387 protein-coding genes, 10 tRNA genes, 1 other RNA gene and 1 pseudogene (1 of these 399 running past the window's edge) are annotated in these 380,443 nt (G+C 71.0%); 260 read left to right on the top strand and 139 right to left on the bottom strand.

All coding sequences use genetic code 11. The annotated features are described in order from the left end of the window. Window positions 1-466, top strand: the final stretch of a protein-coding gene (locus ACFV3I_RS15340; RefSeq protein ID WP_378823500.1) for an MFS transporter. 851 nt of this gene lie to the left of the window's left edge; only the last 466 of its 1,317 coding nucleotides appear in the window; its start codon lies beyond the left edge, outside the window; the stop codon is at window positions 464-466. Window positions 467-473: 7 nt separating this feature from the next. On the opposite strand, the gene ACFV3I_RS15345 is transcribed toward ACFV3I_RS15340, so the two are convergent. The 3 genes from ACFV3I_RS15345 to ACFV3I_RS15355 all read right to left on the bottom strand — a co-directional run bounded on the left by ACFV3I_RS15345 (window position 474) and on the right by ACFV3I_RS15355 (window position 2,783). Continuing rightward, window positions 474-995, bottom strand: a complete 522-nt coding sequence (locus ACFV3I_RS15345; RefSeq protein ID WP_378802790.1) for a hypothetical protein — start codon at window positions 993-995, stop codon at window positions 474-476. 82 nt (window positions 996-1,077) lie between these two features. After that, window positions 1,078-1,872 carry an alpha/beta hydrolase gene (locus ACFV3I_RS15350; protein WP_378802789.1) on the bottom strand — a complete coding sequence of 265 codons (795 nt, stop codon included), beginning with the start codon at window positions 1,870-1,872 and terminating at the stop codon, window positions 1,078-1,080. 77 nt (window positions 1,873-1,949) lie between these two features. Beyond that, window positions 1,950-2,783, bottom strand: coding sequence for a zinc-ribbon domain-containing protein (locus tag ACFV3I_RS15355; RefSeq protein ID WP_378802788.1), 834 nt, complete (start codon window positions 2,781-2,783; stop codon window positions 1,950-1,952). Window positions 2,784-2,851: 68 nt separating this feature from the next. On the opposite strand from ACFV3I_RS15355, the gene ACFV3I_RS15360 reads away from it, so the two are divergent. Next, complete coding sequence (locus ACFV3I_RS15360; RefSeq protein ID WP_247637728.1) at window positions 2,852-3,367, top strand: GNAT family N-acetyltransferase; 516 nt, start codon at window positions 2,852-2,854, stop codon at window positions 3,365-3,367. Window positions 3,368-3,382: 15 nt separating this feature from the next. Here the strand turns inward: ACFV3I_RS15360 and ACFV3I_RS15365 are convergent, their stop codons facing one another. The 6 genes from ACFV3I_RS15365 to ACFV3I_RS15390 form a co-directional block, all read right to left on the bottom strand. Then, window positions 3,383-4,783 carry a threonine/serine exporter ThrE family protein gene (locus ACFV3I_RS15365; RefSeq protein ID WP_136036643.1) on the bottom strand — a complete coding sequence of 467 codons (1,401 nt, stop codon included), beginning with the start codon at window positions 4,781-4,783 and terminating at the stop codon, window positions 3,383-3,385. A 50-nt stretch (window positions 4,784-4,833) separates the two neighbouring features. Then, a complete protein-coding gene (locus ACFV3I_RS15370; protein ID WP_136034775.1) occupies window positions 4,834-5,862 on the bottom strand; it encodes an acyl-CoA desaturase in 1,029 nt (342 codons plus the stop codon). 259 nt (window positions 5,863-6,121) lie between these two features. Further along, window positions 6,122-10,243 carry a hypothetical protein gene (locus ACFV3I_RS15375; protein WP_378823501.1) on the bottom strand — a complete coding sequence of 1,374 codons (4,122 nt, stop codon included), beginning with the start codon at window positions 10,241-10,243 and terminating at the stop codon, window positions 6,122-6,124. A gap of 331 nt (window positions 10,244-10,574) precedes the next feature. Next, window positions 10,575-11,009 carry a redox-sensitive transcriptional activator SoxR gene (gene soxR, locus ACFV3I_RS15380; RefSeq protein WP_136034779.1) on the bottom strand — a complete coding sequence of 145 codons (435 nt, stop codon included), beginning with the start codon at window positions 11,007-11,009 and terminating at the stop codon, window positions 10,575-10,577. Between the two features lie 113 nt (window positions 11,010-11,122). Further along, entirely contained in the window at window positions 11,123-12,259 is a 1,137-nt protein-coding gene (locus ACFV3I_RS15385; protein WP_136034781.1) for a hypothetical protein, read from the bottom strand. Then, the gene (locus ACFV3I_RS15390) at window positions 12,246-12,962 is read right to left on the bottom strand and encodes an RNA polymerase sigma factor (protein WP_378823503.1); all 717 of its coding nucleotides are present in this window, start codon (window positions 12,960-12,962) and stop codon (window positions 12,246-12,248) included. The genes ACFV3I_RS15385 and ACFV3I_RS15390 overlap by 14 nt, the downstream gene beginning before the upstream one ends. A gap of 74 nt (window positions 12,963-13,036) precedes the next feature. Between ACFV3I_RS15390 and ACFV3I_RS15395 the strand changes: the two genes are divergently transcribed. From ACFV3I_RS15395 to ACFV3I_RS15430, 8 genes are all read left to right on the top strand, one after another. Further along, the gene (locus ACFV3I_RS15395; RefSeq protein WP_378823505.1) at window positions 13,037-14,512 is read left to right on the top strand and encodes an MFS transporter; all 1,476 of its coding nucleotides are present in this window, start codon (window positions 13,037-13,039) and stop codon (window positions 14,510-14,512) included. 91 nt (window positions 14,513-14,603) lie between these two features. Continuing rightward, window positions 14,604-15,923 (top strand): NAD(P)/FAD-dependent oxidoreductase, encoded by a 1,320-nt coding sequence (locus ACFV3I_RS15400; RefSeq protein WP_247637723.1) that lies wholly within the window; start codon window positions 14,604-14,606, stop codon window positions 15,921-15,923. Between the two features lie 128 nt (window positions 15,924-16,051). Then, the gene (locus ACFV3I_RS15405; protein ID WP_168442898.1) at window positions 16,052-16,216 is read left to right on the top strand and encodes a hypothetical protein; all 165 of its coding nucleotides are present in this window, start codon (window positions 16,052-16,054) and stop codon (window positions 16,214-16,216) included. Between the two features lie 56 nt (window positions 16,217-16,272). Further along, window positions 16,273-16,641: a hypothetical protein gene (locus ACFV3I_RS15410; RefSeq protein ID WP_136034789.1), complete on the top strand. Its 369-nt coding sequence runs from the start codon at window positions 16,273-16,275 to the stop codon at window positions 16,639-16,641. Window positions 16,642-16,688: 47 nt separating this feature from the next. Beyond that, window positions 16,689-18,443 (top strand): MDR family MFS transporter, encoded by a 1,755-nt coding sequence (locus tag ACFV3I_RS15415; protein ID WP_136034791.1) that lies wholly within the window; start codon window positions 16,689-16,691, stop codon window positions 18,441-18,443. A gap of 1 nt (window position 18,444) precedes the next feature. Then, window positions 18,445-18,900 carry a MarR family winged helix-turn-helix transcriptional regulator gene (locus ACFV3I_RS15420; RefSeq protein ID WP_136034793.1) on the top strand — a complete coding sequence of 152 codons (456 nt, stop codon included), beginning with the start codon at window positions 18,445-18,447 and terminating at the stop codon, window positions 18,898-18,900. Window positions 18,901-18,961: 61 nt separating this feature from the next. Further along, entirely contained in the window at window positions 18,962-19,456 is a 495-nt protein-coding gene (locus ACFV3I_RS15425; RefSeq protein ID WP_378823508.1) for a MarR family winged helix-turn-helix transcriptional regulator, read from the top strand. A 39-nt stretch (window positions 19,457-19,495) separates the two neighbouring features. Then, complete coding sequence (locus ACFV3I_RS15430) at window positions 19,496-20,584, top strand: alkene reductase (RefSeq protein ID WP_378823510.1); 1,089 nt, start codon at window positions 19,496-19,498, stop codon at window positions 20,582-20,584. 18 nt (window positions 20,585-20,602) lie between these two features. Here ACFV3I_RS15430 and ACFV3I_RS15435 read toward each other — a convergent pair whose 3' ends face one another. After that, entirely contained in the window at window positions 20,603-21,292 is a 690-nt protein-coding gene (locus ACFV3I_RS15435; RefSeq protein ID WP_378823511.1) for a DedA family protein, read from the bottom strand. 170 nt (window positions 21,293-21,462) lie between these two features. Here ACFV3I_RS15435 and ACFV3I_RS15440 point away from each other — a divergent pair, with 170 nt between their 5' ends. The 5 genes from ACFV3I_RS15440 to ACFV3I_RS15460 all read left to right on the top strand — a co-directional run bounded on the left by ACFV3I_RS15440 (window position 21,463) and on the right by ACFV3I_RS15460 (window position 25,482). Next, window positions 21,463-21,612 carry a hypothetical protein gene (locus tag ACFV3I_RS15440; protein WP_168387185.1) on the top strand — a complete coding sequence of 50 codons (150 nt, stop codon included), beginning with the start codon at window positions 21,463-21,465 and terminating at the stop codon, window positions 21,610-21,612. A 42-nt stretch (window positions 21,613-21,654) separates the two neighbouring features. Then, a complete protein-coding gene (locus ACFV3I_RS15445) occupies window positions 21,655-23,010 on the top strand; it encodes an aminotransferase class I/II-fold pyridoxal phosphate-dependent enzyme (protein ID WP_136034802.1) in 1,356 nt (451 codons plus the stop codon). Beyond that, a complete protein-coding gene (locus ACFV3I_RS15450) occupies window positions 23,007-24,239 on the top strand; it encodes an aminotransferase class I/II-fold pyridoxal phosphate-dependent enzyme (protein WP_378823513.1) in 1,233 nt (410 codons plus the stop codon). The genes ACFV3I_RS15445 and ACFV3I_RS15450 overlap by 4 nt, the downstream gene beginning before the upstream one ends. 14 nt (window positions 24,240-24,253) lie before the next feature. Continuing rightward, a tRNA-Cys gene (locus ACFV3I_RS15455) sits at window positions 24,254-24,327 on the top strand. A 42-nt stretch (window positions 24,328-24,369) separates the two neighbouring features. Further along, window positions 24,370-25,482, top strand: a complete 1,113-nt coding sequence (locus ACFV3I_RS15460) for a DegT/DnrJ/EryC1/StrS family aminotransferase (RefSeq protein ID WP_378823515.1) — start codon at window positions 24,370-24,372, stop codon at window positions 25,480-25,482. A 2-nt stretch (window positions 25,483-25,484) separates the two neighbouring features. On the opposite strand, the gene ACFV3I_RS15465 is transcribed toward ACFV3I_RS15460, so the two are convergent. Then, entirely contained in the window at window positions 25,485-26,336 is an 852-nt protein-coding gene (locus ACFV3I_RS15465; protein ID WP_136034807.1) for an AraC family transcriptional regulator, read from the bottom strand. A 119-nt stretch (window positions 26,337-26,455) separates the two neighbouring features. Here ACFV3I_RS15465 and ACFV3I_RS15470 point away from each other — a divergent pair, with 119 nt between their 5' ends. Continuing rightward, window positions 26,456-27,001 carry a peroxidase-related enzyme gene (locus ACFV3I_RS15470; RefSeq protein ID WP_136034809.1) on the top strand — a complete coding sequence of 182 codons (546 nt, stop codon included), beginning with the start codon at window positions 26,456-26,458 and terminating at the stop codon, window positions 26,999-27,001. A gap of 43 nt (window positions 27,002-27,044) precedes the next feature. Here the strand turns inward: ACFV3I_RS15470 and ACFV3I_RS15475 are convergent, their stop codons facing one another. Both ACFV3I_RS15475 and gabT (ACFV3I_RS15480) read right to left on the bottom strand, forming a co-directional pair. Next, complete coding sequence (locus ACFV3I_RS15475) at window positions 27,045-27,764, bottom strand: glutamine amidotransferase (protein WP_206252764.1); 720 nt, start codon at window positions 27,762-27,764, stop codon at window positions 27,045-27,047. 28 nt (window positions 27,765-27,792) lie between these two features. Beyond that, on the bottom strand, window positions 27,793-29,136 hold the full coding sequence (gene gabT / locus ACFV3I_RS15480) for a 4-aminobutyrate--2-oxoglutarate transaminase (RefSeq protein ID WP_378802783.1): 1,344 nt from the start codon (window positions 29,134-29,136) through the stop codon (window positions 27,793-27,795). A 76-nt stretch (window positions 29,137-29,212) separates the two neighbouring features. Here gabT (ACFV3I_RS15480) and ACFV3I_RS15485 point away from each other — a divergent pair, with 76 nt between their 5' ends. After that, window positions 29,213-29,992, top strand: coding sequence for a YggS family pyridoxal phosphate-dependent enzyme (locus tag ACFV3I_RS15485; RefSeq protein WP_378823517.1), 780 nt, complete (start codon window positions 29,213-29,215; stop codon window positions 29,990-29,992). On the opposite strand, the gene ACFV3I_RS15490 is transcribed toward ACFV3I_RS15485, so the two are convergent. From ACFV3I_RS15490 to ACFV3I_RS15510, 5 genes and pseudogenes are all read right to left on the bottom strand, one after another. Then, window positions 29,974-30,207, bottom strand: a complete 234-nt coding sequence (locus tag ACFV3I_RS15490; protein ID WP_136034818.1) for a CDGSH iron-sulfur domain-containing protein — start codon at window positions 30,205-30,207, stop codon at window positions 29,974-29,976. The genes ACFV3I_RS15485 and ACFV3I_RS15490 overlap by 19 nt on opposite strands. Beyond that, window positions 30,204-31,247 carry an iron-containing redox enzyme family protein gene (locus ACFV3I_RS15495; RefSeq protein ID WP_136036666.1) on the bottom strand — a complete coding sequence of 348 codons (1,044 nt, stop codon included), beginning with the start codon at window positions 31,245-31,247 and terminating at the stop codon, window positions 30,204-30,206. The genes ACFV3I_RS15490 and ACFV3I_RS15495 overlap by 4 nt, the downstream gene beginning before the upstream one ends. 130 nt (window positions 31,248-31,377) lie before the next feature. Then, a pseudogene (locus tag ACFV3I_RS15500) lies at window positions 31,378-32,792 on the bottom strand (MFS transporter). A gap of 38 nt (window positions 32,793-32,830) precedes the next feature. Beyond that, window positions 32,831-33,907 carry a YbdK family carboxylate-amine ligase gene (locus ACFV3I_RS15505; RefSeq protein WP_378823519.1) on the bottom strand — a complete coding sequence of 359 codons (1,077 nt, stop codon included), beginning with the start codon at window positions 33,905-33,907 and terminating at the stop codon, window positions 32,831-32,833. 6 nt (window positions 33,908-33,913) lie between these two features. Then, the gene (locus ACFV3I_RS15510; RefSeq protein ID WP_378823521.1) at window positions 33,914-34,180 is read right to left on the bottom strand and encodes a Rho termination factor N-terminal domain-containing protein; all 267 of its coding nucleotides are present in this window, start codon (window positions 34,178-34,180) and stop codon (window positions 33,914-33,916) included. 121 nt (window positions 34,181-34,301) lie between these two features. On the opposite strand from ACFV3I_RS15510, the gene ACFV3I_RS15515 reads away from it, so the two are divergent. Continuing rightward, window positions 34,302-34,466 (top strand): hypothetical protein, encoded by a 165-nt coding sequence (locus ACFV3I_RS15515; protein WP_017829325.1) that lies wholly within the window; start codon window positions 34,302-34,304, stop codon window positions 34,464-34,466. Between the two features lie 70 nt (window positions 34,467-34,536). On the opposite strand, the gene ACFV3I_RS15520 is transcribed toward ACFV3I_RS15515, so the two are convergent. Beyond that, window positions 34,537-34,743 (bottom strand): CsbD family protein, encoded by a 207-nt coding sequence (locus tag ACFV3I_RS15520; RefSeq protein ID WP_136034830.1) that lies wholly within the window; start codon window positions 34,741-34,743, stop codon window positions 34,537-34,539. A 192-nt stretch (window positions 34,744-34,935) separates the two neighbouring features. Between ACFV3I_RS15520 and ACFV3I_RS15525 the strand changes: the two genes are divergently transcribed. Then, entirely contained in the window at window positions 34,936-35,337 is a 402-nt protein-coding gene (locus ACFV3I_RS15525; RefSeq protein WP_136036669.1) for a hypothetical protein, read from the top strand. 19 nt (window positions 35,338-35,356) lie between these two features. Here the strand turns inward: ACFV3I_RS15525 and ACFV3I_RS15530 are convergent, their stop codons facing one another. Then, window positions 35,357-35,704, bottom strand: a complete 348-nt coding sequence (locus tag ACFV3I_RS15530) for a hypothetical protein (RefSeq protein ID WP_136034834.1) — start codon at window positions 35,702-35,704, stop codon at window positions 35,357-35,359. Window positions 35,705-35,997: 293 nt separating this feature from the next. On the opposite strand from ACFV3I_RS15530, the gene ACFV3I_RS15535 reads away from it, so the two are divergent. Next, on the top strand, window positions 35,998-36,489 hold the full coding sequence (locus ACFV3I_RS15535; protein ID WP_136036670.1) for an FBP domain-containing protein: 492 nt from the start codon (window positions 35,998-36,000) through the stop codon (window positions 36,487-36,489). 27 nt (window positions 36,490-36,516) lie between these two features. Here ACFV3I_RS15535 and ACFV3I_RS15540 read toward each other — a convergent pair whose 3' ends face one another. From ACFV3I_RS15540 to ACFV3I_RS15565, 6 genes are all read right to left on the bottom strand, one after another. Further along, entirely contained in the window at window positions 36,517-37,389 is an 873-nt protein-coding gene (locus ACFV3I_RS15540) for a PaaX family transcriptional regulator C-terminal domain-containing protein (protein WP_378823523.1), read from the bottom strand. Further along, window positions 37,379-38,620 carry a kynureninase gene (locus ACFV3I_RS15545; protein WP_378823525.1) on the bottom strand — a complete coding sequence of 414 codons (1,242 nt, stop codon included), beginning with the start codon at window positions 38,618-38,620 and terminating at the stop codon, window positions 37,379-37,381. Before ACFV3I_RS15545 ends, ACFV3I_RS15540 begins: the two co-directional genes overlap by 11 nt. A 1-nt stretch (window position 38,621) precedes the next feature. Beyond that, window positions 38,622-39,587 carry an amidohydrolase gene (locus tag ACFV3I_RS15550; protein WP_136034843.1) on the bottom strand — a complete coding sequence of 322 codons (966 nt, stop codon included), beginning with the start codon at window positions 39,585-39,587 and terminating at the stop codon, window positions 38,622-38,624. 1 nt (window position 39,588) lies between these two features. Continuing rightward, window positions 39,589-40,440 (bottom strand): tryptophan 2,3-dioxygenase, encoded by an 852-nt coding sequence (locus tag ACFV3I_RS15555; protein ID WP_136034845.1) that lies wholly within the window; start codon window positions 40,438-40,440, stop codon window positions 39,589-39,591. Between the two features lie 49 nt (window positions 40,441-40,489). Continuing rightward, the gene (locus tag ACFV3I_RS15560) at window positions 40,490-41,545 is read right to left on the bottom strand and encodes an alpha/beta hydrolase (protein WP_378823529.1); all 1,056 of its coding nucleotides are present in this window, start codon (window positions 41,543-41,545) and stop codon (window positions 40,490-40,492) included. A gap of 120 nt (window positions 41,546-41,665) precedes the next feature. Continuing rightward, complete coding sequence (locus ACFV3I_RS15565) at window positions 41,666-42,190, bottom strand: TetR/AcrR family transcriptional regulator (protein WP_378823530.1); 525 nt, start codon at window positions 42,188-42,190, stop codon at window positions 41,666-41,668. Window positions 42,191-42,270: 80 nt separating this feature from the next. Here ACFV3I_RS15565 and ACFV3I_RS15570 point away from each other — a divergent pair, with 80 nt between their 5' ends. Next, complete coding sequence (locus tag ACFV3I_RS15570) at window positions 42,271-42,981, top strand: MBL fold metallo-hydrolase (RefSeq protein WP_378823532.1); 711 nt, start codon at window positions 42,271-42,273, stop codon at window positions 42,979-42,981. A 243-nt stretch (window positions 42,982-43,224) separates the two neighbouring features. On the opposite strand, the gene ACFV3I_RS15575 is transcribed toward ACFV3I_RS15570, so the two are convergent. The 3 genes from ACFV3I_RS15575 to ACFV3I_RS15585 are packed head-to-tail and all read right to left on the bottom strand — an operon-like array spanning window position 43,225 to window position 46,552. Continuing rightward, the gene (locus ACFV3I_RS15575; protein WP_378823534.1) at window positions 43,225-43,794 is read right to left on the bottom strand and encodes a cysteine hydrolase family protein; all 570 of its coding nucleotides are present in this window, start codon (window positions 43,792-43,794) and stop codon (window positions 43,225-43,227) included. Continuing rightward, on the bottom strand, window positions 43,791-45,233 hold the full coding sequence (locus ACFV3I_RS15580) for a cytosine permease (protein ID WP_136036452.1): 1,443 nt from the start codon (window positions 45,231-45,233) through the stop codon (window positions 43,791-43,793). The genes ACFV3I_RS15575 and ACFV3I_RS15580 overlap by 4 nt, the downstream gene beginning before the upstream one ends. A 35-nt stretch (window positions 45,234-45,268) precedes the next feature. Then, window positions 45,269-46,552 (bottom strand): M18 family aminopeptidase, encoded by a 1,284-nt coding sequence (locus tag ACFV3I_RS15585; RefSeq protein ID WP_136036456.1) that lies wholly within the window; start codon window positions 46,550-46,552, stop codon window positions 45,269-45,271. Window positions 46,553-46,783: 231 nt separating this feature from the next. Here ACFV3I_RS15585 and ACFV3I_RS15590 point away from each other — a divergent pair, with 231 nt between their 5' ends. Next, window positions 46,784-47,644 carry an EamA family transporter gene (locus ACFV3I_RS15590; RefSeq protein ID WP_378823537.1) on the top strand — a complete coding sequence of 287 codons (861 nt, stop codon included), beginning with the start codon at window positions 46,784-46,786 and terminating at the stop codon, window positions 47,642-47,644. Between the two features lie 165 nt (window positions 47,645-47,809). Here the strand turns inward: ACFV3I_RS15590 and ACFV3I_RS15595 are convergent, their stop codons facing one another. Then, window positions 47,810-48,466, bottom strand: a complete 657-nt coding sequence (locus ACFV3I_RS15595) for a response regulator transcription factor (protein WP_240745368.1) — start codon at window positions 48,464-48,466, stop codon at window positions 47,810-47,812. Window positions 48,467-48,652: 186 nt separating this feature from the next. After that, window positions 48,653-48,967, bottom strand: coding sequence for a hypothetical protein (locus ACFV3I_RS15600; RefSeq protein WP_378823539.1), 315 nt, complete (start codon window positions 48,965-48,967; stop codon window positions 48,653-48,655). Between the two features lie 112 nt (window positions 48,968-49,079). On the opposite strand from ACFV3I_RS15600, the gene ACFV3I_RS15605 reads away from it, so the two are divergent. After that, window positions 49,080-49,835 (top strand): sensor histidine kinase, encoded by a 756-nt coding sequence (locus ACFV3I_RS15605; RefSeq protein WP_240745369.1) that lies wholly within the window; start codon window positions 49,080-49,082, stop codon window positions 49,833-49,835. 239 nt (window positions 49,836-50,074) lie between these two features. On the opposite strand, the gene ACFV3I_RS15610 is transcribed toward ACFV3I_RS15605, so the two are convergent. Next, window positions 50,075-50,818 (bottom strand): GntR family transcriptional regulator, encoded by a 744-nt coding sequence (locus tag ACFV3I_RS15610; RefSeq protein ID WP_240744676.1) that lies wholly within the window; start codon window positions 50,816-50,818, stop codon window positions 50,075-50,077. Between the two features lie 169 nt (window positions 50,819-50,987). Here ACFV3I_RS15610 and ACFV3I_RS15615 point away from each other — a divergent pair, with 169 nt between their 5' ends. From ACFV3I_RS15615 to ACFV3I_RS15640, 6 genes are all read left to right on the top strand, one after another. Beyond that, window positions 50,988-51,917 (top strand): phosphate/phosphite/phosphonate ABC transporter substrate-binding protein, encoded by a 930-nt coding sequence (locus ACFV3I_RS15615; protein WP_136036454.1) that lies wholly within the window; start codon window positions 50,988-50,990, stop codon window positions 51,915-51,917. A gap of 119 nt (window positions 51,918-52,036) precedes the next feature. Then, entirely contained in the window at window positions 52,037-52,864 is an 828-nt protein-coding gene (phnC, locus tag ACFV3I_RS15620; protein WP_136036455.1) for a phosphonate ABC transporter ATP-binding protein, read from the top strand. Next, the gene (phnE, locus tag ACFV3I_RS15625; RefSeq protein WP_378823541.1) at window positions 52,861-54,630 is read left to right on the top strand and encodes a phosphonate ABC transporter, permease protein PhnE; all 1,770 of its coding nucleotides are present in this window, start codon (window positions 52,861-52,863) and stop codon (window positions 54,628-54,630) included. The genes phnC and phnE overlap by 4 nt, the downstream gene beginning before the upstream one ends. After that, window positions 54,627-55,766, top strand: coding sequence for a TIGR03364 family FAD-dependent oxidoreductase (locus ACFV3I_RS15630; protein ID WP_378823543.1), 1,140 nt, complete (start codon window positions 54,627-54,629; stop codon window positions 55,764-55,766). The genes phnE and ACFV3I_RS15630 overlap by 4 nt, the downstream gene beginning before the upstream one ends. Continuing rightward, window positions 55,763-56,470 carry a phosphonatase-like hydrolase gene (locus ACFV3I_RS15635; protein WP_378823545.1) on the top strand — a complete coding sequence of 236 codons (708 nt, stop codon included), beginning with the start codon at window positions 55,763-55,765 and terminating at the stop codon, window positions 56,468-56,470. The genes ACFV3I_RS15630 and ACFV3I_RS15635 overlap by 4 nt, the downstream gene beginning before the upstream one ends. A gap of 10 nt (window positions 56,471-56,480) precedes the next feature. After that, a complete protein-coding gene (locus ACFV3I_RS15640) occupies window positions 56,481-57,569 on the top strand; it encodes an alcohol dehydrogenase catalytic domain-containing protein (protein WP_378823547.1) in 1,089 nt (362 codons plus the stop codon). Here the strand turns inward: ACFV3I_RS15640 and ACFV3I_RS15645 are convergent. Next, entirely contained in the window at window positions 57,566-58,081 is a 516-nt protein-coding gene (locus tag ACFV3I_RS15645; RefSeq protein WP_136033179.1) for a CinA family protein, read from the bottom strand. The genes ACFV3I_RS15640 and ACFV3I_RS15645 overlap by 4 nt on opposite strands. A 319-nt stretch (window positions 58,082-58,400) precedes the next feature. Between ACFV3I_RS15645 and ACFV3I_RS15650 the strand changes: the two genes are divergently transcribed. Continuing rightward, window positions 58,401-59,084 (top strand): site-specific recombinase, encoded by a 684-nt coding sequence (locus ACFV3I_RS15650; protein ID WP_168443062.1) that lies wholly within the window; start codon window positions 58,401-58,403, stop codon window positions 59,082-59,084. Here ACFV3I_RS15650 and ACFV3I_RS15655 read toward each other — a convergent pair. After that, window positions 59,057-59,590, bottom strand: coding sequence for a hypothetical protein (locus ACFV3I_RS15655; protein ID WP_240744624.1), 534 nt, complete (start codon window positions 59,588-59,590; stop codon window positions 59,057-59,059). The two genes, ACFV3I_RS15650 and ACFV3I_RS15655, sit on opposite strands and share 28 nt — an antisense overlap. A 184-nt stretch (window positions 59,591-59,774) precedes the next feature. On the opposite strand from ACFV3I_RS15655, the gene ACFV3I_RS15660 reads away from it, so the two are divergent. The 3 genes from ACFV3I_RS15660 to ACFV3I_RS15670 all read left to right on the top strand — a co-directional run bounded on the left by ACFV3I_RS15660 (window position 59,775) and on the right by ACFV3I_RS15670 (window position 62,084). Beyond that, window positions 59,775-60,119, top strand: a complete 345-nt coding sequence (locus ACFV3I_RS15660) for an ATP-dependent DNA ligase (RefSeq protein WP_136033177.1) — start codon at window positions 59,775-59,777, stop codon at window positions 60,117-60,119. An 88-nt stretch (window positions 60,120-60,207) separates the two neighbouring features. After that, window positions 60,208-61,107: an SDR family oxidoreductase gene (locus ACFV3I_RS15665; RefSeq protein ID WP_136035562.1), complete on the top strand. Its 900-nt coding sequence runs from the start codon at window positions 60,208-60,210 to the stop codon at window positions 61,105-61,107. 56 nt (window positions 61,108-61,163) lie between these two features. Next, window positions 61,164-62,084 carry a DMT family transporter gene (locus ACFV3I_RS15670; RefSeq protein WP_378823549.1) on the top strand — a complete coding sequence of 307 codons (921 nt, stop codon included), beginning with the start codon at window positions 61,164-61,166 and terminating at the stop codon, window positions 62,082-62,084. An 8-nt stretch (window positions 62,085-62,092) separates the two neighbouring features. Here the strand turns inward: ACFV3I_RS15670 and ACFV3I_RS15675 are convergent, their stop codons facing one another. Then, window positions 62,093-62,857 carry a YidC/Oxa1 family membrane protein insertase gene (locus tag ACFV3I_RS15675; protein ID WP_378823550.1) on the bottom strand — a complete coding sequence of 255 codons (765 nt, stop codon included), beginning with the start codon at window positions 62,855-62,857 and terminating at the stop codon, window positions 62,093-62,095. Between the two features lie 61 nt (window positions 62,858-62,918). After that, complete coding sequence (locus ACFV3I_RS15680; RefSeq protein ID WP_136035560.1) at window positions 62,919-63,191, bottom strand: DUF6412 domain-containing protein; 273 nt, start codon at window positions 63,189-63,191, stop codon at window positions 62,919-62,921. An 84-nt stretch (window positions 63,192-63,275) separates the two neighbouring features. Here ACFV3I_RS15680 and ACFV3I_RS15685 point away from each other — a divergent pair, with 84 nt between their 5' ends. Further along, window positions 63,276-64,424: an NAD(P)H-dependent flavin oxidoreductase gene (locus tag ACFV3I_RS15685; protein WP_378802762.1), complete on the top strand. Its 1,149-nt coding sequence runs from the start codon at window positions 63,276-63,278 to the stop codon at window positions 64,422-64,424. A gap of 226 nt (window positions 64,425-64,650) precedes the next feature. Here ACFV3I_RS15685 and ACFV3I_RS15690 read toward each other — a convergent pair whose 3' ends face one another. After that, window positions 64,651-65,517 carry a hypothetical protein gene (locus tag ACFV3I_RS15690; protein WP_136033167.1) on the bottom strand — a complete coding sequence of 289 codons (867 nt, stop codon included), beginning with the start codon at window positions 65,515-65,517 and terminating at the stop codon, window positions 64,651-64,653. 314 nt (window positions 65,518-65,831) lie between these two features. Further along, on the bottom strand, window positions 65,832-66,683 hold the full coding sequence (purU, locus tag ACFV3I_RS15695; RefSeq protein ID WP_136037330.1) for a formyltetrahydrofolate deformylase: 852 nt from the start codon (window positions 66,681-66,683) through the stop codon (window positions 65,832-65,834). An 84-nt stretch (window positions 66,684-66,767) separates the two neighbouring features. Here purU and ACFV3I_RS15700 point away from each other — a divergent pair, with 84 nt between their 5' ends. Further along, window positions 66,768-67,982, top strand: a complete 1,215-nt coding sequence (locus ACFV3I_RS15700) for a cation:proton antiporter (RefSeq protein WP_136037329.1) — start codon at window positions 66,768-66,770, stop codon at window positions 67,980-67,982. Continuing rightward, window positions 67,979-68,449: a glutaminase gene (locus ACFV3I_RS15705; protein WP_136033161.1), complete on the top strand. Its 471-nt coding sequence runs from the start codon at window positions 67,979-67,981 to the stop codon at window positions 68,447-68,449. The genes ACFV3I_RS15700 and ACFV3I_RS15705 overlap by 4 nt, the downstream gene beginning before the upstream one ends. Window positions 68,450-68,464: 15 nt before the next feature. Here the strand turns inward: ACFV3I_RS15705 and ACFV3I_RS15710 are convergent, their stop codons facing one another. Genes ACFV3I_RS15710 through ACFV3I_RS15725 form a run of 4 tightly spaced genes read right to left on the bottom strand, consistent with a single transcriptional unit; the run spans window position 68,465 to window position 71,876 of the window. After that, complete coding sequence (locus tag ACFV3I_RS15710; protein WP_136033159.1) at window positions 68,465-69,181, bottom strand: GMP synthase; 717 nt, start codon at window positions 69,179-69,181, stop codon at window positions 68,465-68,467. 40 nt (window positions 69,182-69,221) lie between these two features. After that, entirely contained in the window at window positions 69,222-69,974 is a 753-nt protein-coding gene (locus ACFV3I_RS15715) for a LysR family substrate-binding domain-containing protein (RefSeq protein WP_378823552.1), read from the bottom strand. A gap of 10 nt (window positions 69,975-69,984) precedes the next feature. Beyond that, window positions 69,985-70,296 (bottom strand): hypothetical protein, encoded by a 312-nt coding sequence (locus tag ACFV3I_RS15720; RefSeq protein WP_378823554.1) that lies wholly within the window; start codon window positions 70,294-70,296, stop codon window positions 69,985-69,987. Next, window positions 70,293-71,876, bottom strand: a complete 1,584-nt coding sequence (locus tag ACFV3I_RS15725) for a PspC domain-containing protein (protein ID WP_378823556.1) — start codon at window positions 71,874-71,876, stop codon at window positions 70,293-70,295. The genes ACFV3I_RS15720 and ACFV3I_RS15725 overlap by 4 nt, the downstream gene beginning before the upstream one ends. 114 nt (window positions 71,877-71,990) lie before the next feature. Between ACFV3I_RS15725 and ACFV3I_RS15730 the strand changes: the two genes are divergently transcribed. From ACFV3I_RS15730 to ACFV3I_RS15740, 3 genes are all read left to right on the top strand, one after another. After that, complete coding sequence (locus ACFV3I_RS15730; protein WP_366626532.1) at window positions 71,991-73,223, top strand: PspC domain-containing protein; 1,233 nt, start codon at window positions 71,991-71,993, stop codon at window positions 73,221-73,223. Beyond that, complete coding sequence (locus tag ACFV3I_RS15735) at window positions 73,216-73,875, top strand: response regulator transcription factor (protein ID WP_136033150.1); 660 nt, start codon at window positions 73,216-73,218, stop codon at window positions 73,873-73,875. The genes ACFV3I_RS15730 and ACFV3I_RS15735 overlap by 8 nt, the downstream gene beginning before the upstream one ends. Window positions 73,876-74,018: 143 nt before the next feature. Continuing rightward, window positions 74,019-75,584, top strand: a complete 1,566-nt coding sequence (locus tag ACFV3I_RS15740) for a metallophosphoesterase (protein WP_378823560.1) — start codon at window positions 74,019-74,021, stop codon at window positions 75,582-75,584. A gap of 52 nt (window positions 75,585-75,636) precedes the next feature. Here ACFV3I_RS15740 and ACFV3I_RS15745 read toward each other — a convergent pair whose 3' ends face one another. The 4 genes from ACFV3I_RS15745 to ACFV3I_RS15760 form a co-directional block, all read right to left on the bottom strand. Next, window positions 75,637-76,044: a DapH/DapD/GlmU-related protein gene (locus ACFV3I_RS15745; RefSeq protein WP_136033147.1), complete on the bottom strand. Its 408-nt coding sequence runs from the start codon at window positions 76,042-76,044 to the stop codon at window positions 75,637-75,639. A gap of 81 nt (window positions 76,045-76,125) precedes the next feature. Further along, the gene (locus ACFV3I_RS15750; protein ID WP_136033144.1) at window positions 76,126-76,899 is read right to left on the bottom strand and encodes a DNA-formamidopyrimidine glycosylase family protein; all 774 of its coding nucleotides are present in this window, start codon (window positions 76,897-76,899) and stop codon (window positions 76,126-76,128) included. Then, a complete protein-coding gene (locus ACFV3I_RS15755; RefSeq protein ID WP_136037181.1) occupies window positions 76,899-77,708 on the bottom strand; it encodes an EI24 domain-containing protein in 810 nt (269 codons plus the stop codon). The genes ACFV3I_RS15750 and ACFV3I_RS15755 overlap by 1 nt, the downstream gene beginning before the upstream one ends. Window positions 77,709-77,764: 56 nt before the next feature. Then, window positions 77,765-82,342, bottom strand: coding sequence for an ATP-dependent helicase (locus ACFV3I_RS15760; protein ID WP_378823563.1), 4,578 nt, complete (start codon window positions 82,340-82,342; stop codon window positions 77,765-77,767). Between the two features lie 126 nt (window positions 82,343-82,468). Here ACFV3I_RS15760 and ACFV3I_RS15765 point away from each other — a divergent pair, with 126 nt between their 5' ends. After that, complete coding sequence (locus tag ACFV3I_RS15765) at window positions 82,469-84,457, top strand: acyltransferase family protein (protein ID WP_378823565.1); 1,989 nt, start codon at window positions 82,469-82,471, stop codon at window positions 84,455-84,457. Beyond that, entirely contained in the window at window positions 84,454-85,149 is a 696-nt protein-coding gene (locus ACFV3I_RS15770) for a DUF1361 domain-containing protein (protein ID WP_378823567.1), read from the top strand. Before ACFV3I_RS15765 ends, ACFV3I_RS15770 begins: the two co-directional genes overlap by 4 nt. Before the next feature lie 49 nt (window positions 85,150-85,198). Here the strand turns inward: ACFV3I_RS15770 and ACFV3I_RS15775 are convergent, their stop codons facing one another. Continuing rightward, window positions 85,199-86,893 carry an ABC-F family ATP-binding cassette domain-containing protein gene (locus ACFV3I_RS15775; protein ID WP_247637690.1) on the bottom strand — a complete coding sequence of 565 codons (1,695 nt, stop codon included), beginning with the start codon at window positions 86,891-86,893 and terminating at the stop codon, window positions 85,199-85,201. Between the two features lie 284 nt (window positions 86,894-87,177). On the opposite strand from ACFV3I_RS15775, the gene ACFV3I_RS15780 reads away from it, so the two are divergent. Then, window positions 87,178-87,525: a hypothetical protein gene (locus ACFV3I_RS15780; protein ID WP_378823570.1), complete on the top strand. Its 348-nt coding sequence runs from the start codon at window positions 87,178-87,180 to the stop codon at window positions 87,523-87,525. Here the strand turns inward: ACFV3I_RS15780 and ACFV3I_RS15785 are convergent. After that, window positions 87,498-88,178, bottom strand: a complete 681-nt coding sequence (locus ACFV3I_RS15785; protein WP_378823571.1) for an alpha/beta hydrolase — start codon at window positions 88,176-88,178, stop codon at window positions 87,498-87,500. The genes ACFV3I_RS15780 and ACFV3I_RS15785 overlap by 28 nt on opposite strands. Before the next feature lie 72 nt (window positions 88,179-88,250). Between ACFV3I_RS15785 and ACFV3I_RS15790 the strand changes: the two genes are divergently transcribed. From ACFV3I_RS15790 to ACFV3I_RS15820, 7 genes are all read left to right on the top strand, one after another. Further along, window positions 88,251-88,856, top strand: coding sequence for a DUF4916 domain-containing protein (locus ACFV3I_RS15790; protein WP_136044474.1), 606 nt, complete (start codon window positions 88,251-88,253; stop codon window positions 88,854-88,856). A 155-nt stretch (window positions 88,857-89,011) separates the two neighbouring features. Further along, complete coding sequence (locus ACFV3I_RS15795; protein ID WP_378823573.1) at window positions 89,012-90,496, top strand: APC family permease; 1,485 nt, start codon at window positions 89,012-89,014, stop codon at window positions 90,494-90,496. A gap of 14 nt (window positions 90,497-90,510) precedes the next feature. Next, window positions 90,511-91,284, top strand: a complete 774-nt coding sequence (locus ACFV3I_RS15800; RefSeq protein WP_378823575.1) for a gamma-glutamyl-gamma-aminobutyrate hydrolase family protein — start codon at window positions 90,511-90,513, stop codon at window positions 91,282-91,284. A 32-nt stretch (window positions 91,285-91,316) separates the two neighbouring features. Further along, window positions 91,317-92,081, top strand: coding sequence for an SDR family NAD(P)-dependent oxidoreductase (locus ACFV3I_RS15805; RefSeq protein WP_136044472.1), 765 nt, complete (start codon window positions 91,317-91,319; stop codon window positions 92,079-92,081). Next, entirely contained in the window at window positions 92,066-93,451 is a 1,386-nt protein-coding gene (locus ACFV3I_RS15810; protein ID WP_136044471.1) for a glutamine synthetase family protein, read from the top strand. The genes ACFV3I_RS15805 and ACFV3I_RS15810 overlap by 16 nt, the downstream gene beginning before the upstream one ends. Window position 93,452: 1 nt before the next feature. Continuing rightward, window positions 93,453-94,895: an aldehyde dehydrogenase family protein gene (locus ACFV3I_RS15815; protein ID WP_378823578.1), complete on the top strand. Its 1,443-nt coding sequence runs from the start codon at window positions 93,453-93,455 to the stop codon at window positions 94,893-94,895. A 14-nt stretch (window positions 94,896-94,909) separates the two neighbouring features. After that, a complete protein-coding gene (locus ACFV3I_RS15820) occupies window positions 94,910-95,632 on the top strand; it encodes a FadR/GntR family transcriptional regulator (RefSeq protein ID WP_136036287.1) in 723 nt (240 codons plus the stop codon). Window positions 95,633-95,638: 6 nt separating this feature from the next. Here the strand turns inward: ACFV3I_RS15820 and ACFV3I_RS15825 are convergent, their stop codons facing one another. After that, the gene (locus ACFV3I_RS15825) at window positions 95,639-96,706 is read right to left on the bottom strand and encodes a low specificity L-threonine aldolase (RefSeq protein WP_136033116.1); all 1,068 of its coding nucleotides are present in this window, start codon (window positions 96,704-96,706) and stop codon (window positions 95,639-95,641) included. A 61-nt stretch (window positions 96,707-96,767) separates the two neighbouring features. Between ACFV3I_RS15825 and ACFV3I_RS15830 the strand changes: the two genes are divergently transcribed. After that, entirely contained in the window at window positions 96,768-98,237 is a 1,470-nt protein-coding gene (locus tag ACFV3I_RS15830) for an MFS transporter (protein WP_378823580.1), read from the top strand. A 179-nt stretch (window positions 98,238-98,416) separates the two neighbouring features. Here ACFV3I_RS15830 and ACFV3I_RS15835 read toward each other — a convergent pair whose 3' ends face one another. Both ACFV3I_RS15835 and ACFV3I_RS15840 read right to left on the bottom strand, forming a co-directional pair. Next, entirely contained in the window at window positions 98,417-99,076 is a 660-nt protein-coding gene (locus ACFV3I_RS15835; RefSeq protein ID WP_378823581.1) for an SDR family NAD(P)-dependent oxidoreductase, read from the bottom strand. Window positions 99,077-99,181: 105 nt separating this feature from the next. Next, a complete protein-coding gene (locus tag ACFV3I_RS15840) occupies window positions 99,182-100,621 on the bottom strand; it encodes a DUF6421 family protein (RefSeq protein WP_136028651.1) in 1,440 nt (479 codons plus the stop codon). Window positions 100,622-100,693: 72 nt separating this feature from the next. On the opposite strand from ACFV3I_RS15840, the gene ACFV3I_RS15845 reads away from it, so the two are divergent. Beyond that, a complete protein-coding gene (locus tag ACFV3I_RS15845) occupies window positions 100,694-101,152 on the top strand; it encodes an Lrp/AsnC family transcriptional regulator (protein ID WP_136037198.1) in 459 nt (152 codons plus the stop codon). A gap of 90 nt (window positions 101,153-101,242) precedes the next feature. Here ACFV3I_RS15845 and ACFV3I_RS15850 read toward each other — a convergent pair whose 3' ends face one another. After that, window positions 101,243-102,268 (bottom strand): DUF5937 family protein, encoded by a 1,026-nt coding sequence (locus ACFV3I_RS15850; RefSeq protein WP_378823583.1) that lies wholly within the window; start codon window positions 102,266-102,268, stop codon window positions 101,243-101,245. 45 nt (window positions 102,269-102,313) lie between these two features. Between ACFV3I_RS15850 and ACFV3I_RS15855 the strand changes: the two genes are divergently transcribed. The 3 genes from ACFV3I_RS15855 to ACFV3I_RS15865 are packed head-to-tail and all read left to right on the top strand — an operon-like array spanning window position 102,314 to window position 103,982. Further along, the gene (locus ACFV3I_RS15855; protein WP_378823584.1) at window positions 102,314-102,676 is read left to right on the top strand and encodes a cupin domain-containing protein; all 363 of its coding nucleotides are present in this window, start codon (window positions 102,314-102,316) and stop codon (window positions 102,674-102,676) included. A 12-nt stretch (window positions 102,677-102,688) separates the two neighbouring features. Continuing rightward, window positions 102,689-102,979, top strand: a complete 291-nt coding sequence (locus tag ACFV3I_RS15860) for a DUF4287 domain-containing protein (RefSeq protein WP_136028654.1) — start codon at window positions 102,689-102,691, stop codon at window positions 102,977-102,979. Window positions 102,980-103,013: 34 nt separating this feature from the next. Then, entirely contained in the window at window positions 103,014-103,982 is a 969-nt protein-coding gene (locus ACFV3I_RS15865; RefSeq protein WP_136037196.1) for a 1,4-dihydroxy-2-naphthoate polyprenyltransferase, read from the top strand. 88 nt (window positions 103,983-104,070) lie between these two features. Here ACFV3I_RS15865 and ACFV3I_RS15870 read toward each other — a convergent pair whose 3' ends face one another. Both ACFV3I_RS15870 and ACFV3I_RS15875 read right to left on the bottom strand, forming a co-directional pair. After that, window positions 104,071-104,367, bottom strand: coding sequence for a DUF4229 domain-containing protein (locus ACFV3I_RS15870; RefSeq protein WP_136028656.1), 297 nt, complete (start codon window positions 104,365-104,367; stop codon window positions 104,071-104,073). Window positions 104,368-104,411: 44 nt separating this feature from the next. Further along, window positions 104,412-105,311 (bottom strand): hypothetical protein, encoded by a 900-nt coding sequence (locus ACFV3I_RS15875; protein ID WP_136028657.1) that lies wholly within the window; start codon window positions 105,309-105,311, stop codon window positions 104,412-104,414. A gap of 375 nt (window positions 105,312-105,686) precedes the next feature. On the opposite strand from ACFV3I_RS15875, the gene ACFV3I_RS15880 reads away from it, so the two are divergent. The 5 genes from ACFV3I_RS15880 (at window position 105,687) to ACFV3I_RS15900 (ending at window position 111,567) form a co-directional block, all read left to right on the top strand. Beyond that, complete coding sequence (locus ACFV3I_RS15880) at window positions 105,687-106,667, top strand: glycosyltransferase family 2 protein (protein WP_378823587.1); 981 nt, start codon at window positions 105,687-105,689, stop codon at window positions 106,665-106,667. Further along, complete coding sequence (locus tag ACFV3I_RS15885) at window positions 106,664-108,031, top strand: polysialyltransferase family glycosyltransferase (RefSeq protein ID WP_378823589.1); 1,368 nt, start codon at window positions 106,664-106,666, stop codon at window positions 108,029-108,031. The genes ACFV3I_RS15880 and ACFV3I_RS15885 overlap by 4 nt, the downstream gene beginning before the upstream one ends. Before the next feature lie 5 nt (window positions 108,032-108,036). Beyond that, window positions 108,037-109,206, top strand: coding sequence for a cytidylyltransferase domain-containing protein (locus ACFV3I_RS15890; RefSeq protein ID WP_378823592.1), 1,170 nt, complete (start codon window positions 108,037-108,039; stop codon window positions 109,204-109,206). A 91-nt stretch (window positions 109,207-109,297) separates the two neighbouring features. Continuing rightward, a complete protein-coding gene (locus ACFV3I_RS15895) occupies window positions 109,298-110,170 on the top strand; it encodes an N-acetylneuraminate synthase family protein (protein ID WP_136028661.1) in 873 nt (290 codons plus the stop codon). Next, the gene (locus ACFV3I_RS15900; RefSeq protein WP_378823593.1) at window positions 110,167-111,567 is read left to right on the top strand and encodes a DUF6716 putative glycosyltransferase; all 1,401 of its coding nucleotides are present in this window, start codon (window positions 110,167-110,169) and stop codon (window positions 111,565-111,567) included. Before ACFV3I_RS15895 ends, ACFV3I_RS15900 begins: the two co-directional genes overlap by 4 nt. A gap of 31 nt (window positions 111,568-111,598) precedes the next feature. Here ACFV3I_RS15900 and ACFV3I_RS15905 read toward each other — a convergent pair whose 3' ends face one another. The 3 genes from ACFV3I_RS15905 to ACFV3I_RS15915 all read right to left on the bottom strand — a co-directional run bounded on the left by ACFV3I_RS15905 (window position 111,599) and on the right by ACFV3I_RS15915 (window position 114,438). Then, on the bottom strand, window positions 111,599-112,465 hold the full coding sequence (locus ACFV3I_RS15905) for an SDR family oxidoreductase (protein WP_136028663.1): 867 nt from the start codon (window positions 112,463-112,465) through the stop codon (window positions 111,599-111,601). A 159-nt stretch (window positions 112,466-112,624) separates the two neighbouring features. Next, the gene (locus ACFV3I_RS15910) at window positions 112,625-113,404 is read right to left on the bottom strand and encodes an ABC transporter permease (RefSeq protein WP_136028664.1); all 780 of its coding nucleotides are present in this window, start codon (window positions 113,402-113,404) and stop codon (window positions 112,625-112,627) included. Beyond that, on the bottom strand, window positions 113,401-114,438 hold the full coding sequence (locus ACFV3I_RS15915; RefSeq protein WP_378823596.1) for an ABC transporter ATP-binding protein: 1,038 nt from the start codon (window positions 114,436-114,438) through the stop codon (window positions 113,401-113,403). Before ACFV3I_RS15915 ends, ACFV3I_RS15910 begins: the two co-directional genes overlap by 4 nt. Window positions 114,439-114,500: 62 nt before the next feature. Here ACFV3I_RS15915 and ACFV3I_RS15920 point away from each other — a divergent pair, with 62 nt between their 5' ends. The 3 genes from ACFV3I_RS15920 to arfB all read left to right on the top strand — a co-directional run bounded on the left by ACFV3I_RS15920 (window position 114,501) and on the right by arfB (window position 116,119). Next, window positions 114,501-115,493: a YafY family protein gene (locus ACFV3I_RS15920; protein WP_136028666.1), complete on the top strand. Its 993-nt coding sequence runs from the start codon at window positions 114,501-114,503 to the stop codon at window positions 115,491-115,493. 59 nt (window positions 115,494-115,552) lie between these two features. Further along, a tRNA-Met gene (locus ACFV3I_RS15925) sits at window positions 115,553-115,628 on the top strand. A 50-nt stretch (window positions 115,629-115,678) separates the two neighbouring features. Further along, window positions 115,679-116,119 (top strand): alternative ribosome rescue aminoacyl-tRNA hydrolase ArfB, encoded by a 441-nt coding sequence (arfB, locus tag ACFV3I_RS15930; RefSeq protein WP_378823598.1) that lies wholly within the window; start codon window positions 115,679-115,681, stop codon window positions 116,117-116,119. A gap of 9 nt (window positions 116,120-116,128) precedes the next feature. On the opposite strand, the gene ACFV3I_RS15935 is transcribed toward arfB, so the two are convergent. Continuing rightward, entirely contained in the window at window positions 116,129-116,743 is a 615-nt protein-coding gene (locus tag ACFV3I_RS15935) for a TetR/AcrR family transcriptional regulator (RefSeq protein WP_378823599.1), read from the bottom strand. A 69-nt stretch (window positions 116,744-116,812) separates the two neighbouring features. On the opposite strand from ACFV3I_RS15935, the gene ACFV3I_RS15940 reads away from it, so the two are divergent. After that, on the top strand, window positions 116,813-118,093 hold the full coding sequence (locus ACFV3I_RS15940; RefSeq protein ID WP_378823601.1) for an MFS transporter: 1,281 nt from the start codon (window positions 116,813-116,815) through the stop codon (window positions 118,091-118,093). Window positions 118,094-118,135: 42 nt separating this feature from the next. On the opposite strand, the gene ACFV3I_RS15945 is transcribed toward ACFV3I_RS15940, so the two are convergent. The 3 genes from ACFV3I_RS15945 to ACFV3I_RS15955 form a co-directional block, all read right to left on the bottom strand. Then, window positions 118,136-120,214, bottom strand: coding sequence for a bifunctional lysylphosphatidylglycerol flippase/synthetase MprF (locus ACFV3I_RS15945; protein ID WP_378823603.1), 2,079 nt, complete (start codon window positions 120,212-120,214; stop codon window positions 118,136-118,138). Between the two features lie 67 nt (window positions 120,215-120,281). Then, window positions 120,282-120,935, bottom strand: a complete 654-nt coding sequence (locus ACFV3I_RS15950) for a DsbA family protein (RefSeq protein ID WP_378823604.1) — start codon at window positions 120,933-120,935, stop codon at window positions 120,282-120,284. 67 nt (window positions 120,936-121,002) lie between these two features. Further along, complete coding sequence (locus ACFV3I_RS15955; RefSeq protein ID WP_378823605.1) at window positions 121,003-121,443, bottom strand: hypothetical protein; 441 nt, start codon at window positions 121,441-121,443, stop codon at window positions 121,003-121,005. 74 nt (window positions 121,444-121,517) lie between these two features. Here ACFV3I_RS15955 and ACFV3I_RS15960 point away from each other — a divergent pair, with 74 nt between their 5' ends. From ACFV3I_RS15960 to ACFV3I_RS15970, 3 genes are read left to right on the top strand one after another with little or no spacing between them, the layout of a single operon-like run. Then, the gene (locus ACFV3I_RS15960; RefSeq protein WP_136028489.1) at window positions 121,518-121,868 is read left to right on the top strand and encodes a PLD nuclease N-terminal domain-containing protein; all 351 of its coding nucleotides are present in this window, start codon (window positions 121,518-121,520) and stop codon (window positions 121,866-121,868) included. After that, entirely contained in the window at window positions 121,865-123,529 is a 1,665-nt protein-coding gene (gene menD / locus ACFV3I_RS15965) for a 2-succinyl-5-enolpyruvyl-6-hydroxy-3-cyclohexene-1-carboxylic-acid synthase (RefSeq protein WP_378823607.1), read from the top strand. The genes ACFV3I_RS15960 and menD overlap by 4 nt, the downstream gene beginning before the upstream one ends. 16 nt (window positions 123,530-123,545) lie before the next feature. Then, window positions 123,546-124,388: a polyphosphate kinase 2 family protein gene (locus ACFV3I_RS15970; RefSeq protein WP_378823609.1), complete on the top strand. Its 843-nt coding sequence runs from the start codon at window positions 123,546-123,548 to the stop codon at window positions 124,386-124,388. 15 nt (window positions 124,389-124,403) lie between these two features. On the opposite strand, the gene ACFV3I_RS15975 is transcribed toward ACFV3I_RS15970, so the two are convergent. Further along, the gene (locus ACFV3I_RS15975) at window positions 124,404-125,657 is read right to left on the bottom strand and encodes an isochorismate synthase MenF (RefSeq protein WP_378823610.1); all 1,254 of its coding nucleotides are present in this window, start codon (window positions 125,655-125,657) and stop codon (window positions 124,404-124,406) included. Window positions 125,658-125,711: 54 nt separating this feature from the next. Here ACFV3I_RS15975 and ACFV3I_RS15980 point away from each other — a divergent pair, with 54 nt between their 5' ends. From ACFV3I_RS15980 to ACFV3I_RS16005, 6 genes are read left to right on the top strand one after another with little or no spacing between them, the layout of a single operon-like run. Further along, the gene (locus ACFV3I_RS15980) at window positions 125,712-126,275 is read left to right on the top strand and encodes a DUF402 domain-containing protein (protein WP_378823611.1); all 564 of its coding nucleotides are present in this window, start codon (window positions 125,712-125,714) and stop codon (window positions 126,273-126,275) included. Next, on the top strand, window positions 126,272-126,991 hold the full coding sequence (locus ACFV3I_RS15985; protein WP_378823613.1) for a class I SAM-dependent methyltransferase: 720 nt from the start codon (window positions 126,272-126,274) through the stop codon (window positions 126,989-126,991). The genes ACFV3I_RS15980 and ACFV3I_RS15985 overlap by 4 nt, the downstream gene beginning before the upstream one ends. Before the next feature lie 43 nt (window positions 126,992-127,034). Beyond that, entirely contained in the window at window positions 127,035-128,096 is a 1,062-nt protein-coding gene (locus ACFV3I_RS15990; protein ID WP_247637667.1) for a polyprenyl synthetase family protein, read from the top strand. Between the two features lie 56 nt (window positions 128,097-128,152). Further along, window positions 128,153-129,526, top strand: a complete 1,374-nt coding sequence (locus ACFV3I_RS15995; protein ID WP_136028853.1) for an FAD-dependent oxidoreductase — start codon at window positions 128,153-128,155, stop codon at window positions 129,524-129,526. Window positions 129,527-129,586: 60 nt separating this feature from the next. Next, window positions 129,587-130,618 (top strand): hypothetical protein, encoded by a 1,032-nt coding sequence (locus ACFV3I_RS16000; protein WP_247637666.1) that lies wholly within the window; start codon window positions 129,587-129,589, stop codon window positions 130,616-130,618. Window positions 130,619-130,655: 37 nt separating this feature from the next. Then, the gene (locus ACFV3I_RS16005; RefSeq protein WP_136028857.1) at window positions 130,656-131,666 is read left to right on the top strand and encodes an alpha/beta hydrolase; all 1,011 of its coding nucleotides are present in this window, start codon (window positions 130,656-130,658) and stop codon (window positions 131,664-131,666) included. On the opposite strand, the gene ACFV3I_RS16010 is transcribed toward ACFV3I_RS16005, so the two are convergent. Both ACFV3I_RS16010 and ACFV3I_RS16015 read right to left on the bottom strand, forming a co-directional pair. Next, a complete protein-coding gene (locus ACFV3I_RS16010) occupies window positions 131,657-132,289 on the bottom strand; it encodes a GntR family transcriptional regulator (protein WP_136028859.1) in 633 nt (210 codons plus the stop codon). The two genes, ACFV3I_RS16005 and ACFV3I_RS16010, sit on opposite strands and share 10 nt — an antisense overlap. A gap of 407 nt (window positions 132,290-132,696) precedes the next feature. Next, window positions 132,697-133,185: a YajQ family cyclic di-GMP-binding protein gene (locus ACFV3I_RS16015; RefSeq protein ID WP_136035747.1), complete on the bottom strand. Its 489-nt coding sequence runs from the start codon at window positions 133,183-133,185 to the stop codon at window positions 132,697-132,699. Between the two features lie 189 nt (window positions 133,186-133,374). Between ACFV3I_RS16015 and ACFV3I_RS16020 the strand changes: the two genes are divergently transcribed. The 42 genes from ACFV3I_RS16020 (at window position 133,375) to rplQ (ending at window position 162,125) form a co-directional block, all read left to right on the top strand. Further along, window positions 133,375-134,583, top strand: a complete 1,209-nt coding sequence (locus tag ACFV3I_RS16020) for a maltose ABC transporter substrate-binding protein (RefSeq protein ID WP_247637665.1) — start codon at window positions 133,375-133,377, stop codon at window positions 134,581-134,583. Between the two features lie 72 nt (window positions 134,584-134,655). Then, the gene (locus ACFV3I_RS16025; RefSeq protein ID WP_247637664.1) at window positions 134,656-136,260 is read left to right on the top strand and encodes an ABC transporter permease subunit; all 1,605 of its coding nucleotides are present in this window, start codon (window positions 134,656-134,658) and stop codon (window positions 136,258-136,260) included. A gap of 1 nt (window position 136,261) precedes the next feature. Continuing rightward, complete coding sequence (locus ACFV3I_RS16030; protein ID WP_136028866.1) at window positions 136,262-137,164, top strand: sugar ABC transporter permease; 903 nt, start codon at window positions 136,262-136,264, stop codon at window positions 137,162-137,164. Between the two features lie 69 nt (window positions 137,165-137,233). Continuing rightward, entirely contained in the window at window positions 137,234-137,386 is a 153-nt protein-coding gene (locus tag ACFV3I_RS16035; protein WP_168387200.1) for a hypothetical protein, read from the top strand. Between the two features lie 117 nt (window positions 137,387-137,503). Next, complete coding sequence (locus tag ACFV3I_RS16040) at window positions 137,504-138,646, top strand: ABC transporter (RefSeq protein ID WP_247637663.1); 1,143 nt, start codon at window positions 137,504-137,506, stop codon at window positions 138,644-138,646. A 65-nt stretch (window positions 138,647-138,711) separates the two neighbouring features. Next, complete coding sequence (locus ACFV3I_RS16045; RefSeq protein WP_206252865.1) at window positions 138,712-139,146, top strand: hypothetical protein; 435 nt, start codon at window positions 138,712-138,714, stop codon at window positions 139,144-139,146. A gap of 49 nt (window positions 139,147-139,195) precedes the next feature. Then, window positions 139,196-139,843, top strand: a complete 648-nt coding sequence (locus tag ACFV3I_RS16050) for a spermidine/putrescine ABC transporter substrate-binding protein (protein ID WP_205812819.1) — start codon at window positions 139,196-139,198, stop codon at window positions 139,841-139,843. 217 nt (window positions 139,844-140,060) lie between these two features. Beyond that, window positions 140,061-140,429: a 30S ribosomal protein S12 gene (gene rpsL / locus ACFV3I_RS16055; RefSeq protein WP_013584051.1), complete on the top strand. Its 369-nt coding sequence runs from the start codon at window positions 140,061-140,063 to the stop codon at window positions 140,427-140,429. Window positions 140,430-140,434: 5 nt separating this feature from the next. Continuing rightward, window positions 140,435-140,905, top strand: coding sequence for a 30S ribosomal protein S7 (gene rpsG / locus ACFV3I_RS16060; RefSeq protein ID WP_017201608.1), 471 nt, complete (start codon window positions 140,435-140,437; stop codon window positions 140,903-140,905). A gap of 87 nt (window positions 140,906-140,992) precedes the next feature. Next, window positions 140,993-143,107, top strand: coding sequence for an elongation factor G (gene fusA, locus ACFV3I_RS16065; RefSeq protein ID WP_136028870.1), 2,115 nt, complete (start codon window positions 140,993-140,995; stop codon window positions 143,105-143,107). A 148-nt stretch (window positions 143,108-143,255) separates the two neighbouring features. Further along, a complete protein-coding gene (gene tuf, locus ACFV3I_RS16070; protein WP_136028873.1) occupies window positions 143,256-144,446 on the top strand; it encodes an elongation factor Tu in 1,191 nt (396 codons plus the stop codon). Between the two features lie 154 nt (window positions 144,447-144,600). Continuing rightward, a complete protein-coding gene (locus ACFV3I_RS16075) occupies window positions 144,601-144,813 on the top strand; it encodes a hypothetical protein (RefSeq protein ID WP_105723378.1) in 213 nt (70 codons plus the stop codon). 842 nt (window positions 144,814-145,655) lie between these two features. Beyond that, the gene (rpsJ, locus tag ACFV3I_RS16080) at window positions 145,656-145,964 is read left to right on the top strand and encodes a 30S ribosomal protein S10 (RefSeq protein WP_017201594.1); all 309 of its coding nucleotides are present in this window, start codon (window positions 145,656-145,658) and stop codon (window positions 145,962-145,964) included. Window positions 145,965-145,972: 8 nt separating this feature from the next. Then, a complete protein-coding gene (gene rplC / locus ACFV3I_RS16085; RefSeq protein WP_136028875.1) occupies window positions 145,973-146,632 on the top strand; it encodes a 50S ribosomal protein L3 in 660 nt (219 codons plus the stop codon). 2 nt (window positions 146,633-146,634) lie between these two features. After that, the gene (gene rplD, locus ACFV3I_RS16090) at window positions 146,635-147,297 is read left to right on the top strand and encodes a 50S ribosomal protein L4 (protein WP_136028877.1); all 663 of its coding nucleotides are present in this window, start codon (window positions 146,635-146,637) and stop codon (window positions 147,295-147,297) included. Further along, complete coding sequence (gene rplW / locus ACFV3I_RS16095) at window positions 147,294-147,617, top strand: 50S ribosomal protein L23 (RefSeq protein WP_025102406.1); 324 nt, start codon at window positions 147,294-147,296, stop codon at window positions 147,615-147,617. Before rplD ends, rplW begins: the two co-directional genes overlap by 4 nt. A 20-nt stretch (window positions 147,618-147,637) precedes the next feature. After that, window positions 147,638-148,477: a 50S ribosomal protein L2 gene (gene rplB, locus ACFV3I_RS16100; RefSeq protein WP_136028879.1), complete on the top strand. Its 840-nt coding sequence runs from the start codon at window positions 147,638-147,640 to the stop codon at window positions 148,475-148,477. 12 nt (window positions 148,478-148,489) lie between these two features. Further along, window positions 148,490-148,771 (top strand): 30S ribosomal protein S19, encoded by a 282-nt coding sequence (gene rpsS, locus ACFV3I_RS16105; RefSeq protein WP_017201589.1) that lies wholly within the window; start codon window positions 148,490-148,492, stop codon window positions 148,769-148,771. 25 nt (window positions 148,772-148,796) lie between these two features. After that, window positions 148,797-149,195 (top strand): 50S ribosomal protein L22, encoded by a 399-nt coding sequence (gene rplV / locus ACFV3I_RS16110; RefSeq protein ID WP_378823615.1) that lies wholly within the window; start codon window positions 148,797-148,799, stop codon window positions 149,193-149,195. Further along, the gene (gene rpsC, locus ACFV3I_RS16115) at window positions 149,195-149,947 is read left to right on the top strand and encodes a 30S ribosomal protein S3 (protein WP_025102403.1); all 753 of its coding nucleotides are present in this window, start codon (window positions 149,195-149,197) and stop codon (window positions 149,945-149,947) included. The genes rplV and rpsC overlap by 1 nt, the downstream gene beginning before the upstream one ends. Then, window positions 149,947-150,366, top strand: a complete 420-nt coding sequence (gene rplP, locus ACFV3I_RS16120) for a 50S ribosomal protein L16 (RefSeq protein WP_025102402.1) — start codon at window positions 149,947-149,949, stop codon at window positions 150,364-150,366. The genes rpsC and rplP overlap by 1 nt, the downstream gene beginning before the upstream one ends. Next, complete coding sequence (gene rpmC, locus ACFV3I_RS16125) at window positions 150,366-150,683, top strand: 50S ribosomal protein L29 (protein WP_067121112.1); 318 nt, start codon at window positions 150,366-150,368, stop codon at window positions 150,681-150,683. The genes rplP and rpmC overlap by 1 nt, the downstream gene beginning before the upstream one ends. Next, window positions 150,683-151,000 carry a 30S ribosomal protein S17 gene (gene rpsQ, locus ACFV3I_RS16130; protein WP_136028883.1) on the top strand — a complete coding sequence of 106 codons (318 nt, stop codon included), beginning with the start codon at window positions 150,683-150,685 and terminating at the stop codon, window positions 150,998-151,000. The genes rpmC and rpsQ overlap by 1 nt, the downstream gene beginning before the upstream one ends. Continuing rightward, complete coding sequence (gene rplN, locus ACFV3I_RS16135) at window positions 150,997-151,365, top strand: 50S ribosomal protein L14 (RefSeq protein WP_102191664.1); 369 nt, start codon at window positions 150,997-150,999, stop codon at window positions 151,363-151,365. Before rpsQ ends, rplN begins: the two co-directional genes overlap by 4 nt. 2 nt (window positions 151,366-151,367) lie before the next feature. Beyond that, a complete protein-coding gene (gene rplX / locus ACFV3I_RS16140) occupies window positions 151,368-151,727 on the top strand; it encodes a 50S ribosomal protein L24 (protein ID WP_136028885.1) in 360 nt (119 codons plus the stop codon). Continuing rightward, window positions 151,727-152,317 carry a 50S ribosomal protein L5 gene (gene rplE / locus ACFV3I_RS16145; RefSeq protein ID WP_136028887.1) on the top strand — a complete coding sequence of 197 codons (591 nt, stop codon included), beginning with the start codon at window positions 151,727-151,729 and terminating at the stop codon, window positions 152,315-152,317. Before rplX ends, rplE begins: the two co-directional genes overlap by 1 nt. 133 nt (window positions 152,318-152,450) lie before the next feature. Next, window positions 152,451-152,849, top strand: coding sequence for a 30S ribosomal protein S8 (gene rpsH, locus ACFV3I_RS16150; RefSeq protein ID WP_136028890.1), 399 nt, complete (start codon window positions 152,451-152,453; stop codon window positions 152,847-152,849). A 6-nt stretch (window positions 152,850-152,855) separates the two neighbouring features. Continuing rightward, window positions 152,856-153,392 (top strand): 50S ribosomal protein L6, encoded by a 537-nt coding sequence (gene rplF / locus ACFV3I_RS16155; RefSeq protein ID WP_136028892.1) that lies wholly within the window; start codon window positions 152,856-152,858, stop codon window positions 153,390-153,392. A 2-nt stretch (window positions 153,393-153,394) separates the two neighbouring features. Further along, window positions 153,395-153,754 (top strand): 50S ribosomal protein L18, encoded by a 360-nt coding sequence (gene rplR, locus ACFV3I_RS16160; protein WP_136028894.1) that lies wholly within the window; start codon window positions 153,395-153,397, stop codon window positions 153,752-153,754. A 20-nt stretch (window positions 153,755-153,774) separates the two neighbouring features. Continuing rightward, a complete protein-coding gene (rpsE, locus tag ACFV3I_RS16165) occupies window positions 153,775-154,449 on the top strand; it encodes a 30S ribosomal protein S5 (RefSeq protein WP_200838869.1) in 675 nt (224 codons plus the stop codon). After that, a complete protein-coding gene (rpmD, locus tag ACFV3I_RS16170; RefSeq protein WP_067121122.1) occupies window positions 154,449-154,634 on the top strand; it encodes a 50S ribosomal protein L30 in 186 nt (61 codons plus the stop codon). Before rpsE ends, rpmD begins: the two co-directional genes overlap by 1 nt. Then, window positions 154,634-155,269 carry a 50S ribosomal protein L15 gene (rplO, locus tag ACFV3I_RS16175; protein WP_136028896.1) on the top strand — a complete coding sequence of 212 codons (636 nt, stop codon included), beginning with the start codon at window positions 154,634-154,636 and terminating at the stop codon, window positions 155,267-155,269. Before rpmD ends, rplO begins: the two co-directional genes overlap by 1 nt. Window positions 155,270-155,421: 152 nt before the next feature. Continuing rightward, window positions 155,422-156,744: a preprotein translocase subunit SecY gene (gene secY / locus ACFV3I_RS16180; RefSeq protein ID WP_136028899.1), complete on the top strand. Its 1,323-nt coding sequence runs from the start codon at window positions 155,422-155,424 to the stop codon at window positions 156,742-156,744. Continuing rightward, window positions 156,741-157,346, top strand: coding sequence for an adenylate kinase (locus tag ACFV3I_RS16185; protein ID WP_136035977.1), 606 nt, complete (start codon window positions 156,741-156,743; stop codon window positions 157,344-157,346). The genes secY and ACFV3I_RS16185 overlap by 4 nt, the downstream gene beginning before the upstream one ends. Window position 157,347: 1 nt before the next feature. Continuing rightward, window positions 157,348-158,199 carry a type I methionyl aminopeptidase gene (gene map / locus ACFV3I_RS16190; RefSeq protein ID WP_136035978.1) on the top strand — a complete coding sequence of 284 codons (852 nt, stop codon included), beginning with the start codon at window positions 157,348-157,350 and terminating at the stop codon, window positions 158,197-158,199. After that, window positions 158,199-158,870, top strand: a complete 672-nt coding sequence (locus ACFV3I_RS16195; protein ID WP_378823618.1) for a DsbA family protein — start codon at window positions 158,199-158,201, stop codon at window positions 158,868-158,870. The genes map and ACFV3I_RS16195 overlap by 1 nt, the downstream gene beginning before the upstream one ends. Before the next feature lie 168 nt (window positions 158,871-159,038). Further along, window positions 159,039-159,260: a translation initiation factor IF-1 gene (gene infA, locus ACFV3I_RS16200; RefSeq protein WP_028496510.1), complete on the top strand. Its 222-nt coding sequence runs from the start codon at window positions 159,039-159,041 to the stop codon at window positions 159,258-159,260. Between the two features lie 64 nt (window positions 159,261-159,324). Beyond that, entirely contained in the window at window positions 159,325-159,441 is a 117-nt protein-coding gene (rpmJ, locus tag ACFV3I_RS16205) for a 50S ribosomal protein L36 (protein WP_005050492.1), read from the top strand. 149 nt (window positions 159,442-159,590) lie between these two features. Beyond that, on the top strand, window positions 159,591-159,965 hold the full coding sequence (gene rpsM / locus ACFV3I_RS16210; RefSeq protein ID WP_062632862.1) for a 30S ribosomal protein S13: 375 nt from the start codon (window positions 159,591-159,593) through the stop codon (window positions 159,963-159,965). Window positions 159,966-159,995: 30 nt separating this feature from the next. Next, on the top strand, window positions 159,996-160,394 hold the full coding sequence (rpsK, locus tag ACFV3I_RS16215) for a 30S ribosomal protein S11 (RefSeq protein ID WP_045249905.1): 399 nt from the start codon (window positions 159,996-159,998) through the stop codon (window positions 160,392-160,394). Between the two features lie 131 nt (window positions 160,395-160,525). Beyond that, entirely contained in the window at window positions 160,526-161,515 is a 990-nt protein-coding gene (locus ACFV3I_RS16220; RefSeq protein ID WP_136028906.1) for a DNA-directed RNA polymerase subunit alpha, read from the top strand. A 34-nt stretch (window positions 161,516-161,549) separates the two neighbouring features. Then, window positions 161,550-162,125: a 50S ribosomal protein L17 gene (rplQ, locus tag ACFV3I_RS16225; RefSeq protein ID WP_136045901.1), complete on the top strand. Its 576-nt coding sequence runs from the start codon at window positions 161,550-161,552 to the stop codon at window positions 162,123-162,125. Between the two features lie 65 nt (window positions 162,126-162,190). On the opposite strand, the gene ACFV3I_RS16230 is transcribed toward rplQ, so the two are convergent. Continuing rightward, a complete protein-coding gene (locus ACFV3I_RS16230; protein WP_378823620.1) occupies window positions 162,191-163,411 on the bottom strand; it encodes a PAS domain-containing protein in 1,221 nt (406 codons plus the stop codon). A gap of 160 nt (window positions 163,412-163,571) precedes the next feature. Here ACFV3I_RS16230 and ACFV3I_RS16235 point away from each other — a divergent pair, with 160 nt between their 5' ends. The 14 genes from ACFV3I_RS16235 (at window position 163,572) to ACFV3I_RS16300 (ending at window position 175,955) form a co-directional block, all read left to right on the top strand. Further along, a complete protein-coding gene (locus ACFV3I_RS16235) occupies window positions 163,572-164,591 on the top strand; it encodes a Bug family tripartite tricarboxylate transporter substrate binding protein (RefSeq protein WP_378823621.1) in 1,020 nt (339 codons plus the stop codon). Window position 164,592: 1 nt separating this feature from the next. Then, window positions 164,593-165,150 carry a tripartite tricarboxylate transporter TctB family protein gene (locus tag ACFV3I_RS16240; RefSeq protein ID WP_136028915.1) on the top strand — a complete coding sequence of 186 codons (558 nt, stop codon included), beginning with the start codon at window positions 164,593-164,595 and terminating at the stop codon, window positions 165,148-165,150. Then, the gene (locus ACFV3I_RS16245; RefSeq protein WP_378823624.1) at window positions 165,150-166,697 is read left to right on the top strand and encodes a tripartite tricarboxylate transporter permease; all 1,548 of its coding nucleotides are present in this window, start codon (window positions 165,150-165,152) and stop codon (window positions 166,695-166,697) included. The genes ACFV3I_RS16240 and ACFV3I_RS16245 overlap by 1 nt, the downstream gene beginning before the upstream one ends. A gap of 46 nt (window positions 166,698-166,743) precedes the next feature. Next, a complete protein-coding gene (locus tag ACFV3I_RS16250) occupies window positions 166,744-167,541 on the top strand; it encodes a sulfite exporter TauE/SafE family protein (protein WP_136028919.1) in 798 nt (265 codons plus the stop codon). 186 nt (window positions 167,542-167,727) lie between these two features. After that, complete coding sequence (locus ACFV3I_RS16255) at window positions 167,728-168,732, top strand: SIS domain-containing protein (RefSeq protein ID WP_136028921.1); 1,005 nt, start codon at window positions 167,728-167,730, stop codon at window positions 168,730-168,732. Between the two features lie 16 nt (window positions 168,733-168,748). Beyond that, complete coding sequence (locus ACFV3I_RS16260; protein WP_378823626.1) at window positions 168,749-170,035, top strand: extracellular solute-binding protein; 1,287 nt, start codon at window positions 168,749-168,751, stop codon at window positions 170,033-170,035. A 63-nt stretch (window positions 170,036-170,098) separates the two neighbouring features. Beyond that, the gene (locus tag ACFV3I_RS16265; protein WP_136028925.1) at window positions 170,099-170,980 is read left to right on the top strand and encodes a carbohydrate ABC transporter permease; all 882 of its coding nucleotides are present in this window, start codon (window positions 170,099-170,101) and stop codon (window positions 170,978-170,980) included. Window position 170,981: 1 nt separating this feature from the next. After that, window positions 170,982-171,824, top strand: a complete 843-nt coding sequence (locus ACFV3I_RS16270) for a carbohydrate ABC transporter permease (protein WP_247982076.1) — start codon at window positions 170,982-170,984, stop codon at window positions 171,822-171,824. Further along, the gene (locus ACFV3I_RS16275) at window positions 171,821-172,753 is read left to right on the top strand and encodes a PfkB family carbohydrate kinase (protein WP_378823628.1); all 933 of its coding nucleotides are present in this window, start codon (window positions 171,821-171,823) and stop codon (window positions 172,751-172,753) included. The genes ACFV3I_RS16270 and ACFV3I_RS16275 overlap by 4 nt, the downstream gene beginning before the upstream one ends. Next, entirely contained in the window at window positions 172,750-173,487 is a 738-nt protein-coding gene (locus ACFV3I_RS16280) for a GntR family transcriptional regulator (protein WP_136028931.1), read from the top strand. The genes ACFV3I_RS16275 and ACFV3I_RS16280 overlap by 4 nt, the downstream gene beginning before the upstream one ends. A 46-nt stretch (window positions 173,488-173,533) precedes the next feature. Continuing rightward, window positions 173,534-173,992 carry a MaoC family dehydratase N-terminal domain-containing protein gene (locus ACFV3I_RS16285; RefSeq protein WP_136028932.1) on the top strand — a complete coding sequence of 153 codons (459 nt, stop codon included), beginning with the start codon at window positions 173,534-173,536 and terminating at the stop codon, window positions 173,990-173,992. Further along, window positions 173,992-174,393 carry a MaoC/PaaZ C-terminal domain-containing protein gene (locus ACFV3I_RS16290; protein ID WP_136045895.1) on the top strand — a complete coding sequence of 134 codons (402 nt, stop codon included), beginning with the start codon at window positions 173,992-173,994 and terminating at the stop codon, window positions 174,391-174,393. The genes ACFV3I_RS16285 and ACFV3I_RS16290 overlap by 1 nt, the downstream gene beginning before the upstream one ends. Then, window positions 174,390-175,520 (top strand): UDP-N-acetylmuramate dehydrogenase, encoded by a 1,131-nt coding sequence (locus tag ACFV3I_RS16295; RefSeq protein WP_136035983.1) that lies wholly within the window; start codon window positions 174,390-174,392, stop codon window positions 175,518-175,520. The genes ACFV3I_RS16290 and ACFV3I_RS16295 overlap by 4 nt, the downstream gene beginning before the upstream one ends. A 30-nt stretch (window positions 175,521-175,550) precedes the next feature. Further along, entirely contained in the window at window positions 175,551-175,955 is a 405-nt protein-coding gene (locus ACFV3I_RS16300; RefSeq protein ID WP_378823630.1) for a VOC family protein, read from the top strand. Window positions 175,956-176,028: 73 nt separating this feature from the next. Here ACFV3I_RS16300 and ACFV3I_RS16305 read toward each other — a convergent pair whose 3' ends face one another. Both ACFV3I_RS16305 and ald read right to left on the bottom strand, forming a co-directional pair. Then, a complete protein-coding gene (locus ACFV3I_RS16305; RefSeq protein WP_136035984.1) occupies window positions 176,029-177,228 on the bottom strand; it encodes a pyridoxal phosphate-dependent aminotransferase in 1,200 nt (399 codons plus the stop codon). An 81-nt stretch (window positions 177,229-177,309) separates the two neighbouring features. Beyond that, window positions 177,310-178,401 (bottom strand): alanine dehydrogenase, encoded by a 1,092-nt coding sequence (gene ald / locus ACFV3I_RS16310; protein WP_378823632.1) that lies wholly within the window; start codon window positions 178,399-178,401, stop codon window positions 177,310-177,312. Between the two features lie 107 nt (window positions 178,402-178,508). On the opposite strand from ald, the gene ACFV3I_RS16315 reads away from it, so the two are divergent. Further along, window positions 178,509-179,027 carry an Lrp/AsnC family transcriptional regulator gene (locus ACFV3I_RS16315; protein ID WP_136028946.1) on the top strand — a complete coding sequence of 173 codons (519 nt, stop codon included), beginning with the start codon at window positions 178,509-178,511 and terminating at the stop codon, window positions 179,025-179,027. A gap of 7 nt (window positions 179,028-179,034) precedes the next feature. On the opposite strand, the gene ACFV3I_RS16320 is transcribed toward ACFV3I_RS16315, so the two are convergent. Beyond that, a complete protein-coding gene (locus ACFV3I_RS16320; RefSeq protein WP_378823634.1) occupies window positions 179,035-180,528 on the bottom strand; it encodes a PLP-dependent aminotransferase family protein in 1,494 nt (497 codons plus the stop codon). Between the two features lie 68 nt (window positions 180,529-180,596). Here ACFV3I_RS16320 and ACFV3I_RS16325 point away from each other — a divergent pair, with 68 nt between their 5' ends. Beyond that, window positions 180,597-181,592: an aldo/keto reductase gene (locus ACFV3I_RS16325; RefSeq protein WP_247637654.1), complete on the top strand. Its 996-nt coding sequence runs from the start codon at window positions 180,597-180,599 to the stop codon at window positions 181,590-181,592. Window positions 181,593-181,658: 66 nt separating this feature from the next. Here ACFV3I_RS16325 and ACFV3I_RS16330 read toward each other — a convergent pair whose 3' ends face one another. From ACFV3I_RS16330 to aceA, 3 genes are all read right to left on the bottom strand, one after another. Continuing rightward, window positions 181,659-182,093 carry a hypothetical protein gene (locus ACFV3I_RS16330; RefSeq protein WP_136029614.1) on the bottom strand — a complete coding sequence of 145 codons (435 nt, stop codon included), beginning with the start codon at window positions 182,091-182,093 and terminating at the stop codon, window positions 181,659-181,661. 92 nt (window positions 182,094-182,185) lie between these two features. Continuing rightward, window positions 182,186-183,841 (bottom strand): malate synthase A, encoded by a 1,656-nt coding sequence (gene aceB, locus ACFV3I_RS16335; RefSeq protein ID WP_378823637.1) that lies wholly within the window; start codon window positions 183,839-183,841, stop codon window positions 182,186-182,188. Between the two features lie 27 nt (window positions 183,842-183,868). After that, entirely contained in the window at window positions 183,869-185,194 is a 1,326-nt protein-coding gene (gene aceA, locus ACFV3I_RS16340) for an isocitrate lyase (RefSeq protein WP_378823640.1), read from the bottom strand. 132 nt (window positions 185,195-185,326) lie between these two features. Here aceA and ACFV3I_RS16345 point away from each other — a divergent pair, with 132 nt between their 5' ends. The 7 genes from ACFV3I_RS16345 to ACFV3I_RS16375 all read left to right on the top strand — a co-directional run bounded on the left by ACFV3I_RS16345 (window position 185,327) and on the right by ACFV3I_RS16375 (window position 193,230). Beyond that, entirely contained in the window at window positions 185,327-186,778 is a 1,452-nt protein-coding gene (locus ACFV3I_RS16345; RefSeq protein ID WP_136029608.1) for an XRE family transcriptional regulator, read from the top strand. A gap of 22 nt (window positions 186,779-186,800) precedes the next feature. Next, window positions 186,801-187,928 (top strand): DUF6226 family protein, encoded by a 1,128-nt coding sequence (locus ACFV3I_RS16350; RefSeq protein WP_378823642.1) that lies wholly within the window; start codon window positions 186,801-186,803, stop codon window positions 187,926-187,928. Window positions 187,929-188,130: 202 nt separating this feature from the next. Further along, complete coding sequence (locus ACFV3I_RS16355) at window positions 188,131-189,234, top strand: ABC transporter substrate-binding protein (protein WP_206252883.1); 1,104 nt, start codon at window positions 188,131-188,133, stop codon at window positions 189,232-189,234. Then, window positions 189,234-190,031, top strand: coding sequence for an ABC transporter ATP-binding protein (locus ACFV3I_RS16360; protein ID WP_136029602.1), 798 nt, complete (start codon window positions 189,234-189,236; stop codon window positions 190,029-190,031). Before ACFV3I_RS16355 ends, ACFV3I_RS16360 begins: the two co-directional genes overlap by 1 nt. Then, entirely contained in the window at window positions 190,024-190,872 is an 849-nt protein-coding gene (locus ACFV3I_RS16365) for an ABC transporter permease (RefSeq protein WP_136029600.1), read from the top strand. The genes ACFV3I_RS16360 and ACFV3I_RS16365 overlap by 8 nt, the downstream gene beginning before the upstream one ends. A 104-nt stretch (window positions 190,873-190,976) precedes the next feature. Next, window positions 190,977-192,353, top strand: a complete 1,377-nt coding sequence (locus tag ACFV3I_RS16370; RefSeq protein ID WP_378823644.1) for an NtaA/DmoA family FMN-dependent monooxygenase — start codon at window positions 190,977-190,979, stop codon at window positions 192,351-192,353. Beyond that, the gene (locus tag ACFV3I_RS16375) at window positions 192,346-193,230 is read left to right on the top strand and encodes a ribokinase (RefSeq protein ID WP_378823646.1); all 885 of its coding nucleotides are present in this window, start codon (window positions 192,346-192,348) and stop codon (window positions 193,228-193,230) included. Before ACFV3I_RS16370 ends, ACFV3I_RS16375 begins: the two co-directional genes overlap by 8 nt. 32 nt (window positions 193,231-193,262) lie before the next feature. On the opposite strand, the gene ACFV3I_RS16380 is transcribed toward ACFV3I_RS16375, so the two are convergent. Continuing rightward, window positions 193,263-193,964 carry a PadR family transcriptional regulator gene (locus tag ACFV3I_RS16380; protein WP_378823648.1) on the bottom strand — a complete coding sequence of 234 codons (702 nt, stop codon included), beginning with the start codon at window positions 193,962-193,964 and terminating at the stop codon, window positions 193,263-193,265. 101 nt (window positions 193,965-194,065) lie between these two features. Here ACFV3I_RS16380 and ACFV3I_RS16385 point away from each other — a divergent pair, with 101 nt between their 5' ends. Both ACFV3I_RS16385 and ACFV3I_RS16390 read left to right on the top strand, forming a co-directional pair. Continuing rightward, entirely contained in the window at window positions 194,066-194,575 is a 510-nt protein-coding gene (locus ACFV3I_RS16385; RefSeq protein ID WP_378823650.1) for a flavin reductase family protein, read from the top strand. After that, window positions 194,572-195,015 (top strand): riboflavin kinase, encoded by a 444-nt coding sequence (locus ACFV3I_RS16390; RefSeq protein WP_136036598.1) that lies wholly within the window; start codon window positions 194,572-194,574, stop codon window positions 195,013-195,015. Before ACFV3I_RS16385 ends, ACFV3I_RS16390 begins: the two co-directional genes overlap by 4 nt. A gap of 102 nt (window positions 195,016-195,117) precedes the next feature. Here ACFV3I_RS16390 and ACFV3I_RS16395 read toward each other — a convergent pair whose 3' ends face one another. After that, window positions 195,118-196,626, bottom strand: a complete 1,509-nt coding sequence (locus tag ACFV3I_RS16395; RefSeq protein WP_136029591.1) for a PucR family transcriptional regulator — start codon at window positions 196,624-196,626, stop codon at window positions 195,118-195,120. 93 nt (window positions 196,627-196,719) lie between these two features. Between ACFV3I_RS16395 and gabT (ACFV3I_RS16400) the strand changes: the two genes are divergently transcribed. From gabT (ACFV3I_RS16400) to poxB, 8 genes are all read left to right on the top strand, one after another. Further along, window positions 196,720-198,081, top strand: coding sequence for a 4-aminobutyrate--2-oxoglutarate transaminase (gabT, locus tag ACFV3I_RS16400; protein WP_378823653.1), 1,362 nt, complete (start codon window positions 196,720-196,722; stop codon window positions 198,079-198,081). 92 nt (window positions 198,082-198,173) lie between these two features. Next, window positions 198,174-199,556 (top strand): flavin monoamine oxidase family protein, encoded by a 1,383-nt coding sequence (locus ACFV3I_RS16405; protein ID WP_378823655.1) that lies wholly within the window; start codon window positions 198,174-198,176, stop codon window positions 199,554-199,556. Then, window positions 199,556-200,440, top strand: a complete 885-nt coding sequence (locus ACFV3I_RS16410) for a universal stress protein (RefSeq protein ID WP_136036501.1) — start codon at window positions 199,556-199,558, stop codon at window positions 200,438-200,440. Before ACFV3I_RS16405 ends, ACFV3I_RS16410 begins: the two co-directional genes overlap by 1 nt. Next, the gene (locus tag ACFV3I_RS16415) at window positions 200,440-201,987 is read left to right on the top strand and encodes an APC family permease (RefSeq protein WP_378823657.1); all 1,548 of its coding nucleotides are present in this window, start codon (window positions 200,440-200,442) and stop codon (window positions 201,985-201,987) included. The genes ACFV3I_RS16410 and ACFV3I_RS16415 overlap by 1 nt, the downstream gene beginning before the upstream one ends. Window positions 201,988-202,011: 24 nt before the next feature. Then, window positions 202,012-203,478 carry an NAD-dependent succinate-semialdehyde dehydrogenase gene (locus ACFV3I_RS16420; protein ID WP_136034420.1) on the top strand — a complete coding sequence of 489 codons (1,467 nt, stop codon included), beginning with the start codon at window positions 202,012-202,014 and terminating at the stop codon, window positions 203,476-203,478. 22 nt (window positions 203,479-203,500) lie between these two features. After that, window positions 203,501-204,865: an NAD-dependent succinate-semialdehyde dehydrogenase gene (locus tag ACFV3I_RS16425; protein ID WP_136036151.1), complete on the top strand. Its 1,365-nt coding sequence runs from the start codon at window positions 203,501-203,503 to the stop codon at window positions 204,863-204,865. A 117-nt stretch (window positions 204,866-204,982) separates the two neighbouring features. Then, a complete protein-coding gene (locus ACFV3I_RS16430; protein ID WP_136034416.1) occupies window positions 204,983-205,420 on the top strand; it encodes a pyridoxamine 5'-phosphate oxidase family protein in 438 nt (145 codons plus the stop codon). Between the two features lie 54 nt (window positions 205,421-205,474). After that, window positions 205,475-207,199 (top strand): ubiquinone-dependent pyruvate dehydrogenase, encoded by a 1,725-nt coding sequence (gene poxB / locus ACFV3I_RS16435; RefSeq protein ID WP_206252889.1) that lies wholly within the window; start codon window positions 205,475-205,477, stop codon window positions 207,197-207,199. 27 nt (window positions 207,200-207,226) lie between these two features. On the opposite strand, the gene ACFV3I_RS16440 is transcribed toward poxB, so the two are convergent. Both ACFV3I_RS16440 and ACFV3I_RS16445 read right to left on the bottom strand, forming a co-directional pair. After that, window positions 207,227-210,025, bottom strand: coding sequence for a hypothetical protein (locus ACFV3I_RS16440; RefSeq protein ID WP_247637645.1), 2,799 nt, complete (start codon window positions 210,023-210,025; stop codon window positions 207,227-207,229). 20 nt (window positions 210,026-210,045) lie between these two features. After that, window positions 210,046-211,869 carry an HSP90 family protein gene (locus tag ACFV3I_RS16445; protein WP_378823660.1) on the bottom strand — a complete coding sequence of 608 codons (1,824 nt, stop codon included), beginning with the start codon at window positions 211,867-211,869 and terminating at the stop codon, window positions 210,046-210,048. Window positions 211,870-212,062: 193 nt separating this feature from the next. Here ACFV3I_RS16445 and ACFV3I_RS16450 point away from each other — a divergent pair. The 3 genes from ACFV3I_RS16450 to nusG all read left to right on the top strand — a co-directional run bounded on the left by ACFV3I_RS16450 (window position 212,063) and on the right by nusG (window position 213,525). Further along, window positions 212,063-212,135 (top strand) — tRNA-Trp (locus ACFV3I_RS16450). A 40-nt stretch (window positions 212,136-212,175) separates the two neighbouring features. Next, a complete protein-coding gene (gene secE, locus ACFV3I_RS16455; protein ID WP_136034407.1) occupies window positions 212,176-212,448 on the top strand; it encodes a preprotein translocase subunit SecE in 273 nt (90 codons plus the stop codon). Between the two features lie 42 nt (window positions 212,449-212,490). Continuing rightward, entirely contained in the window at window positions 212,491-213,525 is a 1,035-nt protein-coding gene (gene nusG, locus ACFV3I_RS16460; RefSeq protein WP_136037470.1) for a transcription termination/antitermination protein NusG, read from the top strand. 81 nt (window positions 213,526-213,606) lie between these two features. On the opposite strand, the gene ACFV3I_RS16465 is transcribed toward nusG, so the two are convergent. Further along, complete coding sequence (locus ACFV3I_RS16465) at window positions 213,607-214,005, bottom strand: VOC family protein (protein WP_378823661.1); 399 nt, start codon at window positions 214,003-214,005, stop codon at window positions 213,607-213,609. Between the two features lie 107 nt (window positions 214,006-214,112). On the opposite strand from ACFV3I_RS16465, the gene ACFV3I_RS16470 reads away from it, so the two are divergent. The 7 genes from ACFV3I_RS16470 (at window position 214,113) to ACFV3I_RS16500 (ending at window position 219,175) form a co-directional block, all read left to right on the top strand. Then, a complete protein-coding gene (locus tag ACFV3I_RS16470; protein WP_378823771.1) occupies window positions 214,113-215,045 on the top strand; it encodes a helix-turn-helix transcriptional regulator in 933 nt (310 codons plus the stop codon). 145 nt (window positions 215,046-215,190) lie between these two features. Continuing rightward, window positions 215,191-215,622 carry a 50S ribosomal protein L11 gene (gene rplK, locus ACFV3I_RS16475; protein WP_025102337.1) on the top strand — a complete coding sequence of 144 codons (432 nt, stop codon included), beginning with the start codon at window positions 215,191-215,193 and terminating at the stop codon, window positions 215,620-215,622. 11 nt (window positions 215,623-215,633) lie between these two features. Beyond that, window positions 215,634-216,323: a 50S ribosomal protein L1 gene (gene rplA / locus ACFV3I_RS16480; protein ID WP_136034399.1), complete on the top strand. Its 690-nt coding sequence runs from the start codon at window positions 215,634-215,636 to the stop codon at window positions 216,321-216,323. 172 nt (window positions 216,324-216,495) lie between these two features. Next, a complete protein-coding gene (locus tag ACFV3I_RS16485) occupies window positions 216,496-217,314 on the top strand; it encodes an amino acid ABC transporter substrate-binding protein (RefSeq protein WP_136035368.1) in 819 nt (272 codons plus the stop codon). Window positions 217,315-217,317: 3 nt separating this feature from the next. Further along, a complete protein-coding gene (locus ACFV3I_RS16490) occupies window positions 217,318-217,983 on the top strand; it encodes an amino acid ABC transporter permease (RefSeq protein WP_136035367.1) in 666 nt (221 codons plus the stop codon). After that, window positions 217,970-218,773, top strand: coding sequence for an amino acid ABC transporter ATP-binding protein (locus ACFV3I_RS16495; protein WP_136034393.1), 804 nt, complete (start codon window positions 217,970-217,972; stop codon window positions 218,771-218,773). The genes ACFV3I_RS16490 and ACFV3I_RS16495 overlap by 14 nt, the downstream gene beginning before the upstream one ends. A 45-nt stretch (window positions 218,774-218,818) precedes the next feature. After that, on the top strand, window positions 218,819-219,175 hold the full coding sequence (locus ACFV3I_RS16500; RefSeq protein WP_136035366.1) for an iron chaperone: 357 nt from the start codon (window positions 218,819-218,821) through the stop codon (window positions 219,173-219,175). A gap of 6 nt (window positions 219,176-219,181) precedes the next feature. On the opposite strand, the gene ACFV3I_RS16505 is transcribed toward ACFV3I_RS16500, so the two are convergent. Further along, window positions 219,182-219,853 carry a LysE/ArgO family amino acid transporter gene (locus ACFV3I_RS16505; protein ID WP_136035365.1) on the bottom strand — a complete coding sequence of 224 codons (672 nt, stop codon included), beginning with the start codon at window positions 219,851-219,853 and terminating at the stop codon, window positions 219,182-219,184. A 70-nt stretch (window positions 219,854-219,923) separates the two neighbouring features. On the opposite strand from ACFV3I_RS16505, the gene ACFV3I_RS16510 reads away from it, so the two are divergent. The 6 genes from ACFV3I_RS16510 to ACFV3I_RS16535 all read left to right on the top strand — a co-directional run bounded on the left by ACFV3I_RS16510 (window position 219,924) and on the right by ACFV3I_RS16535 (window position 223,980). Then, complete coding sequence (locus ACFV3I_RS16510; protein WP_378823663.1) at window positions 219,924-220,829, top strand: LysR family transcriptional regulator ArgP; 906 nt, start codon at window positions 219,924-219,926, stop codon at window positions 220,827-220,829. Window positions 220,830-220,983: 154 nt separating this feature from the next. Beyond that, window positions 220,984-221,610 (top strand): SipW-dependent-type signal peptide-containing protein, encoded by a 627-nt coding sequence (locus tag ACFV3I_RS16515; RefSeq protein WP_247637638.1) that lies wholly within the window; start codon window positions 220,984-220,986, stop codon window positions 221,608-221,610. A 7-nt stretch (window positions 221,611-221,617) separates the two neighbouring features. Beyond that, complete coding sequence (locus tag ACFV3I_RS16520) at window positions 221,618-222,235, top strand: SipW-dependent-type signal peptide-containing protein (protein WP_136035363.1); 618 nt, start codon at window positions 221,618-221,620, stop codon at window positions 222,233-222,235. A 31-nt stretch (window positions 222,236-222,266) separates the two neighbouring features. Next, window positions 222,267-222,863 (top strand): signal peptidase I, encoded by a 597-nt coding sequence (locus tag ACFV3I_RS16525; RefSeq protein ID WP_378823666.1) that lies wholly within the window; start codon window positions 222,267-222,269, stop codon window positions 222,861-222,863. After that, window positions 222,860-223,489 carry a hypothetical protein gene (locus ACFV3I_RS16530; RefSeq protein WP_378823668.1) on the top strand — a complete coding sequence of 210 codons (630 nt, stop codon included), beginning with the start codon at window positions 222,860-222,862 and terminating at the stop codon, window positions 223,487-223,489. The genes ACFV3I_RS16525 and ACFV3I_RS16530 overlap by 4 nt, the downstream gene beginning before the upstream one ends. Then, window positions 223,486-223,980: a hypothetical protein gene (locus ACFV3I_RS16535; protein ID WP_247637635.1), complete on the top strand. Its 495-nt coding sequence runs from the start codon at window positions 223,486-223,488 to the stop codon at window positions 223,978-223,980. Before ACFV3I_RS16530 ends, ACFV3I_RS16535 begins: the two co-directional genes overlap by 4 nt. A 22-nt stretch (window positions 223,981-224,002) precedes the next feature. Here ACFV3I_RS16535 and ACFV3I_RS16540 read toward each other — a convergent pair whose 3' ends face one another. Beyond that, entirely contained in the window at window positions 224,003-224,683 is a 681-nt protein-coding gene (locus ACFV3I_RS16540) for a YqaJ viral recombinase family protein (protein ID WP_136034373.1), read from the bottom strand. 295 nt (window positions 224,684-224,978) lie between these two features. Between ACFV3I_RS16540 and rplJ the strand changes: the two genes are divergently transcribed. Together rplJ and rplL are read left to right on the top strand one after the other, a co-directional pair. Further along, complete coding sequence (rplJ, locus tag ACFV3I_RS16545) at window positions 224,979-225,467, top strand: 50S ribosomal protein L10 (RefSeq protein WP_136034371.1); 489 nt, start codon at window positions 224,979-224,981, stop codon at window positions 225,465-225,467. Window positions 225,468-225,515: 48 nt separating this feature from the next. Beyond that, on the top strand, window positions 225,516-225,899 hold the full coding sequence (gene rplL, locus ACFV3I_RS16550) for a 50S ribosomal protein L7/L12 (protein WP_067194328.1): 384 nt from the start codon (window positions 225,516-225,518) through the stop codon (window positions 225,897-225,899). Between the two features lie 72 nt (window positions 225,900-225,971). On the opposite strand, the gene ACFV3I_RS16555 is transcribed toward rplL, so the two are convergent. Then, window positions 225,972-226,976 (bottom strand): LacI family DNA-binding transcriptional regulator, encoded by a 1,005-nt coding sequence (locus ACFV3I_RS16555; protein WP_136034369.1) that lies wholly within the window; start codon window positions 226,974-226,976, stop codon window positions 225,972-225,974. 286 nt (window positions 226,977-227,262) lie between these two features. Between ACFV3I_RS16555 and ACFV3I_RS16560 the strand changes: the two genes are divergently transcribed. The 6 genes from ACFV3I_RS16560 to ACFV3I_RS16585 all read left to right on the top strand — a co-directional run bounded on the left by ACFV3I_RS16560 (window position 227,263) and on the right by ACFV3I_RS16585 (window position 237,299). Then, entirely contained in the window at window positions 227,263-228,579 is a 1,317-nt protein-coding gene (locus ACFV3I_RS16560; RefSeq protein WP_136036965.1) for an ABC transporter substrate-binding protein, read from the top strand. A 108-nt stretch (window positions 228,580-228,687) separates the two neighbouring features. Continuing rightward, window positions 228,688-229,827: a carbohydrate ABC transporter permease gene (locus ACFV3I_RS16565; protein ID WP_378823671.1), complete on the top strand. Its 1,140-nt coding sequence runs from the start codon at window positions 228,688-228,690 to the stop codon at window positions 229,825-229,827. Next, the gene (locus ACFV3I_RS16570) at window positions 229,824-230,786 is read left to right on the top strand and encodes a carbohydrate ABC transporter permease (RefSeq protein WP_136034362.1); all 963 of its coding nucleotides are present in this window, start codon (window positions 229,824-229,826) and stop codon (window positions 230,784-230,786) included. Before ACFV3I_RS16565 ends, ACFV3I_RS16570 begins: the two co-directional genes overlap by 4 nt. Window positions 230,787-231,179: 393 nt before the next feature. After that, window positions 231,180-234,830: a fibrinogen-like YCDxxxxGGGW domain-containing protein gene (locus ACFV3I_RS16575; RefSeq protein ID WP_378823673.1), complete on the top strand. Its 3,651-nt coding sequence runs from the start codon at window positions 231,180-231,182 to the stop codon at window positions 234,828-234,830. A gap of 226 nt (window positions 234,831-235,056) precedes the next feature. Then, window positions 235,057-235,461, top strand: coding sequence for a hypothetical protein (locus ACFV3I_RS16580; RefSeq protein WP_378823674.1), 405 nt, complete (start codon window positions 235,057-235,059; stop codon window positions 235,459-235,461). Next, the gene (locus tag ACFV3I_RS16585; RefSeq protein ID WP_378823676.1) at window positions 235,389-237,299 is read left to right on the top strand and encodes a fibronectin type III domain-containing protein; all 1,911 of its coding nucleotides are present in this window, start codon (window positions 235,389-235,391) and stop codon (window positions 237,297-237,299) included. The genes ACFV3I_RS16580 and ACFV3I_RS16585 overlap by 73 nt, the downstream gene beginning before the upstream one ends. Window positions 237,300-237,426: 127 nt before the next feature. Here ACFV3I_RS16585 and ACFV3I_RS16590 read toward each other — a convergent pair whose 3' ends face one another. Next, window positions 237,427-238,425 (bottom strand): glycerophosphodiester phosphodiesterase family protein, encoded by a 999-nt coding sequence (locus tag ACFV3I_RS16590; RefSeq protein ID WP_378823677.1) that lies wholly within the window; start codon window positions 238,423-238,425, stop codon window positions 237,427-237,429. A 163-nt stretch (window positions 238,426-238,588) separates the two neighbouring features. Here ACFV3I_RS16590 and ACFV3I_RS16595 point away from each other — a divergent pair, with 163 nt between their 5' ends. The 5 genes from ACFV3I_RS16595 to ACFV3I_RS16615 all read left to right on the top strand — a co-directional run bounded on the left by ACFV3I_RS16595 (window position 238,589) and on the right by ACFV3I_RS16615 (window position 244,011). Beyond that, entirely contained in the window at window positions 238,589-239,965 is a 1,377-nt protein-coding gene (locus ACFV3I_RS16595) for a cystathionine beta-synthase (protein ID WP_136034207.1), read from the top strand. Between the two features lie 54 nt (window positions 239,966-240,019). Then, window positions 240,020-241,171, top strand: coding sequence for a cystathionine gamma-synthase (locus tag ACFV3I_RS16600; RefSeq protein WP_378823679.1), 1,152 nt, complete (start codon window positions 240,020-240,022; stop codon window positions 241,169-241,171). A 156-nt stretch (window positions 241,172-241,327) separates the two neighbouring features. After that, window positions 241,328-242,698: a multidrug effflux MFS transporter gene (locus ACFV3I_RS16605; RefSeq protein WP_378802686.1), complete on the top strand. Its 1,371-nt coding sequence runs from the start codon at window positions 241,328-241,330 to the stop codon at window positions 242,696-242,698. Between the two features lie 30 nt (window positions 242,699-242,728). Continuing rightward, complete coding sequence (locus ACFV3I_RS16610) at window positions 242,729-243,373, top strand: phosphatase PAP2 family protein (RefSeq protein WP_206252914.1); 645 nt, start codon at window positions 242,729-242,731, stop codon at window positions 243,371-243,373. 20 nt (window positions 243,374-243,393) lie between these two features. After that, window positions 243,394-244,011 (top strand): GNAT family N-acetyltransferase, encoded by a 618-nt coding sequence (locus tag ACFV3I_RS16615; protein WP_205814415.1) that lies wholly within the window; start codon window positions 243,394-243,396, stop codon window positions 244,009-244,011. Window positions 244,012-244,177: 166 nt separating this feature from the next. Here ACFV3I_RS16615 and ACFV3I_RS16620 read toward each other — a convergent pair. Next, window positions 244,178-244,265, bottom strand: a tRNA-Ser gene (locus tag ACFV3I_RS16620). A 193-nt stretch (window positions 244,266-244,458) separates the two neighbouring features. On the opposite strand from ACFV3I_RS16620, the gene mpaB reads away from it, so the two are divergent. The 12 genes from mpaB (at window position 244,459) to ACFV3I_RS16680 (ending at window position 254,069) form a co-directional block, all read left to right on the top strand. Beyond that, entirely contained in the window at window positions 244,459-245,490 is a 1,032-nt protein-coding gene (gene mpaB, locus ACFV3I_RS16625) for a daptide biosynthesis RiPP recognition protein (RefSeq protein WP_378823681.1), read from the top strand. Beyond that, window positions 245,487-246,746, top strand: coding sequence for a daptide-type RiPP biosynthesis aminotransferase (gene mpaD / locus ACFV3I_RS16630; RefSeq protein WP_378823682.1), 1,260 nt, complete (start codon window positions 245,487-245,489; stop codon window positions 246,744-246,746). The genes mpaB and mpaD overlap by 4 nt, the downstream gene beginning before the upstream one ends. Continuing rightward, a complete protein-coding gene (mpaC, locus tag ACFV3I_RS16635) occupies window positions 246,743-247,945 on the top strand; it encodes a daptide-type RiPP biosynthesis dehydogenase (protein ID WP_136037036.1) in 1,203 nt (400 codons plus the stop codon). The genes mpaD and mpaC overlap by 4 nt, the downstream gene beginning before the upstream one ends. Further along, on the top strand, window positions 247,929-248,063 hold the full coding sequence (mpaA1, locus tag ACFV3I_RS16640; protein WP_275090549.1) for an MpaA1 family daptide-type RiPP: 135 nt from the start codon (window positions 247,929-247,931) through the stop codon (window positions 248,061-248,063). Before mpaC ends, mpaA1 begins: the two co-directional genes overlap by 17 nt. 38 nt (window positions 248,064-248,101) lie before the next feature. Continuing rightward, complete coding sequence (gene mpaA2, locus ACFV3I_RS16645; protein WP_275090548.1) at window positions 248,102-248,227, top strand: MpaA2 family daptide-type RiPP; 126 nt, start codon at window positions 248,102-248,104, stop codon at window positions 248,225-248,227. 36 nt (window positions 248,228-248,263) lie between these two features. Further along, window positions 248,264-248,383 carry an MpaA3 family daptide-type RiPP gene (mpaA3, locus tag ACFV3I_RS16650; protein ID WP_308194330.1) on the top strand — a complete coding sequence of 40 codons (120 nt, stop codon included), beginning with the start codon at window positions 248,264-248,266 and terminating at the stop codon, window positions 248,381-248,383. 61 nt (window positions 248,384-248,444) lie between these two features. Then, window positions 248,445-249,272: a daptide-type RiPP biosynthesis methyltransferase gene (gene mpaM, locus ACFV3I_RS16655; RefSeq protein ID WP_378823685.1), complete on the top strand. Its 828-nt coding sequence runs from the start codon at window positions 248,445-248,447 to the stop codon at window positions 249,270-249,272. Window positions 249,273-249,330: 58 nt separating this feature from the next. After that, on the top strand, window positions 249,331-250,929 hold the full coding sequence (gene mpaP / locus ACFV3I_RS16660; RefSeq protein ID WP_378823687.1) for a daptide biosynthesis intramembrane metalloprotease: 1,599 nt from the start codon (window positions 249,331-249,333) through the stop codon (window positions 250,927-250,929). 7 nt (window positions 250,930-250,936) lie between these two features. Further along, window positions 250,937-251,659, top strand: a complete 723-nt coding sequence (locus tag ACFV3I_RS16665) for an ATP-binding cassette domain-containing protein (protein WP_136034221.1) — start codon at window positions 250,937-250,939, stop codon at window positions 251,657-251,659. Then, window positions 251,656-252,384, top strand: a complete 729-nt coding sequence (locus tag ACFV3I_RS16670; protein WP_136037038.1) for an ABC transporter permease — start codon at window positions 251,656-251,658, stop codon at window positions 252,382-252,384. The genes ACFV3I_RS16665 and ACFV3I_RS16670 overlap by 4 nt, the downstream gene beginning before the upstream one ends. Next, on the top strand, window positions 252,381-253,115 hold the full coding sequence (locus ACFV3I_RS16675) for a hypothetical protein (protein ID WP_247637621.1): 735 nt from the start codon (window positions 252,381-252,383) through the stop codon (window positions 253,113-253,115). The genes ACFV3I_RS16670 and ACFV3I_RS16675 overlap by 4 nt, the downstream gene beginning before the upstream one ends. Window positions 253,116-253,163: 48 nt before the next feature. Further along, on the top strand, window positions 253,164-254,069 hold the full coding sequence (locus ACFV3I_RS16680) for a rhodanese-related sulfurtransferase (protein ID WP_378823689.1): 906 nt from the start codon (window positions 253,164-253,166) through the stop codon (window positions 254,067-254,069). 16 nt (window positions 254,070-254,085) lie between these two features. Here ACFV3I_RS16680 and ACFV3I_RS16685 read toward each other — a convergent pair whose 3' ends face one another. The 3 genes from ACFV3I_RS16685 to ACFV3I_RS16695 are packed head-to-tail and all read right to left on the bottom strand — an operon-like array spanning window position 254,086 to window position 258,530. Beyond that, on the bottom strand, window positions 254,086-256,353 hold the full coding sequence (locus tag ACFV3I_RS16685; protein ID WP_378823690.1) for a transglutaminaseTgpA domain-containing protein: 2,268 nt from the start codon (window positions 256,351-256,353) through the stop codon (window positions 254,086-254,088). Further along, window positions 256,340-257,530, bottom strand: a complete 1,191-nt coding sequence (locus ACFV3I_RS16690; protein WP_206252923.1) for a DUF58 domain-containing protein — start codon at window positions 257,528-257,530, stop codon at window positions 256,340-256,342. Before ACFV3I_RS16690 ends, ACFV3I_RS16685 begins: the two co-directional genes overlap by 14 nt. Window positions 257,531-257,540: 10 nt before the next feature. Next, window positions 257,541-258,530, bottom strand: coding sequence for a MoxR family ATPase (locus ACFV3I_RS16695; RefSeq protein ID WP_136028517.1), 990 nt, complete (start codon window positions 258,528-258,530; stop codon window positions 257,541-257,543). Window positions 258,531-258,646: 116 nt separating this feature from the next. Between ACFV3I_RS16695 and ffs the strand changes: the two genes are divergently transcribed. The 17 genes from ffs to ACFV3I_RS16780 all read left to right on the top strand — a co-directional run bounded on the left by ffs (window position 258,647) and on the right by ACFV3I_RS16780 (window position 281,144). Then, window positions 258,647-258,743, top strand: an RNA gene (ffs, locus tag ACFV3I_RS16700) — signal recognition particle sRNA small type. A gap of 54 nt (window positions 258,744-258,797) precedes the next feature. Then, complete coding sequence (locus ACFV3I_RS16705; RefSeq protein WP_378823692.1) at window positions 258,798-259,409, top strand: rhomboid family intramembrane serine protease; 612 nt, start codon at window positions 258,798-258,800, stop codon at window positions 259,407-259,409. After that, the gene (locus ACFV3I_RS16710; RefSeq protein WP_247982047.1) at window positions 259,406-260,101 is read left to right on the top strand and encodes a hypothetical protein; all 696 of its coding nucleotides are present in this window, start codon (window positions 259,406-259,408) and stop codon (window positions 260,099-260,101) included. Before ACFV3I_RS16705 ends, ACFV3I_RS16710 begins: the two co-directional genes overlap by 4 nt. Window positions 260,102-260,162: 61 nt before the next feature. Then, on the top strand, window positions 260,163-262,289 hold the full coding sequence (gene pta / locus ACFV3I_RS16715) for a phosphate acetyltransferase (RefSeq protein WP_378823693.1): 2,127 nt from the start codon (window positions 260,163-260,165) through the stop codon (window positions 262,287-262,289). Then, window positions 262,286-263,506, top strand: coding sequence for an acetate/propionate family kinase (locus tag ACFV3I_RS16720; RefSeq protein WP_136037140.1), 1,221 nt, complete (start codon window positions 262,286-262,288; stop codon window positions 263,504-263,506). Before pta ends, ACFV3I_RS16720 begins: the two co-directional genes overlap by 4 nt. A gap of 100 nt (window positions 263,507-263,606) precedes the next feature. Beyond that, window positions 263,607-264,365, top strand: coding sequence for a beta-phosphoglucomutase family hydrolase (locus ACFV3I_RS16725; protein ID WP_378802675.1), 759 nt, complete (start codon window positions 263,607-263,609; stop codon window positions 264,363-264,365). After that, complete coding sequence (locus ACFV3I_RS16730; protein WP_136034891.1) at window positions 264,362-266,872, top strand: glycoside hydrolase family 65 protein; 2,511 nt, start codon at window positions 264,362-264,364, stop codon at window positions 266,870-266,872. The genes ACFV3I_RS16725 and ACFV3I_RS16730 overlap by 4 nt, the downstream gene beginning before the upstream one ends. 74 nt (window positions 266,873-266,946) lie before the next feature. Further along, complete coding sequence (locus tag ACFV3I_RS16735) at window positions 266,947-269,373, top strand: DNA polymerase III subunit gamma and tau (protein WP_378823696.1); 2,427 nt, start codon at window positions 266,947-266,949, stop codon at window positions 269,371-269,373. Then, the gene (gene recR / locus ACFV3I_RS16740; protein ID WP_136032137.1) at window positions 269,373-269,966 is read left to right on the top strand and encodes a recombination mediator RecR; all 594 of its coding nucleotides are present in this window, start codon (window positions 269,373-269,375) and stop codon (window positions 269,964-269,966) included. The genes ACFV3I_RS16735 and recR overlap by 1 nt, the downstream gene beginning before the upstream one ends. Next, window positions 269,963-270,892, top strand: coding sequence for a DMT family transporter (locus ACFV3I_RS16745; RefSeq protein WP_136032139.1), 930 nt, complete (start codon window positions 269,963-269,965; stop codon window positions 270,890-270,892). The genes recR and ACFV3I_RS16745 overlap by 4 nt, the downstream gene beginning before the upstream one ends. Window positions 270,893-271,018: 126 nt before the next feature. Then, complete coding sequence (locus ACFV3I_RS16750) at window positions 271,019-272,305, top strand: aspartate kinase (RefSeq protein ID WP_136032141.1); 1,287 nt, start codon at window positions 271,019-271,021, stop codon at window positions 272,303-272,305. 179 nt (window positions 272,306-272,484) lie between these two features. Next, window positions 272,485-273,555, top strand: a complete 1,071-nt coding sequence (locus ACFV3I_RS16755; protein ID WP_378823698.1) for an aspartate-semialdehyde dehydrogenase — start codon at window positions 272,485-272,487, stop codon at window positions 273,553-273,555. Window positions 273,556-273,875: 320 nt separating this feature from the next. Next, on the top strand, window positions 273,876-276,803 hold the full coding sequence (locus ACFV3I_RS16760; RefSeq protein ID WP_378823700.1) for a fibrinogen-like YCDxxxxGGGW domain-containing protein: 2,928 nt from the start codon (window positions 273,876-273,878) through the stop codon (window positions 276,801-276,803). 153 nt (window positions 276,804-276,956) lie between these two features. Continuing rightward, window positions 276,957-278,387 (top strand): malate dehydrogenase (quinone), encoded by a 1,431-nt coding sequence (mqo, locus tag ACFV3I_RS16765; protein ID WP_240745413.1) that lies wholly within the window; start codon window positions 276,957-276,959, stop codon window positions 278,385-278,387. Between the two features lie 9 nt (window positions 278,388-278,396). Then, entirely contained in the window at window positions 278,397-279,050 is a 654-nt protein-coding gene (locus ACFV3I_RS16770; RefSeq protein WP_136032149.1) for a thymidine kinase, read from the top strand. Between the two features lie 98 nt (window positions 279,051-279,148). Further along, window positions 279,149-279,874 (top strand): FadR/GntR family transcriptional regulator, encoded by a 726-nt coding sequence (locus tag ACFV3I_RS16775; protein ID WP_378823702.1) that lies wholly within the window; start codon window positions 279,149-279,151, stop codon window positions 279,872-279,874. A gap of 10 nt (window positions 279,875-279,884) precedes the next feature. Next, complete coding sequence (locus ACFV3I_RS16780; RefSeq protein ID WP_136045430.1) at window positions 279,885-281,144, top strand: alpha-hydroxy acid oxidase; 1,260 nt, start codon at window positions 279,885-279,887, stop codon at window positions 281,142-281,144. A 20-nt stretch (window positions 281,145-281,164) separates the two neighbouring features. On the opposite strand, the gene ACFV3I_RS16785 is transcribed toward ACFV3I_RS16780, so the two are convergent. From ACFV3I_RS16785 to ACFV3I_RS16810, 6 genes are all read right to left on the bottom strand, one after another. Continuing rightward, window positions 281,165-282,007 (bottom strand): DUF1295 domain-containing protein, encoded by an 843-nt coding sequence (locus tag ACFV3I_RS16785; RefSeq protein ID WP_378823705.1) that lies wholly within the window; start codon window positions 282,005-282,007, stop codon window positions 281,165-281,167. Between the two features lie 51 nt (window positions 282,008-282,058). Continuing rightward, window positions 282,059-282,826 (bottom strand): HAD-IIB family hydrolase, encoded by a 768-nt coding sequence (locus ACFV3I_RS16790; protein ID WP_247637612.1) that lies wholly within the window; start codon window positions 282,824-282,826, stop codon window positions 282,059-282,061. Beyond that, entirely contained in the window at window positions 282,823-283,299 is a 477-nt protein-coding gene (locus ACFV3I_RS16795; protein ID WP_136032158.1) for a VanZ family protein, read from the bottom strand. The genes ACFV3I_RS16790 and ACFV3I_RS16795 overlap by 4 nt, the downstream gene beginning before the upstream one ends. Before the next feature lie 67 nt (window positions 283,300-283,366). Beyond that, a tRNA-Pro gene (locus ACFV3I_RS16800) sits at window positions 283,367-283,443 on the bottom strand. Between the two features lie 56 nt (window positions 283,444-283,499). Then, the gene (locus tag ACFV3I_RS16805) at window positions 283,500-284,441 is read right to left on the bottom strand and encodes a metallophosphoesterase (RefSeq protein ID WP_378823706.1); all 942 of its coding nucleotides are present in this window, start codon (window positions 284,439-284,441) and stop codon (window positions 283,500-283,502) included. Next, the gene (locus ACFV3I_RS16810; RefSeq protein ID WP_240744587.1) at window positions 284,432-287,005 is read right to left on the bottom strand and encodes a transglycosylase domain-containing protein; all 2,574 of its coding nucleotides are present in this window, start codon (window positions 287,003-287,005) and stop codon (window positions 284,432-284,434) included. The genes ACFV3I_RS16805 and ACFV3I_RS16810 overlap by 10 nt, the downstream gene beginning before the upstream one ends. Before the next feature lie 87 nt (window positions 287,006-287,092). On the opposite strand from ACFV3I_RS16810, the gene ACFV3I_RS16815 reads away from it, so the two are divergent. Beyond that, a complete protein-coding gene (locus ACFV3I_RS16815; protein WP_136032162.1) occupies window positions 287,093-287,317 on the top strand; it encodes a hypothetical protein in 225 nt (74 codons plus the stop codon). Beyond that, on the top strand, window positions 287,314-287,772 hold the full coding sequence (locus ACFV3I_RS16820; protein ID WP_136036890.1) for a RidA family protein: 459 nt from the start codon (window positions 287,314-287,316) through the stop codon (window positions 287,770-287,772). The genes ACFV3I_RS16815 and ACFV3I_RS16820 overlap by 4 nt, the downstream gene beginning before the upstream one ends. A 53-nt stretch (window positions 287,773-287,825) precedes the next feature. On the opposite strand, the gene acs is transcribed toward ACFV3I_RS16820, so the two are convergent. Beyond that, complete coding sequence (gene acs / locus ACFV3I_RS16825; RefSeq protein WP_136032166.1) at window positions 287,826-289,793, bottom strand: acetate--CoA ligase; 1,968 nt, start codon at window positions 289,791-289,793, stop codon at window positions 287,826-287,828. A gap of 417 nt (window positions 289,794-290,210) precedes the next feature. Between acs and ACFV3I_RS16830 the strand changes: the two genes are divergently transcribed. The 10 genes from ACFV3I_RS16830 (at window position 290,211) to ACFV3I_RS16875 (ending at window position 299,543) form a co-directional block, all read left to right on the top strand. Next, complete coding sequence (locus ACFV3I_RS16830) at window positions 290,211-291,218, top strand: TadA family conjugal transfer-associated ATPase (protein WP_247637610.1); 1,008 nt, start codon at window positions 290,211-290,213, stop codon at window positions 291,216-291,218. Beyond that, window positions 291,212-292,111, top strand: coding sequence for a type II secretion system F family protein (locus ACFV3I_RS16835; RefSeq protein WP_378823709.1), 900 nt, complete (start codon window positions 291,212-291,214; stop codon window positions 292,109-292,111). Before ACFV3I_RS16830 ends, ACFV3I_RS16835 begins: the two co-directional genes overlap by 7 nt. Before the next feature lie 39 nt (window positions 292,112-292,150). Beyond that, window positions 292,151-292,348 carry a DUF4244 domain-containing protein gene (locus ACFV3I_RS16840; RefSeq protein ID WP_136032173.1) on the top strand — a complete coding sequence of 66 codons (198 nt, stop codon included), beginning with the start codon at window positions 292,151-292,153 and terminating at the stop codon, window positions 292,346-292,348. Beyond that, window positions 292,345-292,686, top strand: coding sequence for a TadE family type IV pilus minor pilin (locus ACFV3I_RS16845; protein WP_378823711.1), 342 nt, complete (start codon window positions 292,345-292,347; stop codon window positions 292,684-292,686). The genes ACFV3I_RS16840 and ACFV3I_RS16845 overlap by 4 nt, the downstream gene beginning before the upstream one ends. Beyond that, the gene (locus ACFV3I_RS16850) at window positions 292,686-293,015 is read left to right on the top strand and encodes an Rv3654c family TadE-like protein (protein WP_136032176.1); all 330 of its coding nucleotides are present in this window, start codon (window positions 292,686-292,688) and stop codon (window positions 293,013-293,015) included. Before ACFV3I_RS16845 ends, ACFV3I_RS16850 begins: the two co-directional genes overlap by 1 nt. 78 nt (window positions 293,016-293,093) lie before the next feature. Continuing rightward, entirely contained in the window at window positions 293,094-295,979 is a 2,886-nt protein-coding gene (topA, locus tag ACFV3I_RS16855) for a type I DNA topoisomerase (protein ID WP_378823713.1), read from the top strand. Continuing rightward, complete coding sequence (gene tmk / locus ACFV3I_RS16860; protein WP_136032180.1) at window positions 295,976-296,605, top strand: dTMP kinase; 630 nt, start codon at window positions 295,976-295,978, stop codon at window positions 296,603-296,605. The genes topA and tmk overlap by 4 nt, the downstream gene beginning before the upstream one ends. Before the next feature lie 87 nt (window positions 296,606-296,692). After that, on the top strand, window positions 296,693-297,850 hold the full coding sequence (locus tag ACFV3I_RS16865) for a DNA polymerase III subunit delta' (RefSeq protein ID WP_136032182.1): 1,158 nt from the start codon (window positions 296,693-296,695) through the stop codon (window positions 297,848-297,850). Continuing rightward, complete coding sequence (locus ACFV3I_RS16870) at window positions 297,847-299,400, top strand: alpha/beta hydrolase (protein WP_378823715.1); 1,554 nt, start codon at window positions 297,847-297,849, stop codon at window positions 299,398-299,400. Before ACFV3I_RS16865 ends, ACFV3I_RS16870 begins: the two co-directional genes overlap by 4 nt. Window positions 299,401-299,470: 70 nt before the next feature. Next, window positions 299,471-299,543 (top strand) — tRNA-Thr (locus ACFV3I_RS16875). Between the two features lie 84 nt (window positions 299,544-299,627). Here the strand turns inward: ACFV3I_RS16875 and ACFV3I_RS16880 are convergent. Together ACFV3I_RS16880 and ACFV3I_RS16885 are read right to left on the bottom strand one after the other, a co-directional pair. Beyond that, on the bottom strand, window positions 299,628-300,617 hold the full coding sequence (locus tag ACFV3I_RS16880) for a MerR family DNA-binding transcriptional regulator (protein ID WP_378823717.1): 990 nt from the start codon (window positions 300,615-300,617) through the stop codon (window positions 299,628-299,630). Between the two features lie 3 nt (window positions 300,618-300,620). Continuing rightward, window positions 300,621-301,295 (bottom strand): HEAT repeat domain-containing protein, encoded by a 675-nt coding sequence (locus ACFV3I_RS16885; protein WP_378823719.1) that lies wholly within the window; start codon window positions 301,293-301,295, stop codon window positions 300,621-300,623. 91 nt (window positions 301,296-301,386) lie between these two features. Between ACFV3I_RS16885 and ACFV3I_RS16890 the strand changes: the two genes are divergently transcribed. Together ACFV3I_RS16890 and ACFV3I_RS16895 are read left to right on the top strand one after the other, a co-directional pair. Continuing rightward, window positions 301,387-301,968 (top strand): isochorismatase family protein, encoded by a 582-nt coding sequence (locus tag ACFV3I_RS16890; protein WP_136044500.1) that lies wholly within the window; start codon window positions 301,387-301,389, stop codon window positions 301,966-301,968. Continuing rightward, window positions 301,965-302,498, top strand: a complete 534-nt coding sequence (locus ACFV3I_RS16895) for a DUF1697 domain-containing protein (RefSeq protein WP_378823721.1) — start codon at window positions 301,965-301,967, stop codon at window positions 302,496-302,498. Before ACFV3I_RS16890 ends, ACFV3I_RS16895 begins: the two co-directional genes overlap by 4 nt. A 21-nt stretch (window positions 302,499-302,519) precedes the next feature. Here the strand turns inward: ACFV3I_RS16895 and ACFV3I_RS16900 are convergent, their stop codons facing one another. Further along, complete coding sequence (locus ACFV3I_RS16900; protein ID WP_378823723.1) at window positions 302,520-302,762, bottom strand: hypothetical protein; 243 nt, start codon at window positions 302,760-302,762, stop codon at window positions 302,520-302,522. A 25-nt stretch (window positions 302,763-302,787) separates the two neighbouring features. Between ACFV3I_RS16900 and ACFV3I_RS16905 the strand changes: the two genes are divergently transcribed. Continuing rightward, window positions 302,788-303,306: a CGNR zinc finger domain-containing protein gene (locus tag ACFV3I_RS16905; protein ID WP_247637602.1), complete on the top strand. Its 519-nt coding sequence runs from the start codon at window positions 302,788-302,790 to the stop codon at window positions 303,304-303,306. Window positions 303,307-303,309: 3 nt separating this feature from the next. Here the strand turns inward: ACFV3I_RS16905 and ACFV3I_RS16910 are convergent, their stop codons facing one another. From ACFV3I_RS16910 to ACFV3I_RS16920, 3 genes are all read right to left on the bottom strand, one after another. Continuing rightward, window positions 303,310-303,855 carry a type 1 glutamine amidotransferase domain-containing protein gene (locus ACFV3I_RS16910; RefSeq protein WP_378823725.1) on the bottom strand — a complete coding sequence of 182 codons (546 nt, stop codon included), beginning with the start codon at window positions 303,853-303,855 and terminating at the stop codon, window positions 303,310-303,312. Between the two features lie 242 nt (window positions 303,856-304,097). Next, window positions 304,098-304,170, bottom strand: a tRNA-Lys gene (locus tag ACFV3I_RS16915). 131 nt (window positions 304,171-304,301) lie between these two features. Further along, window positions 304,302-304,961, bottom strand: coding sequence for a fasciclin domain-containing protein (locus tag ACFV3I_RS16920; protein WP_136031456.1), 660 nt, complete (start codon window positions 304,959-304,961; stop codon window positions 304,302-304,304). A 177-nt stretch (window positions 304,962-305,138) separates the two neighbouring features. Between ACFV3I_RS16920 and ACFV3I_RS16925 the strand changes: the two genes are divergently transcribed. The 5 genes from ACFV3I_RS16925 to ACFV3I_RS16945 all read left to right on the top strand — a co-directional run bounded on the left by ACFV3I_RS16925 (window position 305,139) and on the right by ACFV3I_RS16945 (window position 309,994). Next, window positions 305,139-306,851 (top strand): cytochrome c biogenesis protein DipZ, encoded by a 1,713-nt coding sequence (locus ACFV3I_RS16925; RefSeq protein WP_136031458.1) that lies wholly within the window; start codon window positions 305,139-305,141, stop codon window positions 306,849-306,851. Window positions 306,852-306,882: 31 nt separating this feature from the next. Then, complete coding sequence (gene sigK, locus ACFV3I_RS16930; RefSeq protein WP_247982028.1) at window positions 306,883-307,485, top strand: ECF RNA polymerase sigma factor SigK; 603 nt, start codon at window positions 306,883-306,885, stop codon at window positions 307,483-307,485. Next, window positions 307,482-308,285 carry an anti-sigma factor domain-containing protein gene (locus ACFV3I_RS16935; RefSeq protein ID WP_378823727.1) on the top strand — a complete coding sequence of 268 codons (804 nt, stop codon included), beginning with the start codon at window positions 307,482-307,484 and terminating at the stop codon, window positions 308,283-308,285. Before sigK ends, ACFV3I_RS16935 begins: the two co-directional genes overlap by 4 nt. Window positions 308,286-308,313: 28 nt before the next feature. After that, complete coding sequence (locus ACFV3I_RS16940) at window positions 308,314-308,943, top strand: DNA-directed RNA polymerase subunit beta (RefSeq protein WP_378823729.1); 630 nt, start codon at window positions 308,314-308,316, stop codon at window positions 308,941-308,943. A 166-nt stretch (window positions 308,944-309,109) separates the two neighbouring features. Continuing rightward, window positions 309,110-309,994, top strand: a complete 885-nt coding sequence (locus tag ACFV3I_RS16945) for an aminodeoxychorismate lyase (protein ID WP_136035811.1) — start codon at window positions 309,110-309,112, stop codon at window positions 309,992-309,994. A gap of 60 nt (window positions 309,995-310,054) precedes the next feature. Here the strand turns inward: ACFV3I_RS16945 and pstB are convergent, their stop codons facing one another. The 7 genes from pstB to ACFV3I_RS16980 all read right to left on the bottom strand — a co-directional run bounded on the left by pstB (window position 310,055) and on the right by ACFV3I_RS16980 (window position 318,207). Next, entirely contained in the window at window positions 310,055-310,834 is a 780-nt protein-coding gene (gene pstB, locus ACFV3I_RS16950) for a phosphate ABC transporter ATP-binding protein PstB (RefSeq protein ID WP_136031466.1), read from the bottom strand. Between the two features lie 26 nt (window positions 310,835-310,860). Further along, window positions 310,861-311,955: a phosphate ABC transporter permease PstA gene (gene pstA, locus ACFV3I_RS16955; protein WP_378823731.1), complete on the bottom strand. Its 1,095-nt coding sequence runs from the start codon at window positions 311,953-311,955 to the stop codon at window positions 310,861-310,863. Between the two features lies 1 nt (window position 311,956). Beyond that, window positions 311,957-312,940, bottom strand: a complete 984-nt coding sequence (pstC, locus tag ACFV3I_RS16960) for a phosphate ABC transporter permease subunit PstC (protein WP_136031470.1) — start codon at window positions 312,938-312,940, stop codon at window positions 311,957-311,959. A 105-nt stretch (window positions 312,941-313,045) separates the two neighbouring features. Further along, window positions 313,046-314,149 (bottom strand): phosphate ABC transporter substrate-binding protein PstS, encoded by a 1,104-nt coding sequence (locus tag ACFV3I_RS16965; RefSeq protein WP_136031472.1) that lies wholly within the window; start codon window positions 314,147-314,149, stop codon window positions 313,046-313,048. Between the two features lie 180 nt (window positions 314,150-314,329). Then, on the bottom strand, window positions 314,330-315,316 hold the full coding sequence (locus ACFV3I_RS16970) for an NUDIX domain-containing protein (RefSeq protein WP_378823732.1): 987 nt from the start codon (window positions 315,314-315,316) through the stop codon (window positions 314,330-314,332). Next, a complete protein-coding gene (locus ACFV3I_RS16975) occupies window positions 315,313-317,478 on the bottom strand; it encodes an RNA degradosome polyphosphate kinase (protein ID WP_136031477.1) in 2,166 nt (721 codons plus the stop codon). Before ACFV3I_RS16975 ends, ACFV3I_RS16970 begins: the two co-directional genes overlap by 4 nt. A 45-nt stretch (window positions 317,479-317,523) precedes the next feature. Beyond that, entirely contained in the window at window positions 317,524-318,207 is a 684-nt protein-coding gene (locus ACFV3I_RS16980) for a response regulator transcription factor (protein ID WP_136031479.1), read from the bottom strand. 74 nt (window positions 318,208-318,281) lie between these two features. Here ACFV3I_RS16980 and ACFV3I_RS16985 point away from each other — a divergent pair, with 74 nt between their 5' ends. The 3 genes from ACFV3I_RS16985 (at window position 318,282) to ACFV3I_RS16995 (ending at window position 320,460) form a co-directional block, all read left to right on the top strand. Continuing rightward, window positions 318,282-318,572: a hypothetical protein gene (locus tag ACFV3I_RS16985; RefSeq protein ID WP_168387152.1), complete on the top strand. Its 291-nt coding sequence runs from the start codon at window positions 318,282-318,284 to the stop codon at window positions 318,570-318,572. 149 nt (window positions 318,573-318,721) lie between these two features. Continuing rightward, entirely contained in the window at window positions 318,722-319,324 is a 603-nt protein-coding gene (locus ACFV3I_RS16990; protein ID WP_136031483.1) for an FABP family protein, read from the top strand. A 20-nt stretch (window positions 319,325-319,344) separates the two neighbouring features. Continuing rightward, window positions 319,345-320,460 carry a YgfZ/GcvT domain-containing protein gene (locus tag ACFV3I_RS16995; protein ID WP_378823734.1) on the top strand — a complete coding sequence of 372 codons (1,116 nt, stop codon included), beginning with the start codon at window positions 319,345-319,347 and terminating at the stop codon, window positions 320,458-320,460. A gap of 15 nt (window positions 320,461-320,475) precedes the next feature. Here the strand turns inward: ACFV3I_RS16995 and ACFV3I_RS17000 are convergent, their stop codons facing one another. Next, on the bottom strand, window positions 320,476-321,303 hold the full coding sequence (locus tag ACFV3I_RS17000) for a class I SAM-dependent methyltransferase (protein ID WP_378802656.1): 828 nt from the start codon (window positions 321,301-321,303) through the stop codon (window positions 320,476-320,478). Window positions 321,304-321,363: 60 nt separating this feature from the next. Between ACFV3I_RS17000 and ACFV3I_RS17005 the strand changes: the two genes are divergently transcribed. Further along, window positions 321,364-322,113 (top strand): phosphoglyceromutase, encoded by a 750-nt coding sequence (locus tag ACFV3I_RS17005; RefSeq protein WP_136031487.1) that lies wholly within the window; start codon window positions 321,364-321,366, stop codon window positions 322,111-322,113. Between the two features lie 75 nt (window positions 322,114-322,188). On the opposite strand, the gene phoU is transcribed toward ACFV3I_RS17005, so the two are convergent. Then, on the bottom strand, window positions 322,189-322,884 hold the full coding sequence (gene phoU, locus ACFV3I_RS17010; RefSeq protein ID WP_136031489.1) for a phosphate signaling complex protein PhoU: 696 nt from the start codon (window positions 322,882-322,884) through the stop codon (window positions 322,189-322,191). 211 nt (window positions 322,885-323,095) lie between these two features. On the opposite strand from phoU, the gene ACFV3I_RS17015 reads away from it, so the two are divergent. Both ACFV3I_RS17015 and ACFV3I_RS17020 read left to right on the top strand, forming a co-directional pair. Continuing rightward, window positions 323,096-324,316 carry a cell wall metabolism sensor histidine kinase WalK gene (locus ACFV3I_RS17015; protein ID WP_136031490.1) on the top strand — a complete coding sequence of 407 codons (1,221 nt, stop codon included), beginning with the start codon at window positions 323,096-323,098 and terminating at the stop codon, window positions 324,314-324,316. Continuing rightward, window positions 324,313-324,996, top strand: coding sequence for a response regulator transcription factor (locus tag ACFV3I_RS17020; protein ID WP_136031492.1), 684 nt, complete (start codon window positions 324,313-324,315; stop codon window positions 324,994-324,996). The genes ACFV3I_RS17015 and ACFV3I_RS17020 overlap by 4 nt, the downstream gene beginning before the upstream one ends. A 60-nt stretch (window positions 324,997-325,056) precedes the next feature. On the opposite strand, the gene ACFV3I_RS17025 is transcribed toward ACFV3I_RS17020, so the two are convergent. Next, a complete protein-coding gene (locus tag ACFV3I_RS17025) occupies window positions 325,057-325,530 on the bottom strand; it encodes a DNA modification methylase (protein WP_136031494.1) in 474 nt (157 codons plus the stop codon). A gap of 134 nt (window positions 325,531-325,664) precedes the next feature. Here ACFV3I_RS17025 and ACFV3I_RS17030 point away from each other — a divergent pair, with 134 nt between their 5' ends. From ACFV3I_RS17030 to ACFV3I_RS17050, 5 genes are all read left to right on the top strand, one after another. Beyond that, the gene (locus ACFV3I_RS17030; RefSeq protein ID WP_136031496.1) at window positions 325,665-326,147 is read left to right on the top strand and encodes a CarD family transcriptional regulator; all 483 of its coding nucleotides are present in this window, start codon (window positions 325,665-325,667) and stop codon (window positions 326,145-326,147) included. Between the two features lie 68 nt (window positions 326,148-326,215). After that, a complete protein-coding gene (ispD, locus tag ACFV3I_RS17035) occupies window positions 326,216-327,442 on the top strand; it encodes a 2-C-methyl-D-erythritol 4-phosphate cytidylyltransferase (protein WP_136045552.1) in 1,227 nt (408 codons plus the stop codon). A 59-nt stretch (window positions 327,443-327,501) separates the two neighbouring features. Further along, window positions 327,502-328,902 carry a cysteine--tRNA ligase gene (gene cysS, locus ACFV3I_RS17040; protein WP_136031500.1) on the top strand — a complete coding sequence of 467 codons (1,401 nt, stop codon included), beginning with the start codon at window positions 327,502-327,504 and terminating at the stop codon, window positions 328,900-328,902. Next, window positions 328,895-329,896: a 23S rRNA (guanosine(2251)-2'-O)-methyltransferase RlmB gene (gene rlmB / locus ACFV3I_RS17045; protein ID WP_247982018.1), complete on the top strand. Its 1,002-nt coding sequence runs from the start codon at window positions 328,895-328,897 to the stop codon at window positions 329,894-329,896. The genes cysS and rlmB overlap by 8 nt, the downstream gene beginning before the upstream one ends. A 20-nt stretch (window positions 329,897-329,916) precedes the next feature. After that, the gene (locus ACFV3I_RS17050; protein ID WP_378823737.1) at window positions 329,917-330,558 is read left to right on the top strand and encodes an NAD(P)-dependent oxidoreductase; all 642 of its coding nucleotides are present in this window, start codon (window positions 329,917-329,919) and stop codon (window positions 330,556-330,558) included. A gap of 9 nt (window positions 330,559-330,567) precedes the next feature. Here ACFV3I_RS17050 and ACFV3I_RS17055 read toward each other — a convergent pair whose 3' ends face one another. Together ACFV3I_RS17055 and ACFV3I_RS17060 are read right to left on the bottom strand one after the other, a co-directional pair. After that, entirely contained in the window at window positions 330,568-331,872 is a 1,305-nt protein-coding gene (locus ACFV3I_RS17055) for a DUF4032 domain-containing protein (RefSeq protein ID WP_136031506.1), read from the bottom strand. Window positions 331,873-331,944: 72 nt separating this feature from the next. After that, window positions 331,945-333,048, bottom strand: a complete 1,104-nt coding sequence (locus ACFV3I_RS17060; protein ID WP_136031508.1) for an ABC transporter ATP-binding protein — start codon at window positions 333,046-333,048, stop codon at window positions 331,945-331,947. Between the two features lie 228 nt (window positions 333,049-333,276). Between ACFV3I_RS17060 and ACFV3I_RS17065 the strand changes: the two genes are divergently transcribed. Beyond that, window positions 333,277-334,230: a thioredoxin domain-containing protein gene (locus ACFV3I_RS17065; RefSeq protein WP_136031511.1), complete on the top strand. Its 954-nt coding sequence runs from the start codon at window positions 333,277-333,279 to the stop codon at window positions 334,228-334,230. A gap of 39 nt (window positions 334,231-334,269) precedes the next feature. After that, window positions 334,270-334,342, top strand: a tRNA-Thr gene (locus tag ACFV3I_RS17070). Window positions 334,343-334,397: 55 nt separating this feature from the next. Here ACFV3I_RS17070 and ACFV3I_RS17075 read toward each other — a convergent pair. Beyond that, window positions 334,398-335,135 carry a metallophosphoesterase gene (locus ACFV3I_RS17075; protein ID WP_378823739.1) on the bottom strand — a complete coding sequence of 246 codons (738 nt, stop codon included), beginning with the start codon at window positions 335,133-335,135 and terminating at the stop codon, window positions 334,398-334,400. Then, window positions 335,132-335,701 (bottom strand): TetR/AcrR family transcriptional regulator, encoded by a 570-nt coding sequence (locus ACFV3I_RS17080; RefSeq protein WP_378823741.1) that lies wholly within the window; start codon window positions 335,699-335,701, stop codon window positions 335,132-335,134. The genes ACFV3I_RS17075 and ACFV3I_RS17080 overlap by 4 nt, the downstream gene beginning before the upstream one ends. A 184-nt stretch (window positions 335,702-335,885) precedes the next feature. On the opposite strand from ACFV3I_RS17080, the gene ppk2 reads away from it, so the two are divergent. Continuing rightward, entirely contained in the window at window positions 335,886-336,689 is an 804-nt protein-coding gene (ppk2, locus tag ACFV3I_RS17085) for a polyphosphate kinase 2 (RefSeq protein WP_206252979.1), read from the top strand. 62 nt (window positions 336,690-336,751) lie between these two features. Further along, window positions 336,752-337,708 (top strand): aldo/keto reductase, encoded by a 957-nt coding sequence (locus ACFV3I_RS17090; protein ID WP_378823773.1) that lies wholly within the window; start codon window positions 336,752-336,754, stop codon window positions 337,706-337,708. Between the two features lie 4 nt (window positions 337,709-337,712). Here ACFV3I_RS17090 and ACFV3I_RS17095 read toward each other — a convergent pair whose 3' ends face one another. Genes ACFV3I_RS17095 through ACFV3I_RS17110 form a run of 4 tightly spaced genes read right to left on the bottom strand, consistent with a single transcriptional unit; the run spans window position 337,713 to window position 341,385 of the window. After that, a complete protein-coding gene (locus ACFV3I_RS17095) occupies window positions 337,713-338,390 on the bottom strand; it encodes a response regulator transcription factor (protein ID WP_136031517.1) in 678 nt (225 codons plus the stop codon). Then, entirely contained in the window at window positions 338,387-339,655 is a 1,269-nt protein-coding gene (locus ACFV3I_RS17100) for a sensor histidine kinase (protein WP_378823743.1), read from the bottom strand. Before ACFV3I_RS17100 ends, ACFV3I_RS17095 begins: the two co-directional genes overlap by 4 nt. Window positions 339,656-339,664: 9 nt before the next feature. Next, a complete protein-coding gene (locus ACFV3I_RS17105) occupies window positions 339,665-340,477 on the bottom strand; it encodes an ABC transporter permease (protein WP_378823745.1) in 813 nt (270 codons plus the stop codon). Next, window positions 340,474-341,385 (bottom strand): ABC transporter ATP-binding protein, encoded by a 912-nt coding sequence (locus ACFV3I_RS17110; protein ID WP_136036449.1) that lies wholly within the window; start codon window positions 341,383-341,385, stop codon window positions 340,474-340,476. The genes ACFV3I_RS17105 and ACFV3I_RS17110 overlap by 4 nt, the downstream gene beginning before the upstream one ends. A gap of 211 nt (window positions 341,386-341,596) precedes the next feature. Here ACFV3I_RS17110 and ACFV3I_RS17115 point away from each other — a divergent pair, with 211 nt between their 5' ends. Then, complete coding sequence (locus ACFV3I_RS17115; RefSeq protein WP_378823775.1) at window positions 341,597-342,508, top strand: DMT family transporter; 912 nt, start codon at window positions 341,597-341,599, stop codon at window positions 342,506-342,508. Here the strand turns inward: ACFV3I_RS17115 and ACFV3I_RS17120 are convergent, their stop codons facing one another. Together ACFV3I_RS17120 and msrB are read right to left on the bottom strand one after the other, a co-directional pair. Further along, window positions 342,509-343,195, bottom strand: a complete 687-nt coding sequence (locus ACFV3I_RS17120) for a nitroreductase family protein (RefSeq protein ID WP_378823747.1) — start codon at window positions 343,193-343,195, stop codon at window positions 342,509-342,511. Beyond that, window positions 343,192-343,596: a peptide-methionine (R)-S-oxide reductase MsrB gene (gene msrB / locus ACFV3I_RS17125; protein ID WP_136037075.1), complete on the bottom strand. Its 405-nt coding sequence runs from the start codon at window positions 343,594-343,596 to the stop codon at window positions 343,192-343,194. Before msrB ends, ACFV3I_RS17120 begins: the two co-directional genes overlap by 4 nt. A 72-nt stretch (window positions 343,597-343,668) precedes the next feature. Here msrB and ACFV3I_RS17130 point away from each other — a divergent pair, with 72 nt between their 5' ends. The 4 genes from ACFV3I_RS17130 (at window position 343,669) to groL (ending at window position 347,319) form a co-directional block, all read left to right on the top strand. Continuing rightward, window positions 343,669-344,661, top strand: coding sequence for a DUF2332 domain-containing protein (locus tag ACFV3I_RS17130; protein ID WP_378823749.1), 993 nt, complete (start codon window positions 343,669-343,671; stop codon window positions 344,659-344,661). Between the two features lie 9 nt (window positions 344,662-344,670). Further along, window positions 344,671-344,928 carry a DUF3263 domain-containing protein gene (locus ACFV3I_RS17135; RefSeq protein WP_136031532.1) on the top strand — a complete coding sequence of 86 codons (258 nt, stop codon included), beginning with the start codon at window positions 344,671-344,673 and terminating at the stop codon, window positions 344,926-344,928. 69 nt (window positions 344,929-344,997) lie between these two features. Continuing rightward, window positions 344,998-345,576 (top strand): LytR C-terminal domain-containing protein, encoded by a 579-nt coding sequence (locus ACFV3I_RS17140; protein ID WP_206252986.1) that lies wholly within the window; start codon window positions 344,998-345,000, stop codon window positions 345,574-345,576. Between the two features lie 123 nt (window positions 345,577-345,699). Further along, the gene (gene groL / locus ACFV3I_RS17145; RefSeq protein ID WP_136037073.1) at window positions 345,700-347,319 is read left to right on the top strand and encodes a chaperonin GroEL; all 1,620 of its coding nucleotides are present in this window, start codon (window positions 345,700-345,702) and stop codon (window positions 347,317-347,319) included. Window positions 347,320-347,393: 74 nt separating this feature from the next. Here groL and ACFV3I_RS17150 read toward each other — a convergent pair whose 3' ends face one another. The 6 genes from ACFV3I_RS17150 to ACFV3I_RS17175 all read right to left on the bottom strand — a co-directional run bounded on the left by ACFV3I_RS17150 (window position 347,394) and on the right by ACFV3I_RS17175 (window position 354,012). Next, on the bottom strand, window positions 347,394-347,681 hold the full coding sequence (locus ACFV3I_RS17150) for a WXG100 family type VII secretion target (RefSeq protein WP_136031536.1): 288 nt from the start codon (window positions 347,679-347,681) through the stop codon (window positions 347,394-347,396). 139 nt (window positions 347,682-347,820) lie between these two features. After that, window positions 347,821-349,512 carry a HAMP domain-containing sensor histidine kinase gene (locus ACFV3I_RS17155; RefSeq protein WP_206252990.1) on the bottom strand — a complete coding sequence of 564 codons (1,692 nt, stop codon included), beginning with the start codon at window positions 349,510-349,512 and terminating at the stop codon, window positions 347,821-347,823. Window positions 349,513-349,567: 55 nt separating this feature from the next. Next, window positions 349,568-350,260, bottom strand: a complete 693-nt coding sequence (locus ACFV3I_RS17160) for a response regulator transcription factor (protein WP_136031539.1) — start codon at window positions 350,258-350,260, stop codon at window positions 349,568-349,570. Window positions 350,261-350,332: 72 nt separating this feature from the next. Beyond that, window positions 350,333-351,979, bottom strand: coding sequence for a DNA repair helicase XPB (locus ACFV3I_RS17165; RefSeq protein ID WP_136046254.1), 1,647 nt, complete (start codon window positions 351,977-351,979; stop codon window positions 350,333-350,335). Window positions 351,980-352,016: 37 nt separating this feature from the next. Further along, window positions 352,017-353,726, bottom strand: coding sequence for a helicase-associated domain-containing protein (locus ACFV3I_RS17170; protein ID WP_378823753.1), 1,710 nt, complete (start codon window positions 353,724-353,726; stop codon window positions 352,017-352,019). Window positions 353,727-353,736: 10 nt separating this feature from the next. Beyond that, entirely contained in the window at window positions 353,737-354,012 is a 276-nt protein-coding gene (locus tag ACFV3I_RS17175; protein WP_136031545.1) for a multidrug ABC transporter ATPase, read from the bottom strand. Between the two features lie 116 nt (window positions 354,013-354,128). Here ACFV3I_RS17175 and ACFV3I_RS17180 point away from each other — a divergent pair, with 116 nt between their 5' ends. Continuing rightward, window positions 354,129-354,509 carry a cold-shock protein gene (locus tag ACFV3I_RS17180; protein ID WP_136031547.1) on the top strand — a complete coding sequence of 127 codons (381 nt, stop codon included), beginning with the start codon at window positions 354,129-354,131 and terminating at the stop codon, window positions 354,507-354,509. Further along, the gene (locus ACFV3I_RS17185) at window positions 354,493-355,149 is read left to right on the top strand and encodes a DUF3027 domain-containing protein (RefSeq protein WP_378823755.1); all 657 of its coding nucleotides are present in this window, start codon (window positions 354,493-354,495) and stop codon (window positions 355,147-355,149) included. Before ACFV3I_RS17180 ends, ACFV3I_RS17185 begins: the two co-directional genes overlap by 17 nt. 10 nt (window positions 355,150-355,159) lie before the next feature. Here ACFV3I_RS17185 and serC read toward each other — a convergent pair whose 3' ends face one another. Further along, window positions 355,160-356,272, bottom strand: a complete 1,113-nt coding sequence (gene serC / locus ACFV3I_RS17190; protein WP_136037069.1) for a phosphoserine transaminase — start codon at window positions 356,270-356,272, stop codon at window positions 355,160-355,162. A 101-nt stretch (window positions 356,273-356,373) separates the two neighbouring features. Here serC and ACFV3I_RS17195 point away from each other — a divergent pair, with 101 nt between their 5' ends. The 4 genes from ACFV3I_RS17195 (at window position 356,374) to ACFV3I_RS17210 (ending at window position 359,103) form a co-directional block, all read left to right on the top strand. After that, entirely contained in the window at window positions 356,374-357,075 is a 702-nt protein-coding gene (locus tag ACFV3I_RS17195; RefSeq protein ID WP_378823757.1) for an iron dependent repressor, metal binding and dimerization domain protein, read from the top strand. A gap of 368 nt (window positions 357,076-357,443) precedes the next feature. Next, window positions 357,444-358,178, top strand: coding sequence for a M23 family metallopeptidase (locus ACFV3I_RS17200; RefSeq protein ID WP_240744570.1), 735 nt, complete (start codon window positions 357,444-357,446; stop codon window positions 358,176-358,178). Between the two features lie 305 nt (window positions 358,179-358,483). Then, the gene (locus ACFV3I_RS17205) at window positions 358,484-358,981 is read left to right on the top strand and encodes an HNH endonuclease (protein ID WP_136031557.1); all 498 of its coding nucleotides are present in this window, start codon (window positions 358,484-358,486) and stop codon (window positions 358,979-358,981) included. Window positions 358,982-359,029: 48 nt separating this feature from the next. Then, window positions 359,030-359,103, top strand: a tRNA-Arg gene (locus ACFV3I_RS17210). 20 nt (window positions 359,104-359,123) lie between these two features. On the opposite strand, the gene ACFV3I_RS17215 is transcribed toward ACFV3I_RS17210, so the two are convergent. The 8 genes from ACFV3I_RS17215 to idi are packed head-to-tail and all read right to left on the bottom strand — an operon-like array spanning window position 359,124 to window position 367,048. Continuing rightward, complete coding sequence (locus tag ACFV3I_RS17215) at window positions 359,124-361,310, bottom strand: MMPL family transporter (RefSeq protein WP_378823760.1); 2,187 nt, start codon at window positions 361,308-361,310, stop codon at window positions 359,124-359,126. A gap of 46 nt (window positions 361,311-361,356) precedes the next feature. After that, entirely contained in the window at window positions 361,357-362,250 is an 894-nt protein-coding gene (locus ACFV3I_RS17220; RefSeq protein ID WP_378823761.1) for a prenyltransferase, read from the bottom strand. Beyond that, the gene (locus ACFV3I_RS17225) at window positions 362,247-362,606 is read right to left on the bottom strand and encodes a lycopene cyclase domain-containing protein (protein WP_378823763.1); all 360 of its coding nucleotides are present in this window, start codon (window positions 362,604-362,606) and stop codon (window positions 362,247-362,249) included. Before ACFV3I_RS17225 ends, ACFV3I_RS17220 begins: the two co-directional genes overlap by 4 nt. After that, window positions 362,603-362,905 carry a lycopene cyclase domain-containing protein gene (locus ACFV3I_RS17230; protein WP_206253531.1) on the bottom strand — a complete coding sequence of 101 codons (303 nt, stop codon included), beginning with the start codon at window positions 362,903-362,905 and terminating at the stop codon, window positions 362,603-362,605. The genes ACFV3I_RS17225 and ACFV3I_RS17230 overlap by 4 nt, the downstream gene beginning before the upstream one ends. 44 nt (window positions 362,906-362,949) lie before the next feature. Continuing rightward, window positions 362,950-364,539: a phytoene desaturase family protein gene (gene crtI / locus ACFV3I_RS17235; protein ID WP_136046247.1), complete on the bottom strand. Its 1,590-nt coding sequence runs from the start codon at window positions 364,537-364,539 to the stop codon at window positions 362,950-362,952. Continuing rightward, window positions 364,536-365,444 carry a squalene/phytoene synthase family protein gene (locus ACFV3I_RS17240; protein WP_206252998.1) on the bottom strand — a complete coding sequence of 303 codons (909 nt, stop codon included), beginning with the start codon at window positions 365,442-365,444 and terminating at the stop codon, window positions 364,536-364,538. Before ACFV3I_RS17240 ends, crtI begins: the two co-directional genes overlap by 4 nt. Further along, window positions 365,441-366,523, bottom strand: coding sequence for a polyprenyl synthetase family protein (locus tag ACFV3I_RS17245; RefSeq protein ID WP_136031569.1), 1,083 nt, complete (start codon window positions 366,521-366,523; stop codon window positions 365,441-365,443). The genes ACFV3I_RS17240 and ACFV3I_RS17245 overlap by 4 nt, the downstream gene beginning before the upstream one ends. Window positions 366,524-366,526: 3 nt before the next feature. Beyond that, window positions 366,527-367,048, bottom strand: a complete 522-nt coding sequence (gene idi / locus ACFV3I_RS17250; protein WP_247637584.1) for an isopentenyl-diphosphate Delta-isomerase — start codon at window positions 367,046-367,048, stop codon at window positions 366,527-366,529. Window positions 367,049-367,121: 73 nt separating this feature from the next. On the opposite strand from idi, the gene ACFV3I_RS17255 reads away from it, so the two are divergent. Continuing rightward, window positions 367,122-367,784 (top strand): MarR family winged helix-turn-helix transcriptional regulator, encoded by a 663-nt coding sequence (locus ACFV3I_RS17255; protein WP_247637583.1) that lies wholly within the window; start codon window positions 367,122-367,124, stop codon window positions 367,782-367,784. Window positions 367,785-367,801: 17 nt separating this feature from the next. Here the strand turns inward: ACFV3I_RS17255 and ACFV3I_RS17260 are convergent, their stop codons facing one another. Together ACFV3I_RS17260 and ACFV3I_RS17265 are read right to left on the bottom strand one after the other, a co-directional pair. Then, window positions 367,802-368,152 (bottom strand): Lsr2 family protein, encoded by a 351-nt coding sequence (locus tag ACFV3I_RS17260; protein WP_378823766.1) that lies wholly within the window; start codon window positions 368,150-368,152, stop codon window positions 367,802-367,804. 71 nt (window positions 368,153-368,223) lie between these two features. Continuing rightward, window positions 368,224-369,081, bottom strand: coding sequence for a LuxR C-terminal-related transcriptional regulator (locus tag ACFV3I_RS17265; RefSeq protein WP_136037066.1), 858 nt, complete (start codon window positions 369,079-369,081; stop codon window positions 368,224-368,226). Between the two features lie 110 nt (window positions 369,082-369,191). Here ACFV3I_RS17265 and ACFV3I_RS17270 point away from each other — a divergent pair, with 110 nt between their 5' ends. Together ACFV3I_RS17270 and ACFV3I_RS17275 are read left to right on the top strand one after the other, a co-directional pair. Continuing rightward, window positions 369,192-369,539 (top strand): DUF485 domain-containing protein, encoded by a 348-nt coding sequence (locus tag ACFV3I_RS17270; RefSeq protein ID WP_136037065.1) that lies wholly within the window; start codon window positions 369,192-369,194, stop codon window positions 369,537-369,539. Then, window positions 369,536-371,173 (top strand): cation acetate symporter, encoded by a 1,638-nt coding sequence (locus ACFV3I_RS17275; protein ID WP_206253002.1) that lies wholly within the window; start codon window positions 369,536-369,538, stop codon window positions 371,171-371,173. The genes ACFV3I_RS17270 and ACFV3I_RS17275 overlap by 4 nt, the downstream gene beginning before the upstream one ends. A gap of 95 nt (window positions 371,174-371,268) precedes the next feature. Here ACFV3I_RS17275 and ACFV3I_RS17280 read toward each other — a convergent pair whose 3' ends face one another. Further along, the gene (locus ACFV3I_RS17280; protein ID WP_308194327.1) at window positions 371,269-371,838 is read right to left on the bottom strand and encodes a methylated-DNA--[protein]-cysteine S-methyltransferase; all 570 of its coding nucleotides are present in this window, start codon (window positions 371,836-371,838) and stop codon (window positions 371,269-371,271) included. Window positions 371,839-371,967: 129 nt separating this feature from the next. Here ACFV3I_RS17280 and ACFV3I_RS17285 point away from each other — a divergent pair, with 129 nt between their 5' ends. Both ACFV3I_RS17285 and ACFV3I_RS17290 read left to right on the top strand, forming a co-directional pair. After that, on the top strand, window positions 371,968-375,687 hold the full coding sequence (locus ACFV3I_RS17285; RefSeq protein ID WP_378823767.1) for an AAA family ATPase: 3,720 nt from the start codon (window positions 371,968-371,970) through the stop codon (window positions 375,685-375,687). Window positions 375,688-375,715: 28 nt separating this feature from the next. Beyond that, window positions 375,716-375,886, top strand: coding sequence for a hypothetical protein (locus ACFV3I_RS17290; RefSeq protein ID WP_366626569.1), 171 nt, complete (start codon window positions 375,716-375,718; stop codon window positions 375,884-375,886). 89 nt (window positions 375,887-375,975) lie between these two features. On the opposite strand, the gene mscL is transcribed toward ACFV3I_RS17290, so the two are convergent. From mscL to ACFV3I_RS17305, 3 genes are read right to left on the bottom strand one after another with little or no spacing between them, the layout of a single operon-like run. Continuing rightward, window positions 375,976-376,386: a large conductance mechanosensitive channel protein MscL gene (mscL, locus tag ACFV3I_RS17295; protein WP_136031587.1), complete on the bottom strand. Its 411-nt coding sequence runs from the start codon at window positions 376,384-376,386 to the stop codon at window positions 375,976-375,978. Between the two features lie 26 nt (window positions 376,387-376,412). Continuing rightward, window positions 376,413-376,685, bottom strand: coding sequence for an FmdB family zinc ribbon protein (locus ACFV3I_RS17300; RefSeq protein ID WP_136031589.1), 273 nt, complete (start codon window positions 376,683-376,685; stop codon window positions 376,413-376,415). Window positions 376,686-376,699: 14 nt separating this feature from the next. Continuing rightward, a complete protein-coding gene (locus ACFV3I_RS17305; RefSeq protein ID WP_136031591.1) occupies window positions 376,700-377,296 on the bottom strand; it encodes a 5-formyltetrahydrofolate cyclo-ligase in 597 nt (198 codons plus the stop codon). A gap of 40 nt (window positions 377,297-377,336) precedes the next feature. Here ACFV3I_RS17305 and galU point away from each other — a divergent pair, with 40 nt between their 5' ends. From galU to ACFV3I_RS17325, 4 genes are all read left to right on the top strand, one after another. Further along, the gene (galU, locus tag ACFV3I_RS17310) at window positions 377,337-378,224 is read left to right on the top strand and encodes a UTP--glucose-1-phosphate uridylyltransferase GalU (RefSeq protein ID WP_136031593.1); all 888 of its coding nucleotides are present in this window, start codon (window positions 377,337-377,339) and stop codon (window positions 378,222-378,224) included. Between the two features lie 46 nt (window positions 378,225-378,270). Then, the gene (locus ACFV3I_RS17315; protein WP_136031613.1) at window positions 378,271-378,882 is read left to right on the top strand and encodes a GNAT family N-acetyltransferase; all 612 of its coding nucleotides are present in this window, start codon (window positions 378,271-378,273) and stop codon (window positions 378,880-378,882) included. Window positions 378,883-378,965: 83 nt separating this feature from the next. After that, window positions 378,966-379,817 carry a hypothetical protein gene (locus ACFV3I_RS17320; protein WP_136046239.1) on the top strand — a complete coding sequence of 284 codons (852 nt, stop codon included), beginning with the start codon at window positions 378,966-378,968 and terminating at the stop codon, window positions 379,815-379,817. 51 nt (window positions 379,818-379,868) lie between these two features. Next, window positions 379,869-379,941, top strand: a tRNA-Ala gene (locus ACFV3I_RS17325). A gap of 297 nt (window positions 379,942-380,238) precedes the next feature. Here the strand turns inward: ACFV3I_RS17325 and ACFV3I_RS17330 are convergent. Then, window positions 380,239-380,443, bottom strand: a 205-nt coding sequence (locus tag ACFV3I_RS17330; protein WP_378823769.1) for a hypothetical protein, incomplete at its 5' end; no start/stop codon positions are given.

The following is a 380,443-nucleotide window of genomic DNA, read 5'->3' on the forward strand; positions in this document are numbered from 1 at the left end:
GCTCGGCGCTCTGACGATGCTGGGGCCGCTCGGCGGGTTCGCCGCCGCGCTCCTGATGGCTGCGACGCTGTGGGTGCCGGCGCCGGCGTTCGCGTTCGCGGCGTATCTGCTGTTCGGGCTCGGGCCGGTGCTGTGGACCATCGGCACGACGTCGCTGCGTCAGGCGGTGACCCCGGTGTCGATGATCGGCCGGGTGTCGTCGGTGCTGGTCGTCGCCACGTACGGGGCCCGCCCGGTCGGCGCGGCGCTCGGGGCCGTGGTCGCCGCCGGGGTAGGAGTCGACGCGTGCATCGTGCTGTGCACCGGGGTGTTCGCCGCGCAGCTCGGCTATGTCCTGCTCTCGGCGCTGCGCCGGGTGCGGGAGATCCCCGCCGACGCCGCGGACGCTGCGGTCGGGGCGACACCGCCGGACGAGTCCGCGGGCGGACGGACGGCACCCTCCGCCCGGGGGTCCGCGTCCGAGTAGTTCCGCGTCAGACCCGACCCGATGGCGTGCGCAGCGCCCTGGCCTCGGCCCGGGTGATGCGCGCCTGGACCACGGAGGCGACGCCCAGCGCGGCGCTCACCACCACCAGCCCCGCGACCACGAGGAACAGCACGTTCGCGTCGATCGTGTCGGACTGCCAGCGCGACAGATCGGCCGGGAGGGGTGCGGGCTCGCCGAGGATCGACGTGATCGCCGGATCGAGCACGAGCGTCGCGACCGCGCCGATCGCCGTGACGATCGCGGCGATCCCGAGTCCGTTCAGCGGGAGGTAGCGGATGACCAGCGCCGCGATCCAGACCGGGATCAGCGCGATCGCGGCGATCGGGACGGCGACGGTCGCCCAGCGGTCGGCCCGACCGAGCGCCGCGAGCAGGATGAGCAGGAACAGGAGGATCGCGACGGTGCCCACGACCAGCGTGAGCAGCACGTTCAGCTGCCGGACCGCCGCCGTCCCGCGGCGGTGCTCGGCGACGAAGTCACCGAAGTCCTGCTTGGCGCTGTGTGTCATGACGCCGAGTCAAGCGCGCGGGCGGCGTGCGGTTCAACATCCCGGAGGAAGTGCGGACTCGACCGTTCGGCCAGTCCCGGAATCACGCGGGTGTGCGCCCGCCCGTCGCTCTATCGGACGACAGCCGCGGCTCGCCGATGCCGGAGGCGGTGAGGGCACCGAGGGTCTCGTCGAGCCACGCGATGCTCTCGGGAACCCAGCTCCGGGCGCGCGGCGAGAGGGGGCGCGGGTTCAGGTGCGCCGCCCCGGTCGAGAAACCGTGGGCACCGTACGAGTAGACGTGGGCCTCGAAGGGCACTCCGGCTCCGGCCAGCGCGGAGGCGAAGGCGAGCGTGTTCTCCACGACCGTCACGTCGTCGTCGCGCGTGTGGAAGAGGAAGGTGGGGGCGGTGTCGGCCGTGACGTGCTCCGCCGGGTAGGGCATGCCCGGTCGGCAGCGGTCGGCGATCTCCGGCAGGATCACCGGGTAGCCGAGGATCGCGGCGGCGGGCCGGTGCTCGGCCATGGTCGCCGCGACCGCCGCGAGGTGCCCGCCGGCGGAGAACCCGATGACGGCGATCTTCGTCGGGTCGAGGTGCCACGCCTCGGCGTTCGCCGTGAGCTGTGCCATCGCCTGCTCGTAGTCGTCGAGCGGGCGCGGCCAGGCTCCCTGATCGCCGACCGAATAGCGCAGCACGAACGCCTGATACCCCGCCGCGAGGAACGGGTAGGCGACGGGATCCGCCTCCCGGTCGCTGCAGTACTGGTAGCCGCCGCCGGGGAGGATCAGCACGGCCGGGCGCGCCGTGACCCCGGCGAACTCGCCGTCGACGGGCTGCACGTAGCAGGTGAGCGTGACGCCGCGCTCGGCGTTCAGGGTGACGGTCTCGCCGAGCATCGGGGCGGCCTTTCGGGGTCGGGTCGGGGTGGTCGTCAGGCTACCAAGCGCGGGACATCGCCGGGGGAGCGCGGCGCTCACGCGCGCAGATACGGGTCGACGAGGAGCGGGCCCCGGATCTCGCGGAGCCGCTCGACGAGCCGATCGATCGCCGCCCGGCCGAGCCCCGTGAGCTGCACGTCGTACGGGCCGAGGGGTTCGAGCGGACCGGTGCGCAGCCGCACGACCTCCCAGCCGGCGCCCCGCACCGCGCGGTCCTTGCGGCGGTCGGCCTCCTCGCGCTTGCCGACGTGCTCGAGCCCGTGACGGCCGACGGAGTCGTACTCGATCGCGACCCGCAGCTCGGGCAGCAGGATGTCGGGCCACACCTCGGCGTGCCGGAAGAACGGCCACACGACCTTGATCGCGTTGAGGCCATCGGTGAACTCCAGCCGGTCGCGCAGCATCGCGCGCAGCTTCGCCTCGGCCGCCGACGCGGGCTTCGGCGCGCACGCGCTGAGGAACGGGGTGCCCTTCGGCAGGTCGGGGGTCTTCGTGCACAGCGCGGGGGCGGGCTTCTTCGGGCGGGCGGGCAGCGCGCGAGCCTCGCCCAGCACCACCGGCTGCGGGCGGGCGAGCGCGGAGCACTCCGGACACCACGACGAACGCCGCCGCACGCGCCCCGGTCGTTCGCGCTGCTCGGTCGGGGTGGCCGCGAACCGGTGCCCGAGCGGACACTCCCAGCACAGCAGCACGTCGGCGGCCAGCGGCACCTGCGACAGCGCGATGCCGTGGTTCAGCTCCGGGTGGTACTGGCGGACGAGCTCGGGATACGCCGACCACGCCGACCGGTAGGTGCCCACCGCGTAGGGCACGGCGGCACCGCGCGAGAACTGGCGTCTCGCCCACCACGTCGGCACGGGATCTGGCATGCGGGAGACGGTAGGCGCGACCTCCGACATCGGTCGCGGATGTCGGAGGTCGACGGCAGACTCCCCGCATGGACACCCTCGCCCTGCGGCCGTGGTCGCCCGCCGACCTGCCGCTGCTGCACGCCGCCAACACCCCGGAGATGACCGCGCATCTCAACGGACCGGAGAGCGAGGCGGAGATCCTGGCGCGTCACGAGCGGTACCTCCGGCTGCAGCGCGACGGCGAGGCGCGGATGTTCGCGATCGTCGACGAGAGCGGTACGCCGCTCGGCTCGATCGGGCGGTGGAAGGTCGAGGGAAGCGCGGGCCCCTCATGGGAGACCGGGTGGTTCGTGCTGCCCGCGGCGCAGGGGCGGAGGGTCGCCGCGCGGGCGCTGTCCCTCCTCGTCGCGGAGGCGCGCGAGCACCACGAGGGCCGGAGGCTGCTGCTCGCGTTCCCCGCGGTCGACAACCCGGCCTCCAACGCGGTGTGCCGCCGCGGCGGGTTCGAGCTCGTGGGCGTGGCGACCGAGCGGTTCCGCGGGGCCGACCTCACCGTGAACGAGTGGGCGCTCGACCTCACCGCGACCCCTCGCGCGACCTGAGCCGCCGCGCCCGCGTCAGCGCCGCACGCGCGCCCTGGTTTTCGCGACGCCCGCGAGGGTCGCCCGCACGGGGGTGCCGAGGTAGAGGCCGAGGGAGGCGCCGGAGGCGAGCGCGATGCCGATCACCGCGGCGTCGATGAGCGAGCCGCCCGTGGCGAGCATCCCGGCGGAAGTGCCCGCCGCGTGCACCATCTCCAGCAGCCCCTGGAACACCGCGACCCCGGGCACGAGCGGCACGATCGCGGCCGTCGTCACCGCGACCGACGGCACGTGCAGGTTGTGCGCGATCAGCATGCCGACGAAGCTCGCCAGCAGCGCGCCGACCGCGCTCGCCGCCGCGGGGTGGAGGTGCAGCGCCACGGTGCCCGCGTACCCGGCGAGCGTCAGGGCGCTCAGCAGCGCGCTCACCAGGATGATCCGCAGTCCCGCGCCGTTGAACACCGCCACGGCGACCGCGATGATGACGGCACCGGCGAACTGGTTCAGCAGCGGCCCGAACGGGGCGGGGTCGTCGGGCAGCCCCATCGTGAAGCCGAGCACGCCGCCCAGCTCCAGTCCGACGAGGATGCCGATCACGACCCCGAGGGTCTGCATCGTGAGGTCGAGGATGCGGCCGCCCGCGGTGAGCGCGAAACCGTCGATCGCGTCCTGCGCGGCACCGACCACGGTGAGTCCGGCAAGCATGAGCACGATGCCGGACGCGACGATGATCGACGGCCGGATGCCCACGAAGGGCTCGACGCCGGCGCTGCCCAGCGCGGACACCGCGACCGCGACGACCGTCGTCACGAACCCGCCCGCGATCTGGCTGAAGAACAGGGGCACCCGCAGCCGCGCGAGCCCGGCCTGGGTGAGCGCGGCGCACAGGGCCGCGACGAACGTGAGCCCGACGATGATCGGGGAGGCGCCCAGCATGATGCTCACGCCCACCGCGAGCAGCGCACGGGCCACGATCACGACCGGCTGCTGGTAGCGGAACGGCATCCGCCGGATCACGCGGAAGGCGGTGCGGGCGGACTCCAGGTCGAGCCCGGCGTCGATGTCGGCGACCAGGGCCTGCACGCGCTGCAGCTTGGCGTGGTCGGGGGCGGCGACCCGCACCACGCGCACCAGGGTCTCCGGCCAAACCTCCCCGCTGAGGTGGAACGACACCGTGATCGAGTTGTAGGTGACGTCGACCTGGACGCCCTTGAGCCCGTAGGCCTCGCACACGCGGGTGATCGCGAGGGTCACCTCGTGCGCGGACGCCCCCACCGCGAACATCGACTCGCCGATGCGGGTCGCGAGGTCGAGCACGCGCGGCACGGTGCGCTCGTCGATGACGGGCAGGGCCTCGGTGTGCGCGACGCTCGACGGGTCGGTGTGCAGCAGCCGGCGGACCGAGGAGAGCAGTCGCTGGGGAGAACGCGCGGACATGGAGTCCATTCTCCCGCGCCGCGAGGGCGCCCCCGGTCGGCCGGCGGCGGTCAGGCGCGGCGCAGCTGCGCGGCGGCGGGGCAGTCGAACGGGTCGCGCGCGGCGAGCCCCACCCGGTTGAGGTAGTCGATCACGATCGCGTAGGAGCGCACGAGGCTCGTCTCGGTGTACGCGATGCCGTTGGCGGCGCAGTAGTCGCGCACGATCTCCCGCGCCTTCGCCAGGTGCAGGCGCGACATGTTGGGGAACAGGTGGTGCTCGACCTGGTGGTTCAGGCCGCCCATGAGCCAGGTGACCCAGCGGCCGCCATGGATGTTGCGCGAGGTGCGCACCTGCTTGGAGAAGAAGTCGAGCTTGGCGTCGGGCGCGATGATCGGCATGCCCTTGTGGTTCGGGGCGAACGACGCGCCCATGTACACGCCGAACACCGCGAGCTGCACCCCGAGGAACGCGAACGCCATCCCGAGCGGCAGCATCAGGAACACCGGGATCAGGATGATCGCGAACCGGGCGACGATGAGCGACAGCTCGATCCAGCGGCCCTTCACGTTCTTGCGGGTGAGCAGGTGCTTGAGGCCGATGTAGTGCAGGTTGAGGCCCTCGAGCGTGAGCAGCGGGAAGAACAGCCAGCCCTGCTTGCGGGTGATCAGCCGCACGAGGCCGCGGGACTGCGCGGCATCGGTCTCGAGGAAGGAGATCGTGTCGACCTCGATGTCGGGGTCGCGGCCGACCTGGTTCGGGTTGCCATGGTGGCGGGTGTGCTTCGAGTCCCACCAGTGGTAGCTCATGCCGACGATCCCGGCGAGGATGCGCGCGAGGCGGAAGTTCGCGGGACCGGACGACAGGATCTGCCGGTGCGCTGCCTCGTGCGCGAGGAACGCGATCTGCGTGAAGACGATGCCGAGCGCCGCCGCGATGAGCAGCTGGAACCAGCTGTCGCCGAGCAGCAGGAAGCCGGTGACGCACCCGGCGAGGGCCAGCAGCAGGGCGCCGCCGACGAGCGAGTAGAACACGGGGGTGCGCTGCAGCAGCCCGGTCTCCTTCACCACCTGCTGCACGTCGCGGTACGCCCGTGTCATCGGGGGGAATTCGGCGGTGCCCGCGTAGGTCTGGCGGACGGGGCCGAGGGTGGAGGCGGGGGAGGCGGTTCGGGTGAGAGAGATGATGCTCTCCTGTCGATCGGGAGCCCTTGAGCTGTGGAAGCCAAGGGCGGATGCCGATCGCTGTCCTCAGGCTAACCCGGCCCGCATACGCCGCACGGCATGCGTCGAAGCGGCTCCGCAGACGACGAGAGCGGGGTGGCCGGATGGCCGCCCCGCTCCCGTCGAGCACCGTCGACTACTCGGCGTTCATGTCGCTCCGACGACGGCGGGCGACGACGTACACGCCGCTGCCGACCAGCAGGAGCAGGAGCGCGATCGGCACCGACCACACCGGCAGCTCGCCACCGGTGGTGGCCAGGCCCGGCATCGGCGGCACGTCGTGCTCGGTGCGGCACGGCTCGTTGGCCGCGCAGCCGCCGCGCGGGTCGTCGGTGGTGACGACGTTGTCGATGTCGCCATCGCCGTTGCCCGTGACGGTCACCGAGTAGGTGATCGTCACCACGTCACCCGCGACGAGGTCGCCGGTCCAGGTGAGGTCCACGCCGTCACGGGTCACGGTCCCCGCGGACGCGACCGCATCGTCGTTGTACGTGGCGTCGTCGAGCACCGCGGTCAGATCGTCGAGGATCCGCGCACCGGGGATCGGTCCGACGCCGGTGTGGCGCACCGTCAGGGTGTAGTCGATCACGTCGCCGCGGTCGACCCGTCCCGGTGCGGGGTCCGATGTCTTCTCGAAGGTGTACGCGCCGACCTGGTGCACCGTGGCGCAGTCGGTCTCGCTCTGGCAGCCCGGGCTCGTGACCACGTTGGGCAGCTGCCCGTCACCCGATCCGATCGCCCCGACGGTCACGGAGTACGTGATCGTCGCGATCTCGCCGGGCGCGAGCGTCGCGTTCCAGGTGAGGTTCGCGCCGTCCATCGCCACCGTGCCGAGGCTCGCCGCCACGTCGCCGTTGTACGACGCGTCGTCGAAGACACCGGTCAGGTCGTCCGACAGCAGTGCGGCCACCGATCCGGCACCGTCCTGCGTGACCGTGATCGTGTAGTCGATCACCTGGCCGGCCGCGACCGTCGTGCCCGACACCGGGTCCGAGCTCTTCACGACGGCGTAGGTGCCGGTGTAGTGCTCGGTGGTGCACACCGACTCGGATTCGCAGCCGGGGCTGGTCACGACGTTGGTGAGCGTCGTGTCGCCACCCTCGACGACGGTGACCGAGTAGGTGATCGTCACCACGGCGCCGGGAACCAGGTCGCCCGTCCAGGCGAGCTGTGCCGTCGCCGGGTCGAACGTCGCGGCACCGCTGGTGGCGGTGATCGTGTCGTCCCACGTGGCGTCGTCCAGCACCTCGGACAGGTCGTCCGTGAGCGTCGCGCCCGTCACGGCGGCGAGGCCCGACTGGGTGACGGTCACGGTGTAGGTGATCGTGTCACCCGTGGCGACGTCGGTGCCCGGGGCAGGATCGGAGTCCTTCACGACGGAGTAGGAACCCGCGAGGTGGTTCGTCGTGCAGTCCTCCGGCGTGAGGCAGCCCGGGCTGGTGACCGTGTTGGTCAGGCTGGTGTCGCCCGCGGCGGTCACGGTCACCGAGTAGGTGATCGTGACGACGTCGCCCACGGCCAGGTCGCCGGCCCAGCTCAGCTCCTGCGTGTCCTCGTCGTAGTCGAGGTCACCCGCGGAGACCTCCGCGTCGTCGTTCCAGGTGGCGTCGTCGAGCACCTCGGGCAGCTCATCGGTGAGGACGGCGTCCTGCACCGCCCCGCTGCCGGTCTGCGTCACCGTCACCGTGTAGGTGATGACGTCCCCCGGCTGGACGGCCGTCCCCGGCGCGGGGTCGGATGTCTTGACCACGGAGTACGCCCCGACGAAGTGCTCCGTGGAGCAGGCGTCGGCGGTGGCACAGCCCGGGCTGGTGACGACGTTGAGCAGGTCGGTGTCTCCGGCGCCGCTGACCCCGACCGAGTAGGTGATCGTGGCCACCTCGCCCGGCTGGAGCGTGCCGTTCCACGTGAAGGCGTTCGTCGCGGGATCGAACGACGCGGTGCCGAGGTCGGCCGCCAGGTCGCCGTTCCACACGGCGTCGTCGAGCACCCCGGTCAGGTCGTCCGTGAGCACGGCGTCGACCGCGCCCGTACCCGCCTGGGTGACGGTCACCGTGTAGGTGATGGTGTCACCGGGGGCCACGTCGGTGCCCGACGCGGGGTCGGACTCCTTGACCACCGAGTAGGTGCCGTACAGGTGCGTCGTGCCGCACGTCTCGGGCGAGGCGCACCCGGGGCTGGTGACCTGGTTGATCAGCGACTGGTCGCCGTCTCCGGTGACGGTCACCGAGTAGGTGATCGTCACGACGGCGCCGGGGGCCAGGTCGCCCGACCAGTCCAGCTGCTCGCTGTCCTGGTCGAAGGACACCGTGCCGGCGGAGGCGACGAGGTCGTCGTTCCAGGTGGCGTCGTCGAGCACGTCGGAGAGGTCGTCGGTCAGCGTCGCGCCGTCCACGGAACCCTGACCGGTCTCGGTGACGGTGACGGTGAACGTCAGCTTCTGATCATCGGACACGGTCGTACCGGACGCGGGGTCCGAGGTCTTCACCACGGAGTACGCGCCGATCGGGTGCACCGTCGAGCAGTCGTCCGCGGTCGCACAGCCGGGGCTGGTGACCACGTTGCCGAGACTGTAGTCGCCCGCGGGCAGGTCGGACATGTCGTCGACGGTCACGGAGTAGGTGATCGTCGCGGTCCCGCCCACGGGGAGGGTGCCGTTCCACGACAGGGTGGTTCCGGTCACGTCGACCGTTCCCGTGCTGGCGGTGACGTCGCCGTTGTACGCGGCGTCGTCGAGCACGTTCGCGAGGTCGTCGGTGAGCGTGGCGTCCGCGGGGACGTTGCCCACCTGTGCCACGTCGATCGTGTAGGTCACCACGTCACCCGACTGGACCGACTCGCCGTCGGCCGGGTCGGACGACTTCACCACGGTGTAGTTCGCCGCGGGTGCGACGATGATCTGCTCCTGCTCGTCGACCGGCGTGAAGGTCCAGTCGTCGATGTGGCGCACGTCGCCCCAGGGGCCGTCGACGCCGTTGTTCGCGTTGTTGGGCTGGATGCTCAAGTCGCAGGGCCAGCCGTGCACGCCGCCGGGGACAGCGCTCGCGGTCCCCGCCCGTCCGTCCATCACGGGCGGAAGGCAGTCCGTGCGGTGATTCGCGAGCTCCAGGGTCGTGTCGTTCCAGTACAGGGTGGACGACCCGGCCGCCGGGCCGTTGATCGCGGTCACGGAGATGCCGCCGCGGCTCTCGATGTCGGAGTTGACGAAGTGGATCTCACCCGCCTTGGAGATACCGGCGCGCGCGGCGAACTGCGTCGTCGCGGGAATCGGTGCTCCGAAGGCGTCGAGTCCGTCGAAGGACACCGTCTGCACGCCGTCCCCGTTGACCGCCACGGCGATCAGGCGATCGCCCGCGGTTCCGTAGAAGCCGTCGGCGTCCGCGTCGACCCAGAGGTCGACCGAGCCGACGTGACCGCTCGTGGTGAAGGTGAACGTGCCGGCGCGCGTGTCGTTGCCGGCGCGCGCGAACGCGAAGCCGGAGATGTCCGGTGTTTCCGGCGCGGGCAGCACGAAGTGGCTGCCGTCCACGGCAGAAGCCGACGCGGGGAGGTCGGCCGCGGGCGTCTCGAAGAAGATGTGGTACGGCACACCGCACGAGTCGCTCGGCTCGATGCCGGGGATCTCCGAGCCGGTGGGCGCTCCCATGGCCGCGCTGCCGTAGTACGGCGTGCACGTCCCTGGCAGCACGTTGCCGAACTGGTTCACCTGGAACCGGCTCGAGATGCCGCGGAAGTCCGAGTACGTCGACCGGTACTGGTAGCCCGTCGAGCCGACGTACCAGAGGTCGAAGGTCGCCGGTTCCGTGTCTTCCATGATGAAGTCGTCGGACCACACGCGGCCGGGGATCGGCGTGCCGCCTGAGCTGACGGTGATGTTCCACTGGAAGGTGCCGGCGGCGGCCTGCGAGTCGGCGACGGGACGGACGAAGTCGATCGTCCAGATGCCGCTGACCGCCGCCGTCTGGGTGCCGAACGTGCAGGCGGTGCCGACGACCGCGTCGGCGGCCACGGTGCACTCGAACGTCTCACCGGACGGCGATGTGGCCCGGAGCGTGGCCGACTGGGATCCGACCCCTCGCACGAGCTTCGAGATGTCGCCGGTGAGCTGTTCGCCGGCGTTGACGTAGGCGAAGAACTGGTTGGTCTGACGAAGCGTCGTCGTGCCCCAGCTCTGGGTGGCCTCGGCGCTCGGAGCGGGGCCTCCGAGCGTGCTCACCCCGACCAGTGCCGAGGTGACGAAGAGCGATGCCAGGAGCATGCTCGTGAATCGGCGCACGCGACCGGGTGGTCGCGAGAGTACTGCTGCTGTGGAATCCACGGGTATCCCTTCAATGGTTGGTCGATCACGCCGGCGCGACGACACCGTGCGACGACGTGATGATCGATTCCCTCGCGGACGCGCACCCGCGCCTGGCTGTCGGGACAGCCCGCGACCGTGAGGACGGCACACGGATGGCCGTGTGCCGTCTAGAAGGTAAAGGGTTACTCGTTACAGGCACAACGCCGTTCGGGCGGCCTGGCGGCCCGGCGCAGAGGTCTGGCCGATCGTCGGATCCGCGCTGGACGAACGTCGAGCGCGACGTGCCCGGTCAGATGCGGCGGGGGCCCGGACCGTCGTCGCCGAGGGTGTCGTCGGGATTGAGCAGGCGGCACGCCTTGAGCGACAGGCAGCCGCAGCCGATGCACCCCGTGAGCTCGCGCTGCAGGTGTTCCAGCTGGGTGCGACGCTCCTCGAGCTGTGTGCGCCACAGCTTCGCGACCCGGCGCCAGTCGGCGTGCGAGGGCGGCGTGTCGATGGGCAGCGTCTGGAACAGCTCCTGCACCTCGCTGAGCGGGATGCCGATGCGCTTGGCGACGACGATCAGCGAGACGCGGCGGAGCATGTGCCGGCGGTAGCGGCGCTGGTTCCCCGCGGTGCGCGTCGACGAGATGAGGCCGAGCTGCTCGTAGAAGTGCAGCGCGGAGGGGGCGACGCCGGTGCGCCGGGTGACCTCGCCGATCGGAAGCAGGTCTTCGGGTTCCATCGTGCGCTCCCTTCGCTCGACCTCAACAATAGATGAGGTCTGCGCGGTGGAGGGGCGACGACGGCGCCCCTCCACCGGTGGACCGGGGAGGGGCGCCGTGGGGCGAGGGCGGCTCAGCTCGCAGGAGCGGAGCGGAACGTGCTCGACCGGGAGGGGATGCCGTCGGGCAGGAACGGGGCCGAGCCGACCTCGACGGGCGGGTCGTCCTTCGTGTGGCGGTTCCACAGCTGTCCCGGCACGGCCAGCAGGAACTCGTCGATCTGGACGACGGCACCGGCCGCCGGGTCGATCGACAGCCGATAGCGCTGCTCGTCGGAGGCGTAGGCGAGCACCTTGACCGCCGTGGAGTCCTCCTCGACCGTGATGCCCGGAGCGAGGGCGAGGGCTTCGAGGAAGGTCGCGCGGTACTCCGGCGATCCCGTGTGCAGCAGGGTCGAGGTGGAGAGCGTGGAGAGCATGTGCTCGGCGGCCGGCACGTCGTACCGCTCGTACGTCCGGTCGAGGATCCCGCTCGCCTCCAGGTCGCCGTCGACGAGTTCCGCGGACTCGGCGATCTCCGCGTCCATCAGATCCCTCATGCCCTGGGTCCAGGCCTCGAGGAAGGCGGCGGGATCGTGCGGGAAGTCCGCGGGCGACACGGGGAGCGTCTCCGGCGGCGAGTCCGCCGAGTGCGGGTCCTCGGCCACGGGTGGCGTGCCGAGGGGGCCGATCTCCGTGCTGCCGTAGTAGTCGTTCCACGCGGCCGCCACGGCGGCCTCGTCTCCGTAGACGTCGGTGGAGTGGAAGCGGATCTGGTCGGTGACGTGCAGGGTGCCGTCGGCGTCGAGCCGGTACGTGCCGCTCCACTGCGACACGACGGCGCCGGTGGCTCCGGCGCGGATGTCGCCGAAGGGTGCGAACACGGTGTTCGGGCCGCCGACCATCCCGAGGTGCCTGGTGGTGATGGTGACCGCGGTCATCTCCGAGGCGGGGGCCGCAGCCGCGGCGGCCCTGATGGACGCGGCGGTCTCGGTGAGGTACTCGGCGGCCGACGCGGCCTGTGGCTGGCTGACGACCCCGGGCGGCGCCACGGCGATGGCGGTCACGACGGCGGCGGCGACGGCGGCACCGCCGAGCGAGACCACCGCGATGCGGCGGAGGGGGCGCGAGCGCCGGGAGCGGGCGATCTCCTGGTGCAGCGCCCGGCGGGGCGCCTGGGGGGAGGTGGGATAGGTGGGCCGGATCTCCCTGACCTGGTCAAAGATGTCCATGAGCGGACTCCGTCTCTGCGTAGCGGATGTGTGTGGTGGCCGAGCGGGGGGCGTGCGCGAGGCGCGCGGGTGCCGGCGGTGGGGGCGCGGAGAGTTTCGCGCGGATGCGGCTCAGCCGGGAGCGCACCGTGCCGATGGGGATGCCGAGCGCCGCGGCGATCTCCGGGTAGGTCAGATCGCCCCAGGCGTGCAGGAACAGCACCTCGCGGTCCCTGGCCGACAGTGCGGCGATCCGGGGGAACAGATCCTCCAGCTGGGCCGAGGCGTCCAGCCGGGAGATCGAGCGGTCGAGGTCGTCGACCGTGTCCTCGTCGCCGGCGCCGAACGCGGCGTGCAGTGCGCGCCAGTGCGTGGCCTGCGCCCGCCGGTGCTGCGCGAGCACCTTGGTCGCGATCCCCATGAGCCAGGGGAGCGCGGAGGTCCTGGTCATGTCGTAGCGCTTGCGCCGACGGAACGCGGCGAGGAAGGTCTCGCTGACGATGTCGTCGCTGGCGTGGGGGCCGACCCGCCGCGCGACGTAGGCGGTGACGGCGGTGATATGTCGCTCGAAGATCTCGGCGAAGCGCTCCGCCGACGTGAGCGAGTCACGGATGATGTCGTTGTCGTTGGTCACAAGAGGTATCCGCATCCCGGCCGCATCCGGTTCCAAACCGGTCCGCGCGGCGAGGCGCTGCCGCTTGACCTCAACATTACTTGAGGTCATACCGTGACGGAAGGCCGCCGAGCACCGGCGCCACGGAGGTGATCGACCTCCGCCGACGCTGCAAAGGAATGCTCATGTCCTCACCACAGACGTCCACACCGGTCAGCGGGAGCTGGCGCGAGCTGCTGAGCAGTCGCTACGCCCCGATCGCCGCCGTGCTCGCCGGCGGCGTGCTGCTCGAGGCGAGCAACGTCTACCTCACCACGAGCCTCCTGCCCACGATCGTCGGCGACATCGGCGGGGCCGAGTTCTACGCCTGGACGATGATGACCTTCCTGCTCGCGTCGGTCGTGAGCGCGATGCTCGTGAGCCGCATCCTCACCCGTCAGGGGGCCGTGCGGGCCTACCTGCTGGCGCTCGGGCTGTTCGCCCTCGGCTCGCTCCTGTGCGCGGTGAGCCCTTGGATGTCGGCGCTGCTCGTCGGGCGCGCCGTGCAGGGGCTCGGCGGCGGCGTGCTCGCCGGTCTCGGCTATGCGCTCATCCAGCGTGCCCTGCCGGAGCGGCTCTGGGCCCGCGGCGCTGCTCTCGTGTCGGCCATGTGGGGCGTGGGCAACATCGTCGGCCCCGTCGTCGGCGGGATCTTCGCGCAGCTCGACGCGTGGCGCGCGCCGTTCGTCGGACTCGCCGTCCTGTCGGCGCTGATCGGACTGGTCGTGGTCCGCGCGCTGCCGCAGACCGCCCGTGCCCGCTCGAGCGAGTCGGTGCCGTGGGGGTCGCTGGTGCTGCTCGCCGGCGGGGTGGCGGCGGTCGGGGTCGCCGGCGTCGTGCCCGCGGGTGTCGGCACGGGCGTCGCGCTGGTCGTGGGCGTCGTGCTCGCCCTGTGGTTTGTGCGGCACGAGAAGCGCAGCCGCGTCGGGATCCTCCCCCGGGTCACGTTCGTGCGTGGCTCCTCCCTCGGGTGGGTGTACCTGACGGTCGCGGTGCTGGCCTTCGCGATCGGCACGGAGGCGTTCATCCCGCTCTTCGGGCAGGAGATCGGGGGACTGATGCCGTTCGTCGCCGGGCTGCTCGGTGCGGCGCTGTCGCTCGGGTGGTCCGTCACGCAGATGTTCACCGCGAACGTTACGGGGGTCCGGTCCCGGCGGGTGCTCATCACGGTCGGCCCGCTCACGGTCGCGCTCGGGCTCGCCGCGTACGGGCTGCTCCAGCACGAGGGGCCGTCGGCACTCGTCGTCGCGCTGTGGTTCGCCACGCTGTTCGTCGCCGGCGCGGGGATCGGCCTGGGCTTCCCGCACCTCACGGTCGCGGCGCTCGGCAGCACGCGCGATGAGGAGGAGGGGGCGAAGGCGGCGGCCGCCGTGAACACGGTGTTCCTCATCGCGAGCGCCTTCAGCGCGGCGATGGCTGGCGTGCTGGTGAACCTGGCGCTGCCGGACATGGTCGGCTCGGCGCGGCTGCTGATGCTGACCTTCGCGGTCGTGTCCGTGCTCGGCATGATGCTGGCGCGCGGAGCGAGCTGGGGCATCGGGCTTCGCGCGGACGCAGACGACGCGGACGACGCGACGCCCGCCACCACGGCGGTCCCGCGTCGGGCGCCGGACGCGGGGTGACCGGCGTCCGTCGAGGTGATGGGGCGGTGGCGGCGGGCGGCGATGGGTATCGTCGAGGCGAGGACGCCGATGTCCCGCCGCGGGAGGAATCATGGAACGGGTCGACACGGTCGTGGTCGGAGCCGGGGTCGCGGGACTGACCGCGGCACGGCTGCTGCAGGACGCCGGGCGCACGGTGGTCGTGCTGGAGGCGCGGGACCGCGTCGGCGGTCGCGTGCACACGGATCGGACGGACGGCGCCACCGACCTCGGCGCCTCGTGGATCCACGGCGTCGACGGGAGCCCGGTGGCGGCGGCGGCCGCGGCCTTCGGCATGCGCACGGTCGAGTTCACGGTGGGCGGCTACCAGGTCGACGGTCGTCCGATCGCGAACTACGGCGTGGACGGGCGGCGGCTGCCCGATGAGGCCGCCCGTGCCTTCGCGGCCGACGTGCACGCGGTCGATGCCGTCCTGCCCGAGGTCATCGCGGCGTCGGCGCCCGAGGCCTCGTACCGCGAGGCCACGGAGGAGGCCCTGGCGCGGCAGGGGTGGGATGCGGACCGCACCCAGCGCGTGCGCGAGTATCTGGAGCACCGCGCGGAGGAGCAGTACGGCGCGTGGATCGAGGACCTGGCGGCGCACGGGCTCGACGACGACCAGATCGACGGCGACGAGGTCGTGTTCCCCGACGGCTACGGCGCGCTGCCCGAACGGCTGGCGCAGGGTCTCGACGTGCGGCTCGGCCACGTGGTGACGGCCGTCGACTGGACCGACGGGGTGCTGGTGCACACGGGGCGCGGCGTGTTCGCGGGCGACACCGCCGTGGTGACGCTGCCGGTCGGGGTGCTCCACTCCGGGGCGGTCGACATCGTGCCCCCGCTGCCTTCGGCCAACGCCGACGCGCTCGGACGGCTGCGCATGAACGCGTTCGAGAAGGTGTTCCTGCGCTTTCCCGAGCGGTTCTGGGACGAGGGCGTCTACGCCATCCGGCAGCAGGGCCCGGAGGGCCGCTGGTGGCATTCCTGGTACGACCTCACCGCGGCGCACGGGCGTCCGACGCTGCTGACCTTCGCGGCGGGGCCGGCGGCGACCGCGACGAGGGACTGGGCAGACGAGCAGGTCGTGGCCTCGGTCATGGCGCAGCTGCGGCGGCTGTACGGCGACCGGGCCGTGGAGCCCGTGGCCGTGCACCGCACCGCGTGGCAGGACGACCCGTTCGCGCACGGCTCGTACGCGTACATGACGCTCGGCTCCACGACCGCCGACCACGACGACCTCGCGACGCCGATCGGGGGCGTGCTGCACCTCGCCGGGGAGGCCACCTGGACAGATGACCCCGCGACCGTGCCGGCCGCGATGCTGTCCGGTCACCGCGCCGCCGAGCGCATCCTGCGCGCGGCCGTCCCGATCGAGCGGCTCTGGGCCGACTGACCCCTGGGTGCTCGACGGGCGGGCTCGTGCTCGCGGGAGTGTGGGGCCTGGCGCGACGGCGGTCAAGCCCCTGCGCTCGGCCGTGGTCGCGCGCGTAGCGTCGGGGCACCAGACAGAGGAGGCACGACATGAGTGATCCGCAGAACACGCAGGGCACGCCGGGGGCCGACGAAGAGGCCGACACCGCCTCGGGTGGCGCTCCCGACGAGGGCGGCGACACGACGGACGAGGTGCTGGAGCGCGAGACCACCGACGACCAGGGGCGCCCGCTCGACAACCCGTCGGGCGGCTGACCCCGCGCGGGCGGCGGGTCAGGATCGGTCCAGGTGGCCCGGGTTACCCTCGGGTCATGCGCCGATTCGCCGTCGTCCCCCTCCTCCTCGCCGCCGGGCTCCTCGCGGGCTGCTCGCAGGTCACCCAGGCGGCCGGAGACGCCCTCGGGGTCGATGTGCAGGGCGCGTGCGCCACGATCGACGACGCCTACGCGCAGTACCAGGGTCTGCTCGACCAGGGTGGGGCGACCGCAGAGCAGGCGGATGCCGCGCGCGATCGGCTGGTGGCGACGCTCGACGATCTGGCGGCCGGGATCGACGGCCACCTGGGGGACGTGATCGCCTCGGGTGCCGATCAGATCGATGGACTGGGAGACCTCCAGTCTCCGGAGACGATCCAGGCCGTGGAGCAGTTGCACGAGTCGCTGGGGGCGTTCTGCGGCTGACGCGGACGGGACTCCCGGGATAGTTGCGTTTTCGCAACCATCGGCGTATGGTTGATCTCGATCAACTTTCTACGCAGGAGCGTTCCCCCTTGTCACACACCTCTTCTTCTCCGGCCGACGCCACGCGCTCGGCCCGCGAGGTCTTCACCGCGATCTCCGGCCTCATCGTCGGCATGTTCGTCGCCGTGCTCTCGGGCACCGTGGTGTCGACCTCGATGCCGGTCATCATCGCCGACCTCGGCGGCACGCAGTCCCAGTACACCTGGGTCATCACCGCGAGCCTGCTGGCCACCGCCGTCTCCACCCCGATCTGGGGCAAGCTCGCCGACCTCGTCGACCGCAAGGTGCTCATCCAGATCTCGCTGATCCTCTTCACGGTCGGCACCGTGATCGCCGGGTTCTCCACCGACACGAACATGCTCATCGCCGTGCGGGTGATCCAGGGCATCGGCGTCGGCGGGCTCATGTCGCTGGTCATGATCGCGGTCGCCCTCATCATCTCGCCGCGCGAGCGCGGCAAGTACATGGGCGTCGTCGGCGGGATCATGGCCCTCGGCACCATCGGCGGCCCGCTGCTCGGCGGCGTCATCACCGACGCGTGGGGCTGGCGCGCCAACTTCTTCGTCGGCGTCCCGTTCGCGATCGTCGCGCTCGTGCTGCTGCAGTTCACGCTGCACCTGCCCAAGCCGCAGCGCGACACGAAGGTGTCGATCGACTACTTCGGCATCGTGCTCCTGGCCGTGGGCGTGTCCAGCCTCCTCATCTGGGTGTCGATGGGTGGCAACCAGTTCGACTGGGACTCCTCGACGAGCATCGTGCTCGCCGTGATCGCCGGCGTCGCCATCGCCGGGTTCGTGGCGGTCGAGTTCTTCGTGAAGGAGCCGATCGTGCCGATGTCGCTGTTCCGCAACCGCACGTTCACGCTGTCGGTCATCGCCTCCATCGCGATCGGCGTCTCGATGTTCGCCACCTCGGTGTTCCTCGCGCAGTACTTCCAGCTCGCCCGTGGCGCCACGCCCACCGAGTCCGGCCTCATGACCATCCCGATGATCATCGGGCAGATGGGTGCGTCGATCATCATCGGCCAGCTGGTCAGCCGCTTCGGCAAGTGGAAGGGCTGGATGCTCACGGGCTCCGTGCTCGCCACGGTCGGCGTGAGCCTCATGTCCACGCTGCGCTACGACACCCCGTTCATCCTGGTCGCCGTCTACATGTTCGTGCTCGGGGCCGGCCTCGGCATGGTCATGCAGAACCTCACCCTCATCGTGCAGAACGACACCGATCCGCGTCAGCTCGGCGCCGCGTCGTCGAACGTCAACTTCTTCCGCACGATCGCCGGCACCATCGGCGTGACCGTGATGGGATCGCTGCTCTCCTCGAGCGTCGCGACGTACGTCAAGGACGGGCTCGAGGGCTTCACCCCGTCGAGTCAGGCGGAGGTCGACGCGCTGAAGCACCTCGCCTCGGGCGACGTGCCGAAGGTGGGCCAGCTGCCCGACGCCATCCGCTCCATCGTCGAGAGCGCCTACGGCCACGGCATCGCCGACGCGTTCATCATCGCCATCCCGCTCGCCGTGATCTCGATCATCGCGATCGCGTTCATCAAGAACAAGCCGCTGTCCACCAAGAACGCCGCGGAGCAGCTGCGCGAGCAGGCCGAGGAGTCGGTCATCGAGGTGTCGGAGGCCGAGGTGGGCGCCTCGCTCTCCACGGGCACGATCCGTACCACGCGGGCTGAGCCGGCGACCACCACGGGAACGGTGGGCGTGCTCGAGCGCGAGGATCGGACGCGGGAGCGCTGAGATGATCGCCCCCGACGCGGTCGGCACTGCCGACGTCGACACGGCGCTCAGCGACCTGCAGGCGCACCTCAACCTGATCTTCGCGCGGACCCGGTCGCTGTGGAAGGAATCCGCAGCCCGGGTCCACCCGGAGCTCCCGGTGGCGGGGTACAAGCTGCTCACGTTCATCGACAGGGCCGGGTCGGCCAATGCGCACGAGCTCGCCGAGCGCTTCGACATGGACAAGTCGGTCGTCAGCCGCCAGGTGCGGATGCTCGAGGAGCTGGGGCTGCTGGACTCCCATCCCGACGAGCGTGACGGGCGGCTGCGGGTGCTCACCGCGACCCCGGGGGCGTGCACCGCGCTCGCCGAGGTCCGTCGCGAGTACGGCACCCGGCTGCGGGCCGTGATCGACCAGCTCACGCCGCGCGAGATCGAGGCCGCGTCCAAGGCCTTCCGGCTGCTGTCGGAGGTGTGACGACGCCCGCCCGAAGCCCCGCCACCCCGGAGGTGGCGGGGCTTCGCCGTACACTGGCGGCATGAGTGCCCCGTCCGACCCCGCCCCCGGCGAGGGCGCCGTCGACACCTCCGCGTCGCCGGAGATCGGCGTCGATCACGCCGCCGTCGTGCGCGTCGAGCACGAGCTCGGGCGACTGATCGCCCGCATCCGCGTCGCCTGGCGCGAGGCCGCGGTGACGGTGCACCCCGAGCTGCAGCCGCTCGGCTACCAGGTGCTCACCTCGATCCTGTCGGGCAAGGCGACGTCGGCCGGTGCCCTCATCGAGCGGCTCCAGACCGACAAGTCCGCGGTCAGCCGGCAGGTGCGGCAGCTCGAACAGCTCGGACTCGTCGAGAGCATCCCCGACCCGGAGGACCGCCGTGCGCGTCGGCTCGTGGCGACGCCCCTCGCGCAGGAGCGGGTGGCACTCGCGCGTTCCCGCTACGAGGGGCGGATCGGCGAACGACTGCGGAAGTGGTCGACCGCCGACCTCGACCACTTCGCGACCCTGCTGGCCGACCTCGGCGGCGGCTGAGCGGGAATACCGCGGGCGCTGCGGGGATTGGTCCCCACTGTGACTCTTTACGACCCCGCCGTCCTCGGCGCCCTGCCGCTGTCCAACCGCGTCGTCATGGCGCCCCTCACGCGCACCCGCGCCGGCGCCGACGGCGTGCCGACGCCGGTCATGGAGGAGTACTACCGCCAGCGGGCCGGGCAGGGCCTCATCGTCTCCGAGGGCACCTGGCCCGCCCGTGAGGGCATGTCCTACCCGGGTCAGCCGGGCATCGTCACCCCCGCCCAGATCGAGGGGTGGCGTCGCATCACCGACGCCGTCCACGCGGCCGGCGGCACGATCGTGATGCAGCTCATGCACGGCGGACGCGTCGGGCACCCCGCCATCTCGGGTGAGCCGCGCGTCGTGGGGCCGAGCGCCCTCGCCGCCCCCGGCCAGACCCGGACGCCGGAGGGGAAGCGCGACCTTCCCGTCGCGCACGCGCTCACGCTCGACGAGATCCCCGTGGTCGTGGAGCAGTTCGCGCAGGCCGCGCGCAACGCGGACGCCGCGGGCTTCGACGGGGTCGAGGTGCACGGCGCGAACGGCTACCTGGTGCACGAGTTCCTGTCGCCGGTGTCGAACGTGCGCGACGACCGCTACGGCGGGTCGCCCGAGAACCGCGCGCGCTTCGCGATCGAGGCCACGGCGGCCGTCGCGGCCGCGGTCGGTGCGGACCGCACGGGTATCCGCCTGTCGCCGCAGCACGGCATCCAGGGTGTTCTGGAAGACGACGCGGATGACGTGCGGGCCACCTACACCGCGGCCGCCGAGGGGCTCGCGCCGCTCGGCCTCGCGTTCCTCGACGTGCTCCACGCCGAGCCGTCGGGCGACCTCGTGCAGCACCTCCGCCGGGTGGCGGGCGCGCCGCTGATCGTCAACACGGGCTTCGGCGTGCCCACCACGCGGGAGTCCGCGGAGGAGCTGGTGGCGGAGGGGTGGGCCGACGCGGTCGCGGCGGGCCGCCCGGTGATCGCGAACCCCGACCTGGTGGAGCGCTGGCGCACCCGCGCGGAGCTGAACGAGCCGCGTCCCGAGCTCTTCTACGGCTCCACGGCCGAGGGGTACGTGGACTACCCGTCGCTCGAGGGTGTGCGCTCCGAGAACTGACGGCGGGAGGGGTCGGCGTCAGGCCGGCCCCTCCTCCTGCTCGCGCCGCGCGGCCGCCTCGCGCATCCGCCGCCGGATGCGCAGCGCGATGAAGACCACGAGCAGCAGAACGATGGCGCCGACCGCGATGTCGGAGAGCAGGCCGCTCCACTGCTCCAGGATCGGGCGGACCGCGGGGCCGAACGCGAAGCCCAGGCCGATCCAGATGCCGTTCCACACCGCCGACCCGACCGTGGTGTAGAGCGTGAAGCGCCACAGGGCCATGCGCTCGATGCCGGCCGGGATGGAGATGAAGGAGCGCACCAGCGGCACGCACCGGCCGAGGAGCACCGCGCGGCCACCCCACCGCTGGAAGAACGCCTCCGCCTTGTCGAAGTCGTCGTGGTCGAGCAGGGGGATGCGACCGACGAGACGTCGTGTGCGGTCCCGGCCGATCGCGGCACCGATCGCGTACCAGATCCAGGCCCCGACGAGACCGCCGATCGTGGCGGCCGCCCAGGCGCCCCACGCGCTCATGCGTCCGTCGTACGCGAGGAAGCCGGCGGCGGGGAGGATCGCCTCCGAGGGGATCGGCGGCACGAAGGTCTCGATGAGCACGGCCAGCCCGACGCCGACCTCGCCGAGCGACTCGATCAGGCTGAGGACCCAGCCGATGAAGCCCTCGTATCCGGACTGGGGGGCGGCGAGGGCGAGGGTGCCGTGGGTCATCGTGTCCTCTGTCGGGGGATCGCGGTGATCGTGCGGGGGTCCCCTGCACGGTATCGCCCCTCCCTGGGCTCCACCTGCGCGGGTGCCGCACGCTCGCGCGTCCTGTCAAGGTGCTGGTGCGCGCAGGTCCGGTCGGCCGATGCTGGGACATCCGACCCCGAGGAGGAGACATGTCCGATCAGCGACGCGACGAGACGACCGGGTTCCACGGTGAACCGCCGACGGCGAACAACGGCGAGGGCGACGCCCCGGAGGTCGACGTCACCGACCTCGGTGAGGAGGAGCGGGAGGACGGCGTGGAGGTGGACGACCGCCCTTAGCCCGGCTTTGACATAGGTCAATATCTGGCCTACGGTCGAGGCATGGCCTCGGAAGACTCGCGCGATCCCCTCCACGACCGGATCGCCGGGTCGACCGCCGCTGAGATCTCCGACAGCATCCGCGACCTCGTCGAGCGCGGCGCCCTCGCCGCCGGCGACCAGCTGCCTCCCGTGCGCACCCTCGCCGAGCGTCTCGGCGTCAACCGCAACACGGTGCTGGCGGCCTACCGGGCCCTCGTCGTCGCGCGCATCGCGGCCACCGGCGGGCGCACCGGCACCACCGTGCTCGGCCCGGGGACCGGTCCCGACGAGGGTTTCACGCCGGGCACCGTGCTGCGCGACATCGGCAGCGGCAACCCGCAGGCGGCGCTGCTTCCCGACCTCGCCGCGGCGTTCGCGACCGTGCGCCCGGAACACGTGCTGTACGGCGAGTCCGTCATCGACCCCGAGCTCGCCGAATGGGCGACCACGTGGATCGCCGAAGACCACCCGCGCCCGTTCCGGCTCTCGGTCACGGCGGGGGCGGTCGACGCGGTCGAGCGGCTCCTCGCCCAGACGCTCGTGCAGGGTGACCGCGTCGGGCTGGAGGACCCGTGCTTCCTCTCCAGTATCCAGACCGCGCGGCTCGCGGGGTACGCCCCCGTCGCCATCCCGGTCGATGCCGAGGGGATGACGGTCGACGGCGTGCGCGCGGCCCTCGACAGCGGGGTGCGCGCGATCGTCTGCACGCCCCGCGCACACAACCCGACGGGCGCGAGCATCACCCCCGCGCGCGCGGCCGAACTGCGCGCCGTGCTCGCCCCCTACCCGCACGTGCTGCTGATCGAGGACGACCACTTCTCGCTGCTCGCCCCCACGCCCTACGCCAGCATCATCGCGCCCACCCATGAGCGCTGGGCCCTGGTCCGTTCGGTGTCGAAGTTCCTCGGACCCGACCTGCGTCTCGCTGTCACGGCGTCCGACCCGGTCACGGCCGGACGCCTGGCCCTGCGACTGAGCCCCGGCACGATGTGGGTCAGTCACGTGATGCAGCGTCTCGCCGCCGGCATGCTGCGCGATGCCGATGTGCGGGAGCAGATCGCCAGAGCCGGCGCGCACTACGCCGCCCGCCACGCCGACTTCGTGGCACTGCTGCGCGAGCGCGGGATCGCGGCCGACGACGGGGCGGGGCTCAACGTGTGGCTCGACGCGCACGACGATGCCGCGCGCGCGGCCGAGCGTCTCGCCGCGCGCGGCTGGCTCGTGCGCTCGGGAGCAGACTTCGCGCTCGAGCACGGGGGGCCGGGCGCCCGCCACCTCCGCCTCACGGTGCACGACCTCGACGACGACGACCTGCAGCGCCTGGCCGACGATGTCGCGGCGGTCGTCACGGTCGCGGGGCGGGAGTCCGCGGGATGACCGGGGTGCTGCGCGTCGGGCGCTCGTCGCGGCTCGACGGCGTGCAGTACGACCTGCGCGGCACGGTGGCCGCGCGGGCCGCGGAGCTCGAGGCCCGAGGCGAGGAGATCCTGCGGCTCAACATCGGCAACCCGGCGCCCTTCGGGTTCGAGGTGCCGACGGTGATCGTGGAGGCGCTGCGGGCCGCCCTGCCGCACGCGCACGGATACTCCGAGTCGCTCGGCCTGGTCGAGACCAGGGAGGCGATCGCGGCGCACTACGCCCGGCGCACGGGCTTCCCGCGGGTGGACCTCGACGACGTCACGGTGGGCAACGGCGTCTCCGAGCTGGTCGGCCTCGTGCTGCAGGCGCTGCTCGAACCCGGTGACGAGGTGCTCGTGCCGAGTCCGGACTACCCGCTGTGGACGGCGTCCACGGTGCTCGCCGGTGGCACCGCGGTGCACTACCCCTGCGTCGAGGAGGAGGGCTGGCTGCCCGACCTCGACGCGATGGCCGCGCTGATCGGCCCGCGCACGGTGGCCATCGTGGTCATCACCCCGAACAACCCCACGGGCGCGGTGTACGACCGGCGCACGCTGGAGGGCATCGCCGAGCTGGCGCGACGGCACGGGCTCCTGCTGCTGTCCGACGAGATCTACGACCGGGTCGTCTATCCCGGGCACGCGCACCTGTCGATGGCGGCGGTCGCGTCGGATCAGCCGTGCGTGACGTTCGCGGGACTGTCCAAGACCCATCGCGTCGCCGGGTACCGCGCCGCGTGGGCGGTGACCTGCGGCTTCGCGCCCGACGACCCGTTCCTGTCCGGACTGCGGCTGCTGGCCTCGCTGCGCATGTGCGCCTCCGTGCCGGCGCAGCACGCGATCACCGCGGCGCTGGAGCACGACACCTCGCTCGACGCCCTGGTCGCCGCCGACGGCAGGCTCACGGTGCAGCGCGACGCCGCCACCGCCGCGTTGCGGGCGATCCCCGGTGTCGAGGTGACGGAGGCGGGCGGCGGGCTCTACCTCTTCCCGCGGCTGGACCCCGCGCGCTACCCGGTGCTCGACGACGAGCGTCTGGTGCTCGACCTGCTCGACGCGGAAGGGATCCTCCTGGCGCACGGCCGCGGGTTCCACTGGCCGCGGCCCGACCACCTGCGGATCGCGTTCCTGCCGGAGGCGGCGGTGCTGGTGGATGCACTGCGGCGCTTCGGCGGGTTCCTCCAGGGCTACTCCCCGCCGGGGAGCTGACGCCGTAGAGACCCGGTGGAGTGACCGAGTGGCCAGGTCGCGGTCCGCAAGACCGTGCACGCAGGTTCGATTCCTGCCTCCACCTCCAGACCGGCTCGCCCGAGCCGACCAGACGACGAAGGACACCGCCATGCACGACCAGCTCATCCCCGCCGCGAAACCCCTGATCGGCGATGAGGAGGTGGCTGCGGTCGAGCGGGTGCTGCGCAGCGGCATGCTCGCGCAGGGCGCCGAGGTCGCGGCGTTCGAGGAGGAGTTCGCCGCCCAGTTCCTCCGCGGGCGCACGACCGTGGCCGTGAACTCCGGGACGAGCGGGCAGCTGCTGGGACTGATCGCGGCGGGCGTCGGGCCGGGGGATGAGGTGATCGTGCCGTCGTTCACGTTCGCCGCCGTCGCGAACTCGGTCGTGCTCGCCGGCGCCACCCCGGTGTTCGCCGACATCGAGCCCGTGCACTTCACCCTCGACCCGGAGCACGTGCGCGCACTCGTCACTCCGCGCACGAAGGGCGTCATGCCGGTGCATCTGTACGGCCACCCGTTCCTGGTCGACGGGATCGAAGAGGTCGCCGCGGCGCACGGCCTCGCGATCTTCGAAGACGCCGCGCAGGCGCACGGCGCGTCGTGGCGGGGTCGCCCTGCCGGCACGATCGGGTCGTTCGCGATGTTCAGCCTGTACCCCACGAAGAACATGACGGCGATCGAGGGCGGCATGGTCGCCTGTGCGGACGAGGGCATCGCCCGCCGTGTGCGGCTTCTGCGCAATCAGGGCATGGAGACGCAGTACGCCAACGAGATCGTCGGCTACAACAACCGCATGAGCGAGGTGCACGCGGCGGTGGGCCGGGTGCAGCTGCGCAAGGTCGCGGCGTGGACGGCGCAGCGGCAGCGCAACGCTGCCGTGCTCGACGCCGCGCTCGACGGCATCGACGGGCTCACCGTGCCCCGGGTCGCGGAGGGGGCGGAGCACGTGTACCACCAGTACACCGTGCGCATCGCGGACGGGGAGCGCGACCGCGTGCGGGAGGCGCTGCGCGAGGAGCACGGCGTGGGCACGGGCGTGTACTACCCGATCCCGAACCACCGACTGCCGTCTCTCACGCGCTACGCGGAGGGCGTGGAGCTGCCGGAGACCGAGCGGGCCGCGGCCGAGGTGCTGTCGATCCCCGTGCACCCCTCGCTCACGGACGGCGAGCTCGACCGCGTCGTCTCCGGGCTCACCGCCACGATGTCGGCGGGCGGCTGAGGCTACGCGGCGAGACCGAGCCACGCACGCGGCGAGTGGCCGAGACGCTGCGTGAACACCCGGGAGAACGCGGAGGCGCTCGCGTAGCCGAGCTCCGCGGCGACCGCGCTGACCGTCATGCCCGCGCGGAGCTGTTCCTGCGCGATCGTGAGCCGCCACTCGGTGAGGTAGTCGCCCGGCGCCCGGCCGACGACCTCTTTGAAGCGGGCCGCGAAGGCGCTGCGCGACAGGGCGGCGCGGCGGGCGAGGGCCTCCAGCGTCCAGGCCTCTCCGGGGGCCTCGTGCATCGCGACCAGGGCGGGGGCGAGCCGCTCGTCGGCGAGGCCCGGCAGCAGCCCGGGCGGCAGGGCGAGGCCGTCGGGGTGGTCGAGCATCCACCGCAGCAGTTGGATCAGCACGACCTCGAAGAGGCGGTCGGCGAGCAGCGGGCGACCGCAGCGGACGTTGTCGACCTCGGCGAACAGCAGGTCGAGCGCGGGGGAGAGGGTGGCGACCTCGTCGAGGGGCAGCACGATCACGGGCGGCAGCGTGCGGACGAGGGGGTGGGTGGCACCGCCGTCGACGTCGATCGTGGCGCACGCGAAGTCGGATTCCGCGGTCGGGGCGTTGAGGAACGTGTGGTCGAGCGGGCGGGGGAAGAACAGCAGGCTCGGGCGGGTGATGCGCTCGCGCGCACGGCCGCCGTCGACGCGCGGATACGTCAGCTCCAGTTCGCCGCGGCGCAGCACGTGCAGGAACCCCTGTCCTCGGCTCGCCGCGAACTCCGTGGTTCCGCACAGGGGCCCGGTGTGGAAGAGCCGCGTGCGCACGCGGAACCGATCGAGCAGGGGTGTGAGGCGGTCGAGGGGTGGCACCTCTTCATTCTCTGGACGATCTGCGGTGAATGCAAGACCGGGTGATGCGTATCGTCCGGGGGATTCGAGAAGACTGAGGGCGGGTCGACACCCGGCCCGATCGAACAAAGGAGCATCCCGTGCCCAATGTCCCTCTCATCGACCGTGACGCCGCCACCGGACCCGTCAAGGACCAGCTCGACCAGATCGGTGCCGCGTTCGGCGCCGTCCCCGCCATGTTCCGGGCCGTGGCGAACTCCCCGGCCGCGCTGACCAGCATGTGGAGCGCGTTCGGCGCCTACGGGGGCGGTTCGCTCGGAGCCGCGCTCAGCGAGCAGATCGCGGTGGCCGTCGCCAACCGCAACTCGTGCGGCTACTGCCTCGCGGCGCACACCGCGCTGGGCAAGAAGGCCGGGCTCTCCGCCGACGCGCTCGCCGCGGCGCAGGAGGGCACCTCGGAGGACCCGCGCACCGCGGCCCTGCTGACCTTCGCGCTCGCGGTGGTCGAGCAGCGCGGGCAGGTGAGCTCCGCCGAGGTCGACGCCGTGCGCGCCCAGGGCTGGAGCGACGAGGAGATCGTCGAGACGATCGGCCAGGTGGCGCTCAACCTGTTCACGAACTACGTGAACCTCGCGCTCGACGTGCCGATCGACTTCCCGACGGTGCCGCTGCGTCGCGCCGCGTGACGACGCGGGAAGGGGCCGGATCCGCGGGGGATCCGGCCCCTTCTCAGTGCGCGGGCTCGACCTCGTCGAGCCAGGTTCCGATCGCCGTACGCGCGCGGTGCTCGAGTCGGGGGCCGTGCGCGGCCGCCTGTCTCCGGATCGAGCGGGGGTCGATGCCGCGGTGGTGCAGCTCGTGCGCATGGCCGATCAGCCAGCGCTCGATCGTGCGGTGGTCGGCCTCGACGTGGAACTGCAGCCCGAGTGCACGACCCCGCGAGAACGCCTGGTGCGGGAAGCCGGGCGTGCGGGCGAGGTGGCGCGCGCCCGGGGGGATCTCGAAGGCGTCACCGTGCCAGTGCAGCACGGGCTCGCCGTCCAGCGCCGACAGCGGTGAGGTGCGCCCGTCCGGGGTGAGGTCCACCGGCGCGTACCCGATCTCGACGCCGCCCGTCGGGGCGACCCGAGCCCCCAGCGCCTCGGCGAGCACCTGGGCGCCGAGGCAGATCCCGAGCGTGGGACGGTCCGCCGCGAGTCGTGCCGACAGGGCGTCCTTCGTGGGGGCGAGGAACGGGTAGCGGTCGTCGTCGTACACGCCGATGGGGCCGCCGAGCACCACCACCAGATCAGCCGAGGCGACCTCGGCCCGGTCGAGTTCGTCGACGCCGGCGTCGTGATACCGGACGCGGTAGCCGCGCTCCTCCAGCAGCGGCGCGAGGATGCCGAGGTCTTCGAACGCGACATGGCGCAGAGCGAGGGCGGTGCGCGTGGGGGTCGATGCGCTCATGGGTCTCCTGGTCGGGTGGGAGTCGCGGTCAGCCGAGTGCGGCGAGGGCGTCGTCGATCACGCTCACCGCCGTGTCGAGCTGCGCGTCGGTCGTGGTGAGCGTGGGGAGGAAACGGATGACGTTGCCGTCGCTGCCCGCGGTGAGGAGCAGGATGCCTCGCTGCGCGGCGAACTCCGCGATGGCCGTCGCGGCACCCGCGAGGGGCCGCGTGGTGCCGGGCTCGCTCAGCTCGAACGCCTGCATCGCCCCGATCCCGCGGACGTCGCCGATGATCCGGTGGCGCGACGCCAGCTCGGTCAGCCGTGCCCGCAGGTGCGCGCCGATGCGGTCAGCGTCGTCGAAGAACTCGCCCTCCGCGAGCTCGTCGAACACCGCGACGGCCGCGGCGATCGACACGGGGTTGCCGCCGAACGTGCCGCCGAGTCCGCCGGGGTCCGGTGCGTCCATGATCTCGGCGCGGCCGGTCACTCCCGCGAGCGGCAGTCCGGCCGCGATGCCCTTCGCGGTGAGCACGATGTCGGGCACGAGGCCGAAGTGCTCGCTTGCGAACCAGGTGCCCGTGCGGCCCAGGCCGGTCTGGATCTCGTCGGCGATGAAGACCACGCCGTGGCGCGTGCACCACTCCTGCAGCGCGGGCAGGTAGCCGTCGGCGGGCACGACGAAGCCGCCCTCGCCCTGGATGGGTTCGGCGATGACGGCGGCGAGGTCGCCCGCGCCGATCCGCTGCTCGAGGTAGCCGATCGTGCGGGCCGCCGCCTCGGCGCCGCTCAGGCCGTCGCGGTACGGGTAGGAGTTGGGGACGCGGTGCACATCGGGCGCGAACGGGCCGAAGCCCGCCCCGTACGGCACGGCCCGGTGGTTCATCGCGAGCGCCAGGTTCGTGCGGCCGTGGAACGCGTGATCGAGAGCGGCGACGGCGCGGCGGCCGGTGTGCCTGCGGGCGATCTTCACGGCGTTCTCGACGGCCTCGGCGCCGGAGTTCGCGAGCATCGTGCGCTTCTCGTGGTCGCCGGGGGTGTGCGCGGCGAGCAGCTCCGCGAGGTGCACGTAGCCCTCGTAGGGGGTGACCGTGAAGAGGGTGTGGGTGACGCGGTCGAGCTGATCCGCCGCCGCGGTGACCGCCGCGCGGTTGGTGTGCCCGATCGTGGTCACGCCGATGCCGCTGCCCAGGTCGAGGAAGCGGTTGCCGTCGACGTCGGTGACCCACGGACCGTCGGCGTGCTCGATGTAGACCGGCAGCACGCTGCCGACGCCGCGGGGCACGACGCGCAGGCGCCTCTCGTGCAGCGCGCGACTGCGGGGGCCGGGCACCTCGGTGCGCAGGCGCGGGGTGATCAGGGCGGTGTCGGAGAACAGGCCGGGCACGGTCATGGGCGGACTCCTTCGGAGGGAGGGCGACGGCCGGCGGGCGCGCGGCGTGACTCGACGCTATGTTAGATTTTGGCCTATGTCAAAGTCAGTCGACGAGGAGAACACCTCCGCCCGCTACCCCACGGCCACCACCGTCGCCGACTTCCGAGCCAACGTCGCCGCCGTCCGCGCGCGCATCGACGCCGCCGCCGACCGCGCCGGGCGCGATGCCGCGAGCGTGCGGCTGCTGCCGGTCAGCAAGACCGTGCCGACCGAGCGGGTGCGCATCGCGATCGACTCCGGGCTGCGGCTCCTCGGCGAGAACAAGGTGCAGGAGGCCGTGCGCAAGCACCGTGAGACGGAAGACCTCGACGTCTCGTGGGCGATCATCGGACACCTGCAGACCAACAAGGCGCGCGATGTCGCCGCGTTCGCGCACGAGTTCCAGGCACTCGACCGGCTCCGGGTCGCCGAGGCGCTGGACCGAAGGCTGCAGGCGGCCGGTCGCGGTCTCGACGTGTTCGTGCAGGTGAACACCTCCGCGGAGGACTCGAAGTTCGGCATGCCGCCCACGGAGCTGTCCGGGTTCCTGAAGGCACTGCCGGTGTACTCGTCGCTGCGGGTGCGCGGGCTCATGACGCTCGCGATCCTCACCCCGGACGAGACCAGGGTGCGCGCGTGCTTCCGCGTGCTGCGCGAGCTCCGCGACCGCGCCAGGGCGGACGATCCCGACCTGATCGGCGACGGGGAGTTGTCGATGGGGATGTCGGGCGACTACGAGATCGCGGTCGAGGAGGGGGCGACGTGCGTGCGGGTCGGGCAGGCGATCTTCGGCGCGCGCGCCCTGCCCGACAGCTACTACTGGCCGGAGGGCTGACGCGGCCCCTCGTCGTCGGTCCGGAAGCCGGCCGCCTTGTGAGTGCCGTCGCAGAACGGCTTCACGGCGGACAGGCCGCAGCGGCACAGCGCGACCGTGCGGCGGCCGGGGTCGATCAGCGCGCCGTCCGCGGACCGCAGCTCGATGTCGCCGCGGACGAGCAGGGGCCCGTCCGGGTAGGGGGTGACGGTGACCGGCTCGTCGCGACCGCTCATGACGACTCCCGCCCGCGCAGCGCCGAGGCGCCGGCCGCCCAGGCGTCGAGCATGTGCTGTCCCGCCCAGCCGTCCACGGTGAGGCACGCGGCGGCCCCGAACACGATGTCGCCGAGCACCTCGGGGCGGTCCTCCGCCAGGCTGCCGGCGAGGTCGCGCGCGGCGATCTGCTCGTGCACCGCGTCGGCCTCCACGTGCTCGTCGAAGTAGGCGGCCACCTCGTCGGTGAAGCCGAGGCGCCGCAGCCCGTCCGCGTAGAAGCGGCACGGGATCGACGACGTCATCTCGTACGCGGCGAGGTGCCCGACGATCGCGCCGACCAGCCGGCGGTTGAGCCCGAACAGGGTCATCAGATTGTGCGAGGCGAGCGTGATCGCGGGGGCGTCGTCGACGTAGGCGCCGTACGTGTCGTCGAGGTCGGCGGCCCGCATGGCCCTGGCGTACAGCTCCGCGTGCACGCGCTGCGGCCGGCCGCCGCCGTACTCGTCCGACTGGATCTCGACGAGGGCCGCCTTCGCCCGACCGGTAAGACGCGGGATCGCCCACGAGTGCGGGTCGGCTTCGCGCAGCGTGTAGATCGAGCGGAGGATCAGCGACTCCTCCGCCTGCTCCCGCGTGGCCTTCTTGGCGATGTAGCGCGCCACGCTCGGTCCGGTGTCGGCGGCGGCGAGCGCGAACAGGGCCCGGCCCACCGCGTCGACCGTCGGCTCGGGCAGCTCCGGCACCGGCACGGTCTCGCGCAGGGCCGCCTCGAACGCGTCTTCCAGGAGGCGGCGGGCGGTGATGACGCCCGCGTCCCACTCCCGCGATGCGTCGAGCGCGGGAAGCGATCCGTACGACGACGCGTACAGCACGAACAGGGCGAGCTGGATGTCGTCGTCGCGGACGACGTCGGTGGTCTCGGCCACGGCGGTCGCCGCGAGCTCCGGCAGGTCGACGCTGTCGTCGCCGTGGACGAGGCAGGACAGCACGGCGGCCGACAGCGGGCCGCGCGGGGAGAATCCGACGGCGGTGTCGGTGTCGAGGGTGGAGACGGTCATGTGGAGGGGCTCCCATCGGATCGATCACCGGCATCATCGCGCGAGCGCGCGAACGGAGCCAGAGACTTGACGCCGAGCCGTCGGGGAGGCATGCAGCGACCGCGCTCCTGCGCGCGGACGTCTCGTGCTCTCAGCCGCGACCGGGCACGGGCGGGGCCGGAGCCGGGGCGCCCTCCGCGGAGGCCGTCGGGTCTTCGGACGGGTTGCGACGGATGCCGATCCACGACACCACGCCGCCCAGCACCAGGAGCGCGGCCGTGACCCAGGCGGCGCTGTGGAAACCGTCGAGGTCGAGGGCGCCGCCGACGATCGTCGACAGCATCGCCACCACCAGGAGCCCGGCCACGCGCGAGACCGCGTTGTTCACGGCCGAGGCGATGCCCGAGTGGTTCTCGTCGATCGCGCCGAGGATCGCGGCCGTCAGCGGAGCGACCGTGAGCGAGAGGCCCAGCCCCATCACGACCATGGCGGGAAGCACCTGCCACCAGTAGTCGAACTCGGCGGACACGGTCAGCAGCATCAGCGCACCGGCCGCCATGATCAGCGGACCGATCGTCATGAAGATGCGCGGACCCCAGCGCCCCGCCCACCCTCCCGCGCGCGAGCTCACCAGGATCATGAGGATCGTCATCGGCAGGCTCGCGAGACCCGCGGCGGTGGCACTGAGCCCGGCGCCCTGCTGCAGGTACACCCCGACCACGAAGCCGTTGAGCGAGAGCGCGGCGTACACGAACAGCGTCGCGAGGTTGCCCCAGCCGAAGTCGCGCACGCGGAACAGCCACAGCGGCATGAGCGGGGCGGCCGAGCGGCGCTGGCGCAGCAGGAACGCGGCGAACAGGGCGGCGCCCGCGACCGCGGGGATCCAGATCGCGGGCGAGCCCCATCCGAGGTTGGGCTGCTCGATCAGGGCGAACACGACCGCGCCGAGTCCCACGGCGCACAGCGCACCGCTCCACCAGTCCACCCCGACGCCGCGGGGCCGCTCGGGCAGCTGGAGCCGAGCGAGCAGCAGCAGCGTGACGCCGATGGGCAGCACGTTGATGAGGAACACGAACCGCCACGACAGGAAGTCGACGAACAGGCCGCCCAGCAGCGGCCCGACGAGCTGTGCCGCGGTCGTGAAGGCCGTCCAGACGCCGATGGCCCTCGCCTGCACGTCGCCGCGCATCGTGGCCGTGATCAGCGCCAGGGAGCTCGGCACGAGCAGGGCACCGCCGCGCCCTGGGCCGCGCGGGCGACGATCAGCATGAGCGGGTCGACCGCCGCGGCGACCGCGATCGAGGCGATGCCGAACGCGATCAGGCCGATGCGCATGACCACCACCCGGCCATACGCGTCGGACAGCGACCCCGCCAGCAGGATCAGCGCGCTCAAAGTGATGAGGTAGGCGTCGACCACCCACTGCTGCGTGGTGATGCCGCCGCCGAGCTCACGGCTGATGGCGGGCAGCGCGACGTTCACCACCGTGCCGTCGAGGAAGGTCACGAAGGACGCGAGCACCGCGATCGCGATGACGAGCCGCTGGAGGGGGGCGAAGGAGGCCACGAGCCGACCCTACTCCCGGCCGCGGACGCCGGGGCGGGTCAGGCCGACGCGGTCGCCGTCCCCGCGCGGAGCAGTTCCGTGAGCCCCTCGCGACCGCCGTCGCGGTAGGCGGTCCGCTGCCGCTCGGCGCCGGTTCCCTCCGCGCGCAGGCGTCCCAGGGCCTCGTCGACCGCGGCCTCGTCACCGAGCTGCTGCAGCACCGGGCGGATCTCGGCGAGCAGGCCCTCCGCGACCGCCCACGCGTCGGCGACCTCGCCCGACAGCGGGTCGACGATGCGCGCGCCCATCCCGGCCCGCGCCGCCGTCCACACCGACGCGTCCAGGGCGTCCATGCGTTCCTCGGCCAGCCGCTGCTCGGTGCTCAGCGCGATCGCCCGGCACAGCAGCGCCGACAGCACGGCATCGTCGGCGGTGAGCTGCGCGTCGGCGATCCGTGCCTCGACGGTGGGGTATCGCTCGGACAGCCGCACCGCCCACGACAACGAGCTGGCCTCGCCGATCGTGCCCAGGGCGAGCAGTTGCCCGACCCGGGCGCGGTAGTCGTCGAGGTCGTGGAACCGCGGCGGGCACCACGATGAGGGCAGTCGACGGATGAGCATGCTCCGCCAGCTCGCGAAGCCCGCGTCGAGGCCGTGGGCGAACGGGCTGTTGGCGCTCAGCGCGAGCAGCAACGGGAGCCAGCCGCGCAGGCGGTTGAGCGCGCGCACCCGTTCCTCCTCGTCGAGCACCTCGACGTGCACGTGCAGGCCGTTCACCTCGTGCTCGCGCGTCAGGTGCGCGAGCCGCCGGGCCACGTCGTCGTAGTGCGGTGACGGGGAGAGCCGGGGCGAGCGCGCGGTGGTGAACGGGCTCCCGGTCGGGGCGGCCACCGCGTGGAGGGCGCGTGCGTGCTCGCCCAGCAGGCCGCGCAGGCCGCGCAACTGGCGTCGCGCCGCCTCCGCGGTCGACACCGGCTCGGTGAGGCACTCGAGCTGCGACGCCAGGTACTCCGTGGTCACCCGCCCGGTCAGCGTGCGGTCGCCGATGCGCTCCAGGATGTCGCCGGAGAGGCCGACGGGCAGCAGCGAGTTCTCATCGAGCAGGAGGAACTCCTCCTCGATCCCGAAGCGCGCCATCCCGCCTCAGTGGTTGCGCAGAGCGGAGATGAGCTCCGCCTTGCGCTTCCCGCTGTAGCCGGTCAGTCCGATCTCCTTGGCCCGCTTGCGCAGTTCGGCGACCGTCCAGTTCTCGTAGTCGCCGTGCTTGCCGCCCCGGCGGCCGACCGTGCTGCGGCCGTCCCTGGCGGCGGCGTTGGAGATGCGTGCGGCCTTCTCCTTCGAGGCCCCGTCGTCGCGGAGCTCTTCGTACAGCTCCGGGTCCTTCAGGGAGTTGTTGCGTGCTCCTGGCATTGCTCTGCTCCTTCGCGCACTCGGAGGGTGGAAGTCAACCCCCTCGAACGAGGGTGTCCGTGCGGTCTAGCGTGAGGGCACCGCAGTCGGGCGCCCGCGCCCCCAGAGAAGGGAAAGACCGATGAACATCCTCCTGATCATCGTCATCGTCATCGCCGTGATCCTCGCGATCACCGGAGGACTGGTGCAGTCGCTCCAGTTCCTGCTGTGGGTCGGTCTGGTGCTCCTGGCTATCGCCGTGATCGCCTGGCTGATCCGAGCGATCAGCGGCAGCCGCAAGGTCTGACCCGTATGCGGAGGGGGAGGCTCGCCGGTCCGGCGGGCCTCCCCCTCTTCGTGGGATCAGCGGGGCGGGATCAGCGGTCGAACGCGTCCCGGACGCTGTCGCCGGCCTTGCCTGCGGCGTCCTTCACGTTCTCGCCGGCCTGCTTGGCGTCGGCCTTCACCTGATCCGCCTGGCCCTCGGCCTCGAGCTTCTCGTTGTCGGTGAGCTTGCCCACGCCCTCCTTGACCTTCCCGCCCAGCTTCTCGGCGGAGTTCTTCATGTCGTCTGCGCCACTCATGTGGGGCTCCTCTCCTCGGCGGATCGATTGCTCTCCGAGCCTCGCACCGGCCGCGACGAGGGTCCACGGGATTGACAATCGCTCCCTGCCGTGTCAGCGTTCCGCCCCCATCGACGCGAGCCCCCGCAGCGGCTAGCCTGGCGCCAGGCGGGTGGTCCTGCCCGCTGTCCTCGACGAAGGGAGCGGAGCCCGATGGACGCGACGATGATGGGCGCGATGTCGAAGAGCATGGAGTCCATGCCCGACATGGCGATGATGGACATGGCGGTGCTGCAGGCCTGCATGGACGCGTGCGCCGCGTGCGAGCAGGCGTGCACCGTGTGCTCGACGCAGCTGATGGACTGCGCGCCCGCGTGCATGAACTGCGCCGACATGTGCCACACGATGATGCGGTCGATGCTGCGGATGCAGGGCATGACCCCCGCGACGATGATGGCGATGCTCGACGCGTGCATCGCCATGTGCCAGATGTGCATGGACGAGTGCATGCAGCACGCCGATCACAGCGACGTCTGCCGCCTCTGCGCGCAGGCGTGCCAGGCGTGCATGAACGCGTGCATGGCCGTGCGCGACATGATGATGGCGAGCGCCTGACCCGGCAGGACGGTCGCCGTCAGACGGTGGCGACGTTGAAGCGCGCGTCTCCCACGGCCAGCACGCCGTAGGGGAGGTGGAGGGCGACGGGGGTGCCGACGGCCGCTTCGAGCGCGGCGCCGGAGCCGTTCCACAGCGCGTGCGCGGTGCCGTCGAGGGTGCGCACGACCAGGTCGCCGGTCACCGGATCGGCGGACTCGACCAGCGCGTCCGCCCAGTCGGCGGGTGTGGCGGCGGCCAGGCGTGCCTGGATCAGGTGCAGCGCGTGTCCCGGTGCGATCGAGGAGCAGCGGCCACCCGCGCGGCACATGCACGTCGCACGCTCGCTCACCTCGAGGGGTGACAGGCGGTGGGGCGACGTGGACACGGTGGTCTCCTTCGGTTCGGCGTTCCGGCCACAGTAGGCGGCGCGGGCGGCGGGACGCGAGGGCGGGCGACATCGGGCGAAACAATCGGGTGTAGGCTCGCCGGGTGCTGTCGTCGATGAGCGCCCTCGGGGCGCGGAGCGGAGCCGCAGGCGCGTTCAGCGCCGCGGGCAGAGGCTGAGGACCGGCCGGAGGCGGAACCCCCGTCCCCGGTGCTGCACCGTACCCGGCTCCTGTCCGGGGTCCTCCACCTGAACCGACTCGCCGCACGGCGACCGTCCGAAAGCACACACCCATGCGTCCCCTCGACGAGCGCGACATCCGCGCCTCCTTCCTCAACGCCTCCCGCAAGGAGGTCTCCGACCTCACCCTGCCCGCCGGTTTCGCCGACATCGACTTCGATCGGCTCGATTTCCTCGGCTGGACCGACCCCAAGCAGCCCCGTCGCGCCTACGTCGTGACCTGGGTCGACGATGCCCCGGTGGGCGTGCTGCTGCAGCGCGCCGAACAGCGGGTGCTCGCCCGCGCCCAGTGCTCGTGGTGCGAAGACGTGACCCTCCGCAACGACGTGCAGCTGTTCGTCGCCCGCAAGGCCGGTCCGGCCGGACGCAAGGGCGACTCGGTCGGCGTGCTGGCCTGCGCCGGGTTCGAGTGCAACCGCTCGGTGCGGATGCTGCCGCCCCTCGCGTACCAGGGCTACGACCGGGAGCTCGCGCGCGACCTGCGGATCATCCGGCTGCAGGAGCACGTCACCGGGTTCCTGGCCGAGGTGGCCGGGACCGCCTGAGGCCGTGGGCGGCGGGCCGGTGCGTCCTCAGCGCCGGTCCGCCACCGCCGGATCCGGAGTGTCCGCCCGATCCACCCCGGCCGCCGTGACGGCGCGCACGTGCGCCAGCGCCGGCGCGGACAGCTCGGCCGAGAGCGCCGTGAACCGCTCCACGCTGCGGGCGCCGGGCCAGTCCGCCGGCAGCATCGACGCGGGCAGCCCGGGGTCGGTGTAGGGCAGCACGCGCCACCGGTCGAGCAGGTGCACGTACGCGGCGAACGGCTCGGGTGGCAGCGTGCTGAGCGACGCCTGGAAGGCGAGGTGCTCCGTCCGCAGCGCACCCAGGTCCCACCACTGCGCTGCCGCCTCCACGAGGGTGCCGGCGGGAGCGGGGGCCACGGCGTCGAACAGCGTCGCCCACTGCCGCGCGCCGAGCTCTTCCAGGATCTGCGTCGCCTCGTCGCGCAGGTGACCGGGGCAGATCCACAGGGCGGGCGACACCACGCCCGCGCCGATCCACTGCAGCCGGCGACGCAGCTGATGCCGCACGCTGCGGGCGCTCTCCGGGATCGAGAACGACACCAGGCACCACGGGTCGGTGTCGCCCATCTGCCGCATGGTGAAGATGCGCCGGTCGCCGCGCTCCAGCATGGGCAGCGCCTCCGGGTTCAGGCGGTATCCCGCGGTCTCGCCGCGCTCGGCCAGCAGCAGCCCCTTCTGCTTCAGGCGCGTCACGCCCGTGCGGGCCTGGGCGGCCGGGATCCCCAGCTCGCCCGCGAGGTGCACGAGATGCGCGGCGGAGATCCAGCCGCCGAGGGGCCGCAGATACAGCCCGATCAGCGTCCGCAGCAGCGACGCCGTGCTGCCGGGGCGGGCATCGATGTCGTCGCGCACGCCGGTCGGCGCCGCCTCAGTCGTCATCGGACTCCAGGGCGTCGCGCACGGCCAGCACGCCCGTGATCGTCTCGACGTGCGAGGTGCTGAGCGGGGAGAGTCCGAGGCGGATGCCGTCGGGGAAGCGGAAGTCGGGGATGATGCCGTCCGCCCAGAGCCGGCGGGTGACGTCGCGGAAGTCGGGGTGGCCGATCGTCACATGCCCGCCGCGTCGCGCGGAGTCGCGGGGGCTCAGCAGCCGCACGCCGAGCGGGGCGAGCACCTCGTCGTACGCGCGCACCGCGAGATCGGTCAGCGACTGCGACTTGGCCCGCACCCCCGCGATCGTCGACTGCTCGATCAGGTCGAGCATCCCCTGCATCGCGAGCATCGAGGTGACGGGCGGCGTACCGCTGAGCAGCTGCCGGATGTCGCCGCTCGGCACGTACTCCGGCCCCATCGCGAAGATGTCCTCCGCGCTCCACCACCCCTGGATCGGCTGCCGGAGCACCCCCTGCAGCCCGTGGCGGAGGTACGCGAACGCGGGGGAGCCCGGGCCGCCGTTCAGGTACTTGTAGGTGCAGCCGACCGCGAGGTCGACGCCCCACGCGTCCAGCTGCATCGGCACGACGCCGGCCGAGTGACACAGGTCCCACATCATGAGCGCCCCCGCCTCGTGCGCCGCCGCCGTGATGCCCGGCATGTCCGCCAGCGCGCCCGAGCGGTAGTCCACGTGGCTGAGCGACACGAGCGCGGTGCGGTCGGACACCGCGGCCGTCACGTCGTCCACCGTCACGCCGTGCACCGGGTCGGGTTCCAGCCAGCGGATGGTCAGCCCGGTCTCGGCGGCGACGCCCTCGGCGAGGAACCGGTCGGTGGGGAAGTTGCCCGTCTCGATCACGAGCTCCGTGCGGGCGGGGTCGGCGGCGGCCGCGGCGCGCATGAGCTTGTAGATGAGCACGCTGGTCGAGTCGGCCACGACGGTCTGCCCGGTGGCGGCTCCGAGCGCGACCTCGCCGATGCGGTCGCCCAGGCGCATCGGCAGTTCCATCCACCGCTCGTCCCACGAGCGGATGAGCCGGGTGCCCCAGTCCTCGCGCACGAACGCGGCGAGCTTCTCCGGCATGTCCCGCAGGGGGCGGCCGAGGGAGTTCCCGTCGAGGTAGGCCGTGACCCCCGGCGCCTCGGCGAACGCGTCGAGGTGCGCGGCGAGCGGGTCGGCCGCGTCGAGGGCGCGGGCGGCGTCGAGCAGGGCGGCGTCGGAGGAACGGTCGGTCATGTCACACCTTCAGGTCGGCGGCGGTCAGCGGGCGGGCGTCGAACGGATCGGTCGAGCCGTCCGGGAGCAGGAGCAGCAGCGCGCCGGGCTGCCGCGGGTCCACGGGGGCGAGGGCGCGCAGCAGGGCGGCGTCGTCGAGCCCCGCGCGGCGGAGGGCGTCGAGCTCGGCGGGGTGGAGGTCGACCGGGGTGGGGCCGTTGCCCATGTCGGTGCCGTAGAGCACGGTGCCCCCGGCGGCGTGGAACCGTCGCACGTTGTCGACGGCGATGCGCAGGGCGGCGGGGTCGTGGATCGCGAGGGTCGAGATCCAGGACACCGAGGCCGCGTGGCGGGCGACCTCGGCGTCGTCGAGGCGCTCGGTGAACGGCGCGTGCGCGAGGCGGGTGGCTCCGAGGCGTGCGGCCCGCTGCGCCTCGCCGGGGCCCTCGGCGTGCACGACCACCGGCAGGCCGTGCGCGTCCGCGCGCTCGACGATCGCGTGGACGAGCGCGTCGGCGAACACCGGACCGGCCGTGCTGTTGCCGGCGACCTTGAGGAGGGCGACCCCGGCGGCCGCGAGCTCATCGACCGCGGCGACCGCGGCAGCCTCGTCCGCGACCTCCCGCACCGATCCCGCGGGGGCCCAGTCGCGGTCGGACGGGTAGCCGCCGGGCGGGGTGAGGAACGCTCCGGCGTACCGGACCTCGACGGCGTGATCGGGGGTGGCCGAGGTGTGCACCGCGAGCTCACGCAGCACCGCGGTGTTCCCGCCCAGGTCGTCGACCCGGGCGAGGCGCGAGGTGCGCAGCAGGGCGTGGTCGACGAGCTGCAGGTGCACGTGGTGGTCGGTGAAGCCGCCGACGACCCCGCCGGGGACGCGGGGGAGGCCGGGGGCCGGAGTCTCGGCGCGGAGCCGCACGTGTTCCGCGGTCGCCTCGACGACGCCGTCGCGCCACCGGGTGCCGTCGAAGTACGTCGCGGCGTGCATCTCAGCCGCCGATCTCGGTGCGGACGGTGTAGAGCTCGGGGAAGAACGTGAGGTCGAGGGCGCGCTGCAGGAATCCGACGCCGCTGGAGCCGCCCGTGCCGACCTTCATGCCGATCGTGCGCGACACGGTCTTGAGGTGCCGGAACCGCCAGAACTGGAAGTTGTCCTCGAGGTCGACCAGGTCTTCGCACGCCTCGTACAGGTCCCAGTGCGTGCCGGGGTCCTGGTAGATGGCGCGGATCGCGGGGACCAGCGCCGGGGTCTCGCGGTAGGGCTCGCGCACGTCGCGGTCGAGGATCTCGGCCGGAACGGGCAGTCCGCGGCGGGAGGCGTAGCGCAGGAACTCGTCGTACAGCGTGGGCTTCTCCCACTCGGCGGTGAGCAGCGCCAGGTTCGCGGGATGGTCGCGGAAGACGCCGAGCATCTTCTCGTTCTTGTTGCCCAGCGCGAACTCCACGGCGCGGTACTGCACCGACTGGAAGCCGGACGAGGTGCCGAGTGAGCCGCGGAACTGCGCGTATTCGGTCGGGGTGAGGGTGGCGAGCACGGACCACTGCTGCGTCATCACGTCTTGGATCTTCTTGACCCTGGCGATGCGCTTGAGGGCTTCACGCAGGTCGTCGGCGGCCAGCAGCGTGCGCGCGGAGGACAGCTCGTGCAGCACCTGCTTGAGCCACAGCTCGGTGGTCTGGTGCTGGATGATGAACAGCATCTCGTCGTGGTGCTCCGGCTGGCTCACGGGGTGCTGTGCGGTGAGCAGCTGATCCAGGGCGAGGTACGAGCCGTAGGTCATCCGTCCGGTGAGGTCGGTGACGATGCCGTCTTCCAGGGCGCGCTGGTTCTCCGGGTGCATGCGGAAAACATATCACTTCCGTGGCGACCGTCACAGGAGTGAAATGTTCTCAGCGGGTGGTGTGCTTCCCCAGGAACGCGATCGTCTCGTCCAGAGCGGTCCGGGCATCCGGCAGGTCGAGGTGGAACTGGTACTCGTGCGGCAGGGCGGGCTCGTGATCCATCGGCCAGAACAGCGTCGTCACCTCCACACCCAGGGACTCGAGGCGCTTCGCCATCGGGATCGACTGGAGCCAGGTGAGACCGTCGCCGTTGCCGCCGGAGATGTAGGTGGCGGGGAAGTCCGCGGTGACCCAGTCGAGCGTCGACATCGTCGACCCGGTGGAGTCCTCCGCCCAGGTCTTGGTGCCCGAGTACGCCCACATCGCGGTCTTGAGGCCCCAGCCGGCGATGCCGTCGAGCTCGGCCAGGGCCGCGAGGTCGTACACGCCGCAGTTGAGGATCGTGGCGGCGAGCTGGCCGGCCTTCAGCGACGGGTCGATGCCGACGATCTCGGCGTAGTCGGGGTTGGTGATGAGCGCGGCCATCTGGCTGGCGAGCTGGCTGCCGGCGGAGTCGCCCGCGAGCACGATCTGGTCGGGGTCGATGCCGAGTTCCGCGGCGTGCTCGTCGATGTAGGCGAGGGCCTGGTCGAGCTGCCGCACGGCGAGCGGGTACACGCCCTCGGGCCCGATCCTGTAGTTCACCCCGACGGTCGTGTAGCCCTCGGCCGCGAGGATCCGGAGGTACGGGTCGACGTTCTCCTTCTCGCCCGAGATCCAGGCGCCCCCGTGGATCCACACCACGGTCGGCAGTGGACCGTCGGCGTCGGCCGGGCGGAACACGTCCATCGTCGTGTCGGTGCCCGCGTCGCCGTACGCGATCCCCTGCTGCACGTCGAGCGCGGTGTCGGGCACGTGCTTGTCCATCTCGGCGGCGGTCTCGTCGCCGCCCTTCGTGAACACCGCGCGGATGACCATGGCGGACGGCCAGGGGGTGAGGCTGCTGATGAGGGCGACCACGGCGGCGACGGCCACCACGATCACCACGATCACCTTCGTGCGGTGCCAGGGCTTCCGGGCCTTCGTGGGGTGGACGGACTCTCCGGTGTGCGCATCGGTGCTCATGGACCCTCCCGGCAACAGTGTGCCAGTATTCCGGCTGGTCGAATCGCCGGTGCGGGCGGGTGTGTCCTGGCGCCCCGTGCGATCGCGGCCGTCCCTGCGGGCCCGGGCCCGGGGAGGGGCTCAGCGGGAGAGGCCGCCGATGAGCAGCCGCAGGCCGTAGGCGTAGGCGCGGTCGACGTCGCCGCCCAGGCGGAAGGCGCCCGCGAGCTCCATCTGCAGGAACCCGGTCGCCCAGGCGGTGAAGAGCCGGGCGGCGTCGAGGGCGTCGTCGTCGCCGACCGTGGCCGCGCACGCCCGGATGACCGGTGCCGCCGAGCGCTCGAGGGCTTCCTGCGGCACGGGTGCGGCGAACATCAGCCGGAAGCCCTCGGGGTGCGCGTGCGCGAAGGCGCGGTAGGCGGTGGCGAGCTCGGCGAGGTCGTCGCCGGCCCTCTCGAGGCGCTCGCCCAGCGCGTCGACCGTGGCGGTCGCCACCGCGGCGAGCAGTGCCTCGCGATCCTTCACGCGCTTGTAGAGCGAGGGGGCGCGCACGCCGACGCGCGTCGCCACGGCCTGCATCGTGAGGCCCGAGGGACCGGACGCCTCGAGGATCTCTCGTCCGGCGGTCACGATCGCGTCGGTCGTGGTGCGTTCGGGGGTCGGCATGCATCCTCCAGTGATGGCTATTGACAGTAGCCATCATAGCTACGTATCGTAGCTATCGCAATCATCCGAGAGGACCCGCCATGCAGCTCGCCCCGCACCTCCACCGCCTCGGCAACGACATCGTCGCCTCGTACCTGATCGACCTGCCCGAGGGCATCACGCTCATCGACGCCGGTCTGCCCGGACACTGGAAAGACCTGCAGCACGAGCTGTCCGCGATCGGTCGTCCGCTGTCCGACGTCCGCGGTCTCGTGCTCACCCACGGCGACAGCGACCACATCGGGTTCGCCGAACGCCTGCGCCGCGAGACCGGCGTGCCCGTGATCATCCACGCCGCCGACGCCCACCGCGTGCGCACGGGCGAGAAGCCCCGGACGCCGATGGGGCCCGCGCGCCCGCTGCCGATGCTGGGCTTCCTCGCCTACGGCCTGCGCAAGAACGCGCTGCGCACGCCACACGTGACCTCCGTCGTCGAGGTGGAGGACGGTGCGGTGCTCGACCTGCCGGGTGCCCCGGTGGTCGTCGGTCTGCCCGGCCACTCGCCCGGCAGCATCGCGGTGCACGTGCCGGCGGTCGACGCGGTGTTCGTGGGCGACGCGCTCACCACGCGGCACGTGCTCACCGGGCGCGAGGGTGCCCAGCCGGCTCCCTTCACGGATGCACCCGCAGAGGCCCTGGCGTCGCTGGACCGGCTGGCCGCGCTCGACGCGTCGTGGGTGCTCCCCGGGCACGGCGCTCCCTGGCGCGGCTCCCCGGCCGACATCGCCGCCGCCGTCCGCGCCGCCGCCTGACCCCGTCCGCTCCGGTCGCGGTGCCCCGGTCGCGGTGCCCCGGTCGCGGTGCCCCCGGTCGCGGTGCGGATCGAAAACACGCCCGGGTGGGACTCGCGCGGCCCGTTTTCCACCCCGCACCGTCTAGGGGGCGGGTTCTGGATCAAAAAGGGTCCGGGGGGTGCCCCGGGCGGTGCGTTTTCCACCCCGCACCCGCGCCCCGCACCGCACCCACGCCCCGCGCGCGCCCGCGAGCACGCGGGGTCAGCGCGACAGGAGGGCGGACGTCTCGGCGACCGTGATCTGCGGCGGGTAGAGGCTCATGACCTGCACCGCGGCGGCGTGGTTCTCCGCCGTGGAACCGGCGCAGGCGTCGGCGGCGACGGTCACCAGGGCCCCCGCGTCCGCGGCAGCGAGCGCCGTGGAGATCACGCAGCAGTCGGTGGACACGCCGGCCAGCACCACCGGCGCGCCGTGTCCCACCACCGCCTCCAGCTCCGCGCCCCACTTGCCGAACGTGGGTAGGTCGAGCGTCGGGTGCGGGGACAGCCCGCGCGCCGCGGGAACCAGGTCGAACAGTGCGTCGTCGGCCGGGCGGTCGGCGAAGGGCCACGCGGCGAAGTAGTCGCCCCAGGAGGTGGAGCGGTCGGCCGTGGGCAGCCACCGCGTCACCAGCACGCGGTCGCCGAACGCGTCGGCGAGCCGCCGGATGTTGCCCATCGCGTCGTCGAAGAACGGCGACCCCCACGCGGAGTCGGGCGAGGCGAAGATGTGCTGAGGGTCGATCACGACCAGCCAGGCGTCCCGTGAACCCGGGCCGGCGGTCGTGGTCACGCCGCCTCCTGCCGCCGGATCTTCCCCGCCCTGGCGAACCAGGTCACGACGAACGACAGCACGAGCGCGAAGAACACCCCGAGGTTGGCGTACGCCCAGTCGCCGTCAGCGCCGCCGACCAGGAACAGCAGATACCCCTGCCAGTTGTTCCACGGGGCGGCCTCGGCGAAGCCGTTGAGCACGAATCCCCAGCCGATCACGCTCGCGACCACCAGGGTGACGATCGAGGTCCAGTCCCAGGCGCCGTAGCGGCCGCGGCTGTCGAACAGCGCCTGCTCGTCGTAGTCGGCGCGGCGGCGGAGGATGTCGGCGATCAGGATGCCGGCCCAGGAGGCGAGCGGCACGCCGAGCGTGATGAGGAAGCTCTGGAACGGGCCGAGGAAGTCGGTCGCGAAGAACACCACGTAGATCGTGCCGAGCGTGAGGATGACCCCGTCGATCGCGGCCGCCGACGGGCGCGGGATGCGGATGCCGAGGCTCAGCAGGGTCAGGCCGGAGGAGTAGATGCCCAGCACGGCGCCCGACACGAGCGCGAGGACCGCGGTGAGCAGGAACGGCACCAGCACCCAGAGCGGGAGGATGCTCGCGAGCGCGCCGATCGGGTCGGCCGCGATCGCCGTCAGCAGGTCGTCGTCGGAGCCGCCGAGCAGCAGGCCGAACACGACGAGGATGACCGGCGCGACCGAGCCGCCGATCGTGTTCCAGGCGACGATCGCGCCGTCGGAGGCCGTGCGCTTCTGGTAGCGCGACCAGTCCGCGGCGATGTTGATCCAGCCCAGGCCGAACCCGGTCATCACCATCACGAGTGCGCCGATCACCTGCCCGATGCCGCCGTCCGGACGCGCGAGCACCACGCCGAGGTCGATGCTCGGGATCGCGAGGACGATGTAGAGCACGGTCACCACGCCGGTGACCCAGGTGAGCACCGACTGCAGGCGCATGATCGTGTGATAGCCCAGCACGGACGCCGTGACGATGAGCGCGGCCACCACGACGGTCGCGACGATCTTGAGCCACAGGCTGTCGCCGTCGCCGCCGAGCTGCGTGATCACGGTCGCGGTGGCGAGCACGGCCATGATCGCCAGGAACGTCTCCCAGCCGATCGAGGTGAGCCAGGAGACGATGCCGGGGATCTTCTGCCCCTGCACGCCGAACGCCGCCCGCGAGAGCACCATGGTCGGCGCCGAGCCGCGCTTGCCCGCGATCGCGATCAGCCCGCACAGCAGGAACGACACCACGATGCCGATCACCGACACGAGCGTCGCCTGCCAGAACGAGATGCCGAAGCCGAGCACGAACGAGCCGTACGACATGCCGAACACCGACACGTTCGCGGCGAACCACGGCCAGAAGAGGTCGCGCGGCTTCGCGGTCCGCTCGGATTCGGGGATGATCTCGATGCCTGCGCGCTCGATGAGAGCCGGCCTGATGTCGGTCATCTGCTCATGATGGCACTGCTGCGCCGGTGCGGGGCTCAGCCGGCGAAGAACGCTCCGGCCACGCGTGTCAGGTCGTGCAGGTCGCTCACGCCGGCGAGCTCCCGCGCCGAGTGCATCGACAGGATCGGGATGCCCACGTCGACCGTGCGGATGCCCAGGCGCGTCGCCGTGATCGGTCCGATGGTGGAGCCGCAGGGCACGCCGTTGTTCGACACGAACTCCTGCGTGGCGACGCCCGAGCGCTCGCACCACTCCCGCCAGGCGGCGCTGCCGACCGCGTCCGTGGCGTAGCGCTGATTGGCGTTGAGCTTGAGGATGGGGCCGGAGCCGAGCACCGGCTGCACCACGGGGTCGTGGCGGCCGACGTAGTTGGGGTGCACCGAGTGACCCACGTCGCTCGACAGGCACCACGACGCGGCGTAGGCCCGACGGCGGGCCGACGCGTCGGCGCCCAGCCCGTCGTAGACCCGCTCCAGCACGTCCTCCAGGAACGGGCCGGCCGCGCCGGAGCGCGACTCCGACCCGAGCTCCTCGTGGTCGAACGCGGCGAGCACCGCGATCGGCGCACCAGCGGCGGGCTCGTGCGCCTGCAGCGCCACCACGCCGGCGTGCACGGAGGCGAGGTCGTCCAGGCGACCGGAGGCGAAGAAGGCGCTGTCCTTGCCGAACACCGCGCCGCGTGCCGCATCGGCCACCACCACGTCGTAGCCGCGGATGTCAGACACCGACACCTCGGCGGAGGCCGCGAGCTCCGCGAGGATGTCCGCCTCGGACGGGTCGCCCAGTCCCCACACGGGCTGCGTCTCGGTCTGCTTATCGAGCGCGAGGCCGTTGTTCACGCCGCGGTCGAGGTGGATCGCCAGCTGCGGCAGTCGCAGCAGGGCACCCGTGTCGGCGAGCACGACGCGGCCGTCGGCGAGGGCCAGGCGACCGGCGAGGCGCAGCTCCCGGTCGAGCCAGGAGTTCAGCAGCGGGCCGCCGTAGACCTCGACCGCCGCCTGCAGCCACCCGCGGACACCGGTCGTGGGCTGCGGCTTGAGCTTGAAGCCAGGGGAGTCGGTGTGGGCGCCGAAGACCTGCACGGGCGTGGTCGCGGTGGCGTCGGCGGGGACGACCCAGGCGATCGCGGCTCCGTCGCGCACCACGACGTACCGCCCGCCCGCGGCGGACGGCCACCCGTCGTGCTCGTCGAGCCGCGTGAACCCGGCGTCCTCCAGGCGACGGGCGACCTCGGCCGCGGCGTGATAGCTGGAGGGGGAGGCGGCGACGAAGTCGGCGAGGTCCTCGGCGTGGGCGAGAGCGACCGGGGTGACGGGCATGGGCATGACCTTCCTGCGCGGGGTGTCTTTCGAGCGTAGTCGCGACCGGCGTTCCCCTCCGGTTCACCTCGGACGGCTAGGGTGGTCCCGATAGCGCCTAGGGTTCCGGGGTCCGCACCCGTCTGGTCCGAGCGGCGCCACGGTCCGCTCCCGTGAGCGGGCCGTCATCTGACAGGACAAAAGCCCGGAGGACCCTGTTCGTCGTGCCTGCGCCGAACGGAAGGGTCTGTCGTGTCCCCACTCGCCTTCGTCCTGGTCCTCGGTGCCGCCGTCGCCCACGCCGCCTGGAACGTGATCGCGCACGGCATCCGCCGCGCCGGCTCACCGTTCCTGTGGTGGGGCGCGGTGGCCAGCACGGCCGTGTGGATCGGGGCGGTGCCGTTCACGGGGGGCCTCGGCACGTCCGACCTCGCCTCGTTCGCCCTCGGGGTGGGTGTCTCGGCCGTGCTGCACGTGGTGTACATGGCGGTGCTGCAGCGCGGCTATCGCGAGGGCAGCCTGTCGACCGTGTATGCGACGGCGCGCGGGACCGGTCCCTTCCTGTCGGTGATCGTCGCGGTGGTGCTGCTGGGGGAGCGGCCGTCGGGCATCGCACTGGTCGGCGTCGCCGCGGTGATCGTCGGCGTGGTGGCAGTCGGGCTGGTCGACCGGGGGAGCGGCGGAGGGCGGGGCGTCGACCTCGGCCTGGTGTTCGGGCTGCTGACGGGCGTGGCGATCGCGGTGTACACGATCTGGGACACGCATGCGGTGCGCACGTGGAGCCTGTCGCCGGTGGCCTTCATGGTGGGCACGACCCTGCTGCAGGTGCCGTTCTACTCGATCGCGGTCCGTCGCCGCTGGCCCGCGGTGTGGGCGCTCGGGCGTGCCCAGTGGCGCCGCATCCTGGCGTTCGGTGTGCTGTCGCCCCTGTCGTACATCCTCGTGCTGTCGGCGATCCAGATCGCTCCGGTCGCGCTGGTCGCGCCGTTGCGCGAGGTGAGCGTGGTGCTGGTGAGCCTGTTCGGCGCGGTCGTGCTCAGGGAGTCGCGGCCAGGGTGGCGGGTGGGCGCCTCGCTCATCGTGCTGACCGGCATCGTGCTGCTTGCGCTGTGACCCCCGCGGTTCCATTCTGGAGATGGCGCGGGGTGGAAGAACGACAGCCCTCGGACCGTCGACGCCGACGGTCCGGAGATGGATGCAGGTGTGAGCACTCTCCCGGATCCCCGCGGCGCGCGCGGTGCGCCAGCGGAATGCCCGCGTGCCGCGCGAGGCACGGGGTCAGCGGAAGGTGACCAGTCCCGCGTGCGCGGCCGTGACGAGGATCTGCACGCGGTCGCGCAGGTGCCACTTCGACATCATGCGCCCGAGGTGCGCCTTGACCGTGCCCTCCGACACGATGAGCGCCTTGGCGATCTCGGCGTTCGACATGCCCTTCGCGAGGCACTGCAGCACCTCTTCCTCACGGTCCGTGAGCGGTTCGAGGGCATCGGCGGCGGTCGCGGCGGGCGTGGAGTCGCGCACGTGCCGGATCAGCATGGAGGCGATGCGCGGGGACAGCGAGCTCTGGCCGGCGAACACCTCGCGCACGCCGGTCACGATGTCCTCCGCGCTGGAGTCCTTGAGCAGGTAGCCCGACGCCCCGGCGCTCAGCATCGGCAGGACCGTGTCGCTGCCGTCGAGGGTGGTCACGGCGAGGATCCGCACATCGGGCCACCGTTGCGCGATGGCCGCCGTCGCCTCGATGCCGTTCATCTCGGGCATCTGGACGTCCATCATGACGACGTCCGGCTTCTCCCGTTCCACCGTGGTGAGGGCCTCGCGACCGTCCTCCGCCTGCGCCACGACCGTGATCTCCGGCGCGCGCGACACGAAGTGGGACAGCGCGGAGCGGACCAGTGGATCGTCATCGACGATCACGACGCGGATTTCCTGCATGGAGGAAGCCTAACCGCGCTGCACCCGCGGATCCGCGCTGTAGACCTTTGGCCATCGAGGTCTGGACTCAAGACAGATGTGCGCGCTCAGCGTCGTCGAGAAGATGAATACAGACATCGACAAACGACTACAAAATGGAGGTGAACGTAATGACTTTCTGGCAGCAGGTTGGCAAGCTCTTTGGTTTCATTCGCTAGGATAGCTGGCGATTAGGAGATAGCGCACCATGGCCTTTGACCAGTCGAGACGGGCGGTGCCCGACATCTTCCGACTCGGACGAGGTGAGCGACTCACTCGCGTGGAAAGCATCGTCATTTTGGCGATCATCTGCGTCATGATCGCGATTGACGTCTCTACCTTCTTCACGGATCCCACCGTGAATCCCCTCGCGTCAGCGGTGAGCATCGCGTCCACCGCGGCGACGCTCCTCTTTCTGTGGTCTCCGCTGGTCGCCACCGTCGCCATGGGAGCAGTTCTGGCGACTTCGTTCTTGATCGGCACCGAGTCCCAAGTCCTGATCACTGTCGCCCTCGCATCGGCTCTGGTTATGAGGCTTGGGTGGACGCCGCTGATCCTCTCTTACACGGGTGTATTCCTCGTCGCCACGTCAGTAATGGCGTACGGTGACTCCGACGTTCCGGTGAACGTCGGCATCTATCTCATCGCGGCGACCGTCGCCGGGGCCATCGGTCTCGGACTCCGACTCGCCTTCGACCGCGGGCGCCGACTCGAGATCGAGCTCGAGGCAGCGGCCGAACAGGAACGCGAAGCAGTGCTCGCCGAGCGGCGATGGATCGCCGGCGAGTTGCACGACAGCATCGCGCACCACCTCACGGTGGTGTCGCTGCACGTGCAGATGCTCGAGGACCCCGGAACCAGTGACGATTCGCGTGAGGCCATCCGGGTGGCCGCGCGCAAGGCCATGACCGATCTCCGGTTCGTGATCGAGCTGGCCGACGACGGGCCCCGGTCGGCAGGCATGCCGACGGGCGACCTCGTCGCGGCGATCGACGAAGCACGCACCGAGTTCGCGGCCGCCGGGCACACGGTGGTGTGCGAAGGCGACCCGGGCGACGAGCGCATCCCGCGCGCCGTGGAGATCGTGCTGGCGCGCATCGTGCGCGAGTCCGCCACCAACATCTTGAAGTACGCCGGCGAGGGCACGGTCGAGATCCGTCTCGCCGTGGACGACGACACCGCGCACCTGACCCTGCGCAGTCCCCTTCCGACCACGCCCCGCCGCGAGCTCTCGTCGAGTCGCACGGGCCTCGGCCGCATGGCCGAGCGCGTCATGGGCGCGAGCGGTGAGTTCAGCGCGGGGGAGGTCGACGGGCACTGGCTCGTGTCGGCCGCACTGCCGGTGGCCTGAGGCGCTACAGTGGCAGAGTGCGCTGCGTGCGCGCGAACAGACCTAGACGAAAGTCTAAAAAGGTCTCGACTTTCGGCACTTCAGAGCCCAATTCGCACCGGCATATGCTGAAAGCTCCCCAGATAAAGCGTCCCCAGCGCTGCGATCGCGGGCGCGATCTTTCTGGCTTCTGAACACTCCCGTGCCCGCGATCGCGAATCTGTTTCCGGCCCCTTTCCATTGCGGCCGAATCCCTCTCCTCACGCACCCACGGCGCGCATGAAGTGCCCATCGGTCGAGATGCCGGACGCCGCCACCGTGAACCGGACCACCTCGCTGAGGTAGCGGTCCTCCGAGGCCTCGAAGACGCGTCCGTCGGCGTCGCGCGACGTGCGCGTGAGTCGCAGGATGGGTGCGCCCCGCGGAACCCGCAGCAGGCTCGCGTCCTGCTCGTCGGCTGCGACGGCATCGATCTCGTGCCGCAGCGTGACGATCGGATGCCCGAGGGAGGCCAGGTACTCGGTGATCGAGACCTCGTCCAGATCGACCTCGAACAGCCGACGCCCGACGTCTTCGGTGTAGGCGAGGCGCTCCAGCATGGTCGGCCGCCCGTCGAGGAGGCGCAGGCGGACGACGCGGACGATGGTGTCGTCGCGCCCCACGCCGAGCGCGGGGCCCAGGTCACCGGCGCGGCGCAGGCTGAGCTCCTGCGTCTCGGCGCCGGGGGTCACGCCGAGCTCGCGCGCCCAGCGCGTGAACGGCACCGACACGTCGACCGCCTGGTTCGCCTTACGCGCGACGACGCGCGCCGGGCGTCCGCGACCGGTCTCGATCAGCCCCTCGGCGCGCAGCGCCGCGAGCGCGTTGCGGATCGGGCCGCGGGAGGTGTGCCAGCGCTCGGCGAGCTCGGCCTCGGTGGGTACGTCGTCGCCGGGGCGCAGCGTGCCGTCGGTAATCCGGGCGCGCAGGTCGTCGGCGATCTGGGTGTACACAGCTTCGGCCACATAGGTACATTACTTCGCCATCGCGCGGATGCCACGGATAGCCGGTGAGTGTTCACCCAGGCGAATGGCGGGTGAACGCGCCCTGAACTCTTCCGAGATAGGTATACATCTGAAGACCGAGCCTGTCAGAGTCGTCGAGGATCACCCCTCCCACCCTGAAAGGTCCACCATGAAGCTCCGTGCTCTCCCCGCCCTCGCCGGCGCTGCGATCCTCGCGCTCGGCCTCGCCGCCTGTGCCGGAACGGCCGAGGCCACCGACGCCCCCGGCGACGCACAGTCCGCCGGCGCGAGCGGGTTCGCCGTCGACGAGAACACGCTGGTCTTCGGCGTCGTGCCCGACTCGGTCGACACCGAGACCAACTACCAGCCCCTGATGGACTACATCGCCGAGGTCACCGGGAAGACCGTCGAGTACCACGAGTCCACCGACTACGCCGCGCTGATCGAGGCCGCCGTCGCCGGGAAGGTCGACGTCGCGTCGTTCTCCGGCTTCACCTACGTGACCGCCACCAACAACGGCGCGAAGCTCACGCCCATCTCGTCGATCATCACCGAGGAGGGCCAGGAGCCCGGCTACTACTCGCAGGCGATCGTCCCCGCCGACAGCGACATCACCAGCCTGAAGGACTTCGCCGGCAAGAAGGTCTGCTTCGTCGACCCGTCGTCGACCTCCGGCTACCTCTTCCCCTCCTACAACCTGCTCGAGGCGGGCATCGACCCCCAGGCCGACATCACGCCGGTCTTCGCGGGCAAGCACGACGTGAGCGTGCAGAAGGTCGGCGAGGGCGTCGAGTGCGAGGTCGGGTTCGCCGAGGACTCCGAGGTCGAGAAGTCCGACAAGGTGAAGGTGATCGACGAGACCATGGTGCCCGGTGCGCCCCTGGTCTACTCCTCGTCCCTCCCGGACGAGGTCGCGCAGGAGCTCGTCGACGCGCTCGGCGAAGTCACGATCGACGACATCATCGCCGCGGGCATCGACGGCGCCGACTCCGACGCGTTCCGCAGCGTGTTCTACGCCACGAAGCCGGTCGACGACGCGTACTACGACCTGATCCGCGACATCTGCGCCGAGACCGAAGCGGAGCAGTGCAAGGCCTGACGGCCTGACACGCCCGTCGTCTCGCCGGCGCTCGCTCAGGAACCCGACTGCGGTTCCTGAGCGAGCGCAGCGGGACGAAGGGCCTCGCACCGGACCCGACCGCACGACAAGGAGATGCCATGACCGCGGCCACCGACACCCTCATCCGCCTCGACGGCGTGACCAAGACCTTCGGCAGCACCACGGCTCTGAGCGACGTGTCGCTCACCGTGGCCCGCGGCGAGATCGTCGTGCTGCTCGGCCTGTCCGGCTCAGGGAAGTCGACGCTCCTGCGACACCTCGACGGGCTCGAGGTGCCCACCGCCGGCACGGTCGACGTGCTCGGCGCCGCGGTCCCCGCGCTCCGCGGTCGGGCGCTGCGCGACCTGCGCAGCCGCGTCGGCTTCATCTTCCAGCAGTTCGAGCTCGTGCCGTCGCTGACCGTGCTGGAGAACGTGCTCACCGGCTCGCTCTCGCGCGTGCGCGGCCCCCGCCTCGGGCTCTGGGGCTACTCCCGCAGCGCGAGGCTGACCGCTCTCGAACACCTCGACCGGGTCGGCCTGCTCGACCGGGCGTACCAGCGCAGCGACACCCTCTCCGGGGGACAGCAGCAGCGCGTGGCCATCGCCCGTGCGCTCATGCAGAAGCCCGACATCCTGCTCGCGGACGAGCCCGTCGCCTCGCTCGACCCCGAGTCCAGCGAGCAGGTCATGGCCCTCATCCGCCGCATCGCCGCCGACGAGGGGCTCACCGTGGTGTGCAGCCTGCACCAGGTGGACCTCGCCATCAGCTGGGCCGACCGCATCGTGGGGCTGAGGCACGGAGAGGTCGTGCTCGACACCCCCACCGACGGCCTCAGCAAGGCGGAGGTCATGGAGATCTACGGACGCGTGGCCACGACGACCGCGGAGATCACGGCCGTGCAGGTCGAGCTCGCCGACGCAGCCACCCCGGCGGGCGTGGCATGACGGCCCTGGACACGGCGGCGGCGCCCGGCACCCGCGGCGGCGCGGCACCGCGCGGGGGCGCACCCACCGGTTCGGGCGGGGCGACCGTCGCGGCCCGTGCGCCCCGGCGCCGGCCCTCGCCGGAGCGCATCGCCGCGGGACTCACGCTCGTCGCGCTGGTCGTGCTCGGTGTGCTCGCGGTGCGCGACGTCGACATCTCGATCCCCGCGATGGTGCAGAGCTGGGGCAACGCGCAGAACTTCCTGGCCCGCGTCGGCGGCCTCTCCTTCCCGGAGCCCGGCGAGCTCCTGTGGCTCATCGCGCTGACGGTGGGCCTCGTGCTCGTGGGCACCCTGCTCGCCGCGGTGCTGTCGGTGCCGATCGCCTACCTCGCCGCCTCCAACACCACCCCGGGAACGGGCTGGCGCGCCGCGGCGCGGTTCGTCGGCGTGCTGACCCGCGCCCTGCCCGACGTGGTGCTCGCGATGGCGTTCGTGCTGATGTTCTCGCTCGGCACCCTGCCCGGCATCCTCGCGATCGGCATCCACTCGATCGGCATGATCTCCAAGATGTTCGCCGACGCGATCGAGCAGATCGACGAGGGGCCGCGCCTGGCGATCCGGGCCGCGGGCGGCTCGAAGCTGCAGGAGTTCACCGCCGGCATCCTCCCGCAGGTGCTGCCGAGCTGGGTCGCGACCGTGCTGCACCGCAACGACATCAACCTGCGCGGCAGCGTCGTCCTCGGCTACGTCGGCGTCGCAGGGCTCGGTCTGGAGATGTCGTACGCGTTCAAGGCGCTCAACTACGGCAAGGGTCTCGGCATCGCGCTCGTGATCTTCGCGCTGTGCATCGCGATGGAGGTCGTGTCGAGCCTCGTGCGCGGGGCCATGCTGGGCGAGCAGCGGCAGACGCGCTCCTGGATGGACCGCCTGGTGCACCCCCGGCTGCGCCGCACGACCGCGCCCACCGCCGCCCGGTCGGAGTGGGCAGCGACACCGCAGACCGCCCTCCGCCGCCCCTGGACCGCGCAGCGCGTGCGCCACACCCTCGCCGGGGTCGCCGCCGTCCTGGTCGTGATCGGCAGCGTCGCGGTGAGCCAGATCACCTGGCTCGACCTCTTCACGTTCTGGGCCAAGCTCCCCGAGGTCGCCGCGCGCTTCTGGCCGCCGTCGTTCGGGAACTACGACGCGCCCGCGATGCTGGAGGCCATGCGCGAGACCGTCGCGATCGCGCTCGCCGCGACCGTGCTCACCCTGCTGCCCTCCCTGCTGCTCGGCTCGCTCGCCGCCCGCAACGTCGCCCCGAACGGAGCCGCGCGAGGGACCGCGCGCCTGCTGCTCGTCGGCATCCGCGGCATCCCGGAGCTCATCCTCGCGATCGTGCTCGTCGTCATCACGGGACTGGGCGCCCAGGCCGGCGTGATCGCGCTCGCGATCGGCGGCATCGGGTTGCTGGGCAAGCTCATCGCCGACTCCCTCGAAGAGGTCGACCGCGGACCGGAGCGCGCACTGCGTGCGGTCGGTGCGACCCGCCTGCAGACCTACGCGGCCGCCACCGTGCCGCAGGGGACCAGGGCGCTGATCGGCCACAGCTTCTACATGCTCGACACCAACATCCGTGCCGCCACCATCCTGGGCATCGTCGGCGGTGGCGGCGTGGGGTACTACCTGCTGAACGCCAGCCAGGGCTCACGCTACGAGACGGTGACCGCGATCGTCCTGATGATCCTGGTGACCGTGCTCGCGGTGGAGGGTCTCGCGATGTGGATGAGGAAGGTGTTCCGATGACCCGCGCGAACGACACCGCCGACGTGGTCGTGATCGGTGCGGGCATCGTGGGGCTCGGCGCCGCGTACGCCGCCGTCCGCCGGGGGCTGCGCGTGATCGTGCTCGACCGCAGCGACCGGCCCGTCGGTGCGACCGTGCGCAACTTCGGGCACCTGTGCATCGGCGCCCAGGGCGGAGACGCGCGGCGCTACGCCGACACCTCGCGCGAACTGTGGCTGCGGCTCGCCCGCGACGCCGGGTTCTGGCTGCGCGAGTCCGGCACGCTCGTGGCCGCCAGGCACCGGGACGAGCTGGACGTGCTGGAGGCCGCGGCGCACGACGGCGGCATCCGGATGCTGGACAGCGCCGAACTGCGCCGCCGGGCACCGCTGCGCGCGGAGGGGCTGCACGGCGGCGCGCTCATCGATGCCGACCTGCAGACCGATCCGCGCACCGCGGCCGCCGCGATCGTGCGCCACCTCGCCGCGAACGGTGTGGACTTCCGCTTCCGCACCGCCGCGACCCGCCTCGCCGACGGACGGGTCGAGACCACGCGCGGTCGCATCGATGCCGGGGTCGTGCTCGTCGCCGTGAACCACGACCTCGACCAGCTGCTGCCCGAGGTCGCCGAGCGGCACGGTGTCGCCCGCTGCGCCCTCGACATGATGCGGGTCGCGGCGACCCTCCCGCGACCGCTCGACGCGCCCCTGCTCACCGGGTGGTCGCTCATCCGCTACGGCCGGTTCGCCGCGACCCCGCAGGCCGCGGCGCTGCGCGAGCGCCTGCACGCCGAACGCCCCGACCTCGCCGCGCTCGACCTCAACCAGATGTACACGCAGCTGCCCGACGGCACCCTGATCCTGGGCGACTCGCACGCGACCGCGACCGCTCCCGCGCCGTTCCAGCCCGAGGCCGCGTTCGCCGCGTTCCTCGCGGAGGCTCTGGCGCTGTTCGACATGCCGGAGCCGCGCGTGATCGAGCGGTGGCAGGGCGTGTACGCCAAGGCCCCGGGCGAGTTCCTCGTCGACCGCGGCGACGACGGCACCCTGGTGATCGCCGCGACCACCGGCATCGGCATGACCTGCGGGCTCGGACTCGCCGAGCTCACCCTCGCCTCGGCCCTCGGCCGGGCACCCGCCCTGGAAGGAACACCATGACCACTCCGATCGAACTCGTCGTCCTCGACATGGCCGGCACCACCGTGCGCGACGACGGCGTGGTGGAGCAGGCGTTCCAGCGCGCCGCCGAGCGCACCGGGGTGGCCGCGCGGCTGCCGTGGGAGGAGGCGCTCGACCACGTGCGCGCCACCATGGGGCAGTCGAAGCTCGACGTCTTCCTGCACCTCGCCGACGGCGACCTCGCCGCCGCGCAGCGCGCCACGGCCGCGTTCGAGGACGCGTATGCGGAGATCGTCGCGGAACACGGCGTGACCGAGATCCCCGGGGCCGCGGACGCGATCCGGAGCCTCAAGGACGCCGGGCTCGCCGTGGCCCTGACCACCGGGTTCGCGCCAGTGACCCGGCAGGCGCTGCTCGACGGGCTCGGATGGGGCGACCTCGTCGACGTGGCGCTCTCGCCCGTGGACGCGGGTCGTGGCCGTCCGGCGCCCGACCTCGTGCTCACCGCGCTGCTGCGCTGCGGGGCCTCGGCGGTGGACGCGGTCGCGGTGGTCGGCGACACCGTGAGCGACGTGCAGTCCGGGCGCCGCGCCGGGGCCGGGTTCGTGGCGGGTGTGCTCACCGGCGCGCACGACCGCGCAGCCCTGAGCGGCGCGGGAGCCCACGCCGTGCTCGCCGACGTCACCGCCCTGCGCGGCGCGCTCGCCCAGCGCGACCTGCTGCCCACCGTCTCCGCGCGCTGAGCATCCGGCCATGGGAACCGTGCTGATCCGCCCGCCCGGTCACCGGAGGGACGTCGCCCTGCGCCCCGCCGCCACCGCCATGGTGTGGATCGGCGACGGGCACCCGCACGAGACCATCGCGGTGCCCGGCGTCGCCCTCGGCGACCACGACGTGCTGGTCGCTGTCGAGATGTCGACCATCTGCGGCTCCGACGTGCACACCGTGCAAGGGCGGCGCGCGGCCCCCACGCCGCTCGTGCTCGGGCACGAGAGCGTGGGGCGGGTCATCGCGCTCGGCGACGCCGGAGCGGACGCGACCGACGGGGCCCCGCTGCGCCTCGGCGACCGCGTGGTGTGGTCGGTCACGGTGTCGTGCGGCACGTGCGACCGCTGCCGCCGCGGGCTCACCCAGAAGTGCCGCGACCTGGGCAAGTACGGCCACGACAGGGTGGGCGTGCACGGCGACCTCACCGGCGCGTTCGCCAGCCACGTGCAGCTGCGCGCGGGGACGGCGGTCGCGCGGGTGCCGGAGTCACTGCCCGCCGCGGTGCTCGCGCCGGCGGGCTGTGCGACGGCGACCGCGTGGGCCGCGGTGACCAGGGCCGCGCGCGACATGCCCCTCGACGGCGCGACGGTGCGCGTGCACGGCGCCGGGCTGGTGGGGCTCTCCGCCGCGGCGATCGCCGTCGAACACGGGGCGGTGGTGGAGGTGCGCGACCCCGACCCCGCGCGACGGGCCCTCGCCGCGCGCTTCGGGGCCACCGCGCTCGACCGGGAGCCCGACGTCGTGATCGAGGCGTCGGGGCACGCGGTCGCGGAGGCACTGGCCGGGGTCGCGGTGGGTGGCACGGTCGTGCTGGTCGGCAGCGTGTTCCCCGCCGAGCCGGTGCCCGTGGATGCCGAGGCCGTGGTGCGGCGCCTGGTCACCGTGACCGGGGTGCACAACTACACGTCGCAGGACCTCGCCGACGCGGTCGCGTTCCTCGCCGGTCGCGGCCGCGCCTACCCCTTCGCGGACGCGGTCGGCGCCGTGCGCTCGCTGCTCGACATCGACGCGGCCCTCACCGAAGCGGCGGCCCCCGGAGCCCCGCTGCGCATCGGCCTCGTGCCGGGCCGCTAGTCCTCGCCGCCCGACCCGCGGCGGGGCCCCGCGGGGTGCAGGCCCTCGGCGTGGAACGCGAGCAGCCGCACCGCGGCGTCGACGCTCGCCGACAGCACCTCGTCGGGGTCGCCCGTGAGCGCGAGCCGCCGGTGGCCCGAGTCCTCCGCGGTCGCCCAGCCGAGGTACACGGTGCCGGCGGGGTGGCCGCCCTCGGGGCCCGGGCCACCGACACCCGTGGTCGAGACGCAGATGTCCGCCTCGAACAGCCGCAGGGCCCCGGTGGCGAGCTGCTCGGCGCACGCCGCGGAGGTGGGGTCGGTTCCCGGCGTGAGACCGAGCACCCGCTCCTTGACCTCGGTGAAGTAGGCCACGATGCCGCCCGCGAACCAGTCGGACGCGCTCTCCCCGGCGCCGATGGTGTTCGCGAGCCGCCCGGACGTGAGCGACTCCGCCACGCTCACCCGCAGACCGCGGGTGCGGGCGAGCTCGCTCAGCCGCTCCAGCTCGGGCGTCTCGTTCGGCGCGGTCATCGCTCGCTGCTCTCGGACGTGCGCGTCATGGGCGATCCTCTCGTCTCGGTCGTCGCGCCACGCGTCCCGCCGCGGCGCCTGATCCGACGGTAGAGGACGGGGCGACACGGACGCAGGGGATTGACAAGGAGAGCGACGGCGTCAAGCCCCTGCCGGTGGTCGTCCGGTCCGGCGAGGGTCGGTCCATCGGACATCGCGAGGAGGCGGACATGGGAGAGCAGACGCGGGACACCGCGGGGATGCGCGCGGTCTTCTGGACGTGGGCGGGCATCATCGCGGTCGGGCTGGCGATCATGATCGCGCTGCCGCTGGGAGGTCGATGACCGTGCGGAGCCGGATCAGGGATCACGCCCTCAGCCTGTTCTTCCTCGCGCTGTTCGCGGCGGCGCTGATCGGCCAGTCGATCGCCGGATACCTGCGCAACAACGACGAGCTCGTGGAGCACGGACAGGCCACGATCGGCTTCCTCGACTTCGTGTGGTCGTCGGACTTCGCGGTCGACGTGGCCGAGAACTGGCAGTCGGAGTTCCTGCAGTTCTTCCTTTTCATCGCCGCGACGATCTGGTTCGTGCAGCGCGGTTCACCCGAGTCCAAGAAGCCGGGAGACGAGGGTCCGGGGAGCGACGCGGATCAGCTGGTGGGACGCCACGCCCGCCCTGACTCCCCGCGATGGGCCAGGGCGGGCGGGTGGCGCGCCGCCGTGTTCGGCAACTCGCTGCTGATCGTGATGGGGGCGGTGTTCCTGCTGTCGTGGTTGGCGCAGTCGCTCGCCGGGACCGTCGTGATGAACGCGGAGAACGCGCAGCACGGCGCGGCGGCGATCACCTGGCTGGACTACGTGGTCTCGCCCGACTTCTGGGATCGGACGCTGCAGAACTGGCAGTCCGAGTTCCTGGCCGTCGGCACCATGGTCGCGTTCGCGATCTACCTGCGTCAGCGCGGGTCAGCCGAATCGAAGCCCGTGGGGACGCCGCATCACACCTCGGCGTCGGAGTCCGACTGAGGCGCGCGCTCGCCGTCGCCGTCGTAGTCGGGGCGCGGCGGCTGCAGCGGCTGGTCGGAGTACTCCCCGCCGAGGCGTCCGCCGTAGGGGCGCCCGTGGTCGGCGAACTCGTCGCGGGCGAAGACCAGCTCCCACGGGCCGACCGTGAACCGCGAGCCGGTGCGCAGCGTCTCGGTGCGCTCGCCGGGGTGCGTGGCGTCGGCGTCGGGGTTCGAGTTCATCTCCCCGTCGGCGTGCAGTGTCACCACGTACTCGTCGCGGTCGTCGTGCACCACCGTGGCGTGCACGGGCTCGGTGTCGGCGAGGCGCAGCTCGTTGCCCGCCGCCGATCCGATGCGCACCTCGTCGACGTCGAGGGCGAACTCGGTGCGCTCGTCGTCGCGGCGCACGCGCAGGCGCGGGTTGCCGGCGCCCCGTTCGGCGTGGGTGGTGCCGGGCGTGTAGCCCTCGTCGGGACGGTCGTCGATGTGGCGTGCGTTCATGGCGGTGCCCTCCTCGGGTGTCATGGCCCCGAGGCTAGTCCGCTCCGGCTTCCCGCGCGCGGGGCTTGACTTCCGTGCCTCGCGCGCTCCAGGCAGCCACTCGGCCCGCGGAGTTGCGGCCCGCCCGGGGCGAGGGCTTACGCTACCCCCAGGGCACGATCCCGGCGGTGGCCGGGCGGGAACCGGATCGACCGAGGAGCATCACCCGATGGGCAAGTTCATCTACGAAGGAAGCGTGAAGAGCGAGATCGAGGATCGCGCCCTCACGCACCTGCAGCTCGTGATCACGGCGAAGCTGCGCCGGGGGGAGCCGTTCCCGTTCAGCTGGCGTGAGGACGCGAGCGTGGGCGGCGGACGCACCACGGTGTGGATCCAGCCGGGCAGCTCGCTCGTCTTCAAGTACTTCGGCAGCCGGCAGCCCTCGATCAACCGCGCCTGGATCGAGGCGCTCGCCTTCACCGCCAACGCCCCCAGCGGCCTGTACCTGGTGCCGGAGCCCGCCGAGGCGGGCGAGCAGCCGGGCGGAGACACCCCGGTCACACCGCCGCTCTGAGGTGTCAACCCCCTGCCCCCGGTCGGCGGTTGCCGTGATGCTCGATCCGAGCACGACACGACAGCCACTCGACACAGGAGGAGCGGACATGACCGACACCACCCGCGACAGCGGCCTCACCGACCCCCGGCACGCGCACCGCGAGGAGGGCTTCCCGGCGCAGAGCCAGGATCAGCCCGGACTCACCGAGCGCACCACGCCCGAACCCGACCACGGCGAGTCCTCGTACGTGGGCCACGGACGGCTCGAGGGGCGACGCGCGCTCATCACCGGCGGTGACTCGGGCATCGGCCGCGCGGTCGCGATCGCCTTCGCCAGGGAGGGTGCCGACGTCGCGATCGTGCACATGCCCGAGGAGCAGGACGACGCGGAGGACACGCTGGCCCTCGTGCGCGAGGCCGGACGCACCGGCGTCAGCATCCCCGGCGACGTGCGGGACGAGGCCTTCGCGACCGACGCGGTGCACCGGGCGCGGACCGAGCTCGGCGGACTCGACGTCCTGGTGCTCAACGCCGCCTACCAGCACGACATCGACGGCTTCGAGAACCTCGACACCGAGAAGATGCGCCGCGTGTTCGACACGAACCTCGCCGGGCTGATCTTCTCCGCGCGCGCCGCCTTCCCCGACCTGGAGCCCGGCGCCAGCATCATCGTCACCTCATCGGTGCAGTCGGCGCAGCCCTCGCCGGGACTGATCGACTACGCCATGACGAAGGCCGCGCAGGTCGCGTTCGTGAAGGCGCTCGCCGAGGAGGCGGGCCCGCGCGGTATCCGCGTGAACGCTGTGGCGCCCGGGCCGATCTGGACGCCGCTGATCCCCGCTACCGGGTGGGGTCCCGAGCGCCTGGAGACCTTCGGGCAGGACACCCCGCTCGGACGCGCCGGACAGCCGGCCGAACTCGCCGGCGCCTACGTGTTCCTCGCGTCGGAGGAGTCGTCGTACGTCTCGGGCACGGTCGTCGCGGTGACCGGGGGCAAGGCCCTCTGAGGCCCCATCGAGCTGCGTGGGCGGCGGGGCGACGGGCTCCCGCCGCCTAAGCTCGTATGGTGCAGAAACCCGCGGCATCCGGCACCCTCGTGGGGGTCGCGCTCGTCATCGGCTCGTGCCTCTCGCTGCCGTTCGGGGCCGCCGTCGCCGCGCAGCTCTTCCCCGTCCTCGGCCCCTGGGGCGTGACCTCGCTGCGGGTCGCGATCGCCGCGGTGCTGCTGGTCGTGCTCGTGCGCCCGAGGGTGCGGGGGTGGACGCGGCAGCAGTGGCTCGCGGCCGTGCTCTTCGGGGTGTCGCTCGCCGCGATGAACGGCTTCTTCTATGCCGCCATCGACCGCATCCCGCTCGGGCCGGCCGTGGCGATCGAGTTCCTCGGCCCGCTCGTGCTCGCGGCCGTGCTCACCCGGCGGCTCGCCGATGCCGTCTGGGTCGCGGTGGCCCTGCTCGGCATGGCGCTGCTCGGCATCGACGGCCTGATCGGCGCGGAGCCCCTCGACCCGCTCGGCGTGGTGTTCATCCTGATCGCGGCCGGCTTCTGGGTGATGTACATCCGGATGAGCGCCCGCGTCGGAGCCCTCATCCCCGGCAGCAGCGGGCTCGCGATGGGGCTCGTCGTGGCGGCGGTGCTGCTGATCCCCGTGGGGGTGCCCGCGGCCGCGACGGTCGCCGCCGACCCGTCGCTGCTGCTGCTGGCCGCGGTGACGGCCGTGCTGTCGTCGGTCATCCCGTACAGCTTCGAGCTGGCGGCGCTGCGTCGCCTGCCGCAGCGGGTGTTCGGGGTGCTGCTGAGCCTGGAGCCCGCGTTCGCGACCCTCGCCGGATGGCTCCTCCTGGGGCAGGACGCGACGGTGCTGCGGCTGCTGGCCGTCGCGCTCGTGATCGCCGCGAGCGTGGGGACGACCCTCGGCGTGCGCCGGGGCCGGAGGGGTGAGGAGCCGTCCGGCCCCTTCACCGCCCCGATCCCGCTGCCTGACTGACCCCGAGGTCACGCGCGGGCGGCGGCGGGCTCCGGCAGGGGGAACCGCCGGCGGAGCACCATGCGCTGCACGAGCGTCCACACGACCGTGACCGTGAGATAGAGCGCGGCCGCGAGCGGGACAAACGCCGCGAACACGGCCGTGAGGTAGTGCAGCGCCGACATCGCCCGCAGCACCCCGGGGGAGCTGAGCGGCGAGTCGTCGCCCTCGACGGGCGCGGGGCGGAACACGCGCCGGGTGACCTCGGCGACCGCGATCATCACCGCCAGCAGCACCCCGAACACCGCGAACGTCGCCGGGGTCGCGGTGCCGCCGAACAGCGCGGAGACCAGGCTTGTGCCCAGCGGGGCGCCGAACAGGTCGTGGGCCAGCAGGTCGTTCGGGTGTCCGGCGATCTCGGGTCGCAGGAACAGCGTGTAGAGCAGCCCGACGACCGGGGCCTGGGCCAGCACGGGGAGCATCCCGGCGAACGGCGAGGTGTTCTCCGAGCGGTAGAGCTCCATCATCTCCTTCTGCAGCCGCTCGGGGTTCTTCTTGTGCCGACGCTGCAGTTCGCGCAGCCGGGGAGCGAGGCGCGCCCTGGTCTGCTCGGCCCTCGCCTGCGAGATGCCGACGGGGATGAGGAGGGCACGCACCAGGAGCGTGACGAGCACCACGGCGAGGGCCGCGGCGGACGGGCCGGCGAGGGGCTCGAGGGCGGTGGAGAGGCCGGTCAGGGCCGTGTAGGCCGCGTTCAGGAGCGCGGCGAGGGGAGGGAAGGCGAAGATGTCCACGGGGGTCCGTTCGTGAGGTCGGGAAGGGTCGGCGAAGGCCGCGCGCTCCCGTCGGAACGGGCTACGCGGCGATCGCGACTCCCGGCGCCCGCGGACGCGGATGCCCCGCGGCATCCGGGTCGCTCTGCGGCAGCAGAGTGCCGACGTCGATGGCGCGGAGGGGATGCGGGGCGTCGGCCTCCGGTCGCTGACGCACGCTCAGCACGACGGCGAGGGTCAGCGCGGTGACCGCGAGGAGGGCCACGGCGAGCCCGAGCGCGGTGGCATCGGGAAGAGCGACGAGCCCGAGCGCGGCCGCGACGATGCCGAGCATCTGCCCGATCCACTGCCGCATGTGCACACCCCGCTCTCTGCCACCGAGGCTAGCAGGGGGCGTCGTCCCGCCCGCGGCCGTCCGCCGCGGGCGTAACGTCGAAGCATGAGCGACCTGCGCACCCTGTTCGGCATCACGCACCCGATCGTCCTCGGTCCCTTCGGCGGGCTGTCGTCCGTCGCGCTCACCGCGGCCGTGAGCAACGCCGGGGGCCTGGGGTCGTTCGGCCTCTATGGCTACGACGGCGACCGTATCCGGGCGACCGGGTCCGAGCTGCGCGCCGCGACCGACCGGCCGTTCGCGCTGAACATCTGGTTGCCGACCGGCGACGAGGTCGAGCCCAACCCGCAGCACACGGTCTTCGCCCAGGCGCTCCAGCCGTTCTACGAGGCCGTGGGGGTCGCGGTGCCGACGCGGCCGGAGCGCTACGTCCCGCCGCTCGACGAGCAGCTCGACGCGATCTGGGCGGTCGCCCCGGCGGTGCTCAGCGTGGTGTTCGGCGTGCCGTCGCCCGAGGTCGTCGCGGAGGCTCACGACCGGGGCATCCGGATCGTCGGCACGGCCACGACGGTGGCGGAGGCCGTCGCGCTCGCCGAGGCCGGTGTGGATGCGGTGGTGGCGACCGGAGCGGAGGCCGCCGGACACCGGGTGTCGTTCCTGCGTCCGGCCGAGGAGTCCCTGGTGGGGACGTTCGCGCTCGTGCCGCAGGTGGTGGACGCGGTCGGAGTGCCGGTGATCGCGGCGGGCGGCATCGCGGACCGCCGCGGCGTCGCGGCCGCCCTCGCCCTCGGTGCCGCCGGCGTGCAGGTGGGGACGGCCTTCCTCGCCACGGACGAGTCCGCGGCGACCGCGGCGCACCGGGACGCGATCCGCGCGACCGCCGCGGACGACACCGTCCTGACCCGGGCGATGAGCGGACGGCTCGCGCGCGGCGCCCGCAACCGCGCCGTGCGGGCGATCGAGGCGAGCGGCACCATCGCCCCCTTCCCGATGCAGAACTGGCTCACGGGGCGCTTCCGCACGGCGGCCGGGGAGCAGAACCTCGGCGAGCTGCAGTCGCTGTGGCTGGGCCAGGCGGCTCCGCTCGCCCGCGGCACCACCGCCGCCGACGTGTTCGCCGAGCTCGCCGCCGGGCTTGTCGATGGGCGTGTCCTCGTCGAGTGGATCCGGGACGAGAGGCTGCCTGATCGACTATCCCGTGCGACCTCTGAGCTTGATAGCCGGATTCGGGAAAACCGGCATGCCTGGGAGTGATTCGTTGGCGATCTCAGTGCACCCGTGTCGGTCTGTGCAGCAAAACGCCCGCACTCCCGTCGGGCGGAAGCGCGGGCGATCGCTGCGGAACTACGCCCACTGCCGGCTCTACTCGCGCGGCGTACGTCGGTTCTTGCGGTGCTTCTTATGTGACCTGCTCGCGATGGCGAAGAACACCACCAAGAAGAACATCGCAGACATCATCACCCAGAGCATGCGGGCAAACCTAACACTTCACGCTCGTGGGAATGAACGACGGGACGTCGAGCTTGAGGCAGCGACCTTCGCCGGACGCGTTGCCTGCCACGGTCGCGATCGCCGCAACTGCGCCCGCACCAACCGTGTACAGCACGGCGCTGACAGCTACCCCGCCAGGCAGCGCTGCGATCGCTGCACCCGCGGCGAGAATGAACCCGACAACGGCGCCTGTGTCTCGCATGCTTCGGGTTTCGGACTTGTTGTAATAGATCGAGAAGTAGTAACCGTGGCCAACGACGCGAGGATCAGCGGTCACGGGGAAAGCGGTGTTCGCGTCCGGTTTGATTCTCTGCAGGAGTTGGTTCCCGACGAGCTCGAAGGACGTTGCAACTTCCGCGCCGTTGGCATCGACGGCCCAGGGAGCGTCGATTGTTGCCAGAACGAATTCGCCGCTGAGTCCGTGCTTCCCCAGAGCGTCACGGAGAACAGGGCCGGGAACGATGTCGTAGCCTCCATCTGAACGCTTCTGAGCAGCCCACCCTTCCGGAATCTCGGTAGCGTACTTGGACACGAGATTCGAATCAGCGTCAGTGAATACCGTCAGAAGCCGCGCGCTCCCATCGGAGAGCACCTGCGCGGTGGTATCCGCGCCGTCTGAACTTCTGCTGTCCTGAGCTGTGAGCGTGAGCGACGGTCCCGAGTCGAGGTCGTACGAAATGCTCGCTTCCTGATGGTGTGCGTTCTCCGCCACCAGTGCGCCCTCCCCTGTGCTCAAGTCGACCGAAGCCGACTCGTGCTGATCGTTGATGACCTGTGCGTTCAGCGGCGCTTGTGCGATGGCATCCGCTACAGGATCACGTTCCTCCGCGCTGGCCGCCGTGACTCCGGATGCCACGAGCGCACCGGAGAGAAGCGCAGCATAGATCGCCAGTCTCGTCGTTCTCTTTGTCCTCATCGTTTCGTCCCCATTTCTGATACGGAGGCCAGGTCGACTCTCCGTTCCGATTCTTAGACGGGAGCCAGAAACTGCATGTAGGGTCTTCGGCCTACAGACATATCACCTGTAACGTGATACTGTGCGGCCGACTTCAGTCGTTGTATGCCGCTCCTATAGGACTCGGCATGAAGGTACGACCGTCACTCCCCACCGCGGCGTCCCACGGTCTCGCCGTCGACGTGCTCGCCGGGCTCCCGGGGGAGTGAAGCGGGTCAGAGGATGACGGTCGAGCGGCCGTGCACGATCACGCGGTCCTCGGCGTGCCACTGCACGGCCCGGGCGAGCACGAGGCGCTCGACGTCGGCGCCGCGGCTCTGCAGTTCGGCGGCGGACTCGGAGTGCGTCACCCGCGTGACGTCCTGCTCGATGATCGGCCCCTCGTCGAGGTCGGCCGTGGCGTAGTGCGCGGTCGCCCCGATCAGCTTCACGCCGCGCTCCTTGGCCCTGGCATACGGGTTGGCGCCGATGAACGCGGGCAGGAACGAGTGGTGGATGTTGATGACGGGGGCTTCGAGGCGCGTGATGAAGTCGTCCGTGAGGATCTGCATGTAGCGGGCGAGCACGACCAGGTCGACGTTGCCCTGCAGCAGTTCGAGCTGTCGCTCCTCCATGGCCTGCTTGTCGCCCGAGGGGATGTGCACGAACGGCACGCCGAACGAACGCACGGCCTCGGCGAGGTCGGGATGGTTCGACACGACCATGGTGATGTCGATGTCGAGCTGCCCGCGCTGCGTGCGCCACAGCAACTCCATGAGGCAGTGGTCGTACTTCGACACGAAGATCGCGACGCGCTTGCGCCGGGACACGTCGTGCAGCGACCACTCCATGCCGAAGCGCTCCGCGACGTCGGCGATGTCGGCCTCGAGCGCGGGGCGCGCGGCGGCCAGACCGGGGAGGTGGATGACGGTGCGCTGGAAGAAGCGTCCGCCCTCGGAGTCGGTGGAGTGCTGGTCGAGCGAGATGATGTTCGCACCGTGCCGCGCGAGCACACCGGCGACCGCGGCGACGATGCCGGGTTGGTCGTCGCAGGCGATCAGCAGGCGGGCGGTATCGGGCTGGCTCATGGGGGCTCCTCCAGGGTGTGCCTCGATTCTGCCGTGTCGCGCGGGCGGGGAGCGAATCGCCGGGGGCGTCGCTACCCTGAGACCGTGGACGCGAGCGACGTCGGCCTGGTGCTGATCCCCCTGCTGGCGGTCGCCGCCCCTCTGCTCGCCCGGGGCGTCCGGCCGCTCGTGCGCGTGCCGATCATCGTGTTCGAGCTCGTGCTGGGGATCCTCGTCGGCCCCGCCGTGCTCGGCTGGGTCGAGCCGGGTCCGCTGCTGGAGAAGCTGAGCGACTTCGGCCTGGCCGTGCTGTTCTTCGTCGCCGGCTCCGAGATCGACTTCCGCACGGTCGCCGGGAAGCCGCTCGCCCGGGCGTCGCTCGGGTGGCTGCTCAGCGTGCTGCTCGGGATCGGGCTCGGGTTCTTCTTCGCGCCGGGGGAGGGCATGGTCGTCATCGGGATCGCCCTCAGCTCCACCGCCCTCGGCACCCTCATGCCGATCCTCCGCGATGCGCGGGAGCTGGACACCCCGTTCGGCCGGGCGATCAGCACGATCGGGGCGGTCGGGGAGTTCCTGCCGCTGATCGCCATCTCCCTGTTCCTCAGCACCAGGACCACGCCCCTGGCGACCGCGGTCCTGCTGACCTTCGTGGTGCTCGCCGGACTCGCCGTTCTGATCGCCCACCGCATGCCGCACGGGCGACTGCACGGCATCGTGCGGGCGACGCTGCACACCTCCGACCAGTTCGGGGTGCGGTTCGTGATCCTGCTGATCGCCGCCCTGGTCGGACTCAGCGTGATGCTCGACCTCGACATGCTGCTGGGGGCGTTCGTCGCCGGCGCGATCTGGCGGATCATCATGGCGCGGGCCCCGAAGAAGGACGCCGAGGAGGTGGAGAGCAAGATCGAGGCGATCGCGTTCGGCTTCCTCGTGCCGATCTTCTTCCTCTACACCGGCGTCACGTTCGACCTCGACGCGCTGCGCTCCTCGCCGACGGCACTGGCGCTGGTGCCGGTGTTCCTGGTCGCGCTGCTGGTGTTCCGCGGGTCGGCCGCACAACTGTCCGCGCCGGCGGGAGCGGGCCTGCGCGACCGTACCGCCCTGGGCCTGCTCGCCGCGACCGGTCTGCCCATCATCGTGGCCGTCACCGGCATCGGCGTGGATCAGGACATGCTCGACACGGGCACGGCCGCGGCGCTCGTCGGTGCCGGCATGCTGTCCGTGCTGCTGTACCCGCTGATCGGCATGACCCTCCGCGGCGACCGCGCTCCGGTGGTCGGGCCCGCCCTCGCCGACCGCACGAGGCAGGGGGAGCTGTGACCTCCGCCTCCGCCCTGCTGACCGACGCGGTGGCCGCGCTCGCCGGGGTGCCGCGCGAGGGGCTCGGCGAGGAACGGGAGTCGCGCTGGCGGGGTCGCCGCATCGTGCGCGTGGGGGACGCCTGGCATCTGGGCGTGCTGCTGCTCACCGACACGCACGCCCTCGCCACCGCCGAGGTGCTGCGGGCGGCCGACCCCGGACGCCGCGGCTACACGGCCGAGTCGGCACGGGCGCGCGCCGAGCGCCGAGCGGAGGCTCTGCGCGGTGGCTTCCGGGAGGGCGAGGTGGTGCACGTGGGCTGGAGCGTGATCGACGTCGCCGGGGTGGACGCGGGCGGTTCCTCGGGCCCGCTCGCCCTCGTCGACGGGGTGCCGTCGGTGCGGTGGAGCACCGCGGGCGGCTTCATGCCCCTGGAGTCGTATCTCCGCGAGCGGATCGAGCTGCTGCGCGGTGGCGCCACCGCGTGAGGGCGCGGTGACGGCTCAGGCGAAGGTCTCCGCGAAGCGTCGCAGCAGCGCGGCCCCCTCGGTGACCGACGCCGCGAGCACCTCCCGCTGCACGGCGTCGAACCGCTCGGGGTCGAAGTAGCCCGTGGTGCGGTAGAACGTCATCCGGTCGGCGAAGTCGCGCGGCGTGGGCTCCGGGTGGAACTGCGCCGCGTACAGGTGCGACCCCACCCGGTAGGCCTGCACGGGGCAGGCGTCGTTCGTGGCGAGCAGCACCGCGCCCGGAGGCACGGCCGCGGCGCTCTCCTTGTGCGCGGTGAACACCGTGAGCGCGGGCCCGCTCGGCCCGAACACGGGGTCGGCGTCGCCCTCCGCCGTCGTGCGGATCACGGTCGCGCTCGCCGGCTCCGGCATGGTCGTGACCACCTCGCCGCCCCGCATCCGCGTGAGCACGCCGATGCTGAAGCACGTGAAGAACGCCGCCACGGTGGCCGCGGTCGCGGCGTGCGCGATCGTCTCCAGATCGGCCTCCACGCGCTGCTGCGTCGGGCTCTTCACCCGGTCGCTCACGTTGAACGGCGATCCCCCGATCACGATGCCCCGGTAGCGCTCCAGATGCGCGGGGCTCAGCGGCTCATGCAGGAGGTCGAGCCGGTCGACCACGTCGACGCCGAGCGCCCGGCGGAAGGAGGCGTGCTCGGCGTCGGCCGCCCCGACCTCGGGACGCACGCAGACATAGAGGAGCGAGGCCATCAGGAGATTCTAACGAGGGGCCGGGACGGCGCCGACGCGCTCAGCGGGACGAGTTCGCGGTGCGTCCGCGCACGATCCCGACGAACGCCTCGACGTCGGGCGTCGTCCGGTCGCGGCGCCAGGCCAGCGCGACGGTCGACACGGGGCCGCCCGCCAGCACGCGGTGGTCGGCGTCTTTGCGGTGGTGCAGGCGTGCAAGCGACATCGGCACGATCACCACGCCCACGCCCGAGGCGGCGGTGGCGATCGCGTCGGACGTGGCGAGGGGTGCGAACCGCGCGGCCGTCGTCCCGGGGAGCGCGAGGCCGCCCCACACGTCGTCGCTCAGCGCGATGAGCACCTCGCCGTCCAGGTCGTCCGGGGTGAGCTCGTCCGCGGCCATCAGGTGGGAGTCCGCGGCGGCCACGACCACGGGCACCTCGTCGTACAGCGGGATCACGTGCAACGACGCGTCGTCGAGCGGCAGGCGGACGAGGGCGGCGTCGAGGTCGTCGAGAGCCGAGCGCTGCGCGGCGACCTCGATCGGGACGAGCTCGAGCGGCACGTCGGGGAGGCGCTGCTTCCACCGGTCGATCCAGGTGCCGGGAGTGGCCCCCGGCACCGCGCCCAGCCGGAACGTGCGCGGCTCGTCCGCCGCGGCGGGTGCGGCGTCGAACACGACCTTGCGGGTCGCGGGCGCCGAGGCCTTCTTCGACGCCCCGGGGCGCGGACGCGCACCGGGGACGGCCCGGTTCCGGCGCGGGGGCGTGCCCTTGCCGGAACCCTTCGCGGGTCGTCGTCCCTGGTGCGCCATGCCGTCCAGGCTACTCGGCGGTGTGCGCGACCGGCGCCTCGGCCGCATCGGGGGCGAACGCCGCGACGCCCTCCGTCCGCCGGCGTTGGCCCCGCCGCACGAGCCCGGCGGCTCCACCCACCAGCAGCAGCGCACCGGCGCTCAGCAGCACCACGGTGAGGATGGTGGCGGGCGTGAGGGTGCCCACTCCGTCGGCGAGGGCGGCGCGGCGGTCGTCGTCGGCGAGCACCCACAGGGCGGCTCCGGCGATCGCGGCCAGCACCACGCCCCAGATGATGGCGGCCCAGCGGGTGCGCGGGGCGGTGATCGTGTCGGTGCTCATCGGTCGTCCTCCGGTGATTCCTGGACCGTGATGGCGATGACGCCGCTGGTCTGGTGGATGGTGACGGGTTGCACGGTGGTCGGCGAACCGGAGCCGGACGTGATGTCCTCCGACACGGTCCAGGTGCCGTCGTCGCGCGTGAGGGGCCAGGTGCCGCTGTCGGTGATGCGGCCGGCCTCGGGGTCGACGCGGATCCAGCTCACCTCGACGTCGTCGCCGACCGTGCCGCGCAGCGCCAGGCGCACTCCCTCGTCCACGAAGATCTCGGTGCGACCGGAGCCCTTGTCGATCAGCATGGGCCGCGGTCCGTCGTCGTGCGCGTGCAGCTGCACGTACAGGTCGCCGAACGGCTGACGCACCTGCGCCGGCTGGTTGTTCGAGATCGACGCGTACCCCAGCGTGGTGCCGGGCACCGCCGCGACGCCGCCCGCGACGAGGCCGCCGACGAGCGTCGCGATGGTCGCGAACGCGAGGAAGCCGCTGCGGCGCCGGAGTGCCCCGGCGACGATCATCGACACCGCGAGCACGAGCGCGGCCGACAGCAGCCCGAGCGCTCCGCCCAGGCCCTCGCCCACCGCGAGCCCCACGCCGGCACCGACAACGATCGCGAGTCCGAGCGCGGCCATCACCGCGGCGAAACCGGCACGCGGGTTCGACGCCCGGCGGACGCGTCGTCGCTCGGCGGCCTCCGCGGCGAACACCGCGGCCTCGGCCTGGCGCTCCCGTCGCAGCTGATCCCTGGCGGCACGCTCCGCATCCTGCTGCTGGCGCCGCCACGCCTGGTCCTGCTCCTTCCAGGCCGCGTGCTGCGCGCGCCACGCCTCCAGCGCGGCGGGGTCGTTCGCTCCGGGCGGCAGGGGCGCGGGAGGGGCGGGCGGGAGGAGGCCGGTGTCGGCGAGCGGCACGGTGTCCGCGGGGGTCGCCGCCGCGGAGTCGAGCGTCGACGGCGGGACGGAGGTGGCGTCCGCCCCCCCGGCGGGAACCGAACCCGCGAGGGGGGCGGACGCGCCCGGGGCCGCCTGACCTGCGGAAGCCATCGGCAGGTCCGGCGCGGAAGCGCCCGGGGTGCGGCTCGCAGCGCGCACGATCAGGAAGAGCAGGCCGGCCGCGAGCACCAGGCCCACGATCCAGCTGAAGAGGGACAGCGCCGACCAGCTCTCGTAGCCCAGCCCGAACAGCCGCCCGGTGAGCGGTGCGGTGGGCAGGAGGCCGACGATCGCCATCGCGAGGATGCCCAGCTGCACCGGCTCGTACCGGCGCTCCAGCAGGTCGCGCAGGTGCACACGGCCGTCGGTGTCGGGCAGCAGCGCCCAGGCCACGGCGTAGAGGAAGATCACCGGCAGTCCGAACAGCGCGGCCACCACGAGCACCCCGCGCACGATCAGCGGGTCGATGCGCAGCCGTGCGGCGATGCCGGCCGCGACGCCGCCGAGCCACCCGTCGGAGCGCGCGACCCCGAGACCGGCGACCCACAGCAGGAAGCGCTCGGCGCCGCGGGGAGCGGTGCGTCCGGAGGGCGCGGCGCCGTCGACCGGGGTGTCGGGATCGGCGGGCGGCGGGGGAGCGGTCGGAATCGTCATGCTTCGATCCTGCCGTCCGCCGCGGCCGGGCGACCATCGGGGGAACCCCTGAGCGGACCCTGGTTCCGCGTCGGGGGAGCCCCCGGACGGCGCGACGGATGATTGGATGACGGTATGTCCTCCTCGGCGTCCGCCCCCGCGCCCGCCGGTCGCGTCCCCGTGTCGACGCGGCCGCCGTTGGCGCGCGACCGCGACTGCCTGGTCGCCGGGGTGAGCGCCGGGCTCGCGCGCCACCTGGGTGTGCGCGCGTGGATGGTCAGGGCGCTGTTCCTCGCGCTCACGCTGTGTGGCGGCGCCGGCGTGCTGCTGTATGCGTGGTGCTGGGCCTTCATGCCGTGGGCGGAGGGGGAGGCCGCGCCCACCCGTCGCGTTCCCGTCGCGTGGCTGCTGCTCGCCCCGGCCGCGGTGGGCGCCCTCGTGATCGTGGTGTGGCGGGGTGGGAGCGAGGCGCTCGACGGGTCGATCCCGCCCTCGGTCGCCGCCGTGGTCGTCGGCGGCACCGCCCTCGGGGCCACCGCCGCCGGGCTCTGGGCCACGCTGATCGACCGCACCGACACGGCCCGCGGCCCCCGGCACACCGTGTGGGTGCGGATCCTCGCCGTGCTGCTTCTCGGGCTCGTCTCGCTGCTGCTGCTGTCGTGGCCCATCGCCCGCTCCGGGGTGGCCCTGGCGCTGCTGCCGCTCGGCGGGCTGATCGCGGTGGTCGCGTCGGCCCTGATCCCGCGGTGGCGCGAGCTGGCGGGCGAGCGCATCCGGCGCATCAGGGAGGAGCAGCGCAGCGTGATGGCGGCGCACCTGCACGACTCCGTGCTGCAGACGCTCGCGCTCATCCAGAACCGCGCCGGCGCATCGAGCGAGGCCGCCCGGCTCGCCCGCGCGCAGGAGCGCGAGCTGCGCGCCTGGCTGTACGACGGCGACGCCCCGGCCGACAGCGACCTGTCCACCGACCTGCGCGACTACGCCGCCGCGCTCGAGCTCGACCACCCGGTGCGCATCGAGGTGGTGTCGGCCGGGCTGTCCGCGGAGCGGGCGAGCGGGGAGCTGGCGGCGGCCGCCCGCGAGGCGATGCTGAACGCGGCACGGCATGCGGGCGGCGAGGTCGCGGTGTACATCGAGGGCAGCGCGCGGGGTGTCGACGTGTACGTGCGCGACCGCGGCAGCGGCTTCCGCCTCGACGACGTGCCCGGCGACCGCCTGGGCGTGCGCCAGTCGATCATCGGCCGCATGCGCAGGGCGGGCGGGTCGGGCGCGGTGCGCAGCGACGACGGCGGCACCGAGGTGCACCTCACCCTGCCGGCGGTTCCCGCGCAGGACCGGACCCCGCTCGGACAGGAGACCCGTGGCTGACAGCATCCGCGTCGTGATCGTTGACGACCACTCGATCTTCCGCTCCGGGCTGCGCGCCGACCTCGACGCGAGCGTGACCGTGGTGGGCGAGGCGGCGGACGTGCCATCCGCGGTCGCGGTGATCGCCGAGACGCAGCCCGACGTGGTGCTGCTCGACGTGCACCTTCCCGGTGGTGCGGGCGACGACGCGACCGGGGGAGAGGCGGTGATCCGCGGATCGCTGCCGTCGAGCACGCGGTTCCTCGCGCTGAGCGTGTCGGATGCCGCCGCCGATGTGGTGCGGGTGATCCGTGCCGGGGCCCGCGGCTACATCACCAAGGGCTCGTCGGGCGGCGAGGTGAGCGCGGCCGTGCACGCGGTCGCGGAGGGCGACGCGGTGTTCTCGCCGCGCCTGGCCGGGTTCGTGCTCGACGCGTTCGGCGCGGTCGCCGGGGAGACGGCCACCGCGACCGACGAGCTCGATCGGCTGTCGGCGCGCGAGCAGGAGGTCATGCGGCTGATCGCCCGCGGCTACGCCTACAAGGAGGTGGCCGCCGCGCTGTTCATCTCCATCAAGACGGTCGAGACGCACGTGTCGTCGGTGCTGCGCAAGCTCCAGCTGTCGTCCCGGCACGAGCTCACCGCGTGGGCGTCGGAGCGCCGACTGCTCTGATCGGGCGTGGTCCTGTCATACTGCCCGTTGTGCATTCGGCGTCCGACCTGTGACCCTGGATGCACCTCCGCTGTGGGACGGAGAGGGCGGGCGGTCGATCGTGGGGATCGACGGCGAACGGGGGTGGGGAGATGCGCTCTGCGATGCGCAGGAGCCGCGGTGTGCGGGTGCTCGGCGGGGTGCTCGCCGTGCTCGGGGGACTCGTGCTGGCCTCCCCGGCGGCGATCACGAGCGCCGGGAACGACGAGCGCGAGCGCCCGGAGCCCTTCACGATCGTGGTGCTGCCCGACACGCAGAAGTACACCGTCTCGGACGAGCTCGCGCAGAGCCTGAACGCGCAGACGCAGTGGATCGTCGACACCCGTGAGCAGCTCAACACGAAGTTCGTGATCCAGGTGGGCGACCTCGTCGACTCCTGGCCCGACGTGCACCAGTGGGAGCGCGCGAGCCGCGCGATGGCGATCCTCGACGACGCCGGGGTGCCCAGCTCCGTGCTGCCGGGCAACCACGACCTCGACGTGACGACGGGCGAGTCGAGCACGTACGACGAGTACTTCCCGCCGCGCCGCTACGCCGATGCGACCTGGAACAGCGCGACCGTGTCGTACGGCGGGTACCTCGGTCAAGACCAGTTCGGACCGGACGGCATCGACCGCCAGAACAAGGACAACTACAGCCTGCTGACCGTGGGCGACACGAAGCTGCTGCTGCTCAGCCTCGAGTACGAGACGCCCGCGTACGCACTGGAGTGGGCGCAACGCGTGATCGACGCGCACCCCGACCGGACGGTGATCCTGGCCGTCCACGGTCTCATCACCACGGGCGGCGCGCGGTCGACCGCCACCGAGCGCACCGACGTGACCCCGGTGACCGAGGTCGACCTGTGGCGGGACTTCATCTCGCAGAACTGCTCCATCGCGATGGTGGTCAACGGGCACTGGGCGGTGGGAGACGCGGGCGAGGCGCGGCGCAGCGACCTCAACGCGTGCGGGCGCCCCGTGCCGCAGATCCTTTCGAACTACCAGGGCCGCGCCAACGGCGGCGACGGGTGGCTGCGGTACTACACCGTCGACCCGGCCGCGGGCACGGTCGATGCCCACACGTACTCGCCCACGCTGCGGCAGTACGAGAAGGACGACGACGGCCGCTTCACGCTCCCGCTCGACCTCACGCCGACGGACGACCGGGTGCTGCTGCGCGGCGGGTCGGACTGGAAGGTGTGGAACGAGCTCGGCGCGTGGCCGCGCGGGTGGAAGAGCGCGGCGTTCGACGACGACTGGCAGACCGGCACGGCCCCCCTCGGGTGGGGCAAGGGCGTGCAGACGCCGATCGACCTCGGCCCGCCGCCGGAGAACCGCGCGCGGGCGATGCTGTTCCGGAAGACGGTGGAGCTGGACGACGTCGAGGAGCTGTCGACGGTGACGGTGAGCACGAGGGCCGATGACGGCGTCGCGGTCTGGGTCAACGGCACCCTGATCGGCACCTCGCACCTCGCGTCGAAGAAGCCCACGAGTGAGACGTTCGCAGACGTCGGGCGTTCGACCGACAACGCCACGGACGACCCCGTGACGTTCACCGTGCCGCGCGGCCTGCTGCACGACGGCGAGAACGTCGTGGCCGCCTCCGTCCACGTGAACTACCTGGGCACGAACAGCAGCACGTTCGACCTCGTGATGACGGGTCGGCGATCCTCGTCCGACGGCGAGTGACCGGCCGCCGGACGGTGATGCCCGGTGCGGCCCGGCCCTGCCCGAGTCGCGGTCAGGCGGCCAGCCAGAGGCCCTTCTGATCCGTGGCGACCGTGAGGCCGGCGGCGACCGTCTCGTCGTCGCCGATGCGGGCGCCGGGAACGATGCGGGCGCCGGGTCCGATGTCGGTGCGGACACCGACGTGCGCGTGGTCGCCCACCGCCGCCCCCGGTCCCACGTGCGCGTGCGCGTCGATGTACGCGCCCTCGCCGATCACGGCGTCTTCGTCGATCCACGCCCCGCGCGCGATGATGGCTCCCGCCCCGACGCGCGCGCCGGGTTCGATGTAGGCGCCCGCCTCGATGTGTGCCTTGGGGTGCACCTTCGCGCCGTGCGCGACGAGACCCCGACCGTTGGCGTGCTTGCGGTACCGCAGCGTCGCCCCGTGGTCGTTCTCGATGTCGACGTAGTTCTTGCCCACGATTCCTCCCGTGTTCCGGAGTTCTCCGGATATATCAACAACCACGGGCGGGGTGTTTTCATTCCCCCGGATGGATGCGGCTCAGCGCTGGCAGCGCGGGCACCAGAACGTGATGCGCTCGCGGGTGGGATCGGCACCCTGCTCGCCCCGTCGGATGAGGGTGCCGCAGCGGCGGCACGGGCGTCCGGCACGTCCGTACACCCATGTCCCCTGGCCCGGACGATCGATGCCGGTGAAGGTGCGGTGGCGGCGGTCGCGGTTCGCGCGGATGGTGCGCACACCCAGGTCGAGCAGCGCGGCCACATCGACGTCCGCCGTCGGCGTCGTCGGGAGGATTCCGCGCAGGAACAGGAGTTCCGCGGCGTACTCGTTCCCGAACCCGGCCACGTTTCGCTGGTCGAGCAGCGCCACGTGGATGCTGCGGGTGTCGGCACCGAGTCGTCGCACGGCCTCGGCCGCATCCCAGTCCGCGGCGAGCGGATCCGGTCCGAGGTAGCCCACCAGCTCACCCTCGTCGCGGGTGGGGACGACCTCGACCTCCGCGATGTCCACGCCGACGGCCTCACGCTCGGCGGTGCCCACGATCGCGCGCACCTTGAAGGCCGGGTGCCGCCACCTCTCGCCGGCGCGGTACACGAACCAGGCGCCGTCCATGCGCAGATGGGAATGCAGCGTGCTGTCACCGATGCGCAGCAGCAGATGCTTGCCGCGCGGCACCGCCGCGTGCACGCGCTGTCCGGTCAGGTCGACCGTCGCGAAGCGGGGCACGCGCAGGTCGAAGCGCGTGACCTCGGCACCCGCCAGTGCCTCGTCGAGACGCCGTGCGGTGCGGAAGACGGTGTCGCCCTCGGGCATCAGCGCCTCCCGTCCGGTGAGGGCGGCGTCACGGCGGGCGGAGCGGCGGCGTCGGACGGGGCGGTCGCCGCGGGCAGGGGCCGGCGGGTCATCATGTCGCGGGCGAGCATCGTGCTCCCGGCGACCGCAGCGGGCATCACCGCGATCGCGCCGCCGGGGATCAGGAAGCACAGCTGCGTCGCGACGCCGAAGCCCAGCACGCGCGCCCTGCTGCCGGAGAACAGGACAGCGCGGTCGGACGGGCTGAGCTCACGCGCATCGAACGCGCGCCCGGTCAGCTCGCGCGCCAGCAGCCGTCCGGTCAGGATCACGCCCATCACCGGGGCCAGGACGCCGCCCACTGCCGGGATCAGGCCGAGCACCAGCACGAGCAGCGCGATCAGGATGCCGAGGACCACCAGCCGCAGGCCCTCGCCGACGGTGGTCCAGAACCCGCCGCCGTCCGTCGCGGGCGGGTGGCCGAGGTCGACCTCGACCGCGTGCCAGATGCGCTGGTAGAACGGGTCGCCGATCGTGAGGGTGAGGGCGCTGAACACCGAGCTGGCCAGGGCCAGGGCGGCCGCGACCACCACGAGACCGACGGCCGTGCGCAGCAGACCGCGCCAGGGCTCGTCCCACCGGTCGGCGAACGGCGTCAGCCAGGACGAGATCGACGGCATCCCGATGATGAGCGGGATGATCGCGGCGGCCAGCACGATCACGGCGATCACCGCGGGGATCAGCCCGAGCGCCATGAGCCCCGGGCGCGTGCGCCACACACCGAAGCCGCGGAACAGGGTGCGGACGCCGGCGCTGAACTCTCTGACCATGGCTCCAGGGTAGGTGTCGGGCGGGCGGGGTGGCGGCGACGAGCGCGCGGGAGTGCTCAGACGGCCTTGCGGAGCGTGAACCCCCGCGGCGTCTGCACGAACCCGGCCTCCTGCAGGGCGGCCGCGAGCTCGGTGCCGTAGACGCCCTCGCCGTTGACCTTCTCCACCGTGAGGGTGTCGAGGCGGCGGTCGCGGGCGGTCGCCGCGAGGTCGGCGGTCGCGGCGCGCAGCACCTCGGGGTCGTCGGTGAAGCACAGCACCGTGCGCCCGCCGCGCTCTAGCGACAGCACCAGCGCGCCGTCGACCAGCACCACGAGACCGCCCGCCTTGCGCCCGGGCCGGTGCGACACGCCGTCGAGCTTCGGCCAGCCGAGCGCGGCGCCATAGGGGTTCGCGGGGTCGGTGGCCGCGAGGGTCACAGCCGTGCGGGGCGGCGGATCCGCGAGCCCCGCGTAGGTGCGCAGCCGGTCGACCGTCGCCGAGGCCGCGAACTGCGCGGCGCCGAGCTTCTCGATCACATAACCGCGGCGGCAGTGTCCCGCCTCCTCGAAGCCCGCCAGCACGCGGTACGCCTGGGCGAAACCGCCGGGCACGCCCTCCGCCTGCACCGCGCCGCGGGTCACCACGCCGTAGCGGTCGAGCAGGAGCCCGGCGGTCACGGTGGCGCGTCGCGCGGCATCCGTCTCGATCGCCGGCAGCAGAGACCAGCGTCCGCCGATCGAGGTCGGCCGCGGTGCCGTGCGCGTGAGCGACATCCCGCGGTAGGTGCGCGCGCGGGGGGCACGCCGCTTCACCTTGTGCGCCTGCGACCCGCCCGCGAGCAGCGAGCGGATGGGCGCGAAGGTGTCGTTCGTCACGTGCCCCGACCAGGTCAGGGCCCACAGCGCCTCGAGCACCGACTGCTCGTTCTCGGCTCCGGACATGTCCTTCAGCTGCGCCGCGAAGTAGGCGCCGCCCGCGGCGAGGGCGTCGAGCAGCCGGGCCTCCAGGGAGTCTGCGGCGATCTCGGCGTCGGGCTCGGGAAGCGTGAACGGGGCGAGGTCGACGGGGTGCAGCGACACCCAGCCGTCGCGGCCCGGAAGCGTGCCGTGGCCCGACCAGATCACCTCGCCCGCGGCCGTGAGCTCGTCGAGCATCGCGGGGGAGTAGTCGCGCACCCGCGACGGCAGCACGAGCGACTCCCACGCGCTCGCGGGGATCGGCACACCCGCGAACTGCTCGATCACGGTGAGCACGCCGTCGATGCCCTCCAGCGGCCGACCGAGGTGCTGCCAGTCGGGCAGGAATCGCGCGTAGGCCTCCGGCGACACCGGCTCGACGGAGCCGCGGATTGCTGCGAGCGAGCGCATGCGCAGCCGTCGCAGGACCTCGGTGTCGCACCACTCGAGGTCGTCGCCGCTGCCTGCCGCGGTCGGCAGGAAGTAGCCGCTGGTCAGACGACCGTTCGTCTCCAGGCGCTGCAGCGTGTGCCGGGCGACCGCGGCGCCGAGACCGAACCGGGTCGCGACCGCCGTGGTCGTGAAGGGCCCGTGCGTCCGGGCGTACCGCGCCACCAGGTCGCCCAGGGGATCGGCGACCGGCTCGAGGAACGCGACCGGGATCCCCGTGGGCAGGGCCGCGCCGAGGGCGTCGCGCAGCCGACCGGCGTCTTCGATCGCGGCCACCCTGGCGACACCGGCCACGGTGACCGGGATGGCACGGCGGGCGCCGATCAGCTCGTCCAGCAGCGTCGCGGCGCTGGCACCGGCGGTCGAGTCGGGGTCGAGTCGCGCCGACACCTCGTCGGCGTCGAGCGGGCCCAGCATGCGCAGCAGGTCGGCCACGCCCTCCAGACCGCGCACCCGCCGCTCGGGGTCGAGGCGCTGTGCCTCGCGCTCGAACTGCGCGATCACGTCGGGGTCGAGCAGCTCGCGCAGCTCCACCGTGCCCAGCAGCTCGCCCAGCAGTGCGGGGTCGACGGAGAGGGCGGCCGCCCGGCGTTCGGCCAGCGGCGAGTCGCCCTCGTACATGAACGCGCCGACATACCCGAACAGCAGGTCGCGGGCGTAGGGGGAGGGCTGGCCGGGCTGGGTCTCCACGAGCCGGACGCGGCGGTCGCCGATCGCCGTCGCGAGCTTGCGCAGGGACGGCAGGTCGTACACGTCCTGCAGCACCTCGCGCAGCGTCTCCAGGATCACCGGGAACGTGGGGTGCCGGCGGGCGACCTCGAGCAGCTGCGCCGACCGCTGCCGCTGCTGCCACAGGGGCGTGCGCCGGTTGGGGTTCGTGCGGGGCATGAGCAGCGCCCGCGCCGCGCACTCGCGGAACCGGGAGGCGAACAGCGCCGAACCCCCCACCTCCTGCGTGACCAGCTGCTCCAGCTCGTCGGGGTCGAACACGAACAGCTCGGCGCCGGGCGGCTCGGCCTCGGCGTCGGGGATGCGCACGATGATGCCGTCGTCGCTCGCCACGGCGGAGCCCTCGACGCCCAGCCGCTCGCGCACCCGCGCGTTGATCGCGAGGGCCCAGGGCGCGTGCACCTTCATGCCGTACGGGGAATGGAGGATCACGCGCCAGTCGCCGACCTCGTCGTGACCGCGTTCGACCGTGAGGGTGCGGTCGGTCGGGAGGGTGCCCGTCGCCTCGCGCTGCTCGGTCAGGTGCGCCATCAGATTGGCGCGCGCCTGCTCGTCGAGCCCGGCCTCGATCAGCCGCTGCTGCGCCTTCTCCGGCGAGGCGGAGGAGACCTCGCGGGAGAACGCGCCCAGGGCCTCACCGAGCTCGAACGGCCGGCCGATCCCGTCACCGTGCCAGAACGGCACCTTGCCCGGCTGGCCGTATGCGGGGATCACGTTCACGCGGTCGTGCGTGATCTCGGCGATGCGCCAGCTCGTGGTGCCGAGCGTGAACACGTCGCCCACGCGCGACTCGTACACCATCTCCTCGTCGAGCTCGCCGACCCGCGCCCCGGTCGACTCGCCCGCGACGAACACCCCGAACAGCCCGCGGTCGGGGATCGTGCCGCCGCTGGTCACCGCGATGCGCTGCGCCCCGGGGCGACCGGTCAGCGTGCCCGCGTCGCGATCCCACACCAGACGCGGCCGCAGCTCGGCGAACTCGTCCGAGGGGAAGCGGCCGGCGAGCAGGTCGAGCGTGGCCTCGTACGCCGAGCGCGGAAGGGACTGGAACGGCGCGGACCGCCGCACGGTCTCGAACCACTCCTCGACGCTGATGGCACCGAGGGCGCTCGCCGCCACGGTCTGCTGCGCGAGGATGTCGAGCGGGTTGCGCGGCACCTGGATGGCCTCGATCTTGCCGGCGAGCATGCGCTCCGTGACGATCGCCGTGTGCAGCACGTCGCCGCGGTGCTTGGGGAACAGGGCGGCGCGACTGATCTCGCCCACCTGGTGCCCGGCGCGCCCGACGCGCTGGAGCCCGGAGGCGGCGGACGGCGGAGCCTCGACCTGGATCACCAGGTCGACCGCGCCCATGTCGATGCCCAGCTCCAGGCTGCTGGTCGCGACGACGCAGCGCAGCACGCCCGACTTCAGCTCCTCCTCGACCTGCGCCCGCTGCTCCTTCGACACCGAACCGTGATGGGCTTTCGCGAGCACCGGATCCGCTCCCGCGGTCGCCCCCGCCTGCGCCATCATCGCCGCGGGCACGGACGCCTCGGGAAGCGCGACCCCGATCCGCTCGGAGTAGATCTCGTTGAGGCGTCCCGTCAGCCGCTCCGCGAGGCGGCGGGAGTTCGCGAACACGATCGTCGAGTTGTTCTGGAGGATGCGGTCGACGATCGCCTCCTCCACGTGCGGCCACACCGAACCCGTCACCTCGGTGTACTCCGCGTCGATCCCCGGTGCCTCGGGCGGCGCACCGGGGGGCGGCGGCGGGTTGGTCATGTCGTCCATCGGCACGACCACGCCCAGCTCGAACGTCTTGGACGCCGGCGGGGCCACGATCTCGACCGGGTCGGCTCCGCCGAGGAACCGCGCGACCTCGTCGATGGGTCGCACGGTGGCGGACAGCCCGATCCGCTGCGCCGGCTTCTCGTTGCCGTGCGCGGCCCGCAGCGCGTCGAGGCGTTCCAGGCTGACCGCCAGATGCGCGCCACGCTTGGTGGCTGCCACGGCGTGCACCTCGTCGATGATCACGGTGTGCACGTCGCGCAGGGTCTCCCCGGCGCGGCTGGTGAGCATCAGGTACAGCGACTCGGGTGTGGTGATGAGGATGTCGGGCGGGTCGGACACGAGCTTGCGCCGGTCGCTGGAGGTGGTGTCGCCCGAGCGCACCCCGACCGTGACCGCGGGGGCGGCGAGCCCCAGCCGCCGCGCGGACTGCCCGATCCCGATCAGCGGGGACCGCAGGTTGCGCTCGACGTCGACACCCAGTGCCTTCAGCGGGGAGATGTAGAGGATGCGCGTGCGCCCGGAGTCTGCGTCCACGGGCGCCTCGGCGCGCTCGCGGAACACGCTGTCGATCGCCCAGAGGAACGCCGACAGCGTCTTGCCTGAGCCCGTCGGCGCGACCACGAGCGCGTGCTTGCCCGCCGAGATCGCCTCCCACGCCCCCGCCTGGGCGGGAGTGGGCGCGGTGAAGGCGCCGCGGAACCAGTCCTGGGTGGCGGGCGTGAAGCGTTCGAGCACATCGCTCATCCCCCCATCTTCGTGGACGCCGCCGACATTGGGGCCGACGGGCGCTCGCCCCGGCGCGACAGGAGCGCACTCAGGAATAACCGGTAACGTCTAGCGTGTTACCGTCCGAATCGAAGTGACATCCTCATGCCTTTCCTCGCCTCCTCCTCCGCCGCCTCGGCGTCCCCCTCCTCTCGCGTCTCCGGGCTGACCGGACTGCGCGCCCTGGCCGTCGTCGCCGTCCTCGGCTACCACCTCCTCCCCGCCGCGGTGCCCGGCGGATTGATCGGCGTCGACGTCTTCTTCGTCGTGAGCGGCTTCATCGTCACCCGACTCCTGCTGCGCGAACGCGCGCGCACCGGCCGGGTGTCGCTCGGCGCGTTCTGGGCGCGGCGCGCCCGACGCATCCTGCCGGCACTCGCGCTCGTGCTGGCCGTCTGCATCCCGCTCGCCTTCCTGGTCGCTCCGCACCTGCTGTCGGGCATCCGGCGTCAGTTGATCGGCGCTCTCACGTTCAGCTCGAACTGGCTGGCGATCGCCGCGGACGGCGACTACTTCCAAGCCGACCAGCCCGACCTGTTCACCAACCTGTGGTCGCTGGCGGTCGAGGAGCAGTTCTACCTGATCTGGCCGTTGCTGCTGGTCCTGCTGCTGGTGGTCGTGCGCTGGCGTCGCCGCACCGTCGTCGTCCTGGCCCTCGTGCTGGCCGTGCTGTCAGCGGGGGCGATGGTGCTGCTGTCGGCGCCGCCGCTGGGATCGCCGACCCGCGCCTACTTCGGCACCGACACCCACGCGTTCGGACTGCTGCTGGGCGTCGCTCTCGCCGTCGGGATGGGAGCGGGAGAGGTGCGCATGGCCACCGGTCGGCAGGCCGTGGCGCGGACGGCTCTCGGCGTCGCCTCGCTCGGCGTGCTGGTCGCGCTCGCCGTGGTGCTGTCGGACGCATCTCCCGCTGCCGCGCACGGCGGCCTCGCGCTGGCCAGCCTCGCCGCTCTCGGCCTGATCTGGTCGGCGGCGACGGTGCCGCCGCTCGGCCGTGTGCTGGATGCGGCCCCGCTGTCCTGGCTGGGCGAGCGCTCGTACGCGGTCTACCTGTGGCACTGGCCGCTGCTGCTGATCCTGGGGGCCACTCCGCTCGCGGCGCAGCCACTTCTCGTCGCGGTCGTGACGGCGGCGCTGTCCATCCTCGTCGCAGCGCTCTCCTACGCCTTCGTCGAGACACCCTTCCGGCGCGGCCTGCGCGTGCATCCGCCGCTTCCCCGTCGACACGTCGTGCTGCCGGCGCTCGTGGTCGGGGTGCTGGCGGTCGCGAGCGCGGGCATCGCGATCGGCCATGACGACGCCTCGGCGGCCGAGGCCCTCGTCGAGCGCGGCCGCGAGGCGATCGCCCACGCCGCCCCCGCCCCGGCCGCGTCGCCGCAGACGGGTTCCGGCGCCGACTCCGGTCCGACGCCCTCGCCCTCGCCCTCGCCGACCAGCACCGCGGCGACGCCGCCGCCCATCCTCGGCACCGACATCACGGCGGTCGGCGACTCGGTCATGCTCGCCGCCGCGCCCGAATTGCAGAACGCGCTGCCCGGCATCGCCATCGACGCCCAGGTCTCGCGCAGCATGTGGCCGGCCACGGGCATCCTGTCGTCGCTCGCGAACGACGGTGCCCTGCGTCCGACGGTCGTCGTGGGGCTGGCGACCAACGGCGGCGTCGATCCCGACCTGCTCGCCGACATCCTCGGGATCGTCGGCCCGGACCGCACCCTGGTGTTCGTGAACGCGCACGCGCAGCGCAGCTGGATCCCGGGCGGCAACGCGACGCTCGCCGACTTCGCGGCCGCGTATCCGAACGTCACGGTCGCCGACTGGGACGGTGCCATCACGCCCTACCCTGACGACCTCGCCGGCGACGGCATCCATCCGCAACCCGCGGGCGGCGACATCTATGCGGCGGTCGTCACGGGGGCGATCGCCCAGGCGCACCTCGACGAGGCACAGGCCGCCGACGCAGCCGCGAAGGCCGCGGCCGATGCCGCCCGGGAGGCGGCGAAGGCGGCGAAGAAGCCCGCGGCGGCGACCGCTCGTCCCGATGACACGCAGCACGACGATTCGCACGCCGTCCCGACCCCCACGCCGACGCCGTGACGGCGGTCCTGCTGATGGGGGCGGGGGTGGTCGCCCTGAACCTGTACGCACTCGCCCTGGTCCTGCTGCGCGCGCCGGTGTATCGCGTTCCGCTGTATCGGCCTATGGTGCTGAACCTGGCGCTGTCTGCCGCGCCGGCCCTGGTTCTGGCGGCCACCCTCGCCATCGAGGTCGCCGTCGATGCCCGCGCCTCGTCGCCCGTCCCCTGGATCATCCTGGTGATCGGGGCCGTGGTGTGGCTACTGCTCCTGCCGAACTCGGCCTACCTGATCACGGAGCTCAACTTCACGCACCGCCGCGAGGGCGAGGTGCTGCCGCTGTGGTTCGATATCGTCGCGACCCTGGCACTGGCGATGTCCGGGGTGTTGAACGCGCTCGTCAACGTTTTCGTGGTCCAGATGCTCGTGGTGGCGATCTGGTACGAGGACGACGCCGCCCCCTTCACCCGTGCGGACTCTTGGCTGGTGGTCGCCGCCGTTCTCGTGCTCGTGTCGTTCGGCATCTATCTCGGCCGTCACATCCGCTTCAACTCGTGGGACCTCGCGCGCCCGATGAGGTTCGCGCGGCTGCTCGTCGCGCACTTCGCGGCGCCGGGACGAGTGACCGAGGCCGTGGGCTTCTGCGTCGTGCACACCCTTCTGCTCGGCATCCTCTACGCCGTCGTCGCCCTGCCTCTGGCGGTGTCGGTCTGAGTCGCGTGCGGGTCCCGCGCCGCCGGACGACGCCGCGGGACCCGGGCGTTCACGACGGCGGGAGCGCCGTCTCCTGCAGCGCACCCTCCGCGTCGATCTCGAGGGTGAGGTCGAGGTCGAGTCGCCGCAGGAACGCATCATCGTGGCTGACGATGAGCACGGCGCCGCGATAGGTGCGCAGCGCCTCGACCAGCTGATCGACCGTGTCCAGGTCGAGGTTGTTGGTCGGCTCGTCCAGCACCACCAGGTGGGGCGCCGGGTCCGCCAGGAGGAGTCCCGCCAGGGCCACGCGGAACCGCTCGCCCCCGGACAGCGCCGCGACCGGGCGCTCGACGGTCGCTCCACGGAGGAGGAACCGGGCCAGGCGGTTGCGCAGCTCCTTCTCCGGCACGTGCGGGGCCCGGCGGGCGATGTTGTCGAACACCGACGCGCCCTCGTCGAGACCGTCCACGCGCTGCGGAAGGTAGCCGATCCGGTCGGTGAACGCCTCCGCCCGCAACTCCGGCCGGTCGTCCCTCGGGAGGTCCGGCCCGGAATCGGCCGCACCGGGTGGAGCCGCCGCGATAGGGTCGCGATCTCCTGTGTCGCGAACACCGCTGGCGACGAGCCGTTCGAGCAGGGTGGTCTTGCCGGCGCCGTTGCGACCGATCAGTGCCACGCGCTCGGGGCCCTGCACGATCCAGGAGCGCTCGCCGTCACCGAGCTCGGCGATGCGGCGCGCGCGGGAGACCTGCGGGTCGGGGAGCTCGATCTTCATGGTGTCGTCCGAGCGGATCCGGCGCCCGGCCTCGTCGTGCGCGGCGCGGGCCGCCTCCTCCTTCGCCCCGACCTCGGTGCGCAGCTTGCCCGCCGAGACCTCAGCGGCCATCTTCCTGCCGTGCGCGATGATCTTCGGCACGCGCTTCTCGACCTCGGCCTTCTTGGCGGTGCGGGCGCGGTGGGCGAGCTTGACCTCCGCCTCGATGCGCTGCCGCTTCTCCTTGCGCAGCGCCTGCGCCGCGGCGACCTCGGCCTGCCGCGCCGCGTCCTGCTCGGCGTCCAGCCACGCGCGCCACTCGGAGTACGGCCCGCCGAACACGCTCAACGTCTGCCCGTAGAGCTCCGCGGTGTCGTCCATCAGCTCGAGCAACGACAGGTCGTGGCTGACCACGATGAGCGTGCCCTTCCACGCCTGCACCATCGCGCCGAGCGTCGCCCTGGCGTCGCGGTCGAGGTTGTTGGTCGGCTCGTCCAGGAGCGTGATCGGCGCGCGCCGCAGGCGGATCCCGGCGATCGCGACGAGGACGGCTTCGCCGCCCGACAGCTCGCCCACGGTGCGGTCGAGGAACGCGGGGGCGAGTCCGGCCTCCGCAAGGGAGGCCTCCGCGCGCGCCTCGATGTCCCAGTCGTCGCCGACCGCGTCGAAGTGCGCGGGATCGACGTCGCCCGCGGTGATGGCGCGCACCGCGTCGAGCGCGGTGGAGACGCCGAGCAGCTCCGCCACGCGGCGGTCGACGTCGAGCGTCAACTGCTGCGGCAGGTACGCCACCTCGCCGGAGGTGGAGACGGATCCGGACGTGGGGGTGAGCTCGCCGGCGATCAGGCGCAGCAGGGTGGACTTGCCGGCGCCGTTGCGTCCGACCAGGCCGGTGCGCCCGGACCCGAAGGCTCCGGACACGCCGTCGAGTGCGACCGAGCCGTCGGGCCAGGTGTAGGTGAGGCGGTCGAGCACGACCGAGGGATGAACGGTGGTGGGGTATGACACGGGGTGTCTCCTGTCGAGTGCGGGGGTGCACTGACACCGGGGCCCGGGGTGGCGCGAACGGGTCGCACCCGGAGGGCGGGGTCTGCCGGGGAGTCGGCGATCGTCGGGTCAGCGCGCGGAAAGAGGAGCGCGGAGGCGACGATTCAGATCAAAGGACTTCCAGACACGGCGGACAGGACGCCACGACGATACCCGGGCGTGTCGGCGTTCGCAACTCCCGGGTGTGTCGCGCCTCCGTCGCACGGGGGATGCCGGCACCGCGACGGATGCGTAGCGTGGGAGGCATGGCGGATCGGAACCCCAGCCCGGAGGAGCTTCGGGCACGCACCGGCCTCGGCGTCGGCCTCGCGCTCGGCGTGGCGATCGGCGTGTCACTCGGCATGGCGATGAAGAACTGGGCCCTCGGCATCGGCATCGGTCTGGCGATCGGCGTGGCTCTCTCGGTCGCTTTCCGCGGCTCCGGGCGGGCGGACCCGAGCGGGCCGGACGGCGAGCAAGACCCGGGGCATCCGGAGGACGGGGTGGACGGGGGTGAGCGGGAGCGCCCGGAAGCTGCGGCGGACCCGGGAACTCCGGTCGACCCGGGAGTCCCGGGGGAGCGCGGTCAGGACGGGCGGGACCCCTCCGCCTGATCCGCGTCGATCCCGTCGACCCAGGTCGTGAGGAAGCGGTGCACGTCGCCGAGCTCGTCCTCGGAGATGCTGTGCGTGAGGCCGCTGTAGACGCGGCCGGACAGCGCGGCGTGCGACGGCAGCCACTGGGCCGTGTGGTCGATGAGCGCCGGAGGGATCACGTCGTCGTGCGTGCCGCGACCCCAGAACACGCGGGGCCGGAGCTCCGTCAGGGCGTCGTCGCCCGGCAGCGGCTCCGGTGCGACATAGCCGCTCAGTGCGACCACGGCGTCGAAGCGCTCCGGCGCGAGCCGCAGTGCCTGCAATGACACGGCCGCGCCCTGCGAGAACCCGAGCAGCGCGACCGACGGGGCGTCGCCCGCCGCGGCGTCGAGCCAGCGGAGGAACGCCTCCGCTGCGAGCGTCACGGCGGTCGAGCTGCGCCCGTCCAGGCCCTCGATCGGGTACCAGGAGCGTCCGGGCTGGGGCCACGGCGGCGCGAGCGGTGCGGCGACAGAGGCGACGGCGAGTTCGCCGGGCAGGTAGGGGACGAGCCCGAACAGGTCGTGCTCGTCGGCGCCGTACCCGTGCAGCAGGACCACGAGGGGGAGCCCGGCGCGCTCCGCCGTCGACCAGCGGGTGGCGGTGTCGTCGATCGTCAGAATCTCACTCACCCCGTCATCCTGCCAGGCGGCACCGACGCGCCGCCGGTGTCCCTCGTCGGAGGGTGCTGATAGAAAGGACGCATGGCGGTGCGCACACCCGATCCCGATCCGGAGCCCGACGACGAGGGCCTCGGCGCGTTCCGCGACGCCACTCCGCCGGCGCCGGACGCGAACCCCGGCTGGCTCAGCGACGTGGAACTCGAGGAGGCGCGTCGGCGCCTTCCCATGCTGTACGTCGAGGCGATCCCGGTCCGCACCGACGGCTCCGGTCAGGTCACGGAGATCGGCATCCTCCTGCGCTCCACGCCGATGGGGGAGATGACCAGGACCATCGTGTCGGGTCGCGTGCGCTTCGGGGAGACGATCCGCGACGCCCTGTTCCGTCACGTCGAGAACGACCTGGGGCCCATGGCCTTCCCGCTCCTTCCCCCGCAGCCGCTGCCGTTCACGGTGGCGGAGTACTTCCCGATCCCCGGGGTCAGTGCCTATCACGACGACCGCCAGCACGCGGTGTCGCTGGCGTTCGTGGTGCCGGTGACCGGAACGTGCGAGCCGCGGCAGGACGCGCTGGAGGTCACCTGGTTCTCTCCCGAGGCCGCCGCGTCCGACGCGGTCGCCGCCGAGATGGAGGGCGGCCGGGGCACGCTCATCCGGCACGCCCTGGCGAGCCTGGGCCTGCTGCGCTGACCGCGCGCTGACGGCCCCGGGGAGCGGGGCGTCGCGCTGTTCGTGGTGCCTCGGCGGACGGGGATGATCGCCGGTCCGTGGAAAAGTCTTGCGCTGTCGCCGATCAATGGGCTAAAGATTAGACCATTGATCCAATCGGCAAAGGATGCTTCGACATGGATGCTTCGACAACGACGTCGCCCTCCGCAGAACAACCCCGCGAGCGCAACCTCCGCGGCAACCTCGGGGCGGTGACCGTCACCTTCATGGTGATCGCCGCCGCCGCGCCCCTCACCGTGGTCGGCGGCATCGTGCCGATCGGCTACCTGCTCGGCAACGGGATCGGCTTCCCGGTCATGTTCCTCGTGGCCACCGTGATCCTGCTGCTCTTCTCCGTCGGCCTCACCGCGATGAGCCGCTACCTGCCCCGCGCCGGCTCCTTCTTCGTGTTCATCACGCACGGACTCGGTCGCACCCCCGGCCTCGCCGCCGCCTACCTCGCCCTGGTCTGCTACACCACCGTGCAGATCGCGGTGTTCTCCTACCTCGGCGCCACCATCTCATCGAGCATCGCGCTGCTCGGCGGACCCGAGATCCCCTGGTGGCTGCTCACCCTGGTCTCGGTCGCGCTGGTCGGTGCGCTCGGGTACCGGCAGATCGAGCTCAGCTCGCGCGTGCTCGTCGTGGTGCTGCTCGCCGAGATCGGGATCGTCGTCCTGCTGGGGCTCGTCATCCTCGTCACCGGCGGAGCCGACGGCGTGACCTTCGGCTCGTTCGTCCTGCAGAACGTGCTCTCCGGGGCACCCGCGCTCGGGCTGATGTTCGCCATCGCCAGCTTCATCGGGTTCGAGTCCACGGTGGTGTACCGCGACGAGGTGCGCACGCCGGAGCGCACCATCCCGCGCGCCACCTACGCCTCCGCGATCGTGATCGGCGTCTTCTACGCGTTCGCCGCCTGGACCGTGGTGGTCGGCGTGGGGGAGGGAGACGTGATCGACGAAGCCGCCGCCGACCCCACGACCCTCATCACCCGCGTCACCGAGCAGTACCTCGGCCCGGTCGGCTCGGTCGCCGTGGCCCTGCTGTTCCTGGGCAGCATGTTCGCGGCGGTGCTCTCGCTGCACAACGTGCTCACCCGCTACCACCACGCAATGGCCAACGCCCGCGTGCTGCCCGACCGCGTCGGCAGCGTGCACACCCGACACGGATCGCCCCACGTCGCCTCGCTGGTGCAGGTCGCCACCTCGGGCGTCGCGATCGCCCTGCTCGCCATCCTCGGCTTCGCGCCGGAGAACATCTTCTCCTGGTTCGCCGGCATCGGCACCCTCGCGATCGTGATCCTCATGGCCGTGACCTGCCTCGCCGTGATCGTGTACTTCGCCCGCACCCGCGCCCTGCGCAGCCCCTGGCACACCGTGATCGCCCCGGGCCTCGGCCTGCTCGGGCTGGCGGTGTCCGCCGTGCTCATCGCCGCGAACTTCCCGCTGCTCGTCAGCGACGTCGACGCCGACGGCAACCCGGCGTGGGGCGTCATCAGCATCACCCTCGTCGCCGTCGTGATCATCGCCCCGGTGATCGGGCTGGTGCAGGCGGCGATCATGCGGGCGAGCGCACCGGCGGCCTACGCCCAGATCGTGCGGCGCTTCGACGAGAACGCCTGACCCCGAACCGAAGGATGGACATCATCAGTCTCCCCGCCCTGCCCCGGCCCCTGATCGGCATCTCCGGTCGTCGCACCAGCGGCGCGGCGATCGGCGCCCCGTACGGCTTCGCCGACGCCCCGCTGGAGGCGTACCTCAGCGAGTACGCCACCTCGGTGCTCCGAGCCGGCGGCCTGCCCGTGCACCTGCCCATGGATGCCGACCCGGCCGAACTCGTGGCCCGGCTCGACGGCGTCGTCATCGTCGGCGGCGACGACGTCGACCCGCGCCGGTACGGGCAGACCCCCGGCCCGTTCACGCCCCTCGTCGACCCGCAACGCGACGAGTTCGAGTCGGGGCTGATCCTCGCCGCGATCGAGCGCGCGCTGCCGCTGCTGGGGGTGTGCCGGGGCGCGCAGCTGCTCAACGTGGTCCGCGGCGGCACCCTGCATCAGCACCTCGCCGCGGGCGAGGGCGAGTCGCACGGCTCGTACGCCTACCCCCGCGCCCACCGGGTGCACGAGGTGCGCACGGCAGAGGGCAGCGTCGTGCACGGCCTCTACGGCGAGAGCACCCGCGTGAACTCGTTCCACCACCAGGCGGTCGACACCCCCGGCGCCGGGGTGACCGTGACCGGCTGGGCGCCCGACGGCGTCGTCGAGGCGATCGAGTTCGACGGGCTGCCGGTGGTGGGCGTGCAGTGGCACCCCGAGACCTTCGGCGGTGACCCGGTCTTCGACTGGCTCGTCGATCAGGCGTCCGCGCACACCGCGGTCGCCCCCACCCCCGCGACCGAGAGCGTCGCCTAGGCGCCGCAGACGCACGAACAAGGAGAGACACCATGCGACACGCAGACAGGAACGCCTTCATCACGGGCGCAGGATCCGGGATCGGCCGCGAGACCGCCCTCCGCCTGGCGAGCGAGGGGGCACGCATCCTCGTCACCGACGTCTCGGCCGAGGGCGCCGCCGAGACCGTGCGCCTGATCGAAGCGACCGGCGGCACGGCGCTCGCGGCGGTGGTGGACGTGCGCTCGCGCGAGCAGATCCGCGCCGCGGTCGCGCAGGCCGCCCAGGCGTGGGGAGCCCTGCACCTGCTCGTCAACAACGCCGGCGTGGTCACCGAGCACTCGTTCGAGACGCTCACCGAGGAGGCGTGGGACTTCGTCTTCGACATCAACCTCAAGGGCCAGTTCCTCGTGGCGCAGGAGGTGGCGCCGCTCATCGCCGAGTCGGGCGGCGGCGCCATCGTCAACCTCTCCACCGTGGAGGCACTGGTCGTGGTGACCAGCACCGGCACCGCGCAGCCGCACTACAACGCCAGCAAGGGCGGCGTGCCCATGCTCACCAAGGCGCTCGCGGTCGAGCTCGCGGCCAAGAACATCCGCGTCAACTGCGTCGCCCCCGGCCCCATCGCGACCGACTTCTTCGACTACGACAGCGTCACCAGCCCCGAGGCGCTGGAGTTCATGAAGCAGCGGCTGCTCGTGCCACGGGTGGGCCTGCCGAGCGACATCGCCGCGGCCGTATCCTGGCTGCTCAGCGACGAGGCGTCCTGGATCGACGGCATCCAGCTCCCTGTCGACGGAGGGTGGCTGACGCGATGATCGACGACGTGCGCCTGGCGCCGGACGAACTGGAGGCCGCGGGGATCCGCACCGTGATCGTCGCGACGCCCGACCTCCAAGGTCGGCTCGTCGGTCGCCGCATCCCCGTCGAGGGCTTCGGCCGGGTCGTGGCGAACGGTGTCGACATCTGCACCTGCGCGTGGGCGTGGGACATCGATCAGGGGCTCGAGCTGATCGACCAGAACCGCTTCGCCCTGTGCGGCATGCACAACGGCGTGCCCGACGTCACGCTGCTCCCCGACCTCGACACCCTGCGTCCTGCGGCGTGGCTGGAGGGTGTCGCGATCTGCCTCGCCGACCCGGTCGACGTGCACACGCACGAGCCGATGCCGCTGTCGCCGCGGGTGATCCTGAAGCAGGAGCTGGCGCGCCTGCGCGACCTCGGTCTCACGCCGCTCGCGGGCACCGAGCTGGAGTTCTACCTGTTCCGCAACGACCCGCGGGAGCTGCGCCGCTCGGGGTTCCGCGACCTCGATCCGACGACCCTCACCCCCTCCGACTTCATGATCCACGAGGGCAACCTCTACGAGCCGTTCTTCCAGAGGCTGCGGTCCGACCTGCGCGCGAGCGGCATCCTCGTCGAGGCCGCGCAGAGCGAGTGGGGTCTCGGGCAGTGGGAGATGACGTTCGAGTACGGCGACCCGCTGGAGATGGCCGACCGGCATGCGCTGTACAAGCTCGCGGTGCGTGACACCGCCGCCCGGGCGGGCATGTCGGCGACCTTCATGGCGCGTCCGCTCAACGACCAGCCGGGCTCGTCGTGCCACGTGCACGTGTCGTTCGTCGACGACGAGGGCACGGCGCTGTTCTGGGACGACTCCGACCCCGATCACCTCAGCCCCCGCATGCGCTCGGCGATCGCCGGGGCGCTGGAGCACGCGCCGGCGCTGATGGCGTGGTACGCCCCGACGGTCAACTCGTACCGCCGCAGCAACTCCACCGACGTCGCCGGCAGCGGGCGCACCTGGGGCTTCGACAACCGCACCACCACGGTGCGTGTGGTCGGCCACTCGCCGCAGGCGCTCCGGTTCGAGTTCCGCCTGCCCGGCGCCGACACCAACCCGTACTTCGCGCTCACGGGCATCCTCGCGTCGGCCCGCGACGGGATGCGGACGGGGGCCGAGCTCGGCGATCCGGTGCGCGGCAGCGCCTACGACCTCCCCGGCGACGGCGCCATGCCCGCTGACCCGCGGCAGGCGGGAGCGCTCTTCGCCGACAGCGCGTTCGTGCAGGAGCTGCTGACGCCGGAGCTCATCTCGCATCAGCGCATCCTGCTCGACCACGAGTGGTCCACCTTCATGTCCCGCGTCACCGACTGGGACCTGCACCGCTACTTCGATCGGATCTGAGATGACCTTCCCCGCCCTGCGCACCTGGATCGGCGGCGTCGCCGAGGAGAGTCCGGAGGCCGACGGCTCCTGGCTGCACGACCCGAACACCGGCGAGGCCCTCGTGCCCACCGCCTCCAGCTCCCTGGAGCAGGTCGACCGGGCCGTCTCCGCCGCCCGTCGGGCGCACGACGATGGCCGCTGGCGCGGACTCGCCCCCGAGGAGCGCGCGGTCCGGCTGGGGGCGCTGGCCGCGTGGCTGGACGACCGTGCCGAGGAGATCGCCCGCCTCGACGCGCTCAACAGCGGGGTGCCGCTCGCGGTGACACGGCTCTTCGGCGGAGCCAACGGTGCGACCCTGCGAGACGCCGCCCGCCGAGCCGTCGTCCGCGGGGACGTCGCGGAGCTCCCCGCCGAGCAGGGCGGCGTGCGGCTGCACCGTGTGCCGTGGGGACCGACCGCGCTCATCCTGCCGTGGAACGCGCCGAGCGCGATGGCCGTGAAGAAGACCGCGTTCGCGCTCGCCGCCGGAGCGACCGTGGTGCTCAAGCCCTCGTCGTTCTCGCCGTGGAGTGCGCAGCTGCTGCTGGAGGGTGTGCACGAGGCGGGCATCCCCGACGGTGTCGTCGGACTCGTGCAGGGCGGCGGCGGCGTCGGCCGTGCCCTGGTCGCCGACGAGCGCATCGCCGCGATCTCGATGACCGGCTCCACGCCGACCGGCCGCGCCATCGCCGCCGCGGCCGCGCCCCGGTTCGCCCGGCTGCAGCTGGAGCTCGGCTCGAACAACGCCGCGATCGTGCGGGCCGACGCCGACCTGGAGCAGGCGGCGGAGGCGCTCGCCGACGGCGTCCTGAAGCTGTCGGGGCAGTGGTGCGAGGCTCCGCGTCGTGTGCTGGTCGACCGCGCCCGGCGCGACGAGCTGGCCCGTCTGCTCATCGCGGCGTTCGCCCGCCGGACCATCGGATCCAGCCTCGACGACGCGACCGAGGTCGGCCCGGTGGCCTTCGCCGCCCGGCGGGACGAGCTCGACGACCAGCGGGACCGGCTGGCGGCCGCCGGCGCCGAGCTGCTGCGCGTGTCCGCGGTGCCGGAACGGGGATGGTTCTTCGCCCCCACGGTGGCGGTGCTCGACGGCCCGGGGCTCGCGGACGAGGTGTTCGGGCCGATGCTGCTCGTGGGCGGCTACGACGACGAGGACGAGGCCGTGCGCCTGGCGAACACCGGCCAGGTCGGGCTCGCCGGTTACGTGTTCGGGGCGGATCAGGAGGGGGCCGCGGCGCTGGGCACCCGCCTGGTCGCGGGCGAGGTGAAGGTCAACGGCACGAGTGTGCTCGACATGTCGCCGGCCTCCGCGCAGAGCTTCTTCGGCGCGAGCGGCCTGGGCGGGCACGGCGACGACGATGTGCTTGACTTCTTCACGGGGAAGCAGGTCGTCGGCACGGACCGCGCCGGTCTTCCCCTCTGACCGGAGGAGTGGCCATGGGCGAGCGTGACGACGCGCCGCACGACTTCTCCCGCGCCGTGCTGCACCCCGTGTCGGGCTATCAGGCCGTGGCGGGGTTCCTGCGCCGGGAGATGGCGCTCGGCCGCATCCGCCCCGGCGACCGCCTGCCTCCGGAGCGGCGTCTGGCGGAGCAGCTCGGCGTCTCGCGCGAGACGCTGCGGCAGGCGCTGCGCATCCTGGAGGGGAGCGGCCAGATCGTCATCACCCGGGGAGCGTCCGGCGGGGCGATCGTCCAGGACGCGGCGCTGGATCCGCGGCTCATCCGCGACGAGGTGCGCACGCGCTCGGCCGAGATCGGCGAGCTCACCGAGTTCCGCGAGATCGTCGAGTCCGGTGGGGCGGCGCTCGCGGCGGCGCGACGCAGCACGGCGGATCTGGAGGCGATGGCCCTCGCCCAGAGCGAGCTGGCGGGGGCGGCCACCAAGGCCGAGTCCCGCATCGCCGATACGCACTTCCATCTCGCGCTCGCCGCGGCGTCGGGCAACACGTTCGTGCGCGACGCGGTGGAAGAGGCGCGCGTGCGGATGTTCGAGCCCGTCGACCTGATGAGCTTCGACTTCGTGAAGGAGTCCAGCTGGCACGCCCACGAGCGCATCCTCGATGCCGTGCGGCGGGGCGACGCCGACGCGGCCGATGCGGCGATGCGCGCGCACCTGCGCACCACGCGCGAGGAGTTCACGCGCGTGGTCGACGACTGAGACCGCTCAGGCGGTGGTGAGGCGTCCGAGCGCGTCGACGAAGGCGTCCACGTCGGACTCCTCGGTGTCGAAGCCGCACATCCACCGCACCTCGCGCCGGGCCGCGTCCCAGTCGTAGAAGCGGAACACGTCGCGCAGCCGGTCGGCAACGCCCTCGGGCAGCGTCGCGAAGACGCCGTTGGCCTGGGTGGGCTGGGTGAACTCGACACCGGCGACGGAACCGTCGGCGAGCCCCGCCTCGATGCGGGAGCGGAGCCGGGCGGCCATGGCGTTCGCGTGCCGGGCGTTGCGCAGCCACAGGTCGCCCTCGAGCAGCGCGATCAGCTGCGCCGAGACGAAGCGCATCTTCGACGACAGCTGCATGTTGAACTTGCGGGCGTAGGGCAGCCCGTCGGCGGCGGCGGGGTTCAGCACCACGATGGCCTCACCGAGCATGGCCCCGTTCTTCGTGCCGCCGAACGTCAGCACGTCCACGCCGACGTCGCGCGTGAAGGCGCGCAGCGGGAGGTCGAGTGCGGCGGCCGCGTTGGACAGCCGGGCGCCGTCGAGGTGCAGCTTCATGCCCCGCTCGTGCGCGTGGTCGGCGATCGTGCGGATCTCGTCGGCCGTGTAGAGGGTGCCGAGCTCGGTGGACTGCGTGATCGACACGACCAGCGGCTGCGCGCGGTGCTCGTCGCCCCAGCCCCACGCCTCGCGGTCGATGAGCTCGGTGGTGAGCTTGCCGTCGTCGGTGGGCACGGTGAGCAGCTTGAAGCCGCCGATCTTCTCGGGCGCGCCACCCTCGTCGACGTTGATGTGCGCGGTCGATGCGGCGATCACGGCACCCCAGCGCGGCAGCATCGACTGCAGGCCGGTGACGTTCGCGCCGGTCCCGTTGAACACCGGGAACGCCTGGACGCCCTCGCCGAAGTGCTGCTGGAAGACCTCCTGCAGGCGGGCGGTGTAGGCGTCTTCGCCGTACGCCACCTGGTGGCCACCGTTCGCGGCGGCGATCGCGGCGAGGACCTCGGGGTGGATGCCGGAGTAGTTGTCGCTGGCAAAGCCCCGCAGAGCGGGGTCATGGGGGATGCTCACCGGTCAAGCCTAATCGCGGTTCCCCTACCGGATGTCCGAGCCCCGCCCTACCCTCGAACCCATGGAGCGCACCGCGGCGAAGACGGCCTTCGCGAACGTCCTCGTCAACACGTTGATCGCCAACGTGACGACGAGCTTCCTCTGGTTCGCCCTCACGTTCTGGGTGTACATCGAGACGCGGTCGGTGCTGGCCACCGGGATCATCGGCGGCGCCTACATGCTGTTCGTCGCGTTCTTCGCGATGTTCTTCGGCACGATCGTCGACCGGCACCGCAAGCACCGGGTCATGCTGCTGTCGAGCGTCATCTCGGCGGTGGCGTTCCTGATCGCGGGCGTGCTCTACGTGTGGCAGCCCGAGGCGGCGCTGCTCGACCTGGGCGGCCCGTGGTTCTGGCTGTTCTCGGGCATCATCCTGTTCGGCGGCGTGATCGAGCAGCTGCGCAACATCGCGCTGTCCACCACGGTGACACTGCTGGTGCCCGAGGAGAAGCGGGCCAACGCGAACGGCCTGGTGGGCACGGTGCAGGGCATCGCGTTCCTGGTCACGAGCGTGTTCTCCGGCCTGTCGATCGGGTTCCTCGGCATGGGGTGGACGCTGGGGATCGCGATCGTGGCGATGGCGCTCACCTTCGCGCACCTGCTGTTCATCCGCATCCCGGAGTCCGAGCCGGAGGTCGACCCCGAGGCGAAGAGCGCGGTCGACTTCCGCGGCAGCGTGCAGGCCATCCGGCAGGCGCCCGGGCTGTTCGCCCTCATCGTGTTCTCCACGTTCAACAACCTCATCGGCGGCGTCTACATGGCGCTCATGGACCCGTACGGTCTCACGCTGTTCGATGCGCAGATGTGGGGCTTCGCGCTCGCGTTCTCCTCCACCGGCTTCCTCATCGGCGGCGGGCTGGTCGCGAAGTTCGGCCTCGGCAAGAAACCGGTGCGCACGATGCTGCTCGTGGTGATCGCGATGGGGCTCCTCGGCGCGATCTTCATGCTGCGCGAGTGGTGGCCGCTGTACGTGCTGGGCATGTGGGTGTACATGGCGCTGGTCCCTCCGGTCGAGGCCGCCGAGCAGACGGTCATCCAGAAGGTCGTGCCGTTCACGCGACAGGGGCGGGTGTTCGGCACGGCGGCGGCGATGGAGGCCGCGGCCGCCCCGATCACGGCCTTCCTCATCGCGCCGATCGCGGAGTACGTCGTGATCCCGTACATGGACACCGCCGAGGGGCAGCGGCAGTGGGAGTGGCTGCTCGGCGAGGGCGAGGCGCGCGGCATCGCCCTCATCTGCCTGTTCGCCGGACTGATCATGGTCGTCGCGGCGACGCTGGCGTTCTTCACGCGGTCGTACCGTCACCTCACCGAGCTGTACGCGACGGCGCCGGATCAGGCGCCCGACGCGACGGACGAGGGCACCGACCCCGCGTCGCGCGATCCTTTCGGTGGGCGGCAGAAGACGGGCGACGCGCGCGACGGCCGCGCGCAGGGCCATCACCCCGATGCGCCCCCGGTCGTCCGCGGCATCCCTCCCGAGTCCCGCTGACCCGCACGGACGCAGCCCCGCCCGCAGCCCGCCCGCCCGCAGCCCGCCCGTCCGCCGTCCGCAGCCCGCCGTCCGCAGCCCGCCCGTCCGCAGCCCGCGCGTCCGCAGCCCGCGCGTCCGCAGCCCGCGCGTCCGCAGCCCGCCCGTCCGTCGCCCGTAGTCCGCGCGACGTCGGAGGCTCAGTCCAGGTCGATGATCCGGTCGTTGAGCTCGGCCGCGTCGTCTTCCCACAACGCCGCGACCCGGGCGGCGAGGGCGGCGGGGTCGAGCGCCTTCGCGCGGAACACCACCGCGGCGGCGCGCAGCGGCTCGCCGGCGTCCCGCGCGGCCTTCGCGTATCCGTGCGCCACCGCGCGCGTCCACGCCTCGCTCGCCGCCTTCACCGCCGCGTAGTTCGCGCCACCGGCGAGGGGGCGCGCGACCGCCGTCGACGACACGACCGCGAACCGCCCGGCCGTCGAGGCGCGCAGGGCCGCATCGAACGCCCGGCTGGTGGCTCGCACGGCCTCGAGCGCCGGGAGCAGCGCGTCGAAGTCCTCGTCGCTCTGTCCCGCGAGACCTCCGCCGCCGCGCCAGCCGCCCACCAGGGGCACCACGGCATCGACGGGTCCGAGCTGCTCCGCGAGCGTGGTCATCTCCGCGAGGGAGGTCGCATCGGCCACCCGGGTCTCGGCTCCCGCGTCGGCGAGAGGGGTGAGGTGCTCGGCCGAGCGGCCGGTCGCGACCACCCGCGCGCCGGCGTCGTGCAGGGCCCGGGTGACGGCGAGTCCCGCGGCGCTGGTGGCCCCGGCCAGGATCACGGTGCGTCCGCGCGGTCCGTGCGGCGTGGTGTCGGTCATGCGATCACTCTCCTCCTGCCGAGAAGGCCTCTGCGGCCGGACCCGGATTCGGGTCTCCGGCCGCAGAGGCTGTGCGCCCCAGCGTCACAACGGTGGCGGTGCGGATCAGTCGTCCGTGCCGCGGATGCCGACCGTCGATTCGATGACGGGCTTCATCTTCTTGTCGAGCGTCTCGAAGAACATCGACAGGGGGAACTCGTCGTCCATCACCGCGTCGGTGTAGCCCTTCGGGGCGCCGGCGAGGATCTCGTCCGAGAGTCCGCGTGCCCACTGCGAGGCGGGGTGCGGGGTGAGCGTGCCGCGCACGAGGTCGTAGGCGGCGAGCCAGTGCGCGACCTTCGGACGGTCGATCGAGTGCCAGTACAGGTCGTCGATCGCATCGCCCAGCGCCACGACCGCGTCGGGCACGCTGTCCCAGTCGAACGCCAGGGCCGTGTCGGTCCAGTGCAGCACGCCGCGCTGATGCAGCCACGCGAACAGCAGCTGGCCGCCCACCGCGTCGTAGTTGCGGACGCGGGTGCCGGTGATCGCGAAGCGGAAGATGCGGTCGAAGATCACGGCGTACTGCACCAGGTGCGCGTACTCGTGCATCTCGCGCTCGGTCTCGGTGAGCTCCTCGCCCGCCGCCACGCGGGCGTCGAGGGCGCGCTCGATCTTGACCGACTCGCGGAACGCGGTCATGTCGCAGCGCATCTCCTCCAGCGAATAGAGGAAGAACGGCATCCGCTGCTTGATCATGAACGGGTCGAACGGCAGGTCGCCGCGCATGTGCGTGCGGTCGTGGATGATGTCCCACATCACGAACGTCTTCTCGGCCATCTCCTGGTCGTCGAGCATCGCGGCGGCGCGCTCCGGCAGCTCCAGGTTCGTGATCCCGGCGGCGGCGCGCACGACCCGGCGGTAGCGGGCGGCCTCGCGGTCCTGGAAGATGGCGCCCCACGTGAACGTCGGGATCTCGCGCATGGCGACCGTCTCGGGGAACAGCACGGCCGAGTTGGTGTCGTAGCCCGGGGTGAAGTCGACGAGTCGCAGCGAGACGAACAACTTGTTGCCGTAGTCGCCGGCCTCGAGCGCGGCGATGAACTCGGGCCAGATGGTCTCGACGATCAGCGCCTCGACCAGGCGGTCGCTGGAGCCGTTCTGCGTGTACATCGGGAAGACCACGAGGTGGCGGATGCCGTCGATGCGGTGCTGCTGCGGCTGGAAGGCCACGAGCGAGTCGAGGAAGTCCGGCACGCCGAAGTCCTCCGACGCCCAGCGCTCGAAGTCGGCGACGGACGCGGCGAGGTAGTCGGCATCGTGCGGGAAGGCGGGGGCGAGGGCCTGGATGCTCGCGGTGATCGCGCCGACGAGCGCGCGGGCGTCGTCGTGGTGCGCGGCCTCGGGGATGGAGCCGTCCTTGATCTGCAGCTCGCGCAGCGCGATGGCGGCCGACTTCAGCTGGGTCCAGGCGGCGGACTGCTCCGCGGTCGACGCGTCCTCGACGACCTCGGGTTCGCCGACGATGGCCTGGACAGCGGAACTGTTGGCGGAAACGAGGGACATCGGAACCTCCGATCGCAGTGTTTAACGGAAAGATTCCGGCGAATACGGAATCCTGACGATAATCTTACAGCTATGGATGATTCTGTCGACCGCGCGATCCTGGCCGCGATCTCCCGTGACGGCCGCGCCACGCTGTCCCAGCTGTCCGAGGCCGTCGGCCTCTCGGTCTCCGCCGTGCAGTCCCGCCTGCGCCGCCTGGAGACGCGCGGGGTGATCTCCGGCTACCGAGCGATCCTCGATCCGGAGCAGGTGGGCACTCCTCTGTCGGCGTTCATCGAGATCACCCCGCTCGACCCCGCCCAGCCCGACAACGCGCCGGAGCTGCTCGAGCACCTGGGCGCGATCGAGGCCTGCCACTCCATCGCGGGAGAGGCGAGCTACATGCTGTTCGTCCGCGTTCCGACCCCCCGCGACCTGGAGCAGCTCGTGCGCGACGTCCGGCTCGCCGCCAACGTGAGCACCCGCACGACGGTGGTGCTGCAGACCTACTACGAGCACCGCCCGATCATCCCGGTCGGCGCCGGGGAGTAGTCCACCGCCGCAGCGCGCACCGTCGGCCGGCATCCGCGTCGCGTCGCCGCGGTCTGCGCCGTCGAACGACCGCGCGCTGACCCGCCCGCGTCAGAGCGCCGCGCCGACCACGGCCTCGCCGAGCGGGGTGCGCAGGTGCAGCATGCGGCTGCCGCGGCGCTCGCTCGCGATCAGCCCCGACTCCCGCAGCACGGTCAGGTGGTGCGACGCCGTCGACACCGCGATCCCGGCCTCCGCGGCGACCTGCGACGTGGTGCGCTCGGCGCCCGCCCGCAGCAGGATGCCGGCGCGGGCCGGGCCGAGCAGGGCACCCAGGGCCGACTCGACCTCGGTGGTGTCGCGCGCCCACCCGGCCGTGACCCCGCGGGCCGGATAGAAGAGGGTCGGCTGCGCGGGCGGCTCGGTGAGCACCATGCAGCCCCACGACGACATCACGGAGGGCACGAGCACCAGTCCGCTGCCGCGGCAGTCGACCCGCTCGCTGTGCCGCCGCAGCGACACCCGCACGGCGCCGTCGCCCCACGACACCTGCCGATGCAGGTCGCTCGCCATCCCCGCGATGCCCGACGTGGCGATCGCGCGTGCCCGCACCGCGATGTCCGCGCGCAGGAGCCGTTCGAGCTGCGGCCAGACCGGGTCCAGCGCCACCTCCCACAGCTCCGACCAGGCGTCGGCGATCCGCGCCCTGGCCCGCGCCGGATCGTCCCGCATGTCCCGCAGCGCCTCGCGTCGACGGCCGGCGGAGCGCTGCACCATCTTTCCGAGGTCCACGCGCATGGGCTCCAGCGCGGTCGTGCGGAGCGCCGCGAGCTCCGCCTCCGGGGTGAGGTCCCACCGCGGGGTCGTGGTGAGGAAGTCGGGAAGGTAGCCGTCGTCGCCGATCACCGCGGCGAGCAGCGCGAAGCCGTCGCGCGGCAGCCGTTCGCGCACGACGCGCAGCCACCCCCACTGGAGCGGATGCGCCGCCGGGCGGAGGAGAGCGCGGACGGCGTGGGCCAGCTCGTGGCCGGGGGAGACACCGAAGCGCACCGCCTCCATGTCACCGGGACTCAGGTGGAACTCGACCCGGTGGTCAGGATGCTCCCGCCCCTCGATGGGTGCCGTGTTTCGATCCACATCGAAACACTAGGGGCCCGCGGGTGCGCTGTCGAGACTGGGCACATGACCACCACACCCGCTCCCTCGTCGCTCGTCCGCGACGCCGACCTCCGCATGGGCACCGGCCGCAGCCGCCGGTTCGTCGGGGCCGAGCACGGCGCCGACGTCTCCTATTTCTTCGTCGAGAATCAGCCGGGTGAGGGTCCAGGGCTGCACTGGCACCCGTACTCGGAGACCTGGGTGGTGCTCGTGGGGACCGTCCGCCTCCGCGTCGGCGACCGGATCCTCCTCGCCGGACCGGGCGACACCGCCACGGTCGCCGCCTTCACGCCGCACGGCTTCACGAACGCGGGGGAGGGGCTGCTGCGCATCCTGTGCATCCACGCCTCCGCCACCATCGTCCAGACCTTCCTCGACAACGACTGATCAGGAGAACCCATGTCCTTCCAGGCTTACCTCGACAAGGTCGAGACCCAGACCGGGCTCACGCCCCGCCAGTTCATCGAGCTCGCCCGCGCCCAGGGCTTCGACGAGGGCACGAAGTCCACGGTCGTGCTCACGTGGCTCAAGCAGGAGTACGGCCTCGGCCACGGTCACGCGCAGGCCATGACCCACGTCATCCTCAAGGGACCGAAGATCAGCGACAAGCACGTCGGCACGGGAGGCTCCCACAGCGATGCGTCCGACACCCTGTGGCTCGACGGCAAGGACAGCAACCCGCACCGCTGAGGGTCCCCGCGCCGCGCCGACTAGGATTTCGAGCGTGGCAGCATCCTCCCGGCGCAAGAAGAAGAGCGGCACCCGAACCCGACCGCACACCAGCGGAAACCCGGCCAAGCGGCCCGCGGTCGAGGCCGGTCCGGTCACCGTCTCCGACTGGATCGGCGCCGCGCGACTGCGCACCCTGCCGCTGGCGGTCGCGCCGGTCGTGATCGGCACGGGCGCCGCGCGCAGCACGGGGCCGGAGTTCCACTGGGTCATCGCCCTCGCCTGCCTCGCGGTCGCGGTGCTGCTGCAGATCGGCGTGAACTTCACGAACGACTACAGCGACGGCGTCCGCGGCACCGACGCCCACCGTGTCGGTCCGGCGCGGCTGACGGCCTCCGGGCGGGTGAAGCCGCGCACCGTGCTGATCATCGGGCTCGTGTTCTTCGCGCTCGCCGCGGCGGTCGGCCTCGCGATCGTGGTGCGCACGGAGCAGTGGTGGATGCTGGCCGTCGGCGCCGCGTGCATCGTCGCCGCGTGGTTCTACACGGGCGGCAAGCGACCCTACGGCTACTACGGCCTGGGCGAGGTGTTCGTCTTCGTGTTCTTCGGGCTCGTGGCGACGCTCGGCACCACGTGGGTGCAGATCTTCGCGCTCCCGCAGCAGGCGTGGCTCGGGGCGATCGCGGCCGGCCTGTTCGCGTGCGCGGTGCTGCTGGCGAACAACCTCCGCGACATCGAGCAGGACCGCGCCGTCGGCAAGCGCACGCTCACGGTGCTGATCGGGCGGCGGGCGACCCAGGTGCTGTTCACCCTGTTCGTCCTCGCGCCGTTCGGGATCGCGGTGTTCCTGGCGCTGCTGTTCCCGATCGCGTGGATCGCGCTGCTCGCGCTGCTGGCGGGGCTGCCCGCCGTGCTGATCGTCTGGACGTACCGTCAGCCGCGGGAGCTGGTGACGGCGCTGGCCCTGACCTCACTCACGTCGCTGCTCTACGCGGGCGCGCTGTTCTGGGCGTTCGTCGGCTGATCTCGGCGTTCGTCAGCTGATCTCGGCGTCCGTCGTGATCCGGGCGTCCGTCGCGATCTCCGCGTCCGTCGGCTGACCGCGGGAGCGCTCAGTCGCGGCGGGTCTCGTCGGGGGCGGCGTCGATCGCCTCGTCCTCCGCATCGGCATCGGCCTGCTGACCCGACACGCGGCCCTCGCGCCGCTCGTGCAGACGCGCCGAGGCGTCGGACAGCGGCGTGCGCAGGAACAGCATCGAGATGCTCGCCCCGATGAGGGCGGCGAAGATGGCGGCGAGCCACCAGAACTCGCGGAAGATCGGGAAGAAGAACCACAGGATCGCCAGCGGGACGAGGAATGCCAGCAGGCGCAGCACGGTGTAGACGAGGAGGGGGGCGGGCTTCTTCACTCCCTCAGTCTACGTTCGCCCGCCGATGTGCCAGCCGCCGCCGCTCACCCGGGGAGGTCGAGCGCGGAGAAGGGGATGCCGCGGACGACGCGTCGCCACGGGTGCTCGCCGAGCGTCCAGAGCACCCCCGCCTCGGGGTCGAGGGCGAGGTCTTCGCACCCGGCGGGCAGTGGGACGGGGTGTCGCCGCCAGGAACCGTCGCGATCGGTCCACAGGGCTCCGGGGTGCAGCAGATCGGACTGCGACACGAAGCGCGTCTCGCCCCAGCGCACGGCGCCCTGCAGGTGCCGGAGGCCGGGCGCGACCCGGTCGCGCTCCACGAAGCGGGGCTGCGCGGCGCTCGGGATGTCGAACTCGCCGACCACGCCGCGGTCGTTCCCGCGGTACTCGCCGATGAGCACACGGGGCAGGGGAGTGCCGTCGGCCGTGAACACCCGCCCGAGGAACGAGCAGCGGAGGTCGACCGGGTGCTGAGCCGTGCGCACGGCGACGAGCACGGTGCTGCGACCTCCGCGGCGGCGGCTCCCGGCCAGGCGGTGGGCGTCGGAGCCGCGCACCCGGCGGAGCCGCGCCAGGTCGAACTCCCAGATCCCCTGGCCCGTGGCCGCCGCGAACAAGCGGTCGTCGAACCACGCGAGGCCGCCGGCGTGGATCGGGGCGGGCTCCAGGCGGCCGTCCTCCCCGGGCACGGCGAGCACCACGTCGAGGTGACGCGACCGGTCGAGGTCGATCATCGTGACCCGGGAGGCGAGGTGGCGGCCCGCCCTGTCCTGACGGAACCAGCTCACCGCGAGCGTGCGTCGTCCGCGCAGCCGGCCCACGTCGATGCCCTGGGGATACCAGCGCTCGGTCCACGTGCGCGCGGACAGCCAGCGCAGGTCGATCCCGGTGCTCCGGCGGCGCCGTCGCACCGGTCGCCAGATCGTTCCGAACGGCCAGAGCATGGGCTCCATGGTCGCGGATGCCGGGTGACCGCGCCAATCGACGCGGCGCCCCGCATCGATTCGGCATCTCGTGGAGAGGTATGTATCATGTTACGTGTTGAGTGTTGATCTTCATGGAGTCGCTCTCGACGCACACCCCTCGGCCCGCTGGTGGGGGCCAGTAAACCGCGGGGTGGGCCGGCACCGCACGGTGTCGGTTTCCCGGGTGCTCGCACCCGGCAGTGCAACGCACTGGGGGTGTGGTTCGTTCGGGTGCGGACCACACCTCAGCGTTGTGCCTGCCGCGCCTCGCGTCACCCGCCGTTCACCGTGACGTCGCCGACCGGACACGCGCGACTGCGACGATCTCCGCACACCGCCCACCCCGGGAGTTCCGTGCGCACGCCCCTCGTCACCGTCATCCTTCCCGCGAAGGACGCCGGACCCTACATCGGGACGACCCTCGAGACCCTCACCCGGCAGTTCGACGACCCGCACGATCTGCAGCTCGTGGCGATCGACGACGGCTCCCGCGACGACACGCGCGCGCTCATGCAGCACTACGCCGACCGGTTCCCGCGCGCCAGGGTGGTGCACAACCCGACGCCGCGCGGCCTGGCGAGCGCCCGCAACCAGGGTCTCGCGCTCGTCGAGGGCGGGACGTTCTGCTTCCTCGACGGCGACGACTGGTTGCAGCCGCGGCGGCTGGCCGTGCTGGCCTCTCGCCTGCGCGCGCTGCGCTGCGACTTCGTCCGCACCGATCACGTGACCGTCACCGGCACCCGCCGCACGCTGGTGCGCGCGCCGTTCCCCTGGCGCGAGACCGTCGCCCCGCCGCGGAGCGCCATCCTGCCCGCCGACGAGCCGACCATGGTCGACTACCCGTACGCCTGGGCCGGGCTGTTCCACCGCCGCCTCCTCGACCGGGGCCTGGCCGGGTTCCCGCCCGGACTGTTCACCGCGGAGGACCGGCCGTGGATCTGGCGGCTGCACCTGGAGGCCTCGTCGTTCGCGGTCGTCGACGCCCCGGCACTGCTCTACCGCCGCGGCGTCGCGGGCTCGCTCACCCAGATCGCCGACCGGCGGCAGCTCGACTTCGCCGAGGCCCTGTCCCAGGTCGTCGCCCTGGCGCAGCGCGACCGCGACGCCGAGCGCTTCCTGCCCAAGGCCGTGTGGACCGCGCTCGCGCTCAGCTCTCACCACCTGGTGCGCTCGCGGCGCATGTCGCCGCCGGTGCGCGCGGAGATGCGGTCGCGCATCCGCGAGCTGCTCCGCGGTCTCCCCGCGCCGGAGGTCGCCGCGGTGGTCGAGCGGCTCGACGCGCCCCGGCGCCGCGTGCTCGCGCGCACACTCCGACGTGCGGGGCACACGCCGTGACGCGGGTCTTCGCGCTGCACAGCGCCTACGGTCTCGCGACCGCCGTCGCCGCGATCGACAGCGGCCTCCTCGATGGGCTGACCGCCGCGCGCCCCGAGCAGGTGCTGGTGCCGTTCACCTCGTCGCGCGTGCCCGAGCTCGCGGTCGGCATCGACGCCGACCCGGCCCTGAGTCGGCTGCGCGCCCGGTTCGACCGCATCGAGCCGCTGGGAGACCTCCTCGGCCCGCTGCACCCCAGCGCGTGGGAGCCCCCGGAGGGCGAACTGCCCGTGCTCGGTCGGCTGATCGCCCGGGCCTGGGGCATCGACCCCCGCGACCTGGAGCTGTGCGTGCAGAGCCCGCAGGTCGCTCCGGCGCGGACGCTGTTCGGGCTGTTCCCCGACGCGCGTCTCACGATCGTGGGCGACGGCCTCATGACGTATGCGCCGATGCGGGTGCGGCTGCCGCACACCGTGACGGCTCGGATCGTCCGTGTGGTCTACGCCGACGTCGTGCCCGGCGTGCGTCCGCTCGTCGCGTCGCCGACCGCCGAGACCGTGCCGGTGCCGCCCGCGGCCTTCGCGGCGGCGCTGCGCGAGACCGCGACGCCGGAGGTGCCGGAGGTGCCGGCGGACCCGGAGCCGGGACCGTCCACCGTGCTGGTGCTCGGGCAGTACCTGTCGGCGCTCGGGCTGCAGACGCCGGCGCAGGAGATCGCGCTGCAGCAGAGCCTGGTCGACCGGGCGGCCGCGTGGGAGCCGGAGCGCATCGTGTTCAAGCCCCATCCGGCGGCGCCGCCCCTGCTCGCCGATGCCGTCCGTGCCAGGGCGCAGTCGCTCGGCATGGCGTTCGAGGAGCACCGCGGCACGTGGCCCGCGGAGCTGGTGGCCGAACGCCTCGATGCGCGGGCCGTGGTCGCGGCGTTCTCCACCGCGCTGCCGACCGTGCACACGGTGTTCGGCCGCGACATCGGTGCCGCCGGGACTGCGGACCTGCTCGGCACGCTCGCTCCGTTCGAGAACAGCAACCGCATCCCGCTCACGATCGTCGACGCCCTCACCCGCACCGACGCCGCGCGCCCGGAGCCGCCCGAGCTGCAGCGCCTCGTCGATGCGGTCGGCTATGCCATGCAGCCGCTCGTCGCCGAGCACCTGCGAGAGCGCGCGGAGAAGTTCCTGCGCGACCTCGACGATGACGAGCGCCGCCGGTACTTCTCGGCGGAGCGCCTCACGCACCTGCGGTTGCCCGGCGCCGCGCCCGCGACCCTGCGACAGCGCCTGCGGCACCCCGCGGGCGGCATCGGGCGGATCGAGGAGTGGCGGCTGACGGCGATCGGGGCACGGCGTCGCGCCGGTCGCGCGTGGCGGGAGATCCGGGGAGGATGACGAGCATGCAGCAGACAGACAAGGGAGCGCCGCGGACGGTGGCGATCATCCCGGCGCGCGGCGGGTCGAAGCAGATCCCGCGCAAGAACCTGGAGCGCGTGGGCGGGGTGCCGCTCGTGGCCAGGGCCGTGCACGCGGCAACGGCCGCCGCGGGCATCGACGCGGTCGTGGTCTCCACCGACGACGACGAGATCGCGGCGGTCGCGGAGGCCGCGGGCGCGCGCATCGTCCGGCGCCCCGCGGAGCTGTCGGGCGACACCGCGTCGTCCGAGGCGGCGATCCTCCACGCGCTCGACGAGCTCGAGCGCCGGGGAGAGTCGTTCGCGGTCGTCGCGTTCGTGCAGGCCACGTCGCCCTTCGTGCCGAGCGTGGAGCTGTCCGCCGCCGTCGAGGCCGTGCGGGAGGGCACGGCCGACAGCGCGTTCGCGGCCGTCGCGACGTACGGCTTCCTGTGGCGCACGGGGCCCGAGGGGGAGGCGGAGGCGCTCAACCACGACGCGAGCCACCGTCCGCGGCGCCAGGACCGTGAGCCGCATCACCTCGAGACCGGGGCGTTCTACGTGTTCCGGGCGGACGGGTTCCGCCGCAGCCGGCACCGCTTCTTCGGCCGCACCCGCATCATCGCGGTGCCCGAGTGGAGCGCGATCGAGATCGACGACGCGGAGCAGCTCGCGGCGGCGCGGGCCCTGGCGGCCCTGCGTGAGACTCCCGCGCGGATCCCGGTGCGTGCGGTGGTCACCGACTTCGACGGCGTCCACACCGACGACACCGCGATCGTCGACGCCGACGGAGGGGAGCGGGTACGGGTGAGCCGGGAGGACGGCATGGGCGTCGCGCTGCTGCGCCGCGCCGGCGTGCCGATGCTGATCCTCTCCACCGAGGTCAACCCGGTCGTGCGGGCGAGGGCCGACAAGCTGCGCGTCCCCGTGCTGCACGGCATCGACGACAAGGAGGACGCGCTGCGGCGGTGGGCGCAGGAGCAGGGCATGCCGCTCGCCGACATCGCGTACCTCGGCAACGACGTGAACGACCTCCCGGCGATGCGCATCGTCGGGTGGCCGGTCGCCGTCGCCGACGCGCATCCCCTCGTGCGGGCCGAGGCCAGGGTCGTGCTGCACCGCCGCGGGGGAGACGGTGCGGTCAGGGAGCTCGTCGAACGCGTGTTGTCGAGCTGACCGCCCCCGGTAACCCTCCGGTCGAGGGCCGTTCACCCGCGGCGCGTACTCAGGAAGGACGGCGGCAACCCGCTCGACGACCGGAGGAACCATGACTGTCAGCATCGGCTCGCGTGTGATCGGCGGCGGCCGTCCGGCCTACGTCATCGCGGAGATCGGCCTCAACCACAACGGCGACGTGGACATCGCCAAGCGACTGATCGACGTCGCGGCGCGGGCGGGGGCCGACGCGGTCAAGTTCCAGAAGCGCACCCCCGAGATCTCCACGCCGGAGCACATGCGCGATGTACCGCGGGAGACGCCGTGGGGTGTCATGAGCTATCTCGACTACCGGCGCCGGGTCGAGTTCGGCCGCGACGAGTACGTCGAGATCGGCGACCACGCCACGCTGCTCGGGCTGGACTGGTTCGCGTCGCCGTGGGATGTGCCGAGCGTGGCGTTCCTGGAGGAACTGAACGTCGTGGCGCACAAGGTCGCCTCCGCGAGCCTGACCGACACCGAGCTGCTGACCGCGCTGCGCGAGACGGGCAAGCCCGTGATCCTCTCCACCGGCATGTCCACGATCGAGCAGATCGACCGCGCCCTCGACACCCTCGGCACCGACCGGGTCGTGCTGATGCACGCGACCTCGACGTATCCGCTGGAGCCGGAGGAGGCGAACCTGCGGGTCATCGCGACCCTCCGCGACCGCTACCCCGGCATCCCCGTCGGATACTCGGGCCACGAGCGCGGCCTGCAGATCTCGCTCGCCGCGGTCGCGATGGGCGCCGTCGCGGTCGAACGGCACATCACGCTCGACCGGACGATGTGGGGCTCCGACCACGCCGCGTCGCTGGAGCCGACCGGACTCGAGCACCTGGTGCGCGACATCCGGGTGATCGAGCGGGCGGTGGGCGACGGCGTGAAGCGCGTGTTCGACAGCGAGCGCGCCCCCATGGCCAAGCTGCGTCGCGTGCCGGCATGACCGACGCCTCCGGGCTGCGCGTGGTCGCGGTCGCCGATGCCGACTCGTTCGTGAAGTGGTCTGCCTCGCTGCTCGGCGCGGTGCCCGGTCTGCGCCCGCAGCTGCTGCTGGTGCGCACGCCCCTCACGGTGAGCGCGGAGCAGGAGCGCGCGGCGCGGGAGGGCACCGGGGTCGCGGCGACAGATGTCACCCGGCTCGACCTCGCGCAGGTGGCGGCGTGGCTGGACCGGCAGCGGCCCGACGCGGTGCTGCTCGCTGGTCGCGGGCCGTTCGTGCGGCTGCTCGGACGCGTGATCGACTCGCTCGCGCACCGGCCCGTCGTCGTGTCGGGGCTGCCCGGTATGGCGATCCCGGCGCAGCGCGGGGCCCTGGAGTACCGGCGTCACACCGACCTGCTGATCGTGCACTCCCACCGCGAGGTCAGGGCGTTCGCCGAGCTGGGGGAGCGGATCGGGGTGCCGGTGCCGCTGGCGCTCGCGACCCTTCCGTTCGCACGGGGCCCGTACGGCGGCCGGAGGCGGGCGGAGCGTGCCGAGGCGCGGATCCTCGCCGGAGGGGCGCCGCGGGCCGCCCTCGCCGACCGCCCGACGGAGCCGGTGGCCGACGCGGAGCCGCGGCCGGGTGCCACGGACGTCGTCTTCGCCGCCCAGGCGCTGGTGCCCGCGGATCGCGCGGCGAGGGCCGACATCGCGGCCCTGCTGGTGCGCGCCGCCGAGGCCGACCCCGACCGGCGCGTGGTGGTGAAGCTGCGTGCGCGACAGGGCGAGGCGGAGACCCACCTCGACCGCGAGCCCTACACCGGGCTCTTCGGGGCCGCGCGGCCGCGGAACCTCGTGTTCTCGCACGCTCCGATGGACACGGCGCTGGAGACGGCGGCCGGGCTGGTCACGGTGAGCTCGACCGCCGCGGTGGAGGCGCTGGCGCACGGGGTGCCGGTCATCGCGCTCGACCGCTTCGGGGTGAGCAAGAGCCTGCTCAACACGGTCTTCGTCGGCAGCGGGCTGCTGGGCGGGGCGGGCGAGGTCGTGGCCGGCCGCTTCCGGCGCCCGCACCCGGCCTGGCTGCGCGACAACTATTTCCACCCCGCCGACGAGTCGGACTGGTGGGACCGGGTGCAGGACCTGGTCGCGCTGCGTCGAGCGGGCGCGCTGCCTCCGCGCCGGGTGCCCGCTGCGCGCGGGGGTGCGCTGCACGAGGCCTGGCACCGGGCGAGTGTGCTCGGACGGGAGGACCGCAGCATCTCCGGACGGCTCGCGCTCGCGGTCGGAGTCCCGGCGGTGCGGCTGCTGTCCGGCGTCCGCGCTCGCCGCAGTCCGGAGGGCGCCTCCACGTGGGCGGACCCGTCCACGGACTACACGCTCGAGCCGAACCCGTTCGCCGACTCGCTGCGTCGCTGAGCCCCGGCTCGTTCGTCCGGGTCGTGGTGCGTCAGAGGCGGCGCCAGTCGTGGCTCTCGACCGCGGCGCCGGCCTGCGGGCCCATCTGCAGCATGCCGCCGTCGATCACGACCGAGGCCCCGGAGATGTAGGCGGCTTCGGGCGAGGCCAGGAAGGCGATCAGCGCGGCCACCTCGCGCGCGTCCCCTGGTCGTCCGAGCGGGATGCCGGGGCGGTCCTCCGTGTGCGGGTCGGTGTCGGTCTGCCCGGTCATGGGTGTGGCGATCTCGCCGGGGGCCACGCTCACCGCGCTGATGCCGTGCGCACCGAGTTCGAGCGCTAGGTTCTTCATGAGGCCGCCGAGCCCGTGCTTCGCGGCGTCGTACGCGCTCGCCCCGACCATCGGCTGATGCTCGTGCACGCTGGTGACCGCGATCAGCCGGCCACCGCGTCCGGCCGCGACCATGGCCCGCGCCGCCCGTTGCAGGCACACGAACGCGCCGGTGAGGTCGGTGTCGACCACGCGGTTCCACTCGTCGAGGGTCACGTCGAGGAACGGGGTCTGCAGTCCCGCTCCGGCGTTGTTGACGAACACGTCCACCCCGCCGAGCTCGGCGATCAGGCCGTCGACCGCGTCGCCGCACGCGGGGATGTCCGCCACGTCGAGGCGGGCGACCACGGCCCTGGCGCCGTGGCTGCGCACCTCCTCCGCGGTCTCCTGGGCGCCGGCCTCGTCGCTGTGCCAGGTGATGCCCACGTCGATGCCGGCCGCGGCGAGGGCGACCGCGGTCGCGCGGCCGATGCCCGAGTCCGCGCCGGTCACGATCGCGCGTCGGGCCTCGGCTTCCAGGCGCGCCTGCGGCTCCCCGGACTCCAGGCCCGTGGTCGGCGTCTTGTCGTTGTGCTGCGATTCGGACATGCGGCCCTCCTGCTGCTCGTGGTCGTGCGGGCGACGATACGAGGGCCGACGGAGCACGGTCGATGCGCTTGACGGCGGCGGGTGGCGGCGCTAGCGACACGATGCCCGCGGCGGTGGCCCCGCAGAATCGAGGCCGCCGTCGCGGGCGTCGAGCGCGGGTCAGTTGCTGCGGCGGATGGCGCGCACGCCCACCACGAGGCCGACCGTGGCCACCGCGAGTGCGGCGATCCACCCCCACAGCACGGTGAGGTCGCCCAGGTCCCCGGCGAACAGCGCCCGCTCCGCCTGCACGACCCAGTTCACCGGGTTGACCGTCGCGACCGCGCGCATCCAGTCCGGCGCGGCGTCGAGCGGCAGCAGCATCCCCGACAGGATCAGCAGCGGGAAGATGAGCGACTGCTGCACGCCCCAGAACAGCCACTCCCGGTCTTTGGTCGCGAGCGCGAGCGAGTACGAGAGCGAGCCGAGGCCCACCCCGAACACGGCGAGCAGCGCGAGGCCGATCAGCAGGCCCGGCACGTCGACCGCGAACCCGAACGGCCATGCGATCAGGACGATCACGAGGGCCTGCACCACGATCGGCGCGATCTCCTTCAGCGCGCGGCCGACGAGGAGGGACGACCGGGCGAGCGGGGCGACGAGGGTGCGCTCGTGCGAGCCGGTCATCATCTCGTACTGGAGGTTCGACCCGGTGGCGCCGGTGCCGAACAGCACGATCATCACCAGCACACCCGGCACGAACCACGACAGGGTCTCGCCCGCGGGCTGTCCGGACTGGCCGATCAGCAGCGGGGCGAACAGCCCGAGGAACACCAGGGGCTGCAGCAGGCTGAAGATCAGGGTGAACGGGTCCCGCACCACGGGCTTGAGCTCCCGCGTCAGCACGTGGCGGGTGTCGCGTGCGAGGTTCGGGCGCACGAGCGTGTCGGTGGTGGTCATGAGAGGACTCCTGTCGTGGTCGGGGTGGAGGCGGGCGTGGGCTCGTCCGTGGACTCGGGGGCTCCTGCACCCTCGCCCGCATCGCGCAGGGTGCGTCCGGTGAGGGCGAGGAACACGTCGTCGAGTGTGGGCGGCACTCCGGTCGCGCGCTGCACGACGATGCCCGCGGCGTCGAGCTCCCGCACGACAACGGGCAGCAGCCGGTCGCCGTCGGGCACAGCGAGGGAGAGGGAGGCGTCATCCCGCACGACCTCGGCCGGGCTCCGTCGGGCGACCACGGTGCGCGCCCGCTCGGCCTCCGCGGCGTCGGTGAACCCGAACGTGAGCACGTCGCCCGCGAGGGTGGCCTTGAGCGAGGCCGCGTCGTCGTCCGCGATGATGCGGCCCTTGTCCATCACCATGACCCGCTCGGCGTAGCGGTCGGCCTCCTCCAGGTAGTGCGTGGTGAGGAAGACCGTGGTGCCGTGCTGTGTGCGCAGGTCGAGGATGTGCTCCCACAGGTTCGCGCGGCTCTGCGGGTCGAGCCCCGTGGAGGGCTCGTCGAGGAACAGCAGGGGTGGTGCGTGCATGAGCCCGAGGGCGATGTCGAGCCGGCGCTTCTGCCCGCCGCTGAGCTGCTGCACGGTGCGGCCCGCGAACGACGACAGGTCGAGCGACTCGATGAGCTCGTCCGCCCTCCGCACGCTGTCGCGCTTCGTCAGGCCGTAGAAGGCGCCCTGGCTGAGCAGTTCGTCGCGCACGCGCTGGGAGAAGCTGCCGCTGGTGAGCTGACCGACGTAGCCGATGCGCGCGCGGACGCCCGCGGCGTCGGTGCGGATGTCGTGCCCGACCACGCGCGCGCTGCCGGCCGACGGCGGGATCAGGGTGGTGAGCATGCGGAGGGTCGTCGACTTGCCGGCGCCGTTCGGGCCGAGGAATGCGACGAGCTCACCCCGCACGGCGCTGAAGGAGACGTCGGTGACCGCGTGCACCGGCGCCTTCTTGACGGTGAAGGTCTTGGTCAGGCCTTCGGTCTCGATGAGGGTTTCGTTCATGGGAGCGAGCGTAGAAAGCAACGCGGACACATCCTGTCCGCATCGTCTGCCAATCTGAGCTCATGTCCGACACCACCGCCCGCGCCCTCGCCCTGCTCAACCTGCTGCAGACGCACCGGCACTGGCCGGGCACGGAGCTCGCCTCGCGACTGGGCGTCACCGAGCGCACCGTCCGCCGCGACGTCGACCGCCTGCGCGAGCTGGGCTATCGCGTCGAGTCCACGCCGGGATCGGCCGGCGGCTACCGGCTGGAGGCGGGGAGCGCCGTGCCGCCGCTGCTGCTGACCGACGACGAGGCGGTCACGATGGCGATCGGCCTGCGGGTCGCCGCCACGCAGCAGCTCGTCGGTGGCGCGGAGGTGACGCTGACCGCGCTGGCGAAGCTGGAGCAGGTGCTGCCCTCGGCGCTGCGGCAGCGGGTGAACGCGCTCGCGGCGGCGGTGCAGCCCCCGCGGATCGGCGCGGGACCGGTGGTGTCGCCCGTGGTCATCGGCGAGATCGCGCTCGCCACGCGCGACCACGAGCGGCTGCGGCTGCGCTACGTCGACGGGCAGGGGGAGGAGAGCGTGCGGCGCGTGGAGCCGCATGCCCTCGCCCCGGCCGGACGCAAGTGGTTCCTCCTGTGCTGGGACCTCGACCGCGAGGACTGGCGCACGTTCCGCGTCGACCGCATCACGTCCGTCGAGCACACCAGGGTGCTGTTCGCGCGGCGCGAGCTCAGTGCGCAGGAGATCGAGGAGCGGGTGCTGATCGCGGCGTCGTGGTCGCCGCAGAAGATCGAGACCGACGCGGTGATGGAGCTGCCGCTGGCGGAGATGCAGGAGCGGTTCGGGCCGTGGGGACAGGGCGCCACGGCGGAGGGACCCGACCGCACGCGCTGGCCCTTCGGCGGCGCGGACTGGCGGGAGGCGATGTACGGACTGCTCTGGATCCCCGCGGGCGTCGAGTACACCACGAGCTTCCCCGAGCCGCACCGTGCGGAGCTGCGCGAGGCGGTCGAGCGGCTGCTGCGGGCGCTCGACGCTCCCACGCCCGCGTCATCCGCGGACTCATAGGGTCATCCCAGGGAACGACCCTGGCGGGGAACATCACGGCCAGGTAACGTCAGTGCCATCGCGGCGATCCGGGCGGTCCCGGGCCCCGGCTCATATCCGGAGGCGTTGCGGGTTCGACTCCCGCCGTCGCGTCCACTCCCTGAGGCGTTCGCGTCCGCGTCCACGACATGGCGCATGATGGACGGATGCCCACCGCCTCTCGACCCGGACTCCGCGTCACGGCCGGTCTCACGATCCCGGACGCCGAGCTGTCGTGGCGCTTCTCGCGCTCCTCCGGCCCCGGGGGACAGGGAGTGAACACGGCGGACTCGCGCGTGGAGCTGGTGTGGGACGCCGCGGGTTCCGCGGTCCTGTCGCCGGTGCAGCGCGAGCGGATCCTGGAGCGTCTGCGGGGACGGCTCGTCGGCGGGGTGCTGACGATCGCGGCGTCCGAGCATCGGGCGCAGCTGCGCAACCGGGAGGCCGCACGCGAACGCCTGGCCGCCCTGGTCGCGGAGGCCCTGCGTCCGCCTGCCCCGCCGCGCCGCGCGACGAAGCCGAGCCGCGGATCGAGGGAGCGTCGGCTCACGGCCAAGCACCGCCGCACCGACGTCAAGAGCCTGCGGCGTCGTCCGCGCGAGGAGTGAGGCAGCCGCTCAGCCGGAGTCGCGGGTGAGCCGCTTCTCGACGGGGCCCCAGCCCTCCTCCAGCACGGTGAATCCGGCCTCGAGGATGTCGCGCTGGTCGTCGCTCTCGGTCACGAGGATCTGCATCTGCAGGATGAACCGGGAGTACACGCGGATCTCCGCCGTGGGGGCGGTGAGCCCGAGCTGCTCGGCGATCGCGTCGGCGAGGGCGTCTTCGTGCCGCAGCCACATCTTCGCCGCGTAGTCGCGCAGGGCCGGCGTCTCGTTGAGGAAGCGCAGGAAGGTGCGGGCGACGTCGTCTCCGTGCTCGTCGAGGTTGGCGCCGATCTCGGCGGCGTAGAAGTCATGGATCGCGCGGTTGATGGTGACGCCGGTCCTGCGGTCGCGCACGGCGGCGACGAGGCGGTCGCGCTGCTCGTCGTCCTCGTCGAAGACGAGCGCCTCCTTCTGGGGGAAGTGGGCGAAGACGGTGGTCGGGGAGACGTCGGCGGCGTCGGCGACCTCGCGGATGCTGACGTTGTCGAAGCCGCGCTCGAGGAACATCCTCGTCGCGACGTCGGAGATGTTCTTGCGGGTCGCGGCCTTCTTGCGCTCGCGGCGGCCGAGGGGCGCGGGGGTGGTCATGAGAGCCAGGCTACCGCGCTCGGTACAAAAGTGGCTTGACACCAAAACTGGTATCGCTACACTTTCGATATGACTTCACCCATCTCCTCGGTCCGTGGTGCCACCCGCGCCTGGATCATGCTCATCGTGCTGACGATGCTCACCGTCATCGGCATGACGGTGGTGCTCCCCGTGCTGCCGTTCGTCGTGCTGCAGTACGTCTCGCACGAGCGCGACCTGGCCCTCTGGGTCGGCGTGCTGGAAGCGGTCAACGGCCTGTGCGCCTTCCTCGTCGCGCCCTTCCTCGGCCGGCTCTCCGACCGGTTCGGCCGACGGCCCGTCATCATCGCCGCCGCCTTCGGCGCCGCGTTCTCCATGGCCCTGTTCGGCATCGGCGGAGCGCTCTGGGTGCTCGTGCTCGCCCGTGTCATCCAGGGGCTGACGGCGGGCGACCTGCCCGCGCTGTTCGCCTACCTCGCCGACATCACCCCGCCGGAGAAGCGTGCACAGCGCTTCGGCCTTCTCGGAGCGCTGACCGGCATCGGCACCATGATCGGCCCGGCCGTCGGCGGGCTCCTCGCGGCGATCGACCTGCGCCTGCCCGTGTTCCTCACCGCCGCCGTCGCCCTGGTGATCGCGATCCTCAGCATCTCCCTGCTGCCGGAGAGCCTGAAGCCCGAGAACCGCATCCCGCGGATCACGCTGCGCGCCGTGCAGCCGTTCGCGGTGTTCCGCGAGGCGTTCGGTCGCCGGAAGCTGCGCGGCCTGATGATCGCGTTCGGCCTGCTCGCGCTGCCGTTCGGCTTCTTCGTCAACAACTTCAGCATCCTCGCGCTCGACGCCATCCAGTGGGGGCCGACGCAGATCGGGCTCCTCACGGCGGGCGTGGGGATCGTCGACATCCTCATCCAGGGCGTGCTGCTGGCCATCCTGCTTCCGCGGATGGGGGAGCGCGGCGTGATCCTCAGCGGCATCGTCGCCCAGGCGATCGGCCTGGCCGGTCTCGCGGTCGTCGCGACGCTGATCGCCCAGCCGTGGCTGTTCATCGTCGGCGCGCTGCTGCTCGCCGCCGGACAGGGAGCCGCGCAGGCCGCCATGGACGGCGCGATGTCCAACGCCGTCGGCGACGACGAGCAGGGCTGGCTCGGTGGCGCCACCCAGTCGCTCAACGCCGCGATGGGCACGGTCGCGCCGCTGATCGCCGCGGCCCTCTACACCGCCGTGAGCCACGCCGCCCCCTACTGGCTCGGGGTCGGGCTCATGGCCGTCGCGGGGATGGTCGTGGCACGCGCCCACATCGCGAACACCGCGAAGCGCCCGCGCCCCGCACCCTCCGGCCCGGCGCCCGCGGAGCTCGTGGCCGCCGAGTGACAGCTCCGCGGGGTGCCCCGGTGATCCGGGGCACCCCGCGGCTCAGTCCTTCCCGCCTCCGCGGACGAGTTCCAGCCCGGCACCGGCGAACTGCCGCAGCGTGGCATCCGGCAGGAACGCCCGCGTCAACGCGCCGCCGATCCGGGTGAGGTCGCTCTCGTCGCGGAACAGCAGGTACATGGTCTCGTAGCGCGGGTGGAACTTCTGCTTGAACCGGTGCAGCGAACCGAACCCGTACACGGGTTCCAGAGCCTCCGCGAGCCGGTCGCTGAGCGCCGCGATCATGCCCGCGTCCGGTGGGTAGTCGTGCGCGAGCGGAGCCCCGGAGAGCGACATGATCTGCGCGCCCTCGTCGGAGAACTGCTTCGCGGACGACCCGATGAGGTACTCCATGACGGGGCCGAATCCGCCCTCCCTGCGGCGCATCAGGTCGAGCGTCCACCCCCGCACGATGCCGCCCTCGCCGTAGATGGGCAGCCAGGAGAGGAAGCCGTCGACGTCGCCGTTGGGGGCGATGGCGAGGGCGAGCCGTACCTCCGGATCCTCCGCCTCCTCGAGGGTGCCGAGTGTGAAGCGCATCTCGGGGAGGTCCTTGTCGCCGACCCAGGCCTCTGAGATCGCCCGCAGCTGCTGCTGCACCCCCCAGGGCTCCTCCTTCAGATGCGTCATCCGGAACGTCATGTCCTCGCGTCCTGCCTTGTTGAGGGAGGTGCGCACGGAGTTCCAGCGCTTTCCGGTGAACTCCAGGCCCGGCAGGTCGACGATCGTGTCGTCCGCCACGACCAGGCTCCGCCAGGTCTCCGGCACCGCGGCCCGCGTGGCCTCGTCGGCGCTGAAGAAGCAGGGGATGAGCCCGGCGCCCTCCGCCGCGCGGATGAAGTCCCGCACCGCATCGGTGCGGCGTTCGCGCGGCCCGATCGGATCCGCCAGTGCCAGTGCCACGCTGTTGCGCCGCTGATACGCGACGATGCCGCCGTCCACGCGCGCGAACGCGTTGCCCTCCCAGGTGGTCATCCACGACAGGGTGCCGCCGCCGTGGGTCTTCAGCTCCTTCTCCAGGTCGGCGAGCGTGGGTGCCGGCTGCGCGCCGAGCTTCGACCGCCGTCGGGCCCGGAACGCCCGCCGCACCACGATCAGGTAGACGAGGATCAGCAGCCAGAGCACGCCGCTGGCGAGGGCGAGCTCGGTCTCGCCGTCGATCTGCAGTTCGAGCTGTGCCTCGCTGGTCAGGATGATCAGCGCCAGGATGAGCGCACCGGAGAGCACGTTGAGGCTGGCGAGGATGATGGCGAGCACCCACGCCCATCGCCGACCGCGACGCAGCCCGTTCGCGATGAGCAGGATGACGGCCGCGTCGAGCGCGGTGTCCAGGAACCCGCCGGAGGCGGGTGCGGTGGGGCCGAAGGGGCCGTCGGTCGGGACCAGGACGGTGATGACCTCGGTCGCCAGCAGGAGCAGCACGGCCATGACCGCGATGAGGCGCTGCTCGCGGACCGTCGTGTGCCGCACGCGCAGGCTGCGGTCCACCGCGAGGATCAGCAGCACCGCCAGCAGATGCTCGAGGTCGGCGACCTTGCCCCAGAACATCATCGCGATGAAGACGAACCCGAGGAGGATGAGCCAGCCGCGTACCCGCCACGGGGGACGGAACAGTCCGACGGCTGCAGCGATGCAGGCCATCGTGCCCCCGGACGCGCCCACGTCGAGCGCGCGCGCCTGCTCCGCCGCCCACGCCCATTCGAACTGCGACAGCAGCAGGAGCAGCAGCGCGGTGGCGAAGATCGCGAAGAGCTGTCCCACCGCGTAATAGGCGATCGCGACGCGGCTTCCGCGACGGAACTCCAGGTACCCCATGCCCCAGAAGCCGGCGATCGTGAACAGGTACACCCACGGCTGGTTGACGAAGAACGTGCCGGTGACCGGCGTCCACCATTTGCCGTCCGACAGGTTGGGCAGGCCGTACGCGACCGAGGGGAACAGCTCCGAATCCTCGAACGGCCGCCACAGTCCCTGTGAGACGACGCCGACGACCAGGATCAGGCCCACCATCGTGAGGGTCGCCGGGATGCGCCGGGCGACGGTGATCAGGGGGCGCGCGGGAGCGGAGGCATCCTCGGACATGCGCTCAGCGTAGCGACGGGTCCCCCCGGCCGGCGGGACCCGGCCGGGGTATTCCGCTGCCGCCGGGTCAGTCCGCGACGGCCTTCGCGATCGCGTCCTCCAGATCGCCCCAGGCCGTCAGCTCGAGCATCTCGCCGTCGACGAAGAACGTGGGGGTGCTCGTGACGCCGAGTCGCTCGCCGTCACGCTTGTCCTGCTCCACCCGCGCGAGCGTGGCGGGGTCGGCGACGGCCTCGTCGTACGCCGCGAGATCGAGGCCCAGCTCCTGGGCGAACGCGCGGAACACCTCCGGGGTCTCCTCGGGCTGCTCGCCCCAGTTCGCCTGCGTCGCGAACAGGTGGTGGTACATGTCCTCGAAGCGGCCCTGCTGCGCGGCGGCCTCGGCGGCGAGGGCGGCCTGTGTCGAGTTGACGTGGCCGGGGAGCGGGAAGTAGCGCGCGACGTAGCGGATGTCGCCGTCGTACGTGTCGCGGAGCTCCTCGACGATCGGGTAGAAGGCGCCGCACGCCTCGCATTCGAAGTCGAGGAACTCGACGACCGTGACGGCGCCGGGACCGCCCTCGTCGAGCACATGCGAATCGGTGCGGACGGTCGGCTGGCGCTGGCCCGCGTCGGGGTCGGGCTCGTCGGCGCGCTGGGTGATGGTCCAGACGATGGCGACGATCAGCAGGACGACGGCGACGGCGATGGCGATCAGGGTCGCCTTGACAGGGGTTCTCACGGGGTTCTCCAGACAGGGGTACGACGGATGGGGGTGCCGCGGGCGCGGCGCGGAGTCGTCGTACGGCTCAGGTCCGGGAGAGGGACAGTTGTGCGAGGGAGGGGGCGAGCCGGCGCGGGCGGGGCGTCGCGCGCAGCGGCGGGGTCGTGCGGGGTGTCCGGCCGAGCGGCGTGCCGGGTCCGCGGAGCATGCGGCGGCCGAGGAGCAGCACCAGGGTGAGGCAGCACAGCGCCGCCGCGGTACAGGCGACCGCGGCCATTCCGGTCGAGTCCTCCGGGGCGGCCACGGCGACGGTGGCTGCGACGGGGGCGCCGTCCGTGGTCTCCGCCTCCGCGGCGGAGGTCCCGGCGGCGAGGCACAGGGTCGCGTGGCTGTCGCCGGGGCCGTGCGCGGCGGACCAGGCGCCGACGACGAGGAGGAGCGCGAGGCCGACGGCGGTGACGACCCTGGCGAGCAGGATCCGCTCGGCGCGCGCTCGCGGGCTCCGGGTGGTCGCGAGAGGCGGCATGACCCGCGCAGTCTAGCAACGGGGCCTTTGCCTCTCCGGGGCCCCGCCCGCGCGGACACGCCTACACTGGAAGGGTGGCGAGACTACTCATCATCGGCGGCTTCCTCGCCGCCGTGTTCTGGGTGTTCAGCATCGTCGACTGCGCCGTGCAGCCGCCGACGCGGCACCGGGGCGTGCCCAAGGCCGCCTGGATCGCCATCGTCGTCCTGATCCCGGTCATCGGCGGCATCCTCTGGTTCGTGATCGGCCGTCGTCGCGCGAACGATCAGGGCGTGCAGCGCACGCTCGCCCCGGATGACGATCCGGCGTTCCTGCGCAGCATCAGCAAGGCGGAGCAGGACGCCCGGATCCGCCGTCTGGAGGAGGAGCTCGCCCGCCTGGACGAGGAGACCGACGAGCCGCCCACCGCGGATCCGCGCCCGTGACGTCGTCGCCCGCGACGGACGCCGCGGCGTCCCTGTTCGCCGAGCTCGTGGCGAACGGCGTGCGCGACGTGGTGCTGTCGCCGGGGTCGCGCTCGCAGGCCCTCGCACTCGCTGCCGCGCGACTGTCCGACGACGGGGTGCTGCGGCTGCACGTTCGCATCGATGAACGCGTCGCCGGTTTCACCGCCCTGGGCATCGCACGCGAGACGGGCGTGCCCGCCGCGGTCGTGTGCACGAGCGGGACGGCGGTCGCGAACCTCCTGCCCGCCACGATGGAGGCGTTCCACGCGGGGGTGCCGCTGCTGCTGCTCACGGCCGACCGTCCGCCGGAGCTGCGCGGTGTCGGCGCCAACCAGGCCACCGTCCAGCCGGGGCTGTTCGACCCGTGGGTGCGCGCCACGGTCGACGCCCCGGTGCCGGGCGACGGCGACTGGCGGGGTCTGGCGGCCGAGGCCGTCGCCGCGGCCGTGGGCGTTGCCGACACCGCAGCCGTCCCGGGCGTCGCCGGCCCCGTGCACCTGAACCTGCCGTCGCGCGAGCCGCTGTCCGGGGCGATGCCCCCGGTCGACGTGCGCGACGGCGCGGCACCGGTCGCCGCCGTGTCCGAGCCGGTCGTGCTGCCGCGCGGTCCGCGCACGGTCGTGCTCGCGGGCGCCGACGCGGGTGCCGCCGCGGAGGAGCTCGCCCACACGGCGGACTGGCCGCTGATCGCCGAGGTCGTGAGCGGCGCGCGGTTCGGGCGTCGCCTCGTGCACGGCTACCGTCGGCTGCTCTCCCGTGACGACCTCGGCGGCCGCATCGAGCGTGTCGTCGTGTTCGGCCATCCCACGCTGAGCCGTGAGGCCGCGCGGCTGCTGTCGCGCCACGACGTGGAGGTCGTGGCGGTGCGCCGCGGCGGGGAGGAGCTCGACCTCAACCACCGCACGCGCGCGGTCGCGGCGGTCACGGTGGCCCCGGGGGAGCCGGACCGCGAGTGGCTCGGGCAGTGGATGCGGGCGTCGGCTGCCGAGGCCGTCGACCTGAGCGAGCGGGCGCCCGACGCCGATGCCCTCGCGTCCACCGACCTCGCCGCCCGGCGCGACGCCGTCCGCGCGGAGCTCGACGCCGTCCGCCGCCCGCTCGACCGCGAGCGGCTGGTCGACGCGGTGTGGCGGGCCACGTGGCCGCACGACCGCCTCGTGTTCGGCTCGTCCCGGCTCGTGCGCGTGGCCGACGAGGTCCTGGCGGGCAAGAAGGTCCCGGTGCACGCCAACCGCGGGCTCGCGGGCATCGACGGCACGATCGCCACCGCCACCGGTATCGCGGTCGCGAGTCAGGCCGCCGGCGCCCCCGGGATCACGCGGGTGCTGCTGGGTGATCTCGCGTTCCTGCACGACGTCGGGGCGCTGCTGCTGCCGCCCGGAGAGCAGGAGCCGCGGCTGCAGGTGATCGTCGGCAACGACGGCGGCGGCACGATCTTCGACGGGCTCGAGGTGGCGTCGTCGGCGCCGTCCGCGCATCTCGACCGGGTCTTCTACACCCCGCATGGCGTGCGCGTGGAGCATCTCGCGCTGGCGTACGGGTGGGAGTATCAGCGCGTCACGACCCGGACGGCGCTGGATCAGGCCCTCACGTCCCCGCACGGCGGACGTCAGATCATCGAGGTGCCGCTGGCGCGGTGACTGGCAGGATGTGCGTATGAACGCGCACACCTGGACGCAGAACCTGCGGGTGGGGCCCGGCTTCCGCCTCGCCGACGTCGATCCGGACGCCAAGCCGGGCTATGACCACGGCAAGACGCGCGGGAGGGACGACCTCGCCGCCGGGCTGGAGCGGTTGAACGACCTGCAGGAGCGTCTGTTCGCGCAGAGTCGGGTCGGCACGGCGCAGGACGCGGTGCTTCTGGTGCTGCAGGCGATGGACTCGGCGGGCAAGGGCGGCATCGTCCGGCACGTGGTCGGCGGTGTGGATCCGCAGGGCGTCGCGCTCGCCGCGTTCAAGGCCCCGACCGAGGAGGAGCGGCGGCACGACTTCCTGTGGCGCGTCGAGAAGCGCCTCCCGGAGCCCGGTTTCATCGGGGTGTTCGACCGCTCGCACTACGAGGACGTGCTGATCGGGCGGGTGCGGCAGCTCGCCGATGCCGCGGAGATCGAGCGCCGCTACGACGCGATCACCGCGTTCGAGGAGCGGGTCGCAGCCTCCGGCGTCCGCATCGTCAAGGTGATGCTGCACATCTCGCCCGAGGAGCAGAAGGCGCGACTCATGGAGCGGCTGGAGCGTCCGGACAAGCACTGGAAGTACAACCCGGGCGACGTGGACGAACGGATGCTGTGGCCGCAGTACATGCAGGCCTACCAGACGGTGTTCGACCGCACCTCGACCGACGCGGCGCCGTGGTACGTGGTGCCGGCGAACGCCAAGTGGTACGCCCGGCTCGCGGTGCAGGAGCTGCTGCTCGCGGCGCTGCAGGACATCGACCCGCAGTGGCCCGTCGCCGACTTCGACGTGGAGGCGGAGAAGAGGCGGCTGGCCGCGAGCTGACCGGGGCTGTGGTCGTCAGGCCAGGGCGTCGACCAGGGGGCGGAACTTCACGCGGGTCTCCAGCAGTTCGCTCTCGGGATCCGATCCCGCCACGATCCCGGCGCCGGCGTAGGCGGTCACCGCGATCGCGCCTCCGGTCGCCGTGAACTGCGCGCACCGGAGCGCGATGGCCCACTCGCCGTTGCCGTCCGCGTCGACCCAGCCGACCGGTCCGGCGTAGCGCCCGCGGTCGAAGGGTTCCAGGTCGCGGATGGCGGAGACCGCCGCGGCCGTGGGCGTTCCGGCGACCGCCGCGGTCGGATGCAGCGCGCGCACGAGGTCGAGGGCCGATCTCCCCTCCTCGAGCTCGCCCTCCACATCGGTCGCGAGGTGGAACAGGTTCGGCAGCTTCAGGAGGAACGGCTGCTCGCTCGCGGCCAGCGCCCTGGTGTGCGGGCGGAGCTCCGTGAGCACGCTCTGCACCGCGTACTGGTGCTCGTCGAGGTCTTTGATGCTGGAGGCCAGGTGCGTCGACGCGGCCGTGTCGGCGTCGGCGTCGGCACCGCGGCCGATGGTGCCGGCGAGCACGCGCGCGGTGACGGTGCGGTCCTGCACGGTCACGAGGGTCTCCGGGCTCGCGCCAATGAGCCCGTCCACCGCGAACGCCCAGGTGTCGGGGTAGCCGGTCGCGAGGGCTCGCACGAGGCGCCGCAGATCGGACCCGGCGGGGACGGTGCCGCGCAGGTCGCGCGCGAGCACGACCTTGCTGAGCTCCCCGTCGGCGATGCGCTCGAGCGCGGCGCGGACCGCGTCCTGGTAGCCCTGCGGGCTCTGTGCGCCGGGGCCGACCGTACCGGCCCAGTGCGGACCGTACGGGCGGGTCTCGAGCGCTGTGGGTCGCGCGGTGTCCTCGGCCAGGCGGATCCGCGTCTCCCAGAACCGGTCGCCGTGGCGGCCGAGCACGCGGGAGGGGATCGTGAGCACGCTGTCGGCGGTGGACGACGGATCGAACGTGAAGGCGCCGAACGCCACGAGCCCGGTGCCCGGCAGCCCCAGGGGGTCGGTCACGTCGGCCTGGGCGGACAGCCCCCGCCAGAACGTCGCGAGGGCTTCGAGACGCGTCTGCCCCGGTTCGGCGGTCGGACGGATCTCGGCGAGCGGCTCGCCGACCGCGACGATCCCGTCTCCACGGCGGAGCCAGGCGAGGGGGCGTGCGGGGTCGGCGTAGGCGAGGAGGTCTTCGACCGGGTCGATCTGTCGGGTCTCCACGACCAGGTGGGTGTGATGCACGTGTCCAGCCTAGGCCGCGGCGCCGGCGGCGATCCCGCGTCGTAGGGTGGGCGGATGAGCGACGCGCGCCCCGCACCCGGCACCGAGATGGTCTTCCAGTGGCGCAAGTGGGACGGGTCGCCGCACTGGCGGCACGAGTGCGTCTACCTGGGTGCCGATCACTGGGGCGACTGGGTCGGTCAGCCCGCCGGCTGGCACAGCGTCCGCCCGGGGGCGCAGTTCCACGCCGCGACGCCCAATGTGACGCTGGTCCCGCCGAGTCGCGACTTCGCCCTGACCGTGAACCGGCGGCACCCGCGCGGCCTGCGCATCTACATCGACCTGGGGTGGGAGGTGCAGTGGTCGGACGACCCGCTGCGTGCCGTCGGGATCGACATGGACCTCGACGTCGTGCGCGTGGAGGGGGAGCGCGGCACCTGGGTCGACGACCGCGACGAGTGGGCCGAGCACAGCGTCGTGTACGGGTATCCGGCCGACGTCATGACCCACCTGGAGGCGCTCGCGCTCGACCTGGAGGGGCGGGTGCGGGCGAGGGTCGCGCCGTTCGACGATGCCACCGCCGACGTCTGGCTCGACCGGCTGGAGGCGCTCGATCTCGCGCCTAGACTGAACGCGTGACCTCGAACGACAAGAACCGCGCCGACCTCGGCAAGGACCCCGCCCGCGTGAGCGGCATGTTCGACCAGGTCGCGGCGGGCTACGACCGCACGAACACCGCCATGACCTTCGGCAACGACGGCCTGTGGCGCGCCGCCACCACCCGGGCCGTGGCGCCGAAGCCGGGGGAGCGCATCCTCGACCTCGGGGCGGGCACGGCGTCGTCCTCGGCGTCCCTGGCCCGCAGCGGCGCGCAGGTCGTCGCGGCCGACTTCTCGCCGGGCATGCTCGGGGAGGGCCGACGTCGGCACGGAGCGATGCGCAACCTGTCCTTCGTGCAGGCCGATGCCACCGCCCTCCCGTTCGAGGACGGGGAGTTCGACGCGGTCACCATGTCCTACGCGCTGCGCAACGTGAACGATCCGAAGAAGGCCCTGCGCGAGCTCTACCGCGTGACCAAGCCCGGCGGACGCCTGGTGATCAACGAGTTCTCGACGCCGCCGGGCAAGCTGTTCCGCGGTGCCTACCGCTTCTACAACGCCCAGGTGCTCCCGCGGGTGGCCCGGGTGGCCGGGACGAACGGCGATGCGTACGACTATCTGAACGAGTCGATCCGCGAGTGGCCGGACCAGAAGCGGCTGTCCGCGTGGATCCGTGATGCCGGGTGGCAGGACGTCGCGTACCGCAACCTCTCGTTCGGCATCGTCGCCCTGCACCGCGCGCGCAAGCCCGCGTGAGCACGGCGCGAACCGCGGCATCCGACGCGGGTAGGCTGGGAGCGTGACTTCGAGCCCCCACCCCCCGGGTTCGCGACTGGCGAGCCGTCTCGGCTTCAGCGATCGCGTGTTCATCGGCCCCGCCGGACGCCGGGTGGCCCGCACGATCGAGGACGGGCTCGAGCTCGTGGAGACCGGGCTCGCCGATGACGTCCGCGTGGCCGATCCGCTGGCCGACGCTGCGAGCCGCTATCTGTACGAGGCCGGCGGCAAGCGCATCCGGCCCGTGCTCACGCTGCTCGCCGCGCAGCTGGGCGACGGCAACACCCCCGAGGTGATCGACGTCGCGAAGGCGCTGGAGATCACCCACCTCGGATCGCTGTATCACGACGACGTCATGGACGGCGCCGACCGCCGCCGCGGGGTGCCCGCTGCCCATGCGGTCTGGGGCAACAACATCGCCATCCTCACCGGCGACATCCTGTTCTCCCGGGCCAGCCAGCTCATGTCGCGGCTCGGCGAGCGGGCGATCCGTCTCCAGGCCGACACGTTCGAGCGCCTCGTCCTCGGACAGATGCACGAGACGCTCGGTCCGCAGCCCGATGACGATCCGATCGCGTTCTACATCCAGGTGCTGGCCGACAAGACCGGTTCGCTCATCGCCGCGGCGACGCAGGGGGGCGTGATCTTCTCGAACGCGCCGACCGAGTACGAGGAGCCGCTGCGGGTGTACGGCGAGAAGATCGGCGTCGCGTTCCAGCTGCTCGACGACGTGATCGACCTGTCGGCCAAGCCCGAGGAGACCGGCAAGGTGCCGGGCACCGACCTGCGCGCCGGCGTGCCGACCATGCCCTACCTGCTGCTCAAGGCGCAGAAGGATGCGACGGCCGAAGACCTGGCGGCCCGCATCGACGAGGGCGTCGCGCTCATCGCGGACGGCGCCGACCCCGCGATCCTCGACGGCCCCCTGGACGAGCTGCGCGACCACCCGGTCACGCAGAAGACCCTCGAGCTCGCGCATGCGTGGACCCAGGAGGCGATCGACGCCCTCCGGCCGTTGCCGCGCGGCACCGTGCGCGAGGCATTGACCCGATTCGCCGAGACCCTCGCCGAGCGCTCGAGCTGACGCGACCCGCGGCTTCGCGCCGCGTGACGGCGGCGACGGCATACGAAAGGACCTCCATGACCAAGCTCCGACTGGCCATCGTCGGCGCCGGCCCCGCCGGTATCTACGCCGCGGACATCCTGCTGAAGGCCGAGCGCAAGTTCGACGTCTCGATCGACCTGTTCGAGCAGCTGCCGGCCCCCTACGGGTTGGTGCGGTACGGGGTCGCCCCGGACCACCCGCGCATCAAGGGCATCATCACGGCCCTCCGCGATGTGCTCGACCGCGGCGACATCCGCCTGTTCGGCAACGTGCGCTTCGGCGAGGACATCACGCTGGACGACCTCAAGCGGCACTATCACGCGGTGATCTTCGCGACGGGCGCGATCCGCGACACCTCCCTCGACATCCCGGGCATCGATGCGGTCGGATCGTACGGCGCCGCCGACTACGTGAGCTGGTTCGACGGCCACCCCGACGTGCCGCGCGAGTGGCCTCTCGACGCGGAGTCGGTCGCGGTGCTCGGCAACGGCAACGTGGCGCTCGACGTGTCGCGCATGCTGGCCAAGCACGCGGAGGACCTGCTGGTGACCGAGGTCCCGGAGAACGTGTACGAGGGGCTGAAGGCGAGCGCTGTCACCGACGTGCACGTGTTCGGTCGCCGCGGTCCGGCCCAGGTCAAGTTCACCCCGTTGGAGCTGCGCGAGCTCGGGGAGCTGCGCGACGTCGACATGGTCGTGTACGACGAGGACTTCGACTACGACGAGGCGGCGCGCGACGCGATCGCCAGCAACAAGCAGGTCATGGTGATCGACCGCATCCTGCAGTCGTGGCGCAAGCGCGACTCCGTCAACAACGCGGGGGGAACGGCCTCGCGCCGCCTGCACCTGCACTTCTGGGCGAAGCCGGTCGAGGTGCGCAAAGACGACCAGGGCCGCGTCGCCGCCCTGGTGTACGAGCGCACGAAGCCCGACGGGCAGGGTGGCGCGATCGGCACGGGCGAGCTCCGTGAGGTCCCGGTGCAGGCGCTGTACCGCGCGATCGGCTACTTCGGCTCCCCGCTCCCCGGTGTTCCGTTCGACAAGAAGCACGGCGTGATCCCGAACCGCGAGGGTCAGGTGCTGGCGAAGGACTCCAACGAGCGCGTGCCCGGCGTCTATGCGACGGGATGGATCAAGCGCGGACCTGTCGGGCTGATCGGGCACACGAAGTCCGACGCCATGGAGACCGTGCGGCACGTCATCAACGACCAGGGCTCCTGGTGGCACCCGGAGGATCCGTCGGAGGAGGCCATCCCGGCGCTGCTGGCCGAGCGCGGCGTCGCGTGGACCGACCTCGACGGGTGGCACCGCCTCGACGAGCACGAGATCGCGTTGGGCGCCCCGCACGAGCGCGCCCGCGTGAAGGTCGTGCCGCGCGAGGAGATGGTGCGGGTGTCGCGGGGCGAGTGACCCGCCCGGATCGCCGCAGCGCGCCCGGGTCGGAGGAGCACTCCGCCCTAGGCTGAGGGCATGCGACACCGCCCCCTCCTGGCCCTCGCGGCCGTGACCGTGCTGCTGCTCTCCGGATGCGCGCCGGAGCCTGAGCCCACCGAGACGTCGACGCCGTCGGCCTCGGCGTCGCCCACGCCGACGACGGATCCGATCGTCGCCCCGACGCCGGCGTTCGATGTGAGCTGCACCGACGTGGCCGCCGAGATGACCGCCGCCACCGGTGAACCGGCCGGCGAGGTCGCGGAGGTGCTGGGGGTGTGGTCGGCGCCGAGCTGGTATCCGGGACCCGCACAGCACATGTTCCAGCGGGCGGGCGGCATCGCGTGCTCGTCCGGTACGAGCGAGCGCAACTGGGAGGTCTCGGTCGCACCGGGCGCGACAGCCCTGATCGAGGGCGCGGAGTCGCGCGGTGGCTACGCGGGTGAGGAGGCGCGCTGCGAGGTCGGCGGGTACTGCTTCTTCCAGGTCGTGGAGGGCGAGGTGCTGGTGTCCGGGGCTGTCGTCGATCCGGCGCTCGGCCCGGACGATGCGCCGGCGATCAAGGAGGGACTGCGTCGCATCGGCGCGGCCGCCGCGGCGTCGCTGCGTGAGGTCGTGGTGCCGGAGAGCGCGATCGCGGGCGTGGAGTGCTCGCGGTTCCTCACCGACGTCGAGTTCGGTGAGCAGCTCGGCACCGACGTGCACGTGATCGACGGCTTCGGCGGGTGGTCCATCCCGGCCGAGGTGTACCAGACGGTGAACGGTTCCCGCATCTGCTACTACGCTTCGGGCGACGACGAATACAGCGCGCAGGGCTACCTGATGCTCACGACACTGCCCGGAGGGGCGTGGGCGTTCGAGCGGATCGAGGGCGAGAAGCCGGTGGAGGTCGCGGGCGCGGATGCCGCGCTCACGGGTGTGGACGAGCAGGGCCGCACGGTGCTCGACGTCCGTATCGGGACGGATTGGCTGCGGCTGATCACCTTCCAGGGATCGGGCATCAGCGACCTCGCGCCGCTCGCGTCGACCATCGTGGAGAACTTCGGTGTCGGTCGCCCGGGCGGTCAGTAGCCCCGTGGGCTAGCCTGGCGGCGACGGGGGGAGACGCATGGCCGAGTGGATCCCGGATGTGCTGGGCGAGGAGTTCGAGCAGCTGACGCTCGACCTCGGCGTCGATGACCAGGGACCCGTGGTCGCCACACTGGTGCGTGCGCTGCCCGCGCCGTCCGGCTGGTGGGATCGGGCCAGGGGGCGTCGGCGCCCGCTCGAGGGCGTGGACGTGCTCTACATCCACGGCTGGTCGGACTACTTCTTCCAGAAGCGGCTGGCGCGCTTCTGGACGGCTCGCGGGGCGCGCTTCTTCGCGCTGGACCTGCGCAAGTACGGACGCAGTCTGCGCGAGGGCCAGACCCCGGGGTACATCAGCGACCTGGCGACCTATGACGAGGACATCGCCGCCGCACTGACGGCGATGGGCCGAGGTGAGGGGGGAGAGGAGTCCGCACGGCGGCTGGTCCTCCTCGGTCACTCGACCGGCGGGCTCACGTTGAGCCTGTGGGCGTCCCGGCACCCGCACACCGCGGACGCCCTCATCCTGAACAGTCCGTGGTTGGAGTTCCAGTTCGCCCCCGTCCGCGCGGCGATCGCGCCGATGGTCGAGTTCCAGGCGCGGATCCGGCCGCTGGACGCGGCGCCCCAGGTCGACCTCGGCTACTACACCAGGGCCCAGCAGGAGGTGGCCGACCCCGACGACCCGATGGACGTGAACCTCGCCTGGCGTCCGGTGCAGACCATGGCCGTGTACGCCGGCTGGTTGAACGCGATCCTGTCGGGCCATCGGACGGTGGCGGCAGGGCTGTCGATCGAGGCACCGGTGTGCGTGCTGCTGTCGGCGCGTTTCGTCCCGCCGACGCGATGGTCGGACGACCTCACGTCGGCGGATTCGGTGCTCGTGGTCGATGACATCGCCCGTGCAGCGCTCCGGCTGGGCTCGACGGTGACCGTCGAGCGTATCGACGGAGCGCTGCACGACGTGTTCCTGTCGCGACACGCGGCCCGTGAGGACGCGTATCGACGCCTGGACCGCTGGGTGGTCGGCTGGAGGGCCGCTCAGACGTAGTACATCGCACGGGCCAGGCGTTCCGCCTCGTCCCCGTTGCCCCGCGTGACGGCGATCTCGAAGTCGTCGTACACCTGTCGCATGCGCTCACGGTCTCCGCGAGGGACCACCCACGCGCGCAGGTTGCGGGCGAGGGCGACGTCGACGTCGGTGATCAGCATGCGGTGCTGGTGGTTGCCGCTGTGCTCCGCGAGATACGCGAACACGGCCCACCGCGCACTCGAGGTCGATGCCCCGTCGCGCAGCGTGCGGCGCACCTCTTCCATCAGGCGGACGACCCGCTGGCGCTCCGCCGGGCTGAGCCGTGGCACGGCCATCCGGGCGGCGATGCCCGCCTGGTACCCGGCGAACTCGAGCGACTGCGTCACGACGGCCGCCGTCACCGCGGTCACCTCGGTGTACCGACTCGGGTACATCGTCACGAGCCCGAGTCTCTCGAGTCGCTGCAGCGCCTCTCGGACCGGGGTCCGGGAGACGTGGAGCTCATCGGCCACGTCGACGTCGCGGATGCGCTCGCCCTCCCCCAGTTCGCCCTCGACGATGAGTCTTCCGATGTGGTGGAAGACCTCGTCGGCGAGGAGTTGCTTGCTTTCTCCGATGGTCTTCGTCTCGACGTGCCCCATGGACCAGCCCCCAGTTTCACTTCTTGTCACGGTTCCGCGGCCCCCCGTGTGGCGGTGGGGCCGGCGACTCCGTGCCGATCTTTCTCACCTGCGGATCCGATGTTCGTGGGGGCGGGCAGCGGGCCGGTGAGCTGTTCTTTCTTCCTTCACCGTGGTGCGGGCACTTCGGATCCGGTGACGCGAGCCCGCGGTGCCTGCACCCTCGTCCCCACGAGAGCGCCTGCGAATCTCGGGCACCTCGTTCCGCGCGGGCGGCGTGCAACGAGGGCGTCCATGGCTCCGACGGATCGGGGCCGCTTCCAGTCTTGGTCAAGCACACCGATATCTCGATATGCGTTGACCGGGGAAAGTCGGAGCGCACGCGAAAGGGGACCCGGCGACGCCGGATCCCCTCTGTGCCGCGCGACCTAGCGGTAGTTGACGAACTGCAGGTCGATGTCGAGGTCGGAGCCCTTCAGGAGAGCGATCACGGCCTGGAGGTCGTCGCGGCTCTTCGACTGCACGCGCAGCTCGTCGCCCTGGATCTGGCTCTTCACGCCCTTGGGTCCCTCGTCGCGGATGATCTTGCCGATCTTCTTCGCGTTCTCCGACGAGATCCCGTCCTTGAGGCTGGAGACGATGCGGAACTCCTTGCCGCTCGCGAACGGCTCGCCCGAGTCCAGGCTCTTCAGGGAGATGCCCCGCTTGATGAGCTTCGACTGGAACACGTCGAGCACGGCCTTCGCGCGCTCCTCCGAGCTCGCCGTGATGAGGACCTGCTCCCCGCTCCACGCGATGGATGCCCCGGTGCCCTTGAAGTCGTAGCGCTGCTCGACCTCTTTCCGTGCCTGGTTCAGGGCGTTCTCGGCCTCCTGATGATCCACTTTCGAGACGATGTCAAAGGAACTGTCAGCCATACAGGCAGTGTATCGAGCAGCCCTCGCGACGACAGGCGTGGAAGCGTTTTCAGTCGGGTGCCGCCCCGCGTGCCCCATCACAGGTTGATATCGACGCTGCTCTCGATTGCGATCCCGCTCCTGATCGATGCATACTGTAAGCGCTTGCAGTCCTTGCAGGTTGAACAGCATTGAGAGAGGCACACACCAATGAAGGTGAACAAGAGGGGCGTGCTCGCCGCGGGCGCGATCGCCATCGTTTCGACTCTGACGCTCGCCGGCTGCTCCGCGGGGACCAGCGGCGGATCCTCCTCCGGCGGCGACGACAGCGGCTCGCTCACGGTCTGGGTCGACGCCGAACGCGTCGACGCCCTCCAGGGTGCGGCCGACGCCTATCAGGACAAGACCGGCGTCAAGGTCGAGCTGGTCGGCAAGTCCGTCGACGACATGAAGGACGACTTCATCCAGCAGGTGCCGACGGGCAAGGGCCCTGACATCGTGATGGGCGCCCACGACTGGCTCGGCGAGCTGTCGACCAATGGCGTCGTCGCCCCGATCGAGCTCGGTGACAGCTCCGAGGACTACCTCCCGGTGGCCCTCCAGGCTGCGACCTACGACGGAACGGTCTACATGCTGCCGTACGCGGTCGAGAACATCGCCGTCCTGCGCAACGCCGACCTCGTGCCCCAGCCGGCCACCAGCTTCGATGACATGGTCTCGAAGGGGAAGTTCGTCGTCGAGCAGGGCACCGAGGGCAACCCCTACCACCTCTACCCGTTCCAGACCGCGTTCGGTGCCCCCGTCTTCGGCACCGATGACAGCGGCAGCTACGACCCGAGCGACCTGCAGCTCGGCAGCGAGGGCGGCTTCGCCTTCGCCGAGTGGCTGGGCGCGCAGGGTGCAGCCGGCACGCTCAACACCGACGTGGACGGCGAGATCGCGAAGCAGCAGTTCCTCGACGGCACGGCCGCGTTCTGGCTGACCGGCCCGTGGAACGTCGGCGCAGCCACCGAAGCCGGCATCAACGTCGCGATCGACCCGATCCCGAGCCCGACCGGCCAGACCGCCTCCCCGTTCGCGGGTGTGAAGGGCTTCTTCGTGAGCGCCGAGTCGAAGAACAAGGTCGCGGCGAACGACTTCCTCGTCAACTACATCGGCACCGAGGACGTGCAGCTCGAGCTGTTCAAGGCGGGCAACGTGCTGCCCGCCCTCACCGCTGCGGCCGACTCCGCGGCGTCCGACCCGATCATCGCCGGATTCCAGGCCGTGGGTGCCGACGCCGTCCCGATGCCGGCCATCCCCGCGATGGGCGCAGTGTGGCAGTACTGGGGTGTGGCCGAGGCCGCCATCATCAACGGTGCGGACCCGAAGGCGACGTGGCAGAAGCTCGTCGACGACGTGACCGCCGCGATCAAGTAACCGCCGCAACGGCACAGACCCTGCCGGAGCGGGCCGCACCGCCCGCTCCGGCAGGATCATGACGAGGACGACATGACAGACACCGACGAGCGCATCGCGCCTCCGACCAAACGACACCGCCAAGCCGCCGCCATCGCCGAAGCGGCGTCCCGACCGATCGGCTGGATGCTGCTGAAGATCCTGCTGCTGGCCATCGTCGACGCGATCGCGGTCTATGCGGCCTTCGTGCTCTTCGCGCACCGGGAGTGGCTGATCCTCGCGATCGTCGTCCTGGTGACGATCCTCGTCAACTACATCTACTTCTCGCGCCGGCGCGTCCCGGCGAAATACCTGACCCCCGGCATCATCTTCCTCGTCCTCTTCCAGGTGTTCACGCTGCTCTACACGGGATACATCGGGTTCACGAACTACGGCACCGGCCACAACGGCACCAAGGAGCAGGCGATCTCCTCGCTCCTTGCCTCCGCGCAGGAGCGCGTCGAGGACTCGCCGACCTACCCCGTGACCGTGGTCGAGCAGTTCGGCACCTACGGCTTCCTGGTGACCGACCCCGGCACGGGCGATGCGCTGCTCGGCACGGCCGACGAGCCGCTGCACGAGGTCGACGCCGACTTCCAGGGCGGGCAGGCGGTCGCGGTCGACGGGTGGACCACCCTTCCGCTCGCGACGGTGTTCACGCTGTCCGACCAGCTGGAGCAGCTCTCGGTGCCGTTCAGCGACGACCCGAACGACGGGAGCCTCCGCGCGCCGGACGGGCAGAAGGGCTACCTGTACGTCTCGACGCTCGCGTACGACGCGACGGCCGACACCATCACCGACACGGACACGGGCACCGTGTACCGCGACACGGGGGAGGGTGCGTTCACCGCCGAGAACGGCGATCAGCTCCTTCCCGGCTGGCAGACGACGGTCGGCTTCGACAACTTCGTACGCGCGGTGACGGACTCCTCGATCCGGGGTCCGCTCATCTCGGTCACCGTGTGGACGTTCGTCTTCGCCCTGGTCTCGGTGGCCTCCACGTTCTTCCTCGGGCTGTTGCTGGCGCTCGTGTTCAACAACACGCGGATGCGGTTCCGCAACGGCTACCGCATCATCCTGATCCTGCCGTATGCGTTCCCCGCGTTCCTCTCGGCGCTGGTGTGGGCCGGCATGATGAACGAGAGTTTCGGCTTCATCAACCAGGTGCTGTTCGGCGGTGCCGCGATCCCGTGGCTCACCGATCCCGTGCTGGCGAAGGTGTCGGTGCTCCTGGTGAACCTGTGGCTCGGGTTCCCATACATGTTCCTGGTGTGCATGGGCGCGCTGCAGGGCATCCCGGAGGACGTGAACGAGGCGGCCGTCATGGACGGGGCGAACGCCTGGCAGATCTTCCGGCGCATCAAGCTCCCCCTGCTGCTGGTGACGGTGGCCCCGCTGCTGATCTCGTCGTTCGCGTTCAACTTCAACAACTTCAACCTGATCTACATGCTGACCAAGGGGGGTCCCCGGTTCAGCGACGTGTCGATCCCGGTCGGCCACACCGACATCCTCATCTCGATGGTCTACAAGGTCGCCTTCACCGGGCAGACCCGCGACTACGGACTCGCCTCGGCGTTTACGATCCTGATCTTCATCGTGGTCGCGACCATCTCGATCATCAGCTTCCGCAAGACCAAGGCCCTCGAGGAGCTGAACTGACATGAGCACGACCAGCCCGACCGCCGCCCGTCCGGCTCCGCGCCGCCGCTCGTTCCGCGCCTGGTTCGCCGACACCGGCTGGCGGCACCTCGTCGCGATCGTCGTGAGCGCGTTCGCGCTCTTCCCACTGCTCTACGTGGTCTCGGCCTCGCTCAACCCGAAGGGCACCCTGACCGGTTCGAACCAGCTGTTCTCCGCCATCGGCATCGACAGCTACGTGCGCATCCTGAGCGACCCGCAGAACCCGTACGGCACCTGGTTCCTGAACACCCTGCTCATCGCGGTGGTCACCGGCGCCGTGACGGTGTTCATCGGAGCCTGCGCCGCGTATGCCTTCTCGCGCATGCGTTTCGCCGGGCGCCGCGTCGGTCTCGTCACGATCGTGGTGGTGCAGATGTTCCCGCAGCTGCTCGCGGTCGTCGCGATCTTCCTGCTCATGTCGACCATCGGCGACTGGTTCCCGGCGATCGGGTTGAACACCCATACCGGGCTGATCCTGGTCTACCTCGGTGGAGCGCTCGGGGTGAACACGTATCTGATGTACGGCTTCTTCAACACGATCCCCAAGGAGATCGACGAGGCGGCACGCATCGACGGCGCGGGTCACGCGCGCATCTTCTTCACGATCATCCTGCGCCTCGTCGCGCCCATCCTGGCCGTGGTCGGGCTGTTGTCGTTCATCGGCACGGTCAACGAGTACGTCATCGCGAGCGTCATGCTCGTCGACGTCGATCAGCAGACGCTCGTGGTCGGGCTCACCAAGCTCGTCGCCAATCCGCGCTACGCGGACTGGTCGGCCTTCAGCGCGGGCGCGGTCATGGCCGCGATCCCGGTGATGATCCTGTTCCTGTTCCTGCAGAAGTACATCGTGGGCGGTCTCACCGCCGGCGCCACGAAGGGCTGAGCCCTCCGGTCACCCGTCGCCTCGGCGTTGCACCCCGACGGCCGGCGGGGCGCGACGTACCCTGGCGACATGGCACGGGTGGGTGGTCGCAGCATCGGGATGAGCTGGGTGGCCGGGGTGATCTGCACCGTGATCATCGGCGGCCTGCTCTGGCTGTCGTTGCCGATGATGCCGGTGCTGGCGCAGTTCTTCGGCGACGCTCTGCGTTCCGCCCTGCCCTGATCCGCGGTTCCCCCCTTCCGCAGGCACCGACCCGGCGACACGTCGGCACGCCTCCGTGAGGGCCTGGACACGCGGCGGTACCCTCGCAGAGCACACATCGATGAGAGGCGCACCCCCATGAGTGATCCCGAGGCTCGTCAGCCCGAGAAGCCGCGCGACGTCGACGACGTCGTCGGTAGCGCGAACGCCGGTCTCGATGCTGCCGCCGCAGCCCGAGCGGACGTCGCCGGCTCCGACGCGGAGGCCGAGGCGGAGCGCACGCCCGCCGACGCGAACCCGGAGCGCCAGCACCCGCCGGTCGACCCCGATCTCGCCGCGTTCGAGACCGCCGAGCGCGACCACCCCGGCACCTTCAGCTCGACCGCTCCCGCCGCGGGCGCGGTACCCGTCGCCGACCGTGCGGCCGCCGCCGAGCAGCGAGCGGATTCCGACCGGCTCGCCGACGACCGCGGTGCCGAGCGTCTTCCCGCCGACCGGCTCGCGGGCGACCGTCCGGATGACCGGGTCGCGGACGATCGTCGCGACGCCGATGCGACCGCGGCCTTCCCGACTCCCGGGGCGGCCTCCTGGTCGCCACGTCACGAGGAGTCGTCCATGGCGGACACGGCATACGCCCCGCACTCCGACGACGCCGACACACGCATCGTCCCGTCGGAGCCGTACGTCGGGACAGCCGGCGCCGCCGCAGCTCAGCCTCAGCCGATCTTCGTTCAGGCTCCGGAGCCGCCGCGCGACCGCGGAAACCGCGGAACGGCCGGGGCGATCGGCCTCCTGGCGACGGTCGCCTTCGCCATCCTCTACCTCGGCACCGCGGTCGGCCTGCGCGCCATCGCCGGAGACGTCACGGGCGAGAACATCGGCGAGGCCTTCCTCGCGCCGCTGCTCACGTGGGGCTACTGGACCCCGGTCGTCGTGTTCTTCCTGGGCTTCTGGCTCCTCGGCGCGATCATCAACCGCGGCCGCTGGGGCCTCTGGGTGGTGTTCGGCATCATCGTCGGGCTCATCGCGTACGCGGGGCACATCCTCGGACAGCTCTTCGAGGCGCCGTTCTGGAAGCTCACCGCTTCGCAGGGCCTGGAGCTCGCGGGGGAGCAGCTGCTCGCCCCGCTCGCCATCGCTGCCTTCGTGTTCGCCAGGGAGCTGACCATCTGGTTCGGTGCCTGGGTGGCCCGCAGCGGCGCCCGCAAGACGGAGCTGAACGCCGAGGCGCAGCGCGAGTACGAGCGCACCCTCGAAGCCGGCCCGACGCTGGCGAGGTAGTCACGCACGCCACCACGCCGAACCCCCGCGGGCCCGAGTCCGCGGGGGTTTCGCCTGTCCTCGCGGTGGTGCTCGCCTCCATCGGGTTCTTCGCGCTGTCGGTGTTCGGGCTGGGCGCGCTGAGCGTGGCGACGGATCGGGACATCATCGCGGTGGAGGGCCTCGGCCAGGTGCCGGGTGTGGTGGGCATGATCCTGGCGGTGGTCGCGTTCGCTCTGTCGCTCGGCGCGACGCTGCGGCGCCGGCGTCCGTCGTTCGGCTCCGCGCTGGTGATCGCACTCCTCACCGCGCTGGTCCATCTCGCGACGCTGTGGATTGCGGTGCTGGCTGCCGCAGAGAGCCTCATCATCGCGACGGCCGTCGCGGGAGACCTCGTCCGGGGCGGCGCTAGCGCGGTGGTCCTGGTGGCGGCGGCGATCGCGGGCTGGAGCGGTATCGCCCTCCGTCGGACCCGCAGCGAACGTCCGCGATGGCCCTGGGAGCACGACGAGGGGGAGTGACCCCCCGCAAATCCGCGCGGGGAGCGGTGACGCGCCGTACGCTGGTGTCGTGGAGCGCTCACTGGAGACGCAGGTGGACCAGGCCGTCGAGGCGTGGCTGCGCTGGGTGCCGCGCTGGGAGCCGGCCACCCACCGCGGCCGGGTCGCGCCGTGCCGTCGCTGTCTCGGTTCGCCCATCCTCGCCGCGGCCGGGATCGCGGGCGACACACCCCACGGGGTGCAGCACGGGCTGTCGACGCGCATCAAGACGATCGTCGACCACGCGGTCGCGGACTACACGGCCCGCAACCTTCCGATGCTCCAGCGCGAGCTCGACAGCCAAGCGGCCAGGAACAGAGCACGCAGCTACCGCCCGACCGAGGACCTGGCTCCCGAGTTCGAGGGCCTGCCGCTCGACCCGGAGCCGGTTCCCGGCGCACCGTTCCTGTTCACGATCGCCGGTCTCGCCGACGACTCCGCGGCGGAGCTCCCGCCGCTGCCGCCCCTGTCGGAGGAGGCGAAGATCGCGCTACGGCAGGAAGTGGCCCTCGCCGACGAGTACGCGAACCTCATCGGCCGCGAGATCTGCGGCCTGCTGCTGCGCCACCGCGTCTCCATTCAGGCGGCGGTGTCCCAGCACGTCGAACCGCAGATCGAAGCCATGCTCGCCGAACTCACGGAGTCGCTCGACTCGCCGTTCGGCCCCGACGTGAGCTGAGCCGGCGGCGGCCGCCCTCATTTGACCGCGTTGGTTACGCGGCATTACACTTGATCAGGTGTGTGCACGTCCTGACGTGCGCGCTGGGCGTCGGCCCCATGCCGGTCCGCCCCCACGGCATACCCACCACACCAAAAGCTCGCCGGTTCCGGCGTGCCGGTGGGTCATGATGTGAAACCCATCACGCTGTCACCGTGCAGCACTATGAGGAGAGAACGTGCCAACCATTCAGCAGTTGGTTCGCAAGGGTCGCTCGCCCAAGGTCTCGAAGACCAAGGCGCCGGCGCTCAAGTCGAACCCGCAGCAGGCCGGGGTCTGCACCCGCGTCTACACCACCACCCCGAAGAAGCCGAACTCGGCGATGCGCAAGGTCGCCCGTGTGAAGCTCCGCAACGGGACCGAGGTCACCGCGTACATCCCCGGTGAGGGCCACAACCTGCAGGAGCACTCGCTGGTGCTCGTCCGCGGCGGTCGCGTGAAGGACCTCCCCGGTGTGCGTTACAAGATCGTCCGTGGCGCCCTGGACACCCAGGCCGTCAAGAACCGTAAGCAGGCTCGTTCCCGCTACGGCGCGAAGAAGGGTTGAGTTAGATGCCTCGTAAGGGTCCCGCCCCGAAGCGCCCCGTCGTCAACGACCCGGTCTACGGCGCACCGATCGTCACCTCGCTGGTGAACAAGATCCTCGTCGACGGCAAGAAGTCGCTGGCCGAGTCGATCGTCTACGGCGCCCTCCGCGGTGTCGAGGCGAAGAACGGTCAGGACGCCGTCGCCACGCTCAAGAAGGCGCTCGACAACGTGCGCCCCACGCTCGAGGTCCGCAGCCGCCGCGTCGGTGGCTCGACCTACCAGGTTCCGGTCGAGGTCAAGCCGCACCGCGCGAACACCCTCGCGCTGCGCTGGCTCGTGAGCTACGCGAAGGGTCGTCGTGAGAAGACGATGACCGAGCGTCTCCAGAACGAGATCCTGGACGCGTCGAACGGCCTCGGTGCCGCGGTCAAGCGCCGCGAGGACACCCACAAGATGGCCGAGTCGAACCGCGCGTTCGCTCACTACCGCTGGTAATCAGCTCGGCCCGTCCCTCGGCCACCCGCCGAGGGACGGGCACCCCCTCTTCGCAGTACGACTGCTCCAAAAGATAAGGACACTCCTGTGGCACAAGACGTGCTCACGGACCTGAGCAAGGTCCGCAACATCGGCATCATGGCGCACATCGATGCCGGCAAGACCACGACGACCGAGCGCATCCTGTTCTACACGGGCGTCAACCACAAGCTCGGCGAGACGCACGACGGCGCCTCGACCACCGACTGGATGGAGCAGGAGAAGGAGCGCGGCATCACGATCACGTCTGCCGCCGTGACCTGCTTCTGGAACAAGAACCAGATCAACATCATCGACACCCCCGGTCACGTGGACTTCACGGTCGAGGTGGAGCGCTCGCTCCGCGTCCTCGACGGTGCGGTCGCCGTGTTCGACGGCAAGGAGGGCGTGGAGCCCCAGTCCGAGACCGTGTGGCGTCAGGCCGACAAGTACAACGTCCCCCGCATCTGCTTCGTCAACAAGATGGACAAGCTCGGCGCGGACTTCTACTTCACGGTCGACACGATCATCAACCGCCTCGGTGCCAAGCCGCTCGTGCTGCAGCTCCCGATCGGTGCCGAGAACGACTTCGTCGGCGTCATCGACCTCGTGGAGATGCGCGCACTGGTGTGGCCCGGCGACGCCAAGGGTGACGTGACCATGGGCGCCTCGTACGAGGTGCAGGAGATCCCGGCCGACCTCAAGGACAAGGCTGAGGAGTACCGCCAGCAGCTGCTGGAGACGGTCGCGGAGACCGACGAGGAGCTTCTCGAGAAGTTCTTCGGCGGCGAGGAGCTGACGGTCGCAGAGATCAAGGGCGCCATCCGCAAGATGGTCATCGCCAGCGAGATCTACCCGGTGCTCTGCGGCTCGGCGTTCAAGAACCGCGGCGTGCAGCCGATGCTGGACGCCGTCGTCGACTACCTCCCGTCCCCGCTGGACGTGCCCGCCATCGAGGCGCACGACCCGAAGGACGAGGAGAAGATCATCGAGCGTCACCCCGACGCGAAGGACCCGTTCGCGGCCCTGGCCTTCAAGGTCGCCGTGCACCCGTTCTTCGGTCGCCTGACGTACGTGCGCGTCTACTCGGGTGAGCTCGAGTCGGGCGCTCAGGTCATCAACTCGACCAAGGGCAAGAAGGAGCGCATCGGGAAGATCTTCCAGATGCACGCCAACAAGGAGAACCCGGTCGACAAGCTGACCGCCGGCAACATCTACGCCGTGATCGGACTGAAGGACACCACCACCGGTGACACCCTGGCCGACCCGCAGCAGCCGGTCGTGCTCGAGTCGATGACGTTCCCGGAGCCGGTGATCGAGGTCGCCATCGAGCCGAAGACCAAGGCCGACCAGGAGAAACTGGGTCTCGCCATCCAGAAGCTCGCTGAGGAGGACCCGACCTTCCGCACGGAGCTCAACCCCGAGACCGGTCAGACGACCATCAAGGGCATGGGCGAGCTGCACCTCGACATCCTCGTCGACCGCATGAAGCGCGAGTTCCGCGTCGAGGCGAACGTGGGCAAGCCGCAGGTGGCGTACCGCGAGACGATCCGCAAGGCCGTCGAGAAGCACGACTACACGCACAAGAAGCAGACCGGTGGTTCGGGTCAGTTCGCCAAGATCCAGTTCAACATCGAGCCGCTCGAGCTCGACGGCGAGAAGACGTACGAGTTCGTGAACGCGGTCACGGGTGGCCGCATCCCGCGCGAGTACATCGGCTCGATCGACGCCGGTTTCCAGGACGCGATGAACGTCGGTGTCCTGGCGGGCTACCCGATGGTGGGCGTCAAGGCGACCATCGTCGACGGTGCGGCACACGACGTCGACTCCTCGGAGATGGCGTTCAAGATCGCGGGCTCCATGGGCTTCAAGGAGGCCGCGCGTCGTGCCAACCCCGTGCTGCTCGAGCCGCTGATGGCCGTCGAGGTCCGTACTCCCGAGGAGTACATGGGCGACGTCATCGGTGACCTGAACTCGCGTCGTGGCCAGATCCAGTCGATGGAGGACGCCGCCGGCGTCAAGGTCGTGCGCGCTGCGGTGCCGCTGTCCGAGATGTTCGGCTACATCGGCGACCTGCGTTCGAAGACCTCCGGTCGCGCCGTCTACTCCATGGAGTTCGACAGCTACGCCGAGGTCCCGCGCGCGGTGGCCGACGAGATCGTCCAGAAGGCCAAGGGCGAGTAACACTTCCTGGGAACAGGGCCCGCCGTCCTGTTCCCAGGTCACCTACAACTTCACATTCCCTCTCTACTAAACTGAGAACCTAACCCGTAGAGAACCGGTCGCAAACCAGTGCCCGGCACCTCTACAACGACGTCCTGAGGAGGACCCAGTGGCTAAGGCCAAGTTCGAGCGGACCAAGCCGCACGTCAACATCGGAACGATCGGTCACGTCGACCACGGCAAGACCACGCTCTCCGCAGCGATCTCGAAGGTGCTTGCTGACAAGTACCCGTCCGACACGAACGTGCAGCGTGACTTCGCTTCCATCGACTCGGCGCCGGAAGAGCGCCAGCGTGGTATCACGATCAACATCTCGCACATCGAGTACGAGACCCCGAAGCGCCACTACGCGCACGTCGACGCTCCCGGCCACGCCGACTACGTCAAGAACATGATCACGGGTGCGGCTCAGATGGACGGCGCGATCCTCGTGGTCGCCGCCACCGACGGCCCGATGGCCCAGACGCGCGAGCACGTGCTGCTCGCCAAGCAGGTCGGCGTTCCCTACCTGCTGGTCGCGCTGAACAAGTCGGACGCGGTCGACGACGAGGAGATCCTGGAGCTCGTCGAGCTCGAGGTCCGCGAGCTGCTCGCCGGCCAGGGCTTCGACGAGGACGCTCCTGTCGTCCGCGTCTCCGCTCTCAAGGCTCTCGAGGGCGACGAGAAGTGGACCCAGGCGATCCTGGACCTGATGCAGGCTGTCGACGACAGCGTTCCGGACCCGGAGCGTGACCGTGACAAGCCCTTCCTCATGCCCGTCGAGGACGTCTTCACGATCACCGGTCGTGGCACCGTCGTCACGGGTCGCGCCGAGCGTGGCACGCTGGCCATCAACTCCGAGGTCGAGATCGTGGGTCTGCGTCCGACGCAGAAGACGACCGTCACCGGTATCGAGATGTTCCACAAGCAGCTCGACGAGGCCTGGGCCGGCGAGAACTGTGGTCTGCTCCTCCGCGGCACCAAGCGCGAGGACGTGGAGCGTGGCCAGGTCATCGTGAAGCCGGGTTCGGTTACGCCGCACACCGACTTCGAGGGCACCGCGTACATCCTGTCCAAGGACGAGGGTGGCCGCCACAACCCCTTCTACACGAACTACCGCCCGCAGTTCTACTTCCGCACCACGGACGTCACCGGCGTCATCTCGCTGCCCGAGGGCACCGAGATGGTCATGCCCGGCGACACCACCGACATGACGGTCGAGCTGATCCAGCCGATCGCCATGGAGGAGGGCCTCGGCTTCGCCATCCGTGAGGGTGGTCGTACGGTCGGCGCCGGTACGGTGACGAAGATCATCAAGTAAGCATCTGCTTCCTCGCAAAGGGGTCGGACCTTCGGGTCCGGCCTCTTTGTCGTTTTCCACGCTCTAATCGGGCTTCCGCGGGCGGGGGAGGGCATGCACAATGAGTGTGTCCGGTCTCATCGGCCGGACACACACACCTCCGAAGGGGAGCCACATGGGTATCGACGACGCCGTGAACAAGGGCAAGGACCTGTACGAGCAGAACAAGGACAAGATCGCCGAGGCCGTCAAGAGCGAGCAGGCCGAGGACATCAGCGACAAGGTGCTCGACGGTGTCGCCGACTTCGCCAAGAAGATCGCTCCCGGTGCGGCCGACAAGATCGACGAGATCCGTGACAGCGCGGACAAGGCGGTCGGCAACGAGTAGCCCGAGATCGTTCACGAGCGGCGCTTCCTCCGAGGGGCGCCGCTCTTCTCGTACCCGGACGCTCTGGAATCTCGGCACGCGCGAGCGCGAACTGGCGAACTGACGGAGAGATCGAGTAGGATGATGCAGACCGCCTGGGGATCTTGCGGTCGGGGAAACCGAAGGGGTTCGGTTTCCTGAAGCACGCGGTTCTACCGCGTTCACACTGGGGAAAACGATCTTGGGGATCATCGTGCGACGCGCGCACTCTTTGCGCCAGAGCGTCTCCCCGCCTGCGCGGCGGGTCTTCCGCCGTGCCCTCGGTCGAGGCGTCCGGCGTCCCTTCACGCTGGGCACCTCGCGTTCGGTGTGCCCCCTCGCACTGAACGCCCTCCCCAAGCGGGGCGAGGCATGGGGATGCCTCGCCCCGCGCTCCACTCGGGCCTGAGCACGAGCTGCAGACCCCCGCCGAAGAGGGCGGACACGAGGCGCGACACGCCCGGGTTTGCAGAAGTGAAATCGCCCGTGGCAGAATAGACAGGTTCGATATTCCGTCGCCGCTGTGCGTGCGCCGGATCACTGCCAGGGCAGTGCATAGACGGTGCCTCTTCGGAAGCACAGGGTTCTAGGCCGCGGGCAGCAGAACACAATCCCGACACCTTCATTTCGAGGGCATCGCCGTGCGCGGCGAGGGTCGGGCATCCGTTCGCCTCCGGGCGTCCGGCTGACAGCAGAACAGTGGTGCAGCAGATCGGTTCGCAGAGCCGTTCTCGTGCCGAGGCGCAATCCGCGCCGACGTGCGTCCAATGCCCCAGGGCCACCCGGTCCAGGACGGTACGACGCTTATAGAGAGAGAGCAGACAATGGCGGGACAGAAGATCCGCATTCGCCTGAAGTCGTATGACCACGAGGTCATCGACACGTCCGCACGCAAGATCGTCGACACCGTGACCCGTGCGGGCGCGACCGTCGTCGGACCCGTGCCCCTTCCGACCGAGAAGAACGTCGTGTGCGTCATCCGGTCGCCCCACAAGTACAAGGACAGCCGCGAGCACTTCGAGATGCGCACCCACAAGCGTCTGATCGACATCGTCGACCCGACGCCCAAGGCCGTCGACTCGCTGATGCGCCTCGACCTGCCGGCCGACGTCAACATCGAGATCAAGCTCTGAGGTTCGACATGGCTGACATCAACTCCAAGGTTTCCAAGGGCATGCTGGGCACGAAGCTCGGCATGACCCAGGTGTGGAACGAGAACGGCAAGCTCGTTCCCGTCACCGTCATCGAGCTCGCGCCGAACGTGGTCACGCAGATCCGTACGCCCGAGAAGGACGGCTACAACGCCGTGCAGATCGCGTACGGCCAGATCGACCCCCGAAAGGTGAACAAGCCCCTCTCGGCTCACTTCGAGGCAGCCGGCGTCACGCCGCGTCGCCACGTGACCGAGATCCGCACGGCCGACGCCGCCGACTACTCGCTGGGCCAGGAGCTCACGGTGGACGGCACGTTCGAGGCCGGCCAGCTCGTCGACGTCGTCGGCACGAGCAAGGGCAAGGGCACCGCCGGTGTCATGAAGCGCCACAACTTCAAGGGCGTCTCCGCCTCGCACGGTGCGCACCGCAACCACCGCAAGCCCGGTTCGATCGGCGCCTCGTCGACCCCGAGCCGTGTCTTCAAGGGCATGCGCATGGCCGGCCGTATGGGTGGCGAGCGCGTGACCGTCCTCAACCTCACGGTGCACGCCATCGACATCGAGAAGGGTCTGATGCTCGTCAAGGGCGCTGTCCCCGGTGCTCGTGGCCGCATCGTCTACGTCCGCAACGCAGTGAAGGGTGCCTGATCATGGCTGACTCCACTCTCGCGCTCGACGTCCTCAAGGCAGACGGCAAGAAGGCTGGCTCGGTCGAGCTGCCCGCCGCTCTGTTCGACGTCAAGACGAACATCCCGCTCATCCACCAGGTCGTCGTCGCGCAGCTCGCGGCGGCTCGCCAGGGCACGCACTCGACCAAGCGTCGTGGCGAGGTCTCGGGTGCCGGCCGCAAGCCCTTCAAGCAGAAGGGCACGGGTAACGCCCGTCAGGGCTCGATCCGCGCGCCGCACATGACCGGCGGTGGCATCGTCCACGGCCCGAAGCCGCGTGACTACTCGCAGCGCACGCCCAAGAAGATGATCGCGGCCGCCCTCCTCGGCGCGCTCAGCGACCGCTTCCGCGGCGACCGCCTGCACGCGATCGACACGTTCGGCACCGACGGTGCTCCGTCGACCAAGGCCGCCGCGGGCTTCCTCGCCCAGGTCGCCACGTCGAAGAACGTGCTCGTGGTCATCGAGCGCGGCGACGAGCTCGCGCTCAAGAGCCTGCGCAACCTCGGCAACGTGCACCTGCTGTCGTTCGACCAGCTCAACGCCTACGACGTTCTCGTCTCCGACGACATCGTCTTCACCCAGGCCGCGCTCGAGGGCTTCATCGCCTCCAAGTCCGGCGCCAACCAGGAGGTCTCCGCATGAGCGAGCAGGCATCTGTTCTCCAGACGGCCCTGAACAAGGACCCGCGCGACATCATCCTGAAGCCGGTCGTGTCCGAGAAGAGCTACGGGCTCATCGACGAGGGTAAGTACACCTTCCTCGTCGACCCGCGCGCTTCGAAGACCGAGATCAAGCTCGCCATCGAGAAGATCTTCGGTGTCAAGGTCGCGTCGGTCAACACGATCAACCGCGTCGGCAAGGCCCGTCGCACCCGCTTCGGCACGGGCAAGCGCAAGGACACCAAGCGCGCCATCGTGAGCCTGAAGTCGGGCACCATCGACATCTTCACGGCAATCGGCTGATCCGGGGGATAAGGACAATCATGGCTATTCGCAAGTACAAGCCCACGACCCCGGGCCGTCGCGGCTCGTCGGTGGCTGACTTCGCCGAGATCACCCGATCGACGCCGGAGAAGTCGCTGCTGCGCCCGCTCTCGAAGACCGGTGGTCGCAACAACCAGGGCCGCATCACGACCCGTCACATCGGTGGTGGCCACAAGCGCCAGTACCGCGTCATCGACTTCCGTCGCAATGACAAGGACGGCGTGAACGCCCGTGTCGCTCACATCGAGTACGACCCCAACCGCACCGCGCGCATCGCGCTCCTGCACTATTTCGACGGCGAGAAGCGCTACATCCTCGCGCCGGCGAAGCTGAACCAGGGCGACATCGTCGAGTCGGGCCCCGCGGCGGACATCAAGCCGGGAAACAACCTCCCGCTGAAGAACATCCCCACGGGTACCGTCATCCACGCCATCGAGCTCCGCCCCGGCGGCGGCGCGAAGATGGCGCGCTCGGCCGGTGCATCCGTCCGCCTCGTGGCGAAGGACGGCCCCTACGCCCAGCTGCGTCTGCCCTCCGGCGAGATCCGCAACGTCGATGCGCGCTGCCGCGCGACCATCGGCGAGGTCGGCAACGCCGAGCAGTCGAACATCAACTGGGGCAAGGCCGGCCGCATGCGCTGGAAGGGCGTCCGCCCAACCGTCCGTGGTGTCGCGATGAACCCGGTCGACCACCCGCACGGTGGTGGTGAGGGCAAGACGTCCGGTGGTCGTCACCCGGTCTCCCCGTGGGGTCAGGCCGAGGGTCGCACCCGTCACGCCAACAAGGAAAGCGACAAGTACATCGTGCGTCGTCGCAACGCCGGCAAGAAGCGCAAGTAGGAGTAAGAGAAGATGCCTCGCAGTCTTAAGAAGGGCCCCTTCGTCGACGAGCACCTGCTTCGCAAGGTGGTCGTGCAGAACGAAGCCGGCACCAAGAACGTCATCAAGACCTGGTCCCGTCGGTCCATGATCATCCCGGCCATGCTGGGTCACACGATCGCGGTCCACGACGGACGCAAGCACATCCCCGTGTTCGTGTCCGAGACCATGGTCGGTCACAAGCTGGGCGAGTTCGCGCCCACCCGCACCTTCCGCGGCCACGAGAAGGACGACAAGAAGGGCCGTCGCCGCTGACGCGGGGACGATAGAGGAGAGAGAAATGGTGGAGTCCATCGCACGCGTGCGACACATCCGCGTGACCCCTCAGAAGGCTCGTCGTGTCGTCGCGCTCATCAAGGGCAGGCAGGCCCAGGAAGCTCTCGCGATCTTGAAGTTCGCGCAGCAGAGCGCCAGTGAGCCGATCTACAAGCTTGTCGCGTCGGCCATGGCCAACGCGCAGGTCAAGGCGGATCGTGACGGCGAGTACCTCGACGAGCAGGACCTGTACGTGAAGAACGCGTACGTGGACGAGGGCACGACGCTCAAGCGTTTCCAGCCCCGTGCACAGGGTCGCGCTTTCCAGATCAAGAAGCGCACGAGCCACATCACGGTCGTGCTCTCGACGCCGGAGGCGGCTCCTGCCGCGGCCGGCGACAGCAACAAGAAGGCGAGCAAGTAATGGGACAGAAGGTCAACCCGTACGGCTTCCGCCTCGGCATCACCACGGACCACGTGTCGCGCTGGTTCTCCGACTCGACGAAGCCGGGTCAGCGTTACGCCGACTACGTGGCCGAGGACATCAAGATCCGTCGCCTGCTGCAGACGCAGCTCGACCGCGCCGGCGTCTCGAACATCGAGATCGAGCGCACCCGTGACCGCGTCCGCGTCGACATCCACACCGCCCGTCCGGGCATCGTGATCGGTCGTCGTGGTGCAGAGGCCGAGCGCATCCGCGGCGACCTCGAGAAGCTCACGGGCAAGCAGATCCAGCTGAACATCCTCGAGGTCAAGAACCCCGAGGCCGACGCTCAGCTGGTCGCGCAGGGCATCGCCGAGCAGCTCTCTGCTCGTGTGGCGTTCCGTCGCGCGATGCGCAAGGGTCTGCAGGGCGCTCAGCGCGCCGGCGCCAAGGGCATCCGCATCCAGGTCTCGGGCCGTCTCGGCGGCGCTGAGATGAGCCGCTCGGAGTTCTACCGCGAGGGTCGTGTGCCGCTGCACACGCTGCGCGCGAACATCGACTACGGCTTCTACGAGGCCAAGACCACCTTCGGCCGCATCGGCGTGAAGGTGTGGATCTACAAGGGCGACCTCACCGCCAAGGAGCTCGCACGCGAGCAGGCCAACGCGCCGAAGTCGCGCCGCGACGACCGTGGTGACCGCCGCCGTGCCCCGCGCAACGAGGCACCTGTTGCAGAAGGAGCTTCGGCATAATGCTCATCCCCCGTAAGGTCAAGTACCGCAAGCAGCACCACCCGGGTCGCTCGGGTCAGGCCACCGGCGGCACGAAGGTCTCCTTCGGCGAGTTCGGCATCCAGGCCCTCACGCCCGCGTACGTGACGAACCGTCAGATCGAGTCCGCTCGTATCGCGATGACCCGTCACATCAAGCGTGGCGGCAAGGTGTGGATCAACATCTACCCGGACCGTCCGCTCACGAAGAAGCCGGCCGAGACCCGCATGGGTTCCGGTAAGGGTTCCCCCGAGTGGTGGGTCGCCAACGTCAAGCCGGGCCGCGTCCTCTTCGAGGTCGCGGGTGTCGACGAGCAGCTCGCTCGCGAGGCACTGACCCGTGCAATCCACAAGCTGCCGCTCAAGGCACGCATCATCAAGCGCGAGGAGGGCGACGCGTAATGGCGATCGGCACCAAGGAGCTCGCTCCGGCAGAGCTCGACACGTTCGAAGACCAGCGCCTCGTTGAGGAGCTGCGCAAGGCCAAGGAGGAGCTGTTCAACCTCCGTTTCCAGTCGGCCACCGGCCAGCTGGAGAGCCACGGCCGCATCCGCGCCGTCAAGCGCGACATCGCGCGCCTGTACACCGTGATCCGCGAGCGTGAGCTGGGCATCCGTGCGACGCCCGCTCCGGTCGAGGCTCCCGCGAAGAAGGCGACCAAGTCGAAGGCGAAGAAGGCGGACGCCGCCGACGACGCCGTGAAGGAAGAGGCTGAGTGATGGCCACCAAGAAGGAAGCTGCCGTCGAGGTTGAGCACGCCGCTCACGACGTGCGCGACGCGGACGCCCGCGGGTACCGCAAGGCCCGTCGCGGCTACGTCGTCAGCGACAAGATGGACAAGACCATCGTCGTCGAGGTGGAGGACCGCGTGAAGCACCCGCTTTACGGCAAGGTCATCCGCCGCACGTCGAAGGTCAAGGCGCACGATGAGGCGAACACCGCCGGCATCGGCGACCTGGTCCTGATCAACGAGACCCGCCCGCTGAGCGCCACGAAGCGCTGGCGCCTGGTGGAGATTCTGGAGAAGGCCAAGTGATTCAGCAGGAGTCCCGACTCAAGGTCGCCGACAACACCGGCGCCAAGGAGCTGCTCACGATCCGCGTTCTCGGTGGTTCGCGCCGCCGCTACGCGGGCCTGGGCGACACCATCGTCGCGACCGTCAAGGACGCGATCCCCGGTGGCAACGTCAAGAAGGGCGACGTCGTCAAGGCGGTCATCGTCCGCACCAAGAAGGAGGTCCGTCGTCCGGACGGCTCCTACATCAAGTTCGACGAGAACGCCGCCGTCATCCTGAAGAACGACGGGGAGCCCCGCGGCACCCGTATCTTCGGCCCGGTCGGCCGTGAGCTTCGCGACAAGAAGTTCATGAAGATCGTCTCGCTGGCACCGGAGGTCATCTGATCATGGCGAAGATCAAGAAGGGCGACCTGGTTCAGGTCATCTCGGGCGCCAAGCCCGAGCGTGGTGGCGACCGCGGCAAGCAGGGCAAGGTGCTCGACATCCTCGTCGAGCAGAACCGTGTCGTCGTCGAGGGCGTCAACTACGTCACCAAGCACACGCGCGTCGGTCAGACGCAGCGTGGCACCAAGACGGGTGGCCTCGAGACCGTCGAGGCGCCCATCCACATCTCGAACGTCGCACTCGTCGACCCCTCGACCAAGAAGCCGACCAAGGTCGGCCACCGGGTTGAGGAGCAGACCAAGGACGGCGTCAAGCGCACCGTCCGCGTGCGGTACGCGAAGAAGAGCGGTAAGGACCTCTGATGGCAACGACCGACGCTGCGGTGGCTGGCAAGATCCAGCCCCGCCTGAAGGCGAAGTACAACGCCGAGATCAAGAAGGCTCTGCAGGACGAGTTCGGCTACTCGAACGTCATGCAGATCCCCGGCCTGGTCAAGGTGGTCGTGAACACCGGTGTCGGCGAGGCGGCTCGCGACAGCAAGGTGATCGATGGTGCGGTCGAGGACCTCACCCGCATCACCGGTCAGAAGCCGATCGTCACGAAGGCTCGCAAGTCGATCGCGCAGTTCAAGCTGCGTGAGGGACAGGCCATCGGCGCGCACGTCACCCTCCGCGGTGACCGCGCGTGGGAGTTCGTGGACCGTCTGGTGTCGCTCGCTCTGCCCCGCATCCGCGACTTCCGCGGTCTGTCGGCCAAGCAGTTCGACGGCAACGGCAACTACACGTTCGGTCTCCAGGAGCAGAGCGTGTTCCACGAGATCGATCAGGACAAGATCGACCGCGTCCGGGGCTTCGACATCACCGTCGTGACCTCGGCGAAGACGGACGACGAGGGCCGCGCGCTTCTGCGTCACCTCGGCTTCCCGTTCCGCGCGGACGACGCTCAGGCGTAACACCGTCGACGGGCTCAGTGGTCTCGTGTCACTGAGCCCGTCGATGTGCACGTACAATTGAAGATTGCGTGCTCATCGCAGGCCGTCTGTCGTGTAACGGCAGCCGGAACCTCATGAACGAAAGTAGACAACCATGACAATGACAGACCCGGTCGCAGACATGCTGACCCGTCTGCGCAACGCGAACTCGGCGCACCACGACTCCGTGACCCTGCCGTCGAGCAAGCTCAAGACGCACATCGCGGAAATCCTCCAGCAGGAGGGCTACATCGCCGGTTGGGAGACGTCCGACGCGCGCGTGGGCAAGAACCTCACGCTGACGCTGAAGTACGGCCCGAACCGCGAGCGCTCCATCGCGGGCATCAAGCGCGTGTCGAAGCCCGGCCTTCGCGTGTACGCGAAGTCCACCGAGATCCCCACGGTCCTCGGCGGCCTCGGCGTGGCCATCCTGTCCACCTCCTCCGGTCTCCTCACGGACCGCCAGGCTGAGCAGAAGGGCGTGGGCGGAGAAGTTCTCGCCTACGTGTGGTAATCCGAAATGTCGCGTATTGGACGACTTCCCATCGACGTTCCCGCGGGCGTGACCGTTTCGGTCGACGGCCGTGAGGTCGCGGTGAAGGGCCCCAAGGGTGAGCTCACCCTCACGGTGGCCAGCCCCATCGAGGTGTCGGTCGAGGAGAACCAGGTTCTCGTCACCCGCCCCGACGACGAGCGCGAGTCCCGGTCGCTTCACGGCCTGACCCGCACGCTCATCAACAACAACATCATCGGCGTGACCCAGGGCTACTCCAAGGGTCTCGAGGTCGTCGGCACCGGCTACCGCGTGCAGCAGAAGGGCAGCTCGGTCGAGTTCGCCCTCGGCTTCTCGCACCCGGTCCTGATCGACCCGCCCGCCGGCATCACGCTCACGGTCGAGGGCACGAACAAGCTCACCGTCAGCGGGATCGACAAGCAGGCCGTCGGTGAGGCGGCTGCGAACATCCGCAAGATCCGCAAGCCCGAGCCGTACAAGGGCAAGGGTGTGCGCTACGCCGGCGAGGTCGTGCGTCGCAAGGCCGGAAAGGCTGGTAAGTAACCATGGCTGTGAAGTCGAAGTCCGACGCCCGCGCGCGTCGTCACGCCCGTCTTCGCAAGAAGATCGTGGGCACCGAGGCGCGTCCGCGTCTCGTCGTCAACCGTTCGGCGCGTCACGTCTTCGTGCAGCTCGTCGACGACAGCAAGGGTCACACGGTCGCGTCGGCATCGACGCTCGAGACCGACCTGCGCTCGCTCGAGGGCGACAAGACCGCCAAGGCTCGCAAGGTCGGCGAGCTGCTCGCCGAGCGTGCGAAGGCTGCCGGCGTTTCCGAGGCTGTGTTCGACCGTGGCGGCAACCGCTACGCGGGTCGTGTCGCCGCCATCGCCGACGGCGCCCGTGAAGGGGGTCTGGCACTGTGAGTGACAACAAGGAGAACGAAGTGACCGAAGCGGCAGCTGCCACTTCCGAGACGGCCGCCGGCACCACGCAGGCTGAGCCGACTCGTGACCAGCGGGACGGCCGCCGCGGCGGACGTGACCGCAACCAGGGCGGCCGCGACCGCAACTCGCGCGACCGCGGCGACAACCAGTTCCTGGAGCGCGTCGTCACCATCAACCGCGTCTCGAAGGTCGTGAAGGGTGGTCGTCGCTTCAGCTTCACCGCTCTCGTGGTCGTCGGTGACGGCAACGGTCTGGTGGGCGTCGGCTACGGCAAGGCCCGCGAGGTCCCCCTGGCGATCTCGAAGGGTGTCGAAGAGGCCAAGCGCAACTTCTTCCGCGTGCCCCGCGTCGGCAGCACCATCCCGCACCCCGTGCAGGGTGAGTCGGCCGCCGGTGTCGTGCTGCTGCGTCCGGCCGCTGCCGGTACCGGTGTGATCGCCGGTGGTCCGGTCCGCGCCGTGCTCGAGTGCGCTGGTATCCACGACGTGCTGTCCAAGTCGCTCGGCTCGTCGAACACGATCAACATCGTGCACGCGACGGTCACCGCCCTGAAGGAGCTCGAGGAGCCCCGCGCCGTCGCCGCACGTCGTGGTCTCGAGTTCGACCAGGTCGCCCCGGCGCGTCTCGTCCGCGCCGAGGCCGAGGCCATCGCCGCACAGAAGGTAGGTGCCTGATGGCCGCGCGACTCAAGGTCACGCAGATCAAGTCCAAGGTGAGCGAGAAGCAGAACCAGCGCGACACGCTGCGCAGCCTCGGTCTGAAGCGGATCGGTGACAGCACCGTCCGCCCCGACGACGCGCAGACGCGCGGCTACGTCAAGACCGTCGCCCACCTCGTCAAGGTTGAGGAGATCGACTAATGGCTGAGAAGAACGACGCCGCCGTCGAGGCCGAGAAGGCCCCGAAGAAGGCTGCCGCTCCCAAGGCTGCTGCTGAGAAGAAGCCCGCTGCGAAGAAGGCGCCGGCCAAGACGGCCGCCTCCGACGCGAAGGCCGACGCCGCCGCGAAGCCGGCTGCGAAGAAGGCCGCGCCGAAGAAGGACGCTCCCGCGTCCCGCCCCGGCGTGCTCAAGGTGCACCACCTGCGTCCTGTCCCCGGCGCCAACACCGCCAAGACCCGTGTGGGTCGCGGTGAGGGCTCGAAGGGCAAGACCGCCGGTCGCGGCACGAAGGGCACGAAGGCCCGCAACACCGTGCGCGTCGGCTTCGAGGGTGGGCAGATGCCGCTGCACATGCGCACCCCGAAGCTGCGCGGGTTCAAGAACCCGTTCCGCGTCGAGTACCAGGTCGTCAACCTGGAGAAGCTCGCGGAGCTCTACCCCCAGGGCGGCGACGTGACCGTCAGCGACCTGGTGGCCAAGGGAGCGGTCCGCAAGAACGAGAAGGTCAAGGTTCTCGGCAACGGCGACATCGCCGTGAAGCTCACCGTCGCGGTCGACAAGGTCTCGGGTTCCGCCGAGCAGAAGATCGTGGCTGCGGGCGGATCCGTCAAGTAACCACCGCAGAAGAGGGGTCGGAGATTCTCCGGCCCCTCTTCTGATTCGGCAGGCGGGCAGGCGGCGACGCCGCAATCGCAGACCTCGGAGTGAGTTACCCTGGTCTTTCAGCCGTCCTTCAGGGATCGGCAACCTTTTCAGGAGGAACGTCCTTGTTTAGCGCCATCGCGCGGATCTTCCGCACGCCCGACCTGCGTCGGAAGATCGGTTTCACGCTCGCCATCATCGCGATCTACCGACTCGGCTCGAACGTCCCCGCGCCGTTCGTGAACTTCCCGAACGTCGAGGAGTGCCTCGCGGCCAACACCGGCACCGAGGGTCTGCTCGGACTGGTCAACCTCTTCTCCGGCGGCGCGCTGCTGCAGCTGTCGATCTTCGCCCTCGGCGTGATGCCGTACATCACCGCGACGATCATCACGCAGCTCCTCCGCGTCGTCATCCCGCACTTCGAGGCGCTGCACAAGGAGGGTCAGGCCGGACAGGCGAAGCTGACCCAGTACACGCGGTACCTCACGATCGCGCTCGCGCTGCTGCAGTCGACGACGCTCGTCACGGTCGCCCGCAGCGGTCAGCTGTTCGGCGCGACCGACATCGCGGCCTGCCAGCAGCTGCTCACGAACGACGTGTGGTGGGCGCAGCTGCTCATCATCATGGCGATGACCGCCGGTACCGGCCTCATCATGTGGTTCGCGGAGCTCGTGACCGAGCGCGGCATCGGCAACGGCATGTCGCTGCTGATCTTCACCTCGATCGCCGCCACCTTCCCGGGCGCCATGAGCATCATCTGGCAGACGAAGGGCTTCGAGATCTTCCTGCTCGTGCTCGTGGTCGGCATCATCGTGATGGGCCTGGTGGTGTTCGTCGAACAGTCGCAGCGCCGCATCCCGGTGCAGTACGCCAAGCGGATGGTGGGCCGGCGCACGTACGGCGGCACGAACACGTACATCCCGATCAAGGTGAACATGGCGGGTGTGATCCCCGTGATCTTCGCGTCGTCGCTGCTGTACATCCCCGCGCTGATCGCGCAGTTCAACACCCCGCAGGACGGCTCGACGCCGCCCGCCTGGGTGAGCTGGGTCACGGCGAACTTCACGAGCGGCAACAGCCCGATCTACATGATCGCCTACTTCCTGCTGATCATCGGGTTCACCTACTTCTACGTCGCGATCACGTTCAACCCGGTCGAGGTCGCCGACAACATGAAGAAGTACGGCGGCTTCATCCCCGGCATCCGCGCGGGTCGCCCGACGGCCGAGTACCTCGACTACGTGCTCACCCGCATCACGCTGCCCGGCTCGCTCTACCTGGGTCTGATCGCGCTGATCCCGCTGATCGCCCTCGCCACGGTCGGTGCCAACCAGAACTTCCCGTTCGGTGGCGCGTCGATCCTCATCATCGTCGGCGTCGGACTGGAGACGGTCAAGCAGATCGACGCCCAGCTGCAGCAGCGACACTACGAAGGGCTTCTCCGATGACAGCATCCGCACGTCTTCTCATCGTCGGTCCGCAGGGTTCCGGCAAGGGCACGCAGGGTGTGCGCATCGCCGAGACCTACGGCATCCCGGTCGTCTCGACCGGAGACATCTTCCGCGCGAACATCAAGGAGGGGACGGCACTCGGCCAGCAGGTCACGGCCATCCTCGACAAGGGCGACCTCGTGCCGGACGAGCTGACGAGCGAGATCGTGCGCGACCGGCTGAGCCAGGAGGATGCCGCGAACGGCTTCCTGCTCGACGGCTACCCCCGGAACACGGCTCAGGTCGAGCACCTCGACGCGTTCCTGGAGGGCCGGGGGGAGGCGCTCGACGCCGTGATCCTGCTCGACGTCCCGCGCGAGGAGAGCATCGCGCGTCTCGCGCTCCGTGCCGCGGAGCAGGGGCGCTCGGACGACACGGACGAGGCCATCGCACACCGCCTGGACATCTACGAGAACGAGACGGCCCCGATCATCGAGGTCTACAGCGCGCGCGGGATCGTCGACCGCATCGACGGCGTCGGCTCGCTCGAGGAGATCACCGAGCGCATCGCTGCAGCACTCTCCGCGAGGGGTCTGCGCTCCGCGGCCTCCGCAGCCTGAGATGTTCCGCCGCTCGATCTACAAGACCCCGGCGCAGTTGCGCGCCATGGTCGAGCCCGGGCTGATCACGGCCGCGGCACTCGATGCCGTCCGTCCCCTCATCAGGGCGGGCGTGAAGACCATCGAGCTCGACGCCGCAGCCAACCGCGCGATCCGCCAGCGCGGGGCCGAGTCGAACTTCCAGCTCGTGCGCGGCTATCACCACACGATCTGCGTGTCGGTGAACGAGCAGGTGGTCCACGGCATCCCGGGGGAGCGCGTGCTCGAGCCCGGCGACATCGTGTCGGTGGACTGCGGCGCCCAGTACGAGGGATGGAACGGCGACAGCGCGATCACGGTCGTCGTCCCCGACGCGGAGCGTCCGGAGCTCGTGGCCCGTCGCGAGGAGCTCTCGCGCGTGACCGAGGGGTCGATGTGGGCGGGCATCGCCGCGATGGCCACCGCGACCTCGATCGACGAGATCGGCGCCGCGATCCAGGACTACATCGAGGCGCAAGGGCCGTCGGTGGTGTCGGGGGAGCCGTACGGCATCCTCCGCGAGTACGTCGGCCACGGGATCGGCCGCAAGATGCACGAGGCCCCGAGCGTGTTCAACTACCGCACGCCCGACCGCGGCGCCGACGTGAAGCCCGGGCTCGTGCTGGCGATCGAGCCGATGGTCACCGCCGGCGGCGAGGCCACGTTCATCGAGGACGACGACTGGACCGTGACCACGGTCGACGGCACTGACGGCTCACATTGGGAACATAGCGTCGCCCGACATGATGGTGGCATATGGGTGCTCACCGCGCCCGATGGCGGAAGAGCCGGACTCGCCCCGTTCGGGGTCGAGCCTCGAGAGATCGGAAAGTAATGGCAGCGGCGAAGAGCAACACCAACTGGTTCGCGATCGGCATCTCCATCGCCGTCGTCGTGGTCCTGGTCGCGATCGGTGGACTCGTGGTGTTCCTCAACAACCAGGCCACGTCGCCGGGAGCCGTGCCGAGCGCCAGCAAGAACTTCGACCCCGAGGCCGGTTCGATCAGCAAGGGCGACGGCAAGGACACCGTCGCGGTGTTCCTCGACTTCCAGTGCCCGGCGTGCAAGGCCTTCGAGGACCAGTTCGGTGCGCAGCTGGAGGAGAAGGCGGCGAGCGGGGAGATCACGCTCGTGAACCACCCCATCGCGATCCTCGACCGCTTCTCGCAGGGCACCGAGTACTCGTCGCGTTCGGCCGGGGCGGCGTTCTGCGTCGCGGAGTCCGACGCCGACCTCTACTTCGACTACGCGAAGGTGCTGTTCGAGAACCAGCCGACGGAGAACACCGCGGGTCTGACCACCGACCAGCTGGCCGAGTTCGCGAAGCAGGTGGGTGCGGACGACGCCGTCGTCTCGTGCATCACCGACGAGACCTATCGCAAGTTCGGCGCCGCCCAGGCGAAGAAGAACGACATCAAGGGCACCCCGACCGTGGAGATCAACGGCGAGCGGCTCGACCTGCAGAATCAGGCCGACATGAAGAAGCTCACCGACCTCCTGAGCTGAGTGTGATCCACCCCGATGCCCCGTCCGGCCAAGTTGCCGGACGGGGCATCGTCGGATAACATAGATCTTTGGTGCCTTGTGCCATGCGTTCGGCGTGTCCGATCGGACAGGCGTCACCCCCACCCATCCACCGCAGATCGACCGGTCTGCAGAAGCGTCAGCGAGGCTATGGCTAAGAAAGACGGTGTCATCGAGATCGAAGGCGTGATCTCCGAGGCTCTGCCCAACGCGATGTTCCGCGTTGAGCTCACCAACGGACACAAGGTCCTGGCGACGATCTCCGGAAAGATGCGGCAGAACTACATCCGCATCATCCCCGAGGATCGTGTCGTCGTGGAGCTCAGCCCCTACGATCTGACCCGCGGCCGCATCGTCTACCGCTACCGCTGATCGGTCGAGAAGTAACACCCCAGGCATTCCGCCTGCCCGGTGAAGACAGCGAACAGGAAACAACATGAAGGTCAACCCCAGCGTCAAGCCGATCTGCGACCACTGCAAGGTGATCCGCCGCCACGGCCGCGTCATGGTGATCTGCAAGAGCAACCCGCGTCACAAGCAGCGCCAGGGCTGAGTGCCCACCGCTGCGTGAGCACCGCTCTCGCAATCTCATAACTCAATACGACACGGCAGGATCAGAACCCGCGACAGCGGGGGACACCTCGGGGCGGAGGCCCGGGCACCGATCCTGCTCCACACCTCCACAACACCCAGGAGAACCGCATGGCACGTCTTGCCGGCGTTGACATCCCGCGCGACAAGCGCGTGGTGATCGCCCTTACCTACATCTACGGCGTCGGCCGTACCCGCTCGGTCGAGATCCTCAAGGCGACCGACATCGACGAGAGCATCCGCGTGAAGGACCTCAGCGACGACCAGCTCGTCGCCCTCCGCGACTACATCGAAGGCAACTACAAGGTGGAGGGTGACCTTCGCCGCGAGGTCGCCGCAGACATCCGCCGCAAGGTCGAGATCGGCTCCTACGAGGGCCTGCGCCACCGTCGTGGCCTCCCGGTCCGCGGCCAGCGCACCAAGACCAACGCCCGTACCCGCAAGGGCCCGAAGCGCACCGTCGCCGGCAAGAAGAAGGCCCGCTAAGCAGCGGCCAGGGACTAGGAGAACACTTTCATGGCTGCACCCAAGGCCGCCGCGCGCAAGCCGCGCCGCAAGGAGAAGAAGAACATCGCGCTGGGCCAGGCCCACATCAAGTCGACGTTCAACAACACCATCGTTTCGATCACCGACCCGTCCGGCGCTGTCATCAGCTGGGCGTCGTCGGGTGGCGTGGGCTTCAAGGGCTCCCGCAAGTCGACCCCGTACGCCGCAGGCATGGCCGCCGAGTCGGCCGCCCGCCAGGCGCAGGAGCACGGCGTCAAGAAGGTCGACGTCTTCGTGAAGGGTCCGGGCTCCGGCCGCGAGACCGCGATCCGCTCGCTGCAGGCCGCCGGCCTCGAGGTGGGCTCGATCCAGGACGTCACCCCGCAGGCGCACAACGGCTGCCGCCCGCCGAAGCGTCGCCGCGTCTGATGCGTGCACCGAGCCGCTCGTCTCTCCGGAGCCGAGCGGCTCGGCGCCCCGCGCGGGCATCGACTTCCACAACTCAAGACCTCACCCCACCACATGTCATATAGCGGGCATGTGATCGAAAGGAACACAGAGTGCTTATTGCACAGCGTCCCACACTGACCGAGGAAAAGATCGTCGAGAACCGGAGCCGGTTCATCATCGAGCCTCTGGAGCCCGGCTTCGGCTACACGATCGGCAACGCGCTGCGCCGCAGCCTGCTGTCGTCGATCCCCGGCGCCGCTGTCACCAGCGTCCGTATCGACGGCGTGCTGCACGAGTTCAGCACCATCCCCGGCGTGAAGGAGGATGTCACCGAGATCATCCTCAACATCAAGCAGCTGGTCGTCTCCAGCGAGCGCGACGAGCCCATCACGGCCTACCTGCGCAAGACCGGTGCCGGTGAAGTGACCGCCGCCGACATCTCGGCTCCGGCCGGTGTCGAGGTGCACAACCCCGAGCTCGTCATCGCCACGCTCAACGACACCGCCAAGTTCGAGCTCGAGCTGACGATCGAGCGCGGTCGTGGCTACGTCTCGGCGACGCAGAACCGCAACGAGTACGCCGAGGCGGGCCAGATCCCGATCGACTCGATCTACTCGCCGGTCCTCAAGGTCAGCTACCGCGTCGACGCCACCCGTGCCGGTGAGCGCACCGACTTCGACAAGCTCGTCCTCGACGTCGAGACCAAGTCGGCGATCAGCCCGCGCGACGCCGTCGCCTCGGCCGCCAAGACGCTCACCGAGCTGTTCGGTCTCGCCCGCGAGCTGAACGTCGAGGCCGAGGGCATCGAGATCGGCCCGGCGCCCGTGGAGGCTGTGAACTCCAACGAGCTGTCGATGCCGATCGAGGACCTCGACCTGTCGGTCCGCTCGTACAACTGCCTGAAGCGTGAGGGCATCAACACCGTTTCGGAGCTCGTCGCCCTCTCGGAGACGCAGCTCATGAACATCCGCAATTTCGGCCAGAAGTCGGTCGACGAGGTGCGCGACAAGCTCATCTCGCTCGGTCTGTCGCTCAAGGATTCGGTGCCCGGTTTCGACGGCGCCCACTTCTACGGCGGCAGCGAAGACGAGTCCTTCTGATACCCGACCTTTCCTGACCAGGAGTTAGACGATTATGCCCAAGCCCACGAAGGGTCCCCGCCTCGGAGGCGGCCCCGCCCACGAGCGCCTGCTGCTTGCCAACCTGGCTGCCGCGCTGTACACCCACAAGTCGATCAAGACGACCGAGACCAAGGCCAAGCGCCTGCGTCCGCTCGCCGAGCGCCTGATCACCTTCGCCAAGCGCGGAGACCTGCACGCACGCCGTCGCGTGCTGTCGGTCATCGGTGACAAGGAAGTCGTGCACGTCCTGTTCAACGAGATCGCTCCGCTCGTCGCGGACCGCGAGGGTGGCTACACGCGCATCACCAAGGTCGGCAACCGTAAGGGCGACAACGCTCCGATGGCCGTGATCGAGCTCGTCCTCGAGCCCGTCACCCCGAAGGCGAAGTCGACCAAGAAGGCTGCTGCCGCGCCGAAGGCCGAGAAGCCCGCCGCCGAGGAGACCCCCGCCGCCGAGGAGACCACCGAGGCTCCGGCCGAGGAGACCCCGGCCGAGGACACCGCCGCCGAGGCCGGCGCCGAGTCGCAGGCCGAGGGCGAGGCCGCTGAGGCCGCCGCCGAGGACGCTGTCGAGAAGAAGTCCGAGTAACACTCGAACGCCACGAAGCCCGCCGCCCCCTTGGGGGTGGCGGGCTTCGTCGTCTCCGGGGGTCGTCAGCGGCCGTCGGTGCTGCGGTACCGCGCCCCCGGTCGACCCTTCGTGCTGTAGTCGAGCGAGCGCACCGCCTGCCCGGTGGCGGCCAGATGCTCCAGGTAGCGGCGGGCGCTCACGCGGGAGATATCGAGGTCGGCGCCCAGCTCCGCCGCTGAGGCGTCCGGACGGGCGGCGAGTGCGGTGGACACGCGGTGGAGCGTCTCCGCGCTCAGGCCCTTCGGCAGGCCGAACCGCTCGCGGAACGCGATGATGGCGTCTGCCGCCTCCACGCGCTGCACCACGTCGTGCAGCTCGGTGTGATCGCGCAGCAGCAGGGTCGCGCCGCGGTCGGCCTCGTCGTCGCGGCTCGCGGTGCTGCGGGCGACGAGCACGTGCGACCCCACGATCACCGGGCGGCCCGCGGCCTCGCCCTCACGCAGCACCGTCGTGAGCTCCTCGCCCAGGACGTCGGCCGCTACGGCACCGTCGAGGTCGCCCGCGTCTCGTCCGAGGAAACGGGCGGCCGCGTCGTTCGCGAGCGTGATGCGCCCGGAGCCGTCGACCGTGACCACGCCCTCGCTGAGCCCGTGCAGCGTGGTCTCCTGGTTCTTCACGAGTGCCGCGATCTGATGGGGCTCCAAGCGGTAGATGCGGCGCCGGATCACCGAGGTCACCCATGCCGCTCCGAACACGCCCAGCACGGCAGCGGCGAGCATGGCGGAGATCAGCCACACCAGGTTGGCGGTGAACTCCTCACTGAGCTCCGACTCCAGGATGCCCACCGATGCCGTGCCGATCACGGCGCCGTCCTCATCCCGGATCGGCACCTTCACGCGCCAGGAGGTGCCCAGCGTGCCGGTCTGCGTTCCCACGTAGATATCGCCGCCGAGCGGGATCGACGGATCGGTCGAGACCCGTTCGCCGATGCGCTCCGGGTTCGGGTGCGAGTAACGGATGCCCTCGTCGTTGGCGACCACCACGTACGCGAGGTCGGACGCCTCCCTGATCACCTCCGCGACCGGCTGGATCGCGGCGGAGGGATCATCGTCGTCGAACGCGTCGAGCACCACGGGCAGCGCGGCCACGGACTGCGCGACGGCCTGCATGCGATCCTTGTAGGCCTCGCGGAGCGCGTTCTCCTGGAACGCCCCGGCGGCGATCCCCGTGGCGAGGGTCACCAGGAACACGATCAGCGCCTGCAGCGCGAGCAGCTGCATCCGGAGCGTCATCTTCGAGGCCACCCGCTCATTCTCCCGGCTGTCGAACCAGGGCGCGAGCCGCGCGGACCGGCGTTCGCGACCAATACTTACGGAACGCGACCAATGGTTTCGGAAGCTTGAGCGGCCGCATCCACGCCTCGATGGTGGACGGATTGCACTCGAACGCTCAAGGAGGAGCGCCATGAAGTACGTCCGCATCGCCACCCTGACCGCCGCGGTCGCCGCCACCGCCCTCGCTCTCACCGCGTGCTCCTCGGGTGGGGGAGACGCCGGGAGCTCGGACGGAGACGGGGAAGCCGTCGCCATCACCGACCTGAACATCGTGGTGCCCGCCGACCCGGGCGGCGGGTGGGACCAGACCGGCCGCGCGATGTCGCAGCTGCTCACGGAGGAGGGGATCGTCGGCTCCGCCCCGGTCACGAACGTCGGAGGCGCCGGGGGGACCGTCGGCCTCGCGCAGCTCGCCAACGAGAAGGACCCGGCGACGCTCATGGTGATGGGACTGGTCATGGTCGGAGCGGTCGAGACCAACGCGTCCGCGGTCCGCATCGAGGACATGACCCCGATCGCCCGCCTCACCGACGAGCCGCTCGTGGTGGTCGTGCCCGCGGAGTCGGAGTACGACACGCTCGAGGACCTGGTGGAGGACGTCGTCGACCGCGGACAGGCCGTGACCATCACCGGCGGTTCGGCGGGCGGGGCCGACCACATCCTGGCCGGGCTCCTGCTGGAGGAGGCGGGCCTGGACGGCGGGGAGATCGCGGAGAAGCTCAACTACACGCCCAACTCCGGCGGCGGCGAGGCGACGTCGCTGATCCTCGGCGGCAAGGTCGCCGCGGGCATCTCGGGCGTCGGCGAGTTCCTGCAGCACATCGAGGCGGGGACGATGAAGGCGCTCGCGGTGTCGTCCGACGAGCCCGTCGCGCAGCTGCCCGACGTGGACACCATCACCGACGCCGGCTACGACGTGGTGCTCACCAATTGGCGCGGCGTGATCGCCCCGGGGGGCATCGACGACGCCGAGCGCGCGGAGCTGGAGCGCATCGTGTCCGAGCTGGAGGAGTCGGACGCCTGGAAGGACGAGCTGGAGACCCGCGGGTGGGCCGACGCGTTCCTCACCGGTGCGGAGTTCGACGAGTTCCTCACCGGCAACATCGGCGAGGTCACCACGACGCTGCAGAACATCGGGCTGGTCGGCTGACATGTCGACCGGGTCTCCCGGACCCTCGGGCCTGCAGACCGGCACACGCCGGTCCGTGGGCTCGCTCGGGTCCCTGCCGCGGGGCGAGCTCGTCTTCGCCCTCCTCATGGTCGCGCTCGGTGTGTTCGCCCTCGTCGGCGTGTTCTCCATCCACGTCCCTGCCGGGGCCCAGGTGGGTCCGACCGTGTTCCCCCTGTTCGTGTCGGTGCTGCTGCTCGGGTCGGCGGTGGCCGTGGTCGTGAGCATCCTCCGCGGTCACCGCGGCGTCCCGGAGGACGGCGAGGACATCGACCAGGCGCTCCCGACGGACTGGCTCGCGCTCGTGAAGATCGTGGCGCTCGTGGTGGCGCACCTGCTGCTGATCGAGCCGCTCGGGTGGGCGCCCGCCGCGGCGCTGCTGTTCGGCGGTGTCGCCTGGGCGCTCGGAGCACGCCGATGGTGGGTGGCCCTGCTGGTCGGTGCGGCCATCGCGCTCGTGGTGCAGATCGTGTTCGGCGGACTGCTCGGGCTGTCGCTCCCCTGGGGGCCGGCGCTCGGCTGGCTGGGGAGGATGCTCTGATGGACAGCTGGACCCTGCTCCTGGAGGGCTTCGCGACCGCGCTGCAGCCCCAGTACCTCGTGTTCGCGTTCTTCGGCGTGCTGATCGGCACGGCAGTGGGCGTGCTCCCGGGTATCGGCCCCGCCATGACGGTGGCCCTCCTCCTGCCGCTCACCTACACGCTGGAGCCGGCCGCGGCCCTGATCACCTTCGCCGGCATCTACTACGGCGGCATGTACGGCGGATCGACCACGAGCATCCTCCTCAACACTCCCGGGGAGTCCGCCTCGATCGTCACCGCGATCGAGGGCAACAGGATGGCCAAGCTCGGCCGGGGCGCCGCGGCCCTCGCGACCGCGGCGATCGGCTCGTTCGTCGCCGGCACGCTCGCGACGATCGGCCTCACGCTGCTGGCGCCGGTGCTGGCGCAGTTCGCCGTGAACCTCGGACCGGCGGACTACGTGGCGCTGATCGTCGTCGCGTTCGTCACGGTCGGCACGCTCATGGGCTCCTCGGTGCCGCGGGGCCTGCTGTCGCTCGGCGTCGGGCTGTTCCTCGGGCTGGTCGGCACCGACTGGCTGTCCGGGCAGCAGCGCTACACGCTCGGCCTGCTGCCGCTCGCGGACGGCATCGACGTGGTGCTGGTGGCGGTGGGCCTGTTCGCCGTGGGGGAGACGCTCTACGTCGCCGCCCGTCTGCGCCACGGCGCGGTCGACGTGATCCCGGTGGCGCGCGGGTGGCGGAGCTGGATGACGAAGGACGACTGGCGGCGGTCGTGGAAGCCGTGGCTGCGCGGCACCGCCATCGGGTTCCCGATCGGGACGATCCCGGCGGGCGGTGCCGATGTCGCGACCTTCCTGTCGTACGCGACGGAGCGGAAGCTCTCCCGCCGCAAGGACGAGTTCGGGCGTGGCGCCATCGAGGGGGTGGCTGGGCCGGAGTCGGCGAACAACGCGGCAGCGGCCGGAGTGCTCGTGCCGCTGCTGACGCTCGGCCTGCCGACCACCGCGACCGCGGCGATCATCCTGACCGCGTTCCAGACGTACGGCCTGCAGCCAGGCCCGCTGCTGTTCACGGGACAGTCCGACCTGGTGTGGGCGCTGGTGGCGAGCCTGTACATCGGCAACGTCATCCTGCTCGTGCTCAACCTGCCGCTCGTGGGCATGTGGGTGAAGCTGCTGCAGATCCCTCGGCCGTACCTCTACGCGGGCATCCTGCTCTTCGCCGCGTTCGGTGCCTATGCGCTGAACTTCGCGGTCGTCGACATCCTGATCCTGCTCATCATCGGTGTGCTGGGGTACTTCCTCCGCCGGTACGGGTTCCCCGTGGCGCCGCTCGTGGTGGGCATGATCCTCGGGCCGATGGGCGAGGAGCAGCTGCGTCGCGCACTTCAGTTGAGCCAGGGCGACCTGACGACGCTCGTCGCGCAGCCGTTCGCGGCCGTCGCCTACGCCGTGCTCGCGCTGCTGATCGCGGGCGGGCTGTGGCTGCGGCGTCGGCAGCGGCGGTACGAGCAGGCGCTCACGGCGTCGATCGCGGTGCCGGTGAAGGCCGACTCCGAGGTGTGAGAGCCGCGGGTTCGAGCAGGGGAGGGGCCGGGAGTAGGCTGGTCCGGTGACTGACGCGCAGGCCCTGAGACGCGGGCCTCGCGCCTACACGGCATTCATCGGCATCGGCCTGCTCGCCGGTCTCCTCTCCGGCCTGTTCGGCGTCGGCGGCGGCACGGTCATCGTCCCGCTCCTGGTGCTCCTGCTGCACTTCGACCAGCGGCTCGCGGCCGGCACCTCGCTGGCCGCGATCGTGCCGACCGCCAGCGTCGGTGTCATCTCGTACGCCACCACCGGATCGGTGGCATGGATCCCGGCCCTGATCCTCGCCGCGGGCGCCGTGGTGGGCGCGCAGATCGGCACGCGCCTGCTCCCGCGCATCTCGCAGACCGCGCTGCGCTGGGGCTTCGTGGGCTTCCTGGTCGTGGTGATCGTGAGCCTGTTCCTGGTGATCCCCTCGCGTGACGCCGTGTTCGAGCTGACCTGGCTCACCGGTATCGCCCTGGTCGGCGTCGGCGTGGGCACCGGCATCCTCGCCGGACTCATCGGCGTCGGCGGCGGTGTGATCGTGGTACCGGTGCTCATGCTCGCGTTCGGCACCAGCGACCTGGTCGCCAAGGGCACGTCGCTGCTGATGATGATCCCGACCGCGATCTCCGGCACCGTCGGCAACCTCCGCAACCGGAACGTCGACCTGCTCGCCGCCGCGCTCATCGGTGTCTCGGCGTGCACGACGACCGCGCTCGGCGCGTGGCTCGCGACGATCGTCAACCCCTCCGTGGGCAACATCCTGTTCGCCGCGTACCTCGTGGTGATCGCGGTGCAGATGGCGATCAAGGCCGTCCGCGGCCGTCGTCGCGCCTGATTCCGCGCTTTCCGCTCGCCGGCTCCTGACCCGCGCCGACAGGGTCCTTCGTCGCCGGGAGGTTTTCTGCGACCCATTTTCCGCAGACCTCTTTACAAGCCGACCGGTCTCTCGCTAACGTCAGTCATCACATGACGTCATATAACAAGTCATGATGTTTGCTACCGGTCATCAGAAGGGACCATCTTGTCTGCCACCGCTCTGTTCGTCGACTCCGCCGCCATCGAGAACCAGCTCGCTGCGGCTCGCCAGGCGATCGCGACCCGGGACACCATCTCGCGCGTCGTGCTCACCGCCTGCGGCGGCTCCTACGCCGTCATGCAGCCCATCGAGTACCTCTTCGGAACGAAGGCCGTCCGGCTCGAGGCGACCGCCCTGAACGCCGCCGAGTTCACCTCGCGCGCCTCGTCCCGCGTCGACGCGGACACCCTCGTCCTCCTCTGCTCGCACTCGGGCACCACCCCGGAGACGGTCGAAGCCGCCCGTCACGCCCGCGAGCGCGGCGCCCTCACCGTCGCCTTCACGTTCGACCCCGCCTCCCCGTTGGCCGAGGCCGCGGAGCATGTCGTGGCCTACCAGCACGGCGAGGGCAAGAGCGAGGCCCACGTCGGGCCGGCGCTCCTCCTGCGCCTCGCCGCCGGCATCCTCGACGACCGCGAGCAGGCGGGTATCGCGACCGCCGTCGACGACGCCGTGGCCCAGTTGCCCTCGCTCGTTCCCGCAGCCCGCGAGGCGCACGCCGCCGCCGCCGATGCCTGGGGCTACGCCTCCCGCCGCGAGCCGCTGATCTACACCATGGCCGCGGGATCTAACTTCGGCTCGGCCTACTCCTTCGCCATCTGCCTGCTGCAGGAGATGCAGTGGGTGCACTCCGCCGCGATCCACGCCGGCGAGTACTTCCACGGCCCGTTCGAGATCACCGAGGAGGACGTGCCCTTCATCGCGCTGCTCGGCCTCGACGAGACCCGCGCCGTGGAGCAGCGCGCCGTCGACTTCGTCACGAAGCACTCGAAGCGGGTGCTGGTGCTCGACGCGCAGGAGTTCGGCCTGGACGTCGTCGCCCCCGAGGTCCGTGGCGTCTTCGCCCACCTGCTCTTCAACATCGTGCTGCGCGCCTACGCGGACGCGCTCGCCGACCACCGTGGTCACCCCCTCAGCGTGCGCCGCTACATGTGGCGCATGGAGTACTAGGAACGAAAGGATCGCAATGATGCGAACGTCAACCCGGATCGGCGTGGCGGCTGCGGCCGCCGTCGCCCTCGTCGTCCCCCTGGCCTCGTGCGCCGGAGGCGAGAGCGAGGCCGCGGACGGCCAGGTGGAGATCAGCTTCTTCCACCGCTGGCCGAACGAGCCGAAAAACTCGTACTACAGCGACATGGTGGCGGAGTTCGAGAAGGAGAACCCCGACATCACCGTCTCCGTCGAGAGCGTGCTCAACGACGCCTACAAGGACAAGGTCAAGGTCGTCGCCGGCTCCGCGAACGCCCCGGACGTGCTCTTCACGTGGAGCGGATCGTTCGTCGATGAGCTCGTCGCCAACGACGCGCTGCTCGACCTGGGGCCGTGGCTCGAAGAGGACACCGCGTTCCGTGACAGCTTCTACCCGAGCCAGCTCGAGGCCTTCGAGGTCGACGGCACCTCCTACGGTCTGCCTGTGGGGATGCAGTCGAAGCTGTTCTTCTACAACAAGGACGTCTTCGAGGAGCTGGGGCTCGAGCCGCCGACGACGTGGGACGAGTTCATCGACGTGCTGGAGGAGATCCAGGACGCGGGGATGACCCCCATCGAGTACGGCGCGCAGGAGCAGTGGACGATCGCGCACTACGTGGGCACGCTCAACCAGCGCGTGGTCGACCCGGAGGTCTTCGCCGCGGATCAGGATCCCGCCACCGGCGAGTTCACCGACCCCGGGTACGTGACCGCTCTGGAGAGGTTCCAGGAGCTGGCGGAGTACATGAACGACGACCTCACCGCCGTCGGGCACGAGATCGCGCGCAACGCGTGGATCGCGGGGGAGGCGCCCATCATGTACATGCAGAGCGCCGAGGTGGGGTACTTCGGCGACGCGCAGTTCGAGTACGGCACGTTCAACTTCCCGGCCGTCGAGGGAGGCAAGGGCGACCCGGAGGAGTTGACGGGGGCACCGGAGGGCTTCGCGATCTCGAGGACCACGAAGCACCCGGAGGAGGCGCAGCGCTTCCTGGAGTTCCTGCTCAGCAAGCAGAGCGGCATCGCCTACGCCGAGCGGGCGGGGGAGCTGAGCCCGGTGAAGGGTGCCGTGGAGGAGGCGGACGTGCCCGAGATCTCCCAGGAGCTCGCGCAGGGGATCGTCGACGCCTCGGCGATGACCACCTGGCTCGACAACGCCTACGATCCGCAGATCGTGCAGGCGTACCTGTCCGAGACGCAGCTGATGCTCAGCGGCCAGCAGACCCCGGAGGGCGTCATGGCCGCCGTGCAGGAGGCGGCGACGCGGGTGCGCGACGCCTCCTGATCCGCCTCGGGGCCGCCGTCGCCCGCCGTCGGCGGCCCCTCCCACTTCGGAAGAGACACCGTGATGAGAACACGATCCCGAGCCTGGTCGAACCTGCTCTACGTGCTTCCCGCGATCATCCTGATCGGGGTGTTCGTGTACTACCCGCTGGTCGCCAACGCGGCCTTCGGCTTCTTCTCCTTCAGCGCCGGCGCCGGTGAGATGCGCTTCGTCGGCCTCGACAACTTCGCCCGCCTGCTGTCGGACCCCGTGATCGCGACCGCTCTGGGCAACAACATCCTGTACGCGGTCGTGTCGATCGTGTGCCAGGTGCTGGGCGCTCTCGTGATCGCGGCCTGGCTCACCCGGCTGCTGGGACCGCGCATGGGCGCGTTCCTGCGGAGCGTCTACTTCCTCCCCGCCGTCATCTCCATGACGGTGATCGCGCTGCTGTTCACGTTCGTCTACAACGCCCGCGGCGGACTGCTCAACGCCCTGCTGGAAGCCGTCGGGCTCGGCGGCCTGCAGACCGCGTGGCTCGCCGACGTCGACACGGCCATGGGGGCGGTCATCGGCGTCTCGCAGTGGCAGAGCATCGGCTACGTCTGCATGCTCTACGTCGTGGCGCTGCAGCAGATCCCCGAGGAGTACTACGAGGCGGCGTCGCTCGACGGCGCCGGCCGCATCCGCCAGTTCTTCAGCATCACCGTGCCGCAGGCCAAGGAGATGATCTTCGTCGCCATGATCCTCACCGTCTCTGGGGCCTTCACGGTCTTCAACGAGCCCTACATCCTCACCAAGGGAGGCCCGGGCAACACCACCCAGGTGCTGGCGACCTACATGTACAACCAGGGCTTCTTCCAGAACCAGATGGGCTACGCCTCGGCCATCGCCAGCCTGATCTTCGTGATCACCCTCGTGCTGTCGGTCGTGCAGATGGTGTCGTTCCGAAGCGGGAGGGACTGAGATGAGCGGCACCCGGCTCCGTCCGGCGGAACGTCTCCGCCAGGTTCCCGTCCACCTCGTCCTCGTGATCTACGCCGTCGTGATCGCCTACCCGCTGCTGTGGATGGTCATCTCGTCGTTCAAGTCGTCGTCCGAGATCTTCACCGACCCCTGGGGACTGCCGTCGGTCTGGCTCGTGCAGAACTACGCGGCCGCCTGGGACCGCGGCATCTCCGACTACTTCGTGAACTCGGTCGTCGTCACGATCGTCTCGACGGTGGCCACGGTGGCGATCGCGGCACTGTGCGCGTACGGCATGGTGCGACTGTCGAGCCGGATCGCGAACATCGTGCTGATCGTCGCCATGGGCGGCCTGGTCGTCGCACCGCAGGTGAGCCTGATCCCGCTGTACCGGCTGCTGGACGCGATGGGCCTGCTGAACACCTCCTGGGCGATGATCCTGCCCTACGTGGCGTTCCGGCTGCCGATGGCGATCCTCCTCATCCGGTCGGTGTTCCTCGGGATCCCGCGCGAGCTGGAGGACGCCGCGACCATCGACGGCTGCCGCTCGTTCGGCGTCTTCCGCCACGTCTACCTCCCGCTGAGCGCCTCGGTGCTCACCACGGCCGCCGTGCTGACGGGCTACTTCGCCTGGAACGAGTTCCTCTTCGCGATCGTCTACATCGACGCCGATGCGCTGCGCACCATTCCCGCCGGGCTGATGTCGTTCCGGGACTCGCTGTCGACCGAATGGGGGGTGCTGCTGGCAGGATTGACGATCGCCGCCCTCCCGATCGTGGTGGTGTTCCTCGCACTGCAGCGCTACTTCGTGGCGGGCGTCGCGGCGGGGAGCGTGAAGGGATGACCATGGACGTGGATGACCTCCGCACCGCGCTCGCCGCGGTGCCCCCGCCCTCGCTCGTCGGCGTGGGTGACAACGTTCTCGACTGCTACCTGCACGAGGACCTCGCCTATCCCGGGGGCAACGCCCTGAACGTCGCCGCCTACAGCCGGCTGTTCTTCGGGGGAAGTGCCGCGTTCGTGGGCATCATGGGCGACGACCGGTTCGCCGACCACGTGCGCGGCGTGCTCGACGAGATCGGCGTCGACGCCGCCCGGGTCCGTCGTGTGCACGGCGCCAACGGGATGGCGTTCGTCGCCCTCGACGACGACGGCGACCGGCGGTTCGTGGCCTCCAACCGCGGCGGGGTGCAATCCGAGCTGCGGCTGCGGCTGAGCGAGGTCGACCACGAGTATCTCGCCCGCTTCGCCCGCGTGCACACGTCGGTGTACTCGTCGCTGGAGCCCGAGCTGCCCGCCATCGCCGAGCGCGGGACGCGGGTGTCGTTCGACTACTCCGACGACGCGTCACCCGAGGTGATCCGCAGCACGGCACCGCACGTCGACGTCGGCTTCTTCTCCGGGGGCGGACTCTCCGATGCCGAGGTCGAGGAACTGGGCCGCTACGCCGTGCGCTGCGGCATCGGGTCGGCCGTGGTCACCCTGGGCGCCCGCGGATCCCTCGCCTTCGACGCGCAGTCCGTGCATCGCACCGGCATCCGCCCGGTCACCGCGGTCGACGCCCTCGGCGCGGGCGACGCGTTCCTCACCGGGTTCCTCGCGGCGCGGGCGGCCGGCGCCGACCTCGGCGACTGCCTCGACGTCGCCGCGACGAGCGGGGCGCTCGCCTGCACCCTGCGCGGTGCCTTCGGATACCCTGTGCATGCCGGGGACGACGCGCGAGCGCAGATGCTGCGCCACTATCCGGCGCCGGAGAGGAGGGCTTCGACGTGACTCAGCTGTCGCCGGGGGTGGGATCGACGCCGCTGCACGAGCAGGTCCGCGGGCTGCTCCTGCGCGAGATCGACGCGGGCACCTACGGCGAAGGGGAGCGGTTGCCGTCCGAGCCGGAGCTGTGCGAACGCTTCGGCGTCAGTCGCATCACGGTGCGTCGCGCGGTCGCCGATCTGGAGAGCCTCGGCATCGTGCGACGGCAGCAGGGCCGCGGCACGTTCGTGGCGCCGCGCCGCGAAGTGATCGGAGCCATGACGCTGGGCGGATTCGCCGACACGGTCGTCGCCGACGGCGTCAAGTCCCGTCGCATCATGCGCGCCGAGACCGTCCCCGCCGACGAGAAGCGCGCGCGCCGTCTCGGCGTGCAGGTGGGCGACCCGGTGTTCCGTCTCGTGCGCGTCTTCGCCCTCGACGACATCCCGCTGTCCATCGACGACAGCCGGTACTCCCTCACCCGCTTCCCCGAATTCGACCGGCACATCCGCGACGACACCTCCACCTACCAGGTGCTCCGCGACGTCTACGGCGTGGAGTTCTCGGAGATGTACCGCGAGATCGACGTGGGGTTCACGAACGCGCAGACAGCGGAGTGGCTCGCGCGCCCCGAGCACGATCCGCTCATCGTCATCCGCAAGCGTGCTCTCGACCGCTCCGGCGAGATCGTGCACACCTCCCGGGTGAAGGTCGTCCCCAGCCGGATGACGTTGAACATGGTGGCGCGATCGAAGGACTGACGGTCGCGAGGGCGTCCGGTGTCCACCCCCTCGGTAGGATCGAGGGGTGGCAGTCAACCAAGATCTGATCGGCCGGGAGTTCCCGCCGACCGCCCCCTATCTGGTCGGCAGGGAGAAGGTGCGCGAGTTCGCGCGCGCCGTCTTCGCCGACGCCCCGCAGCACACCGACGTCGAGGCGGCCCGCGCAGCCGGCTACGCCGACGTGGTCGCCCCGCCGACCTTCGCGATGGTGATCCAGGACCTCACGCTCCAGCAGCTGCTGGGCGACGAGAACGCCGGGATCGAGCTGTCGCGCACGGTCCACGCGGAGCAGCGGTTCCGCTACTCGCGGCCGATCGTGGCGGGCGACGAGCTCACCGCACAGCTGCGGGTCACCGGCATCCGCATGATGGGCGGCAACGCCATGATCACGAGCGAGACCGAGATCGTCGACGACGAGGGTGCGCACGTGGTCACCGCCACCACCGTGCTGCTCGTCGGCGCGGAAGAGGGAGAGGACGCCTGATGGGCTTCACCGTCGGAGACGTGGTCGCCGAGCGCACCGTGCACCTCACCCGCGAGTCCCTGGTGCGCTACGCCGGTGCCTCCGGAGACTTCAACCCCATCCACTACCGCGACGACGTGGCCGCATCGGTCGGGCTCCCCGGCGTGCTCGCGCACGGCATGCTCACGATGGGCATCGCCTCGTCGGTGGTCGTGGCCGCGCTCGACCCCGCCACCCGCATCGTCGACTACGGCGTGCGCTTCACCAAGCCCGTCGTGGTCGACCCGGTGGACGGTGCCGACATCCATGTGGCGGCGACGGTCGGCGCGGTCGACGACGACACCGCGCGGATCGACCTGAAGGTCACGTTCGACGACACGAGCGTGCTCGTCAAGGCGCAGCTGCGCGTCGCCGTCCGATGAGAGAGGTCGAACCCCTGCGGCTGGCCGAGCTCACGACGCTGCGCACCGGCGGCGCCCCCGAGCGCATGTTCGACGCCACCACGACCGAGGGTCTCGTCGAGGCGCTCCGCGAGACCTGGGAGCGGGGCGACCCGTGGCTGGTGCTGGGCGGCGGCTCCAACCTCTTCGTGGGGGACGAGCCGTTCGACGGCACCGTCATCCGCGTCCGCACGACCGGGATCGAGGAGCTCCCCTCGCCGCATGCGGGTCGTATCCGGCTGCGCGTGCAGGCGGGCCACGGCTGGGACGACCTCGTCGCCTACGCGGTCGAGCACGGGTACGCCGGCCTGGAGGCCATGAGCGGCATCCCGGGGACCGTCGGCGCGTCTCCCGTGCAGAACATCGGCGCCTACGGCCAGGAGATCCAGGAGACGCTGGTCGAGGTCGAGCTGATCGACGAGTCCACGGGTGAGATCTCGACCGTGCCCGCGGCGGAGCTCGGGCTGGGCTTCCGCACCTCGGTGCTCAAGCATCACCACGGCAGCGAGCCGCAACGCCGCGCCGTGATCCTGTCGGTGACGGTCGACCTGCTGGTCGCGGGGGAGCGGGTGGTGCGCGGTGAGCAGCTCCGTCGCGCGCTCGGGCTGACCGACGACGCGCCGGTGCCGCTGACCTGGGTGCGGGAGCGCATCCTGGCGACCCGCGGGTCGAAGGGCATGCTGCTCGACGAGCACGACCCCGACACGCACGGCGTCGGCTCCTTCTTCCAGAACGCGATCGTGACGGCTGCGCAGGCGCGCACGCTGCCCCCGGAGTGCCCGCGCTGGCCGGTGGCCCCCGACCTCGACGCCGTGACGGTCATCCCGCTCGCGTCGTACGACGGGTACGTGCCGCCGACCAGGGCCGAGGCGCCCGACGTGAAGGTGAGCGCGGCCTGGCTGATCGAACAGGCGGGTATCCGCAAGGGCTTCAAGCTCCCGCGGTCGCGCGCCTCGGTCTCCACCAAGCACGCCCTCGCCCTCACCAACCGCGGTGGGGCGACGGCGGCGGAGGTCGCGGAGCTGGCGCGGTTCATCCAGAGCCGCGTGCACGCCGAGTTCGGGCTGGTGCTGCAGCCGGAGCCCGTGCTGCTCGGCGTCGACCTCTAGGGCGTCCGGCCCGCGTCGTACACTCGCCGCATGAGTGGACTGATCCCGTACCTGCTGTTCCCCGGCACCGCCGCCGAAGCCCTCGGCCACTACCGCGACGTGTTCGGGGGTGAGTTGCAGCTGACGAACTACGCGCAGGCCGGTCGCCACGACGGTCCTGGCGACGCCGTCGCGCACGGGCAGCTCAGCGGCGGCCCGGTCGAGCTCGCCGGAGCGGATGCGGGCGCCGACGACGACGCGGTGCAGATGAGCGGCATGTTCCTGTCGCTCCTCGGAACGGCGGATGCGGCGACCCTGACGCGCTGGTTCGGTGAGCTCGCCGCCGGCGGGCGCGTGATCGATGCGCTGCAGCGGCGGCCGTGGGGCGACCACGACGGAACGCTCGTCGACCGCTACGGCATCCGTTGGCTCATCGGCTTCCACCCCGAGGACTGACCCGCGCGCAGCACCGGGACAGACGACGAGACCCGCCCGGCCGGGAGCGGCGGGGCGGGTCTCGGGGTGTCGGTCAGGAGAACAGTCGCTGCAGGCGCTGCACGCCCTCGAGGAGCTGCTCGTCGCCGAGCGCGTACGACATGCGGATGTAGCCGGACGGGCCGAACGCCTCGCCGGGCACCACGGCGACCTCGGCCTGGTCGAGGATGAGGTCGGCGAGCTCCAGCGACGTGGTCGGGGTCACCCCGCCCCACGTGCGACCGAGCAGGCCCTGCACATCGGGGTACACGTAGAACGCGCCGAGCGGGTTGGGCACCACGAGGCCGTCGATCTTCGACAGCTCCGACACGATGAGGCGACGACGCCGGTCGAACGCCTCGCGGAACTGCTCGGCCTCGGTCTGCGGGCCGTTGAGCGCCGCGATCGCCGCCTTCTGCGCCACGTTGTTCACGTTGCTGGTGAGGTGCGACTGCAGGTTGCCGGCGATCTTGATCGCGTCGGCCGGGCCCACCATCCAGCCGACCCGCCACCCGGTCATGGCGTACGTCTTGGCGACGCCGTTGACGAGGATCGTCTGGTTCGCGGCCGCGGGCACGGCCTCCACGATCGACGTGGCCTTCACGCCCTCGTAGGTGAGGTTCTGGTAGATCTCGTCGCTGATGATCCAGATGCCGTGCTCGACGGCCCACTCGCCGATGGCCTTCGTCTCCTCGGCCGTGTACACCGAGCCGGTGGGGTTCGACGGCGACACGAACACGAGCACGGTGGTGCGCTCGGTGCGCGCCGCCTCCAGCTGCTCGACCGTGACCTTGTACTCCTGGTCGGCGCCCGCGAACACCTCGACCGGCGTGCCGTCGGCGAGTCGGATGGCCTCGGGGTACGTGGTCCAGTACGGGGCGGGCAGCAGCACCTCGTCGCCCGGGTTCACGACGGCCTGGAAGGCCTGGTACACCGACTGCTTGCCGCCGTTGGTGACGATGACCTGGCTGGGCGACACCTCGAGTCCCGAGTCGCGGAGCGTCTTCGCGGCGATGGCCTCGCGCAGCGCGGGCAGTCCGGGAGCCGGGGTGTAGCGGTAGCTGGCCGGGTCGGCGAGGGCCTCGGCGGCGGCGTCGACGATGAACTGCGGCGTCGCGAAGTCGGGCTCGCCCGCCGCATACGAGATGACGGGCTTGCCCTCGGCCTTGAGGGCCTTCGCCTTGGCATCGACCTTGAGCGTCGCGGACTCGGCGATGGCGGACAGTTTGCGGGAGAGAGGAGCGCGTTCGGTCACGGTTACGAGCGTACTCGCGTCGCCACGGCGGTCGACATGTGGGGACCGGCCAAGATCCGCGGTTCTTTCGGGTCGGGAAGGTCAGTCCGTGAGACCGTGGGCGCGGGCGACGGCCTCGAGCGTGATGCGTCCGCCCTGGACGTTGAGCCCCTTCGCCAGCGCCGCGTCCTCCGCGGCCGCGCGCTCCCAGCCCTTGCCCGCGATCGCGGACACGTAGGGCAGCGTGGCGTTGGTGAGGGAGCGGGTCGCCGTCGTGGGAACCGCTCCCGGCATGTTCGCGACGCAGTAGTAGATGGAGTCGTGCACCGCGAAGGTGGGGTCGTCGTGCGTGGTGGGCCGCGAGCCCTCGAAGCAGCCGCCCTGGTCGATCGCGATGTCGACCAGCACCGAGCCCTTCTTCATCCCGGCGACCATGTCGTCGGTCACGAGCTTCGGCGCGGCGGCCCCGGGGATCAGCACCGAGCCGATCACGAGGTCGGCCGTGGCGAGCTCCTCGGCGATGTCGTAGCGGCTCGACGCGCGGGTCTCGAGCGCGCCGCCGTACCGGTGCTCGAGCTCGCGCAGGCGCGGCAGGGAGATGTCGACCACCGTGACCTTCGAGCCGAGGCCGAGCGCGTTGGCTGCCGCATGCTCTCCGGCCACGCCGCCGCCGATGACGACCGTCTTGGCGCGGGGTGTCCCGGCGATCCCGCCCAGCAGCATGCCGCGGCCGCCCTGCGACCGCAGCAGCGAGTACGAGCCCATGGTGACCGAGAGGCGTCCGGCGATCTCGCTCATGGGAACGAGGAGGGGAAGCGATCGGTCGGGCAGCTGCACCGTCTCGTACGCGACGGCCGTGGTCCCCGCGGCCACGAGGGCGTCGGTGAGCGGGCGGTCGGCGGCCAGGTGCAGGTAGGTGAACAGGGTGAGATCGTCGCGCAGGAAGCCGTACTCCGCGGCGACGGGTTCCTTGACCTTGATGAGCAGGTCGGCCTCGCCCCAGGCCTCTTCGGCGGAGTCGACGATCTCGGCGCCCGCCGCGCGGTAGTCGTCGTCGGCGATGCTGGAGCCGATGCCGGCCCCCGACTGCACGAGCACGCGGTGGCCCTCGTGCACCAGGCGATCCGCGCCCGCGGGAGTGAGGGCGACGCGGTTCTCGTTGTTCTTGATCTCGGTCGGGACGCCGATCTTCATCGATCCTCCTGGTCTCGGGGTGCGTAGGCGCAGACCAGAATCGCAGAAACGTCGAGGAAGGGACAGATTTGATGAAGGCAATTCGGCCATCGCGAGAATCCTGAATAATGCTTCGTATGGCCACCACGTCTTCCGCCCCCGAGCCGAACAGCGTTCGGGCACCGGCGCTCGACCAGACCGATGCCCGCATCGTGCAGCTGCTCACCGTCGACGGCCGCATGACCAACGCCGAGCTCGCGGCGCGCCTCGGCGTCGCGCCCTCCACCGCGCACGCCCGGTTGCGCGCCCTCGTCGACCGCGGCGTGATCACCGGCTTCCACGCCAGCGTCGACGAGCGGCAGCTGGGCGCGGGACTCCAGGCGATCATCGGCGTGAGCCTGCGCCCGAGCGCCCGGCGCGAGAGCATCGTGGAGTTCGCCGACCGGGTGCGCGCCCTGCCGCAGGTGATCCAGGTGTTCTTCCTGGGCGGCGACGACGACTTCCTGCTGCACATCGCGGTCGCGGACTCGTCGGAGATGCGCGAGTTCGTCCTGGAGCACCTGTCGGCGCAGAGCAGCGTCGCCTCGACCCGCACGAGCATCGTGTTCGACTACCACCGCAACTCCGTGGCCGCGCCGTTCCACTGAGCGGGGGTCAGGAGCGCACGGAGCGGAGGACCAAGGCGAGCCGTGCTGCGGCCTCCTCCACCAGTGCGTCGTCGAGGTTGCCGTAGCCCAGCACGAGTGCCTCGAACGGTGTGACGGCGACGGCGTACCGCTGCAGCGGCGTGAGCGCGATGCCGAGGCCCGCCGCCGCCGACACGACCTCTGCCGCCGTGCACCGCGGGGGGAGCCGCAGCACGAGGTGCATCCCCGCGGCGATCCCGGAGACCTCGAGGCCCGGCAGCTCCCGGTCGAGCGCGTCGAGCAGGCGCTGCCGTCGACGGCGGAACCGCGAGCGCGAGGATCGCAGATGCCGCTCGAAGTCGCCGCGCGTGAGGAAGTGCGCAAGGGCCGCCTGGTCGACGAGCGACGGGGGTCCTGCGGCGGGGGCGGGGGCGAGGTCGGACGGCAGGAGCATCCACCCGACGCCGAGGGCCGGGGAGACCGACTTCGACAGCGACCCGATCAGAGCGACCCGATCAGGAGCGAGGCGCTGCAGGGCGGGGACGGGGCGTCGGTCGTAGCGGAACTCCGCGTCGTAGTCGTCTTCGATCAGCAGCGCATCGGCGGCGCGGGCCCAGCGCACCAGGCGCTCGCGCCGCGCCGGCGACAGGGCGGCGCCGAGCGGGAACTGGTGGGCGGGCGTCACGAGCGCCGCGCGGGCACCGGTCTGCGCGGCGAGCTCGACCAGGCTGTCGGTGTCGATGCCCTCCGCGTCGACCGGGACCGGGATGGGCCGCAGTCCGTTCTGCTCCGCCTGCACGCGCAACCGCGACCAGCTCGGGTCCTCCACCAGGATCGCGCGGTGGCCGCGCCGGTGCAGCTCGCGCGTGAGGAGGTCCATCGCGTCGGTCGCCCCGTGGGTGATGATGACGTGGTCGGGGTCGGCCACCGCGTGCCGCGAGCGGGCCAGGTACGACGCGACGGCCGCCCTCGCGGACGGATGCCCCGATGTCGGTGCGGCGGCGAGTTCCCGATCGGGCAGCGCGGTCAGGGCCGCCCGCAGCGCGGACGACCAGCGGGCACGCGGCACCGCGCGCAGATCCGGGATGCCGGGCCGCAGATCGTAGCGCGCCGGTGCCCGTGTTGCGGCGCGGGACTCGGTCGCGGTGTCGGCCGCGGGCGCGAGTTCGCGCGCACCGGTGGTACCCGTGCGGCCCGGGTGGCCGGGTCGCCGTGCACCCGCGGCTTGCGGGGGAGGAGGAGCTCCGAGGCTCTCCGCGACGCGCGTCGCCGAACCGGTCCGTGCCTCCAGGACTCCCTCGGCGACGAGCTGCCCGTACGCCTCGGTCACGACCCAGCGCGAGACCCCGAGCGTCTCGGCGAGGGTCCGGCTCGGCGGCAGCGCGGCGCCGGGGGTGAGGCGTCCGTCATCGATCGCGCGGCGCAGGGCCGACTCCACGCGATCGCGCAGCAGGCCGCCCTCGACGTCGGAGTCGAGATCGATCAGGGTCTCCCACGCGAGAATCGGTCTGGTGTTCTGCATCGTGATTGGAGTGTAGCGCCGGACCGATAGCTCTCTAGCGTGGAGCCGTCCCCGAGAAAGGAACCCCCATGCAGTACCGCACCCTCTCCGACGGCCGCACGTCTTTCGACGTCTCCACGCTCTGCCTCGGTGCCATGAACTTCGGCACCCGCACCGACGAAGAGACCTCGCGCGCCATCCTCGACCGCTTCGTCGAGGCCGGTGGCACGTTCATCGACACCGCGAACAACTACAGCCTCTGGGCGGGAGGTCACGGGCGCGAGAGCGAGCAGCTCCTCGGCCGCTGGCTGCACGACCGAGGCAACCGCGACGGCGTCCGCATCGCGACCAAGATCGGCGCCGCCCAGAAGGATCCGGCGAAGCCGCTGTCCAACACCCCTCCGACGAACTTCGAGGGGCTGTCGGCCGAGGTCATCCGGCGGCAGGGCCCCGAGAGCGCGCGCCAGCTCGGCATCGACCGCATCGACGTGCTCTACGGTCACGTGGACGACACCGAGGTGCCGCTCGCCGAGACCGTCGGTGCGTTCGGGGAACTGCAGCGCGCGGGGCTCGTCGGCATCGCGGGCATCTCCAACGTGCCCACCTGGCGCGTGGTGGAGGCACGGGAGGAGGCCCAGCGCCAGGGCGTCGCGCCGTACGGCGTCGTGCAGCAGCAGTACAGCTATCTGTATCCGGCGCCCCGGCTCGGGCGGAACAACTTCGTGACGCCCGAGCTGCTGAGCTATGCGGCCTCGACTGGCACGGATGAGCGACCCCCGCTCGCGATCACCGTGTACTCACCGCTGCACCAGGGCGCCATCGCCCGGGTGGACAAGCCGCTGTGGGGCGGCGTCGACCACCCCTCCAGTCACGTCCGCCGCGCGCTCCTGCACGAGGTCGCCGCGGAGCTCGGAGCGACCGCGAACCAGGTCGCCCTCGCGTGGCTGCTCGGCGCCGAGGTGCCCGTCATCCCCGTGGTCGGCGTCTCCAGCGTCGCGCAGCTCGACGAGGCTCTCGGTGCCGCCGACCTCGTGCTCGACGCGGAGGTGCGCGCCCGTCTCGACGCGGAACCCGGAGAGGAGTGATCCCCGCCGCACGGCCGAGGGCCCGACACCGTGCGGTGTCGGGCCCTCGTGCGCGTGAGCCGGGGCTCAGGTCTCGAAGGACGACGGCACCGCGCAGTAGTCCGCGAAGCGGCGGGCGGGGTGCGCGGGATCCGTGAGGTCGACCAGGGCGTTCGCGGCCGTGTGCGGCGGCTCCTCCCCGGCGAGCTGCCAGAGCACGGAGTTCCACAGGCCACGCGCCGTGGGCGACACCACCGCGGCGGGACCGGAGACGAGCAGGATGGTGCCGTCCGCACTGCCGGTGCGGAACGGTGTGATGATGAGGGCACGCAGCGCCGTCTCGTCCACCGCGGTGAGGTGCACGCGCTCCACCGTCTGGTCCGCGGCGGTGAGCGCGGTGGCGAGCGCATCGGCGGCGAGGCGCGACCGCTCGGCATCGGCTCCCGCGACCGCGAACAGCCGGCGGCCGCGCGGATACAGGTGCAGGAACTCCTCGGCGATGCCGGTCCACACGTCGCTCATGGGTCCAGGCTACGCCCGCACCGGACGACCGGGGCCGCGGCGGACGCACCGGTGCCGCGGGCCTCTCGACCCGCGGCACCCGTGTCCCGCGCTCAGTCCTCGTCGATCAGGAAGCGGCTGTACGCGCCGAGGGTGAGGAACGCGGGGAACTCCTCCTGCAGGGCGACCTCGCGGAAGATCTCGGCCGCGTCGTCGAAGCGGTCCCCGTCGCGGCGGTCCACCCCGTCCAGCACCTCCGCGATCAGCCCCTCCACGTACTCGACCGTGATCGGGGTGCCGTCCTGCGTCGTGCGGTCCTGGTGGATCCACTGCCACACCTGCGACCGGCTGATCTCGGCGGTCGCCGCGTCTTCCATGAGGTTGTCGATCGCCACCGCTCCGAGCCCGCGCAGCCACGCCTCCAGGTAGCGGATCGCGACCGACGCGTTGTCGCGCACGCCCTGTGCGGTGATCGGCCGCCCGATGTGCAGGTCGAGCAGGTCCTCGGGGGTGACGTGCACCTCGGGGCGCTGCCGGTCGACCTGGTTCGGACGGTCGCCGAGCACCGCGTCGAACTCGGCCTGCGCCGTGGGGATGAGGTCGGGGTGGGCGACCCAGGTGCCGTCGAAGCCGTCGCCGGCCTCGCGCTTCTTGTCGGCCGACACCTTCTCCACCGCGCGCGCCGTGACCTCGGGATCGCGGCGGTTGGGGATGAAGGCGCTCATGCCGCCGATCGCGAAGGCCCCGCGCTTGTGACACGTCTGCACCAGCAGCTCGGTGTACGCCCGCATGAACGGGACCGTCATCGTCACCTCGCTGCGGTCCGGCAGCACGAACCGGGCTCCGCGCCCGCGGTAGTTCTTGATGATGGAGAAGATGTAGTCCCAGCGACCGGCGTTGAGGCCCGCGCAGTGGTCGCGCAGCTCGTACAGGATCTCGTCCATCTCGAACGCGGCGGGCAGCGTCTCGATCAGCACGGTCGCGCGGATGGTGCCGTGCGGGATCCCGACGTACTCCTCACTGAAGGAGAACACGTCGTCCCACAGCTTCGCCTCCTCGCTGGACTCGAGCTTGGCGAGGTAGAAGTACGGCCCGCGGCCGCCGTCGATCAGCGCCTGCGCGTTGTGCAGGAAGTAGAGGCCGAAGTCGACCAGCGAGCCGGAGGCCGAGGTGCGGCGGCCGGCGCGGTCGATGAACCCGATGTGCTTCTCGGGCAGGTGCCAGCCGCGCGGGCGCATCACGATCGTGGGCGTGCGCTCGGCGGTGACGCGGTACTCCTTGCCCTCGGGGGAGGTGAAGGACAGCTCGCCGCGGATGGCGTCGCGCAGCGACAGCTGCCCCTCGATCACGTTCTTCCAGGTGGGGCTCGTGGCGTCCTCCTGGTCGGCGAGCCAGACGCGGGCGCCCGAGTTGAGGGCGTTGATGGTCATCTTCGGGTCGGTGGGCCCGGTGATCTCGACGCGGCGGTCCTCCAGCCCGGGCCCGGCACCCGCGACGCGCCAGTCGGCGTCGGCGCGGATGTGCGCGGTGTCGTCACGGAAGCGCGGGTCGTGGCCGTTGCCGATCTCGAAGCGGCGGCGCAGGCGGTCGGCCAGGCGGTCGTGGCGGCGAGAGGCGAAGCGGTGGTGCAGCTCGGTGAGGAAGGCGATCGCCGCGGGGGTGAGGATCTCGTCGTAGCGGTCGCGGATCGGTCCGGTGACCTCGATCGCAGGTCCCTGCCGGGTCGTCGGGATCGGGGCGGTGGTCGGGGGAGCGGTGGGAGTGGTCATGATGCGGATCCTTTGCAGAGGTGGGGATCAGTGGAACTGGGCGGCCTCGGTGGAGCCGGCGAGGGCCAGGGTCGCGCTGTCGGGGTTGAGCGCGGTGGAGATCACGTCGAAGTAGCCGGTGCCCGCCTCGCGCTGGTGCTTGGTGGCGGTGTAGCCGTCGGCCTCGGCGGCGAACTCGGCCTCCTGCAGCTCGACGTAGGCGCTCATGGCGCGCTCGGCGTAGCCGCGGGCGAGGTCGAACATGGAGTGGTTCAGGGCGTGGAAGCCCGCCAGCGTGATGAACTGGAACTTGTAGCCCAGGTCTGCCAGCTCCTGCTGGAACGTCGCGATCTCGGCGTCCGACAGGTGGCGCTTCCAGTTGAAGCTCGGGGAGCAGTTGTAGGCCAGGAGCTTGCCGGGGAACTCGGCGTGGATCGCCGCGGCGAACTCCCGGGCGAGCTCGATGTCGGGCTCACCGGTCTCGACCCACAGCAGGTCGGCGTAGGGCGCGAAGGCGAGCCCACGGCTGATGACCGATTCGATGCCGGGACGGATGCGGTAGAACCCCTCGGTCGTGCGCTCGCCGGTGGTGAACTCCCGGTCGCGCTCGTCGACGTCGCTCGTGAGCAGGTCGGCGGCCAGGGCGTCGGTGCGGGCGATGATCACGGTCGGCACCCCGGCGACGTCGGCCGCCAGTCGCGCCGCGTTCAGCGTGCGGATGTGCTGCTGCGTGGGGACGAGCACCTTGCCGCCCAGGTGACCGCACTTCTTCTCGCTCGCGAGCTGGTCCTCCCAGTGGATCGCGGCGGCGCCGGCCTGGATGAGCGACTGCGCGAGCTCGTAGGCGTTGAGAGGCCCACCGAATCCGGCCTCCGCGTCGGCGACGATCGGGGCGAGCCAGTCCTGCGTGATCTCGCCCTCGGCGTGCTCGAGCTGGTCCTGCCGGAGCAGCGCGTTGTTGATGCGGCGGACCACGGAGGGCACCGAGTTGGCGGGGTAGAGCGACTGGTCGGGGTAGGTCTGCCCGGCGAGGTTGCCGTCGGCGGCGACCTGCCACCCGGAGAGGTAGATGGCCTTGAGCCCGGCCCGCACCTGCTGCACGGCTTGCCCGCCGGTGTAGGCGCCGAGCGCGCGGACGTAGTCCTCGGTGTGCAGGAGGTTCCACAGGTTCTCGGCACCGCGGTGCGCGAGGGTGGCGTCCTCGCGGACGGAGCCTCGGATGCGAATGACGTCGTCGGCGGAGTAGGTGCGCTCGACGCCGTCCCAGCGGGGGTCGGTGTCCCAGATCTCCTGGAGCTCCGCCGCCGTCTGAACCTGGTCGCCGGCGCGCAGGCCGGCGGGGCGCGGGGTGGGGTTCGATGCGGTGTTCGTCATGGTGTCTCCTCGGATGGAACCGGCGTCGGTGCCGGTGGCGTGGTCCCACTCTGTGTGAACTTCGGCGCTCTTCTCGGCCGGATCGAAGGAGAAGTTTGCCCTTCTTTCTGTTTTCGTGACAGAATCCCCGCCATGACCAGCACCGAGGCCGCAGAAGACACCGACGCCCTCACGATCGGGCGACGGATCCGTCAGCTGCGCACCGCTCAGGGGATGACCCTCGAAGAGCTCGCGACGGCGGTGGACCGCGCGCCCAGCCAGCTGTCGATGATCGAGACCGGCAAGCGCGAGCCCAAGCTCACGCAGCTCCAGGCGATCGCGCGAGCGCTCGGGGTCACGATCGACGCGCTGCTGGAGGGCGAGCCGCTCGACGAGCGCAGCAGCCTGGAGGTCGCGCTGGAGCGGGCGATGAAGGGCCAGACGTTCCGGGCGCTCGGCATCGACCCGTTCCGCATCGCGAAGACCGTGCCGACCGACGCGCTGAAGGCGATGCTCGCCCTCCACGGCGAGATCGACCGGCTGCGGGACGAGCGGGCGGCCACGCCGGAGGAGGCGCGGCGGGCGAACGTGGAGCTGCGGCACCTGATGCGGAGGCAGGACAACCACTTCGCCGACCTGGAGGCCAAGGCGTCGGAGATCCTCGCCGCGGTCGGGCACCCGGGCGGACCCCTCACGCAGCGGACGGCCTCGGAGATCGCCGCCTACCTCGGCTTCACGCTGCACTACGCCCCCGACCTGCCGCAGACCACCCGCAGCGTCGCCGATCTCGCCCACGGACGGCTCTACCTGTCGAGCAGCGTCCCGGCCAAGGGTGATGCGCGGACGGCGGTGCTGCAGGCGCTCTCGAGCCGGATCCTCGGGCACGCCGAGCCGCGCAGCTACGCCGAGTTCCTGCGGCAGCGCGTCGAGACGAACTACCTCACGGGCGCCCTCCTCATCCCGGAGGCCCACGTCGTGCCGACGCTCAAGGACGCGAAGCAGCGGCGTGCGATCTCGATCGAGGACCTCCGCGACGCCTACTCCGTGTCGTACGAGACGGCCGCGCACCGCTTCACCAACCTCGCGACACGGCACCTCGACATCCCGGTGCACTTCCTCAAGGTGCACGAGTCGGGCACCATCACCAAGGCGTACGAGAACGACGACGTGAACTTCCCGACCGATCGGCTGGGCGCGATCGAGGGACAGATGTGCTGTCGACGGTGGACCTCGCGGGTGGTGTTCGACGAGGACGACCGCTTCAACCCGTACTACCAGTACACGGACACGGGCAACGGGACCTATTGGTGCACGGCCAGGGTCGAGGCGTCGAGCGAGGGGCTGCACTCCGTGAGCGTGGGGGTGCGGTTCGACGACACGAAGTGGTTCGTGGGCCGCGACACCCCGCACCGCGGCGTCTCGAAGCACTCGGTCGAGGTGTGCTGCCGCCGTGCCCCCGCGGAGCTGGAGGAGCGGTGGCGCGAACAGTCGTGGCCCAACGTGAAGACCCCGCGCACGCTGCTGGCGACCCTGCCCACCGGCGCCTTCCCCGGCGTGGACACCACCGACGTGTACGAGTTCCTGGAGGCCCACGCGCCGCGGTGACCCCGCTCGGTACGCTCGGTCGATGAGCAGTGCGGTGTTCCCCGGTCCCCTCGGCCCGATGCCCGAGGCGGGTGCCGCCGCGGTCGTGTGGATGCCCCCGCAGGCGGATGCTCCGGGGCCGGTCCGGTTCGTCGACGGCTTCGAGCCTTTCGCCGAGTTCGCGCGGGGCCACGAGGTCGACCCCGCGCTGCTCGCCGTCGATCTCGGGGTGACGTGGGACTTCGTCGCCGGTCATCCTGAGGTCCTCGAGAGCGAGACGCTGGCCGCGGGGGCGGCGCGGTTCGTGGGAAACGTCATCGCGGTCGTGCACCCGGCCGCGACATGGCGGATGACGAGTGAGCCGGAGATCGGGACCAACACCCTCTCGATCCCGGTCGCCGGTCTCGTGCAGGGGATGGTGCAGCAGCCCGGCCAGCGGGATGCGTTCCTGCAGATGCTCGCTCCGTGGGAGCAGGACGACATCGATGATGCGGAGATGAGGGCGCTGTCCGCGGAGGATTCGGCTCCCGCGGTCGTCGTCGTCCCGGCGCGCGCGTATGTCCGGCCTGCTCTCCCGATCCTGACCTTCCACGACGACCGCGGCGAGGGGATCCCCTACGGGCACCGCTGGCCCGACGGCATCGCGCCGGAGGAGTCGTACTCCCGGGAATCCCACCTGGAGCGCTTCGCACCGCTGTCCCTCGTGGTCGACGCGCTCATCGAGCACCTCCGTCGCGAGTACGAGGTCGAGGTGCGGCGAGAGAGGGGGGAGGGCGGAACCGAGCACGTCGTGCTCGAACCGGCGCGCGGTGCGCAGATCACGATCACGCCGGGCGTTCCCTCCGTCCGCATCGATGCGGGTGCCCACTTCCACGCGATCGTGCCGTCGTGCATCTGCGATGCCTGCGACGAGACCGCCGAGACCGCGGCGGACGAGCTGGAGTGGATCGTGCTGTCGGTCGCCGCCGGGGGCTTCCGGGAGAAGTACCCCGTGGGTCGCCGTGCGTGGCTGTACACGGAGATCCGGTCGCCGGACGGCGAGCGGCGGGAGAGCAGCTCCGGTCCCGCGCCGGAGATGCCCGCCGAGGCGCGAGAGCGCGCGGCCGCCCTGCTGCGCGGGCTCGACGACGGCTGGTGGCCCGCCTGGCCGCTCCGCTCCATCCCCGCCTGACCCCGCCCGACCCCGGCCCCACCTCCGCCCGTTCGTGCCCCGCATGCACGACGGTGTTCCGCGTGCACGACCCGACGGTCGGGAGAGTCGTGCGCCCGTCGCCCGATCGTGCCGGATGAACTTAGTTTGATCTTGCTTAGTCAAGATTGACTATGTTACTTTCATCGAGCCATCAATGACGAACGGCCGAGAAGGGACCCTCATGGCTACTTCCTCTGCGGAAACCCGATTCCGCACCACTGCCACCCTGACGTGCGTTCTCGCCGCCACGCTGACGCTCGGAGCATGCTCCGCGCAGACGCCGGGCGGCGATACCGCCCCCACGAGCGCAGACGGATCCGACGCCTGCCAGCGCAACCAGGACGCCGGCACCATCACCTACATCTCCGGCTACGGCTACTCCGCCAGCGCCGGGCAGCTCGACGTGTTCCTCGCGAAGGAGCTCGGCTACTTCGACGACCTCTGCCTCGATGTCGAGATCAACGCCTCCGGCGCGAACGGACAGCAGCTCGTCGCCTCCGGTCAAGCGCAGTTCACCGCCCTCGGCTCCGCGTCCGACGTGATGCTCGCCGCCGCCAACAGCAAGAACCTCACGGCCGTCGCGACCTACGGCACGACCCCGCCGTTCTCGATCTTCGGCAACGAGAAGCTCGAGGACCTCACCGACCTCGAGGGCGGCTCGCTCGGCTACTTCATCAACCTCACGCCCATCGCCTCGGCCATGCTCGACGAGGCCGGCGTCGACGTGTCGAAGGTCGAGATGGTGAAGATGACCAACTACGACCCCACCGTGGTCGTGCGCGAGCAGGTCGACGCGATCGTCGGCTACGCCTCCAACCAGCCGCAGACCCTCAAGGCGCAGGACCTCCCGTTCAGCGAGTTCCTGCCGTCCGACCTCGGCGTCGAGGGCACCTACAACGTGATGGAGGTGAACTCGCGTTTCCTCGCCGAGCACCGCGAGGTCGCCGCCGACTTCCTGCGCGCGAGCCTCAAGGCACTGCAGTTCTGCCTCGACGAGTCCGACGAGTGCATCGACATGCTCGCCGAGCTCGCGGAGGAGAACGGCCAGGGCGCCGCGTTCCCGCGCGACCAGCTCGCCCGCACGTGGGAGGTCGAGTCGGCCTGGGTGCGCGAGAGCGCGGGCGGCAACCCCGGCGTGCAGACCGAGGCCATGTGGGAGCCCGAGTACGAGATCGTGCAGGAGTACGGCGACGTGAAGAACCTGCCCGCGATCGCCGACATGATGGACCCCGACCTGGTGGCCGACCTCTACGACGGCGACGAGCTCATCTGGACGGCGAAGTGATGACCGCGGCCACAGGCGCCGGCGTCGAGGTGCGCAACGTCTCGAAGTCGTTCGGGGTCGACGGAGCCAGGGTCACCGTGCTCGACGACGTGAGCCTCACGATCGGCATGGGCGAGTTCGTGTCGGTGATCGGCCCGAGCGGCTGCGGCAAGTCGACGCTGCTCAAGGTCGTCGCCGGGCTCCTCGACGCCGACTCGGGCACCGTGACCATCGACGGCGAGAGCGTCACCGCGGCATCCCGCGACAAGAAGATCGGCCTCGTGCCGCAGTCGCCCGCCCTGCTTCCGTGGAAGACCGTGCGCGAGAACGTCGAGCTCCCCGTGCGGATCAACCGCGGGGCGAACGGCGACCGCGCCCTCCGCGATCCCGCGGAGCTGCTGTCGACCTTCGGCCTCGGGCATGCCCTGAAGAAGTACCCCGGGCAGCTGTCCGGCGGCATGCAGCAGCGCGCCGCGATCGCCAGGGCCTTCGTGTTCGACCCGGCGATCATGCTGATGGACGAACCGTTCTCGGCCCTCGACGAGATGAACCGCGACCTGCAGCGCATCGCCCTGCTGGACTTCTGGCAGTCCAACCGCAAGGCCGTCATGTTCGTCACGCATTCCGTGCCCGAGGCCATCATGCTCTCGGACCGGATCGTGGTGATGGCCGCCCACCCCGGGCGCATCGCCGAGGTGATCGACGTGAACCTGCCGCGGCCCCGCACCGAGGAGGCGTACGCCACCGACGAGTTCCGCGACCTGGAAGCAGTCGTGCGCGGTGCGCTGCGCGCGCAGACGGAGAAGGCCCATGTCTGAGCTGACCATGAGAGACACCACCGCCACCCTCGCCACCGCGCGCCTGCGCGAGACCCCCCGCCGCGGCGTGCCGTCGTGGCTGCGCTGGGGATCGTGGCTGCCCACCCTCATCACCTTCGTGATCGCGGCGCTGCTGTGGCAGATCGTCGCATGGACCAACCCCTATGTGCTGCCCACGCTGGAGGCGATCGGAGGAAGCCTCGTCGACGACGCGGGCATGTACTGGTCGAACTTCCTGGTGACGCTGCTCGAAGTGGTGGTCGGCGCCTCGGCCGGCATCCTCGCCGGGTTCCTGCTGGCGGTGGTGATGGCCGAGTTCCAGATCATCGAACGGGCCGTCATGCCGCTCGTGATCATCGTGATGGTCACGCCGATCGTCGCGATCGCCCCCGCGCTGGTCGTCGCGTTCGGCTTCGGCATGGTGCCGAAGTTCATCGTGACCGGGCTGGTGGTGTTCTTCCCGATGCTGGTCAACTCGCTCGCCGGACTCCGCGACGTCGACCAGAAGGCGCTCGACGTGTTCAAGACCCTGCATGCCTCGCGGTGGGAGATCTTCCGCGAACTGCGATTCCCGGGCAGCATGCCCTACGTCTTCGCCGGGCTGCGGATCGCCCTGCCGCTGGCCGTGGTCGGAGCCGCGGTCGCGGAGTTCGTCGCCGCCGGGCAGCAGGCCGGCCTCGGCTCGCTCGTCACCACCTCCGCCGCACAGGCGAACCTCCCCGTCACCTGGGCCAGCATCGCGCTGCTCTGCCTGCTCGGCGTGCTCCTGATCGTGCTTCTCGCGGTCGTGCGCAAGCGCGTCCTGTGGTGGAGCGACGGCGAGGTCACCGCCAAGGGCTGACCCGGCCCCACCCGCCCCGGGGGTGCGCCGCCGCCCCCGGGGTTCCCCCGGCGTGCCCGGACACCCCACGACGACACCACCCACCCACAAGGAAGGCACCCGCCATGACCGATCACCCCGTGAAGCAGCTGCGGCTCGGACTCTTCGAGAACGCGCAGGCGAACGACTCCGGCACTGCGACCTGGCGCCACCCCGACAACGGGCGCTACCTCTTCGACCGGCTGGACTACTGGCGCGACACCGCGCGCCTGGCGGAGGACGCGGGCTTCGACTTCCTGTTCCTCGCCGACGCGTGGGGGTGGGCCGACGTCGCGGGCGAGCGTCCCGACATCTGCTCGATCGAAGGCCTCGACCTGCCGCGACTCGACCCCGCCGTGCTCCTCGCGGCGCTCATTCCGCAGACCACGCGCCTCGGACTCGTCGCCACCGGGTCGACGCTGCTGGAGCCGCCCTACGCGTTCGCGCGGCGCATGGCCAGCCTCGACATCCTGTCCGGCGGGCGCATCGGCTGGAACGTCGTCACGACCGGCACCGCCGACACCGCCGTGCAGGGCTTCGGGGTGCCGATGGTCGGGCACGACGAGCGCTACCTGATGGCCGACGACTTCATGCAGGTCGTGTACAAGCTGTGGGAGCAGGCGTGGGAGGAGGGGGCGCTCGAGCGCGACAAGTCCGGCCGCTTCGCCGACCCGGCCAAGGTGCACCGCATCGCGCACGACGGCCCGTACTTCCGCTCGCACGGCTACGGCAACACGCAGCGCTCGCCGCAGGGCACCCCGGTGCTGTTCCAGGCGGGCGCGTCTCCGGCCGGCCGCGAGTTCGGCGGCAAGCACGGCGAGGCGATCTTCGTCGGCAGCGGCTCGGTCGAGCAGCTCCGCGGCCACGCGACCGCGATCCGCGGAGAGGCCGTGAAGAACGGCCGCGCCGCGCACGAGGTCAAGATCATGTCCGCGTTCGCCGCCGTCGTCGGCAGCACCGAGGAGGAGGCTCGTCGCACGTACGCCGAGGTCGCCGACGCCCAGAACCCCGAGGTCACGGTCGCCTCCTACGCCTGGTTCACCGGCCTCGACCTGTCGTCGTACGACCCGGGCACGCCCATGTCGGAGCTGAGCACGGAGCTGTCGCAGACCCAGGTCGCGCGCTTCGCCGACAAGACCGTGGGCGACGTGCTGGGCGACTGGCACGCGCACGGCGTCGGCGCCCGCCCGCTCGTCGGCACCGCGGAGCAGGTGGCCGACCGGATGATCGCGCTCGCCGACGGCGCCGACCTCGACGGCTTCCTGTTCGCCCCGGTCATCCCGCCGGCGTCTACGAAGGACTTCATCGAGCATGTGCTGCCGATCCTGAAGGAGCGCGGCGCGATCGCCGAGCCGTCCGACGAGCCGCAGTCGCTGCGCGAGCGGCTGATGGGAACCCCGACGCCCGCGCTGGCTGAGTCGCACGTGGGTTCGACGTACCGCCGGTCGATGGCGCGTGTCTGACGAGCTGTCCGGCGTCGCTGTCGTGGGGAGCGCGAACCTCGATCTGGTGGTCGAGGTGTCGCGCCCCCCGCGCATCGGCGAGACACTGCTGGGCCGCGCCGGCGGCCGTTTCGCGGGCGGCAAGGGCCTGAACCAGGCGGTCGCCGCGGCCCGCAGCGGCGCGCCGACGCGGTTCTGCGGCGTGGTCGGGACGGACGAGGGCGCCGCGCTGCTGGAGCGCACGCTCGTCGACGCCGGGGTGACCTCGGCCCTGCGCCGCTCGGATACCGCCCCGACCGGGGTCGCGCACGTGCTGGCGCTGGAGGGCGGCGACAACAGCATCATCGTCGCGGCCGGCGCGAACGCGGAGCTGTCGACGGAGGATGCGGTCGCCGGGGTCTCCGGGGCCGCGGTCGTGCTGGCGCAGCTCGAGGTGCCGGTGCCCGCGGTGTCGGCGGCACTGCGGGCGGCGCGCGACGCCGGCGCCACGACCGTGCTGAACGCCGCCCCCGCCCACGCGGCGACTCTCGGGCTGCTGGAGTGCGTGGACGTGCTCGTGGTGAACGAGACGGAGTGCGCGGAGCTCGGCGGCATCGACCTCCTGCACCGCGCCGGGGCAGCGACCGTGGTGCTCACGCGCGGCGCTGGGGGAGTGGACCTGCACCGCACCGGTCGCCCGGTTGTGCACGTCGAGGCGTTCCGTATCGATCCGGTCGACACGACGGGCGCGGGCGACGCGTTCTGCGGCGCGCTCGCCGGTGCGCTCGCCCGTCGGGTGCCGGTGGAGGACGCCCTCGCCCTCGCGTGCGCCGCGGGGGCGATCGTGGCGCTGCACCGGGGAGCGACCACTCCGGCGCTCACGCCCGAGGCGCTGGCGGAGCTGACGGCGACGCGCTGAGGCCGGTCCGGAGGGGGCGGCGCGGGGTGCGGTCAGTCCTTCGCGGTGCTCTTCGTCGCCGTCTTCGCGGGGCTCTTCTTCGCCGTCGTTGCGGTGCTCTTCGTCGCCGTCTTGGCGGTGCTCTTCGTCGTGGCGGCCGCCGCCTCCCGCTCCGGCGTCGTGTCCTCGGCCGTCTCGCCCGCGAAGGCGTACTCCCCGGCCCGCAGTCGTTCCAGCAGGTCGAGCAGCCACTGCTTCTCGGCGGTGAGCCGGGCGGTCGAGAGGTCGAAGATCTCGCGCACGTACTTCGGCGTGGTCTCGGAGCGCAGCGTGTCCTGCACGTCGAAGCCGTTCTGCGTGATGATCGCGTCGCTCTTGATGAGGCGGTGCTCCAGGCCCGCGATGACCTCCTGGCGGCTCAGCACGAACATGAACGAGGCGACGGTCATGATCGCCTGGGTGTCGAAGGCCGCCACGTTCCAGAGGTTCTCGCGTAGCATCCGCTGCAGCTCGACCTCGCCCGATGGGGTGATGCGGTACGTGGTGCGGGCGGGGCGCTTGCCCTCGGCCTCGGTGCCGCTCTCCGTGATGTACCCGTCGACCTCCAGGGCCCGGAGGGCGTTGTAGATCGAGCCGGGCTGGATGTGCGCCCACTCGTCGACGTGCCAGGTCATCAGTTCTCGCCGGAGGAAGTAGCCGTGTACCGGCTGGAACTGCTTCACGGCGCCGAGGACGACGAGACGGGTGGTCGACATGTCGTTCATGCTAACGGCTGGGATGCGCCTTCCCGGTTGTTTGAGTGGTCAAATTTGTCTATAGTCGCCTTAGTCAAAGTTGACTATCGAAAGGACTCGTGATGACCACTGCCGTGACCGATGCCCTGCCGCGCGACCGTGCGCTCCGTCGTGCCTTCTCGGTCTATCCCACGGGGGTGGTCGCCCTCGCGGCCGTCGTGGACGACCGCGCCGTCGGGATGGCGGTCAACTCCTTCACCTCGATCTCCCTGGAGCCCGCCCTCGTCGCGGTCAGCGCCGCCCGCACCTCGAAGACCTGGCCGGTGCTGCGTGCCGTCCCGGAACTGGGGATGAGCGTCCTCGCGGCACACCACGAACCGCTCAGCCGCTCCCTGTCCGCGCGGGAGGGGGACCGGTTCGGGGGTCACGCCTGGCACCGCACCGACCGCGGGGCCGTGCTGGTGGCCGACGCCGCGCTCTGGCTCACCTGCCGTCTGCACAGCACGTTCGACGGTGGCGATCACGAGATCGCTCTGTACGAGATCCAGGACGTGACGCTCTTCGACGACGTCGAGCCGCTCGTGTTCCACCAGAGCCGCTACCGCGCGATCTCTCCCGCCGCAGGCGTGTGAGCGCACCCGTCCGCGAGATCGCCGGAGTGGTCGTCACCGGCGACGGTCGAGGACGCGACCTCGGGTTCCCGACCGCCAACCTCGCCCTCGACGGCCCCGGTCTCCCCGCCGACGGCATCTACGCCGCGCTGGCCTGGCTCGACGACGAGCAGGAGGGGATGCCCGCGACCGTGAGCGTGGGTGCCAACCCGACCTTCCACGGCAGCCGGGAGCGCCGGGTGGAGGTGCACCTGCACGACACGGACCTCGACCTGTACGGGCACCGCCTCCGGGTCGAGCTGCTCTCGCTGCTGCGCCCGACGCTCTGCTTCGACACCGTCGCGGCCCTCGTAGCCCAGACCGCCGCCGACATCGAGCGTGCCGGGGCCCTCCTCGCGACGGTGCCGCGGGCGCGCACCGGACGCCCGGCCTCGCGCCGAGGGCACGGTTTCTCCGCGTGAACAGGCGGGGTGGTCGGCAGCAAGCCGCGCACTCGGCGAGGGGATGGGGCCGCGCGGGATGAGGTGGCGCGGGCCTGAGCCGGTGCAGGGGCGGGGCGCGGGTCAGTCGCGCGCGGTCTGCAGCAGCGCCCAGAGCTCGGCGCGGGCGGGGAACGACGCCAGATCCACGCCCAGCATCGCCCCGGCCTGCGCGACCCGCGAGCGCAGGGTGTGCCGGTGGATGCCCAGCGCCGCGGCGGCCGGCTCCGCGCGTGCGTCGTGCTCCAGCCAGACCCGCAGCGTGTGCTCGAGCCCGGTGCCGCCCGCCGCGTCCTGCTCGCGCAGCGGCGCCAGGCGCGACTCCGCCACCAGCCGCGCCTCGTCGGTCGCCAGCGCCGTGAGGATGTTCGCACCCACGGTGTCCGCGTAGCGCACGACGGCCGCAGACGCGGGTTGCCGCAGGGCCGTCAGCGCCTGGGCGTGCGCACGGGAGAAGACCGCGTAGCCCTCGGGGCCGGAGACTCCGATGCGGATGCCGAAGCGCTCGGCGACCTCGTCCAGCAGCCCCTCGTCGCCCGAGGACACGCACATCGTCAGGCCCTCGGGCGACTCCGCCAGGAACGACACCGTGCCGTGGTCCGCCCGGCGCCGCTCCCACCAGTCGACCAGCGGTCCGGCCGGGGCGTCGGCGGCGACCGCCACCACGATCGGTGCCGGAGGGAGGGCGCCGAGCACGCGGCGGGCGAGCGCGGGGTCGTCGGCCAGCAGCGACTGCAGCAGCTGGGTGTGCAGGCGGCGACGGCTCCTGGCGAGCTGCTCGCTCTGCTCCAGCGCCAGTCCGGCCATCGCGATCACCGAGGTCACGACCGACCGGGCCTCCGCGTCCAGCGTCTCGGCGGCGACCGCGATCACCCCGCGCAGGTGCCCTCCGCGCCCGACGGTGAAGAGCATGAAGGTGTGTGCGTCGATCGTGAGAGACTGCCCCGCCTCCAGTCCACGGCCCAGGATCTCCAGCACGCGGTCGGCGAGCAGATCGAGCGTGGCGGTGTCGACCGCATCACGCGGATGGGCGAACAGCAGCGCCCCTGCCGCGTCGTACATGCCCGCCCAGACGTCGAGCCGGCGGCCGAGCTCCGCGACGATCGCGTCGAGGCCGCGCGGGCGGAGGGCGGCCAGGGCGAGCGCGCGCTGCGTGTCCAGCGCCCAGGAACGGCGGGCGTACGCCTGGGCCGCGATGGCCTCGGAGTGTGCGCGGGCGACGGCGATGAACGGCGTGCGGTAGGGCACCTCGAACAGGGGGATGCCGTGTGCGGCGCAGGCGGCGATGAGCTCGTCCGGGATCCCGGAGCGGTGCACCTCGGTGCCGAAGCCGAGCCCGAGCACGCCGCGGTCGGCCAGCCGCCCGACGTAGGAGGGGATGTCCGCGGCGCCGTCGAACTGCGTGCCCGTGGTGAGCAGCGCCAGATCCTCGGACAGGAAGGGCGTCGGGTCTGCGAGGTCGGAGCCGTGCACCCACCGCAGCGGCCGGTCGAGGGCGCCGTCGGGCAGGGCGTGCTCGTCGGACACGAGCGTCAGGCCGAGGTCCCTGCGCTGGAGCAGGGACCGCAGCGTGGGGGCGTCGGTGGGGGCCATGGGCTTCCGGTTTGTACGAGGTGGCGAATCCGCTGCTCAGATTGTACAGACCGGCGAATGCGACCCTCCCGGCGGCGGTCGTACGCTCGCGACATGGCACTCCTCGACACCGCAGCACCCGCAACCCCCCTCGGCGGCCCCGACCTCCCGCAGGAGCGTCGCCTCGTCACGGAACTCCCCGGCCCGCGCTCGGCCGAGGTCCTCGCCCGCAAGGCCGACGCCGTCGCCGCCGGTGTCGGCCACACCGTGCCGGTCGCCGCCGTCGCCGCGGGCGGCGGAGTGGTCGTCGACGCCGACGGCAACTCGCTCATCGACCTCGGCTCCGGCATCGCCGTCACCACGGTCGGCAACGCGCACCCCAAGGTCGCCGCGGCCGTCGCCGTTCAGGCCGCGCAGTTCACCCACACGTGCTTCATGATCTCGCCCTACGAGTCGTACGTCGGGGTGGCCGAGGCGCTGAACCGGGTCACCCCCGGCGACTTCGCCAAGAAGAGCGCGCTGTTCAACTCGGGCGCCGAGGCGGTCGAGAACGCGATCAAGATCGCCCGCAAGCACACCGGACGCCAGGCCGTCGTGGCGTTCGACCACGGTTACCACGGCCGCACCAACCTCACGATGGCGCTGACCGCCAAGTCGATGCCGTACAAGAGCGGCTTCGGCCCGTTCGCCCCCGAGGTGTACCGCGCCCCGATGTCGTACCCGTTCCGCGACGGCCTCGAGGGCGCGGAGGCCGCGGCCCGCGTGATCCTGCAGCTCGAGAAGCAGATCGGCGCGGACAACCTCGCCGCCGTCATCATCGAGCCGATCCAGGGCGAGGGCGGCTTCATCGTCCCCGCCGAGGGCTTCCTCCCCGCGATCGTCGAGTGGTGCCGCGCGAACGGCGTGGTCTTCATCGCCGACGAGGTGCAGACCGGCTTCGCCCGCACGGGCCACATGTTCGCCAGCGAGATCTTCGGCATCGAGCCCGACCTCATCACCACGGCCAAGGGCATCGCGGGCGGCCTGCCGCTGGCCGCGGTCACCGGTCGCGCCGAGATCATGGACGCCTCGCACTCGGGCGGCCTCGGCGGCACCTACGGCGGCAACCCGATCGCGTGCGCCGCGGCCCTCGCCGCGATCGACGTGTTCGAGAACGACGGCGTGATCGAGCGCGCCCGCGAGATCGGCGAGATCCTCATCGGCCGCCTCACCGCGCTGCAGTCCGACGACGCCCGCATCGGCGACGTGCGCGGACACGGCGCGATGGTCGCGGCCGAGTTCGTCGACCCCGAGACCAAGGCCCCCGACGCCGCGCTCACCGCCGCGGTCGCGAAGGCCTGCATCGCGCAGGGCGTGATCGTGCTCACGTGCGGCACCTACGGCAACGTCATCCGCTTCCTGCCGCCGCTGTCGATCGGCGACGAGCTGCTGAACGAGGGCCTCGACGTCGTCGCGCAGGCGCTCGCCTCGGCCTGACCCCGCTGTCCGGCCGCGTCCCCGGATCGGGGGATTTCGGGACGCGGCCGGTACTTCATCCCCCACATCCCCCGACGACGAAGGAGTTGCAGATGGCTGAGATCACTCGCGACGTGCTGATCGTCGGCGCCGGAGCCGCAGGGCTCACGGCCGCCAACGATCTGCGCAAGGCCGGCCTGTCGGTCGCCGTGCTGGAGGCCCGCGACCGCGTGGGCGGCCGGCTGTGGACCGACGTGATCGACGGCGCCATGCTCGAGATCGGCGGCCAGTGGGTGTCGCCCGACCAGGACGCCCTGAAGGACGCGATCGAGGAGCTCGGGCTCGAGACCTACAGCCGCTACCGCGAGGGCGACAGCGTCTACGTCGGCCCTGACGGTCAGGCGCACCGCTTCACGGGCGAGATGTTCCCGGTGTCGCCGGAGACCGAGGCCGTGATCGCCCGCATCACCGGCATCCTCGACGCCCTCGTGGCCGAGATCGACCCGGACAAGCCGTGGGAGCACCCGAACGCGGCGGAGTGGGACTCCATCTCGTGGGACGCCTGGCTGCGCTCGCAGACCGACGACGACGAGGCCGTACGCAACCTCGCCTTCGCCACCGGCTCGGCGATGCTGACCAAGCCGACGCACTCCTTCTCGCTGCTGCAGTCGCTGCTCATGGCGGCCTCGGCCGGCTCCTACTCGAACCTCGTTGACGCCGACTTCATCCTCGACAAGCGCGTGGTCGGAGGCCTGCAGCAGGTGCCGCTGCGTCTCGCCGAGCGCCTGGGGGAGGACGTGCTGCTGAACCAGCCCGTCCGCAGCCTGGAGTGGTCGGATGACGGGGTCGTGGCGACCACCGACGACCTCGCGGTCCGCGCACGGTACGCGATCCTCGCGCACGCCCCCATCCTCTACAACCGCATCTCCTTCGTCCCGCCGCTGCCGCGTCGCCAGCACCAGCTGCACCAGCACCTCTCGATGGGCTTCGTCATCAAGGTGCACGCCGTCTACGACCGGCCGTTCTGGCGCGAGCAGGGCCTGAGCGGCACGGCGTTCAGCCCGTACGAGCTCTCGCACGAGGCGTACGACAACACCAACCACGGCGACGAGCGCGGCACCCTGGTCGGCTTCGTCTCCGATGCCAACGCCGACGGCGTGTTCGAGCTGTCGGCCGAGGAGCGCAAGGAGCGCATCCTCGAGTCGCTGTCGCACTACTACGGCCCGGAGGCCAAGAACCCGGTCGTGTACTACGAGAGCGACTGGGGCAGCGAGGAGTGGACGCGGGGCGCGTACGCCGCGAGCTTCGACCTCGGCGGGCTGCACCGCTACGGCGCCGACCTGCGCACGCCGGTCGGACCGATCCACTTCGCCTGCAGCGACATGGCCGGAGCGGGTTACCAGCACGTCGACGGGGCGATCCGCATGGGCCACCTCGTCGCGGCGAACATCGTCGACGCCCGCCGCGAGGCCGGCGCTCCCGAGAGCATCGGCTGATGACCGGCTCGGTCGTCGTCGGCTACACGGCGACGGACGCGGGGGCGGACGCCGCGGCGCTGGGCGCCCGGCTGGCCCGCAGCATCGGCGCGACGCTGCACCTGGTGATCGTGCTCCCCACCGAGGGCACCCGCAGCGCGGCCGTCCCGCCGGAGCGCGCGTATGAGGACGTGATCCGCACGCAGGCACGGAAGTGGCTGCAGGACGCGGTCGTGCGGCTCCCGCAGGAGCTGGTGCGCAGCGGCCACGTGCGCTTCTCCGAGTCGTTCGCGGAGGGGCTCATCGCGGCGGGCGAGGAGTTCGACGCGAGCGTGATCGTGATCGGCACCGCGGGCGGCGGCCTCTTCGGCCGTCACCGCCTCGGCAGCGTCGCATCCGAGCTGCTGCACTCCTCGCCGATCCCGGTCGCCCTCGCGCCGTCGGGGCTCGCGCAGCAGGACGACCACGTGCTCCCGCGCGTCACGGTCGCGGTCGGCACGCGTCCGGGTGCGGAGGGCGTGCTCGACCAGGCCGTCGCCCTCGCCGGGGCGGCCGAGGTCTCCCTGCGGCTGGTGTCGCTCGTGCCGTTCGACGTGCCGCCGGGCCTCGACACCGGCGCGATCCGCCTGGCCGGCAGCGAGCACGCCCACCGGGTGCTCGCGGTCGCTGCCGAGCAGCTGCCGGACGGCCTGGGCGCCGTCGTCGAGGAGGCACCGGGCGAGACGGTCGAAGACGCCGTCGCCGGGCTCTCCTGGCTCCCGGGTGAGGTGGTGCTGGTCGGCTCGAGCCGCCTGGCACAGCCGCGCCGTCTGTTCCTGGGCTCCACGGCGGCGAAGATGCTGCACGAGCTGCCCGTTCCCATGATCGTCGTCCCGCGCACCCGCAACGAAGCAGGAGACCGCTGATGAGCAGCACCAACCGGGCGACGGAGCCCGCATCCGGCGTCACGACCGGCATCTCCACGAAGGGCCTGAGTGCCGGCACCGTCGGCCTCATCGGCGCCGTCGTGATCGGCATCTCGTGCATCGCCCCCGCCTACACGTTCACGGCCGCCGTCGGCCCCACCGCGTCCGAGGTGGGCGCGCAGATCCCGGCGATCATCCTCGTCGGCTTCATCCCGATGCTCCTGGTGGCCTTCGGCTACCGCGAGCTCAACAACCGCATGCCCGACTCCGGCACGTCCTTCACCTGGGCCGCCCGCGCGTTCGGACCCTGGGTGGGCTGGATGGCCGGCTGGGGCCTGGTCGTCGCGACGATCCTGGTGCTGTCGAACCTCGCCGGGGTCGCCGTCGACTTCCTGTTCCTGCTGCTGTCGCAGATCACGGGCAACGCCGGGATCGCCGACCTGGCCGGGGTGACGTGGATCAACATCGGCGTGTGCCTGCTGTTCATGCTGGGGGCGACGTGGGTGTCGTACCGCGACATGCAGACGACCCAGAAGCTGCAGTACTGGCTGGTGGGCTTCCAGATCCTGGTGCTGGTGTTCTTCGCGGTCGCCGCGATCGTCCAGGCCGTGAGCGGCAACGGCTTCGACTACCAGCCGTTCGACCTCAACTGGTTCAACCCGTTCGCGATCTCGTCGTTCAGCGCCGTGGCGGCCGGTCTCTCCCTGTCGATCTTCATCTTCTGGGGCTGGGACGTCACGCTCACCATGAACGAGGAGACGAAGGACCCGGAGAAGACGCCGGGCCGCGCGGCCACGGTCACCGTGCTCACGATCGTCTCGCTGTACCTGCTCCTCGCCGTCGCGATGATCATGTTCGCGGGCGTGGGCACGGGCGAGCTCGGCCTCGGCAACGGCGACATCCAGGAGAACGTGTTCTTCCACCTCTCCGGACCGATCCTCGGGCCGCTCGCGTTCCTCGTGTCGCTGGCGGTGCTCACCAGCTCGGCGTCGTCGCTGCAGTCGACGTTCGTCGGTCCGGCGCGCACCCTGCTCGCGATGGGCCACTACGGCGCCCTGCCGAAGTCGTTCGCGAAGGTCAGCCCGCGGTTCTTCACCCCCGGCTACGCCACGATCGTCTCGGCCATCGTCGCCTCGGCGTTCTACGCGGTCATGCGCGTGGTCAGCGAGGACACCCTGTGGGACACGATCCTCACGCTCGGCATGATGATCTGCTTCTACTACGGCATCACCGCGTTCGCGTGCGTCTGGTACTTCCGCAAGCAGTGGTTCGACTCCACGCGCAACGTCTTCTTCACGTTCCTGTTCCCGCTGGTGGGTGGCATCATCCTCGCGATCCTGTTCTTCACCACGCTGATCGACTCGATGGACCCGGCGTACGGCTCGGGGTCGGAGATCGGCGGCGTCGGGATCGTGTTCATCCTCGGGATGCTGATCATCGTCGTGGGCATCGCGGTGATGATCTGGAACGCGATCCGCCGCCCGGCGTTCTTCCGCGGACAGACGCTGAGCATCGACGCGCCGCTGAGCCGGCGTCGTCGCCCCTAGCCCCCACTCACAGAAAGAGAACCCATGAGCACTCAGACCGAGCAGGCGCTGCTCGACAGCATCCCCACTGGACTCTTCATCGGCGGACAGTGGATCGACGGCGAGACCGGCGCCACGTTCGACGTCAAGGACCCGGCCACGAACCAGGTGATCCGCACGATCGCCGACGCCACGCCCGCCGACGGCATCCGTGCGCTCGACGCCGCGGTGGCCGCTCAGGACGAGTGGGCCGCCACCGCTCCGCGCGTGCGGAGCGAGATCCTGCGCCGCGCGTTCGACCTGGTGCAGGCGCACAAGGAAGACCTGGCGCTGCTGATGACCCTGGAGATGGGCAAGCCGCTCGCCGAGGCGCGCGGCGAGGTCGCGTACGGCGGCGAGTTCCTCCGCTGGTTCAGCGAGGAGGCCGTGCGCATCAGCGGTCGCTACGGTCTGAACCCGGAGGGCACCGGGCACATGATCGTGTCGCAGCGCCCCGTCGGGCCGTCGTTCTTCGTCACCCCGTGGAACTTCCCGTTCGCGATGGCCACCCGCAAGATCGCGCCGGCGCTCGCCGCCGGGTGCACGGTGGTCATCAAGCCCCCGGCACTCACGCCGCTCACGACCATCTTCTTCACGAAGCTGCTGGAGGAGGCGGGGCTCCCCGCCGGCGTCGTCAACGTGGTGCAGACCTCGAAGTCCAGCGCCCTGTCGGCGCCGATCATCGCGGACCCCCGGCTGCGCAAGCTGTCGTTCACGGGGTCGACCGAGGTGGGCCGCAAGCTCATCGCGCAGGCGGCCGAGGGCGTGCTGCGCGTGTCGATGGAGCTCGGCGGCAACGCGCCGTTCGTGGTGTTCGACGACGCCGACCTCGACAAGGCCGTGGAGGGCGCGCTCGCCGCGAAGTTCCGCAACATCGGCCAGGCGTGCACGGCGGCCAACCGCTTCATCGTGCACCGTGACGTGGCCGGCGAGTTCGCCAAGCGGGTGACCGAGCGCGTGAACGCGATGAAGATCGGCCGCGGCACCGAGGAGGGCGTGGCGATCGGCCCGCTCATCGACGAGGACGCGGTGGCCAAGGCGGGCGAGCTCGTCGACGACGCGGTGGAGCGCGGCGCGACCCTGCTCGCGGGCGGCAAGGCGCTCGAGGGCACCGGCACGTTCTACGAGCCCACGGTCCTCACCGATGTCGTGGCCGGCAGCGCGATCCTGCGCGAGGAGATCTTCGGCCCGGTGCTGGCGATCGCCACGTTCGAGACCGAGGACGAGGCCGTGCGCCTCGCGAACGACACCGAGTACGGCCTGGTGTCGTACGTGTTCACCGAGAACCTGCAGCGCGGTCAGCGCATGATCGACGCGCTCGAGACCGGCATGATGGGACTCAATGTGGGCGTGGTCTCCAACGCGGCGGCTCCGTTCGGCGGCGTCAAGCAGTCCGGTGTCGGACGCGAGGGCGGCTTCGAGGGCATCCACGAGTACCTGTCCACCAAGTACACGCTGATCCCGGTCTCCTGACCGGACGGCAAGAGGAGGAGACATGACCGACTACGCCGTCGTCAATCCCGCCACCGGCGAGACCCTGGCCACGTACGACACGTTCACCGATGCGCAGATCGAAGAGGCGGTCGCGGCCGCCGACGAGGCGCACCGCGAGTGGTCGCGCTCGACCACGGTCGCGGAGCGCGCACGGCTGCTGCGCCGCGCCGCCGAGCTGCATCGCGAGCGCCGCGAGGAGCTGGCCGACGTGTTCGTGCGCGAGATGGGCAAGCCGCGCGAGGCCGCGCTCGGCGAGGTCGACTTCGCCGCCGACATCGCCGAGTACTACGCGGATCAGGCCGAGGACATCATGGCCGACCAGCCCATCACGATCCTCGGCGACGGCTCGGCGATCATCCGCCGGTCGTCGCTGGGGCCGCTCGTGGGCATCATGCCGTGGAACTTCCCGGCCTACCAGATCGTGCGCTTCGCGGCGCCGAACCTGATCGTCGGCAACACGATCCTGCTGAAGCCCGCGCCGCAGTGCCCGGAGTCGTCGAGCGCGATCGAGGCGATCTACCACGACGCCGGGTTCCCGAAGGGCGCGTACCAGAACGTGCTCGCCACGAACGAGCAGATCGCCGACATGATCGCCGACCCGCGCGTGCAGGGCGTCTCGCTCACCGGCTCGGAGCGTGCGGGGGCGGCGGTGGCCGAGGTCGCCGGACGGCACCTCAAGAAGGTCGCGCTGGAGCTCGGCGGCTCCGACCCGTTCCTCGTGCTCTCGACCGACGACCTCGACGCGACGGTCCAGGCCGGCGTGGACGCGCGGCTCGACAACAACGGTCAGGCGTGCAACGGCGCCAAGCGCTTCATCATCGTCGACGAGCTGTACGACGCGTTCGTGGAGAAGTTCACGGCGGCGATGGCGGCCGTCGAGGCGACCGACCCCACGCAGGACGACACCGTGCTCGGACCGGTGTCGTCGGAGGCGGCGGCGGAGAACCTGCAGAAGCAGATCGACACCGCGGTCGCCCAGGGCGCCACGCTGCTGACCGGGGGCACGCGCGACGGGGCGTTCTTCGCGCCGACCGTGCTCGCCGACGTCACGCCGGAGATGGACGTGTACCGGGAGGAGCTGTTCGGCCCCGCCGCCGTCGTGTACCGCGTGGCCGACGAGGACGCCGCGGTGCAGCTGGCCAACGACACCACGTTCGGGCTCGGGTCGTACGTCTTCACGACCGATGAGGCCCAGGCGGAGCGGGTGGCCGACAAGATCGAGGCCGGCATGGTGTACGTCAACCTGGTTCTCGCCGACAGCCCGGAGCTGCCGTTCGGTGGCATCAAGCGCAGCGGCACCGCGCGTGAGCTCGGACACCTCGCCGCCGACGAGTTCGTCAACAAGAAGCTCATCCGCATCGGCTGAGTCCGACGCGGTGACGGTGCCCGGGGGTCGATCGGCCCCCGGGCACTGTCGCGTCCGGGCCTGTGACGTTCGGACGGGTGCTGTCCAGCCGGCGGGTCCGTGGGTGACAATGTCGGCATGAGTGTGCACAGCGACCCCGTCCGGACCCTGACCGATGCCGAGAGCTGGGAGCGCCTGCGCGGACAGGAGCTCGGACGCCTCGTGACCCACATCGGCGACACGATCGACATCTTCCCGATCAACTACGCGGTCGACGGGGACGGCATCGTGTTCCGCACCGCTCCGGGGAGCAAGCTGTTCGAACTGACCGCGAACGCCGATGTGCTGTTCGAGGTCGACGACCACACCGACGTCGACGCGTGGAGCGTGGTCGTGCGCGGGCACGCCGCGGCGCTGGAGACCGATGCCGATGTCGCGCGCGCCGAGGCCGCGGGACTGCGCCCGTGGATCCCGACCGTCAAGCGGGTGTTCGTCCGCATCGCACCCGCCTCGGTGTCGGGACGCGCGTTCCATCGTGATCCCGAGCCGGAGCGCGACGGCCCCCAGGAGTACTGACCGGCCCGCGTCAACCCCGGCACCAGGGCGGAGGGGCGGGCGTAGGGTCGGAGTATGGCCAACGTCGCTGAGAACATCGTCAAGACTCTGCACGCCAACGGGATCGATCGGGTCTACGGCATCCCCGGGGATTCGCTCAACGGATTCACGGACGCGCTGCGCAAGGACGGCCGCATCCGCTGGGTGCACGTGCGCCACGAGGAGTCCGCGGCGTTCGCGGCCGCCGCGGACGCGGGCACCACGGGTGAGCTCGCCGTCGTCGCCGGGTCGTGCGGGCCGGGCAACCTGCACCTCATCAACGGGCTGTACGACGCCCAGCGTTCCCGCGTGCCCGTCCTGGCGATCGCGGCGCACATCCCGACGACCGAGATCGGCACCGGCTACTTCCAGGAGACGCACCCGCAGGAGCTGTTCCGCGAGTGCAGCGTGTACGTCGAGTACGTGGCGGACCCGAAGCAGATGCCGCGGCTGATGGAGATCGCGATGCGGGCGGCGATAGAGGAGCGCGGTGTCGCGGTGCTGGTGATCCCTGGCGATGTGGCGCTGGCGGAGATCGAGGATGACCGCGCGGTCGTGGTCCGCCGCGCCCGGCCGGTGGTGGCACCGAGCGGGGCGGAGCTGGAGCAGGCCGCCACGCTGCTGAACGCCGCGAAGCGTGTCACGATCCTCGCCGGCGCCGGCGTCGAGGGCGCGCACGACGAGGTGATCGCGCTGGCCGACCGCCTGGGCGCGCCGATCGTGCACGCGCTGCGCGGCAAGGAGTTCATCGAGTACGACAACCCGTTCGACGTCGGCATGACCGGTCTGCTCGGGTTCGCGTCCGGCTACCGGGCGATGGAGGCCGCCGACACGCTGCTCGTGCTCGGCAGCGACTTCCCGTACGAGCAGTTCTACCCCGACCACGCGACCACGATCCAGGTGGACATCCGCGGCTCGCAGCTCGGCAAGCGCCACCCGCTCGACCTCGGACTCGTGGGCGACGTCGGCGCCACCGCGGAGGCCCTGCTGCCGCGCCTCGCCCGCAAGGACGACCGCACGCACCTCGACGACGCGACGGCGCACTACCGCAAGACGCGCAAGAAGCTCGACGAGCTCGCGGTCCCGGCGAAGGGCGACCGCCCGATCCACCCGCAGTACCTCGCGCGGCTGCTCGACGAGCACGCCGCGGACGACGCGATCTTCACGGCCGACGTGGGGTCGCCGACGGTGTGGGCGGCGCGTTACCTGACGATGACCGAGCACCGTCGACTGATCGGCTCGTTCACGCACGGCTCGATGGCGAACGCGCTGCTGCACGGCATCGGCGCGCAGGTCGCCCACCCGCAGCGCCAGGTCGTGGCCCTCGCGGGCGACGGCGGGCTGTCGATGATGCTGGGCGAGCTGCTCACGCTCACGCAGAACCGTCTGCCCGTGAAGACCATCGTGGTGAACAACTCCTCGCTGAACTTCGTGGAGCTGGAGATGAAGGCCGCCGGGTTCGTCACGTACGGCACCGGACTGGACAACCCGAGCTTCGCCGCCATCGCCGAAGCCATGGGGATCTTCGCCCGCCGGGTGGAGCGCAGCGACGAGCTGCCGGACGCCGTCCGCGAGGTGCTGGCGCACGACGGTCCCGCCCTGCTCGACGTGGTCACCGAGCGTCAGGAGCTCTCGATGCCGCCCGCGATCGAGGCGGCGCAGGTGAAGGGGTTCGCGCTGTACGCGATCCGCACGGTCATGTCGGGCCGCGGCGACGAGCTCCTCGATCTGGCGCGGGCCAACTGGCGCCAGCTGTTCTGACGCCTCCGGCCGCGCCGGGGTGCGGGCTCAGCTCTCCAGCAGCGCCCGCACCTCGGCCGCCTCGCCGTGGCGGCCGAGCCCTTCGAGCACGTCGCCGAGCTCGAGCGCGGTGACCTGACGCAGCGGCGGGAAGCCTTCGGCGTGCTCCAGGGCGCTGCGGTAGACCGCGACCGCGTCGGCGGCGCGCTCGTTGCCCGCGAGCACCCGGGCGGCGAACAGCTCGGAGCCTCCGGCGGAGCCCGGGTCGCCCAGCTCGGCGAACGCGTCCGCGGCGGTGAGCGCGGCGGCCACGGCCTCGTCGATCCGTCCGAGCTGTGCGAGCGCGCGGGCGCGGGAGTCGGTCACGTCGGCGTGCAGCCACCCGGCCTCGTGCTGCTGCGCGAGGGCGGCGACCTCGTCGAACAGGGCGAACGCCCGCTCGTCGCCGCGTCCGCCGTAGGCCTGACCCAGGCTGTGGAGCACCTCGCTGAGGGCGCCGACCGCTTCCGGCGCGCCCCGGACGATCTCGGCCGCGCCCTCCAGGAGGCGGATCGCGTCGTCGTGCTCCTCGAAGCGGGCGAGGATCTTCGCCTGCTCGGTCATCGCCATCGCCTGGTCGGCGTGCTCCGCGCCCTCGCCGAACAGTTCGGCGGCGTAGCCGTGCACGCCCACCGCCTGTCCGAACTCGCCCGACTCGGCCAGAGCGCGCGCGAGCAGGGTGGCGGTCATGCCGCGGGAGGCGGGGGCCACGTCGGCCTGCTCCTCGCGCTGCAGCACGTCGCCGAACAGCTCGGCCGCCTCCTGGGCGTCGCCGGAGCGCAGCATGGCGCGGGCGAGCCGGAAGTCGACGCCGGTCGCGTCGCCTCCGGCCTCGGCGCGCAGGCGCGAGGCGAGGCGGTAGCGCGAAACGGCGCGGTCGGGGTGGTCGGCGTCCTCCCACAGTGCCCCGGCGAGCACGTGCGCGTCGGCGAGGGCCCGTGTGGCGCCCAGCTCGGCGAGGAGGCGGCAGACCTCGTCGGCGTCCGCGGCGCCGTCGAGGTGCTCGCCCGTCCCTCCGCGCACCCGGGCCCTGGTCTGCAGCGCCTGGGCGCGATGCCCGGCGGAGAGGTCGTCCTGCGCGAGGAATCGGTCGAGCAGAGCGGTCGCGGCCTCCAGGTCGCCCTTGGAGAGCACGGCCCCGATGGCGACGAGCGTGGTGGTGTTCGACAGCCGGGTGTCCTCGGCCTCGGCGAACGCGCGGGCGGCGTGCTCGGCGAGGTCGAGCGCGGCGTCGGGCTCGTCGGCGTGCAGGTGCAGCGAGGCGCGGCTGATGGCGAGGTCTCCGCGCGACCACGCCGGAAGGCGCTCGGCGGTGGCCAGTTCCTCCTCCAGGGCGGCCCTGGTGTCGTCGGTGTCGAGCCCGAACGTGGCGAGGCCGAGGCGCAGCTCCAGCTCGGCCTGCACGTCGCGGCCGGCGTCGCGCAGCGCGGCGATGCGCTCGGGCAGCACCTGCTCCGCCTCCTCGATGCGGTCGAGCGCCACGAGGATCCCCAGGCGCATCGACAGCAGCTGTGCGCGTTTGCCGGGGTCGGTCACCTCGAGCGCACGGGGGAGGGCGTCGAGCGTCTCGTGCTCGGCGCCGAACTGGGCGAGCTGCATCACGCGGTCGAACCAGCCGTCCGCGTCCGTCGGGGTCGTGGCCGGTGCGGTGGCGACGAAGGCGTCGGAGCGGATCGGCACGTCCCAGCTCTCGTCGGCCAGGCGGCGCGAGCGGGCGAGGCTCCGCGCGTGCCCGTCCGTTCCGTCGCGCTCGTCGAACTGCGCGCCGATGCGCTCGGCGGCCGTCCAGGCGGCGGTGGCGAGCTCGGCCGCGGTCCACGCGCCGTCGTGCTCTCCGAAGAGCCCGACGAGGGCGGGGGCGTCCGCACCGCGGACGGGGGTGTCGCCGTGCCCGGTCGCCACGACCCTGTCCAGTGCGACGGCGAAGGCGGTGAGGGCCGCGAAGTGCGCGTCGACGTTCAGGCCGTCGTGCGCGAGCCATCCGATGTGCCGCTCGATCAGGGCGAGGGCACGCGCCTCGTTGCCGGTGACGGCCGCGAACACGATGTTGTTGGCGACGATGCGGAGGTTGTCGGGGTTGTCCTTCGCGAGGCGGTAGCTGCGCAGGTGGGCGGTCTTCGCGTCCTCCAGGCGTCCGGCGCGGAGGTAGGGGAGGAGGACGCGGGAGAGCGCGTGCTCGGGCTCCTCGCCGCACGAGAAGCCGCCCTCGATCATCTCCTCGACCAGGCGGATGGCGTCGGCGTCGCGGTCGGTGTCGGCGAAGAAGCCCGCGAACTGGCTGCGGCCGCAGGCGTCGCAGTGGCTGTGGTCGTCGCGGGGTGTGGCCTCCAGCTGCACGCGCAGCGCCTCGGCGTCGTCCATCCGGCCGGCGTCCCACGCGTCCTCGAACCGGGCGGTGAGCACGCCGCTGAGGCCGAGGCCCGCGGCGCGGTAGTGGGCCTCCATGTCGTCGAGCACGGCGGCGATCTGCTCCTGCGAGAACGCGGGGGACGACCGCAGCGACGAGGCCATCCACTTGAACTGCCACATGAGGTCGGCACCGCCGTTGTCGAGGTCGGCGGGGAAGCGCTGCGGGTCGGCGTCGTGGTGGGCGAGGCACCACGCGAAGGAGTTGAGCATCACGTCGGTGGCGCCGACCATGTTGGCCGAGGCGGTCTGCCGCATGCGGGCCTCGTACTCCAGGCGCTCGTCGCCGAGCTCGACGGCGAGGGCCACGGCCTCCGCGACGAGGGCCTGCTCCTCCGGACCCCACGGGGTGCGGTCGATCTCCTCGATGAGCTGCTGGAAGCGCTTCTTCGGACGTGCCATGGGAGCCTTTCGGTGGAGTGTCAGCGGGCGTCGCCGAAGGGGAGGGAGTCCCCCTCGATGCCGGCGGAGAGCGAGACGAGGTCGGCCAGCGCGCTGGTCATGAGCGCCCGGTCGGCGTCACGGAGCGGATGGTGGCCGGCGAGGAGCGCCTGGATGTAGAGCAGCTGCACGGTGCGGGCGAACACGGCGTCGTCCTCGACGCGCACCAGGGCGCGCACCACGCGGTTGGACCAGTTCAGGCACAGCCGTGCGGTGAGGTCGTCGTCGCGCGCGGCGGACAGCGTCTGGTCGATGCGGTCGAGCACGCCGCCCCACAGTGCGCCGGCGACCCCTCTGGTGCGGCTGCGGTCGATCGCGCGCAGCACCTCGGGGTCGGCGACGTACAGCCCGGTGAGTGCGGGCTGGTCGATCGAGCGCACGACGACGGCGCAGTCGGAGGCGGCGAGCACGGCCCCCGCGCGGGTCTCGAGCGCCACGGCGGCGTCGCGGTCGTCCAGGGGCGGGGGATCGAGACGGTCGAGCTCGCCGGCGACGTCCACCTTCTCCACGGTGACGGCGGGGTACAGCTCGGGCAGTAGGCGCACGAGGTCCGCGTCGTACAGGTAGCCGCCGTTGACCAGCACCTCATCGCCGGGCGAGATCCCGGCGACCTGGCGGAACTCGTCGACGGTCTGCGCGTAGCGGATGTGCGGGTAGCGCTCGACCAGGTCACCGATGCGCAGCGTGCCGTGCGTGGTCTCGACGGTGAGCCACCGGGTGATGAACCGCGCCAGCTCCTCGTCGTGGCGCACGAGCGACTTGAGACCGACCTCGTGCACCGCCACGAACTGTGCGAGGCGGTGCGGCTCGCGCAGTCCGAGCTCGAGCACCCAGCGGCGGATCCCCGCGCCGAGCTGCTCGCGCACGTGCTCCAGGGCCGTGTCCTCCACGAGGGACTCCCGGCTCGCGGTGGGGGCGAGGCCGGTGGAGTCGACGACCGCCCGCACGAAGAACGCCCAGTCGGGCAGCACGTCGTCCACGCGCTCGGACAGCAGCATGCGGCCGAGGTACATGCGGGTGGCCTGGCGCGCGCCGGGCGGGGGTGCGTAGGGGAGCACGTAGGCGAGACCGCGCGTGCCTGTCCCCGGTTCGCCGAGCTCGATCACGTCGAGGGGGTTCGCGCCGAGCAGGTCCCGCCCGTAGGCGACGGCCGCTTCGGGGTCGTCGGCGGGGGAGAGGAACGGCGGCTCGCGCGTGATGTCGACGTCTCCGGCGCCGGTGTCGATCGTGACCCGCACGGGGAGGAACTCGCCGAACGTGGTGGCGAGCTCGTGCACGGCGGCGGGCCGGAGCAGCTCGTCGGCGTCGAACCGCGGTACGAGGTGCACGCTGGTGCCGACCGGGAGGTCGTCGTCGAGCTCGATCACCTGGAACGTGCCGTCGGCGCTGCCCGTCCACTCCACGGCCGCGCCGCCTCGGGCGCTGCGCGAGCGGATGACGATGGTGTCGGCGACCATGAAGCAGCTGAGGAGTCCGATGCCGAACTGCCCGAGGTAGTCGCTGCGGGGGAGGTCGAAGATGTCGCGCTTCGAGCTGCGGCCGACCGTGGCGAGCAGGTCGGCGACCTCGGCGGCGGTCAGGCCGACGCCGTCGTCGCGGAGCACGAACTCGCCGGTCTGCGCGGTGAGCGGCGTGATGCGGATGCGCCCGCCGCCGCCGTCGACCTCGTGACGGGCGGTGATCGCGTCGCGGGCGTTCTGCAGCAGCTCGCGCAGGTAGACGCGGGGGCTCGAGTAGATATGCCTGCTCAGCAGATCGACGACTCCGCGCAGATCCACCTGGAACTGCTGCACATCCCCACCCACACGCGCCCCTTCTCGCCGGCATCCGCTCGCCGAGCCTAGCAACAACCCGTATATCGAGCCCGGTTCGGCACCGTCGGGCGGATGCCGTATGCTTGTGGAGCAGTTGTTCTCTGCATTCTTTCGCCGTGCCTCGGGTCTTCGGATCTCGGCGCAGCGCGGGGATGGGAGGGCACCCCGAGGCCTCCGGGTCTCTAGGGCGGTAGCTCAATTGGCAGAGCAGCGGTCTCCAAAACCGCAGGTTGCAGGTTCGATTCCTGTCCGCCCTGCGCGTCAGTGCAACGCTGGCACACGAAAGGTACATTCAGGATGGATCAGGACGAACCGCGCGGCGAGGTCGTCGCGGCCGGCGCCACGCGCCAGAAGAAGGGCAACCCCTTCTCCCGGTTCTTCGGGGGCATCGCCCTGTTCATCCGCCAGGTCATCGCCGAACTGCGCAAGGTCGTCACCCCGACCCGCAAGGAGCTGTTCAAGTTCACGGGTGTGGTGCTCGTCTTCGTCGTGATCGTGATGGGCATCGTCTACGGTCTCGACTACGTCTTCGGGCTCCTGACCCACTACGTGTTCGGTATCCCTGGCTGATGACCCCCGCGGCGGCAGCCGCAGCTATGGAGAAGAAGCAACGTGTCTGAACGATATTCCGACGACGCCGACTGGGCGACCGCCGCAGAGCAGTCCAGCGAGGAGGACGAGGCCCAGGAGGGCAACGTGCTCGCCGCTGAGGAGTTCTCGGTCACCTCTGCCGAGCACGTCGCGGTCCACGTCGAAGACGAGGACGGCGAGGACGACACGGACGACATCGACATCGACATCGACGACCCGGAGGCGGACGCGATCGTGAACGACGCTCTCAACCTGGACGAAGCGGCGGAGTCCGAGGCCGCCGCCGAGGTCCTCAACGATTCCGTGGCCGAGGAGGCCGCCGAGCAGGAGGCCGAGGCGGCCGACGAGGTCACCCCGTACGACGGTCCCGACGTGAACGGCGAGGACGACCGTCCCGCAGCCGAGTCCGAGGAGGACGACGCCGAGTCCGAGGAGGACCCCTACGAGGCCTTCCGCATGGACCTGCGCATGCTCCCCGGCAAGTGGTACGTCATCCACTCGTACGCGGGCTTCGAGCGCAAGGTGAAGGCCAACATCGAGCAGCGCAAGTCGACGCTCGAGGTCGAGGACGAGATCTACCAGGTCGAGGTCCCGATGGAAGACGTGGTCGAGATCAAGAACGGCCAGCGCAAGATGGTCACCCGCGTGCGCATCCCCGGCTACGTGCTGGTGCGCATGGAGCTCACGGAGGACACCTGGTCGGTCGTGCGCCACACCCCCGGCGTCACCGGCTTCGTGGGCAACGCCCACAACCCGACGCCGCTGCGCTTCGAAGAGGCCTTCAACATGCTGAAGTCGCTCGTCGAGGTGAAGGACGTCCCGACCGCCAAGAACATCGCGGCGAAGGGCGGCGTCGCCGTGGCCCGTCCGCTGCCGGCCGAGGTCGACTTCGAGGTGGGCGAGACCATCACGATCAAGGAGGGCTCGTTCGCGGGTCTTCCCGGTTCGATCAGCGAGATCAAGCCGGAGAGCGGCAAGCTCACAGTCCTCGTCTCGCTCTTCGAGCGCGAGACGCCGGTCGAGCTGTCGTTCGACCAGGTCACCAAGATGATCTGACACTGCTGTCATCAGAACGCCCCGCCGGCTCATCCGGCGGGGCGTTCTGCGTGCGGCCGCGGGTCTCCCCGCACCCGTCGGTCAGCTCGCGTGCTGTGCGGCCCAGTGCGGGCTCTGGATCAGGCCGAGGAGATTGCCGAACGGGTCGCTGACCGACGCCGACCACCACCCCTCGCCGCGCTGGGTGACCGGGTCGAACGGGGTGGCGCCGAGGGCTGCGAGGCGGTCCATCTCGGCGTGGATGTCGTCGACGTGCAGGCTCACGAGTGCGCCTCCCGGCTGCGGCAGGGCGGGGCGGAAGCGGGCGTCCATGAGGGCGAACTCGTCGTCGTCGTCGCCGAAGCGCCATTCGGCGTACTGCGGGGTCCCCTGTTCGGGGCGGGTGAAGTACGGCGCGGCGTCGAACACGCGCGTGTACCAGTCGATCGCGGCGGGCATGTCCTCGGCGACGAGGTTGAGGTTGGCGAGACCACGGAACATGGGATCTTCTCCTTTGGTGGGAACGGCTTTCCTTCTATGCTCGACCGTGAAGTGATCACCTTCTGATCACTTCGGAAAAGAGGTTCCCGATCCGTGCCGATCGCCTGATCCAGGCTCTGCTGCTCCTGCAGGGCCGCCCCCGGATCACCGCCGCGGAACTGGCCGCCGAGCTGGAGGTCTCGGTGCCCACCGCGCGCCGCGACCTGGAGGCGCTCGCCATGGCGGGTGTGCCCCTCTATCCGTCTCGGGGGCGCGGCGGCGGGTGGCGCCTGATCGGAGGGGCCCGGACCGATCTCACGGGACTGACCGAGAGCGAGGTGACGTCGTTGCTGATCGCGCTCAGCCAGAGCCGCACCGCCGCGCCGGAGCACACGGCCGCGGTGCGCAAGCTCATGCGTGCCGTGCCGGAACCGTTCCGCGAGGGCGCGCAGCGGGTGGCGGAGTCGACCGTGCGGGATGCGCCCTGGGGTGAACCCGATGATGCGCCGGAGCGGCCGGCGGTGTCGGAGCTGCAGCGGGCGATCGCTGCGCGCCGCCGGGTGCGCTTCGGCTACGGCGACGCCGGGCGGCCGGTCGAGGTGGTGCCGCTCGTGGTCGGCAGCCGCGGTCCGCGGTGGTATCTGCTCGCGGCGCCGGGGCGGAACGGCGGGGCCGACGTGGACCGGCTGCGCACGTACCGGGTCGACCGGATCGCGGATCTCGCCCTCACCGACGAGCGGGGGGAAGGGCCGGATGGCTTCGACGCGCCTGCCGCGTGGGAGCGGATGGTCGAGACGGTCGAGGGGCTGCGGGGCGAGGCGCGCGCCGTGATCCGCGCGGAGGCCTGGGCCGTGCGCGCGGTGCTCGACCGCTTCGGGCGCCAGGCCGCGGTGATGGATGCCGACGAGGGACTGATCGAGGTGCGGGCCCACCGTGCGGACGCTCTGGCCGAGCAGCTCGCCGGGTGGACGGGCGCCGTGGAAGTGCTCGAACCCGTCGAGGTGCGTGCAGCCCTGCGCGAGCTCGGGCAGCGGATCGCGGAGCAGTACCGCGACCCCTGACCCTGCGCGGAAGTGGGACGCGGGATGCGGTAGACTCTTATGGTTTGTGCGCCGCTTCGGCGTGCGCGCTGACGACCACGACCCGGAGATGCCGGGTCCGTGGGAGAAGCGGGTGTCCGCATCCGCCTCGAGGAAAGGAAAGAGAATGGCACCGAAGAAGAAGGTGACCGGCCTGATCAAGCTTCAGATCAACGCCGGTGCCGCCAACCCGGCGCCGCCGATCGGCCCCGCGCTCGGTCAGCATGGCGTCAACATCATGGAGTTCTGCAAGGCGTACAACGCCGCGACCGAGTCGCAGCGCGGCAACGTCATCCCCGTCGAGATCACCGTCTACGAGGACCGCAGCTTCACCTTCGTCCTGAAGACCCCGCCCGCGGCGGAGCTCATCAAGAAGGCCGCCGGCGTGCAGAAGGCCTCGGCCACCCCGCACACCGTCAAGGTCGGCAAGATCACCAAGGACCAGGTCCGTCAGATCGCCGAGCAGAAGCAGGCCGACCTGAACGCGAACGACATCGAGGCCGCCTCGAAGATCATCGCCGGCACCGCCCGTTCCATGGGCATCACGGTCGAGGGCTGAGGAGAATAATCATGGCTACCAAGTCCAAGGCTTACAAGGCTGCCGCCGAGAAGATCGAGGCAGACCGTTTCTACACGCCCGCCGAGGCCGTCGCGCTCGCGAAGGAGACCGGTTCGGCGAAGTTCGACTCGACCGTCGAGGTCGCGCTGAAGCTCGCCGTCGACCCCCGCAAGGCCGACCAGATGGTGCGCGGCACCGTCATCCTGCCCCACGGCACCGGTAAGACCGCCCGCGTCATCGTCTTCGCCACGGGCCCCGCGGCCGAGGCCGCGATCGCCGCAGGTGCCGATGAGGTCGGCGGCGCCGAGCTCATCGAGAAGGTCGCCGGCGGCTGGACCGCGTTCGACTCGGCTGTCTCCACCCCGGAGCTCATGGGCCAGGTCGGTCGTCTCGGCAAGGTGCTGGGTCCGCGTGGCCTGATGCCGAACCCGAAGACCGGCACCGTGACCCCGAACCCGGCCAAGGCCGTCGAGGAGATCAAGGGCGGAAAGATCGAGTTCCGCGTCGACAAGCACGCCAACGTGCACTTCGTCGTCGGCAAGGCGTCCTTCACCGCCGAGCAGCTGAACGAGAACATCGGCGCAGCGCTCGAGGAGATCGTCCGCCTCAAGCCGTCGAGCGCGAAGGGCCGCTACATCCAGAAGGGTGCGGTGTCGACCACGTTCGGCCCCGGCATCCCGCTGGACGTCAACGCCATCTGAGCCTGACTCACCGAAACGCCCCCGGGTTCCGCCCGGGGGCGTTTCGCGTCCTCCGCCCCGCGTCGACACGGAGCGTCATCGGATGCGGGGGATCCCGCGACGGCACGTACTGTGGGGAGGTCCCGCGCCGGTCGCGTAAACTCGCACCGCGCCTCTCACCCCAGGAGGGTCCATGTCCCGTCGTCTCATCGCCGTCACCGCACTCGTCGTCGCCGCCGCGGCGCTCACCGCCTGCAGCGGCTCCACCACGCCCGCGAGCACGTCCGGTGCGGAGAGCACCGCGGGTTCCGACTTCGGCCTGGTGAAGGACGGCACGCTCACGGTCGCGACCGAGGGCACCTACCGCCCGTTCAGCTTCCACGACGACGGCGGCTCGGGCGACCTGACCGGCTACGACGTCGAGATCATCCAGGCCGTCGCCGACAAGCTGGGCCTCGAGGTGGAGTTCCAGGAGACGCAGTGGGACGCGATCTTCGCCGGTCTCGACGCCGGCCGCTTCGACGTGATCGCGAACCAGGTCTCGATCAACGACGAGCGCGAGGCGAAGTACCTCTTCAGCGCGCCCTACACCGTGTCGCCCGGCGTCATCGTGGTGGCCGAGGACGACGACTCGATCAGCTCGTTCGACGACCTGGCCGGCAAGACCACGGCCCAGTCGCTCACCAGCAACTGGTACGAGCTGGCGACCGACTCCGGCGCCAAGGTCGAGGCCGTCGAGGGCTGGGCGCAGGCCGTGGAGCTGCTGCGTCAGGGCCGTGTGGACGCGACCGTTAACGACAAGCTGACGTTCCTCGACTACGAGACGACGAACAGCCCGACGGGGCTGAAGATCGCGGCGGAGACCGAGGACGCCGGCGAGCAGGCGTTCGTGTTCACGAAGGACAAGACCTCGCTCGTCGAGGCCGTGGACGGCGCTCTCGAGGAGCTGCGCGCCGACGGCACCCTGGCGGAGATCAGCGAGAAGTACTTCGGCGAGGACGTCTCGCAGTAGCCGATGGCGAACCCCTGGCAGCTGTTCCTCGACTCGCTCTGGCCGATCGCCTGGGCGGGCCTGACGGCGACGGTGCCGCTCGCGCTGGTGTCGTTCGCGCTGGGGCTGCTGATCGCGGTCGGGGTCGCGCTGATGCGGATCTCGGTGCATCCGGTGGTGGCGGGCGTCGCGCGCTTCTACATCTCCGTGATCCGCGGCACGCCCATGCTGGTGCAGCTGTTCGTGATCTTCTACGGGATGCCGTCGATCGGCATCACGCTCGACCCGTGGCCGAGTGCGATCATCGCGCTGTCGCTCAACGTGGGCGGCTACGGAGCCGAGGTCGTGCGGGCCGCGATCCTGTCCGTGCCGAAGGGGCAGTGGGAGGCGGCGTACACGGTCGGGATGAACCGCACCCGCACGCTCACGCGGATCATCCTGCCGCAGGCGGCGCGGGTCTCCGTGCCCCCGCTGTCGAACACGTTCATCTCACTCGTGAAGGACACCTCGCTCACGTCGCTGATCCTGGTGACGGAGCTGTTCAAGGTCGCGCAGCAGATCGCGGCGACGACCCTCGAGTTCATGGTGATCTACCTCGCCGCGGCGCTGGTGTACTGGGTGTTCTGCCTGGTGCTGTCGTTCGGCCAGAGCGCCCTGGAGAGGAGGCTCGACAGCCGTGTCGCCCACTGACCAGACGCCCGTCCCGCTGCTGTCCGCCCGCGGACTGCGCAAGAGCTTCGGCGACACCGAGGTGCTGCGCGGGATCGACCTGACGCTGCACCGCGGAGAGGTGCTGGTGCTCATCGGCCCGAGCGGCTCGGGGAAGACCACCGTGCTGCGCGCGCTCAACGGCCTCGAGACGCCGGACGCCGGCACCATCACGGTCGACGGCGGGCCCGAGCTCGACTTCGCCCCCGCCGAGCGGCCGCGGCCTCGCGCGCAGAAGCAGCAGCGGCTCGCCCTCCGCGATCGCTCCGCGATGGTGTTCCAGCACCACAACCTGTTCCCGCATCTGACGGTGCTGCAGAACGTGATCGAGGGGCCCTGGCGTGTGCAGCGGCGGCCCAGGGCCGAGGTCGTGGCCGAGGCCCTGGCCCTGCTCGACCGGGTGGGCCTGGCGGACAAGGCGGACGCCCGTCCGCATCAGCTGTCCGGAGGACAGCAGCAGCGCGTGGGGATCGTGCGTGCTCTCGCTCTCAAGCCCGACCTGCTGTTGTTCGACGAGCCGACGAGTGCGCTCGACCCCGAACTCGTCGGGGAGGTGCTGCTGGTGATCAAGGAGCTCGCCGACGAGGGGTGGACCATGGCGGTCGTCACGCACGAGCTCAGCTTCGCGCGCGAGGTCGCCGACCACGTCCTGTTCCTGGACGGCGGGGTGGTCGTCGAGGAGGGGCCGCCGGCCGAGATCTTCCGCGCCCCGCGACACGAGCGCACGCAGCGGTTCCTCACGCGCATCCTCCGCCCGCTCGACGGCGCCTGAGACCCGGGGCTCGTGCGCGCCGCCGATCGGTGACAGGATGCGGTCGTGGGAACCATCGACGACTACCTGACCGGGCTCGCCCCCGCGGACCGCGCGGCGATCGACCGCGTGTACGCGATCGCGCGGGAGGAGGAGCCGGATGCCGAGCAGGGCACCGGCTACGGCATGCCCGCCCTCGTCCACGGGGGCAGACCGCTGCTGTCGGTGATGCGCGCCAAGAAGCACATCGGCGTGTATCCCTTCAGCCCCGACGCGGTCGCGGCCGTGGCGGCGGCGCTAGCCGATCATCCGGGCGCCAGCGTGGACAAGGGGACGATCCGCTTCCAGCCGGAGCATCCGATCCCGGAGCAGACGCTGCGCGCGCTGGTGCGGGCGCGGCTGGCGCAGATCGACGGAGTCTGAGCCGGATCAGCCGCCGAACACGGGGAGGATCAGGCTCACGGCGAGCGCGACCATGATCACGGCGATCACCGCGTCGAGAACCCGCCACGACCGCTCGGTGCGCAGCCAGCGCCCGAGGTAGCGTGCCCCGAAACCGAGGGCCGTGAACCACAGGGCACTGGCGAGGATGGCCCCGGCGGCGAACAGCCAGCGCTGCTCGCCGTGCGTCGCGGCGATCGACCCGAGCATCAGGACGGTGTCGAGGTACACGTGCGGGTTGAGCCAGGTGAGCGCGAGGACGGTGAGGAGCACGGGGGCCAGACGTGTTCCGCTCCGGGTGGCGGTCGCGGTGCCGCCGGCCGATCGACCGGTCCCCGTTCCGTCGGCGGGGGAGGACGCATCGACCGCCAGCACCTCACCGCCGCGCCAGGCGCGCCGTGCCGCGAGCAGCCCGTAGCCGAACAGGAACAGCGCCCCGGCAACCCGGGCGACGACCACGAGCCACGGCGCAGCCTGGAGCAGGAAGCCCAGCCCGGCGACACCGGCGGCGATCAGCACGGCGTCGGAGACGGCGCACACGATCACGACCGCCAGCACATGCTCCCGCCGGATGCCCTGGCGCAGGACGAAGACGTTCTGGGCGCCGATGGCCACGATGAGGGAGAGGCCGAGTCCGAGACCGGCGAGGACGGTGAGCATGGCACCAGCCTAGGAAGCGAGTGCCATCAGAGAAAGCGAAGATTTCTTCCGAACCATTAGCATCACTGATGTGAGGATCGATCCGGAGCTCGCCGCGACCCTGGCCGCCGTCGCCGACGAAGGCACTCTCGACGCGGCATCGCGCCGACTCCGGATCACGCCGTCCGCGGTCAGCCAGCGGCTCAAGAGCCTGGAGGAACAGCTGGGGCGCATCCTGCTCGTGCGCAGCAAGCCCGCGCGGCTCACCGAGGCCGGCGAGGCGGTGGTGCGACTGGCCAGGCAGGTGGCGCTGCTGGAGCACGACGCGCTCGCCGGGGTGGGCATCGGCGACGACGGCTCCGAGCGGCGCATCGTCGTTCCGCTCGCCGTGAACGCCGACTCGATGGCGACGTGGTTCCTCGCGCCGATGGCACGACTCTCCGCCACGCACGACGTCGACGTCGACCTGCACCGGGACGATCAGAACTTCACCGCCCGGCTGCTGGAATCCGGCACGGTGATGGCCGCGGTGACGAGCGAGGAGACCCCGGTGGCCGGATGCTCGGTCGCACCTCTCGGGGTGCTCGAGTATCGCGCCATGGCGGAGCAGGGCTTCGCGGACCGGTGGTTCGCCGAGGGGGTGAGCGCCGCCGCTCTCGCCCGCGCGCCCTTCGTCGACTTCGACCGTCGCGACACGCTGCAGCACGAGTGGCTCGCGGCCATGTCCGTCACGCAGCAGGGCGTGCCGCGGCACTACGTCCCCGCGTCCCACGACTACGCGATCGCGGTGTCGCTCGGCCTCGGCTGGGGAATGGTCCCGCGGCTGCAGGAGACGCCCGGACTGGTCGCGCTCGGGGGTCCGACGCTGAAGGTCGCGCTGTACTGGCAGCAGTGGAACCTGCGGTCGACGCTGCTCGACACCATCGCCGCCGAGGTGGCCGCCGAGGCGCGGCGGGTGCTCGCCCCGGTCGCGCCCGCCCGCCGGTCGCGCCGCTGACAGGACGATCCCCGGCTGCGCGGATTGTGCCACGGCTGCGCGCGGATCCGCCTTGTCTGGTCCGAGGGGCTCGGAGAGGATGCGAGGACGCGGGAGAATCCTCCGAGTTCCGCTCGCCGGCGTTCCCCGAGATCGACGACGGAGGGGGAACGACATGGCGACGACCACGACCCGGCGAAAGGTCCGCGCGGTCCTGGCAGGAGGACTCGTCCTCGGAGTGGGAGCGGCGGTCACGCTCGCCGCGTGGAACGACTCCGAGTTCGCGACCGGCACGTTCACCGCGGGCTCGTTCAACCTGGAGGGCTCGACCGACGGCACGGCCTTCACCGACCACAACGTCGACGACGGCGACACGGCCGCCACCCTCGCGTTCACGCTCCCCGCCGGCATCGTCGGCAACATGTCGCCCGGCGACACCGTCTACGCGGGTTTCTGGGTGCGTCTCGCGGCCGGCACGACCACCGGGGCCAGCCTCGTCGCCGCGGGCACGACCGCGGATCCCGCGGCGAGCTCCAACACCGATCATCTGTCCTACGCGATCTACCCGCTCGCTCCCGGCGCCACCTGCAACGCGGCCAGCGCGACCGGAACCGCCGTCGCCTCCGGGGCCACGCTCGACGCACAGACGGGCGTGACCGCCGTGACGCTCACCGAAGGAGCCTCCGCCGCCACCCCGGGCACCGCCGTGCAGCTGTGCGTCGCGGTCACGGCCGCCGCCGCGCTCGAACCCGGCCTGGTCACGAACGCGACCTGGGAGTTCACGGCCACGTCGACGAGCTGAGCGGGCCATGGGTACCCGCAGGCAGCGGCGGGAGAGGATCCGGCTCCGCTCCCGCCGCCTCCGAGCCCTCCTGGCGGGCGGTCTGGTGCTCGGCATCGGGGCGACCGCGACACTCGCCGCCTGGAACGACTCGGAGTTCGGCTCGGCCACGTTCACGGCCGGCCGGTTCGACCTCGTCGGGGCGACCGACGGCGTCACGTTCTCCAGCCACGCGACCACGGGGGCGGCGGCCGCTCTGAACTTCCAGCTCCCGCCCACGGCCATGGCGCCCGGCACCACGACGTATGCGCTGTTCAGCGTCAAGACCGCGTCGCCCTCGGTCGCCGGCGTGCTCCAGCTCACGGCCGGGACGCCGGGCGGCACGGGTCTCGCGTCGTCGCTCACCTACGGGGTGCGTGCGATCGCCGGGACCACGTGCTCGGCGGCGACCTACCCCGGCGGCACCGCCGTGGTCGCGGACGGCTCCGCGCTCACGGCCGGCGGCGCCTCGACGCAGGCGGTGTCCGCGAACGGCGCGTCGGTCGTGAACTACTGCTTCGCGGTGACGCTGCCGACGACGGCGCCGAACACCGCGCAGGGCCTGACGATGACCCAGACATGGCAGATCCAGGGCACGTCGTCGTAGCCGCGGCGGGGCAGGAGCGAGAGGAGGGGTCGTGACGGCACTCACCCGCCGCGAGGCGCGCGCGCAGCAGAGCGGGGAAGCGGGGGCGCGGGCGCAGCACCCCACCCGGCGCCTCGGGTTCGCGCGCGCGTTGGGCGATGCGCTGCTGTGGCTCGCCGCCGCCGCGGGCGTCGTGTGCATCGTGCTGGTGCTGCTGGCGGCCACGGCGCAGATCACGCTCATCCTGTTCCGCACGGGCTCGATGTCGCCGACCATCTCGGCCGGATCGGTCGCCGTGGTGCAGCGGGTCCCTGCCTCGGCGGTGGAGGTGGGCGACGTCGTGACGGTCGACCGCCCCGGCGACCTGCCCGTGACCCACCGCGTGACCGCGGTGCAACCGGGCGCCGGGGCGGGGGAACGCGTGCTGACGCTGCGGGGCGATGCGAACGCGGTCGACGACCCGTTTCCGTACACCGTGACCTCCGTGCGCACCATGCTGTTCGCGGTGCCGGGCCTGGCGACCGTGATCGTCGTACTCGGGCATCCCGTCGTGCTCGGCGGCATGACCGTGGCCGCGACCGCGCTGGTGGTGTGGGCCTTCTGGCCGCGGTCGCCGCGACGCGCTCGCACCGAGGGCGGTCCGCTGTGAGGCCCCGCGTCGCGCTCGCGGTCCTGGCGCCCGTCTGCCTGGCCCTCGCGGCACCGGCGGCGGCGGTCGCTGCCCCCTCCACCGAGGTGGTGCAGGGCCAGGTGCTGCGCCTGGTCTCGGTCGCGGACTGGGACGCCGCCCGCGACCTGCGACCCGACCGGCCGGTGCAGTGGGACGTGCAGGTGAGCGCCGACGCGCCGGATCCCGGGGTCGTGCGGCTCGGCGTGAGCGCGTCCGGGTCGGCGCGGTTGCGGCTCGACATCGCCCTGTGCGCGGAGCCGTGGCAGGACGCGGTGTGCCCGGCGGGGGCGACGGTCTTGCGGACGGACTGGAGCGTCCCGCGCGACGGTGCCGAGGTGCCCCTCGCCGCCATGCGTGACACCGAGACCGCGCATCTGCGGCTGACGATCGCGCTCGACCCGGCGGACGGCTCCGGCAGCACCGAGGTGCGCGTGCTGGCTCACGGCGCGGGCGAGAGCGCGGCGGTGGGCTCCGACGGCGCGCTCGCGGTCACGGGTCCGTCGCCGTGGCTGCCGCTGGCGGCGGGGGGCGGCGGACTGCTGCTGACCGGGGCTCTCGTGGCGCGGGGGCGTCGCGGAGGAGAGCGCGGGGAGGGGCGAGGATGACACGGCCGTGGCGGCGCACGATCGCCGGTGCCCTCGGGGTCGGGGTCCTGGTCGGCGTGGCGCTGCTGCCCGCGGTGCAGCCGACCGAGGCGCGGTTCACCGATCCGGAGTACGCGGCGGGGTCGTTCACCGCGTCGCAGCTGACGACGCCCACGATCACCTCGTGCAGCGTGACCAACCTGCTCGGCACGTTCACGGGCTTCACGATCACGTGGAGCTCCGGATACCTCAAGCCGCAGCAGCGACTGTCGATCAACAACGTCGCGGTCGACAACGCGAACGTGACGCAGAGCGGCAGCGGCCCCTACTCCTACTCCGCGACGATCAGCTCCGGTCTGCTCAGCACGCTGCTGGGGAGTCTGCTCGGCTCGTCGAACACGGTGCGGGTCGAGGCCGTCCTGCCCGGCACGGCCTGGGTGTCGCCCGCGGCGACCCGCACGCTGTCGGTGGGCGGACTGCTGGGGCTCGGGGGCAACAACACCTGCACGTGAGGTCGTGCCGGCGGTGCGGCGTTCAGTCGGCGAGGGCGAGGGCGCGGAAGAGGTCGCGCTCGCGCAGCTGCTCGCGGCGGCTCGCGGAATCGTCCTGCGTGCGGGCGGGAACGTCGCGGCCCGTGGTGCGCCGGTACAGCTCGTCGATCAGGGCGGTGGCCAGGTCGACCAGCTTGGCGATCTCGCGGTCGTCGCGGTCGATCCACACGCAGCGAGGCTCGTCGTGCACCGGAGCGAAGTCGACGTGCTCCTCCCACACGAACAGCGTGCGCTCGGCACCGAGCACGTGCTGCTGCCACCAGACCTGTCGCAGGTAGGTGCGCGGGATGCCGCGGAACGCCTTGTTCGTGGTTTTGATCTCGGCGAGGCGGATGCGCCCGTCGGCGTCGACCGCGATCCCGTCGGGCGTGGCGAGGTGGCGGTGCTCCACCTCGGCGCGGAACAGCGCGGAGGAGGGGAGGATCCCGTGCGTGGCTGCGACCCAGGCCGCGATCTCCGGCTCGCGCCGTCGGCCGTGGTCGGTGTACGCGTTGCCGCCGAAGCGGGGCCCGCCGCCCAGCTTGGAGTCGGCGGCACGGGCGATGGAGCGCTCGCTTGTGAGTCCGGCGACGTCGGTCGCGGTGATGCCGCGGGACCGCGCCCGCATCCACGCCACCCGGTCGCGAGAGTCCGCGACGATACGGGCGTGGAGTTCGGGGGTCACCTGAAAACCCTAACCCCGTCCGCCGACGCTCCCTCCCCGCACACGCCGCGTCCCCGCACGGCCGCCGGGGATTTGGGGAGGGGCGCGTGCTGAGGTAGAGTGGGTGGCAACCGAAGACCGCTGGTCATCCTGTGTGCGCAAGCACGCAGGATCGAAGCTCTGCATCGCAGGGGCCCGCGCAGGTGTCACGAACTTCCGAGCTCCGTGCGCTTGCGCCGGAGCTCTTCTCTTTGCAGGGGGTCGGAGGCCGGCGCCCCACCACCGTGCGGCGCCTCGTACACATCAAGGAGTGACCATGGCGCAGAAGGATGCATCGGTCGCCGAGCTCACGAAGTCATTCGAGAACTCGAACGCCGTCCTGCTGACCGAGTACCGCGGTCTGACGGTTGCCCAGCTCAAGCAGCTGCGCAACAGCATCCGTCAGGACGCCGAGTACGCCGTGGTGAAGAACACGCTGACCAAGATCGCCGCCAACAAGGCCGGCATCTCCTCGCTGGACGACGACCTCAAGGGTCCGTCGGCCGTCGCGTTCGTGCACGGTGACTTCGTCGCCACTGCCAAGGCTCTGCGTGACTTCGCCAAGGCCAACCCGCTTCTGGTGATCAAGTCCGGCATCTTCGAGGGCAAGGCCCTCTCTGCCGACGAGGTCAACACGTACGCCTCGCTCGAGAGCCGTGAGGTTCTGCTGGCGAAGGCCGCGGGAATGATGAAGGCGACGATGGGCAAGGCTGCCGCCACTATCGACGCGCTTCGCGAAAAGCTGGAGACCGCAGAGGCCGCGTAAGCGACCGGCGATCTCGTCACCACCACCCCATCTATTAGGAGATACATCATGGCGAAGCTCACCACCGAGGAGCTGCTCGAGCAGTTTGCCGGCCTCACCCTCATCGAGCTGAACGACTTCGTGAAGGCGTTCGAGGAGAAGTTCGAGGTCACCGCTGCTGCCCCCGTCGCCGTTGCCGGTGCCGCCGGTGGCGCAGGCGAGGCCGCTGCCGAGGAGGAGAAGGACTCGTTCGACGTCATCCTCGAGGCTGCCGGCGACAAGAAGATCCAGGTCATCAAGGCTGTCCGCGAGCTCACCTCGCTCGGCCTCGGCGAGGCCAAGGCCGTCGTCGACGGTGCTCCGAAGGCCGTCCTCGAGGGCGCCAACAAGGAGACCGCCGAGAAGGCCAAGGCTGCTCTGGAAGAGGCCGGCGCGACCGTCACCCTCAAGTAATTCCAGCGCACCAGCGCTTCTGCGAAGGCCCCGGGTTCCGCCCGGGGCCTTCGTGCGTCCGGGGACGGGTGCTCAGCGGGGTGGTGCGGTGGAGCTGCGCACGACGAGCGACGAGGGGGCGGTCACCCGCTCGATGGGGGCCTCCGGCTCCGCCATCCGTCGGATCAGCAGCCGCACGGCCTCGTGACCCTGGTCGCGGGGAGACTGCCCGATCGTGGTGAGGGCGAACATGTCCGCATGGGCGTGGTCGTCGATGCCGACCACGCTGAGCTCGGTGGGCACGGCGATGCCCAGGCGTCGAGCGGCGATGATCGCCCCGATCGCCGCCTCGTCGCAGACTCCGACGATCGCGGTGGGCCGGTTCCGCCGGTCTCCGAGGAGCCCGGCGGTCGCGGCATAGCCCCCGGGCATGGTCGGTGCCGCGCCGACGACGCGGGCGTGGGCGAGCAGGCCCGCCGCGCGGAGCGCGCCGTGGTACCCCTCGAGCCGCTGCGCATCGCCGTAGCTCAGTGCGGCGGCGTCGGTCGCGCCCCCCACGAACGCGATGTCCTCGTGGCCGAGCTCGATCAGGTGCTCGGTGGCGATGCGGGCGGCGGCGGTGTCGTCGATCGAGACCGCGCTCGATCCCTCGCTGTACGGCCCGACGCTGACCAGCGGGCGACCCGTGCGGTGCAGGCGCTCGAGCTCGCGCGCGCTCGGCTGGATGCCCACCGCGATGATGCCGTCGAACCTCCGACCCGGCAGCACGGTCTCGAACAGCCGTTCCCTGGTCTGCGTCCCCTCGGGAACGCCGTACAGCGACAGGTCGTAGTCCACGGAGAGGAGCGACTCCTGCACCCCGGCGAGCAGCTCGGCGAAGAACCAGCGGTCGATGGGCGGCATCACGAGGCCGACGGTCTGCGTGCGTCCGGTCGCGAGGCTCGTGGCGGACGAGTGGGCGACATAGGCGAGGTCGTCTGCGGCGTCCATGACCCGCTGCCGTGTCTCGTCGGACACGTAGCCGCGTCCGCTCAGCGCCCGGCTCGCGGTGGCCTTGGACACTCCGGCACGCGACGCGACGTCCGCGATCGTGCTCATCGGTCCTCCTCGACCAGGGTCCACTTCGATGTGGGGACGGCGACGCCCGGGCTCGCCGGGTGACAGCGTAGCGGCTCGACCGTGGAAAAGGAACCGGTTCCACACTGATCCGGAGGGAGCGCTCCCATCCGCGATGCGGCGGTGCATCGGAATGGTTGCGAGCTTGTGACCCTTGCGTGTTGTGCGGGGAGCGGGCCGCCAGTATGTTGGCCTGGAATCGGTTCCCTAATCGACGCCGGTGCTGGCGACGGACAGCGGGACCCTGTACTCGAAGAGGAGAATTCACATGGCTCTGTCACAGCGTTCCCGGCTGGTCGTGCCGCTGGCCCTGATGGGCGTCGCGGGCATCGCCCTCGCCGGCTGCGGGGCTCCGGGAGGTGCGCCGAGCACCGGAGGCGGCGGAGGCGACGACGCCACCGTCACGATCTACGGCACGATCGTCGACTCGGAGGCGGAACTCCTCCAGGAGTCCTGGAAGGACTGGGCCGACGAGAACGGCATCACCATCAAGTACGAGGGCAGCCAGGACTTCGAGACGCAGCTGGGCACGCGCGCCCAGGGCGGCAACCCGCCGGACATCGCGATCTTCCCGCAGCCGGGTCTGTTCGCCGACTTCGCCGACCGCGGCTTCCTGAAGCCCGCCCCGGAGGAGGTCGAGAAGAACGCCAACGAGTACTGGACCGAAGACTGGGTGAACTACGGCACGGTCGGAGACACCTTCTACGGTGCGCCGCTCATGGCGAACGTCAAGGGCTGGATCTGGTACTCGCCCGCCAAGTTCGCGGAGTGGGGCGTCGAGGTCCCCAAGACCCTCGACGAGATGACGGCGCTGACCGAGAAGATCCAGGCCGCCACGGGCACGCCCGCCTGGTGCGCAGGCTTCGAGTCCGGCACCGCGACCGGCTGGCCGGGAACCGACTGGATCGAGGACTACGTGCTGCGCCAGTCCGGACCCGACGTCTACGACCAGTGGGTCACCAACGACGTGAAGTTCACCGACCCGCAGATCAAGCAGGCGTTCGACTCGGTCGGACAGATCCTGCTCAACCCGGCCAACGTCAACGCGGGCTTCGGCGACGTGCGCTCGATCAACTCGACCGCGTTCGGCGACGTGGCACCCAAGCTCGCCGCCGGCGAGTGCGCGCTCACGCACCAGGCCTCGTTCCTGTCGGGCTTCTTCCCCGAGGGCACGAACATCGCCGAGGACGGCGACGTGTGGGCGTTCATGCTCCCCGGCGAGTCCGAGGGCGACACGGCCGTCACGGGCGCCGGTGAGATCGTCGGCGCGTTCAGCGAGTCCGAGGCCACGCAGAAGGTGCTCGCGTACCTGTCCAGCCCCGAGTGGGCCAACAGCCGCGTGAGCCTCGGCGGCGTCACCTCGGCCAACAACGGGCTCGACCCGGCGAACGCCAAGGACCCGATCCTCCAGGAGACCATCAAGATCCTGCAGGACCCGGAGACCACGTTCCGCTTCGACGCCTCCGACCTGATGCCCGGTGCCGTCGGTGCCGGAACCTTCTGGAAGGGCATGGTCGCGTGGGTCAACGGCACCTCGACGGACGAGGTGCTCACGCAGATCGAGACCGGCTGGCCCTCCAGCTGATCCCGGGGGAAGAGGGGCCGCCCCGCACCAGGGGCGGCCCCTCTGCTCCCTCGGCGCCCACATCGACGTGGGCGCCGTGATCCGATCCGCGTGACGTAAGGGGAATCCGTGAACGCGACAGTCTTTTTCCAATGGATCGGCTCGCTCCCGCCGATCCTGCAGGCCGTCGCCGTGGTCATCGCCTTCGCGGTGGTCGTGGCGATCATCCTGCTGCTCGTGGACATCGCTCCACGCCGGGGCACGCAGTACACCATCATCCGGCTGGCGATGTGCCTGCTCATCCCGCTCGCCGTGATGTGGTTCTTCAACTCCTACTACTGGGCGATGGGGGTCGCGGTCCTCGTCGGCGCCGTCTTCTTCTTCCTGGACTACCGGTCCCGCGATGGAGCGGGCTACCTGATCCAGCTCGTCGCCTTCATGGCTCCGGCGATGCTGCTCCTGCTCGTCGGCCTCATCCTCCCGTCGATCCAGACCATGTACACGTCGTTCTGGAACTCCTCGGGCAACACGTTCGTCGGGTTCGCCAACTACGTGTGGATCTTCACGCAGTCGGACGGCATCACCTCGGTCGTCAACACCATCATCTGGGTGCTGCTGGTGCCGACGGTCTCGACGATCGTCGGTCTCGCGTACGCGGTCTTCATCGACAGGACCCGCGGCGAGAAGATCTACAAGGTGCTGGTGTTCATGCCCATGGCGATCTCGTTCGTCGGCGCGAGCATCATCTGGCGGTTCATGTACGAGTACCGCGGACCGGAGTTCGAGCAGATCGGTCTGCTGAACCAGATCCTGGTGTGGTTCGGCGGGACGCCGCAGCAGTGGCTGCTGAACCAGCCGTGGAACAACCTGTTCCTCATCGTCGTGCTCATCTGGGTCCAGACCGGTTTCGCGATGGTCGTGCTGTCGGCCTCCATCAAGGGCGTCCCGGCCGAGCTGCTCGAGGCCGCCGAGCTCGACGGCGCGAACGCGTGGCAGCGGTTCGTCTCGGTGACCGTACCGGCGATCCGCCCGGCACTCATCGTCGTGCTCACCACGATCTCGATCGCCTCGCTGAAGGTGTTCGACATCGTCCGCACCATGACCGCCGGCAACTACGGCACGTCGGTGCTCGCGAACGAGATGTACACGCAGTTCTCGAAGTTCGAGGCGGGGCGCAGCGCCGCGCTCTCCGTCATCCTGTTCATCCTGGTGCTGCCGATCGTCATCTACAACGCGCGCCAGATCAAGAAGCAGCGGGAGATCCGATGACCGACACCGTAGGCACCGAGACCCCGGCCAGCACGCGCGCCGTCACGACCGGGGGTGGCCTCGACGGCGCCGCCGGACGCGCCAGGAAGAAGCTGTCCCGTCCGTGGGCGTCCGCCGCGTCGATCGTCATCGCGGTCCTGTGGACCATCCCGACGCTCGGGCTGTTCATCTCGTCGTTCCGTCCGCGCGACGAGATCCAGTCGACCGGATGGTGGACGTTCTTCACGAACCCGCAGGTCACGCTGGAGAACTACGTCGATGTGCTGCAGTCCGGCACGACGCAGCTGACCATCCTCGAGTCGTTCATCAACTCGATCGCCATCACGATCCCGGCGACCGTGGTGCCGCTGATGATCGCGGCCATGGCGGCGTATGCGTTCGCGTGGATCGACTTCAAGGGCCGCAACGCCCTGTTCATCTTCGTGTTCGCGCTCCAGATCGTGCCGATCCAGATGGCGCTGGTGCCGCTGCTCAGCTCGTTCTCGCGCGGCCTCAACCTGTTCGGTCTGCAGGTGACCCTGCCGCTCGGAGCATCGGACGGCTACGCGCAGGTGTGGATCGCGCACTCGATGTTCGCGCTGCCGCTGGCGATCTACCTGCTGCACAACTTCATGTCGGAGATCCCCGGTGAGATCATCGAGGCGGCCCGCGTGGACGGCGCCTCGCGCGGACAGATCTTCTTCCGCGTCGTGCTGCCGCTGACGATGCCGGCGATCGCCTCGGTCGCGATCTTCCAGTTCCTGTGGGTGTGGAACGACCTGCTCGTGGCGCTGGTGTTCGCCGACGGAGCGGCCGCGCCGATCACGAAGCTGCTGGCCGAGATCACCGGGACGCGCGGCAACGACTGGTACCTGCTCACGGCGGGTGCGTTCGTGTCGATCATCATCCCGCTGATCGTGTTCTTCGCGCTGCAGCGCTACTTCGTGCGCGGCCTGCTCGCCGGGTCTACCAAGGGGTAGTCGAGACAGGAGCGCTCGCCGGAAGGGGCCGGTCACCGTCGCGGTGGCCGGCCCCTTCCGTGTGTCGCGGACAGGCTCGGCGGGGCGTCCCGGCGGCGGCATGCAGGAACTTCACATGATCGGAACGGGTGTCTCTGCGTAATGGAACGCTCCCGATCCCGTCTCATGGCATAGGGACGATCTGGGGACGTCCGCTCGGGGGTGGAGCGATCCGGTCCGGATGTTTGGGGCATCCGGTCCGGCAGTCTGCAGTGTCGTGTCTGCGTTTCGCCGTGGCAGGAGTGTGCCGCGGCGGCGCGTCCGCAGCGAGAGCTGATGTCGGAAGCCAGAAAGACACAACAACAGATGAACATCGTGGGGAATCGCGCGCGCGCCTGGGGAGGCCGCGCGGTCATGGGGGCTGCCATCGCAGCCCTCGCAGTGGTGGGCGCCCTGCTCACGCCGGGCGCGGCGTCGGCGGTGGTCGCCTCGGGCCCGGACGGGCGCACGCAGGAGACGGCGGCGGCGTCGTGCTGGGAGATCAAGCAGAACAACCCGGCGGCGGCGGACGGCGTGTACTGGCTGGTGACGCCAGGCCTGGTCTACCCGCAGCAGTTCTACTGCGACCAGACGACCGACGGCGGCGGGTGGGTGCTCGTCGGTCGGGGTCGGGAGGCGTGGAAGGAGAGCTACAACGGTCTCGGCACGCCGGATCAGGTGGCGAACACGCCCACGGGAACGGCCGCGTTCGCTCCGGCCGAGCTGCCCGCCAAGACCGTCGACGGCCTGCTGAACAACGGCCGCCCCGATGCTCTGCCCGACGGGATCCGCGTGCGGCGCGCGACCAACGCCGCGGGCAGTGCCTGGCAGGAGGTGCGGTTCTCGCTCGCGAAGAGCGACCGCTGGGAGTGGACCTTCGGCGCCAAGCACGACCTCGCCGACTGGGGCTTCGGCATCAGCGGCGGCATCGACACCACGGGAACCGGCGGCGTGACCGCCGCCTTCAACGACGACGCGGGCATGAACAACGTCGTGTTCTCGCAGCGGGCCACGCACGGCTACCGGATGGGCTGGGCGTACGGCTCGGCGGTGACCGGCACGACGGACGCGTCCTCCTACCTGTGGGCTCCGGCGGGGCAGGGGTACGCGACGCCGTTCGCCCAGGTGTTCCTGCGGCCGCAGCTCACCCTGTCGACGCTCGACTTCGGTGCCGTCCCGACCACGGGCACGCCCGCGAGCACGCTCCCGTCGATCCCGAGCTCGTACGCCGTGAAGACGTCGTGGGGGGTCTCGGGGCTCGCCAACGGCCAGTCCGGAGAGACGAACGTCGAGGTCTCGGACTTCGGCGAGGTCGCCGGAAAGGTCTTCGTCGGCGGCAACTTCCTGAACGTGCAGCAGACCAAGGACGGCGCGGGGCAGACGCCGCAGCCGTACCTGGCGGCGTTCGACGTGCACACCGGCGCGTGGGTCCCGACCTTCCGGCCGAAGCTCGACGGACAGGTGAAGTCGGTGCAGGCGCTTCCGGACGGCCGGCTGGCGATCGGCGGGCAGTTCTCGACCGTGAACGGGGTGGCGCAGCCGGGACTGGCGATCCTCGATCCTGCGACCGGGCAGCTCTCGGGCTGGCAGGTCAAGGTCGAGCACCGCGCGACCGGTGCGGTCCCCTTCGTCCGCGACCTGGACGTGCAGGGCGGCTACCTGTACGTCGCCGGTTCGTTCACGCACCTGACCTCCGTCGGCACGACACCGACGACGGGCGGCGCGTGGAACGGCGGCCGTATCGTGCTGGCCACCGGCAAGCCCGACACCGCGTGGAACGCGAACCTCAACGGGACGGCGGCCTCGGTCGACGCGAACGCCCAGGGCGACCGCGCGTACTTCTCCGGCTACTTCCTGATGAAGTCGTCGACCCCGGCGCCGTCGGCCGCGGTGCTGCAGACGACGGCGGGCGCACCGCTGGCGACCACCTGGACGCCGGAGTTCAGCGACGACCGCAAGGACGAGAACGGCGCGTACGTCAACGCGGTGTGGCAGCTCGGCATCATCGAGGTCGGCGGGCGCGTGTGGATGGGCGGCTCGCAGCACTCGATGTTCTCGTACGACCGGAACACGCTCCAGCGCGTGGGCGGTTGGATCACGCAGGTGGGCGGCGACATGCAGACGGTCGAGACCAACGGCTCCGTGGTGATCGGCGGCTGCCACTGCGGGGACTACGTCTACGACGACGCCTACAGCCAGACGCTCGTCGGCGGATTCAGCCGGGCGGACAAGATCAATCTGGTGGGGGCGTGGGACGCGAAGTCCGGCACCTACATCCCGGACTGGTCGCCGATGGTGGAGGCGCGTGCGGGGTACGGCGCGTGGGGGACGTTCTTCGACAGCACCGGCACCCTGTGGGTGGGTGGCGACTTCAACCGGTCGCAGCTTCCGGGTGGTGCGGAGCAGTGGTCGGGCGGGTTCATCCGCTTCGCGCCGCGGGATGCGGTGGCGCCGACGACCCCGGGGGCGGTGTCGTCGACCCCATCGGCAGACGGGAAGACGGCGACGCTGACGTGGGGCGCGTCGACGGATGCGGGTTCGGGCGTGACGTACGAGGTGCTGCAGGGCAACCGAGTGATCGCCTCCACGACCTCGGCCTCGTACACCGTGCCGGTGACCTCGACCGCCGCGAACTACGTCGTGCGGGCGCGGGATGCGGTGGGCAACCGGTCGGCGTCGACGGCGGCGTTCACGGTCGCTCCGGCCCCGGCGAACGCGCTGACGTTCGTGGGCAACGGGGACTCGTGGTCGTGGCGGTACTCGTCGGACGCGCTGCCGGCCACGTGGAACGCGACCACGTTCGACGCGTCGTCGTGGCCGGTCGGGAAGGCGCTGTTCGGGCGGGGCGTGTCGGGGGCGGCGACGAACATCGATCCGTCGAACCTGGCGACCAAGCCGTTGAGCGCGCAGTTCCGCAAGACGTTCACGGTGACCAGTGCGGCGAGCGTGACGAATGCGAAGGTCTCTCTCATCGCGAACGACGGCGCCGTGGTGTACCTGAACGGCCGTGAGCTCGGGCGGGTGCGGATGCCGGCCGGCGCGGTCACGCAGAACACGTACGCGACGGCGGCGGTGACGCAGTCGTCGGCGGCGGGCACGCGCGCGGTGTTCAGCGTTCCGGCCGGTGTGCTGACGGAGGGCACCAACGTGCTGGCGGTATCGGTGCACGCGAACTTCCGCACGACCGCGGACCTCGGGTTCGACCTGGCGTTCACGGGCGAGCGGGCGGCGCCTCCTGGCCCGGTGACGGGTCTGGTGGCGACGCCGGCGCAGACATCGGTGGCGTTGGCGTTGGGGTGGACGGCTCCGTCCGGGACCACGGCGGCGGCGTCGTATGTGGTGTCGCGGAACGGGGTGAAGGTGGGGACGGTGACGGCCCCGGCGACCTCGTTCACGGATACCGGGCTGACGGCGGGGACGGCGTATACGTACACGGTGGTGGCGGTGTCGGCTGCGGGGGTGGCGTCGACTCCGGCGACGGTGCAGGCGACGACGACGGCTGCGGCTCCGGTGGGCCCGGCGGTGTCGGTGCCGAGCGGGTCGGCCTGGTCGTGGCGGTACTCGGCGGATGCGTTGCCGGGGGACTGGAACACGACAGGGTTCGATGCGTCGTCGTGGGCGGTCGGGAAGGGCGTGCTGGGGCGGGGGGCGACGGTGGCGACGAACATCGATCCGTCGAACCTGGCCACGAAGCCGTTGAGTGCGCAGTTCCGGACGTCGTTCACGGTGTCGGATGCGGCGTCGGTGAAGGATGGGACGGTGTCGGTGATCGCCGATGACGGGGTGGTGCTGTATCTGAACGGGGTGGAGCTGGGGCGGGCGAATCTGCCCGCCGGGTCGATCACGCAGAACACGTATGCGACGGCGGCGCCGCGGGCGACGACCGCGGCGGGGGCGCGGGTGACGTTCCAGGTTCCGGCGACGCTGGTGAAGGAGGGGACCAACGTGCTGGCCGCGTCGGTCCACGCCAACTACCGCGGCACACCCGACCTCACCTTCGACGCCGCACTCACCATGCCGCGATAACCGCCACGGGCGGGGTCGGGTGCCTCCGGGTGCCCGGCCCCGTCCGCATCGCAAATCGATCCGGGATTCCGGCGTAATGAATCGGGCGTCGAAACGTCTCATGGTATGGGGACGTTCGCAGCGGGGGTGAGCTGAGCCGGAGGCATCTGCCTGCCGCCTCACCCGCGCCCGGATTCGGTCGTGGGTGCAGTGCGCCGATACGCAACGACGGACACGAAGGAATCCGATGTATCTGAAGGGAACTCGAGCGCGCACCTGGGGGATGCGCGCTCTGGTGGGGGCGGCGATCGCCGCCACCGCATTCACGACCTCGCTGGTGACCGCCGCCTCGGCGGGCGGAGCGGTGTTCGAGATGATGACCGCGCATGCGCCGGCGGCGAAGGGGGCGAAGATGGTCACGATCCACAGCGGGTCGACGTGGGCGTGGCGGTACTCGACCCAGGCTCTGCCCGACGACTGGAACGGCGTGGACTACGACGCCGCCGGGTGGAACAGCGGGCCGGGTCTCCTCGGCCGCGGCGTCACGGGGGAGACCACGAACATCGACCCCACGAGCCCGTGGACGACAACGGATCCATCGTGGTGGCGGGGTGCCACTGCGGCGACCACGCCTACCAGGACAAGTACCTGAAGAAGGAGATCACGGACCCGTGGACCGAGGTCGACAAGATCAACTACGCCGGTGCCTGGGATGCGGCGACGGGCAAGTACATCCCCGACTGGTCCCCGGTCGTGCAGTCGCGCGCGGGGCAGGGCGTGTGGGGCTCGTTCTTCGACAGCACCGGCGCGCTCTGGATCGGTGGTGATCTGACCGACTCCATGCGGGCGGGGCAGGTCAACCAGTGGTCCGGCGGTTTCATCCGGTTCGCGCCGCGGGATTCCGTGGCTCCGTCGACGCCGGGCGCGATCTCGTCGACGCCGAACGCGGATGGGGCGACCGCGACGCTCGCGTGGGGGGCATCCTCCGATGCGGGTTCCGGTGTGACGTACGAGGTGCTGCGTGGCAACCGGGTGATCGCGTCGACGACGGCGACGAACCTGACGGTCCCGGTTCCTGCCGAGGCGACGACCTACGTCGTGCGGGCGCGGGATGTCACGGGCAACCGCTCGGCGTCCACGGCGGTGTTCACTCTGCAGCCGGCGTCCCCGAACGCGTTGACCTTCGTGACGAACGGGGACTCGTGGTCGTGGCGGTACTCGTCGGATGCGCTGCCGGCGGACTGGAACGCGGCGACCTTCGACGCGTCGTCGTGGGCGGTCGGAAAGGGCCTGTTCGCGCGGGGCGTGTCGGGGGCGGCGACGAACATCGATCCCTCGAACCTGGCGACCAAGCCGCTGAGCGCGCAGTTCCGCAAGACGTTCACGGTGGACGACCCGACGACGGTGGTGAACGGGAAGGTCTCGGTGATCGCGAATGATGGTGTGGTCGTGTACCTGAACGGGGTGGAGCTCGGTCGGGTGCGGATGCCCGCGGGGGCGATCACGCAGAACACGTTGGCGAACGGCGTGGTCTCGAACGCGACCGCCGTCAGTAACCGGGTCGTCTTCGATGTCCCGGCCGGCGCGCTGGTGGCGGGCACGAACGTGATCACTGCGTCGGTGCACGCGAGCTACCGTGCCACGACCGATCTCAGTTTCGACCTGGCGTTCACGGCGGAGCGGGGCACGGCTCCGGCTCCCGCACCGGGCCCGGTGACGGGTCTGGTGGCGACGACGGCGCAGACGTCGGTGGCGTTGGGGTGGACGGCTCCGTCCGGGACCACGGCGGCGGCGTCGTATGTGGTGTCGCGGAACGGGGTGAAGGTGGGCACGGTGACGGCTCCGGCGACGACGTTCACGGATACCGGGCTGACGGCGGGGACGGCGTATACGTATGCGGTGACGGCGGTGTCGGCTGCGGGGGTGGCGTCGACTCCGGTGACGGTGCAGGCGACGACGACGGCTGCGGCTCCGGTGGGCCCGGCGGTGTCGGTGCCGAGCGGGTCGTCGTGGTCGTGGCGGTACTCGGCGGATGCGTTGCCGGGGGACTGGAACACGGTCGGGTTCGATGCGTCGTCGTGGGCGGTCGGCAAGGGCGTGCTGGGGCGGGGGGCGACGGTGGCGACGAACATCGATCCGTCGAGCCTGGCCACGAAGCCGTTGAGTGCGCAGTTCCGGACGTCGTTCACCGTGTCGGATGCGGCGTCGGTGAAGGACGGGACGGTGTCGGTGATCGCCGATGACGGGGTGGTGCTGTATCTGAACGGGGTGGAGCTGGGGCGGGCGAATCTGCCCGCCGGGTCGATCACGCAGAACACGTATGCGACGGCGGCGCCGCGGGCGACGACCGCGGCGGGCGCGCGGGTGACGTTCCAGGTTCCGGCGACGCTGGTGAAGGAGGGGGCCAACGTGCTCGCCGCGTCGGTCCACGCCAACTACCGCGGCACACCCGACCTCACCTTCGACGCCGCACTCACCATGCCGCGATAACTGCCACGGACACGCGCCGCGGCATCCGCCGCGGTCGTGAGGAGGAACAGAAGCCGAAGCCGAGGGGGCACACGGAGGGGCCGGACACCACCAGGTGCCCGGCCCCTTCGGTCATACCCGTGCCGGTTCAGCGGGAGCGGCCGTCTCTCCACGCCACCGCGTCGCGAGGTGAGTCGACCAGCACCGCGTCGATGCCCAGGCGACCGAGCTCGCGGTACCGCTCCGCGTCCGTCACGCCGATCACCATCAGGTTCACGCGGTCCTTCGGGTCGAGACACGCGACCGACTCGCGGTCCCACGGCGTCACCTCCACCTCGGTCGTCGCGGTGCCCGAGGTGAACGTCTCGCTCACGGCGACCGTCCGCCTGTCCTCGAACGCCATCCACGTCCCCGCGGCCGGAGGCGCGTCGCAGTGGTGGGCCAGGGCGATCTCGAGCAGCCGCTCGCGCGTGAGGTCGCGGTCCTCGGCGACCTGCACGTCTCCGGCCGCCCTGGCCGCGCCGCTCGCTACCGCGTCGGTGGAGTACACGACCGTGTTCGCCGTGCGACGGGTCTCGCGCAGCACGGCGAGCACGGCCTGCACGAGCGGCTCCGGGTTCGCCTGCTTGAGGTCGAGGAACAGCAGTCGATCCGCCGGCACCTCGGCCAGCGCCCGGCGGAGGGTGGGCAGCAGTGCCGCACCCGAGCGGTAGGGCGTGTCGGTGCTGCCGCGGGGGTGGAAGTTCCAGCCGGCGTTCAACCCGGTCAGCTCGTCGGCGGTGTGCTCCGCGACCGTGCCGGTGCCGTCGGTGTTCGCGGCGAGGTCGACCGGGCGGTACAGCACCGGCACGCCGTCCTTCGACAGCTGCACCGTGAGCCAGAGTCCGTCGGCGCCGTCGTCGAGCGAGCCGCGGATGCCCTCCAGGGTGTTCTCGGGGTAGTCGGCCGTGCCCGCGCGATGGGCGATGATGAGCGGCTCGTGGCGATGACGGTCGGGGGAGGTGCCGGCGTCGCGGGTGGCCGGTCGCGCGGGGGACCCGCTCGCGGCGAGAGCCTGTTCGCCGGTGGCCGCGGCGAGCGGCAGGAGGCAGCCGAGGGCCAGGGCGGCGGCGGCGCGGATCCAGGGGCTCGATGGTCGGACGGACATGGTGGTGCTCCTTCACGGGGTCCCCGCCGCTTCCGATGGACTCCCCGCCGCGCGGGCAGGCTAGCATCGCAGCGGCGAGCACCCGGTATACCCGCCACGACGGGCAGCTCGTCGGCGTCGTCACACCCGCGTGGGCGCCGTGGTGCCGCCGTATTCTGGGCTCATGGCCTACGCAGAATCGATCGTCGACCTGGTCGGCGACACGCCCCTCGTGAAGCTCCAGCGCGTCACGGAGGGCATCGCGTGCACGGTGCTCGTCAAGCTCGAGTACCTCAACCCCGGCGGGTCGGCGAAGGACCGCATCGCGACCCGGATCATCGACGCGGCCGAGGCCAACGGCGACCTCGCCCCCGGCGGCACGATCGTCGAGCCCACCAGCGGCAACACCGGGGTGGGCCTCGCCCTGGTCGCCCAGCAGCGCGGCTACCGGTGCGTGTTCGTCGTGCCGGACAAGGTCGGCGAGGACAAGATCGACGTGCTCCGCGCGTACGGGGCCGAGGTCGTGGTCACGCCCACCTCGGTCGCCGCCGACAGCCCCGAGTCGTACTACAGCGTCAGCGACCGGCTGGCGCGGGAGATCCCCGGGGCGTTCAAGCCGAACCAGTACGAGAACCCGAACGGTCCGCGCAGCCACTACGAGACGACCGGGCCGGAGATCTGGCGCGACACCGAGGGCGCGGTCACGCACTTCGTCGCCGGAGTGGGCACGGGCGGCACCATCACGGGCACGGGCCGCTACCTGCGCGAGGTGTCGGACGGCCGCGTGCGCATCGTCGGCGTCGACCCCGAGGGCAGCGTCTACAGCGGAGGCACCGGGCGGCCGTACCTGGTCGAAGGCGTGGGGGAGGACATCTGGCCCGGCGCCTACGACCCCTCCGTGCCGCACGAGATCGTGGCCGTGAGCGACGCCGAGGCCTTCGCGATGACTCGACGGCTGGCGCGCGAGGAGGGCATCCTCGTCGGCGGGTCGAGCGGCATGGCCGTGGTCGGCGCCCTGCGGGTGGCCCGCGACCTGCCCGCGGAGGCGGTGATGGTCGTGCTGCTGCCCGACGGGGGGCGCGGCTACCTCGGAAAGATCTTCAACGACGGCTGGATGCGCTCGTACGGCTTCAGCGAGGTGGAGGAGGGCGAGACCGTCGCGGACGTGCTGGCCGCCCGCCCGTCGCGGACGGGACACGGGCTGCCCGACCTCGTCCACGCGCATCCCACCGACACCGTGCTGGAGGCGATCCGCATGATGACGGAGTACGACGTGTCGCAGCTCGTCGTGCTGAGCGCCGAGCCGCCTGTGATGATGGGTGAGGTCGTGGGCACCGTCGACGAGAAGGGCCTGCTCGACCTGCTGTTCCGCGGCGACGCCGAGCCCAGCGATGCGGTCGGTGCGCACGTGGGGGAGCGGCTGCCGCTGGTCGGCATCCACGCGCCGGTCGCGCAGGCCAGGGCGGCCCTCGCCGAGGCCGACGCGCTGCTGGTGACGGAAGACGGCAAGCCGCACACGGTGCTCACCCGGCAGGACCTGCTGGCGTACCTGTCGCGCTGACGCGGGGCGTAACAGGGGCCGTCGGCGCGCGAAGCCCGGTCGTAGGCTGAGGACATGTCCGAGCACGCCTTCGCCACCCGAGCCATCCACGCGGGCCAAGCGCCCGACCCGACCACCGGGGCGATCATCCCGCCGATCTATCAGTCCTCGACCCACGTGCAGGACGGCATCGGCGGCTTCCGCGACGGCTACGAGTACAACCGCGCGGGCAACCCGACGCGGTCGTCGCTGGAGACGCAGCTCGCGGCTCTGGAGGGCGGCGTGAGTGCGCTGTCGTTCGCGTCGGGGCTCGCCGCGGAGGATGCGCTGCTGCGCGGCGTCCTGAAGCCGGGCGACCACGTGCTGCTCGGCAACGACGTCTACGGCGGGACCTACCGTCTGCTGACGAAGGTGCTGGCGCCGTGGGGCATCGTCACCACGACCGCCGAGCTGTCCGACCCGGATGCTCTCCGGGCGGCGATCCGCCCCGAGACGCGGATCGTCTGGCTGGAGACGCCGAGCAACCCGCTGCTGAAGGTGGTCGACATCGCGCTGATCGTCGAGATCGCCCACGCGGCCGGGGTGCTCGTGGTGGTGGACAACACGTTCGCGTCGCCCGCGCTGCAGCAGCCGCTGGCGCTCGGCGCCGACCTGGTCGTGCACTCCACCACGAAGTACCTCGGCGGGCACTCCGATGTGCTCGGCGGGGCCGTGGTGTTCGGCGACGACCGCTTCGTGGAGCCGGTCAAGTTCCAGCAGTTCGCGGTGGGTGCGGTCTCGGCGCCGCTGGACGCCTGGCTCACCACCCGCGGCATCAAGACCCTCGCGGTGCGCATGCGGCAGCACTCCGAGAACGCCCAGGCGATCGCGGAGTGGGCGGCCGCGCGACCGGAGTTCGCCGAGGTGTACTACCCGGGCCTGTCGTCGCACCCGGGTCACGCGGTGGCGGCGCGGCAGATGAGCGGCTTCGGCGGCATGCTGTCGCTCGGGCTCGCGGCCGGTGCCGAGGCGGCGCGGTCGTTCGCGGAGAGCACGAGCGTGTTCCAGCTGGCCGAGTCGCTCGGCGGGGTCGAGTCGCTGATCGGATACCCGCCGGAGATGACGCACGCCTCGGTGCGCGGGACCGAGCTCGCGGTGCCCGAGAACGTGGTGCGGCTGTCGGTCGGCATCGAGGACGTCACGGATCTGATCGCGGATCTCGAGGAGGGCCTCGCGCGCCTCGGCTGACCGGCCTCAGCACTCCCCGTACGGGATCGACGACGCACCCCCGGAGCGCTCCGGGGGTGCGTTTGCCGTCCCGCTGGACGAGGCGGCGACGGTAGCATGAAGGGTTCCCCTGGCCGAATCGATTCGACCACGCTCCGCCGATTCTGGAAGGACCTCGTGTCCGACGCCCCTCGCACCGACAGCACTCCGACCACCCCCGGGCCCGCGCCCGAACGCACCGCGACCGGCAGCATCCGCACCTCGTCGCCCACCGGCGCCATCCGCACGCTCGGATCGAACCCGGCCACCGCGCCGATCATGCTGCACCCGGGCGACGCGATCCCGCTCGGACGTCGCACGCTCACGATCATCCTGCTCGGAGCCCTCACGGCCCTCGGGCCGTTCACGATCGACCTCTACCTGCCCGCGTTCCCCGTGCTGGAGGAGGACTTCCAGACCACGGCCGCCGCGATCCAGCTCACCCTGACCGGCACCATGATCGGCTTCGCGCTGGGTCAGCTCATCGTCGGACCGCTCAGCGACAAGATCGGCCGCCGCACTCCGCTCATCGCCGTGACCGCGCTGCACGTGCTGGCCAGCCTCGGTGCCGCGTTCGCCCCCGACCTGCCGCTGCTCGGTGCTGCCCGGGTGCTGATGGGCATCGGCGCCGCGGCGGGCGGTGTGGTCGCGATGGCCGTGGTGCGCGACCTGTTCGGCGGGCGACGCCTGGTGGTGATGCTCTCGCGGCTCGCGCTCGTGTCCGGCGTGGCACCCGTGATCGCCCCGCTGATCGGCTCGTGGCTGCTGACGCTCATGCCCTGGCGCGGCATTTTCGGCGTGCTCGCGGCCTACGGCGTGGTGATGCTCGTGTCGACGGTGCTGTTCATCCGGGAGACCCTCCCGGTCGCGCGACGCAAGGACCCCGGTGGCGCGACCATGCGCGAGCGGTACCGGTCCGTGCTGACCGACCGGGTGTTCCTCGGGGTGCTCGTGATCGGCGGCATGACGTTCTCCGGCCTGTTCTCGTACCTGTCGGCGTCGCCGTTCCTGTTCCAGGTGACGCACGGGCTCGACCCGCAGCAGTACGGGCTGCTGTTCGCGGTGAACTCCCTCGGCGTCGTGATCGGCGTGCAGACCGCGTCGCGCCTCGCCGCGCGCTTCGGGCCGCAGTGGGTCATGGCGTACTCCACCGCGGTGCTGCTGCTCGCCGCCTCCGCCATCGTCATCACCGACCAGCTCGGCCTCGGCCTGTGGGGGACCGTGATCCCGCTGTTCGTGTTCATGACCGCCTGCGGCTTCACGTTCCCGAACGTGCAGGTGCTCGCGCTCGACCGTCACGGCAAGGCCGCAGGCACCGCCGCGTCGATCATCGGCGCGACGAACTTCGGCGTCGCGGGGCTCATCTCGCCGCTGGTGGGCTGGATCTCGCAGGACGCGGGGATCACCGCGACCACCATGGCCTCGGTCATGGTGGGCTGCGCCGCGGTGGGCATCCTCGCCCTGTGGTTCGTGGTGCGCCCGCGCACCGTCGGCATGCTGACGCCCTGAGGTCGCACGAGCATCGGTCAGAATAGGACGATGAATCGACGGATGCTGCTCTGGTGGGGCGTCGCCTGCCTGCTCCTGGCCACCGCACTGGGCGCGGTCGTCGTGCTCACCTCCCCGCAGACCTTCGGGTTCGACCGGTGGTGGAACGAGACGATCGTGCGCATCCGTGCCGACTGGATGCTCGACTTCGCCCTGGTGCTGAACTGGATCGGCGGCGGCTGGGTCGCCATCCTCGGGGTCCCGCTCCTGGCGATCCTGATCCTCCTGCTGCTGCGGCGCTGGCGAGGGGCGCTGTTCGCAGCGATCTGCTTCCTCGCGAGTGCCGGAGCGGTGCAGCTGCTGAAGAACATCTTCGGGCGCGCTCGTCCCGACGACATGCTCGTGGTGAGCGACTACGGCTCCTTCCCGTCCGGGCACACCGCGAACGCCGCGACCATCGCGGTGGTCGTCTGGGTCCTCTTCCCCCGCGTCTGGACGGCGATCGCCGGAGCGGTCTGGGTGCTGGCGATGGCGCTGTCGCGCACGTTCCTGTCGGTGCACTGGGCGACGGACACGCTCGGCGGCGCTCTCGTCGGTGCGGGTGTGGTGCTGGCGCTCGCCGCCTGGCTGCTGCCGTGGGTGCGCGCCGACGTGGCGGACCGTGCCGCCCGCGCCGATAGGCTGAGCCAGACCTGACCCGACCCGAGGAGTGCTCCGTGGCGCGTATCCGCCCCTACCGGCCCACCGACCGTGCCGCGATGTACGAGATCTGTCTCAAGACCGCCGATGCCGGCGGTGACGCCACCGGCATCCTGTCGGACGACGACCTGTGGGGCGCGCTGTTCGCCGTGCCGTACGTGGAGCGCCACCCCGACCTCGCGTGGGTCGTGGAGGGAGACGACGGCCGGGCGATCGGCTACCTCGTCGCGACCGACGACACCGATGCGTTCTACGCCTGGTTCCGCGACGTGTGGTGGCCTCCGTTCCACGAGCGCTACCCGCGCCCCGAGGCCGTGGACGGACGCGAGAGCCGCCTGATCGACTATGCCTACACGCGCGAGCCCGGCGCCGAGCCGCACGCCGCCGCGTACCCGGCCCACCTGCACATCGACCTGCTGCCCGAGACGCAGGGGCAGGGGATGGGGCGGCGCCTGGTGGAGACGCTGTTCGACGAGCTCCGCCGCCGCGGTGTGCCCGCCCTGCACCTGGGCATGGATCCGGCCAACGCGGGTGCGGCGGCGTTCTACGACCGGCTCGGCATGACCCGTCTCGCGGAGACCCCCGGCGGCATCACCTACGGCGTGCGCTTCGACGACGAGGCCGGGGCGCGCTGACGCCTCCCCATTCGACGACGAAGGCCCCCGCAACGGCGGGGGCCTTCTCGTTTCTGGCGGTGACGGCGGGACTCCGGTGCTCGCTGCGCTCACTCCTCCCCGAATCGCACGATGCTCGGGAGAAAGCCAGAAGGGCCCCCGCTGGCGCGGAGACCCTTCTGCTTTCTGGCGGTGACGGCGGGATTCGAACCCGCGGTTGCTTGCACAACACACGCTTTCCAAGCGTGCTCCTTCGGCCGCTCGGACACGTCACCAGGGAACAACCTGTCCATCCTATCCGATGCGATGTGGTGCGCGTGACCGGGCCCGGGGACGTCATCCGAAGAGGCAGATGTGTAATATTGCACCTCACCAGGGTGCTGTATAACCTCAAGTGAGGACGCGACCGACACTGGGGAGGTCGCACTCCGGGGGAATCATGCGAGCGCAAGAAAGAGGGACGCCCTGATGTCGGGCGATGAGATCATCGGTGCGCGCGCTCTGCGCGAGTGGATAACCGGTGAGCGCCATCATTACTCGCGGGTGTTCTTCGTGGACCGGGACGCCCCCGCCCACCAGGTCCTGGCGGCCGCCGAACGCCGCGACGCGGTCTTCCTGCCGGATGGGAGCGAGCCGTGCGACACCCACGCCGAGGTCATCCGCTACGGGGGCGGGTGGGACGACATCGGCGATGAGCTGTTCCTCGGCCCGCACGGCGTCGAGCGCCAGGACTACATCGCGGCGGCCTTCGTACAGATCGTGGGACCGATCGCCGTCGGATTCTCCGATGAGACGAGCTGGCGGGCATTCCTCGACGATGCGGAGCTCGCTCGACGCACCGGCGTGTTTCCCGCCGCCCTGCTCGATGCCCGCGTGCTCCTCGCGGACCGCGTCGCGCTCGCTTCTCCCGTAGCGCTGATGCGTCCGAGTGCCGTCCGCGTCCGCAGCGACGGGCGGGTCTCGGCGGGCATGCAGGGCGAGGTGGTCGGTGCGGTCACCGAGCTGCCGTCTCTTCTCGCTGCAGCGCTGCCGGGGGCCGCCCTGGTGGGCGGAGTCATGCCCCGAGACAGGGTGCTCGACGACCTCCGCACGCGGGGCTGGGTCGGGCGATACCTCACGGCACTGGAGCTGATGAGAACCCTCTCCCTCGCGAGCACCGACGCGGCGGTCGCGGGCTTCGGCTGGACGCCCTTCGACGACGGGCTCTGCGATGCCGAACCCCGGACCGCCGATCCGCTTCTCCTCGAGACGGGGAACGGGTTTCTGCTCGCGGATCTCACGACGCGGCGCCGGCAGCTGCTGTCCCCCGACACGGCCAGGGTCGTGGCGGTCACGCAGACGTCCAGCGATACGGAGAGTGCGGCCGCGCGCGTGGCGCGACAGCTCGAGGTGCCGAAGTCCCAGGCGCTCTCGCTCTGCCTCGAAGCGATCGATGCGCTCGGCGTGCACTGCGGGCGGCGAGCCGTCGACTCGTCCTCGACGACAGGAGCCGTGCGGTGAGCGCGCCGCACGCCCTCTGGACCTCGATGCTGCCGGCGGACACGACCTTCGCGCCCGACCGGGTCGCGGTCGGAGCCGCGGGTCATCGGATTGCCTTCGCGGACGGCTCGACGCGGCTCTGTGCGACGAGCGGGCTGTGGAACGTCCCGCTGGGCTTCGGCAACCCTGCCGTGGCCGAAGCCGTGAGTCGGGCGAGCCGCGACGCCTCGTATCTCTCCCTCTTCCGGGCTCCGCATCGCTACGCCGAACATGCTGCGGACGCTCTCATCGACCTCGCCGGCTCGCTCCGCTACCGCCGCGTGATCTTCTCCACCTCCGGCGGGGCGGCGAACGACGCAGCCATGAAACTCGTCCGCCAGTACTGGGCGCAGAAGGGGCGCCGGGACCGGACGATCAGCGTCGGCCTCCGCGGCAGCTATCACGGCACGATGTACGGCAGTCACGCCCTGAGCGGTGACGATCTCCTGCAGTCCGTGTACGCCGTCGACCGCCGCTCCGTGCGGCACGTGTCGGCGCACGACGACGGTGAGGAGCTGGCGACCCTGATGGCACGGGAGGGCTCGCGGGTGGCCTCGGTCGTCGTGGAACCGATCCTGGGCAGCGGCGCGCACGCGCTCTCCGACGCGTTCGTCGATCGCCTTCTCGCCCTGCGCGAGGAGTACGGCTTCCTCGTCGTCGCCGACGAGGTCGCGACGGGTTTCGGCCGCACGGGCACGATGTTCGCGACCGACACCTGGCCCGCCGCACCCGACGTGCTCATCCTGTCGAAAGCGTTGACCAACGGCGCGATGGGGGCCGCCGCACTCCTGGTGGGGCAAGAGATCGCCGTCGCATTCACAGACGGCGGATGGACGTTCGTGCACGGGGAGACGCAAGCGGGGACCCCGATGTGCGCGGCAGCGATCCTCGCCGTGATCGATGAGCTGCGTCGTATCGACGTGGAGTCGGCGACACAGGCGCTGGCGGTCGAACTGCAGAACCTGGTGCGGTCGTGGAAGACGGAGCAGCTGATCGCCGACAGCACCGGTCGCGGGTGTTTCGTCGGGCTTGCCCTTCGTGACGAGCACGGACAGGAGCTTTCCGGAGCCGCCGTCCTGCGGGTCGTCTCCGCGATCGCCGATCACGGTGTCGTCGTGCATCCGGTGCCCAGTGCGATCGAGCTGATCCCGGCGTACGGTTTCGGCGCGCCGGAGCTGCGAGAGGTCGACACCGCCGTCCGCGCCGGCCTCGCCGAGGCACGTGGGGCGCTCTCATGACCAGCGGATTCGCGGGTCGCGTTCCGACTCTCTGGCACGGACCGGGGATCGCCCGTCGGATGACGCGTCAGCTGACGGCAGGGCGTGAGGCGCTCGTCATCGCAGATCCGGCCGCGGTGCTCCCGCTTCCCACCGGACGCTCGGTGCGCACGCGGACACTCGACACCGGCCGCGCCGATGTCAGAGCGGTCGTCGCGATCGCTCGCGAGATGATGGACCGCCCGCCGGAGGTGGTGGTGGCCGTCGGAGGTGGAAGCATCCTCGACGCGGGCAAGATCGCCGCGCTCGCGCTGGCCCGGGGTCATCTCCTCGACTACGCCATCGGGCACGCGCGGCTGTCCGCGCTCACCGTCCTGCCCGACGCACTCCCGCCCGTCGACCTCGTGGCCGTGCCGACGACGCTGGGGACCTCGTCGGAGACGAACGGCGTCGGCATCCTCACGAACGAACGGGGCTCTCGACTGATCGTCGGCCGCGCCCTCCGCCCCCGCCACGCCCTGGTCGACCCGTGGAACTTCTCCACCCTCAGCCCGGGTGCGGTGCGCGAGGGAGCGCTGGAGGCGTTCTTGCGCATCGCGGGTGCGGCGACCAGCGTCCAACGAAGCCCGAGGGCCGACAGCGACGCCGTCGCTCTCGGAAGGGCCCTGCTCGAGACCGCGGCGCACGACGCCGGATCGCCCTCGGGGAGACAGCGCCTCGCGCGTCTGAGCGGAGCCACGCAGCGCAGCGCGGCGCTGCGTGGAGGCGATCCCTTCAGCGCGCGGCACTGGTATCTGGCGAACGAGGTTTCCTCTCACCTGGGCGTGCGCAAGATGGTCGCGACGGCGGCGGTCATCGGCGCGGTCTGGCGCCGAATCGGAGCGGGCGACGCTCGCTGGGGTGACCGGGAGAGTCTCGCGGACTTCTGGGCGCGTGTCGCTCACGCGGTGGCCCTTCCCCTCGACCCGGCGGACGGCATCGACGCGCTGCTCGAGCGGTGGCGGATTCCGAGTCCGCCCCGGCCGGCCGCAGCGCTCCTGCACAGCATCGCCGAGGCCGCCGAGCAGTCGTGGGGCGGGCGTCGGCCGATGCTCCACGGGCTCGACGCGGGAGACCTCCGCGCTGTGCTGGGCGACGGCAGATGGAGCCTCCGAAACGCAGCGGCGAAAGCCGGACGATCGACGAAGGAAGGAGGTGAACGAGATGGAACCACGCAGTGACACGTGCATCCGATTCGAAGAGCTGGATCCCATGGAGGCCCCGAGCTGGGACAGCTTCTACAAGGGCGTCATCGGTGCTCTGATCCTCATCGGTGCGGGCGCGGCGATGGCCACGTGATCTGACTTGACGGCGGGAGAGAGCGAAGGGAGGTGAGCATGCACGCTGCGACGCCGACGCTCGAGTTCACAGAACTCGAGGCCATGGACGCGCTCAACGACGGCGATGACTTCATGCGGGGTTTCGCCGTCGGAGTGATCATCGGGATCCTCGCTCTGACGTAGGAGACGCACTCGGACGAGTGCCCAAGGAGGTGCACAGTGCAGAAGACATCGATCGAGTTCGTGGAGCTCGAGCAACTCGACACACCGATGGAGTGGTGGGAGCACGCCAGCTACATCATCGCCATCATCGGCGGGGCGGTGGCGATCGCCACCTGACAGAAGGGTGCGGGCCGCAGGCGGGGGCCCGCGCCCGCTCACACCGGGAAGGCGAAGACGAATGGCAGATCTGATCACGGAGGCGGTGGCCGCACGGCTCCGCGCGGTCGGCGCGCACGCCGTGCCGGAGGACCTGTACGCGGCTGCGGGCAGTACCTTCTACGAACGGCTCGTCGGCTCCGATCGTGCCGAGATCCGGGAGGTGCTCGCGCTCGCGCGGAAGACCGAGGGTCCGATCCTCGACCTCGCGGCGGGAAGCGGACGGCTCACGATCCCTCTGGTGCGCTCGGGCCGGCGCGTGATCGCGCTCGACCTGTCGGCCGACATGCTGGCCCTCGTGCGGCACGTCCTCCCGGGGGAATCCGCCGTGGAGTGCGTCGTGGCGGACATGCGCGACTTCACGCTCGCGCGACGCTTCCGCCTGGTCATCCTCGGTGCCACCTCTCTCACCCTGTTGAACGGGGAAGACCGCGCTGCGCTGTACGCCGCCGTTCGGCGGCACCTCGCTCCGGGCGGTCTCTTCGCATTCACGCTGGCGGGGGCCATCGCGGAAGCGGAACTGCGCGTGACGAGGACCGAGAAGATCTGGGTCCCGGGGCCGGATGGCGCGGAGAGGTATCTGTTCAGCCAGCAGATCGAGGACGACGGCTCCGCCCGACTCGTGAACTGGCTGCGCGCGGACGATCTGGTACCGGGGGGAAGGGTGACGGTGTTCACGAGCCGCCTGCAGGTTCTCGGCCTGGATGAGATCTGCCGTGAGATCGCGGACGCCGGGTTCGAGGAACCGAACGTTTCTCCCGTACGGTCTCCGCAGGGTGCGGACATCGTGATGGTGACGACGTCCGCGGTTTCCTCCACGACGATCGCGGCTGACGATGCCGTCGCCTGAGCCGCCCCACCGGCAGCGCTTTCGCGGGACCGCCCCGCTGGGTACCGAGGACCGTCCCGTGCGCTCCGCAGACGTCTCCTTCGAACGTGTCGGGGAGGACGCGGTGTGGGTCGCGTCCGTGCACGGCGTACCGACGTCGCGGGTCTCGCGCTCCGTCGTCGATCTGCTGGAGGCGATGGACGGCGAGACACCGCTCCACGTCCTCCGCACCCGCTTCGCACCGTCCGAGTCCTCGGAGAGCTTCCTTCGACTCGTCGAGCGCTTCCGAGCGAGCGGATTGCTGGAGGGCGCAGGAAGAATCCCGCCGGGGCGGCTGTCGTATCGTGCCCCGCTCACCCTGCAGGTCGCGACCCTGCGTGCGCCCGAGCTCTTCCGACGGTTGCACCGTCTGCTCCCGTCGCTTCCCAAGAGGGTGATGCTGATCCCCGTCGTCATGGCCGGGCTCGGGGCTGTTGCCGCCCTTCTTCAGGCGGCGGATGTCGTCCGGGTCGTCGTGACACCGGTGCCGCTGGCCGCCCTCCTCGGCACCGTCATCGTGCTCGGGCTGCTCACCCTGCTCCACGAGACGGCCCACGGCCTCACACTCACCGGCTTTGGCGGCACGCCCCGTCGGGCCGGTTTCATGATCTTCTATCTCGCTCCCGCGTTCTTCGTCGATGTGACCGACGGCTGGCGTCTCCGCGACCGTGGGCAACGCGTGTCGGTCGCCCTCGCCGGACCAGCCGTGCACGTGGTGGCCGCCGGAGTCGCTCTGGTCGCCGCTCTCGCGCTCCCGCCGTCCGAGCTTCGTCAGGCCGTGCTGCTGGCGGGTGTCTCGTGCGTCCTCATCGTCCTGATCAATCTCATCCCCTTCGTGCGCTTCGACGGATACATCGCGCTCATGAGTGCTCTCGACGAGCCGAATCTGCGCGAACGCACGATCCGCGATGCCTCGGACCGCCTGGTCCGGCTCCTCTTCGGGGGTGGGCGGTCGGAGAAGCGAGTGCCGCGGTGGTGGAGCGTGCCGTTCGGTCTGGCGAGCCTGTTCACGCCGTGCGTGTTGGTGTTCCTCGCTGTTGCACGGGTGGCGAAGGCGGGTACCGCGGGCGGCCCGGTGCTCTCCGTCCTCACGCTCGCTCTGGAGGTCATCGTGGCGATCACCGGGCTGACGATCGTGCTTCGGGCGCTCGTGCGCGTGCTCCGGGCCGGAGTGTCCCGAGTCCGATTCGCGACCGTGCTCGCCGTGATGACCGGCGCTGTCGTCATCGCCGGTGCCCTGATCCCCGTGCCACGCACGGTCACGCTCGGCTTCTGGACGCATGACGGCCGGATGTCGCTCGTGCAGGCCGGAGGAGGACGCGCTTCCGGAATCCCCGACGGCACCCGCGTCGACCTGATGACCAGCGGGATCCTCGGGAGCGCGGTGATCGGCACCGGGACGGTCGTGCACCGGTCCCCGACCCCGGTGACGGTGCCGTTGGACGCGCTGGTCCCGGTGTCCGCCCCCGACGTCGCCGTCGCCGCGGTGAGTATCGGCGTCGTCGAGTTATCCCCAGACCACCCAGCCCCGCGGGGCACCGGGCAGGCGCGTGCTCATCTGGGGACGACCGATCTGTGGCACGCGCTCTGGACGGCGGGAGTGACCGAGCCGTTGTCGACTCTAATGGACGAAAGGTAGGAGAAGGATGAACAGGAAGGATCGGGCGATCGAGGTCCGAGGGCTCACCAAGAGGTATGGCCATCGGGCGGCGGTCGATGGGCTCTCATTCGGGGTGCCGCGCGGGTCGATCGTCGGGCTGCTCGGCCCGAACGGGGCGGGTAAGTCGACCACCCTCCGAGCGATCGTCGGGCTGCTGCGACCGACGGAGGGGGAGTGCCTCATCGACGGCCGCCCGTTCGCGTCGCTGGAGAACCCCGCGACGCACGTCGGAGTCCACATGGACGGGTTCGGGTTCGAGGTGGGCATCACGGGGCGACGGCATCTGGAGATCGCCCGGCTGGCGGCGGGGGCTCCGTCGCAGCGCGTGGATGAGGTGCTGGACGAGGTGGGACTCGCGCCCGACGCCCGCCGCCGCGTCAAGACCTACTCGACGGGGATGGCGCAGCGACTGGGCTTGGCGACCGCGCTCGTCGGCTCGCCGCGGACACTGATCCTGGATGAGCCGGCGAACGGGCTGGATCCGGACGGCATTCGTTGGCTTCGCGGCTTTTTACGGAGCTTCGCCGACCGTGCCGGCACGGTGCTGATCGCGAGCCATCAGCTTCCCGAGCTCGAACAGGTGGTCGATGAGGTGGTCGTGCTCAAGCGTCGCGCCCTGTTCGCGGGGCCGCTGCGGGATCTCGTCACGAGCGACGCCGAGTCGCTGGAGAGCAGGTACTTCGAATTGATCGAGGGGGTGTCGGCGTGACGTCGGTGATTCGCAGCGAGCTGCTGCGTTCGGTGAGCGGCTTCTCCGTGCTCGCGATCTTCCTGGTCGCCGTCCTGCTGCCGGTGTACGTTCTCTGCTCGGATGGCTCGCACTTCGACCTCGCGGGCCTCGAGCCCGCCGCCGCGACACTCCAGGTTCTGCAGCCCCTCGCCTGGACGGCCCTCTCGGCCGCGTTCGTGGGCGCCTACACCGTCACCCGCGAGTACTACTACGGCTCGATGGACCGGACCCTCGTCGCCGTGGGGTTCCGGCGCGCCTTCGCGGGCAAGCTCGTGGCGGGGGCGCTGGTCGCCGTCGGCACCTCTCTCGTCATCTGCGTGCTCTGGACGGCGGCCGCCGCGATCCTCCTGACACGGGAGGGGCAGTCCTTCGTCCTCGGCGACGACGCCTGGGGAATGTACGGAGGCGCGCTCGTCGGCGCCGTCCTCGGCGCTCTCCTCGGAGGTGCGATCGGCTGGATCACCCGGAACTACTACGTGACGGCGGCGATCCTCCTCGCCTATCCGCTGGCCGTGGAGTTCGCGCTGCTGCGGACGGCGCCGGAGGTCGCGAGGTACTCGCCCGGCATGGTCCTCGCCGCGATCGGAGCCCCCGCGTATCAGGGGCGGTTGCTCGACCTCCTTCCGGCGCTGGGCGTCGCGCTCGTGTGGACGGGCGGTCTGGTCGGGATCGCGTGGGCGCGAGGACGCCGGGCCGTCGCGTGATCGGTCGGGCTCTGCGTGCGCAGGCGCGCGACGTCGGCGGCGACCTCGTGCTGCTCGGTGCGGCGGTGGCGGCGCTCGTGATCTCGCTCCCGCTCGCGGCGAGCATTCCCTCAGAGCTCGCGGATGCCCCTGCCGGTGTCCGTGACACCCTCACCGCGCCGCTCCACACCGTCCTGGCGACCTCCGCGGCCGTTCTCGCGGCGGTCTACGGCTCGTTCCGGTACACGGTCGATCGGCGCGACGGCGTCATCGCGCAGCGTCTGATGCTGTTGCCGCGGTGGGCGGTCCTTCTGGTCCGGCTGCCGACGTCGGCGATCGGGGGAGCGGCCGTCGCGCTCGTCGCACTCCTCGGCGGCCACGTCGTGCTGTGGGCCACGATGGGCGGCATTCCCCTGGACGCAGCGGCGGTGGGCGCCACTCTCGCGCTCGGTGCCCTCGCCGGCCTGTGGGGAGTGGGGATCGGGATGATCGTCCAGGCCCACCTCGTCGCGCTCTTCGTCACGTCCCTGTCGCTCGGGGTCGCGACGCTCGTCGCGCTGTTCTGGAGCGCCGGGGCCGCGAGTCTTCCGCTGCTCGCGTTCCTCCAGACCCTCGGGTTCGACGTGACCGCCGTCGGGCTCTCCACGGGCGATCAGCTGTACGGCCTTCTCCCGGCCGGGCTGACGGCGGCCTGGGTGCTCGCGGCCGTCGGCGGGGGGAGCCTCGCGTTCCTGAGCCGCGACGTCACGTGACCGCCTCTGACCCCGGCCGCGGTCAGGTCGGCGACGTAGGATTCCGGGGTGGCAACCCCCAAGATCGTCCTCTTCTACGCCTTCACCCCGCTCGCCGATCCCGAGGCGATACGGGTGTGGCAGCGCGACCTCGGCGAGGCGCTGGGACTGCGGGGACGACTGCTGATCTCGAAGGACGGCATCAACGGCACCCTCGGTGGCGACCTCCCCGCACTCAAGAAGTGGGCGCGCTCGTTCCGGTCGTACGCGCCGTTCCGCGACGTCGACCTCAAGTGGAGCGAGGGCACAGGGCTGGACGAGCACGGCCGCAGCCTCGACTTCCCGAAGCTGAGCGTGAAGGTGCGCGACGAGATCGTGTCGTTCGGGGCGCCCGGCGAGTTGCGCGTGGACGAGCACGGCGTCGTCGGCGGCGGAGCGCGACTCACCCCGGAACAGCTGCAAGAGCTCGTGGCCGAGCGCGGCGAGGAGGTCGTGTTCTTCGACGGTCGCAACGCGCTCGAGGCGCAGATCGGGCGCTTCCGCGGCGCGGTCGTGCCCGCCACCGAGACCACGCGCGACTTCGTGGACCTGCTCGACTCCGGGGTCTACGACGACCTGAAGGGCAAGCCCGTCGTGACGTACTGCACGGGTGGCATCCGCTGCGAGGTGCTGTCGAGCCTGATGACGGCCCGCGGGTTCGGCGAGGTGTACCAGCTCGAGGGCGGCATCGTGCGCTACGGCGAGAAGTTCGGCGACGACGGGCTGTGGGACGGCTCGCTGTACGTGTTCGACGGCCGCGGTTCCGTCGACTTCAGCGATCACGCCCGGGTGATCGGTCGCTGCGCGGGCTGCGGCGCCGCGACCAAGCGCACCGCGAACTGCCCCGACCTCTCGTGCCGGGCGCAGTTCGTCGTGTGCGACGACTGCGACACCGTGCGCTGTGCCGCGCACCCCGCCGAGGCCGCCGCGTCCTGATCACCCGCGGGGGCGCTCAGGCCAGCAGCGCCGCATCCGCTCCGCGCGGGGCGTACAGCGACCGCGGCAGCAGTCGCGCGCGCACCCGGGTCGGGCCGTCGACGCTGTGCTGCAGGCTCGACAGCACCGCACGCAGGGGTTCCGCGAGATCGTCGGTCCCCTGTGCGCCGGGGCGGGCGTAGTTGGCGCGCTCGACCGCGGTGGTGAGGCGCTGCAGGGCTGCGGCGTCCGCGCCACGGTCGCGCGCGAGGGCGGCGGCTCGCGCACGGGGGCTGTCGGCGTCCGACACCGGCAGCGCCAGGTCGAGCAGGGTGTCGCGCAGTTCCGCCCACGCGGCGGCCGCGTCGCCTCGGGCCGCGCGACGCATCCGCATCCGCCGCTCGATGAGCCGCACGATCCCGGGGAGCAGGAGCAGCACGACCACCCCGAGCGTCACGAGCGCGACCGGGGTCGGGTCGAGGCGGCGCAGCTCTCCGGATCCCGCGGACCCGGGGTCCGCGTCACCCCGGTCGACGTCGGGGCCCTGCGTCTCCTGCGTCTGCGGCGCCGTGGTCGGCGCGGGCTCCGTGATCCCGCCGGTCGCACCGCCCTGGGCCTCGCCCGCGCGGAACGCCGTCGGGACGCCGAGCGACGCGGTGGGCTCGAACGACACCCAGCCGATGCCGGGGAACAGCACTTCGGGCCAGGAGTGCAGCTGGTCGCTCGTCACGGAGAAGATCGACTCGTCTCCGCGCTTCTCGTCGGTGAGCGAACCGGGGAGGTACCCGACCACGATCCGCACTCGCATGTCGAGGCTCTCGGCCATCAGGGCGAACGCGCCGGCGAAGTGCACGCAGTACCCGGAGCGCTCCTCCAGGAAGCGGGCGACGGCGTCGGCGCCGGTGCCGTCGAAGCCCTCCTCCACCGGCGTCTCCAGCGAGTAGTCGAACTGCGCGCGGAACCAGTTCTGCAGCGCCACGAGCCGGTCGTAGTCGGTGTCCGCGTCGGCGGTCACCTCGGCCGCGAGCTCGCCGATGATCCCGGGCAGCTCGACGTCCTCGATGTCGGGATCCGCGAGAGGCGGGGCCGCGTCGACCGCACGGATCTGCTCGAGCGTCGGCGTGACGCGCGTGGAGTTCACGGTGTAGTCGTTGCCGGCGGCGTCGGACCGACGCGAGTACAGCGTGCGGTTCTCGGGGGCCACCCGCCACGACCCGTTCAATCCCGACACGTCGGTGGCGGGGTACGGCACCGGCAGCCAGGTGCTCGACATGCGCAGGATGCGGATGGACGTGGTGGCGTCCTCGGTCGCGACGCCCTCGCTCCACTCCGGCTCCCCGAAGCCGTCCGCCTGCGACTGCAGGTCGCCGCGGTCGGGCTGCCACACACGGCCGTCGAAGCGGGACAGCGTGGTCAGGCGCAGATAGGGCGCGGTGGCGGCGTCGGTGGCGAGGGTGAGCACCTCGACCGGGTTGGGCTGGCGCAGGTCGTCGCCGAGGCGCAGCGACGCGTCGACGGTCACGCCGACGCCGGTGCCGGCCATGGTGGGGGCGACGGGCAGCGCGGGCGTCACCACGAGCGCGGAGACGACGGCGGCCGCGCCGACCCCGACGGCGACCGACAGCGGGCTCCGGCGCGGAGAGGAGCCGTCGCGCTGCGCGGTGACCCGGAACAGCAGCAGCGCCGTGAGCGCGAGGGCCACGAACCAGGCGACGTTCGGGTCGCCGAAGGTCACGATCATCGGCACGGCGCCGATCACGCCGATCAGCACGGTGGCGAGCACGGCCGAGCGTTGGGCGACCAGGTGGTCGAGCAGGATCGCCACCACGGCGAAGCCCGCACCGAGGGCACCCGCCAGTGCGGGGGAGGCGTCGAGCGGCGCCGAGCCGAACACGATCTGCTCCCATGCGGCCGCCCCCAGGCCCTGGAACACCGCGAGGGTCGTCGCGGTGGGAACGACCCCCAGGATCGCGGTGTCGCCCGCGAGCAGCAGCGTGAGCACGGCGACCGCGACCGCGACCTGGGCGAGCAGCGCGCCGAGGTCGCCCAGTCCCGCGCGCCGGCGGCGGAGGAGGTGACGGGCGAGCATCCCGGTGCCCACCACGGCCACCACGATCAGCACGACCGTGAACGACCAGGCCCCCGGCGTGATCACCGAGGTGAACGGCCACAGGGCAACGAGCGCTCCGACCGCGGCGAGCACGCCCGTGGCGACGACGCGATCCGGTTCGTCGCGGTCGCGGTGCCACCGCGGCACGGTGCGCGGCGGCGGGGTCGCGGCGCGCGGCTGCTCAGCGCGGAACATCGCCCGCTCCGCTCCGCGCGGCCAGCGCGTCGTCCCAGGCCTCGGCGACGTCGGTGCCGAGGGCGGCGACGGTCCACCCGTGCTGTCGTGCCGCGTCGGCCGCACCCGGCAGCGGCTCGGTGGCGAACAGCAGCGGGGCCGCGGCTCCCGCGGGACGCAGCAGCGCCGCGTCCTCCTCGTCGACGCGTCCGGTGACGAACACGAGCGGCCCGGGCGGGGTGCCGCCGACGAGGGCCGCGAGCTCCCGGGCCTCGCCGCGCGGGGTCACCAGGGCGAGTGCGACGAGCAGGCCGTCGCGGTCGTCCTCGTGTCCGCGGAGCGCGCCGAGCAGCGTGCCCGCGGTGTCGATCACGTCGACGCTGTAGCCCTCGGCGGCGAGGTGCAGGGCGGCCGAGGCACACAGCGACACCGCGGACTCGAAGGCCGGGTCGGCGGCGTCGCCCTGCGGGTCCCAGCGACCGGCGCTCCGGTCGAGGACGACCAGCGCGTCGGGGCTGGACTCCTCTTCCTCCTGGCGCACCATCAGCTCGCCGCGGTGGGCCGTGGCCCGCCAGTGGATCCGGCGCATGGAGTCGCCGGGGGCGTAGCCGCGGGGGGACAGGTTGTCGCTGCCCTGTCCGAGGCGGGTCGACGAGGTGTGGGCCGTCCCTCCCGCCGCCCCGATGCGCACGGCGAGCGGCGTGAGGGCGAACACCTCCGGCACCACCGTGATGGTCCGGGTGTCGCCGAACGCCTGCTCCCGCTGCGCGAGTCCGAACGGGTCGACCGTGCGGAGCATGAGGGGGCCGAGCGGCCAGACGCCGCGCCGCACCCCCGTGATGAGGTAGCTCAGCTGCGCGGTCTCGGCGGGGTACTCGCCGCTGGAATCTCCGGCGACCGCGTCGGGCAGCACGTCATGCCACAGGCCGTGCGGCACCCGCAGCGCCCGCAGCGTGAAGCGCACCGTGACCCGCGAGGCCTCCGACACCGTGAGCAGGTCGGTCGAGATCTGTCGCGCGACCGTCCCTGAGCGCCGTGGCAGCCGCACCGCCAGCGCGGAGAACAGGGTGAGGGCGGCCAGGAACACGGCCATGAAGAGGAGGATGCGCGCGCCGAGCACGTTGGCCGCGACCAGGCAGCCGAACGCCGCGACGAGCGTGCCGGTGCCCCGGCGGGTGAGGAGGCGGCGTCGTCGCATGGCGGGGGTCTCAGGAGCGGGTGGCGACCGGGACGCGCACGCGCTCGGCGATCTGCGTGAGCGCGGCCTCGATGGGCTGGGCTCCGGCGCGGTGGGCGCCGCGCGCGGGGAGCAGGCGGTGGGCGAACACGGGGAGGAGCAGCGACGTGATGTCGTCGGGGATGACGTAGTCGCGGCCGTCGAGGGCCGCCCACACCTTCGCCGCGCGGACGAGCTGGAGGGTGGCGCGGGGGCTGGCACCGAGATGCAGGCTCGGGTCGGAGCGGGTGGCCTGGGCGAGTGCGACCGCGTACTCCTCCAGGGCCGGGGCCACGTGCACGGCCCGCGCCCACGCGATGAGCTGCGCGACGGATGCGGCGTCGGCCACGGGCGTCACGGTGGCGAGCGGGTTCACCACGTCGCGCTGCCGCAGCATGAGGGCTTCCGCGCCCGGGTCGGGGTAGCCCATCGAGATGCGCATCATGAAGCGGTCGCGCTGCGCCTCGGGGAGGGCGTAGGTGCCCTCCATCTCCAGCGGGTTCTGCGTCGCCACCACGAGGAACGGGTCGGGCAGGCGGTGCGTGGAGCCGTCGACCGTGACCTGGCCCTCCTCCATGGCCTCCAGCAGCGCGGACTGCGTCTTGGGGGAGGAGCGGTTGATCTCGTCGGCGATCACGATGTGGGCGAACACGGCGCCCCGCTTGAACTCGAACTCCCGGTCGACCGGGTTGTACACCGACACGCCCGTGACGTCGCCGGGCAGCAGGTCGGGCGTGAACTGGATGCGGCGGACCGTGGCGTCGATGCTCGCGGCCAGTGCGCGGGCGAGCATCGTCTTGCCGACGCCCGGCACGTCTTCGATGAGCAGGTGGCCCTCGGCGAGCAGGCACACGAGCGCGCTGCGTACGGCGTCGGGCTTGCCGTCGATGACCTGGCTGATCGAGCCGAGAATCGCCGCCGTCTGGGCGGCGAATCGCTCGGCGTCGATCGTGACCGGGGTCAGGGGGGCGTTCTCAGGCATGCGATCCCTCTCACGTCGACGCAACGATGCGCGTGAATCGATCGTACGCTCCGCGCGGCGTGCGGGACCATGCCCGCGTGGGTTCGTCGCCCCGCCGCTGGTCGGGTAGAGTGGACGACGGCTCTCCGCGTGGCGGCATCCAGGCCAATTCCCCCAGGGCGGAAACGCAGCAAGGGTAACCGGGCTCTGCTGGGTGCGCGGAGGGTCTTTTCTTTTGCCGGGCACGGTACACAGGCGTTCGTCGGACGGGCCTGCGACAATCGAGCGGTGACCGTCCCCCCTCCTTCGCGGCCGCCGCATCCGCTCGCCCGCTTCGCCTCGCCGGTGCTGCTGCTGGCGGTGATGTGGCTCGTGCAGTTCGCCGATGCCGTGCTGCCCGGATCGTTCACGGGCTTCGGTCTGCGGTCGTGGGACCTGTCGGGGCTCAGCGGCATCGTCCTCGCCCCGCTGCTGCACGCGAGCTTGGCGCACCTCATCGCCAACTCTGTGCCGTTCCTCGTGCTCGGCTGCCTGGTCGCGGTCGAGGGGGCGCGACGCTTCTGGGCCGTCACCGTGATCGTCGCGGTCATCGGCGGGGTCGGCACCTGGCTCGTGAACGCTCCAGGCACGCTCACGGTGGGCGCCTCGGGCCTGGTGTTCGGCTACTTCGGCTACGTCGTGATGCGCGTGTTCGCGCCGGGGCGCGTCGCCCATCGCATCCTCTACGCCGTGATCGCCGTGGTCGTGATCGGCGTCTACGGCGGCACGATGCTCGCGGGCGTGATCGGCGTGGCCGACGGCGTCTCGTGGCAGGGGCACCTGTTCGGCGCGATCGGCGGCGGCGTCGCGGCGCTCATCGGGCGGCGCTCCCATCCGGCGGCGGGAGCCGTGCGCCCGTGACCGCGTCCCGCGCGAGGCCGCGGGCGGGCAAGCCCGCCGCCCGGCGGAGGCCCGCGGCGAAGAGGTCTCCGGCGGCTCGGCGTCGTGCGGCCGCGCGGCGCCGGACGGCATCCCGTGCGCGCTGGCGCACGCGCGGCCGGCGTCTGCTCGTGTCCGCCGGCGTGGTGGCGGTGGTCGCAGGGCTCCTGGTGCTCATCCCGCTCGGCCTGGCCCGCGACCCCGCGCCGGTCTGCATCGACCGCCCGGAGACCTTCCCCGCGGCGGGCATCCAGGGGTGGCGCGGCGAACAGCTGGAGAACGCGGCGACCATCATCCGCACGGCCTCCGCGCTCGGCTTCGGGCGCGACGGGCAGATCCTCGGCGTGATGACCGCGATGGGGGAGAGCAGCCTGCGCGCGATCGACTACGGCGACTGGGAGACCCGCGGCTGGACCAACCCCGACGGCTCGCGCACCACGAGCATCGGCCTGTTCCAGCAGCAGGACTGGTGGGGCAGCGTCGAGCAGCGGATGGACCCCGCGGCCTCGGCCACGCTGTTCTACGAGCGTCTCGGGCGGCTTCCGGAGTGGCAGTCGATGCCGGCGTCGCACGCGATCCACCGCGTGCAGATCAACACCGACCGCGAGTACTACGCCCGCTACCAGGAGGATGCGACGGCCGTGGTCGACGCTCTGTCCGGACCGTGCGAGTGACGGCGCGTTAGTCACGGCACCGTCCGGGCGCGTCCGACGGCGCCCCGCCTAAGCTGGGGGCGTGGCGCGGAGCATCTACATCACCTCGGCCGAAGGCCATACCGGGAAGTCGACGATCGCCCTCGGGGCGCTCGACGCCCTGATGCGCGTCTCCCCGCGCGTCGGCGTCTTCCGACCCATCGCGCGGTCGGTCGCCGAGCGCGACGAGATCCTCGAGCTGCTGCTCGCGCACGACGGCGTGCAGCTCGACTACGACGACTGCATCGGCGTGACCTACGACGACGTGCGCGCCGACCCCGAGGCCGCGCTGGCGACCATCGTCGCGCGGTTCAAGGCGGTCGAGGCGCAGTGCGACGCGGTCGTGATCGTCGGCAGCGACTACACCGACGTCGCGAGCCCCGCGGAGCTCGGGTTCAACGCGCGCATCGCCGCGAACCTCGCCGCGCCCGTGCTGCTCGTGCTGAGCGGCCGCGACCAGCAGCGTCAGGCCGAGCAGCTGGGCACCACCACCGCCCGCACGCCGGCCGCCGTGGGGCAGATCGCCGCTCTCGCGCTGTCCGAGCTCGCCGCGGAACGGGCGGAGCTGTTCGCCGTGGCGGTCAACCGCGCCGACCCCGAGGCGCTGGAGCCGATCGTCGCCGCCGTTCGCGCCGTGCTTCCGGCCGACCGCACCCCGGTGTGGGCGATCCCGGAGGACCGCGCCCTCGTCGCACCGTCCATCCGCGGCATCCTCGCCGCGATCGACGGCACGCTGCTCGCGGGCGACGAGGAGCGCCTGACCGCGGTCGCCCTGTCGATCGTCGTCGCCGGCATGTCGATGGTGAACGTGCTGCCGCGGATCACGGAGGAGGCCGTGGTCGTGATCCCCGCCGACCGCACGGAGGTCCTCCTGGCCGCCCTGCTCGCCGACTCCTCCGGGACCTTCCCGCGCATCGCCGGCATCGTGCTCAACGGGCCGTTCCCGCTGCCCGCGCCCATCCTGCAGCTTCTCGACGGGTTCGCGTCGTCCGTGCCGATCATCACGACCGACCTGGGCACCTACGACACGGCGGTGCGGGTGATGGGGACGCGCGGACGGATCACGGCCGATGCCCGCGGGCGCTACGAGCGGGCGCTCGGTCTCTTCCAGGCGCACGTCGACATCGCCGAGCTGACCGAGCAGCTCGGGCTCGCCGAGGCCCACGTGGTCACGCCGCTGATGTTCCAGTACGGCCTGATGGAGCGGGCGCGGGCCGACCGTCGCCGGATCGTGCTGCCGGAGGGCGACGACGACCGCATCCTCCGCGCGGCCGCGACGCTGCTCGCGCGAGACGTGGCCGACCTCACGATCCTGGGCGACGAGGCCGCCATCCGCGCGCGGGCCTCCGAGCTCGGCGTCGACATCGCCGACGCGCAGATCCTCAGCCCCACCGACCCCGAGCTGGTGCAGCGGTTCGCGGAGGAGTACGCCCGGTTGCGCGCGCACAAGGGCATCACGCTGGAGCGGGCGGCCGACACGGTCACCGACGTGTCGTACTTCGGCACCATGATGGTGCACCTGGGTCTCGCCGACGGCATGGTGTCGGGGGCTGCGCACACGACAGCCCATACGATCCGCCCGTCGTTCGAGATCATCAAGACCAAGCCGGGGGTCGAGGTCGTGTCCAGCGTGTTCCTGATGGCGCTCGCCGACCGCGTCCTGGTGTACGGCGACTGTGCCGTGATCCCCGACCCCACGGCGGAGCAGCTGGCCGACATCGCGATCTCGTCGGCGACGACGGCGCGGCAGTTCGGGATCGACCCGCGCGTCGCGATGCTGTCGTACTCCACGGGGGAGTCCGGCAGCGGCGCCGACGTCGACAAGGTGCGCCAGGCCACGGCGCTCGTGCGGGAGCGCGCGCCGGAGCTGCCCGTGGAGGGCCCGATCCAGTACGACGCCGCCGCCGACGCCGCGGTCGCCAAGGCCAAGCTGCCCGACTCCGCGGTGGCCGGCCGCGCGACGGTCTTCGTGTTCCCCGACCTCAACACGGGCAACAACACCTACAAGGCCGTGCAGCGGTCGGCGGGAGCGGTCGCGATCGGTCCGGTGCTGCAGGGTCTCAACCGACCGATCAACGACCTGTCGCGCGGGGCGCTCGTGGACGACATCGTCAACACGGTCGCGATCACCGCCATCCAGGCGCAGAGCGCAGAGGGGGAGCGGGCGTGAGCGCGATCCTGGTGATCAACAGCGGATCCTCCTCGCTGAAGTACAGCCTGATCGACGTCGAGCGGGAGGACGAGCTCGCGAGCGGGCTGATCGAGCGCATCGGCCAGGAGTCGAGCCCGGTGTCCCACACCGTCCGCCCGGTCGTGGCCGCCGACGCGGTGCCGACCATGCTCGATGCGACGTACCGCGAGGAGCGGCCGATCCCCGACCACGCGGCCGCGTTCGAGGTGATGCGCGAGCAGTTCGCGGCGCACGGGCCCTCCCTCGACGCGCACCCGCCGGTCGCCGTCGGGCATCGGGTGGTGCACGGCGGGGCACGCTTCTACGCCCCCACGCTGATCGACGCCGACGTGGAGCGGCAGATCGGCGAGCTGGCCGTCCTCGCCCCGCTGCACAACCCCGCGAACCTCGCCGGGATCCGGGCCGCGCGTGCGGTGTTCGACGCCGTCCCGCACGTGGCGGTGTTCGACACGGCCTTCCACCAGACGCTTCCGCCCGCGGCCTACACCTACGCGATCGACGCGCAGCTCGCCGCCGAGCACCGGGTGCGCCGTTACGGGTTCCACGGCACGAGCCACCAGTACGTGAGCGAGGCCGCGGCCCGCTTCCTCGACCGACCGCTGGGCGAGCTGCGCCAGCTGGTGTTCCACCTCGGCAACGGGGCCTCGGTCACCGCGATCGACGGCGGTCGCTCGGTCGAGACGTCGATGGGGCTCACGCCGCTGGAGGGGCTCGTCATGGGCACGCGGTCGGGCGACCTCGACCCCGCGGCACTCGTGCATCTGTCGCGGCGCGCGGGGTACACGATCGACGACCTCGACACGCTGCTGAACACCCGCAGCGGACTCGCGGGGCTGGCGGGGCGCAGCGACATGCGCGACATCCTCGCCGGGGTCGCGGAGGGCGACGAGGCGGCGGTGCTGGCCTTCGACGTATACGTGCACCGGCTCCGCGCCTATGCGGGGGCGTACATCGCGCAGCTCGGCGGGGTCGACGTGATCTCCTTCACGGCGGGCGTCGGCGAGAACGCGGCCCCGGTGCGGGCGGCGGCCCTGGCGACCCTGGGCTTCGCGGGCGTCGAGCTCGACCAGGAGCGCAACACCGCCAGAGAGCGCGGGATCCGGGTGATCTCGACCGACGCGTCGCGCGTGACGGTGCTGGTGGTGCCGACCGACGAGGAGCTCCAGATCGCCAGGCAGACGGCCGAGCTGCTCTGATCGCGGCTGCGGGGTTACCCCGTGCGTGCCGCCCGCATTACGCTGGCACAGTGGCACGGAGAGGTGCCGATCCGTCCCTCGCCCTTCTCCTGGAGGCCCTGTGCCAGAAGCGCTGCCCGACCTGCTCCTCGCCGATGGAGTGCTGTTCGATCTCGACGGCGTGCTCACGCCGACCGCCGAGGTGCATATGAGGGCGTGGAAGGCCGTCTTCGACGACGTGTTCGCGCGCTGGGGCATCACCCCGCCGTACACCGACGAGGACTACTTCGCGTATGTCGACGGCAAGAAGCGCTATGACGGGGTCGCGAGCCTGCTGCGCAGCCGCAACGTCGAGGTGCCGTGGGGATCGGTCGACGACGACCCCTCGGCCGAGACCGTGTGCGGGATCGGCAACCGCAAGAACGCCGCCTTCGCGGCGTCGCTGCGCGGGCAGGGCATCGCCCCGTTCCCCGGCTCGCTCGCTCTGGTCGAGCGGCTGCACGCGGCCGGTGTGCCGATGGGCGTCGTGTCGAGCTCGAAGAACGCCGAGGAGGTGCTCGCCGCCGCCGGCATCCGCTCGTTCTTCCGCGTCGTGGTCGATGGCGTGGTCGCGGAGCACGACGGCCTGGCCTCCAAGCCCGCGCCGGACATGTTCGCGGCGGGTGCCGTCCGCCTGGGCGTCGACCCCGCCCGCAGCGTCGCGGTCGAGGACGCCACGTCCGGTGCCGCGTCCGCCGCCGCCGCCGGCTATGCGACCGTGATCGGCGTGGATCGCGGCACCGGTACCGACGCGCTGCGCGCCGCCGGCGCCACGCACGTGGTCGACGACCTCGCCGCCCTGCTTCCCGACACCCGCACCGACATCCCGGAGACCGCATGATCGACCGCGACCGCTTCCCCGTCGACCCGTGGCGTCTGATCGAGACGCACTACTCGGAGGAGGGTGTCGGCGAGACGCTGTTCTCGGTCGGCAACGGCTACCTCGGCCTGCGCGGCAACCACATCGAGGGCCGCGGTGCGCACGAGCACGGCACCTTCATCAACGGGCTGCACGAGACCTGGCCGATCCGCCACGCCGAGCAGGCCTACGGCTTCGCCGAGGTGGGGCAGACCATCGTGAACGCGCCGGACGCCAAGGTGATGCGGCTGTACGTCGACGATGAGCCGATCTCGCTCGACGACGCCGACGTGCGCGAGTACGCCCGCACGCTCGACATGCGCACGGGCGTGCTGGAGCGTCGCGTGGTGTGGGAGACGCCGTCAGGCAAGCGGGTCCGCATGCGGGATCAGCGGCTGGTGAGCTTCGAGGAGCGTCACCTCGCGGTGCTGCGCCTCGAGGTCGTGGTGGAGAACGCGGATGCGCCCGTCACGATCAGCTGCCAGCTGCTGAACCGCCAGGACGGCGCCGGTGTTTACGCGGGGACGCCGATCGGAGCCAAGAGCGGCGCGGGCTTCGACCCGCGCAAGGCGGAGCGCATCGCCGACCGGGTGCTGGAGCCCGCGGAGCACTGGCAGGACGGGCTGCGCTCGGCGCTGTCGTACCGGGTCGCGGCGTCGGGCATGACCGTCGCGGTGGTGGCCGACCACATCGTCGAGACCGAGAACCAGTACAACGCCAGGACCCTGTGCGAGCCGGACATCGCGAAGAACGTGTTCCGGGTGCAGGCCAAGGCGGGCGTGCCGATCACCATCACGAAGCTCGTCAGCTACCACACCTCGCGGGGCGTGCCGACGCGGGAGCTGGTCGACCGGTGCCGTCGTTCGCTCGATCGCGCGACCGATGAGGGCGTGGAGTCGGTGTTCCGGCGGCAGCGCGAGTGGCTCGACGCGTTCTGGGAGCGCAGCGACGTGCAGATCGGCGGGCGTGACGACCTGCAGCAGGCCACGCGCTGGTGCCTGTTCCAGCTCGCGCAGGCTTCGGCGCGCGCGGACGGGGCCGGCGTCCCGGCGAAGGGCCTCACGGGTTCGGGCTACAGCGGCCACTACTTCTGGGACACCGAGATCTACGTGCTCCCGTTCCTGACCTACACGACGCCGCGGTGGGCGTACAACGCGCTGCGCGCCAGGGTGAAGATGCTTCCCGCCGCCCGTCGGCGGGCGGCGCAGCTCAACGAGGCGGGCGCGCTGTTCCCGTGGCGCACGATCAACGGCGAGGAGGCGTCGGCGTACTACGCGGCCGGCACGGCGCAGTACCACATCAACGCCGACATCAGCTTCGCGCTGGGCAAGTACGTGCGCGCGACGGGCGACGAGGCGTTCCTGCGCCGCGAGGGTGCCGACATCGCGATCGAGACGGCGCGGCTGTGGGCGACGCTCGGATTCTGGCGCGGTGCGCGGCTGGTCGAGCAGTCGGACGCGGGTGACGGCCTGCAGACGTTCCACATCCACGGCGTCACGGGGCCGGACGAGTACACGACGGTCGTGAACGACAACCTGTACACGAACGTCATGGCGCGCTACAACCTCCGCTACGCGGCCAAGGTGGTGCGCGAGATCCGCGACAGCTACCCCGAGGACTACGCGGCACTGGTCGAGCGCACGGGGCTGGGGTCGGGCGAGGCGGAGTCGTGGGAGCGGGCGGCCGAGGCCATGTACATCCCGTACAGCGAGAGCCTGGGCATCCACCCGCAGGACTCGCTGTTCCTGGAGCGCGAGGTGTGGGATCTGGCGAACACGCCGGCGGATCAGCGGCCGCTGCTGCTGCACTTCCACCCGCTGGTCATCTACCGGTTCCAGGTGCTGAAGCAGGCCGACGTGGTGCTGGCGCTGTTCCTGCAGGGCAACCACTTCACGCCGGAGGAGAAGAAGGCCGACTTCGACTACTACGACCCGCTGACCACGGGCGACTCGACGCTGTCGGCCGTGGTGCAGTCGATCCTGGCCGCGGAGGTGGGGTACCAGGATCTGGCGCAGAAGTACTTCGAGCAGTCGCTGTTCGTCGACCTGCACGACCTGCACCACAATGCGTCGGACGGCGTGCACGTGGCCTCGGCCGGCGGGGTGTGGACGGCGCTGGTGTGCGGCTTCGGCGGCATGCGCGACTACGCGGGCGACCTGAGCTTCGACCCGCGGCTCCCGGCGGGGTGGCCGTCGCTGTCGTTCCCGCTGCAGTGGCAGGGGTCGGCGCTCACCGTGACGGTCACGCGCGAGGAGCTGCGGGTCGAGGTGCGCAGCGGCCCTCCCGTGCCCTTCAGCGTGCGTGACACCGCGTACTTCGCGACGCTGGAGGACCCGGCGGTGGTGCGGCTGGCCGACCAGGGGCCCGTGATCGCCGGGCGGCCGACGCTGCGGGAGTTCGCCGATGCGCGGCGCGACGACGGCACGCGACTGTCGGCCTCGGTGCCGGTGATCACGACCGCGATTCCGGTCGTCGAGCCGATCGACTGAGCCGGGCCGCGCCTCCTCCGTCGAGGAGGGGGCGCGACCCGCCGAACGTCGGTGGCACGCCGTAGGCTGGGGTGGTGACCACAGCCCTCTACCGCCGCTACCGCCCCGAGACGTTCGGCGAGATGATCGGGCAGTCGCAGGTGACCGATCCGCTCATGACGGCGCTGCGCGGAGACCGCGTGGGTCACGCCTACCTCTTCTCCGGTCCCCGCGGCTGCGGCAAGACCACGTCGGCCCGCATCCTGGCGCGCTGCCTGAACTGCGCCGAGGGCCCGACCGACACCCCGTGCGGCACGTGCCCGAGCTGCGTGGAGCTGTCCCGCGCGGGCGGCGGGTCGCTCGACGTGGTGGAGATCGACGCGGCGAGCCACAACGGCGTCGACGACGCGCGCGACCTGCGTGAGCGGGCCACCTTCGCCCCGAGTCGTGACCGCTACAAGATCTTCATCCTCGACGAGGCGCACATGGTCACGCCGCAGGGGTTCAACGCGCTCCTGAAGCTGGTGGAGGAGCCGCCGGAGCACGTGAAGTTCATCTTCGCGACCACCGAGCCCGAGAAGGTCCTCGGGACCATCCGCTCGCGCACGCACCACTACCCGTTCCGGCTCGTGCCGCCCGCCGCGATGCTCGAGTACGTCGAGAAGCTGTGCGCCGAGGAGGGCGTGGTCGTCGAGCAGGGCGTGCTGCCGCTCGTCGTGCGTGCGGGCGGCGGCAGTCCCCGCGACACGCTGTCGCTGCTCGACCAGCTGATCGCCGGGTCCGACTCCCCGGCCGGGTCGGAGACGGTCACCGTGGGCTACGCGCGCGCCGTGGCGCTGCTCGGCTACACGCACGGGGCGCTGCTCGACGAGATCGTCGATGCGCTCGCCGCGGGCGATGCCGCCGCGGCCTTCCCCGCGATCGACCGCGTGGTGCAGACCGGGCAGGATCCGCGGCGCTTCGTCGACGACCTGCTCGAACGCCTGCGCGACCTGATCGTGATCGCCGCCGTGGGCTCGGGGGCGTCCGCGGTGCTGCGCGGCATCGCGGAGGACGAGCTCGACCGCATGCGCCGCCAGGCCGAGGCGTTCGGGGCGCTCCGGCTCTCGCGCACGGCCGATGTCGTGAGCGCGGCCCTCGACGACATGTCCGGCGCCACGTCGCCCCGCCTCCACCTCGAGCTCATGGTCGCGAGAGTGCTGGCGGAGGCCTCGGGCGCGGGCGCTGCTCCGGTCACCGCGTCGTCCTCGCTCGGGGGATCGGCCCCCGCGCCGGCTGCGGCTCCCGCGTCGGCCGCGGCCGCAGCACCGTCTGCCGTGCCACCCGCGCCGGCCATGGCGCAGGCGTCCGCCGCGCCGGAAACGTCGGCGACGCCCGCCTCGTCCGGGGCTCCCGCTGCACCCTCACCGGCCCCGGCGCCGTCCGCGGCTCCCGCTGTGCCGACGCCCGCCTCGACCGGGGCACCGGCCGCGTCGGCTCCCGCAGCGCCCGCGTCCTCCGCGGCGAATGAGGCGGTGTCGACCGATCGGGCCTCCGATCCCGCGAGCCCCGACCGCGCCACCTCCACCTCCACCTCCGCCTCCACCTCCGCCTCCACCTCCGCCTCCGGGGGCTCCGACGCCGGAGGCTCGGCCGCCGCCGACGACACCGCGTCGGCGCCGTCCGTGTCTTCGCCGCCCCCCGCCGGCCCGGTCACGTTCGACCGCATCCGCGCGGCGTGGCCCTCGGTGCTCACCCGGCTCGAGGGCATCAGCCGCACGTCGTGGCTGCTCGCTACCGCGGTGCAGCCGCTCGCGTACGACACCGACTCCGAGGTGCTCACGCTCGGGTTCACGAGCCAGCACGACGTGGCGAAGTTCAAGGGCACCACGCCCGGCTCCGGTCCGTCCGACCACCTGCGCTCCGCGATCGAGCAGGAGGTCGGCGTCCGGGTGAAGTATCTGCCGGCACCGATACCGCAGGGGGGAGCGCCGCGCCAGCCCGCATCCTCCGGGTCCAGCGCCCCCGCCGACGCCGCACCCGCATCGGAGCCTGCCTCAGCGGCGCGAGCCCGCCCGCAGGTCCGCAGCGACTCCGCCGCGCCCGTGACCGAGTGGGCCGTGGCCGCGATCCCCACCGCGGAGCCGGTGGCCGCCGCCCCGGCGCTCGCGGTCGACGAGGAGCCCGAAGAGGTCGAGGCCGCCTCGTCCGCGCCCGCCCCACCGGCCGACGGTGCCGTGGACCGCGACGAGCCGCCGCTGCCCGGAGACGACGAGGCGCCCGCCTTCGACGACGAGCCGCCCTACGACCCGTCGTACGAGCCGGCGTACGAGCCGCGATCCCCGTCCGCCCCACCAGCGGCGCGCCCCACCGCGCAGCCGTCCAGGGCCGCCGCTCCGTCGGTCGCCACCCCGCCCGTCGTGGTCGAGCGCACCCCCGCCGCCGGGGGCGTGCAGCGCTACGGTGAGGCCGTGATCCGCCAGGTGCTCGGAGCGACGTTCCTTCGCGAAGAGCCCTACGAGCCCCCCACGAGGTTCTCCTGATGTACGACGGCATCGTCCAAGAGCTGATCGACGAGTTCGGCCGGCTTCCCGGTATCGGGCCCAAGTCCGCGCAGCGCATCGCGTTCCACATCCTGCAGACGCCCACGTTCGACGTGGCGCGGCTGGCCGAGCTGCTCACCGAGATCCGCGTGCGCGTGCGCTTCTGCGAGATCTGCGGCAACGTCGCGGAGCAGGAGCGGTGCGCGATCTGCCGTGATCCCCGTCGCAATCAGGCGCTCATCTGCGTGGTCGAGGATGCGAAAGACGTGGCGGCGATCGAGCGCACGCGTGAGTTCCGTGGCCTGTACCACGTGCTCGGCGGCGCCATCAGCCCGATCGCGGGCATCGGACCGGACGATCTGCGCATCGCACAGTTGATGACGCGCCTCGCCGACGGCACGGTGCAGGAGGTCATCATCGCCACGAACCCCAACCTGGAGGGCGAGGCGACCGCGAGCTATCTGAGCCGGCTGCTGACCACGATGCAGATCACGGTGTCGCGCCTGGCGTCGGGGCTGCCCGTGGGCGGCGACCTCGAGTACGCCGACGAGGTCACGCTCGGTCGTGCCTTCGAGGGGCGGCGCGTGCTGTGACCCCGCACTCCGGCTTCACGCGCCGGGGCTGGCTGCTCTTCGGAGTCATGGCCCTGCTGTGGGGCGTGCCCTATCTGTTCATCAGCATCGCGGTGGAGTCGATCTCCCCGCCGGCGATCGTCGCGGGCCGCACGCTGATCGCGGCGCTGCTGCTGCTGCCGTTCGCGCTGCGCAGCGGAGCCCTGCGCGCGGCGCTCCGGCACTGGCCCTGGGTGCTCGCGTTCGGCGCTGTCGAGATGGCCGGGCCCTTCGTGCTCCTCGGTCACGCGGAGATGACGCTGCCGTCGGGGATGACGGGGCTCCTGGTCGCGACGGTTCCGCTGTTCGCGGCGCTGATCGCGCTCGGAGGCGGCGACCGCGGCGTGCTGCGCCCCGCCCGGGGCATCGGTCTGCTCGTGGGTTTCGTCGGCGTCGCGATCGTGGTGGCCGGCCCCGGTCTGTTCGGCGGCGACGTGAGTCTGCTGGCGGCGGGTGAGGTCCTGCTGGTCGCGGTGCTCTACGCGATCGCGCCCTTCATCGTGGCGCGAAAGCTGGCCGACGTGCCGTCGCTGGGCACCATCACGCTGTCCCTGCTGATGATCGGCCTCGTCTATCTGCCGATCGGTCTCCTCACACAGCACGAGGTGCCGACGCTGCCCTCGCTCGGGGCGCTGCTCGCCCTGGCGGTGATCTGCACGGCGCTGGCGTTCCTGGCGTTCTTCGCCCTCATCCGGGAGGTGGGGCCGGTGCGCGCTCCGCTGTTCACGTACGTCAACCCGGTGGTCGCGATCGTGCTGGGCGCGATCGTCCTGTCCGAGCCGCTCACGCCGGGTCTGCTGATCGGCTTCCCGCTGATCATCGTCGGCTGCTGGTTCGCCGCGACCGGCGGCCGGCTGCGCCCCGTGCCGCCGCCGTCCTCCACCCCGGCCCCGCCCCTCGCCCTCTAGCGCCCGCGCCCTGCGGTGAGTCGCGCAACCGGTGAAGGGTCCGCGTCCGTCACATGCGCGGTCGGGCATGTGCGCGATCCGTAGAATGAGCGTGGGCGGATCCGCCCGTCATCCCCGGGAGTGAACGTGGCCCTCATCGTGCAGAAGTACGGCGGCTCGTCCGTCGCGAACGCAGAGAGCATCAAGCGCGTCGCCAAGCGCATCGTCGACACCCGTCGTGCGGGCCACGACGTGGTGGTCGCGGTCAGCGCGATGGGCGACACGACCGACGAGCTGCTCGACCTCGCCAACGAGGTGGCGCCGATCCCGGCACCGCGCGAGCTCGACATGCTGCTGTCCAGCGGTGAGCGCATCTCGATGGCGCTGCTGGCGATGGCGATCCACTCGATGGGCTTCGAGGCGCGGTCCTTCACGGGCAGCCAGGCCGGGATGATCACGGACTCGCAGCACGGCGCCGCGCGCATCGTCGACGTCACGCCGGTGCGGCTCCGTGAGGCGCTCGACGAGGGTGCGATCGTGATCGTCGCCGGGTTCCAGGGCTTCAACCGCGACACCCGCGACATCACCACCCTCGGCCGTGGCGGCTCCGACACCACGGCCGTGGCCCTGGCGGCAGCGCTCGACGCCGACGTCTGCGAGATCTACAGCGACGTCGACGGCATCTTCACCGCGGACCCGCGGGTGATCCCGAGGGCGCAGAAGCTCGACCACGTGTCGAGCGAGGAGATGCTCGAGCTCGCGGCGAACGGTGCGAAGGTGCTCTACATCCGCGCGGTCGAGTACGCACGCCGTCACGGCGTCCTGATCCACGCCCGGTCGACCTTCTCGTCGGCCGAGGGCACGTACGTTCTGGGCGAGGGCATGAAGAACCCTCGCGAAGCCGAGGGAGCAGCCATGGAAGAGCCCATCGTCGCCGGAGTCGCCACGGACTTCAGCCAGGCCAAGATCACGGTCGCGGGCGTGCCCGACGTTCCTGGCAAGGCCGCCGACATCTTCAAGATCGTCGCGAAGTCGGGCGCGAACGTCGACATGATCGTGCAGAACGTGTCGGCCGCGTCCACCGGACGCACCGACATCTCGTTCACGGTGCCGAAGGCCGATGCCACCGCAGCCCTGAAGGCCCTCGCGGGTGAGCAGGCCGAGGTCGGCTTCCTGAACCTGGTGCACGACGACCAGATCGGCAAGCTCTCGGTCGTCGGTGCGGGCATGCGCACGCACTCGGGTGTGTCGGCGACGCTGTTCGAGGCGCTGTCGGAGGGCGGCATCAACATCGAGATGATCTCCACGTCGGAGATCCGCATCTCGGTGGTCCTGCGCGCCGACGACCTGGCCGAGGCGGCCCGCACCGTGCACACCGCCTACGGGCTGGACGGCGAGGCCGAGGCGACGGTCCACGCGGGCACCGGTCGCTGATCCTGCCATCGGCCGCCCGGATCCTGCCGACGTCGTCACGGCGCCGTCACGCGGGCGGTCGGCCGCTGTCGGCACGGTAGACTCACCGAAACCCTGACACCGGCGCCAGGCGTGGCCTCCGCATCCCGTCGCCGCGCCCGAAGCCTCGTACGCCGTACCGCACGAAGCCAAGGAACCTCATGACCCGCATCTCCGATTCAGGACTCTCCGTCGCCATCGTCGGCGCCACCGGCCAGGTGGGCACCGTGATGCGCGAGATTCTCGCGGAGCGGTCGTTCCCGATCCGCGAGCTGCGCCTGTTCTCGTCGTCGCGATCCGCGGGCACCGTGATCGAGTTCGGCGGCGCGACCGTGATCGTGGAAGACGTGGAGACGGCGGACCCCGCGGGCATCGACATCGCCCTGTTCTCCGCCGGCGCGACCGCGAGCCGTGCCTACGCGCCGCGGTTCGCCGAGGCGGGCGCGGTCGTGGTCGACAACTCGAGCGCGTGGCGGATGGACCCCGAGGTCCCGCTCGTGGTGAGCGAGGTCAACCCGCACGCGATCGACGCCCGTCCGAAGGGCATCATCGCCAACCCGAACTGCACCACGATGGCGGCCATGCCGGTGCTCAAGGCGCTCGACGCCGAGGCCGGGCTCGAACGGCTCATCGTCTCGACGTATCAGGCGGTCTCCGGCTCCGGTCTCGCCGGCGCCCAGGAGCTGCTGGGCCAGGTCGAGGGCGTGCTGGCTCAGGGCAACACCCTGGAGCTGGTGCACGACGGTTCTGCCGTCGACTTCCCGGAGCCCGAGAAGTACGTGGCACCGATCGCGTTCGACGTCATCCCGTTCGCGGGCAACCTCGTCGACGACGGTGACAACGAGACCGACGAGGAGAAGAAGCTCCGCAACGAGAGCCGCAAGATCCTCGAGCTCCCGGGTCTGCGCGTGGCGGGGACGTGCGTGCGGGTGCCGGTGTTCACGGGTCACTCCCTCTCGATCAACGTCGAGTTCGCGCGGGACATCACGCCCGAGCGCGCGCGCGAGGTCCTGAGCGCGGCCCCCGGGGTCGTGCTCGATGAGGTGCCGACGCCCCTGCAGGCCGCCGGCAAGGACCCGAGTTTCGTCGGTCGCATCCGCGCCGACCAGTCCGCGCCGGAGGGCAAGGGGCTCGTGCTGTTCCTCAGCAACGACAACCTCCGCAAGGGAGCCGCGCTGAACGCGGTGCAGATCGCCGAGGTGCTCGCGGAGCGCCTGGCCCCCGTGCGCTGACCCGGGGCGCGGGACCGTCCCGCCCACGGGGACAGCGGGACCTGACCGTCATCGCATATCGGCATGCTCAAGGATCGAACCGCTCGGCAGGTAACGTGTTAGCCGGCCGAGGTCGCCGCTCCGCGCATCCGCGGGTCCCGACGGAGACCTCCTAGCCGGGCCGTCCCGATCGGGGCGGCTCCTGGTCGTCCCTCCGCGGGGGCGCAGGCGCCGCGGCGCGTGCGCGCGGAGGGGCGTGGATTCTGGGGGTAGGACGAATGGGTCTCGATCGGAGATCACGGGGGGCACGATTCCGTCGTGCCCTGGCGACGGCGGCCGCGGTGACGGCGACCATCGCGGGCTCGCTGGTGGTCGGGGGTGCGCCGGCGTCTGCGGCGGCGGCTCCCGATGGCCTGACGCAGGAGACGGCCGCGGCGTCGTGCTGGGAGGTGAAGCAGAACGATCCGACCGCGCCGGACGGCGTGTACTGGCTGGTGACTCCGCGGCTCGTGGCGCCACAGCAGTTCTATTGCGATCAGACCACCGGCGGAGGGGGATGGGTGCTCATCGGCCGCGGCCGCGAGGGGTGGAAGGAGGGCTACAACGGTGTGGGAACACCCGAGCAGATCCGCGACACCCCGGCGGGCACTGCGGCGTTCGCGCCCGCGCAGCTGTCGTCGAAGACGATCGACGGGTTGCTCGACGGCGGTCGCGTCGACGCGCTGCAGGAGGGCGTGCGTGTCCGTCGCGCGCTCGACACGGCGGGTTCGGCGTGGCAGGAGGTGCGCTTCTCCTTCGCCAACCGCGACCGCTGGGTGTGGACGATGGGCGGCGGGCACGTTCTCACGTCGTTCTCCTTCAAGAACCCGGGGGAGCGGTCGAAGACCACCGGCAGCGGCGGGACGTCGGCCGTGTTCGGCGTCGACACCGGCACCAAGCGCGTCCGCTTCGAGGAGGGCGATCTGCCGTACCGCTTCCGCAACGGCTGGTCGTTCGGGGCGCAGGTGTCGGGGAGTGAAGACCCGTCGTCGTACCTGTGGGCTCCGGCGGGCACGAGGGGCAAGGCGCGCCCCTTCGCCCAGGTGTTCCTTCAGCCGAAGCTCATGACCAGAGACCTCGACTACGGCACGATCGGGTCCCAGGGTGCTCCGGCCATCACGCAGTCCGCGATTCCCAACAGCAACGCCATGACCACGACGTGGGGTGTCGCCGGGCTCGCCAACGGGCTGTCCGGGGAGGCGAACACCGAGGTGGCGTCCTTCGGCGAGGCGGGCGGCAACGTGTTCGTCGGCGGGAACTTCGCCACGGTCCAGCAGTCGGAGGCGGGCGCCGGTCAGGTGGCGCAGCCCTATCTCGCCGCGTTCGCCCTCGGCACGGGCGCGTGGGTCTCGTCGTTCCGGCCCGTCCTGAACGGGCAGGTGAAGGCGATCGCCGGTCTTCCCGACGGGCGGGTCGCCATCGGCGGCCAGTTCTCGACGGTGAACGGCGTTCCTCAGGCCGCGATCGCCTTCCTCGACCCGGCGACCGGGCAGCTGTCCGGTCCGCAGGTCGTCGCCGAGCATCGGGCGGCGGGGGCGGTGCCGTACGTGCGGGACTTCGACGTGCAGGGGGACTACCTGTATGTCGCCGGTTCGTTCACCCACCTTCGGGCGGCCTCGTCGACCGTCAGCGCGAGCGCGTGGGACGGGGGCCGGATCGACCTCACGACCGGACGCCCGGACACGGCCTGGAATGCCAACCTCAATGGCACGAGCATGTCCGTGGACGCGTCGGCGGCCGGCGATCGTGCGTACTTCGCCGGCTACTTCACGATGCAGGGGGCGATCACGACCACCAGCGCTGCGGCCCTGCAGACCACGGCGGGTGCCGCCGGTGTCACGCCGCACTGGACGCCGACGTTCAGCAGGCCGATGTACGACGCCGCGGGGAACCCCACGGGGTGGGTCTATCAGAACGCGGTGACCGAGACGGGCGGTCGACTGTGGCTCGGCGGATCCCAGCACTCCCTGTTCTCCTACGACCGCACCGACTTCCGCCTGATCAGTGGAAACGTCACGCTGAAGGGCGGCGACTTCCAGACGATCGCCCAGAACGCGGACTCGACCCTCATCGCCGCCGGGTGTCACTGCGGTGATTGGGTGTATGAAGACGCCTACACGAACCCGGAGACGCCGACGACTGCCTCGGAGATCGACGACATGTCGTTGATCGGCGTCTGGGACGCGGTGACGGGTCGACACGTCTACGAGTTCGCGCCCGATCTTCAGGCGCGCGAGGGGCACGGCGCCTGGGCCTCGTTCTTCGACAGCACGGGTGTGCTGTGGGCGGGTGGCGACATCACCCGCTCGGTCCGTGCGGGTGGTTCCCGGCAATGGTCCGGTGGTTTCGTGCGGTTCGCTCCGAGGGACTCCGTCGCCCCCGCTGTGCCGACGGGCCTCACGGTCACCCCGGCCGGCGGGGCGACGACGTTGACGTGGAACCGCATCTCGGATTCGAGCTCGGTCACCTACGAGGTGCTGCGCGGCAACCGCGTGATCGCGTCGACGACGGCGGCGAGCTACACGGCGCCGGCGTCGTCGGAGGCTGCGACGTACTACGTCCGGGCGCGGGATGCGGCGGGCAACCGCTCCGCGACCACGGCGGGTGTCGCCGCGGCTGCCGACGCCGCTGCTCCGGCCCCCGCTCCCGCTCCGGTCGCGCCCGACGAGGCCGTCACCCCGGACGCAGCCGTGCAGCCCGGGCAGCCGTCGACGGACACGTTCATCGCCAACGGTGCGACGTGGTCGTGGCGGTACTCCGCCGATCCGCTCCCCGCGGACTGGAACACGGTGGAGTTCGACGCGTCCGCCTGGCACACGGGCCCCGCGGTGCTGGCGCGCGGGGTCGCCGGTGCGGCGACGGACATCGACCCGGACGACCTCGCGGTCAAACCGCAGAGCGCGCATTTCCGGACCGCCTTCACGGTCGACGACCTGACGGGTCTGCACGACGGAACCGTGTCGGTGATCGCGGATGACGGGGTGGCCGTCTACCTCAACGGCGTGGAGATCGGGCGGTCGAATCTTCCGGCCGATGCGACCCTCCGCCAGACGACGTTCGCGTCGTCCTCGGTGGCACCCGGCAAGGCGGCGGCCGGTCGCGTGTCCTTCACGGTGCCGGTGTCGCTGCTCCGGCCGGGCGTCAACGTCATGTCGGCGGAGGTGCACGAGAACAATCCGGGCAGTGCCAACATGAGCTTCGACCTGACGTACACCGCTCTGCGCAACTGAGAACGGACGACGCCGAGCCCGCTCCCGCCGCACGGGGGAGCGGGCTCCGGCGTGCCCGAGCGGGGTCGCCCGGCGGACGATCGGCCCCGAGCCACGCCCTAGACTGGTCGGGTGACTGAAAACGTCGATGTCGTGCTGATCGGTGGTGGCATCATGAGCGCCACCCTGGGTACTCTGCTGCACGAGCTGCAGCCGGAGTGGAAGATCGTCGCCTTCGAGCGGCTGTCCGACGTGGCGCAGGAGAGCTCCAATCCCTGGAACAACGCGGGCACCGGGCACGCCGCGCTCTGCGAGCTCAACTACATGCCGCAGCAGGGCGATGCTCCGCTCGACCCCGCGAAGGCCGTGTCGATCAACGAGCAGTTCCAGCAGAGCCGGCAGTTCTGGTCGTCGCTCGTCGAGAAGGGTGTGCTGGACGCGCCGTCGACGTTCATCAACGCGACCCCGCACATGACGTTCGTGCGCGGCGAGAAAGACGTGGCGTACCTCAGGAACCGCTACGAGGTGCTCAAGGAGCAGCCGCTGTTCGCGGGCATCGAGTACAGCGAGGACTCCCGCGTCATCAACACCTGGGCGCCGCTGCTGATGCAGAAGCGACGCAAGGGCGAGCCCTTCGCCGCCACCCGGGTCCCCGCGGGCACCGACGTCGACTTCGGCGCCCTGACGCACCAGCTGTTCGATCACCTCCGCGAGTCCGGCGTCTCGGTGCGCACGAACCACGAGGTGAAGTCTCTCAAGCGCCAGAAGGACGGCACCTGGCTCCTCAACTACCGCACCACGGTGGGGCGCACGCCCAACCAGATCAAGGCGAAGTTCGTGTTCGTCGGGGCGGGCGGCTGGGCGCTCAAGCTGCTCCAGCGGTCGGGCATCCCGGAGATCAAGGGCTACGGCGTCTTCCCGATCGGTGGGCAGTTCCTCAAGACCACGAACCCGAAGATCGTCGCTCAGCACAAGGCGAAGGTGTACTCGCAGGCGTCCGTCGGTGCGCCGCCGATGTCGGTGCCGCACCTCGACACCCGCGTGGTCGACGGCGAGGCGTCGCTGATGTTCGGCCCGTTCGCGACCTTCAGCCCGAAGTTCCTCAAGAACGGCTCCATGCTCGACATCGTGACGCAGGTGCGCGCGCACAACCTGTGGCCGATGCTGCGGGTGGCGTTCGCGAACCCCGATCTGATCACCTACCTGATCAGCGAGCTGATGAAGAACCACCGCAAGAAGGTCGACAGCCTGCGCACGTTCATGCCCACCGCGAAGGACGAGGACTGGACGCTCATCAACGCCGGTCAGCGCGCGCAGGTCATGAAGAAGGATGCGAAGAAGGGCGGCGTGCTGCAGTTCGGTACCGAGGTGGTCGCCGCCGGCGACGGCTCGATCGCGGGGCTGCTCGGCGCCTCTCCGGGGGCTTCCACGGCCGTGCCGATCATGCTCGATCTGCTCAAGAAGTGCTTCCCGGGCGAGTTCCCCGCGTGGGAGCCGCGGCTGCGCGAGCTGATCCCGACCTTCGGCCAGAAGCTCAACGCCGATCCGGCGCTCGCGGAGGAGTCCACGGCGGCGACCGCCGCCGCCCTCGGCATCAACGCCTGAGACCGGACCGTGGCGAAGCTCTACTTCCGCTACGGCGCGATGAACTCGGGCAAGTCGACCGCCCTGCTGCAGGCTGCCTACAACTATGAGGAGCGGGGCCAGCACGTGCTGCTCGCCAAGCCCGCTATCGACACCAAGGGCGCGGCGGAGATCGAGAGCCGCCTCGGCGTCACGCGGCAGGTGGACTTCCTGATCGGGCCGGAGGACGACGCGCGGGCGCTGTTCGCGGAGCATCGTACGCGCATGCGGCGCTCGACCGAGGAGGAGCTGCTGCCGACGGCCCCGATCGACGTGGCGTGCCTGCTGGTAGACGAGGCGCAGTTCCTCACGGCCTCCCAGATCGACGACCTGTTCCGGGTCGCGGTGGAAGACGGCATCCCCGTGATGGCCTACGGCATCCGCAACGACTTCCTCACCCACGCGTTCCCCGGCTCCGCGCGGCTGCTGGCGATCGCGCACTCGCTGGAGGAGCTCAAGACCATCTGCCGCTGCGGGCGCAAGGCGGTGTTCAACGGCCGCGTCGTCGGCGGACGCTTCGTGTTCGACGGAGATCAGGTCGCGATCGACGAGGGCGCGGACGGCTCCGCGTCGCCCGAGCTCACCACCTACGAGTCGCTGTGCGGCACCTGCTACCTGGAGGAGTCGGGCGGGCGCCTGGGGTGACCTGATCGCTCTCGCTGCCGCCCGTCTCCTCGCGAGGCGGGCGGCTTTGCGTGGTCTGACCACACGGGGTACGCTGTGGTCAGACCACAGGAGGCGAGATGGCGGAGGAGCAGCCGGCGCGAGCATGGCGACTCGTGCTCGAGCACATCGAGCGCGACCTCCTCGACGGACGCCTCGGCCCCGGTGACCGGCTGCCGTCGGAGCGCGACCTGGCGAGCGACCTGGGTGTCGGACGCTCCAGCGTGCGCGAAGCCTTCCGCGTGCTCGAGGTGCTCGGCCTCATCCGCACCGCGACCGGATCGGGCCCGCAGGCGGGAGCGATCGTGATCGCGACGCCGACCGGGGGCATGTCCGCGCTGCTGCGGCTGCAGGTCGCGGCGCAGGGCTTCCCGCTCGACGATGTGGTGCGCACCCGCCTGGTGCTGGAGGACGCGGTCGTCGCGGCCCTGGCGTCCGGAGGCGGCGGCGACACCGCGAAGGCCCACGAGCTGCTGCACGCGATGGACGCCGCGGGCTTGACCCCGTCCGAGTTCCTCGCCCTAGACGCCCAGCTGCACCTGTCGCTCGCCGAGGGCAGTGGCAACACGGTCATCGCCGCGATGATGGCGGGGCTGCGGTCGTCGATCGAGTCGTATGTGCGCGCCGGAGCCGCCGCGATCCCCGACTGGGACACGATGGCGACACGGCTGCGCGCCGAACACCACGCCCTCGTCGCCGCGATCGACGCGGGCGATGCGGAGGCCGCCCGCACGCTGGTCCGCGCCCACATCACCGGCTACTACACGTCCGCGGGGCTCACCCGCGACATCCACCCCCACGACTGAGAGGCACGCCATGGTCCAGCGCCAGCTCCCCAACCCCGCCGAGCTGTTGGAGCTCATGAAGTTCAAGAAGCCCGAGCTCGACGGCCGCAAGCGCCGGCTCGACGCGGCTCTCACGATCGACGACCTCCGTACGATCGCGAAGCGCCGCACGCCCAAGGCGGCGTTCGACTACACCGATGGCGCGGCGGAGGGCGAGCTGTCGCTGAGCCGCGCCCGCCAGGCGTTCCAGGACGTGGAGTTCCACCCCGGCATCCTCAAGCCCGCGCCGGATGTCGACACGACGGTCGAGATCCTCGGTGGGCCGTCCGCGCTGCCGTTCGGCATCGCTCCGACCGGGTTCACGCGGCTCATGCAGACCGAGGGGGAGGTCGCCGGTGCCGGGGCCGCGGCCGCGGCGGGCATCCCGTTCACGCTGTCCACGCTCGGCACGACCTCGATCGAGGGGGTCAAGGCCGCGAACCCGCACGGCCGCAACTGGTTCCAGCTCTACGTCATGCGCGACCGCGAGATCTCGTATGAGCTGGCACGCCGTGCCGCCGCCGCGGGCTTCGACACGCTGCAGTTCACGGTGGACACCCCGGTCGCCGGTGCCCGGCTGCGCGACAAGCGCAACGGCTTCAGCATCCCGCCGCAGCTCACGCTCGGCACGATCATCAACGCGATCCCGCGGCCCTGGTGGTGGTTCGACTTCCTGACCACGCCCAAGCTGGAGTTCGCGTCGCTGAGCTCCACCGGCGGCACGGTCGGCGAGCTGCTCGACGCCGCGATGGACCCCACGATCAGCTATGACGATCTCGCGGTGATCCGTGACATCTGGCCCGGTCGCATCGTGATCAAGGGCGTGCAGAACGTCGAGGACTCCGTGCGACTGCGCGACGCCGGTGTCGACGGCATCGTGCTGTCGAACCACGGCGGTCGTCAGCTCGACCGCGCGCCGATCCCGTTCCACCTGCTGCCCCAGGTGCGCCGGGCCGTGGGCGACGACTTCACCGTCATGATCGACACCGGCATCATGAACGGCGCCGACATCGTGGCCTCGGTCGCGCTCGGGGCGGACTTCACGCTGATCGGCCGCGCGTACCTCTACGGCCTGATGGCGGGCGGCCGCCAGGGCGTCGACCGGACGATCGCGATCCTGCGCAGTGAGATCGAGCGGACCATGCGTCTCCTCGGCGTCGCGTCGCTGGCGGAGCTCGAGCCGGCCCACGTCACGCAGCTGACGCGTCTGGTGCCCGTCGCGCGCGACGCCGCGGAGGCCGTCGTCCGCTGACGTCGCCGTGCCGGGTTCCGCTACGACTGCGGGGCCACGGCGCGGCGCCGCGGTGGCCACGGCACGAGCATCGACGTGGTCTGCCGGTAGTCGGCGTATGCGGGATACTTCGACGCGGTGATCGACTCCGTGAAGATCGTCGAGCCGAGGAACAGCACCGTCAGGAGCGCGGCGCCGACGATCGTGGGGTTCAGCACGCCCCCGAGCACCCCGGCCCCCGCGGTGGCGGCCGCGGTCGCGCCCAGCGCGTAGAACGCCCACCACTGCGCCTGTTCGAAGAAGAAGTTGGGGTGTCGGCTGTAGCGGAACAGCCCGGTCGTCGCGAAGCCGGGCGCGAGGTCACCGCCAGCCTGCTTCTTGCGCTGGTGGAAGTTCCACTGCTGCTGGTCGGCGACCGTCTCGCCGACCAGGAACCCGAGGAACGCGATCGTGAACAACGCGTCCCACCCGGTCAACGCGGTGGGGTGCTGGGCGGCCAGCCATGCCGGAAGGGTGATCAACACGAGCAGGGTCATCTGGTACCCGATGATGAACAGCAGGTTGAACACCTGGAACTGCCACGGGCGCATCCGCTTCCGCAGGATCGCCCAGCGGTAGTCCTCCATGCCGGTGTAGCCGCCCTTGCGGGCGAAGTTGAACGTGAGCCGCGCGCCCCAGGCCGTCACCAGGATCCCCATCAGCACGATGCGCGCTGATCCGACGTCGGCGGTGAAGGCGCCGGCCACGAAGATCCAGACATAGACGACGGGGACGATCGACCACGCGCGGTCGACCCACGACGTGTCACGGGTGATCAGCGACAGGATCCAGCACACGAGGCTGGCCAGCGCTGCGACGAGGACGACGATCTGCAGGGCATCCATGACGCCATGCTAGAGCCAAGCCAGGCCGGGTATCCGGCACCGGCCGCCGCCTCAGACGCGCGACGTGAGGGTGGGCAGCAGGGCTTCGAGGCGGGTGGCGGTGTCCTCCCAGCCCTCGACGGCGATCGACGGGACCCCGATCGCCAGGACCGGGTAGTCGTTGCCGCCCTCGTCGAGCCGGTCGCCGTAGAACAGCATCGCGTCCAACGGGATGCCCGTGTGCGCGGAGAGCTGCCTCATGCCGAACGCCTTGTCGATCCCGGCGCGGGTGATGTCGATCGAGGTGGAGCCCCCCGAGCGCACCTCGAGCCCGGGGAGTCGGGCGGCGACCGCGTCGCGCAGGGCCGCGCGCTTGCTGCCGGACGGATCCCACGCGTGCTTGGCCTCCCGCGGAGCCCGCTGCCCGAGCGCGGAGAACGTGATCTGCGAGCCGCGGTCCTCCATGATGTCGCCCCAGGGGTCGGTCTCCCACAGGCCGAGCCGCTCCGCCTCCTCGCGGAGGGCCGTGAGAGCAGACGCCTTCTCGTCGTCGCTCAGGTCGTGCGCGTACACCGGCGCGAAGTCGGCGCCGTCGTGGCGCAGGTAGCGGGTGCCGCAGGTCGGCAGCAGGTGCAGCCGGGCGAGAGCTGCGGCGTCGGCATCGGCGAGCTGGGCGATCACCTGCGTGCGGAACTGCGGCTCGTTGCCCCCGGAGATGATGGCGACGTCGACGCTGCGGAGAAGTTCGCGCAGGAGGCCGGAGATCCGCGGGTCGATCGGGCCCTTGGAGGGGGCGAGGGTGTCATCGAGGTCGAAGGCGACGAGTGCGGGCGAGGTCATGATGCCTCCAGCCTAGGAGGTCGCAGCCGTGAAGAGCGTGGAGCTGCGAGCAGCGTGCACAGGAGGGCGAGGGCCACGCCCAGGGTGGCCCCGGTGGAGTTGGCCAGCACGTCGTTCATCGTCGCATCGCGGTGGGGCAGGGCGAGGTGCTGCGCGGTCTCGATCGCGAGAGAAAGTGCCGGTCCGACCAGCAGCGACAGCGGCCACACACGGCGGGGGAGGAGCAGGAACGCGAGGACGCCGAGGGGCACGAAGACCGCGATGTTCGACAGAACTTCCAGCCGCGTGAACGTCAGTGCGGTCCAGCCGAGCCGGTGGGTGAGCGACACGATCACGTCGAGCAGATTCGGGACCGCATGCTCGACCCGGGACGGCGTGAGCGTGAGCAGGGCGAGCCCCGCGAGGAACGGGACGCCGAGGGCGAGCGCCCAGATGCGGGTGGCGCGACGCGGCGGAGGCAGGAGCGTCCCCATGCGGTCCCCTTTCGCACGCTCTCCGATACAGAGAAGGCCGCCCGTGCGGGCGGCCTTCCGGTGTCACTGGTCGGGGTGACAGGATTTGAACCTGCGACCTCTTCGTCCCGAACGAAGCGCGCTACCAAGCTGCGCCACACCCCGTTTGCAACCCTCCGAGTCTACAGGGAAATCCCCTGAGCGCCCAATCGGGGCGGTGATCACGAGTGGGGGATCAGCGTGAGCAGCGTCGCCTCCGGGCGGCACGCGAAACGCACGGGCGCGTAGATCGAGTGCCCGCAGCCGGCGCTCACGTTCAGCGGGACGCTGCGGCCGTCGTGCGTCCAGGTGCTGAGTCCCTTGGCCTGCTTCAGCGGGATGTCGCAGTTCGCCACGAGCGCGCCGTAGCCGGGGAGGCAGACCTGCCCGCCGTGCGTGTGACCGCCGAGGATGGCGTCGGCGCCGAGGTCGACGAAACCGTTGAGCACGCGCTGATACGGCGCGTGCGCGACGCCCAGCACCGCTGTTCCGGGCTCGCGCGGGCCCAGGCCCTCGATGGCCGAGGGGAGCGCGTCGAGGCGGTCCCAGTCGCGGTGTGCGTCGTCCACGCCGAACAGGTCGACGGCGGTGCCGCGCAGGGTCAGTCGCGCCGCGCGATTGTTGAGGTCGGTCCAGCCGAGCTCGTCCGTGAAGAAGCGGTCCATCGACTCCGTGTCGAGCACGGTCGGCTCGCGGTGGCGCCGCGAGGGGCCGGAGAAGTAGCGCAGCGGATTGCGCGGCGCGGGGCCGTTCACGTCGTTCGAGCCGTGCACGAAGACCCCGGGGATGCCGGCGAACGGGGCGAACGCGCGGCGGATCCCCTCGAGTCCGCGCTCATGACCCAGGTTGTCGCCGGTGTTCACGATCAGGTCGGGCCGCAGCTGCGCGAGCGACGCGAGCCAGTCCTGCTTGCGGTGCTGCCACGGGGCCATGTGCGCATCGGACACGTGCAGGATGCGCAGGGGTGGGGTGCCGGGGGCGAACGCCGAGGCGGACACCTCGCGCACGGTGAAGAGGTAACGTTCGATGCCCACGCCCCACACCGCGGCGGCGGCGCCCACGGCCCCCACCGCGCCGAGCGCGATGAGGGCCGGATGAGCCGAGCGCGACGAACCTACTGGCACGTCACGACCACGGTGGTGCTGCTGTTGACAGGAGTGCCCGGTGCCGGATTGGTCACCGCGACCGCAGACCCCGGCGGGTTGCACGAATTGTCGAACTCGTAGGACGCGACTCGAGCCGCCTTGAGTGCGGCGTCCGCCTGGTCTCGCGACATTCCGACGATGTTCGACGGCACCACGGCACCACGGCCGTTGCTGATCGAGAGGGTCACGGTGGCAGCCGTCGCAGCCTCGCCCGTCGGGTCCTGTGCCGCGACGAGGCCGGCCGCGAGGTCGCTGTCCACCTCTCCGCCGATCGCCACCTGGAAGCCCGCGTTCTCGAGGGTCGAGCGCGCCTGATCCTGCGACATGCCGACCACGCTCGGAACGGCCTTGAGCTCCTGACGGATCAGGTTGTTGTCCGGCTGGGGGAAGCGGTCGCCGCCGTAGGCCTCGTTCGCGGCCGCCTGCGCGGCGCGGGCCAGCGGGTAGCGCATGTCGTTGAGATTCCAGCGACCGTAGCTCTTCCGGTAGATGTTCTCCTGGCCCTGCCAGCGTCCCGCCCACACGGCCGTCGCGACCTTCGTGCTCGACTCGATCATCATGGTCGACCACGTGTTGTGCGTTCCGGTCTTGCCGATCAGCGGGGTGCCGTCGCCCGGGTTCGCCCGCGAGCCGGTGCCGCCGCCGCCCATGACGGTTTGCAGCGCGTAGGCGGCCGTGGCTGCGACCTCGGGAGAGATCACGCCGGGAGTGCACGACGACGCGGGCAGCTCACGGTCCTTGCCGTCCGGACCGATCACGCGGTCGATCGCCCGCGGCGTGCAGTAGGTGCCGCCGCTCGCGACCGTGGCGTAGGCGTTGGCCATCGCGATGGGCGAGATGTTCTTCGCGCCGAGCACGTCGTACGGCACGTTCTCATCGGTGGTCTTGCCGCCGTTGGCCAGCGTGACGCCCAGGCGGTCGGCCACCTTGTTGATGTCGCAGAGGTCGAGCTTGGAGGCCATCGCGAAGTACCCGCTGTTGAGCGAGTTCTTCGTGAAGTTCAGCACGGTGTCGGTCGAGCCGCCGCCGCCGCCGAAGTTGCCGATCTCCTTGGTGTTCGCGACCATGGTGCCCCCACCGCACGAGGCCGCGGTGAACTTCATGTTGGTCTGCACGCGGCCGTTCAGGGTCTCGCGCACCGAATGACCCTTCTCGAGCCAGTCGATCAGCGTGAACAGCTTGTAGGTCGAGCCAACCTGGAAGCCGTTGGAGTCTCCGTGCTTGCGGTCGCCCGCGAACACGAGAGAGGTGTAGGCGGGATCGGTGGTCGGGGTCTCGGTGAACATCGTGTTCTGGGTCATCGAGAGGATCCGGCCGGTGCCCACCTCGATGGACACACCCGCGGCACCGAAGTGCATGCCGTCGTAGTTGGCCGGGACGATGTCGGCCATCTCCTGCGCCGCCGGGTTCTGGATGCGGTAGTCCAGCGACGTGAAGATCTTCAGACCGCCGCGGCGCAGCAGGTCACGCCGCTCCTGCGGCGTGGCGCCGAACGCCTCGTCGTTCAGGACGATCGAGCGCACGTACTGGCAGAAGTAGGCGTTCGTGCCGGCAGCCGCACAGCCCTGCGTCGGCGGGTTGATCGCAGGAACGATCGGCGAGGCCTTCGCCTCGTCGTACTGGGCCTGGGTGATCTTGCCGTCGTCGAGCATGCGGTAGAGCACGTAGTCGCGGCGCTTGAGGGTGTCCGCGTAGCCGTCGGCGGCGTTGTTGTGTCCGACCTGCGCATCGTCGGTGTACGTGCCCTCCACCGGCTTGTCGATCCGGTACGTGTTGGGGTTCTGCACGATGCCGGCGAGCGTCGCGGCCTGCGCGACCGTCAGGTTCATCGCCGTCGTGGAGAAGTAGTACCGGGCGGCGGCCTCGATGCCGTAGACCGTGCCACCGAAGTTCGCGATGTTCAGGTAGCCCAGCAGGATGTCGTTCTTCGAGAAGTCCTTCTCGATCTGGATCGCGTAGCGCATCTCCTGCAGCTTGCGCTCGATGCCCTTGCTGCCGACCGCGTTCGTCGCGTCCAGCCAGCACTGCTGGAGTTCCTCGGAGTACGTGTCCGACGTGGTGTCCACGTCCTGCTCGCACTGCTGGATCAGCACGTTCTTCACGAACTGCTGGCTGATGGTCGAGGCACCGCGGCTGGATGTGCCGCGGACGTTGTCGATCAGCGCCTTCATGGTGGCGCCCAGATTCACTCCGCCGTGGCTGTAGAAGCTCTTGTCCTCACTGGAGAGGATCGCGTCGTAGAGCACCGGGCTGATCTGCTCGTACGTGACGGGGACGCGGTTCTGCTCATAGAACGACGCGAGGGCGACCGGCGTGCCGTCGGGCTGGGTGGCGTAGATCGTCGACTGCTCCATCGGCGTGCCGGGGCTGAGGTTCTCGGGGAGCTTGTCGAAGAGCGTCAGTGCCGTGGTGCCGGCGACTCCCGTCATCGCGAGGACGGGGGTGACGCTGGCGGTGACGAGCAGACCGGCGACGGCGCTCAGTCCGACGAGCCCGACGAGACCGCCGAGCACGCCCTTCACCGTGCGATTCTTGTGGGGCATACGCTTGATCGTAGGGGAGTTCCCTGAATGCACCCTCTGACGAACACGCCCGCTCGGCCTGTTCGCGTCCCGACCGACAGGAGAGCCATGACCACGTGGGAGTACCTGACCACGCCGCTGCTGATCCACAACACCGCCGCGATCCTCAACAACTGGGGCAAGCAGGGCTGGGAGCTCGTCCAGGTGGTGCAGGGACCGGAAGGCGGCCTCGTGGCGTACTTCAAGCGCCCGGTGACCACCGACGGCTCCGCGAACGCGGGCCTCGCCGCCGCCGCCGAAGCCGCGCGTCAGTTCGAGGGGGGTCAGGCATGAGCGTCTCCACGCGCCTCGCCGAGCTCGGCATCGAGCTCCCCGCCGTCGCCGCTCCCGTCGCCGCCTATGTCCCGGCGGTCGCCCACGGCGGGCTCATCTACACATCCGGCCAGCTCCCGTTCGTCGACGGCGCCCTGCCCGCGGTGGGCAAGGTCGGCGCCGAGGTCTCCGCGGAGGACGCCAAGGCCTTCGCGCGGACGTGTGCCCTCAACGCGCTGGCCGCGGCCGCCGACGTCGCGGGCGGGGTCGACCGCATCGCCGGTGTCGTGCGGGTGGGCGGCTTCGTCGGTTCAGCCGAGGGCTTCACCGGCCAGCCCGGCGTCATCAACGGCGCGAGCGAGGTGCTCGGTGAGATCTTCGGTGACGAGGGCCGTCACGCGCGCGCGGCCGTCGGCGTCGCCGAGCTCCCGCTCGGCAGCCCGGTCGAGGTCGAGGTGACGTTCCGCCTCGCCTGACCCCGACACGCGAACGCCCCCTCCCGCGGGAGGGGGCGTTCGTCGTCTGCGGGCTACTTCACCTGCGCGGAGATGATGCTCATGACCGCGGTGTCGGCCAGGGTCGTCGTGTCGCCGACCTCGCGGCCCTCGGCCACATCGCGCAGCAGACGCCGCATGATCTTGCCCGAGCGGGTCTTGGGCAGCTCCCCGACGATGTACACGTCTCGAGGGCGCGCGATGGCACCGATCTGTTCGCCGACCCAGAGCCGGAGCTGCTGCGCGAGCCCCGCCGGGTCGTGGGCGGCGAGATAGCTCTCCTTGATGATGACGAACGCCACCACCGCCTGGCCCGTGGTCTCGTCGGACGCCCCGACCACCGCGGCCTCCGCGGTGGCCTCGTGCGCCACGAGCGAGGACTCGATCTCCGCCGTCGACAGCCGGTGGCCCGACACGTTCATGACGTCGTCGACGCGGCCGAGCAGCCAGAGGTCGCCGTCCTCGTCGAGCCGTGCACCGTCACCCGCGAAGTAGTAGCCCTGCTTCTCGAACTTCTCCCAGTACGTCTCGCGGAAGCGTTCCGGGTCGCCCCAGATGCCGCGCAGCATGCTCGGCCACGGCTCGGTGATCACGAGCAGTCCGCCGTTGCCGTTGCCGACCTCGACGCCCTGCTCGTCCACCACGTCGAGGGTGATCCCGGGGAGGGGGACCTGCGCCGAGCCGGGCTTCGTGGCGGTGACGCCGGGGAGCGCCGACACCATGATGGCGCCCGTCTCGGTCTGCCACCACGTGTCGACGATCGGGGTCTTGCCCGCGCCGATGACCTCGCGGTACCACATCCACGCCTCGGGGTTGATGGGTTCGCCGACCGATCCGAGCACTCGCAGCGACGACAGGTCGAACTTCTGCGGGACGCTGCGGCCGACCTTCATGAACGACCGGATCGCGGTCGGGGCCGTGTAGAAGATGGAGACCTTGTACTTCTCGATGATCTCCCACCAGCGTCCGGGGTGCGGCGTGTCGGGCGTGCCTTCGTACAGCACCTGGGTGGCACCGTTGGCCAGCGGGCCGTACGTCACATAGCTGTGGCCCGTGATCCACCCGATGTCGGCGGTGCACCAGTACACGTCGGTCTCGGGCTTGAGGTCGAACACGTACTTGTGGGAGTACGCGGCCTGCGTGAGGTAGCCACCGGAGGTGTGCAGGATGCCCTTCGGCTTCCCCGTGGTGCCGGAGGTGTAGAGGATGAAGAGCGGGTTCTCGGCGGGGAAGGCCTGAGCCGTGTGCTCGGCGGAGGCCGCCGGGACGACGTCGTGCCACCAGATGTCGCGCCCGTCCGTCCAGTCCACCTCGTTCTCGCCACGACGAACGACGAGGACGTGCTCGACGGTCTGCTGCTCGCCGTCGCCGCGGTCGGCCAGAGCCTGGTCCACGGCGGGCTTGAGCGCCGAGACGCGGCCCTTGCGGTAGCCGCCGTCGGCCGTGATGACGAGCTTGGCTCCGGCGTCGTCGATGCGGGAGCGGAGGCTGTCGGCACTGAATCCGCCGAACACGACGGAGTGGATGGCGCCGACACGTGCGACCGCGAGCATCGCGGCGATCGCCTCGGGGATCATCGGCAGGTAGATGGCGACGCGATCGCCATGACCGACGCCGAGTCCCTCCAGCACGTTCGCGACGCGCTTGACCTCCTCGGTCAGCTCGGCGTACGTGATGCGACGACTGTCGCCGGGCTCGCCCTCCCAGTGCAGGGCGACGCGGTCGCCGTTGCCGGCCTCGACATGACGGTCCAGGCAGTTGTAGGCGACGTTGAGCTCGCCGTCGTCGAACCACTTGGCGAAGGGCGGGTTGTTCCAGTCGAGGACCTGGGTGAACGGCGTGTGCCAGTGGATGAGATCGCGCGACTGCTCGGCCCAGAAGCCTTCCCGATCCGCCGCGGCGCGCTCGTACAGTTCCTGTGACGCGACGGACTGCGCCGCGAACTCCTCCGATGGCGGGAATCTCCGGGTCTCGTCGAGAAGGTGGTCGATCTGGCTGCTCATCGGCAGGCGCTCCTTTGCGGCATACGGGTCATGCAGGCGTGGTCGCACGGGGGGAGGCGCGACCAGGTCAGGGCGAATCTATCGGCGTGCCACGCCCTCGAGTACTGCCGAAAGTCGGTAGTGGCGCCGGTTTTGTCAGGACGGTCGCCTTGCGTACACTCGACGACAGCCGAAATCTCATTCCGGCCTTGGCGCGCCCGATTCCCCCGATCGCGCGGCGCCGTGGGCGGCATCTCATTCCCCCCGTGAGATGCCGCCCATCTCTTTGGGAGCGCTCCCTCTGCCCGGGTCCTCTCCGTTGTCGACCCGCGGCCCCGAGTTCTCCACGGGCAGCCGGGCCGAGGCCTTGTGCACAGACGCCGATGCCGGAGTCGCCCTGCGGCGGCACGCCTCGCCCGCCGTGCCTACTCTCGCCGCATGCCTGAACGATTCGTCATCCGGTCGAAAGACGCGGCAGCGGGGGATGCGGCTACCGCCCCTCCCCATGCCGTGCTCCTCGCGGAACCCGCATTCGCGCCGCTGGCCCCCCATGTGGACGACACCGTCACCGACGTCTTCGTCAACGGGGCAGACGGACTCTTCCTCGACCGCGGCAGCGGCGCGCAGCCCGTTCCGTCGTGGCGAGCGACCGAGCGGGAGGTACGCGACCTCGCGGTCGCGCTCGTCGCGCTCGGCGGCCGGCACCTCGACGACCAGGCGCCGTGCGTCGACGTGCGCCTCGGCTCGGGCGTGCGGGTGCACGCCGTGCTCGCCCCTGTCTCCACGACCGGCACGGCGCTGTCCATCCGGATCCCGCGGGTCCATGCGGCCGACCTCGACGCCCTCGCCGCACTGGGCACGATCGATGCGCAGCAGCACGTCTGGCTCGACAAGCTCGTCGCGGAACGGGCGAACCTCTTGATCACGGGCGGGACGGGTACGGGAAAGACGACGCTGCTGTCGGCGCTGCTGTCGTCGGTACCGCCGGGTGAGCGCATCGTGACGATCGAAGACGTGGCGGAGCTGCGGCCACGGCACCCGCACCACGTCGCCCTCGAGGTGCGTCAGGCGAACCTCGAGGGCGCGGGCGGCATCGGACTCGCCCGGCTCGTCCGCGAGTCGTTGCGCATGCGCCCCGATCGGCTGGTGGTCGGAGAGTGCCGCGGCGAGGAGGTACGGGAACTCCTCACCGCCCTCAACACCGGCCACGATGGTGGCGCCGGCACGATGCACGCGAGCGGTGTCGCGGACGTGCCCGCGCGGCTCGAGGCGCTCGGCGCGCTTGCCGGAATGGACCCCGTGGCGCTCGCTCGTCAGGCCGTGAGCGCGTTCACCGTCGTCCTCCACCTGCACCGGGGGTCCGACGGAACGCGGCGCATCGCCCACGTCGGGCGACTCGTGCTGGAGAGCGATCGGCTGGGCATCGAGGAGGTCCGACCATGGTGAACAGGAGGCGTCGCGCGATGCAGTCCGCGCACGAGGTCGACCTGGCGCACTCCGTGCAGACGCTGGCCGTGCTGCTGCAGGCAGGTGCAGCGCCGCTCGTGGCGTGGCGCCATCTCGCCGGGACGGGCGACCCGAATGCGATCGCGGTCCTCGCGCGCGTCGACGACGGAACACCGCTCGTCACTGCGATCGATGCGGCCGGCGGTCGCTGGCGGGAGCTCGCCGCGGCCTGGGAGATCGCCACCGTCGTGGGCGCGCCCCTCGCGGAGGTCCTCCGCACGATCGCCGGGTCATTGCGCGACGCGGCCGCCGCCGCCGACGATGTCCGCGTCGCGCTGGCCGAGCCCGCCGGAACGGCGCGACTGCTGCTGTGGATGCCCCTCGCGGGACTGCTCCTCGGCGTCGGCCTCGGCTTCGACACGATCGGGGTGCTCCTCGGCACACCCGCCGGGGCGACCTGCGCCGTCGCCGGGCTGCTGCTGGTCGGAGCGGCTCGCGTGTGGACGCGACGGCTGCTCCGCCGTGCGCAGCCCGCGTCGGGGACGCCGGGGATCGCCGCCGAGCTCGTCGCGGTCGCCCTTCGCGGGGGCGCCCCGATCGACCGTGCACTCCGGCTCGTGGCAGATGCGGCGGTCGTGGACCAGGGAGGGGAGGAGAGCGTGCGCCGGGTACTGGAGCTGTCCCGGACGGCGGGCGTTCCCGCCGTCGAGCTGCTGCGTGCCTCCGCGGCGCAGGACCGACATGCAGCGCGCGTGCAGGGGCGCCTCCGCGCGGCAGTGCTCTCGACGCGACTCCTCGTGCCGCTCGGCGTCTGCACTCTGCCGGCGTTCCTCCTGCTGGGGGTGGCTCCGCTGATGCTCAGCGTGCTCGCCTCCACGTCCATTCCTGCGTGAGTCGCTCGAACCACCAAATAAAGAGGAAGAAGGAAGAATATGAACACCATTCCCCGACTCGACCGCCGTCGTGCGGCCGCCCTGTTCGGCGACGACACGGGAGCGGCGACGGCCGAGTACGCCATCACCACCATGGCCGCGGTCGCGTTCGCAGGATTGCTCGTCGTCATCATGAGGTCGGACGAGGTGCGCGGCATCCTCACCGATCTCGTGCGGCGTGCGCTCACGGTGTCATGAGCAGGCCGCTGGGCGAGCGCGGCGCGGTGGCGGCGGAACTGGCGCTCGCCCTGCCGGCCGTCGTGCTCGTGCTTCTTCTCGGCGTCGGGGCGCTCGCCGCATCGTCACGACAGGTCGCGCTCCAAGATGCGACGGCGGACGCCGCCCGTCTGCTGGGGCGGGGCGAGGGCGACGCCGCGGCCGCGGCTGTGGTGCGGCGGGCGCTTCCCGACGCCAGGGTGACGTTCGCCGCCGTCGACGATCTCGTCTGTGCGACGGCGACGCTCGACCTCACCGTGGGACCGCTGATGAGCCTCCCGCTACGCGCCGCGAGCTGCGCTCTCGACGGGGGTCGGTGATGGCGGGGACGGTGCTGGCCGCCGGCGTGCTCGTCGTCGGCGCGACGCTCTCCGTCGGGCTCGCCGCCGTCGGCGGGGCGGCCGTGACCGCGCAGCGTGCAGCGGACGCAGCGGACGCCGCGGCGCTCGCCGCCGCCGATGCGCGCAGCGGTGCGATTCCCACGGCTCGCACGCCGTGCGACCTGGCCGCGCACGTCGCCCAGGCCGGAGGGGCACGCCTGATCGCGTGTTCGCTGGCCGGGGACGTGGCGACCGTGACGGTGTCGGCGGCGTACGCTGGACTCGCAGCCGTCTCCCGCGCCCGTGCCGGGCAACCCGAGGAACCGTGACGGCCGCGCGACCCTCGCTCGCTGTGAAGTACCCCGCACAGCGGTGTGTATGGTGTGCTTCGAAGAAAGGACGCACCCTTGGCTGAAGGCAAGAAGCTCGTCATCGTCGAGTCCCCGACGAAGATGCGGTCTATTCAGGGATACCTCGGCGACGGCTACGAGGTGCTCAGCTCCGTCGGCCACATCCGCGACCTCGCCGACAAGAAGGACATCCCCGCCGACGACAAGAAGGCGTATGGGAAGTACTCGATCGACATCGACAACGGGTTCGACCCGTACTACGTCGTCTCCGACCGCAAGACCAAGACGGTCGCCGAGCTGAAGCGTGCGCTGAAGAGCGCCGACGAACTCCTGCTCGCCACCGATGAGGACCGTGAGGGTGAGGCCATCGCCTGGCACCTGCTCGAGACCCTCAAGCCCAAGGTGCCCGTCAAGCGCATGGTGTTCCACGAGATCACCAAGGATGCGATCCAGGCCGCCGTGGGGAACACGCGCGAGCTGGATCATGCCCTGGTCGATGCGCAGGAGACCCGCCGTATCCTCGATCGTCTGTACGGGTGGGACGTCTCGCCGGTGCTCTGGTACAAGGTCAAGACCGGGATCTCCGCCGGACGGGTGCAGTCCGCGGCGACGCGTCTGATCGTCGACCGCGAGCGCGAGCGCATGGCTTTCGTGTCGGCTGAGTACTGGGACGTCGACGCCGACGCGGCCGCGACCGGCACCTCCTTCCGGATCCGTCTCGTCCGGGTCGACGGCGGCCAGCTCGCCCGCGGCACCGACTTCGATGACACCGGAAAGCTCAAGAAGGCCGTCGTGGTGCTCGACGAGGCACGCGCTGCCGCACTGGCCAGAGCCGTCGACGCCACGGGGGCGGGGACGGTCACCAAGGTCGAGGCGAAGCCCGGCACCCGGAGCCCGTACGCCCCCTTCACGACGTCCACCATGCAGCAGGAGGCGGGTCGCAAGCTCTCGATGAGCGCCAAGCAGGCGATGAGTGTCGCCCAGCGCCTGTACGAGAAGGGGTACATCACCTATATGCGTACCGACTCCACGGCGCTGAGCACCCAGGCGGTGCAGGCGGCGCGGAGCCAGGCTGTGGCTCTCTACGGTGACAGCGCGGTGCCGCTCAAGCCGCGCGTCTACAAGTCGAAGAGCAAGAACGCCCAGGAGGCCCACGAGGCCATCCGTCCCTCCGGCGAGAACTTCCGCACGCCGTCGTCGCTGTCCTCCGAGCTCGACCGCGAGGAGCAGCGTCTCTACGACCTGATCTGGAAGCGCACGGTCGCGAGCCAGATGGCGGACGCCAAGTACGAGACGACGACCGTCACGATCGCCGTGGATGCCGATGGCCAGACGGCCGAGTTCACCGCATCCGGCACCGTCTACACCTTCAAGGGCTTCCTGGAGGCCTACGAGGAGGGTCGCGACGAGAAGCGCGGCGACGCGGACGCCGCCGAGAACCAGTCGCTCCCGGCCGTCGCCGTCGGGGATGAGCTCGCCGTCTCCCACGCCGAGGCCAAGGGCCACCGCACGACCCCGAAGCCGCGCTACACCGAGGCGTCGCTGGTCAAGGTGCTGGAGGAGAAGGGCATCGGTCGTCCGTCGACCTTCGCCACGATCCCGGAGACCATCCTCGACCGTGGCTACGCGGTCAAGCGCGGACAGGCGCTCGTGCCCACGTGGCTGGCGTTCAGCGTGGTGCGGTTGCTCGAGGAGCACTTCGCCGAGCTGGTCGACTACGACTTCACCGCGGCGCTGGAGGACGACCTCGACACGATCGCCCGGGGCGAGCAGAACCGCGTGGAATGGCTGAAGTCGTTCTACTTCGGCTCGGAGTCGCACGTGGGACTGCGGCAGGTCGTCGACAACCTCGGTGAGATCGACGCGCGCGCCCTGAACTCCACGCGCATCACCGACACCGCGACGCTGCGCTTCGGCAAGTACGGCCCCTACCTGGAGGTCACGGACCCGGAGAACCCGGACGCGAAGCCGCGCATCGTGAACGTGCCGGAGGACCTGGCGCCCGACGAGCTGACGGCGGAGAAGGCGCAGGAGCTGATCGACGCCCCGGTGGCGGGGGACCGCGTGCTCGGCACGAATCCGGAGAACGGCAAGATCGTCGTCGTCAAGGACGGCCGGTTCGGGCCGTACGTGCAGGAGAACGACCCGGTCTCGGACGACGCCGCGGTCGACGAGGCGACCGGTGAGGTCGTCGAGGCTCCCAAGCCCAAGCGAGGTGCGAAGAAGGAGACGGCGCCCAAGCCGCGGACCGCCTCGCTGTTCCGCTCGATGTCGGTGGACACGCTCGACCTCGACACGGCGCTCCAGTTGCTGAGCCTCCCGCGGGTGGTCGGCGTCGACCCGGAGTCCGGCGACGAGATCACCGCGCAGAACGGCCGATTCGGCCCGTACCTGAAGAAGGGCACCGATTCGCGGTCGCTCGAGAGCGAGTCGCAGATCTTCGACGTGACGCTCGACCAGGCCCTCGAGATCTACGCCCAGCCGAAGTACGGTGCAGGTCGTCGCGCCTCGAGCGCGCTGGCCGAGTTCGACGCCGACCCCGTGAGCGGGAAGCCCATCCGCGTGCGCGACGGTCGCTTCGGTCCCTACGTGACCGACGGTGAGACGAACGTCACGATCCCGCGCGGCCAGAAACCCGAGGACATCACGTTCGAGATCGCCGTGCAGATGCTGGCCGACAAGCGCGCGAAGGGCCCTGCGCCCAAGCGCGGCTCGCGTACCGCCGCGAAGAAGGCTCCGGCGAAGAAGGCTCCGGCGAAGAAGGCGAGCGCCGACGGAAAGGCCACGACGGCGAAGTCCACGACGGCGAAGGCGGCGGCGGCGAAGAAGACCGGGAAATCCGCGGGCTCCACGTCGGCGGCGCGCTCGACCGCGGCGAAGAAGGCGGCGGCGACGCGCGCGGCGAACGCGGCGGCGAAGGCAGCGGAGAAGGCCGGCTCGTGACCGCGAGCCGCGGCGCCTGGATCACTCTCGAAGGCGGGGACGGCTCGGGCAAGACCACTCAGGCGAACGTTCTCGCCGACTGGCTGGAGCAGAGCGGGCGCACCGTGGTGCGCACCAGGGAGCCGGGGGGATCCGAGGTCGGCACGCTGATCCGCGAGATCGTGTTGCACCATCGCGGGGACATCGCGCCGCGCGCCGAGGCCCTCCTGTACGCCGCCGATCGGGCGCATCACGTCGCGACGGTCGTGCGCCCGGCGCTCGCGCGCGGTGAGGTCGTGCTGCAGGACCGCTACCTCGACTCGTCCGTCGCCTACCAGGGTGCCGGTCGGGTGCTCGACCCGGCCGAGGTGCGGGACCTGTCGCTGTGGGCGGCCGAGGGCGCACTTCCCGATCTCACGGTGCTGCTCGACCTCGATCCCGCCGCGGCGCGCACCCGACTCGACTCGGCCGACAAGCCCTTCGACCGCCTCGAGGCCGAGCAGGCCGAGTTCCACGAGCGGGTGCGCGAGGCCTACCTCGACCTGGCCGCCGCGGAGCCGGAGCGCTTCCTCGTGCTCGATGCCGCACAGCAGCCCGAGGCGATCGCGGAACGGATCCGAGCTCGCGTCGCTGAGCTCCTGGACTGATCCTCCACAGGCCGAACAAGGACGGCTGCGACCACGGATGACGGGAGACGTCCCCGCGGCGTCGGCGGTCCCGATTAGGCTGAGGACATGCCCCCGACTCTCGCCCCCGCATTCCCCTGGGCGGACGTCTGGGGCCAGGACGCGGCGGTCGACACGCTGCGCGCGGCGGCAGCCGATCCGTCGGCCCTGTCCCACGCCTGGCTGATCACCGGCCCGCCGGGGTCGGGGCGGTCGACGCTCGCGTACGCGTTCGCCGCGGCGCTGATCGCCGAGGGTCCCGATGACGAGGCCACCATGCGCCAGGTCCTCGCCGGCACCCATCCCGACGTCACGGCGCTGCGCACCGACAAGGTCATCATCACTATCGCGGAGGCGCGATCCCTGGTCGAACGCTCGTACTTCGCCCCGTCCGCCGGGCGCTACCGCGTCATCGTCGTCGAAGACGCCGATCGCATGGTGGAGCGCACGTCCAACGTTCTGCTCAAGGCTCTGGAGGAGCCCCCGGAGCAGACGGTCTGGATCCTCTGCGCGCCGAGTGAGGCGGATCTGCTTCCCACCATCCGTTCGCGCGTGCGGTCGCTGCGGCTGCGGGAACCCGACGTCGCCGACGTGGCACGACTCATCAGCCTCCGCACGGGGGTCGATGAGGCGGTCGCCGAGCAGGCGGCGCGTCACGCGCAGCGGCACATCGGGATGGCCCAGCGGCTCGCCACCGATGATGCCGCACGACGTCGTCGTGAAGAGACGCTGCGCGCCGTCATCGGTGTCCGCGGTGTGAACGACGCGGTCGATGTCGCCGGGCGCATCATCCAGGCGGCGACCGAAGACGCCAAGGCGCTCACGGCCGAGCGCGACGCGAACGAACGGGCCGCGCTGTTGCGCACCGTGGGCGTGGCGGAGGGGCAGGCCGTGCCGCCGGCGCTCCGCCCGCAGGTGTCCGCGCTGGAAGACGAGCAGAAGAAGCGGGCCACGCGGAGTCTGCGCGACGGCATCGACCGCGTGCTCACGGACATGCAGTCGCTGTTCCGTGATGTCGTGATGCTCCAGTTCGGGCGCAGTGACGACCTCATCAACAGCGAACTGCGCCCCGAACTCGTCGATCTCGCGGCGGCATGGCCCGTCGCCCGGACCCTGGTCGTCCTCGACCACCTTGCCGAGACCCGGCAGTCGCTGGAGCGCAACGTCGCTCCGCTGCTCGCCCTGGAGAGCTTGCTCGTGACGGTCACGAGCGGGAGGAAACCGTGAACACTCGCCCTCTGTCGCGCCTGCGTCGCGCGGCCGCGCTCATCGCCGGACTGGCCGTCGCCTCGGTCGCCCTCTCGGGCTGCCTCTACGCGATGATCCCCGAGCAGTCGGCACGCCCGGCGGGCGAGAAGGAGCCGGACACCGAGGGTGTCGCGGCCGACCTGCTGCCCTACTACTCCCAGAAGCTGGACTGGACGGAGTGCGGCACCGGCTTCGAGTGCACCGACGTCACGGCGCCTCTCGACTGGGAGAACCCCGGCTCCGGCGAGATCCAGCTCGCGGTAGTGCGGCATCGCGCCGAGGGCACCGCGGTCGGCTCGCTCCTCACGAACCCCGGCGGGCCCGGCGCGAGCGGGGTCGACCTGGTGCTCAGCAGCCTCGGCTATGCGGTCGGCCCCGCACTGGTCGAGAACTACGACGTGATCGGCTTCGACCCCCGCGGGGTGGGCGGGTCGACGGCCGTCACCTGCTACGACGACGCCGAGATGGACGACTACCTCTACGGCATCCCCGAGGCCCAGCGGGGGAGCGCCGAGTGGGAGCAGGAGCTGCTCGACGGGCATCGCGCCTTCGCTGAGGCGTGCGACGCCAACAGCGACGGCATCCTGCCGTACATCACCACGGTCAACGCGGCCCGCGACATGGACCTGATCCGCGCGGTGCTGGGAGACAAGCAGCTCAACTACCTCGGCTACTCGTACGGCACGTTCCTCGGTGCCACCTACGCCCAGCTCTACCCCGAGAAGGCCGGACGCCTCGTGCTGGACGGGGCGATCGACCCCTCCGTCCCGGGACTCGAGGTCGGGGCCACGCAGGCGCTGGGATTCGAGTCGGCGCTGCGGGCGTACATGCAGAACTGCCTCGATTCGGGCAACTGCCCGTTCAGCGGCTCGGTCGACGAGGCGATGGCCGACCTCGGAGCGCTCCTGGCCAGCGCCGACCGCACCCCCCTCGAGAACGGGGACGGACGGCTGATGGGCGCCGATGCGCTGATGACCGCGATCATCGCCGCGCTGTACTCGCAGGACAGCTGGGACTACCTCACCCAGGCCCTGGAGGAGGCGCTGCAGGGCGACCCCACGACCGCGTTCGTGCTCGCCGACTTCTACAACGGTCGGGAGAACGGCACCTACATCGACAACTCCAGCGAGGCCTTCCGCGCGTACAACTGCATGGACTATCCGGTGGAGGACGACCCGGCGGCCGAGGCGGCGATCACCGCGAAGATCGCGGAGGGGGCACCCACGATCGCGCCCTACTGGACCGGCCCGGACCCCTGCGAGGTGTGGCCCTATCCGCCGACGGGGACGCGCGGGGAGATCGCGGCGGAGGGCGCCGGTCCCATCGTCGTCGTCGGTACCACCAATGACCCGGCGACGCCGTACGAGTGGTCCGAGTCGCTCGCGGACCAGCTGGAGGAGGGCGTGCTGATCACCCGTGTGGGCGAAGGGCACACCGGCTACAACAAGGGCAACACCTGCGTCGACGACGCGGTCGAGGGATTCCTGCTCGACGACGTGGTGCCCGAGGACGGCCTGCGCTGCGAGTGAGGGCGGGCTCGATTCGCGAGCGAGGCCGAGACAGGGTAATATCGGTGATCGCGCCGCTCACGCGTCGCACGCCGCTTTAGCTCAGTCGGCAGAGCATTTCACTCGTAATGAAAAGGTCGTCAGTTCGATTCTGACAAGCGGCTCAGTGAAACCCCCGGGATCCTCGAGATCCCGGGGGTTTCTGCGTGTGCGGAGCTGCGCCATCGGGCGTGGCACGGCACCGACGCCTAGGTGCGCCGTGCCAGGAGTGCCGACGCCGTGAGCGCCACCCCGCGATCCTCATCCCGTGCGAATCCGCCCAGGGCCTCGTCCGCGCTCAGGCCACGAACCCCCGCCAGTGCGGCGGCGAGCCGCCGACGCGCGACGACCGAGGCGCCGTCGGCGGCACGCTGCACGTGCTCGGCCACGGTCCGCGCGGCTGCGGGGTCTTCCGCGAGTCGTTCGAGCACCTCCGCGGCGGCGACGTCGTCGACCCCGGCTGCCACGTCCGCCACCAGCCGGGGAATCATAGCCGTGTCCCCGTCGCGGCCCCGCGCTCGGGCGGCCGCGGCCGCGATCTCCCGGTCGGGGTGCTCGATCGGCGCGCCGAGGGCGGCCCGCGCCCGTGGTGTGTCGAGCTTCTCCAGCGCGCGCATCGCGCGGTGACGACGCGCGGCCTCGGCGTCGTGCAGTCCTCGCTCCAGCGTCGGCACGGCATCGTCCCCGGACCGCGCGACCGCCCACAGCAGGGCCCCGGCGGTGTTGAGGTCGTCCTCCCGCAGCAGCGCCGCGACGAGGACGGCCGTGGACGCGTGGTCGGCGTCCGCGGTGAGGGCGAGCGTCTGCCGCGCGGACGCGTCCGGCGCCTCCAGGCCCCGCAGGAGCTCCACCATGCGCAGGGCGTCGGACCAGTCCCGCGGCTCGCCCGACCGCACCTGTTCGAGGCGCTCCGCCAGCTCGGTGAGCACCGCGAGCCGCGCGCGCGTGCGATGCAGGAGCCGCTCGATCGTGTCGGACGGCGCGCGGGCGTCGTCCGCGAGAGCTGCGGGGATGTCCGCGAGCGGGAGGCCGAGCGAGCGCAGGTTCTCGATGTGGAACAGCCGGCGAAGATCCGCGTCCGAGTAGTCCCGGTACCCGCCCGCGGTGCGTTCGCTGGGCGACAGCAGGCCGATGCGGTCGTAGTGGCGCAGCATGCGCGCGCTGATGCCCGAGCGCGCCGCGACCTCGCCGATCAGCACGCCTCAGCCCTCCGCGGGAGCGGGAGACGCCTGCAGCGCCACGATCCGCTGCGCCTCTCGGATCGCCGCGCCGAAGTCGTCGTCGGGGTCGTCGATCAGCCGCGCGGTCGCCAGGGCATGCGCGCGCACGGCGGGGTCGGCGTCGTGTGCGGCAGCGGCGGCCACGGCGGCCCCCGCGTCGTCGAGCATCGCGATGGCCCGACTGAGGCTGCGCTGCAGCTCCCGGTCGCCGCGCCCGAGATGGGTCGCCAGCTCCCGCGCGAGCGCCGGCCGCTCCTCGTCCGGCACGAGCCCCGCCGCGGCGCGCCACGCCGCGCGTGCGACCTCGGGGTCGTCGTCGCGCAGCAGCTCGGGCGACACCGCGGGCCAGGCACGACGGTCGCCGATCTTCGACAGCGTGTGCAGGGCCTGGCTCCTGGCCTGCGCCACGGGTGACCGCAGCTCCGGCAGGAGGCGGTCCACGGTCGGCTCGGCGTCGTGTCGGGTGAGTGCCCACGTGAGCATGTCGCGCACGAAGAAGTCGGGCTCCACCGCGCTCTGCTCGACGAGCACGTCGATGTAGCAGGGGTTCGGCATGGTGCCGGCCGTGAGAGCGGCCTGCAGGCGCGCCGAGGACGCGGTCGCCTGCAGGGCAGCGCGCAGTCGCGACGCCGGGTCGAGGGGATGCTGTTCGGTCATGGTTGCCTCCGCCGTCCATTCCACACCTTGTCACGATGACAGGGTCAAGCGCTGCCCGGTCGACGGCGCCCGCACGGCGTACCCTCGAGGCATGAGCAGAGCACTCCTCATCGTCGACGTCCAGAACGACTTCACGGAGGGTGGGGCGCTCGCGGTGGAGGGGGGAGACGCGGTCGCCGAGGCCGTCTCCGCCTTTCTCGCCGTGCACGCGGCCGACTACGACGTGATCCTCGCCTCCCGCGACTGGCACGATGCGGACGGCGACAACGGCGGACACTTCTCCGGCTCGCCCGACTTCGTCGACACGTGGCCGGCCCATTGCGTCGCGGGCACGGCGGGCGCGGACTACGACCCGCTGCTCGACACGACCGCGGTCACCCACCACGTCCGCAAGGGGCAGGGTGTGCCCGCGTATTCGCTGTTCGAGGGCATCACCGACGACGGCGACACCGCCGGGGCCGTGCTCTCGGCCGCCGGAGTCGTGTCGGCCGATGTCGTCGGCATCGCGACGGACCACTGCGTGCGCGCCTCCGCGCTGGATGCCATCGCGCACGGCGTGCGGGTCCGCGTCCTCACCGACCTGATCGCCGGGGTGGCCGCGCCCTCGAGCGAGGCTGCGCTGGCCGAGCTCGTGCACGCCGGCGCGGTGCTGGCCGAGAGCGGCGACGCGTGAGTCGCAGCGTCCTGCTGCTGCGCGCGGTCAACGTGAGCGGGCGCAACAGCGTGCCGATGGCGCGACTGCGCGAGGTGCTGGAGGAGCGGACGGAGCTCGCCGCTGTGTCGACCTACATCGCCAGCGGCAACATCCTCTGCGCGACGCCCGACGACCCCGAGGCGGCCCGCGCGACGGTGCGCCGCCTGATCGCGGAGGAGTTCGGCGTCGACACGCCCGTCATCCACCGCACGCACGCGGAGCTCGTGGCGACGGCGGCCGCGCAGCCGTTCCCCGACGGCGAGGCGAGGTACGTGCACGCGATGTTCCTGGAGGGGCCGCGCATGCCGGGTGCGGTCGCGGCGCTTGAGCAGCGACTCGTGCCAGGGGAGCGGATCGCGCTGGTGGGTCAGGACCTGTGGATCGATTACGCCGAGGGCGGCGTGCACTCCACGAAGCTCACCACGAGCGTGCTCAACCGTGCCCTGGGGGTGGCCGGAACCGCCCGCAACCTGCGCACCACGCAGAAGCTCATCGACCTCACGGCCTGAGCGGGGCAGGGCGCGGGGGCCTCATCGCTGGTCGGCGTCGGCGGCGTCGGAGCCGTCGGGAGCTGCGGCGAGGGGGCGGCTCAGCGCGCGCGGCGGGAGGTGCGGATGCGCGGCGACGTCGACCCGGCGCGTGCCGCAGTCGAGGCAGCGCACGTAGAGCACGACGCCCTCGCTGGTGGAGTGCCGCGACTCCACGAGCCAGGCGTGCTCGTGACGGTCGACGGGCGGGACGAGGGGGACGGGGAGGGTGTCGGCGGCGGTCATGGGACCAGCGTGATGTAATGGTCTTATGCATCTCAACCCTTACGGCGAGTATGCCGTGCTGCTGGCCGCGTCGCTGGCCAACGACTGGCCGGCCGACCGGCAGGGCATCGAGGAGCGCACGCTCGCCCTCGGGATGACGCAGACCTTCCCGCCCGCCGACGGCGACCACGCCGCGGTGCGGGCGGTGATCGACGACTGGCTCTCCATCGTCGATGCGCCCGACCCCGACGAGCGCGCCGCCCTGCTGAACGCGCAGCTCGCCGCCGCCGGCGCCTATCCGCGACTCGTCGACCACGACGACGAGGGGTGGCACCTGCACTACCGCGACGACGTGCGGTCCCTGCCGTTCGTGCTGCGCGCGACCATCAACCTCGGCACCGCGCTGCACCTGGTCACGCGCGGCATGAACCGGCTCGGACGCTGCGAGGCCGCACCCTGCCGCAACGTGGTCGCCGATGTGACGCGCAACGGCCGCCAGCGGTTCTGCTCCGTGAGGTGCGCGAACCGGGCGGCCGTGCGGCGCCATCGGGCGCGCGTCGGGTGAGGGTCAGGCGGTCTGTCCCGCGTGCTTGCCCTCGCCGATCTCCTCGACCAGCTTCGCGTTGAAGGCGGGGAGGTCGTCGGGGGTGCGGCTGGAGACGAGGCCCTCGTCGACCACGACCTCCTCGTCCACCCAGCTCGCGCCCGCGTTGCGCAGGTCGGTCTTCAGGCTGAGGTAGCTCGTGAGGGTGCGGCCGTCGACCACGCCCGCCTCGATCAGGATCCAGGCGCCGTGGCAGATCACCCCGACCGGCTTGTGCTGCTCGAAGAAGGAGCGGGCGAGTGCGATGGACGCCTCGTCCATGCGCAGGTGGTCGGCGTTCACCACGCCGCCCGGGAGGACGAGCGCGTCGAACTGGTCGGCGGAGGCATCGGCCGCGGCCAGGTCGACCGCCTGCTCGTGACCGTTCTTGCCGGTGATGGCGGCGCCGTCGGGGGCGATCATGGTCGCGCTCGCGCCCTCCGCGGTCACGGCCTCCCACGGGCTGGTCAGCTCGCTGTCCTCGAAGCCGTCGGTCGCCAGGAACGCCACGCGGTTTCCGCTGAGAGTCATCGTCTGTCCTTTCGCTGGGGAGTCGCCCGGATCCGGGCGCACCATCACCCTCTCTCGGGGGCCAGGAGCGCGGACAGGGGGTGGCCAGGAGGCCGCGCGGATGATACGAGGGCGGGCTCACGCGAGGTCGCGCTGGAGGGGGATGAGCAGGCGATGGCGACCACCCCGGTGCACGCCGCATCGACCCGGCCACGGTCGTGTCGCCGCACGCACCCGCAGGGGTGGCGACGGAGGAATGACGGTGGGCCCCGTGGGGCTCGAACCCACGACCCGCGGATTAAAAGTCCGATGCTCTGCCAACTGAGCTAGAGGCCCGTGCTCCCAGTCTAGGGCGCACGACGAAGGGCCGTCGGCGCACAGCTCGCCGACGGCCCTTTCACCTTCCCTGACTCCTCCCGATCAGAGAAGGCCGTGTGCCGGTCGGGTCGCCCGGCACCTCCCCGCGCTTACTGCGCCGGGGGCATCAGGACCGAGTCGATCAGGTACACGGTCGCGTTCGCGGTCTGCACGCCGCCGCAGATGACGTTGGCGTCGTTGACCATCCACTGGTCACCGCTGCCGGTCACCTCGAGGTCCGCGCCCTGCACGGTCGTGTGCATGCCGGCGATGTCGGCCGGCTCGATCTGGCCGGGCACCACGTGGTAGGTGAGGATCGACGTCAGCGTCGCGCTGTCGGTCTTCAGGGCCTCGATCGTGGCGGGGTCGATCTTCGCGAACGCGTCGTCGACCGGCGCGAACACGGTGAACTCGTCACCGTTGAGCGTGTCGACCAGGTTCACGTCGGGGTTGAGCTGGCCGCTCACCGCGGCCACCAGCGTGGTCAGCATCGGGTTGTTCGACGCGGCGACCGCGACCGGGTCCTGCGACATGCCCTGGATGGAACCGGCGCCGTCCGGGACCTCTTCGGCGTAGGCCGCGCAGCCCGGGCCCACGAGGTTCGCGGCGGGGTCCATCTCCATCGGCGTCGACTCCGACGTCTCGGGGGCCTTCGGCTCCGACGACTCCTCCGTCGTGCTGCCGCTGCCCATGGAACACGCGGAGAGCAGGAATGCGCTCGCCAGACCCAGGGTGACTGCTGCGGTGACCTTCTTCTTGGTGCTGAACATGTCGAGCTCCTTCGAAACTCCGGCCACGGCCTCTCCGTGGCGTTGACCGGTGTTCGGAACCGTCTCGGGATCGGATGGGACGAATTCGGAAAAAGTTCGCGAATCCTCCCTCGCGGGGTCCGATCCAATCCATTGGGCGGCCCGGAGCGAACAGAGCCTGACAGAAGCGAGGACCTCATGGACCTGATCATCATCGGCCTGCTCGGCGGGCTCATCACCGGCATCTCGCCGTGCATCCTGCCCGTGCTCCCGGTGATCTTCCTCACCGGCGGCGCGCAGTCGGCGGCCTACGACGGAGAGGCGGTGCCCGCCCGGCGAAGCCGCCCGTACTTCGTGATCGCGGGACTCGTGCTCAGCTTCACGCTGGTGACGCTCGTGGGTTCGCTGATCCTGGGTCTGCTGAACCTGCCGCAGGACATCATCCGCTGGGTGGGCATCGCGGTGCTGGTCGTGATCGGCGTCGGCCTGATCGTGCCGCGGTTCCAGCACCTCCTGGAGCGGCCGTTCCAGCGCTTCGGGCAGCGTGAGGTGAAGAACCGGGGCAACGGCTTCGGTGTCGGACTGGCCCTCGGCGCGGTGTTCGTGCCGTGCGCCGGACCGGTCCTCGCGGCGATCATCGTGGCGGGCTCGACCGGCCAGATCGGCGTGGGCACGGTGCTCCTCACGGTGTCGTTCGCGATCGGCGTGGCCGTCCCGTTGCTGGTGTTCGCGCTCGCGGGTCGCAGCGTGGTGGAGCGCATCCGCGCCTTCCGCTCGAAGGAGCGCGCACTGCGCATCGCCGCCGGCATCGCCATGATCGCACTCGCCGTGGGGCTCGTGTTCAACGTGCCGCAGGCGCTGCAGCGGCTCCTTCCCGACTACACGGCTCCGCTGCAGGAGCAGATCGCCGACTCCGAGCAGGTGCAGGACGCGCTGGACCTCGGTGGCCTGGTCAACGACGAGAACAAGGACCTCGACCAGTGCACGAACGGTGCGACCGAGCTCGAGTCGTGCGGCACTGCCCCGTCGATCAAGGGCATCCAGCAGTGGCTGAACACGCCCGACGGCGAGGCGATCGACCTGAAGGACCTGCGGGGGCAGGTCGTGCTGATCGACTTCTGGGCGTACTCGTGCATCAACTGCCAGCGGTCGATCCCGCACGTGGTGGCCTGGGACGAGGCGTACCGCGACGCCGGACTGCAGGTCATCGGGATCCACTCGCCCGAGTATGCGTTCGAGAAGGATCCGGGCAACGTCGCCGCGGGCGTGCGCGACTTCGGCATCGCGTATCCCGTCGCGCTCGACAACACCCTGTCGACCTGGACGAACTACCGCAACCGTTACTGGCCGGCGCACTACCTGATCGACGCGGACGGCACCGTGCGCCACATCTCCTTCGGCGAGGGCAACTACGCGGCGACCGAGTCGATGATCCGGGAGCTGCTGCAAGACGCGGATCCGGACGTGCAGCTGCCGCCGGCGACGGACGTGAAGGACGAGACGCCGGAGCTCGGCTCGACGACACGGGAGACCTTCCTCGGCTCGTCGAAGGACGTGAACTACGGCGGCGGGGACGAGTACCGCCGCGGTGAGGGCAGCTTCTCGTTCCCGAAGGACCAGCCCGACGACAGCTTCGCGCTGGACGGCGACTGGACGGTCGAGACGCAGTACGTGACCCCGACGAGCGACGACGGACGCATCCGCCTGGAGTATCGCGCGGGCGAGGTGCGGATGGTGGTGGCGGGCTCGGGTGAGGTCGTGGTGCGCGATCAGGACGGCGAGGAGCAGACCATCGCGATCGACGGGACGCCTCGCTCGTACGGCCTGGTCGAGCAGGGCGACATCGCGAAGGGAACGCTCACGCTCGAGGTCCCGGCCGGTGTCGAGGTCTATTCCTTCACATTCGGGTGACGTCTGCGCGGGAACGGGGAGGAGATACGGCATGCTTATGGAGATGGTCATCGACGGGATGGACGTCCCGGAGGACGGGGCAGCGCCGCAGGATGCCGTCGCCGACCTCCTCGTCCGCGTCGCGTCCGGTGATCAGGCTGCCTTCGCCGAGCTGTACGACTCCCTGTCCCCGCGGGTCTTCGGCCTCATCCTCCGCGTGCTGGTCAACCGCGCGCAGAGCGAGGAGGTGCTCCAGGAGGTGTTCCTGGAGATCTGGCAATCCGCTTCGCGGTTCGCTCCGAACAGAGGACAGGGACGAACCTGGGTGATGACCATCGCCCATCGACGGGCCGTCGACCGGGTGCGGGCATCGCAGTCGAGCGCCGACCGCGATGTGCGAGCCGGCTTCAAAGACCTCGGTGTCGCGCACGACAGTGTCGCGGAGCGGGTGGAGCTGGGCATCGAGGGAGAGCGGGTCGTCGCGGCGCTGTCAGGGCTTCCTGACGCGCAGCGGGAGGCGCTCGTCCTGGCCTACTACGGCGGTTACAGTCAGAACGAGATTTCGGCGCTCGTGGGGGCGCCGCTGGGGACGATCAAGACACGGATGAGAGACGGGCTGACCCGTCTCCGCACGGCGATGGGGGTGACGGCATGAACGAGAAGGACTTCGCGGAACTCGCGGCGGGTGCCGCGCTCCACGCGCTGTCCGCCGACGACGAGAACCGGTACCGCCGGGCACTCGTGGAGCATCCGGAGTGGGCGGCCGTGGCAGACGTCGACGCGGACAGCGTCGCGCTGCTGGGTGAGGGCGTGACGCCGATCGCCCCGCCGCCCGGCGTTCGTGCGGCTCTGCTCGCCCAGATCGCCCAGACGCCGCAGGGCGACACCGACCCACACGACACCGACGCGCACGACACCGACGCGCACGACACCGCGGGGCGCACCCCCGGGGTCGCGTCCGCCGGTGGCCCCGAGGAGCCCGCCGTCCGCGCCCCCCGCCGCTGGACCCGCCTGGCCTTCGCGCTCGCCGCATGCCTGGCGCTGCTGGTCGGCGTCGGCATCGGAGCGGTGGCGCTCAACGCACAGCTCACCCGTCCCGCCAGCGTCGTGGCGCTGCAGGAGATCGAGGCCGCAGGCGATGCGCAGCAGGCCACGGTCGAGCTCGACGGCGGGGCCACGGCCACCGCCCACTGGTCGGGCTCGGTCGGCAAGGCCGTGCTCGTGACGGACGGTCTGCCCGAGACCGACGCCGGCAAGACGTACGAGCTGTGGTTCGTGCGCGGCGAGGAACCGATCGCGGCCGGTGTGTTCGACCCGGAGGACGGTGCGGCGACCGCGCTGCTCGAGGGCGAGATGCGGGCGGGTGACGCGATCGCGGTGACCGTGGAGCAGGAGGGCGGCTCGCCGTCCGGGCAGCCCACCACGGATCCGGTCATCGTCATCCCCACGGCCTGAGTCGCGGCGGCGGGCGTACCCTGGAGGGATGCCCGAGCAGCACCACCGGCCCGTGCGCCGCCCCTCCCACGCGTTCGACAACATCGTGGGGTCGAGCGACCCCGCGGAGGAGAGCAGGGTCGCGCACGCCACGGCCTCCGCGCTGCTGACGCGCGTGCGCGAGGACGAGACCGGCGCGAGCGTGGAACGGCTGATCGCGTTCACGCGGGAGCACGGCATCGACGAGATCGCCGAGCTGTGGTCCACCGCGCCGTCGCGCACGCTGCCGGGCTCGCTGTGGCGCCTGTACGTGCTGCAGCTCGCGATCCACGGCGACCCGCGCACCGCCGCGCTCCTGTACGACCGCGGTCGCGTCGAGCTTTCCTCCGCCGACGCCGTGGTGGCGGGTGCCCCGGTGCCGGCGAGCCCGGACGAGCTGGTCGCGCTGATCGACACGATCCTCCGCGGTGCCTTCCGGGGCGACTTCGCGGTGGCGCTCGACCGGGCGGCGGCGTTCTGCCGCGTGCAGGCCTCCGGCGCGACGCACACCGCGGACGACTACGAGGTGACGGAGCCGGAGCGCGCGAGCGAGCTGACCACGCGGGCGCTGCGGTTGAGCACGTACGCGCAGGACCTCTCGGCCTCGGCCGCGCTGTGGCGCATGGGCGCGCTGGCCTGACAGCGCCGCGGCCGGCGCCCGGACAGAGAAAGACCGGGCCGCAAGAACGCCTCTCGGCGGAAGGCCGCTCGCAGCGGCGAAAATTGGAGCCCGGGGTTATGCGGCCCGGCCACTCCAGTGTAACGCGAGCGCGCGACAGGTATTCCCGGCGTTCTAGGCTCGTGGCATGACCCGACGCTTCGCCCTCATGCTCGACCCCGTCGCCGCCGACGAGCAGCGCGACGACTACACCGGCACGTTCACGCAGGTCGACGCCACGGCTCCGGCCCTGAGCGTCGGCGAGCTGAGCACCCAGCGGGGGGACGGCGTGTTCGAGTCGATCGGCGTCGTCGACGGTCATGCGCAGGAGGTCGTGCCGCACCTGGAGCGACTGGCACACTCCGCGCGACTGTGCGACCTCCCGGAGCCGAACCTCGAGCAGTGGCGGCAGGCGGTGCAGCGGGCCGCGGCGCAGCTCGGCGCGGGGGAGTCGGTCATCAAGCTGATCCTCAGTCGCGGCGTGGAGCACGGACCCACACCCACCGCCTGGGTCACGGCCGCTCCCGCCGCGGACTTCTCCGCCGTGCGCCGCGACGGCGTGAAGGTGGTCACGCTCGACCGCGGGTACGACCTCGGTGCCGCCGAGCGGGCGCCGTGGCTGCTGCTGGGCGCCAAGACCCTGTCGTACGCGGTGAACATGGCGGCGCTGCGCGAGGCCAAGCGGCGCGGGGCCGACGACGCGGTGTTCCTCTCGAGCGACGGCTTCGTGCTGGAGGCGCCGACGGCCTCGCTCCTCCTGCGCTTCGGCGACCGGTTCACGACCCCGGCGCCGAACGGCGGGATCCTGCACGGCACCACACAGCTCAGCGTGTACGACCACCTCAGCGCGCGCGGCTTCGAGGTCGGCTACGACCGCATCCCCGCGGGCGACCTCACCCGGGCCGATGCGGCGTGGCTGGTGTCGAGCGTGCGTCTCGCGGCGGCCATCACCGCGGTCGACGGTGTGCCGCTGCCAGTGGATGCCGCGCTCACGGACGAGCTCAACGCGTACCTGCTCTCGCCGCGCGACTGAGGCCGCAGACACGGAAGGGCCCGGGTGCCGTCGCACCCGGGCCCTTGTCGTACCGGCGGTTCAGCCGAAGCGGCCGGAGACGTAGTCCTCCGTCGCCTGCACCGACGGCGTGGTGAAGATCGACGTCGTGTCGTCGTACTCGATGAGCTTGCCGGGCTTGCCGGTGCCGGCGATGTTGAAGAACGCCGTCTTGTCCGAGACACGGCTCGCCTGCTGCATGTTGTGGGTCACGATCACGATCGTGAACTCGTTCTTGAGCTCGCCGATCAGCTCCTCGATCGCGTACGTCGAGATGGGGTCGAGCGCCGAGCACGGCTCGTCCATCAGCAGCACCTCGGGCGACACCGCGATCGCGCGGGCGATGCACAGACGCTGCTGCTGACCGCCGGAGAGGCCGGAGCCGGGGCGGTCGAGCCGGTCCTTGACCTCGTTCCAGAGGTTCGCGCCGGTGAGCGACTTCTCGACCAGGTCGTCCTGGTCGCTCTTGGACATGCGGCTGTTGTTGAGCTTGACGCCCGCGAGCACGTTCTCCTTGATCGACATCGTGGGGAACGGGTTGGGGCGCTGGAACACCATGCCCACCTGGCGGCGCACGAGCACCGGGTCGACGCCGGCGCCGTACAGGTCCTTGCCGTCGAGCAGCACCTCTCCTTCGACGCGGGCGCCGGGGATGACCTCGTGCATGCGGTTGAGTGTGCGCAGGAAGGTGGACTTGCCACAGCCGGAGGGGCCGATGAACGCCGTCACGCTGCGCGGCTGGATGTCGAGGGAGACGCCTTCGACGGCGAGGAAGTTGCCGTAGTAGACGTTGAGGTCGTTGACTTCGATGCTCTTGGACACGGGGTTTCCTGTTCTGAGGTTCGGGCTCAGCGGCCGGAGAGTTTCGGGGCGAACCACTTCGCGATCAGACGCGCGAGGAGGTTCAGCACCATGACGATGAGGATGAGGGTGAGGGCGGCGGCCCAGGCGCGCGCGACAGCGGCGTCGGGGTTGGTGCCCTGGTTCATGTACTGGTTGTAGGCGAACACCGGCAGGGTCATCATCTGACCGTCGAAGATGTTCGTGTTGAGGCTCTGCGTGAAGCCGGCGGTCAGCAGCAGCGGGGCGGTCTCACCGATCACGCGGGAGATCGCGAGCATGACCGAGGTCATGATGCCGGCGATGGAGGTGGGCAGCACGACCTTGAGGATCGTCAGCCACTTCGGCACGCCCAGCGCGTAGGAGGCCTCGCGCAGTTCGTTCGGGACGATGCGCAGCAGTTCCTCGCTGCCGCGGACGACGACCGGGGTCATCAGCACGGCGAGGGCGAGCGCACCCATGAAGCCCATCGAGATGCCCGGTCGCAGCAGCAGCGCGAACACGGCGTAGATGAACAGACCGGCGACGATCGACGGGATGCCCGTCATCACGTCGACGAAGAACGTGATGGCCTTCGCGATCTTCCCGCGCCCGTACTCGACCAGGTAGATCGAGGTCATGAGCCCGATCGGGACCGAGATGATCGTGGCCGTCAGGGTGATCAGCACGGTGCCCCAGATGGCGTGCACGATGCCGCCGCCGTCGCCGACCACGTTGCGCATGGAGTAGCTGAAGAACTCGGCGTCGAAGCGTTCGATGCCGTTCGCCACCACGGTCCACAGCAGCGACACGAGCGGCAGCAGCGCGATCAGGAAGGCGGTGGCGACGAGGGCCGTCATGAGCCGGTCCACGGCCTTGCGGCGGCTCTCGGCGATCGACGAGATCACCGTGATGATCACCATGTAGAGCAGGATGCCGACGATCACGGTGCCCGCGATGTTGAAGTCGGCGAGGGGCGTGTGCGACCCCGCGGCGGCGACGCCGAACACGGCCGCGGAGACCGCGAACGAGACGCCGAGCAGAGCCCACGGCGCCCACTTCGGGAGGCGGCCGGAGGTGAGGGAGGCGCTCGGCGTCGTGGGAGCGCTGGTGAGGACGGTCATGTCAGTTCGCTCCAGAGAACTCGGCGCGGCGGGCGACGATCCAGCGCGCCACGGCGTTGACCGCGAAGGTCACGACGAAGAGGATGAGGCCGGTCGCGATGAGCGTGTTGACGCCCGTGCCGTGTGCCTCGGGGAAGGCGAGGGCGATGTTCGCGGGGATCGGCGTGGGGTTCGTGGCGGTGAGCACCAGGAAGCTCACGACCGCCGAGGGGGAGAGCACCATGGTCACGGCCATGGTCTCGCCCAGGGCCCGCCCGAGCGCGAGCATCGCGGCGGAGACCATGCCGCCGCGGGCGAAGGGGAGCACGGCCATGCGCACCATCTCCCAGCGGGTGGCGCCGAGGGCCAGGGCGGCCTCCTCGTGCAGCTTCGGCGTCTGCAGGAAGACCTCGCGGCAGATGGCGGTCATGATCGGGATGCACATCACGGCGAGGACGAGGGCCGCGGTGAGGATGGTCTTGCCCGTGGCGGAAACCTGACCGCCGAAGAAGGGCACCCAGGAGGCGTTGTCGTTCAGCCAGACGTAGATCGGCTGGAGCAGCGGGGCGAGCACGAGTCCGCCCCACAGGCCGAAGACCACGGACGGCACGGCCGCGAGCAGGTCGATGATGTAGCCGAGCACGGCCGCGAGTCGGCGGTGCGCGTAGTGCGAGATGAACAGCGCGATGCCGATGGCGATGGGGGCCGCGATGATCAGGGCGATGAACGAGGCCCACAGCGTGCCGAAGACGAGCGGCCAGACATAGGCCCAGAAGGATTCGCCGCGCAGGATGTGGTTGTCGGTGGTGTCGAGCTGGAAGGCCGGAAGGCTCTGGATGATGAGGAACGCGGCGACGAGGGCGAGCACGACGAGGATGATGATCCCCGCTCCGAGTGCGGTGCCGGAGAACACCCGGTCGCCGAGTCGCTGCTTGGCCTTGATCGGTGCGGGCGGCGCCGGGGTCGGTGCCGGTGCCGTGGTGGGCTCCTGCGCGGTCGTGCTCATGATCTCCCTGTTTCGGGCCGGGTGGAGATGGATCGGGTGCTGACCCGGCGGAGCCCCCGCGTCCGTGTCGGGACGCGGGGGCACCGTGTCAGCGGATCGGCGGGATCAGCCGACCTGGATCAGGTCGATCGCGGCCTGGACCTGCTCGCGCAGGCCGTCCGAGATCGGGGCGCTGCCGGCGTTCTCCGCGGCGGCGTCCTGGCCCTCGGCGCTCGCGATGTACGTGAAGTAGGCCTTCACGAGCTCCGCGACGTTGCTGTCCTCGTACTGCTCGCAGCCGATGAGGTAGCTGACCAGGGCGATCGGGTAGGCGCCGTCCGCGGCGGAGGCCGGGTCGACGTCGAAGACGAGGTCGCCCTCGCCGCGGCCCTCGGCGAGCGGCGAGGCCTCGACGAGCTTCGCTGCGGCCTCGGCCGAGTAGGGCACGAACTCCTCGCCGACGCCCACGGCGACCTGGCCGAGGCCGTCCGCCTGCGAGGCGTCGAGGAAGCCGATGGCGCCGTTGCCGGCGGTGATGGCCTGCTTCACGCCCGAGGTGCCCTGAGCGGCCTCGCCGCCCTGGATCGGCCACTCGTCCGAGACCTCGTAGGTCCACACGTCGGGAGCGGTCGCGCTGAGGTACTTCGCGAAGGTCTCCTGCGTGCCGGACGGGTCGGAGCGGTGCACGGGCGAGATCGCCAGGTCGGGCAGCTCGACGCCCTCGTTGAGAGCGGCGATCGCGGCGTCGTTCCAGTTGGTGATGGTGCCGGCGAAGATGCCCGCGATGGTCGCGGCGTCGAGGTTCAGGGTGTCGATGCCCTCGAGGTTGAACGCGACCGCGACGGGCGAGATGTAGAGCGGGACCTCGACGATGTCGTCGGTCGTGCAGGCGCCGAAGCCGCCGGCGGCGATCTCCTCGTCGTTGAACGCGCGGTCGGAGCCGATGAAGTTGCTGCCGCCCTCGAGGAAGTTCTCGCGGCCCGTGCCGGAGCCGGTGGGCTCGTAGTTGACGGTCACGTCGGGGTTGGCGGTCTGGAACGCGGCGACCCAGGCCTCCTGGGCTGCGGTCTGGGAGGACGCGCCGGTCGCGTCGATCGTGCCGGAGAGCGTGGACTCGCTGGGCTCGTCGGTGGAGCCGCCGGTGCCGCCTTCGTTCGCGGCACAGCCGGCGAGTGCGAGAGCGGCGACGGCGCCGATGGCGCCGATTCGTGCGATTCGGGAGATCTTCACTGTGGATCCTTCGATCGTGGAGGGTTGGGGCCCGGTGCAGGGCACACAGTGACGCTAGGGGCGACGGTTAACGAGACTCTCCCTCGCAGGTGAACGGCAGGTGAACGACCGGAGACGCTCTGGGGGCGATCCCAGGCGCCGCGCGGGCTCGAGCGCCCTCGTTCGCGGGTCGCCGACGTGTCAGACCTTCGGCGCGTGCGTCTCGATCGAGATGATCCCGGAGCCGGGATTCGTGGCGGACACGTGCACGACGGAGAACGCGCCGGTCTCCAGATCGGCGGCGCTGGTCACGTACGAGCCGCGCACGGTGCCGGTGGCGAGGGCGATCTCGGCGAGCAGGGCGGGCAGCACGGGGCCGTGGCTGCACAGCACGGCGGGCTTGCCGGAGCGGATGCGGCGTCCGACGACCGAGCGGAGGTCTGCGGTGCCGTCCTCCCACGCGTCCTGGCTGATCTTCTCCGTCTTCACCGGCTTGCGGTCCAGGGCCTTCGCCAGCGGGGCGACCGTCTGCACGCAGCGCACCGCGTCGCTCGTGATGAGCTTGCGCACGCCGAACGCGCGGAGCGGACCCACGATCGCCTTGGCCTGGCGTCGGCCGCGTTCGGTGAGCGGCCGCGCGGAGTCCGCGCCGTCCCACTCCGAGCGGGGGAGGGTCTTCGCGTGTCGGAGCGCGATCACCGGGAAGGTGCGCAGGACGCCGTCGTCGACGAGGGCCGCGAACGCGTCGAGGATCTCGTGGTCGACCGGGTAGCTGAGCGCGGCGCGGGCCTTCTTGACGCTGACCCACTCGAGCGCGGCGATCTCCCGGTTGGGCACGAACGTCGACGCCCGGATGGCCTCGTCGGTCGCCTCGGCCGCCCAGTAGTGCACGACCTTCTGCTTGCGTGAGGCGAGCAGGTAGCGGCTCACCCCCACGGGGACGCCGAGGGCGACGCGGATGCCCGTCTCCTCGTGCACCTCGCGCACGGCCGTCTCCGCGAGCATCTCACCGGGGTCGACCTTGCCCTTGGGAAGCGTGACGTCGCGGTACTTCGTGCGGTGGATCAGCAGGATGCGCAGCTTGCCGTCGACCAGGCGCCACACCACGGCACCCGCGGCGTACACGGCCTTGTCCGCCCACTTGGAGCGGGCGATGTCCTCGGGGAGCTGAAGCTGCCGCGCCGTCATCGGACCGCCCGCGCCCGCCGGCGCCGCTGGATCATGCCCATGGTCTTGTCCTGCAGGTCGACCAGCGGCCTGCCGTCCGCGTTCACGGCGTGGCGCTCCCAGACGCCGTCGGCGCCGAGGTGCCACGACGACGTGCCATCGTCCATCGCGAGGTCGAAGAACGCCGTGAGCTCCTTGAGGTGCGCGGGGTCGGTCACGCGCACGAGCGCCTCGACGCGACGGTCGAGGTTGCGGTGCATCATGTCGGCGCTGCCGATGTAGACCTGCGGGTCGCCGCCGTTCTCGAACGCGAAGATGCGCGAGTGCTCCAGGTAGCGGCCGAGGATGCTGCGGACGGTGATGTTGTCGCTGATGCCCTCGAGGTCGGTGCGCAGGCTGCAGATGCCCCGCACCCACACGTCGACCTTCACGCCTGCGGCGCTGGCGCGGTACAGGGCGTCGATGATCTCCTCGTCCACCATCGAGTTCACCTTGATGCGGATGTGTGCGGGCACGCCCGCCTCGGCGTTGCGGCGCTCGGCGTCGATCAGGCGGATGAGGCCCTTGCGCAGGTGCAGCGGTGCGACCAGGAGGCGCTTGAACTTCTTCTCGATCGCGTAGCCGCTGAGCTCGTTGAACAGCCGGGTCAGGTCCTTGCCGACCTGGGCGTCGGCGGTGAACAGGCCGAAGTCCTCGTAGATGCGGCTGGTCTTGGGGTTGTAGTTGCCCGTGCCGACGTGGGAGTAGTGCCGCAGCAGGCCGTCCTCCTCGCGGATCACGAGCGCGAGCTTGCAGTGCGTCTTGAGGCCGACCAGCCCGTAGACCACGTGCACGCCGGCCTTCTCCAGCTTGCGTGCCCACACGATGTTGTTCGCCTCGTCGAACCGTGCCTTCACCTCGACCAGGGCGAGCACCTGCTTGCCGGCCTCGGCGGCGTCGATGAGTGCCTGCACGACGGGGCTGTCGCCCGAGGTGCGGTACAGCGTCTGCTTGATCGCCAGCACGTGCGGGTCTCGCGCCGCCTGCTCCAGGAACGCCTGCACGCTGGTCGTGAACGACTCGTAGGGGTGGTGCACGAGCACGTCGGACTTGCGGATGGCCTTGAAGATGTCGGCCCGGTTGCTCGATCCCGCCGGCTGGAACGCCACCGCGGTCGTGGGCAGGTGCGGCGGGTAGCGCAGGTCGGGACGATCGATGCGTGACAGGTCGAACAGGCCCCGCAGGTCGAGCGGTCCGGGAAGGCGGTAGACCTCCAGATCGGTGATGTCGAGCTCGCGCACGAGCAGGTCCATCGTGACGTCGTCCATGTCGTCGGTGATCTCGAGGCGGATGGGCGGGCCGAACCGGCGGCGCAGCAGCTCCGCCTCCAGCGCCTGGATGAGGTTCTCGCTCTCGTCCTCCTCGATCTCCACGTCCTCGTTGCGGGTGAGGCGGAACGCGTGGTGGTCGAGCACCTCCATCCCGGGGAACAGGTCGCCGAGGTGGTTGGCGATCAGCTCTTCCAGGCGCAGGAAGCGCTTGATCTCCCCGGTGGACGGCACCTCGACGAAGCGCGGCAGCATCGGCGGCACCTTGAGACGGGCGAACTCCTGACGGCCCGTGCGGGCGTTGCGGATGCGGATCGCGAGGTTCAGCGACAGCCCGGAGATGTAGGGGAACGGGTGAGCGGGGTCGACCGCCAGCGGCATGAGCACGGGGAAGACCTGCGCGCCGAAGTAGTCGGACAGCGCGCTGCGCTCCTCGTCGGTGAGGTCGGACCACTCGGTGATCTCGATGCCGGAGTCGGCGAGAGCGGGACGCACCAGGTTGGTCCACGCGGCCGCGTGCCGCAGCTGCAGCGCGTGTGCTTCGCGCGAGATGTCGGCCAGGGCGTCGACGGGGGAGCGACCGATGTTGGTCGGCACCGCGAGGCCGGTCATGATGCGGCGCTTGAGGCCGGCGACGCGCACCATGAAGAACTCGTCGAGGTTGCTCGCGAAGATCGCCAGGAAGTTCGCGCGCTCCAGCTCGGGCAGCGTCGGATCCTCGGCGAGCTCGAGCACACGCTGGTTGAACGCGAGCCAGCTCAGCTCGCGGTCCAGGTACCGGTGGTCGGGCAGTTGCGAGTCCGGGGACTCCACGGCATCGAAGTCGTCGTCTTCGGCGTCACCGAGGCCGGCGTCGGCGAGTGCGGGATCGATCATGGGGTACATCTAAGCACCGGGAGGTGTCGGGCGTGTGAACGCCGGTCACCCCGTGCCGACGAGGCTCTCGTCGTCGTACACGTTGAAGCGGTACCCGACGTTGCGGACCGTGCCGATGATCTGCTCCTGGTCGCCGAGCTTCGCCCTGAGCCGTCGCACGTGCACGTCGACCGTGCGGGTGCCGCCGAAGTAGTCGTAGCCCCATACCTCGCTGAGCAGCTGCTCGCGCGTGAACACCCGCGACGGGTGCGTGGCCAGGAAGTGCAGGAGCTGGAACTCCTTGTAGGTGAGGTCGAGGGGCTTGCCGTGCAGCTTGGCCGAGTACGACTGCTCGTCGATCGTGACGCCGGAGGCCTGCACGCGCGCGGGCTCGGACACCTCGTCGCGGCGGGCGATGGCGAGCCGGACGCGGGCGTCGATCTCGGCGGGGCCGGCCGTCGCGAGCAGCACGTCGTCGATGCCCCAGTCGCCGGAGAGCGCGCTCATGCCGCCCTCCGTGACGACGAGGAGGAGCGGGGCCTGCTGGCCGGTGGCGCGCAGCAGCCGGCACAGCGACTTCGCTCCGACCAGGTCGTGGCGGCCGTCGACCACCGCCACGTCGTACTCCGGAGCGTTCACGAGCTGCGCCGGTTCGGCCGGGATCTGGCGGGTGCGATGGCTGAGCAGCTCCAGCGCGGGAAGCACCTGCTCCGAGAGGGGAGCGTTGGTCAGAACCAGCACCAGGGCCACGCGCACTCCTCACCGGCGGGGGGTTCGACGCCGTGCCGCCATGATAGCGGCCGTGGATGCGCAAGAATGGAGACATGTCAGAACCCGCCCTCGCTCCGCGCAACGCCTTCACCGGCGTGATCGTGGTGTGGGCGGTGGCCTTCGTCGGCACGATCCTGATCGGCATCTTCGCTGCGGAGGAGTGGCGCATCCCCTGGATGCTCGTCGGGTTCGGCGCCGTCGTCCTGATCTCCTTCGCGGTGCAGCTCTGGTACGGCCGCACGCAGGGGTTCATCTTCCGCGTGGCGAGCAGCGTCACCGGCGCCCTGCTGCTGATGGGGGTCATCTCGGTCGGGTTCGGGCTGGCGGCGCTCATCCCGTCCTGACGCCGATCCGGCGCGGTATGGTGGATCCATGGACATCATGGCGCTCGAAATCTTCTTCATCGGCCTCCTGGGCCTCGCGAGCCTGGCGATCGTCTTCGTGTCGGCCGTGGTGCTGCGCAACCTCTTCCGCGGTCAGCGCTGACGAGATCGTGATCGAGCTCCCGACCGACCTTCCCGCCGATCTCGTTCCGCTCTCGTGGCTGATCGGGGTCTGGGAGGGCACCGGCGTGATCGAGTACCCGGTCGGCGAGGAGCGTCTGCAGGGCGAGTTCACCCACCGCGTCAGCTTCAGCCATGACGGTGGCCCCTTCCTCAACTACGCCGCGACCGCCACCTTCACCGGCGAAGACCAGTCGGCGTCGATTCCCCTGACCGCCGAGTCCGGCTTCTGGCGCCTCGCGCGCCCGGCTGCTGCATCCGATGCGGGACCCGCGCTGCTGCCGCCGACCGTCGCGCCGGTCGTCCGCACGGTCGACGACGTGGAGGAGCTCCGCGGACCGAACGGCGCGTTCCCGCTCGAGGTCTCGATCGCCCGCTCCGACGGCATGCTCGAGTTCTACCTCGGCGAGATCAACGGCCCGCGCGTCGACCTGGCGTCCGACGCGATCGTGCGCGGAGCGGGGACGAAGGAGTACGGCTCGGCCTCGCGCATGTACGGCCTGGTCGACGGCCACCTGTTGTGGGCCTGGGACATTGCCGCGCTCGGCACACCGCTGCGCGCGCACGCCTCGGCCCGCCTCGCGCGGGTGTGAACGGAGAGGGGCGAGCAGGCATGGGCGGGTTCGACGAGCGGAACGGGGCCGTCCTCGGCGACGGGGGCGTGGCGCACTTCGGTGATCCCTTCCGCGAGCAGCGCTGGCTGGCGGCGGGCGAGGCGCTGGTCCCGCTGGACGACCGCGCCGTCATCGAAGTGGCGGGCCCCGAGCGTCTCGGCTGGCTCGACTCCATCACGTCGCAGGCCGTCGGGCGACTCGCGCCGGGCGAGAGCACGGAGCTGCTGGTGCTCGATCCCCAGGGGCGGGTGGAGCACGCCGCCGGTGTCGTCGACGACGGTTCCGCGACCTGGCTCATCGTCGATGCCGCCGACGCGGAGGCACTGGCGGGCTGGCTCACCCGCATGAAGTTCCGCACCCAGGCCACGGTCGAGGTGCGCGACGACGTGGCGCTGCTGGGCTTCGTCGACGGGGGCGCCGCATCCGAGCGCATCCGCGCCGTCGACGGCGTGTTCGTGTGGGCGGACCCCTGGCAGCGCGTCAGCGCGGGCGGGTATCAGTACGCCGCGACCGCCGAGCACCCCGGGGCCGAGCTGGCCTGGCGCATCGCCATCGTCACGAGCGGCAGCGTGCCCGCGCTCGCCGCGACCCTCGACGACGGCGAGGTCGCCGGACTGCTGGCCGCGGAGGCTCTGCGCATCGCCGCGTGGCGACCGCGGTGGGCGTCCGAGGTCGATGAGCGGTCGCTGCCGCACGAGTCCGACTGGCTGCGCAGTGCGGTGCACCTCGACAAGGGCTGCTACCGCGGGCAGGAGACCGTGTCGAAGGTGCACAACCTCGGTCATCCGCCTCGGCGGCTCGCCGCGCTGCACCTCGACGGCAGCGACGCAGTGCTCCCCGAGCCCGGCGCTCCGGTCTTCGCGGGCGACGACGAGGTGGGGCACATCACCTCGGTCGCGCGACACCACGAGGAGGGCCCCATCGCGCTCGCGATCCTGTCGCGCCGCGCCCCGGTCGGGGATCTGGTCGTGCGCTCCGAGGGCGTCGACATCGCGGCGTCGCAGCAGGTCATCGTCCCCGCAGACGCGGGCGCCACGGCGGAGGTGCCCCGCCTGACGCGGCTGTCGCGCCGCCCGACCGCGCCGGACCCGCGCCGCACCTCGCCGTCCGCCTGAGCGGGCGTCCCGGCGTCAGGTCGTGCGCGGGGCGACCGCGTCCCACGGCAGCGTGAGCTCGCCGAGACGCCAGCGCGTGCGGCCGCCCTGCACGGGCCACCCCTGGTCGCGCAGCGCGGACACGGCCGCGAGGAACCGCTGCGTGGCGCCGAAGGTCGACAGGGGAGCCGCGCGGTCCCACTCCCGATCGAGCTCGGTGAGAAGCGCGTGGATGCGCTCGCCGGGGACGTTGCGATGGATCAGCGCCTTGGGCAGCCGCTCCGCCACGATGCTCGGACGCTCGAGTCCCTCCAGCCGCAGCGAGATCGTGAGGCGCAGCGCCGATCCATCCCGGTCCGCGTCGACCCAGCTGGCGATGCGGCCGATCTCGTCGCACGTCCCCTCCACGAGCAGACCGCCGGGGGCGAGGCGCGCCGCCATCGTGCGCCAGGCCGCGGGGACCTCGGCCTCGTCGTACTGCCGGAGCACGTTCATGGCGCGGATCACGGCGGCGCGGCGGTCGCCCGGCAGCGGCACCTCGAAGCCCCCACGCGCGAACGACACCCGCAGATCCGGCGGGAATCCCGTCCGACCCGCCCGGACCTCGGCGAGCTGTCGCATGGCCGTGGCGACGCGCGCCGGATCGATCTCCAGGCCGAGCACCTCCGCGTCGGGACGGACCCGGCGCAGGCGCGCGGCGAGCTCGAGCGCCGTGACTCCGCTGGCGCCGTAGCCGAGGTCGACCACGAGCGGATCCTCCGCGCGACGCAACGCGGTGCTCGCGGCGATCCAGCGGTCGTTGCGGCGCAGCCGGTTGGTCCCGGTCGTGCCACGGGTCGGCTGGCCGAGCGGAGATGACGCCATGCGTCCATCCTCTCCCGTGCCCGGCGCAGTCCGATCCACGGCCGCGGATAAACTGGCCGCATGACTGCGAAGCGCACCCTGATCCTGCTCCGCCACGGCCAGAGCGAGTGGAACGAACTGAACCTCTTCACCGGCTGGGTGGACGTCCGCCTGACCGAGCAGGGCAAGGGCGAGGCCCGTCGCGGCGGTGAGCTGCTCGCCGAGTCCGGCATCCTCCCCGACGTGCTGCACACCTCGCTGCTGAGCCGAGCGATCCAGACCGCCGACATCGCGCTGGACGCGGCCGACCGGCTGTGGATCCCGGTCACGCGCTCGTGGCGACTCAACGAGCGGCACTACGGCGCGCTGCAGGGCAAGGACAAGGCGCAGACGCTGGAGGAGTTCGGTCCAGAGCAGTTCCAGCTGTGGCGCCGTTCGTTCGACGTGCCGCCGCCCCCGCTCGACGACGCGAGCGAGTTCAGCCAGGTGAACGACCCCCGGTACGCGCACATCGACGGTGAGGTGCCGCGTACGGAGTCACTCAAGCTCGTGATCGACCGTCTGCTGCCGTACTGGGAGACCGCGATCGTGCCCGACCTCGAGGCTGGCAAGACGGTGCTGGTCACCGCGCACGGGAACTCGCTGCGCGGGCTCGTGAAGCACCTCGAGGGCATCAGCGACGACGACATCGCCGCGCTCAACATCCCCACCGGCATCCCGCTGGTCTACGAGCTCGACGAGAACAACGCGCCCACGGGCCCCGGCCGCTACCTCGACCCCGAAGCCGCCGCCGCCGGTGCCGCCGCCGTGGCCGCGCAGGGCAAGAAGTAACGCGCACGCCCCGACGCGAGAGACCCCCTGCCGCCGGTCGGCGCAGGGGGTCTCTCGCGTACGAGGGGCGACGCGTCAGGCGTGTCCGAGCTCCTGCTGCTCCACGGCGAGGGCGATGTCCTCCTCCTCGACGTGCCAGTCGCCCGTCGCCAGGTACACGACCTTCTTCGCGACGGCGACCGCGTGGTCGGCGAAGCGCTCGTGGTAGCGGCTGGCCAGCGTGGCGTCGACGGTGGCGACCGCCTCGCCCTTCCAGTTGTCGCTGAGCACCTTCTCGAACACGCTGGCGTGCAGCTCGTCCACGTCGTCGTCGGCGTTGCGGATCTGGTCGGCGAACTTCAGGTCCTGGGTGCGCAGCAGCTCGGCGAGCGTGCGCGAGATCTCGACGTCGAGCTCGCCCATCCGCACGAAGGTGCCCTTGAGGCCCTTCGGGATGGCGCGCTCGGGGAAGCGCAGCCGGGCGAGCTGTGCGATGTGCTCGGACATGTCGCCCATGCGCTCCAGGGAGGCGCTCACGCGCAGCGCGGTGACGACGATGCGCAGGTCGCGCGCGACCGGCTGCTGGCGGGCGAGGATCTCGATGGCCTGCTCGTCGAGCGCGACGGCCAGCTCGTCGATCTTCGCGTCGTCGGCGATGACCTCCTCGGCCAGGGCGACGTCGCTGGTGGCGAACGCGCGCGTCGCCTTGTCGATCGAGACGGTGACGAGGTCGGCGATCTCGACGAGGCGGGACTGCAGGTCCTCGAGGGACTGGTGGAAGACTTCGCGCATGGGGGCGCAACCTTTCGTTCGGATCTCTGCTGAGTCGTCAGCGCGAGGCGGCGGGGCGTCCGCACGAGTTCGGGCCTGTGCGCAGGCCTGAAGCGATTGTCTGCTCCGAAGGTTAACGAACGGTGCCCAGCGAGTGAATAGTACGTCTCGCCTCCCCGTCACGGCGCGGAAACCCGCCGGACGGGCGGTGAACGCGCTCTACGCTGGAGTCATGACCCTGCCGCAGCTCGCGCTGTCCTCCCTTGCCATCGGGCTGGTGATCGGCGTCGGGATGTCGCTTCTGGTCGTCTGGGCCTACCGGGCGAGGGCGCGTGCGGAGGAGGAGACGTCGACGTCGATCCCGCAGGGGATCACGGATGTGCTCGGCAGCATGGACGACGCGGCCTGCGTCGTCGACGCCTCGGGACTCGTGCTCGCGACCTCGCGGGCGGCGGCGCGGTTCGGCATCGAGGTCGGTTCCACGCTGGAGAACCCGGAGCTGCGGCAGCTGGTGCGCGGCGTCCGTGCGTCGGGCGACACGGCGATGGAGTCGCTGCGCATCACTCGCGGAGGGCTCAGCCTCGATCCGCGCCTGGTGTCGGCACGGGCGAGTGCGATCGGGGCGCGCCTGGTGCTGCTGATCGTGCGGGATGTCACCGAGCAGGAGCGCCTGGACCAGATGCGTCGGGACTTCGTGGCGAACACGAGTCATGAGCTCAAGACCCCGGTGGGGGCGGTGAGCCTGCTCGCGGAGGCGATCGAGTCCGCCGCCGACGATCCCGCACAGGTGCGCGTCTTCGCGTCGCGCATCTCGGCGGAGGCCAACCGACTCGGACAGCTCACCGGCCGCATCATGAGCCTGTCCCGCCTGCAGGCGGAGGACGGCCTGACGGAGGTCGGACCCGTCTCGATCGATGAGGTCATCGCCTCGTCCATCGAGGCGCACGTCGTGCAGGCCGATTCGGCGGGGGTGGAGCTTGCCCGCGGGGGCGACCGCGGCGTGTGGGTGCGCGGCGACGCGCAGATCCTCATCGAGGCGGTGGGCAACCTGATCGCCAACGCGATCGTGTACTCCCCGCGCGGCTCGCGCGTAGGTGTGGGGGTGCGGGCCGACGACGACGTGGTCGAGATCGCCGTGTCCGATCAGGGCATCGGGATCGCGGAGGCCGACAGGGAGCGGATCTTCGAGCGCTTCTACCGTGCGGACGAGGCGCGCTCGCGCCGCACCGGCGGCACAGGGCTCGGACTGTCGATCGTGAAGCACGCCACGCAGCGCCACGGCGGCGAGGTGCGCCTGTGGTCCCGGCCGGGCCGTGGCTCCACCTTCACGATCCGTCTTCCGCAGATCGCCGCGCCGGCGAACGCCGATCGTGACAAGAAGAACAAGAAGAAGCGTGCGCGGAAAGCGGCCAGGTCGGCCGGCTCGCGCGTCCGAAACGGAGAGACCGCATGACCCGCATCCTTCTCGTCGAAGACGAGCCCGACCTCGCTGATCCCCTCGCGTATCTGCTGCGCCGCGAGGGGTACGAGGTGGAGATCGCCGAGGACGGTCCCGGTGCGATGGCGGCGTTCCGGGAGCGCGGTGCCGACATCGTGCTGCTGGACCTGATGCTGCCGGGGATGCCCGGCACCGAGGTGTGTCGTCAGATCCGGTCGACGTCGGCCATCCCGATCATCATGCTGACCGCGAAGGACTCCGAGGTCGACATCGTGGTGGGGCTCGAACTGGGCGCCGACGACTACATCACCAAGCCGTACTCGTCGCGGGAGCTGCTGGCCAGGATGCGGGCCGTTCTGCGTCGGGTCGTCCAGGCCGAGGGCGAGCTCGACGAGAGGGTGCTCGAGGGCGGACGCGTGTCGCTCGACATCGATCGCCACACGGTGTCGGTCGCGGGGGAGCAGATCAACATGCCGCTGAAGGAGTTCGAGCTCCTCGAGGTCCTGATGCGCAACTCCGGGCGCGTGCTCACGCGGGGGCAGCTGATCGACCGGGTGTGGGGGAGCGACTACTTCGGTGACACGAAGACGCTCGACGTGCACATCAAGCGGATCCGGTCCCGCATCGAGGAGAACCCGAGCGAGCCCGTGATGCTCGTGACCGTGCGCGGTCTGGGCTACCGCTTCGAGGGCTGACGACCGGGGACGCGAAGAGGCCGGCACCCGTGGGTGCCGGCCTCGTGTGTTCGTGCGGTGTCAGTCGCCCTCGGGGGCGAGGTCCGAGTAGTAGGGGAGGGTGCCGTCGAGCACGGGCACCGCGGTCGTGACGCCGGCCGAGTCGCCGGACTGGAAGTGGATGTCGACCGTGGCGCCGGGCTTCGTGTCGAGCCCGACGATGCGCAGCGGCTCCTCGTCGGAGCCGAGGCTGATGGTCTGGCCGGCGGAGACGGTGACCGTGAACGGGTCGACGCCCTCCAGGGTGATGGTGAGGGTGGCGCGGTCCTGCGTCGGGTTGACGATCGCGCCGACGAAGTTGCCGACGGAGCCGTCTTCGTTCGCGATGACCAGGGCGTTCCGCACGTCGATCGGGCCGTCCTTGTCGGAGACGTTCACGCCGTCGGAGGCCGCGTACTCGATCTTGGTCGACTGCGGCGTGATGAACGTGCACCCGGTCGCGCCGAGCAGAACGAGGGCGCTGATGGCGGCAGACGCGACAAGGCGCGATTTCACGGGTCCTCCTGAGGTCCGGCGGGATATCCGTACCCATTCTATGGGTATGTGTCAGCGGGGCGTGGACGAGGAAGCGCGAACCTTAGCGCATATCCCCTGTGGTATCCTTGAGGTTGCCGAAAGGACATGTTTTTATGCTTTTTGAGGTTGGCGAGACCGTCGTCTATCCGCACCATGGCGCTGCGACCATCATCGAGGTCAAGGAACGCGTCATCAAGGGCGAGACGAAGAAGTACCTGAAGCTCAACGTCACGCAGGGCGATCTCATCATCGAGGTCCCGGCCGAGAATGTCGACCTGGTCGGCGTTCGCGACGTGATCGGCAAGGAGGGCCTCGATCACGTGTTCGAGGTGCTGCGTGCTCCCTTCACGGAGGAGCCCACCAACTGGTCCCGTCGCTACAAGGCGAACCTGGAGAAGCTCGCCTCCGGCGATGTCATCAAGGTGAGCGAGGTCGTGCGCGACCTGTGGCGTCGCGATCAGGACCGCGGGCTTTCCGCCGGCGAGAAGCGGATGCTGGCGAAGGCTCGTCAGATCCTCATCTCGGAGCTGGCGCTGGCAGAGAAGATCGACGAGGACAAGGCGGGCACCCTGCTCGACGAGGTCCTCGCCTCCTGACTTCTTCACGACGAAAGGCGGGTGCTGCGGCACCCGCCTTTCGTCGTCTCCGCCGGTAACGTGAAGGCGTGAGCATCGTTCCCGTCCCGCACACCGCGATCATCATCGTCGCCGCCGGCTCCGGCACCCGACTGGAGGCGCGCGCCCCGAAGGCGTTCGTCGGCATCGACAACCGCACGATCCTGCGCCACGCCCTCGACGGGGTGTTCGCGGCGCAGCCCCTGCAGGTCATCGTGGTCGCGCCCGCCGGGCACGAGGGCGATGCGCAGACCGAGCTTCTCGCCGCCGCGGGCGACCGCGCCGATCTCGGCCGCGTGGTCACGGGAGGCGCCACCCGACAGGAATCCGTCGCCGCGGGGTTGGCGGCCCTCTGGGGAGACGTGACGACGGTGCTCGTCCACGATGCGGCGCGGGCGCTCACCCCACCGTCCGTCATCGATGCGGTCGCCGCGGCCGTCACGGCGCAGGCGGCCGCGCTTCCGGTGCTTCCCGTCGTCGACACCCTCAAGCGGGTGGACGGTGGCGTCGTGACCGGCACCGTCGACCGCTCCGAGCTCGCCGCGGCGCAGACGCCGCAGGGCTTCCCGCGCGACGCGCTCGAGGCGGCGTACGCGCGTGCCGCCGAGGAGGGCGCGGAGTACACGGACGACGCGGCGCTGTTCGCCGCGGCCGGTCACACGGTCCGCCTCGTCCCTGGTTCGGAGCGATCGTTCAAGATCACCACTCCCGACGACCTCGAGCGTGCCAGGGCTCTCCTCGCGACGGCGCCCCCGAGCACGGGTGCGCGGCGAGACCGCGGCGCAGGCGCTCTACCGCGCGTGGGCATCGGAACCGACGTGCACGCGTTCGGCGGCGAGGGCGACCTGTGGCTCGCCGGGCTGGAGTGGCCGGGCGAACAGCCGCTGTCGGGTCATTCCGACGGCGACGCGGTCGCGCACGCCATTGTCGACGCTCTGCTCGGCGCGGCGGGGCTGGGTGACATCGGCACCCACTTCGGCACGGCGCATCCGGAGTATGCGGGCGCGCACGCCGACGTGTTCCTGTCGGCGACGCGGCGGCTGCTCGCCGAAGCCGGCTTCTCGATCGGGAACGTCTCCGTGCAGTTCCAGGGCAACCGTCCGCGATTCAGCGCCCGCCGTGTCGAGGCGGAGCGCGCGCTGTCCGCGGCGCTCGGGGGCGCTCCCGTGTCGGTCACTGCGACGACGACCGACGCCCTGGGCTTCTCCGGCCGCGGAGAAGGCATCGCGGTCACGGCCGTCGCACTCGTGGTGCCGGTGGACGGCCCGCACCGCTGAGCCGAGCGCATCCGCGACACGATCAGGAGCGCCGCGCGCCCGCCGAGTAGGCTTGACCGGTGACCCTCCGCCTCTACGACACCCGCGCACAGCTGCTGCGCGACTTCGTGCCTCTCGACTCCGAGAACATCACGATGTACGTGTGCGGACCGACGGTACAGTCCGGACCCCACATCGGTCACGTCAGGGCCGCGCTGAGCTTCGACCTGCTGCGCCGGTGGCTCGAGCACCGCTACGGTCGCGTCACGTTCGTGCGCAACGTCACCGACATCGACGACAAGGTGCTGCAGAACGCCACACCGGAGGAGCCGTGGTGGGCGCTGGCGTATCGGATGGAGCAGGAGTTCACCGCGGCGTATGCGGGCATCGGCATCCTGCCGCCCACCTACGAGCCCCGTGCCACCGCCTCGGTGCCGCAGATGCAGGAGCTGATCACGCGCCTCATCGACCGCGGCCACGCCTATCCCGCGCCCGACGGCTCCGGCGACGTCTACTTCGACGTGCGGTCGTGGGCGCAGTACGGCGCGCTCACGCATCAGTCGGTCGACGCGATGGAGGCGGCGGAGGATGCGGACCCCCGGGGCAAGCGCAATCCGCAGGACTTCGCGCTCTGGAAGGCGTCGAAGCCGGATGAGCCGGCCGATGCCACGTGGCGTTCGCCGTGGGGTCTCGGGCGACCGGGATGGCACATCGAGTGCTCGGCGATGTCGAAGCGCTACCTCGGCGACGAGTTCGACATCCACGGCGGCGGGCTCGACCTCCGCTTCCCCCACCATGAGAACGAGCTCGCGCAGTCGACGGCGGCGGGGGACGGCTTCGCGCGGTACTGGGTGCACAACGGCCTGGTGACGGTGGACGGGCAGAAGATGTCGAAGTCGCTCGGCAACTTCACGCTCGCCCGTGACGTGCTCGACGCGCACGACCCGCTGGTGGTGCGCTATGCGCTCGCCGCCGCGCACTACCGCTCGAGCCTCGACCTGTCGGAGTCCTCGTGGGCGGAGGCGGAGGCGGCCCTCGGTCGTATCCGTACCTTCCTGGAGCGGGCGGCGCGTGTCGCGGAGGTGGACGCCGCCGAGAGTCGCGAAGACCTGCCGTCGGCCTTCGCCGCTGCGATGGACGACGATCTCGGCGTTCCCCAGGCGCTCGCGGTCGTGCACGAGACCGTGCGGGCGGGAAACTCCGCGCTCGACGCGGGAGACCGCGACGCAGCCGCGCAGGCGGCGCGCGCGGTGTCGGCGATGACGTCGGTGCTCGGTCTCCGACCGAGCGACGCCACGGCCGCGGGCGACGCCCGGGCGGCCGCACTGGACGCGCTGGTGCAGGAGATGATCACGCAGCGTGCGCAGGCGCGGGCGGACAAGGATTGGGCGGCGGCGGATCGCATCCGTGATGCGATCGCTGCCGCAGGAATCACGCTGGAGGACACTCCGGCCGGAACTCATTGGAGCATCGATGACTAAGCCAGGGCGCCCCGGCGCGAGCAAGGGCAAGAAGAAGGGCCCCACGAAGGGCACCGGTGGTCTCGGGCGCAAGGCGCTCGAGGGCCGCGGTCCCACCCCGAAGGCGGAGGACCGCGCATGGCACCCGGCCGGGAAGCGCAAGGCCGCGGCCGAGCGCTACGCCGCGGCGGGCGGTAAGGGCAAGCCCGGCGGGCGCCCGTCGGGTGGCAGCCCCAACCGCACGGCCCGTGCCAAGGACAACACCACCGACACCGAGACGGTGACCGGCCGCAACTCGGTGCTGGAGGCGCTGCGGGCCAAGATCCCGGCGTCGGCGATGTACATCGCGCAGCGTGTCGAGATGGACGATCGCGTCAAGGAGATGCTGTCGATCGCGACTCACCGCGACATCCCGGTGCTGGAGGTCACGCGCCAGGAGCTCGACCGCATGGCGGGTTTCGACGGCGTGCACCAGGGCGTCGCGCTGAAGGTGCCGCCGTACGAGTACGCGCACCCGCAGGATCTGCTCGAGCAGGTCATCGACCGCGGGGAGACGCCGCTGTTCGTGGCGCTCGACGGCGTGACCGACCCGCGCAACCTCGGCGCGATCATCCGCTCGACGGCGGCGTTCGGCGGCCACGGCATCATCCTGCCGCAGCGCCGTTCCGCCGGTGTCAACTCGGCGGCGTGGAAGACCAGTGCCGGTGCCGCCGCGCGCATCCCCGTCGCCCTCGCGACGAACCTCACCACGCAGCTCAAGGAGTTCAAGAAGCAGGGCGTGTTCGTGCTGGGGCTCGACGGCGATGGTGACGTGTCGCTGCCCGAGCTGCAGCTCGCGGATCGACCGGTCGTGATCGTCGTCGGCTCCGAGGGCAAGGGCCTGTCGCGTCTGGTGACCGAGACCTGCGACCAGATCGTCTCCATCCCCATCTCGGCGGCGACGGAGTCGCTGAACGCCGGGATCGCCGCGTCGGTCGCCCTGTACCAGGTGGCGACCGTCCGCGCGGCGGACTGACCGCACGAGAAAGGCAGAGCATGGCGCGCATCATCGTCCTCGGAGGAACCGGTTATGCCGGACGGCACATCGTGTCGGAGGCGGTGAGCCGCGATCATGCGGTCGTCGCGATCTCCCGCACGACGCCGTCCGACCCGGTCGCCGGCGCCGCGTACGTGCAGGGATCCGCCCTCGACGCGGCGTCGCTGCGGGAGGCTTTCGCGGGTGCGGATGCCGTGGTGTCCGCGCTGTCGCCCCGCGGTGACATGGAGGATCGGGTGCTCGAGGCCCTCACGAACGTCATCGACCTCCTGGACGGCACCGAAACACGGCTCGGTGTGGTCGGCGGTGCCGGCGGCAGCCTGGTCGCTCCGGAGGGGCCGAGGCTCTTCGACCTCGACTTCCCGGAGGAGTACAAGCACGAGGCGCAGGTGGGCATCGACTCGCTCGCGCTGCTCGAGGAGACCGATCCCGCGCTGGACTGGTTCTTCGTGCACCCCGCCGAGGTCTTCGGCCCCTGGGCCGAGGGGGAGCGGACGGGTCGCTACCGCGACGGCGGCGACGTGCTGGTGCGCGACGAGGAGGGGAAGTCGTACATCTCCGGCGCGGACTTCGCCGTGGCCGTCGTGGACGAGATCGAGCAGGGCAACCACCACCGCGAGCGGTTCACGGTCGGCTACTGAGGGCGGCGTTCAGACGAGGTCGCGCCAGTCGACCTCGTCCTCGTCATCGGCGAGCGAGAGCGTGCCGGTGATCACCGGGAGGCTCATGGTCTCGGTCGGCGGTCCCATGATGGTCGCTTCGTCGCGGCGGTGGCGCAGCACATCGTTGATGTAGCTGGTCAGGACTTCCGCGAGGGGGATCGAGCGGCCCTGCGCCTGCGACAGGTACCAGCGGTGCTCCAACACCTGGTGGAACACCTCGGCGGGCTCCAGCTTGGCGCGCAGGTCGTAGGGGATGGCGCGGACGACGGGCTCGAACACGCGCGTGAGCCACTCATGCGCGTACATCTCCTCGTCCGCCCACTGCTTGGTCGAGCGGGCACGGAACTCGTCGAGGTCGTTGAGCAGGCGTCTCGCCTGGTTCTCCTCCACGTCGAGTCCCGTCAGCCGGATGAGGCGGCGCTGGTGGTGGCCGGCATCCACCACCTTCGGCTGGATCTCGACCACCGTCCCGTCGGCGGTCGTCGACATGGACATCTCGTCGATGTCGAAGCCGAGCGCGTTGAGGCGTTCGACGCGCTCGGTGATGCGCCATGTCTCGGCCGCGGAGAACGACTCCTGCGCCGTGAGCTCCGCCCAGAGCGAGCGGTAGGAGGACACGATGCCGTCGGCGATCGCGACCGCATCCACGCCGTGCTCGAGCCGACCGCCCGCCGCGAGGTCCATGATCTCGCCCGCGATGTTCGTCCTGGCGAGGTCGAGGTCGTACGCGCGCTGACCGTCCGTCAGGCCCTCCTCGTGCAGCTCGCCGGTCTCCGCATCCACGAGGTAGGCCGCGAACGCGCCGGCGTCGCGGCGGAAGAGGGTGTTCGACAGCGACACGTCGCCCCAGTAGAAGCCGACGTTGTGGAGGCGCACCAGGAGCAGGGCGAGCGCGTCGACGAGTCGCGTGGCCGTGTCGGGTCGGAGCACGCGTGTGAACAGCGCGCGATACGGCATGGAGAAGCGGAGGTGCGAGGTGACGAGCGCCGCGGGGAGGGGCTCGCCGGCGGCATCGGTGCGCCCGGCGATCACGGCGACCCTGGCGACGCAGGGGACGTCGAGGCGGGCGAGGTTGCCGAGCATGTCGTACTCGCGCTGCGCCATCGCGGCGGTGGTCTCCTTGACGGCGACGACCCGACCGGAGAGGTCCGCGAAGCGCACGAGATGCCGGGACAGCCCCTTCGGCAGCGACACGATGTGCTCGGACGGCCACTTGGCGAGGCTGGTCGACCAGGGCAGCGCGAGGAGCCCCGGGTCGACGGTGCTGGCGGTGATGCGCAGCGACTCCTGCATGGATGCTCCTGAGGGGAAACGAGCGCGGCGCGGGCGACCGAAGTCAGCCCGCGCCGCGGATGGTGTGTCCGATCAGGCGGAGACGACCGGCTTGTCGTTCAGGCGGTCGCCCGTCTCCTGGTCGAAGGCGTGCACGTGACCGGCGTTGGCCGCGAGGGTCACGGTCTCACCGGCGTTCGGGTGGTTGCGGCCGTCCACGCGGGCCACGAGGTCGGCGCGCTTGCCGTTGATCTCGGTGTGGCCGTAGAGGTAGCCGTCGGCGCCGAGCTCCTCGACGAGGTCGACGACGACCGACAGGCCCTTGCCGTCGGCCGGACCCACGGTGATGTCCTCGGGGCGGACGCCGACCGTGACCTGCGAGCCGTTGGCGCGGCCGACCGTGTCGCGGTCGAGCGGGACGACCTCGGTGCCGAAGCGCACGCCGCCGTCGGCGAGGTCCGCCGCGAACAGGTTCATGGCGGGGGAGCCGATGAAGCCGGCGACGAAGACATTGTTCGGCTTCTCATACAGGTCGCGCGGCGAGCCGACCTGCTGCAGCAGACCGTCCTTCAGCACGGCGATCCGGTCGCCCATCGTGAGCGCCTCGGTCTGGTCATGCGTGACGTAGACCGTGGTGACGCCGAGACGGCGCTGCAGCGACGCGATCTGCGTACGGGTCTGCACGCGGAGCTTGGCGTCGAGGTTCGACAGCGGCTCGTCCATGAGGAACACCTGCGGCTGACGGACGATGGCGCGGCCCATCGCGACGCGCTGACGCTGACCACCCGACAGGGCCTTCGGCTTGCGGGTCAGGTACTGCTCGAGGTCGAGGAGCTTGGCGGCCTCCAGGACACGGGCGGCGCGCTCCTCCTTGCCGACGCCGGCGATCTTGAGCGCGAAGCCCATGTTCTCGGCGACCGTCATGTGGGGGTACAGGGCGTAGTTCTGGAAGACCATCGCGATGTCGCGGTCCTTCGGCGGCACGTCGGTGACGTCGCGGTCACCGATCAGGATGCGGCCGGAGTTGACCTCTTCGAGGCCGGCGAGCATGCGGAGCGAGGTGGACTTACCACAACCGGAAGGGCCGACGAGGACGAGGAATTCACCGTCGCCCACCTCGAGGTTGAGCTTGTCGACGGCCGGACGGGTTCCGCCGGGGTAGAGGCGGGTGGCCTCGTCGAAAGTCACAGATGCCATCGTGTTTCTCCTTCACCGGCAGGTACGTGCCGGACGATCCGTAGTGAATGAAGCGGCGGAGTGACCCGCCGTGACCCGCCATCGGGTCGGGTTCAGTATGGCACGATCGGCCGTACCTGGGTATTTCTCAGCCTCACTGGCTAGCATCGAATCCGGCCGCGTTCTGCGGCGATCGTCGCCGGGCGACGGTCGGGGCCAACCCGGACCCCCCGAGACTCAAGAGGAACGATGTCGAGCGACGAAACGCCGAACGTCCCCGCACCTCGCAATTCCCGCGAGGTCGTGCGGGAGAAGGCCCAGAAGGTGCACGCCCAGCAGTCGAGGGCCCGCCTGATGAGACGGATCATCATCGGCGCGGTCGCGGTGATCGCCGTCGGGGCCATCGGCACCGCGGTGACCATGGCCGTGACGTCGCAGGTATCCAAGCCTCAGCTCAGCCCGAGCGGCATGGAGTCGGACGGCGTCGTGGTGACCGACATCTCGTCGATGGCCACCTCCGCCGAAGCCCCCGCCACGCCGACGCCCACGCCGTCCGAGGCCGGTGCCTCCGCTTCTCCCACGCCGGATCCGACCGCGTCTCAGGCTGTGGACGTGCACGTCTACGTCGACTATCTGTCGCCCGATGCGGGGAAGTTCGAGCGCGCGAACGCGCGACTGCTTGCGCAGTGGATCGAGGACGGCGCGGCGACAGTGAGCTATCACCCCGTCGCGCTGCTGACGGCCAGCTCCAACGGCACGAAGTACTCGCTGCGCTCGGCCGCAGCTGCGGCGTGCGTCGCGACGCACTCGCCCGACCAGTTCTACGCGTTCAATCACGACCTGCTCGACGATCAGCCCGAGGTCGGCAGCGACGGTCTCTCCGATCAGGAGCTGGCGAACCTCGCTGGAGCGGTCGGCGTCGACAACGGGAAGGTCGTCCGCAAGTGCATCGAGGAGGGCGACTTCGTGAACTGGGCGAAGGAAGCGACCACGCGGGCGCTCAAGGGTCCGCTCGCCGGTTCCGACGACCTGGTCCTCACCGCCGCGCCGATGATCGTCGTGAACGGCGAGGCCTATGTGGGGGCGCTCGACGACCCGCAGGAGCTGTCCACGTTCGTGATGTCGGTGGCGAGCGAGGCGTACTACGAGTCCACCTCGACCCCCACTCCGACGCCGTCGGCCACGTCGACGCCCGCGCCGTAATCGAGCGGCGCCTCCGCCATCGCTAAGCTGATGGCACCCGCCGACTTGGCGCAATTGGTAGCGCACCGTACTTGTAATACGGGGGTTACGGGTTCGAGTCCCGTAGTCGGCTCCGGACGGCAACGCCCGCCATCCCTGTATTTCCGGGGGATGGCGGGCGTTGCGTCTCACGGCTCGGCGGGGCTCAGGTAGTGGAACACGGTGCGGATGGCGGTGCCGTCGATGGTGTGCATGGCGAGCCCCGGCATCGCCGTGTCGTCGGCGATCGGATTGACCCTGCTTCCCAGTCGCATCGTGGAGACGATGCCCGGGGCACCGAGCACCGGTACCCCGGCGAACGACGCGGCGAGGGCGGAGTGCACGTGCCCGGTCAGGACGCCGATGATTCGTGCGTTCCCCACGATCAGCGCCTCCAGGTCGCTCGTGTTCTCGAGATTCCACCCGTCGGCGACATCATGCCCGACGGGCACCGGTGGATGGTGCAGTGCGAGAAGGGCGGTGCCGGGGGCCGAGCTCGCTGCGTGCCGCGCGAAGTCGATCGTGTCCGGCGTGAGGTGGCCTTCGACGCGAGCATCGAGGTGCGAGTCCAGCCCGATGACGCGCACCTCGCCCACGTCGATGAAGCCCGACAGGGCCGGGTTGAGACCGGCCTGGGCCTGGGAGTGGAGCATCGTCTCGCTGTGGTCGTGATTCCCGGGTACGACGATCGTCGGTATGTCCGCCGGGAGGGTCGCGAACAGTTGGGCGTACTCCTCGGCGGCGCCGTGGTCGGCAAGATCGCCGCTGAGGACGATCGCATCGACGTCGGGGAGGGAGGACACCGCTGCGAGCACTGCCTCGAGCCGGCGCAGTCGGTGCGGAGATGTGTCCAGATGCGGGTCGCTGAGGTGCGCGATCAGAGTCATGAGTCGCCCTCCGGTCGCTGGGGTGCGTCCACGAGGCCGAGGAACCCGCGGACGGCGGCGCGCATCATCTCCTCGTCCCCCGTGGCTCGCGACAGGACATACCCGCCCTGGATCACCGCGACCGCGGCCGTAGCCCGGTCGCGCGCGACGCCCCCATCGAGTCCCTGCTCTTCGAAGACGTCGGCGACGAGACCGATGAGGTCGAGGAAGTAGCGGGCGACGGAGGCGCTGAGCTCCTCGTCGGCCGCGACGAAGGGGTCAGCCGTGAGGCGACCGATACGGCACCCCGAGGTCGCCTCGCGGGGACGTTCGAGATACGCGGCGATCCTCGCTCGCGGCTCGGTGTGGGCGTTCAGGGCGTCGGAGGACGATGCCAACGCTTCATCCACCGAACGGCCGACGGCAGCGAGCGCCAGGTCGCGCTTCGAAGGGAAGTGGTGATAGAGGCTCCCGTGTCCCACACCGCTTCGCTCGATGACCTGCCGCGGGGTGGTCGCCGCCACCCCGTTGGCGGCATACAGCTGTTGCGCCGCGCGTAGCAGGGATTCCCTCGCATCTGTGCTCATAGAAGGATCATGCCATACCTAGAGGTAGGTATGGCGAGGTCGTGCACTGCCGCGGCCGCGCCATTTGCGTAACACTTTGGCGAGTGTTATGTTACTTACGTGCAGGTGGCCGGCACCCCGCCCCGGCCACCTGCGCGCATCTGTTCAGGCCTCCTACGGCCGCCCCGTTCGCAGGAGGCTGACGATGGACGTTCCCGAGTGGCAGCAGGGCTACCCGTATTCGGAAAAGCTCTCCCGCGCGGAATACGAGACCGAGAAGCGCCTCCTCCAGATCGAGCTGCTCAAGCTGCAGGCGCATGTGAAGCACAGCGCGGAGCGGGTGTTGGTCCTGTTCGAGGGGCGCGACGCAGCCGGCAAGGGCGGGGCCATCAAGCGCTTCATGGAGCATCTCAACCCTCGCGGGGCCCGGGTGGTCGCTCTCGACAAGCCGACCGACGCCGAGCGCACGCAGTGGTACTTCCAGCGGTACGTGGCCCATCTGCCGTCCGGCGGTGAGATGGTCCTCATGGACCGTTCCTGGTACAACCGCGCCGGGGTCGAGCGCGTCATGGGGTACTGCACCGATGAGGAGTACCAGGAGTTCCTCCGAACCGCTCCGGAATTCGAGCGGATGCTGGTGGGCTCGGGCATCCGGCTGATCAAGCTCTGGTTCTCGGTGGGTGAGGCGGAGCAGCGCCGCCGGTTCGACCGCCGTCGCGAGGATCCGGTGAAGCAGTGGAAGCTGAGCCCCACCGACATCGCGAGCATGGACAGGTGGGCCGACTACACCACGGCGAAGGAAGCGATGTTCTTCCACACGGACACCCCGGTCACGCCGTGGATCGTGGTGCGCTCGAACGACAAGAAGCGCGCACGGCTCGAGGCCATCCGCTACGTGCTGTCGCGCTTCGAATACGACGGAAAGGACGCGCGGGTCGCACACGCGCCGGACAGCCGTCTCGTCGGGCGTCCGTCGCAGATCTACGACCAGGGCGAGTCCGCCGCGTAACGACGGTGACGGAGCGGCGTCACGCGGGAATGCCGAGTATCGCGATCGCGGTTGTGATGAGCATGACCCGCATCGGCAGCAGTGACCTCGACGTCTTCCCCCTCGCCCTCGGTGGCAACGTGTTCGGCTGGACCGCCGATCGCGACGCATCCTTCGCCGTCCTCGACGCCTATGTCGACGGTGGCGGCGACTTCATCGACACAGCGGACTCGTACAGTGCGTGGGTCCCGGGGAATCGGGGCGGGGAGAGTGAGGAGATCATCGGGGAGTGGCTGGCTTCCCGCCGTCCGCGGGGTGTCGTCGTCGCGACCAAGGTGAGCCAGCATCCGGACTTCTCCGGGCTCTCCGCGACCACGGTGCGCGCCGCAGCGGAGGCGTCGCTGACGCGGCTGGGCGTCGACGAGCTGGACCTGTACTACGCGCACTTCGACGACGAGACCGTTCCGCTGGAGGAGACGGTCGCCGCGTTCGGCCAGCTGGTCAGCGACGGCCTCGTGCGACACGTGGGGGTGTCGAACTACTCGGCCGAGCGCATTCGCGAGTGGGTCGACATCGCCGGGCGGCTCGGGGTCGCGCAGCCGATCGCGATCCAGCCGCACTACAACCTCGTGCACCGCAACGTCGTGGAAGACACCATCATCCCGGTCGCCGAGGAGTTCGGACTCGGGCTGGTGCCCTACTACGCCCTGGCGAGTGGGTTCCTCACCGGGAAGTATCGCTCGACCGACGCCAGCGGCGAGGCGTCGCCGAGGGCCGCGGGTGCCGCGCGCTACGCCACCGACCAGGGCCTGCGCGTCCTCGACGCGCTCGGCGAGGTCGCGCACGCCCGCGGAACCTCGATCGCCGCGGTGTCGCTCGCCTGGCTCCGGGCCCAGCCGACCGTGGTCGCCCCGATTGCGAGCGCCCGCTCCGTGGATCAGGTGCCCGACCTGCTGGAGGGCGCACGGCTCGAGCTGTCGTCCGACGAGGTGCACCGTCTGAACGATGTCTCGGCGTGGACGCCGACCTCCACCGCCTGAGTCGTCAGTCGCCGACGAGTCCGAGCCGATGCGCGAGGATGACCGCGTGGATGCGATCGCGGGCGTCGAGCTTGGCCAGCACCCGGCCCACGTGCGTCTTGACGGTGGACTCGCCCACATAGAGAGCGCGCGCGATCTCGGCATTGGTCAGGCCCTGACCGATCGCCAGGAACACCTCCTGCTCCCGGTCGGTCAGCGAGGCGTAGCGGGACGCATCCGCGCGGTCGGGCTCCGCCGGTGTCCCGGATCCGAGCCGCGGCCCCACGTGCTCGAGCAGCAGGCGGGTGATGCGGGGGGAGAGCGCGGCGTCCCCACGGTGCACGGCCCGCACCGCTGCGAGCATCTCGTGGCGCTGCGCGTCCTTGAGGAGGAACCCGCTCGCTCCCGCGCGGATCGCCCCGAACGCGTACTCGTCCAGGTCGAAGGTCGTGAGCACGAGCACGCGGGTCTCCGGGTGGTCGCGCACGATGGCCGACGTGGCGGCGATGCCGTCGAGTTCGGGCATCCGGATGTCCATGAGCACGAGGTCGGGCGCAAGGGCCGCGCTCTGGGCGATCGCCGCGCGGCCGTCCTTCGCCTCCCCGACGACCACGATGTCGGGTTCGGACTCGAGCACCATCCGGAAGCCGAGGCGGATCAGCTCCTGGTCGTCGACGAGGAGCACGCGGATCGGCGATGTCATGAGGGGTCCTCCGGGGTGGGTGTCGTCGCGGGGACGACCGGGCTGAGGGGCAGTCGGGCGTGCAGGCGCCATCGGCCGGGACCGTCCGGTCCGGAGTGCAGCCGGCCGTGGACATGCGCCGCGCGTTCGGTGAGTCCGCGGAGGCCGAAGCCGCCCGCGCCGACGTCGGTGCCGGAGACGCCGTCGTTGACCACCTCGACGCGGACCTCGTCGTCGGAATAGCCGATCGAGACACCGATCATCGAGACGGCAGGAGCGTGGCGCATGGCGTTCGTCACCCCCTCCTGCACGATCCGGCCCAGTGCGTGGGCGACGGACGGCGGGACGTCGGCGGTGCCCGTCACCGTGAGCGTCACCGGGTACCCCGCGCGCTGGGCGGCTTCGACCGTCTCCCGCGGCTGGGCGGGCTCGACCGGCGCGAGGGGAGGCGGCGAGCCGTCGTCGCGCAGTACGCCCAGCATCGATCGCATCTCCGTCAGCGCGCTCCTGGCCGTCTCGGCAGCGGTCGAGGCTGCCGCGCGGGCCTGCGTGTGATCGGGGGTCGCGGCCGCACCCTCCGACAGGGCGACGATCACCGTCAGCGAGTGCGACACGATGTCGTGCATCTCGCGGGCGATCCGCGCGCGCTCCGCGGCCGCCGCCAGCTGGGCCTGTTGATCGCGTTCGACCAGGAGTTGCCGCGATCGGTCGATCACCGCGTCGATGTATCGCTGGCGATTGCCGACGTTCACGCCGATCAGAGTGCCGATGAGACCGAGGACCACGGTGCTCAGGACCGTGTTGAGGCCCGACTGGAGGGTGACGCCACCGGTCAGCAGCAGCGCGCCGGCGACCGCCGACACCGCGGCGACACCCCAGCCGAAGGCCGCCCAGGCCGCGCGCGACGACCCGTGGACGGCGAGGGAGAAGCCCGCGATCAGGAGCAGCGGGCTGCTGCCAGGAGACCCCGCGAGCAGAAAGAACACGTCGAGTGCGTACGCCGCGACCGCCGGGAGCAGGGGGAGCCGCCGTCGCCACAGCAGCGTGGCACAGGCGGCGAGGACGGCCAGGGGCCAGACGATCGCACGGACGACGGCCCACGGCTCCGGCAGAGCGTCCAGACGCGCGGCCGGTGTCAGCGTGAGCAGGACGCAGAGCGCCGTGAGGAGGACGTCGGCGACCACGGGGTGCCGCGCCCAGAAACGTCGGAACACCCCGGGCGGACGCGGAAGCCGCAGCTCCTCGTCCTCACGGATCGAGTCGCTGCGGCTGCGCGTTCTCCTCACGGGCCGACTCTACGCGTCGCGCGTGCGCAGGACCGCCCATGCGGCCAGCAGCGCTCCGACCACCCAGCAAGCGAGCGTCAGAAAGGCGACGGGGGCCTCGAGCGCCGCTCCCTCACCCGGGAGGATCGCGCTCTGCGCGGCCGCCACCGGAAGATAGGTCGCGGCATCCACCACCCACGCCCACGCCTCACCGGCCATCGAGAAGAAGTTCCCGACGATCGGCAGCACGAACAGCAGGCCCACCGTCGCGGCGATCGCGCCGGCGCCCGAGCGCAGGATGAACCCGAACGCGACGCCGATCAGTGCGAACACCGACATCGACAGGGATGCGACCAGGATCGGCAGGAACGACGCCGACGGGTCGGACCAGTCGATGCTCTGATCGCGGGAACCGACGATCATCCCGACCGCCACGGCCGCGACACCGAAGATCGCGAGCGAGGACACGAACAGGAACAGCGCCAGCACGAGCGACTTCGCGAGCAGGACGGCCCCGCGCACCGGAACGGCCGTGAGGGTCGAGCGGATCATGCCGGTCGAGTACTCGCCGGTCACCGCGATCGCGCCGATGATGCCCGCCAACAGCATCGTGAACTGGATCGGCATGACCACGGCCTGGATGGGGTCGAACCCCGGAACGTCCACCGCCTGGGCGATCAGCATGGCGATGCCGATCGTGAGGACGGCGGCGATCGCGATGGACCACCACGTGGACCGCAGCGTGGTGAGCTTGATGGTCTCGCTGCGGACGGCCCGGAAGAAGGTGAGCCGGCGACCGGTGTCGACGCGCGGTGTCGTGGCGACGGGGGCCTGCGTGGTCATGAGAGCTCCTTCGTGCGGTACTCGACGGCGTCGCCGGTGAGAGCGAGATAGGCGTCCTCGAGAGAGCCGGTGGTGGGCGTGAGTTCGTGCAGGGGGATACCGCGTTCGGCAGCCAGGTCGCCGATGCGTGCGGCCGGGAGACCGACGATGTCGAGCAGATCCGGCGCGGAGCTGACGATCTCGACGTCCGGCGCCCCCACGGCCGCGGCGAGCTCCGCGGGACGCGGCGTGCGCACCCGAACGGTGTTCCTGGTCCACGAACGCACGAGGTCCGCGAGGGGAGCATCGGCGAGGACACGCCCGCGTCCCATCACGATCACGTGGTCGGCGGTCTGCGCCATCTCGCTCATCAGGTGGCTCGACAGCAGCACGGTCCGCCCCTCGGAGGCGGCGTGGCGCACGAACTGCCGCACCCAGCGCACACCCTCGGGGTCGAGACCGTTGACCGGCTCGTCGAGGATCAACGTGTGCGGGTCACCCAGCAGAGCCGAGGCGATCCCGAGGCGCTGGCCCATGCCCAGGGAGAACTTCCCGGCGCGCTTGCGGGCGACGGAGCCGATGCCGGCGAGGTCGATCACCTCGTCGACCCGCGAGTCGGGGATGCCGTGGGTCGCGGCCATCGCCCGCAGATGATTCCTGGCGCTGCGCCCGGTGTGCACGGCCTTCGCGTCGAGGAGCACCCCGACCTCGGTGAGCGGGGCGCGGAGCTTGCGGTATTCGCGCCCGCCGACGGCAGCGCGACCCGAGGTGGGCCGGTCGAGTCCGACGATCAGGCGCATGGTCGTCGACTTCCCGGCACCGTTCGGGCCGAGGAACCCGGTGACCGTGCCCGGCTGGACGGTGAACGACACGTCGTCGACGGCCGTCTTGTCTCCGAACCTCTTGGTGAGGCCTTCTGCTGTGATCATGTCGCCCACGCTACGGACGGCGCCCGCCGCGCGCGTCCGCCCGCGGTACCTTTCCGCGCGCTCCGCATCCTCCCCCGGATGGATGAGAGACCGCTTGCGCGGGGGCGCTGTCCGGGGCCACCATGCTGCGCCCGTGAGCGCCGTGAGCCGTCGGGCTCCGGGGCTCGGATAGGGTCGACGGGTGACAGACGCCCGTCGACTCCCCGCGCCCCTGGCCCTCGGCGGAGCCGTCGCCATCGGCGTCATGACCGCCATCCAGGCGCGGATCAACGGGGTGCTGGGCGTACGGGTCGACAACGGCGTCGTCGCGGGCTTCCTCTCCTTCTCGGTCGGGCTCGTGGCGCTCGCGGTCGTGATCGCGCTCCTGCCGTTCGCCCGTCGCGGTGCCGTACGGCTATGGCGGGGGATCCGCGGGCGCTCCGTCCCGTTCTGGATGCTCCTCGGCGGCGCGTGCGGGGCCCTCACGGTCTCGACGCAGGGGCTCACAGCGGGCGTCCTCGGCGTCTCGCTGTTCACGGTCGGCGTGGTGGCGGGGCAGACGCTCCACGGCCTGGTGCTGGACCGGATCGGCTTCGGGCCCGCGGGCGTCGTCGCGGTGACCCCCGGTCGCCTGCTCGGTGGGGCGCTGGCGCTCGCCGCGGTCGCGATCTCCCTGTCGGGCGACGTCCTGGCGTCCGCTCCGCTGTGGATGCTGGTGCTGCCGTTCCTCGCGGGAGTGGGCATCGCCTGGCAGGCTGCGACCAACGGGCGTTTGGCGCAGCGCGTGCAGTCGCCCATCGCCGCCACGCTCATGAGCTTCATCGCCGGGACGGTCGTGCTCGCGGTCGCCGCGGCCCTGAGCGTCGCGCTGCGCGGAGCGCCGGACCCCCTCCCGGCCGAGCCGTGGCTCTACCTCGGCGGGTTCCTCGGTGCCGCGTACATCCTGCTCGGCGCGTTCATCGTGGCTCACACGGGTGTGCTGCTGATGGGGCTCGGCTCGGTGCTGGGCCAGCTGGTGACCTCGGTGGTGATCGACGTGCTGTGGCCTGCGGAGGCGGGACCGGCGCTGTGGCAGGTGATCGCGATGGTCGTCGTCGCGGTGGCGTCGGTCGTCGTGGCAGTGCCGCGGCGTCGTCGCCGGTGACTACGCGGGGTTCTCCTTCGCGGCCTTCTTCTTCGCCTTCTTGGCGGCCTTCTTCGCCTTCTTCTTCGCCTTCTTGGCGGACTTCTTCTCCGCGTTCGCCTCGGCCTTCTTCTCGTTCTCGGCGGGCTCGGCGGCGGCGACGGCCGGTTGGGTCGAGGGGAGACGCGTCAGCAGTCTGCGCGCGTCGACGGCCTTGCGTCGGCCCGGCGACTTCCCCGGCGGTTTGTCGCCGACGTACAGCCAGCCCAGCAGCTCCTCGTCGTCGGCGAGGCCGTGCATCGCCGCGACCGGGTGCGACCGCGTGTAGTGTCCGGTGCGCCAGATCACACCCCACCCTGCTTCGTCCAGCAGGAGGCTGAGCACGTGGGCGACGCCGGAGGCGACGGCCTCCTGCTCCCACCGCGGCACCTTCTCGCTCGGCTGGTAGCTGGCCACCACCGCGATCAGCAGGGGGGCGCGCAGCGGCTTCGTCGAGGGGGAGTCGTCGCCCTGCGCCTGGGCGATCGCTGCTCCGAGGGCCTCTCGATCGGCGCCGCGCAGCTCGATCAGCCGCCACGGTCGCAGCGAGGAGTGATCGGCGACGCGTCCGGCCGCGGCCACCAGGGCCAGCAGTTCTTCCCGCCCGGGCGCGGTGTCTCCGACCTTCGACCAGGACTGTCGTGCGCGGACGGCGTCGAGCGCGCTCACGACTCGTCTGGCGTGAAGTTCAGCGCGATCGAGTTCATGCAGTAGCGGTCGCCCGTGGGAGTGCCGAAGCCGTCGGGGAACACGTGCCCGAGGTGCGAGCCGCACGTCGCGCAGCGGACCTCGGTGCGCACCATGCCCAGGCTGTCGTCCTCCAGGAGCTCCACGGCGTCGGGCCGGATCGACTCGTAGAAGCTGGGCCACCCGCACCCGGAGTCGAACTTGGTGCCGCTCTTGAACAGCTCGGCGCCGCACGCTCCGCACGTGTACAGGCCGGCGCGCTCCTCGTCGAGCAGTTCTCCGGTCCAGGCGCGCTCGGTCGCGGCCTGGCGCAGCACCGCGTACTGCTCTTCGCCGAGCTCCTTGCGCCACTCGTCTTCGGTCTTGTCCACGCTGTACGACATTGCGTCCTCCTCGGGTCCTCTCCATTCTCCACGCTGCGGCGGTGTCTCGGCGCTGCGCGTCAGAATGGACGCATGACCGACCCGATCCGGGAGCGCTATGCCCGCTTCGCGCGCGACGAGGCCCCCGGGCGCAGCGCCCTGTACGGGGAGTGGGCGGCCGGCGTCAGCGATGACGAGCAGCTGCGCGATGTGCTGCGTCGCATCCCGGAGACGCACCGCCAGCCACCGCTGGTGTTCGCGGTGTCCCGGCTGCTGGGCGCCCCGCTCGAGGACTACGCGGCGTGGCGCGCCTTCGTCCTGGCGCACGCCGACGTGCTCGTGGCCGAGTGCGCGGCGCGGTCCCTGCAGACGAACGAGCCGCTGCGGCTGGCGGCGCTGCTCCCGGTCCTCTCCGAGATCGAGGGGCCGATCGCGCTTCTCGAGCTCGGCGCATCGGCCGGTCTCTGCCTGTACCCAGACCGGTACTCGTATCGCTACGTGACGGCCGAGGGCTCCGAACGGCTCGCCGTCGACCCGCACGACGGTCCCTCCCCGGTCGTGCTGCAGAGTCGGGTGACGGGGACGATGCCGAGTGTTCGCCTGCCCGAGGTCGTGTGGCGGGGCGGCATCGATCTCGCACCGCTCGATGCCGCGGACGACGGAGACCGGCGGTGGCTGCGCGGGCTCGTGTGGCCGGGGGAGTCCGGGCGCGAGCGCCGCATCGAGGCCGCGCTCGACATCGTCGCAGCCGATCCACCGCTGCTGCTCGCCGGCGACGCGGCCGAGAGGCTCGAGGAGCTCCTGGCGATGATGCCTGTGGGTGCCACCCCCGTCGTCACGACGCCCGGGGTGCTCGTCCACATCCCCCGCCGTGCGCGCGAGGCTCTCGTCGCGCAGATCCAGGGGCTGCCGGCGCGATGGATCACGATCGACCCACCCGGACTGCTCGACGTGTGGCGGCCGTCCGTGGACGCGACGACATGGTCCGGCTTCGTGGTCGCGCTCGACGGCAGGGTGCGGGCGGCGGCCGACCCGCTCGGGCGATGGTGGGAGTGGCGCGCGGGCGATGGCGTCGTCGCGTCCTAACCTGGAGCCATGCTCGGAGACCTCACGGAACGCGACCGCGCGATCCTCGCCCTCGAAGCCGCCTGGCCGCGGCACGGCGGCATGAAGGAAGAGGTCATCCGCAGCACCCTCGGCATGAGCGCGGCGCGCTACTACCAGCTGCTCGGACGACTCATCGACTCCGAGGCGGCCCTGGCGTTCGACCCGGTCCTGGTGCGGCGGCTGCGACGGCTCCGCGACACCCGGGGCACCCGAAGGGCGGCGCGCATGCCCGGCTTCGTCGGCTGACGGACCCGCTTCGCTCCGCTCGCTGGCCTCCGTCGCGGATTGCCAGCATCGTGCCGCTAGCATCGAGGGGTGTCCAAGCCCTCCCGTGACCGATTCGATGACGTTCCCCGCGCCTCCGGACGCGTCGGGGCCCACCGCGCGGAGGCTCCGGGCATGAACGGCTGGGTGGTCCTGCTGTGGTCCTTCGTGGCTGCGCTCGTCCTGATCATCGCCGGGATCTTCGGTTCGCTGGTCGTCATGGGGCGCATCGAGCTGTTCCCCGAGGCAGGCCCCAGCGCGGTGCCGACACCGGAGGAGACGGGTGTGATCGACCCGAGCTACTCGGTCATGATCCTCAACGCGACCCCTGATTCCGGCCTCGACGACCAGATGCGTGACACTCTCATCAATGCCGGCTGGCCGGCGGGAATCGTGTTCGCCACGGACAGCGCGAGCGACGACTTCGCCACGACGACCATCTACTACGTCGACGACGCGGACGAGCAGGCGGCCGTGGGTCTCGCCGGGGTGATCGGCGGCGCTGCGGTGAAGCAGGATGACTTCTACGCCGATCTGAACGAGACGGGCGGCAAGCAGCTCACCGTCGTGATCGGCCTCGATCGCTCAGCGTCGGCGCCGGAGCAGTCCGAGGAGACTCCCGCTCCCTGACGCCCCTCCACAGGCGGGCGACGCGGCTTGCACTCGATGGTGTCGAGTGCCAGAATGGCGTTAGCACTCTCTCACTCTGAGTGCTAAACCCACCGTCTACGTCCAGGAGGGACGACAAAACTCATGGCAAAGATCATCGCCTTCGATGAGGAGGCCCGCCGCGGCCTCGAGCGTGGCCTCAACATCCTCGCCGACGCGGTCAAGGTGACCCTCGGCCCGCGTGGTCGCAACGTCGTGCTCGAGAAGAAGTGGGGCGCCCCCACGATCACGAACGACGGTGTCTCCATCGCCAAGGAGATCGAGCTGGACGACCCGTACGAGAAGATCGGCGCGGAGCTCGTCAAGGAGGTCGCCAAGAAGACCGACGACGTCGCCGGTGACGGCACGACGACCGCCACGGTGCTCGCCCAGGCCCTGGTCCGCGAGGGTCTGCGCAACGTCGCGGCCGGCGCCGACCCCATCTCCCTCAAGCGCGGCATCGAGAAGGCCGTCGCCGCCATCACCGAGGAGCTGCTGAGCAGCGCGAAGGAGATCGACTCCAAGGAGCAGATCGCCGCGACCGCGTCCATCTCGGCGGCAGACCCGGCCATCGGTGAGCTGATCGCCGAGGCGATCGACAAGGTCGGCAAGGAGGGTGTGGTCACCGTCGAGGAGTCGCAGACCTTCGGCACCGAGCTCGAGCTCACCGAGGGCATGCGCTTCGACAAGGGCTACCTGAACCCGTACTTCGTCACGGACCCGGAGCGCCAGGAGGCCGTGTTCGAGGACCCGTACATCCTCATCGCCAACCAGAAGGTCTCGAACATCAAGGACCTCCTGCCCATCGTCGACAAGGTGATCCAGGACGGCAAGGAGCTCGTCATCATCGCCGAGGACGTCGAGGGCGAGGCTCTGGCGACGCTCGTGCTGAACAAGCTCAAGGGCATCTTCAAGTCGGTCGCCGTCAAGGCTCCCGGCTTCGGCGACCGTCGCAAGGCGCAGCTGCAGGACATCGCGATCCTCACCGGCGGCCAGGTCATCACCGAAGAGGTGGGCCTGAAGCTCGAGAACGCGACGCTCGACCTGCTGGGTCGTGCCCGCAAGGTCATCGTCACCAAGGACGAGACCACGATCGTCGAGGGTGCCGGCGAGGCCGACCAGATCGAGGGTCGCGTCACGCAGATCCGTCGCGAGATCGAGAACACCGACAGCGACTACGACCGCGAGAAGCTGCAGGAGCGCCTGGCGAAGCTCGCCGGTGGCGTGGCCGTCATCAAGGCGGGCGCTGCAACCGAGGTCGAGCTCAAGGAGCGCAAGCACCGCATCGAGGACGCCGTGCGCAACGCGAAGGCGGCCGTCGAGGAGGGCATCGTCCCCGGTGGTGGCGTCGCGCTCATCCAGTCCGGCACCAAGGCGCTCGACGCCCTGTCCCTCGAGGGTGACGAGGCGACCGGTGCGAACATCGTCCGCGTGGCGATCGAGGCTCCGCTCAAGCAGATCGCCCTCAACGCCGGTCTCGAGCCGGGTGTCGTCGCCAACAAGGTCTCCGAGCTCCCCGCGGGCCAGGGCCTCAACGCCGCCAGCGGCGAGTACGGCGACATGTTCGCACAGGGCATCATCGACCCGGCGAAGGTCACGCGCTCCGCGCTGCAGAACGCCGCGTCGATCGCCGGCCTGTTCCTGACGACGGAGGCCGTCGTCGCCGACAAGCCGGAGAAGGCTGCCGCTCCCGTGGGTGACCCCTCGGGTGGCATGGACTTCTGATCCCGCTGCATCCACAGAAAGCCCCCGGCTCCGGCCGGGGGCTTTCTGGTGTTCACGGGAAGTGAAGCCGACGCTCAGCGGAACATGCTCGCCGAGTACTGGTCGGCGTCGGCGTACTGCGTCGCGACGGAGCCGAGCGATGTGCCGATGCCGTCGAGCACCTGCTCGACGTGGAGCTGCGCGCCCTGCCACTGCTCGGCACACCCCTGGAACGCATTGGACGCGGTTCCCACCCACGACGACTGCAACTGCCTGAGCTGCGCCATGAGCGTCGATGACTCGGCACGGAGACGCTCGATGGTCGCGCGGGTGGAGGCGTGCGCGGCGTGCATGGCATCGGTGTCGACGGTGAATACGGTCATGAGGAACTCCTTCATCTCGGAGCTTCCGACGGTAGGTGAGGCCACGTCGATGGAGCGGACGGGAGGCGGGTCACCCCTGCGTCCTGGGGACACCTCGTCCGCTCACGACTCCGTGCAGAGCCAGCGCCGCGCGTCGCAGTCAGGGCAGGTCGAGCGGGTCGAGCGGTTGCGTGTCTTCGAGCAGGTGGGCCGGCGTGGCCTGGGCCGGTGCCAGGGGCAGCGTGACCGTGAAGGTCGCTCCGCCCCCCGGGCTCTCGGAGACCGCGATGTCGCCGTTGAGCGCCTTCAGGATGGAGGCCACGATCGCCAGGCCCAGCCCGGATCCGCCGGTCTCCCTCGCCCGCGAAGTGTCCGCTCGCCAGAACCGCTCGAAGATCTGCTCCCGGATCTGCGGCGGCACGCCTTCGCCGTGATCGACGATGGCGATACTCGCCGTTCCCGCCAGGCGATCCGAGTCCACGACGATCTCGATGGGGCTGTCGGCGGGGGAGAAGCGCCGCGCGTTGCCCAAGAGGTTGGTCACGACCTGGCGCACCTTGTTCTCCTCGCCGAGCACGATCGGCGGTGTCCGCACGGGAATGTCCTGCACCTCGCTGAAGTCGATGGCCGGCGGTTCCTCGTTCTGCTTGGCGCGGCGGCGCAGCCGGGACAGCGGTGCGAGCGGCCGCACGCGCGGGGTCGTGCGCTCGGGCTCGATCGGGACGATCGGCGTGCGCACCGGCGCCGTGGGGACGTTCTCCAGCGTCCGGTCGATCACCGAGATCACCCGGCCGGGTGCTGCCGCCCGTACGTCGAGCGCCGCGTCGCGCGCGATCGGCCGGAGGTCGAGCGGCTCGATCGTGGGCTCGCGCTCCTCATCGAGCCGAGCCAGCGCCAGCAGGTCTTCCACCAGCACCCCCATCCGGATCGCTTCCTTCTCGATGCGCTCCATGGCCCTGGCGGTGTCCTCTTCGCCCGTGATCGCGCCCATGCGATAGAGCTCGGCGTAGCCGCGGACACTCACGAGCGGGGTGCGCAGCTCGTGGCTCGCGTCTCCGATGAAGCGTCGCATGTGCTGCACGGTCCGGTCGCGCTGCGCGAGGGAGCGATCGACGCGGTCGAGCATCGTGTTGATCGCGGCATTGAGGCGGCCCACCTCGGTGGTCGGTTCCAGGTCGGTGAGGCGCTGTCGGAAGTCGCCCGCCGCGATCGACATGGCGGTCTGCTCGACCTGCCCCAGCCGCCGGAACGTCAGCGTCACCAGGCCGCGCGTGAGCAATGCGGCGACGAAGATCGTGATCAGCGCGATCGTGATGTAGATGCCGAAGTACTGGCTGATGATGCGATCGGCCTCGGCCAACGGCAGAGCGACCATCTGGATGCTGAGCGGCGTGCCCTCCTGCTGCACCAGGGCGACGGCCCCGTGGTAGACGCTGCCGTTGTCCCCCTCGAGCGCGAGCACCTTGTCCTCGTTCGCCTGTGCCTCCGAGAGCGAGTACTCCGCGGGGAAGAAGGGGGCGCGACCCGACGCGCTGGGGGCCGTGGCGCGCAGCGCGCCCTCCGCGTCGTACACCGCGAAAGAGAAGTCGCGGGGCTTCTCGTCGCGGGGCGTGTAGGTCGTGACGCCGTCGATCGTCGTGGTGTCGAAGTAGCGCTCGATCAGATCGCTCGTGACGAGGGCAGGAAGTTGCGCGTTGATGTTCTCCACGAGCGCGTTGCGCAGCAGCGGAACCGTACCGATCCCGGCCACCAGCAGACCGAGCGCGAGCACGGCGACCGTGACGCCGGTGACCTTGGCGCGGAGGCTGATCCGCCGCCACCACGTGGTCACCGCATCCGGCTCGTGCGCCATGCGGCCCTCCCTGCTGTGGCGATCCCGCCGTCGAGGGCGGATCCGTGCGTGGTCGTCAGACCGTCTTGCCGACCTTGAGCATGTAGCCGAAGCCGCGCTTCGTCTGGATCAGCGACTCCTCCGTGTGCGGGTCGATCTTCCGGCGCAGGTAGGAGATGTAGCTCTCGACGATGCCGGCATCGCCGTTGAAGTCGTACTCCCAGACGTGGTCGAGGATCTGAGCCTTCGACAGCACCCGGTTGGGGTTGAGCATCAGGTAGCGCAGGAGCTTGAACTCGGTCGGGCTCAGCTCGATCGGCTCCTTGCCGACGTAGACGTCGTGGGTGTCCTGATCCATCGACAGCTCGCCGGCGCGGATGATCGACTCCTCGTCGGCCTGCATGGTGCGACGGAGGATGGCCTGGGCGCGGGCGACGATCTCGTCGAGGCTGAACGGCTTGGTGACATAGTCGTCGCCGCCGGCGTTGAGGCCTTCGATCTTGTCGTCCGTGCCGTCCTTGGCGGTGAGGAACAGGATGGGAGCGGTGAAGCCGGCGCCGCGGAGGCGCTTGGTCACGCTGAAGCCGTTCATGTCCGGCAGCATGACGTCCAGGATGATGAGGTCCGGCTCCTCCTCGAGGACGGCCGAGATCGTGGCGGCGCCGTTGGCGACCGTCTTCACCTGGAACCCGGCGAAGCTGAGACCCGTGGAGAGCAGGTCGCGGATGTTGGGCTCGTCGTCGACGACCAGGATGCGCGCAGCAGTCATGTCCCCATTATGGTGACTTCGGCCATGCGGTTGCTGATTACCTTCGGAGCGCCGGAAGCCGCGCCGCCGAGGCTAGGCGGCCGCGGCGATCGCGTCCGCGTCCATGATCGTGTAGCTGTAGCCCTGCTCGGCGAGGAACCGCTGGCGGTTCTGCGCATAGTCCTGGTCGATCGTGTCCCGAGCGACGAGCGTGTAGAAGCTCGCCGTGTGTCCGGACTGCTTGGGACGCAGGAGCCGTCCGAGCCGCTGGGCCTCCTCCTGTCGGGAGCCGAACGAGCCGGACACCTGGATGGCGACCGAGGCCTCGGGCAGGTCGATGGAGAAGTTCGCCACCTTCGACACCACGAGCAGCGAGATGTCGCCCTCGCGGAAGGCGCGGTACAGTTCCTCGCGCTCCTCGACCGGCGTCGATCCGGTGATCTGCGGTGCGTTCAGCGCATCGGACAGCGAGTCGAGCTGATCGAGGTACTGGCCGATCACGAGGATCTGCTCTCCCTCGTGCTTCGCGATCAGCTCGCGGACGGCGTCGATCTTGGCGGGCGCCGACGCGGCGAGGCGGTAGCGTTCGTCATCGGTCGCCGCGGCGTACTCCAGCCGGTCGCTCGGCGGAAGGTCCACGCGCACCTCGTAACAGACGGCCGGGGAGATGAACCCCTGCGCCTCGATCTGCTTCCAGGGAGCGTCGAAGCGCTTCGGCCCGATCAGGCTGAAGACGTCGCCCTCGCGGCCGTCCTCACGAACGAGCGTCGCGGTCAGGCCGATGCGGCGGCGGGCCTGGAGGTCGGCGGTCAGCTTGAACACCGGCGCGGGCAGGAGGTGGACCTCGTCGTACACGATGAGGCCCCAGTCCAAGGCGTCGAGCAGCGCCAGGTGCGCGTACTCGCCCTTCCGCTTGGCGGTGAGGATCTGGTAGGTCGCGATGGTGACCGGCTTGACCTCCTTCGACTGCCCCGAGTACTCGCCGATCTCCTCCGGTGTGAGGCTGGTGCGCTTGAGCAGCTCGTCGCGCCACTGTCGCGCCGAGACCGTGTTGGTCACGAGGATCAGCGTCGTCGTCTTCGTCGCGGCCATGGCCCCGGCCCCGACGATCGTCTTGCCCGCGCCGCAGGGGAGGACCACGACGCCGGAGCCGTCCTTCGCGAAGGCGTCGACCGCGTCCTGCTGGTACGGGCGGATGTGCCAGCCGTCCTCGGCGAGCTCGATCTCGTGCGGAGTGCCGGGCGTGTAGCCCGCGAGGTCCTCCGCGGGCCAGCCGATCTTCAGCAGCTCCTGCTTGATCTGTCCGCGGGCCCACGCGTCGACCACGAAGGTCTCGGGAGTCGGGTGGCCGATCAGCAGCGGCTGGATGCGCTTGTTGTTCGCGACCTGCGCCAGCACGGCGGGATCGGTCGACCGCAAGATCAGCACGCCCTCGTCGTCGCGCTCGATGACGAGCCGCCCGTAGCGGTTGACGGTCTCGCGCAGGTCGACGGCGACCGACGGGGGCACCGGGAAACGCGACCAGCGGTCGAGCGTCTCCAGCATGTCTTCTGCCGTGTGCCCGGCGGCTCGCGCGTTCCACAGTCCCAGGCGGGTGATGCGGTACGTGTGGATGTGCTCCGGCGCGCGTTCCAGCTCGGCGAAGATCGCGAGCTCGTGTCGGGCGCTCTCGGCATCGGCGTGGGCGACCTCGAGCAGCACGGTGCGGTCGCTCTGGACGATCAGGGGGCCATCAGACATAGCTGACCAGTCTACCGGCCGTCCGGAGGGCAGGGCCTCACGGGGCCACGACGGTCGCCGCGCGGATGCTCGACACCGGGAGCGTGCGCTCGACGTCGGCGGCCCTGTCGCGGCCGCGCAGCCGTCCGCCGCCGATACCCGTGGCCTCCAGGAGCAGGTCCCGCGTGGATCCGTCGGGCATGCCGACCGTCACACGCAGGACGGCCTTGGCTCGCACCGCGGCTTCGAGCTCCCGGTCGAGCCAGGCGGCATCGGCGTCCGGACCCTGGCGATCGCGCAACCGGGCGATCAGCGGGTCGTAGTCGTCAGCGGGGTCGTGTCCGTCGGCCGGGGGAGCGGCGGGGTGGCGGTCGCGCACGACGATCGCTCCGTCCTCGTCGACGAGGCTCGCCGGGTAGCGGGCGTCCGTCAGCGCCCAGTACACGGTGTCCTGTGCCACTCGCGTGGTGAGCGAGCCCACGTGGGCTGTGAGCGCGAGCGGTCGGAGCGCCTGATCGACCGCGAGGGCTTCCAACACGTGCGGGTCGCTGCTCTCGATCCGGGTGCGCCCCGTCTCGCCGTCGACGGACACCCGGATGAGACCGTGCCGTTGGGCGGTCTGCGCCACCAGGTAGCCCAGCGGCTGGGGTATTCCGGTGAGGGAGATCGCGCCGAGGAAGTCGAGGATGGAGTGTTCGCTCTCCCCGGTGGCGAAGGCGTGGGCCACCGACTCGGCGGTGAACCGGTAGGAGGAGGCCTGTGCAGCGGACTCCCGGACGGCGATCGTGCGCAGTCGCACGTCGAGGGCGGGCTGCAGCGGACCGGGAGCGATGGCCGTGAGGTCGTTCTGGAGGAAGATGCGGTCGACCTCCGCCGGGAGCTGTGCGACGAGGGTGCGGGCGTCGGCGGGCTCTCCGCATCGGAGCGGCGCGGCCCAGGGGGGCTCGGTGCCGTCGTCGGCGATCAGACCGATCAGCCGGGCCGATTCCGTGAGCTCTGCGGCGTGTTCCGTCCAGGCGGCGTCCCAGGGGTGCGCGAGCGGCCACTGCGACACCGGGATCCACCCGGCAGTCGCCGGGCGAAGACCGCGCGGCAGGGAGTCGCGGAAGGCGGTCGCGAGGAGCGTCCAGCGGGCGGCGACGGAAGAGCGCAGCCATTCCTCGGCGAGCGCGGTCGTCCGCAGTCGACGGTCGACCGGGGCCGCCAGCCGGGCACGGACGGCGAGTCCGGAGAGCAGGTCGATGGCCTCGGTGGGCAGCCCGGCCTCGGCGAGCTGCCGCTTCTCGCCGGCGCTCACCGCTCCGCCGAGCAGGAGGGCGAAGGGCCGTTCCCTGGCGATGAGGAGGAGGTCGGCGAGGCGCGCGACCGTGGTGAAGGCGCGCTCGGCGGCGTGAGCGGACGTGGCCTCGGAGGACGGCGCGGGGGGAGTGGCGTCGATCGGCGTCGGCCGCGCGCGGCCTTCGACCAGCAGGTCCACGGGCGGCTGCGGTGTCCCGTCGGCGCGCAGGAGGGCGAGGGCGACCAGTCGCTCGCGGCCCTCGCCCGGCTGCTCACCGGCGACGGCATCCACGAGGGACGCGGCCTCCGCGGCGGTGAGTGCCGGGAGGACTCGGCTCAGGGAGGACGGTTCCAGCAGGGCCTCGGCCGCATCGAAGAAGTCCTGCCACGTCGCGTCGGGGCGTACGCCGCGGGCGGCGAACAGCTCCCGGAGCTCGGCATCGCTCGCTGCGGCCAGGCGGTCGGCCAGCGGTCGTGCGTGCGTGCTCATCGGCGGGGGCTCAGCGACGCGATTGCGCGCGACCCTTCCGGACGAAGCTCATGATCAGCAGGGTGATGATCAGCACGAACGCGAGTGGCAGCCCCCAGTAGGGGATCGCGGCGACGACCGGCCACGCGCCTTCACCGAACGCGGCGCGGTCCATGCCCGTGGCGGTGCCGATGATGATCGCGAAGAAGCACACCACGGAGGCGGCGGCGATCCCGAGTGCGGTGAACGCCAGGATGCGATCGATCCGGCGGATGGGGACCTCCGGTCCGGGGCTCTGCGTGCTCATCCGCTCCAGACTACTCGCCCCGGCGCGGTCGGTTCCGTTCGCCCCGCGACCGGTAGGCTGGACGCACGCGCACGAGCGCGCTCTATTCTGCTTTTCGATACCAGCGAGGTTCACCCATGCCCACCGGCAAGGTCAGGTTCTACGACGAAGACAAGGGTTTCGGCTTCATCGCCAGCGATGACGGCCAGGACGTCTTCCTGCACGCCTCCGCGATGCCGGCCGGCACCGCGATCAAGGCGGGTGCGCGCGTGGAGTTCGGCGTCGCCGATGGCAAGCGCGGCCTGCAGGCGCTGTCCGTGCGGGTGCTCGAGGCCCCGCCCAGCCTGGCGAAGGCCAAGCGCAAGCCCGCCGACGACATGGCGATCATCATCGAAGACCTGGTGAAGCTGCTCGACGGCATCGGCGGCGATCTGCGTCGCGGGCGCTACCCGTCCTCCGGTCACGGCCGCAAGATCGCAGCCGTTCTGCGCAAGGTCGCTGATGACCTCGAAGCCTGAGGCTGACGCCCGCCTCGTCGAGGCCCATGATCTCGCGCTCGCAGCGCTGCGCGAGTTCACTCCCGCGTCCACCATCGGGCCGGCCGCCGGATACATCGCAGAGGAAGACGGATCGGTCTCGCTGCGCTTCGAGAACCGACTGGCCGGATATCCGGGGTGGTACTGGACCGTGACGGTGGCCCGCGTCGACGACGAAGAGCCCACGGTGCTGGAGGCCGAGCTCCTGCCGGGCGACGGCGCACTCCTCGCGCCCGAATGGGTGCCCTGGGCCGAGCGCCTGGCGGAGTATCGCGCGCACCAGGCCGAGCTCGCCGACGCGGCTGCGGCGGCAACGGACGGCGATGACGGCGACCGGACAGACGGAGCCGCGGACGTCGAACTCGACGATGTCCTGGACGACGAGCTCGACGAGGATGACGACGAGGCGTCCGACATCCTTCACGCCGGCGACCTCGACGGCGTCGACATCGACGAGCTCGACGACTCCGCATCCGACGACGCGGAGGACGACGACGCGGATGTCGACGACGCCGACGAAGACGACGACGCCGAAGACGAAGACGAAGACGCCGACGACGCCGAAGACGACGACGCCGACGTCCGCGGTGCGGACGCCGGCGAGGTCGACGAGGAGGAGTGAGTCCCGGCGCTCAGCCGCCGAGGTTCTCCAGCACGTAGTCGATCGAGCGCGTGAGCTGACGGATGTCGTCGGGCTCGATGGAGACGAACGTCGCGACGCGCAGCTGATTGCGTCCGAGCTTGCGGTACGGCTCGGTGTCGACGATGCCGTTGGCGCGCAGCGTCTTCGCGATCGCTGCCGCGTCGATGCTGTCGTCGAAGTCGATCGTCGCGACGACCGGCGAGCGGTGTGCCGGGTCGGACACGAACGGCGTCGCCACGGTGGAGGCCTCGGCCCAGTCGTACAGCACGGAGGACGACTCCGCGGTGCGCGCCGCAGCCCAGGCGAGGCCGCCGTTGTCGAGGATCCACTGCAGCTGGCTGTCGAGCAGGTGCAGCGTGGTCAGCGCCGGGGTGTTGAGGGTCTGGTTGAGTCGGGAGTTGTCAACCGCCTGCTTGAGGCTGAGGAACTCGGGGATGTAGCGGCCCGAAGCGGCGATGCGCTCGATGCGGTCGACCGCGGCGGGCGAGACGGCCGCGAACCACAGTCCGCCGTCCGACCCGAGGTTCTTCTGCGGGGCGAAGTAGTACACATCGGCCTGCGCGACGTCGAAGTCGATGCCGCCCGCCGCGCTCGTCGCATCGATCACGGTCAGGGCCCCGTCGGCGTCGACGCGCGACACCGGAGCGCTCACGCCGGTCGAGGTCTCGTTGTGCGGCCACGCGTACACGTCGATCCCGTCGACGAATGCGGCCTGCGTGCGGGATCCCGGCTCCGCTCTGCGCACGTCGGGGGCCTCGAGCCACGGGGCCCCGGCGGCGGCGGCGAACTTGCCGCCGAACTCGCCGAACACGAGGTTCTGGCTACGGCGCTCGATGAGGCCGAACGCCGCGGCATCCCAGAACGCGGTGGAGCCGCCGTTGCCGAGCAGGATCTCGTATCCGTCCGGGATGCGGAACAGCGCGGCGAGCCGCTCGCGCACGCTGCCGACGAGGTTCTTCACGGGCGCCTGACGATGCGAGGTGCCGAGGATCGACGAGCCGGAGGAGAGCAGCGCCTCCAGCTGTGCGGGCCGCACCTTCGAGGGGCCGCAGCCGAAGCGCCCGTCAGCGGGCAGGAGGTCACCGGGAATCTCGATCGCCATGGGTCGATTCTAGGGGGAGCGCACGGGGCCGCCCCGCCCGCGGTCGATCCGATGTCCCCGCGGGAATGTAGGCTTGCCTAAGAACTTCGGAGGGCCCGCACATGACCGATCTGATCGACACCACGGAGATGTATCTCCGCACCATCCTCGAACTCGAGGAGGAGAACATCGTGCCGCTGCGCGCGCGCATCTCCGAGCGGCTCGGCCACTCCGGACCGACCGTGTCGCAGACGGTCGGGCGGATGGAGCGCGACGGGCTCGTCGTGGTCTCCGAGGATCGTACGCTCGAGCTCACCGACGCCGGTCGCCGCAAGGCGGTCGACGTGATGCGCAAGCACCGTCTCGCCGAGCGCCTGCTGTCGGATGTGATCGGACTCGACTGGGCGTTCGTGCACGAAGAGGCCTGCCGCTGGGAGCACGTGATGAGCGAGCAGGTGGAGCGCCGCCTCGTCGAGCTGCTCGGGCATCCCACGGAGTCGCCCTACGGCAATCCGATCCCCGGTCTGGATCAGCTCGGCGACCTCCCGGCCCGGACGTTCGATGAGGGCGTCATCGGTCTGGTGCAGCGTCTGAACGCGGCGGGCGAGCCCGTCGAGGGCACGGTGCGTCGTCTGGCCGAGCCCGCGCAGGTCGACCCCGAGCTGCTGGAGCAGCTGCGCGATGCGGGCGTCGTACCGGGGGCGCGCGGTGACTTCCGGTTCAACGAGGGCTACGTCCTCATCCAGATGGACGGCAAGGACGAGGGGCTCGAGCTTCCCGTCGAGCTCGCGTCGCACATCTTCCTGGTGGGCGAACCGGCCTGATCGCGCCGCAGAATCGCGGTTCGTCGCGCACCGTCTCGGGGCGTCGGACGGCCTCACCGAGGATTGCCAGTTTCCCAGGGTGACATGATCGTTATCTTCCGGTAACCTCGGTCAGGTCCTCAGCGAAGAAGCCCGTTGGGGATGGACCGCGAAGATACGCCTTCAGGCTCATCGTCTTCTCGGCACGGATGACTCTCGTACCCGATTCCCCATCCGCGCCATCGAGGAGAGCGCCGATGAGCCAGCACACCCGAGGTGCGAAGGCCCAGGAGGACCACGTTTTGGCCGCAGACATCGAACCGACCGAGAAGACACCTGAAGATCGAGTTCCGGCTCGCCGCACCCCACCGAAGGTGACGGCGCGAAAGGTGGTCAAGCCTCTCCGGTCGGTGGCGATCTTCGGTGCCGTCGGTGCACTGGTCGCCGCCGTCGCGCTTCCCGCCTACGCCGCGTCCAAGCCGGCCGACGCCGCCACCACGACGGTGCAGCAGCTCGCCGCGGTCGACGCGCAGTCGCTGGTCGTCGCTTCCGAGGCGACCTCCGCTCCTGTCGTGCGCGGCACCTTCAGCGCGACGACTCCCGACGAGATCGCGAAGAAGAAGGCCGAGGAGGCCGCTGCCGCTCGCGCCGCGGCCGCCGCCACCGCTGCGGCTTCGTCGTCGGGCGGTCGCTTCAACACGGCCGGCTACGCGCTCACCGCGCCGGGCTCCGGCGAGGTGCGCTATCCGCTGCCGCTCGGCTCGTGGCACGTCAGCCGCACCATCGGCGGCGGTCACAACGGCATCGACATGCTCGCACCCGCGGGCACCCCGATCTACGCGGCTGCGGCCGGCGTCGTCCGGGCTTCGGCCGAGAACATCGGCGGCTACGGCGTGTGCGTCATGCTCGACAGCGTCATCGGCGGCCAGCGCGTGCAGACCACGTACGGCCACATGCTCTACGGCTCGCGTCAGGTGCAGGCCGGCCAGAGCGTCGCGGCCGGTCAGCTCATCGGCTACGTCGGCAGCACGGGACGTTCGACCGCGAACCACCTGCACTTCGAGGTGTGGATCAACGGCGGCCTGGTGGAGCCGGGCAACTGGCTCTCGATCAACGCCGGCTGACGGACACACCTCCGATCGTTCACCCGCTGTTGCGCCCTGCCCCCTGTGGGATGGGTTAGCCTGAACCCGTCGTCGAACAGGCGGGAGAGGCTGATGGAGCGAATACCGACCATCCGAACCATGGATGTCCTCGGTCGTCACGTCCTTCAGCATCGCCCGCAGGGATGCCGCGGTCCGGCCGCGCGCGAAAGGCGCTGTCTTTAGACAGCGCCTTTTTTCGTCCCTGCGTGCACTCCACCACCTGTGCGATGCCGTGTGAGTCGAGAGTGCCGGGAAGCCGTCCCGGCGGATCGAGAGGATGACGAATGCGCACACTGGTCCTGAACGCCGGGTACGAGCCGCTGGCGATCGTGTCGTTCAAGCGAGCACTGGTCCTGGTCATGAATGAGAAAGCGACCGTGATCGAGCGCGTCGAAGACGACCCCGTCTGGGGGACGCACGGTGTCTACGACCGGCCAGCCGTGATCATCCTGTCCCGCTACGTGCGGGTGCCGACCGGGCGACGTGTTCCGGTCACCCGGCGCGGGGTGCTCCGCCGCGACGACCACCGCTGCGGCTACTGCGGCAAGTCGGCATCGACCATCGACCACGTCCTGCCCCGGTCGCGCGGGGGAGCGGACTCGTGGGAGAACCTCGTCGCGTGCTGCCTGCGGTGCAACAACCTCAAGAGCAATCGCACGCCGCAGGAGATGCGGTGGCAGCTGCGGTTCACGCCGCGCCCACCCCACGGCACCGCCTGGACGGTGCGGGGGTCCGAGCGGAGCGACCCGCGGTGGGAGCCGTACCTCGCCCTCGCGGCCTGACCCTGAGCGGCCGAGGGCGCGCATCCCGGTCCCGTAGACTGGGTGCGCGCCCTCGTAGCTCAGCAGGATAGAGCAGCCCTCTCCTAAAGGGCAGGTCGCAGGTTCGAATCCTGTCGAGGGCACCCTTCCCGCGATCCCGTCGTCACGGCTTCCCGCGGCGCCACAGCGCGGACGGCCACCAGATGGCCTTCCCGATGTCGTACGTGAGAGCGGGCACGAGCAGCGAGCGCACGACGAACGTGTCGAGCAGGACGCCGAACGCGACGATGAACGCGAGCTGCACGAGGAACAGGATCGGGATCACCGAGAGGGCGGCGAACGTCGCAGCGAGCACGAGGCCGGCAGAGGTGATGACGCCCCCGGTGATCGAGAGCCCGCGCAGGATGCCCTCGCGTGTTCCGTGCTGCTTCGACTCCTCGCGCACGCGGGTCATCAGGAAGATGTTGTAGTCGATGCCCAGGGCCACGAGGAAGACGAAGCCGTAGAGCGGGACGGCCGGGTCGGCGCCGGGGAACGCGAAGATCCCGTTGAACACGAGCGCGGACACGCCGAGCGCGGTTCCGAACGACAGCACCGTGGTCAGGATCAGCAGCACCGGGGCGAGGATCGACCGGAGCAGCAGCATCAGGATCAGCATGATCACGAGCAGGATCACCGGGATGATGAGGTTGCGGTCGTGGATCGAGGCATCGTTCGTGTCGACCGATGTGGCCGTGACGCCGCCCACGATCGCACCGAGGTCGTCGAGCTCGACGCGCAGCTCCCGCACCGTCGCGGCAGCCTCGGCGGAGTCCGCTGCGTCGGTCAGGGTCCCCTGCAGCAGCACCTGACCGTCCACGACCGTGGGATCCGGCGCGGGGGTTCCCGGAGGGCCGACCGCCGTGATCCCGTCCTCGTCGATCGGCGCGGAGCCGCTCGGGGAGTCGGCGGCGGTCACCGTGACCCCGTCGATCCCGTCGTTGGACAGGAGCACGTCCGCCGCGTCTTGCATGCGCTCCTCGTCGACCACGACCGACACCGGGCTGCCCGACCCGCCGGGGAAGTGCTCGCCCAGCGCGACCTGCCCGTCGCGCGCCTCAGACGCTCCGAGCACGAGGTCGGACTGCGGCACTCCCACCGCGTCGAGCTGGGTGACTCCGGCGGCTCCGGCCAGGAGCACGAGCGTCGTCACGATCCAGATCACCCGGGGGCGCCTCTTCACCGCGCCGGCGAGGCGAGCCCACAGCCCGGTGGTGCGCATGCCGTGCTCCTCCGCGACGACCTCGGGCTCGAGACGGGGCCGGCGGGGCCAGAACACCGCGCGCCCGAAGAGCAGCAGCAACGACGGGAGCAGTGTGAGCGCCGACAGCATCGCGAACACGATGCCGATCGCGGCGACCGGCCCCAGCGTGCTGTTCGACTTCAGGTCGCTGAGCAGCAGGCACAGCAGTCCGGCGATCACGGTGCCGCCTGACGCGACGATCGGCTCGACCGAGCCCTTCCACGCGGCCCGCAGCGCGACGCCCTTGTCCTGCGCGACGCGCAGCTCTTCACGGAAGCGGGCGACGAGGAGCAGCGCATAGTCGGTCGCGGCGCCGATCACGAGGATGAACAGGATGCCCTGGGTCTGTCCGCTCAGCAGCAGGATCTCCCACTTCGCCAGCCACCACACCACCAGGAGCGCGACGCACAGCGCGAACAGACTCGTGGACAGCACGACGAGGGGCAGCAGGAACGACCGGTAGACCAGGACGAGGATCACGAGGACCGCCAGCAGCGCCACCCCGAGCAGGAGGCCGTCGATCCCCGAGAAGCCGGCGACCAGGTCGGCGCTGAAACCGGCCGGTCCGGTGATGTAGACCGTGACCCCGTCGGGGACCGCCGCGCGCAACTCCTCGCCGAGCGCCGTGGTGGTGTCGGCGAGTTCCGCGTCGCCCTCGATCGGGATGAACGCCTGCACGGCCTTCCCGTCGTCGGAGGGGAGCGCGGGCGAGACGTCGTCCGCGACGCCCTCGACCGACGGAGCGTCGGCGACCGCATCGCTGATCGCGTCGAGCTCGGTCTGCGTCAGCTCCTGGTCCGAGGTGAACACCGCGATGGCCGGGATCGCGTCGCTGTCGTTGAACTCGCCCAGGAGCTGTTGCACGGTGGTCGCGTCGGCCGATTCGGGCAGGTACGTGGTCTGGTCGTTCGAGGAGACCTCGTCGACCTTGCCGAACAGGGGGCCACCGAACGACGCCCCGGCCAGCCACACCAGGATCAGCAGGACCGGGAGGAAGACCCGCAGCCACGAGTGGCGACGGACGCGCTCTCGGGACGGCGGGGTCGGCGTTTCGGCGGGGCGGGACATCGGGTTCCTTTCGGGAGGAGGTGGGTTCGTCGCGGGGGCGTCGGAGTCAGGAGACCCAGGCGAGGATGAGGATCATCGTGGCGAGGAAGCCGGCGACGTAGTTGAGGGCGATGAAGCGGCGCCAGGCGCGGTTGGTCCTGCCGGAGGTGTGATCGGTGACGTTCCACCACGGTGCGGCGTTCACGATGTAGGGCACGGCGAGTACCGCCGCGAGGGGGCCGGGCCAGGGCGTGAGGAGCATCGCGACCCCCGCCACCGCCCAGAGGCCGATCGCGAGGCGCACGGTGGCTCGGGCACCGATCACGGTGGCGATGGACGAGATGCCGCCCTCGCGGTCCGGCCCCACGTCCTGCACGGCGCCGAACGCGTGCGCTGCCATGCCCCACAGGAAGAACGCGCCGAGCGTGACCACGGTCGCCGCCGAGACCGGAGCTCCCGCGAGGGCGAGGCCGACGATGGCCGGGCTGACGAAGTGGGTGCTCGACGTGATCGAGTCGAGGAACGGCCGTTCCTTGAAGCGCAGCACCGGCGCGGAGTAGGCGATCACCGCGAACACGCTCACCGCGAGCCACCACCACGACGCAGGGTTGCCGACCGCGAACAGGTAGACGAGGAACGGCACGTTGGTCGCGGCAGCGGCCCACAGGGTGGCGCGGTGGATGCGCGGCGACAGCAGTGCTCCCTCGATCCCGCCCTTGCGCGGGTTCGCCAGGTCGGACGCGTAGTCGAACACGTCGTTGATGCCGTACATCGCCAGGTTGTAGGGGATGAGGAAGTACAGCGTGCCGATGACGAACGTGGGGTCGATCTCGCGCGTGCTGAGCAGGTAGGCGGCGGCGAACGGGAAGGCGGTGTTGATCCAGCTGATGGGCCGCGACGACAGGAGGATCTGCGCGATGTCGTGTCCGACTCCCGTGCGCGGCACGGACGCCCGGCTCATGCGCGCTCCTCCCGTTCGGTGGCGGCTGCGGTCGCTGCGGCCGAGGTTCCCCTACGGGAACGTCGCGCCCGCAGGGCGGTCCACACGGCGGGCAGCAGCAGCACCGCGGCGACCGGATAGGCGAAGTCCTCCAGCGGAGCGAGACCGATGTGCACGCCGACGAGATGTGCGGGGGAGTAGTGGAAGAGCCCGGTCGCGATCATGACGGTGTCGAACACGGCCGTGAGCGCCAGGAGGGTCAGGGCGGTGGCGGCCAGAGCGCCGGCGTGGGGACCGCGCCGGGCCACGAGCCCGGCGACGAGGCCGCCCGTCGCGGCGACGGCCAGGAACACGGCGGACAGCTGCAGATACGTCATCGGGCGACCTCCGCGCGGGGCGACCGTGCGCGGCGGCGCTCCATGATCCGCACGGCACCGCCGTACAGGACCATGGTGCACACGACCAGGAACACCAGGAAGACCGGCTCCTCGATCGGCAGCTCCGGGGCGAGGACGATGCCCGTCGCGATCACCGCATCACCGCGGAAGAAGATCCCGGCGGCGATGCCCGCCACGTCCCAGACGAGGAAGAACGCGACCCCGAGCACCGTCACGACGGCCGCGGCGAACACGTCGCGCCAGAAGAACAGGCGGAAGCGCCAGTCCAGCAGCAGCATGCACCCGAGCGACACCAGCAGGGTGCCGAGGTAGATCGCGCCGGTCACGGCCGGGCCGTCCGTTCCGAGGGCGCCGGCTCCGGGAGGGGACCGGGCGAGTGGTCGCCGCGGATGCGCTTGAGCACCAGCTCCGCGCTGATCAGGCACATCGGCACGCCGACCCCGGGCGCCGTCGTGGCGCCCGCGTAGTACAGTCCGCGGACTCGGCGCGACGCGTTCTGCGCGCGGAACATCGCGCTCTGCGACAGGGTGTGCGCCGGGCCCAGCATTCCGCCGCGCCAGGAGTGGTAGTCGTCGTGGAAGTCGGCAGGTCCCACGGTCTCGCGCACCACGATGCGTTCGCGCAGGTCCGGGATCCCCGCCCACGAGGAGATCATGTCGATCGCGGCGTCGGCGGCCGCTTCGATCTGCGGCGAGCCGGATCCGTCCGATCCGCCATGGCCGAGGTCGACATCGGCGGGCACCGGGACGAGGACGAAGAGGTTCTCGTGGTCGGGGGGCGCGACGTCGGCGTCGGTCGCGCTCGGGCGGCACACGTACGTCGATGCCGGTGCGGGGATCTGCGGGGTGCGCCCGAAGATCGCGTCGAAGTTCGCGTCCCAGTCGTCGGTGAAGAACAGGGAGTGGTGCGGCAGCTGCGGCAGCGATCCCCGTACCCCGAGCATGACCAGCACCCCGCCGGGCCCGCTTGTCCGCCGCGCCCACCACGACTCGGGGTACGACTGCAGCGACGGCGGCAGCAGCGCGGTCTCCGTGTGGTGCAGGTCGGCGCCGGACACCACGATGTCCGCCTCTTCCACGTGCTGGTCTCCGTTGGGGTCCGTCCACCCCACGCCCCACACGTGCGTCCCGGCGCTGTCGTCCCGCGTGAGGATGCCGGTGACCTCGGCTCCCGTCACGATGCGGACGCCCGAGTCCTCGGCCAGGGCCGCGATCCGCTCGACCACGCGCCAGAATCCGCCCTGCGGGTACAGCACGCCCTGATCGAGGTCGAGCGCGCTCATGAGGTGGTACATCGCGGGGGCGCTGCGCGGATCGGTGCCGAGGAAGACCGCCGGGTAGCCCAGGATCTGCCGGAGCACGGGGTGGCGGAAGCGCCGGGCGGCGAACGACTGGAGTCGGGTTCCCAGGAGGGAGAACAGGCGGGGGAGGGCGCGCAGCACTTCCGGGGCCGCGAGGGAGCGCGTGCGGGTGAACGGGTTGTAGAGGAAGTAGCGCTGCGCCATGGTGCCCGCGTGGTACGCCGAGTCGAGGTAGCGGTCGAGCGTGGCAGCGGAGCCCGGCTCGAGGTCGTCGAACAGTCGTCGGACGGCATCGCGGCCCGCGGGAACGGTGACAGCGCCCTCCGCCGACTCCGGTGCGCGGAAGACGCGGTACCCGGGGTCGAGCAGCGTCAGGTCGAGCTGCTCCTCGGTGCTGGTGCCCATCATCCGGAAGAAGTGGTCGAACACCTCCGGCATCAGGTACCACGAGGGGCCGGAGTCGAAGCGGAAGCCCTCGCGTTCGAGCGTTCCGGCGCGTCCGCCCACCCGGTCGTTGCGCTCCAGCACCACGACCTCGTGCCCGTCGCGGGCGAGGAGCCCCGCGGTCGCGAGCCCCGCGACACCGGCACCGATCACGACGACGCGGCTCATCGGTCACGCTCCCACGCGGTGGTCGCGACGGCCCGTGCCGCGAGCAGCGCCTTCACCGGGTCCGGCACACGCACACGGCGGCGGTAGAGCTCGGCGGCGGGGGTCTTCGCGACGCGGCGGGTGAGTGCGGCGAACAGCGCCAGCGCGCTGCGGACGGCCGCCCTCGCGTCCTTCGGCAGGAGGGGGATCGCGGCGCGGGCGTCGGCCAGCTGGCGTTCGACCGTGGCGACCCAGGCGTCGCGGTCGGCGTCCGTGAGCCGTTCGGTGCCACCGAGGTAGCCGCGCTGGAGGCGGTCGGTGTCGTCGGCGAGGTCGCGCAGGAAGTTGACGTTCTGGAACGCGGCTCCGAGCCGCCGGGCTCCCCGGTGCAGGATCTCCAGATCCTCCGGGGTGCGGTCGGCATCGCGGAGGAACACCTGCAGGCACATGAGCCCGACGACCTCGGCCGAGCCGTAGACGTAGGCGGCGTGGGCGTCCGCGTCGTAGGCGGTGAACCCGGCGTCGCGGGAGATGTCGGCACGCATGGAGTCGAAGAACGGCCCCGTCAGGTCCTCGCCGATGGCGCACTCCCTCGCGGTGCGGGCGAACGCGTGCAGGATCAGGTCGCTGCTGTACCCGGTGCGCATGGAGCGGTGGGTCTCGGCGATATACGAGTCCAGTGCCGCGGCCTGCGCCGAGGCGTCCAGCCCCGCCTCGGCCGCGACCCCGTCCACGATCTCGTCGGCGATACGCACCATGGCGTAGATGTTGCGCACGTGCTGGCGATGCCGCGTGCCGAGAAGCCGGGTGGCGAGACCGAACGAGGTGGAGTAGGTGCGGATGACGTCGGTGGTGGCGATCTCGGCGGTGCGACTGAAGCGGCGCAGGGCGGCGGGATCCGGGCGTTCGACGGGGCGGGGGCTCATCGGCGGCGGCCCTCGATGCGGTCGGCGATCGCCAGGATCGTGCGCCCGGCCGCGGGGCTGAGCGTGCCGGACTCCTCCGCCTCGGCGAGCACGGTCGACACGGCGGTGAGCTGCTCCTGCACGAGTCCGCGGACGAAGCGCTCGGCGCCGCACTCGCGCAGACGGTCGCGGATGTCGCCGGCGTCGGACGCGCTGAGGTCGGCCGTGCCGAAGCGCAGCTCGATGCTCGGCCAGTGGCTCGTCATGCGCGCGTACGCGATGATCGCGGTCTCCTTGCCCTCTCGGAGGTCGGAGAAGGCGTCCTTGCCGTGTGCGTGCGGGTCGCCGAACACCGAGAGGAGGTCGTCCTGCAGCTGGTACGCCAGTCCGAGGTGGGTGCCGATCTGGGTGAGCTGCTCCTCGGCTTCCGCGCTGGCTCCGGCGAGGACGGCAGCGGCGCGCAGCGGCAGCACGAAAGAATAGGTCGCGGTCTTGGACGCGCTCGTGGCGAGGATGGTCCGCAGGTCGGGCGTGACGATGCCATCGCTGAGGGCGACGTCCGCGTGCTCACCCGCGACGGTCTCGAACACGGTGGTGTCGAGCAGGGCCAGCAGCCGCTCGCGGCCGTCGGCGCTCACCTCGGCGCGGGCGAAGCCGAGCACCGCGGTCGACAGGAGCAGATCGCCGAGGAGGATCGCGCTCGCGCGTCCCCAGTGCAGGGCGGCGGCCGCGGTCTCGTCGGGGCGCCGCGCCACGAGGGAGCCGATGAGGTTGGGCCGCCCGCGCCGCGTGAGGTCGCCGTCGATCACGTCGTCGTGCAGCAGGAACGCGAAGTGCAACAGCTCGACGTGCGCGGCCACGTCGATCGCGCCCTCGGTCTCGCGTCGGGTGGGCACGGTCGTCGCCAGCGCGGGGAAGAGCTCCATCAGCATGAGCGGACGCAGGAGCTTGCCGCCGAGGGCGTGCTGGGCGGCCTCGTTCCAGAGCGCGGCGAACTCGGCCCCGTGATGCTCGGCGGCCACGGCGCGCTCGGCGAAGCGCCGCCGCAGGACCTCCTCGATCCGAGTACCGAGGTCTTCGTGCGTGATGGTCGTGCTCATGGCTCAGACCTCACCGAGGCTGCGGAGGCGTGGCAGTTGCTCGACGATCCACGGGCTGAACGCGAACGGGGCGAGGGCCACGGCCTCGGCCAGCGCCGCCGGGTCGACCCAGGCCCATTCCGACACCTCCTGCGGGTTGGCGACGGGATCGTGATCGAGCACGGCGACGTGCACGGGGCAGATCTCGTTCTCGACGATGCCGCTCGCATCCACGGCGCGATAGCGGTAGTCGGGGAGGACGAGGCGGACCTGGTCGACGCGGAGGCCGAGCTCGTGCAGGCCGTGCCGCCGCACCGCGTCCGCCATGTCCTCGCCGGGCTGAGGGTGTCCGCAGAAGCTGTTGGTCCAGACGCCGGGCCAGGTGCGCTTGGTCAGGGCGCGCCGCGTGACGAGGACGCGCCCGGACGGGTCGAGGACGTAGCACGAGAAGGCCAGATGGAGGGGGGTGTCGAACGTGTGGACCTCGTGCTTGGGAAGGACGCCGACGGCTGTCCCGTCTTCCGCGAGGAGCGTGACCTGTTGCATGACTTCCCCGTCCTTTAGCTAACTTGGTGAAATATCAACTTAGCATGAATCTGTTCGTGTGTAACATGATCGCATGGACACCGAGCCCCGCACCACCCTGCGCTCCGGGGCGGCTGTGGCCGCGGACTCCTCCGCTGAATCGGCGTCGACGGAGAGCGCAGACGGGCTGAGTCACGGATCGATCTACCACGTCGACGCGAGCGACCCGCGCAGCACACTGATCGATCGCACCGGGGTGCCCCCGGAGGATCTGCGCCAGATCGCCCTCGTCATGGAGGCGCTGAGCGATCTTCGAGACGCCGAGCAGCGGCTGTCGCAGGCCTCGCGGCGATACATGCAGCTCAACGAGACCGACATGCGCGCGCTGCACTATCTGATCGTGTGTGCCAACCGTGCGATGGTCGCGACCCCCAGCGGCATCGCGCATCACCTGGGCGTGTCCACGGCGGCGACCACCAAGCTCCTCGACCGGCTGGAGAAGGGCGGGCACATCCGGCGGTCGCCTCATCCGACCGATCGTCGTGCGCTCGCCATCACCATCACGCCGGAGACGCGGCACGCCGCGATGGAGACCGTCGGCCGACAGCAGGCGAAGCGCTTCTATGCAGCCGCTCGGCTGTCTTCGGCCGAGCGTGATGTCGTGATCCGCTTCCTGAAGGACATGACGGAGGAGATCACCCTCCGCGATGAGCCGTGGGCGACGGCGGGCGCAAAAGAAGATCCCGCCCGACCGTGAGGTGGGGCGGGACCGTGTCACTGGGCCGCTTTGTAGGCTTCGAGGATGGGGGCGGGGATCCTCCCGCGTTCTGAGAGCGTGTAGCCGTTCTCATTCGCCCACGCGCGGATTGCCGCGACTTCGGGGTTGCGTGCCGGCCGTTTCCGGGTGGAACTCGAGCGCGACGGCGCGGATGATCCGCTCCCGGCGCGGCGGCCCGCGGAGATATACGGCTCGAGTGCGGCGCGCAATTCCTCCGCGTGCGCCGCGTTCAGATCGATCTCGTAGGACGTTCCGTTCAACGAGAAACGCACGGTCTCGCCTTCACCGACCTCCAGGACGCTGCCGTCGATATCGTCGACCAGTTGATGCACAATTCTTCTCGCCATGAATGCGACTGTACCTGCGGCACGCAAACGCAGCAATAATTCATGGTCGCTCGGCCGGAGAGAGAAGCAGTTCAGGGGAGAAGACCGGCGCGGCGTGCCTTCGTCACCGCGGCGTGCCTCGTCGAAGCATCGAGCTTCGACATCGCGGTCCCCAGATATGCCTTGACCGTTCCCTCTCTCAGGCCGAGCTGCGCGGCGATCTCGGCATTCGTCGCGCCGAGCGCCGCGCACGCGAGCACATCCGTCTCCCGAGGGGAGAGGTGCACCACCGGCACCGGGGCGGTGGTGGGCGGCACGGTCTCACCGGCAAGGGTGAGCAGACGCCGCTCCACCTGAGCCAGACGCGCGCGCACATCGACGTCCTCGACCGCGGCGGCGATGCTGCGCAGTTCGGCGAAGCTCTCACGCAGCTCCTCGCGCTGCGGCGCCGCGACGGTCGGCGGCGTTTCCGTCGCCGCACGGAGCCTCCGCTGCACCTCGTCCCTGATGCGGAGCTCGTCCGCCACCGACTGCGCCACCTGCATGGCGGGCGCCGTGGTCACCCCGCCGACCTGCGCGTGGTCCCAGGCACCGGCGTACAGAACGCCGCGCGAGCGTCCCTGCACCACGATGGGCAGGGCCAGAAGCGTGCGCAGCCCCTCGCCGAGGACGAAGACGTCGTAGTCGTGCGTGATCTGCCGTGAGGAGCCGTAGTCGCTGGTCATGCGCGGCCGCAACTCCATCATGGCGCGCCCGCCGAGACCCCGTTCCGGTCGGACGCGCAGCCCGTCGAGCGACCGGGTGCGGGCCCCGACGATGCTGGTGACGCTCACCACGCCCTCTTCCACGAGACCGCCGAAGGCCACGGGGAACCGTGTGCGTCGTGCGAGCTCGCGCACCGCATTGGCGACGAGATCCGCCTCGGTCTCAGCGGCGATCGGAGAGGTCACGGAATACCTACTTTCGGGGGTGACGGCGCCGTTCCCCGTTTCGTAGCGTCGACCCTACCATTCGGGCGGATCGAGCCGCGCGAGCACGGGACATGTGGCAAGGAGGCCCCATGAACGACCATCAACCGACCCCTCAGAGCGGAGCGATCGACTACGTCGCCGTCGAACAGTCTCCGCGATTCGTCCGGCTGAAGCGAACGCAGAGATCGTTCATCTTCCCGTTGGCTGCTTTCTTCCTGGTCTGGTACTTCGTCTATGTGCTGCTGGCCGCATTCGCGCGCGACTTCATGGCGCAGCGGGTGTGGGGCGATATCACGGTCGGTCTGCTCTTCGGACTGGGACAATTCGTCACGACATTCGCGATCACCATGGCATATGTCGCATTTGCAAATCGCAGACTCGATCCGCTGGCGACCGAGATCAGGGATGAACTGGAGAAGGCGCAGGCCGACGCATGATCGGTATTCGGACGGCTACCGACACCGTCGCCCTCGAGATCAATCCGGTCTTCAACATCTCGATCTTCCTGGCCTTCGTGGCGGTGACCCTGTTCATCGTCATCCGCGCGAGCAGGAACAACAAGACGGCGGCGGACTACTATGCGGCGGGGCGTTCGTTCACGGGGCCGCAGAACGGGTTCGCGATCGCCGGCGACTATCTGTCCGCCGCGTCTTTCCTCGGCATCTGCGGTGCGATCGCCATCAACGGGTACGACGGCTTCCTCTATTCGATCGGGTTCCTCGTGGCCTGGCTTGTCGCGCTCCTGCTGGTGGCCGAGCTCATGCGCAACACCGGGAAGTTCACGATGGCGGATGTGCTGTCGTTCCGCTTGAAGCAGCGCCCGGTGCGCATGGCGGCGGCCATCACCACCCTGGCGGTGTGCTTCTTCTACCTGCTCGCGCAGATGGCCGGCGCCGGCGGGCTCGTCTCGCTGCTGCTCGGCATCGACGGGCGCGTCGGACAGTCGATCGTGATCGCGGTGGTCGGCATCCTCATGATCGTGTACGTCCTGATCGGGGGGATGAAGGGAACCACGTGGGTGCAGATCGTGAAGGCGGTCCTGCTCATCGGCGGCGCTCTCGGGATGACGATCTGGGTGCTCGCGCTCAACGGGTTCAGCCTCAACACGCTGCTTGAGGCTGCGGTCGCCAACTCCGACAAGGGTGACGCGGTGCTCGCGCCCGGATTGCAGTACGGGGCGAATCCGTGGGACTTCCTCTCCCTCGGCATGGCCCTGGTGCTCGGTACCGCCGGTCTGCCGCATGTGCTCATGCGGTTCTATACGGTGCCGACGGCCAAGGAGGCGCGGCGGTCTGTGGTGTGGGCCATCTGGCTCATCGGCGGTTTCTACCTGCTGACGTTGGTACTGGGCTACGGCGCCGGCGCGCTCGTCGGAGCGGATGTGATCGCGGCAGCACCCGGTGGGGTGAACTCGGCGGCACCGCTCCTGGCGCTGCAGCTCGGCGGCCCCGTGCTGCTCGGTTTCATCTCGGCCGTCGCGTTCGCCACGATCCTCGCGGTGGTCGCCGGGCTGACCATCACGGCTGCGGCGTCGTTCGCCCATGACATCTATGCCAATGTGATCCAGAAGGGACGCAAGGATGCCGCGGGGAACCCGGTCGAGGCCGATCCGAACGGCGAGGTGCGCGTCGCCCGTCGCACGGTCATCGTGATCGGCATCCTCGCGATCGTGGGCGGTATCGGCGCTCAGGGGCAGAACATCGCGTTCTTGGTGGCGCTCGCCTTCGCCGTCGCGGCGTCGGCGAACCTGCCGACGATCCTCTACTCGTTGTTCTGGCGGAGGTTCACCACGCGTGGCGCGGTGTGGAGCATGTACGGCGGCCTGGGCTCGGCGATCCTGCTGATCGTCCTGTCTCCGGTCTTCTCTGGGACGCCGACGTCGATGATCCCCGGCATCGACATCGCGGTGTGGCCACTCAACAATCCGGGGATCGTCTCCATCCCGTTGGGCTTCCTCCTCGGCTGGCTCGGCACGGTCACGAGCACCCGACGCGAGTCGCCCGAGCTCGCTGCGGAGATGGAGGTCCGTTCCCTCACCGGCTTCGGTGCCGAGAAGGCGGTGGACCACTAGAGACCCCGTCGCCTCGGCGGAACAGGGAGGTGGACCCGGCGGCCTACTCGCCGGGTCCACTTCTCTGCGGGGTCGGGTGCGTGGGGTCGGGAGGCTCAGTGGGACTCGAGGTCGAGGAGGAATCGTTTGCGGTCGGGGTGCGCGCCGTACTGGCCCGGTGATCCGTCGGACCGCACCACACGATGGACCGGGACGATGATGGAGAAGGGCGTGACGCGGCAGGCGGTGCCGACCGCTCTGGCCGCTCCGGGGTGGCCGGCGAGGATCGCGACCTCCCCATAGCTCATGGTCTGCCCCCACTCGATCTCGCAGATGGTCTGCAGCGCTCGCCGCGCGAAGCCGTCCGTGAGTCGCCAGTCGATGCGCAGGTGCGTGTCGAACCGCACCGGATCGCCGTCGAAGTAGTCGAGGAGCAGCTGCGCCAGTTCGTCGGCGGCGCCGGGGGCAGGGGCGGGAACGGCGCCCAGCTGCCGAGACACCCCCTCCAGCAGCCAGGGGACGCTCGGGTCTTCCGACTCGGAGAGGTCGAAGCGCACGATGCCCTCGTCGGAGAACACGGCGAGGGCATCGCCGAACGGCGTCGGGGCGAAGTCGTAGCGGAAGCTCATGGCACCATCCTGGTGGGCGCGGCCGATGAGGACGATGCTGCGCTCGTCGCGATTCACGGACCGTGGAGAACCTGAGCCGAGGCCTTGGCGGGGGAGGGAGGGTGAACGCGGGACGGATGCGCGGATTTTCGGCGGAAACCCGCCAGGGATACCGGCCTCCGGCGGTCGCGCGCCTAGGGTGTGAGTGTGTGGCGACGTGAAGGGAAGTCTGCGGACGGCACGGCGGCGGAGACCGCTGTGCCTCTCGGCGACCTCCACGAGACCTCGACCGGCGTGGACATCGCGCATGCCGCCGAGGCCGAGCGGACGAGGCTGAAGGCGGAGGCGGCTGATCTCGGAGGTCCCTCCCCGCTCACCAGTTTCCGTGACGGGCCGGAGTCCGGCATCGACATCTCCAAGGCCCACCCCGGCAGCCTCCCGCAGTTCATCACCGGCAAGTCCACGCTGCTGTCCAATCTCTTCCGCGACGAGGTGGGACTGCGCACCGCCCGACTCGCGGCCGAGCGCATCACCGCGAAGAACACCGAGCTGCGCACGGTCCGTGGCATCGAGGCCGTGCACCTGGCGGTCGGTGTCGCGCGATGGCGGATCGGTGGCGCGTGGTTCGCCGCGCCCGTGCTGCTGCGGCCGCTCGCGATCCGCCGTCACCATACCGACTTCGAGCTCAAGCTCCAGGGCGCCTTCGAGGTGAACCCCGAGCTCGTGCGCATCGCGAGGGAGCACTTCGGTCTCACGATCGATGCCGATGCCCTCGCTGCTCTCGCGTACGACGGCGGCATCTTCAAGCCGCAGCCGGTGATCGACAGTCTCCGCGCGCTCACGCGATCAATCGACACCTTCTCCGTCGAGCCGCGTCTCGTCGTATCGACCTTCGCCGACGTCGGTTCCGCCATGTCCCGCGATGGCGCAACCCTCGACCACACCGTGCTCAACGCTCTCGGCGGCCACGTCGGGGATCGCGAACAGCTCGCTGCGCCCCGGGCGGTGCCGCATCACACGGGCCCGGACGATCGTGCCCCCGCGTCGGACAACCTTCTTCTGGATGCCGACGCCGAACAGGAGGCGGTGCTCGCACGCATCGCGGCCGGGCACTCGTTGACCGTGGCGACGCTTCCGGGGACCGGGGGCACGCAGACCGTCATCAACGCCATGGGCGAGCTGGTCCGGGCGGGCAAGCGCGTGCTCGTGGTGTCAGCGCGACGGTCCACTCTCGACGGCGTGCGCCACCGTCTCGCCGGCATCGGGCTGGACAGCCTCGCCGTGTCGCCCGCCAGCGTGCGACGCGACCTCGTGAAGGCGATCGGCCGCAACGAGAAGGCGACGGCGCCGAAGGTGAGCGAGGTCGACGACGCACTCGTCCGGCTCCGCACTGTGCTGCGCGACTACCGTGAGGCACTGACGTCACCCGTGCCGGGGCTCGACGCCTCGGTCCTCGACGCCACGCGCCATCTCACCCGCCTCGCCTCCCTTCCGGTTCCGCCCTCGACCACAGCGAGGCTGGGGATCGACGCGCTCCGGCGACTCGCCGCCGATCGGACGGACGCGGCCGAGGCCCTCGCGCACGCGGCTCGTCTCGGCGAGTTCCGCGTCGGGCCCAACGACTCTCCCTGGTACGGCGTCACGTTCGCCAGCACCGAGGCCGCCCGTGCCGCACACGAGCTCGCCGGGCGACTGCACGCGACGAGCGTCCCGGCCCTCCTGGAGCGCGGCTACGAGCTGATCGCACAGACGCATATGCGCCCCTTCGCCACGATCGACGAGCTCGGCGAGTACCTCCGCCTGCTGCAGGGCATCCGCGACACGCTCGATCGCTTCAGCCCGACCGTGTTCGAGCGGCCGCTCGGCGAGCTCATCCAGGCGCACGGCTCACGACGCGATACGCCGGGGATGTCCGGCGCGAACCGTCGTCGGCTGCGACGGCTGGCGAAGGAGTACGTGCGTCCGGGTGTGCACGTGACCGAGATGCACGAGGCGCTGCTGCGCATCCAGACGCAGCGCACGCAGTGGCAGCGCTATGTCGATGCGGGCGTCGCTCCGGAGATCCCGCTCGGGCTCGCCGACGTCTACGTGGCCTGGCAGCGGGTCGAGGCGGAGCTGGCGGAACTGGATGCGGCCCTGGGACGCCGTGAGCCTCTGTCCTCCCTCCCGGTCGCGCGGCTGGTGCGGATGCTGGCGGGTCTCGCGGCGAAGTCCGAGGTGTTCGAGAACCTCGTCGAGCGCGCGCAGCTGCGCGACAAGCTGGCTCTCCTCGGGCTGGAGCCGCTGCTCACTGAGCTCTCGGTGCGACATGTGTCCGAGGCCCAGGTGGGGGAGGAGCTCGAGTTCGCGTGGTGGCAGTCGCTGCTGGAGCGGGCGCTGCAGGACAACCGGTCCCTGCTGGGTGCGAACACGGCCGTCGTCGACCGGCTCGAGCGCGACTTCCGGCTTGTGGACGAGGCGCATGCGGCGATGGCGGGACCGTTGCTGGCGTGGCAGCTGGCCAACCAGTGGCGTATCGCGATCGTCGACGAGCCGCAGCAGTCGCAGCATCTGCGCCGTGCGCTGACCCAGCCGTCGACCACGACCGCGGAGGTCGTGAGCGCGGCGCCGACCCTGGTCGACGTGCTCGCCCCGGTGTGGATCTCGTCGCCGTACCTCGTGCCGGAGATCCCTGACTCGGTGGAGTTCGACACCGTGCTGCTGGTCGACGCCGCTGCCATCAATCTCGCGGAGGCCGCCCCGGCGATCCGTCGCGCGCGCCAGGTGGTCGCGTTCGGTGATCCGGTGACACAGCGGCCCACGCCGTTCCACATCGCCGTCGATCCGTCCGAGGAGTGGGAGGCCGAGGTCCCGTTCGACGAGGTGTCGGTCTTCGAGCGCCTGTCCGAGCTGCTGCCCGTGATGACCCTCACCCGGAGCTATCGCGCGGGTGGTGAGGACCTCGCGGAGCTCATCAATGACGCGTTCTACGGCGGGGAGATCGTCTCCCTCCCGTGGGCCGGGTCCTATCTCGGCCGAGGCAGCCTCACGGTCGACTACGTGGAGGGGGGAACGGGCACTCCCGACCCCGTCTCCGGAGCGGTCGAGAGCCCGGACGCCGAGGTCGCGCGGGTGGTCACGCTCGTGGTGGAGCATGCCGTCCACCGTCCCGCCGAGTCGCTCATGGTCGTCACGGCGAGCACGCGCCACGCCGAGCGGGTGCGCGCGGCGGTGACCTCCGCGTTCGCCGGTCGCTCGGATGTCGCGGACTTCGTGGGCCGTGACACCGCCGAACCGTTCGCGGTCCTGACGCTCGAGGAGTCGGTGGCGGAGAGCCGCGACCGCGTGATCTTCTCGCTCGGATTCGGTCTGACCAAGCACGGACGGGTGCTCAGCGACTTCGGCGACCTGTCGACCCCGGACGGCGAGCGTCTGCTCACCGTGGGCATGACCAGGGCGCGCCGGTCGATGGTCCTGGTGTCGTCGATCCGGCCGTCGGCGTTCGACGACGGTCGGCTGGAGCACGGCGCCGCCACCCTCATGTCGATCCTGGGCGGTCTGGCCACGCGCGCGCGTGACGCACGTCTGGAGGATCTCGCCGATCCACTGACGCTGGCCCTCGCGCGGGAGCTGCGACGACTCGGAGCCTCGGTCGACGTGGACTACCGGGGACTGCTTCCGCTCGTGGCGCAGCATCGGGGCAAGGCGGTCGTGATCGAGTCCGACCCGGAGTCGCGCGGCGAATCGTTGCGCGAGACGCTGCGCCTGCGCCCGCACGTGCTCCGCCGCCTCGGGTGGCACTATGTGCGCGTGCACGCGTTCGACCTGTACAGCGACCCGCGCACCGTGGCGACGCGCATCGCGTCCGTGCTCGGCATCGCGGAGTCGACGGCTCGGGCCGAGAACGACACGCAGCCCATCGACCTCGGCGACCGCGGGCGTGAGTGACAGCGGCGACGCGGAGCCTCGGCAGCGCGTGGTTCGGGTGCCCGGGGCTCGCCGGGCCCGGTTGACACCGGTTCCGGGGAGCGACACGGCCCCTGAGGCGGCGACCACCGCGACCGGCGACGAACGCCGGACCGCTCCCGCGGGCGCCAAGGGCCCGAACGACGAGCAACTCCTGCGCGACGTGCCGCCGCACTACTGACACGGCAGTGCCCTGCACAAGAAAGACGCACGGCCCTCGGGAGGGCCGTGCGTCGTGAGTTCTGTGCCGCGTGGGGGCGCGGCCCGGTGTCAGGCGCCGCGCTGCTGCTTCTGCAGCAGGTCGCGGATCTCCGCGAGGAGTTCGGTCTCGCTGGCCTGGGCGGCCTCCTCGACGACCGGGTTCTTCTTCGCGCGACGCTCCTTGTAGATGTTCATCGGCATCACGAAGGCGAAGTACACCACGATGGCGACCGCGAGGAAGCTGATGATCGCGGTGATCAGGTCACCGATCGGGAAGGTGACCTCCTGCCCGTACAGGCCGGTGATCTTCGGGCCGAACTTCCCCGCTGCGTCCGCGACGAAGAACAGCGACACCAGCGGATTGATGATGCTGGCGACGATCGCGTTGACGACGGCGGTGAACGCACCGCCGATCACGACGGCGACCGCGAGGTCGATGACGTTGCCGCGCAGAATGAACTCTTTGAATCCCTTGATCACGGGAAACCCCCAAATATCGTGCGACCTCAGTTCGAGGCCGGGGTCGATGCGGCGGTCGTTTTGGCCCCCGTCGTCGAACCCGCCTTCGATGATGCCGAACCCGTCGCGGATGTGCCACTTCCGGCACGCGAGTCCGTGCGGTAGAAGCCGGAGCCGTTGAAGGTCACACCGATGGAGCCGTACTGCTTGCGCAGCGGGCCGCCGCACTCGGGGCAGACCGTGAGCGCGTCGTCGGAGAAGCTCTGGACAGCGTCGAACTGGTGCCCGCACGTCGTGCAGGCATAGGCGTAGGTGGGCATGGGGTCCTTGCGGTTCAGCGTCGCCGGGGCGACAGGTTCAGGGTCTGCGTCGGGGTGACGATGCCGTCCACCGGCTGATCGTGCACCTCCCGCGGCAGTGCGTCGAGTATCTCGGAATCATAGATGACGGCATACACGGGCGGGCACTTCTCCATGGAGCCGATCGTCTTGTCGAAGTAGCCGCGTCCCCAGCCCATGCGCATGCCGGAGCGGTCGACGGCGGCGGCGGGGACGATCATGAGGTCGACGTCGTTCACCGCGATCGGGCCGAGCACCTCGCCGGTCGGCTCCGGCAGTCCGTGCAGACCCTCGGCGACCTCGTCGGTGTCGTCGGCGACCGCCCAGTCGAGCAGCCCGTCGGCGCGCGTGACGGGCAGCAGCACGCGGATTCCCCGCCGCACAGCGCGGGTCACGAAGTCGCGCGTCCCGGGCTCGGTGGTGGTCGAGAGGAAGCAGGAGATCGACCGTGCGCCGAGCTCATCCACCAGCGCGTCGAGGCGTTCGCCGATCGCGTTCGCCGCCGCCTCACGCTGCGGGTCGGAGAGGAGTTGACGCCGTTCACGCAGGTCTGCCCGAAGGGCTCGCTTGGCGTGCTCGACGTCTTTCCACATGCTCCGAGTCTAGGGCGGGGCCCGGCGGTAGGCTGTGGGGATGGGTAACGAGAAGATCAAGGCCGTCATTCCCGCCGCAGGACTGGGGACCCGCTTCCTGCCAGCGACGAAGGCGATGCCGAAGGAGATGCTCCCCGTCGTGGACAAGCCGGCGATCCAGTACGTGGTCGAGGAGGCTGCCGATGCCGGCATCGAGGACATCCTGGTGATCATCGGGCGGAACAAGAACGCGATCTCCAACCACTTCGACTCGGTACCCGAACTCGAGGTCAAGCTCATGGAGAAGGGCGACACCGGTCGGCTCGAGCGCGTGATGAAGTCGAGCGATCTGGCCGACATCCACTTCGTGCGTCAGGGCGAGCCCAAGGGGCTCGGGCACGCGGTGCTGCGTGCCCGCACGCACGTCGGTGACAGTTCGTTCGCCGTGCTGCTGGGTGATGACCTGATCGACGAGCGCGACCCGCTGCTCACGGAGATGATCGCCCAGCACGAACGCACGGGCGCGGCCGTCATCGCGCTCATGGAGGTCGACCCGGACAGCATCCACATGTACGGCGCCGCTGCCGTCGAGCCGATCGAGGGATCCGACGCGGTGCGGGTCACCGGTCTCGTCGAGAAGCCCGCCAAGGAGGATGCGCCGTCGAACCTCGCGATCATCGGCCGCTACGTGCTCCCCGCGTCCGTCTTCGAGATCCTCGAGCGGACCGAGCCGGGCAAGGGCGGCGAGATCCAGCTCACCGACGCGCTGCAGGAGCTCGCGACGGCCGAGGGCGGTCCCGGCGTCGTCGGCGTGGTGTTCGGCGGGCGCCGCTACGACACGGGTGACCGTGTGGACTACATCAAGGCGATCGTGCAGCTGGCGACCGACCGCGATGATCTCGGAGCCGAGCTCCGCCCCTGGCTGAAGGACTTCGCGGAGCGCCTCTAGGCGATCGCGCGGGCGGTCGGGGTGCGGCATGGAGATGATGGCGGGGATGCGGCACGGGCCCGTTGAGCTGCGCCTGATCAGGACCAAGGACGCCAGGCCGCTTCAGCACGAGCTGCTGACGAACCGGTCGTGGCTGCAGCCGTGGGAGGCGACAGTGCCGCATGGCGCCGTGTCGTTCGACATGCGCCTCAGCATCCGGCGACTGCTTCAGCAGTACCGCGACGGCGGTGGCTATCCGTTCGTCATGGAGTGCGACGGTGAGATCGCGGGGCAGCTGAACGTGTGGGGAGTGGCGCGGGGATCCCTGTGCTCCGCGACCATCGGCTACTGGGTCAGCGAGCGGTTCGCCGGGCGGGGGATCACTCCGACCGCTGTCGCCCTCGCGACCGACGCCTGCTTCACGGAGTACGGTCTGCATCGGATGGAGATCTGCATCCGACCCGAGAACGCCGCGAGTCTCCGCGTCGTGCAGAAGCTCGGCTTCCGGTACGAGGGCCTTCGTCGCCGGTACATCCACATCGATGGCGACTGGCGCGATCATTACGCTTTCGCACTCACCCGGGAAGACGTGCCCCAGGGTGTGCTCGCCCGCTGGCTGAGCGGTCAGGTCCCGCCTGAGGCCGCGGCCGTCCCTCCTTCGGACCGCATCTCGCTCTGATCCAGTCCTATTCCGCCCGGACACACCGCGACACGCGCCCGGCTGCACGGCGGCGCCACCCCGCTGCCCTTACCGTTGTCGTTATGGACGGGCCGGTGCTGAGCGGGGGAGTGATCGTGCTCGTCGCCGTGCTCCTGTGGATGCTCTATCTCCTGCCGTCCTGGCGCGGACGCTTCCAGTACAACGCCGCGGAGCGCAACGCCGTGCGGCTGAACCAGGCCCTCCGCGTGCTGGCAGAGACCAGTGAGACGCCGAGCGAGGTGCACGTCGAGCTCAATGCCCGGACGGTGCTCGCTCAGCAGAAGCTCGCGAAGCGCGTGCAGTCGCAGCGCGAGGCGGCCGAGCTCGAGGCGTTGCGCGAGCAGCTCGCTGCCACCAAGGCGGACCCGGCGGTCCGGCGTGCACGCGCGCGTCGGCGCACGCGGATGCTTGCGACGTCCACGCTTCTGCTCGGCCTCGTCGCCGCCGGGTTCGGCGTATGGCAGCTCCTTGCCGCCGGATCCTCCGTGCTCCTGTGGGTGGGCGGCGCGCTCACCCTCATCGCCGCACTGATCCTGCAGCGCATGGCGTCGGTGGCGGTACGCGCGGCTCGCCGACCCCGGGTCGCGGTGCCGGCGGAAGCGCAGCGCGTCGCTCCGGAGCTTCACGACCAGGGGCGGGCGACCTGGACGCCGCGCCCGCTTCCCGAACCGATGGTCTCGGTCACCGGCTCGCGAGCGCACGTCGCGCGTGCCGAGATGGATGCGCAGCAGGCGCGACGTGACGCCGCGCGACGCGCCGAGCTGCGGGAGCGCGCTGAGCGCCTCGCTCCCGCTCCCCCCGTCGCGATCCCCGCACCCGCGGCGGATTCTCCGTACGCGCGGATGGGTTTCGTGGACGACGCCGAGATCGAGGCGCACGTTCGCGAGCTTCTCGCACGGCGAGCGGCTGGTTGACTGCGCCGACACGAGCACCCCGCGCATCGTGATAACGTAGAACTCGTTCACGGGCCTATGGCGCAGTTGGTAGCGCGCCTCGTTCGCATCGAGGAGGTCAGGGGTTCGAATCCCCTTAGGTCCACAACAACACATGAAGAAGGCCGCCGGGTCACCGGCGGCTTTCTTCGTCTCCGCCCGAGGCTTCCGTTCCGTCCGCAACATCATCTCGGCGCGAATGGTTCGATGCCGCAGCAGAACGTGAGCGCGCGTCGCGGACCCGTCGCCCGGCGACCGCTGCGTAGGATCCGAGCCGGAATCCGCCGGGTGGGGGTGCGACACGCCCGGGCGGATGGGGCGATTTGCCCGACCCCCGGAATCCACGTAAGTTATTACCTGTTCGCCCCAAACGGTTGAGCGGAGGTCCTCGGACCGGCTCCCGTCAAGCATCGAACACCTCCCGATTCCAGAAGAGCTCGATAGAGCAATCCGGATGAAGGTGCTGACTCGTTCCCTCGAGCAGGTCGCCGAACGGCGATTTGACAACGGAAACGGGATGGCTAAGATAGAGAAGTTGCCCTGCGGGCCTGGTTGTGATGGCTGGGTCGTGGGAGCATCCGATCCTTGAGAACTCAACAGCGTGCACT

Source organism: Microbacterium sp. NPDC059771 (genome assembly GCF_042732495.1).
Classification (GTDB): domain Bacteria; phylum Actinomycetota; class Actinomycetes; order Actinomycetales; family Microbacteriaceae; genus Microbacterium; species Microbacterium sufflavum.

Bases quoted from the DNA above. Each gene is read 5' to 3' on its own strand.
- rplW (WP_025102406.1), top strand. From the start codon at position 147,294: ATGAGCGAGCAGGCATCTGTTCTCCAGACGGCCCTGAACAAGGACCCG.
- ACFV3I_RS15445 (WP_136034802.1), top strand. From the start codon at position 21,655: ATGGCCTCGGAAGACTCGCGCGATCCCCTCCACGACCGGATCGCCGGG.
- ACFV3I_RS16850 (WP_136032176.1), top strand. From the start codon at position 292,686: ATGGCGGGGACGGTGCTGGCCGCCGGCGTGCTCGTCGTCGGCGCGACG.
- ACFV3I_RS16195 (WP_378823618.1), top strand. From the start codon at position 158,199: ATGGCAGCGGCGAAGAGCAACACCAACTGGTTCGCGATCGGCATCTCC.
- ACFV3I_RS16325 (WP_247637654.1), top strand. From the start codon at position 180,597: ATGCAGTACCGCACCCTCTCCGACGGCCGCACGTCTTTCGACGTCTCC.
- ACFV3I_RS16595 (WP_136034207.1), top strand. From the start codon at position 238,589: ATGGCCTACGCAGAATCGATCGTCGACCTGGTCGGCGACACGCCCCTC.
- ACFV3I_RS16570 (WP_136034362.1), top strand. From the start codon at position 229,824: ATGACCGACACCGTAGGCACCGAGACCCCGGCCAGCACGCGCGCCGTC.
- sigK (WP_247982028.1), top strand. From the start codon at position 306,883: ATGCTTATGGAGATGGTCATCGACGGGATGGACGTCCCGGAGGACGGG.
- ACFV3I_RS16295 (WP_136035983.1), top strand. From the start codon at position 174,390: ATGAGAGAGGTCGAACCCCTGCGGCTGGCCGAGCTCACGACGCTGCGC.
- ACFV3I_RS17305 (WP_136031591.1), bottom strand. From the start codon at position 377,296: ATGTGGAAAGACGTCGAGCACGCCAAGCGAGCCCTTCGGGCAGACCTG.
- ACFV3I_RS16920 (WP_136031456.1), bottom strand. From the start codon at position 304,961: ATGTTCAGCACCAAGAAGAAGGTCACCGCAGCAGTCACCCTGGGTCTG.
- ACFV3I_RS17005 (WP_136031487.1), top strand. From the start codon at position 321,364: ATGACTGCGAAGCGCACCCTGATCCTGCTCCGCCACGGCCAGAGCGAG.
- ACFV3I_RS16790 (WP_247637612.1), bottom strand. From the start codon at position 282,826: ATGACCTCGCCCGCACTCGTCGCCTTCGACCTCGATGACACCCTCGCC.
- ACFV3I_RS15450 (WP_378823513.1), top strand. From the start codon at position 23,007: ATGACCGGGGTGCTGCGCGTCGGGCGCTCGTCGCGGCTCGACGGCGTG.
- ACFV3I_RS17165 (WP_136046254.1), bottom strand. From the start codon at position 351,979: ATGTCTGATGGCCCCCTGATCGTCCAGAGCGACCGCACCGTGCTGCTC.
- rlmB (WP_247982018.1), top strand. From the start codon at position 328,895: ATGACTAAGCCAGGGCGCCCCGGCGCGAGCAAGGGCAAGAAGAAGGGC.
- ACFV3I_RS16940 (WP_378823729.1), top strand. From the start codon at position 308,314: ATGCCCGAGCAGCACCACCGGCCCGTGCGCCGCCCCTCCCACGCGTTC.
- rpsQ (WP_136028883.1), top strand. From the start codon at position 150,683: ATGGCCACCAAGAAGGAAGCTGCCGTCGAGGTTGAGCACGCCGCTCAC.
- ACFV3I_RS16405 (WP_378823655.1), top strand. From the start codon at position 198,174: ATGGCTGAGATCACTCGCGACGTGCTGATCGTCGGCGCCGGAGCCGCA.
- ACFV3I_RS17215 (WP_378823760.1), bottom strand. From the start codon at position 361,310: ATGTCCCGCCCCGCCGAAACGCCGACCCCGCCGTCCCGAGAGCGCGTC.
- ACFV3I_RS17185 (WP_378823755.1), top strand. From the start codon at position 354,493: ATGACCTCGAAGCCTGAGGCTGACGCCCGCCTCGTCGAGGCCCATGAT.
- aceB (WP_378823637.1), bottom strand. From the start codon at position 183,841: ATGACCACTCCCACCGCTCCCCCGACCACCGCCCCGATCCCGACGACC.
- galU (WP_136031593.1), top strand. From the start codon at position 377,337: ATGGGTAACGAGAAGATCAAGGCCGTCATTCCCGCCGCAGGACTGGGG.
- ACFV3I_RS15510 (WP_378823521.1), bottom strand. From the start codon at position 34,180: ATGCCAGGAGCACGCAACAACTCCCTGAAGGACCCGGAGCTGTACGAA.
- ACFV3I_RS15795 (WP_378823573.1), top strand. From the start codon at position 89,012: ATGGATGCTTCGACAACGACGTCGCCCTCCGCAGAACAACCCCGCGAG.
- ACFV3I_RS16665 (WP_136034221.1), top strand. From the start codon at position 250,937: ATGAACAGGAAGGATCGGGCGATCGAGGTCCGAGGGCTCACCAAGAGG.
- ACFV3I_RS15640 (WP_378823547.1), top strand. From the start codon at position 56,481: ATGGGAACCGTGCTGATCCGCCCGCCCGGTCACCGGAGGGACGTCGCC.
- ACFV3I_RS16885 (WP_378823719.1), bottom strand. From the start codon at position 301,295: ATGACCGAACAGCATCCCCTCGACCCGGCGTCGCGACTGCGCGCTGCC.
- rplC (WP_136028875.1), top strand. From the start codon at position 145,973: ATGGCTGACATCAACTCCAAGGTTTCCAAGGGCATGCTGGGCACGAAG.
- rplB (WP_136028879.1), top strand. From the start codon at position 147,638: ATGGCTATTCGCAAGTACAAGCCCACGACCCCGGGCCGTCGCGGCTCG.
- ACFV3I_RS15525 (WP_136036669.1), top strand. From the start codon at position 34,936: ATGGACGCGACGATGATGGGCGCGATGTCGAAGAGCATGGAGTCCATG.
- ACFV3I_RS15420 (WP_136034793.1), top strand. From the start codon at position 18,445: ATGATCGCCCCCGACGCGGTCGGCACTGCCGACGTCGACACGGCGCTC.
- ACFV3I_RS15725 (WP_378823556.1), bottom strand. From the start codon at position 71,876: ATGACGATTCCGACCGCTCCCCCGCCGCCCGCCGATCCCGACACCCCG.
- ACFV3I_RS16245 (WP_378823624.1), top strand. From the start codon at position 165,150: ATGGACAGCTGGACCCTGCTCCTGGAGGGCTTCGCGACCGCGCTGCAG.
- ACFV3I_RS17255 (WP_247637583.1), top strand. From the start codon at position 367,122: ATGGACACCGAGCCCCGCACCACCCTGCGCTCCGGGGCGGCTGTGGCC.
- ACFV3I_RS15395 (WP_378823505.1), top strand. From the start codon at position 13,037: ATGTCCTCACCACAGACGTCCACACCGGTCAGCGGGAGCTGGCGCGAG.
- ppk2 (WP_206252979.1), top strand. From the start codon at position 335,886: ATGGACGTTCCCGAGTGGCAGCAGGGCTACCCGTATTCGGAAAAGCTC.
- ACFV3I_RS15660 (WP_136033177.1), top strand. From the start codon at position 59,775: ATGGGCAAGTTCATCTACGAAGGAAGCGTGAAGAGCGAGATCGAGGAT.
- ACFV3I_RS17170 (WP_378823753.1), bottom strand. From the start codon at position 353,726: ATGAGCACGCACGCACGACCGCTGGCCGACCGCCTGGCCGCAGCGAGC.
- arfB (WP_378823598.1), top strand. From the start codon at position 115,679: ATGCCCACCGCCTCTCGACCCGGACTCCGCGTCACGGCCGGTCTCACG.
- ACFV3I_RS15845 (WP_136037198.1), top strand. From the start codon at position 100,694: ATGGATGATTCTGTCGACCGCGCGATCCTGGCCGCGATCTCCCGTGAC.
- rplO (WP_136028896.1), top strand. From the start codon at position 154,634: ATGGCTGAGAAGAACGACGCCGCCGTCGAGGCCGAGAAGGCCCCGAAG.
- ACFV3I_RS15740 (WP_378823560.1), top strand. From the start codon at position 74,019: ATGCGCAGGAGCCGCGGTGTGCGGGTGCTCGGCGGGGTGCTCGCCGTG.
- ACFV3I_RS17000 (WP_378802656.1), bottom strand. From the start codon at position 321,303: ATGGCGTCATCTCCGCTCGGCCAGCCGACCCGTGGCACGACCGGGACC.
- ACFV3I_RS15890 (WP_378823592.1), top strand. From the start codon at position 108,037: ATGCAGCAGACAGACAAGGGAGCGCCGCGGACGGTGGCGATCATCCCG.
- ACFV3I_RS15460 (WP_378823515.1), top strand. From the start codon at position 24,370: ATGCACGACCAGCTCATCCCCGCCGCGAAACCCCTGATCGGCGATGAG.
- ACFV3I_RS16440 (WP_247637645.1), bottom strand. From the start codon at position 210,025: ATGGCACGTCCGAAGAAGCGCTTCCAGCAGCTCATCGAGGAGATCGAC.
- ACFV3I_RS17150 (WP_136031536.1), bottom strand. From the start codon at position 347,681: ATGACCGTATTCACCGTCGACACCGATGCCATGCACGCCGCGCACGCC.
- rpsG (WP_017201608.1), top strand. From the start codon at position 140,435: ATGCCTCGTAAGGGTCCCGCCCCGAAGCGCCCCGTCGTCAACGACCCG.
- gabT (WP_378802783.1), bottom strand. From the start codon at position 29,136: ATGACCGTGCCCGGCCTGTTCTCCGACACCGCCCTGATCACCCCGCGC.
- rpsK (WP_045249905.1), top strand. From the start codon at position 159,996: ATGGCTGCACCCAAGGCCGCCGCGCGCAAGCCGCGCCGCAAGGAGAAG.
- rplQ (WP_136045901.1), top strand. From the start codon at position 161,550: ATGCCCAAGCCCACGAAGGGTCCCCGCCTCGGAGGCGGCCCCGCCCAC.
- ACFV3I_RS15350 (WP_378802789.1), bottom strand. From the start codon at position 1,872: ATGCTCGGCGAGACCGTCACCCTGAACGCCGAGCGCGGCGTCACGCTC.
- ACFV3I_RS15910 (WP_136028664.1), bottom strand. From the start codon at position 113,404: ATGACCACCACCGACACGCTCGTGCGCCCGAACCTCGCACGCGACACC.
- ACFV3I_RS15895 (WP_136028661.1), top strand. From the start codon at position 109,298: ATGACTGTCAGCATCGGCTCGCGTGTGATCGGCGGCGGCCGTCCGGCC.
- ACFV3I_RS17030 (WP_136031496.1), top strand. From the start codon at position 325,665: ATGCTTTTTGAGGTTGGCGAGACCGTCGTCTATCCGCACCATGGCGCT.
- ACFV3I_RS16490 (WP_136035367.1), top strand. From the start codon at position 217,318: ATGGCGAACCCCTGGCAGCTGTTCCTCGACTCGCTCTGGCCGATCGCC.
- ACFV3I_RS16755 (WP_378823698.1), top strand. From the start codon at position 272,485: ATGACCCGCATCTCCGATTCAGGACTCTCCGTCGCCATCGTCGGCGCC.
- ACFV3I_RS15710 (WP_136033159.1), bottom strand. From the start codon at position 69,181: ATGGCCTCGCTCCTCTATGTCTGCGTGCGTCCCGAGGTCGGGGCGGCC.
- ACFV3I_RS15435 (WP_378823511.1), bottom strand. From the start codon at position 21,292: ATGACCCACGGCACCCTCGCCCTCGCCGCCCCCCAGTCCGGATACGAG.
- ACFV3I_RS15750 (WP_136033144.1), bottom strand. From the start codon at position 76,899: ATGCCCGAGGGCGACACCGTCTTCCGCACCGCACGGCGTCTCGACGAG.
- ACFV3I_RS16005 (WP_136028857.1), top strand. From the start codon at position 130,656: ATGGCCGAGTGGATCCCGGATGTGCTGGGCGAGGAGTTCGAGCAGCTG.
- acs (WP_136032166.1), bottom strand. From the start codon at position 289,793: ATGAGCAGCCAGATCGACCACCTTCTCGACGAGACCCGGAGATTCCCG.
- ACFV3I_RS17180 (WP_136031547.1), top strand. From the start codon at position 354,129: ATGCCCACCGGCAAGGTCAGGTTCTACGACGAAGACAAGGGTTTCGGC.
- ACFV3I_RS16690 (WP_206252923.1), bottom strand. From the start codon at position 257,530: ATGCGACGACGCCGCCTCCTCACCCGCCGGGGCACCGGCACGCTCGTC.
- ACFV3I_RS16410 (WP_136036501.1), top strand. From the start codon at position 199,556: ATGACCGGCTCGGTCGTCGTCGGCTACACGGCGACGGACGCGGGGGCG.
- ACFV3I_RS16780 (WP_136045430.1), top strand. From the start codon at position 279,885: ATGGTCCAGCGCCAGCTCCCCAACCCCGCCGAGCTGTTGGAGCTCATG.
- rplA (WP_136034399.1), top strand. From the start codon at position 215,634: ATGGCTACCAAGTCCAAGGCTTACAAGGCTGCCGCCGAGAAGATCGAG.
- ACFV3I_RS17260 (WP_378823766.1), bottom strand. From the start codon at position 368,152: ATGGCGAGAAGAATTGTGCATCAACTGGTCGACGATATCGACGGCAGC.
- ACFV3I_RS16935 (WP_378823727.1), top strand. From the start codon at position 307,482: ATGAACGAGAAGGACTTCGCGGAACTCGCGGCGGGTGCCGCGCTCCAC.
- ACFV3I_RS17130 (WP_378823749.1), top strand. From the start codon at position 343,669: ATGACCGACCCGATCCGGGAGCGCTATGCCCGCTTCGCGCGCGACGAG.
- ACFV3I_RS16520 (WP_136035363.1), top strand. From the start codon at position 221,618: ATGGGTACCCGCAGGCAGCGGCGGGAGAGGATCCGGCTCCGCTCCCGC.
- ACFV3I_RS16185 (WP_136035977.1), top strand. From the start codon at position 156,741: ATGACAGCATCCGCACGTCTTCTCATCGTCGGTCCGCAGGGTTCCGGC.
- ACFV3I_RS15805 (WP_136044472.1), top strand. From the start codon at position 91,317: ATGCGACACGCAGACAGGAACGCCTTCATCACGGGCGCAGGATCCGGG.
- ACFV3I_RS15390 (WP_378823503.1), bottom strand. From the start codon at position 12,962: ATGACCTCAAGTAATGTTGAGGTCAAGCGGCAGCGCCTCGCCGCGCGG.
- ACFV3I_RS15915 (WP_378823596.1), bottom strand. From the start codon at position 114,438: ATGAACGAAACCCTCATCGAGACCGAAGGCCTGACCAAGACCTTCACC.
- rpsJ (WP_017201594.1), top strand. From the start codon at position 145,656: ATGGCGGGACAGAAGATCCGCATTCGCCTGAAGTCGTATGACCACGAG.
- ACFV3I_RS17245 (WP_136031569.1), bottom strand. From the start codon at position 366,523: ATGAGCACGACCATCACGCACGAAGACCTCGGTACTCGGATCGAGGAG.
- ACFV3I_RS16795 (WP_136032158.1), bottom strand. From the start codon at position 283,299: ATGGGGACGCTCCTGCCTCCGCCGCGTCGCGCCACCCGCATCTGGGCG.
- ACFV3I_RS16030 (WP_136028866.1), top strand. From the start codon at position 136,262: ATGAGCACGACCAGCCCGACCGCCGCCCGTCCGGCTCCGCGCCGCCGC.
- map (WP_136035978.1), top strand. From the start codon at position 157,348: ATGTTCCGCCGCTCGATCTACAAGACCCCGGCGCAGTTGCGCGCCATG.
- crtI (WP_136046247.1), bottom strand. From the start codon at position 364,539: ATGAGCCGCGTCGTCGTGATCGGTGCCGGTGTCGCGGGGCTCGCGACC.
- gabT (WP_378823653.1), top strand. From the start codon at position 196,720: ATGGCACTCCTCGACACCGCAGCACCCGCAACCCCCCTCGGCGGCCCC.
- ACFV3I_RS15830 (WP_378823580.1), top strand. From the start codon at position 96,768: ATGGAGCGCACCGCGGCGAAGACGGCCTTCGCGAACGTCCTCGTCAAC.
- msrB (WP_136037075.1), bottom strand. From the start codon at position 343,596: ATGTCGTACAGCGTGGACAAGACCGAAGACGAGTGGCGCAAGGAGCTC.
- purU (WP_136037330.1), bottom strand. From the start codon at position 66,683: ATGAGCCAGCCCGATACCGCCCGCCTGCTGATCGCCTGCGACGACCAA.
- ACFV3I_RS16415 (WP_378823657.1), top strand. From the start codon at position 200,440: ATGAGCAGCACCAACCGGGCGACGGAGCCCGCATCCGGCGTCACGACC.
- ACFV3I_RS16610 (WP_206252914.1), top strand. From the start codon at position 242,729: ATGAATCGACGGATGCTGCTCTGGTGGGGCGTCGCCTGCCTGCTCCTG.
- ACFV3I_RS15650 (WP_168443062.1), top strand. From the start codon at position 58,401: ATGACCGTGCGGAGCCGGATCAGGGATCACGCCCTCAGCCTGTTCTTC.
- mpaC (WP_136037036.1), top strand. From the start codon at position 246,743: ATGACCAGCGGATTCGCGGGTCGCGTTCCGACTCTCTGGCACGGACCG.
- ACFV3I_RS16015 (WP_136035747.1), bottom strand. From the start codon at position 133,185: ATGGCTGACAGTTCCTTTGACATCGTCTCGAAAGTGGATCATCAGGAG.
- ACFV3I_RS16240 (WP_136028915.1), top strand. From the start codon at position 164,593: ATGTCGACCGGGTCTCCCGGACCCTCGGGCCTGCAGACCGGCACACGC.
- ACFV3I_RS16575 (WP_378823673.1), top strand. From the start codon at position 231,180: ATGGGGGCTGCCATCGCAGCCCTCGCAGTGGTGGGCGCCCTGCTCACG.
- ACFV3I_RS15505 (WP_378823519.1), bottom strand. From the start codon at position 33,907: ATGGCGCGCTTCGGGATCGAGGAGGAGTTCCTCCTGCTCGATGAGAAC.
- mpaB (WP_378823681.1), top strand. From the start codon at position 244,459: ATGTCGGGCGATGAGATCATCGGTGCGCGCGCTCTGCGCGAGTGGATA.
- rplK (WP_025102337.1), top strand. From the start codon at position 215,191: ATGGCACCGAAGAAGAAGGTGACCGGCCTGATCAAGCTTCAGATCAAC.
- ACFV3I_RS15615 (WP_136036454.1), top strand. From the start codon at position 50,988: ATGAAGCTCCGTGCTCTCCCCGCCCTCGCCGGCGCTGCGATCCTCGCG.
- ACFV3I_RS17135 (WP_136031532.1), top strand. From the start codon at position 344,671: ATGCTCGGAGACCTCACGGAACGCGACCGCGCGATCCTCGCCCTCGAA.
- pstC (WP_136031470.1), bottom strand. From the start codon at position 312,940: ATGAGCACGACCGCGCAGGAGCCCACCACGGCACCGGCACCGACCCCG.
- ACFV3I_RS17110 (WP_136036449.1), bottom strand. From the start codon at position 341,385: ATGATCACAGCAGAAGGCCTCACCAAGAGGTTCGGAGACAAGACGGCC.
- ACFV3I_RS16330 (WP_136029614.1), bottom strand. From the start codon at position 182,093: ATGAGCGACGTGTGGACCGGCATCGCCGAGGAGTTCCTGCACCTGTAT.
- rplR (WP_136028894.1), top strand. From the start codon at position 153,395: ATGGCTGTGAAGTCGAAGTCCGACGCCCGCGCGCGTCGTCACGCCCGT.
- groL (WP_136037073.1), top strand. From the start codon at position 345,700: ATGGCAAAGATCATCGCCTTCGATGAGGAGGCCCGCCGCGGCCTCGAG.
- pstA (WP_378823731.1), bottom strand. From the start codon at position 311,955: ATGACCGTCCTCACCAGCGCTCCCACGACGCCGAGCGCCTCCCTCACC.
- ACFV3I_RS16730 (WP_136034891.1), top strand. From the start codon at position 264,362: ATGATCGACCGCGACCGCTTCCCCGTCGACCCGTGGCGTCTGATCGAG.
- ACFV3I_RS16075 (WP_105723378.1), top strand. From the start codon at position 144,601: ATGGGTATCGACGACGCCGTGAACAAGGGCAAGGACCTGTACGAGCAG.
- ACFV3I_RS17015 (WP_136031490.1), top strand. From the start codon at position 323,096: ATGACCCTGCCGCAGCTCGCGCTGTCCTCCCTTGCCATCGGGCTGGTG.
- ACFV3I_RS16985 (WP_168387152.1), top strand. From the start codon at position 318,282: ATGTCAGAACCCGCCCTCGCTCCGCGCAACGCCTTCACCGGCGTGATC.
- ACFV3I_RS16365 (WP_136029600.1), top strand. From the start codon at position 190,024: ATGTCTGAGCTGACCATGAGAGACACCACCGCCACCCTCGCCACCGCG.
- ACFV3I_RS15580 (WP_136036452.1), bottom strand. From the start codon at position 45,233: ATGACCGACATCAGGCCGGCTCTCATCGAGCGCGCAGGCATCGAGATC.
- ACFV3I_RS15835 (WP_378823581.1), bottom strand. From the start codon at position 99,076: ATGACCGACACCACGCCGCACGGACCGCGCGGACGCACCGTGATCCTG.
- ACFV3I_RS15730 (WP_366626532.1), top strand. From the start codon at position 71,991: ATGTCCTCCTCGGCGTCCGCCCCCGCGCCCGCCGGTCGCGTCCCCGTG.
- ACFV3I_RS16535 (WP_247637635.1), top strand. From the start codon at position 223,486: ATGACACGGCCGTGGCGGCGCACGATCGCCGGTGCCCTCGGGGTCGGG.
- ACFV3I_RS16835 (WP_378823709.1), top strand. From the start codon at position 291,212: ATGGTGAACAGGAGGCGTCGCGCGATGCAGTCCGCGCACGAGGTCGAC.
- ACFV3I_RS16695 (WP_136028517.1), bottom strand. From the start codon at position 258,530: ATGCCTGAGAACGCCCCCCTGACCCCGGTCACGATCGACGCCGAGCGA.
- ACFV3I_RS16355 (WP_206252883.1), top strand. From the start codon at position 188,131: ATGGCTACTTCCTCTGCGGAAACCCGATTCCGCACCACTGCCACCCTG.
- ACFV3I_RS16430 (WP_136034416.1), top strand. From the start codon at position 204,983: ATGAGTGTGCACAGCGACCCCGTCCGGACCCTGACCGATGCCGAGAGC.
- ACFV3I_RS16485 (WP_136035368.1), top strand. From the start codon at position 216,496: ATGTCCCGTCGTCTCATCGCCGTCACCGCACTCGTCGTCGCCGCCGCG.
- rplP (WP_025102402.1), top strand. From the start codon at position 149,947: ATGCTCATCCCCCGTAAGGTCAAGTACCGCAAGCAGCACCACCCGGGT.
- ACFV3I_RS17155 (WP_206252990.1), bottom strand. From the start codon at position 349,512: ATGGCGCACGAGCCGGATGCGGTGACCACGTGGTGGCGGCGGATCAGC.
- ACFV3I_RS15860 (WP_136028654.1), top strand. From the start codon at position 102,689: ATGTCCTTCCAGGCTTACCTCGACAAGGTCGAGACCCAGACCGGGCTC.
- ACFV3I_RS15365 (WP_136036643.1), bottom strand. From the start codon at position 4,783: ATGTCCGCGCGTTCTCCCCAGCGACTGCTCTCCTCGGTCCGCCGGCTG.
- ACFV3I_RS15560 (WP_378823529.1), bottom strand. From the start codon at position 41,545: ATGAGCACCGATGCGCACACCGGAGAGTCCGTCCACCCCACGAAGGCC.
- ACFV3I_RS15665 (WP_136035562.1), top strand. From the start codon at position 60,208: ATGACCGACACCACCCGCGACAGCGGCCTCACCGACCCCCGGCACGCG.
- ACFV3I_RS17225 (WP_378823763.1), bottom strand. From the start codon at position 362,606: ATGACGTATCTGCAGCTGTCCGCCGTGTTCCTGGCCGTCGCCGCGACG.
- ACFV3I_RS15495 (WP_136036666.1), bottom strand. From the start codon at position 31,247: ATGACCGTCTCCACCCTCGACACCGACACCGCCGTCGGATTCTCCCCG.
- ACFV3I_RS15375 (WP_378823501.1), bottom strand. From the start codon at position 10,243: ATGCTCCTGGCATCGCTCTTCGTCACCTCGGCACTGGTCGGGGTGAGC.
- ACFV3I_RS16235 (WP_378823621.1), top strand. From the start codon at position 163,572: ATGAAGTACGTCCGCATCGCCACCCTGACCGCCGCGGTCGCCGCCACC.
- ACFV3I_RS15935 (WP_378823599.1), bottom strand. From the start codon at position 116,743: ATGACCACCCCCGCGCCCCTCGGCCGCCGCGAGCGCAAGAAGGCCGCG.
- aceA (WP_378823640.1), bottom strand. From the start codon at position 185,194: ATGACGAACACCGCATCGAACCCCACCCCGCGCCCCGCCGGCCTGCGC.
- ACFV3I_RS15840 (WP_136028651.1), bottom strand. From the start codon at position 100,621: ATGTCCCTCGTTTCCGCCAACAGTTCCGCTGTCCAGGCCATCGTCGGC.
- phnE (WP_378823541.1), top strand. From the start codon at position 52,861: ATGACGGCCCTGGACACGGCGGCGGCGCCCGGCACCCGCGGCGGCGCG.
- mpaA2 (WP_275090548.1), top strand. From the start codon at position 248,102: ATGCACGCTGCGACGCCGACGCTCGAGTTCACAGAACTCGAGGCCATG.
- ACFV3I_RS15550 (WP_136034843.1), bottom strand. From the start codon at position 39,587: ATGCACGCCGCGACGTACTTCGACGGCACCCGGTGGCGCGACGGCGTC.
- ACFV3I_RS15790 (WP_136044474.1), top strand. From the start codon at position 88,251: ATGGCGGTGCGCACACCCGATCCCGATCCGGAGCCCGACGACGAGGGC.
- ACFV3I_RS17060 (WP_136031508.1), bottom strand. From the start codon at position 333,048: ATGGCATCTGTGACTTTCGACGAGGCCACCCGCCTCTACCCCGGCGGA.
- ACFV3I_RS17270 (WP_136037065.1), top strand. From the start codon at position 369,192: ATGAACGACCATCAACCGACCCCTCAGAGCGGAGCGATCGACTACGTC.
- secE (WP_136034407.1), top strand. From the start codon at position 212,176: ATGGATCAGGACGAACCGCGCGGCGAGGTCGTCGCGGCCGGCGCCACG.
- ACFV3I_RS16010 (WP_136028859.1), bottom strand. From the start codon at position 132,289: ATGGGGCACGTCGAGACGAAGACCATCGGAGAAAGCAAGCAACTCCTC.
- ACFV3I_RS15905 (WP_136028663.1), bottom strand. From the start codon at position 112,465: ATGTCCGAATCGCAGCACAACGACAAGACGCCGACCACGGGCCTGGAG.
- ACFV3I_RS17160 (WP_136031539.1), bottom strand. From the start codon at position 350,260: ATGACTGCTGCGCGCATCCTGGTCGTCGACGACGAGCCCAACATCCGC.
- ACFV3I_RS16425 (WP_136036151.1), top strand. From the start codon at position 203,501: ATGACCGACTACGCCGTCGTCAATCCCGCCACCGGCGAGACCCTGGCC.
- idi (WP_247637584.1), bottom strand. From the start codon at position 367,048: ATGCAACAGGTCACGCTCCTCGCGGAAGACGGGACAGCCGTCGGCGTC.
- ACFV3I_RS16910 (WP_378823725.1), bottom strand. From the start codon at position 303,855: ATGACTCTCAGCGGAAACCGCGTGGCGTTCCTGGCGACCGACGGCTTC.
- rplV (WP_378823615.1), top strand. From the start codon at position 148,797: ATGGTGGAGTCCATCGCACGCGTGCGACACATCCGCGTGACCCCTCAG.
- ACFV3I_RS16845 (WP_378823711.1), top strand. From the start codon at position 292,345: ATGAGCAGGCCGCTGGGCGAGCGCGGCGCGGTGGCGGCGGAACTGGCG.
- ald (WP_378823632.1), bottom strand. From the start codon at position 178,401: ATGAAGATCGGCGTCCCGACCGAGATCAAGAACAACGAGAACCGCGTC.
- ACFV3I_RS15815 (WP_378823578.1), top strand. From the start codon at position 93,453: ATGACCTTCCCCGCCCTGCGCACCTGGATCGGCGGCGTCGCCGAGGAG.
- ACFV3I_RS16820 (WP_136036890.1), top strand. From the start codon at position 287,314: ATGAGCGTCTCCACGCGCCTCGCCGAGCTCGGCATCGAGCTCCCCGCC.
- ACFV3I_RS17320 (WP_136046239.1), top strand. From the start codon at position 378,966: ATGGACGGGCCGGTGCTGAGCGGGGGAGTGATCGTGCTCGTCGCCGTG.
- ACFV3I_RS15545 (WP_378823525.1), bottom strand. From the start codon at position 38,620: ATGACCGACCGTTCCTCCGACGCCGCCCTGCTCGACGCCGCCCGCGCC.
- ACFV3I_RS17090 (WP_378823773.1), top strand. From the start codon at position 336,752: ATGACCCGCATCGGCAGCAGTGACCTCGACGTCTTCCCCCTCGCCCTC.
- recR (WP_136032137.1), top strand. From the start codon at position 269,373: ATGTACGACGGCATCGTCCAAGAGCTGATCGACGAGTTCGGCCGGCTT.
- ACFV3I_RS17195 (WP_378823757.1), top strand. From the start codon at position 356,374: ATGACCGATCTGATCGACACCACGGAGATGTATCTCCGCACCATCCTC.
- ACFV3I_RS16025 (WP_247637664.1), top strand. From the start codon at position 134,656: ATGACAGACACCGACGAGCGCATCGCGCCTCCGACCAAACGACACCGC.
- infA (WP_028496510.1), top strand. From the start codon at position 159,039: ATGGCTAAGAAAGACGGTGTCATCGAGATCGAAGGCGTGATCTCCGAG.
- ACFV3I_RS16840 (WP_136032173.1), top strand. From the start codon at position 292,151: ATGAACACCATTCCCCGACTCGACCGCCGTCGTGCGGCCGCCCTGTTC.
- ACFV3I_RS16290 (WP_136045895.1), top strand. From the start codon at position 173,992: ATGGGCTTCACCGTCGGAGACGTGGTCGCCGAGCGCACCGTGCACCTC.
- ACFV3I_RS17220 (WP_378823761.1), bottom strand. From the start codon at position 362,250: ATGAGCCGGGCGTCCGTGCCGCGCACGGGAGTCGGACACGACATCGCG.
- ACFV3I_RS16275 (WP_378823628.1), top strand. From the start codon at position 171,821: ATGACCATGGACGTGGATGACCTCCGCACCGCGCTCGCCGCGGTGCCC.
- soxR (WP_136034779.1), bottom strand. From the start codon at position 11,009: ATGGAACCCGAAGACCTGCTTCCGATCGGCGAGGTCACCCGGCGCACC.
- ACFV3I_RS15540 (WP_378823523.1), bottom strand. From the start codon at position 37,389: ATGACGACTGAGGCGGCGCCGACCGGCGTGCGCGACGACATCGATGCC.
- ACFV3I_RS16300 (WP_378823630.1), top strand. From the start codon at position 175,551: ATGAGTGGACTGATCCCGTACCTGCTGTTCCCCGGCACCGCCGCCGAA.
- ACFV3I_RS15720 (WP_378823554.1), bottom strand. From the start codon at position 70,296: ATGAGCACCGACACGATCACCGCCCCGCGCACCCGCTGGGCCGCCATC.
- phoU (WP_136031489.1), bottom strand. From the start codon at position 322,884: ATGCGCGAAGTCTTCCACCAGTCCCTCGAGGACCTGCAGTCCCGCCTC.
- ACFV3I_RS15535 (WP_136036670.1), top strand. From the start codon at position 35,998: ATGCGTCCCCTCGACGAGCGCGACATCCGCGCCTCCTTCCTCAACGCC.
- ACFV3I_RS17240 (WP_206252998.1), bottom strand. From the start codon at position 365,444: ATGAGCCCCCGCCCCGTCGAACGCCCGGATCCCGCCGCCCTGCGCCGC.
- ACFV3I_RS16905 (WP_247637602.1), top strand. From the start codon at position 302,788: ATGCATCTCAACCCTTACGGCGAGTATGCCGTGCTGCTGGCCGCGTCG.
- ACFV3I_RS16590 (WP_378823677.1), bottom strand. From the start codon at position 238,425: ATGTCCGTCCGACCATCGAGCCCCTGGATCCGCGCCGCCGCCGCCCTG.
- ACFV3I_RS16865 (WP_136032182.1), top strand. From the start codon at position 296,693: ATGCCCCCGACTCTCGCCCCCGCATTCCCCTGGGCGGACGTCTGGGGC.
- rplD (WP_136028877.1), top strand. From the start codon at position 146,635: ATGGCTGACTCCACTCTCGCGCTCGACGTCCTCAAGGCAGACGGCAAG.
- rplE (WP_136028887.1), top strand. From the start codon at position 151,727: ATGGCAACGACCGACGCTGCGGTGGCTGGCAAGATCCAGCCCCGCCTG.
- ACFV3I_RS15635 (WP_378823545.1), top strand. From the start codon at position 55,763: ATGACCACTCCGATCGAACTCGTCGTCCTCGACATGGCCGGCACCACC.
- ACFV3I_RS16975 (WP_136031477.1), bottom strand. From the start codon at position 317,478: ATGATCGATCCCGCACTCGCCGACGCCGGCCTCGGTGACGCCGAAGAC.
- ACFV3I_RS16420 (WP_136034420.1), top strand. From the start codon at position 202,012: ATGAGCACTCAGACCGAGCAGGCGCTGCTCGACAGCATCCCCACTGGA.
- ACFV3I_RS15630 (WP_378823543.1), top strand. From the start codon at position 54,627: ATGACCCGCGCGAACGACACCGCCGACGTGGTCGTGATCGGTGCGGGC.
- ACFV3I_RS16555 (WP_136034369.1), bottom strand. From the start codon at position 226,976: ATGAGCACGATCGCGGACGTCGCGTCGCGTGCCGGAGTGTCCAAGGCC.
- ACFV3I_RS15440 (WP_168387185.1), top strand. From the start codon at position 21,463: ATGTCCGATCAGCGACGCGACGAGACGACCGGGTTCCACGGTGAACCG.
- rplF (WP_136028892.1), top strand. From the start codon at position 152,856: ATGTCGCGTATTGGACGACTTCCCATCGACGTTCCCGCGGGCGTGACC.
- ACFV3I_RS15585 (WP_136036456.1), bottom strand. From the start codon at position 46,552: ATGCCCGTCACCCCGGTCGCTCTCGCCCACGCCGAGGACCTCGCCGAC.
- ACFV3I_RS15715 (WP_378823552.1), bottom strand. From the start codon at position 69,974: ATGGCGCACCAGGGACGACGACCCGCGAAGGGTTCCGGCAAGGGCACG.
- ACFV3I_RS15680 (WP_136035560.1), bottom strand. From the start codon at position 63,191: ATGCGGCAGTGGATCGGGCAGATGCTCGGCATCGTCGCGGCCGCGCTC.
- ACFV3I_RS15605 (WP_240745369.1), top strand. From the start codon at position 49,080: ATGGCGTACGGTGACTCCGACGTTCCGGTGAACGTCGGCATCTATCTC.
- ACFV3I_RS15490 (WP_136034818.1), bottom strand. From the start codon at position 30,207: ATGAGCGGTCGCGACGAGCCGGTCACCGTCACCCCCTACCCGGACGGG.
- rpmC (WP_067121112.1), top strand. From the start codon at position 150,366: ATGGCGATCGGCACCAAGGAGCTCGCTCCGGCAGAGCTCGACACGTTC.
- ACFV3I_RS16385 (WP_378823650.1), top strand. From the start codon at position 194,066: ATGACCACTGCCGTGACCGATGCCCTGCCGCGCGACCGTGCGCTCCGT.
- ACFV3I_RS15980 (WP_378823611.1), top strand. From the start codon at position 125,712: ATGAGCGACGCGCGCCCCGCACCCGGCACCGAGATGGTCTTCCAGTGG.
- ACFV3I_RS16265 (WP_136028925.1), top strand. From the start codon at position 170,099: ATGAGAACACGATCCCGAGCCTGGTCGAACCTGCTCTACGTGCTTCCC.
- ACFV3I_RS17105 (WP_378823745.1), bottom strand. From the start codon at position 340,477: ATGACCACGCAGGCCCCCGTCGCCACGACACCGCGCGTCGACACCGGT.
- ACFV3I_RS15685 (WP_378802762.1), top strand. From the start codon at position 63,276: ATGAGCGACCTGCGCACCCTGTTCGGCATCACGCACCCGATCGTCCTC.
- ACFV3I_RS16270 (WP_247982076.1), top strand. From the start codon at position 170,982: ATGAGCGGCACCCGGCTCCGTCCGGCGGAACGTCTCCGCCAGGTTCCC.
- ACFV3I_RS16685 (WP_378823690.1), bottom strand. From the start codon at position 256,353: ATGTTCCGCGCTGAGCAGCCGCGCGCCGCGACCCCGCCGCCGCGCACC.
- ACFV3I_RS15520 (WP_136034830.1), bottom strand. From the start codon at position 34,743: ATGAGTGGCGCAGACGACATGAAGAACTCCGCCGAGAAGCTGGGCGGG.
- ACFV3I_RS15565 (WP_378823530.1), bottom strand. From the start codon at position 42,190: ATGCCGACCCCCGAACGCACCACGACCGACGCGATCGTGACCGCCGGA.
- mpaM (WP_378823685.1), top strand. From the start codon at position 248,445: ATGGCAGATCTGATCACGGAGGCGGTGGCCGCACGGCTCCGCGCGGTC.
- ACFV3I_RS15370 (WP_136034775.1), bottom strand. From the start codon at position 5,862: ATGACACGGGCGTACCGCGACGTGCAGCAGGTGGTGAAGGAGACCGGG.
- ACFV3I_RS15405 (WP_168442898.1), top strand. From the start codon at position 16,052: ATGAGTGATCCGCAGAACACGCAGGGCACGCCGGGGGCCGACGAAGAG.
- ACFV3I_RS17175 (WP_136031545.1), bottom strand. From the start codon at position 354,012: ATGAGCACGCAGAGCCCCGGACCGGAGGTCCCCATCCGCCGGATCGAT.
- ACFV3I_RS16020 (WP_247637665.1), top strand. From the start codon at position 133,375: ATGAAGGTGAACAAGAGGGGCGTGCTCGCCGCGGGCGCGATCGCCATC.
- ACFV3I_RS15645 (WP_136033179.1), bottom strand. From the start codon at position 58,081: ATGACCGCGCCGAACGAGACGCCCGAGCTGGAGCGGCTGAGCGAGCTC.
- ACFV3I_RS17095 (WP_136031517.1), bottom strand. From the start codon at position 338,390: ATGACATCGCCGATCCGCGTGCTCCTCGTCGACGACCAGGAGCTGATC.
- ACFV3I_RS16000 (WP_247637666.1), top strand. From the start codon at position 129,587: ATGCGACACCGCCCCCTCCTGGCCCTCGCGGCCGTGACCGTGCTGCTG.
- ACFV3I_RS16995 (WP_378823734.1), top strand. From the start codon at position 319,345: ATGGGCGGGTTCGACGAGCGGAACGGGGCCGTCCTCGGCGACGGGGGC.
- ACFV3I_RS16815 (WP_136032162.1), top strand. From the start codon at position 287,093: ATGACCACGTGGGAGTACCTGACCACGCCGCTGCTGATCCACAACACC.
- ACFV3I_RS15655 (WP_240744624.1), bottom strand. From the start codon at position 59,590: ATGACACCCGAGGAGGGCACCGCCATGAACGCACGCCACATCGACGAC.
- ACFV3I_RS15875 (WP_136028657.1), bottom strand. From the start codon at position 105,311: ATGCTCTGGCCGTTCGGAACGATCTGGCGACCGGTGCGACGGCGCCGC.
- mqo (WP_240745413.1), top strand. From the start codon at position 276,957: ATGAGCGCCACCCTGGGTACTCTGCTGCACGAGCTGCAGCCGGAGTGG.
- ACFV3I_RS16505 (WP_136035365.1), bottom strand. From the start codon at position 219,853: ATGCTCACCGTCCTCGCCGGTCTCGGACTCGGCCTCTCCCTCATCGTG.
- ACFV3I_RS16320 (WP_378823634.1), bottom strand. From the start codon at position 180,528: ATGCAGAACACCAGACCGATTCTCGCGTGGGAGACCCTGATCGATCTC.
- rpsH (WP_136028890.1), top strand. From the start codon at position 152,451: ATGACAATGACAGACCCGGTCGCAGACATGCTGACCCGTCTGCGCAAC.
- ACFV3I_RS17050 (WP_378823737.1), top strand. From the start codon at position 329,917: ATGGCGCGCATCATCGTCCTCGGAGGAACCGGTTATGCCGGACGGCAC.
- ACFV3I_RS17065 (WP_136031511.1), top strand. From the start codon at position 333,277: ATGTCGAGCGACGAAACGCCGAACGTCCCCGCACCTCGCAATTCCCGC.
- rplX (WP_136028885.1), top strand. From the start codon at position 151,368: ATGGCGAAGATCAAGAAGGGCGACCTGGTTCAGGTCATCTCGGGCGCC.
- ACFV3I_RS15410 (WP_136034789.1), top strand. From the start codon at position 16,273: ATGCGCCGATTCGCCGTCGTCCCCCTCCTCCTCGCCGCCGGGCTCCTC.
- ACFV3I_RS16560 (WP_136036965.1), top strand. From the start codon at position 227,263: ATGGCTCTGTCACAGCGTTCCCGGCTGGTCGTGCCGCTGGCCCTGATG.
- ACFV3I_RS15415 (WP_136034791.1), top strand. From the start codon at position 16,689: ATGGTTGATCTCGATCAACTTTCTACGCAGGAGCGTTCCCCCTTGTCA.
- ACFV3I_RS15400 (WP_247637723.1), top strand. From the start codon at position 14,604: ATGGAACGGGTCGACACGGTCGTGGTCGGAGCCGGGGTCGCGGGACTG.
- ACFV3I_RS15765 (WP_378823565.1), top strand. From the start codon at position 82,469: ATGCCTTTCCTCGCCTCCTCCTCCGCCGCCTCGGCGTCCCCCTCCTCT.
- ACFV3I_RS16580 (WP_378823674.1), top strand. From the start codon at position 235,057: ATGTATCTGAAGGGAACTCGAGCGCGCACCTGGGGGATGCGCGCTCTG.
- ACFV3I_RS16395 (WP_136029591.1), bottom strand. From the start codon at position 196,626: ATGGCCCCCACCGACGCCCCCACGCTGCGGTCCCTGCTCCAGCGCAGG.
- ACFV3I_RS16775 (WP_378823702.1), top strand. From the start codon at position 279,149: ATGGCGGAGGAGCAGCCGGCGCGAGCATGGCGACTCGTGCTCGAGCAC.
- ACFV3I_RS15595 (WP_240745368.1), bottom strand. From the start codon at position 48,466: ATGCAGGAAATCCGCGTCGTGATCGTCGATGACGATCCACTGGTCCGC.
- ACFV3I_RS16350 (WP_378823642.1), top strand. From the start codon at position 186,801: ATGAGCAGTGCGGTGTTCCCCGGTCCCCTCGGCCCGATGCCCGAGGCG.
- rpsC (WP_025102403.1), top strand. From the start codon at position 149,195: ATGGGACAGAAGGTCAACCCGTACGGCTTCCGCCTCGGCATCACCACG.
- rplL (WP_067194328.1), top strand. From the start codon at position 225,516: ATGGCGAAGCTCACCACCGAGGAGCTGCTCGAGCAGTTTGCCGGCCTC.
- ACFV3I_RS16040 (WP_247637663.1), top strand. From the start codon at position 137,504: ATGAGTGATCCCGAGGCTCGTCAGCCCGAGAAGCCGCGCGACGTCGAC.
- ACFV3I_RS15920 (WP_136028666.1), top strand. From the start codon at position 114,501: ATGTCCGACACCACCGCCCGCGCCCTCGCCCTGCTCAACCTGCTGCAG.
- ACFV3I_RS15670 (WP_378823549.1), top strand. From the start codon at position 61,164: ATGGTGCAGAAACCCGCGGCATCCGGCACCCTCGTGGGGGTCGCGCTC.
- ACFV3I_RS15570 (WP_378823532.1), top strand. From the start codon at position 42,271: ATGCAGCTCGCCCCGCACCTCCACCGCCTCGGCAACGACATCGTCGCC.
- ACFV3I_RS16945 (WP_136035811.1), top strand. From the start codon at position 309,110: ATGACCCGACGCTTCGCCCTCATGCTCGACCCCGTCGCCGCCGACGAG.
- rplJ (WP_136034371.1), top strand. From the start codon at position 224,979: ATGGCGCAGAAGGATGCATCGGTCGCCGAGCTCACGAAGTCATTCGAG.
- ACFV3I_RS16600 (WP_378823679.1), top strand. From the start codon at position 240,020: ATGTCCGAGCACGCCTTCGCCACCCGAGCCATCCACGCGGGCCAAGCG.
- ACFV3I_RS15760 (WP_378823563.1), bottom strand. From the start codon at position 82,342: ATGAGCGATGTGCTCGAACGCTTCACGCCCGCCACCCAGGACTGGTTC.
- ACFV3I_RS16900 (WP_378823723.1), bottom strand. From the start codon at position 302,762: ATGACCGCCGCCGACACCCTCCCCGTCCCCCTCGTCCCGCCCGTCGAC.
- ACFV3I_RS15820 (WP_136036287.1), top strand. From the start codon at position 94,910: ATGGGCGAGCGTGACGACGCGCCGCACGACTTCTCCCGCGCCGTGCTG.
- ACFV3I_RS17075 (WP_378823739.1), bottom strand. From the start codon at position 335,135: ATGACTCTGATCGCGCACCTCAGCGACCCGCATCTGGACACATCTCCG.
- ACFV3I_RS15855 (WP_378823584.1), top strand. From the start codon at position 102,314: ATGACCACCACACCCGCTCCCTCGTCGCTCGTCCGCGACGCCGACCTC.
- ACFV3I_RS15755 (WP_136037181.1), bottom strand. From the start codon at position 77,708: ATGGTCAGAGAGTTCAGCGCCGGCGTCCGCACCCTGTTCCGCGGCTTC.
- ACFV3I_RS16315 (WP_136028946.1), top strand. From the start codon at position 178,509: ATGCTTCGTATGGCCACCACGTCTTCCGCCCCCGAGCCGAACAGCGTT.
- ACFV3I_RS16890 (WP_136044500.1), top strand. From the start codon at position 301,387: ATGAGCAGAGCACTCCTCATCGTCGACGTCCAGAACGACTTCACGGAG.
- ACFV3I_RS15800 (WP_378823575.1), top strand. From the start codon at position 90,511: ATGGACATCATCAGTCTCCCCGCCCTGCCCCGGCCCCTGATCGGCATC.
- ACFV3I_RS16925 (WP_136031458.1), top strand. From the start codon at position 305,139: ATGGACCTGATCATCATCGGCCTGCTCGGCGGGCTCATCACCGGCATC.
- phnC (WP_136036455.1), top strand. From the start codon at position 52,037: ATGACCGCGGCCACCGACACCCTCATCCGCCTCGACGGCGTGACCAAG.
- mpaA1 (WP_275090549.1), top strand. From the start codon at position 247,929: ATGGAACCACGCAGTGACACGTGCATCCGATTCGAAGAGCTGGATCCC.
- ACFV3I_RS16515 (WP_247637638.1), top strand. From the start codon at position 220,984: ATGGCGACGACCACGACCCGGCGAAAGGTCCGCGCGGTCCTGGCAGGA.
- ACFV3I_RS16970 (WP_378823732.1), bottom strand. From the start codon at position 315,316: ATGACGGCGCGGCAGCTTCAGCTCCCCGAGGACATCGCCCGCTCCAAG.
- ACFV3I_RS15475 (WP_206252764.1), bottom strand. From the start codon at position 27,764: ATGAGCGCATCGACCCCCACGCGCACCGCCCTCGCTCTGCGCCATGTC.
- ACFV3I_RS17020 (WP_136031492.1), top strand. From the start codon at position 324,313: ATGACCCGCATCCTTCTCGTCGAAGACGAGCCCGACCTCGCTGATCCC.
- ACFV3I_RS15780 (WP_378823570.1), top strand. From the start codon at position 87,178: ATGGCGGATCGGAACCCCAGCCCGGAGGAGCTTCGGGCACGCACCGGC.
- ACFV3I_RS16260 (WP_378823626.1), top strand. From the start codon at position 168,749: ATGATGCGAACGTCAACCCGGATCGGCGTGGCGGCTGCGGCCGCCGTC.
- ACFV3I_RS15900 (WP_378823593.1), top strand. From the start codon at position 110,167: ATGACCGACGCCTCCGGGCTGCGCGTGGTCGCGGTCGCCGATGCCGAC.
- ACFV3I_RS17055 (WP_136031506.1), bottom strand. From the start codon at position 331,872: ATGCAGGAGTCGCTGCGCATCACCGCCAGCACCGTCGACCCGGGGCTC.
- ACFV3I_RS16830 (WP_247637610.1), top strand. From the start codon at position 290,211: ATGCCTGAACGATTCGTCATCCGGTCGAAAGACGCGGCAGCGGGGGAT.
- ACFV3I_RS15355 (WP_378802788.1), bottom strand. From the start codon at position 2,783: ATGCCAGATCCCGTGCCGACGTGGTGGGCGAGACGCCAGTTCTCGCGC.
- ACFV3I_RS16785 (WP_378823705.1), bottom strand. From the start codon at position 282,007: ATGGATGCCCTGCAGATCGTCGTCCTCGTCGCAGCGCTGGCCAGCCTC.
- rpmD (WP_067121122.1), top strand. From the start codon at position 154,449: ATGGCCGCGCGACTCAAGGTCACGCAGATCAAGTCCAAGGTGAGCGAG.
- ACFV3I_RS15360 (WP_247637728.1), top strand. From the start codon at position 2,852: ATGGACACCCTCGCCCTGCGGCCGTGGTCGCCCGCCGACCTGCCGCTG.
- ACFV3I_RS15955 (WP_378823605.1), bottom strand. From the start codon at position 121,443: ATGCCGCCTCTCGCGACCACCCGGAGCCCGCGAGCGCGCGCCGAGCGG.
- ACFV3I_RS16035 (WP_168387200.1), top strand. From the start codon at position 137,234: ATGGCACGGGTGGGTGGTCGCAGCATCGGGATGAGCTGGGTGGCCGGG.
- ACFV3I_RS17230 (WP_206253531.1), bottom strand. From the start codon at position 362,905: ATGCTGCTGCTGGACTGGCGCTTCCGCCTGTTCTTCTGGCGCGACGTG.
- rpsS (WP_017201589.1), top strand. From the start codon at position 148,490: ATGCCTCGCAGTCTTAAGAAGGGCCCCTTCGTCGACGAGCACCTGCTT.
- rpsM (WP_062632862.1), top strand. From the start codon at position 159,591: ATGGCACGTCTTGCCGGCGTTGACATCCCGCGCGACAAGCGCGTGGTG.
- ACFV3I_RS15515 (WP_017829325.1), top strand. From the start codon at position 34,302: ATGAACATCCTCCTGATCATCGTCATCGTCATCGCCGTGATCCTCGCG.
- ACFV3I_RS16360 (WP_136029602.1), top strand. From the start codon at position 189,234: ATGACCGCGGCCACAGGCGCCGGCGTCGAGGTGCGCAACGTCTCGAAG.
- ACFV3I_RS17275 (WP_206253002.1), top strand. From the start codon at position 369,536: ATGATCGGTATTCGGACGGCTACCGACACCGTCGCCCTCGAGATCAAT.
- ACFV3I_RS15345 (WP_378802790.1), bottom strand. From the start codon at position 995: ATGACACACAGCGCCAAGCAGGACTTCGGTGACTTCGTCGCCGAGCAC.
- rpmJ (WP_005050492.1), top strand. From the start codon at position 159,325: ATGAAGGTCAACCCCAGCGTCAAGCCGATCTGCGACCACTGCAAGGTG.
- ACFV3I_RS15425 (WP_378823508.1), top strand. From the start codon at position 18,962: ATGAGTGCCCCGTCCGACCCCGCCCCCGGCGAGGGCGCCGTCGACACC.
- poxB (WP_206252889.1), top strand. From the start codon at position 205,475: ATGGCCAACGTCGCTGAGAACATCGTCAAGACTCTGCACGCCAACGGG.
- ACFV3I_RS15995 (WP_136028853.1), top strand. From the start codon at position 128,153: ATGACCAAGCTCCGACTGGCCATCGTCGGCGCCGGCCCCGCCGGTATC.
- ACFV3I_RS15945 (WP_378823603.1), bottom strand. From the start codon at position 120,214: ATGTCCGAGGATGCCTCCGCTCCCGCGCGCCCCCTGATCACCGTCGCC.
- ACFV3I_RS15555 (WP_136034845.1), bottom strand. From the start codon at position 40,440: ATGCACCCGGAGAACCAGCGCGCCCTGGAAGACGGCATCGTCACCGAC.
- ACFV3I_RS17300 (WP_136031589.1), bottom strand. From the start codon at position 376,685: ATGCCCACCTACGCCTATGCCTGCACGACGTGCGGGCACCAGTTCGAC.
- ACFV3I_RS15485 (WP_378823517.1), top strand. From the start codon at position 29,213: ATGTCAAAGTCAGTCGACGAGGAGAACACCTCCGCCCGCTACCCCACG.
- ACFV3I_RS16465 (WP_378823661.1), bottom strand. From the start codon at position 214,005: ATGTTCCGTGGTCTCGCCAACCTCAACCTCGTCGCCGAGGACATGCCC.
- ACFV3I_RS15970 (WP_378823609.1), top strand. From the start codon at position 123,546: ATGAACGCGCACACCTGGACGCAGAACCTGCGGGTGGGGCCCGGCTTC.
- ACFV3I_RS16345 (WP_136029608.1), top strand. From the start codon at position 185,327: ATGACCAGCACCGAGGCCGCAGAAGACACCGACGCCCTCACGATCGGG.
- ACFV3I_RS17080 (WP_378823741.1), bottom strand. From the start codon at position 335,701: ATGAGCACAGATGCGAGGGAATCCCTGCTACGCGCGGCGCAACAGCTG.
- ACFV3I_RS15385 (WP_136034781.1), bottom strand. From the start codon at position 12,259: ATGGACATCTTTGACCAGGTCAGGGAGATCCGGCCCACCTATCCCACC.
- ACFV3I_RS17205 (WP_136031557.1), top strand. From the start codon at position 358,484: ATGCGCACACTGGTCCTGAACGCCGGGTACGAGCCGCTGGCGATCGTG.
- ACFV3I_RS17315 (WP_136031613.1), top strand. From the start codon at position 378,271: ATGCGGCACGGGCCCGTTGAGCTGCGCCTGATCAGGACCAAGGACGCC.
- serC (WP_136037069.1), bottom strand. From the start codon at position 356,272: ATGGCGATCGAGATTCCCGGTGACCTCCTGCCCGCTGACGGGCGCTTC.
- ACFV3I_RS16810 (WP_240744587.1), bottom strand. From the start codon at position 287,005: ATGCCCCACAAGAATCGCACGGTGAAGGGCGTGCTCGGCGGTCTCGTC.
- ACFV3I_RS16370 (WP_378823644.1), top strand. From the start codon at position 190,977: ATGACCGATCACCCCGTGAAGCAGCTGCGGCTCGGACTCTTCGAGAAC.
- ACFV3I_RS16380 (WP_378823648.1), bottom strand. From the start codon at position 193,964: ATGTCGACCACCCGTCTCGTCGTCCTCGGCGCCGTGAAGCAGTTCCAG.
- ACFV3I_RS15940 (WP_378823601.1), top strand. From the start codon at position 116,813: ATGACTTCACCCATCTCCTCGGTCCGTGGTGCCACCCGCGCCTGGATC.